The organism is Enterobacter sp. FB (assembly GCF_000805795.1).
Classification (GTDB): domain Bacteria; phylum Pseudomonadota; class Gammaproteobacteria; order Enterobacterales; family Enterobacteriaceae; genus Enterobacter; species Enterobacter roggenkampii.
Genome location: NZ_JSZC01000013.1, coordinates 1,360,214 through 1,821,586, shown reverse-complemented (window position 1 = coordinate 1,821,586; position 461,373 = coordinate 1,360,214). Strand labels below are relative to the sequence as shown.

417 protein-coding genes, 2 tRNA genes, 13 pseudogenes and 1 other annotated feature (1 of these 433 running past the window's edge) are annotated in these 461,373 nt (G+C 56.0%); of the genes and pseudogenes, 220 read left to right on the top strand and 212 right to left on the bottom strand.

Annotation, left to right across the window (positions count from 1 at the left end):
* Positions 1-37: 37 nt before the first annotated feature.
* Complete coding sequence (gene chaA, locus PI91_RS15645; protein WP_008499517.1) at positions 38-1,138, bottom strand: sodium-potassium/proton antiporter ChaA; 1,101 nt, start codon at positions 1,136-1,138, stop codon at positions 38-40.
* Between the two features lie 270 nt (positions 1,139-1,408).
* Here chaA and chaB point away from each other — a divergent pair, with 270 nt between their 5' ends.
* Positions 1,409-1,639, top strand: a complete 231-nt coding sequence (gene chaB, locus PI91_RS15640) for a putative cation transport regulator ChaB (RefSeq protein WP_021240355.1) — start codon at positions 1,409-1,411, stop codon at positions 1,637-1,639.
* Positions 1,640-1,816: 177 nt separating this feature from the next.
* Positions 1,817-2,512 (top strand): gamma-glutamylcyclotransferase, encoded by a 696-nt coding sequence (locus PI91_RS15635; RefSeq protein WP_023344362.1) that lies wholly within the window; start codon positions 1,817-1,819, stop codon positions 2,510-2,512.
* 29 nt (positions 2,513-2,541) lie between these two features.
* On the opposite strand, the gene PI91_RS15630 is transcribed toward PI91_RS15635, so the two are convergent.
* The 3 genes from PI91_RS15630 to PI91_RS15620 all read right to left on the bottom strand — a co-directional run bounded on the left by PI91_RS15630 (position 2,542) and on the right by PI91_RS15620 (position 5,237).
* Entirely contained in the window at positions 2,542-2,781 is a 240-nt protein-coding gene (locus PI91_RS15630) for a DUF1883 domain-containing protein (protein WP_008499520.1), read from the bottom strand.
* A gap of 211 nt (positions 2,782-2,992) precedes the next feature.
* Complete coding sequence (locus PI91_RS15625) at positions 2,993-4,777, bottom strand: methyl-accepting chemotaxis protein (RefSeq protein WP_039266558.1); 1,785 nt, start codon at positions 4,775-4,777, stop codon at positions 2,993-2,995.
* A 106-nt stretch (positions 4,778-4,883) separates the two neighbouring features.
* Positions 4,884-5,237, bottom strand: a complete 354-nt coding sequence (locus PI91_RS15620; RefSeq protein ID WP_039266557.1) for a DsrE/DsrF/TusD sulfur relay family protein — start codon at positions 5,235-5,237, stop codon at positions 4,884-4,886.
* A 72-nt stretch (positions 5,238-5,309) separates the two neighbouring features.
* Between PI91_RS15620 and nasR the strand changes: the two genes are divergently transcribed.
* The 7 genes and pseudogenes from nasR to PI91_RS15585 all read left to right on the top strand — a co-directional run bounded on the left by nasR (position 5,310) and on the right by PI91_RS15585 (position 17,624).
* Entirely contained in the window at positions 5,310-6,494 is a 1,185-nt protein-coding gene (nasR, locus tag PI91_RS15615; RefSeq protein WP_039266556.1) for a nitrate regulatory protein NasR, read from the top strand.
* 228 nt (positions 6,495-6,722) lie between these two features.
* Entirely contained in the window at positions 6,723-7,970 is a 1,248-nt protein-coding gene (locus PI91_RS15610; protein WP_039266555.1) for a CmpA/NrtA family ABC transporter substrate-binding protein, read from the top strand.
* A 2-nt stretch (positions 7,971-7,972) separates the two neighbouring features.
* Positions 7,973-8,851, top strand: coding sequence for a nitrate ABC transporter permease (gene ntrB, locus PI91_RS15605; protein ID WP_008499525.1), 879 nt, complete (start codon positions 7,973-7,975; stop codon positions 8,849-8,851).
* A 9-nt stretch (positions 8,852-8,860) separates the two neighbouring features.
* Positions 8,861-9,649 (top strand): ABC transporter ATP-binding protein, encoded by a 789-nt coding sequence (locus tag PI91_RS15600; RefSeq protein ID WP_021240347.1) that lies wholly within the window; start codon positions 8,861-8,863, stop codon positions 9,647-9,649.
* A 13-nt stretch (positions 9,650-9,662) separates the two neighbouring features.
* Entirely contained in the window at positions 9,663-13,649 is a 3,987-nt protein-coding gene (gene nirB, locus PI91_RS15595) for a nitrite reductase large subunit NirB (RefSeq protein ID WP_084635628.1), read from the top strand.
* Positions 13,646-16,170: pseudogene (locus PI91_RS15590) on the top strand (molybdopterin-dependent oxidoreductase). Before nirB ends, PI91_RS15590 begins: the two are co-directional and overlap by 4 nt.
* Before the next feature lie 47 nt (positions 16,171-16,217).
* Positions 16,218-17,624 carry a YchO/YchP family invasin gene (locus PI91_RS15585; protein ID WP_052232733.1) on the top strand — a complete coding sequence of 469 codons (1,407 nt, stop codon included), beginning with the start codon at positions 16,218-16,220 and terminating at the stop codon, positions 17,622-17,624.
* 3 nt (positions 17,625-17,627) lie between these two features.
* Here PI91_RS15585 and narL read toward each other — a convergent pair whose 3' ends face one another.
* Positions 17,628-18,278 carry a two-component system response regulator NarL gene (gene narL / locus PI91_RS15580; RefSeq protein ID WP_008499531.1) on the bottom strand — a complete coding sequence of 217 codons (651 nt, stop codon included), beginning with the start codon at positions 18,276-18,278 and terminating at the stop codon, positions 17,628-17,630.
* Positions 18,271-20,067 (bottom strand): nitrate/nitrite two-component system sensor histidine kinase NarX, encoded by a 1,797-nt coding sequence (gene narX, locus PI91_RS15575; RefSeq protein WP_023344355.1) that lies wholly within the window; start codon positions 20,065-20,067, stop codon positions 18,271-18,273. Before narX ends, narL begins: the two co-directional genes overlap by 8 nt.
* Before the next feature lie 309 nt (positions 20,068-20,376).
* Between narX and PI91_RS15570 the strand changes: the two genes are divergently transcribed.
* The 5 genes from PI91_RS15570 to narI (PI91_RS15550) all read left to right on the top strand — a co-directional run bounded on the left by PI91_RS15570 (position 20,377) and on the right by narI (PI91_RS15550) (position 28,813).
* A complete protein-coding gene (locus PI91_RS15570) occupies positions 20,377-21,774 on the top strand; it encodes a NarK family nitrate/nitrite MFS transporter (protein ID WP_032652255.1) in 1,398 nt (465 codons plus the stop codon).
* Positions 21,775-22,153: 379 nt separating this feature from the next.
* The gene (locus PI91_RS15565) at positions 22,154-25,897 is read left to right on the top strand and encodes a nitrate reductase subunit alpha (protein ID WP_039266553.1); all 3,744 of its coding nucleotides are present in this window, start codon (positions 22,154-22,156) and stop codon (positions 25,895-25,897) included.
* Positions 25,894-27,429: a nitrate reductase subunit beta gene (gene narH / locus PI91_RS15560; RefSeq protein ID WP_021240341.1), complete on the top strand. Its 1,536-nt coding sequence runs from the start codon at positions 25,894-25,896 to the stop codon at positions 27,427-27,429. Before PI91_RS15565 ends, narH (PI91_RS15560) begins: the two co-directional genes overlap by 4 nt.
* Complete coding sequence (gene narJ, locus PI91_RS15555) at positions 27,426-28,136, top strand: nitrate reductase molybdenum cofactor assembly chaperone (protein ID WP_008503001.1); 711 nt, start codon at positions 27,426-27,428, stop codon at positions 28,134-28,136. Before narH (PI91_RS15560) ends, narJ begins: the two co-directional genes overlap by 4 nt.
* Positions 28,136-28,813: a respiratory nitrate reductase subunit gamma gene (gene narI, locus PI91_RS15550; RefSeq protein WP_021240339.1), complete on the top strand. Its 678-nt coding sequence runs from the start codon at positions 28,136-28,138 to the stop codon at positions 28,811-28,813. Before narJ ends, narI (PI91_RS15550) begins: the two co-directional genes overlap by 1 nt.
* Here narI (PI91_RS15550) and PI91_RS15545 read toward each other — a convergent pair.
* Positions 28,810-29,706 (bottom strand): DMT family transporter, encoded by an 897-nt coding sequence (locus PI91_RS15545; protein WP_039266552.1) that lies wholly within the window; start codon positions 29,704-29,706, stop codon positions 28,810-28,812. The genes narI (PI91_RS15550) and PI91_RS15545 overlap by 4 nt on opposite strands.
* A 107-nt stretch (positions 29,707-29,813) precedes the next feature.
* On the opposite strand from PI91_RS15545, the gene PI91_RS15540 reads away from it, so the two are divergent.
* Complete coding sequence (locus PI91_RS15540) at positions 29,814-30,257, top strand: Lrp/AsnC family transcriptional regulator (RefSeq protein WP_032663340.1); 444 nt, start codon at positions 29,814-29,816, stop codon at positions 30,255-30,257.
* Between the two features lie 77 nt (positions 30,258-30,334).
* On the opposite strand, the gene PI91_RS15535 is transcribed toward PI91_RS15540, so the two are convergent.
* The 4 genes from PI91_RS15535 to PI91_RS15520 all read right to left on the bottom strand — a co-directional run bounded on the left by PI91_RS15535 (position 30,335) and on the right by PI91_RS15520 (position 32,044).
* A tRNA-Tyr gene (locus PI91_RS15535) sits at positions 30,335-30,419 on the bottom strand.
* Positions 30,420-30,454: 35 nt separating this feature from the next.
* A tRNA-Tyr gene (locus tag PI91_RS15530) sits at positions 30,455-30,539 on the bottom strand.
* Positions 30,540-30,696: 157 nt separating this feature from the next.
* Positions 30,697-31,539, bottom strand: coding sequence for a formyltetrahydrofolate deformylase (gene purU, locus PI91_RS15525; RefSeq protein ID WP_021240336.1), 843 nt, complete (start codon positions 31,537-31,539; stop codon positions 30,697-30,699).
* A gap of 46 nt (positions 31,540-31,585) precedes the next feature.
* A complete protein-coding gene (locus PI91_RS15520) occupies positions 31,586-32,044 on the bottom strand; it encodes a YchJ family protein (protein ID WP_032623056.1) in 459 nt (152 codons plus the stop codon).
* A gap of 114 nt (positions 32,045-32,158) precedes the next feature.
* Here PI91_RS15520 and rssA point away from each other — a divergent pair, with 114 nt between their 5' ends.
* The 3 genes from rssA to galU all read left to right on the top strand — a co-directional run bounded on the left by rssA (position 32,159) and on the right by galU (position 35,275).
* Positions 32,159-33,061 carry a patatin-like phospholipase RssA gene (gene rssA / locus PI91_RS15515; protein ID WP_039266551.1) on the top strand — a complete coding sequence of 301 codons (903 nt, stop codon included), beginning with the start codon at positions 32,159-32,161 and terminating at the stop codon, positions 33,059-33,061.
* A 91-nt stretch (positions 33,062-33,152) separates the two neighbouring features.
* Positions 33,153-34,166, top strand: coding sequence for a two-component system response regulator RssB (gene rssB / locus PI91_RS15510; RefSeq protein WP_039266550.1), 1,014 nt, complete (start codon positions 33,153-33,155; stop codon positions 34,164-34,166).
* Positions 34,167-34,366: 200 nt separating this feature from the next.
* The gene (gene galU / locus PI91_RS15505; RefSeq protein ID WP_008502780.1) at positions 34,367-35,275 is read left to right on the top strand and encodes a UTP--glucose-1-phosphate uridylyltransferase GalU; all 909 of its coding nucleotides are present in this window, start codon (positions 34,367-34,369) and stop codon (positions 35,273-35,275) included.
* 201 nt (positions 35,276-35,476) lie between these two features.
* Here the strand turns inward: galU and hns are convergent, their stop codons facing one another.
* Positions 35,477-35,890 (bottom strand): histone-like nucleoid-structuring protein H-NS, encoded by a 414-nt coding sequence (hns, locus tag PI91_RS15500; RefSeq protein ID WP_008502781.1) that lies wholly within the window; start codon positions 35,888-35,890, stop codon positions 35,477-35,479.
* Positions 35,891-36,439: 549 nt separating this feature from the next.
* Here hns and tdk point away from each other — a divergent pair.
* A complete protein-coding gene (tdk, locus tag PI91_RS15495; protein ID WP_008502782.1) occupies positions 36,440-37,054 on the top strand; it encodes a thymidine kinase in 615 nt (204 codons plus the stop codon).
* A gap of 68 nt (positions 37,055-37,122) precedes the next feature.
* Here tdk and adhE read toward each other — a convergent pair whose 3' ends face one another.
* Entirely contained in the window at positions 37,123-39,801 is a 2,679-nt protein-coding gene (adhE, locus tag PI91_RS15490) for a bifunctional acetaldehyde-CoA/alcohol dehydrogenase (protein ID WP_008502783.1), read from the bottom strand.
* A gap of 478 nt (positions 39,802-40,279) precedes the next feature.
* On the opposite strand from adhE, the gene PI91_RS15485 reads away from it, so the two are divergent.
* The 7 genes from PI91_RS15485 (at position 40,280) to PI91_RS15455 (ending at position 48,165) form a co-directional block, all read left to right on the top strand.
* Entirely contained in the window at positions 40,280-40,927 is a 648-nt protein-coding gene (locus tag PI91_RS15485) for a YchE family NAAT transporter (protein WP_021240330.1), read from the top strand.
* A gap of 770 nt (positions 40,928-41,697) precedes the next feature.
* On the top strand, positions 41,698-43,329 hold the full coding sequence (gene oppA, locus PI91_RS15480; RefSeq protein ID WP_008502785.1) for an oligopeptide ABC transporter substrate-binding protein OppA: 1,632 nt from the start codon (positions 41,698-41,700) through the stop codon (positions 43,327-43,329).
* Between the two features lie 84 nt (positions 43,330-43,413).
* Positions 43,414-44,334: an oligopeptide ABC transporter permease OppB gene (oppB, locus tag PI91_RS15475; protein ID WP_008502786.1), complete on the top strand. Its 921-nt coding sequence runs from the start codon at positions 43,414-43,416 to the stop codon at positions 44,332-44,334.
* A 12-nt stretch (positions 44,335-44,346) separates the two neighbouring features.
* Complete coding sequence (gene oppC / locus PI91_RS15470; RefSeq protein WP_008502787.1) at positions 44,347-45,255, top strand: oligopeptide ABC transporter permease OppC; 909 nt, start codon at positions 44,347-44,349, stop codon at positions 45,253-45,255.
* 11 nt (positions 45,256-45,266) lie between these two features.
* Positions 45,267-46,280 (top strand): ABC transporter ATP-binding protein, encoded by a 1,014-nt coding sequence (locus PI91_RS15465; protein ID WP_039266549.1) that lies wholly within the window; start codon positions 45,267-45,269, stop codon positions 46,278-46,280.
* Positions 46,277-47,281: a murein tripeptide/oligopeptide ABC transporter ATP-binding protein OppF gene (gene oppF / locus PI91_RS15460; protein WP_008502789.1), complete on the top strand. Its 1,005-nt coding sequence runs from the start codon at positions 46,277-46,279 to the stop codon at positions 47,279-47,281. The genes PI91_RS15465 and oppF overlap by 4 nt, the downstream gene beginning before the upstream one ends.
* A gap of 14 nt (positions 47,282-47,295) precedes the next feature.
* Entirely contained in the window at positions 47,296-48,165 is an 870-nt protein-coding gene (locus PI91_RS15455) for an ion transporter (protein ID WP_031274926.1), read from the top strand.
* Positions 48,166-48,196: 31 nt separating this feature from the next.
* Here the strand turns inward: PI91_RS15455 and PI91_RS15450 are convergent, their stop codons facing one another.
* Both PI91_RS15450 and cls read right to left on the bottom strand, forming a co-directional pair.
* On the bottom strand, positions 48,197-48,526 hold the full coding sequence (locus tag PI91_RS15450) for an HI1450 family dsDNA-mimic protein (protein ID WP_006810881.1): 330 nt from the start codon (positions 48,524-48,526) through the stop codon (positions 48,197-48,199).
* A 33-nt stretch (positions 48,527-48,559) separates the two neighbouring features.
* Positions 48,560-50,020: a cardiolipin synthase gene (gene cls / locus PI91_RS15445; RefSeq protein ID WP_008502791.1), complete on the bottom strand. Its 1,461-nt coding sequence runs from the start codon at positions 50,018-50,020 to the stop codon at positions 48,560-48,562.
* A 144-nt stretch (positions 50,021-50,164) separates the two neighbouring features.
* On the opposite strand from cls, the gene PI91_RS26050 reads away from it, so the two are divergent.
* Both PI91_RS26050 and leuE read left to right on the top strand, forming a co-directional pair.
* The gene (locus PI91_RS26050; protein WP_021240326.1) at positions 50,165-50,338 is read left to right on the top strand and encodes a YciY family protein; all 174 of its coding nucleotides are present in this window, start codon (positions 50,165-50,167) and stop codon (positions 50,336-50,338) included.
* 111 nt (positions 50,339-50,449) lie between these two features.
* Entirely contained in the window at positions 50,450-51,085 is a 636-nt protein-coding gene (gene leuE / locus PI91_RS15440) for a leucine efflux protein LeuE (RefSeq protein ID WP_008502792.1), read from the top strand.
* A 110-nt stretch (positions 51,086-51,195) separates the two neighbouring features.
* Here the strand turns inward: leuE and PI91_RS26475 are convergent.
* Positions 51,196-51,321: pseudogene (locus PI91_RS26475) on the bottom strand (integrase); the annotation flags it as partial.
* A gap of 18 nt (positions 51,322-51,339) precedes the next feature.
* On the opposite strand from PI91_RS26475, the gene lysC reads away from it, so the two are divergent.
* Genes lysC through PI91_RS15425 form a run of 3 tightly spaced genes read left to right on the top strand, consistent with a single transcriptional unit; the run spans position 51,340 to position 52,454 of the window.
* On the top strand, positions 51,340-51,585 hold the full coding sequence (gene lysC, locus PI91_RS26470) for an Rz1-like lysis system protein LysC (RefSeq protein WP_232764435.1): 246 nt from the start codon (positions 51,340-51,342) through the stop codon (positions 51,583-51,585).
* A complete protein-coding gene (locus tag PI91_RS15430) occupies positions 51,548-52,015 on the top strand; it encodes a phage tail protein (RefSeq protein WP_039266548.1) in 468 nt (155 codons plus the stop codon). Before lysC ends, PI91_RS15430 begins: the two co-directional genes overlap by 38 nt.
* Positions 52,008-52,454 carry a phage virion morphogenesis protein gene (locus PI91_RS15425; protein ID WP_039266547.1) on the top strand — a complete coding sequence of 149 codons (447 nt, stop codon included), beginning with the start codon at positions 52,008-52,010 and terminating at the stop codon, positions 52,452-52,454. The genes PI91_RS15430 and PI91_RS15425 overlap by 8 nt, the downstream gene beginning before the upstream one ends.
* Positions 52,455-52,580: 126 nt before the next feature.
* On the opposite strand, the gene PI91_RS24820 is transcribed toward PI91_RS15425, so the two are convergent.
* The 3 genes from PI91_RS24820 to PI91_RS26045 all read right to left on the bottom strand — a co-directional run bounded on the left by PI91_RS24820 (position 52,581) and on the right by PI91_RS26045 (position 57,268).
* Entirely contained in the window at positions 52,581-54,542 is a 1,962-nt protein-coding gene (locus tag PI91_RS24820; RefSeq protein ID WP_084635627.1) for an autotransporter outer membrane beta-barrel domain-containing protein, read from the bottom strand.
* 51 nt (positions 54,543-54,593) lie between these two features.
* Positions 54,594-55,741 (bottom strand): IS3 family transposase gene (locus PI91_RS15415; protein ID WP_113771499.1). Its coding sequence is split into 2 segments (ribosomal slippage): positions 54,594-55,504 and positions 55,504-55,741, totalling 1,149 coding nucleotides; the frame shifts between segments, so codons are not numbered across the junction.
* Positions 55,742-55,801: 60 nt separating this feature from the next.
* Positions 55,802-57,268: a hypothetical protein gene (locus PI91_RS26045; RefSeq protein WP_157841590.1), complete on the bottom strand. Its 1,467-nt coding sequence runs from the start codon at positions 57,266-57,268 to the stop codon at positions 55,802-55,804.
* Between the two features lie 942 nt (positions 57,269-58,210).
* Here PI91_RS26045 and PI91_RS24810 point away from each other — a divergent pair.
* From PI91_RS24810 to PI91_RS15365, 9 genes and pseudogenes are all read left to right on the top strand, one after another.
* On the top strand, positions 58,211-58,825 hold the full coding sequence (locus tag PI91_RS24810) for a helix-turn-helix domain-containing protein (protein ID WP_071580362.1): 615 nt from the start codon (positions 58,211-58,213) through the stop codon (positions 58,823-58,825).
* Positions 58,826-58,837: 12 nt separating this feature from the next.
* Entirely contained in the window at positions 58,838-59,419 is a 582-nt protein-coding gene (locus PI91_RS15405) for a hypothetical protein (protein WP_039266544.1), read from the top strand.
* Between the two features lie 511 nt (positions 59,420-59,930).
* A pseudogene (locus PI91_RS26465) lies at positions 59,931-61,008 on the top strand (phage baseplate assembly protein V).
* A gap of 12 nt (positions 61,009-61,020) precedes the next feature.
* Positions 61,021-61,485 (top strand): phage tail protein, encoded by a 465-nt coding sequence (locus PI91_RS15390; protein WP_039266542.1) that lies wholly within the window; start codon positions 61,021-61,023, stop codon positions 61,483-61,485.
* Positions 61,482-62,651: a phage late control D family protein gene (locus tag PI91_RS15385; RefSeq protein WP_039266541.1), complete on the top strand. Its 1,170-nt coding sequence runs from the start codon at positions 61,482-61,484 to the stop codon at positions 62,649-62,651. The genes PI91_RS15390 and PI91_RS15385 overlap by 4 nt, the downstream gene beginning before the upstream one ends.
* A gap of 76 nt (positions 62,652-62,727) precedes the next feature.
* Positions 62,728-62,949: a DNA-binding transcriptional regulator gene (locus PI91_RS24805; RefSeq protein ID WP_071580361.1), complete on the top strand. Its 222-nt coding sequence runs from the start codon at positions 62,728-62,730 to the stop codon at positions 62,947-62,949.
* A gap of 306 nt (positions 62,950-63,255) precedes the next feature.
* On the top strand, positions 63,256-64,023 hold the full coding sequence (locus PI91_RS15375; RefSeq protein ID WP_039266539.1) for a toll/interleukin-1 receptor domain-containing protein: 768 nt from the start codon (positions 63,256-63,258) through the stop codon (positions 64,021-64,023).
* A complete protein-coding gene (locus PI91_RS15370; RefSeq protein ID WP_039266538.1) occupies positions 64,013-64,366 on the top strand; it encodes a hypothetical protein in 354 nt (117 codons plus the stop codon). Before PI91_RS15375 ends, PI91_RS15370 begins: the two co-directional genes overlap by 11 nt.
* A 926-nt stretch (positions 64,367-65,292) precedes the next feature.
* Entirely contained in the window at positions 65,293-66,246 is a 954-nt protein-coding gene (locus PI91_RS15365; protein ID WP_039266537.1) for a helix-turn-helix domain-containing GNAT family N-acetyltransferase, read from the top strand.
* Positions 66,247-66,287: 41 nt separating this feature from the next.
* On the opposite strand, the gene PI91_RS15360 is transcribed toward PI91_RS15365, so the two are convergent.
* Positions 66,288-66,584, bottom strand: coding sequence for a YciI family protein (locus PI91_RS15360; protein ID WP_008502794.1), 297 nt, complete (start codon positions 66,582-66,584; stop codon positions 66,288-66,290).
* A gap of 220 nt (positions 66,585-66,804) precedes the next feature.
* Between PI91_RS15360 and tonB the strand changes: the two genes are divergently transcribed.
* Positions 66,805-67,527 carry a TonB system transport protein TonB gene (gene tonB, locus PI91_RS15355; protein WP_023617069.1) on the top strand — a complete coding sequence of 241 codons (723 nt, stop codon included), beginning with the start codon at positions 66,805-66,807 and terminating at the stop codon, positions 67,525-67,527.
* A gap of 38 nt (positions 67,528-67,565) precedes the next feature.
* Here the strand turns inward: tonB and yciA are convergent, their stop codons facing one another.
* The 4 genes from yciA to PI91_RS15335 all read right to left on the bottom strand — a co-directional run bounded on the left by yciA (position 67,566) and on the right by PI91_RS15335 (position 69,834).
* Positions 67,566-67,961, bottom strand: a complete 396-nt coding sequence (gene yciA, locus PI91_RS15350; RefSeq protein WP_008502796.1) for an acyl-CoA thioester hydrolase YciA — start codon at positions 67,959-67,961, stop codon at positions 67,566-67,568.
* A 104-nt stretch (positions 67,962-68,065) separates the two neighbouring features.
* Positions 68,066-68,605, bottom strand: a complete 540-nt coding sequence (locus PI91_RS15345; protein ID WP_028018783.1) for a septation protein A — start codon at positions 68,603-68,605, stop codon at positions 68,066-68,068.
* A 55-nt stretch (positions 68,606-68,660) separates the two neighbouring features.
* Positions 68,661-69,404: a YciC family protein gene (locus PI91_RS15340; protein ID WP_039266536.1), complete on the bottom strand. Its 744-nt coding sequence runs from the start codon at positions 69,402-69,404 to the stop codon at positions 68,661-68,663.
* A gap of 25 nt (positions 69,405-69,429) precedes the next feature.
* The gene (locus PI91_RS15335; RefSeq protein ID WP_021240310.1) at positions 69,430-69,834 is read right to left on the bottom strand and encodes a YkgJ family cysteine cluster protein; all 405 of its coding nucleotides are present in this window, start codon (positions 69,832-69,834) and stop codon (positions 69,430-69,432) included.
* Between PI91_RS15335 and PI91_RS26185 the strand changes: the two genes are divergently transcribed.
* Positions 69,727-70,002, top strand: a complete 276-nt coding sequence (locus PI91_RS26185; RefSeq protein ID WP_162790894.1) for a hypothetical protein — start codon at positions 69,727-69,729, stop codon at positions 70,000-70,002. The two genes, PI91_RS15335 and PI91_RS26185, sit on opposite strands and share 108 nt — an antisense overlap.
* Positions 70,003-70,116: 114 nt before the next feature.
* Positions 70,117-70,749 (top strand): outer membrane protein OmpW, encoded by a 633-nt coding sequence (gene ompW / locus PI91_RS15330; protein ID WP_008502800.1) that lies wholly within the window; start codon positions 70,117-70,119, stop codon positions 70,747-70,749.
* A 46-nt stretch (positions 70,750-70,795) separates the two neighbouring features.
* Here the strand turns inward: ompW and PI91_RS24800 are convergent, their stop codons facing one another.
* The 9 genes from PI91_RS24800 to trpL form a co-directional block, all read right to left on the bottom strand.
* Positions 70,796-71,134: a hypothetical protein gene (locus PI91_RS24800; protein ID WP_071530987.1), complete on the bottom strand. Its 339-nt coding sequence runs from the start codon at positions 71,132-71,134 to the stop codon at positions 70,796-70,798.
* A gap of 126 nt (positions 71,135-71,260) precedes the next feature.
* Positions 71,261-71,494, bottom strand: a complete 234-nt coding sequence (gene yedF / locus PI91_RS15320) for a sulfurtransferase-like selenium metabolism protein YedF (protein WP_003856774.1) — start codon at positions 71,492-71,494, stop codon at positions 71,261-71,263.
* The gene (yedE, locus tag PI91_RS15315; RefSeq protein WP_008502802.1) at positions 71,491-72,702 is read right to left on the bottom strand and encodes a selenium metabolism membrane protein YedE/FdhT; all 1,212 of its coding nucleotides are present in this window, start codon (positions 72,700-72,702) and stop codon (positions 71,491-71,493) included. Before yedE ends, yedF begins: the two co-directional genes overlap by 4 nt.
* Before the next feature lie 181 nt (positions 72,703-72,883).
* Positions 72,884-73,693, bottom strand: a complete 810-nt coding sequence (gene trpA / locus PI91_RS15310) for a tryptophan synthase subunit alpha (RefSeq protein WP_021240309.1) — start codon at positions 73,691-73,693, stop codon at positions 72,884-72,886.
* Complete coding sequence (gene trpB, locus PI91_RS15305; RefSeq protein ID WP_039266535.1) at positions 73,693-74,886, bottom strand: tryptophan synthase subunit beta; 1,194 nt, start codon at positions 74,884-74,886, stop codon at positions 73,693-73,695. The genes trpA and trpB overlap by 1 nt, the downstream gene beginning before the upstream one ends.
* Before the next feature lie 10 nt (positions 74,887-74,896).
* Entirely contained in the window at positions 74,897-76,255 is a 1,359-nt protein-coding gene (trpCF, locus tag PI91_RS15300; protein WP_008502805.1) for a bifunctional indole-3-glycerol-phosphate synthase TrpC/phosphoribosylanthranilate isomerase TrpF, read from the bottom strand.
* A gap of 3 nt (positions 76,256-76,258) precedes the next feature.
* Positions 76,259-77,854: a bifunctional anthranilate synthase glutamate amidotransferase component TrpG/anthranilate phosphoribosyltransferase TrpD gene (trpD, locus tag PI91_RS15295; RefSeq protein ID WP_039266534.1), complete on the bottom strand. Its 1,596-nt coding sequence runs from the start codon at positions 77,852-77,854 to the stop codon at positions 76,259-76,261.
* Positions 77,854-79,416, bottom strand: a complete 1,563-nt coding sequence (locus PI91_RS15290) for an anthranilate synthase component 1 (RefSeq protein WP_039266533.1) — start codon at positions 79,414-79,416, stop codon at positions 77,854-77,856. Before PI91_RS15290 ends, trpD begins: the two co-directional genes overlap by 1 nt.
* A 25-nt stretch (positions 79,417-79,441) precedes the next feature.
* Positions 79,442-79,535 (bottom strand) — a sequence feature (Trp leader region).
* Positions 79,512-79,556 (bottom strand): trp operon leader peptide, encoded by a 45-nt coding sequence (gene trpL / locus PI91_RS26635; RefSeq protein WP_106993556.1) that lies wholly within the window; start codon positions 79,554-79,556, stop codon positions 79,512-79,514. Its footprint overlaps the feature before it by 24 nt.
* 139 nt (positions 79,557-79,695) lie before the next feature.
* Between trpL and rnm the strand changes: the two genes are divergently transcribed.
* Together rnm and PI91_RS15280 are read left to right on the top strand one after the other, a co-directional pair.
* Positions 79,696-80,577 (top strand): RNase AM, encoded by an 882-nt coding sequence (gene rnm, locus PI91_RS15285; RefSeq protein WP_039266532.1) that lies wholly within the window; start codon positions 79,696-79,698, stop codon positions 80,575-80,577.
* On the top strand, positions 80,574-81,194 hold the full coding sequence (locus tag PI91_RS15280; protein ID WP_039266531.1) for an L-threonylcarbamoyladenylate synthase: 621 nt from the start codon (positions 80,574-80,576) through the stop codon (positions 81,192-81,194). Before rnm ends, PI91_RS15280 begins: the two co-directional genes overlap by 4 nt.
* 326 nt (positions 81,195-81,520) lie before the next feature.
* Here the strand turns inward: PI91_RS15280 and PI91_RS15270 are convergent, their stop codons facing one another.
* Together PI91_RS15270 and PI91_RS15265 are read right to left on the bottom strand one after the other, a co-directional pair.
* Positions 81,521-82,669, bottom strand: coding sequence for a PAAR domain-containing protein (locus PI91_RS15270; protein ID WP_039266530.1), 1,149 nt, complete (start codon positions 82,667-82,669; stop codon positions 81,521-81,523).
* Positions 82,669-83,139 carry a PAAR domain-containing protein gene (locus PI91_RS15265; RefSeq protein ID WP_039266529.1) on the bottom strand — a complete coding sequence of 157 codons (471 nt, stop codon included), beginning with the start codon at positions 83,137-83,139 and terminating at the stop codon, positions 82,669-82,671. Before PI91_RS15265 ends, PI91_RS15270 begins: the two co-directional genes overlap by 1 nt.
* 230 nt (positions 83,140-83,369) lie before the next feature.
* Here PI91_RS15265 and PI91_RS15260 point away from each other — a divergent pair.
* Positions 83,370-83,600: pseudogene (locus PI91_RS15260) on the top strand (Sua5/YciO/YrdC/YwlC family protein); the annotation flags it as partial.
* A gap of 64 nt (positions 83,601-83,664) precedes the next feature.
* Here the strand turns inward: PI91_RS15260 and PI91_RS15255 are convergent.
* From PI91_RS15255 to PI91_RS15245, 3 genes are read right to left on the bottom strand one after another with little or no spacing between them, the layout of a single operon-like run.
* Positions 83,665-83,940 carry a hypothetical protein gene (locus PI91_RS15255; protein WP_039266528.1) on the bottom strand — a complete coding sequence of 92 codons (276 nt, stop codon included), beginning with the start codon at positions 83,938-83,940 and terminating at the stop codon, positions 83,665-83,667.
* Positions 83,924-85,060, bottom strand: coding sequence for a PAAR domain-containing protein (locus PI91_RS15250; RefSeq protein ID WP_039266527.1), 1,137 nt, complete (start codon positions 85,058-85,060; stop codon positions 83,924-83,926). The genes PI91_RS15255 and PI91_RS15250 overlap by 17 nt, the downstream gene beginning before the upstream one ends.
* On the bottom strand, positions 85,060-85,530 hold the full coding sequence (locus PI91_RS15245; RefSeq protein WP_039266526.1) for a PAAR domain-containing protein: 471 nt from the start codon (positions 85,528-85,530) through the stop codon (positions 85,060-85,062). The genes PI91_RS15250 and PI91_RS15245 overlap by 1 nt, the downstream gene beginning before the upstream one ends.
* Before the next feature lie 433 nt (positions 85,531-85,963).
* On the opposite strand from PI91_RS15245, the gene rluB reads away from it, so the two are divergent.
* Complete coding sequence (rluB, locus tag PI91_RS15240) at positions 85,964-86,839, top strand: 23S rRNA pseudouridine(2605) synthase RluB (protein ID WP_008502809.1); 876 nt, start codon at positions 85,964-85,966, stop codon at positions 86,837-86,839.
* A 35-nt stretch (positions 86,840-86,874) separates the two neighbouring features.
* Here rluB and cobO read toward each other — a convergent pair whose 3' ends face one another.
* Positions 86,875-87,465: a cob(I)yrinic acid a,c-diamide adenosyltransferase gene (gene cobO / locus PI91_RS15235; RefSeq protein ID WP_008502810.1), complete on the bottom strand. Its 591-nt coding sequence runs from the start codon at positions 87,463-87,465 to the stop codon at positions 86,875-86,877.
* Complete coding sequence (locus PI91_RS15230) at positions 87,462-88,223, bottom strand: YciK family oxidoreductase (protein ID WP_008502811.1); 762 nt, start codon at positions 88,221-88,223, stop codon at positions 87,462-87,464. Before PI91_RS15230 ends, cobO begins: the two co-directional genes overlap by 4 nt.
* Before the next feature lie 252 nt (positions 88,224-88,475).
* On the opposite strand from PI91_RS15230, the gene sohB reads away from it, so the two are divergent.
* On the top strand, positions 88,476-89,522 hold the full coding sequence (sohB, locus tag PI91_RS15225) for a protease SohB (protein WP_039266525.1): 1,047 nt from the start codon (positions 88,476-88,478) through the stop codon (positions 89,520-89,522).
* Positions 89,523-89,556: 34 nt separating this feature from the next.
* Here the strand turns inward: sohB and PI91_RS15220 are convergent, their stop codons facing one another.
* Positions 89,557-89,808, bottom strand: a complete 252-nt coding sequence (locus PI91_RS15220; RefSeq protein WP_003856804.1) for a YciN family protein — start codon at positions 89,806-89,808, stop codon at positions 89,557-89,559.
* Positions 89,809-90,207: 399 nt separating this feature from the next.
* On the opposite strand from PI91_RS15220, the gene topA reads away from it, so the two are divergent.
* The 6 genes from topA (at position 90,208) to acnA (ending at position 97,690) form a co-directional block, all read left to right on the top strand.
* Positions 90,208-92,805, top strand: coding sequence for a type I DNA topoisomerase (gene topA / locus PI91_RS15215; protein WP_039266524.1), 2,598 nt, complete (start codon positions 90,208-90,210; stop codon positions 92,803-92,805).
* A gap of 187 nt (positions 92,806-92,992) precedes the next feature.
* On the top strand, positions 92,993-93,967 hold the full coding sequence (cysB, locus tag PI91_RS15210; RefSeq protein ID WP_008502814.1) for an HTH-type transcriptional regulator CysB: 975 nt from the start codon (positions 92,993-92,995) through the stop codon (positions 93,965-93,967).
* A gap of 336 nt (positions 93,968-94,303) precedes the next feature.
* Complete coding sequence (locus PI91_RS15205; protein WP_213374860.1) at positions 94,304-94,444, top strand: YmiA family putative membrane protein; 141 nt, start codon at positions 94,304-94,306, stop codon at positions 94,442-94,444.
* A 2-nt stretch (positions 94,445-94,446) separates the two neighbouring features.
* The gene (locus PI91_RS26180; protein ID WP_021240301.1) at positions 94,447-94,617 is read left to right on the top strand and encodes a hypothetical protein; all 171 of its coding nucleotides are present in this window, start codon (positions 94,447-94,449) and stop codon (positions 94,615-94,617) included.
* A gap of 137 nt (positions 94,618-94,754) precedes the next feature.
* Positions 94,755-94,853: a small membrane protein YmiC gene (ymiC, locus tag PI91_RS26460; RefSeq protein ID WP_032635961.1), complete on the top strand. Its 99-nt coding sequence runs from the start codon at positions 94,755-94,757 to the stop codon at positions 94,851-94,853.
* A gap of 161 nt (positions 94,854-95,014) precedes the next feature.
* Positions 95,015-97,690, top strand: coding sequence for an aconitate hydratase AcnA (gene acnA, locus PI91_RS15190; RefSeq protein WP_039266523.1), 2,676 nt, complete (start codon positions 95,015-95,017; stop codon positions 97,688-97,690).
* Positions 97,691-97,726: 36 nt separating this feature from the next.
* Here the strand turns inward: acnA and ribA are convergent, their stop codons facing one another.
* The gene (gene ribA / locus PI91_RS15185; protein WP_008501210.1) at positions 97,727-98,317 is read right to left on the bottom strand and encodes a GTP cyclohydrolase II; all 591 of its coding nucleotides are present in this window, start codon (positions 98,315-98,317) and stop codon (positions 97,727-97,729) included.
* Positions 98,318-98,513: 196 nt separating this feature from the next.
* Between ribA and pgpB the strand changes: the two genes are divergently transcribed.
* From pgpB to yciH, 5 genes are all read left to right on the top strand, one after another.
* Positions 98,514-99,281, top strand: a complete 768-nt coding sequence (gene pgpB, locus PI91_RS15180) for a phosphatidylglycerophosphatase B (protein ID WP_025913078.1) — start codon at positions 98,514-98,516, stop codon at positions 99,279-99,281.
* Between the two features lie 148 nt (positions 99,282-99,429).
* Positions 99,430-99,738 carry a LapA family protein gene (locus PI91_RS15175; protein WP_008501212.1) on the top strand — a complete coding sequence of 103 codons (309 nt, stop codon included), beginning with the start codon at positions 99,430-99,432 and terminating at the stop codon, positions 99,736-99,738.
* Positions 99,739-99,744: 6 nt separating this feature from the next.
* Complete coding sequence (gene lapB, locus PI91_RS15170) at positions 99,745-100,914, top strand: lipopolysaccharide assembly protein LapB (RefSeq protein WP_021240297.1); 1,170 nt, start codon at positions 99,745-99,747, stop codon at positions 100,912-100,914.
* Positions 100,915-101,099: 185 nt separating this feature from the next.
* On the top strand, positions 101,100-101,837 hold the full coding sequence (pyrF, locus tag PI91_RS15165) for an orotidine-5'-phosphate decarboxylase (protein ID WP_025913077.1): 738 nt from the start codon (positions 101,100-101,102) through the stop codon (positions 101,835-101,837).
* Positions 101,837-102,163 (top strand): stress response translation initiation inhibitor YciH, encoded by a 327-nt coding sequence (gene yciH / locus PI91_RS15160; RefSeq protein ID WP_039266522.1) that lies wholly within the window; start codon positions 101,837-101,839, stop codon positions 102,161-102,163. Before pyrF ends, yciH begins: the two co-directional genes overlap by 1 nt.
* Positions 102,164-102,268: 105 nt before the next feature.
* Here yciH and osmB read toward each other — a convergent pair whose 3' ends face one another.
* From osmB to PI91_RS15145, 3 genes are all read right to left on the bottom strand, one after another.
* The gene (osmB, locus tag PI91_RS15155; RefSeq protein ID WP_008501216.1) at positions 102,269-102,487 is read right to left on the bottom strand and encodes an osmotically-inducible lipoprotein OsmB; all 219 of its coding nucleotides are present in this window, start codon (positions 102,485-102,487) and stop codon (positions 102,269-102,271) included.
* Between the two features lie 259 nt (positions 102,488-102,746).
* Positions 102,747-103,499 carry a DNA-binding transcriptional regulator YciT gene (locus PI91_RS15150; protein ID WP_023327631.1) on the bottom strand — a complete coding sequence of 251 codons (753 nt, stop codon included), beginning with the start codon at positions 103,497-103,499 and terminating at the stop codon, positions 102,747-102,749.
* Positions 103,500-103,543: 44 nt separating this feature from the next.
* Positions 103,544-103,726 (bottom strand): hypothetical protein, encoded by a 183-nt coding sequence (locus PI91_RS15145; protein ID WP_021240294.1) that lies wholly within the window; start codon positions 103,724-103,726, stop codon positions 103,544-103,546.
* 193 nt (positions 103,727-103,919) lie between these two features.
* On the opposite strand from PI91_RS15145, the gene PI91_RS15140 reads away from it, so the two are divergent.
* A complete protein-coding gene (locus PI91_RS15140) occupies positions 103,920-104,789 on the top strand; it encodes a crotonase/enoyl-CoA hydratase family protein (protein ID WP_008501218.1) in 870 nt (289 codons plus the stop codon).
* Here PI91_RS15140 and pdeR read toward each other — a convergent pair.
* The 6 genes from pdeR to PI91_RS15110 form a co-directional block, all read right to left on the bottom strand.
* Complete coding sequence (gene pdeR, locus PI91_RS15135) at positions 104,786-106,777, bottom strand: cyclic di-GMP phosphodiesterase (protein WP_021240293.1); 1,992 nt, start codon at positions 106,775-106,777, stop codon at positions 104,786-104,788. The genes PI91_RS15140 and pdeR overlap by 4 nt on opposite strands.
* A 323-nt stretch (positions 106,778-107,100) precedes the next feature.
* A complete protein-coding gene (locus PI91_RS15130) occupies positions 107,101-109,035 on the bottom strand; it encodes an exoribonuclease II (protein WP_039266521.1) in 1,935 nt (644 codons plus the stop codon).
* A gap of 88 nt (positions 109,036-109,123) precedes the next feature.
* Positions 109,124-110,110 (bottom strand): CMD domain-containing protein, encoded by a 987-nt coding sequence (locus PI91_RS15125; RefSeq protein WP_008501221.1) that lies wholly within the window; start codon positions 110,108-110,110, stop codon positions 109,124-109,126.
* Between the two features lie 154 nt (positions 110,111-110,264).
* Positions 110,265-111,053 carry an enoyl-ACP reductase FabI gene (gene fabI, locus PI91_RS15120; protein WP_003856831.1) on the bottom strand — a complete coding sequence of 263 codons (789 nt, stop codon included), beginning with the start codon at positions 111,051-111,053 and terminating at the stop codon, positions 110,265-110,267.
* A gap of 270 nt (positions 111,054-111,323) precedes the next feature.
* Positions 111,324-114,419: a multidrug efflux RND transporter permease subunit gene (locus PI91_RS15115; RefSeq protein ID WP_039266929.1), complete on the bottom strand. Its 3,096-nt coding sequence runs from the start codon at positions 114,417-114,419 to the stop codon at positions 111,324-111,326.
* A 95-nt stretch (positions 114,420-114,514) separates the two neighbouring features.
* Positions 114,515-114,925 (bottom strand): transporter, encoded by a 411-nt coding sequence (locus PI91_RS15110; protein ID WP_084635654.1) that lies wholly within the window; start codon positions 114,923-114,925, stop codon positions 114,515-114,517.
* Between the two features lie 247 nt (positions 114,926-115,172).
* Here PI91_RS15110 and PI91_RS15105 point away from each other — a divergent pair, with 247 nt between their 5' ends.
* Positions 115,173-115,877: a response regulator gene (locus tag PI91_RS15105; RefSeq protein WP_008501224.1), complete on the top strand. Its 705-nt coding sequence runs from the start codon at positions 115,173-115,175 to the stop codon at positions 115,875-115,877.
* Positions 115,874-116,938: an ATP-binding protein gene (locus PI91_RS15100; RefSeq protein ID WP_039266520.1), complete on the top strand. Its 1,065-nt coding sequence runs from the start codon at positions 115,874-115,876 to the stop codon at positions 116,936-116,938. The genes PI91_RS15105 and PI91_RS15100 overlap by 4 nt, the downstream gene beginning before the upstream one ends.
* On the opposite strand, the gene PI91_RS15095 is transcribed toward PI91_RS15100, so the two are convergent.
* The 9 genes and pseudogenes from PI91_RS15095 to PI91_RS15060 form a co-directional block, all read right to left on the bottom strand.
* The gene (locus tag PI91_RS15095; RefSeq protein ID WP_039266519.1) at positions 116,919-117,860 is read right to left on the bottom strand and encodes an ATP-grasp fold amidoligase family protein; all 942 of its coding nucleotides are present in this window, start codon (positions 117,858-117,860) and stop codon (positions 116,919-116,921) included. The genes PI91_RS15100 and PI91_RS15095 overlap by 20 nt on opposite strands.
* A 148-nt stretch (positions 117,861-118,008) precedes the next feature.
* Positions 118,009-118,815 carry a putrescine export ABC transporter ATP-binding protein SapF gene (sapF, locus tag PI91_RS15090; protein WP_008501227.1) on the bottom strand — a complete coding sequence of 269 codons (807 nt, stop codon included), beginning with the start codon at positions 118,813-118,815 and terminating at the stop codon, positions 118,009-118,011.
* Position 118,816: 1 nt separating this feature from the next.
* Positions 118,817-119,809, bottom strand: a complete 993-nt coding sequence (gene sapD, locus PI91_RS15085) for a putrescine export ABC transporter ATP-binding protein SapD (protein ID WP_008501228.1) — start codon at positions 119,807-119,809, stop codon at positions 118,817-118,819.
* Positions 119,809-120,699: a putrescine export ABC transporter permease SapC gene (gene sapC, locus PI91_RS15080; RefSeq protein WP_039266518.1), complete on the bottom strand. Its 891-nt coding sequence runs from the start codon at positions 120,697-120,699 to the stop codon at positions 119,809-119,811. The genes sapD and sapC overlap by 1 nt, the downstream gene beginning before the upstream one ends.
* A complete protein-coding gene (sapB, locus tag PI91_RS15075) occupies positions 120,686-121,651 on the bottom strand; it encodes a putrescine export ABC transporter permease SapB (RefSeq protein WP_008501230.1) in 966 nt (321 codons plus the stop codon). Before sapB ends, sapC begins: the two co-directional genes overlap by 14 nt.
* A complete protein-coding gene (gene sapA, locus PI91_RS15070) occupies positions 121,648-123,288 on the bottom strand; it encodes an ABC transporter substrate-binding protein SapA (RefSeq protein WP_008501231.1) in 1,641 nt (546 codons plus the stop codon). The genes sapB and sapA overlap by 4 nt, the downstream gene beginning before the upstream one ends.
* Positions 123,289-123,354: 66 nt before the next feature.
* A pseudogene (locus PI91_RS26455) lies at positions 123,355-123,552 on the bottom strand (site-specific integrase); the annotation flags it as partial.
* 195 nt (positions 123,553-123,747) lie between these two features.
* On the bottom strand, positions 123,748-123,963 hold the full coding sequence (locus PI91_RS15065) for a hypothetical protein (protein WP_021240286.1): 216 nt from the start codon (positions 123,961-123,963) through the stop codon (positions 123,748-123,750).
* 91 nt (positions 123,964-124,054) lie between these two features.
* Positions 124,055-124,519 carry a hypothetical protein gene (locus PI91_RS15060; protein WP_232764413.1) on the bottom strand — a complete coding sequence of 155 codons (465 nt, stop codon included), beginning with the start codon at positions 124,517-124,519 and terminating at the stop codon, positions 124,055-124,057.
* A 72-nt stretch (positions 124,520-124,591) separates the two neighbouring features.
* Between PI91_RS15060 and PI91_RS15045 the strand changes: the two genes are divergently transcribed.
* A protein-coding gene (locus PI91_RS15045; protein WP_085950818.1) for an IS3-like element ISSen4 family transposase occupies positions 124,592-125,712 on the top strand; the annotation gives its coding sequence in 2 pieces (ribosomal slippage) (positions 124,592-124,850 and positions 124,850-125,712; 1,122 coding nt in all).
* A 26-nt stretch (positions 125,713-125,738) separates the two neighbouring features.
* Here PI91_RS15045 and PI91_RS15040 read toward each other — a convergent pair.
* Positions 125,739-126,161 carry a hypothetical protein gene (locus PI91_RS15040; protein WP_039266925.1) on the bottom strand — a complete coding sequence of 141 codons (423 nt, stop codon included), beginning with the start codon at positions 126,159-126,161 and terminating at the stop codon, positions 125,739-125,741.
* 76 nt (positions 126,162-126,237) lie between these two features.
* Positions 126,238-127,212 (bottom strand): phage shock protein operon transcriptional activator, encoded by a 975-nt coding sequence (gene pspF, locus PI91_RS15035; protein WP_039266517.1) that lies wholly within the window; start codon positions 127,210-127,212, stop codon positions 126,238-126,240.
* 166 nt (positions 127,213-127,378) lie between these two features.
* Between pspF and pspA the strand changes: the two genes are divergently transcribed.
* The 15 genes from pspA (at position 127,379) to PI91_RS14960 (ending at position 141,812) form a co-directional block, all read left to right on the top strand.
* Positions 127,379-128,047 (top strand): phage shock protein PspA, encoded by a 669-nt coding sequence (pspA, locus tag PI91_RS15030; RefSeq protein ID WP_021240283.1) that lies wholly within the window; start codon positions 127,379-127,381, stop codon positions 128,045-128,047.
* A gap of 49 nt (positions 128,048-128,096) precedes the next feature.
* Positions 128,097-128,321, top strand: coding sequence for an envelope stress response membrane protein PspB (gene pspB, locus PI91_RS15025; protein ID WP_008501236.1), 225 nt, complete (start codon positions 128,097-128,099; stop codon positions 128,319-128,321).
* The gene (gene pspC, locus PI91_RS15020) at positions 128,321-128,680 is read left to right on the top strand and encodes an envelope stress response membrane protein PspC (protein WP_008501237.1); all 360 of its coding nucleotides are present in this window, start codon (positions 128,321-128,323) and stop codon (positions 128,678-128,680) included. The genes pspB and pspC overlap by 1 nt, the downstream gene beginning before the upstream one ends.
* Before the next feature lie 12 nt (positions 128,681-128,692).
* On the top strand, positions 128,693-128,917 hold the full coding sequence (gene pspD, locus PI91_RS15015) for a phage shock protein PspD (protein WP_023292260.1): 225 nt from the start codon (positions 128,693-128,695) through the stop codon (positions 128,915-128,917).
* Positions 128,918-129,113: 196 nt separating this feature from the next.
* Positions 129,114-130,811, top strand: a complete 1,698-nt coding sequence (locus PI91_RS15010) for a sugar phosphorylase (protein ID WP_039266516.1) — start codon at positions 129,114-129,116, stop codon at positions 130,809-130,811.
* A gap of 14 nt (positions 130,812-130,825) precedes the next feature.
* Positions 130,826-132,118 (top strand): ABC transporter substrate-binding protein, encoded by a 1,293-nt coding sequence (locus PI91_RS15005; RefSeq protein ID WP_039266515.1) that lies wholly within the window; start codon positions 130,826-130,828, stop codon positions 132,116-132,118.
* Positions 132,119-132,140: 22 nt separating this feature from the next.
* Entirely contained in the window at positions 132,141-133,022 is an 882-nt protein-coding gene (locus tag PI91_RS15000; RefSeq protein ID WP_008501242.1) for a carbohydrate ABC transporter permease, read from the top strand.
* The gene (locus tag PI91_RS14995; RefSeq protein ID WP_008501243.1) at positions 133,009-133,851 is read left to right on the top strand and encodes a carbohydrate ABC transporter permease; all 843 of its coding nucleotides are present in this window, start codon (positions 133,009-133,011) and stop codon (positions 133,849-133,851) included. Before PI91_RS15000 ends, PI91_RS14995 begins: the two co-directional genes overlap by 14 nt.
* 28 nt (positions 133,852-133,879) lie before the next feature.
* A complete protein-coding gene (locus tag PI91_RS14990) occupies positions 133,880-134,932 on the top strand; it encodes a zinc-binding alcohol dehydrogenase (RefSeq protein ID WP_039266514.1) in 1,053 nt (350 codons plus the stop codon).
* Positions 134,933-134,949: 17 nt separating this feature from the next.
* On the top strand, positions 134,950-135,738 hold the full coding sequence (locus PI91_RS14985; RefSeq protein WP_039266513.1) for a sugar phosphate isomerase/epimerase: 789 nt from the start codon (positions 134,950-134,952) through the stop codon (positions 135,736-135,738).
* 11 nt (positions 135,739-135,749) lie between these two features.
* Positions 135,750-136,808, top strand: a complete 1,059-nt coding sequence (locus tag PI91_RS14980) for a Gfo/Idh/MocA family protein (protein WP_088728495.1) — start codon at positions 135,750-135,752, stop codon at positions 136,806-136,808.
* Positions 136,802-139,081: a glycoside hydrolase family 65 protein gene (locus tag PI91_RS14975; protein ID WP_039266511.1), complete on the top strand. Its 2,280-nt coding sequence runs from the start codon at positions 136,802-136,804 to the stop codon at positions 139,079-139,081. The genes PI91_RS14980 and PI91_RS14975 overlap by 7 nt, the downstream gene beginning before the upstream one ends.
* Positions 139,071-139,736: a beta-phosphoglucomutase gene (gene pgmB / locus PI91_RS14970; protein WP_025913062.1), complete on the top strand. Its 666-nt coding sequence runs from the start codon at positions 139,071-139,073 to the stop codon at positions 139,734-139,736. Before PI91_RS14975 ends, pgmB begins: the two co-directional genes overlap by 11 nt.
* 13 nt (positions 139,737-139,749) lie before the next feature.
* Positions 139,750-140,832, top strand: a complete 1,083-nt coding sequence (locus PI91_RS14965; RefSeq protein WP_039266510.1) for an ABC transporter ATP-binding protein — start codon at positions 139,750-139,752, stop codon at positions 140,830-140,832.
* 65 nt (positions 140,833-140,897) lie between these two features.
* Entirely contained in the window at positions 140,898-141,812 is a 915-nt protein-coding gene (locus PI91_RS14960) for an OmpG family monomeric porin (RefSeq protein ID WP_039266509.1), read from the top strand.
* A 35-nt stretch (positions 141,813-141,847) separates the two neighbouring features.
* On the opposite strand, the gene PI91_RS14955 is transcribed toward PI91_RS14960, so the two are convergent.
* Entirely contained in the window at positions 141,848-142,858 is a 1,011-nt protein-coding gene (locus PI91_RS14955) for a LacI family DNA-binding transcriptional regulator (RefSeq protein WP_008501251.1), read from the bottom strand.
* Between the two features lie 155 nt (positions 142,859-143,013).
* On the opposite strand from PI91_RS14955, the gene PI91_RS14950 reads away from it, so the two are divergent.
* The 3 genes from PI91_RS14950 to tyrR all read left to right on the top strand — a co-directional run bounded on the left by PI91_RS14950 (position 143,014) and on the right by tyrR (position 147,114).
* A complete protein-coding gene (locus PI91_RS14950) occupies positions 143,014-144,411 on the top strand; it encodes a YcjX family protein (RefSeq protein WP_032674908.1) in 1,398 nt (465 codons plus the stop codon).
* Positions 144,408-145,460, top strand: coding sequence for a YcjF family protein (locus PI91_RS14945; protein WP_039266508.1), 1,053 nt, complete (start codon positions 144,408-144,410; stop codon positions 145,458-145,460). The genes PI91_RS14950 and PI91_RS14945 overlap by 4 nt, the downstream gene beginning before the upstream one ends.
* Positions 145,461-145,572: 112 nt before the next feature.
* Positions 145,573-147,114, top strand: coding sequence for a transcriptional regulator TyrR (gene tyrR / locus PI91_RS14940; RefSeq protein WP_008501254.1), 1,542 nt, complete (start codon positions 145,573-145,575; stop codon positions 147,112-147,114).
* A 37-nt stretch (positions 147,115-147,151) separates the two neighbouring features.
* Here the strand turns inward: tyrR and PI91_RS14935 are convergent, their stop codons facing one another.
* On the bottom strand, positions 147,152-148,360 hold the full coding sequence (locus tag PI91_RS14935; RefSeq protein ID WP_039266507.1) for an aldose 1-epimerase family protein: 1,209 nt from the start codon (positions 148,358-148,360) through the stop codon (positions 147,152-147,154).
* Between the two features lie 275 nt (positions 148,361-148,635).
* Positions 148,636-149,142 (bottom strand): thiol peroxidase, encoded by a 507-nt coding sequence (tpx, locus tag PI91_RS14930; protein WP_008501256.1) that lies wholly within the window; start codon positions 149,140-149,142, stop codon positions 148,636-148,638.
* A gap of 107 nt (positions 149,143-149,249) precedes the next feature.
* Between tpx and ycjG the strand changes: the two genes are divergently transcribed.
* Positions 149,250-150,215: an L-Ala-D/L-Glu epimerase gene (gene ycjG, locus PI91_RS14925; RefSeq protein WP_039266506.1), complete on the top strand. Its 966-nt coding sequence runs from the start codon at positions 149,250-149,252 to the stop codon at positions 150,213-150,215.
* On the opposite strand, the gene mpaA is transcribed toward ycjG, so the two are convergent.
* A complete protein-coding gene (gene mpaA / locus PI91_RS14920) occupies positions 150,206-150,919 on the bottom strand; it encodes a murein tripeptide amidase MpaA (RefSeq protein WP_039266505.1) in 714 nt (237 codons plus the stop codon). The genes ycjG and mpaA overlap by 10 nt on opposite strands.
* 185 nt (positions 150,920-151,104) lie before the next feature.
* On the opposite strand from mpaA, the gene PI91_RS14915 reads away from it, so the two are divergent.
* Positions 151,105-152,721, top strand: a complete 1,617-nt coding sequence (locus PI91_RS14915; RefSeq protein WP_039266504.1) for an ABC transporter substrate-binding protein — start codon at positions 151,105-151,107, stop codon at positions 152,719-152,721.
* A gap of 89 nt (positions 152,722-152,810) precedes the next feature.
* Here the strand turns inward: PI91_RS14915 and PI91_RS14910 are convergent, their stop codons facing one another.
* The 4 genes from PI91_RS14910 to PI91_RS14895 all read right to left on the bottom strand — a co-directional run bounded on the left by PI91_RS14910 (position 152,811) and on the right by PI91_RS14895 (position 157,258).
* Complete coding sequence (locus PI91_RS14910; RefSeq protein ID WP_008501260.1) at positions 152,811-153,374, bottom strand: DJ-1/PfpI family protein; 564 nt, start codon at positions 153,372-153,374, stop codon at positions 152,811-152,813.
* Between the two features lie 217 nt (positions 153,375-153,591).
* The gene (locus tag PI91_RS26040; RefSeq protein WP_021240268.1) at positions 153,592-153,732 is read right to left on the bottom strand and encodes an Ecr family regulatory small membrane protein; all 141 of its coding nucleotides are present in this window, start codon (positions 153,730-153,732) and stop codon (positions 153,592-153,594) included.
* A 74-nt stretch (positions 153,733-153,806) separates the two neighbouring features.
* Positions 153,807-155,042 carry a sensor domain-containing diguanylate cyclase gene (locus PI91_RS14900; protein ID WP_039266503.1) on the bottom strand — a complete coding sequence of 412 codons (1,236 nt, stop codon included), beginning with the start codon at positions 155,040-155,042 and terminating at the stop codon, positions 153,807-153,809.
* A 92-nt stretch (positions 155,043-155,134) separates the two neighbouring features.
* A complete protein-coding gene (locus PI91_RS14895) occupies positions 155,135-157,258 on the bottom strand; it encodes a bifunctional diguanylate cyclase/phosphodiesterase (protein ID WP_008501262.1) in 2,124 nt (707 codons plus the stop codon).
* Between the two features lie 457 nt (positions 157,259-157,715).
* Between PI91_RS14895 and PI91_RS14890 the strand changes: the two genes are divergently transcribed.
* From PI91_RS14890 to dbpA, 4 genes are all read left to right on the top strand, one after another.
* Complete coding sequence (locus tag PI91_RS14890) at positions 157,716-158,858, top strand: methyl-accepting chemotaxis protein (RefSeq protein ID WP_023292274.1); 1,143 nt, start codon at positions 157,716-157,718, stop codon at positions 158,856-158,858.
* A 155-nt stretch (positions 158,859-159,013) separates the two neighbouring features.
* The gene (zntB, locus tag PI91_RS14885) at positions 159,014-159,997 is read left to right on the top strand and encodes a zinc transporter ZntB (protein WP_023292275.1); all 984 of its coding nucleotides are present in this window, start codon (positions 159,014-159,016) and stop codon (positions 159,995-159,997) included.
* Positions 159,998-160,288: 291 nt separating this feature from the next.
* Positions 160,289-160,453, top strand: coding sequence for a hypothetical protein (locus PI91_RS26450; protein WP_304665500.1), 165 nt, complete (start codon positions 160,289-160,291; stop codon positions 160,451-160,453).
* Positions 160,454-160,480: 27 nt separating this feature from the next.
* On the top strand, positions 160,481-161,854 hold the full coding sequence (gene dbpA, locus PI91_RS14880; protein ID WP_023327603.1) for an ATP-dependent RNA helicase DbpA: 1,374 nt from the start codon (positions 160,481-160,483) through the stop codon (positions 161,852-161,854).
* Positions 161,855-161,896: 42 nt separating this feature from the next.
* Here the strand turns inward: dbpA and ttcA are convergent, their stop codons facing one another.
* A complete protein-coding gene (gene ttcA, locus PI91_RS14875) occupies positions 161,897-162,832 on the bottom strand; it encodes a tRNA 2-thiocytidine(32) synthetase TtcA (protein ID WP_008501267.1) in 936 nt (311 codons plus the stop codon).
* A 35-nt stretch (positions 162,833-162,867) separates the two neighbouring features.
* Positions 162,868-162,957: pseudogene (locus PI91_RS26445) on the bottom strand (hypothetical protein); the annotation flags it as partial.
* A 151-nt stretch (positions 162,958-163,108) separates the two neighbouring features.
* Between PI91_RS26445 and PI91_RS24780 the strand changes: the two are divergent.
* On the top strand, positions 163,109-163,825 hold the full coding sequence (locus PI91_RS24780) for a YnfC family lipoprotein (RefSeq protein WP_071580360.1): 717 nt from the start codon (positions 163,109-163,111) through the stop codon (positions 163,823-163,825).
* Here the strand turns inward: PI91_RS24780 and PI91_RS25740 are convergent.
* Positions 163,790-164,032, bottom strand: a pseudogene (locus tag PI91_RS25740) (transposase); the annotation flags it as partial. The gene PI91_RS24780 and the pseudogene PI91_RS25740 overlap by 36 nt on opposite strands.
* 54 nt (positions 164,033-164,086) lie before the next feature.
* A complete protein-coding gene (locus tag PI91_RS14870; RefSeq protein ID WP_084635623.1) occupies positions 164,087-164,455 on the bottom strand; it encodes a hypothetical protein in 369 nt (122 codons plus the stop codon).
* Positions 164,456-164,741: 286 nt separating this feature from the next.
* Between PI91_RS14870 and PI91_RS14865 the strand changes: the two genes are divergently transcribed.
* Positions 164,742-165,257 carry a GNAT family N-acetyltransferase gene (locus PI91_RS14865; RefSeq protein ID WP_039266502.1) on the top strand — a complete coding sequence of 172 codons (516 nt, stop codon included), beginning with the start codon at positions 164,742-164,744 and terminating at the stop codon, positions 165,255-165,257.
* A 33-nt stretch (positions 165,258-165,290) separates the two neighbouring features.
* On the opposite strand, the gene PI91_RS14860 is transcribed toward PI91_RS14865, so the two are convergent.
* The gene (locus tag PI91_RS14860) at positions 165,291-165,701 is read right to left on the bottom strand and encodes an ASCH domain-containing protein (protein ID WP_021240261.1); all 411 of its coding nucleotides are present in this window, start codon (positions 165,699-165,701) and stop codon (positions 165,291-165,293) included.
* Between the two features lie 287 nt (positions 165,702-165,988).
* On the opposite strand from PI91_RS14860, the gene PI91_RS26035 reads away from it, so the two are divergent.
* The 7 genes from PI91_RS26035 to PI91_RS26440 all read left to right on the top strand — a co-directional run bounded on the left by PI91_RS26035 (position 165,989) and on the right by PI91_RS26440 (position 169,809).
* On the top strand, positions 165,989-166,198 hold the full coding sequence (locus tag PI91_RS26035; protein ID WP_126287803.1) for a hypothetical protein: 210 nt from the start codon (positions 165,989-165,991) through the stop codon (positions 166,196-166,198).
* Between the two features lie 202 nt (positions 166,199-166,400).
* Positions 166,401-167,924 carry a cyclic diguanylate phosphodiesterase gene (locus PI91_RS14855; protein WP_039266501.1) on the top strand — a complete coding sequence of 508 codons (1,524 nt, stop codon included), beginning with the start codon at positions 166,401-166,403 and terminating at the stop codon, positions 167,922-167,924.
* 95 nt (positions 167,925-168,019) lie between these two features.
* Positions 168,020-168,361 carry a DUF1294 domain-containing protein gene (locus tag PI91_RS14850; RefSeq protein ID WP_032635727.1) on the top strand — a complete coding sequence of 114 codons (342 nt, stop codon included), beginning with the start codon at positions 168,020-168,022 and terminating at the stop codon, positions 168,359-168,361.
* A 190-nt stretch (positions 168,362-168,551) separates the two neighbouring features.
* Positions 168,552-169,001 (top strand): hypothetical protein, encoded by a 450-nt coding sequence (locus PI91_RS14845; protein ID WP_021240258.1) that lies wholly within the window; start codon positions 168,552-168,554, stop codon positions 168,999-169,001.
* A gap of 39 nt (positions 169,002-169,040) precedes the next feature.
* Positions 169,041-169,238: a hypothetical protein gene (locus PI91_RS14840; RefSeq protein WP_008501277.1), complete on the top strand. Its 198-nt coding sequence runs from the start codon at positions 169,041-169,043 to the stop codon at positions 169,236-169,238.
* A 2-nt stretch (positions 169,239-169,240) separates the two neighbouring features.
* On the top strand, positions 169,241-169,663 hold the full coding sequence (locus tag PI91_RS14835) for a GFA family protein (protein ID WP_008501278.1): 423 nt from the start codon (positions 169,241-169,243) through the stop codon (positions 169,661-169,663).
* Positions 169,664-169,731: 68 nt separating this feature from the next.
* A complete protein-coding gene (locus PI91_RS26440; RefSeq protein ID WP_223239581.1) occupies positions 169,732-169,809 on the top strand; it encodes a hypothetical protein in 78 nt (25 codons plus the stop codon).
* Between the two features lie 338 nt (positions 169,810-170,147).
* Here the strand turns inward: PI91_RS26440 and ompC are convergent, their stop codons facing one another.
* On the bottom strand, positions 170,148-171,257 hold the full coding sequence (gene ompC, locus PI91_RS14830) for a porin OmpC (RefSeq protein WP_021240257.1): 1,110 nt from the start codon (positions 171,255-171,257) through the stop codon (positions 170,148-170,150).
* Between the two features lie 388 nt (positions 171,258-171,645).
* The gene (gene nifJ / locus PI91_RS14825) at positions 171,646-175,170 is read right to left on the bottom strand and encodes a pyruvate:ferredoxin (flavodoxin) oxidoreductase (protein ID WP_039266500.1); all 3,525 of its coding nucleotides are present in this window, start codon (positions 175,168-175,170) and stop codon (positions 171,646-171,648) included.
* Between the two features lie 272 nt (positions 175,171-175,442).
* On the opposite strand from nifJ, the gene PI91_RS14820 reads away from it, so the two are divergent.
* Positions 175,443-175,709, top strand: coding sequence for a DUF333 domain-containing protein (locus PI91_RS14820; protein ID WP_008501281.1), 267 nt, complete (start codon positions 175,443-175,445; stop codon positions 175,707-175,709).
* On the opposite strand, the gene hslJ is transcribed toward PI91_RS14820, so the two are convergent.
* From hslJ to PI91_RS14800, 4 genes are all read right to left on the bottom strand, one after another.
* Entirely contained in the window at positions 175,710-176,147 is a 438-nt protein-coding gene (gene hslJ, locus PI91_RS14815) for a heat shock protein HslJ (RefSeq protein ID WP_008501282.1), read from the bottom strand.
* A gap of 126 nt (positions 176,148-176,273) precedes the next feature.
* Positions 176,274-176,402, bottom strand: a complete 129-nt coding sequence (locus PI91_RS14810; protein ID WP_008501283.1) for a DUF2474 domain-containing protein — start codon at positions 176,400-176,402, stop codon at positions 176,274-176,276.
* Positions 176,402-177,412 (bottom strand): cytochrome d ubiquinol oxidase subunit II, encoded by a 1,011-nt coding sequence (gene cydB / locus PI91_RS14805; RefSeq protein WP_039266499.1) that lies wholly within the window; start codon positions 177,410-177,412, stop codon positions 176,402-176,404. The genes PI91_RS14810 and cydB (PI91_RS14805) overlap by 1 nt, the downstream gene beginning before the upstream one ends.
* On the bottom strand, positions 177,412-178,812 hold the full coding sequence (locus tag PI91_RS14800) for a cytochrome ubiquinol oxidase subunit I (protein WP_008501285.1): 1,401 nt from the start codon (positions 178,810-178,812) through the stop codon (positions 177,412-177,414). Before PI91_RS14800 ends, cydB (PI91_RS14805) begins: the two co-directional genes overlap by 1 nt.
* Positions 178,813-179,203: 391 nt before the next feature.
* Here PI91_RS14800 and PI91_RS14795 point away from each other — a divergent pair, with 391 nt between their 5' ends.
* The 9 genes from PI91_RS14795 to PI91_RS14755 all read left to right on the top strand — a co-directional run bounded on the left by PI91_RS14795 (position 179,204) and on the right by PI91_RS14755 (position 187,721).
* On the top strand, positions 179,204-179,392 hold the full coding sequence (locus PI91_RS14795) for a hypothetical protein (RefSeq protein ID WP_008501286.1): 189 nt from the start codon (positions 179,204-179,206) through the stop codon (positions 179,390-179,392).
* 82 nt (positions 179,393-179,474) lie between these two features.
* Positions 179,475-180,884, top strand: coding sequence for a PLP-dependent aminotransferase family protein (locus PI91_RS14790; protein WP_039266498.1), 1,410 nt, complete (start codon positions 179,475-179,477; stop codon positions 180,882-180,884).
* 271 nt (positions 180,885-181,155) lie between these two features.
* Positions 181,156-182,301, top strand: coding sequence for a putative ABC transporter substrate-binding protein YdcS (gene ydcS, locus PI91_RS14785; RefSeq protein WP_025910840.1), 1,146 nt, complete (start codon positions 181,156-181,158; stop codon positions 182,299-182,301).
* 17 nt (positions 182,302-182,318) lie between these two features.
* Complete coding sequence (locus PI91_RS14780) at positions 182,319-183,332, top strand: ABC transporter ATP-binding protein (RefSeq protein ID WP_023344245.1); 1,014 nt, start codon at positions 182,319-182,321, stop codon at positions 183,330-183,332.
* 1 nt (position 183,333) lies between these two features.
* Complete coding sequence (locus PI91_RS14775) at positions 183,334-184,278, top strand: ABC transporter permease (RefSeq protein ID WP_008501290.1); 945 nt, start codon at positions 183,334-183,336, stop codon at positions 184,276-184,278.
* The gene (locus PI91_RS14770) at positions 184,268-185,074 is read left to right on the top strand and encodes an ABC transporter permease (protein ID WP_039266497.1); all 807 of its coding nucleotides are present in this window, start codon (positions 184,268-184,270) and stop codon (positions 185,072-185,074) included. The genes PI91_RS14775 and PI91_RS14770 overlap by 11 nt, the downstream gene beginning before the upstream one ends.
* Before the next feature lie 24 nt (positions 185,075-185,098).
* Positions 185,099-186,523 (top strand): aminobutyraldehyde dehydrogenase, encoded by a 1,425-nt coding sequence (patD, locus tag PI91_RS14765; protein WP_021240249.1) that lies wholly within the window; start codon positions 185,099-185,101, stop codon positions 186,521-186,523.
* Positions 186,524-186,705: 182 nt separating this feature from the next.
* Positions 186,706-186,879 (top strand): GhoT/OrtT family toxin, encoded by a 174-nt coding sequence (locus PI91_RS14760; RefSeq protein WP_013096478.1) that lies wholly within the window; start codon positions 186,706-186,708, stop codon positions 186,877-186,879.
* 86 nt (positions 186,880-186,965) lie between these two features.
* Entirely contained in the window at positions 186,966-187,721 is a 756-nt protein-coding gene (locus PI91_RS14755) for an alpha/beta fold hydrolase (RefSeq protein ID WP_025910847.1), read from the top strand.
* Positions 187,722-187,791: 70 nt separating this feature from the next.
* Here the strand turns inward: PI91_RS14755 and PI91_RS14750 are convergent, their stop codons facing one another.
* From PI91_RS14750 to PI91_RS14740, 3 genes are read right to left on the bottom strand one after another with little or no spacing between them, the layout of a single operon-like run.
* The gene (locus PI91_RS14750; protein WP_039266496.1) at positions 187,792-189,969 is read right to left on the bottom strand and encodes a virulence factor SrfC family protein; all 2,178 of its coding nucleotides are present in this window, start codon (positions 189,967-189,969) and stop codon (positions 187,792-187,794) included.
* Positions 189,966-192,947: a virulence factor SrfB gene (locus PI91_RS14745; RefSeq protein WP_039266495.1), complete on the bottom strand. Its 2,982-nt coding sequence runs from the start codon at positions 192,945-192,947 to the stop codon at positions 189,966-189,968. Before PI91_RS14745 ends, PI91_RS14750 begins: the two co-directional genes overlap by 4 nt.
* Positions 192,948-192,951: 4 nt before the next feature.
* Positions 192,952-194,301, bottom strand: coding sequence for an SrfA family protein (locus tag PI91_RS14740; RefSeq protein WP_039266494.1), 1,350 nt, complete (start codon positions 194,299-194,301; stop codon positions 192,952-192,954).
* A gap of 283 nt (positions 194,302-194,584) precedes the next feature.
* Here PI91_RS14740 and PI91_RS14735 point away from each other — a divergent pair, with 283 nt between their 5' ends.
* Both PI91_RS14735 and PI91_RS14730 read left to right on the top strand, forming a co-directional pair.
* Complete coding sequence (locus PI91_RS14735) at positions 194,585-196,183, top strand: ABC transporter substrate-binding protein (RefSeq protein ID WP_039266493.1); 1,599 nt, start codon at positions 194,585-194,587, stop codon at positions 196,181-196,183.
* A 100-nt stretch (positions 196,184-196,283) separates the two neighbouring features.
* Positions 196,284-196,517 (top strand): YdcY family protein, encoded by a 234-nt coding sequence (locus tag PI91_RS14730; protein WP_023292296.1) that lies wholly within the window; start codon positions 196,284-196,286, stop codon positions 196,515-196,517.
* A gap of 3 nt (positions 196,518-196,520) precedes the next feature.
* Here PI91_RS14730 and PI91_RS14725 read toward each other — a convergent pair whose 3' ends face one another.
* Together PI91_RS14725 and PI91_RS14720 are read right to left on the bottom strand one after the other, a co-directional pair.
* The gene (locus PI91_RS14725) at positions 196,521-196,970 is read right to left on the bottom strand and encodes a DMT family transporter (protein WP_023292297.1); all 450 of its coding nucleotides are present in this window, start codon (positions 196,968-196,970) and stop codon (positions 196,521-196,523) included.
* The gene (locus PI91_RS14720; protein ID WP_023292298.1) at positions 196,967-197,485 is read right to left on the bottom strand and encodes a GNAT family N-acetyltransferase; all 519 of its coding nucleotides are present in this window, start codon (positions 197,483-197,485) and stop codon (positions 196,967-196,969) included. Before PI91_RS14720 ends, PI91_RS14725 begins: the two co-directional genes overlap by 4 nt.
* 148 nt (positions 197,486-197,633) lie before the next feature.
* Between PI91_RS14720 and PI91_RS14715 the strand changes: the two genes are divergently transcribed.
* The 3 genes from PI91_RS14715 to PI91_RS14705 all read left to right on the top strand — a co-directional run bounded on the left by PI91_RS14715 (position 197,634) and on the right by PI91_RS14705 (position 200,239).
* Complete coding sequence (locus PI91_RS14715) at positions 197,634-198,209, top strand: XRE family transcriptional regulator (RefSeq protein WP_039266492.1); 576 nt, start codon at positions 197,634-197,636, stop codon at positions 198,207-198,209.
* A gap of 65 nt (positions 198,210-198,274) precedes the next feature.
* Positions 198,275-199,315 carry an NADP-dependent oxidoreductase gene (locus PI91_RS14710; RefSeq protein WP_039266491.1) on the top strand — a complete coding sequence of 347 codons (1,041 nt, stop codon included), beginning with the start codon at positions 198,275-198,277 and terminating at the stop codon, positions 199,313-199,315.
* Between the two features lie 255 nt (positions 199,316-199,570).
* On the top strand, positions 199,571-200,239 hold the full coding sequence (locus PI91_RS14705) for a GntR family transcriptional regulator (RefSeq protein ID WP_021240238.1): 669 nt from the start codon (positions 199,571-199,573) through the stop codon (positions 200,237-200,239).
* A 119-nt stretch (positions 200,240-200,358) separates the two neighbouring features.
* Here the strand turns inward: PI91_RS14705 and pqqU are convergent, their stop codons facing one another.
* Positions 200,359-202,473, bottom strand: a complete 2,115-nt coding sequence (gene pqqU, locus PI91_RS14700; protein WP_023292301.1) for a TonB-dependent receptor PqqU — start codon at positions 202,471-202,473, stop codon at positions 200,359-200,361.
* 241 nt (positions 202,474-202,714) lie between these two features.
* Between pqqU and PI91_RS14695 the strand changes: the two genes are divergently transcribed.
* Positions 202,715-203,776 carry a YncE family protein gene (locus PI91_RS14695; protein ID WP_039266490.1) on the top strand — a complete coding sequence of 354 codons (1,062 nt, stop codon included), beginning with the start codon at positions 202,715-202,717 and terminating at the stop codon, positions 203,774-203,776.
* 92 nt (positions 203,777-203,868) lie between these two features.
* Here PI91_RS14695 and ansP read toward each other — a convergent pair whose 3' ends face one another.
* Both ansP and PI91_RS14685 read right to left on the bottom strand, forming a co-directional pair.
* On the bottom strand, positions 203,869-205,365 hold the full coding sequence (gene ansP, locus PI91_RS14690; RefSeq protein ID WP_023618706.1) for an L-asparagine permease: 1,497 nt from the start codon (positions 205,363-205,365) through the stop codon (positions 203,869-203,871).
* Between the two features lie 304 nt (positions 205,366-205,669).
* The gene (locus tag PI91_RS14685; protein WP_039266489.1) at positions 205,670-206,584 is read right to left on the bottom strand and encodes a LysR family transcriptional regulator; all 915 of its coding nucleotides are present in this window, start codon (positions 206,582-206,584) and stop codon (positions 205,670-205,672) included.
* Between the two features lie 108 nt (positions 206,585-206,692).
* Between PI91_RS14685 and PI91_RS14680 the strand changes: the two genes are divergently transcribed.
* Entirely contained in the window at positions 206,693-207,091 is a 399-nt protein-coding gene (locus tag PI91_RS14680) for a cupin domain-containing protein (protein WP_039266488.1), read from the top strand.
* Here PI91_RS14680 and PI91_RS14675 read toward each other — a convergent pair.
* Positions 207,088-208,623 (bottom strand): methyl-accepting chemotaxis protein, encoded by a 1,536-nt coding sequence (locus PI91_RS14675; protein ID WP_039266487.1) that lies wholly within the window; start codon positions 208,621-208,623, stop codon positions 207,088-207,090. The two genes, PI91_RS14680 and PI91_RS14675, sit on opposite strands and share 4 nt — an antisense overlap.
* Before the next feature lie 341 nt (positions 208,624-208,964).
* Between PI91_RS14675 and PI91_RS14670 the strand changes: the two genes are divergently transcribed.
* The 11 genes and pseudogenes from PI91_RS14670 to PI91_RS14615 all read left to right on the top strand — a co-directional run bounded on the left by PI91_RS14670 (position 208,965) and on the right by PI91_RS14615 (position 219,235).
* Positions 208,965-209,504 carry an AAA family ATPase gene (locus PI91_RS14670; RefSeq protein WP_039266486.1) on the top strand — a complete coding sequence of 180 codons (540 nt, stop codon included), beginning with the start codon at positions 208,965-208,967 and terminating at the stop codon, positions 209,502-209,504.
* A 110-nt stretch (positions 209,505-209,614) separates the two neighbouring features.
* Positions 209,615-210,616, top strand: a complete 1,002-nt coding sequence (locus PI91_RS14665; protein WP_008501769.1) for an LLM class flavin-dependent oxidoreductase — start codon at positions 209,615-209,617, stop codon at positions 210,614-210,616.
* Positions 210,613-211,734, top strand: coding sequence for an amidohydrolase (locus PI91_RS14660; RefSeq protein ID WP_039266485.1), 1,122 nt, complete (start codon positions 210,613-210,615; stop codon positions 211,732-211,734). Before PI91_RS14665 ends, PI91_RS14660 begins: the two co-directional genes overlap by 4 nt.
* Before the next feature lie 16 nt (positions 211,735-211,750).
* A pseudogene (locus tag PI91_RS26435) lies at positions 211,751-214,014 on the top strand (NtaA/DmoA family FMN-dependent monooxygenase).
* Between the two features lie 9 nt (positions 214,015-214,023).
* Complete coding sequence (locus PI91_RS14645; protein ID WP_008501765.1) at positions 214,024-214,533, top strand: GNAT family N-acetyltransferase; 510 nt, start codon at positions 214,024-214,026, stop codon at positions 214,531-214,533.
* Positions 214,534-214,542: 9 nt separating this feature from the next.
* Positions 214,543-215,469, top strand: a complete 927-nt coding sequence (locus tag PI91_RS14640; protein WP_039266483.1) for an amino acid ABC transporter permease — start codon at positions 214,543-214,545, stop codon at positions 215,467-215,469.
* Positions 215,453-216,225, top strand: a pseudogene (locus PI91_RS14635) (amino acid ABC transporter ATP-binding protein). The gene PI91_RS14640 and the pseudogene PI91_RS14635 overlap by 17 nt, the downstream one beginning before the upstream one ends.
* Positions 216,226-216,234: 9 nt before the next feature.
* Positions 216,235-217,122, top strand: a complete 888-nt coding sequence (locus PI91_RS14630; RefSeq protein WP_021240227.1) for a transporter substrate-binding domain-containing protein — start codon at positions 216,235-216,237, stop codon at positions 217,120-217,122.
* A gap of 41 nt (positions 217,123-217,163) precedes the next feature.
* Positions 217,164-217,781, top strand: a complete 618-nt coding sequence (locus PI91_RS14625) for a glutathione S-transferase family protein (protein WP_039266482.1) — start codon at positions 217,164-217,166, stop codon at positions 217,779-217,781.
* 37 nt (positions 217,782-217,818) lie between these two features.
* Positions 217,819-218,049 carry a tautomerase PptA gene (gene pptA / locus PI91_RS14620; RefSeq protein WP_039266481.1) on the top strand — a complete coding sequence of 77 codons (231 nt, stop codon included), beginning with the start codon at positions 217,819-217,821 and terminating at the stop codon, positions 218,047-218,049.
* Positions 218,050-218,233: 184 nt separating this feature from the next.
* Positions 218,234-219,235 (top strand): Kdo(2)-lipid IV(A) acyltransferase, encoded by a 1,002-nt coding sequence (locus PI91_RS14615; RefSeq protein WP_039266480.1) that lies wholly within the window; start codon positions 218,234-218,236, stop codon positions 219,233-219,235.
* A gap of 44 nt (positions 219,236-219,279) precedes the next feature.
* Here the strand turns inward: PI91_RS14615 and PI91_RS14610 are convergent, their stop codons facing one another.
* Positions 219,280-220,965 carry an NAD-dependent malic enzyme gene (locus tag PI91_RS14610; RefSeq protein ID WP_023292315.1) on the bottom strand — a complete coding sequence of 562 codons (1,686 nt, stop codon included), beginning with the start codon at positions 220,963-220,965 and terminating at the stop codon, positions 219,280-219,282.
* 415 nt (positions 220,966-221,380) lie between these two features.
* Between PI91_RS14610 and PI91_RS14605 the strand changes: the two genes are divergently transcribed.
* Positions 221,381-222,712: a 2-hydroxycarboxylate transporter family protein gene (locus tag PI91_RS14605; protein ID WP_023327567.1), complete on the top strand. Its 1,332-nt coding sequence runs from the start codon at positions 221,381-221,383 to the stop codon at positions 222,710-222,712.
* 121 nt (positions 222,713-222,833) lie between these two features.
* Positions 222,834-223,475: a helix-turn-helix domain-containing protein gene (locus tag PI91_RS14600; protein WP_039266479.1), complete on the top strand. Its 642-nt coding sequence runs from the start codon at positions 222,834-222,836 to the stop codon at positions 223,473-223,475.
* Here the strand turns inward: PI91_RS14600 and PI91_RS14595 are convergent.
* Positions 223,468-223,767, bottom strand: coding sequence for a helix-turn-helix transcriptional regulator (locus PI91_RS14595; RefSeq protein WP_008501755.1), 300 nt, complete (start codon positions 223,765-223,767; stop codon positions 223,468-223,470). The genes PI91_RS14600 and PI91_RS14595 overlap by 8 nt on opposite strands.
* Positions 223,768-223,927: 160 nt before the next feature.
* Between PI91_RS14595 and fusA the strand changes: the two genes are divergently transcribed.
* Complete coding sequence (gene fusA, locus PI91_RS14590) at positions 223,928-226,027, top strand: elongation factor G (RefSeq protein ID WP_021240221.1); 2,100 nt, start codon at positions 223,928-223,930, stop codon at positions 226,025-226,027.
* Positions 226,028-226,062: 35 nt separating this feature from the next.
* Here the strand turns inward: fusA and PI91_RS14585 are convergent, their stop codons facing one another.
* The gene (locus PI91_RS14585) at positions 226,063-226,635 is read right to left on the bottom strand and encodes a flavin reductase family protein (protein ID WP_039266478.1); all 573 of its coding nucleotides are present in this window, start codon (positions 226,633-226,635) and stop codon (positions 226,063-226,065) included.
* 108 nt (positions 226,636-226,743) lie between these two features.
* Between PI91_RS14585 and nhoA the strand changes: the two genes are divergently transcribed.
* The gene (gene nhoA, locus PI91_RS14580) at positions 226,744-227,589 is read left to right on the top strand and encodes an N-hydroxyarylamine O-acetyltransferase (protein ID WP_039266477.1); all 846 of its coding nucleotides are present in this window, start codon (positions 226,744-226,746) and stop codon (positions 227,587-227,589) included.
* A 78-nt stretch (positions 227,590-227,667) separates the two neighbouring features.
* Here nhoA and narI (PI91_RS14575) read toward each other — a convergent pair whose 3' ends face one another.
* The 6 genes from narI (PI91_RS14575) to PI91_RS14550 form a co-directional block, all read right to left on the bottom strand.
* Positions 227,668-228,348 (bottom strand): respiratory nitrate reductase subunit gamma, encoded by a 681-nt coding sequence (gene narI, locus PI91_RS14575; RefSeq protein ID WP_023292322.1) that lies wholly within the window; start codon positions 228,346-228,348, stop codon positions 227,668-227,670.
* Positions 228,345-229,040 carry a nitrate reductase molybdenum cofactor assembly chaperone gene (narW, locus tag PI91_RS14570; protein WP_039266476.1) on the bottom strand — a complete coding sequence of 232 codons (696 nt, stop codon included), beginning with the start codon at positions 229,038-229,040 and terminating at the stop codon, positions 228,345-228,347. Before narW ends, narI (PI91_RS14575) begins: the two co-directional genes overlap by 4 nt.
* Positions 229,040-230,584: a nitrate reductase subunit beta gene (narH, locus tag PI91_RS14565; protein WP_008501747.1), complete on the bottom strand. Its 1,545-nt coding sequence runs from the start codon at positions 230,582-230,584 to the stop codon at positions 229,040-229,042. The genes narW and narH (PI91_RS14565) overlap by 1 nt, the downstream gene beginning before the upstream one ends.
* Positions 230,581-234,321 (bottom strand): nitrate reductase subunit alpha, encoded by a 3,741-nt coding sequence (locus PI91_RS14560; RefSeq protein WP_039266475.1) that lies wholly within the window; start codon positions 234,319-234,321, stop codon positions 230,581-230,583. Before PI91_RS14560 ends, narH (PI91_RS14565) begins: the two co-directional genes overlap by 4 nt.
* A gap of 27 nt (positions 234,322-234,348) precedes the next feature.
* Complete coding sequence (locus PI91_RS14555; RefSeq protein ID WP_025910957.1) at positions 234,349-235,737, bottom strand: NarK family nitrate/nitrite MFS transporter; 1,389 nt, start codon at positions 235,735-235,737, stop codon at positions 234,349-234,351.
* A gap of 207 nt (positions 235,738-235,944) precedes the next feature.
* On the bottom strand, positions 235,945-236,520 hold the full coding sequence (locus PI91_RS14550; RefSeq protein WP_021240211.1) for a TetR family transcriptional regulator: 576 nt from the start codon (positions 236,518-236,520) through the stop codon (positions 235,945-235,947).
* Between the two features lie 117 nt (positions 236,521-236,637).
* Here PI91_RS14550 and PI91_RS14545 point away from each other — a divergent pair, with 117 nt between their 5' ends.
* Positions 236,638-238,125 carry an MFS transporter gene (locus PI91_RS14545; RefSeq protein WP_039266474.1) on the top strand — a complete coding sequence of 496 codons (1,488 nt, stop codon included), beginning with the start codon at positions 236,638-236,640 and terminating at the stop codon, positions 238,123-238,125.
* 66 nt (positions 238,126-238,191) lie between these two features.
* Here PI91_RS14545 and PI91_RS14540 read toward each other — a convergent pair whose 3' ends face one another.
* The 7 genes from PI91_RS14540 to PI91_RS14510 are packed head-to-tail and all read right to left on the bottom strand — an operon-like array spanning position 238,192 to position 244,642.
* Positions 238,192-239,418 (bottom strand): Zn-dependent hydrolase, encoded by a 1,227-nt coding sequence (locus PI91_RS14540; protein WP_039266473.1) that lies wholly within the window; start codon positions 239,416-239,418, stop codon positions 238,192-238,194.
* The gene (locus tag PI91_RS14535; protein WP_039266472.1) at positions 239,415-239,897 is read right to left on the bottom strand and encodes an L-2-amino-thiazoline-4-carboxylic acid hydrolase; all 483 of its coding nucleotides are present in this window, start codon (positions 239,895-239,897) and stop codon (positions 239,415-239,417) included. The genes PI91_RS14540 and PI91_RS14535 overlap by 4 nt, the downstream gene beginning before the upstream one ends.
* Positions 239,898-239,914: 17 nt before the next feature.
* A complete protein-coding gene (locus tag PI91_RS14530; protein ID WP_039266471.1) occupies positions 239,915-241,072 on the bottom strand; it encodes a branched-chain amino acid ABC transporter substrate-binding protein in 1,158 nt (385 codons plus the stop codon).
* Positions 241,073-241,100: 28 nt separating this feature from the next.
* Positions 241,101-241,820, bottom strand: coding sequence for an ABC transporter ATP-binding protein (locus PI91_RS14525; protein WP_032674860.1), 720 nt, complete (start codon positions 241,818-241,820; stop codon positions 241,101-241,103).
* Complete coding sequence (locus tag PI91_RS14520) at positions 241,813-242,580, bottom strand: ABC transporter ATP-binding protein (RefSeq protein ID WP_039266470.1); 768 nt, start codon at positions 242,578-242,580, stop codon at positions 241,813-241,815. The genes PI91_RS14525 and PI91_RS14520 overlap by 8 nt, the downstream gene beginning before the upstream one ends.
* Positions 242,577-243,683, bottom strand: coding sequence for a branched-chain amino acid ABC transporter permease (locus PI91_RS14515; RefSeq protein WP_021240204.1), 1,107 nt, complete (start codon positions 243,681-243,683; stop codon positions 242,577-242,579). Before PI91_RS14515 ends, PI91_RS14520 begins: the two co-directional genes overlap by 4 nt.
* 8 nt (positions 243,684-243,691) lie before the next feature.
* A complete protein-coding gene (locus PI91_RS14510) occupies positions 243,692-244,642 on the bottom strand; it encodes a branched-chain amino acid ABC transporter permease (protein WP_032651944.1) in 951 nt (316 codons plus the stop codon).
* 170 nt (positions 244,643-244,812) lie between these two features.
* Between PI91_RS14510 and PI91_RS14505 the strand changes: the two genes are divergently transcribed.
* Positions 244,813-245,757 (top strand): LysR substrate-binding domain-containing protein, encoded by a 945-nt coding sequence (locus tag PI91_RS14505; RefSeq protein ID WP_008501734.1) that lies wholly within the window; start codon positions 244,813-244,815, stop codon positions 245,755-245,757.
* 52 nt (positions 245,758-245,809) lie between these two features.
* Here PI91_RS14505 and PI91_RS14500 read toward each other — a convergent pair whose 3' ends face one another.
* Both PI91_RS14500 and yddG read right to left on the bottom strand, forming a co-directional pair.
* On the bottom strand, positions 245,810-246,919 hold the full coding sequence (locus tag PI91_RS14500; RefSeq protein WP_023344209.1) for a porin OmpC: 1,110 nt from the start codon (positions 246,917-246,919) through the stop codon (positions 245,810-245,812).
* A 629-nt stretch (positions 246,920-247,548) separates the two neighbouring features.
* Entirely contained in the window at positions 247,549-248,427 is an 879-nt protein-coding gene (gene yddG / locus PI91_RS14495) for an aromatic amino acid DMT transporter YddG (protein ID WP_021240200.1), read from the bottom strand.
* 220 nt (positions 248,428-248,647) lie between these two features.
* Between yddG and fdnG the strand changes: the two genes are divergently transcribed.
* Genes fdnG through fdnI form a run of 3 tightly spaced genes read left to right on the top strand, consistent with a single transcriptional unit; the run spans position 248,648 to position 253,240 of the window.
* Positions 248,648-251,695, top strand: a complete 3,048-nt coding sequence (gene fdnG, locus PI91_RS14485; protein WP_113771497.1) for a formate dehydrogenase-N subunit alpha — start codon at positions 248,648-248,650, stop codon at positions 251,693-251,695.
* An 11-nt stretch (positions 251,696-251,706) separates the two neighbouring features.
* Positions 251,707-252,591, top strand: a complete 885-nt coding sequence (fdxH, locus tag PI91_RS14480; RefSeq protein WP_039266468.1) for a formate dehydrogenase subunit beta — start codon at positions 251,707-251,709, stop codon at positions 252,589-252,591.
* On the top strand, positions 252,584-253,240 hold the full coding sequence (gene fdnI, locus PI91_RS14475) for a formate dehydrogenase-N subunit gamma (protein WP_039266467.1): 657 nt from the start codon (positions 252,584-252,586) through the stop codon (positions 253,238-253,240). Before fdxH ends, fdnI begins: the two co-directional genes overlap by 8 nt.
* Before the next feature lie 58 nt (positions 253,241-253,298).
* On the opposite strand, the gene ppk2 is transcribed toward fdnI, so the two are convergent.
* On the bottom strand, positions 253,299-254,117 hold the full coding sequence (gene ppk2, locus PI91_RS14470; protein WP_039266466.1) for a polyphosphate kinase 2: 819 nt from the start codon (positions 254,115-254,117) through the stop codon (positions 253,299-253,301).
* A 227-nt stretch (positions 254,118-254,344) separates the two neighbouring features.
* Between ppk2 and PI91_RS14460 the strand changes: the two genes are divergently transcribed.
* The 3 genes from PI91_RS14460 (at position 254,345) to araJ (ending at position 257,132) form a co-directional block, all read left to right on the top strand.
* Positions 254,345-255,465 (top strand): IS3-like element ISSen4 family transposase gene (locus PI91_RS14460; protein ID WP_085950818.1). Its coding sequence is split into 2 segments (ribosomal slippage): positions 254,345-254,603 and positions 254,603-255,465, totalling 1,122 coding nucleotides; the frame shifts between segments, so codons are not numbered across the junction.
* An 86-nt stretch (positions 255,466-255,551) separates the two neighbouring features.
* A complete protein-coding gene (locus PI91_RS24770; protein ID WP_232764409.1) occupies positions 255,552-255,767 on the top strand; it encodes a DUF3828 domain-containing protein in 216 nt (71 codons plus the stop codon).
* A gap of 189 nt (positions 255,768-255,956) precedes the next feature.
* On the top strand, positions 255,957-257,132 hold the full coding sequence (gene araJ / locus PI91_RS14455; RefSeq protein WP_023292340.1) for an MFS transporter AraJ: 1,176 nt from the start codon (positions 255,957-255,959) through the stop codon (positions 257,130-257,132).
* Positions 257,133-257,138: 6 nt separating this feature from the next.
* Here the strand turns inward: araJ and PI91_RS14450 are convergent, their stop codons facing one another.
* The 8 genes from PI91_RS14450 to PI91_RS14415 all read right to left on the bottom strand — a co-directional run bounded on the left by PI91_RS14450 (position 257,139) and on the right by PI91_RS14415 (position 267,320).
* On the bottom strand, positions 257,139-258,230 hold the full coding sequence (locus PI91_RS14450) for an alkylhydroperoxidase domain protein (RefSeq protein WP_039266465.1): 1,092 nt from the start codon (positions 258,228-258,230) through the stop codon (positions 257,139-257,141).
* A 10-nt stretch (positions 258,231-258,240) separates the two neighbouring features.
* Positions 258,241-259,230 carry a putative FMN-dependent luciferase-like monooxygenase gene (locus PI91_RS14445; protein ID WP_023327542.1) on the bottom strand — a complete coding sequence of 330 codons (990 nt, stop codon included), beginning with the start codon at positions 259,228-259,230 and terminating at the stop codon, positions 258,241-258,243.
* The gene (locus PI91_RS14440) at positions 259,227-260,834 is read right to left on the bottom strand and encodes an ABC transporter ATP-binding protein (protein WP_039266464.1); all 1,608 of its coding nucleotides are present in this window, start codon (positions 260,832-260,834) and stop codon (positions 259,227-259,229) included. Before PI91_RS14440 ends, PI91_RS14445 begins: the two co-directional genes overlap by 4 nt.
* Positions 260,831-261,682 carry an ABC transporter permease gene (locus tag PI91_RS14435; protein WP_039266463.1) on the bottom strand — a complete coding sequence of 284 codons (852 nt, stop codon included), beginning with the start codon at positions 261,680-261,682 and terminating at the stop codon, positions 260,831-260,833. The genes PI91_RS14440 and PI91_RS14435 overlap by 4 nt, the downstream gene beginning before the upstream one ends.
* The gene (locus tag PI91_RS14430; RefSeq protein ID WP_024909556.1) at positions 261,679-262,623 is read right to left on the bottom strand and encodes an ABC transporter permease; all 945 of its coding nucleotides are present in this window, start codon (positions 262,621-262,623) and stop codon (positions 261,679-261,681) included. The genes PI91_RS14435 and PI91_RS14430 overlap by 4 nt, the downstream gene beginning before the upstream one ends.
* Before the next feature lie 10 nt (positions 262,624-262,633).
* Positions 262,634-264,253 carry a TIGR04028 family ABC transporter substrate-binding protein gene (locus PI91_RS14425; RefSeq protein ID WP_039266462.1) on the bottom strand — a complete coding sequence of 540 codons (1,620 nt, stop codon included), beginning with the start codon at positions 264,251-264,253 and terminating at the stop codon, positions 262,634-262,636.
* Positions 264,254-264,402: 149 nt separating this feature from the next.
* Positions 264,403-265,413, bottom strand: a complete 1,011-nt coding sequence (adhP, locus tag PI91_RS14420) for an alcohol dehydrogenase AdhP (RefSeq protein WP_008501719.1) — start codon at positions 265,411-265,413, stop codon at positions 264,403-264,405.
* Positions 265,414-265,610: 197 nt separating this feature from the next.
* Positions 265,611-267,320, bottom strand: coding sequence for an ABC-F family ATP-binding cassette domain-containing protein (locus tag PI91_RS14415; protein WP_039266461.1), 1,710 nt, complete (start codon positions 267,318-267,320; stop codon positions 265,611-265,613).
* 330 nt (positions 267,321-267,650) lie between these two features.
* Here PI91_RS14415 and PI91_RS26430 point away from each other — a divergent pair, with 330 nt between their 5' ends.
* Entirely contained in the window at positions 267,651-268,478 is an 828-nt protein-coding gene (locus PI91_RS26430; RefSeq protein ID WP_050595298.1) for an HNH endonuclease signature motif containing protein, read from the top strand.
* 24 nt (positions 268,479-268,502) lie between these two features.
* On the opposite strand, the gene PI91_RS14405 is transcribed toward PI91_RS26430, so the two are convergent.
* From PI91_RS14405 to PI91_RS14390, 4 genes are all read right to left on the bottom strand, one after another.
* A complete protein-coding gene (locus PI91_RS14405) occupies positions 268,503-270,200 on the bottom strand; it encodes an NAD-dependent malic enzyme (RefSeq protein WP_008501715.1) in 1,698 nt (565 codons plus the stop codon).
* A gap of 176 nt (positions 270,201-270,376) precedes the next feature.
* Positions 270,377-270,514 (bottom strand): stationary-phase-induced ribosome-associated protein, encoded by a 138-nt coding sequence (sra, locus tag PI91_RS14400; protein ID WP_008501714.1) that lies wholly within the window; start codon positions 270,512-270,514, stop codon positions 270,377-270,379.
* 95 nt (positions 270,515-270,609) lie between these two features.
* Positions 270,610-270,825 carry a biofilm-dependent modulation protein gene (bdm, locus tag PI91_RS14395; protein WP_013096534.1) on the bottom strand — a complete coding sequence of 72 codons (216 nt, stop codon included), beginning with the start codon at positions 270,823-270,825 and terminating at the stop codon, positions 270,610-270,612.
* Between the two features lie 232 nt (positions 270,826-271,057).
* The gene (locus PI91_RS14390) at positions 271,058-271,909 is read right to left on the bottom strand and encodes a Vmh family MBL fold metallo-hydrolase (RefSeq protein WP_023292348.1); all 852 of its coding nucleotides are present in this window, start codon (positions 271,907-271,909) and stop codon (positions 271,058-271,060) included.
* 110 nt (positions 271,910-272,019) lie between these two features.
* Here PI91_RS14390 and PI91_RS14385 point away from each other — a divergent pair, with 110 nt between their 5' ends.
* Entirely contained in the window at positions 272,020-272,895 is an 876-nt protein-coding gene (locus PI91_RS14385) for a LysR family transcriptional regulator (RefSeq protein ID WP_039266460.1), read from the top strand.
* Positions 272,896-272,914: 19 nt separating this feature from the next.
* Here the strand turns inward: PI91_RS14385 and PI91_RS14380 are convergent, their stop codons facing one another.
* On the bottom strand, positions 272,915-273,874 hold the full coding sequence (locus PI91_RS14380) for a hypothetical protein (protein WP_039266459.1): 960 nt from the start codon (positions 273,872-273,874) through the stop codon (positions 272,915-272,917).
* Between the two features lie 115 nt (positions 273,875-273,989).
* Between PI91_RS14380 and PI91_RS14375 the strand changes: the two genes are divergently transcribed.
* Positions 273,990-274,418 carry an OsmC family protein gene (locus PI91_RS14375; protein WP_008501708.1) on the top strand — a complete coding sequence of 143 codons (429 nt, stop codon included), beginning with the start codon at positions 273,990-273,992 and terminating at the stop codon, positions 274,416-274,418.
* A gap of 23 nt (positions 274,419-274,441) precedes the next feature.
* Here the strand turns inward: PI91_RS14375 and PI91_RS14370 are convergent, their stop codons facing one another.
* A complete protein-coding gene (locus PI91_RS14370) occupies positions 274,442-275,347 on the bottom strand; it encodes a LysR family transcriptional regulator (protein ID WP_023292350.1) in 906 nt (301 codons plus the stop codon).
* A 116-nt stretch (positions 275,348-275,463) separates the two neighbouring features.
* On the opposite strand from PI91_RS14370, the gene PI91_RS14365 reads away from it, so the two are divergent.
* Positions 275,464-276,213, top strand: coding sequence for an SDR family NAD(P)-dependent oxidoreductase (locus tag PI91_RS14365; RefSeq protein WP_039266458.1), 750 nt, complete (start codon positions 275,464-275,466; stop codon positions 276,211-276,213).
* On the opposite strand, the gene PI91_RS14360 is transcribed toward PI91_RS14365, so the two are convergent.
* From PI91_RS14360 to PI91_RS14330, 7 genes are read right to left on the bottom strand one after another with little or no spacing between them, the layout of a single operon-like run.
* Positions 276,210-277,139 carry an ABC transporter ATP-binding protein gene (locus PI91_RS14360; RefSeq protein WP_008501705.1) on the bottom strand — a complete coding sequence of 310 codons (930 nt, stop codon included), beginning with the start codon at positions 277,137-277,139 and terminating at the stop codon, positions 276,210-276,212. The two genes, PI91_RS14365 and PI91_RS14360, sit on opposite strands and share 4 nt — an antisense overlap.
* On the bottom strand, positions 277,132-278,118 hold the full coding sequence (locus tag PI91_RS14355; protein ID WP_039266457.1) for an ABC transporter ATP-binding protein: 987 nt from the start codon (positions 278,116-278,118) through the stop codon (positions 277,132-277,134). The genes PI91_RS14360 and PI91_RS14355 overlap by 8 nt, the downstream gene beginning before the upstream one ends.
* Positions 278,118-279,011, bottom strand: coding sequence for a D,D-dipeptide ABC transporter permease (ddpC, locus tag PI91_RS14350; RefSeq protein ID WP_039266456.1), 894 nt, complete (start codon positions 279,009-279,011; stop codon positions 278,118-278,120). The genes PI91_RS14355 and ddpC overlap by 1 nt, the downstream gene beginning before the upstream one ends.
* Complete coding sequence (locus tag PI91_RS14345) at positions 279,008-280,030, bottom strand: ABC transporter permease (protein ID WP_039266455.1); 1,023 nt, start codon at positions 280,028-280,030, stop codon at positions 279,008-279,010. Before PI91_RS14345 ends, ddpC begins: the two co-directional genes overlap by 4 nt.
* Positions 280,031-280,052: 22 nt before the next feature.
* Positions 280,053-281,585 carry an ABC transporter substrate-binding protein gene (locus tag PI91_RS14340; protein WP_039266454.1) on the bottom strand — a complete coding sequence of 511 codons (1,533 nt, stop codon included), beginning with the start codon at positions 281,583-281,585 and terminating at the stop codon, positions 280,053-280,055.
* 14 nt (positions 281,586-281,599) lie between these two features.
* A complete protein-coding gene (gene ddpX / locus PI91_RS14335) occupies positions 281,600-282,175 on the bottom strand; it encodes a D-alanyl-D-alanine dipeptidase (RefSeq protein WP_025911023.1) in 576 nt (191 codons plus the stop codon).
* Between the two features lie 12 nt (positions 282,176-282,187).
* Positions 282,188-283,042 carry a MurR/RpiR family transcriptional regulator gene (locus PI91_RS14330; RefSeq protein ID WP_039266453.1) on the bottom strand — a complete coding sequence of 285 codons (855 nt, stop codon included), beginning with the start codon at positions 283,040-283,042 and terminating at the stop codon, positions 282,188-282,190.
* A 267-nt stretch (positions 283,043-283,309) separates the two neighbouring features.
* Here PI91_RS14330 and PI91_RS14325 point away from each other — a divergent pair, with 267 nt between their 5' ends.
* The 8 genes from PI91_RS14325 (at position 283,310) to PI91_RS14290 (ending at position 294,295) form a co-directional block, all read left to right on the top strand.
* Positions 283,310-284,791: a carboxylesterase gene (locus PI91_RS14325; protein ID WP_039266452.1), complete on the top strand. Its 1,482-nt coding sequence runs from the start codon at positions 283,310-283,312 to the stop codon at positions 284,789-284,791.
* Positions 284,792-284,886: 95 nt separating this feature from the next.
* A complete protein-coding gene (locus tag PI91_RS14320) occupies positions 284,887-286,098 on the top strand; it encodes a diguanylate phosphodiesterase (protein ID WP_039266451.1) in 1,212 nt (403 codons plus the stop codon).
* Between the two features lie 88 nt (positions 286,099-286,186).
* The gene (locus PI91_RS14315; RefSeq protein ID WP_039266450.1) at positions 286,187-287,077 is read left to right on the top strand and encodes an aminoimidazole riboside kinase; all 891 of its coding nucleotides are present in this window, start codon (positions 286,187-286,189) and stop codon (positions 287,075-287,077) included.
* A gap of 172 nt (positions 287,078-287,249) precedes the next feature.
* Positions 287,250-288,767 carry a carbohydrate porin gene (locus PI91_RS14310; RefSeq protein WP_039266449.1) on the top strand — a complete coding sequence of 506 codons (1,518 nt, stop codon included), beginning with the start codon at positions 287,250-287,252 and terminating at the stop codon, positions 288,765-288,767.
* A 66-nt stretch (positions 288,768-288,833) separates the two neighbouring features.
* Positions 288,834-290,204, top strand: coding sequence for a sucrose-specific PTS transporter subunit IIBC (locus PI91_RS14305; RefSeq protein ID WP_008501693.1), 1,371 nt, complete (start codon positions 288,834-288,836; stop codon positions 290,202-290,204).
* Positions 290,204-291,610: a sucrose-6-phosphate hydrolase gene (locus PI91_RS14300; protein WP_039266448.1), complete on the top strand. Its 1,407-nt coding sequence runs from the start codon at positions 290,204-290,206 to the stop codon at positions 291,608-291,610. The genes PI91_RS14305 and PI91_RS14300 overlap by 1 nt, the downstream gene beginning before the upstream one ends.
* A 28-nt stretch (positions 291,611-291,638) precedes the next feature.
* Positions 291,639-292,646: a LacI family DNA-binding transcriptional regulator gene (locus PI91_RS14295; protein ID WP_039266447.1), complete on the top strand. Its 1,008-nt coding sequence runs from the start codon at positions 291,639-291,641 to the stop codon at positions 292,644-292,646.
* Between the two features lie 98 nt (positions 292,647-292,744).
* Complete coding sequence (locus PI91_RS14290) at positions 292,745-294,295, top strand: methyl-accepting chemotaxis protein (RefSeq protein WP_039266446.1); 1,551 nt, start codon at positions 292,745-292,747, stop codon at positions 294,293-294,295.
* Between the two features lie 112 nt (positions 294,296-294,407).
* Here PI91_RS14290 and PI91_RS14285 read toward each other — a convergent pair whose 3' ends face one another.
* Both PI91_RS14285 and PI91_RS14280 read right to left on the bottom strand, forming a co-directional pair.
* Positions 294,408-295,418 carry a tyrosine-type recombinase/integrase gene (locus tag PI91_RS14285; protein WP_039266445.1) on the bottom strand — a complete coding sequence of 337 codons (1,011 nt, stop codon included), beginning with the start codon at positions 295,416-295,418 and terminating at the stop codon, positions 294,408-294,410.
* A 96-nt stretch (positions 295,419-295,514) separates the two neighbouring features.
* Entirely contained in the window at positions 295,515-295,811 is a 297-nt protein-coding gene (locus tag PI91_RS14280) for a helix-turn-helix transcriptional regulator (RefSeq protein ID WP_032658822.1), read from the bottom strand.
* A 156-nt stretch (positions 295,812-295,967) separates the two neighbouring features.
* Here PI91_RS14280 and PI91_RS14275 point away from each other — a divergent pair, with 156 nt between their 5' ends.
* A complete protein-coding gene (locus PI91_RS14275; protein ID WP_071580377.1) occupies positions 295,968-296,471 on the top strand; it encodes a phage virion morphogenesis protein in 504 nt (167 codons plus the stop codon).
* 98 nt (positions 296,472-296,569) lie between these two features.
* Here PI91_RS14275 and PI91_RS14270 read toward each other — a convergent pair whose 3' ends face one another.
* Both PI91_RS14270 and PI91_RS24765 read right to left on the bottom strand, forming a co-directional pair.
* Complete coding sequence (locus tag PI91_RS14270) at positions 296,570-297,214, bottom strand: HIT family protein (protein WP_039266444.1); 645 nt, start codon at positions 297,212-297,214, stop codon at positions 296,570-296,572.
* Positions 297,207-297,728 carry a hypothetical protein gene (locus tag PI91_RS24765; protein ID WP_071580359.1) on the bottom strand — a complete coding sequence of 174 codons (522 nt, stop codon included), beginning with the start codon at positions 297,726-297,728 and terminating at the stop codon, positions 297,207-297,209. The genes PI91_RS14270 and PI91_RS24765 overlap by 8 nt, the downstream gene beginning before the upstream one ends.
* A gap of 178 nt (positions 297,729-297,906) precedes the next feature.
* On the opposite strand from PI91_RS24765, the gene PI91_RS14265 reads away from it, so the two are divergent.
* From PI91_RS14265 to PI91_RS14235, 8 genes and pseudogenes are all read left to right on the top strand, one after another.
* The gene (locus PI91_RS14265) at positions 297,907-298,548 is read left to right on the top strand and encodes a phage baseplate assembly protein V (protein WP_039266443.1); all 642 of its coding nucleotides are present in this window, start codon (positions 297,907-297,909) and stop codon (positions 298,546-298,548) included.
* Entirely contained in the window at positions 298,545-298,895 is a 351-nt protein-coding gene (locus PI91_RS14260) for a GPW/gp25 family protein (protein WP_039266442.1), read from the top strand. The genes PI91_RS14265 and PI91_RS14260 overlap by 4 nt, the downstream gene beginning before the upstream one ends.
* A gap of 5 nt (positions 298,896-298,900) precedes the next feature.
* Positions 298,901-299,809: a baseplate assembly protein gene (locus tag PI91_RS14255; RefSeq protein WP_039266441.1), complete on the top strand. Its 909-nt coding sequence runs from the start codon at positions 298,901-298,903 to the stop codon at positions 299,807-299,809.
* On the top strand, positions 299,802-300,335 hold the full coding sequence (locus PI91_RS14250; protein ID WP_039266440.1) for a phage tail protein I: 534 nt from the start codon (positions 299,802-299,804) through the stop codon (positions 300,333-300,335). Before PI91_RS14255 ends, PI91_RS14250 begins: the two co-directional genes overlap by 8 nt.
* Before the next feature lie 7 nt (positions 300,336-300,342).
* Positions 300,343-300,879 (top strand): annotated as a pseudogene (locus PI91_RS14245) (phage tail protein); the annotation flags it as partial.
* A gap of 146 nt (positions 300,880-301,025) precedes the next feature.
* Positions 301,026-301,247, top strand: coding sequence for a DNA-binding transcriptional regulator (locus tag PI91_RS24760; RefSeq protein ID WP_023296728.1), 222 nt, complete (start codon positions 301,026-301,028; stop codon positions 301,245-301,247).
* A 213-nt stretch (positions 301,248-301,460) separates the two neighbouring features.
* Positions 301,461-302,639 (top strand): AAA family ATPase, encoded by a 1,179-nt coding sequence (locus tag PI91_RS14240; protein ID WP_071580358.1) that lies wholly within the window; start codon positions 301,461-301,463, stop codon positions 302,637-302,639.
* The gene (locus PI91_RS14235) at positions 302,632-303,192 is read left to right on the top strand and encodes an HNH endonuclease (RefSeq protein WP_052232732.1); all 561 of its coding nucleotides are present in this window, start codon (positions 302,632-302,634) and stop codon (positions 303,190-303,192) included. Before PI91_RS14240 ends, PI91_RS14235 begins: the two co-directional genes overlap by 8 nt.
* A gap of 500 nt (positions 303,193-303,692) precedes the next feature.
* On the opposite strand, the gene PI91_RS14230 is transcribed toward PI91_RS14235, so the two are convergent.
* On the bottom strand, positions 303,693-304,403 hold the full coding sequence (locus PI91_RS14230; RefSeq protein ID WP_039266438.1) for a hypothetical protein: 711 nt from the start codon (positions 304,401-304,403) through the stop codon (positions 303,693-303,695).
* 69 nt (positions 304,404-304,472) lie between these two features.
* Here PI91_RS14230 and PI91_RS14225 point away from each other — a divergent pair, with 69 nt between their 5' ends.
* The 7 genes from PI91_RS14225 (at position 304,473) to dsbG (ending at position 309,803) form a co-directional block, all read left to right on the top strand.
* On the top strand, positions 304,473-304,712 hold the full coding sequence (locus tag PI91_RS14225) for a hypothetical protein (protein WP_028015838.1): 240 nt from the start codon (positions 304,473-304,475) through the stop codon (positions 304,710-304,712).
* 157 nt (positions 304,713-304,869) lie between these two features.
* Positions 304,870-305,289 carry a hypothetical protein gene (locus tag PI91_RS14220; protein WP_039266437.1) on the top strand — a complete coding sequence of 140 codons (420 nt, stop codon included), beginning with the start codon at positions 304,870-304,872 and terminating at the stop codon, positions 305,287-305,289.
* Positions 305,290-305,294: 5 nt separating this feature from the next.
* Positions 305,295-305,855 carry an RNA polymerase sigma factor gene (locus PI91_RS14215; RefSeq protein ID WP_039266436.1) on the top strand — a complete coding sequence of 187 codons (561 nt, stop codon included), beginning with the start codon at positions 305,295-305,297 and terminating at the stop codon, positions 305,853-305,855.
* An 87-nt stretch (positions 305,856-305,942) separates the two neighbouring features.
* The gene (locus tag PI91_RS14210; RefSeq protein WP_039266435.1) at positions 305,943-306,311 is read left to right on the top strand and encodes a hypothetical protein; all 369 of its coding nucleotides are present in this window, start codon (positions 305,943-305,945) and stop codon (positions 306,309-306,311) included.
* A gap of 48 nt (positions 306,312-306,359) precedes the next feature.
* Positions 306,360-308,384, top strand: coding sequence for a protein-disulfide reductase DsbD (locus PI91_RS14205; protein WP_039266434.1), 2,025 nt, complete (start codon positions 306,360-306,362; stop codon positions 308,382-308,384).
* Between the two features lie 7 nt (positions 308,385-308,391).
* Positions 308,392-309,003 carry a DsbA family protein gene (locus tag PI91_RS14200; protein WP_039266433.1) on the top strand — a complete coding sequence of 204 codons (612 nt, stop codon included), beginning with the start codon at positions 308,392-308,394 and terminating at the stop codon, positions 309,001-309,003.
* A gap of 41 nt (positions 309,004-309,044) precedes the next feature.
* Positions 309,045-309,803 (top strand): thiol:disulfide interchange protein DsbG, encoded by a 759-nt coding sequence (dsbG, locus tag PI91_RS14195; RefSeq protein ID WP_039266432.1) that lies wholly within the window; start codon positions 309,045-309,047, stop codon positions 309,801-309,803.
* 40 nt (positions 309,804-309,843) lie between these two features.
* On the opposite strand, the gene PI91_RS14190 is transcribed toward dsbG, so the two are convergent.
* The 9 genes from PI91_RS14190 to PI91_RS14150 form a co-directional block, all read right to left on the bottom strand.
* Positions 309,844-311,136 (bottom strand): glycoside hydrolase family 10 protein, encoded by a 1,293-nt coding sequence (locus PI91_RS14190; protein ID WP_039266431.1) that lies wholly within the window; start codon positions 311,134-311,136, stop codon positions 309,844-309,846.
* A 7-nt stretch (positions 311,137-311,143) separates the two neighbouring features.
* Positions 311,144-311,431, bottom strand: a complete 288-nt coding sequence (locus PI91_RS14185) for a VF530 family DNA-binding protein (RefSeq protein WP_008501679.1) — start codon at positions 311,429-311,431, stop codon at positions 311,144-311,146.
* A gap of 94 nt (positions 311,432-311,525) precedes the next feature.
* The gene (locus PI91_RS14180) at positions 311,526-313,700 is read right to left on the bottom strand and encodes a glycoside hydrolase family 2 (RefSeq protein ID WP_039266430.1); all 2,175 of its coding nucleotides are present in this window, start codon (positions 313,698-313,700) and stop codon (positions 311,526-311,528) included.
* Entirely contained in the window at positions 313,697-316,363 is a 2,667-nt protein-coding gene (locus tag PI91_RS14175) for a response regulator (protein ID WP_039266429.1), read from the bottom strand. Before PI91_RS14175 ends, PI91_RS14180 begins: the two co-directional genes overlap by 4 nt.
* A gap of 10 nt (positions 316,364-316,373) precedes the next feature.
* Positions 316,374-316,799 carry a globin gene (locus PI91_RS14170; RefSeq protein WP_008501676.1) on the bottom strand — a complete coding sequence of 142 codons (426 nt, stop codon included), beginning with the start codon at positions 316,797-316,799 and terminating at the stop codon, positions 316,374-316,376.
* Positions 316,796-318,190, bottom strand: a complete 1,395-nt coding sequence (locus PI91_RS14165) for a DUF3131 domain-containing protein (protein ID WP_025911057.1) — start codon at positions 318,188-318,190, stop codon at positions 316,796-316,798. Before PI91_RS14165 ends, PI91_RS14170 begins: the two co-directional genes overlap by 4 nt.
* A complete protein-coding gene (locus PI91_RS14160) occupies positions 318,175-319,722 on the bottom strand; it encodes a DUF3131 domain-containing protein (protein ID WP_039266428.1) in 1,548 nt (515 codons plus the stop codon). Before PI91_RS14160 ends, PI91_RS14165 begins: the two co-directional genes overlap by 16 nt.
* The gene (locus PI91_RS14155; protein ID WP_039266427.1) at positions 319,719-321,038 is read right to left on the bottom strand and encodes a DUF3131 domain-containing protein; all 1,320 of its coding nucleotides are present in this window, start codon (positions 321,036-321,038) and stop codon (positions 319,719-319,721) included. The genes PI91_RS14160 and PI91_RS14155 overlap by 4 nt, the downstream gene beginning before the upstream one ends.
* A complete protein-coding gene (locus tag PI91_RS14150; protein ID WP_021240158.1) occupies positions 321,035-322,852 on the bottom strand; it encodes a glycosyltransferase in 1,818 nt (605 codons plus the stop codon). The genes PI91_RS14155 and PI91_RS14150 overlap by 4 nt, the downstream gene beginning before the upstream one ends.
* A gap of 281 nt (positions 322,853-323,133) precedes the next feature.
* Between PI91_RS14150 and opgC the strand changes: the two genes are divergently transcribed.
* From opgC to PI91_RS14125, 5 genes are read left to right on the top strand one after another with little or no spacing between them, the layout of a single operon-like run.
* Positions 323,134-324,351, top strand: a complete 1,218-nt coding sequence (gene opgC, locus PI91_RS14145; RefSeq protein ID WP_039266426.1) for an OpgC domain-containing protein — start codon at positions 323,134-323,136, stop codon at positions 324,349-324,351.
* 11 nt (positions 324,352-324,362) lie between these two features.
* Positions 324,363-325,262 (top strand): hypothetical protein, encoded by a 900-nt coding sequence (locus tag PI91_RS14140; protein ID WP_008501670.1) that lies wholly within the window; start codon positions 324,363-324,365, stop codon positions 325,260-325,262.
* A gap of 9 nt (positions 325,263-325,271) precedes the next feature.
* A complete protein-coding gene (locus tag PI91_RS14135; protein ID WP_039266425.1) occupies positions 325,272-326,486 on the top strand; it encodes a PP2C family protein-serine/threonine phosphatase in 1,215 nt (404 codons plus the stop codon).
* Entirely contained in the window at positions 326,476-326,814 is a 339-nt protein-coding gene (locus tag PI91_RS14130) for an STAS domain-containing protein (protein WP_021240155.1), read from the top strand. Before PI91_RS14135 ends, PI91_RS14130 begins: the two co-directional genes overlap by 11 nt.
* Positions 326,815-327,240, top strand: coding sequence for an ATP-binding protein (locus PI91_RS14125; protein WP_039266424.1), 426 nt, complete (start codon positions 326,815-326,817; stop codon positions 327,238-327,240). It abuts the gene before it with no gap.
* Between the two features lie 25 nt (positions 327,241-327,265).
* Here PI91_RS14125 and PI91_RS14120 read toward each other — a convergent pair whose 3' ends face one another.
* Complete coding sequence (locus PI91_RS14120; protein ID WP_039266423.1) at positions 327,266-328,756, bottom strand: UbiD family decarboxylase; 1,491 nt, start codon at positions 328,754-328,756, stop codon at positions 327,266-327,268.
* A 113-nt stretch (positions 328,757-328,869) separates the two neighbouring features.
* On the opposite strand from PI91_RS14120, the gene PI91_RS14115 reads away from it, so the two are divergent.
* Complete coding sequence (locus PI91_RS14115) at positions 328,870-329,754, top strand: LysR substrate-binding domain-containing protein (protein WP_039266422.1); 885 nt, start codon at positions 328,870-328,872, stop codon at positions 329,752-329,754.
* Here PI91_RS14115 and PI91_RS14110 read toward each other — a convergent pair.
* The 4 genes and pseudogenes from PI91_RS14110 to PI91_RS14095 form a co-directional block, all read right to left on the bottom strand.
* A complete protein-coding gene (locus tag PI91_RS14110) occupies positions 329,745-330,656 on the bottom strand; it encodes a LysR family transcriptional regulator (protein WP_031274893.1) in 912 nt (303 codons plus the stop codon). The genes PI91_RS14115 and PI91_RS14110 overlap by 10 nt on opposite strands.
* Position 330,657: 1 nt before the next feature.
* Positions 330,658-331,644, bottom strand: a pseudogene (locus PI91_RS14105) (MBL fold metallo-hydrolase).
* 142 nt (positions 331,645-331,786) lie between these two features.
* Positions 331,787-332,536 (bottom strand): 5'-nucleotidase, lipoprotein e(P4) family, encoded by a 750-nt coding sequence (locus PI91_RS14100; protein WP_369804007.1) that lies wholly within the window; start codon positions 332,534-332,536, stop codon positions 331,787-331,789.
* Positions 332,537-332,635: 99 nt separating this feature from the next.
* Positions 332,636-333,163 (bottom strand): GNAT family N-acetyltransferase, encoded by a 528-nt coding sequence (locus PI91_RS14095; RefSeq protein WP_039266420.1) that lies wholly within the window; start codon positions 333,161-333,163, stop codon positions 332,636-332,638.
* Positions 333,164-333,295: 132 nt separating this feature from the next.
* Here PI91_RS14095 and treZ point away from each other — a divergent pair, with 132 nt between their 5' ends.
* From treZ to glgX, 3 genes are read left to right on the top strand one after another with little or no spacing between them, the layout of a single operon-like run.
* Positions 333,296-335,083 carry a malto-oligosyltrehalose trehalohydrolase gene (treZ, locus tag PI91_RS14090; RefSeq protein ID WP_039266419.1) on the top strand — a complete coding sequence of 596 codons (1,788 nt, stop codon included), beginning with the start codon at positions 333,296-333,298 and terminating at the stop codon, positions 335,081-335,083.
* Positions 335,080-337,548 (top strand): malto-oligosyltrehalose synthase, encoded by a 2,469-nt coding sequence (gene treY, locus PI91_RS14085; RefSeq protein ID WP_039266418.1) that lies wholly within the window; start codon positions 335,080-335,082, stop codon positions 337,546-337,548. Before treZ ends, treY begins: the two co-directional genes overlap by 4 nt.
* A gap of 15 nt (positions 337,549-337,563) precedes the next feature.
* Complete coding sequence (gene glgX / locus PI91_RS14080; protein WP_039266417.1) at positions 337,564-339,639, top strand: glycogen debranching protein GlgX; 2,076 nt, start codon at positions 337,564-337,566, stop codon at positions 339,637-339,639.
* On the opposite strand, the gene PI91_RS14075 is transcribed toward glgX, so the two are convergent.
* Positions 339,640-340,185 carry a winged helix DNA-binding protein gene (locus PI91_RS14075; protein WP_021240146.1) on the bottom strand — a complete coding sequence of 182 codons (546 nt, stop codon included), beginning with the start codon at positions 340,183-340,185 and terminating at the stop codon, positions 339,640-339,642.
* 200 nt (positions 340,186-340,385) lie between these two features.
* On the opposite strand from PI91_RS14075, the gene PI91_RS14070 reads away from it, so the two are divergent.
* The 3 genes from PI91_RS14070 to PI91_RS14060 are packed head-to-tail and all read left to right on the top strand — an operon-like array spanning position 340,386 to position 343,096.
* Positions 340,386-341,108 (top strand): DUF969 domain-containing protein, encoded by a 723-nt coding sequence (locus tag PI91_RS14070; RefSeq protein ID WP_021240145.1) that lies wholly within the window; start codon positions 340,386-340,388, stop codon positions 341,106-341,108.
* Complete coding sequence (locus PI91_RS14065; protein ID WP_021240144.1) at positions 341,105-342,091, top strand: DUF979 domain-containing protein; 987 nt, start codon at positions 341,105-341,107, stop codon at positions 342,089-342,091. The genes PI91_RS14070 and PI91_RS14065 overlap by 4 nt, the downstream gene beginning before the upstream one ends.
* Positions 342,092-342,100: 9 nt before the next feature.
* Entirely contained in the window at positions 342,101-343,096 is a 996-nt protein-coding gene (locus PI91_RS14060) for a DUF2891 domain-containing protein (RefSeq protein WP_039266416.1), read from the top strand.
* A 46-nt stretch (positions 343,097-343,142) separates the two neighbouring features.
* On the opposite strand, the gene PI91_RS14055 is transcribed toward PI91_RS14060, so the two are convergent.
* Positions 343,143-344,558 carry an MFS transporter gene (locus tag PI91_RS14055; protein ID WP_039266415.1) on the bottom strand — a complete coding sequence of 472 codons (1,416 nt, stop codon included), beginning with the start codon at positions 344,556-344,558 and terminating at the stop codon, positions 343,143-343,145.
* A gap of 117 nt (positions 344,559-344,675) precedes the next feature.
* On the opposite strand from PI91_RS14055, the gene PI91_RS14050 reads away from it, so the two are divergent.
* Positions 344,676-345,581 (top strand): LysR family transcriptional regulator, encoded by a 906-nt coding sequence (locus tag PI91_RS14050; protein WP_032674811.1) that lies wholly within the window; start codon positions 344,676-344,678, stop codon positions 345,579-345,581.
* 3 nt (positions 345,582-345,584) lie between these two features.
* Here PI91_RS14050 and PI91_RS14045 read toward each other — a convergent pair whose 3' ends face one another.
* A complete protein-coding gene (locus tag PI91_RS14045; protein ID WP_039266414.1) occupies positions 345,585-347,039 on the bottom strand; it encodes a Cu(+)/Ag(+) sensor histidine kinase in 1,455 nt (484 codons plus the stop codon).
* Entirely contained in the window at positions 347,029-347,712 is a 684-nt protein-coding gene (locus tag PI91_RS14040; protein WP_008503517.1) for a copper/silver response regulator transcription factor, read from the bottom strand. Before PI91_RS14040 ends, PI91_RS14045 begins: the two co-directional genes overlap by 11 nt.
* A 162-nt stretch (positions 347,713-347,874) precedes the next feature.
* Between PI91_RS14040 and PI91_RS14035 the strand changes: the two genes are divergently transcribed.
* Genes PI91_RS14035 through yjjJ form a run of 5 tightly spaced genes read left to right on the top strand, consistent with a single transcriptional unit; the run spans position 347,875 to position 355,431 of the window.
* A complete protein-coding gene (locus PI91_RS14035) occupies positions 347,875-349,260 on the top strand; it encodes an efflux transporter outer membrane subunit (protein ID WP_039266413.1) in 1,386 nt (461 codons plus the stop codon).
* A gap of 28 nt (positions 349,261-349,288) precedes the next feature.
* Positions 349,289-349,627 (top strand): cation efflux system protein CusF, encoded by a 339-nt coding sequence (cusF, locus tag PI91_RS14030; protein ID WP_039266412.1) that lies wholly within the window; start codon positions 349,289-349,291, stop codon positions 349,625-349,627.
* A gap of 11 nt (positions 349,628-349,638) precedes the next feature.
* Positions 349,639-350,895, top strand: a complete 1,257-nt coding sequence (locus tag PI91_RS14025; protein ID WP_039266411.1) for an efflux RND transporter periplasmic adaptor subunit — start codon at positions 349,639-349,641, stop codon at positions 350,893-350,895.
* A 10-nt stretch (positions 350,896-350,905) separates the two neighbouring features.
* The gene (gene silA / locus PI91_RS14020; RefSeq protein WP_039266410.1) at positions 350,906-354,082 is read left to right on the top strand and encodes a Cu(+)/Ag(+) efflux RND transporter permease subunit SilA; all 3,177 of its coding nucleotides are present in this window, start codon (positions 350,906-350,908) and stop codon (positions 354,080-354,082) included.
* 44 nt (positions 354,083-354,126) lie between these two features.
* Positions 354,127-355,431, top strand: coding sequence for a type II toxin-antitoxin system HipA family toxin YjjJ (gene yjjJ / locus PI91_RS14015; protein WP_039266409.1), 1,305 nt, complete (start codon positions 354,127-354,129; stop codon positions 355,429-355,431).
* A 28-nt stretch (positions 355,432-355,459) separates the two neighbouring features.
* Here yjjJ and PI91_RS14010 read toward each other — a convergent pair whose 3' ends face one another.
* The 3 genes from PI91_RS14010 to PI91_RS14000 all read right to left on the bottom strand — a co-directional run bounded on the left by PI91_RS14010 (position 355,460) and on the right by PI91_RS14000 (position 358,293).
* Positions 355,460-356,047, bottom strand: a complete 588-nt coding sequence (locus tag PI91_RS14010) for a hypothetical protein (RefSeq protein WP_021240134.1) — start codon at positions 356,045-356,047, stop codon at positions 355,460-355,462.
* A gap of 104 nt (positions 356,048-356,151) precedes the next feature.
* The gene (locus tag PI91_RS14005) at positions 356,152-357,060 is read right to left on the bottom strand and encodes a LysR family transcriptional regulator (RefSeq protein WP_039266408.1); all 909 of its coding nucleotides are present in this window, start codon (positions 357,058-357,060) and stop codon (positions 356,152-356,154) included.
* Positions 357,061-357,255: 195 nt separating this feature from the next.
* On the bottom strand, positions 357,256-358,293 hold the full coding sequence (locus PI91_RS14000) for an aldo/keto reductase (RefSeq protein WP_039266407.1): 1,038 nt from the start codon (positions 358,291-358,293) through the stop codon (positions 357,256-357,258).
* A gap of 414 nt (positions 358,294-358,707) precedes the next feature.
* On the opposite strand from PI91_RS14000, the gene PI91_RS13995 reads away from it, so the two are divergent.
* Positions 358,708-359,151: a PACE efflux transporter gene (locus tag PI91_RS13995; RefSeq protein ID WP_023344152.1), complete on the top strand. Its 444-nt coding sequence runs from the start codon at positions 358,708-358,710 to the stop codon at positions 359,149-359,151.
* 94 nt (positions 359,152-359,245) lie between these two features.
* Complete coding sequence (locus tag PI91_RS13990; protein WP_023344151.1) at positions 359,246-359,617, top strand: VOC family protein; 372 nt, start codon at positions 359,246-359,248, stop codon at positions 359,615-359,617.
* Positions 359,618-359,677: 60 nt separating this feature from the next.
* Here PI91_RS13990 and PI91_RS13985 read toward each other — a convergent pair whose 3' ends face one another.
* A complete protein-coding gene (locus tag PI91_RS13985) occupies positions 359,678-360,451 on the bottom strand; it encodes a DeoR/GlpR family DNA-binding transcription regulator (RefSeq protein WP_021242483.1) in 774 nt (257 codons plus the stop codon).
* An 86-nt stretch (positions 360,452-360,537) separates the two neighbouring features.
* Between PI91_RS13985 and PI91_RS13980 the strand changes: the two genes are divergently transcribed.
* Together PI91_RS13980 and PI91_RS13975 are read left to right on the top strand one after the other, a co-directional pair.
* Positions 360,538-361,122 carry an NUDIX domain-containing protein gene (locus PI91_RS13980; RefSeq protein ID WP_023292410.1) on the top strand — a complete coding sequence of 195 codons (585 nt, stop codon included), beginning with the start codon at positions 360,538-360,540 and terminating at the stop codon, positions 361,120-361,122.
* 286 nt (positions 361,123-361,408) lie between these two features.
* On the top strand, positions 361,409-362,101 hold the full coding sequence (locus tag PI91_RS13975; RefSeq protein WP_008503218.1) for a LuxR family transcriptional regulator: 693 nt from the start codon (positions 361,409-361,411) through the stop codon (positions 362,099-362,101).
* Between the two features lie 14 nt (positions 362,102-362,115).
* On the opposite strand, the gene PI91_RS13970 is transcribed toward PI91_RS13975, so the two are convergent.
* Positions 362,116-362,754 (bottom strand): acyl-homoserine-lactone synthase, encoded by a 639-nt coding sequence (locus PI91_RS13970; RefSeq protein ID WP_032674790.1) that lies wholly within the window; start codon positions 362,752-362,754, stop codon positions 362,116-362,118.
* Between the two features lie 438 nt (positions 362,755-363,192).
* On the opposite strand from PI91_RS13970, the gene tam reads away from it, so the two are divergent.
* Positions 363,193-363,951: a trans-aconitate 2-methyltransferase gene (tam, locus tag PI91_RS13965; RefSeq protein ID WP_039266406.1), complete on the top strand. Its 759-nt coding sequence runs from the start codon at positions 363,193-363,195 to the stop codon at positions 363,949-363,951.
* Between the two features lie 5 nt (positions 363,952-363,956).
* Here the strand turns inward: tam and PI91_RS13960 are convergent, their stop codons facing one another.
* From PI91_RS13960 to PI91_RS13930, 7 genes and pseudogenes are all read right to left on the bottom strand, one after another.
* Entirely contained in the window at positions 363,957-365,147 is a 1,191-nt protein-coding gene (locus PI91_RS13960) for a cytochrome c biogenesis protein/redoxin (RefSeq protein WP_039266405.1), read from the bottom strand.
* 137 nt (positions 365,148-365,284) lie between these two features.
* Positions 365,285-366,586, bottom strand: coding sequence for an ATP-binding protein (locus PI91_RS13955; RefSeq protein WP_039266404.1), 1,302 nt, complete (start codon positions 366,584-366,586; stop codon positions 365,285-365,287).
* Positions 366,583-367,323, bottom strand: a complete 741-nt coding sequence (locus tag PI91_RS13950) for a response regulator (protein WP_039266403.1) — start codon at positions 367,321-367,323, stop codon at positions 366,583-366,585. Before PI91_RS13950 ends, PI91_RS13955 begins: the two co-directional genes overlap by 4 nt.
* A gap of 44 nt (positions 367,324-367,367) precedes the next feature.
* Entirely contained in the window at positions 367,368-368,363 is a 996-nt protein-coding gene (locus PI91_RS13945) for an alpha/beta fold hydrolase (protein WP_039266402.1), read from the bottom strand.
* Between the two features lie 145 nt (positions 368,364-368,508).
* Positions 368,509-368,949, bottom strand: coding sequence for a GNAT family N-acetyltransferase (locus PI91_RS13940; protein WP_039266401.1), 441 nt, complete (start codon positions 368,947-368,949; stop codon positions 368,509-368,511).
* Between the two features lie 12 nt (positions 368,950-368,961).
* Positions 368,962-369,431: pseudogene (locus PI91_RS24755) on the bottom strand (N-acetyltransferase family protein).
* A 10-nt stretch (positions 369,432-369,441) separates the two neighbouring features.
* On the bottom strand, positions 369,442-370,035 hold the full coding sequence (locus tag PI91_RS13930) for a hypothetical protein (RefSeq protein WP_039266399.1): 594 nt from the start codon (positions 370,033-370,035) through the stop codon (positions 369,442-369,444).
* A 134-nt stretch (positions 370,036-370,169) separates the two neighbouring features.
* On the opposite strand from PI91_RS13930, the gene PI91_RS13925 reads away from it, so the two are divergent.
* The gene (locus PI91_RS13925; protein WP_039266398.1) at positions 370,170-370,718 is read left to right on the top strand and encodes a GNAT family N-acetyltransferase; all 549 of its coding nucleotides are present in this window, start codon (positions 370,170-370,172) and stop codon (positions 370,716-370,718) included.
* On the opposite strand, the gene PI91_RS13920 is transcribed toward PI91_RS13925, so the two are convergent.
* The 9 genes from PI91_RS13920 to sad all read right to left on the bottom strand — a co-directional run bounded on the left by PI91_RS13920 (position 370,706) and on the right by sad (position 381,074).
* Positions 370,706-371,620: a bestrophin family protein gene (locus PI91_RS13920; RefSeq protein ID WP_023292420.1), complete on the bottom strand. Its 915-nt coding sequence runs from the start codon at positions 371,618-371,620 to the stop codon at positions 370,706-370,708. The genes PI91_RS13925 and PI91_RS13920 overlap by 13 nt on opposite strands.
* Before the next feature lie 200 nt (positions 371,621-371,820).
* Positions 371,821-373,272 (bottom strand): tagaturonate reductase, encoded by a 1,452-nt coding sequence (locus tag PI91_RS13915; protein WP_039266397.1) that lies wholly within the window; start codon positions 373,270-373,272, stop codon positions 371,821-371,823.
* A gap of 118 nt (positions 373,273-373,390) precedes the next feature.
* Positions 373,391-373,918, bottom strand: coding sequence for a GNAT family N-acetyltransferase (locus tag PI91_RS13910; RefSeq protein ID WP_039266396.1), 528 nt, complete (start codon positions 373,916-373,918; stop codon positions 373,391-373,393).
* 82 nt (positions 373,919-374,000) lie between these two features.
* Positions 374,001-374,966 (bottom strand): sensor domain-containing diguanylate cyclase, encoded by a 966-nt coding sequence (locus tag PI91_RS13905; protein WP_039266395.1) that lies wholly within the window; start codon positions 374,964-374,966, stop codon positions 374,001-374,003.
* A gap of 110 nt (positions 374,967-375,076) precedes the next feature.
* Positions 375,077-376,525, bottom strand: coding sequence for a GGDEF domain-containing protein (locus tag PI91_RS13900; RefSeq protein WP_039266394.1), 1,449 nt, complete (start codon positions 376,523-376,525; stop codon positions 375,077-375,079).
* A 113-nt stretch (positions 376,526-376,638) separates the two neighbouring features.
* A complete protein-coding gene (locus PI91_RS13895) occupies positions 376,639-376,995 on the bottom strand; it encodes a DUF4186 domain-containing protein (RefSeq protein WP_021242499.1) in 357 nt (118 codons plus the stop codon).
* A complete protein-coding gene (gene glsB / locus PI91_RS13890; RefSeq protein ID WP_071580357.1) occupies positions 376,995-377,921 on the bottom strand; it encodes a glutaminase B in 927 nt (308 codons plus the stop codon). Before glsB ends, PI91_RS13895 begins: the two co-directional genes overlap by 1 nt.
* 62 nt (positions 377,922-377,983) lie before the next feature.
* On the bottom strand, positions 377,984-379,573 hold the full coding sequence (locus PI91_RS13885; protein WP_039266393.1) for a methyl-accepting chemotaxis protein: 1,590 nt from the start codon (positions 379,571-379,573) through the stop codon (positions 377,984-377,986).
* A 112-nt stretch (positions 379,574-379,685) separates the two neighbouring features.
* The gene (sad, locus tag PI91_RS13880) at positions 379,686-381,074 is read right to left on the bottom strand and encodes a succinate-semialdehyde dehydrogenase (RefSeq protein ID WP_039266919.1); all 1,389 of its coding nucleotides are present in this window, start codon (positions 381,072-381,074) and stop codon (positions 379,686-379,688) included.
* Between the two features lie 98 nt (positions 381,075-381,172).
* Here sad and PI91_RS13875 point away from each other — a divergent pair, with 98 nt between their 5' ends.
* The gene (locus PI91_RS13875) at positions 381,173-382,051 is read left to right on the top strand and encodes a LysR family transcriptional regulator (RefSeq protein ID WP_032651796.1); all 879 of its coding nucleotides are present in this window, start codon (positions 381,173-381,175) and stop codon (positions 382,049-382,051) included.
* On the opposite strand, the gene PI91_RS13870 is transcribed toward PI91_RS13875, so the two are convergent.
* From PI91_RS13870 to PI91_RS13860, 3 genes are all read right to left on the bottom strand, one after another.
* Positions 382,005-382,487, bottom strand: a complete 483-nt coding sequence (locus PI91_RS13870; RefSeq protein ID WP_039266391.1) for a GNAT family N-acetyltransferase — start codon at positions 382,485-382,487, stop codon at positions 382,005-382,007. The genes PI91_RS13875 and PI91_RS13870 overlap by 47 nt on opposite strands.
* Positions 382,488-382,579: 92 nt before the next feature.
* Entirely contained in the window at positions 382,580-383,371 is a 792-nt protein-coding gene (locus PI91_RS13865; protein ID WP_021242504.1) for a PhzF family phenazine biosynthesis protein, read from the bottom strand.
* A gap of 27 nt (positions 383,372-383,398) precedes the next feature.
* On the bottom strand, positions 383,399-384,187 hold the full coding sequence (locus tag PI91_RS13860) for a PhzF family phenazine biosynthesis protein (protein WP_039266390.1): 789 nt from the start codon (positions 384,185-384,187) through the stop codon (positions 383,399-383,401).
* 177 nt (positions 384,188-384,364) lie between these two features.
* Between PI91_RS13860 and PI91_RS13855 the strand changes: the two genes are divergently transcribed.
* A complete protein-coding gene (locus tag PI91_RS13855; RefSeq protein ID WP_039266389.1) occupies positions 384,365-385,561 on the top strand; it encodes a sugar transporter in 1,197 nt (398 codons plus the stop codon).
* 87 nt (positions 385,562-385,648) lie between these two features.
* Here PI91_RS13855 and PI91_RS13850 read toward each other — a convergent pair whose 3' ends face one another.
* Positions 385,649-386,314 carry a MarC family NAAT transporter gene (locus PI91_RS13850; RefSeq protein WP_008502235.1) on the bottom strand — a complete coding sequence of 222 codons (666 nt, stop codon included), beginning with the start codon at positions 386,312-386,314 and terminating at the stop codon, positions 385,649-385,651.
* A 255-nt stretch (positions 386,315-386,569) separates the two neighbouring features.
* Here PI91_RS13850 and marR point away from each other — a divergent pair, with 255 nt between their 5' ends.
* Genes marR through marB form a run of 3 tightly spaced genes read left to right on the top strand, consistent with a single transcriptional unit; the run spans position 386,570 to position 387,657 of the window.
* Entirely contained in the window at positions 386,570-387,004 is a 435-nt protein-coding gene (gene marR, locus PI91_RS13845) for a multiple antibiotic resistance transcriptional regulator MarR (protein ID WP_008502236.1), read from the top strand.
* 20 nt (positions 387,005-387,024) lie between these two features.
* Positions 387,025-387,405, top strand: a complete 381-nt coding sequence (marA, locus tag PI91_RS13840) for an MDR efflux pump AcrAB transcriptional activator MarA (RefSeq protein ID WP_008502237.1) — start codon at positions 387,025-387,027, stop codon at positions 387,403-387,405.
* A 33-nt stretch (positions 387,406-387,438) separates the two neighbouring features.
* Positions 387,439-387,657 carry a multiple antibiotic resistance protein MarB gene (marB, locus tag PI91_RS13835; protein WP_008502238.1) on the top strand — a complete coding sequence of 73 codons (219 nt, stop codon included), beginning with the start codon at positions 387,439-387,441 and terminating at the stop codon, positions 387,655-387,657.
* A 32-nt stretch (positions 387,658-387,689) separates the two neighbouring features.
* Here marB and eamA read toward each other — a convergent pair whose 3' ends face one another.
* Positions 387,690-388,595: an O-acetylserine/cysteine exporter gene (gene eamA / locus PI91_RS13830; RefSeq protein ID WP_039266388.1), complete on the bottom strand. Its 906-nt coding sequence runs from the start codon at positions 388,593-388,595 to the stop codon at positions 387,690-387,692.
* A gap of 194 nt (positions 388,596-388,789) precedes the next feature.
* On the opposite strand from eamA, the gene ydeE reads away from it, so the two are divergent.
* The gene (ydeE, locus tag PI91_RS13825) at positions 388,790-389,983 is read left to right on the top strand and encodes an efflux MFS transporter YdeE (RefSeq protein ID WP_023292430.1); all 1,194 of its coding nucleotides are present in this window, start codon (positions 388,790-388,792) and stop codon (positions 389,981-389,983) included.
* A gap of 49 nt (positions 389,984-390,032) precedes the next feature.
* Here ydeE and zinT read toward each other — a convergent pair whose 3' ends face one another.
* The 8 genes from zinT to PI91_RS13785 all read right to left on the bottom strand — a co-directional run bounded on the left by zinT (position 390,033) and on the right by PI91_RS13785 (position 398,050).
* Entirely contained in the window at positions 390,033-390,674 is a 642-nt protein-coding gene (zinT, locus tag PI91_RS13820) for a metal-binding protein ZinT (RefSeq protein ID WP_023344133.1), read from the bottom strand.
* A 52-nt stretch (positions 390,675-390,726) separates the two neighbouring features.
* On the bottom strand, positions 390,727-391,425 hold the full coding sequence (urtE, locus tag PI91_RS13815; RefSeq protein WP_023327459.1) for an urea ABC transporter ATP-binding subunit UrtE: 699 nt from the start codon (positions 391,423-391,425) through the stop codon (positions 390,727-390,729).
* 9 nt (positions 391,426-391,434) lie between these two features.
* Positions 391,435-392,232 (bottom strand): urea ABC transporter ATP-binding protein UrtD, encoded by a 798-nt coding sequence (gene urtD, locus PI91_RS13810; protein WP_023327458.1) that lies wholly within the window; start codon positions 392,230-392,232, stop codon positions 391,435-391,437.
* A complete protein-coding gene (urtC, locus tag PI91_RS13805) occupies positions 392,232-393,305 on the bottom strand; it encodes an urea ABC transporter permease subunit UrtC (RefSeq protein ID WP_023344132.1) in 1,074 nt (357 codons plus the stop codon). The genes urtD and urtC overlap by 1 nt, the downstream gene beginning before the upstream one ends.
* Positions 393,305-394,879, bottom strand: a complete 1,575-nt coding sequence (gene urtB, locus PI91_RS13800) for an urea ABC transporter permease subunit UrtB (protein ID WP_023344131.1) — start codon at positions 394,877-394,879, stop codon at positions 393,305-393,307. The genes urtC and urtB overlap by 1 nt, the downstream gene beginning before the upstream one ends.
* Before the next feature lie 24 nt (positions 394,880-394,903).
* A complete protein-coding gene (urtA, locus tag PI91_RS13795) occupies positions 394,904-396,175 on the bottom strand; it encodes an urea ABC transporter substrate-binding protein (protein ID WP_039266387.1) in 1,272 nt (423 codons plus the stop codon).
* 201 nt (positions 396,176-396,376) lie between these two features.
* A complete protein-coding gene (locus PI91_RS13790) occupies positions 396,377-397,480 on the bottom strand; it encodes a cobalamin-independent methionine synthase II family protein (protein ID WP_023344129.1) in 1,104 nt (367 codons plus the stop codon).
* Between the two features lie 156 nt (positions 397,481-397,636).
* Complete coding sequence (locus PI91_RS13785; RefSeq protein ID WP_008502248.1) at positions 397,637-398,050, bottom strand: rhodanese-like domain-containing protein; 414 nt, start codon at positions 398,048-398,050, stop codon at positions 397,637-397,639.
* 73 nt (positions 398,051-398,123) lie between these two features.
* On the opposite strand from PI91_RS13785, the gene ftrA reads away from it, so the two are divergent.
* The 3 genes from ftrA to PI91_RS13770 all read left to right on the top strand — a co-directional run bounded on the left by ftrA (position 398,124) and on the right by PI91_RS13770 (position 400,262).
* Complete coding sequence (gene ftrA / locus PI91_RS13780) at positions 398,124-399,131, top strand: transcriptional regulator FtrA (RefSeq protein WP_023344128.1); 1,008 nt, start codon at positions 398,124-398,126, stop codon at positions 399,129-399,131.
* A 40-nt stretch (positions 399,132-399,171) separates the two neighbouring features.
* The gene (locus PI91_RS13775) at positions 399,172-399,708 is read left to right on the top strand and encodes a dihydrofolate reductase family protein (RefSeq protein WP_023344127.1); all 537 of its coding nucleotides are present in this window, start codon (positions 399,172-399,174) and stop codon (positions 399,706-399,708) included.
* A 323-nt stretch (positions 399,709-400,031) separates the two neighbouring features.
* Positions 400,032-400,262 (top strand): DUF2554 family protein, encoded by a 231-nt coding sequence (locus PI91_RS13770; protein ID WP_008502251.1) that lies wholly within the window; start codon positions 400,032-400,034, stop codon positions 400,260-400,262.
* On the opposite strand, the gene PI91_RS13765 is transcribed toward PI91_RS13770, so the two are convergent.
* Together PI91_RS13765 and PI91_RS13760 are read right to left on the bottom strand one after the other, a co-directional pair.
* Positions 400,263-402,227, bottom strand: a complete 1,965-nt coding sequence (locus tag PI91_RS13765; protein WP_023344125.1) for a U32 family peptidase — start codon at positions 402,225-402,227, stop codon at positions 400,263-400,265.
* A gap of 80 nt (positions 402,228-402,307) precedes the next feature.
* The gene (locus tag PI91_RS13760; protein WP_023344124.1) at positions 402,308-402,835 is read right to left on the bottom strand and encodes a helix-turn-helix domain-containing protein; all 528 of its coding nucleotides are present in this window, start codon (positions 402,833-402,835) and stop codon (positions 402,308-402,310) included.
* Positions 402,836-402,924: 89 nt separating this feature from the next.
* On the opposite strand from PI91_RS13760, the gene PI91_RS13755 reads away from it, so the two are divergent.
* Complete coding sequence (locus PI91_RS13755) at positions 402,925-404,091, top strand: benzoate/H(+) symporter BenE family transporter (protein WP_023344123.1); 1,167 nt, start codon at positions 402,925-402,927, stop codon at positions 404,089-404,091.
* Here PI91_RS13755 and PI91_RS13750 read toward each other — a convergent pair.
* Complete coding sequence (locus PI91_RS13750; RefSeq protein ID WP_023292442.1) at positions 404,071-404,943, bottom strand: helix-turn-helix transcriptional regulator; 873 nt, start codon at positions 404,941-404,943, stop codon at positions 404,071-404,073. The genes PI91_RS13755 and PI91_RS13750 overlap by 21 nt on opposite strands.
* A 173-nt stretch (positions 404,944-405,116) precedes the next feature.
* On the opposite strand from PI91_RS13750, the gene PI91_RS13745 reads away from it, so the two are divergent.
* Complete coding sequence (locus PI91_RS13745) at positions 405,117-406,013, top strand: DMT family transporter (protein WP_008502257.1); 897 nt, start codon at positions 405,117-405,119, stop codon at positions 406,011-406,013.
* 34 nt (positions 406,014-406,047) lie between these two features.
* Here the strand turns inward: PI91_RS13745 and PI91_RS13740 are convergent, their stop codons facing one another.
* Together PI91_RS13740 and PI91_RS13735 are read right to left on the bottom strand one after the other, a co-directional pair.
* Positions 406,048-406,722, bottom strand: a complete 675-nt coding sequence (locus PI91_RS13740; RefSeq protein WP_008502258.1) for a DUF3313 domain-containing protein — start codon at positions 406,720-406,722, stop codon at positions 406,048-406,050.
* Between the two features lie 135 nt (positions 406,723-406,857).
* Positions 406,858-408,453, bottom strand: a complete 1,596-nt coding sequence (locus tag PI91_RS13735; protein WP_023344122.1) for an ABC transporter substrate-binding protein — start codon at positions 408,451-408,453, stop codon at positions 406,858-406,860.
* A 111-nt stretch (positions 408,454-408,564) separates the two neighbouring features.
* Between PI91_RS13735 and pepT the strand changes: the two genes are divergently transcribed.
* Complete coding sequence (pepT, locus tag PI91_RS13730; protein ID WP_023344121.1) at positions 408,565-409,794, top strand: peptidase T; 1,230 nt, start codon at positions 408,565-408,567, stop codon at positions 409,792-409,794.
* Here pepT and tehB read toward each other — a convergent pair.
* Both tehB and tehA read right to left on the bottom strand, forming a co-directional pair.
* Positions 409,791-410,384 carry a tellurite resistance methyltransferase TehB gene (gene tehB, locus PI91_RS13725; RefSeq protein ID WP_023344120.1) on the bottom strand — a complete coding sequence of 198 codons (594 nt, stop codon included), beginning with the start codon at positions 410,382-410,384 and terminating at the stop codon, positions 409,791-409,793. The genes pepT and tehB overlap by 4 nt on opposite strands.
* Complete coding sequence (tehA, locus tag PI91_RS13720) at positions 410,384-411,385, bottom strand: dicarboxylate transporter/tellurite-resistance protein TehA (RefSeq protein WP_039266386.1); 1,002 nt, start codon at positions 411,383-411,385, stop codon at positions 410,384-410,386. The genes tehB and tehA overlap by 1 nt, the downstream gene beginning before the upstream one ends.
* A 122-nt stretch (positions 411,386-411,507) precedes the next feature.
* On the opposite strand from tehA, the gene ydcK reads away from it, so the two are divergent.
* Positions 411,508-412,488 carry a YdcK family protein gene (gene ydcK / locus PI91_RS13715; RefSeq protein ID WP_023344118.1) on the top strand — a complete coding sequence of 327 codons (981 nt, stop codon included), beginning with the start codon at positions 411,508-411,510 and terminating at the stop codon, positions 412,486-412,488.
* On the opposite strand, the gene rimL is transcribed toward ydcK, so the two are convergent.
* The 4 genes from rimL to PI91_RS13695 form a co-directional block, all read right to left on the bottom strand.
* Positions 412,483-413,022, bottom strand: a complete 540-nt coding sequence (rimL, locus tag PI91_RS13710; RefSeq protein ID WP_023344117.1) for a 50S ribosomal protein L7/L12-serine acetyltransferase — start codon at positions 413,020-413,022, stop codon at positions 412,483-412,485. The two genes, ydcK and rimL, sit on opposite strands and share 6 nt — an antisense overlap.
* 103 nt (positions 413,023-413,125) lie before the next feature.
* Positions 413,126-414,781: a glucan biosynthesis protein D gene (locus tag PI91_RS13705; RefSeq protein ID WP_021242530.1), complete on the bottom strand. Its 1,656-nt coding sequence runs from the start codon at positions 414,779-414,781 to the stop codon at positions 413,126-413,128.
* 242 nt (positions 414,782-415,023) lie between these two features.
* Positions 415,024-415,797 (bottom strand): transporter substrate-binding domain-containing protein, encoded by a 774-nt coding sequence (locus PI91_RS13700; RefSeq protein WP_021242531.1) that lies wholly within the window; start codon positions 415,795-415,797, stop codon positions 415,024-415,026.
* A gap of 10 nt (positions 415,798-415,807) precedes the next feature.
* Complete coding sequence (locus PI91_RS13695) at positions 415,808-416,977, bottom strand: pyridoxal phosphate-dependent aminotransferase (RefSeq protein ID WP_039266384.1); 1,170 nt, start codon at positions 416,975-416,977, stop codon at positions 415,808-415,810.
* Between the two features lie 114 nt (positions 416,978-417,091).
* Here PI91_RS13695 and PI91_RS13690 point away from each other — a divergent pair, with 114 nt between their 5' ends.
* The gene (locus PI91_RS13690) at positions 417,092-417,934 is read left to right on the top strand and encodes a LysR family transcriptional regulator (RefSeq protein WP_008502268.1); all 843 of its coding nucleotides are present in this window, start codon (positions 417,092-417,094) and stop codon (positions 417,932-417,934) included.
* On the opposite strand, the gene PI91_RS13685 is transcribed toward PI91_RS13690, so the two are convergent.
* Positions 417,921-419,426 (bottom strand): carboxylesterase/lipase family protein, encoded by a 1,506-nt coding sequence (locus PI91_RS13685; RefSeq protein WP_039266383.1) that lies wholly within the window; start codon positions 419,424-419,426, stop codon positions 417,921-417,923. The two genes, PI91_RS13690 and PI91_RS13685, sit on opposite strands and share 14 nt — an antisense overlap.
* A gap of 43 nt (positions 419,427-419,469) precedes the next feature.
* Positions 419,470-420,813 carry a VOC family protein gene (locus tag PI91_RS13680; RefSeq protein WP_008502270.1) on the bottom strand — a complete coding sequence of 448 codons (1,344 nt, stop codon included), beginning with the start codon at positions 420,811-420,813 and terminating at the stop codon, positions 419,470-419,472.
* Between the two features lie 528 nt (positions 420,814-421,341).
* Between PI91_RS13680 and PI91_RS13675 the strand changes: the two genes are divergently transcribed.
* From PI91_RS13675 to PI91_RS13640, 8 genes are all read left to right on the top strand, one after another.
* On the top strand, positions 421,342-421,527 hold the full coding sequence (locus tag PI91_RS13675; RefSeq protein WP_004150795.1) for a general stress protein: 186 nt from the start codon (positions 421,342-421,344) through the stop codon (positions 421,525-421,527).
* Between the two features lie 94 nt (positions 421,528-421,621).
* Complete coding sequence (locus tag PI91_RS13670; protein WP_008502272.1) at positions 421,622-422,116, top strand: ferritin-like domain-containing protein; 495 nt, start codon at positions 421,622-421,624, stop codon at positions 422,114-422,116.
* 23 nt (positions 422,117-422,139) lie between these two features.
* Entirely contained in the window at positions 422,140-422,343 is a 204-nt protein-coding gene (locus PI91_RS13665; protein WP_008502273.1) for a hypothetical protein, read from the top strand.
* 25 nt (positions 422,344-422,368) lie between these two features.
* Positions 422,369-422,875, top strand: a complete 507-nt coding sequence (locus tag PI91_RS13660; RefSeq protein WP_014883791.1) for a ferritin-like domain-containing protein — start codon at positions 422,369-422,371, stop codon at positions 422,873-422,875.
* A 17-nt stretch (positions 422,876-422,892) separates the two neighbouring features.
* A complete protein-coding gene (locus PI91_RS13655) occupies positions 422,893-423,765 on the top strand; it encodes a manganese catalase family protein (protein ID WP_008502274.1) in 873 nt (290 codons plus the stop codon).
* Between the two features lie 67 nt (positions 423,766-423,832).
* Positions 423,833-425,236, top strand: coding sequence for a cytochrome ubiquinol oxidase subunit I (locus PI91_RS13650; protein ID WP_021242535.1), 1,404 nt, complete (start codon positions 423,833-423,835; stop codon positions 425,234-425,236).
* Positions 425,236-426,246 (top strand): cytochrome d ubiquinol oxidase subunit II, encoded by a 1,011-nt coding sequence (gene cydB, locus PI91_RS13645; protein ID WP_023344112.1) that lies wholly within the window; start codon positions 425,236-425,238, stop codon positions 426,244-426,246. Before PI91_RS13650 ends, cydB (PI91_RS13645) begins: the two co-directional genes overlap by 1 nt.
* A gap of 8 nt (positions 426,247-426,254) precedes the next feature.
* Positions 426,255-427,880 (top strand): alpha-amylase family protein, encoded by a 1,626-nt coding sequence (locus PI91_RS13640; RefSeq protein ID WP_039266382.1) that lies wholly within the window; start codon positions 426,255-426,257, stop codon positions 427,878-427,880.
* Here the strand turns inward: PI91_RS13640 and PI91_RS13635 are convergent, their stop codons facing one another.
* Genes PI91_RS13635 through PI91_RS13620 form a run of 4 tightly spaced genes read right to left on the bottom strand, consistent with a single transcriptional unit; the run spans position 427,881 to position 430,374 of the window.
* On the bottom strand, positions 427,881-428,867 hold the full coding sequence (locus PI91_RS13635) for an SDR family oxidoreductase (RefSeq protein ID WP_039266381.1): 987 nt from the start codon (positions 428,865-428,867) through the stop codon (positions 427,881-427,883). It abuts the gene before it with no gap.
* A gap of 17 nt (positions 428,868-428,884) precedes the next feature.
* Positions 428,885-429,403, bottom strand: coding sequence for a 2-oxo-tetronate isomerase (locus tag PI91_RS13630; protein WP_023292456.1), 519 nt, complete (start codon positions 429,401-429,403; stop codon positions 428,885-428,887).
* Positions 429,404-429,414: 11 nt separating this feature from the next.
* Positions 429,415-429,861 (bottom strand): DUF421 domain-containing protein, encoded by a 447-nt coding sequence (locus tag PI91_RS13625; RefSeq protein WP_008502280.1) that lies wholly within the window; start codon positions 429,859-429,861, stop codon positions 429,415-429,417.
* Positions 429,862-429,870: 9 nt separating this feature from the next.
* Positions 429,871-430,374: a hypothetical protein gene (locus PI91_RS13620; RefSeq protein WP_032637998.1), complete on the bottom strand. Its 504-nt coding sequence runs from the start codon at positions 430,372-430,374 to the stop codon at positions 429,871-429,873.
* A gap of 138 nt (positions 430,375-430,512) precedes the next feature.
* On the opposite strand from PI91_RS13620, the gene PI91_RS13615 reads away from it, so the two are divergent.
* The 4 genes from PI91_RS13615 (at position 430,513) to PI91_RS13600 (ending at position 435,587) form a co-directional block, all read left to right on the top strand.
* Positions 430,513-430,902, top strand: a complete 390-nt coding sequence (locus tag PI91_RS13615; RefSeq protein WP_023344108.1) for a YdeI family stress tolerance OB fold protein — start codon at positions 430,513-430,515, stop codon at positions 430,900-430,902.
* Positions 430,903-430,966: 64 nt separating this feature from the next.
* A complete protein-coding gene (locus PI91_RS13610; protein ID WP_039266380.1) occupies positions 430,967-431,851 on the top strand; it encodes an SDR family oxidoreductase in 885 nt (294 codons plus the stop codon).
* A gap of 180 nt (positions 431,852-432,031) precedes the next feature.
* A complete protein-coding gene (locus tag PI91_RS13605) occupies positions 432,032-432,955 on the top strand; it encodes a LysR substrate-binding domain-containing protein (RefSeq protein ID WP_023344107.1) in 924 nt (307 codons plus the stop codon).
* Positions 432,956-433,205: 250 nt separating this feature from the next.
* Entirely contained in the window at positions 433,206-435,587 is a 2,382-nt protein-coding gene (locus PI91_RS13600; protein WP_039266378.1) for a glucose/quinate/shikimate family membrane-bound PQQ-dependent dehydrogenase, read from the top strand.
* A 119-nt stretch (positions 435,588-435,706) separates the two neighbouring features.
* On the opposite strand, the gene PI91_RS13595 is transcribed toward PI91_RS13600, so the two are convergent.
* From PI91_RS13595 to PI91_RS13585, 3 genes are all read right to left on the bottom strand, one after another.
* A complete protein-coding gene (locus PI91_RS13595; protein WP_039266377.1) occupies positions 435,707-437,398 on the bottom strand; it encodes a methyl-accepting chemotaxis protein in 1,692 nt (563 codons plus the stop codon).
* A 160-nt stretch (positions 437,399-437,558) separates the two neighbouring features.
* Positions 437,559-438,677, bottom strand: a complete 1,119-nt coding sequence (locus PI91_RS13590; RefSeq protein WP_039266376.1) for an S-(hydroxymethyl)glutathione dehydrogenase/class III alcohol dehydrogenase — start codon at positions 438,675-438,677, stop codon at positions 437,559-437,561.
* A gap of 30 nt (positions 438,678-438,707) precedes the next feature.
* Entirely contained in the window at positions 438,708-438,983 is a 276-nt protein-coding gene (locus PI91_RS13585) for a metal/formaldehyde-sensitive transcriptional repressor (RefSeq protein WP_021242544.1), read from the bottom strand.
* 199 nt (positions 438,984-439,182) lie between these two features.
* On the opposite strand from PI91_RS13585, the gene PI91_RS13580 reads away from it, so the two are divergent.
* On the top strand, positions 439,183-439,806 hold the full coding sequence (locus PI91_RS13580; protein WP_039266375.1) for a hypothetical protein: 624 nt from the start codon (positions 439,183-439,185) through the stop codon (positions 439,804-439,806).
* The gene (locus tag PI91_RS13575; protein ID WP_232764406.1) at positions 439,803-440,300 is read left to right on the top strand and encodes a surface-adhesin E family protein; all 498 of its coding nucleotides are present in this window, start codon (positions 439,803-439,805) and stop codon (positions 440,298-440,300) included. Before PI91_RS13580 ends, PI91_RS13575 begins: the two co-directional genes overlap by 4 nt.
* A 149-nt stretch (positions 440,301-440,449) precedes the next feature.
* Here PI91_RS13575 and PI91_RS13570 read toward each other — a convergent pair whose 3' ends face one another.
* The gene (locus tag PI91_RS13570; RefSeq protein WP_039266373.1) at positions 440,450-441,379 is read right to left on the bottom strand and encodes a LysR family transcriptional regulator; all 930 of its coding nucleotides are present in this window, start codon (positions 441,377-441,379) and stop codon (positions 440,450-440,452) included.
* Positions 441,380-441,469: 90 nt separating this feature from the next.
* Here PI91_RS13570 and PI91_RS13565 point away from each other — a divergent pair.
* The 3 genes and pseudogenes from PI91_RS13565 (at position 441,470) to PI91_RS13555 (ending at position 443,130) form a co-directional block, all read left to right on the top strand.
* Positions 441,470-441,945 (top strand): annotated as a pseudogene (locus tag PI91_RS13565) (N-acetyltransferase family protein).
* 124 nt (positions 441,946-442,069) lie between these two features.
* Positions 442,070-442,738 carry an epoxyqueuosine reductase QueH gene (locus PI91_RS13560; RefSeq protein ID WP_008502293.1) on the top strand — a complete coding sequence of 223 codons (669 nt, stop codon included), beginning with the start codon at positions 442,070-442,072 and terminating at the stop codon, positions 442,736-442,738.
* A 119-nt stretch (positions 442,739-442,857) separates the two neighbouring features.
* Positions 442,858-443,130 carry a YqjD family protein gene (locus tag PI91_RS13555; RefSeq protein ID WP_008502294.1) on the top strand — a complete coding sequence of 91 codons (273 nt, stop codon included), beginning with the start codon at positions 442,858-442,860 and terminating at the stop codon, positions 443,128-443,130.
* A gap of 29 nt (positions 443,131-443,159) precedes the next feature.
* On the opposite strand, the gene PI91_RS13550 is transcribed toward PI91_RS13555, so the two are convergent.
* The gene (locus PI91_RS13550; protein WP_039266372.1) at positions 443,160-444,623 is read right to left on the bottom strand and encodes an EAL domain-containing protein; all 1,464 of its coding nucleotides are present in this window, start codon (positions 444,621-444,623) and stop codon (positions 443,160-443,162) included.
* 276 nt (positions 444,624-444,899) lie between these two features.
* Here PI91_RS13550 and PI91_RS13545 point away from each other — a divergent pair, with 276 nt between their 5' ends.
* Positions 444,900-445,784 (top strand): hypothetical protein, encoded by an 885-nt coding sequence (locus tag PI91_RS13545; RefSeq protein ID WP_032663545.1) that lies wholly within the window; start codon positions 444,900-444,902, stop codon positions 445,782-445,784.
* Positions 445,785-445,819: 35 nt separating this feature from the next.
* Here PI91_RS13545 and PI91_RS13540 read toward each other — a convergent pair whose 3' ends face one another.
* The 3 genes from PI91_RS13540 to PI91_RS13530 all read right to left on the bottom strand — a co-directional run.
* On the bottom strand, positions 445,820-446,995 hold the full coding sequence (locus tag PI91_RS13540) for an HlyD family type I secretion periplasmic adaptor subunit (RefSeq protein ID WP_008502297.1): 1,176 nt from the start codon (positions 446,993-446,995) through the stop codon (positions 445,820-445,822).
* The gene (locus PI91_RS13535; protein ID WP_039266371.1) at positions 446,992-449,172 is read right to left on the bottom strand and encodes a type I secretion system permease/ATPase; all 2,181 of its coding nucleotides are present in this window, start codon (positions 449,170-449,172) and stop codon (positions 446,992-446,994) included. The genes PI91_RS13540 and PI91_RS13535 overlap by 4 nt, the downstream gene beginning before the upstream one ends.
* Before the next feature lie 72 nt (positions 449,173-449,244).
* Positions 449,245-461,373 carry the 3' portion of an Ig-like domain-containing protein gene (locus PI91_RS13530; RefSeq protein ID WP_039266370.1) on the bottom strand. It continues 5,877 nt past the right edge of the window, so the window shows 12,129 of its 18,006 coding nt (coding positions 5,878-18,006); the start codon falls outside the window, past its right edge; the stop codon is at positions 449,245-449,247.

The window sequence follows — 461,373 nt, the reverse complement described above, 5'->3', positions numbered from 1 at the left end:
GTAGGTCCTGCAAGCGAAGCGCCGCTGGGCAAAAAGGCTACGCAAAAATTGTCATCAAGTAAGCCACAAACAGCGCCATATGCGCCGCCCCGTTCAGCACGTTGGTGCGTCCGGTTGAGAACGAAATCTGGCACAGCAGCAACGAGGCTACCATCACAATCATCTCTGGCGCGCCCAGCGCGAACTGCAGTTCGTTACCGGTCATAAAGGCAATCAGCGTCACCACCGGCACGGTGAGTGAAATGGTCGCCAGCACGGAGCCGAAGAACAGGTTCATGGCGCGCTGCACCTGATTGTTTAAGACGGCTTTCAGTGCCCCCAGCCCTTCCGGGGACAGGATCAGCAGCGCCACCAGGAAACCGGTAAACGCTACCGGCGCGTTCAGTTCGGTTAACAGCGTTTCCAGCGGATTGGCGTTCATCTTGGTGACGGCAATCACCGCAATCAGATGCACGATCAGCCAAACCGTATGCCACGCGCTGCTGTGGGCCGACGGCTTACCGTGGTGCGGGTCATCGTCGTCGCTGTCGTCTTCATGCTCATACACAAACAGGCTCTGGTGCGTTTTGGTCTGAATCAACAGGAACACGCCGTACATGGCTGCGGAAATCAGCGCAACCAGCAGCGCCTGACCGGTGGAGAAGTTGGCACCCGGCAGCGCCATCGGGAAGACCAGCACGATAATCGCCAGCGGGAAGAGGGCAATCAGATACTGTTTTATGCCGAACAGGTTCATATACTGGGTCGCGAATTTACGCCCGCCCAACAGCAGAGAGAAGCCCACCAGGCCGCCCGTCACAATCATAATGATCGAGTAGAGCGTGTCGCGCATCAGCGTCGGCGCGGCATCGCCGGTCGCCATAAGCGCGGAAATCAGGCTGACTTCGAGAATAACAACGGAAAGGCTGAGAATTAACGATCCGTAGGGTTCGCCCAGACGGTGGGCCAGTACGTCCGCATGGCGAACGACGCTAAAGGCGCTGGTTAAGATACCGACCAGGGCAAGAATATTGATACCAACCACCACTGGCAGTGACTGACTGCTTCCCCAGAAGAGCAGCACAGCCAGTGCCAGAACCGGGAAAATGAGAGACGTCTCCTTGTGGCGGGTCTTTACCGCCTCGTGTGTTGCTGTCATGTGCTTCTCCATCAATGCAGGTGCTTGTAATTATAGATAGATTTTTGAGGTCATTAAATTAACAGATCTCTGTTAAATGCCCTTTATTTTTTACTTAATTTTACCTTTTTTAATAATTATCACGCCTGATTCCTGTAATTCACCATATTCTCCTAATATTTGTTAAATAACAATAAGTTAATGTTTTCGATCATTCATAAATGAAGTGTGGGTGGCACGCTGCCATATCGTCGTCCACACTTATCTCTTTAACCAAAAGAGAGGTGAGTGATGCCTTATAAAACGAAACGCGAATTACCCGATAATGTGCAAAACGTGCTGCCCGCTCACGCGCAGGATATCTACAAAGAGGCGTTTAACAGTGCCTGGGAACAGTACAAAGATAAAGACGATCGCCGGGATGATGCCAGCCGTGAAGAGACGGCACACAAAGTCGCCTGGGCCGCCGTAAAACATGAATATGAAAAAGGAGACGACGATAAATGGCATAAAAAGAAATAGCCCTGAAATAATTCGCTGCCTTCATTTTGACTTTTCAGGCGGTTGAACTGCCGTTGTATTGCAACTGGTCCGCTAATTGCTTATCGTTATTCAACTGCTGGCAAAATGACCAGCACCTAAGGCCGGGAAGGCGAATTACAGATGTCGCAAGGAAGCATGCAGTGGCGGAGGTGGAAAGTGTTAACGCGTGATTTCTTAATGAAGGCAGATTGTAAGACGGCATTTGGTGCTATTGAGGAATCGCTTCTCTGGTCAGCTGAACAACGTGCGGCGTCGCTCGCTGCCACGCTTGCCTGCCGCCCGGATGATGGCCCGGTATGGATTTTTGGCTATGGTTCACTGATGTGGAACCCGGCGCTCGAATTTGTCGAATCGGCAACGGGCACGTTGCCCGGCTGGCACCGCGCATTTTGCCTGCGCCTGACGGCCGGACGCGGCAGCGCGTGCCAGCCCGGGCGTATGCTTGCACTGAAAGAGGGCGGACGCACCACGGGCGTGGCGTATCGCCTCCCGGATGCCACGCTGGAAGAGGAGCTTACGCTGCTCTGGAAGCGTGAGATGATCACCGGCTGCTACATGCCGAGCTGGTGTAAGCTGGAGCTGGACGACGGACGCACCGTCAATGCGCTGGTGTTTATTATGGACCCGCGCCATCCGCTGTATGAAGCGGACACCCGCACGCAGGTGATTGCCCCGTTAATTGCCGCCGCCAGCGGGCCGCTGGGTACCAACGCGCAGTATCTTTTCTCTCTCGATCAGGAGCTGACCCGCCTCGGCATGAAGGACGATTGTCTGAATGAGCTGGTGGTGAAGGTGAAGGCGCTGCTGGAAGGAAACCCGCTCAACGGCACGCTGCGACCGGGTTTTGCCTGATAATACGCCCGGCTGGCCGGGCGCGTAATTTAAGCTGCTACGTAACTGACAGAATGCTCCAGCGACTGGCTGTGGCTGTCGATCAGCACATCCCAGGTGCCGGTATACGGCACGGTAAGCCAGGCGTTATCATCCTGCACGGTGAGAATATCCGCCTGGGATTGTTTTTGTGCTTTCGCACTCATCAGATGAATACGGCAGCGCTCTGAGCAACGCACCACTACCGTATCCCCGCCAAACAGTTTCAAACTTGTTTTTACCAGTGCCATTTTTTACCCCGTAGTCTTAAACAACGCTCTCCCTGCTGCCATATCCGAGCGTGATGTTGTTCACAATTCACTCATGGCATAACACCAAAGGGGAGGGGGAGGGATGCTGATTTTGATCAAAAAATGGCATAACGATTAAACAAAAATGACAAAATTCCTCAAAATTTCAGCTGACGCGCGTTTTACCCGCTAAACGCGCGCCAGTGGAAAATTAAATGCGGAAATGGCCGGCGGTTTCAGCAAGGTCGCCCGCCTGGCTCTGCAGGGCGCCCGCGGCAGCGGCGGATTGCACGACCAGCTCGGCGTTCTGCTGGACCATGCGGTCGAGATGGGTCACCGCGTGGTTAATCTCGTGAATGCCTTTCATCTGCTCGCTGGTGGCGATGGAGATTTCGCGCATGATGCCGGAGACGCTGCCGATGCTGGAGCGGATCTCGTCCATGCTTTCCCCGGCCAGATGCACGTAGCGGGAGCCGGTGGCCACGCTGTCGGTGGTGGAATCAATCAGCGATTTGATCTCTTTCGCCGCCTGGGCGCTACGGCTCGCCAGGTTACGCACTTCGCCCGCCACCACGGCAAACCCGCGCCCCTGCTCGCCGGCACGGGCCGCCTCGACGGAGGCGTTCAGCGCCAGAATGTTGGTCTGGAACGCGATGCCGTCAATCACGCTGGTGATATCGCCAATTTTAGCCGACGCGACTTCGATGGACTGCATGGTGCTGATCGCCTGGGATACCACCTCGCCGCCGCGCGCAGCGGCCGCGGAGGCCTTGCTCGCCTGGTCATTTGCTTCCGCCGCCGATTCGTTCGACTGCGTCACGGAGGCGGTGATCTGCTCTACGGCGCTGGCCGTCTCGCGCAGGCTGGATGCTGCCTGCTCGGTACGTCCGGAGAGATCCTGGTTACCCGCCGCAATCTCCTGAGCGGCGTTTTTCACCGACTCGCTGGCATCACGGAGCTGCACCATCACCACCGACAGCTTATCGCTGAAGGCGTTAAAGGCCTGGGCAATCTGCGCCACCTCGTCCTCACCGCTGTCAGGCAGACGCTGCGACAGGTCGTTAGTCCCGTTGGCAATGTTGTGCATCGCGTCGCGAATGTCCGACAGGCGCTTCAGCAGACGGGCAATCAGGAGGTGAACAATGGCCGCGCTCAGCAGCGCCAGGATCACCAGCGAAATCGCCGAGGCCTTAAGCAGGGAACGCATGCCGGAGGTGGCGTCACCGCTGTCGAGGGCGACGACCAGCAGCCAGTTTGTGCCCGGCACGGCTGTCGCCACGAAGGTTTTTTCGACGTCGTTCAGCGTACCGTCGACAAGGTTACCGCTTTTCAGCGCAGCAAAATCGATGCCTTTGATGGTCTCAGCAAACGGTTTAAGCGTCAGAGCCGGATCGTTAGCCGCAATCACGCTGCCGTCACTGTTCAGAAGCAAGCCGCTGCTGGACGGAGTTGGATGGATCCCGCGCACGTTCGCCACCACGCTGTCCATGGCCACATCGCCCGCCACCACCGCTTTCAGGGCGCCATTCTCTTTCACCGGCACGGCGAAGGTCACCACCAGTTTACCGGTACCTGCATCAACGTAAGGCGCGGTGACGACCGGGCCGTCCGCGCTGACCACCTGCTGATACCACGGGCGAATGGTCGGGTCATAATCCGCAGGTACGCCCGCGGGCTCAGAGAATTTCGCCGTTTTGCTGGCGTAGCCGACATAAACGTTGGTGAATCCACCCGCCTGCGCAAGCTGTTTAAACACCGGAACCGGGTCGTCACTCAGCGCAACGGTCTGGGCAGAGGCGATAACCGTCATCTTGCTTTTTACCCAGTCGGCAATCGCCATGTTATGGCTGGCGCTGGTGCTGGTCAGAATATCGCGCTGGGACTGCTGGTTATCCTGGCGTGTGACCTGGAAGTTAATAACGGTGTTGAGGAGAAGGGCGACGACCAGACAGCCTGCCGTCGCCGCGATGATGCGTGCACGAATCGATCTGAACATAAGTGAAATACCTGCTGTGTTGTTTCCATGCCTATCGGCAACCCCGCAGGTAAACTTGATGCTGAAACCGCGTCCATAAGAAAATAATATTTTTACGGGTTTATTATTAAAAAGTTAATACTTTATCAGCGGACAACGTCCACTCGGCCAGTTCAACCAGCGTACCAATTTCTACGCCATTAATCAGCGGCAGTCCGGTCATGCCGCGCCCGTCGGTGCAGGTTTTGCACAGCTTCACCGGCACGTTTTGTGCGGTCAGGATCTCCAGCATCTGCTGAATGTTATAGCCTTCGGCCGGCTTTTGTCCCTTCAGCCCGGCGGTGACGGCGTCCGACATTAAAAAGAGGCGTAACGCCAGATCGCTCTCTTTTTCACGTAGCGCGATCGCCAGGCGCAGGCTGTTGAAAAGGGATTCGCTGCCGTAGGCCGCACCGTTGGCGACGATCACAATCTTCTGCATGTTGACTCCTGTTCTTATAAAGGCACGAATATTGCTTAATTCCCCGGAGTTTCGCTGTCCGGGAGAGTAAGCATGACATTAATGGCAGGCATTTCGCCAGGCGCTGCCGAATGGCTCACGCGCGCAAAAATGATGCGCCAGGAGCAGTTCAGCAAGCTGGCACAGCTGGGCGTGCTTGTGCACGGCATTAGCCAACTGGTGCACATGTTACAGTGCGAGCGCGGGGCGTCCAACGTCTGGCTCTGCTCACAGGGCAAGCTGTACGCTCCCGAATGCAAAGCCAGCCGGGCGCTGGTGGATGAAAACCTCTCAGCCCTTTACGCCATTCTTGAAACACAGTCGCCGATTCCGGGAAGTGCCGTCTGTGAACGCATCGGCGGCGCGCTCGTGAGCCTGGAGACGCTTCCCGCGCTGCGTGACGGTGTGATTCAGCAGACGGTAACGGCACCCCAGGCGATGGAACACTACTCCCGCATGCTTCGCCATCTGCTCAGTATCGTGCCGCAGCTTAATGACAGCATTGACGATCCGCAAATCGCAGGACGTTTTGTCGCGCTCTATAGCCTGATGCAGGGCAAAGAGCTGGCGGGACAGGAGCGTGCGCTGGGGGCGATTGGCTTCACGCAGGGTTTTTTCGATGATGTGACTCGTCAGAGGCTGGTTGACCGCATTGACGGGCAGCAGGCCTGCTTTGAGATCTTTCTCTCACACAGCGCCGCTGACGTTCAGACCACCTTTTCAATGCACTGTCAGCCCGATCGTGAAACGGAGCAGCTCCGGCGCGTGGCCTGTACCCGCCAGCCCGCCGCCGATAACGGCCTTACCGCGCTGGCCTGGTTTGCTCTGCAAACCGCGCGCCTTGAGCATCTGCGCACGCTGGAGGAGACGATCATCGCCGATCTGATGGTCGCGGTGGACGAATGCATTCACCGTGACGATGAGTACGCGCTCCCCGGCGATGAACAGGATGACCCGCCGATCCGCTATCCGGAAAAACCGTTGCTTACCCTGGTTCGCCAGCAGGCGCGCGAGATAGAGCAGCTCTCACGTCAGCTTGCGTCGCTGCGCGATACGCTTGAAGAGCGCAAAATCATTGATAAAGCGAAGAGCGTGCTGATGACCCACCAGAATATGAGTGAGGAACAGGCCTGGACGGCGCTGCGCAAAATGGCGATGGACAAGAACCAAAGGATGGTGGATATCGCCCGCGCGCTGCTCATGGTTAAGAATGTATGGCAGGTAACACCAAAGGAGTAGCTGCACGGTCAGTGGGCATTTTATGCCTGTTTGCGGTGCGTAAAGGCGAGGGAATAACGGTAAGCGCCGCAAGAAACAGTGTGTTAAAACCTGGCATTCACTTTGCATTATCAGATTAACCATTTTTGACGATGCGCCAACGGCGGTGCATCCGTCTTCGGGATAAAGGCGTCCACTGGTGCTTCGGCACCGTGGGCGCTTTTTTTTGGTTTTTTTTCAGGAGTGGTCATGGCGGATTTGTCGAGACGGCGTTTTTTGCAGGCCAGCATGCTGGCGAGTGGTGCAATACTGTTGCCGGGTGTCATGCAGGCCGCATGGGCGGCAGGCTCGGATAAACCGGAGCAGGAAACAGTGCGCATCGGGTTTATCCCGCTGACCGACTGTGCCCCGGTGGTTATCGCGGCGCTGAAAGGGTTTGATAAAAAATACGGTATTACCATCGTGCCCACCAAAGAGGCGAGCTGGGCGGCGGTGCGCGACAAGCTGGTGGCGGGCGAACTCGATGCCGCGCACATTCTCTACGGCCTGCTGTACGGACTGGAGCTGGGCATCGCCGGCAAGCCACAGCAGATGGCTAACCTGATGACCCTCAACCAGAACGGCCAGGCGATTACGCTCTCCAGCGATCTGGCAGAGAAGGGCGTTCATGACCTTGACGGGCTGAAAAAGCGGATTGGGCAGCAGGCGCCTGGCACCTATACCTTCGCGCACACCTTCCCGACCGGGACGCACGCCATGTGGCTCTACTACTGGCTGGCCAGCGCGGGCATTCACCCCTTTGACGACGTGCGCACGGTGGTGGTGCCGCCGCCGCAGATGGTGATGAACATGCGCATTGGCAACATGGTCGGCTTTTGCGTCGGCGAGCCGTGGAACGCGCGTGCCATCAACGACCGCATCGGTTTTACCGCCGCCACGTCGCAGTCTGTCTGGGCCGACCATCCGGAAAAAATCCTCGGGACGCGTCGCGACTGGGTGGAGAAAAACCCGCACACCGCCCGGGCGCTGGTGAGCGCCGTGCTGGAGGCGGCGCGCTGGATTGAGGCCTCTCCGGAAAACAAACGCGAAACCGCGCAGATCCTCTCCCGCCGGGCGTGGCTCAACTGCAAAGAGCAGTATCTCACCGGACGCATGCTCGGCGAGTACGACAACGGCCTGGGCCAGCGCTGGCAGGACGCGCACCCGATCCGCTTCTTCAACGAGGGGGCCGTCAGCTATCCGTATCACTCCGACGGCATGTGGTTCTTAACCCAGTTCCGCCGCTGGGGCTTGCTCAAAGCCGCCCCGGACTACGCGGGCATCGCACAACGCATTAACCAGACGGCGGTCTGGCAGGATGCCGCCACGGCGGTGGGGGGCATTACCACACCGACTTCACCACTACGCAGCAGCACATTGATGGACGGCACCGTCTGGAACGGTACCGACCCGGAAGGATACGCCAGCCGTTTCGCCATTCACCGTAAAGGGGCCTGATTATGCAGCATCTACAAAAGACAAAATCACACGAGACGCCGGAGAGTGGAGAGGTGATTGTCCTGCCTCCGGTGCAGGTTCGCCGCCGTACGCCGACGTTTGCGCGTCGGATTAACGCGATCCTTCAGCGCATCATTCCGGCTTTTCTGGGGCTGGGACTGCTGGTGGTGCTCTGGCAGCTGGCGGCGATTAACAGCAAAGGTTTCCCGACGCCGCTCAGCACGCTCGATTCCGCTATTACCCTGTTTGCCGATCCGTTTTATCGCGACGGGCCAAACGACATGGGCATCGGCTGGAACGTGCTCGCCTCATTACAGCGCGTGGCGGTGGGCTTTGGCCTGGCCGCGTTCGCCGGGATCCCGCTCGGTTTCCTGATTGGCCGCTTCACCTTTTTTTCGCGCATGTTCGGCCCGCTGATCGCGCTGTTACGCCCGGTTAGCCCGCTGGCCTGGCTGCCCATCGGCCTGCTGCTGTTCCAGAAAGCGGAGCCCGCGTCGAGCTGGACCATTTTTATCTGCTCCATCTGGCCGATGGTGATCAACACCGCCGAAGGCGTGCGGCGTATTCCGCAGGACTACCTCAACGTGGCCCGGGTGCTGCAGCTTTCCGAGTGGACCATCATGCGCCGCATTCTCTTCCCGGCGGTGTTGCCCGCGGTGCTGACCGGGGTGCGCCTCTCCATCGGCATCGCCTGGCTGGTGATTGTCGCCGCCGAGATGCTGACCGGCGGTTTAGGGATCGGTTTCTGGATCTGGAACGAGTGGAACAACCTCAACGTCGAAAACATTCTCATCGCCATCGTCATCATTGGCGTGGTCGGGCTGCTGCTGGAGCAGGGGCTGATGCTGATCGCCCGTCGCTTTAGCTGGCAGGAAAAATAAGGAGCGAACATGAAACCATTAATCCAGGTCCAGGCCGTGAGCCAGCGTTTTTCCACCGCCAGCGGCGAATTTCTGGCGCTGCAGAACGTCTCCTTTGATATCCATGAGGGCGAAACCGTCAGCCTGATTGGGCACTCCGGCTGCGGTAAATCGACGCTGCTTAACCTTATCGCTGGGATCACGCTGCCGACGGAAGGCGGGTTGATTTGCGACAACCGCGAAATTGCCGGGCCGGGTCCGGAGCGCGCGGTGGTATTCCAGAACCATTCGCTGCTGCCGTGGCTCACCTGCTTCGACAACGTGGCCCTGGCGGTAGATCACGTGTTTCGCCACAGCATGAGCAAGGCGGAGCGCCGGGAGTGGATTGAGCACAACCTCGACCGCGTGCAGATGGGGCACGCCCTGCACAAGCGCCCGGGGGAGATCTCCGGCGGCATGAAGCAGCGCGTCGGGATTGCCCGCGCGCTGGCGATGAAGCCGAAAGTCCTGCTGATGGATGAACCCTTCGGCGCGCTGGATGCGCTGACGCGCGCCCATCTGCAGGACTCGGTGATGCAGATCCAGCAGGCGCTGAACACCACCATCGTGCTGATTACCCACGACGTGGACGAGGCGGTGCTGCTCTCCGATCGCGTGCTGATGATGACCAACGGCCCGGCGGCGACCGTCGGGGAGATCCTGCACGTTGACCTGCCGCGCCCGCGTAACCGGGTGCAGCTGGCTGACGACAGCCGCTATCACCACATGCGCCAGCAGATCCTGCATTTCCTCTATGAAAAGCAGCCGAAAGCGGCGTAGCGAGGGGGCTTTGATGCGACTGGTCATTATCGGGAATGGCATGGCGGCCACGCGGCTGATTGCCTCGCTCACCGGGCGTGCTGCCGATCGTTTCGCCATTACCGTCATCGGTGACGAGCCGGAGCATGCCTATAACCGCATCCAACTTTCGCCGGTGCTGGGCGGTGAAAAAACGGCGGCGGGCATCTGTCTTCAGAATGACGACTGGTATCAGGAACGGGGCGTGACGGTGCTGCGGGGCGAAAAGGCGCTCGCCGTGAATGTGGACACGCGGGAAGTGCAAACCACCGCCCGCCCGCTGGGCTGGGATGCGCTGGTGTTTGCCACCGGATCAACGCCCTTTGTTCCGCCGATCCCCGGCTGCGATGCGCCGCATGTCTTCACGTTCCGTACCCTTGAGGATATCCGGGCCATTCGGGCGATCGCCGGTCCGGCGGTAGTGCTGGGCGGCGGCGTGCTCGGGGTTGAGACGGCGGCAGCGCTGGCGCGCTCAGGGGACAACGTCACCCTTGTTCATCGCGGTCCGTGGCTGATGGAGCAGCAGCTGGATGAGAAGGCGGGCGTGCTGCTGGAAGAGGCGCTGGCGGCGCGGGGCGTGCGCTGTGAGCTCGCCTCTGGCATCGCGGCGATTGACGGGAATAGCGTGACGCTGCTGAACGGACGCAGCGTCGCTGCGGCGCGCGTGGTGTTGGCGACGGGCGTGCAGCCCAACGTCGTGCTGGCGCAGGCCAGCGGCATTCGCTGCGCGCGCGGCATCGTGGTGGATCACCAGATGCAAACCTCCGCGCCGGACGTCTACGCCATTGGCGAATGCTGTGAAATTGACGGCAAGACGTTTGGCCTGGTCGCCCCCTGTCTGGCGCAGGCGGATATCCTCGCCGCCCGGCTGGCCGGAGATGTTACCGCGCCGTTTGCCCTGACCGACAACGGCATGCGCCTCAAGGTGACCGGCGTGGAGCTGTTCAGCCTCGGTCGCGCGGCAGAGCAGGAGGGCGATGTGGTATGGAGCGCATGGGATCCGCTGACCCGTCACTATCGTCGCTTACTGATCCATCAGGGGGCGCTGGCTGGCGTGCTGCTGATGGGGGACTGCCGCAGCGCGGCAACATTTACCGATTTACTGGCAACGGCTGCGCCCGCGCACGCGGACTGGCTGTTCGATCGTTTCACTACGCAACCGCAGGTTGCAGGACAGAACGCTATGACAAAACCTACTCTGGTGGTGGTTGGGCACGGTATGGTCGGCCATCATTTTCTCGAAGACTGCGTTAACCGCAATCTGCATCAGCAGTATCAGATCGTTGTCTTTGGCGAGGAGCGCTATGCCGCCTATGACCGCGTGCATCTGTCGGAATATTTTGGCGGCCGCAGCGCGGCGTCGCTTTCGCTGGTGGAGGGGGATTTCTTTGCCGACAACGGCATTGAGCTGCGCCTGTCGCAGCAGATTGTCGCTATCGATCGCGACGCGCGCGTGGTGCGTACCGCCAGCGGGCATGAGACCCACTGGGACAAGCTGGTGCTGGCGACCGGCTCATACCCGTTCGTGCCGCCCGTGCCGGGAAACGATCTGCCGGGCTGTTTTGTTTATCGCACGCTTGACGATCTGGACAAGATTGCGGCGCATGCGGCGGGCTCACGCCGCGGTGTCGTGATTGGCGGCGGGCTGCTGGGGCTGGAGGCGGCGAATGCCCTGAAGCAGCTCGGGCTGGAAACTCACGTGGTGGAGTTTGCGCCCAATCTGATGGCGGTCCAGCTCGACAACGACGGCGCGGCGATGCTGCGCAAGAAAATCGAGGCGCTTGGCGTCGGTGTGCATACCAGTAAAGCAACGACAGAGATCGCCGCCGCGGACGGCGGGCTGGTGCTGCGCTTTGCCGATGGCGAACAGCTTGAAACAGACATGGTGGTCTTTTCTGCCGGCATTCGTCCCCAGGACGCGCTGGCGCGCAGCAGCGGGCTGGCTATCGGCGAACGCGGCGGGATCGGCATTGACGACCGCTGTCAGACCTCCGATCCGGACGTGCTGGCCATTGGTGAATGCGCCCTGTGGGAAGGGAAAATCTTCGGGCTGGTTGCGCCCGGCTACCAGATGGCGAGGGTGGCCGCCGCCGCGCTGGCGGGAGAGGAGAAAACCTTCGCCGGCGCGGATATGAGCACCAAACTCAAGCTGCTGGGCGTGGACGTGGCCTCGTTCGGCGATGCTCACGGCCGCACGCCAGGGGCGCTGAGCTACCAGTGGACGCACGGCCCGCAGCAAATCTACAAGAAAATCGTGGTCAGCCACGACGGCAAAACGCTGCTCGGCGGCGTGCTGGTGGGTGATGCCAGCGAATACGCCACGCTGGTACAGATGATGCTCAACGGGATAGCCCTGCCAAAAGAGCCGGAAACGCTGATATTACCCGCGTCGTCAGGCAGTGCGCCAAAAGCGCTCGGCGTGGCAGCGCTGCCGGAAAGCGCACAAATCTGTTCGTGTCATAACGTCAGCAAAGGCGATATCTGTCAGGCGGTAAGTGCGGGCGCAACGGATATCGGCGCGATTAAGCAGTGCACCAAAGCGGCGACCGGCTGCGGAGGATGTAGCGCACTGGTGAAGCAGGTGATGGAGTTCCAGCTGGCGGCGCAGGGCGTGGAGGTGAAAAAGGACATCTGCGAACACTTCCCGTACTCGCGTCAGGAGATTTACCACCTCGTGCGCGTCAACCATATCCGCACCTTTGACCAGCTCATTAGTCGCTACGGTCAGGGACACGGGTGCGAAATTTGTAAGCCACTGGTGGGGTCAGTGCTCGCCTCCTGCTGGAACGAGTATCTGCTGAAACCGGCACACCTGCCGCTGCAGGACACCAACGACCGCTACTTCGCCAATATCCAGAAGGACGGTACTTACTCCATCGTGCCGCGCATGCCTGCGGGGGAAGTGACCGCAGACGGGCTGATCGCCATCGGCCAGATTGCGAAACGCTACAGCCTTTACAGCAAAATCACCGGCGGCCAGCGTATCGACCTGTTTGGCGCCACGCTCGAACAACTGCCGGAGATCTGGCAGGCGCTGGTGGAAGCCGGATTTGAAACCGGGCACGCCTACGGCAAATCCCTGCGCACGGTGAAATCCTGCGTCGGGTCGACCTGGTGTCGCTACGGCGTGCAGGACTCCACCGGCCTCGCGGTCAGGCTCGAGCACCGCTACAAAGGCCTGCGCGCACCGCACAAAATCAAAATGGCGGTCTCAGGGTGTACCCGCGAATGCGCCGAGGCGCAGAGTAAAGACGTGGGGGTGATTGCCACCGATAAGGGGTGGAACCTCTACCTGTGCGGCAACGGCGGCATGAAGCCGCGACATGCGGATCTCTTCGCCAGCGATCTTGATGATGACACGCTGATCCGCACCGTAGACCGTTTCCTGATGTTCTACATCCGCACGGCGGATCGCCTGCAGCGCACCAGCACCTGGATGGACAACCTGGAAGGCGGTCTCGACTACCTGCGGGAGGTCATCCTCAACGACAGCCTGGGCATCGCCCACGAGCTGGAGCAGGAGATGGCCCAGGTGGTGGAAACCTACCAGTGCGAATGGCAAACCACGCTTAACGATCCGAACCGTCTGGCGCTGTTCCGCACGGCGGTGAACGTCGCGCCGTCTGATGAAAGCAAGCGCTGGCAGGAAATCTGCGGCATCGACGATATCCCCGAGCAGGCGGGAATCGGCGCGCGGCTTGGGCGTAAGCCGATCGCGCTGTTCCGCTTTGGCAAAACCGTTTACGCCCTCGACGATCGGGAGCCTGGCAGCAGCGCGAACGTGCTTTCCCGCGGCATTCTTGGCGATGCGGCGGGGGAGCCGGTGGTAATTTCCCCGCTCTACAAGCAGCGTATCCGCCTGCGCGACGGCTGTCAGGTGGAGAACGGCGAACCCGCGGTGCGCGCCTGGCCGGTCAAAATTGAGAACGGCAAGGTGTGGGTCGGTAATGATGCCCTGGTAATGCGTGCGGAGGCCTCATGACGGAAACCCGGACAACGTGTCCCTACTGCGGGGTCGGCTGCGGCGTGGTCGCCCGCGTGGACGGTGAAACGGTCAGCGTTCGGGGGGATGAAACCCACCCTGCGAACTTTGGCCGCTTGTGCGTGAAAGGATCGGCCCTGGGGGAAACAATGGGGTTACAGGGGCGATTGCTGCGCCCCGTTGTTGACGGTGCTGAGGTGGCCTGGGCGCAGGCGCTGGGAGCCGCAGGCGAGCGCCTCCAGGACATTATCGACAAATGGGGGCCGCAGGCGGTGGCGTTTTACGCGTCCGGGCAATTGCTTACCGAGGATTATTACGCCGCCAATAAGCTGATGAAAGGGTTTATCGGCGCGGCGAACATTGATACCAACTCCCGGCTCTGCATGTCATCGGCGGTCGTTGGCTACAAGCGCGCCTTTGGTGAAGACGTCGTGCCGTGCAGCTACGAGGATGTGGAAAACAGCGATCTGGTGGTGCTGGTGGGCTCAAACGCGGCCTGGACGCATCCGGTGCTCTATCAGCGCCTGGTACAGGCAAAGCACAACAATCCGGAGATGAAAGTGGTGGTCATCGATCCGCGCAGAACCGCATCCTGTGATATTGCTGACCTGCATCTGGCGCTCACTCCCGGCAGCGACGCCGGGCTGTTCGTCGGTCTGCTTAATGTCATTCAGGGAACGGACGCGTGGCCGATATCCCGCGTGGCGGCGTTTTGCGGCCTCTCGCCGCAGGATATTGGTACGTTTTACGACTGGTTTGTGACGGCGCCCCGGGCCATCACGCTCTACACCATGGGAATCAACCAGTCCTCCAGCGGCAGCGACAAATGCAGCGCCATCATTAACGTGCACCTTGCCAGCGGAAAATTTAACCGTCCGGGCTGCGGCCCGTTTTCGCTGACCGGACAGCCAAACGCGATGGGCGGAAGAGAGGTGGGCGGGCTGGCAAACCAGCTGGCGGCGCACATGAACTTTGAGCCGGACGATCTCTCGCGGGTGGCGCGTTTCTGGGGAACGGAACGGCTGGCGCAGACGCCGGGCTTGATGGCGGTGGAGCTGTTTGACGCCATTGCCCGCGGCGAGGTGAAGGCAGTGTGGATCATGGGCACTAACCCCGCCGTGTCGCTGCCGGACAGCCACGCGGTGTGTCAGGCGCTGGGGCGCTGCCCGCTGGTCATTGTCTCTGAGGTGATGAATGATACCGACACCAGCCGGTTTGCCCATATTCGCTTTCCGGCGCTGGCATGGGGAGAGAAGGACGGCACGGTAACCAATTCCGAGCGACGCATTTCGCGCCAGCGCGCGTTCCTGCCCGCGCCCGGTGAGGCAAAGCCGGACTGGTGGATCGTCGCGCAGGTGGCGAAACGGCTGGGGCACGGTGACGCCTTTGCCTGGCTGCATCCCCACGAGATTTTTTGCGAGCATGCGGCGCTGACGGCCTTTGAAAATGACGGCGCGCGGGCGTTAAACCTTCACGGCCTGGCTACGTTAACCCGTGAGGAGTGGGAGCGGCTTGAGCCCTGGCAGTGGCCTGGGGGGGATTTCCCGTGCCGAAACATTGTTCCCGTTGACCCACAGTCGCACGGTGCAACGGTCAGCGCGTTGTACCCGCTGATTCTCAACTCGGGGCGCATTCGCGATCAGTGGCATACCATGACGCGAACAGGATATGTGGCCAGACTGATGCAGCATATCGCCGAACCCTTTGTTGAGGTTTGCCCCGCAGACGCCATTCGGTTTTCCCTGTGCGACGGCCAGCTGGCGCGCATCAGTTCGCCGCGCGGCGTCATGGTAGCAAGAGTGCGCATCAGCGACGCCCAGCGTGAAGGGAACGCTTTTGCCCGATGCACTGGAACGCTGAGTTTGCCCGCCAGGGGAAGGTGAATGCGCTGGTGGAAGGGCGCTGCGATCCGGTTTCGGGCCAGCCGGAGAGTAAACAAACCGCCGTCAGAATCCAGCCCTGGCAGCCCGTCTGGCTGGGAGAACTCTATGCCCGCGAAGGGCTGGAAATGCCCTCTTCGGTTTACTGGTGGCGTAAAGCTTCACGCCTGACGGTGGCGTGCGATAAACCGCTGCTGTCGTGGGTAATGGAATACGCCAGCGGCCGGGGCTGGCAGCTGCAGGTTGCGCAGACCGGTGAACGCAGCAGCGTGCTGGCCTGGCATGAAGGCCAGCTTATGCTGGGTTTCTGGGAAGGTACCGCGTTACCGGCGCTGGCGCATACGGTGATTGAAGCCGCTTTTCATTCACCCCCCGTGCTGCCCGCAGAACGCCACGCCCTGTTGAACGGGCAGAGCGTCGGGAAGGCGATGGATCCGGGACGCATTATCTGCAGCTGTTTCAGCGTCGGGGAAGAGGCGATAAGGGAGGCGATTGCCGGAGGGTGTGATTCCGTCACCGCGCTGGGGGCGAAGCTGCGCTGTGGTACGAACTGTGGTTCCTGCGTGCCGGAGCTGAAAGGGCTGTTTCAGGATAATCCTGAAATGTCCGCCAGAACTGCATTTCAGGGCTTATCGCGTTAACATAATAAGAGTTTATTCATAAACACAGGTTCTTATTGACGACGTTGATGGCTGTATCGTCCCGCATTCGTTTGCTGTTTTTACTCCCCCTTCTTACGGTCGGAGCCGTTCACGGTGCGCCGAATTCCTTTATGCATCAGGCGCAGCACCCCTTTGATAATAATGGGGATAGTCTGCCCGATCTCGGCCTGGCGGCGCCAACGGGCGAAGGGGAGAAACACCTCGCCGAAATGGCGAAAGCCTTCGGTGAAGCCAGCATGACCGACAACGGGCTGACGACCGGCGAGCAGGCGCGTCAGTTTGCCTTTGGTCAGGTGCGCGACGCGGTAAGCGGGGAAGTGAACCAGCAGATTGAGTCCTGGCTGTCGCCCTGGGGAAACGCCAGCGTGAACGTGCTGGTGGATAATGACGGCAAATTTAACGGCAGCAGCGGGAGCTGGTTCATCCCGTGGAATGATACTAACCGTTACCTCAGCTGGAGCCAGCTTGGCCTGACGCAGCAGACGGATGGCCTGGTCAGTAACGCCGGAATCGGTCAGCGCTGGGTCGCCGGGAAATGGCTGCTGGGCTACAACACCTTTTACGATAATCTTCTGGATGAAAACCTGCAGCGTGCCGGGCTGGGAGCGGAAGCGTGGGGGGAAAATCTGCGCCTCTCAGCGAACTACTATCAGCCCTTTGCCGGATGGCGCGCGCGATCTGACGTTCAGGAGCAGCGCATGGCGCGCGGATATGACGTGACCGCTAAAGCCTGGTTGCCGTGGTTTCATCACCTGAACACCAGCGTTAGCGTTGAGCAGTACTTTGGCGATAACGTTGACCTGTTCAACAGTGGAACCGGTTACCACAACCCGGTTGCGGTCAATCTGGGGCTTAACTATACCCCCGTTCCGCTGGTCACGTTGACCGCCGGGCACAAGCAGGGCGAAAGCGGCGAGAGCCAGAATAACCTTGGGCTGAAGCTCAACTACCGCTTTGGCGTGCCGCTGGCTAAGCAGCTTTCCGCCGATGAGGTCGCCGCGACGCGATCCCTGCGCGGCAGCCGCTACGATTCACCGGAGCGCACTAGCCTGCCGGTGATGGAGTTCCGCCAGCGTAAAACGCTGTCCGTCTGGCTGGCCACGCCGCCGTGGGATCTGAAAGGGGGCGAGACCGTTATGCTGAAGCTGCAGGTTCGCAGCACGCACGGCATCCGTCAGATCCACTGGCAGGGGGATACGCAGGCATTGAGCCTGACGTCGCCGGCCAAAAGTAACAGCGCAGACGGCTGGAGCGTGATTATACCTGCCTGGAATGAACAGGAAGGTGCGACAAACCGCTGGCACCTCTCGGCGGTGGTAGAAGATGAGAAAGGCCAGCGCGTCTCGTCCAATGAGATCACGCTTGCTGTGGTGCAGCCGCTGGTCGCATTGCCTGATGACGACCCGCGCTGGAAGCTGCTGCCGGAGGAGTAATCCTTAGAAAATGCGTTCCTGATGCACCCACACGGCGGCTTCAACGCGAGATTTTAACTTCATTTTCTTCAGCATATGCTTCACGTGCACTTTGACCGTGCTTTCGGTGATGTCCAGGCGGCGAGCGATCATCTTGTTCGGCAGGCCCTGGGCAATCAGCTTGAGAATGTCGCGCTCGCGCGGCGTGAGCTGGCTGACGTCACGGTCAGAGGTGGCGCGGTTAGCGCGCAGGCTGGCGGCCAGCACCGGCGTTAAGGCTTCGCTCAATACCATCTCGCCCGCCGCCGCCTGCTGCAGCGCCTTAAGCAGATCTTCCGGCTCCATGTCTTTCAGCAGATAGCCATCCGCCCCGCGCTTCAGCGCCGTGACCACATCCTCTTCATGGTTCGACACGCTAAAGACGACGATGCGTCCGGAAAGCGATTTTTCCCGCAGCTTGTCGAGGGTCTCCAGTCCGTTCATGCCCGGCATATTCAGATCGAGCAGGATCAGATCGGGATCGAGGGATTCGGCAAGCTCAATGCCCTGTTCGCCGTTGCTGGCTTCGCCCACCACGGTGATATCGGGCGCCATGCTGACCAGCTGTTTCACGCCAGTACGCAGCATCGGATGGTCGTCGATCAACAGGATGGATGCCGGTTCCTGATTAGTCATGGGTATCTCCTTGAGCAGTTGTAAGCGGTTTCTCGGGAATAAAGGTGACGACAACTTCCGTGCCGCCCGTCTCTCTCCGGCGAACCTGGCAATCACCGCGCAGGCTTTGGGCGCGGTCTCGCATAATGATTAAACCATAGTGGTTAGTGCGTTCGGCATTTTCCGGCACGCCGCGGCCGTTATCGTGAACCGTCAGTTTCACCTGATTGTCGTGCTGGCTGACGGTGACCGTGACCGCCGTTGCTTCAGCGTGTTTAAGCACGTTGCTCAGCGCTTCGCGGGCGATCTGCAGTAAATGTATGGCCTGATGGGAGGGGACAAAGCGCGGCGGCAGCTGGTAATCCAGCTTCACCGGGAACCCCAGCCGGGCGCTAAATTCGTGACAGCTGGATTCCAGCGCCGGGCGCAGGCCCGGCTCGGTCAGCTGCAGACGGAAGGTGGTCAGCAGCTCGCGCAGCTGCACCCAGGAGGTGTTCAGCTCGTTGCGGATCTGGCTGAGCAGCTGCTTGTTGCTGTCGGGCATCTCCGCATCCTGCATCTGCAGGCAGCTCACCTGCATTTTCATACAGGAAAGCGACTGGGCGATGGAGTCGTGCAGCTCGCGGGCGATGGTCGCGCGCTCTTCCATGACGATCAACTGCTGCTGTTTTTCCTGATGCCTGTCGAGCGCCAGCGTGGCCGTCAGCTGTTCAACCAGCGTATCCACCAGCTGCTGCTGGTCGTGGCTCAGGTGGCGTCCGGTTGGCAGGGTGGCCAGTAGAATGCCGTACTGAGTGTGGCTATCCGTCAGGCGCCACTTCAGGGTCGTGCCGCCGGAGGTCAGCGGCGGCAGGCCGCGAGGGCAAAGATGACAGCCTTTGTCATCGCAGGACATATCGGACTGACAGGTAAATTCCTGGTGGTTCTCTTCGTCTTCCACATCGTAGACCCGCAGCTCCAGATCGCGCAGCAGGGTCAGCGTTTGCAGGCCGTTCAGCACCGGAGAGAGGCGCTCACATAGCGGCACCTGCATGTGCAAGCGACGGTTGGCCTGCCAGAGGAAAGAGAGGATCTCGTTTTTCTGCTCCAGCCCGGCCGTTTTTTCCTGTACGCGCTGCTCCAGCACCGCGTAGCTCTCGGAGAGCTCTGCCGACATGGTATTGAGTGCCTGGCCGAGCATGGCCATCTCGTTGCGCCCGCTAATGTGCGTGCGCTGGGTAAAATCGCGTGCGGTGACCGCGCGGGCCATCGCCAGCAGCTGTTTCCAGGGATTCAGCAGACGCGCGCGGAGCCAGACGATGGTGAAGATCAGCAGCAGTCCCATAAACAGCGCCATGGCCCGGTGCACCATCACCACCCGGTCGATGCGTAATTCGGTCGTCTGGTCGAACGCGGAGACCAGCGCGTCAATGCGGGAGACAAACCCCGCCACGTCCTGGGCAACGGCTTCTGTACTGCGCGCCTGTTTCAGGCCCGGCTGCAGCTGGGTGTGCCAGTACCCCTGAAGGGCTTTCAACTGGGATTGCTGACCGGCACGGATGGCGGCATTTTCCAGCTCGGGGCTGAACGCCGTGCGCTCCATTTCATCGATTAAAGGCCGATCGTCCTGCGTCAGCGGAACCGCCGCCAGCAGACGGTAACTCTGCATGCGTAGCGAGCCTGCCTCGTTGATGGCATGCGCATTACCCTGTACCCCTTGTACCAGCCAGCCGGAGATCGCCATGCCGGTCACGCCGATGGCGGTGGACAGCAAAACAATCAGGGCGAGCTGATTCACGAGCGTTAGCGGAGATAAGCATCTTTTTAACATAGAGTGGGCGTGCTCCTGACGTGGCCTGCTTGCAGGAATGGCGCTATTCTGGTGCATACCCTGGAGTATACCCATACCAATAAAGGATTACCCCTAAATTGCCAACGGAGTAGGGGGGAAGAGGTGGACGTTGCGGGGAACCGTCAGTGCCGTGAAAAACCACGTCTTTTTTACCGAATTAGCCTACTCACTAAGGGTGAGGCCTTATTTTACGTCGCAAATCCTCCCACTTTTCCTTTGATTTATATCAACTTACCGCCGCCCTAAAACCCTAATGTTTGCAGCATCATTCGAGAATCAGAGGTGTCTATGAGTCACTCATCCGCTCCCGAAAGGGAAAATGGTGCCGTTATTACTGACTGGCGTCCAGAGGATCCGGCGTTCTGGCAACAGCGCGGCCATCGTGTAGCAAGCCGGAATCTGTGGATTTCCGTGCCGTGCTTGTTGTTAGCGTTTTGCGTCTGGATGTTGTTTAGCGCGGTGGCGGTAAACCTGCCCAAAGTCGGGTTTACGTTCACAACCGATCAGCTGTTTATGCTGACCGCGCTGCCGTCGCTGTCAGGCGCGCTGCTGCGCGTCCCTTACGCGTTTATGGTGCCGGTTTTCGGCGGCCGTCGCTGGACGGCGTTCAGTACGGGCATCATGATCGTCCCTTGCGTGTGGCTCGGCTTCGCGGTGCAGGATACCTCCACGCCGTTCAGCGTGTTCGTGATTATCTCCCTGCTGTGCGGCTTTGCCGGGGCGAACTTCGCCTCCAGCATGGCGAACATCAGCTTCTTCTTCCCGAAAGCAAAGCAGGGCGGCGCGCTGGGGATTAACGGCGGTCTGGGCAATATGGGCGTGAGCGTGATGCAGCTGATCGCTCCCCTGGCGATCTCGGTCTCCATTTTTGCAGCCTTTGGCGGCGGTGGCGTTGAGCAGGCGGATGGTTCTTCCCTCTATCTGCAAAACGCAGCCTGGATCTGGGTGCCGTTCCTCGTGGTCTTCACCCTTGCAGCCTGGTTCTTTATGAATGACCTGTCCGCGTCGAAGGCGTCGCTGAGCGAACAGCTGCCGGTGCTGAAGCGTGGACACCTCTGGGTGATGGCGCTGCTGTATCTGGCGACCTTCGGTTCGTTTATCGGCTTCTCGGCGGGCTTCGCGATGCTGTCGAAAACGCAGTTCCCGGACGTGCAGATCCTGCAATTCGCCTTCTTCGGTCCGTTCATTGGCGCACTGGCGCGTTCGCTGGGGGGCATGATCTCCGACCGTCTGGGCGGGACCCGCGTGACGCTGGTTAACTTCGTCGTGATGGCAGTCTTCTGTGCGCTGCTGTTCCTGACGCTGCCTGCTGACGGACAGGGCGGGAGCTTCATCGCCTTCTTCGGCGTGTTTATGGTGCTGTTCCTGACGGCCGGGCTGGGGAGTGCGTCTACCTTCCAGATGATCTCCGTGATCTTCCGTAAGCTGACGATGGACCGCGTGAAGGCGCAGGGCGGAAGCGAAGAGCAGGCGATGCGTGAAGCGGCAACGGATACAGCTGCAGCACTGGGCTTTATCTCTGCGATTGGCGCAATTGGCGGCTTCTTTATTCCGAAAGCGTTCGGCATCTCGCTGGATCTGACCGGCTCTCCGGCGGGGGCAATGAAGGTCTTCCTCATCTTCTATATCGCCTGCGTTGTGATTACGTGGCTGGTATATGGCCGTAATACCAAAAAAAATAAGTAAGTGTGATTATCCGTTTACGCGGCCTTCGGGCCGCGTTTTTTTTGGGTCAAAATAGTTACAACATACTGAAAGCTCTTCTCAGGAAATCCGCAGGCAACACTGTGATCGCCATCGCTTTCCAGGGCGCTCTACCCCTTAATACCTGAGATGTTAAATTTTGCCTGGTCTTTTGTAGGATGAAATTGAAATGACTTTATATTTCATATAGATATGAAATTTATAAAGATACCGCTTTGGTGGTATTCGGTGTAATCCCTCGCCTGAAAGTCCCTCGTCGTCTTGATCGTTATCAATTCTCCCTCTCTTTCAGGGCGTTACCTTCGCTGCAAATCAGCAATGTCGATTTAGAGAGCCACAGGCTCCATACAGGAGATACCCGATGAGCAAGTTTTTGGACCGGTTTCGCTACTTCAAGCAGAAGGGCGAAACGTTTGCCGATGGGCACGGCCAGGTTCTGGATACCAACCGGGACTGGGAAGACGGTTACCGCCAGCGCTGGCAGCATGACAAAGTCGTCCGTTCTACCCACGGCGTAAACTGCACTGGCTCATGTAGCTGGAAGATTTTCGTTAAAAACGGTCTGGTGACGTGGGAAATGCAGCAGACCGACTACCCGCGCACCCGTCCGGATATGCCGAACCATGAACCGCGCGGCTGCCCGCGCGGCGCCAGCTACTCCTGGTATCTCTACAGCGCCAACCGTCTCAAATATCCGCTGATGCGTAAACGCCTGATGAAAATGTGGCGTGAAGCGAAAGTGCAGCACAGCGATCCGGTTGATGCGTGGGCATCCATCATCGAGGACGCCGACAAAGCGAAAAGCTTCAAGCAGGCGCGCGGTCGCGGTGGTTTCGTTCGCTCTTCCTGGAAAGAGGTGAACGAGCTGATTGCCGCCTCCAACGTCTACACCGTGAAAACCTACGGTCCTGACCGCGTGGCAGGCTTCTCGCCAATCCCGGCGATGTCGATGGTCTCTTACGCTTCCGGCGCGCGCTATCTCTCCTTAATCGGCGGTACCTGCCTGAGCTTCTACGACTGGTACTGCGACCTGCCGCCGGCGTCTCCACAGACCTGGGGCGAACAGACCGACGTGCCGGAGTCCGCCGACTGGTACAACTCCAGCTACATTATCGCCTGGGGCTCAAACGTGCCGCAGACCCGTACGCCGGACGCACACTTCTTTACCGAGGTGCGTTACAAAGGCACCAAAACCGTGGCGGTGACCCCGGACTACGCCGAAATCGCCAAGCTGTGCGATCTGTGGCTGGCACCGAAACAGGGGACCGATGCCGCGATGGCGATGGCAATGGGCCACGTCATGCTGCGCGAGTTCCACCTGGATAAACCAAGCCAGTACTTCACCGACTACGTCCGTCGCTACACCGATATGCCGATGCTGGTGATGCTCGAAGAACGTGACGGTTACTATGCCGCTGGCCGCACGCTGCGCGCTGCCGATCTGGTAGATGCCTTGGGTCAGGAAAATAATCCTGAGTGGAAAACCGTCGCCTATAACAGCAACGGCGAGCTGGTGGTGCCAAACGGCTCTATCGGCTTCCGCTGGGGCGAGAAGGGCAAGTGGAACCTTGAGCAGCGTAACGGCACGACCGGTGAAGAGACGGAACTGCGTCTGAGCATGCTGGGTAGCCAGGACGAGATCGGTGAGGTGGGCTTCCCGTACTTTGGCGGCGAAGGTTCCGAGCACTTCAACAAGGTTGAGCTGAAAAACGTGCTGATGCACAAGCTGCCGGTGAAACGCCTGCAGCTGGCCGACGGGACTACCGCGCTGGTCACCACCGTCTATGACCTGACCATGGCGAACTACGGCCTGGAACGCGGTCTGGGTGATGAAAACTGCGCAACCGGCTATGACGACGTGAAGGCTTATACCCCGGCATGGGCGGAGCAGATCACCGGCGTTCCGCGCGCGCAGATCGTGCGTATCGCCCGCGAGTTTGCGGAAAACGCCGACAAGACTCACGGTCGTTCCATGATCATCGTCGGTGCGGGTCTTAACCACTGGTATCACCTCGATATGAACTACCGTGGTCTGATCAACATGCTGATCTTCTGCGGCTGCGTCGGCCAGAGCGGCGGCGGCTGGGCGCACTACGTGGGTCAGGAAAAACTGCGTCCGCAGACCGGCTGGCAGCCGCTGGCGTTTGCCCTTGACTGGCAGCGTCCGGCACGCCACATGAACAGCACCTCCTACTTCTATAACCACTCCAGCCAGTGGCGTTACGAGACGGTCACCGCACAGGAGCTGCTGTCGCCGATGGCGGATAAATCCCGCTACAGCGGCCATCTGATTGACTTCAACGTCCGCGCCGAGCGCATGGGCTGGCTGCCGTCGGCGCCGCAGCTGGGCACGAACCCGCTGCGCATTGCACAAGAGGCGAAGAAAGCGGGCATGTCACCGGTGGATTACACCGTGCAATCCCTGAAGGATGGCTCAATCCGCTTTGCGGCAGAACAGCCGGAAAACGGTAAAAACCACCCGCGCAACCTGTTCATCTGGCGCTCCAACCTGCTGGGCTCGTCCGGTAAAGGCCACGAGTACATGCTGAAGTACCTGCTCGGTACCGAAAACGGTATCCAGGGGAAAGATCTCGGCAAGCAGGGCGGCGTGAAGCCGGAAGAGGTGGAGTGGAAAGACAACGGTCTCGACGGCAAGCTGGATCTGGTGGTGACCCTCGACTTCCGTCTGTCCAGCACCTGCCTTTACTCCGACATCGTGCTGCCTACCGCCACCTGGTACGAAAAAGACGACATGAATACCTCGGATATGCATCCGTTTATTCATCCGCTGTCTGCGGCCGTTGACCCGGCGTGGGAATCAAAAAGCGACTGGGAAATCTACAAAGACATCGCGAAGACCTTCTCCGAAGTCTGCGTGGGGCACCTTGGCAAAGAGACCGACGTGGTAACGCTGCCCATCCAGCACGACTCCGCTGCCGAACTGGCACAGCCGCTGGACGTGAAGGACTGGAAAAAAGGCGAATGCGACCTGATCCCGGGCGTGACCGCACCGCACATCATTCCGGTTGAACGTGACTACCCGGCAACGTACGAGCGCTTTACCTCTATCGGCCCGCTGATGGAGAAAATCGGTAACGGCGGGAAAGGGATCGCCTGGAACACCCAGAGCGAAATGGACCTGCTGCGCAAGCTCAACTACACCAAAGCGGACGGTCCGGCGAAAGGCCAGCCCATGCTGAACACGGCGATTGATGCGGCAGAGATGATCCTGACCCTGGCACCGGAAACCAACGGCCACGTAGCGGTGAAGGCCTGGGCGGCGCTGAGCGCGTTCACCGGTCGCGACCATACGCATCTGGCGACGAATAAAGAGGAAGAGAAAATCCGCTTCCGCGATATTCAGGCCCAGCCGCGCAAGATTATCTCCAGCCCGACCTGGTCAGGTCTGGAAGACGAGCATGTGTCCTATAACGCGGGCTACACCAACGTTCACGAGCTGATCCCATGGCGCACCCTGTCCGGCCGCCAGTCGCTGTATCAGGATCACCAGTGGATGCGCGACTTCGGTGAAAGCCTGCTGGTGTACCGTCCGCCTATCGACACCCGCTCCGTGAAAGCGGTGATGGGCGCAAAATCCAACGGTAACCCGGAGAAGGCGCTGAACTTCCTGACGCCGCACCAGAAGTGGGGTATCCACTCCACCTACAGCGACAACCTGCTGATGCTGACCCTGTCGCGCGGCGGTCCGATTGTCTGGATGAGCGAAGCGGACGCCAAAGATCTGGGTATTGAAGATAACGACTGGATCGAAGTGTTCAACAGCAACGGTGCCCTGACGGCGCGTGCGGTGGTGAGCCAGCGCGTACCGGCCGGGATGACCATGATGTACCACGCGCAGGAACGTATCGTGAACCTGCCGGGGTCAGAGATCACCGAGCAGCGCGGCGGGATCCACAACTCCGTGACCCGCATTACGCCGAAGCCGACCCACATGATCGGTGGCTATGCGCAGCTGGCCTACGGCTTTAACTACTACGGCACCGTAGGATCGAACCGCGATGAGTTCGTGGTGGTACGTAAGATGAAGAATATTAACTGGTTAGACGGCGAAGGTAATGACCAGGTACAGGAGAGCGTAAAATGAAAATTCGTTCACAAGTCGGCATGGTGCTGAATCTGGATAAATGCATCGGCTGCCATACCTGCTCGGTCACCTGTAAAAACGTCTGGACCAGCCGCGAAGGTATGGAATACGCCTGGTTCAACAACGTGGAAAGCAAGCCGGGCACCGGCTTCCCGACCGACTGGGAAAACCAGGAGAAGTGGAAGGGCGGCTGGATCCGCAAAATCAACGGCAAGCTGCAGCCGCGCATGGGTAACCGCGCTTGGCTTCTGGGAAAAATCTTTGCTAACCCGCACCTGCCGGGCATCGAGGATTACTACGAGCCGTTTGACTACGACTACCAGAATCTGCACAACGCGCCGGAAGGTAAACACCAGCCGATCGCCCGTCCCCGCTCGCTGATCACCGGTCAGCGCATGGACAAAATTACCAGCGGTCCAAACTGGGAAGAGATTCTGGGCGGCGAGTTCGAAAAACGCGCCAAAGACCAGAACTTTGAGAACATGCAGAAGGCGATGTACGGCCAGTTCGAAAATACCTTCATGATGTATCTGCCGCGCCTGTGCGAGCACTGCCTTAACCCGGCGTGCGTGGCGACCTGCCCGAGCGGCGCCATCTACAAGCGTGAAGAAGACGGCATCGTGCTGATCGACCAGGACAAGTGCCGCGGCTGGCGCATGTGCATCACCGGCTGCCCGTACAAAAAGATCTACTTCAACTGGAAGAGCGGTAAGTCCGAGAAGTGCATCTTCTGCTACCCGCGTATCGAAGCCGGTATGCCGACCGTCTGCTCCGAGAGCTGCGTAGGCCGTATTCGCTACCTCGGCGTGCTGCTGTACGACGCGGACGCGATTGAAAACGCCGCGAGCACCGAGAACGAGAAGGATCTGTATCAGCGTCAGCTGGATGTCTTCCTCGACCCGAACGATCCGAAAGTGATTGAGCAGGCGCTGAAGGACGGCATTCCGCAGAGCGTAATCGACGCCGCGCAGCAGTCTCCGGTGTACAAAATGGCGATGGACTGGAAGCTGGCCCTGCCGCTGCATCCGGAATACCGCACGCTGCCGATGGTCTGGTACGTGCCGCCGCTGTCGCCGATTCAGTCTGCCGCTGACGCGGGTGAGCTGGGCAGCAACGGCATTCTGCCGGACGTGGAGAGCCTGCGTATTCCGGTTCAGTACCTGGCCAACCTGCTGACCGCAGGGGATACCCAGCCCGTACTGCTGGCGCTGAAGCGTATGCTGGCGATGCGCCACTTCAAGCGTGCCGAAACCGTGGACGGCGTAACCGACACCCGCGCGCTGGAAGAGGTCGGTCTGACCGAAGCGCAGGCGCAGGAAATGTACCGCTATCTGGCGATTGCCAACTACGAAGACCGTTTCGTGGTGCCGAGCAGCCACCGTGAGCTGGCCCGCGAGGCCTTCCCGGAGAAAAACGGCTGTGGCTTTACCTTTGGCGACGGCTGCCACGGGTCAGACAGCAAATTCAACCTGTTCAACAGCCGCCGCATCGACGCCATGGATGTGACCAGTAAAACGGAGCCGCACTCATGATTGAACTCGTCATTGTTTCGCGTCTGCTCGAGTACCCGGATGCTGCGCTGGCGCAGCACCAGCAGGAACTTTTTGATGCGCTTGCGGCATCTGAAAACCTGGATAAAGAAGATGCCCAGAAGCTGGGCGTTTTCCTCCGTGACCTGCTGGCGCGCGATCTTCTTGATGCGCAGGCGGACTACAGTCAGCTGTTTGATCGGGGGCGTGCGACCTCGCTGCTGCTGTTCGAACACGTTCACGGTGAATCCCGCGACCGCGGTCAGGCGATGGTTGACCTGATGGCACAGTACGAGCAGCACGGCCTGCAGCTCGACAGCCGCGAGCTGCCGGATCACCTGCCGCTCTATCTGGAATATCTGGCGCAGCTGCCAAAAGAAGAGGCGCTGGGCGGTCTGCAGGACATCGCGCCGATCCTGGCGCTGCTCGGCGCGCGTCTTCAGCAGCGTGAGAGCCGCTACGCGGTGCTGTTCGATCTGCTGGTGAAGCTCGCCAACGCCTCTGTCGACAGTGAAAAAGTGGCGGAGAAAATCGCCGATGAGGCCCGTGACGATACGCCACAGGCGCTGGATGCGGTCTGGGAAGAAGAGCAGGTCAAATTCTTTGCTGACCAGAACTGCGGCGAGTCTGAAATCGCTGCTCACCAGCGCCGTTTTGCCGGCGCGGTTGCCCCGCAATATTTGAATATCTCTAACGGAGGACGGCACTAATGCACTTCCTGAATATGTTCTTCTTTGACATTTACCCGTACATCGCGGGCACCGTGTTCCTGGTGGGAAGCTGGCTGCGTTACGATTATGGCCAGTATACCTGGCGTGCCGCCTCCAGCCAGATGCTGGACCGCAAGGGGATGCACGTCGCGTCTAACCTGTTCCACATCGGGATTCTGGGCATTTTTGCCGGTCACTTCCTCGGGATGCTGACGCCGCACTGGATGTATGAAGCGTGGCTGCCGATTGAGGTGAAGCAGAAGATGGCGATGATCGCGGGCGGTGCCTGCGGCGTGATGACCCTTGTTGGCGGCCTGCTGCTGCTCAAGCGTCGTCTGTTCAGCCCGCGCGTGCGTGCGACCACAACCGCAGCGGATATCCTGATCCTCTCCCTGCTGATGGTACAGTGCGCGCTGGGTCTGCTGACCATTCCGTTCTCGGCGCAGCATATGGACGGAAGCGAAATGATGAAGCTGGTCGGCTGGGCGCAGTCCGTGGTGACCTTCCACGGCGGAGCATCTGAGCACCTGGACGGCGTGGCGTTTATCTTCCGCGTTCACCTGGTGCTGGGGATGACGCTGTTTGTGCTGTTCCCGTTCTCCCGCCTGGTCCACATCTGGAGCGCGCCGGTGGAGTACCTGACGCGCAAATACCAGATTGTACGCGCCCGTCGCTAATTCGCCGTTTTGATACTAACCCCGCGCTCGCGGGGTTTTTTTTCACCCCAGCCCAGGTTGTTGCCTGCGGCAGCAAACAGGATCAGCGCGCCGCCCGCCAGCTGCGTCAGGTTAAGCGCGTGTCCGAACACCAGATTATCGACAACAATCGCCACCACCGGATAGATAAACGACAGGGAGCCGGTGATGGGCGTAGGCAGATTCTGAATTGCGCTGTAGAGCAGCTGGTACATAATGCCGGTATGGACAATGCCGAGCGTCAGCAGCATCGGCCAGGGGAAATCGCCGGAAAATGACGGCAGGCTGGCAAACGGCAAAAGCATCACGACGCCGGTCAGCACCTGGATAAAGGCAATATGCTGCGGTGCGATTGTTTTCAGTTTGCGCGCAATGATTGCCGTCAGCGCGTAGAAGAAGGCCGCGGCCATGGCCAAACCTATTCCGGTGAGCCATTCGCTGCCATGCGCGCCGGTCAGCTCGCTGGAGAGCAGGATCACCACGCCGCCAAAGGCGAGGAATAGCCAGCCCCATTTTACCAGGCTGACGCGTTCGCCCAGAAACATCCCCATCAAGACCAGCATAAAAGGCTGGGTGTTATAGACCACAGTTGAAAGACCAATTGAGATGCGCTCATAGGCCGCGAAGAGCAGCAGCCAGTTCACCACGAGCGCCACGCCGCCGAGAATAGCCAGCAGCAGCGTGGTGCGGGTGAGGGGGCTGAAGGGCTTTTGACTTGCCCGGATAAAAATAAAAAGCGCCATAGCCCCGATAAGACAGCGCCAGAACACCACTTCCGTCACCGGCAGACCGGAGAGCAAAACAAACGCGCCGATAGAGCCGGAAATTAACATCGCGAGGCTCATTTGCCAGACGCCTTTATGGAAATCACGCATCATCCACCTCCTGATTAATGACGCTATTGTCGAAAATCGCTGTCGGGTTTTACAGGGGTGAGATAAGGTTGAAGAGGTAAATGACTTTTTAAAATTAGGTGAAAAGAATGGAATGCCTTATCGATGATATCGACCGACAAATTTTAACCTGTCTGGTTGAGGATGCGCGCATGTCGTTGAAGGTGCTCAGCGGCCGCATCGGTCTGACGTCCCCCAGCACGGCAGAACGCCTGAAGCGGCTGGAAGAGCGCGGTGTGATTCAGGGGTATGGTGCACGGGTGAATCTGGCGGCGCTGGGGTATACGCTGCAGGCGCTGGTACGCGTACGGCCGTTGCCAGGGCTGTTGCATAAGGTGGATAAGTATATTCAGGCGATGCCGGAGTGTATTGAGAGCGACAAAGTGACCGGGGAAGATTGCTTTGTGATTAGGCTGGTGGTGCGGTCAATCGAACAGCTTGATGCGCTGCTGGACGGCCTGGCGGAACATGCCCAGTGTAATACGTCGATTGTGAAGAGTTCGCCGGTCAGGCGTCGTTTGCCTCCGATGTAGGTTTCTGTCGCCGGGTGGCGGTTGCGCCTTACCCGGCCTACAAGGGCGGACTCGGTTTTTTTATGTTGGGGAAGTGATGGTGGTGGGGGAAGGATTCGAACCTTCGAAGTCGATGACGGCAGATTTACAGTCTGCTCCCTTTGGCCGCTCGGGAACCCCACCAGGGGTAATTCAAATTTTGAGGTCGTGCTGAGAGATGGTGGTGGGGGAAGGATTCGAACCTTCGAAGTTGATGACGGCAGATTTACAGTCTGCTCCCTTTGGCCGCTCGGGAACCCCACCACGGGGTAATGCTTTTTACTGGCCTGCTTCCTGCTGGAAGCGGGGCGCATCATATCAAATGAGACGCCCCTGTAAAGCTTTCCTTTAGGGAAATGAAGTTGTTTGCCTGCTTTTTATCCGTAAAGGCGCAAAGCTAATCAATTCATTTTCCGAAAGATTAAAGAATGATGGTTCTGTTGCCGTAAACGAAGACACGCTGGGCCAGTACCTGATACAGCGCGCGGCTTAACACATTCTTCTCAACGTCACGCCCTGCACGCATCATGTCCTCAGCGGTGTAAGTGTGATCCACATGAATCACGTCCTGCATGATGATGGGACCTTCGTCCAGATTGTCATTCACGTAGTGGGCTGTCGCGCCGATGATCTTCACGCCGCGCTCGTACGCCTGGTGGTATGGACGCGCACCAATAAAGGCCGGCAGGAACGAGTGGTGGATGTTGATGATCTTGTTCGGGAAACGCGCCACGAAAGACGGCGTTAACACGCGCATGTATTTCGCCAGCACCACGTAGTCCGGGTTATGCGCTTCAATGGCCTGCGCCATCAGGTCGTCGTGTTCTTCACGCGTATGGCCTTCATGGCTAACCAGCTCGAACGGAATATCAAAGCGCTCGACCAGCGAGCGCAACGTCTCATGGTTGCCAATAACTGCCGCAATTTCGACATCCAGACCGCCGTAGTTGGCTTTCATCAGCAGGTCACCCAGGCAATGTGCTTCTTTAGTCACCAGGATCACGATGCGGCGTCGGCCCGCAGGGGTCAGCTCGCGCACGGAGCCTTCCGGAAGCGCGCTGTCCAGATCGGCCAGCAGGGTGGTGTCGTTGAAAATACCTTCCAGTTCGGTACGCATGAAGAAGCGGCCGGTACGGTGGTCAACGAACTCGTTGTTCTGCACGATATTCAGTTCATGTTTGTAGCAAATGTTGGTAATTCGTGCGATCAGCCCTTTTTGATCGGGACAGATGGTGCGCAGAACTTTACGTTGTAATGATTGCATCGCCGGGAAATCCTGTTTGTATTTGCGAAGTCTGGGTTGTCAGGCATTACTGCCCGCAACACTTTTTAAATTTTTTACCTGAACCACACGGACAGGGATCGTTACGACCAAACTGTGGACGCGTTCCGTCAATATAATACCATTGCCCGCGCTCCTTTAAGAACCGGGAACGCTCGATAATGGCGCCAGGCTTAGCGTTCTCGGTAAAACGGGCAACAAAGCTGACGTAACCTTCATCTTCATGACTGCCTGGAGAGGATTCATAGACGGTGAGGCCGAGCCACTGCGTGTTCGCAAACCCGGCTTCGATGTCCTGTTTGAAATCGGCTGCGTGGCAGGATGGATGCCAGGTTTTAATCAGGTAGTCTGCGTCTTTGATCACAAAAGCAGTGTACCGTGAACGCATAAGGTGTGACGGGTCTGGTGCAACCTGATCGCCAGAAAGATATCGCTGGCAACATAGGCTATACTCCAGAGCGCTACCACAAGGGCAGAGTTGAGACACGATTCTCTTCCTGGAACAAAAAATAAAGGCGTAAAACGCTTCGGGTAGCACTATGTTAACTGAGGCGTTGCGTTGATGCCATGTCAGGAATCCAGGGGACGTAAAACAGGACTAATGAGAAAGGTTAAAATTGGGCTGGCGCTGGGTTCAGGTGCCGCCCGGGGATGGTCACACATCGGCGTGATTAATGCCTTAAATCAGATGGGCATTACTGTCGATATTGTTGCAGGGTGCTCAATCGGATCGCTTGTCGGCTCCGCTTACGCGTGCGGAAAGCTACCGGAGCTCGAGACGTGGGTGCGCTCCTTCAGCTACTGGGACGTGCTGCGTCTGATGGACCTCTCCTGGCAGCGTGGTGGACTGCTGCGCGGCGAACGCGTCTTTAATCAGTTCCGCCAGGTTATGCCCCTCGAAGACTTCACTGATTGTCAGATGCCTTTCGGCGCCGTCGCGACGAACCTCAGTACAGGTCGCGAACTCTGGCTAACCGAAGGGGATATCCATCTTGCCGTGCGTGCCTCCTGCAGTATGCCGGGACTCATGGCGCCTGTCCCACACAACGGTTACTGGCTTGTCGATGGTGGCGTCGTTAACCCGGTTCCCATCTCTCTGACGCGTGCAATGGGCGCTGACATCGTGATTGCCGTCGACCTGCAGCACGACGCCCACCTTATGCAACAGGATCTCATGCCGGTCAATCTCCAGAGCGAAGATGCTGAGGGCGAGAAACTGGCCTGGCACGAGCGCCTGCGCGGAAGAATCGGGCGTATGGCCGCACGTCGTTCGGTTGCTGCGCCGACGGCGATAGAAATCATGACCACGTCAATTCAGGTACTCGAGAATCGCCTTAAACGTAACCGTATGGCAGGCGATCCTCCGGATATTCTTATTCAGCCGTACTGTCCGCAAATCTCTACTCTTGATTTCCATCGGGCTGAGGCCGCCATCGCAGCGGGCTCGTTAGCCGTCGAAAAGAAAATGGACGAATTGTTGCCTTTTGTGCAAACCGTACGTTAAGCACCTTTTTTTGACTACTTCAGCAAAATCTGACAGGCGATAGTGCCGATCGCATGCCACTATTTAGTTACTGTCAGCCAGGGGAGGAACCATGACGCAGCCATTGGCCGGAAAACACATTTTGATTGTTGAAGACGAGCCCGTTTTCCGATCGCTACTGGATTCGTGGTTATCCTCGCTGGGCGCAATGACGTCACTGGCTGAAGATGGCATCGACGCCCTGGAAAAAATGATCAGCATTACGCCCGATTTGATGATTTGCGACATTGCGATGCCGCGCATGAATGGACTGAAGCTGGTTGAGCATCTGCGTAACGAAGGCAATCAGACGCCGATTCTGGTGATCTCTGCCACCGAAAACATGGCGGATATCGCAAAAGCATTACGTCTTGGGGTACAGGATATTCTGCTTAAACCGGTTAAAGATTTGAATCGGCTGCGAGAAACGGTCTTAGCGTGCCTTTATCCGAATATGTTTAATTCCCGGGTAGAGGAAGAGGAACGTCTTTTCCAGGACTGGGACGCTCTGGTGAGTAATCCGCCTGCTGCGGCGAAACTGTTGCAAGAACTCCAGCCGCCCGTCCAGCAAACTATTTCCCACTGTCGCGTAAATTATCGGCAGCTGGTGGCCGCTGACCAGCTAGGGCTGGTGCTGGATATTGCGCCACTGTCTGACTCTGACCTTGCGTTTTATTCCCTGGATGTCACCCGGGCGGGGGATAACGGTGTATTAGCGGCGTTGCTTCTTCGTGCGCTATTTAATGGTTTGTTGCAGGAACAGTTATCCCATCAGGGACAACGGTTGCCGGAGTTAGGCAGTTTACTCAAACAGGTAAACCAGCTTTTTCGTCAGGCCAATTTGCCTGGACAGTTTCCGCTATTGGTCGGCTATTACCACAGCGGTTTAAAAAATCTGATCCTCGTTTCAGCCGGTCTCAATGCATCACTGAATACCGGTGAACACCATATTCAGGTGAGTAACGGTGTACCGCTTGGGACGTTGGGAACGGCGTATCTTAATCAAATTAGCCACCGCTGTTCCTCCTGGCAGTGCCAAATTTGGGGCGCCGGGGGGCGGCTACGCTTAATGTTGTCCACGGAATAAGCAATTGGATCGTCATTTTAAGATTGCTTTACCTGTGTTTTGCGGGGAGTGCTACTATCGCTGCCCGGTTTCATGCGTATTTATCCTAATTGATCGGCAACGCGTTCTTTTCAGACCCGGACTGCGGGGCGAGGCTGATATACTCAACGCGTTATTTATTGCATAAAAGTTCAAAACTTGAACAGCTCAGGAGAATTTGAATGGCTGCCCTAAATTCGAAAGTCAGAAAGGCCGTTATCCCGGTAGCGGGATTGGGGACCAGGATGTTACCAGCAACCAAGGCGATTCCTAAAGAGATGCTGCCTCTGGTTGATAAGCCATTAATCCAGTATGTCGTGAATGAATGTATCGCAGCCGGCATCACTGAAATTGTGCTGGTTACGCATTCATCTAAAAACTCTATCGAAAACCATTTCGATACAAGCTTTGAACTTGAAGCCATGCTGGAAAAGCGCGTTAAGCGTCAGCTGTTAGAAGAAGTTCAGTCTATTTGCCCTCCACACGTCACCATTATGCAGGTTCGTCAGGGGCTGGCGAAAGGTCTGGGCCACGCTGTTATGTGCGCGCACCCTGTCGTGGGTGATGAGCCTGTAGCGGTAATTCTGCCTGACGTTATTCTGGACGAATACGAATCCGATCTTTCTCAGGATAACCTGGCTGAAATGATCAAACGTTTCGACGAAACCGGCAGCAGCCAGATTATGGTTGAGCCTGTTGAAGACGTAACGGCATACGGTGTGGTTGACTGCAAAGGCGTTAACCTTGAGCCGGGTGAGAGTGTGCCAATGGTTGGCGTCGTAGAGAAGCCTAAAGCCGACGTAGCGCCTTCAAACCTTGCTGTTGTAGGTCGCTATGTCCTGAGTGCTGAAATCTGGCCGCTGCTTGCTAAAACGCCTCCAGGAGCGGGTGATGAGATCCAGCTGACGGATGCCATCGATATGCTGATCGAGAAAGAGACCGTTGAGGCCTACCATATGAAAGGTAAGAGCCATGACTGCGGTAATAAGCTCGGTTATATGCAGGCGTTTGTTGAATATGGTATCCGCCACAATACCCTCGGCGAAGAATTTAAAACCTGGCTCAAAGAGAGCGTAGGTATTAAGAAATAAGCCACCGCTGCAAATGTTCAAACCGGTGAGGCGTTGCCCACCGGTTTTTTTATGCCCGTAACACTCCCGAAAACCTGTCTTAAAGTACAGTCGATGAAATTGCTAAATAATGCTTTATGACAGAGTGTAAGAGGATGTTTGCGGCAAATTTAGGTTAAAAAAAATCCCGCAATAAGCGGGATTTTTCTGAATAAGGCTCGATTAATCCTTGATCAGGAAGTCGTCCAGCTGTTTACCTTGCTCATCCATCGCTTTCTTGATAACAGCAGGAGTACGACCCTGGCCAGTCCAGGTTTTAGTTTCGCCGTTCTCATCAACGTAGCTATATTTAGCAGGACGGGCAGCACGCTTTGCTTTAGTACCGGTTTTAGCGGCAGCCATGCTGTTCAGCAATTCATTTGGATCGATACCATCAGCAATCAGCATTTCACGATATTGCTGCAGTTTACGAGTACGTTCTTCGATTTCAGCCGCAGCAGCGCTTTCTTCTTCGCGACGTTCATTAACTACAACTTCTAATTTTTCCAGCATTTCTTCAAGCGTTTCGAGGGTGCATTCTCTTGCCTGCGCACGAAGAGTACGGATGTTGTTCAGAATTTTAAGTGCTTCGCTCATTGTAGTAATCTCAAACTTATAATGGGGGGTGGTTTGTTGACCTAATAATAGAGCCATAAATTCAGTTGTGCAATAGCCAGGAATGTAAGGAATTCAAAAAATACTAAATATTGCCGCTATTATTAATTACGCTAACTTAAATTCCGCCACCCAGCAGTCTCGGTTGTTATCATCTGAGCATGCTAAAACAGGCCGCCTGCATCTTTTTTTTGTGACATTTCCCGCAGGAATTATAGTTGCGGCGGAGAAATATCAGCCTTTTGTATTAGTTCTCACCCCTGGTGTTAAGCCTGAAATAGTTAATAAATAGTGAATCTTAAAGAACACGGATTCCACTATAAAAAGAAGTGTTATGTTTGGTTGAACTTATAACCTCGTCGTCTGGCTGAATGCGTTTACTTCATGTTTTAACGGGTTATTTTGTTAAACAGACGGTACTGAACGCCGTACTGAACTGCATCCTCTGTGCGCTGCATCGCTGATGACCAGACAAAATATGGTACAATGACTCATCGGGAATATTACACATTGATTAGGGTTTTACGGCCAATGGCACAACTTTATTTCTACTATTCGGCAATGAATGCCGGGAAATCCACCGCGCTGCTGCAATCCTCGTACAATTACCAGGAGCGAGGGATGCGTACCGTTGTTTATACGGCGGAAATTGACGATCGCTTTGGCGCGGGGAAGGTGAGCTCCAGAATAGGGCTCTCGTCGCCAGCAAGGCTGTTTAACCCGAAAACCGATCTGTTTGAAGACATTCGTGCAGAACATGCTGCGCAGCCCATTCATTGTGTCCTGGTCGATGAAAGCCAGTTTCTGACGCGTGAACAGGTCCATGCCCTGTCAGAGGTAGTCGATGAGCTTGATATCCCCGTGCTGTGTTATGGCCTGCGCACGGATTTCCGCGGCGAGCTTTTTGAGGGGAGCCAGTATTTGCTCGCCTGGTCGGATAAACTTGTCGAACTGAAAACGATCTGCTTCTGCGGTCGTAAAGCCAGTATGGTACTTCGTCTTGACCAGGCCGGGAAACCTTATGCAGATGGCGAGCAGGTGGTGATAGGCGGCAATGAACGCTATGTTTCGGTCTGCCGTAAGCATTATAAAGAAGCGCTGTCTGTAGGCTCGCTGACGGCAATTCAGCACGACAACAGAAAATAACGTCTGGCTTATTATTCACACATAAAAAAACCCGCCATAAAGGCGGGTTTTTCATCTGCTGATGTCAATTAAGCGCTTTTCTTCGCTTTCTTGTCAGCTTTGATGACAGAGGCTTCTGTTTTCACAGCGGCAACGTCACCTTCTTTGAACTCACGACCGTAGTAGGTATCCAGCAGAATCTGTTTCAGCTCGGAGATCAGTGGGTAGCGCGGGTTAGCACCAGTACACTGGTCATCGAATGCATCTTCAGACAGCTTATCTACGTGAGCAAGGAAGTCAGCTTCCTGTACGCCCGCTTCACGGATTGACTTAGGAATACCCAGTTCAGCTTTCAGGCTTTCCAGCCATGCCAGCAGTTTCTCAATCTTGGCAGCAGTACGGTCGCCCGGTGCGCTCAGACCAAGGTGGTCAGCGATTTCAGCATAGCGACGACGTGCTTGTGGACGGTCGTACTGGCTGAAAGCAGTCTGCTTGGTTGGGTTGTCGTTAGCGTTATAACGGATAACGTTGCTGATCAACAGGGCGTTCGCCAGACCGTGAGGAATGTGGAACTGTGAGCCCAGTTTGTGCGCCATTGAGTGGCAAACACCCAGGAAGGCGTTGGCAAACGCGATACCGGCGATGGTTGCGGCACTGTGGACACGTTCACGTGCTACAGGGTTTTTAGACCCTTCGTTGTAGGACGCTGGCAGGTTTTCTTTCAGCAGTTTCAGAGCCTGCAGAGCCTGACCGTCAGAGAACTCAGATGCCAGTACAGAAACGTAGGCTTCCAGGGCGTGAGTTACCGCATCCAGACCACCGAACGCACACAGAGACTTCGGCATCTCCATGACCAGGTTCGCATCAACGATAGCCATGTCTGGCGTCAGTGCGTAGTCAGCCAGTGGGTATTTCTGACCGGTTGCATCGTCTGTTACTACCGCGAAAGGCGTGACCTCTGAACCGGTACCGGAAGTGGTGGTGACCGCGATCATTTTCGCTTTTACGCCCATTTTCGGGAACTTGTAGATACGTTTACGGATATCCATAAAGCGCAGCGCCAGTTCTTCGAAGTGAGTTTCTGGATGCTCGTACATCACCCACATGATTTTCGCGGCGTCCATTGGGGAACCACCACCCAGTGCGATAATCACATCTGGTTTGAAGGAGTTAGCCAGTTCAGCACCTTTACGTACCACGCTCAGGGTTGGGTCAGCTTCAACTTCGAAGAACACTTCAGTTTCGACGCCAGCCGCTTTCAGCACAGAGGTGATCTGGTCAGCGTAGCCGTTGTTGAACAGGAAACGGTCAGTCACGATGAGCGCACGTTTGTGGCCATCAGTAATCACTTCATCCAGCGCGATTGGCAGAGAGCCACGGCGGAAGTAGATAGATTTCGGAAGTTTGTGCCACAACATGTTTTCAGCTCGCTTAGCAACGGTTTTCTTGTTGATCAGGTGTTTTGGACCAACGTTTTCAGAGATGGAGTTACCACCCCAGGAACCACAACCCAGAGTCAGGGAAGGTGCGAGTTTAAAGTTGTACAGGTCACCGATACCACCCTGAGAAGCAGGGGTGTTGATCAGGATACGTGCGGTTTTCATCATCTGACCGAAGTGAGCAACACGCTCTGGCTGGTTATCCTGGTCAGTGTATAGACAAGAGGTGTGACCGATACCGCCCATGGCAACCAGCTTCTCCGCTTTCTCTACCGCCTCTTCGAAATCTTTCGCACGGTACATGGCAAGCGTAGGAGACAGTTTTTCGTGTGCGAACGGCTCGCTTTCGTCAACAACTTTCACTTCACCGATCAGGATTTTGGTTGTTGCCGGAACGGTAAAGCCTGCGAGTTCAGCAATTTTGTAGGCTGGCTGACCCACGATAGCGGCGTTCAGCGCGCCATTTTTCAGGATGATGTCCTGAACCGCTTTCAGCTCTTTGCCCTGCAGCAGGTAGCCGCCGTGGCTGGCGAAACGTTCGCGAACCGCGTCATATACGGAATCCACAACCACAACAGACTGTTCAGATGCACAGATTACACCGTTATCGAAGGTTTTAGACATCAGTACAGACGCGACAGCACGTTTGATGTCAGCAGTTTCGTCGATAACAACAGGGGTGTTACCCGCGCCCACACCGATAGCCGGTTTACCGGAGCTGTATGCAGCTTTAACCATGCCTGGACCACCGGTCGCCAGAATCAGGTTAATGTCCGGGTGATGCATCAGCGCGTTGGAGAGCTCAACAGAAGGTTGGTCGATCCAGCCAATCAGGTCTTTTGGTGCACCCGCAGCAATAGCGGCCTGCAGGACGATATCTGCAGCTTTGTTGGTCGCGTCTTTCGCACGTGGGTGTGGAGAGAAGATGATTGCGTTACGGGTCTTCAGGCTAATCAGTGATTTGAAGATAGCGGTAGACGTTGGGTTAGTGGTCGGAACGATACCGCAGATAATGCCGATAGGTTCAGCGATGGTGATAGTACCGAAGGTGTCGTCTTCAGACAGCACGCCACAGGTTTTCTCATCTTTATAGGCGTTGTAGATATACTCTGAAGCAAAGTGGTTTTTGATCACTTTATCTTCAACGATACCCATGCCGGATTCGGCAACGGCCATTTTAGCGAGAGGGATTCGAGCATCTGCAGCAGCCAGTGCGGCCGCGCGGAAGATTTTATCAACCTGTTCTTGGGTGAAATTGGCATATTCACGCTGGGCTTTTTTCACGCGCTCGACGAGGGCGTTCAGTTCAGCGATATTAGTAACAGCCATAATGCTCTCCTGATAATGTTTAAACTCTTTTAGTAAACCAGCGCTCGATACGTCACACAGTATAGACAGAGCCGATAGCACTTGCGTAACACAAAATAAAACAAAGAGTTACTTTCTACACCAGCACACTAATTTACTAAAAGAGCCTTACCTTAGCATCATCCCTTTTTGGCAGGTGGCCTCCCTGGGGGTGTAACCAAGATTACTCACTTCTGAGTACGAAAATCATGATCTGCGTCAATTTTCCCCTAAGCTGATACCTTTCAGCAGGGTTATTTCGTGCTGATTTTTCCAGTGTTAAATAATTACGTAAGTATTGGAAGCGGCACTATCATTGATTATACAAATGTTTAACATCCTGAAATGATAACGTTTTGGTACAGATTTCAAGTGAAGTATGCTGATAAAAAGGGTATCTTCAGCGCGATTTCTCATGACAAATTGTCAGTCCAGGGCATATGTATAAGCGGAGCAAAACGTGATCCAAACGCTCTTTGATTTTCCAACGTATTTTAAATTTTTTATTGGTTTGTTTGCCCTGGTCAACCCGGTGGGGATCATTCCTGTCTTCATTAGTATGACGAGTTACCAGACAGCGGCGGCCAGGAATAAGACCAACCTCACCGCTAACCTGTCGGTGGCGATCATATTGCTCACCTCTCTTTTTCTGGGGGACGCCATTCTCCAGCTTTTCGGGATTTCGATAGATTCTTTCCGCATTGCAGGTGGGATCCTGGTGGTGACCATCGCCATGTCCATGATCAGCGGTAAGCTGGGCGAGGATAAGCAGAATAAACAAGAGAAGTCAGAAACCGCCATCCGCGAAAGCATTGGCGTGGTGCCGCTGGCCTTACCGCTGATGGCCGGTCCTGGGGCCATCAGTTCAACCATTGTCTGGGGCACGCGTTATCATAGCCTGATGCACCTGATTGGCTTTTCCGTGGCTATTGCCATTTTTGCGCTCTGCTGTTGGGGCGTGTTCCGCATGGCACCCTGGCTGGTGCGCTTGCTGGGTCAGACGGGCATCAACGTCATTACGCGTATCATGGGTCTGTTGCTGATGGCGTTAGGGATCGAATTCATCGTAACGGGTATTAAAAGCATTTTCCCCGGATTATTGCATTAATACTTCATATGAAAGAACGGAGCGACGGCTCCGTTTTTTTACGTGATTATCAGCAAATCATATAACTAAAGTTGAAATGCTCACATATCATAATAAATTCTACTAATAATGTTCATTTCTTGTATTTCAATAGGTTATTAATTCCGCCTTACCCCGCCTGCGCAGAAAATCTTCGATCGCTCTGTTATTTTACTCACATGATACTCTGGGGCTTGCTGAGAGATAACCGAAATGATATTAGTAATTTCAACATTCCCCTAGATGAATGTGCTAAATAATAACCAGTTGTTAAATTTTTGTACAAAATCACACGATGATAGCGCAGCGACGCGCTTGTAGAGAAAATTTTCTCTATCCTATTGAATATCATGTCTTTATAGTGATGTTCGATGTCCGGCAGGGCTGCCCTCAACGATACGGTACTCACCGTAAAAGAGAATTGCTTAACAAATTTGCAAAATGTATTGGCGCACGATTACGCCATTTGATACTTTCCGGCCTAATATTTTGCAGCATAAAACAATCAGATGAGAATTATTTTCATATGGTTCTCATCTCGGATATCCAGAACAGGTCTCAAACAGGGGAGGCCTGTAAAGAATCGACGCAAGACTGCCATACGAGCGGTCAGTAATAAAAAAGTCGGTGATAGCAAGCAGTAAAAGAAGAACCTGACAGCAGCAAAAAAAACTCCTGCGCTGTACAGGCCCCAACAGGGGATTACACAGCTGGCGAAGGCCAGTCATTATAATGAGTGGAGTATCAACACAATGTCCATCATCACAAAAAAAAATCTGGTAGCGGCGGGGATTTTAACTGCGCTAATCGCGGGAAACGCTGCAATGGCTGCGGACGTTCCTGCAGGTGTTCAGCTGGCGGAGAAGCAGACGCTGGTGCGTAACAACGGTGCGGAAGTTCAGTCTCTTGACCCGCACAAAATTGAAGGTGTTCCTGAGTCTAACGTTAACCGCGACCTGTTCGAAGGCCTGCTGGTAACTGACGTTGACGGCCACCCGGCACCGGGCGTGGCAGAAAAATGGGAAAACAAAGATTTCAAAGTCTGGACCTTCCATCTGCGTAAAGATGCGAAATGGTCCGACGGTACGCCGGTCACGGCTGAAGATTTCGTTTATAGCTGGCAGCGTCTGGCGAATCCAACGACCGCCTCTCCGTATGCGAGCTACCTGCAATATGGCCATATTGCCAATATTGATGACATCATCGCGGGCAAAAAACCGATCACCGATTTGGGCGTTAAAGCGATCGATGCCAATACCTTCGAAGTCACGTTGAGCGAACCTGTTCCGTACTTCTATAAGCTGCTGGTTCACCCGTCCGTCTCCCCGGTACCAAAATCCGCGGTGGAAAAATTTGGTGAAAAATGGACCCAGCCTGCCAATATCGTGACCAACGGCGCCTATAAGCTGAAAGACTGGGTGGTCAACGAGCGTATGGTGCTTGAGCGTAACCCGCAATACTGGGACAACGCGAAAACCGTGATTAATCAGGTGACCTACCTGCCAATTTCTTCCGAAGTGACTGACGTCAACCGCTACCGCAGCGGCGAAATCGACATGACCTATAACAACATGCCGATTGAACTGTTCCAGAAGCTGAAGAAAGAGATCCCGAAAGAAGTTCACGTCGACCCGTACCTGTGCACCTACTACTATGAAATCAACAACCAGAAAGCACCGTTCACCGACGTACGTGTTCGTACTGCGCTGAAGCTGGCACTGGATCGCGATATCATCGTGAACAAAGTGAAAAACCAGGGCGATCTGCCGGCATACAGCTATACCCCTCCTTACACCGATGGCGCAAAACTGACCGAGCCAGACTGGTTCAAACAGACGCAGGAACAGCGTAACGCAGAAGCGAAGAAACTGCTGGCCGAAGCGGGCTATACCGCCGATAAGCCGCTGACCTTCAGCCTGTTGTACAACACGTCCGATCTGCACAAAAAACTGGCTATCGCCGTCGCCTCGATCTGGAAAAAGAACCTGGGCGCGAACGTGAAGCTGGAGAACCAGGAGTGGAAGACCTTCCTCGACAGCCGTCATCAGGGAACCTTTGACGTGGCGCGTGCCGGCTGGTGTGCGGACTATAACGAACCGACCTCCTTCCTGAACACCATGCTGAGCGACAGCTCAAACAACACCGCGCACTATAAGAGCCCGGCGTTTGACAAGCTGATTGCCGACACGCTGAAAACCACTGACGAAGCACAGCGTACTGAACTGTACTCTAAAGCTGAGCAGCAGCTGGATAAAGATTCCGCGATCGTTCCGGTTTACTACTACGTTAACGCCCGTCTTGTGAAACCGTGGGTAGGTGGGTACACCGGTAAAGACCCGATGGATAATATCTACGTTAAAAACTTGTATATTATCAAGCATTAATGGCAATGAGTGGGGCGGGCGTGCTCGCCCCACGGTGTCTAACCAACGTCACATTATATAGGCACACGCCAGAAGGTACGGGCAATGTTGAAATTTATCCTACGTCGCTGTCTTGAAGCGATTCCAACGCTATTTATTCTCATCACGATTTCCTTCTTCATGATGCGCCTTGCGCCGGGAAGTCCATTTACCGGTGAGCGTACGCTGCCGCCAGAAGTGATGGCGAATATCGAAGCGAAATACCACTTAAACGATCCTATCTCTACCCAGTACTTCAATTACCTGAAGCAGCTGGCCCACGGTGATTTTGGACCGTCATTTAAATATAAAGACTATTCCGTTAACGACCTGGTGGCGTCCAGCTTCCCGGTTTCGGCGAAATTGGGTGCAGCGGCATTCATTCTGGCCATTGTTTTCGGGGTCACCGCAGGCGTCATCGCCGCGCTCAGACAAAATACCAAATGGGATTATGCCGTAATGGGGGTGGCAATGACCGGGGTAGTCATACCCAGCTTCGTTGTCGCGCCATTACTGGTGATGATATTTGCCATTACGCTGAAGTGGCTGCCTGGCGGCGGCTGGAACGGCGGGGCATTAAAGTTCATGATTTTGCCGATGGTGGCATTATCCCTGGCGTACATCGCCAGTATCGCGCGTATCACCCGTGGTTCAATGATCGAAGTGCTGCACTCGAACTTCATTCGTACCGCGCGCGCGAAAGGGCTGCCGATGCGTCGGATTATCTTCCGCCACGCGCTCAAACCGGCGCTGTTGCCCGTGCTCTCCTACATGGGACCAGCATTCGTCGGGATCATCACCGGCTCGATGGTTATCGAAACCATTTACGGCCTGCCGGGCATTGGCCAGCTGTTTGTGAACGGCGCGCTTAACCGCGACTATTCGCTGGTACTGAGCCTGACCATTCTCGTCGGTGCGCTGACCATTCTCTTTAACGCTATCGTCGATGTGCTGTATGCCGTCATCGACCCGAAAATCCGTTACTAACTGGAGCACGCCATGATGTTGAGTAAGAAAAACAGCGAGGCGCTGGAAAACTTCAGTGAAAAACTGGAAGTGGAAGGTCGTAGCCTCTGGCAGGACGCGCGTCGTCGCTTTATGCACAACCGCGCGGCGGTGGCGAGTCTGGTGGTTCTGGTCATCATCGCGCTGTTTGTGACCCTTGCCCCGATGCTGTCGCAATTTACCTATTTCGACACCGACTGGGGTATGATGTCCAGCGCGCCGGATATGGAGTCTGGCCACTATTTTGGCACGGACTCCTCCGGACGTGACCTGCTGGTGCGCGTCGCTATCGGCGGGCGTATCTCGCTGATGGTCGGGATTGCTGCCGCGCTGGTGGCGGTGATCGTCGGGACGCTCTATGGCTCACTGTCCGGCTACCTTGGCGGCAAAGTGGACTCGGTGATGATGCGTCTGCTGGAAATCCTGAACTCCTTCCCGTTTATGTTCTTCGTCATCCTGCTGGTGACCTTCTTTGGTCAGAATATCCTGTTGATCTTCGTGGCCATCGGGATGGTGTCATGGCTGGATATGGCGCGTATTGTTCGCGGCCAGACGCTGAGCCTCAAACGCAAAGAGTTTATCGAAGCCGCGCAGGTCGGCGGTGTCTCTACCGGGAATATCGTGGTTCGCCATATCGTTCCTAACGTGCTTGGCGTGGTGGTGGTCTATGCCTCACTGCTGGTACCAAGCATGATCCTGTTTGAATCCTTCCTGAGCTTCCTCGGTCTGGGTACGCAAGAGCCGCTGAGCAGCTGGGGCGCGCTGCTGAGTGACGGTGCAAACTCAATGGAAGTGTCACCGTGGCTGCTGTTATACCCGGCGGGTTTCCTGGTCGTTACCCTGTTTTGTTTTAACTTTATCGGCGATGGCCTGCGTGATGCCCTCGACCCGAAAGACCGTTAAGGAGCGCCGTCATGACAATTATTGAAACGGCAACCGCGCCACAGGCGCAGCAGCGGAGCGACCTTCTGCTGGACGTCAAAGATCTTCGCGTCACCTTTAAGACCCCGGACGGGGATGTGACCGCCGTGAACGATCTTAACTTCAACCTGCGCGCGGGTGAAACGCTCGGTATCGTGGGGGAATCTGGTTCCGGTAAATCCCAGACCGCCTTTGCGTTAATGGGCCTGCTGGCCGCTAACGGTGTGATTGGCGGTTCCGCGAAATTCAACGGTCGTGAAATCCTCAACCTGCCGGAGCACGAGCTGAACAAGCTGCGCGCCGAGCAGATCTCGATGATTTTCCAGGATCCGATGACCTCGCTGAACCCGTACATGCGCGTCGGTGAGCAACTGATGGAAGTGCTGATGCTGCACAAAGGTCTGGGCAAAGCCGAAGCCTTTGAAGAGTCGGTCAAAATGCTTGATGCGGTGAAAATGCCGGAAGCGCGCAAGCGTATGCGCATGTTCCCGCACGAGTTCTCCGGCGGTATGCGTCAGCGCGTGATGATTGCGATGGCGCTGCTGTGCCGGCCAAAACTGCTGATTGCCGACGAACCGACCACCGCGCTGGACGTTACCGTTCAGGCGCAAATCATGACCCTGCTGAACGAGCTGAAGCGTGAGTTCAACACGGCGATTATCATGATCACCCACGACCTGGGCGTGGTGGCGGGCATCTGTGACAAAGTGCTGGTGATGTATGCCGGTCGTACCATGGAATACGGCAAAGCGCGTGAGGTGTTCTATCAGCCAGCCCATCCTTACTCGATCGGCCTGCTGAACGCGGTGCCGCGTCTCGATGCGGAAGGGGAATCCCTGCTGACCATTCCGGGCAACCCGCCAAACCTGCTGCGCCTGCCGAAAGGCTGTCCGTTCCAGCCGCGCTGTCCGCACGCGATGGAAATCTGCAATAGCGCACCGCCGCTGGAAGAGTTTGCACCAGGCCGTCTGCGCGCCTGCTTTAAGCCGCAGGAGGAGCTGGTATGAACGCATTAGATGAAAAACGCAATGTCCTGCTCGAAATTGCTGACCTTAAAGTGCATTTCGACATCAAGGACGGCAAACAGTGGTTCTGGCAGCCGTCGAAGACCCTGAAAGCGGTGGACGGCGTCACGCTGCGCCTGTATGAAGGGGAAACCCTGGGCGTGGTGGGCGAGTCCGGCTGCGGTAAATCGACCTTTGCGCGCGCCATTATCGGTCTGGTAAAAGCCACCGACGGCAAAGTGGCCTGGCTGGGTAAAGATCTGCTGGGCATGAAGCCCGACGAGTGGCGCGACGTGCGCAGCGATATCCAGATGATTTTCCAGGATCCGCTGGCGTCATTAAACCCGCGTATGACCATCGGTGAGATTATTGCCGAGCCGCTGCGGACCTATCATCCGAAGATGTCTCGCCAGGAAGTGCGCGATCGCGTTAAGGCGATGATGCTGAAAGTCGGGCTGTTGCCTAACCTCATCAACCGCTACCCTCACGAGTTCTCCGGCGGTCAGTGTCAGCGTATTGGTATTGCGCGCGCCCTGATCCTCGAACCGAAGCTGATTATCTGTGATGAGCCAGTTTCCGCGCTCGACGTCTCCATTCAGGCGCAGGTGGTTAACCTGCTGCAGAAGCTGCAGCGCGAAATGGGGCTGTCGCTGATCTTCATCGCGCATGACCTGGCCGTGGTGAAACACATCTCTGACCGCGTGCTGGTGATGTATCTGGGGCACGCCGTGGAGCTGGGCACCTATGACGAGGTGTACCACAATCCGCTGCACCCTTACACCAAAGCGCTGATGTCGGCGGTGCCGATCCCCGATCCCGATCTGGAAAAGAATAAGACCATCCAGCTTCTGGAAGGGGAATTGCCTTCACCGATTAACCCGCCGTCGGGCTGCGTCTTCCGCACGCGCTGCCCTATGGCCGGGCCGGAATGTGCGAAAACGCGGCCGGTTCTGGAAGGCAGTTTCCGACATGCGGTTTCCTGCCTGAAAGTAGACCCGTTATAATCGCAAGGGCTGACATGATGTCAGCCCTTATTTTTTGCGAGGTCACTGTGTCGCGTTTATTCACGTCAGCCCGTCGGCGGCTTTATCATGTTTTATTCGATCCTGAAACGGTATCCGGACGGCGCTTCGAGGGTCTTTGTGGTTTATTTGCGCTCCTCAGCGTGGTTATCATCTTTATTGAATCGGGTGCCGGGACGCAATACCACCTGACGTTTGACGAATGGCATGTCTTTGTCTGGCTTGAGCTGGCGATTACCCTGGTGTTTACCGCTGAATATCTCCTCCGAGTGATTGCCTGGCCTAACCCGGCCCGATATGTTTTCAGCTTCTGGGGATTTATCGATTTAGCCACCATTCTGCCGCTCTACGTCATGTGGCTGTGGCCGGAAATCAGCCTGAGCTATGTCTTTGCCTGGCGAGCGATGCGCGTTATTCGTGTATTACGTATTCTGAAATTACTGCGCTTTATGCCCTCACTGCGCATATTCTGGAGCGCAATCGTCAGCGCCCGTCATCAGCTTATTCTGTTCTATTCGTTTATTGCCATTGTCATGATTGTTTTTGGCGCACTGATGTATCTGATTGAGGGGCCGAAATATGGCTTTACGACGCTCAATGCGTCCGTCTACTGGGCGATCGTGACCGTAACGACCGTGGGGTACGGGGATATCACGCCCCATACGCCGCTGGGGCGAATTGTGGCCTCAGTGCTGATTTTGATTGGCTATTCGGTCATTGCCATTCCGACCGGGCTGATTACCACGCACATGAGTAGCGCATTTCAGAGCCGCAAGCAGCAGCGCAAATGTCCGCGATGTCATCAGGGGGAACATGAACTCAACGCGCGTTTTTGTCACCGCTGCGGAAATCCGTTGCCGGAGTAAATAAAAAAGGCTGCAATCGCAGCCTTTTTTATTATTCGCGCCAGAGAATATGGCACAGCTTGTGGTCTTTCTCACGGCAGAGCAGGACGCGAGCGAAGATATCATTAATTTCGCCACCGTCTTCATCGGCCAGCCCGATCACCACTTCGGCGAAGAAGTCAGGGTTCAGGTCGAAATCCACATGCTCAGCCCAGTCTTCTGAAGGGTCGAACAGTTCGGCACCGCCGCGCTCTTCGAACTGCAGATTAAAGAGGATCACGTCTGCGGGATCGAGGTTATCAACCGCCAGTTCGAGAAAAATGTCATAGGCCTGCTCGAGCGTTTCGTCTTCGGTCAGGCGATTGTTCAGATCCATTTCCATGATGACTACCTGTTTAACATCGTTGGGCACGTTTTACAGCAACGGACTAAAGAAGTAAAACAGTCGTTCGGCAATTCTCTGCCACAGCGGACGTTTTACCCACAGTCTGGCATCCAGCAGGCGGGAGCGGGAGATATAATCATCCTGCACCGCCGCGAGATCGCCGCCAAAGCCGGCATCATCAATAACCAGCGTGATTTCAAAGTTGAGCCACAGGCTGCGCATATCCAGGTTCACCGTTCCCACCAGGCTTAACTCGCCGTCGACAAGCACGCTTTTGGTGTGGAGCAATCCACCTTCGAACTGGTAGATCTTCACCCCTGCAGCCAGCAGTTCGCTAAAGAATGCTCGGCTGGCCCAGCCCACCAGAAGGGAGTCATTTTTGCGCGGCAAAATAATGCTCACATCGACGCCGCGCTGCGCCGCGGTACAGATCGCGTGCAGGAGGTCATCGCTGGGAACAAAGTAGGGCGTCGTCATGATCAGATATTCACGCGCCGAGTAGGTCGCCGTCAGCAGCGCCTGATGAATCAAATCCTCCGGGAAGCCCGGCCCGGAAGCAATGGTATGAATAGTGTGACCGCTGGCCTCTTCAAACGGCATAATATTGCCGTCCGGCGGTGGCGGCAGGATGCGTTTGCCGGTCTCTATCTCCCAGTCGCAGGAGTAGACGATACCCATCGAGGTGGCAATCGGCCCCTCCATGCGCGCCATCAAATCCACCCACTGGCCCACGCCCGAGTCCTGTTTAAAGAAGCGCGGGTCAACCATGTTCATGCTGCCGGTGTAGGCAATATAGTTATCGATCATGATCATTTTACGGTGCTGACGAAGGTCCATCCGGCGCAGAAACACGCGCAGGAGGTTAACCTTCAGCGCCTCGACCACTTCGATACCGGCATTGCGCATCATCCCTGCCCAGGGACTGCGGAAAAATGCCACGCTGCCCGCAGAGTCAAGCATCAGACGGCAGTGAATGCCGCGTCGCGCCGCGGCCATCAGGGATTCCGCGACCTGGTCAGCCATCCCGCCGGGCTGCCAGATATAGAAAACCATCTCGATATTATGACGCGCCAGCTGGATATCGCGGATTAACGCCTGCATAACGTCGTCGGACGAGGTCAGCAGCTGGAGCTGATTACCCTTAACGCCGCCAATCCCCTGACGGCGCTCGCACAGCTTAAACAGTGACGAGGCGACGCTGCTGTTTTCCTCGGCAAAGATATGCTTGCAGGCTTTGAGGTCGTTCAGCCACTTCGCGGTGGAGGGCCACATGGCGCGGGCCCGCTCGGCGCGGCGTTTACCGAGATGAAGCTCACCGAAAGAGAGATAGGCGATAATTCCCACCAGCGGCAGGATATAGATGATCAGAAGCCAGGCCATGGCAGAGGGTACGGCTCTGCGCTTCATCAGGATGCGTAACGTCACACCCGCGATTAACAGCCAGTATCCCAAAATGACCAGCCAACTCACCACGGTGTAGAAGGTTGTCATAGTTAAAAAAATCCTTTTGAAAGCGTATTGTTATGAGTGTACGCATCAGGATTCATCTGGCAAATAAAAACGCCAGGTAAAAGCGCTGGTTTGCAGCCGGGTTGGGTTTATAATGGCGTCTCTGTTTGAGAAAGAGTTGTAGACATGAAGCGCAGTAGAACAGAAGTAGGGCGCTGGCGCATGTTGCGACAGGTGAGTCGTCGCAAGGCTCGTTGGCTGGAAGCACAATCCCGCCGCAATATGCGTATTCACGCCATCAGAAAATGTGGAATGACCCGGCACCGCAACGCGTTGCTGTTCGCCGTCCAGGATATCTGAGTACCATGAGGGCACCGTAATGGTGCCCGCTGATTTTATAAGGTCTGATTTTTGGGAGTAGCGTGGTTGCAGCGCTATTCCTGTTGTGTTGAGCAAAAGGAGGGAGAAGAAGTGTTTGCGGAGTTTGGCGTACTGAATTTCTGGACGTATGTTGTTGGCGCGTTTTTTATCGTGCTGGTACCGGGGCCAAATACCCTGTTTGTGCTTAAAACTGGAATTGGACACGGCGTTAAAAAAGGGTACCTGGCCGCCACGGGTGTATTTATCGGCGATGCGGTGCTGATGTTTCTTGCCTGGGCGGGCGTCGCGGCATTAATCCAGACCACGCCGGTACTGTTTAATATCGTGCGTTATCTCGGCGCCTTCTACCTGCTGTGGCTGGGCGGCAAAATGCTCTGGTCGGTCATTACCCGCCAGAATCACGCTCAGGAAAGCGGCACAGAGCCTGCCAGCACGATCATGAAACGTTCGCTGGTGCTGAGCCTGACGAATCCAAAAGCGATTCTGTTCTACGTATCGTTCTTTGTTCAATTCATCGACGTGAATGCGCAGAACACCGGTACCTCTTTCCTTATCCTCGCGACGACGCTTGAGTTGATAAGCTTCATGTATATGAGCTTCCTGATCTTCTCCGGTGCATTTGTCACGCGCTATCTCAAAACGAAAAAGAAACTGGCAAAGCTGGGGAACGGGCTGATAGGGCTGCTGTTTGTCGGGTTTGCGGCGAGGTTAGCGTCGCTGCATTGATTGATGAAAGGCTCCTGCGGGAGCCTTTTTTAATGTCTGGCGTAACTTGAAAGCCGCGCCAGACAAGGCTTTACGTTTGACTACTTGCAGTCAAAAGCCTTAAAAAGCGGCTAGGGTGTGGACACATTGTGGACACTCTGACCACCATTAGCACCCTTCAACGGGTTAAGCGAAATCGCATCCTGCAGGTACTGAGGAGCGAAGTGCGCATAGACCATTTTCTGCGCAATTTTCGTACAGCGCTGAGCTGCCTGATGTTGTGCGTCGGCTGCACACCCGCGCCGGTTGCGCCTCCGCCGGTCATTGTTTACAGCGCCTGCCCGAAGGTGAGCTATTGCCCGATGCCGGAAAGCGACCCGGCCACTAATGGCGACCTGAGCGCCGATATTCGCAGGCTTGAGCACGCGCTCGCCGCCTGCGCGCTGCAGGTTGAAACCGTCAAAGACTGTCAGGACAAACTCGATGAAGAAAGCACGCAGCCTGCGCGAAGCGCTGATTAAAGCCATTCCTCAGTTAGAAACGAATCCCGAAATGATGCGCATCTTTGCAGATGAGGGGAATATTGATGCGCGTCTCGCGGCCTCGCTGTCCCATGAGAAAATTTACACGCTGAATGTGATCGTGTGTGACTTTGTGGGCGACCCTGATTTAATTTTCGTACCGGTGGCCGCATGGCTCAGGGAAAACCAGCCGGATATCTGTACGCTCGATGACGGCCGCAATAAGGGCTACCGTTTCCAGATGGATTTGAACGACGCGGACAGCGTCGATATCAGCATCAGCCTGCAGCTTACCGAGCGCACCATTATCAGGGAGGAAAACGGCGCGCTGCACGTGAGCTATGCCCCTGAGCCGCCGCTGCCGGAGCCCGTAACCTCACCAAAAGCGCTCTATCTTGACGGAGAGCTGGCGAGTAAATGGGATGAGTGAAATTAAGCCCTTTGACGACCGGCTCAATGGTCTCATTGCTGCCCTGTCACCGCCTGCGCGCCGAAAGCTGGCCAAAGAGATAGCTAAGGAGCTGCGAAAGACACAACAGCAACGTATCAAACAGCAAAAAGCCCCGGACGGATCGCCGTATCAGGCGCGAAAGCGTCAGCCGTTAAGAGCAAAGACCGGGCGGATTAAACGGGCAATGTTCCAGAAGCTCCGCACGAGCCGCTACTTGAAAGCCACAGGCCTTGAAAACAGCGCAGTGCTGGAATTTACTGGCAAAGTGCAGCGTATTGCACAGATTCATCAGTACGGTCTTAAAGACCGGCCAAATCCGCAAGGTAGATATATACAGTATGCAAAACGACAACTTATTGGTATTAATCAGGATGAAGTAAAGTACATACATGAAATTGTTATCAGATCTCTGAATTGATTACCATTTGTTTGATGAGGGATATTGGAAAAGCATTTAATATAACTAAGTACTTACTAAATTTATATGGGGTGCTCGCTACTGCCAAAGAAAGAGCGGCAAGTTTACCTTGCCGCAAGAAGCATTTTACCAGTTAATGCGGAGCCCTAAATTACCTGAAAATCCGTGCATATCACCTTCAAAATCATTCTGATATTTTAAATCTGCATATAAGGATGCATTCTTGGTAATATCACCTGTAAAGCCACCACCTACCTCATACCATTGGTTAGCGTAATTTTGGTTAAATCTTACAGAGCTAACGGTTACATCTGGAGAACGTCCGATGTTTGTCAAAATATTAGCAGTTAAATAAGGATGTGCTTTTGAAGTACTGATGCTATCATAACCGACTCTTCCTCCTAATCGAGCAAGGCCTGAGTTGTCAGAGGTTGACTTAACTCTGGCAACCCCATCATCAAGAGCATCCAAATGAAGGTATTGATACATAAGTTGAGCTTGAGGTTCAACATACCAACCACTGTCAAATTTAAATGGTTTGCCAGTTTCTATAGACAAAGTCATGCCATCCCCATCTTGAGATGTATTATTACCATAGATATAGCTGTAATCGTTACGATAATGTGTATATTGTGCAACCATATCGAGATAAATATCATTTGCATAATATGTGGTGTAATAGCCACCAATTCCGTAGCCTTTGGAATTGATTTTTCCGGTTTTGGTTGAACGGCCTAGGTAAGTTTTACGAAGTGAATCTTCAGCAGAGGTACTTACTTGTCCATAGGTAGCAAAAATACCGCTATGAACTCTGGTGCCATCTTCTTCAAAGTTATTATACAGATCACCACCAAATTGGGCGAACCATGTATCTGCGTCATAATTGAAGCGATCGGCATTAGATTTTGTTTCACCCCCACCAATTCTTCCCCATGCTCCTTGAGGCATATCACTTTCTTTCTTAACATTCTCTTGCTCACCAACCCTTTCGTGTAATGTGCCAACTGTCTGATACCCATACATACGGTTCAAATAGGGAGCTATAACGTAGCCAGGTACTGACGGATTATAGGACGGCTTAGGGTGAGTGTTATCCGTAGGTGTAGTTGGTGTAGTTGGGTCAACCGGAACTGGTGTGGACTCAAGAGTTGATCTTAGATACCAACCATTACCAGATTGCCCTCCGTTGTATGCAAGATACTCGTAAGCACCTGAGATAACAGGTTTTGATAGTTTTATCGATGTAGTATCTTGCCCAGATATTGAAACAAGCTTAATCCCATCATTGACAGTGAGAGCCCCACTTCCGCCCAGTTGATTGATATTAATGTTATAGTTACCAGAGGCATTTCCGTTGACATTTATATTATCTGATAAAGTCTTAGTATCACCCTCATTCAAAACAGTGTTAAAACTTATCGTTCCATTATTTCCTGAAAGTGAATTGGTGGTGATGGATTTTACATCATTAGTTGTTGCTGTCTGGAAATTAATGAATCCAGAATTTACACTGACAGCTCCCGCAGTAGAGTCACCTGTTACATTCCACACGCTACCGTTGCTAATATTGACATTAGACATGTCAGTAGCCTTACCACTCCAGATGGAGTTATTATTTAAGGTTAAGGATGACATTGAAGATGATGAGTTAATAGCATCACCGGTCAATAAAGAACTATTATCGGCATTAATATTTAGTGTGGCAGCACCAGTGTTTTGGATAAGGACACCGTTATTGATTGTAGCATTTACCCCATTTAACTGGATATCAGCCATGCCGTCAGCGGCATAAATAGACTCACCGGACACAGATGACAACTTGCCACCGTTCATTGATAGGGTTGAGTCCCCACGGTACTGCATTATAGCTGGGCTACGAATGCTTCCATTTGTACTCACTAATGTATTGTTTAGCGCGACATTACCACCTTCAAGCGAAATACCAGGGGAATCACTTCCAGATGTTTGTAGAGTACTATCAGAAGCATTGATAGTCCCACCAGAAACAGCCCTGACTGCTGCTGCAATAGAATCTTGTGTAGTGATTGTCGATTGGCTAATATTTGCTTCTGCTCCATTAGTGGCCATCACACCTGCAGATTGTGCATTTTTTGTATTAATTGAATCGCCACGGATAATCTAGACACTTCTGAGCCGTTGATAATATAGGTTTTCATATTCAGCCGGTGGCATCTGCTCGCTCGAACCATGCCGACGCTTACTGTTATAAAACATTTCGATATAATCAAAAATATCGCTTCTGGCTTCGTCTCTCGTTCCGTAGATCCTTTTCTTAATCCGTTCGCGTTTCAGTAGCTGGAAAAAGCTTTCCGCAACCGCGTTGTCGTGGCAGTTACCGCGACGACTCATGCTGCCTTCCAGACCGTGTGATTTCAGGAACGACTGCCACTCATGGTTCGTGTACTGACTACCCTGATCAGAGTGAACCAGTACCTGCTTTTGAGGATTACGCCTCGACACCGCCATAAGTAATGCGTTCAGGACAATCTCTTTTGTCATGCGGGGTTGCATTGACCAGCCGATAACTTTTCGGGAGAACAGGTCAACCACCACGGCCAGATACAGCCAGCCTTCGTGGGTTCGGATGTAGGTTATGTCCGTCACCCAACGCTCATCCGGTGAGTCCGGATTGAACTGCCGCTGGAGCCTGTTGGGTGTCACGATACTGGCTTCGCCTTTACGTGCTCGTGGGCTACGGTACCCAACCTGAGCTTTTATTCCGGCACGCTTCATCAGCCGCCAGACCCGGTTCACTCCGCACTGCTGTCCGGTATCACGCAGATCGAGATGGATCTTGCGATAACCATAGACGCAGCCAGACTCAAGCCAGAACTGTTTGATTTGCCCGGTCAGCATCTGATCTGTCTGGTGACGCTGCGAATGTGGCTGCTGAAGCCAGAAATAAAATCCACTCGGATGGACATCCAGAACCCGACAGAGCAAACGAACAGGCCAGCAACGGCTGTTGTCGCGGATAAAGGCGTACCTCAGTCGGACAGCTTTGCGAAGTACGCCGCGGCTTTTTTTAATATGTCCCGTTCGTCCGTAACCCGCTTCAACTCTTTCTGAAGACGGCGGATCTCGGCCTGAGCATCTGACTGTTCATTATGAGTGGAAGAATCCGGGCCGTACTTCTTTATCCAGGCGTAAAGACTGTGAGTGGTGATATCGAGACGTGTTGCAACACTGGAAACAGAATGACCACGATCAACAACCTGTTTGACTGCTTCAATTTTAAACTCTTCAGGATAACGCTTACCGCTCATGGGCACCTCTCTTTAAGTCATCTTAAATGACTCTGAGGTGTCTGTTAAACCCGTGGCGATTCAAATGGTGCTTTTAGCTATGTCTAAAGTGGAGCCAGGGTTAATAGCATAAGCACCTAAAGCACCGAATCCGGAAGTTGTGATATTTGTACCAGAAACACTTACGTTTGTTGGATTGTTTACATCTCCACTACCATCTATATACACCCCATGAATATTATTACCGATACTATTTATTTGTATTTGATTTTGACCTTGTATGTTAATACTACTACCAGTAGCTGCATAAACTGCGGCTGTTGTAAAAATTGAAGATGGTGCGTTTTTCTCTATAGTGCCTGAGCCAGTTATAGCTATTTTGCTATTATTTTTTGCGGATATTGTGGATTCATCATCACCGGTGCTAATTATAGATAATTGATCGTTAATGGCAACGGAACTATTATCATTTGCTCTAATTGCTCCAGAACTCATTCCGGATGAATTAATGTTAAGAAAACCATCAGAGCTTACTTTTCCGCCGATAGTTGCATCGATGGAGAACGATCCATCGCCACTAGTTGTTATTGTGGTGTTATTTAATTTTGCTGTGCCACCTGCAATCGCTGAAATACCATTTGCAGTATTTCCTGTCGTAATAATAGAAGTATTCTGAATTACACCTGAGCTATTGCCTCCAAGCAATTTAATTGCATCTGAAGCGGTACCAGAGGTATTAATAGTTGAATCTGTAAGTGCAAAATCGTCTCCAACGAATACTCCATTTGCATTAGTCCCTTCTGTATAGATTGAAAGATTGCTACCGTGTACAGAAGTACCCACTCCATTTGCGTCCATTGAGATACCATGAGCTAGTTCTCCAACTGTTTTGACAGTCAATTTAGACGATGATGTGCCGTTAAGGGTAATCTGTGCACCATTTGAAGCTGTTATAGCGGATGAATTCACGCCACCACTAGATGGTTGTAATGAAGTCGTTTGAAGCGTACCGCCTGCATTAATGACAACCTTGGTTCCATTACCGTTAGCTTCAATTGCGCTATGTGGACCATTGGTAGAGGCGTCCCCGTTAGCAGTGATATTCAGAATTCCACCTGAAATATCAACGTTGCCACCATTTAATGCATATATCCCATTAGCACCTCCATTGGTTGTAATGTTGAGATTGCCCACGTTTGTCAGAGAGCTTCCTGAACCATCGACTTTTATTCCTGAAGCTTCACCTCCGGATGTGACTATGTCTGACGTTCCGTTTAAAAAAACTTTCCCCCCTGAGTCAGTTCTTACACCCTCAGAATTCCCCCCTTGGGTTGTGATGTAAAGGGGACCTGGTGAAGTAATTGAACCAGAATTTGATGCGTACAATTCTGGGGTGTTACTAGAACTGGTAGAAGATGTATAGCCTCCTGGCAGTGAAACTGATGTGCTATCTGCGATTGTCTGGGCTTTGGCAGTCTCGGTAGATGTGGATAATAAAAGTCCAATGATAACAGAGACTTTTGACAGTCTGGTGTTTAAATAGTGCATTTAAAGTTAACTCCATCTATTCAGTAATGAACTAGGAAAACAAATTGTTTAAAAAAAAGAAAAAGCGCTTTGATGTTAATGAGGCTCTACATGAAGAACGTAAGTTCTGAATTCATAGAGAATTCATATAGTATTATATTCAAGAAACATCAAGTTACACACTTTAACTGATTGATCTTACTTTCAGATGAAATGGCTATCAAATGAAAAAAGGGGGATATAATCCTAATTTTCTTGTGAGTGGGGGTTCTTTTATAAGCTATTGATATATTGGATTAAATGTTAGCATCTTAGCTCTTACAAATGCGAATCGGGGGGTAATAATTTTTTCCAATCCAAGTAGGAATCCGTTCTGTGCTTAGAATCCTTTTTGATAAAAATCAGAATTGTAGCTTTTAATATTCTGATTTATAACCATTTTTATTTATCTGGCTACGTAAGATATTGTGGGGGGGTTGCTATTTTTTTGGGTTTTTTATTACCAATTATCATGAATTACCCATTAATTGATAAATCTAAGTAATGATAAACGGGTTTGCTTGATTTAATAACCTAATGAACTATTATTGATGCATGAATATTTGTAAGTTTATGTAATCGGCAGGCTCAAATGAAACTAGCCATTAGCTCATCTTTAACGTTCAACCATATCTTCATTCTGTTATTTGAATTAATTTAGGTATTATATTCTAAATTTATATTTATTGATGGTTTAATATGTTATGAATTCTTTGTTTTTCAGATGCTGAAACCTGTAGTGGATTAATTTTGTAATGATAATGTTGTTTTAATTCATTGGGTTGAAGAAATCCATGTTAAAATTGTTGTTTTTATATTGCTTAAATTCTTTTTTTCGTGTGAATATATTTCTAGCGTAATCAGTAAGCATGGCTATTAATCTGTAGTCGGTAACTGTAACAATCACGAATTAGGGGGATCAATATGATGAAGCCTAACGAGGAAATGAAACTAATAATATCAAAATGGCTTTCTTCTGGCGCTTCACGCATCATCTTAAAGAGTGAAAGTGGTTTTGGTCGTGTATTAAGTATCAAACCAAGTAGTGATGATTTTGTATTTCTTACAGAGGGTGCTATGGATATCAGAAGATCAATTGATCATTTGGTCTTTTGCACGGCCTTTGCGCCTTATATCCTTGGGGGAACAGATAACCCTGAAAGTAAATCTTTCTACTATGGTGAGGTTCGAGGGCATTCTGTTGCATATCGAATAAAAAAAGAAACTGCTTTGGATATAATAAAAAAAAATGAGCTTTTCAGAGAGTTATGGTTAATAGAGAAATACAAATCTGAAGCTATATGGCGTCGAGATTCAAACATTAATGCTTCAACACCTAAATTGGCCATCGCTGAACTCATTACTGTTCTTAGTCAGCATCCCTCTGAGTATAGAAGAACAATATCAATTTATAAATTTATTCAAGAAAGAACGAAGTATTCTAAGAGTACAATAAATAGAGTTTTAAATGCGTATAGAGTCGATGGTATGTTAGTTGTTAAGAATGGATTTCTTGTGGAGTGGAATCCAAAGATATAAAGGATGTTTGCTATGGTTTTATATGTACATTCCGACTGTTTATTTACAAGGATAGGAATCGAAAAGCTCGTAGAGAGATTATTTGATGCTTCAATCTCTGACGAAAATGTGCACGTTTTTGACTTAACGAAAAATTCACATCCTGTTGCGTTAGTGAATAGGGTTAAACACATTCAATATCATTCATCAGATGTTGTATGCAAAATAGTAGTTATTTGTGATGAAGAAACGGCTTTGTTTTTGAGACGATTTAACCTAATGTGCATAACACAGAACGAGTCAGTTTTCAGTTGGGTTAACTTGCTTTTCAAACTGAAAGGGCGCAAATGGGGTGATACTTCCAATATTTGGAAGTTAGAGCGGTATTATGAGAGGAAGGCTATTTCCGCGTTTGATTTTTTTATTTTAGATTGTAGGATGAAAGGCTTTTCCTTCGCGGAAATAGCAGAGGTGTCTGGGGTTTCTCCAAAGACAATATACTCTCGATATAGTCAGATGAAGTATAATTTTAAATTAAACAAGGCCAATCTTTATTTGATTTATGAATACATGCATGCTTTGAAAGCCTTGAAGGATCGAGAGTTGGCGTCATAACCATATCTTTACAATGGGTTTTATATTTCTAAAGCATATTGCGCGCGTATGATGATTGTCTGAATAAAAGAAATTGGTTGTGTGGATGTAATGAAATACCCACATGTGTGTTACCCGTTATCCTTAGGGTCACGGATTGCAGATTTGTTTGCAATCCGTTTTCTTTATTTGGCCTTTAAGATTTTGAATAAATTTCGTGTGGTTTTTTTGCATTGTAAAACGCTCAAAGTGAGCATCGAGAAAATGTGTCACATTAAACAGTGTGCTTGTTTTAGGCTTTTTACTGATGTGTGATTTTACTAACTCAAGGCCGACTCCGCTCATTTTAGAATGTGTTAGGGTGTTGGGGTTTACAAAATTAGAGTTAAGTAAATTATTTTCAGGATATAGCTTTGGTTTTTGTGTGCGATATTAATGAGCATGTGTTCATTATAAGTACTGAAAGTTGTATTATTTACCATAGAATTCATCTTAATTGCCACCAAGCCCCTTCTGGCGGCATCCTTTCACCATGAATAATCTAATTTCTCTGCAGGAAATCGCACGCGCGATCCGCAACCTTATCCGCACCGGCATTGTGACCGACGTAGACCACGACAAGGGGCTGTGTCGTGTCCAGACTGGCGGCATGGAAACCACCTGGCTGAACTGGCTAACCTGTCGCGCCGGTCGCTCGCGCGTATGGTGGGCTCCTTCCGTTGGCGAGCAGGTGCTTTTGCTGGCGATCGGCGGCGAGCTCGACACTGCCTTTGTGCTGCCCGGCATTTTCTCTGACGACCATCCCGCGCCGTCTGCCTCACCTGATGCATTTCATGCGTCCTTTCCTGACGGGGCGGTTATTGAGTACGGACCCGAAAACGGCGCACTCACCGTGTCAGGTATCAAAACCGCTGACGTCACCGCGTCGGACTCCATCTCGGCCACCGTGCCGGTGGTATTGGCGTTGCCATCGTCGCCGGTGCGCTGCTTATCCGCAAATACTGGGAGCCAATAAGTGCGTTTTTCTCAGGCGTAATGGAGGGGGTAAAGCAGGCTTTTGCACCTGTAGTGGAACTATTCGAACCGTTAAAGCCGGTTTTTTTTTGGGCTGGCTGGGTGACAAACTGAAAGCGGCGTGGCAGTGGTTTAAAGACCTGATAGCACCGGTTAAGTCGACGCAGGAGACGCTCGACAGCTGCAAAAATGCGGGGGTGATGTTCGGTAAGATGCTGGCCGAAGGGCTAATGTTACCGCTCAAAAGCTTTAATATATTGCGTACCGGCGTTAACTGGCTGCTGGAAAAGCTCGGGGTTATCAATAAAGAATCAAGCGACCTTGACCAGAAGGCCGCAAAAGCCAGTGCCGCCACCGGCTCGCAAAATAAATCTTATATTCCGACAACCTCAACATATGGCGGTTATCAGGCATATCAGCCAGTTACCGCGCCCACGGGTAAGACTTACGTCGACCAGAGCAAGCCAGAATATAACATCAACCTGAATGGTGGCATTGCGCCGGGCAGCGACCTCGAGCGTCAGCTGCGTGAGGCTGTCGATAAACTCGACCGTGAAAACCGTGCGCGTCAGCGCTCAAGTATGCGTCATGACTGAGGGGGATAAAGCATGTTAATGGTTTTAGGTTTGTTTGTGTTTGAGCGCCGCACGCTGCCCTATCAGTCCATGCAGTATTCGAAGGATTACCGCTGGGCGTCAAACGACCGTATCGGCAAGCCACCGGCTTATCAGTATCTCGGGGAAGGGGAAACCACGCGCACGCTGTCGGGCGTGCTCTATCCGGAAATTACCGGCGGGCGTCTGTCACTGACCGCCATCGAGCTGATGGCAGACGAGGGGCGCGCGTGGCCGCTGATTGACGGAACGGGCATGATCCACGGCATGTATGTCATCGACAAAGTGACGCATACGCACACCGAGCTATTCAGCGACGGGGCGGCGAGAAAAATCGAGTTTAGCCTTTCTCTTAAGAGGGTCGATAAATCGCTGGCGACCATGTATGGCGACCTGAAAACGCAGGCCGACAATCTGGTCACGTCTGCCGGTGACTGGCTGGGAGGGCTGGCGGGATGATTACGGGAATGGATATTCAGGCCGGGGCGAAGATAGCCCCGGCGTTTATGCTCAAGCTGGATAACGACGATATCACGCAGGATTTTAGTGACCGCCTTATCAGTCTGACCATGACCGACAATCGCGGATTCGAGGCCGACCAGCTCGATATCGAGCTCAATGACACTGACGGTCAGATAGCTTTGCCACCGCGCGGCGCAACGTTGACGCTTTGGTTAGGCTGGCAGGGATCCGCGCTGATAAAAAAAGGGACGTTCACGGTCGACGAAATCGAGCACAGGGGCGCACCTGATACGCTGACCATTCGGGGGCGAAGCGCTGATTTTCGCGGGACGCTGAACTCGCGCCGGGAGCAGTCATGGCATGACACCACGCTCGGGCAAATTGTGGAGACGATTGCGGCACGCAATAAGCTGACGGCCAGCGTGGCCGACACGCTGAAAGCCGTCGCCGTGCCTCACATTGACCAGTCGCAGGAATCCGACGCGGTGTTTCTGTCCCGCCTAGCTGAACGGAACGGGGCGGCGGTTTCGGTCAAAGCGGGGAAACTGCTATTCCTGAAAGCCGGAAGCGGCAAGACGGCCAGCGGGAAGCCCATTCCGCAGATGACGCTTGAGCGCGGGGACGGCGATCGTCATCAGTTTGCCATTGCTGACCGGGAAGCCTACACCGGCGTCACGGCGAAATGGCTGCACACCAAAGACCCCAAGCCGCAAAAGCAAAAGATGAAGCTCAGGCGTAAGCCAAAAGAGAAGCACCTCCGCGCGCTGCAGCACCCGAAAGCGACCAAAGCCCCGGCAAAGATTAAAGCCAAAAAAGAGCAGGAAGCGCGCGAAGGTGAGTACATGGCCGGTGAGGCTGACAACGTGCTGGAGCTTACAACCATCTACGCGACAAAGGCGCAGGCCATGCGCGCCGCTCAGGCGAAGTGGGACAAGTTGCAGCGGGGCGTTGCGGAGTTTTCAATCTCACTGGCGATCGGCCGGGCAGATTTATTTCCTGAAACGCCAGTCGCGGTGAAAGGCTTTAAGCGCGTTATAGACGAGCAGGCGTGGATAATCAGCCGGGTGGTGCATAACCTCAACGGGAACGGCTACACAACGGGCTTAGAGCTTGAGGTTAAAGTTTCGGATGTGGAGTACGAAAGCGAAGAATTAACGCAGTAATTTGATTTTAAGTGTTTGTTATATAATGATAAATTTAGTAAAATTAGCGCATCGGAAAATAAATGAGGTGCTCGCCATGTTTCATTGTCCAAAATGCCATTTTGCCGCTCACGCCCGAACAAGTCGCTATTTTACAGACACGACCAAAGAGCGTTATCACCAGTGCACAAACATTAACTGCAGCGCGACGTTTGTCACCACTGAGACAGTGGAGCGTTTTATTGTGTCGCCTGGTGAGGTAGTGCCAGCGCCGCCGCATCCGTCCACGTCCGGACAGCAGCAGATCCAGTGGATGTGAATAACGAAAAGCCCCGATGTCCTTGGGGCAATTAGCAATGTACGTGGTAAACATTGAATTTGTTATTGATCAACGCGAAGTAGTGCATGTCATATGACAATGTAAGAATTGGGATTCAGTATATATTCTTTTAAGAACCTGAGTACCTGCATCATTCGTGATATGATCATTGCTAATGAAATTTAGTTTTTTTTGACTTATTGTAATCCGCCGAAAAAAAATGTACTGTGAAAAGCCATGAGATTTAATGATCCATAGACCCGTTACTGACACATAAGTCAAATATTGTTAAATATGGGAGGGTAAATGAAAGTCTTTTTTAGTTATTCACAAAATGATAAAGAAGTAGTGAATAGGGTTAAAGAGCGGCTATATAAAAACGGATTCAATGTTTTTGACCAAAACAATGATGTTAGTACAGGTTCAAATTTATTAAGCGCTATTAACAGCGCTATAAACGATTCGGATGCTTTTTTATTCTTCATATCTAAGAATACAGAAAAAAGCCATTTGATGCAGCAAGAGATCTCTCTTGCTGTATCAAATAAATTAAATGGAAAGGAAATAAAGCTCATTCCGATTAAACTTGATGAGACTGTTGAAATCCCATTTTTTTTAAAAGATTATTTTTATTTGGATGCATCTGGCCCTTCAGGTTTTGAAGTGGCAATGGAACAGCTCATTACTGATTTGAGGAAAGAAAATAAATCATCCATCAAAAATGATCAAGCAATTAAATTTGAAAAACTTAAAATTGAGAGAGAGTTATTTCTTATTGAGAGTATTCAGCGAGACGAATACGAAAAATATAAAACTCGGCAGATTTCATTCATAACGGCAATGGTTGTAATGGTTTCGTTGTTGATTGCGTCGCTAGGTGTATTTGGTTATTTTATAAATATAAATAATTATTATTTTGAATTACTCGTCGCATTCTGCATTGGTGTCTGCGTCTCAATGTTTGCTGCTAACAGTTTTATGAGGCAAAAAAATCAAAACACTGATGAAGTCTTAAGAAAAATAAATGAGCTCAATGAATTAGTGAGGAGAATGGAGGCTCGTAATGGCAAGTAATTTGGAATTCAATCCAGTTATTCTTGAACGAGCTGCTGAGCAGTTGAGGCAGGAGAAAGAGACTTTCAATCAAGCGAAATTACATGATCACTCTTGGTTTAAGCTTCGCCTGACAATGGGTTTTGCTTCAGTTATTTTGTTAATAGCAGTAATGTTAATATCTACGTATATTCTGCTAAATAACATTGATTTCCCTTCTTCCGTTGTGACTGCTGCAGGAGCATCGCTGTTTGTGGACGTTTTAGGGATGCTTACTGGAGTTTGGAAGATAGCACTTAATCCAAAATCTTTATCGAAATTAGAACCCACAACACAGTCTTCTATTCCAGATGCGTTACAATGATTTTAATTTTGAATAAGAATATTTAATGTGAAAACACTAAGCTATGCTCAGGTAAGCAAAATGTTGTGAGAATTAAGAATGGATAGTTAACAGTATTGAAGTTGTTAGTAAGTGTCAAGCAGATTTAATGCATCTGCTGCTAAATTGATTACAGGAGGCACCATGAACATTCCAATGTCTCGAGATCCGAATCGTTCGATCTCGAAAGATCCTTTCAGAACGATATCAATCGACCCGCGAAGAACAATTTCAATTGATCCTAATAGAACTATATCGATAGACCCTTTCAGAACGATATCAATCGACCCGCGAAGAACGATTTCACTTGACCCTAATAGAACTATATCGATAGATCCCCACAGGACTATATCTATAGACCCACGAAGAACAATCACGTGCGACCCAAACAGAACTATAAGTATTGACCCAAATAGGGTAATGAATATTCAAGGGGATTATATTTTTAATCTTGAAAAAACACCCATTGGCTTTACTTTTAGTGCAAGTGATAAGATTAAGTTATTATTTGACCCAAAATGTGTTTGGACAGGATTTGCGGTGTCAAATAATCGTGGGGGTTATAACCAATTCAGTATTAACAAAGAATGGGTTTCTTTCTGGGTACCAACAAGGTCAGGTAATTATAATATATTTAATTTAGAGAGGAGATGGTTATTTTTTACAACCTAAGGTGTTCTTTCGAACTCTACAAATGCTGAGCTATGCTTGTTCGATTTATATTCAAGCCCCGCATTCGCGGGGCTTCTCATACCGATGAGGTCAATGTGTGGACGCAGAATGAAATAAATCCTTTTATTTCATTGTGTTGAAGCGTTATAAAAAGCTCCTGCGGGAGCCTTTTTCATTCTGTTTGACAATCCCTCACCATTTAGTTGTATAGTGCAACTAAATGGTGAGGACATAACATGCACAGCGAAACCCCGGTAGTCAGTGTTATTCGACGTTCCTCGCGCCTGATGGTGCGAGAGTTAGGTTTTATGGGTTCTACCCTGGCCTCAACGAATTATTCGCCTTCGGCCGTCCATACTCTGGTCGAAATTGCCCTACGAAAAGAGATGACGGCGAGTCAGCTGGTACAGCTGCTGGGCCTGGAAAAGTCCAGCGTCAGTCGGATGCTGGCTCGCCTGATTGCCGCAGGCGAACTCGAGGAGGTCATTTCTACTGAGGATGCGAGAGCAAAGAGCCTCAGGCTGACCGCGAAGGGTCACGAGACGGTCAGTAAAATTAATACCTTCAGCAATGAGCGCGTGGTCACAGCAATAAAGCGTCTTGCTCCTGCCCAGCAGCTGACCATTTCTGAGGGTCTCTCCCTTTATGCCAATGCGCTGCTGGCGTGTCGGGAGGCGGGCAACGATATGCAGCCCGATGAGCTGAAGATAGTGCAGGGGTATATCCCGGGCATGATTGGCCGTATCGCGGAGATGCATGGCAGTTATTATTCGCGGGAGCATAATTTTGGTCGCTTCTTCGAGGCCAAAGTGGCTTCGGGGCTGGCTGAGTTTAGTGAAAGACTGGAGAAGCCCTGTAACCAGATTTGGCTGGCAGTGCTCAACGACAAAATTGTCGGCTCGGTGGCGATCGATGGCGAGGATCTGGCGCCGGGTGAAGCCCATCTTCGCTGGTTTATTCTTGATGATGGCTGCCGGGGGCACGGCGTGGGGAAAAAACTGCTGAATGAAGCCATGCGGTTTTGCGACAGCGCCGGTTTTTCAGCTGTGCACCTCTGGACGTTCAATAAGCTGACCGCCGCCAGGCGTCTGTACGAGTCGTATGGGTTTACGCTGGTAAAAGAGTGGGAAGGCGATCAGTGGGGAAGCCTTATTACAGAGCAGCAGTTTACCCGGCACAGCGGCGCGTAATCGCCATCCTAAAAAAGGCTCCTTTCGGAGCCGCTTTGGTATCAGAACACTTTTTTATACGGCCTCACCGTCACTTTTGCATACACGCCCGCTGCAACGTACGGGTCTGCGTCAGCCCAGGCCTGAGCGGCTTCCTGGGATTCAAACTCAGCAATGACCGTGGAGCCGGAGAAACCGGCAGCACCCGGATCGTTGCTGTCTACTGCGGGCATGGGGCCAGCGGTCAGTAATCGGCCTTCATCCTGAAGCAACTGCAAACGTGCCAGATGCGCAGGGCGCACAGACTGGCGTTTTTCGAGCGAATCAGCAACATCTTCAGAGTAAATCACGTAAAACACGGCGAAGCTCCTTAACCGGTAAAAGTGTCAGTTACGTTATGTGAAAGGGCAAACGACTGCAATGTAAAATAAAAACAATGTTAATACCCTGATCTGTATGCGCCTTTTTTGGCCTCTCGGGCGCTAAAATTGCGCCAGAGCAAAGTGCCTTATTGAATATGATTGCTATTTGCATTTAAAATCAGGGTTCGGTTTTTTAACGTTGATGACTATGACTTCGATGACCCTTGATTTACCTCGCCGCTTTCCCTGGCCGACGCTGCTTTCTGTCGTGATTCACGGTGCCGTTGTGGCGGGTCTGCTGTATACCTCGGTTCATCAGGTTATTGAAATGCCCGCGCCCGCGCAGCCGATCTCGGTGACGATGGTCTCGCCAGCGGATCTTGAACCGCCGCAGGTTGCCCCTCCGCCGCCACAGCCGGTGGCTGAACCGGAGCCAGAACCCGAGCCCGTTCCGGAGCCACCGAAGGAAGCCCCGGTGGTGATCCACAAACCTGAACCGAAGCCAAAACCTAAGCCGAAGCCAAAGCCGGTGAAGAAGGTCGAGGAGCGTCCGAAACGCGAGGAACGTCCGGTTGAACCGCGCGCGACCCAGCCGGTCGAAAATGCAGCGCCTTCACGTCCGGTGATGAACAATACGGCAACGACGTCAAAGCCAACCGTAACCGCGCCAGCGGGCCCGCGCGCCGTAAGCCGCAACCAGCCTCAGTATCCGGCGCGAGCTCAGGCCTTGCGTATTGAAGGGCGCGTACGGGTGAAATTTGACGTCACTGCGGATGGCCGCGTGGATAACGTGGAAATCTTGTCTGCGCAACCTTCTAATATGTTTGAGCGCGAAGTGAAATCTGCCATGCGCAGATGGCGCTATGAACCAGGCAAGCCGGGCAGCGGATTGATCGTCAATATTGTTTTCCGCCTGAACGGCGGGGCGCAGATGGAATAAAAAAAGCCTCCGAAAGGAGGCTTTTTTTTGCCTGTCGATCAGGCCTGCGGAAGTTGACGAGGTTTACCCTCGCTGTCCACGGCAACATAAATAAACAGCGCTTCAGTGGCCTTATAGCGTTGCCCAATCGGCTCAGAAGAGACTTTCTTCACCCAGACTTCGATGTTGATGGAAATGGAGGTATTACCGCGCTTCACGCAGCGCGCGTAGCAGCAAACCACATCACCCACCGCAACCGGGCGCAGGAAGGTCATGCCGTCCACCCTCACGGTGACCACGCGCCCGTGGGCGATCTCTTTTGCCAGAATTGCGCCGCCCATATCCATCTGCGACATCAGCCAGCCGCCAAAAATATCGCCATTGGCATTGGTGTCAGCGGGCATTGCCAGTGTGCGTAAAACCAGTTCGCCCTGAGGGGCGTTAGTTGTTGTCATTGTTTTAACTCGTATCGGAAGACTTCAGGCGGGATGCTACTATGATTCGCGTGCGGAGAGAATAGACCAGAACGCCCGTCGTTGACGTTCTGGTCAGTCAGTAATCAGTGGTTGTCGTCCTGCGGCATATGACGATAGATGTATACGCCGCTTAATAGCGTGAAGATAAGCGTCAGCGCAGTCAGGCCAAAGACCTTAAAGTTGACCCAGATATCCTGCGGCAGCCAGAAGGCGATATAGATATTAGCGAGACCGCAGAGAATAAAGAAGATTGCCCAGGCAGTATTCAGACGCGACCAGACCACCTGCGGCAGCGTTAGTTCTTTACCTAACATGCTCTGGATAAGGGGCTTTTTCATGAACCATTGACTGAACAGTAATGCTGCTGCAAACAACGCATAAATAACAGTCACCTTCCACTTAATAAATTCAACATCATGCAAGGCAATGGTCAATCCACCGAACACCGCCACTAAGATGAACGTAATAAGCGCCATTTTTTCGACTTTGCGATAGCGAATCCAGCTGTAGATCAGCACAACGGCGGTCACAACGATTAATGCTTTTGTTGCAGCAAAAATGTCGTACAACTTATAGACAGCGAAAAACACCGCGAGCGGTAAAAAATCAAGAAACTGCTTCATTCTGTGATTCCATCTTCTGAGCGGGGCGGGAGACAGCGATGCCCCCGCCTCGGGATTACTGACGAATTAACATATACAGGCGGAACAGATAGACGAGCAGTACCGCTGAAATGAGATTGCTCAGCGTATTCGCCACCACGGCGCCGACGTTAGGCGTTAATACCGCAAAATTCGGCGCAAACAATAACAGCAGCGTTTTGGCCAGTAGCCAGCCGATCACGGCGGGCGCCACCAGACGCATATTAGCCCATGCCATTCTGATGCTGCTGCGCATCGCTGTAAAAATTCCCATCTTATCCTGCACAACCATCACCGGCGCAAATGCGAGCACGATAGCCAGTAAAACGCCCGGCACCACGACCAGCATAATCCCCATTTGCACCAGCATCGTGGTTAAAAAGATCAGGATAAACAGCTTAGGTAAGACCGGTGCACTCGCACCAATCGCGCGTAAGGCGCTGACGCGGTGACCCGCCGATACCAGCTGAATCATCAGCAAAACGCCGCCCGCCAGAATTGCATTACCAATCAGGCCTGAGAACGTGGACGCGGCAGAGGCGCGCAGCAGGATTTGCTGCTGCTCCGGCGTCATATTTTGCACCAGCTCAAACAACCCCACGCTACCCGCAAGATGGTCGCCCTGGCTCAGGCTGGCAATCTGTTCTTCACTCGGTGAGAAGGCATGGCCCAGCACCACCGTGATAAAGGCGCAAAGCAACGCGATCAGTAAAAAGGTAATGAACTGATTGCGGAAAAAGTTTCCCGTGTCACGGTAGACAGACTTCGCCGTGATAGACATGCACTCTCCTTGAGTATTGCAGGTGTTAATTAGCCGGCAATTGTACACCGGATGCACCTGCTGTGGCAGCATCAAGGCTTGTATGGAAAAGCATATCTTTGTAAAGCGGCGGTAATCCAACCCGCGCGCGGGCGCGGTTACAGGCTTCGTTGACCTGGCCATCTTCCCCCGACATGGCAAATTCCCGGCACGGACTGGGCCGATCCTCATAGATGGAACATCGGGTAGAGACCCCAGGCTCACCCTGGAGCGCCACACAGCGGGCCTGCTTTTGGTTCGTGCCGCTCATGCAGCGCAGAAAGGGGGTTAACGGCTCAGTAAGATGAACCGGAACGGTACCACCGCCATCGCTGGCTTCGGCCCAGTAGAAAGAGACTCGAAAATACGCACAACAGGCTCCGCACGTCATGCACGGGTTGATATCACTCATGGCACACCTGCAAAAGAAGAACGCATCAAATCAATTTGTGAGAGCGATAAATTATCCAGCCGCCAGAGGAAGAGCAAGAGGGGGAAAAGGGAAAATTTTGTAACCGTGAAATGCCAAAAATTGACATGGAAACAACTTATTGGTTTTGAGTGCGTAACAAAAAATTAATCCAGATCAATGAATGTTAAGTTACTGGTTTTAATGTGATCTGTGGCAGATCACTTATTACTCTTTTGTGAGTATATTCTCATCCGCGATTAAAACCACAACGATGGAGCGGATATGAAAAAATTAGCGGTGGCAGCCCTTGTATTAAGCAGTCTCTCTGGCGGCGCGTATGCGCATGAAGCAGGCGAATTCTTTATTCGTGCCGGTTCGGCTACGGCTCGCCCAACTGAAGGTTCGGATAACGTGCTGGGAATGGGCGGTTTTAACGTCAGTAATAACACCCAGTTAGGTTTAACCTTCACCTATATGGCGACGGATAACGTGGGCGTTGAGCTTCTGGCCGCAACGCCGTTCCGTCATCGCGTGGGCCTAGGGCCAACCGGTGATATCGCCACGGTTCACCATTTACCGCCAACGCTGATGGCGCAGTGGTACTTCGGTGACTCAAGCAGCAAGGTGCGTCCTTATATTGGCGCCGGTGTGAACTACACCACCTTCTTTGATGAGAAATTCAACGATACCGGTAAAGAGGCGGGTCTGACGGATCTCAGCCTGAAAGATTCGTGGGGCATGGCGGGGCAGGTTGGCCTGGATTATCTGATTAACCGCGACTGGCTGATCAACGCCTCGGTCTGGTATATGGATATTGATACGGACGTACGCTTCAAGGCGGGCGGCCAGCAGCAAAGTATCAGCACTCGTCTGGATCCGTGGGTGTTTATGTTCTCTGCGGGTTATCGTTTCTGATTCCCCGTCAAACTGGCCACAGGGTGGCCAGTTTGCTTTGCTCACGTCAAAACGACGGATAAACCGGCCGCTCATCGAGCTTTACGCAGTGCCTCAGGATCGTTTCCCCATCATATAAATAGCTGAAAGCGTCGCTGGATACGGAATGGAAGAGAATATCGCCGTTGGCAAACGGGATCATTTCGGTATCACCCGCACGTTTATGCCCCGCACCGGTTTCAAAATGGCCGCGCCACCGTTCCTGAGTGTGGTCATAAACGTGCAGAATAACCTCGACAAGTCCTCTTTGCGGACAATTAAGACGCAGGAAAGTAGAAGAGAAATTCAGGGACAGCGCGTGGAAGGGAATCAATAAGGCGAAGACCAGTAAAGCTCGTAAATACATCAAACCGCGAAAACCTCCTTCAAAAGGGAAATGAGATTTTACTTAAGTCAAAAATCGCGTTTTTGCCGTGGATCAAGATGTCTTATAATTCAATACGATAAAGGCCCCTGACGAGGCCTTTAGCGATCATTTTTGAATCAGATAGCGAATGGTTGGGCCATCCTGCTGGATATCCAGCACCGTATAACCGTGGTTTTTCGCATCCAGCGGTATGTTGTTGATGGACTGCGGGCAGTCGCTGACCACCTCCAGAATTTCACCTTTCTTAAGCTGCGGCAGCGCTTCAAGCGTAGCCACCGCCGGATATGGACAGGGCTCGCCAACCATATCCAGACGATAATCAGGCACGATCTCTTTCATGCTGCATTCTCCTGCGTTTCTGTTTTAACGCCCGCACGGCGGAAGAAACGTCTCTCCTGTGCGACGACCAGTAAAAAAGCGACCAACAGCAGGGCGTAGGTGACGAGCAGGCCGCCGAGAGGCCCGAAGGTATTCAGCAGGTTGACCTTGTCCCAGCGGGTGGCCAGGACGGGAGACACGTCATCCCAGCAGTACGCCAGGATCGTCGAGCCAATCACATTGCCCAGACCCACCCACCAGTAGTGCACCTGACCTTCGACGGCGCGATACATCCAGCCGGTTTCACACCCGCCAGCCAGCACGATCCCGAAGCCGAACAGCAGGCCGCCAATGACCGCGTTAGGACCGGCCCACATGATTTTCGGTTCGACGCCCAGTTGGACATAGCTGAAGATGCCGATGGCGCTGACCGCCATCCCGGCGATAATCGCCTTCGCCATCATCGTGCGCCCGGTGATCCACATATCGCGAAACGCGGAGGTGAAGCAGATCTGCGCGCGTTCAATGAGCAGACCAAAACCCACACCGAACAGCATCGCCAGACCGAGCTTAGGCTGGTTCAGGGCTGTGCAGAGCGCCCATGCCACCATGGCGAAAAAGACCAGCATTCCGAGGCGGAAGCGGCGGCGGGCCTGAGAGGGTTTCTGGGTTAAAGGAGACGCTGCGCTGACTTTTGTCATTTTCACTGGAATACGAAACAGCGGCAGCAGGGTGAATTTTGCGCCAAAGTAAGAGCCGATGGCCGTGGCGACGGCAAAGAACCAGGCGTGAAGCGAAAACTGCGGGATCCCGGTAAAGAAGGCGGCAAGGTTACACCCCATCGCCAGACGCGCGCCGAATCCGGCAATCATGCCGCCGACAACCGCCTGCAAAATGCGGATCCGGCTTTTGGGCATACGCAACTTAACGTTATTTGCCCACAGCGCGGCCGCGAAACAGCCGCCGAACATGCCGATAATCATCATCCCGTCGATGCGGGTAAGCGGGGTGCCGTCCAGATGAATGAGTTTAAAGTAACCCCACTCTTCGGCATGCACGCCAGCGAGTTGCAGCAATTGACCACCCCAGCGGGTGAACTCGCCGGTCACGGCCCAGAAGGTGCCGGTAATGCCAAAATAATAAGTAGAGAGAATGCCTGCCGCGATAACGGCCGGAACGGGTGACCAGAACTTAACCAGGTAAGCCTGTTTGAAGGATTGCCATGACATGAATAAGCCTCTGAACTCAGAAGGATTAAAGATAAAAAAGAGTCCAGATCATACGCTTACATGACAGTTTGAAAAGCCATTCACACCGAAAATATCGATAGGATCAATTTTGATGTCATTCTTTGTTGAAGACGGGGAAGAAAGGCTAACCGTCTGGCAGGGATGCCAGACGGTGGAGGGGTCAGACTTTACGCGTCGCCGCCTTCATGGCGGTCACAAACGCCTTCAGCTCGGCCAGCATCTGCTCGGGCTTGTCCACGTTCTTCTCGATGATCTTCACAATCGCAGAGCCGGAAATGGCACCTGCAGCCTTCGCGTCAATCGCCGCGGTGACCTGATCCGGAGAAGAGATCCCGAAGCCCTGCAGCGGCGGCGCGGCATGGTACTCGGCCAGCTTTTCCACCAGATGATGCAGCGGCAGGGCCGCTTTATTCTCGGCACCGGTCACGCCTGCGCGGGAGAGCAGATACGTGTAACCGCGCCCGTAAGAGGCTATCTGGCGCAGCAGTGTGTCATCGGCGTTCGGCGGGCAGATGAAAATCGGGGCGACGTTGTGACGCATCGCCGCCTGGCGGAACGGCGCGGACTCCTCGACCGGCACGTCGGCGACCAGAACAGAGTCGACGCCCACGCGTGCGCACTCGGCGTAAAATTCATCGATACCGCGGTTGAACACGAGGTTGGCGTACATCAGCAGGCCAATCGGGATAGTGGGGTGCTTCTGACGGATCGCCGCCAGCATTTCGAAGCACTGGGTTGGCGTCACGCCCGAAGCAAACGCGCGCAGCGTCGCATTCTGGATAGTCGGGCCATCCGCCAGCGGGTCAGAGAACGGGATCCCCAGCTCCAGCGCATCGGCACCGGCTTCAATCAGGGTGTCGATGATCTTCAGCGACTGTTCAGGGCCCGGATCGCCCAGGGTGACGAAGGGAACGAACGCGCCTTCCTGGCGGGATTTCAGTTCTGCAAATACGTTATCGTAGCGTTCCATCAGATTTCCCCTCGTGCTTTCAGAATATCGTGAACGGTGAAGATATCTTTGTCACCGCGTCCGGAAAGGTTGACCACCAGCAGCTGCTCTTTTTCCGGATTGTCTTTCATCATTTTCAGCGCATGGGCCAGAGCGTGTGAAGACTCCAGCGCCGGGATGATCCCTTCGCTGCGGCACAGCGTTTTGAACGCTTCCAGCGCTTCGTCATCGGTAATGGAGACATAGTCCGCACGACCGGTGCTGTTCAGATAGGCGTGCTGCGGCCCGACGGATGGGAAGTCGAGGCCAGCAGAGATAGAGTAAGACTCTTCAATCTGGCCTTCATCGGTCTGCATCATCGGGGATTTCATGCCGAAGTAGATCCCCACGCGGCCATGCTTCAGCGGCGCGCCGTGTTCACCCGATTCAATGCCGTGACCCGCAGGCTCGACGCCAATCAGACCCACGCGGGTGTCGTTGATAAAGTCTGCGAACATACCGATGGCGTTAGATCCGCCGCCGACGCAGGCGATGACTGCATCCGGCAGACGACCCTCTTTTTCGAGGATCTGCGCTTTGGTCTCTTCCCCGATCATGCGCTGGAACTCACGCACGATGGTCGGGAACGGGTGCGGGCCCGCCGCGGTACCGAGCATATAGTGCGCGGTTTCGTAGCTGCCAGACCAGTCTCGCAGCGCTTCGTTACAGGCATCCTTCAGCGTCGCGGAGCCGCTGTGCACCGGGATCACTTCCGCACCCATCAGACGCATACGGAAAACGTTTGGAGACTGACGCTCAACGTCTTTCGCCCCCATATAGATGCGGCATTTCAGGCCGAGCAGGGCGCTGGCGAGCGCCGAGGCCACGCCGTGCTGGCCTGCGCCGGTTTCGGCGATGATTTCGGTTTTGCCCATACGCTTCGCAAGCAGCGCCTGGCCCAGCACCTGGTTAGTCTTGTGCGCGCCGCCGTGCAGCAGGTCTTCACGCTTAAGATACAGCGTGGTTTTCGTGCCTTCCGTCAGATTGCGGCATTTGGTCAGGGCCGTTGGGCGGCCTGCATAGTTTTTCAGCAGGTCGGTAAATTCCGCCTGAAATGCCGGATCCTTCTGCGCGCTCACAAACGCTTCTTCCAGCTGGCGCAGCGCGGGCATCAGGATTTGCGGGACGTACATCCCGCCGAACTCACCAAAATACGGGTTAAGTAATGTCGTCATCTTCTCTTCCTTAATATGCACGCAGAGTTTTAAAAACCGAGGCCAGTTTGCTGGCATCTTTACTACCCGGCTGGGACTCTACGCCTGAATTGAAATCGAGGCCTGCGCAGCCGGTTTTCGCGGCTTCTACACAGTTATCCGGGCTTAATCCGCCCGCCAGCAGGACGTTGTCCAGCTTTTCGCCGTTCAGCAGAGACCAGTCAAAACGCTGGCCGGTTCCGCCCTGGCCGTTATCGAGGACGTATTTATCCACGTGGTTAAGGTTACGCGGGGGCAACGTATCGTCAACGCGTTGCGCTTTCCAGATCTGTACCTGCGGCGCCAGCGTGGCGCGCAGGGCATCGATATAGGCCTGATCTTCATCGCCGTGAAGCTGTACCGCGCTCAGGGATAACGCGTCGGCTTTTTCAACCACCTCGGCGATATCCGCATTGCGGAACACGCCAACATAGCTGAGTGGAGCCGCGGCGATGACCTTACGCGCCTGCTCTTCGCTGACCGCGCGAGGAGAGGAATCCACAAAAATCAGCCCGCCATAAATCGCTCCGGCTTCATACGCGGCCTGGGCGTCCTGTTCGCGGGTTAAACCGCAGACTTTGTTTTCACCCAGCAGCACGCGACGTACTGCCGCATTGAGATCGTCATGTTCCATCATGGCGGAGCCAATCAGGAAACCGTTGGCGAAGTGGCTCAGCTCGCGCACCTGGGCGTAGCTGTTAATGCCGGATTCGCTGATGACCGTGACGCCAGATCCCAGACGCGGCGCCAGCTGGCGCGTGCGGTTCAGGTCAATGGACAGGTCACGCAGATCGCGGTTGTTAATGCCGACCACTTTGGCTTCCAGCGCAATCGCGCGCTCCAGCTCCTCTTCATTACTCACTTCGGTCAGCACGCCCATTTTCAGGCTGTGCGCGACGGCAGAAAGCTGGCGATACTGCTCGTCGTCAAGCACCGAGAGCATCAGCAGGCAGGCGTCGGCCTGGTAAAAGCGCGCCAGCCAGATCTGATACGGGTCGATAATAAAGTCTTTGCACAGGATCGGCTGCGGCGCGATGCCGCTGACGATCGGCAGAAAATCGAAGCTGCCCTGAAAATATTTCTCATCCGTCAGCACGGAGATAGCGGACGCATGATGCTTATAAATGCCGGCAATGCGTGCCGGGTCGAAATCGTCACGGATAACGCCTTTGGACGGGGACGCTTTTTTACACTCAAGAATAAACGCGGTGCGCGCACCCTGCAGGGCGTCATAGAAACGCCGGCTGCTCGGGACGACGTCGTTCTGGAAACTGGCAAGCGGCTGCTGTTGCTTGCGGGCTTCCACCCAGATGGCCTTATCGGCAACGATTTTCGCTAAAACGGTCTGCATTCTTTACCCTCTTGCCGCAAGTGCGGTAACGCGATCGTAAGCTGCACCGGAGCGCAGTACATCCAGAACTTTTTGAACGTTGGCCTTCAGGTCTTCCTCACCGTGCAAACGCATCAGCATGGCGACGTTGGCGGCAACGGCGGCCTCATGGGCGACCTCTCCCTTACCTTGTAATAAGCGCGTCAGAATGTCACGGTTTTCTTCCGGGGTACCGCCGGCCAGCGCTTCCTGGTGATACGGGCTTAACCCAAAGTCAGCGGCTTCGAGCTGGTAGCTCAGGATTTCACCGTCGCGCAGTTCGGCTACCAGCGTCGGCGCATGCAATGACACTTCGTCCATTCCGCCGCTGTGCACCACGGCGGCACGCTGGTAACCCAGCACGCGCAAGGTCTCGGCAATCGGCAGGACCAGTTCCGGACTGTAGACACCGATCAGCGCCAGCGGCGGATGGGCCGGGTTGATCAGCGGGCCGAGCACGTTAAACAGCGTGCGGGTTTTCAGCTGCTGACGAACCGGCATTGCGTGGCGGAAACCGGTGTGATACTTCGGTGCAAACAGGAAGCAGACGCCCAGGTCATCCAGCGCTTCACGGGAACGTTCGGCGTTCATATCGAGATTAATGCCGAATGCCGCGAGTAAATCAGACGAGCCCGACCGGCTGGAAACGCTGCGGTTACCGTGCTTCGCCACCTTCAGGCCACACGCTGCGGCCACAAAGGCGCTGGCGGTTGAAATATTGATACTGTTGCTGCCGTCACCGCCGGTGCCGACGATATCGGCAAACGGATAGTCCGGGCGCGGGAACGGGGCGGCATTTTCCAGCAGGGCCGTGGCGGCACCGGCGATCTCCTGTGGGCTTTCGCCGCGCACCTTCATGCTCACCAGCGCGGCTGCGAGCTGTTCTGGCTTCAGCTCACCGCGAACCACGGCGGAGAAGAGCTGGTGGCTCTCCTGCTGGCTCAGGGTTTGCGCCTGATACAGTTTTTCCAGAATCGGCTGCAGGGTGTTGGTCTGCTCCAGCTTCTGTAACGCCCAGTCGAGCGTCTGCTCCAGCAGGCGGGCGCCATTGGAGGTCAAAATAGATTCCGGGTGGAACTGCATCCCGCAGACGCGATCCGCATCGTGGCGTACCGCCATCACCATCCCTTCAAACGAGGCGTTGATGGTCAGCCCGGCCGGAATGTTGCTGCCGACCAGCGAATGATAGCGCGCGACCGGGAGCGGATTCGGCAGCCCGGCAAACATCGCCTGGCCGTCATGTTCAATGCTGGACGCTTTACCGTGCAGGATTTCACCTGCCTGGCCGACGTAGCCGCCGTAGGCTTCCACAATCGCCTGATGGCCGAGACAGATGCCGATAATCGGCAGCTTGCCGCGCATGCGGGTCAGCAGCTCCGGCATACAGCCCGCTTCGCTCGGTGCGCCTGGCCCGGGGGAGAGCATCAGCACCGGGTTTTGCATGGTTGCCAGACGGTCAATCAGGGTCTGCGCCGGGACGTGGTTGCGATAGATAACGACGTTATGGCCATTCGCACGCAGCTGATCTGCCAGGTTATAGGTAAAGGAGTCGATATTATCGAGCAGCAGAATGTCAGCCATCAGAAAATCTCCTGTGCATGGTGTGCGGTAGCAATGGCGCGAAGGACCGCACGCGCTTTGCTGCGCGTTTCGTCAGCTTCAGACTGCGGAACGGAATCAAGAACAATCCCGGCACCCGCCTGGACGGTGGCAATACCGTCTTCGACATAGGCGGAGCGGATCACGATGCAAGTATCGAGGTCACCGTGGGCCGTAAAATAGCCCACCGCGCCGCCGTAGCTGCCGCGACGGCGTCCTTCGGCGGCGGCAATCAGCTGCATGGCGCGCACTTTCGGCGCACCGCTCAGGGTGCCCATGTTCATGCAGGCGCGGTAGGCGTGCAGCACGTCGAGGTCGTGGCGCAGCTCGCCCACCACGCGGGAGACCAGGTGCATCACGAACGAATAGCGGTCGACTTTAGTCAGGTCCGCCACGTAGCGGCTGCCCGGGGTGCAAATACGGGCCAGATCGTTACGCGCCAGGTCAACCAGCATCAGGTGCTCGGAGAGTTCTTTATGGTCGGTACGCATTTCCAGCTCGATGCGGCTGTCGAGATCGCGATCCAGCGAGCCGTCTGCGCGACGTCCGCGCGGACGGGTTCCGGCGATCGGGTAAATTTCAATCTGGCGGCTGGTGGCGTCGTACTTCAGCGAGCTCTCCGGCGAGGCGCCGAACAGCGTGAAGTCGTTGTCCTGCATAAAGAACATGTACGGGCTTGGGTTGCTCTTTTTCAGCACGTCGTAAGCGGCCAGCGGGGACGGGCAGGGCAGAGAGAAGCGACGGGACGGTACAACCTGGAAAATTTCCCCGGCGCGAATCGCCTTTTGCATCTGGCGAACCACGGCACCGTACTGATCGTCGGTCTGGTTAACGTCACAGGTCATCTTCTCGACGCGCTGCACCGGTAGCGCAGGCGGCGCTTCCGTCATTTGCTGCTGCAGTTGGGCAATGCGGTGCTCCAGACGGGTTTTCTCAGCGCCAGAAGGCGTGAACAGGCTGGCCTGAATGCGGGTGTATTGTTTCTGATGGTCGATCACCAGCAGGGTTTCGGCCAGATAGAAGCAATAGTCCGGGCAGCGATTGCCCTGCTCGGTTTCCGGCAAATCTTCAAATCCCGCGACCAGGTCGTAAGCAAACAGCCCGCCAAAGAACATCGCTTCACGCTCATCGTGCGGAACGGTGACCAGGTTTTGCAGCAGGCGGAAGGCATCAAAGACGGACAGGGAACAGAGGCGCGCGTCTTCATCTAACAGTTGGCTAACCGGCGGGAATTGCAGAATGCGCATTTCCGGATGACGTTCATTTTCGATGCCTGAAGGCAGGGCGGCATCCAGCAGCGGCAGCAGCGATGCGCCATTGTCTGACAAAGCCTTAATAGTGACAGTGTCACCTAAGGCGGTAATGCGCAACGCGCTGTCGACCAGCAGAAGGCTTTTCAGATCGTCCTTGCTGTCGATGTCCGCAGATTCCAGCAGCAGCGTTGCCGGGCGAGCCCCGCACACCTGATGAAACAGCGCGGTCGGGTTGTGGCGATAGGCCGCCTCGCAGGTCAGCAATTCGAGATGGGGTTTGGCTGTTTGCATGTTGGTGTTCTCATTTATTCTGTTCAAAAAAAAGCCCGCTGAGTAGCGGGCGGGTATCTGTTTGCATTTCGCAGACGCGTGACACTGCCCGAAGATCAGGAAGTACGCCACCAGCCGTGCAGAGTGAAATGTGCTGTCATTTTCAGATACCTTTCTCGTGTGAACTTGCGTACTAGTTAACTAGTTCGATGGCGTGTTGTCAACCCTTGATTTCAGAATTTCACGTTAAGTCGGTATCATGGCGGTTTCGGATGTCTTCAACCTGTTATGGGAAGTGCTTTGAGCGATACCACCTACGCGATTATTTATGATTTACACAGCCATACTCAGGCCTCTGATGGCCTGCTGACACCCGAAGCCCTGGTTCATCGTGCCGTTGAAATGCGCATCGGCACGCTGGCGATAACCGATCACGATACGACGGATGCCATTCCGGCTGCGCGCGCCGAGATTGCCCGCTGCGGGCTGGCACTCAATCTGGTGTCCGGCGTCGAGATTTCGACCGTCTGGGAAAACCATGAGATTCATATCGTTGGCCTGAACATCGATATAGACCATCCGGCACTTATTGAGTTTTTGCAAGAACAAAAAACGCGCCGCAACCAGCGCGCAGAGATGATCGGCGAGCGTCTGGAAAAGGCACATATTCCTGGCGCGCTGGAAGGTGCGCAAAAGCTGGCGAACGGCGGGGCGGTTACGCGCGGTCATTTCGCCCGTTTTCTGGTAGAGGCGGGTAAAGCCACGACGATGGCGGATGTCTTTAAAAAGTATCTGGCGCGCGGGAAAACCGGATACGTTCCGCCACAGTGGTGTACAATAAAACAAGCTATTGATGTGATTCATCATTCTGGCGGTAAGGCCGTGCTGGCCCATCCGGGGCGGTATAATCTTTCTGCTAAATGGCTGAAAAGGCTGCTGGCGCACTTTGCCGAAAACGGTGGAGAGGCGATGGAAGTCGCCCAGTGTCAGCAGGCACCCAACGAGCGCGCGCAGCTCGCGACCTATGCCCGACAGTACGGCCTGCTTGGCTCACAGGGTTCTGATTTTCATCAGCCCTGCGCCTGGATCGAACTGGGGCGCAAGCTCTGGCTGCCCGCTGGCGTTGAGCCGGTCTGGCAGCTCTGGGAACAGCCGCAGCAATTTGAAGAGAGGGAAGTATGAGTCAGTTTTTCTATATCCATCCGGATAACCCGCAGCCACGCCTGATTAACCAGGCCGTGGAGATCGTCCGCAAAGGCGGCGTGATTGTCTACCCGACCGATTCCGGCTACGCGCTGGGCTGCAAAAATGAAGATAAAGGGGCGATGGAACGCATTTGCCGTATTCGCCAGCTGCCGGACGGCCATAACTTTACCCTGATGTGCCGCGATCTCTCTGAGCTGTCGACCTATGCTTATGTCGATAACGTGGCGTTTCGCCTGATTAAGAACAACACGCCGGGCAACTACACCTTCATCCTGAAAGGAACGAAAGAGGTGCCGCGCCGTCTGCTGCAGGAAAAGCGTAAGACTATCGGCATGCGCGTGCCGTCGAACCCGATTGCGCAGGCGCTGCTGGAAACCCTCGGTGAACCGATGCTGTCTACCTCGCTGATGCTGCCCGGCAGCGAGTTTACCGAGTCCGATCCGGAAGAGATCAAAGATCGTCTGGAGAAGGTGGTCGAGCTGATTATTCACGGCGGTTATCTCGGCCAGCAGCCGACCACCGTGGTCGACTTAACCGAAGATGCACCGGAAGTGATTCGTGAAGGCGTGGGCGATGTAAAGCCTTTCTTGTAAATAAGGTTTTTAATGCCTGAAATTAAGGGAAGAGCGGAGGCTGGATCTCTCCAGCCTTTGGCGGTCATCTCACCTTTTTAAAGATAAGCAGAATAAGAGGCACGCAGATCGCAAACCCAAAAAAGGCGACATTAAAAACCCCATCAGTAGCTTGCATGATCGAGTCTATCGAAGCCTGGTAAGCTTTTAATGAGATTGGGCCTGAAAAACGCATACTTTCTCTTTCCCTGAATGCACTAAAAGTGAATGTTGATGCTATCAGAGTAATAAAGTAGCAAAGTGATACAGCGACTATTCCAGTCCATCTAAGAATGGTTTTAATTGAACTACTCATCATAATCTCCAAGAACACCGCCAACATTTTCGCCTGAGTATGGAGAAATCGAACCTATTGAAGACATTGTTTCTGCGGCGTATCGTTTGGCTTTGCCTGCCATTCCTTCCGGGGATACGTGTTGTCCGTTCACGTTCGGATAGAGGTTTTTAAACTCGGCAGTAACTTCTACAACAGCCATTGACTGTAGGCTACGGCTTTTGCTGAGAAGATAAGTTTGCAGTGATACTGGTATGGTAAAATGCTCTTCTGATTCAATAGGAAGCTGAGTGCTTTTTGAGTTGTAGCTTGTATCAAAGATCGTTGAGCCTGCGGCTTTTATGCCAGCAACAGTGTGCGTTGTGCAGTTGCTTCCCGTTACATCGTAGGAGTCAATAGAGTGACCAGTGCGATCTGTAGCACTGTTTTCCTCTATCCCTATGGGCTTTCGCCCCCCTTTCCACAAATTTTCAAAGAAAGCACGGGTTTCTGGTATGCCAGCATCATTGATTTTAAAAACTCGAGCGTTGTTTTCGTAAAGTTCTTTTCTGTAATAGTCTCGGGCATCATCACCTTTCATAAAATCGAGAATGCCATCACCCGTCATTCCAAATGGCCCACCAGTTCTTCCGTATCTGCCATAGGTGTAAAGGTATACAGTATTGTTTTCATGCACGGAAACAAAAGCGTGTCCGGTTTCGGTGGTTTCAGTCCAGATGTAAACGCCGTTCAATGGCGGGTTATCTTCTGGCTTGCAGATGTCAGCAAAGCTGTTTTGCTTCTTCGCTGCCTGTGCGTGCTGCTCTGGCTCAATCGGCTCAGGGAGTACAGGCATCTCGACGAGGTGAGATAGATCGGTGTGCGTTACTGTTGGTTCTCCACCAAGCTCGTAATTATCATCCCAGTTTGATGGAACGAATTTCGATTTACAGGGGCAGGAGCTATAGCTTTGCAGCGTTCCGGCAATCCTTTTACCATGTATATCGTCGGTATCAAGACCACCACAGATACGGTAACGACCTGGATGTTTACCACAGGTCACTTGATGGCCTTCACAGGCCATGTCTTTACCGAAAAACTGGTGATCGCTCCATCCTTCAATAATCCGACCGCCGCATACCGTCTTATCACCCCTGAACAGAAAGTAACCTTTGGCTGCCATTAGCGCTTACTCCCTGGCATGGTTAAGGATCCTTTCGGGAATGTGTCACCTTCACGGAAAACCAGTCTGCTGCCGGATTGTGGTGTTGAGATTATTCCGTCGCCATTATCAAGTATACTTCCAACCAGTGCCGCAGATGCGCCCTGCATAATACGCGCTCCACCTGCACCGGAAATAATAGTGGCTTCACTGCCCTCAGCGTAGACAACTTTATCTCCAACTCGTGCCATCCTGTACCCTCCAGCCGTACTGCCTCCCGAAGCATTGCGGATCACTCCCCCGTTGCGGGTAATGCTTCCCACGACAGCGAATCGAAAAATATAAGTTACCGGGCGACTGACTTGCTTGTTAATATCTTCAAACTCTTCGCGTGTCTTGCTGTCACAGCTTGCTAAAAAATCTTCGTCGTAGGGTGGCTGTGAGGAGGATTCTCGGAATTCAGGCGTGAGCTCATTAGTATATTGCTGCATAAGTCCCTGTGCTTGTTATGGACATAATCACGATGGTCATTTTACAAGCAGTGGCTACATGCGCAACAAGTATTTGACCTAAGTGAAACTGCGTTTCGTGACAGAAGATTATCCGGTAACGTAGTAATGGTTAATATTTGATAAATCTCAGGCAGTAGATGTTGTGGCAGGTGTATTGGCAAGCACAGCGGCAGCAGTAGGTATTCTTGATAAAGCGGTGAGCATTACGCAGCATGCTGGAAACCCTCGGCGAGCCGATGCTTTCCACCTCGCTGATGCTGCCGGGAAGTGAGTTTACCGAGTCGGCTCCTGAAGAGATTAAAGATCGTCTGAAGAAGGTGGTCGAGCTGATTATTCACGGTGGCTATCTCGGACAGCAGTCGACCACCGTGGTCGACTTAACCGAAGATACCCCGGAAGTGATTCGTGAAGGCGAGGGCGATGTAAAGCCTTTCTTGTAAATAAGGTTTTTAATGCCTGAAATTGAAGGAAGATGGGAGGCTGGATCTCTCCAGCCTTTGTCAGTCATCTCACCTTTTTGAAGATGAGCAGGATCAGAGGGACACAAATCGCAAATCCGTAAATTGCAGCATCGAAAACTATACCTGTAGCTTGAAGGATAGAATCAATCGAAGCATGGTATTCATTCAACGGTACAGGGTTAGAAAATTGCATACTTTCATTCTCGCTAAAAGCAGAAAATGAGAATGTCGCTAGCGCCAACCCAATAAAGTAGCAAAGCGATACAATGCAGATTCCGCCCCATCGGAAAATAGTTTTAGTTTTACTTGTCATCGTCATAAGAACCACCTAATACGCCGCCCACAGTGCCGCCTGAATATGGAGACAATGAATCTCCAATAGCCGCACCATCTGCAACGATATGCTGAAATTTCCCACCGAGAGTCTCCTGGAATGGCTGCAAATTGCCTGAATTAGGGTATTGCTCTTTAAATGCGCTTGTCATCTCAACGACAAGCATTGAGGACATGTCTCCACCTTTTGCGATGAGAAATCTTTGCAGTGATACAGGAATGGTAAAATCCTCCTCGGCATCGATGGGTAGCTGTGTCGTCGTCGATGTGTAACCATGTTCGAATACTCTTGAGCCTGCAAATTTGATCCCTTCGACTGAATGCGTGGTGCAGTTTCTGCCAGTCACATCATACCCGTCAATGGTGCGGCCTCTTCTCCTGGTGGTTGCTTTCATGTTTGACGTTTGGATCGATGGTTTACTGCTGTTCCATAGGTTTTCGAAGAACTTTCTTGTCAGTTCTGGATCAGCATCATCTATGTGGAAGACACGAGCACCCATTTCATACAGTTCAGAACGATAGTACACCCTTGCATCTTCATCTTGCAGGAAGTTGAGAATGCCATCGCCCGTAAACCCTCCAGGATTGGTTCTACCGTAGCGTCCGTATGTGTAAAGGTAGACATGGTTATTCTCATGCACAGAAACGAAAGCGTGACCTGCGTTTTTGGTTTCAGTCCAGATGTAAACGCCGTTCAATAGCGGGTTATCTTCTGGCTTGCAGGTGTCAGCAAAGCTATCAGTTTTAGGATCTGCAATTGGCCCCGGAAGTACAGGCATCTCGACGAGGTGAGATAGATCGGTGTGCGTTACTGTTGGTTCTCCACCAAGCTCGTAATTATCTTCCCAGTTTGATGGAACGAATTTCGATTTACAGGGGCAGGAGCTATAGCTGTGCAGCGTTCCGGCAATCCTTTTACCATGTATATCGTCGGTATCAAGACCGCCACAGATACGGTAACGACCTGGATGTTTACCACAGGTCACTTGATGGCCTTCACAGGCCATGTCTTTACCGAAAAACTGGTGATCGCTCCATCCTTCAATAATCCGACCGCCGCATACCGTCTTATCACCCCTGAACAGAAAGTAACCTTTGGCTGCCACTAGCGCTTACTCCCTGGCATGGTTAAGGATCCTTTCGGGAATGGGTCACCTTCACGGAAAACCAGTCTGCTGCCGGATTGTGGTGTTGAGATTATTCCGTCGCCATTATCAAGTATACTTCCAACCAGTGCCGCAGATGCGCCCTGCATAATACGCGCTCCACCTGCACCGGAAATAATAGTGGCTTCACTGCCCTCAGCGTAGACAACTTTATCTCCAACTCGTGCCATCCTGTACCCTCCAGCCGTACTGCCTCCCGAAGCATTGCGGATCACTCCCCCGTTGCGGGTAACACTCCCCACAACAGTGAATCGAAAAATATAAGTTACCGGGCGACTAACTTGCTTGTTAAAATCTTCAAATTGTTCGCGTGTCTTGCTGTCACAGCCCGCTAAGAAATCTTCATCGTAGGGTGGCAGAGAGGAGGAATCTCGGAATTCAGGCGTGATCTCATTACTATATTGCTGCATAAGTCCCTTTGCTTATTATAGAAATAATTACAGCGGTCATTTTACAAACAATAACCACATGCGCAACAAGTATTAGGCTTAAGCAAAACTGTGTTCCGTAACCCAGAATCTTCCTTTTGAACTCCTAACTGTCCTTTGTCCCATTCTGAACGAATGGGGTTTATGGGCGGTTCTGGTCCATGATCACTTTCGCTTGTATTTGGCTGTCAGTACCTAGACTCAGATGCACAAAACTTGTTGAATCATTTAGTCTAAAGTTAGTGTAGTATGTGCGCCCACGAATCATATGTGTGACAGCTTGTGTGACAGATTGTTTGCCATGCTGTGTACCCTTAAAGAGTTATATATCAGTGAGTTAAGTTGTTATTGGCGCTAACTCATTGTTTTAGAAAGTACACCAGACGCCTGTGAAGGCGACACCTGAGGAAGCTCAATGAGCGAGAAGTTACAGAAAGTGCTGGCGCGTGCCGGCCACGGTTCACGCCGTGAAATCGAAGCCATTATTGAAGCGGGCCGCGTGAGTGTGGACGGTAAAATCGCCACGCTGGGTGACCGCGTAGAAATCGTACCGGGGCTGAAGATCCGTATCGACGGTCATCTTATCTCCGTGAAAGAGTCCGCTGAGCAGATCTGCCGCGTGCTGGCTTACTACAAGCCGGAAGGCGAGCTGTGTACCCGCAATGACCCGGAAGGTCGCCCGACGGTGTTTGACCGTCTGCCTAAACTGCGTGGCGCTCGCTGGATTGCCGTTGGTCGTCTGGACGTGAATACCTGCGGTCTGCTGCTGTTTACCACCGATGGTGAACTGGCAAACCGTCTGATGCATCCAAGCCGTGAAGTGGAACGTGAATACGCCGTGCGTGTGTTCGGCCAGGTTGACGAGAATAAACTGCGCGACCTGTCGCGTGGCGTTCAGCTGGAAGACGGTCCTGCGGCGTTCAAAACCATCAAATTTACCGGTGGGGAAGGCATCAACCAGTGGTATAACGTGACCCTGACCGAAGGCCGCAACCGCGAGGTGCGTCGTCTCTGGGAAGCGGTAGGCGTGCAGGTTAGCCGCCTGATCCGTGTCCGTTACGGCGACATCCTGCTGCCAAAAGGCCTGCCGCGTGGGGGATATACCGAACTGGATCTGACCCAGACCAACTACCTGCGCGAGCTGGTCGGCCTGACGCCGGAAACCACCTCTAAAGTGGCGGTGGAGAAAGATCGTCGCCGCATGAAGGCGAACCAGATTCGCCGTGCGGTGAAGCGTCACAGCCAGGTGAGCAGCAACCGCCGCTCTGGCAGCCGTAATAACAACGGTTAATGTAAAAGCCCGGTGAAGATACCGGGCTTTTTTCTTTAGTAATCAATCCCTATTTGAGCTTTGATGCCCGCATCAAACGCATGTTTAACCGGACGCAGCTCGCTGACGGTATCTGCCAGCTCCAGAATATCCCGATGACACCCGCGGCCCGTGATGATGACCGTCTGATGGGCGGGACGGTTTTTCAGGGCATTAAGCACGGCGTCCAGCGGCAAATAGTCGTAGGCGACCATATACGTGATCTCATCCAGCAGAACCATATTGAGTGAAGGATCGGCCAGCATTCTTTTAGCGTGCTCCCAGACGGCCAGGCAGGCTGCGGTATCGGTTTCGCGGTTCTGGGTGTCCCACGTAAAGCCGGTCGCCATCACCTGGAACTCAACGCCGTGAGGCTCAAGCAAATTACGCTCGCCGTTAGGCCACTCACCTTTAATAAACTGGATAACGCCGACCTTCTGCCCGTGGCCGACGGCGCGTGTCGCCGTGCCGAATGCGGCCGTGGTTTTCCCTTTGCCGTTGCCGGTAAAGACGATGACGATCCCGCGCTCGTCCTGAGCGGCCGCGACGCGTGCATCGACCTGTTCCTTCAGCCGCTGCTGGCGCTGCTGATGACGTTCTTCACTCATTGCGAGATTCCTGGTTTACGGCCCGGCTGGGCGTCAAAGGTCATCCCGGTTTTGCGGCGGCTGTCGTCGCCCATCAGCCAGAGATAGAGCGGCATAATGTCTGCCGGCGTTTTCAGCTTCTGCGGATCTTCCGTTGGGAAGGCGCTGGCGCGCATTTTGGTGCGCGTACCGCCCGGGTTAATGCAGTTTACGCGCAGATGGCGGCTTTGGTACTCCTCTGCCAGCACCTGCATCATGCCTTCGGTCGCGAATTTTGAAACGGCATAGGCACCCCAGTTTGCACGCCCCTCACGGCCTACGCTGGAGGAGGTGAATACCAGTGAACCCGAATCCGATTTGAGTAATAAAGGAAGCAGTGCCTGAGTCAGGAAAAACGTCCCGTTGACGTTGACCTGCATGACCTCCTGCCAGATCTCGGGATCCTGTTCATCCATCGGGCGAACTTCGCCAAGCAAGCCGGCATTATGCAGTACGCCGTCCAGGCGCGGGTAATGGGTGCTGATGCGGTGAGCAAGCTCCTGACATGACGCGGGCGTGCAGGTGAGCAGATCGAGCGTGTACCAGCGAGCAGGAATACCCCCTGCGGCTTCAATCTCCTGCGCCACCCCTTTAAGTTTTTCTTCGTTGCGGCCGGTCAGGATGACGCTCGCGCCATACTCAGCGTAGGTCAGCGCCGCTTCACGGCCAATCCCGTCGCTGGCCCCAGTGACAAGAATGATGCGGTTCTGCAGCAGATTTTTTTGCGGTTGATAATGCAAGGTGACTCCTCGGCGCACGGTGACTTAAACACGCCTTCTTTTGTGACTTTTCGGCTTTATGCCCGAATTCGCCTGATAATTCAATCAGTCTACAGGACGCATTGCTGTAAAATTAACAATTTGCAAATATTTAAACGCCAGACCGGGGATTCCTGAAGGCGCCTCGCAGAGGTAGTGTCACGAGCGAGACGCATGGGCAGGGGGTGTTGTACACTGCCGTGAAAGATTCGTGGTTAAATCAAGGTGGAACGCGTGGAATTACTTTCTCAATATGGGTTGTTTTTGGCGAAAATCGCGACGGTGGTGATTGCCATTGCGGTGGTTGCCGTTCTGATTGTCAACCTGACGCAGCGCAAGCGTCAGCGTGGGGAGTTACGCATCACCCGCCTGAGCGAGCAGTATAAAGAGATGCAGGCAGAGATGTCTCTGGCGCTGCTTGACAGTCATCAACAGAAACTGTGGCTCAAAGCGCAGAAGAAAAAGCATAAGCAGGAAGCCAAAGCGGCAAAGGCAAAGGCGAAGCTCAATACGCCACAGGATAAGGTCACACCACGGGTTTACGTGCTCGATTTTAAAGGCAGCATGGATGCGCATGAAGTCGCGTCTTTGCGCGAAGAGGTCACTGCCGTGCTGGCCGTGGCGACGCCGCAGGATCAGGTCGTTGTTCGTCTTGAAAGCCCGGGGGGTGTGGTGCACGGCTACGGCCTGGCGGCCTCTCAGCTGCAGCGCTTGCGTGAAAAACAGATCCCGCTGACCGTGGCCGTAGATAAAGTGGCAGCGAGTGGTGGCTACATGATGGCCTGCGTGGCGGACAAAATTGTGGCCGCACCGTTCTCGATTATCGGCTCGATCGGCGTGGTCGCACAGATCCCGAACTTTAACCGCTTCCTGAAAAATAAAGAAATTGATATCGAGCTTCACACCGCGGGTCAGTACAAACGTACCCTGACGCTGCTGGGGGAAAACACGGACGAAGGGCGCCAAAAATTCCGTGAGGATCTCAACGAAACGCATCATCTCTTTAAAGACTTTGTGCACCGTATGCGCCCGACGCTGGACATTGAGCAGGTCGCAACGGGTGAGCACTGGTACGGCGTTCAGGCGCAGGAGAAAGGGCTGGTGGATGAAGTCGGAACCAGCGACGATCTGCTGCTCAACCTGATGGAAGGCCGGGAACTGGTGGGCGTCCGCTTTGCCCAGCGCAAGCGACTCCTTGACCGCTTTACCAACAGTGCGGCAGAAAGCGCGGACCGCCTGCTGCTCCGCTGGCTACAGCGGGGACAAAAACCGCTGCTGTAAACAAAAACGCGAGGCTTATGCCTCGCGTTTTGCGTTAATCGACCAGGTGATATTTCTCGGAAAGCGTATGTGCCAGGTATTTAAACATGTTAAACACGGCGGTGCTTTTCGGGGTCGGTAAGCCCTGTTCATCAAGGAAGTATTCGCCGCTGAAAACCAGCACGCCATTACGCTGCTCAACGCCGGTGGCTTCAATGCCTGCCAGCGTATCTTCATGGTCACGAATAAGCTTGTTTGCTTCGATAAGCAGAGAGGCTCGGTCAATAGGTTGGGTCGTATTCTGCATAATCCACTCCTTAAACAGTGACAATAGTCTACGCCGAGGGCGCTTTGGGGGCAAATTTTCCCTGTAATGTGAGGGGATAAGCTGCAGGGGCCTGGCTGGCAGGATTTGCTTTTGCATGCTAATAAAGTTGCGTAACGAATTTTATCAGGTAGAGTGTGCGCTTTCGTCATTCTGGCAACAGAATTGCTTGACATTCAACCGGGAATTCGTCACGAATTACACGAGATGTGAGAAAAATACCCGAGAACTCAATCACCTGGGCGTCTTTTCTTTAACGCCCGGTAAGACAAAGGGGTTGATATCTCCTGACGCAGTCGCAATATCATTGGCTCGTCGTCAGCGGAAGGGAAATCAACGTGCGGCGTATTCCTGGAAGAATTAAATTAGGTAAAGGTGAATATGGGTAAAGCTCTCGTCATCGTTGAGTCCCCGGCAAAAGCCAAAACGATCAATAAGTATCTGGGTAATGACTACGTGGTTAAGTCCAGCGTTGGTCATATCCGCGATTTGCCGACCAGTGGCTCAGCCAGCAAAAAGAGCGCAGACTCTACCTCCACCAAAGGGGCTAAAAAGCCTAAAAAGGATGAACGTAGCGCGCTTGTCAACCGCATGGGTGTTAACCCATGGCATAACTGGGATGCACAATATGAAGTGCTTCCAGGGAAAGAAAAAGTCGTTAACGAGCTGAAGCAGCTGGCTGAAAAAGCAGACCACATCTATCTCGCAACCGACCTTGACCGCGAAGGGGAAGCCATTGCGTGGCACCTGCGGGAAGTGATCGGGGGTGATGACAAACGCTACAGCCGCGTAGTGTTTAACGAAATTACGAAGAATGCGATTCGTCAGGCGTTTGAGAAGCCGGGCGAGCTAAACATCGACCGTGTTAACGCCCAGCAGGCGCGTCGCTTTATGGACCGCGTTGTGGGCTACATGGTTTCTCCACTGCTGTGGAAAAAGATTGCCCGTGGCCTGTCCGCAGGTCGTGTGCAATCCGTCGCCGTGCGTCTGGTCGTTGAGCGCGAGCGCGAAATTAAAGCCTTCGTGCCGGAAGAGTTCTGGGAAGTCGATGCCAATGTGACCACGCCGGGCGGTGACGCTCTGCCGCTGCAGGTAAGCCACCAGAACGATAAGCCTTTCCGCCCGGAAAACCGCGACCAGACCATGGCCGCCGTGGCGCTGCTGGAAAAGGCACGCTATCAGGTGCTGGAACGTGAAGACAAGCCGACCAGCAGCAAGCCTGGCGCGCCGTTTATCACCTCCACCCTGCAACAGGCGGCGAGCACCCGTCTGGGTTACGGCGTGAAGAAGACCATGATGATGGCCCAGCGCTTGTATGAAGCAGGTTACATCACCTACATGCGTACCGACTCAACCAACCTCAGTCAGGACGCGGTCAACATGGTGCGTGGCTACATCAGCGACAACTTCGGTAAGAAATACCTGCCGGAAAGCGCTAACCAGTTCGCCAGCAAAGAGAATTCTCAGGAAGCGCACGAAGCGATTCGTCCTTCTGACGTCTCTGTGCTGGCTGAATCGCTGAAAGATATGGAAGCCGACGCGCAGAAGCTGTATCAGCTGATCTGGCGTCAGTTCGTGGCGTGCCAGATGACCCCGGCCCAGTACGACTCCACCACGCTGACCGTTGGCGCGGGTGATTTCCGTCTCAAGGCGCGCGGTCGTATTCTGCGTTTCGACGGCTGGACAAAAGTGATGCCTGCGCTGCGTAAAGGTGATGAAGACCGAACGCTGCCTGCGGTTAACAAAGGTGATGAACTGTCTCTGGTTGAGCTGATCCCGGCTCAGCACTTCACCAAGCCGCCTGCGCGCTTCAGTGAAGCCTCCCTGGTAAAAGAGCTGGAAAAACGCGGTATTGGCCGTCCGTCGACCTACGCGTCCATCATCTCGACGATTCAGGATCGTGGTTACGTACGCGTTGAAAACCGTCGTTTCTATGCGGAAAAAATGGGTGAGATCGTCACCGATCGTCTGGAAGCCAACTTCCGCGAGCTGATGAACTACGATTTCACCGCGCAAATGGAAGACAGTCTCGACCAGGTTGCCAGCCACCAGGCGGAATGGAAAAAGGTCCTCGACAGCTTCTTCAGCGACTTCACCGACCAGCTTGAAAAGGCGGAGAAAGACCCTGAAGAGGGCGGCATGCTGCCTAACCAGATGGTACTGACCAGCATCGACTGCCCAACCTGTGGCCGCAAGATGGGGATCCGTACTGCCACCACGGGCGTGTTCCTGGGCTGCTCCGGCTATGCGCTGTCGCCAAAAGAGCGCTGCAAAACCACCATCAACCTGGTGCCGGAGAACGAAGTTCTCAACGTGCTGGAAGGTGACGATGCGGAAACGAACGCTCTGCGTGCCAAGCGCCGCTGCAAAAAATGCGGCACGGCAATGGACAGCTACCTGATCGATCCAAAACGCAAGCTGCACGTGTGCGGTAATAACCCAACGTGTGACGGGTATCAGATTGAAGAGGGCGAGTTCCGCATTAAAGGCTATGACGGCCCGATTGTGGAGTGCGAGAAGTGTGGTTCTGAAATGCACCTGAAAATGGGGCGTTTCGGTAAGTACATGGCCTGTACCAACGACGAATGTAAAAACACGCGCAAAATTCTGCGTAACGGTGAAGTGGCCCCGCCGAAGGAAGATCCGGTTCCGCTGCCGGAGCTGCCGTGTGAGAAATCCGACGCGTACTTCGTGCTGCGTGACGGCGCGGCAGGTGTCTTCCTGGCCGCCAACACCTTCCCGAAATCGCGCGAAACCCGCGCGCCGCTGGTGGAAGAGCTATATCGCTTCCGCGATCGTCTGCCGGAGAAACTGCGTTATCTGGCCGATGCGCCGCAGCAGGATCCGGAAGGCAACAAAACCGTGGTGCGGTTTAGCCGTAAAACTAAGCAGCAGTATGTTGCGGCAGAGAAAGAGGGTAAAGCGACCGGATGGTCAGCCTTCTTTGTCGATGGCAAATGGGTTGAAGGCAAGAAATAATCTTTCCTAACCGTAACTTACCTGTAAAAGGGCCGGATTTCCGGCCCTTTTTTATTACCTTGTTATTATTTTTTGTTCCGTACTATACAGTCAGGCTATAAATGATATAGTGGTTATAGTTAACCTGTTTCTTATTATTAAATCGTCTTAAGCGATTGACCGCATGCGCTAAATCGGATGGTCTGGCATGAAATTACAGCAGCTTCGTTATATCGTTGAGGTGGTGAATCATAACCTTAACGTCTCTTCTACCGCCGAGGGGTTGTATACCTCGCAACCGGGCATCAGCAAACAAGTTCGTATGCTGGAGGATGAGTTAGGCATTCAGATCTTCGCCCGCAGCGGTAAGCATCTCACTCAGGTGACGCCGGCGGGGCAGGAAATCATCCGCATTGCGCGGGAAGTCCTCTCCAAAGTCGATGCGATTAAGTCTGTGGCGGGGGAGCATACCTGGCCGGATAAAGGCTCGCTGTATATTGCCACCACGCATACGCAGGCGCGCTATGCGCTGCCCGGCGTGATCAAAGGCTTTATCGAGCGTTACCCTCGCGTCTCGTTGCATATGCACCAGGGCTCGCCAACGCAAATCGCTGAAGCCGTCTCTAAGGGGAATGCAGACTTTGCCATCGCCACCGAAGCGCTTCACCTGTATGACGATCTGGTGATGCTCCCGTGCTACCACTGGAACCGTTCTATTGTGGTGACCCCTGATCACCCCCTGGCGGGTAAAGGGTCGGTCACTATCGAAGAGTTGGCCCAGTATCCTCTGGTGACCTATACGTTTGGCTTTACCGGCCGGTCCGAGCTTGATACGGCATTTAACCGGGCAGGGTTAACGCCGCGCATTGTCTTTACCGCGACCGATGCGGACGTGATTAAGACCTATGTCCGGCTTGGATTGGGTGTGGGCGTCATCGCCAGCATGGCGGTCGATCCGGTGTCAGACCCTGACCTGGTGCGTCTTGATGCGCACGACGTTTTCAGCCATAGCACCACAAAAATTGGGTTCCGCCGCAGCACCTTCCTGCGCAGCTATATGTATGATTTTATTCAGCGCTTTGCCCCTCATTTAACGCGTGACGTGGTGGATACCGCCGTGGCATTACGCTCAAATGAAGATATTGAAGAGATGTTTAAAGACATCAAACTCCCCGAAAAATAATCACACCCGGTATCTTTCCCCCAGGGAAAGATACCGAAATAACGCCTCAAAGCTAAATTAGAATTATCATCATCTGCTTTCCCTGCCATATAATGTCATTAGCCATTTGCTTTGTAAGGTTTTAATGTCGTGAATTGGCGACAAAAGTAGAAACTAATTTACGCCTCCGCAAATTTTTCTTTTCAATAATTTATTTCTGGTCAAAAGATTGAATATTTCATACCTCCCGGTGCGTAAATTCACTGGCTTTTCGGCTAAAGTTTCTTTAGGATTTATCTCAACAGATGATTAATTGTACCAATTGTTTGGTCCTAAATGATAAGCGATGTCGATTGTATGAGGTTAGCAATGCCTTCAGGAAGTGAAGAACCGCAAAGGGATCCTGCGCTCAAGCGTAAAGCCTGGCTGGCGGTCTTTCTCGTCTCCGCCTTGTTTTGGGTGGCTGTTGCTCTCCTGGCCTGGAGATATTGGGGTTAAATATGGCAGTGACGGTACGTACCGCTTCGGTAAAACAGATGTGTCAGCATCGTGACAACGGCCACAGAGGGCGTAAAGCACCTGCAACTGTTGTACCTGCGTCCTGGAAACTGACGCCACAGCAGCAAGCGTTTATTGATGTGTTCGCAGAAGACGAACCCAAAAAACAATAATTTAGTTTATTGCGTAATGATGCAAATAGTCTGAATATCGACTCTGCACTTTTGTACTCTTTAATAAATACACATCAGCAATATAGCACTGAGGAACAACCTCGGAATTTTTATAAATAATGCCTGGTGTCCCTATGATGAATAACATGACGTCTCACAAATACTGGTCGTGGATCGCCGTTTTTACCGTGTCGATTCTGTTCTGGAGTCAGCTCATCTGGCTGGCGCTCCACTAAATTGTAAAACCTCGCTACGGCGGGGTTTTTTGTTTCCCCCTTGTGGACCAATCCGAAATTTATCAATTTGGGTTGTTATCAAAACGTTACGACATCTTTGTGTTATCTTTAATTACAGCCCTGATGATTGTCGGGACATCTCTGTGATTAAGGAGGAGCTTATGTCGTTAACCCTACGCGAAGCCAGTAAGGACACATTACAGGCAGAAAATAAAACCTGGCATTACTACAGCCTGCCGCTGGCTGCCAGAACGCTTGGGGACATTTCGCGTTTACCCAAGTCCTTGAAAGTTTTACTTGAAAATCTCTTGCGCTGGCAGGACGGTGAATCCGTCACGATCGATGATATCCAGGCGCTGGCAGGGTGGCTTGAGAAGGCCCATGCCGACAGAGAAATCGCCTACCGCCCGGCAAGGGTGCTGATGCAGGACTTTACCGGTGTTCCGGCCGTGGTTGACTTAGCCGCGATGCGCGAAGCCGTGAAGCGTCTCGGCGGAGATACGGCAAAGGTTAACCCGCTTTCCCCCGTTGACCTCGTCATTGACCACTCCGTGACCGTTGACCACTTCGGTGATGACGATGCCTTTGGTGAAAACGTTCGTCTCGAGATGGAGCGTAACCACGAGCGCTACGTCTTCCTGAAGTGGGGACAGCAGGCGTTCAGCCGATTTAGCGTGGTCCCGCCAGGCACCGGCATTTGTCACCAGGTAAACCTTGAATATCTGGGTAAAGCCGTCTGGAGCGAATTGCAGGATAAAGAGTGGGTGGCTTATCCGGACACACTGGTGGGCACGGATTCACATACCACCATGATCAACGGTCTGGGCGTGCTGGGCTGGGGCGTCGGCGGTATTGAAGCGGAAGCCGCCATGCTCGGCCAGCCGGTATCCATGCTTATTCCGGATGTGGTGGGCTTCAAGCTCACCGGAAAACTGTCTGAAGGCATTACCGCCACCGATCTGGTGCTGACCGTCACCCAGATGCTGCGCAAGCATGGTGTGGTAGGCAAGTTTGTCGAATTCTACGGTGACGGACTGGATTCGCTGCCGCTGGCCGACCGCGCCACCATTGCCAATATGGCGCCGGAATACGGTGCCACCTGCGGCTTTTTCCCCATTGACGACGTCACGCTGGAGTACATGCGCCTCAGCGGCCGCAGCGAAGAGCAGGTCGCGCTGGTGGAAGCGTACACCAAAGCGCAGGGCATGTGGCGCAATCCGGGCGATGAGCCTGTTTTCACCAGCACGCTTGAACTCGATATGGGAAGCGTCGAAGCGAGCCTCGCGGGGCCGAAACGCCCGCAGGATAGGGTTGCGCTGACCGACGTGCCGAAAGCGTTTGCCGACAGCAATACCCTTGAAGTGAACGTGGCGCAGAAAGACCATCGTCCCGTCGACTATGTTCTGAACGGACATCAGTATCAGCTTCCGGACGGCGCGGTTGTGATTGCCGCGATTACCTCCTGCACCAACACGTCCAACCCCAGCGTATTAATGGCGGCCGGTCTGCTGGCTAAGAAAGCGGTAGAGCTTGGGCTAAAACCTCAACCGTGGGTTAAGGCCTCGCTGGCACCGGGCTCCAAAGTGGTGTCGGATTACCTGGCTCAGGCCAAACTGACGCCGTACCTGGACGAGCTGGGCTTTAACCTCGTGGGCTACGGCTGTACGACCTGTATTGGTAATTCCGGGCCACTGCCTGAACCTATCGAAACGGCGATCAAGCAGGGTGACCTGACGGTCGGCGCCGTCCTGTCCGGTAACCGAAACTTTGAAGGGCGCATTCACCCGCTGGTGAAAACCAACTGGCTTGCTTCGCCGCCGCTGGTGGTGGCTTATGCCCTGGCTGGGAACATGAATATCAACCTGGTGACCGATCCGATTGGTCACGATCGTAAGAATGAGCCTGTCTATCTGAAAGATATCTGGCCTTCTTCACGTGAAATCGCGCTGGCCGTTGAGAAGGTTTCTACCGAGATGTTCCGCAAAGAGTACGCGGAGGTCTTTGAAGGCACGCCGGAATGGAAAGCCATCAACGTTGCAGGTTCGGATACCTATGGCTGGCAGGATGACTCGACCTATATTCGTCTGTCGCCGTTCTTTGATGAGATGCTGGCCGAGCCGGCGCCGCTTAAGGATATTCACGGCGCGCGCATCCTGGCCATGCTGGGGGATTCCGTCACGACGGACCATATCTCTCCGGCGGGGAGCATCAAAGCCGATAGTCCGGCAGGCCGCTATCTGCAAAGCCGGGGGGTGGAACGCCGCGATTTTAACTCCTACGGTTCGCGCCGCGGTAACCATGAAGTCATGATGCGCGGGACCTTTGCCAACATCCGCATTCGTAACGAAATGGTGCCGGGCGTGGAAGGGGGCATGACGCGCCATCTGCCGGGGACGGAAGTCGTGTCGATTTATGATGCGGCGGTCAAATACCAACAGGAAGGGACGCCGCTGGCGGTGATTGCCGGGAAAGAGTATGGTTCCGGCTCCAGCCGCGACTGGGCGGCGAAAGGCCCACGCCTACTTGGCGTTCGGGTGGTCATCGCCGAATCGTTCGAACGTATTCACCGTTCGAATCTGATCGGCATGGGGATCCTGCCGCTTGAGTTCCCGCAGGGCGTGACGCGTAAAACGCTGGGCCTGACCGGGGAAGAGCAGATTGACATTAGCGGCCTGCAAAACCTGCAGCCGGGTAAAACGGTGCCGGTAACGTTAACGCGGGCAGACGGGAAAACCGAGGTGCTGGATTGTCGGTGCCGTATTGATACGGCAACCGAGCTGACCTACTACCAGAACGACGGCATTTTACATTACGTGATTCGTAAGATGCTGGATTGATGAAACGAGCCCGGCACGCGTGCCGGGCTTTTTACATCACTCTTTCAGCAGATGGCCCATTTTGGCGGCTTTGGTATCAAGGTAGTGGGCATTTTTCGGGTTACGGCCAACAATCAGCGGTACGCGTTCAACGATGTTGATCCCGGCTTCGGTCAGGATTTCCACTTTTTTCGGGTTATTGGTCAGCAGACGAACTTCGTCTACGCCCAGCAGCTTGAACATATCGGCGCATAAGGTGAAGTCACGTTCGTCAGCGGCAAAACCGAGCTGATGGTTGGCTTCAACCGTATCGTAGCCCTGGTCCTGAAGCGCGTAGGCGCGAATTTTATTCAGCAAACCAATGTTACGCCCTTCCTGACGGTGATAAAGCAGCACGCCGCGGCCTTCTTCAGCAATGTGAGAAAGGGCCGCTTCCAGCTGGAAACCGCAATCACAGCGCAGGCTGAACAGCGCGTCGCCGGTGAGACACTCTGAATGGACGCGGGACAGCACCGGCGTCTGCCCTGAAATGTCGCCATACACCAGTGCGACATGATCCTGTCCGGTTGCCAGTTCTTCAAAACCCACCATCAGGAAATCGCCCCATGGGGTTGGCAGTTTGGCTTCTGCCACACGTTTAAGCTGCATGTGATTCTCCAGAGTAGGCTGACACATTTCGTGCCTGTGCCCTGTTTTGCTTTCTGTATCAGTTTATTTTGCCACAAGCTCAGCAGGTTCGCCTAATGGGCACCATGCGATATGACCGTTAAAAGCACGATCCGACATCTCCACCCAGCGAACAAATTTCAGTTATGATTGTGACGCTTAGCAAAAAGGAGAAGACATGCATTCAATCGCCAGACGTACGGCAGCAGGTGCGGCCATTTTACTGATTATGCCTTTGGCCGTATGGCTTTCAGGGTGGATGTGGCAGCCCGGGCAGAACGCCACGTGGCTGAAAACGTTATACTGGATTACGGAAACGGTCACCCAGCCCTGGGGAATTATCACCCACGTCCTCCTGTGCGCCTGGTTTCTGTGGTGCCTGCGCTTTCGTCTGCGCGCGGCGCTAATGCTCTTTGCGATCCTCGGCGGCGCTATCCTTATCGGTCAGGGCGTAAAATCCTGGGTGAAAGATCGCGTTCAGGAGCCGCGTCCTTTTGTCGTCTGGCTGGAAAAAACGCACCATATTCCGGTGGATGAGTTCTACACTTTAAAGCGTAAAGATCGTGGCGCACTGGTGAAAGAACAGCTTGCGGAACAGCAGGATATCCCGAAATTCTTGCGTAAACACTGGCAGAAAGAGACCGGGTTCGCGTTTCCCTCCGGCCACACCATGTTTGCGGCCAGCTGGGCGCTGCTGGGGGTTGGGCTGCTTTGGCCTAGACGTCGAACGGTCACCATCGTGATTTTACTGGTCTGGGCGACGGGAGTGATGGGCAGCCGCTTATTGCTGGGGATGCACTGGCCACGGGACCTGGTCGTCGCCACGCTCATCTCGTGGATGCTGGTGATGCTGGCGACCTGGCTGGCTGAACGATTCTGCGGCCCGCTAACGCCACCGCCGGAAGAGAAAGAAGAAATAGCCGAAAGGGACCAAACGGACGCCTGAAGGTTGATATTGCGCATTTTGCCCATAGATCCATGACTGGCGCGTCACTTTTTCCATTTCGCGCCCGTCACTAAAATGGTAGTTTATAAGGCTGATTGCGGTAAGTTGAACATACTTTATTCGCTTGAACCACATAACGGGAAGTAATGTGAAATATTTACTCATTTTCTTACTGGTATTGGCGATTTTTGTCATTTCAGTCACATTGGGTGCACAAAACGATCAGCAGGTGACGTTTAACTATCTGCTGGCTCAGGGCGAGTATCGCGTGTCGAGCCTGCTCGCGGTCTTATTTGCTGCAGGCTTTGCCATTGGCTGGCTGGTTTGCGGTTTGTTCTGGTTAAAAGTCCGTGTTTCGCTTGCGCGCGCTGAACGTAAAATCAAACGACTCGAACATCACATTGCGCCTGCGTCCGACATGCCGGAAAGCTCTGGCGTGCCGGTCGTGAAGGAATAATCGACGATGCTGGAGTTGTTGTTTCTGCTTTTGCCTGTCGCCGCAGCCTATGGCTGGTATATGGGCCGCAGAAGTGCGCAACAAACAAAACAGGATGAGGCCAACCGGCTCTCCCGCGACTACGTTGCGGGGGTGAACTTCCTCCTGAGCAATCAGCAGGACAAAGCGGTAGACCTGTTCCTCGACATGCTGAAAGAGGACACGGGGACCGTTGAAGCCCATCTTACCCTGGGGAACCTGTTCCGCTCGCGCGGCGAGGTTGACCGCGCCATCCGTATCCACCAGACCCTGATGGAAAGCGCGTCTCTGACTTACGAACAGCGTCTCCTGGCGGTACAACAGCTGGGCCGAGACTATATGGCCGCGGGGCTGTACGATCGCGCTGAAGATATGTTCACCCAGCTGGTGGATGAAACAGATTTTCGCATCGGCGCGCTGCAGCAGCTCCTGCAGATTTATCAGGCCACCAGCGACTGGCAGAAAGCCATTGATACGGCTGAACGTCTGGTGAAGCTGGGTAAAGATAAGCAGCGCGTTGAGATCGCCCATTTCTACTGTGAGCTTGCCCTTCAGCAGATGGGCAATGACGACATGGACAAAGCCATGGCGTTGCTGAAGAAAGGTGCCGCCGCGGACCGCAACAGCGCCCGTATCTCCATCATGATGGGGCGCGTTTTTATGGCGAATGGCGACTACGCCAAAGCCGTTGAAAGCCTGCTGCGGGTTATCGACCAGGACAAAGAGCTGGTCAGTGAAACGCTGGAAATGCTGCAAACCTGCTATCAACAGCTGGACAAGCGGGAAGAGTGGGTGGCATTTCTGCGTCGCTGCGTGGAAGAGAATACCGGCGCAACCGCGGAACTGATGCTTGCTGACGTTGTTGAGCAGTATGAGGGGGGCGACACCGCGCAGGTCTATATCACCCGACAGCTTCAGCGTCATCCGACCATGCGGGTCTTCCATAAGCTGATGGATTACCACCTGAACGACGCGGAAGAAGGGCGCGCGAAAGAGAGCCTGATGGTGCTGCGCGACATGGTTGGCGAGCAGGTGCGCAGCAAACCGCGCTACCGTTGCCAGAAGTGTGGTTTTACCGCCTACACGCTCTACTGGCATTGTCCGTCCTGCCGGGCCTGGTCCACCATCAAGCCCATCCGCGGCCTGGACGGGCAGTAATTTTTTAAAAGCCTTCATTTTAGTTACAACATACTGATGGTATTTAACGCTTTCTGAGCACCGTGCGGTTTGCAGGCCTGGCAGGCAGATAAATGGATTCTGTCAATTTGCGGCGTCGGCAGGTAGAATGCTGGCCGTTTATCTGTTCCGCGCCGCTGCGCGCCCATAGACGAAAAGGGCTGGTCATGACGTCTGTTACATCCTCCACTTCCCGCGTAATTACGGATTCTCCTGTTGTTGTTGCGCTTGATTACAATAAGCGTGACGCTGCACTGGCGTTTGTCGACGGTATCGACCCTCGCGATTGCCGCCTGAAAGTTGGCAAAGAGATGTTCACGCTGTTTGGACCGCAAATCGTTCGCGATCTGCAACAGCGCGGCTTTGACGTTTTCCTCGACCTCAAATTCCATGATATTCCGAACACCACGGCCCACGCCGTTGCTGCAGCCGCCGAGCTGGGCGTATGGATGGTCAACGTCCATGCGTCGGGTGGGGCAAGAATGATGACCGCTGCCCGTGAGGCGCTCCTGCCGTTCGGTAACGACGCGCCGCTGCTTATCGCCGTCACCGTGCTGACCAGTATGGACGAAAATGATTTACGCGACCTTGGCGTGACGTTGTCACCTGCGGAACATGCCGAACGTCTCGCGCGTCTGACGCAGCAGTGCGGCCTGGATGGCGTAGTCTGCTCCGCGCAGGAAGCGGTACGTTTCAAATCAGCACTGGGCCAGGATTTTAAACTCGTTACGCCGGGGATCCGTCCTGCGGGCAGCGACGTGGGCGATCAGCGTCGCATCATGACGCCTGAGCAGGCGCTGGCGGCGGGCGTTGACTATATGGTTATCGGGCGTCCGGTGACGCAGTCTGCAAACCCGGCAGAGACGCTTAAGGCTATCAACGCATCGCTGAACAAGGGGGCATAATGACCGATTCCAACAGCCGTCTGGTCTACTCAACCGAGAGCGGGCGTATCGACGAACCGAAAGCCAAAGTGGAACGTCCGAAGGGGGACGGTATCGTGCGCATTCAGCGTCAGACCAGCGGGCGTAAGGGGAAAGGGGTCTGCCTTATTTCCGGTATTGATGTGGATGATGCTCAACTGACAAAGCTGGCTGCCGAGCTGAAAAAGAAATGTGGATGCGGCGGGGCCGTGAAGGACGGCATTATCGAAATCCAGGGTGATAAACGTGATTTAATTAAATCACTGCTCGAAGCCAAAGGCATGAAAGTCAAACTGGCAGGCGGCTAAAACAAATGAGCCACGGCAAATGCCGTGGCTCGTGTTATATACGTGCGTATGTCAGACCTGAAATGCGTTTAAATATCGCAATATCGAGGAAGGCTTAGATAATAGTTATTTGCCAACCTGGTGACCGATAATACCACCGACAGCAGCGCCACCTAATGTACCCAGCGTACTACCATCCGTTAATACTGCACCACCGAGAGCACCGGCACCGGCACCAATCGCGGTGTTACGGTCACGTTTAGACCAGTTAGAGCATGCGCTCAGGGACATAGCGACAGTGATTGCCAGAACAGCGGCGGCTAATTTTTTGCTGGTTAAGGTCATAATACTTTCTCCTGAATTATCGATTCACGGAAAGATGTACACGTTAAGTATAGACTAAACGAATACTTAATTCTTTTCCCCGTGAAAGCTGGTCGCGCAGGCGTTACTTCATCACGCAGGTGATAGTCACTTCCTGTTATATCGCTAATAGTAATTTTACGACTTTAGGGCAGGTTAAACAGGTAAAAACTCTTAAAGCAGGGTTAAGAATCATCTCAGAGAAAGACGTGTGCGCCCGAAATACGGGCGCGGAGGGAAATCAGGCGCTGGCTTTAATAATATTGACGATCAAACCGCTCTCTTCGAGTTTATTGCGATGCGCTTCGCTCAAACGGTCATCGGTAATCACGCGGCTAAAGCGTGCAGCGGGACCCATCGTGTAAGGGTGAACGGCACCAAATTTAGAGCTGTCGGTGAGCACAATGGCTTCGCACTCTTTTTCCAGTACGGCATTCACCACGTCAGAGCGCATCATATCCCGGCCGGTAAAGCCTGTCTCCGGCTGCCAGCCGTCAATCCCGATAAAGGCCTTACTGAAATGAACCTGCTGGACGTACTGACGGGTCAGCGGGCCAACCATGCTTTCACTTTTTTTCTGATAGATGCCGCCCAGCAGAATCACCTCGCAGCGCGTCTCTTTAAGTAAATGCGCGATATAGCTGCTGACGGTGATGATGGTGACGTCTTTTTGATCGGCAAGCGTTCGCGCCAGAAGGGCATTACTGCTGCCGTTTTCAATAAAGACGGTCTCGCCGTTGTTCACCAGGGATGCAGCAAATTCCGCCAGTTCACGTTTGAGCGCGTAGTTGTTCATCATGCGCGTCTCAACGTCATCACTGTCCAGCGGGACCGCATAGCCGTGCGCGCGACGCAGGTAGCTCTGTTTTTCCAGCAGATTAAGATCCTGACGGATGGTGACTTCAGAAACGCCAGTGGTTTTAGCGAGATCGACTACGCTTACGCGTCCCTGATCGATGACCATCTGCAAAATGAGTTGTTGTCGGGAATTCATAGCATCCATTTAATAAAGCGAAACGAGGTCGGAAACGGTGGGGGTTAAACTTCCCACGGCGCTTTTGGCTGTCTGTTTTCGGGCGCATCGTCAGCGCCATTCTGAGCAAGAAGTTCAGACTTCAGGATCTCAAGATTACGGATAGCTGAGTGATAATCGCCCGCCACCAGGATATCCAGCACGGTATCAATTCGTTGTGCTACAGCTTGTGCGTCAATAGTTGACATAATCTCACCCCAGGCGCGAAAAGTTAATATTTTCAATGATGCAGAAATTGGCTTCAAAAGAGAAGGGAAAAAATGCAATAACCAAATTACATAAACGGAAGTGATAAAATTATTCCCCCTCATGCTGCGGGCTTATTGAGTGGATTAGTCTAAAACTGCGCGCAACGCGCTTTTTTATAAGAGGAATTAGACTATGACAGTTATCAATCAGCCTACCTGCACACTGTTTACCGATACTGAACGGTTCACCCAGCTGTCAGGGTATTACGAGGCGGAGCGACATACCGTCTGGATGATGTTACGGGCTCAGCCACGTCCTTGCTTCAACCATGCGTTAATAGAGGAGATCATGAACCTTTCATGGCTCGTCCGCCAGTCTGGTTTTGCGGTCGATTTTTGGGTGACCGGATCGCTGGTGCCTGAGATGTACAATGTGGGCGGTGACCTGCAGTTTTTCGTCGAGTGCATTCAGCACGGTCGACGTGAAGCGTTACGGGCCTATGCGCGCGCCTGTGTCGATTGCGTGCATGCGGCCTCCCGGGGGTTTGATACGGGGGCCATCTCGCTGGCCATGGTCGAAGGCAGCGCGTTAGGGGGCGGGTTTGAGGCCGCTCTTGCGCACCATTTCGTTCTGGCGCAGCGCGATGCACGTTTAGGTTTTCCCGAGATTGCTTTTAACCTGTTCCCGGGCATGGGGGGATATTCCCTGGTAGCTCGCCGTTCAGGAATGAAGCTGGCGGAGGAACTCATCTACAAGGGGGAATCCCATACGGCGGAATGGTACGAACAGCATGGCCTGGTGGATCTCCTGTTTGAACCCGGACAAAGCTATGTCTCCACACGAACCTTCATCGACACGCTACGGCCAAAACTGAATGGCGTAAGAGCGATGCTGCGCGCCCGTACGCGCGTTCTGCAATTGCCGCGCAGTGAATTGATGGACATCACGGAAGACTGGGTTGACGCGGCTTTCTGCCTGGAACCGAAAGATATCGCCTACATGGAGCGTCTGGTCATGCTGCAAAACCGCCATCACGCGGCGGGGTTGCGTAAAGCCAGTTAATGCTGTTTCCGCGCCTGATATCGTTTTAGCCATCGCTCGAATGCGGCAGCGGGCATCGGCTTAGCAAACAGAAAACCCTGCCGTTCGTTGACGCCGTTCTTGGTCAGAAAGGCGTCTTCTTTTGCATTTTCGACCCCTTCGGCAATCACCTGCAGGTTTAACGCTTGCGCCACCGCGACGATGGCGCGCACCAGAGACTGGGAGATGGACTGCTTATGAATATCCCTGACGAACGATTGATCGAGTTTTATGGCGTCAATAGGGAAGCGGGCCAGCTGAGAAAGGGAGGAGTATCCGGTACCAAAATCGTCGAGATGAATTTGCGCCCCCAGCCTGCTGAACTGTTGGATCACGGAGAGCGCCAGCTCTTCGTTCTCGATGAGACAGCTTTCGGTTAATTCGACGTCGACCGGGCAGTATTCAAAGTTCAGATCCTTCAGCGCCTGCTTTAAGTCGCTAAAGATAGTCTGGTCGGCCAGCTGACGCGCAGAGACGTTCACGGCCACGCGCAGGTTAATTCCCTTATCGCGCCATTTCGCCACCTGGCGAACCACATCCAGCATCACCCAGCGGCCCAGCGGCACAATCAACCCTGACTCCTCGGCATAAGAGATAAACTCCAGCGGTGGGATCAACCCGCGTTCGGGCGATTGCCAGCGGACCAGCGCTTCAAGACTTCTGACCTCTCCGCGCCAGGTGATTTTAGGCTGGTAGTGGATCAGGAGCTGGTCGTTATCCAGCGCCTTACGCAGGTTGGTATCCAGCCAGAGATACTCAAACACGCGCTGGTTCATCTCGGGCGAGAAGACGCAGAACTTGCCCCGGCCGTTCTCTTTAGCGGTGTACATGGCGGTATCGGCGTTACGAATGACGCTTTCCCGGTCGTTACCGTGCTGCGGGGCGAGGGCGATGCCCAGGGAACAGCCGGTGTAAATTTCGATCAGGCCGATTCGGAACGGCTGGCGCAGGCGGGTTAAAATGCGCGACGCCATCGCTTCCAGAGAGCCCTGAGAAGTATGGGTGGCCATGACGATAAACTCATCTCCGCCAAGTCGTGCCAGCACCTGTCCCTCATCAAGACAGCTCAAAATGGCGAGCGCGACAGCCTGTAACAGCTGATCGCCAAACATATGCCCGTAAGCGTCGTTGACCTTTTTAAAGTTATCCAGGTCGAGATACACCACGCCAACCTGCGTGTCGCCGCGGTGACTGATGGCGTCAGAGATCAGGTCGTGGATTGCATTGCGGTTTGGTAAGCCGGTGATGGTATCGGTATTGGCCAGCACGCGCAGCCGCTCCTGAGCGCGGCGTTCCTCGGTAATATCAGTACCGGAACAGATAAGGAAAATTTCATTTTTACCGCTGCCGCTGTGAACGAATTTGTTTCTGAACAGAAACAGTCGTTGCCCTTTACGCGTTTTGATCCAGCGCTCGACTTCGTAGGAGCTGCCGTTGCGGAAGAAACCGGTAATATTGCGTTTTGAGGCAGCCGCTTCGCTGCGGCTCATAAAGAGCTTAAACACGTTCTGGCCAATCACTTCTTGCTCTTTGAGGCCGGTATACTCTTCGCTCAATCGGTTAAAACGCTGAATATTGCCGTTCTGATCGAGAATAACAATCACGGAGTTAGCCTCTGACACCACCTGTTCCGCAAAAGAGAGTCCCTGAGCCAGGTCGCGCGCCACGGAGGGCGTATCGTTCCAGGCGGAAGCCGTACCGGCCCACTCATTACGAGTAATTTTACGGCCCACAAGGTGAACCGGGACATCTTCCCCAAATAACGAGAGCGTCATGGAAATGCTGGAGGTAATAACGGTTAAATGACGGATGAGATCGGCCTGATCGTCGTCCAGCGCAATCACCTGAGTGACATCGGCATTTTCACTGGCGGCAAGGTGCAGAGCGTTGCTGTCAGCTGACAAGCGCCACCATGGGCTGTGGGTTCCCATGTAGCGAAACAGCAAATTCTGCTCCAGATCGTCCATCATGTTTTCTCCCGCAGCTGTTCAGTAGCGCACCAATTATTCATTTGCAGTCGACTTTTCCGTTGAGAAGCAGCGGCAAAACCGAAGTGAACTTATTGTTTTTCCCTGAATTCTTATAATAAAACGAGTCAGATTTAAAAGGATACTGAGCGTATAAAAATTCACGTAACCGAATATAACAACACTCTTTTACTGTAGATAATTATGGCGAATTTGGGCGAGGGGAGACTGAAAATAGTAAGAAAAAATAATGATTTTGTGGCGGGGATAAAAAGAAAAATTGTCGGCCTTTCCGGAAAGGAAATGACCGACAATTGAACAGGTTATCAGGCGACAGGACGCGCGATAATACTGCGGGTTTCCATACGGACTTCAGCGATAGTGACGTCAATCACGTCGGTGACTTTGTAAACTGTTTCACCTTTAATTTGCACCGTACCGTTTTCCTGACTACAGACCATTTCATCACGAACAGCATGCAGGAATGGCGCCGGAATAAACGCGACAGCACCGTTATCGACCAGGCGGACGCGCATTCCCCCGCGGCTGATATCAATGATCTCGGCGGCGAAACGGGTATCCGTACCGGCTTTATCCTGCAGGAAGCGTGCGTACAGCCAGTCGCCAACGTCACGTTCTGCCATGCGGTTCAGACGGCGACGATCGGCCATCTGCAGCGTGGTCTCCTCCTGAGGGCGGGCAACGGTTTCGCCTTTGATAATTGCTTTCAGCAGACGGTGGTTAACCATATCGCCATACTTACGGATCGGTGACGTCCAGGTCGCATAGGCTTCGAGGCCGAGACCAAAGTGCGGGCCAGGCTCGGTGCTGATTTCAGCGAAGGACTGGAAGCGACGAATGCGGCTGTCCAGGAAGCCCGATGGCTGCGCGTCCAGTTCGCGGCGAAGCTTGCAGAAGCCCGGCAGGGTCAGCACTTCTTCCGGATCGACGTGCACGTCGTGATTTTTCAGCAGGGCCGCCAGCGCTTCGGTATTCGCCGGATCGAAGCCGGTATGGACGTTGTAAATACCAAAGCCCAGCTTGTCGCGCAGCACGCGTGCGGCACAGATGTTGGCGGAAATCATCGCTTCTTCAACGATGCGGTTCGCAATGCGTCGCGGCTCGGCCACGATATCCAGCACTTCGCCTTTCTCACCCAGAACAAAGCGATAATCCGGGCGATCTTTGAACACCAGCGCATGGGTTTGACGCCACTCGCCGCGGTTCAGACAGATGCGATGCAGCAGACGGATCTGCGCGGCAATGGCGTCTGATTCTGGTTTCCAGCTACCGGTATTTTCCAGCCAGTCGGAGACGTTATCGTAGGCCAGCTTGGCTTTCGACTCGATGGTGGCAGCAAAGAACTCGATATCGTCTTCAATCGCGCCATCTGCGGCAATGGTCATGCGGCAGGCAAGGACCGGACGCACTTCATTTGGGCGCAGCGAGCAGAGATCGTCTGACAGTTCACGCGGCATCATTGGGATGTTGAAGCCTGGCAGGTAGTTCGTGAACGCACGGATTTTCGCCGTTTCGTCAAGCTTGCTGCCTTCAACAATCCAGGCGGTAGGATCGGCAATGGCAACGGTGAGGTGCAGTTTGCCGTCGGCGCTCTCTTCAGCGTAGAGCGCATCGTCCATATCTTCGGTGCTGGCGCTGTCGATGGTGACAAACTCCAGCGCGGTGAGATCGCGACGCATCAGACCTTCGTCCTGCATCTCGGTTGCCACGCCGTTCGGCGCTTCTTTTTCAAGATTGTGGCGTGCCAGCGTAACCCACCATGGCACGAAATGATCGGCGCCAAAGGTAATGAACTGGGTCAGTTCCGCATAAAAACCGCGATCGCCCTTCAGAGGATGACGGCGCATTTCTGCTACGGCCCAGTCACCTTCTTTAAAATCATGCTCAACACCACGGGCGGCGCGGCAGGGAATGGCATCTTTCAGCAGAGGATGATCCGGCACGATAGAAAGACGATCGTCTTTTCGCTGCACCTTACCCACAAAACGGGTCAGGAACGGTTCGATCAGTTCTTCCGGTTCGGCGGACTCGCGATCCTTCTCGGTATGAATGACGGCCATGACGCGATCGCCATGCATCACTTTCTTCATCTGCGGTGGCGGAATGAAGTAGCTTTTCTGCGCGTCAACTTCAAGGAAGCCAAAGCCCTTTTCCGTGGCTTTTACGACCCCTTCTGCACGCGGCGTCTGGGAATGCAGTTGCTGTTTAAGCTGCGCTAGCAGCGGGTTGTCCTGAAACATAATGTTCTATTTTCGTAGCCATTGAGCGGCTGACAGTTTTACGCGATTCTCACTGTCTCAGCAAGCGGTCTTTGGGTAATGAGTGTGGTTATTCCTCTTTACCAAACGCCACTTTCAGACGATTGAGCCAGCCATCAAACGCACTTTGGGTAAGCAGCGTAATGGCATATTCGCCCTGGAGTCCTTGATCCGTGAGCGGGGTAAACTGCGCGGCGCTGAAGCGGTCCGGAGAGCGAGTCAGCAGTTCGACCGCTGCCGAAAGTGCGGGGGAGGTCTGCGGTATCTCTGCGCGGCTGTTTAACAGGATTTCTCCGGTCAGGTCGAGCAGCGTCGGCTCATGACAAAGCACCGGCGTCAACGCCTCGAGCGCGGGTTCGGCCTGCCAGCGGGACAGGGACTCCAGCTGATGCGCATTCGCGTAGCGCAGCTCGACGACGGGTAAAAGCGGCATCCACGCATCGTGGCTCGCGGGAAGCGTGTGCGGCTGAATATGGTGCCCCGGCAACCAGCGAACAGGATGTCCCAACAGCGCCTGAAAAATCGCGACCACGCGCGCCTGAAAACCGATAAAGCCGATAATCTGGTTAATCACCACGATGTCGTACGTGGACAGGCCCACCTCATCAAGCTGGTTTCGGGCTTTATCATCAATGACATCAGGTGAGCTGGCGAGCTGGCGGGCATACTGGGTGATTTGCGCCAGGCGGCGGTTGCTTTCGCGCGAGGAGTCCGGGCCGGGAAGCGGGGCGAGGAGGGCGGCGTAGTGGTTACAGAGCCGCTGAACGCCGCAGGCCTGTGCGACCGTCAGCGCGGTACTGAGCCGATCGTAAGCGCTGAGCGTATGCAGGCGGTTCACGGGAATTGAGAGCGGAAACAGCTGGTGGCATAAGGCTCTGGCAGGGGTAAGCCAGCCAGAACAGGCGGCGACAATCTCATCAGGCAGGGCTAAATCGAGCAAAAAACGATCGTCGACGTTAGCGGCTTCGGGCACCAGGGGCAGAACATCCGTCTGCGCGTGGTTTGACTGGGTTTCATGATACCAGTGGCCTTTGCCGGAAAAACGGCGTTGTTCCATGTGCGTTCCTTGATCTCAAAATGGCGATCAATATCCTGGCGTAAGGCAGAAAAAGGGAAAAATATTGTTAGGTGATAACAAATAGCAGAACGGAATAACGAAGGGGCGACGCGGGGGGAAATACTCTCTTCCCGGGCGGGAAGAGAGTCACAGCTTATTTAATTTCCAGCTCGTTCATTGCAGCGATGTTGAAGCCGCCGTCAACGTGAACCACTTCGCCGGAGATACCCGCGGAAAGGTCAGAGCACAGGAATGCTGCAGAGTTACCCACATCTTCAATGGTAACGGTACGACGAATCGGGGTAACCGCTTCGCAGTGCGCCAGCATTTTACGGAAATCTTTAATGCCGGAAGCGGCCAGGGTGCGGATAGGACCCGCAGAGATGGCGTTAACGCGCACGCCTTCAGGACCCATTGCGTTCGCCATGTAGCGTACGTTGGCTTCCAGAGACGCCTTAGCCAGACCCATTACGTTGTAGTTAGGGATCGCACGTTCTGCGCCCAGGTAGGACAGGGTCAGCAGTGCTGCGCCCGGGTTCAGCATCGCGCGGCAGGATTTCGCCATCGCAACGAAGCTGTAGGAGCTGATGTCGTGCGCGATTTTGAAGCCATCACGGGTTACCGCGTTCACGTAGTCGCCGTCCAGCTGGTCGCCAGGCGCGAAGCCGATGGAGTGAACGAAACCGTCGAATTTCGGCCATGCTTTTGCCAGTTCAGCAAACATGCCGTCGATGCTTTCGTCTTGTGCAACGTCACATTCCAGAACAATGCTGGAACCCAGCTGCGCGGCAAACTCTTCAACACGGCCTTTCAGCTTGTCGTTCTGGTAGGTGAACGCCAGCTCAGCGCCTTCGCGATGCATTGCCTGTGCGATGCCGTATGCGATGGACAGTTTGCTGGCAACGCCAGTCACCAGAATGCGCTTACCGGAAAGAAAACCCATAGCTTTAATCCTTATATTCATTGCTTATTTTGCCTTGTAATTCATAGCGTTACAGGCAGTATTTCAAAATCATTCGAAATTAGCTCGAAATTATAGCCCACTCACGGCCCTTTGTGTCACGATATTTCTCGCACTTCTCCGAAGTCGCATGCCCCGAAGAATGCGCCGCGGACTCGCGGGGGCGCGAAATTTCAGCATTCGTCCAGTATATCACCCGGCAACAGCTTCGCCTCATCCAACCAGCGAGGAGGCGCGATCCCGCAAGGGTGTTCATGCTTTCCTGATGTTGCCGATGAAGCGCGCAATAACGATAAAGAAAACCGGTACGAAGAAGATCGCGAGAAGCGTACCGCTAATCATGCCGCCAAATACGCCGGTACCGATGGCATGCTGCGTACTGTCGCTTGCACCGGTGGCCAGCATCAGAGGAACAACCCCTAAGGTAAAGGCTAACGATGTCATCAGAATGGGGCGCAGGCGCTGACTGGCGGCATGAATGGTCGCCGCCAGCAGGGGTTGCCCTTCGCGATGCAGCTGCCTGGCAAACTCCACAATCAGAATGGCGTTCTTGGCCGACAGGCCGATGAGCGTAATCAGACCGACCTTAAAGAACACGTCATTGGTCATGCCGGCAACAAACACCGCTATCACCGCGCCGATAAGGCCCAGTGGAACAACCAGCATGACCGCAAAAGGAATAGACCAGCTCTCATACAGGGCGGCGAGCACCATAAACACGACCAGTATCGACAGGGCGATCAGGCCCGGAAGCTGCGATTCCGATTTTATCTCCTGTAGCGAACTCCCGGCCCACTCACCCGCCATGCCCTGAGGCAGGCTCCTGGACAAGCCCTCCATGGCCTTCATTGCGGTGCCGCTGGATACGCCTGACGCCGCACTTCCGGTAATCCGTATAGCAGAATAACCCTGGTAGCGCGTCAACTGCTGCGGCGCAACGTTCCAGGATATCGTCGCAAACGTTGATACCGGCACCATCTCACCCATCCGGTTTTTCACTGATAGTTTCAGTATCTGCTCGGGCTGCATTCGATAGGGGGCATCGGCCTGAATAATCACCTGTTGAACGCGGCCGTTGTTCGTATAGTCGTTGACGTAATTTGAGCCCAGGGTGACGGAGAGCGTCTGGTTGATTTCATCGAATGAGACGCCCATCGCTTCCGCCTTTTCCCGGTCAACCTGGAGCGCAAGGCTGGTTCCTTCCGGCAGACCGTCTATATAGACATCGCTGAGTTCAGGGCGTTGATTAGCCTGCTGAACCAGCGCGTCGGCGGCCCTCTTTAGAGCCTCATAGCCCGCTCCCGCTCTGTCCTGAACGTACCAGGTGAAGCCCGAGGAGGTGCCCATATCCGAAATGGCCGGCGGGAGTAGGCTCATTGTGACGGCATCGGTGACGTTCGTCATGCTGGCCTGTATGTGGTCGGCTTCATCCTGAGCCGTCGAGCCCTGCCGATTTTTCCAGTCCTTCAGCGTGGTGAAGGCCATAGCCGAATTCGGTCCTGAACCTGAAAAGCCAAACCCCAGGATCATAATGTTGCTTTCAATGTCCGGCCGGGCCGCAATTTCCGCTTCAAATTTTTTAACCACGTTGAGGGTGCGCTGCATCGTGGCATCAGAAGGCAGCTGGATAGAGGACATAAAGTAGCCCTGATCTTCATCCGGCAGAAAGGACGACGGTAGCGAAGACAATCCAACAAACAGCGCCGTGCAGAGCGCAACGTACAGGAGCAGCATACGCCCGGTTCGCTTCAGAACGGCACCCAGCCCGGCTTCGTAACAGACGGTGAGCAAACGGAAGCGCGCGTTAAACCTGGCCGCGAACCTTCCACTTCCGCTCTTTCCTGCCTTGTGCGGCTTGAGTAACGTTGCGCACAGGGCAGGCGTCAGCGTCAGGGCCAGAAACGCGGACAGCAGTATGGAGACCGCCATAGAAATACAAAATTGTCGATAGATAATCCCGACCGAACCCTCAGCAAACCCCATGGGGATAAAGACGGCTGTGAGCACCAGCGTGATCCCGATAATCGCCGGGGCGATCTCCTGCATGGCCTGTCGGGTAGCGTCCCGTGGGGAGAGGCTTTTTTCCGCCATCAGTCGTTCGACGTTCTCCACTACCACAATGGCATCATCAACGATAATCCCTATCGCCAGCACCATGCCGAACATCGTCAGAATATTGATGGAGTATCCGCTCAATAACATCACCGTGAAGGTGCCAAGAAGTGCGACGGGAGCAACAATCGCCGGGATAAGCGTACAGCGTATCTTGTGCAGAAACAGAAGCATCACCAGGAAGACCAGCACCATCGCTTCTACAAATGTCTGAACCACCTTCATGATAGACAGTTTCACAAACGGCGCGGTATCGAAGGGAACCGTAAACGCCATTCCTTCCGGTAACACCAGGGAAAGCTCGTCGATGCGCGCGCGTACGCCTGAAGCTGTACTCATTGCGTTGGCACCCGGCGACAGCTGGATTGCCGCCGCCGTTGCGGGCACGCCATTTTCGCGGATACCGAAAGCGTAACTTTGCAGGCCGGACTCAACGCGCGCGACGTCGGACAGTTTCAACCTCGCGCCCGATGCATCTGATTTCAGGGTGATGTTTCTGAACGCCTCTACCGAAGTGAGTTGCCCCTTCACGGTGATGGGATACGTTACGCCTTGTCCCGCAGATGCCGGTTCATCTCCCGTTTTGCCGGGCGAAACCAGGGCATTTTGCTGGCCAACAGCGGTGAGAACATCGCTCACCGAGAGGCCGTAGCTGTGGAGCTTCATCGGATCCAGCCAGATACGCAGCGCTTTTTCGCCGCCAAACAGCTGAACTTTCCCTACGCCGGGCACGCGACGAAGCTCGTCACTGACGTTTCGGGCAAAAAAGTCGCTTAAGTCGGCTTCCTCGAATTGACCGCTGGTGGACTTCAGCCCCACCATCATTAAAAATCCGGAATTAGCGGCCTCGACGTTAATGCCGTTTTGTCTTACCGCCTGAGGAAGACGAGGCTCGACGATCTTAATCTGGTTCTGCAGATCCATCTGTGCCAGCTTGATGTCCGTGCCGGGTTTAAACGTGACGGTAATCGATGCCGAACCGGTTGTGTCGCTGGATGATTCGAAGTAGAGCAAATTATCTACGCCAGAGATTTCGCGCTCGATTAACGATACCACCGACGTATTCATGATATCGGGGCTGGCCCCCGGGTAACTAACGGAAATAATGATGCCCGGCGGAGCCACCGCCGGATACTGCGCAACCGGCAAACGAGGAATAGACAGGAGACCCGTCAGGACGATAAACAGCGCCACAACCCAGGCGAAAATGGGACGTTCGATAAAAAAATGAGGCATTGGGTTATTTTTGTGCAAAAGAGTGAGGCAGAGACTCTACCGCGCACCTGTTTAGCGGAAGTGGGCGGTTTATGGAGGATGTGTGGAGCAAGGGCTCAGATCATTCTCAGAATGAGGTACAGCGGTGCTCCACCAAAAAAAATGATCAAATAACATTCATAGTAAAAGATCAGATCCTCAATATCGGGCATCGCGTTTAACAGCACGGTGAACGTAATAATGAGATAAACAAAAATCACCATCAGCCAGAAGGCGATGATAAGTAGCTCAATGAACGCGCCGGCTTTATTTTGTATGACCAGAGAAACCACTGACAATGCGATGCAGCCATAGATAAGGGGTGAAGAGAGCAGCGTCGAGGCGACTTTCTCATCCACTCTGTGTACCAGCACCAGCCAGGTATAAAGTAATCCCCACGACAGCAGCAGAAACAGAGAATATATGCCCAGTTTTTTAGGGGAAAAATATTTAGAAAATTCCATGTTCATTATTTCAGCCAACTTCATAAAATCTTTAAGAAACAGTGGTAATTTGCAGCGCGCAATGCACAACGCGTTATGCCTCATTAGCGATTTTGAACGGACATTGTCGAGTCTTTATTGACTGAATGTGTAGGCTGTGTGGAGAAATAACCGGGCATTTAAATCAACCGGGAAATTTTCGTGACTACGGCACTTTTTCCCGGAGGCTGTGTCTTATTGTGCTCAAGATATCTGATAGCGTGCTTAAAGGGATTTCACCCGCGGAGATAATATGAACAAAAATACGCTTATCCTTGTTGTTGAAGATGAAGACGAAATCGCCGATATACTGATGAGCTACTTAGAGCGTTCGGGAATGAAAACGCTCAGGGCCAGGCAGGGCGAGCAGGCGATAACGCTCAATCGCCTCCATAAACCGGATCTCATCTTGCTGGACATTCACCTGCCCGTGTGTGACGGCTGGAGCGTGCTTACCACGCTTCGCCATGAAAGCGCTGTCCCCGTCATTATGGTTTCCGCTCTCGATCAGGACGTCGATAAACTTATGGGTCTGAGGCTCGGCGCGGATGATTACGTAATCAAACCCTTCAACCCTTCGGAAGTTGTCGCACGGGTTGAGGCGGTGCTGCGTAGAACAAAGCCTGCGCTTCAGCAGGCGGGGGCCCTGCCGCTCAGAACGCCATTCATTACGGTCTATCCGGATGATTTCTACGTGGAGGTTACTGCGGGGCCCGAGGTTATCTCCCCGGTCTTAACGACGACCGAATTTAAGTTGCTTTCTTACCTGGTGCGGTATCCGCGCAAGGTCTGTTCCCGTGAAGAGTTGCTCAACGCGTGTTTGCCGGAAGGCGATACGCTCGACAGAACCGTCGACAGCCATATGAGCAAGCTGCGAAAAAAACTGGAGCTGGCCGGTCTTTATGGCGTTCCCGAGAGCATCAGGGGCATGGGTTACCGGCTTGGGGAAAAGAAATGAATAAAGAGTCTGTCCTGAGTCGTCAGATCTTATCGTATATGCTATTGCTGACGTTTACGATAATTGCCATCGCCATACTGGGCTCCTGGTTTTTTTACTCCTTTATTCTGGATCATCTTCCCGGCGGCCCTGCTGCGGGCGATGACGAGCAGATGACGATGTGGGACTGGGTATGGATTGGGACCGCGACAACGATCAGCCTGATCATTGCCGTATTCTTTACGGTCAAACTTTCATCGCGAATACTCACCCCGCTAAACGCGGTCGCGTCCAGCCTGAAAAAAATTTCTCAGGGCGATCTGGACGCCAGGGCATTCTGTGTCAGTTCCCGGCTGGGAGAGATCAATCACCTGGTTACGGATTTCAATGAAATGGCAGAAAAGCTGCAAACGCTGGATATCCAGCGGAAATCCTGGAATGCTGCGATTGCGCATGAACTCAGAACCCCGGTCACCATTTTACGCGGAAGGCTTCAGGGGCTGGTTGACGGGGTGTTTACCCCGGACCCGGTGCTGTTTAGTAACCTCCTCAAACAGACGGAAGGATTAACCCGTCTGATTGAAGATCTCCGGGTTATCAGTTCGGATGGCGGGGCAGGATACACGTTATACCAGGCCAGAACGGATCTGAAAGGGACACTACAGGACGCGCTCGATACCTTCATGCCCGAGTTCAACCGTAAGGCATTTACCGTCCATACTGAACTGAGGGAGCAGCAGTGCGTATTCGATCCCTTACGCATCAATCAGTGTCTGACCGTTTTATTTGACAATGCCTTACACTATTCAACTTCGCGCAAGCTCACGGTTAAAAATGGTGTTTCGGATAAAGGCAATTTTATCCTGATTCAGGATGGGGGACCGGGTATCCCCAGGGAGTTTCATGACTTCCTGTTTCAGCCCTTTCAGCGCGATAACGGCGCCAGACAGTTGAACCCGGAAGGCTGTGGTTTGGGCTTGTCGGTGGTAAAAGCCATCATGCTGGCGCATGGTGGCGATGTTACCTATACCTTATCAACGCAAAACCACTCGATATTTAAACTCACCTGGCCCGACTCGTGAGCGTCAGCGGCAGGTCAAATGTGCCTGCCGGCGGTAAATGCCATATTTTTCCTAGCTTAGCATCCCATTCCTGCGGGGTAATCGACAGTTTACCGCGTCTCGGGCTTAAGGTTATTTCACTGAAATAGATTTCATCTTTTTTTAGCATGAGGTCAACGCGGCAGTAGTCAATGCCATCCGCCAGCTCCTGGGATGCCAGCAACGCTTTTCGGAACAAGGCCGGTTCGCCTGGCGCCAACGGTGTATTCGGATATTCCATCTGAAAGGGTTGTAAGTTCCAGTACCTGTCGTAAACGTTGATGAAACCTTTGCCGCTGTCATCCGTAAAATCCGCTTCAACATAGTGGGCAACGCCATGAAAGCAATGGATCCTCAGCATTTCGGGCGCTGTGTTCCTGTCTGCATCATCGAAGAGATCGACATACGGTTCGCAAAGTATTTTTGGCGTAATGTTTTTGTACTGCCATTCGCGCGTGGTGTAGTACATATTTTTCTTTAACGCGAGACTGAGTTTTTTACACGCTTCCCTGGCGTTAAATTGCGCTTTGTTCGTACATATTATTGTGCTGCCACTGTCATGGTTGCACTTAAGGACAAATTTTTCAGGGAGCGTCGAAAAATCAATCTGGGACACCTTGCTGTACACGCCAAGTAATGGCACCGTTTTCGCACGCGTTGTTCTGGAGATTACGTATTCCCGAACGGCGAGTTTATCGGCAAGCAGGGTATAGACGTTATTGTGGTCATAAACCAGACGATGACATATTTTTTCACTCAAGGTCGTGGGGGATTTAATGTCAGGGTGCTTCCCCGATGTTTTCTTGAGCCTCACAGTATGAAAGTACAGGTCCGTCATTAAAAATGAACGACATTTTCTGATGAGGTACTCGGTATATTTGAGAACGTAAGTGGCGTTGTTCATTTCTTCTCCTCCGTAATGTCAGGATATTCTGGAGAAGAACTGTTGATGTATTTTGCTGAGAATATGGAGCAGCTATGGAGATGAAAAAGTTAAGGATTAAACAGCGTGTTAAGGCTATTTAATCCTTATTAAGCGGTGCAACGTTTGTTTACCGATCTTTGCGCCACGCATCGGCCGTCAATGCTTCACCGAAATGACCGGCTATCAGCCGTTTTGTCAGTTCGTGAAGCGGGGAGGCCATCACATCCGCCGTGCTGCCGCGTTCGACCACTTCACCCTGGTGCATAACCATCACCTGATCGCTGATGTGCTTCATCATCCCCAGATGCTGGGTGACGTAGATATACGAGATGCCCTGTTTTTCCTGCAGTTCCAGCATCAGGTTAATCAGCTGCGAACGCATCGACATATCCAGCGAGGCAAGCGCTTCGTCAGCAATGATCACTTTCGGGCGCAAAATCAACGCACGCGCCAGACCCAGACGCTGTTTCTGGCCGGGTGCCAGCATGTGTGGGTAGTAGCTTTCGTGATCCGGTAACAGCCCAACCATGCGCAGTGTTTCGAAGATACGCTTGCGGCGCGCCTCGGGCTCCAGGTCGGTGTTCAGACGCAGCGGAAAATCGAGGATCTGCGAAATGCGCTGGCGCGGGTTGAGCGAGGTCGACGGATCCTGGAAGATCATGCGGATGCGCTGGCTGCGGAAAGAGTAATCCCCGAACGTGAGAGGGTGATCGTCAATCAATACTTCGCCAGCCGTGGGCTCAACCATGCCGGCAAGCATTTTCGCCAGGGTCGATTTCCCGGAACCGTTCTCGCCGATGATTGCCAGGGTCTGTTTTTCACGCAGGGTAAAGCTGAGCGGTTTTACCGCGTCGACAGTTTGACGATGAAACAGCCCCGTGCGGTAGCGAAAGGTCTTACTCAGGTTGCGGACTTCCAGCAAGGTTTCGACCATTTCACTCTCTCTCCATGTTCAGCGGGAAATGACAGGCGTAAAGATGATTTTTGGCCCCGGTCAGGCGTGGCGTCTCGATACATTTACGCTGCGCATACGGGCAACGCGGCCCCAGACGACAGCCTATCGGCAACGATTCCAGCAGCGGAATCGCCCCGGGCAGGGTATTCAGGCGGCTCTTATGCGGCATGGCGCTGCCAAAATCGGGAATAGCGCGGATTAGCGCCTGCGTATACGGGTGGTGCGGCGCGGTGATCAGGTCTTCACTCGGCGCGGTTTCGACCGTTTGTCCGCAGTACATCACATCAATTTTATCCGCCCATTTGCTGAGCATTTGCAGGTCATGGCTGATCAGCAAAATGGTGGTGTTGTTGTTCTGGTTAAGACGCGACAGCAGGCGGAAGATTTGCGCCTGCGTGGTGGGCTCCATCGCGTTCGTCGGTTCATCCGCAATCAGCAAACGCGGCTGATTGGCCAGCGCGATGGCAATCATCACTTTCTGACATTCACCGTCGGTCAGCTCGTACGGGAAGCTGCGCATTGCATCTTTGTGATCTTTGATCCCGACGCGGTGTAAAAGCTCAATGGCGCGACGCTTGCGCCAGCCCACGCGTTGCCACCAGCGGCCTTTATAGGTCCAGCCGGGGATGTTTTGCATCAGCTGTTTGCCCACGCGCTCGGACGGGTCGAGACAGGATTGCGGCTCCTGGAAAATCATCGAGACGTTGTGCCCGACCAGCTTACGCCGCTCGCGGGGAGAGAGGCGCAGCAGGTCGATATCATCAAACCGCATACGGTCTGCGGTGACGCGCCAGTTATCTTTCGCCACGCCGCAGATGGCTTTGGCGATCAGGCTTTTGCCTGATCCGGATTCACCCACCAGCCCGCGGATTTCACCCTCCGCGAGGGTGATGCTGATGCGATCGACGGCTTTAACCCAGCCTTCACCGGTTTTGAATTCAATGGTGAGGTTGCGAATATCAAGAAGCGGCATTATTGCACCCCCGCGTTAATTGCACGGCGAATACCGTCACCCAGCAGGTTGATCAGCAGCACGCTCACCATAATGGCCGCACCCGGCAGCATAACCGTCCACGGCGCCACGTAAATTAACTCCAGCGCGTCACCGAGCATCGCACCCCATTCAGGCGACGGCAGCTGCGCGCCGAGGTCGAGGAAGCCGAGCGCCGCAATGTCCAGAATCGCCATCGACAGGGCGCGGGTGATCTCGGTGACCAGCCCGGACGCGATGTTAGGCAGCACGGCAAACCACAGGATATTGAAGGTGGTCGCGCCGTCCAGACGCGCAGCGACGACATACTCTTTTTCCAGCTCGTCATGCACCATGCTGTAAACCGAGCGCACGATGCGGGGCAGGATAGCCAGCCAGACGGCGAACATGGCATGCGACAGGTGCGGACCGGCAAAGGCAACCACAACGATCGCCAGCAGCAGAGACGGAATCGACAGCAGCGTATCCAGAATGTGGTTAAGCACCGCCGAGCGCAGGCCATGCGTGGATCCCGCAAAAATACCCAGCGCCAGCCCGCAGATCGTGGCCGCGAGCGTCACCACAAACGCGCCGCCCACCGTCGGGGCCGCACCGCTCAGCAGGCGGCTCAACACGTCACGTCCGAGGTCGTCCGTTCCCAGGAAGAAAGAGACCTCTCCGTAGCGCGACCAGGACGGCGGCAGCAGCTGATAGCCAAGGAACTGCTGGTCAATGCCGTACGGCGCAAACCAGGAGCCAAAGACACAGAGCAACACCAGACCGGCGCAGCCATAAAGGCCAATCATTGCCGTGGTATCACCATAGAATTTACGCCACACGGTACGCAGCACACCGGGCGTGCGCTTTTCACTGTATACGCTATCGTAGGGCATACCATTCCTTATGCTTCAACGGGTTAGCCATGGCACCCAGAATATCGGACAACACGTTAACAATAATCACCAGCGAACCAATCACCATCACCCCTGCGGAAATCGCGGCGTAGTCCTGCTGGCGGATAGCGTTAATCAGCCACCGCCCGAGGCCCGGCCAGCTAAAGACCATCTCGGTGATCATGGCCAGCGTCAGCATGGTGGAAAACTGTAACCCCAGACGCGGAATAACCGGCGGCAGGGCGTTGTGCAGGACGTTGCGGCGCAGGATGGTCAGGCGCGACAGTCCGCGCGTGGCGGCGGCTTTGACATAGTTCTGGTCAAAGACCTCGATGGTGCTCAGGCGCATCAGGCGGATCACTTCGGTTGTTGGCGCAACCGCCAGCGTCAGCACCGGCAGCACCATATGGCGCAGGGCACTGACGATCATCTCGTGACGCCACACGGAATCGGACAGCCACGCGTCGATGATGGCAAAGCCCGTCACCGATTTAACCGTATAGAGCAGGTCAAAACGGCCAGAAACCGGGAGCCAGCCCATCGTCAGCGAGAAGAAAAGCGTCAGCAGCAGCGCCAGCCAGAAGACCGGAATGGAGAAGCCGAGCAGGGCGAGGGCGCTAATAAACTTATCCTGCCATTTGTTGCGATATATCCCGGCCAGCATGCCCACGGGGATCCCGACCATCAGGGCAAACCCGAAGGCCAGAATGCACAGCTCCATCGTGGCCGGGAAAACCTCTTTCAACTGCTCGGAAATCAGCTGCCCGTTAATGCTGGACACGCCGAAATCCCAGTGCAGCAGCCCGTTAAACCAGAAGAGCCAGGCATCCCACAGCGACGATCCCTGGAGCGGGGCGTGGGGCGTGAAATAGCTCAGGCTAAAGCCGACAAAGTTCAGGAAAAAGAGCGTCACCAGCAGCAAAAGGAGCCGGCGCAAGGTAAAAATAATCATGGTTTTTTCACCTCTTGTTCTTTTTCACGCGACACGCCGGCGAACGAGGCGTTGCCAAACGGGCTCAGCACCAGGCCTTTAATATCATAGCGATACGCCTGAAGGCGCAGGGAAGAGGCCAGCGGCAGCACCGGGAGTTCCTGGGCTAAGATCTTCTGCGCTTCATCATAGGCGTCGATGCGCGAGGCCAGCTGTTGGGAAGCCAGCGCTTTTTGCAGCACGGCGTCAAACTCCCGGTTACACCAGTGGGCGTAGTTGGTCTGCGAGTTTATCGCCGCACAGCTCAGCAGCGGCCGGAAGAAGCTGTCCGGATCGTTACTGTCAGTGGCCCAGCCGGTCAGGGTTAAATCATGATTCATGTCCATCAGGCGCGCCTCCTGGAAACGGCCCTCTACCGGTACGATGATCACTTTCACGCCCACCTGTGCCATATCCGCCTGCAGCAGTTCGGCGGTCTTGAGCGGGCTCGGGTTCCACGCCTGGGAACTGGTCGGCACCCAAAGCTGCAGCGTAAGGTTTTCTGCGCCCAGCGCTTTCAGCTGTTCACGCGCTTTTGCCGGATTGTATTCCGTAATTTTAGCCTCACCGTCGTAGGCCCACGAGGCGCGCGGTAAAATTGAGGCGGCGGTTTCCGCCGTACCGTAATAAATCGACTGCATCAGGCGCTGGTTGTTGATGGCCAGCGCAAGGGCGTGACGAACGGCAGGGTTATTCAACGGCGGCTTATCGGTGTTAAAGGCCAGATAGGCGATGTTCATCCCCGGGCGTAGCGTCAGACGCAGGCGCGGATCGTCGCGCAAAATCGTGAGCTGGCTGGCCGCGGGCCAGGCAAGCACATCACATTCCCCGGTGAGCAGTTTTGACAGACGTCCCGTCCCGCCGGAACCCAGATCGACCACCACCTGCGGCATCAGCGGCGTACCCCGCCAGAAATGTTCGTGGCGCTGCAGACGAATATATTGCCCGGCGCGGTATTCGGCCAGCTGGAACGGACCGGTGCCGACCGGCTGACGATCGAGCAGTTCCTGACGATCTTTTTTCGTCAGCTTCGCCGCGTACTCGGCCGACATGACGGACGCATAGTGGGTTGCCAGATGCCACAGGAATGAGGCATCCGGGCGCGTCAGCGTGAATTCAACCGTGCGGTTGTCCAGCTTGCGCACGCTTTTCACGGTGTCGGCAAACTGCAGGCTGTCGAAATAGGGGAAATTGCTGCCGTTAACGTTATGCCACGGGTGATTGCGGTTGAAGATACGCTGGAAGGTGAAGACCACGTCATCCGCATTCAGCTTGCGCGAGGGGGTAAACCACGGCGTACGCTGAAACGCAACATCATCGCGCAGGTGAAAACGGTAGGTTGCGCCGTTATCCAGCACTTCCCAGCTTTCCGCAAGCTCGGGCACAAGACGGTAGGTGTACGGATCTACATCAAGCAGACGATCGTAAAGCTGCGCGGCAAGGGTATCCACAATCAGGCCGCTGCCCGCTTTTTGCGGGTTGAAGGTATCCACCTGGCCGCTTACGCAATAGACGAAGCCGCTGTCACGAATGTCAGGCTGCGGCGTTTGCCCGGGCGCGGCAAAGGCCTGGCTGCTAAACAGACCAAGTGCAAAAAAGGACGATAAAACCAGACGCATAATTTTTAAGGTATTATATATGAAGTGGCTATCCTACTAATTTTAAACGACATTATCCAGTGTCGTTTAAGCCTGAGGGCATAATGGGGGCAGTAACGTTTGCAGTCGGTCACTCAGCGTCACAACCCGATGCACGTTCATACCTGCAATCCACTTTGAATATACCTCATGGACTATCTTAGCATTTTCGTGGCGCATCTGACTCGCTATAAACGAAGGATTCGCTCCGGCGGATAGCATCAAGCTTGTGAATGTATGCCGTGAATGACAGGAAGACATGTTGTCGCTATCAGATCTGGGATCATACTTTCTGAAGAAAAATAGCCGGTAAAATGCGGCCGTTTATCACCAGATCTGAGAGCAGATCAAGTACGGGTAAGGCAATGGCATACGAACAGTCTAAATAGCATAGAGTAAAAATGCTCACTTTGTTGTTACGTGCGTACCTGCCACCCTGGTTCATTTTTTCAGCACTTTCATAAGCATCATCAGTACAAACGCTATCATTGCAGACAGGCCAAAATTGATCAGAATTGCTGTGAAATCATAGTTATTCATGGCTTCTTCACCATCGCCTGATATCTGGATATGTTGCATGAAAACATCATTAATCCAGCTGTCCGGGACGAGGATAAAACTGGCAATAAGTAAAACAACGAATATTATGATTTTCATCTCACACCACATTTACTGAAGTCAGGTACACCACGAACATCAATTTCGATTCCAATACCATTTTGGCTACCCTATTTGGCGGGTTGAATGGTCAGTTCCAGTATTCATATTTCGTCGTCATCACGGCCTTATGTTTTTCCACATACTGTTTACCCGTCCGATCGGCTGGGACAATCGTGGTATCCATATTGGCGCGTGTGCATTCTCCATGCGAGTTCCACTCCTCACACGTTGTCAGGTTTTTTTCAATGGTGAAATACGTCTGGGTCTTGCTCAGGGACAGATCACGGCCCTCGTTATCGTAGGTATACTCTTCTATGGTTGAGGGGGACTCGGTTTTGATCAGGCGATCATTGTCATCATAGCTGTATACAGTTGTATAGTTATCTATCGCCAAACTTCCTTTGCTTACCACCCTTGCCAGCAACCCTGATGAATTGAATACGTAGTCTATTGCGCCCACTGTGGTTTTATCTTTATCTCCTGGTTTTGTGGCCGCAATAATCGAACGATTAACCACGTGGCTGATAAGTCCATTGTTGTTCAGCTGGTACATCTGACCTGCTCCCCGTTGATTAGTACACCCCGATGTTAGTAATGTCTTCATAAGCCACATGAGGACATCCCCATGAAGAAGCGTTTTTCCGACGAACAGATCATCAGTATTCTCCGCGAAGCCGAAGCTGGGGTACCCGCCCGTGAACTCTGCCGCAAGCATGCCATTTCCGATGCCACGTTTTACACCTGGCGTAAGAAGTATGGCGGTATGGAGGTGCCTGAAGTTAAGCGCCTGAAGTCGCTTGAGGAAGAGAACACCAGACTCAAGAAGCTGCTTGCCGAAGCCATGCTGGATAAAGAGGCGCTTCAGGTGGCTCTTGGGCGAAAGTACTGACGACAGACCAGAAGCGGGAAGCCGTGATGTTGATGTGTGATGCGACCGGTCTGTCGCAACGTCGTGCCTGCAGGCTTACAGGTTTATCCCTGTCGACCTGCCGCTATGAGGCTCACCGTCCGGCTGCTGATGCGCATTTATCAGGGCGCATCACTGAGCTGGCACTGGAGCGCAGGCGTTTTGGCTACCGTCGTATTTGGCAGTTGCTGCGCCGTGAAGGGCTTCATGTTAATCATAAGCGCGTGTACCGGCTTTATCACCTCAGTGGCCTGGGCGTAAAACGCAGAAGACGTCGTAAAGGGCTGGCAACAGAACGTCTGCCGCTGCTCCGTCCGGCGGCGCCCAATCTGACCTGGTCGATGGATTTCGTCATGGACGCACTTTCCACCGGTCGCAGGATCAAGTGTCTTACCTGCGTCGATGATTTCACAAAGGAATGCCTGACGGTCACTGTTGCCTTTGGGATTTCAGGCGTTCAGGTCACGCGTATTCTGGACAGCATTGCACTGTTTCGAGGCTATCCGGCGACGATAAGAACTGACCAGGGGCCGGAGTTCACTTGCCGTGCACTGGATCAATGGGCCTTTGAGCATGGTGTTGAGTTGCGCTTAATCCAGCCGGGCAAGCCAACGCAGAACGGATTTATTGAGAGCTTTAACGGACGATTTCGCGATGAATGTTTGAATGAGCACTGGTTCAGCGATATCGTTCATGCCAGGAAAATTATTAATGACTGGCGGCAGGATTATAACGAATGCCGCCCGCACTCCACGCTGAATTATCAGACACCGTCTGAATTTGCAGCGGGCTGGAGAAAGGGTCATTCTGAGAATGAAGATTCCGACGTTACTAACTGAGTGTTGTATCTAATCGTGGGGGCAGGTCACATCCCCTCCAGCGTCTGCCGATATAATTGTGTGGCCTTCTGACTGTTGTTATCGACTATTACGCCGTTCGCATCCAACTGAATGCGCCAGCCAAATTCCGTTCTGTTTAACTGAATTTCATTGGTAGTCGTGAAAACATTTTTCGGTCCCGGTGAGGTTTTGACCTCTTTAACACTGCTGCCAGTGAGTTCACCGCATTGATCAAAGTTGCTTTGAGCCGATGCGCGGATATACCCATCAGGGCTATCAACAGTGATTTCGACTGACTTAGGGATTTCGGTTCTTGTCTGCTGGTTCAGGAGGATGAGGTTGTTCAATTTGTTTTTAGCGAAAGTTTCCGCTGTGCATTGTGCGGCATAAGTCTGAAATGAGCAGAGGGATAGGAAAGTAATAAGTATGTTTTTATTATTGAATGGCATTGTATGTTGTCCTAAGGAGTGGAGCAGTTATCCAGGCTTGGTTTTGTAAAATGTCTGCTGTTAAATGCTGATATTGTTAGCGCATTTGATGTTTTTTAAGCAATGCCCTTAACTGATGGTAGGTCAAACCCAGCAGTTCAGCCGCCCGTTTCTGGTTGTATTTCGCCATCTTCAGGCTTTGCTCCAGCAGCTGTTTCTCCTGGTCGTGCTGGAACTGGCGCAGATCAAGGGGAAGAGCAGGGGCGTCGCCTCGAGACGTTGGTGCGGACGGCGGCGCGCTGCGCTGAAAAGGATCGATAATAATGTTGTCCAGCTCCGTCTCGCTGCTGCCGTGGCGATAGACGGAACGCTCCACGACGTTTTTCAGCTCGCGGATATTGCCTGGCCAGTGGTACGCGAGCAGCGTCTCCCGTGCATAATCGCTGAAGCCGGGGAACAGCGGCAGTCCGAGCTCGCGGCACATCTGAATCGCAAACTGGTCTGCCAGCAGCATAATGTCGCTTCTTCGCTCGCGCAGCGGAGGAAGCTGCACGACGTCAAAGGCCAGGCGGTCGAGCAGGTCGGCACGGAATGTTTCCTCTGCCACCCTCTCCGGCAGGTTGGCGTTAGTGGCGCACACCAGGCGCACGTTCACCTGCAGCGGCTGACTACCGCCAACGCGCTCCAGTTCGCCGTATTCAATCACGCGCAGCAGTTTCTCCTGCACCAGCATGGGCGCGGTGGCCAGCTCATCAAGAAACAGCGTTCCGCCGTCGGCGCGCTCAAAGCGTCCGGGATGGCGTTTCTGGGCGCCGGTAAACGCACCCGCTTCATGGCCGAAGAGCTCGGTATCAAGCAGGTTTTCATTCAGCGCCGCGCAGTTAAGGGAAATGAAGGGGCCGTCCCAGCGCCCGGATAAGTAGTGCAGACGGTTGGCGATGAGTTCCTTACCCGTACCGCGCTCGCCGATAATCAGCACCGGTTTATTGAGCGGCGCCAGGCGAGACACCTGTTCCAGCACTTCCAGAAAACTGTTTGCTTCGCCGAGTAAATTGTCTTTGTATCCGGGCATGATGAAATTAACCACTCCTTAGCGATATTCACCAGGTAAGAATAGTTCTTTACTGCATAAAAATCAATCAGTTCTTGTTAAATCAATAAGATAAAAAGTTGGCATGAGATTTGTATTATCTGTACAGCAGGGCATTGCCCAATAACAGAACTATGAGGAGTCAATTATGGGTATTTTTTCTCGTTTTGCCGACATCGTGAACGCCAACATCAACTCACTGCTGGAGAAAGCGGAAGATCCGCAGAAGCTGGTGCGTCTGATGATTCAGGAAATGGAAGACACGCTGGTTGAAGTCCGCTCTACCTCCGCCCGCGCGCTGGCTGAGAAAAAACAGCTTACGCGTCGTATTGAACAGGCCACCGCTCAGCTGAATGAATGGCAGGAAAAAGCAGAACTCGCGCTGCGCAAAGACAAAGAGGATCTGGCCCGTGCGGCGCTGATCGAAAAACAGAAGCTGGCAGAGTTGGTCGCGACGCTCGAGCATGAAGTGACCCTGGTGGACGACACGCTCACCCGCATGAAGAAAGAGATTGGCGAGCTGGAAAACAAACTGAGCGAAACCCGCGCGCGTCAGCAGGCGCTGACCCTGCGTCATCAGGCGGCAAGCTCTTCCCGCGACGTGCGTCGCCAGCTCGACAGCGGTAAGCTGGATGAAGCGATGGCCCGTTTTGAGTCATTTGAGCGTCGTATCGACCAGATGGAAGCGGAAGCCGAAAGTCACGGTATCGGTAAGCAGAAGTCGCTGGATCAGCAGTTTGCTGACCTCAAGGCCGATGATGAAATCAGCGAGCAGCTGGCGGCACTGAAAGCCAAAATGAAGCAAGACAACCAATAATAATGCCTGCGGCACCTGAACGTGCCGCATCGTAAGACAAGGAGTACACATGAGCGCGCTTTTTCTGGCTATTCCCCTGACGATTTTCGTGCTGTTCGTTTTGCCGATTTGGTTATGGCTGCACTACAGCAACCGTTCCTCACGGGGCGAACTTTCCCAGAGTGAACAACAGCGTCTGATACAGCTCTCCGATGAGGCGAACAAAATGCGTGAACGCATTCAGGCGCTGGAAGCCATTCTGGATGCTGAACATCCAAACTGGAGGGACCGTTAATGTCTGGACTGAATCTGAACAAAAAGCTGTGGCGAATTCCACAGCAGGGCATGGTGCGCGGCGTCTGCGCCGGGCTGGCTCACTATCTTGACGTCCCGGTTAAGCTGGTACGCGTGGTGACGGTGCTGTCGATCTTCTTCGGTCTGGCATTTATTACCCTGGTTGCGTACATCGTGTTGTCGTTTGTGCTTGACCCGATGCCGGAAGGAGAACTGGCGGCGGAAGGCGCTCCCACCAGCAGCGATCTCCTCAATGCTGTGGATGCGCAACTCGCCGCAGGTGAGAAGCGGTTACGGGAAATGGAACGTTATGTCACATCCGATACCTTTACGCTGAGAAGTCGTTTCCGTCAGCTTTAAGAGAGAAAAGAGATGAAACAACACTGGCAACAGGCCGGTCAGAAGGTAAAACCCGGCCTGAAAATCGCAGGTAAGCTGGTCCTGATGACCGCGTTACGTTACGGTCCGGCTGGGGTAGCGGGGTGGGCGATTAAATCGGTTGCCCGCAAGCCGGTCAGAATGGTACTGGCCGTGGCGCTCGAACCGCTGTTGCAAAAGGTGGCGAAACGGCTGTCACGCCGCTACTTATCCCAGTAGTTTCCGCTCGCAGCAGCCCTTTCTCTTCAAGGAGAGGGGCTGGCGATGATGACCCGCACTTCCTCATTTCACCTGCTTTCTTTGCGGCAGCTCACAATATTGCGCTGAGCTGCTTTGCAATCGCATTTTTCTCCTGCCCGGTCCGTTGACAGATATTTTTCATGGGAGTAGATTGCCATTCCGTGGGACCGCTACCATGGAAAATCAAGTGAACGAAAAAATTAAAGCACTCATTAATCTTGTTTATGGAAAAACGTTTTCTGAAGCACATCTCCATATGCTGCTGGAAAATATTGAAAAGGCCGCCTCTGTTATTACGGAAAGGCGTAAAATGGGCTGGGATGAAAAAGATATCGTTCTGATAACCTATGCCGATCAGTTTTCCGCGAAAGGGGAGAAAGCACTCCCTGTTTTTACACGTTTTTATAACAAATGGCTTTCGCATTCTTTTTCTCATGTCCATCTTTTGCCTTTTTATCCGTGGTCTTCGGACGATGGATTTTCTGTAATTGATTATCATGAAGTTGCGCCTGAAACGGGAACATGGCGAGACGTTGCTGAATTAAAACAATCAACCAGTTTGATGTTTGATTTCGTCTGCAATCATATGTCGGCCAAAAGTGCCTGGTTTGCTAATTACCTGAAGCAAATGCCGGGGTATGATGATTTCTTTATTTCTGTCGATCCTGAAACAGATTTATCCGCGGTGACGCGTCCGCGTGCCTTACCGCTTCTTACGCCTTTCACGCTTCATGATGGCAGCGTACGACATTTGTGGACCACCTTCAGTGAGGACCAGGTTGATCTCAACTTCGCCTCTCCGCAGGTGCTGATTGCGATGGTCGACGTGCTGCTGCATTACCTTATTGAAGGGGCGCGGTATATTCGACTGGATGCCGTTGGGTTCATGTGGAAAATACCGGGAACGAGCTGCATTCACCTTGAGCAAACCCACCAGCTCATCCAGCTTTTCCGCGCCATTACCGAGGCGGTTGCCCCCGGCACGGTGATTATCACCGAGACGAACGTTCCGCATAAAGATAACGTCTCTTACTTCGGTAACGGCGAAAATGAAGCGCAGATGGTTTATCAGTTCTCGTTGCCTCCGCTGGTGCTACATGCCGTGCACAGCCAGGATGTCAGCACGCTGAGCCAGTGGGCTGCGTCGCTGGCGTTGCCTTCCACCAAAACCACCTGGTTCAACTTCCTGGCCTCGCATGACGGCATTGGTCTTAACCCATTGCGCGGAATTTTACCGGAGTCGGAGATCCTCTCGCTTGTAGAAAAGCTCCAGACCGAAGGTGCGTTGGTTAACTGTAAAAATAACCCGGATGGCACACGAAGCCCGTATGAAATTAACGTGACCTATCTGGATGCCTTAAGTACGCGAGAAAGTCATGATAGCGAACGCATTGCCCGGTTTATTCTGGCCCACGCTGTCCTGTTAAGCTTCCCCGGCGTGCCTGCAGTTTATATTCAGAGTATTCTCGGCTCCCGTAATGATTATGATGGCGTAGAGCGTCTGGGATATAACCGTGCGATAAATCGTGAAAAATATGCCGCGGGTCAAATTGATTGCGCGCTTGAAGATAAAAATAGTCTCCGTTATCAGGTTTATAGTGCGTTAAGTCAGTTAATCGTATTGCGCCGGGCGGAAAAAGCATTCCATCCTGACAGTGAGGCTTATTTCAGTACGTCAGGGAAGCATGTTTTAAAAATTGTCCGCGTGGCGGATTGTGGTGAGAAAATAACAGCACTGTTTAATTTCAGTGATAATTCTCAAACGATTGAGTCCGATATTCACTCGGGAAGGGAATTGATTAGCAGAAAAGATATTACCGACACGACTCTGATCCTAAATCCATGGCAGGTATTGTGGATTAAAGAAAACTAAAAAGGACCTTAAACATGAAAATACCCAGAATTGTGCTGATATCAGCACTGGTTTCGTGCGCCCTGTTATCAGGCTGTAAGGATGACAAAGCGTCCTCTGTCACCATTGAGTTTATGCACTCGTCGGTAGAGCAGGAGCGTCAGGCCGTTATTACGAAACTGATCGAAAAATTCGAGAAAGAGAATCCGGGCATCACGATAAAACAGGTACCGGTAGAAGAGGATGCCTACAACACCAAGGTGATTACGCTGGCGCGAACCGGCGCGCTGCCTGAAGTGATTGAGGTCAGCCATGACTATGCAAAAGTGATGGATAAAGAACAGCTTCTGGATCGTGACGCAATCGCTGAAGCAATTAAGGCGGTGGGGGAAAACACCTTCTATGACGGCATCTTGCGCGTTGTCCGCACGGAAGACGGCGCAGCCTGGACGGGCGTGCCGATCAGCGCCTGGCTCTCTGGCGTGTGGTACTACAAAGATGTGCTGGCCGCGGCGGGCATTGAGGAGCCGCATAACTGGGAACAGCTTCTGCAAGCCAGCCAGCGCCTGAACGACCCGGCTAAAAAACATTACGGCATAGCGTTACCGACTGCGGAAAGCGTGATGACCGAACAGTCGTTCTCTCAGTTTGCCCTTTCCGGTGGCGCGAACGTGTTTGATGCAAAAGGGAATGTCGACATCGATACCCCGGAAATGGCCAAAGCGCTGGCGTTTTATAAAGCGCTGGCTGCGACCACCATGCCGGGTTCGAACGATGTTATGGAGATCAAAGACGCCTTCATGAACGGTTCTGCGCCGATGGCGGTTTACTCCACCTACATCCTGCCCGCCGTCTACAAGGACGGAAACCCTGCCAACCTGGGCTTCGTTGTCCCGACTGAAAACTCATCAGCGGTGTACGGCATGATCACCTCGCTGACGATCACCACCGGACAAACCGAAGAGGAGACCAAAGCGGCCGAGAAGTTTGTTACCTGGATGGAACAGGCTCAAAACGCGACGGACTGGGTCATGATGTCGCCGGGCGCGGCGCTGCCTGTAAACAAAGGGGTGGTGGGCACGGATACCTGGAAAAACAACGACGTGATTAAAGCGTTTGGGCAGTTGCCTTATGAGCTGATTGCACAGTTCCCGAACGTGCAGGTGTTTGGCGCGGTTGGGGATAAAAACTTCACCCGCATGGGCGACGTGACGGGCTCCGGCATTATCAGCTCCATGGTGCATAACGTCACGGTGGGGCAGAAGGACCTTAACACAACGTTAAGCAGCAGCCAGAAGCGACTGACTGATCTCATTACACAACGATAGGAGCGCTCTGCGGAAGGAAATTATGAAGACGTTGTTTTCTGGTCGTTCAGATATGCCTTTCGCCATGCTGCTGTTGGCCCCCAGCCTGATTCTGCTGGGGGGCCTGGTGGCCTGGCCAATGATTTCCAATATTGAAATCAGTTTTTTACGCTTGCCGCTCAATCCGCGCATTAGCGCCGTGTTTGTCGGCCTGGACAATTACATTCGCATCCTCGGCGATGCCGCTTTCTGGCACTCGCTGTGGATGACCTTCTGGTACACCGCGCTGGTGGTGATTGGCAGCACGGTGCTGGGGCTGGCCGTGGCCATCTTCTTTAATCGCGAGTTTCGCCTGCGTAAGACGGCACGTTCACTGGTGATTTTATCCTACGTCACGCCGTCTATTTCGCTGGTGTTTGCCTGGAAATACATGTTCAACAACGGCTACGGCATCGTGAACTATCTGGGCGTAGACCTGTTGCATCTGTATGACCAGGCGCCGCTATGGTTCGACAACCCGAACAGCAGCTTCGTACTGGTGGTGCTGTTCGCGATCTGGCGTTACTTCCCGTACGCATTTATCTCATTCCTGGCGATTTTACAGACCATTGATAAATCCCTGTATGAAGCGGCGGAAATGGACGGCGCGAATGCCTGGCAACGTTTTCGGATCGTCACGCTGCCCGCGATTATGCCGGTGCTGGCCACGGTGGTCACGCTTCGCACCATCTGGATGTTCTACATGTTTGCTGACGTCTACCTGCTGACCACGAAGGTCGATATTCTGGGCGTCTATCTTTACAAAACCGCTTTCGCTTTCAACGACTTGGGTAAAGCAGCGGCCATTTCTGTGGTGCTGTTCGTGATCATCTTCGCTGTGATTCTGCTGACCAGAAAAAGGGTGAACCTCAATGGCAACAAATAAACGCGTACTGAGCCGTATTGGTTTTTATCTCGGGCTGGCGGTATTTCTGATCATCACGCTGTTCCCGTTCTTCGTGATGCTGATGACGTCATTCAAGAGCGCCAAAGAGGCGATCTCGCTGCATCCGACCATTCTGCCGCAGGCGTGGACGCTGCAGCATTACATCGACATCTTTAACCCGCTGATCTTCCCGTTTGTGGATTACTTCCGAAACAGCATGGTGGTGTCGCTGACCTCATCGGTGATTGCCGTGTTTCTCGGTACGCTGGGCGCTTACGCCTTGTCCAAGCTGCGTTTTAAGGGACGCACGACGATCAACGCGAGTTTTTACACCGTCTACATGTTCTCCGGCATCTTGCTGGTGGTGCCGTTGTTCAAAATCATCACCGCGCTGGGGATCTACGACACCGAGCTGGCGCTGATTATCACCATGGTGACGCAGACGTTACCGACGGCGGTGTTCATGCTGCGCAGCTACTTCGACACCATTCCGGACGAAATAGAAGAGGCCGCGATGATGGACGGCCTTAACCGCCTGCAAATCATCTTCCGTATTACCGTACCGCTGGCGATATCCGGGCTCGTATCGGTGTTTGTCTACTGCTTCATGGTGGCGTGGAACGACTATCTGTTTGCGTCCATTTTCCTGTCCAGCGCCAGCAACTTCACCTTGCCGGTCGGGCTGAACACGCTCTTTAGCACACCCGATTATATCTGGGGTCGCATGATGGCGGCATCGCTGGTGACGGCACTTCCGGTGGTCATTATGTACGCCCTGTCTGAACGTTTTATTAAAAGTGGTTTGACCGCCGGTGGCGTGAAGGGCTGAGGCGGCCAATTTTAACAAGGAGTCAATCATGAAAAAATTAATTGCGACAGCGCCACGCGTGGCGGCGCTGGTGGAATATGAAGATCGTGCTGTGGAAGCACATGAAGTGAAAATTCGTGCCCGCTTTGGTGCCCCGAAGCACGGCACTGAAGTGGTCGATTTCCGCGCCGCAAGCCCGTTTATCGATGAAGAGTTCAACGCGGAGTGGCAGATGTTCACGCCGCGTGAAGAGGGCGCAGCGCGCGGAATCGAGTTCGGTAAGTTCCAGCTGGGCAACATGATTGTTGGCGACATTATTGAATGCGGTGCGGACGTCACGGAATACCAGACTGGCGATCGCGTCTGCTGCTACGGTCCGCTGCAGGAGACGGTTATCGTGAATGCCGTCAACAACTACAAGCTGCGCAAAATGCCGCAGGGCGCCTCGTGGAAGAACGCCGTCTGCTACGATCCGGCACAGTTTGCCATGAGCGGCGTGCGTGATGCCAACGTCCGCGTGGGCGACTTTGTTGTCGTGGTCGGCCTGGGAGCCATCGGACAGATTGCGATTCAGCTGGCGAAAAAAGCGGGCGCGTCAGTTGTTATCGGCGTTGATCCGATCGAACACCGCTGCGAGATCGCCCGTCGTCACGGTGCGGACCACTGCCTGAACCCAATCGGCACAGACGTTGGTCTGGAAATTAAAAAGCTGACCGGGAAGCAGGGCGCGGACGTGATCATCGAGACCAGCGGCTTTGCCGATGCGCTGCAGTCCGCGCTGCGCGGCCTCGCCTACGGCGGCACCATCTCCTACGTTGCGTTCGCTAAACCGTTCTCAGCAGGCTTTAACCTGGGGCGTGAAGCGCATTTCAACAACGCGAAGATTGTCTTCTCCCGCGCCTGCAGTGAGCCAAACCCGGATTACCCGCGCTGGAGCCGCAAGCGTATTGAAGAGACCTGCTGGGAACTGCTGATGAACGGTTATCTGAATTGTGAAGATCTGATCGACCCGGTCGTGACCTTCACCAGCAGCGCTGAAAGCTACATGAAATATGTGGATCAGCATCCGGAACTGAGCATCAAAATGGGCGTCACTTTTTAAGCTAAGGAAAGCAACTCATGAAAATCGCAACACAAAATCAGGCCTTTTTCCCGGGCAATATCCTGGAGAAATTCGAGTACATCAAGGCGATGGGTTTCGATGGCTATGAAATTGACGGCAAGCTGCTGGTGGAAAATCTCGCCGAGGTGAAAGCGGCGATTAAGGCCACCGGCCTGCCGGTCACGACCGCCTGCGGCGGATACGATGGCTGGATTGGTGACTTTATCGAAGAACGTCGTCTGAACGGTTTAGCGCAGATTGAACGCATTCTGGAAGCCCTGGCCGAAGTGGGCGGCAAGGGCATTATTGTGCCTGCAGCCTGGGGAATGTTTACCTTCCGTTTGCCGCCGATGACCTCTCCACGCAGCCTGGAAGGCGACCGCAAAGCGGTGAGTGCGTCGCTGCGCTGGCTGGATGAGGTGGCCGCGCGCACCGGAACCACCGTCTACCTGGAGCCGCTGAACCGCTATCAGGATCATATGATCAACACCCTGGCTGACGCACGACGCTATATCGAAGAGAACGGCCTCAAGCATGTGCAGATCATCGGCGATTTCTATCATATGAACATTGAAGAAGATTCGCTGACGGAGGCGCTGCATCAGCACCGCGATCTGCTAGGCCATGTGCACATCGCCGATAATCACCGTTATCAGCCGGGAAGCGGTAGCCTCGATTTTGCCAGCCTGTTCAATCAGCTGCGTGCGGATAATTACCAGGGCTATGTGGTATACGAATGCCGCGTACGCGCTGAGGACCCCGCTCAGGCTTACCGGGATTCACTCACTTATTTACGCGAATGCTAAGGATGACGAGCGTGATGAGTGCTTCAACAACGTCGCCACTGCGCGTCGCCATCATTGGCGCCGGGCAGGTTGCGGACAAAGTGCATGCCTCGTATTACGCCACGCGCAGTGATGTTCAGATGGTGGCTGTCATGGACAGCCGCCTCGAACAGGCACAGGCTTTTGCGGAGCGCCATGCCATACCGTCGGCGTGGCAGGACGCGTGCGCCATGCTGGAGGCGGTTAAGCCGGACGTGGTGAGCGTTTGTTCGCCAAACCGATTCCATTTTGAGCATGTGATGGCGGCGCTGGAGGCCGGCTGTCATGTGATGTGCGAAAAACCGCCTGCCATGACGCCGCAAGAGGCCGATGAGATGCGGATGGCCGCACGCAAGGCGGGGAAGGTGCTGGCATATGATTTTCATCACCGCTTCGCGCTCGACACGCAGCTGCTGCGCGAGGCCGTGATGAACGGAACGCTGGGCGAAATCTACTTCACCTCGGCGCAGGCGCTGCGGCGCTGCGGCGTGCCGGGCTGGGGCGTCTTCACTAACAAAGCGCTGCAGGGCGGTGGGCCGCTGATTGACATCGGTATTCACATGCTGGATGCCGCGATGTACGTGCTGGGTTTCCCGGCGGTCAAAAGGGTCACGGCGCACGGTTTCCAGAGGCTGGGAACCCGGAAAAGCAGCGGCCAGTTTGGCGAGTGGGATCCTGCTCAGTTTACGGTGGAAGATGCCCTGTTTGGCACCATCGAATTCTGCAACGGCGGCATTTTGCGTCTGGACACCTCGTTCGCGCTGAATATCCGCGAGCAGTCGATCATGAATGTCGCGTTTTGCGGTGAAAAGGCGGGGGCGACGCTTTTCCCGGCACATATTTATCAGGATGACGCCGGGGCGTTACAGACCCTGATACAGCGTGAAGAGGCTGACGATCAGCGCCATTTACGCAGCATGGAGGCCTTTGTCCGCCACGTGCAGGGAGAGCCCGTAATGATTGCAGATGCTGAACAGGGGCTGGTGATTCAGCAGCTTGTCGCGGCGCTTTATCAGTCGGCAGAAACAGGAGAAAGCGTAACATTATGCTGAGCGTGTCTGTATTAACCGATCCGGGCTTTTGTCCGCACAGTCTGAATAAGTACGCGTCCATTATGGCATGCGGTAACGGCTACATGGGCATTCGCGCTGCGCATGAAGAAGATTACACCCAGCAAACCCGAGGGATGTATCTTGCGGGCTTGTATCACCAGGCGGGACGTAACGAGACCACTGAGCTGATCAATTTGCCCGATATCACCGGTATCGAGGTTGAGCTGGACGGGGTGAATTTTACCCTTCTGTCCGGGGACATTCTTGAGTGGCAGCGCGAGCTGGCGTTTGCCAATGGCGAGCTGCATCGCCGCGTTGTCTGGCGCTCGCCCAACGGAAAGCGCTATCGCCTGGAGAGTCGTCGTTTTGTCTCTCTCGATCAACTGCCGCTTGTGGCCATGCAGCTTGCGATCACCCCGCTTGATGCAGCCTCGCAGGTGGTGATGAAAACCGGTATTGATGCCACACAAACCAATACCGGCCGTCAGCATCTGGATGAAATTTCTGTCAGGGTATTCGACCAGCACTATATGCAGGGTGTGTATGAAACACAGGACCGTGACTCTGACGTTGTTATCTCGGCTTTTTGTCAGCTATCAGCCGACAGCGAAAGCTGCTTTACCGCTAAAAATCGTCGGCTCTCTGCTCACTATTCCCTGACGATACCGCAGGGTGACACTGTCACGCTGGATAAGTTGGTCTGGGTGGCCCATCGCAGCGATAAAGCCCTGTCGCAGGAATCTTTTGCGCGCGGCGTGCTGGCGGATCTCAAGGTTTGTGCGGCAAGGGGATATGCCTCGCTGCTGGAGAGTTCAGCCTGTGCATGGGAAGACGTATGGTGTGATGCCCGGGTGGAAGTGGCTTCTGCAGCCCCTGACGATCAGATGGCGCTGGACTATGCCGTCTGGCACCTGACCACCATGACGCCAGCCCATGATGAGCGGAGCAGCATTGCCGCTAAGGGATTGACCGGTGAGGGGTATAAAGGCCACGTCTTCTGGGACACCGAAATATTCATGCTGCCTTTCCATCTTTTCACCCGTCCGCAGGTGGCCCGCAGCCTGCTGCGCTATCGCTGGCTGAACCTGGCCGGGGCCCGGGAAAAAGCCCGCCGCAACGGCTGGCCGGGCGCGCTGTTCCCGTGGGAGAGCGCCGCAAGCGGCAAAGAGGAGACGCCGGAGTTTGCAGCCATCAACATCCGTACGGGCTTACGGCAGAAAGTGGCCTCCGCCCTGGCCGAACACCACATCGTAGCGGACATTGCCTGGGCCGTTGTGGCCTACTGGCAGGCCACGCGTGATGACGCATTTATGCGCAATGAAGGGCTGACCCTGCTGGTGGAGACGGCAACGTTCTGGATGGGCCGCGCTACGGAGATTAACGGGCGCCTGGAAATTCATGATGTGATTGGGCCGGACGAATACACCGAACATGTGAATAACAACGCCTACACCAACTATCTGGCCTGGTACAACGTGGCCAGCGCATGTCGGTTTATGTCGATGTTTGAGCGTGAAGATGCCTGCTTCATGGAGAAGGCGACCACCTTCCTGGCGCGCTTGTGGCTGCCGGAAGCCGACGCCGGGGGAGTTATCCCGCAGGACGATTCGTTCATGGCGAAACCGGCGATCGATTTAAGCCGCTATAAAGCCAAAGCGGGTAAGCAGACCATCCTGCTGGATTACTCTCGCGCGGAAGTTAACGAGATGCAGATCCTCAAGCAGGCTGACGTGGTGATGCTTAACTACCTGTTGCCGGAGAAATTTACCCCCGCCCAGTGCGCGGCCAACCTGGCGTTTTACGAGCCACGTACGATCCATGACTCTTCGCTGAGCAAGGCTATTCACGGCATTGTGGCCGCCCGCTGTGGCGATACGGAAGGGGCCTACGCCTTCTGGCGCGCTGGCGTGGCTATCGATCTGGGCGACGATCCGCACAGTAGCGATGACGGTATTCATGCCGCTGCCACGGGGGCTATCTGGTCCGGCGTTATTCAGGGGTTTGCCGGCATGCAGATTGTTGAGGGCGAGCTGCACCTTGCGCCGAAGCTACCCGCTCGCTGGCGAAAACTTGCCTTCCCGCTGCGCTGGCAGAACGCTCGCCTGCACTTCACGTTTGAAAATGACGTTTTAACCATCGAGACCACCGCGCCCGTCACGTTAACCCTGTGGGGAAAAACGGTATGCGTATCGGAGCGGCAGGCACTGTCTCGTAGGGAATTTCTTACGTCTTTTAATGGGACCGCTACCACGGAGGCCAGCCATGAAGCCTGAAGCTGTTGTATTCGATCTTGATGGGGTCATCACCGATACGGCGCATCTCCATTTTCTCGCCTGGCGTTCGGTCGCGCAGGAGATCGGCATCACTATTGATGAGGTGTTTAACGAGGAGCTGAAGGGAATTAGCCGCATGGAATCCCTGCAGCGGATCCTGCGACACGGTGGGAAAGAGGGGGCGTTTGACGACAAACAATGCCTGGCGCTGGCGGGGAAGAAAAATGCGCTCTACGTCGCATCGCTGTCGTCGTTGACCGAGGCGTCGCTGCTGCCGGGCATCCGGGAGGTGCTGGCGGACATTCGGGCGGCGAAGGTCAAAATTGGGCTCGCCTCCGTTTCCCTCAACGCTCCTGGAATACTGCATGCCCTGGGTATTCATCGCGCCTTTGATTTTTGCGCCGATGCTTCCCGTATCGTCTGTTCAAAACCGGACCCGGAGATCTTCCTCGCCGCGTGTGCAGGCCTGGACGTCCGCCCCGAGGCGGCCATTGGGGTCGAAGATGCGCCCGCGGGCGTGGCGGCGATCAACGCGGCGGGCATGCTGTCGGTCGGGATTGGCTCAGGCCTGGCCCATGCGGGACTACAGCTTCATTCGACGCAGGAACTGACCTGGAAATGCCTGACCGATTTCTGGGCCTCCCGGGCGTATTGATAAGGAATTAAAAATGGCACAACTGTCACTGAAACATATTCAGAAAATTTACGATAACCAGGTCCACGTGGTGAAGGATTTTAACCTCGAAATCGAGGACAAGGAGTTTATCGTTTTTGTCGGCCCGTCCGGTTGCGGTAAATCGACGACGCTGCGCATGATTGCCGGGCTGGAGGAGATTTCCGCCGGTGAACTGGTAATCGACGGCGTTTGTATGAACGATGTGCCCGCCAAGTCACGCGACATCGCCATGGTGTTCCAGAACTATGCGCTTTACCCGCATATGACGGTCTACGACAACATGGCGTTTGGCCTGAAGATGCAGAAAATCGCCCCGGCGGTTATCGAAGAGCGCGTCAACTGGGCGGCACAGATCCTCGGCTTACGGGAGTACCTCAAGCGTAAACCCGGCGCGCTGTCCGGCGGCCAGCGTCAGCGCGTGGCGTTGGGCAGGGCGATAGTGCGGGAAGCGGGCGTGTTCCTGATGGATGAACCGCTCTCCAACCTCGATGCCAAGCTCCGCGTGCAGATGCGGGCTGAAATCAGCAAGCTTCACCAGAAGCTCAATACCACGATGATTTACGTGACCCACGATCAGACGGAAGCCATGACGATGGCGACCCGCATTGTGATCTTAAAAGACGGCATTATTCAGCAGGTCGGTGCACCGAAGCAGGTATACAACGAGCCGGCAAACATGTTTGTTGCGGGGTTCATTGGCTCGCCAGCCATGAACTTTGTTCGTGGTGCCATCGACGACCGCTATTTCGTCACGGAAACGCTGCGCCTGGCGATCCCGGAAGACAAGCTCGCTGCACTGCAAGCCGCTGGATATCAGCGTAAAGCTGTGGTCTTTGGGATCCGCCCGGAAGATATTCTCACCCAGCAGAGTAGCGGTGAAAATATCGCGGTGAAAGTCAGCGTAGCCGAACTGACCGGTGCGGAGTTCATGCTCTACGCCACCGTTGGCGGCCATGAGCTGGTGGTTCGCGCGGGAGCCGCGAATGATTATGCCGCAGGGGATAATATCGGCATCCAGTTCGATATGAATAAGTGCCATTTCTTCGACGCCGATACCGAAGCGGCTATTAGATAAGAAAGGTGTTTGCCGGAAATGCAAATTTCCGGTTTTTTGTTTGTTAATTCTAAAGGGAATATTTTATGAGTACTCTACTAAAAAGTGCTGCGCTCGTGCTGTGCGCAGGGGTGAGCTGCGCACATGCAACAGAAACGGCTAAACAATGGGAATTTAATATTGGCGCGATGTATGAAATTGAAAACGTCGAAGGCCAGGGAGAAGATAAAGACGGATTATATGAACCCTCCGTGTGGTTTAATGCGACCTGGGATGCCTGGACTATTTCGCTGGCGATGTATCAGGAAGGACCGGTTGATTATAGCAGCATGACCCGTGGGACCTATTTCGATCGCCCGGAATTTGAATTACGCTATCGTTTTATTGGTACCGATGATTTCACGTTCGGTCTGACCGGTGGTTTCCGTAATTATGGCTATCACTTTAAGGATGAACACGGCGCCAGAGACGGCAGCGCAAATATGCAGCGCTACAAAATTCAGCCGGACTGGGATATTAAATTAACCGAGGACTGGCGTTTCGGCGGCTGGTTTGCCATGTATCAGTTTGCCAACGATCTGGAAAAAACCGGCTATTCAGACAGCCGCGTCGAAACCGAAACGGGCTTTACCTGGACCATTAACGACACCTTTGCCGCTAAAGTGAATTACTATTTAGAGCGCGGTTTCAATATGGACGGTTCACGTAATAACGGCGAGTTCTCCACTCAGGAAATTCGCGCCTACCTGCCTATTTCATTGGGTCAGACGACCTTAACGCCTTACACCCGACTGGGGCTCGATCGCTGGTCGAACTGGGACTGGCAGGACGATCCTGAGCGTGAAGGACATGATTTCAACCGTCTGGGTATGCAGTACGCCTATGACTTCAACAACGGTTTATCCATGACGCTTGAATACGCCTACGAATGGGAAAACCATGACGAGGGTAAAAACGACCGCTTCCACTATGCGGGCGTTGGGGTAAATTACGCGTTCTGACCCGTGGGTCTTCCAGGGGCCTGGTGCCCCTGGTTTTAGCGCAGCGAGGCCGCCAGTAAAAAATGGGTATCAACCAGCACTTTTTGCGGGGCGGGGTGACCCGCAATACGCCTGAAGAGAAGATCGCAGCTCTCTTCCCCCAGTTTGCGGGTGGGGATATCAAAGCCGCCTGGTGCGGGCGTTAAAATGAGAGACAGCATCGGGTCACTGTATCCGGCTATCACTACCTGTTCCGGTATCATCAGATTTAACTCATCCGCCGCGCGATAAAGGCCGAGTAACTTCATGCTGTCGGTAGCAAATACGGCATCAGGCGGCGTGGGTGAAGAGAGCAGTTCCAGAGCCGCCTTAAGTGCACTCTCATGGGTATAACCACCATCCATGATCCAGTCCGGGTTAATCGCAATATGGTGCTTTTCCAGACTGGCTTTATAACCCGCCAGGCGATCGATAGAAACATGATATTCAAGCGGCGCATGCAGGCAGGCAATTTTCCGGCGGCCGTTTTTGATAAAGGTTTCCGTCAGCGTGGCGCTGTCATGAAAATTATCCGTGTCGACGGAATAAATATTCTGATACTCACCTTCCACTTTGCCGATAACCACTACCGGTACGCCATACGCGTCCAGCGTGGTGAAAAAGGATTCATTTGCGGGCGAACTCAGCATGATGATCCCTTTGATCATCTTCTGTTTTATTTTACTCACGCATTTCAGGAGATCGTCTTCACTGCTTTTTGAGGTTTGTAAAATAACATCGAATCCTTCTTCTTCCGCTTTTGCCGTAATGGCATGAAGAACATCGGAGAAAAAAGGATTGCCGGCAGTGGTTTTGGTTGAACGGGTCGAAATAACCATAATGGCATCGAATCCTGAAGAGGTCAGGGCACGGGCCAGTTTGTTGGGCTGATAATTTAATTCGTCAATCGCCTTCAGCACTTTGTCACGCGCTTCAGGAGAAATATTCGTTTGTTTATTCAGAACGCGGGAAACGGTTGATTTCGATACGCCCGCAACCCGTGCGATATCATAAATGGTGGGTGACATACACCTTACTCACTCAGGACTGACAGCAATGGCGTTCATCTTACTGGAGAAAAAACGGCAATAGCAATAAATAAGAATTGATAATCAACGATCTGCCCCCATTTATTGTATTCTGAAGCCATGCATTCAAGGCTTCCAGGCAACGAAGGACGGCGATGAAGCGACTTAAAAACGAAATCAATTCACTGGTAAACCGCGGCGTTGACCGTCATCTTCGACTGGCGGTGACGGGGTTGAGCCGAAGCGGTAAGACGGCGTTTATCACCGCGATGGTGAACCAGCTCCTGAACCTGCACGCCGGGGCGCGTCTGCCGTTGCTTGGCGCGGTGCGGGAAGAGCGTCTGCTGGGCGTTAAGCGCGTTCCACAGCGTGATTTTGGCATTCCCCGTTTTACCTATGACGAAGGGCTGGCACAGCTTTATGGCGACCCGCCCGCGTGGCCGACGCCGACGCGAGGGGTCAGTGAAATTCGTCTTGCGCTGCGTTTCCGCTCGAATGAATCCCTGATGCGCCATTTCAAGGATACCTCCACGCTATATCTTGAAATCGTCGATTACCCCGGCGAATGGCTGCTCGACCTGCCGATGCTGGCGCAGGATTACCTCAGCTGGTCACGCCAGATGACGGGATTGCTGCAGGGGCAACGCGCCGGGTGGTCGGCCAAATGGCGACAGCTGTGCGAAGGGCTGGACCCGCTTGCCCCAGCAGATGAAAACCGTCTGGCGGCCATTGCCGACGCCTGGACGGCGTATTTACACCAGTGTAAACAGGAAGGGTTACACTTCATTCAGCCGGGGCGCTTTGTTCTGCCGGGTGATTTAGCGGGCGCGCCTGCGCTTCAGTTTTTCCCCTGGCCGGATGTGGATGGGGTGGGCGAGTCGACGCTGGCGCAGGCGGATAAGCATACTAACGCCGGTATGCTGCGCGAGCGCTACCATTACTATTGTGAGAAGGTGGTCAAGGGATTCTATAAGAACCACTTTTTACGATTTGACCGTCAGATTGTGCTGGTGGATTGTCTGCAGCCGCTCAACAGCGGGCCACAGGCATTCAACGACATGCGCCTTGCCCTGACGCAGCTGATGCAAAGTTTTCACTACGGGCAGCGTACGCTGTTCCGCCGTCTTTTCTCACCGGTGATCGATAAACTGCTCTTTGCGGCCACAAAAGCCGATCACGTCACCGTCGACCAGCATGCCAATATGGTGTCGCTGCTACAGCAGCTGGTACAGGACGCCTGGCAAAACGCCGCCTTCGAAGGGATCGGCATGGATTGCCTTGGGCTCGCGTCCGTGCAGGCGACGCAAAGCGGGCTAATTGACCTTAACGGCGAGAAAATACCGGCATTACGCGGGAACCGGCTCAGCGACGGTGAACCGCTTACAGTCTACCCAGGCGAAGTGCCTGCGCGGCTGCCGGGCCAGGCCTTCTGGCAGAATCAGGGCTTCCAGTTTGAAGCCTTCCGCCCTCAGACCATGAGCGTCGACAGGCCTTTACCGCATATCCGTCTGGATGCGGCGCTGGAGTTTTTGATTGGAGATAAATTGCGATGACGGAACCGTTAAAACCGCGCATTGACTTTACCGGAACGCTTGAGCAGAACCCTCAGGAGGCGTTCAAAACGGCGCAGACGTTCAGCGGTACCCAGGCCGATAACTTTGCCCCGGCGCTGCAGGACGACCCGGTTGTTGAGGATGGTCCGGCGGAGGCGGTCGTGGACGCCGCGCTGCGTCCAAAACGCAGCCTGTGGCGCAGGATGGTCACCGCCGGTCTGGCGCTGTTTGGCGTAAGCGTGGTGGGTCAGGGCGTGCAGTGGACGATGAATGCCTGGCACACGCAGGACTGGGTGGCGCTGGGCGGATGTGCCGCAGGCGCGCTGATTGTGGGGGCTGGCGTCGGGTCGGTTGCCACCGAATGGCGTCGACTCTGGCGTCTGCGACAGCGCGCGCACGAGCGTGATGAAGCGCGGGATCTGCTCCACAGTCACGGCACCGGGAAAGGGCGCGCGTTCTGTGAAAAGCTGGCCAGCCAGGCCGGAATCGATCAGTCGCATCCGGCGCTTCAGCGCTGGTATGCCGCCATCCATGAAACTCAGAATGACCGGGAAGTGGTGACGCTCTATTCCCACATGGTACAGCCGGTGCTGGATGCTCAGGCGCGGCGCGAGATCAGCCGTTCTGCGGCGGAATCCACATTGATGATTGCCGTCAGCCCGCTGGCGCTGGTCGATATGGCTTTTATCGCCTGGCGTAACCTGCGCCTGATCAACCGTATTGCGAAGCTTTACGGCATAGAGCTGGGTTACTACAGTCGGATCAGACTGTTTAAGCTGGTCCTGCTCAATATCGCGTTTGCCGGGGCGAGTGAGCTGGTGCGCGAAGTGGGCATGGACTGGATGTCGCAGGATCTGGCGGCGCGTCTTTCTGCCCGTGCGGCTCAGGGCATCGGTGCGGGATTATTAACCGCACGCCTGGGGATTAAAGCGATGGAAGTCTGCCGTCCGCTGCCCTGGATTGACGGCGATAAGCCCCGGCTGGGGGATTTCAGGCGTGAACTGATCGGCCAGCTCAAAGAGACGCTCAATAAAAAACCTTCGCCGTGAGGTTTTGTTCACTAATCGTGCTGGCTGTCAATATTTGTTGACAGCCATCTTCCCGATCACCGTGTTCTGACATATCATTTTACTGTTATTGGCTTAAAACGGTGAATTTCCCATGCGTCTTGAAGTCTTCTGTGAAGACCGTCTCGGTCTGACCCGCGAATTACTCGATCTTCTTGTTTTACGTAGCATTGATTTACGTGGCATTGAGATCGATCCTGTCGGGCGAATTTACCTCAATTTTGCCGAAATTGAATTTAATACCTTCAGCAGCCTGATGGCGGAAATCCGCCGTATCGCTGGCGTTACGGATGTACGCACCATTCCCTGGATGCCGTCCGAGCGTGAGCACCTGGCGCTGAGCGCGCTGCTGGAAGCCATGCCTGAACCGTTCCTCTCTCTGGATTTGAAAAGCAAAGTTGAGCGCGTTAACCACGCGAGCTGCCAGCTTTTCGCGCAGAGCCAGGAGAAGCTCAGCAATCATCACGCCGCGCAGCTGATCCCCGGTTTTAACTTCCAGCGCTGGCTGGACAGCAATCCGCAGAACACGCACAGCGAGCATGTGGTGATTAACGGGCAGAATTTCCTGATGGAGATCACGCCGGTCTATCTGAAAGGGGAAGGGAATACCCGCGTGTTGACCGGGGCGGTGATCATGCTGCGCTCGACGCTACGCATGGGTCGTCAGCTGCAAAACCTCTCCAGTCAGGACGTTGGCGCGTTCAGCCAGATTATTGCCGTCAGCCCGAAAATGCGTCATGTGGTTGATCAGGCGCGTAAGCTCGCAAGCCTGACCGCGCCGCTGCTGATTACCGGCGATACCGGCACCGGGAAAGACCTGCTGGCTCACGCCGTGCATCTGGCGAGCCCGCGTGCGGCTAAGCCTTATCTGGCACTTAACTGTGCCTCTATCCCGGAAGATGCCGTTGAAAGCGAGCTGTTTGGTCACGCGCCGGAGGGCAAGAAAGGGTTCTTCGAGCAGGCTAACGGCGGTTCCGTACTGCTGGACGAGATCGGCGAAATGTCGCCGCGTATGCAGGCTAAGCTGCTGCGTTTCCTGAACGACGGCACGTTCCGCCGCGTCGGTGAGGATCACGAGGTGCATGTGGACGTGCGCGTCATTTGCGCCACCCAGAAGAACCTGGTGGAACTGGTGCAAAAGGGGATCTTCCGCGAAGATCTCTATTACCGTCTCAACGTCCTGACGCTGAACATTCCGCCGCTGCGCGATTGCCCGCAGGACATCATGCCGCTTACGGAGCTGTTCGTCGCCCGCTTTGCCGATGAGCAGGGGGTTCCTCGTCCGAAGCTGTCTGCCGATCTGGGCACGGTGCTTATGCGCTACGGCTGGCCGGGGAACATTCGTCAGCTCAAAAACGCCGTATATCGTGCGCTGACCCAGCTTGAAGGGTATGAGCTGCGCCCGCAGGATATCCTGTTGCCGGATTACGACGCCGGAACGGTATCGGTAGGGGAAGAGGCGATGGAAGGGTCGCTTGATGACATCACCAGCCGTTTCGAGCGTTCTGTGCTGACGCAGCTGTACCGCAGCTATCCCAGCACCCGCAAACTGGCAAAACGCCTGGGCGTCTCGCACACCGCGATCGCCAATAAGCTGCGTGAGTATGGTTTGAATCATAAGAAAGGTGACGAATAACTAAAAAGCCTCTGCAAAGAGGCTTTTTACTTTTGTTTTATTCCTTCGCCAACGGCGTGTTAACGATGTCTGTTTTTGTCTCGCCCTGAATCGACGCAATCCTGCTTTCAACCTCTTTCACCTGCTGCGGGCTGTGGAGCAGGGTATAGGTCAGATCAAACTGCGCGCTGGCGCCAGGCTGCAGCTGCTTAACCCGCTTCTGTTGGCGTTCAATCGTCACGGGGTAGGCGTAGCTGGTACCCGGTTCGATGCCCGTGACATAACCCTGCTTCAGCGTATCGGTGTTTTTCCATAAGGTCAGCACGGGCAGCTGGCGCGTATCAAACTGGATGGATGCGCCTTTATCGCCGGCTTTATTGACCACCGCCGCGAGCGTTTCGTGGTTGTTGTCGGCGAGCGGCTGAATGTTAAAGACCATCTCATCAAAGCCTTTTGTCGGCCCGGCATAGGTTTGCCAGTCGTTAACGCCCGCTTTGGCGTAGTCATTGAATGGGCTTACGCTCGCCGCTGGCGCAAGGAAACGGGCGCCTTCTTCGAGGATCGGCGTCCCGAAGTTGCTGTGATAGATGATTTGATAATCGTGAGGATAATCGGCATGGTTAGTGAGAACATCATGCAGGCTGAACTGGTTGGTTCCGGGAACGTAGCGCAGTTCGGTCATGGTCTGCAGATCCGCTTTTTTGAACGTGCTCTCTTTGATCAAACCCCGAACGCGGATCTCATGCGGGGCGGCATCCGCCACCTCAACTTCCACCTGTGATACCGGGGTATTTCCGGCCCTGCCGTGAAGGGTATAAATTTGTCCATCTGCGGTGACCGGATGACCTGTCCACTCGTAGCCACAGCGCACCATCATCTCGTTGAAACCATCCAGCCAGCCGAGACCGTTGCGGCTCTCAAGGTTGATATAAGCCGGATTCACGACCTCTTTGACGGGGGAATTCCATCCCAGTCGGGTGCCAAACCCTTCAACGTGTAGAAGGTTCATGCCGCGGGTCGGGCTCAACGTAATTGTCAGGCCATCTTTACTGCTAATAATGATGACTTTACTGCCTTCCTGCTTGCCGCCCTGCAAGACTTTTTGCTCAATGCTGAACGTCTGATCTTTAACTTTCAGCTCATCACTGGAAATCTTCCAGTTTCCTTTCTCTACGCTGTTTTCAGCACTTGTCAGCACCCAGGTTTTAGCCGCGGCATGGCCAGAAACCAGGACCGCCAGGAGCGTAAAAGCGAATTTGATCTTCATATTTTATCCTTTTTGCTGAAACGATTATTTACTTTCGTAAGCAAATCTAATGTTTAGACAAAAAGGGAAATGTGATGGGCTTCACTGAGGTTAAAATTAGGTGATTATAACAATTAGAATGCGTTAATGATCACGCGGAAGTTACATGTTGCTGTCTTTATTGCATGATTTTTGTGATCGATGAATATTTTGGCTTTAACGATTCAGCTGTTTTCTAATAAAAAACCCCGCCGTGGCGAGGTTGAGAATAAGTTGTATAGAATGCTAAGGACTTATTATGCTTTCAGCACGTCCAGCGCGGCAGTGTAGTCCGGCTCGGTGGTGATTTCGTTAACCAGTTCGCTGAAAACGACAGTGTCGTTTTCATCAAGAACCAGTACAGCACGTGCTGCCAGACCCTTCAGGGGGCCTTCCGCGATGCTGACGCCGTAGTTCTCGAGGAAATCAGCGCTGCGCAGGGTGGAAAGGGTGATAACGTTGCTCAGGCCTTCGGCACCGCAGAAACGGGACTGGGCAAACGGCAGGTCAGCGGAAATGCACAGCACCACGGTGTTGTCCATTTCAGTCGCCAGCTGGTTGAATTTACGCACGGATGCGGCACAAACGCCGGTATCAATGCTTGGGAAAATGTTCAGTACTTTGCGTTTGCCCGCAAACTGAGCCAGTGTGACGTCAGACAGATCTTTAGCCACCAGAGTAAAAGCCTGCGCTTTGCTGCCAGCCTGCGGAATGGAACCTGCTACAGCAACCGGGTTGCCCTGGAAATGAACGAGTTGTGACATAGATATCTTCCTGTTTACATATAGTTAACGTCGTGGCTAGTGTATGCCATCAGCAGATAACACGGCAAACCAAATTTTTCGCCTTTCCGGGCCGCAAGGAGTCAGTGATGAGAAGCGTTAAGGTCTATGAAGAAGCCTGGCCATTGCATACCCCGTTTGTGATCTCTCGCGGCAGCCGAAGTGAAGCCAGCGTGGTCGTGGTCGAAATCGAAGAAGAGGGGTTTAAAGGCGTCGGGGAATGTACGCCTTACCCGCGCTATGGGGAAAGTCTGGCATCCGTGATGGCGCAGATCATGACCCTGGTACCTGACCTGCAAAAAGGCCTCACGCGCGAGGCGTTACAGCAGCGCTTATCCGCCGGGGCGGCGCGCAACGCCATCGACTGTGCGCTCTGGAGCCTTGAAGCCGCTAAGCAGCAAAAATCGCTGACGTCATTGCTGGGCGTGGTCGTGCCGGAGTCCGTCGTGACCGCGCAAACGGTCGTGATTGGGGAGCCCGAGCAGATGGCCGCCAGTGCGAAAGCGCTCTATGACGCCGGGGCCACGCTGTTAAAAGTGAAGCTCGACGATCGTCTGATCAGCGAGCGGATGGTCGCCATTCGCTCGGCGGTGCCGTCAGCCACGCTCATTGTTGACGCCAACGAGTCGTGGCATCCCGAAGGGCTGGCCGCGCGATGCCAGCTGCTGGCCGATCTGGGCGTGGCGATGCTGGAGCAGCCTCTGCCGGCAAAAGAGGATGCGGCGCTGAAGAATTTTATCCATCCGTTGCCCGTCTGTGCGGATGAAAGCTGTCATACCCGCGAGAATTTGAGCGCGCTTAAGGGCAGCTATGACATGGTCAATATCAAGCTCGATAAGACTGGCGGACTGACTGAAGCCCTGGCCCTGGCGGCGGACGCCCGGGCGCAGGGGTTCGCCCTGATGCTGGGATGCATGCTTTGCACCTCGCGGGCGATCGGTGCGGCGCTGCCGCTGGTCAATCAGGTCCGTTTCGCCGATCTGGATGGCCCGACGTGGCTGGCCGTTGACGTTTCACCGGCGCTTAATTTTACCAGCGGCGTACTTCACCTCTGAGGCTGCCAGCGCAACAGATCCATCATAGCCTTTAAGTATTTTTCGCTGGCTTCGTCGGAGGAGATCGCCGGGAACTCAGCGGTGATGCAGGGCAGGCTCAAGTCGGCGCACCAGCTGCCGAATGAACCGGGTGTCTCATAGCCCACGCTGGTGACGAGCGGGAGGGCGAACGCCTGGGCCAGCCACGCGCCCAGGTCAGAGTTGCGCGGATCTTCAATACAGGCCAGCGGATCGTGGAAGGAGACAACCCAGGCGGGGTGGATCTTATGGATAAGCTGGCACAGCGCCTGCGTTTCCGGCTCCGATCCGGGTTTATCGCCCGTGAGCAGCACCACGTCCCGCTCCTCGGCGGAGCTGTTCCAGCGATATACTGTTTCCCCTGCGCGCCAGTTTGCTGCAGGGAAATTACGGTTCAGGTCGATTCCTCGCGCATTCGCCCGTAATCCAAGCTGACAGCCGTCCGGATTTACGGCAAGAATCACGTGGTGACGTCGCAATGCCGGGGTCAGCGTCCGCAGCGCGCACGAGAGCGTGACGACAGACGAGTTCTCATCTCCGTGCGTGCCGGCAATAACCAAACCGCTGTCGCGATCGGCATCGGGGGCCGGGAACCAGATCAGCGATGCGCCTAAAAATGAGCGGCCATATTGTTCAGCGCCCGGAGGGAAGGCGCCGCGTTCCGCGCGGGGTCGGGTGGTTGCCATACGATATCCTGATAACGAAGTCTCTACAGGCAGTGTTGTGCAAAAGCCGCTGTTAATCAAATAGTTTCCTTAACGGCTGAGAATTGCCTTAAATCACTATTCAGGCGTAAGTTGTTTGCATTTCTTACTGTCGAAACAAATAATTACGCATCTGCTTTTTACCTGAATTTTTTAAAGGGGATCTTATGAAGCATCCTGTTTCGCGTCTTTTTGCCGCACTGTGCCTGTGCGGACTCTCTTCACTCTCATACGCTGCTGATGTGCCACAGGGCACGGTGCTGGCGCAAAAACAGGAGCTGGTCAGACACATTAAAGACGAACCGGCTTCGCTCGATCCCGCAAAAGCGGTGGGGTTGCCAGAGATTCAGGTGATTCGCGATCTTTTCGAAGGGCTGGTAAATCAGAATGAGAAAGGGGAACTGACTCCGGGCGTGGCGACGCGCTGGCAGAGCAACGATAACCGAATCTGGACGTTCACCCTGCGCGATAACGCAAAATGGTCTGACGGTACGCCGGTTACCGCGCAGGATTTTGTCTACAGCTGGCAGCGTCTGGTTGATCCGAAAACGACCTCTCCGTTTGCCTGGTTTGCGGCGCTGGCAGGCATCAGCAACGCGCAGGCCATTATTGATGGTAAAGCGGCGCCAGATACCCTGGGCGTGACGGCGGTGGATGCCAGAACGTTGCGCGTCCAGCTGGATAAACCGCTACCGTGGTTTAGCAACCTGACGGCAAACTTCGCCTTCTATCCGGTGCAAAAAGCCAATGTTGAAAGCGGGAAAGAGTGGACGCGTCCGGGAGCGCTGGTCGGTAACGGGGCCTACGTTCTGAACGCGCGCGTGGTGAATGAAAAACTGGTTGTCGTGCCGAACGCCCACTACTGGGACAATGCGAAAACTGTCCTGCAAAAAGTGACCTTTATTCCGATTAATCAGGAATCGTCCGCCACGAAACGCTATCTGGCAGGGGATATCGATATTACCGAATCGTTCCCGAAAAACATGTATCAGAAGCTCCTGAAGGATATTCCTGGCCAGGTGTATACGCCGCCTCAGCTCGGGACCTATTATTACGCGTTTAACACACAAAAGGGGCCGACGGCCGATGCCCGGGTCCGTCTTGCGCTGAGCATGACTATCGATCGCCGCATTATGGCGGATAAGGTACTGGGTACCGGCGAGAAACCGGCCTGGCATTTCACCCCTGACGTGACGGCGGGCTTCACGCCTGAACCTTCACCGTTTGAGCAGATGTCCCAGCAGGAGCTGAACGCTCAGGCCAAAACCTTGCTCCAGGCCGCAGGCTACGGCCCTCAGCGTCCGCTGAAGCTGAACCTGCTGTACAACACGTCGGAAAACCACCAGAAAATCGCCATTGCGGTTGCGTCCATGTGGAAGAAAAACCTCGGTGTGGATGTCAAGCTGCAAAATCAGGAGTGGAAAACCTACATCGACAGCCGCAACACCGGCAATTTTGATGTGATCCGCGCGTCATGGGTGGGGGATTACAACGAGCCCTCGACCTTCCTGTCCCTGCTGACCTCAACCCACAGCGGCAATATCTCGCGTTTCAACGACCCGGCTTACGATAAAATTATCCACCAGGCGACGCTCGAAACAACGGCGAAAGCGCGTAATACGGACTACAACATGGCGGAGAAAATCCTCATGGAGAAAGCGCCGATCGCGCCTATTTACCAGTACACCAACGGTCGTCTGATTAAGCCGTGGGTGAAAGGGTATCCGATTAATAACCCGGAAGACGTGGCGTATAGCCGGACGATGTATATTGAGAAGCACTGATGGTTAATGCGAACTGGCGCACGTGAGCGCCAGTTTTGCCATGGATGATACCTCGCTGTGCTTTCCGGCAGCGATGAGACCGGGACGTATTATTCTAACAACGCATTAAACTTCGCCAGCCACTGCGGATGGGCGGGCCACGCGGGAGCCGTCACCAGGTTGCCGTCGACATGTGCCTGATCGATGCCGATCGTGGCATAGTGTCCCCCCGCGAGACGGACCTCAGGAGCACAGGCCGGGTAGGCGCTACAGGTACGGCCTTTCAGGATGCCCGCGGCAGCGAGCAGCTGCGGGCCATGGCACACCGCCGCAATCGGTTTGCGCGCGGCGTCAAACGCCTGTACCAGCTTTAACACATCCTCATTTAGCCGCAGATACTCGGGCGCTCTCCCGCCGGGGATGAGCAGCGCGTCGTAGTCCTGCTCCTTGACGGCGGAAAAGTCGGCGTTGAGGGTAAAGCGGTGACCGGGTTTTTCGCTATAGGTCTGGGCGCCGTCGAAATCATGGATTGCCGTTATGATGTAGTCGCCCTTCGGTTTGTCGGGGCAGACGGCATCCACCTGATGACCAACCATCTGTAACGCCTGAAAAGGCACCATGGTTTCGTAATCTTCGGCGTAATCGCCAACCAGCATCAGGATCTTCTTGCTCATCATTCCTCTCCCTTGTCATTAAAGATGATTAAGATATAGCCTGGCGTGGCTGAAATGCCGGAAATAAAAAAGCCCGTCAGAGCACGGGCAACATAAGCAAGTGAATAAGTGATTCGTTATCAACGTAGTTGGAGGATAACGACGCGTATCTTACGCGGCCGTCAGGCGGGCAGATACCTGACAAATCCGGTAGGTGAAACACGATATTAAACGTGCGTTAAGGGGCGTCGAAGGTCGGATAAAGACTATTTTCGAGAAACTCGACGAGATACCAGATTTCCCCGCTAAAAATAAACCAGAAGCCAAATATAATAAGGAGCAAAATAATTAAGGTGAGTATTATTTCTGTTTTGCCCATTGCAGATTTTACCCACCTGACGTTAATTTATTCGAGGCAGGCATTGTAGCGGGGCTTTCCCGTATACTCCAGTTTCATGCTGCAAGGACTTTATTGCGCCCATCATTTTTAGCGCGATACAGCGCATCGTCTACACGCTTAAACAGCTCATCAATCGTCTCCCCCGGGTTATGTCGCGCCACGCCAATGCTGACGGTAAACCGTGGTAAGCCCGGAATCGTAATGCGGGCAACGGCTGCACGGATCGACTCGGCAATCTGCAACGCGGTGTCGAGTGAGGTATGCGGCAGCAGGATGACGAACTCTTCGCCCCCCCAGCGGAACACCATGTCGTTCTCCCGACTACAGGCTTCCAGCGTTCGGGAGAGGGCAATAAGCACCTCATCGCCCTTCAAATGACCAAACAGGTCGTTGATGTTTTTGAAGTGATCGGTGTCCACCAGCAGCAGGCTAAACTGCTGCTGGGCAGGTCGATTATTGAGATTGTTGGGGTCGGTAATCGCGTAGAACTGGCGTCGGTTGAGTAACCCGGTCATGGAGTCACGTAACGCGGCATGTTCCAGCTCTTGCTCCAGTCTTTTTTGCTCGGTGATATCGTGGATGATGCACAGCATCAGCTTGTCACCGTAGATCTCAATGGGTCCGGCATACGTCTGAACATGGCGGGTGGAACCATCGGCAAGGCGGTGAACAAAGTTGAGCGGCTTATGGCCGCCGGGCAGCGCGGCAATCGCAGTCATAATGGGCATCACGTCTCGCCCCAGGGTATTGATTTCCCAGGTATGCTTGCTGCACATACCATCATGCGAGTAACCGTAAAAATTGAGCGCAGCCAGGTTGGCATCAACAATCTGACCATCGCGGGCAGGATCGATTAACAGCATCGGCGCGCTGTTGGTCTGAAAAAAACGGGCGTAAAACCCCTGTTTTTTTCGCCGGTAGGTTGCGGAGCGGCTGGCCTTCAGTCCTGAGAGGATATGTTGGGCGATCCCCTCGAAGACAATCACATCTCCCCAGGGGGCGTAACGGGCAAGCGAGAGACGACAGCTTAACGGCGTATCCAGCCCATCCCGGCTTCTTATTGTCCAGATTTCGACGATCTCCTGCTCGGTTTTCAGTTCAGGTACATACATCGACAGGAGAGCTTGTGCAGTCGCGGAATAGATGCCTTTACGCAGCTGATCGAGCGTCTTATCTCCCATAAGCTGCGTTGCGACCACGTTCGCAAAAACGATCTCTTCCGAAACGGGTGAAATAAGCCACACGGGTGTTTTAATGACGTTCAGCGCTTCAAAACCGTTTTGCGACATAGGCATTTCCTGTTCATCGGCTTAATACGCCTGACAATCATGACAGACGTGACTCGTGTGTTCTGCTTTGAAACATACTCTACTAAACCCCGTCAGGCATGGTTTTTTTGTGAAATAAATGCGGCGTCCGTTTGAATTTTATTAAGGGGGATAATTTGCCTTTCTGAGTTTATCTGCAGAAGCAGCCACGGCACCTGTTCGGCAGGTAAGGGGCGGGAGAAGAGGTAACCCTGCAAGTAGTCGCAGCCGAGACGGGTGAGAACCGCCTGCTGTTCTTCCGTTTCAATCCCTTCTGCCACCACGTTCATCTCCATGGTGCGGGCGATACTCATAATGGTTTCAACCAGCTTGTAGGTTTTTTCATTTTCCAGCATCGACGTTACAAAGCTTTTGTCGATCTTGAGCTCTTTTGCCGGCAGCACGCTCAGCATCAGCAGGTTGGAGTAGCCCGTACCAAAATCATCAATCGAGACGGTGATCCCCGCATGATTAAAAGCGTTGAGCAACTCAATGCTGCGGTCGAGATTTTTCAGCGCGGTGCTCTCCGTGACCTCAAGGATCAGCCTGGACGGGGACAAGTTATATTTTTCCAGCATCGACGATACGATGTGGAAAATGTCCGGCTGCTCGAACTGGACGGGGGATAAGTTGAGCGATAACGTCCACTGGCTGAACCCTTGTTCAGTCCAGAAATGCAGCTGTCGACATGCCGCTTCAATGGCCCAGTTGCCCACCGGAATAATTAAGCCGGTTTGCTCCAGCGAGGGGATAAACAGACCAGGCAGCACAACGCCTTGCTCAGGGTGCCGCCAGCGCAGCAGGGCTTCAAAACCATGGATAGTCTTCTCTTGCGCATACCAGGTTGGCTGGTACCACAGTTCAAACTGATCGCGCTCAAGCGCCTGAGAGAGCTCCTGAAGAAAACCGGGTTTTGCCGGGATTGCTGTCGACATCTCGGTTCTGTAACGCGCCCAGCCGTTGCGGCCGTCGTCTTTGACGTGATGCAGGGCTGCATCTGCTTTGAGTTTCAGTTCATGCAGCGTTTCGCCATCCTGAGGATAGAGGCTGACGCCCGCACTCATTGTCGTGTTAAGCGTATGACCACAGATCGAAAGAGGACGTCGCACATCCTCGAGCAGCGACGCGAGCAGGGCGTTGAGTTTGTCGTCGTCACATTCCGGCACCAGCAGGATAAAAGCGTCTCCTCCCAGCCTTGCCAGGGTCATCTCACGCGAGAGCCGGGAAGTGATGCGTTGTGCGACGGTGATCAATAACTCATCGCCGACGCTGTGACCCCAGGTATCGTTGACGCGTTTGAAGTGATCGACGTTCAGGAAAATAACGGCAAATTGCCTGTTGCTCAGCAACGCGCTGCGCAGGCAGTCCTGCATGCGGAGATCCATCTGATGGCGATTCGCGAGTCCGGTGAGCGCATCAAAGCGCGCCTGGAGCTCAAGCTGCCGATTGAGTTGTCGAAGATTATCCGTCAGCCGGCCGGTGCGACGGTGAGAATCGATAAGGGAAATAATTAACATCACGCCAAGCAGGCAGAGCGTGGTGACAGAAACCCAGATGGATAACCCCAGCTCGCCGATCCCGCCGGGGAGGGTATGCGACATTTCCGGGTAATGCGCAGCGCTCATGCCGGTATAGTGCATCGCACAAATGGCGGCACCCATGACCAGGGCGGCGAGAAGGCGCTCGATAAAAACCCCTTTGTCTCGCAGGCGGAAAGCCAGCCACAGCGCCGTGCCGGACGCCACCACGGCAATGACCACGGACAACCCCACAATGCGGCGATCCCAGATAATGCTGCCATCCAGCATCAGGGCAGCCATACCGATATAGTGCATAGATACCACGCCTGCGCTCAGGATAGCCGTGGCAACGATCGGTCGAAACGAAGAACGTTTTTTTCCCGCGACGGCAATATCAAGGGCCGTGGTCGACGCAATAATCGCTACGCCCAGAGACGCAAGGGTTAACCAGAGGTCATAGCGCATCATCATCGGCATCTGCATCGACAGCATGCCGATAAAGTGCATCGACCAGATGCCGATCCCCAGCGTCATACCCCCGGCAATGCGCCAGAACAGGGCAGCCTTTCGGCTGGAAAGGGGGATCTTTCCGGCACTGTCCAGCGCCACAAAGGAGGCGATAAATGCCACCAGATAAGAGATAGCGATTAACACAGGGTCCCACGATATATTGAGCATTATGCAATCCCACGCCTGAGAGGGTTACCGATTTCGCCTGCCGGGCACATCTTAATCTGGCAACGAACATGCGCATTCAAACAATATTAGTTATTTATCGTGAAGCATGACCAGTCATATTAATACTCTACATCGCATTAAGAATATAAAATATATTCTCATTGTTAACGTATTAAGCATTGCTAAACAAGAGCGAATAAAAGTAGCAAAGCTCCTTAAATATAACGGCGATTGTATCGGTTCGCCGCAGCGGATGGTATCGCTTAACGTGGCGGCAGACCAGTATCACAGCGTGCTGCGAAGAACATTTTCACTAATACGCTTTTTTCATCTGACTTAAGCTAAATCCCAGGCTGCTAACGGCGAAACAACAAACCCGTGAAGTTTCCGAGGAAAAACGTTTGTGCCAATGCTATAAGTCTAGATGCCGACCAAAATATAAAATGTGGGTATCATCATGCTAAGAAATATTAGTGTCCGAACCTTTATTATCGGGTTCCTTTTATCGCTATTTTTAGTAAACGCAGGTGTCGTTGTTCTAATTTCCAGCAAGCCCTCTCTCTTTATTTCCCTTAACGCTATCAATTTCGTTGCGCTATTTTTGCTTTGGGTCTATATGACCCGGTATCTTGTGACGCCGATCAATACGGTGAAGAAAAGTATTGAAGAGGTGACTGCCGGCAACCTGGGGGTTTCTATCCCGGAGTTTGGCAATAACTGTGCGGGGCGACTCATTCCCGGGATCAACAGCCTGTCCGGCAACATTGCGACGCTGGTGCGTGAGATCAGGGCGTCATCGCAAACCGCCATGACCTTATCGGATCAGCTCTCAACACGTAGCGCTCAGCTCTCGGTCAAAACCGAACAGCAGTCCGCGTCTTTAGTGCAAACCGCAGCCAGCATGGAGCAAATGGCGGCGAGCACTAAAAATAACGCCGATAACACCCGCCTGGCGAGTGAACAGGCGAATATGGCGACGCTGCAGGCGCGTAAGGGCGGGGAGCTGATGGGGCAGGTTGCCAACAATATGCAGTCCATTACCGAATGCGCCCAGCAGATGACGGAGATCATTTCGCTGATTGACGGCATTGCGTTCCAGACCAATATTCTGGCGCTCAACGCGGCCGTTGAGGCGGCAAGAGCGGGCGACCATGGAAAAGGTTTTTCTGTCGTTGCGGAAGAGGTCAGAAACCTGGCGCACCGCAGCGCAGAGGCCGCGAAGAATATCAAAGCGCTGATTGAAGTCACCAGCAGTAACGTCACGCAGGGCGCGACCGTGGTGTCGCAGGCAGAGAAGAATATGCATGAAATCGTGACGGGCTCGGGAAACGTCAGTCGCTTAATGGATGAAATCTCCGCGTCGACGTCTGAGCAGGAGAAAGGTATTTCCCAGATCACGCTGGCGCTATCGGAGCTGGAGCGGGTCACGCAAAGCAACGTGGCGATGGCGGAGGAACTCAACGGCTCCTCGGATGTACTGCGCAATCAGGTGATTGAACTCCAGGCCCGCACGCGGAATTTTAGATTGGATCACGGGTCTTCGTCCCCATTACCGACCGGCTCACCCTCCTTCCTCCAGCAGCCAGAGCACTCTCTCTGAAAGCGACACAAAGCCTGGCATGCCAGGCTTTTTGCATACATTTGCCCACCCAGCTCATTTCCCGAGCGATTTCAGCGCGATGGAATACATAGTTGTTGCTTAACCCCTCATGAAAGCTAGACTGACACCGAAAGAGTTAAAAAGGTGGAGGTGCTGTGGAAAGCATTAAAGGATCTGAACTTAACGTTCCTGACGCAGTTTTTGCGTGGGTGCTGGACGGCCGCGGCGGTGCCCGACCGCTGGAAGATAATGATGTGATCGACAGTGCGCATCCCTGCTGGCTGCATCTGAACTATACCCATCCGGACAGCGCTGACTGGTTGGCGTCGACCCCGCTCTTGCCCAATAACGTGCGCGATGCGCTGGCGGGTGAAAGCCTGCGGCCCCGCGTAAGCCGCATGGGTGACGGGACGCTGATTACCCTCCGTTGTATTAACGGCAGCACGGATGAACGTCCGGATCAGCTGGTGGCGATGCGGGTCTATATGGACGATGGGCTGATTGTCTCCACCCGACAGCGTAAGGTCCTGGCGCTGGATGACATCGTCAACGATCTGAAAGAGGGCACCGGGCCGATCGACTGCGGCAGCTGGCTGGTGGACGTCTGTGACGCGCTTACCGATCACGCCAGTGAGTTTATTGAAGAGCTGCACGACAAAATCATCGACCTGGAAGATAACCTGCTCGATCAGCAGATCCCGCCGCGCGGTTTTCTGGCCTTATTGCGCAAGCAGCTGATTGTTATGCGCCGCTACATGACGCCGCAGCGCGACGTGTATGCGCGGCTGGCCAGCGAAAGGCTCGCCTGGATGAACGACGACCATCGGCGCAGAATGCAGGATATTGCCGACAGGCTGGGCCGCGGGCTGGATGAAATTGATTCCTGTATTGCCAGAACGGCGGTGATGGCGGACGAAATCGCGCAGGTGATGCAGGAGTCGCTGGCGCGAAGAACCTATACGATGTCCCTGATGGCGATGGTGTTTTTACCGAGCACGTTTCTGACCGGGTTGTTTGGCGTCAACCTGGGCGGAATTCCGGGTGGCGCTTATCGCTACGGTTTTACGGCGTTTTGCGTGATGTTAGTTGTTTTGATTGGGGGTGTTGCATGGTGGTTGCATCGTAGTAAATGGCTGTAAATTTACGCTTTTTTCATCTTTTTCCGGGATTAAAACGCTCTTTTAATTGAGCGAAGTCAATAAACATCTACCCCGTAAGGTGCAATATTACTCCCGCAGGTGAATGCAACGTCAAGCGATGGGCGTTGCGCTCCATATTGTCTTACTTCCTTTTTTGAATTACTGCATAGCACAATTGATTCGTACGACGCCGACTTCATAGTCGGCTTTTTTTTGCCTCCTGATTCTGAGCGTCTACCCTAAAAGGGATGACAGCAAATTATGGAGGGAATGATGAGCATCCTTAACGCTCTGCTACTGCCACAATCGCGTCAATCCGATCCTATCCCCAGCGATCCGGTACCTATGCCCGATCCCATCCCGCGTCCCCAGCCGATGCCCGACCCGCCGCCCGATGAAGAACCGATTAAATTGTCGCATCGGACCGCGAGATCTGCGAGGATACGCGCCATCTGACCGCAAAGATCACCACGAGAGACAATTGTGACCGCTTTTTCTACCCTGAATGTTCTGCCCGATGCCCAACTCGCTAACCTCAACGAGTTGGGATACCTCACGATGACGCCTGTTCAGGCGGCCGCCTTACCCGCCATTCTTGAGGGCCGTGACGTGCGCGTGCAGGCGAAAACGGGCAGTGGGAAAACGGCGGCCTTTGGCCTTGGCCTGTTGCAGCATATCGATGCGGCGCTTTTTCAGACCCAGTCTTTGGTGCTGTGTCCGACCCGCGAGCTGGCAGACCAGGTTGCGGGTGAACTGCGTCGCCTGGCACGTTTCCTGCCAAACACCAAGATTTTAACCCTCTGCGGCGGGCAGCCGTTCGGTGCCCAGCGTGATTCGCTTCAGCATGCGCCGCACATTATTGTCGCGACGCCGGGACGCCTGCTCGATCACCTGCAAAAAGGCACGGTCTCACTGGATGCGCTACAAACGCTGGTGATGGATGAGGCCGATCGGATGCTGGATATGGGCTTCAGCGAGGCCATCGACGAAGTGATCCGTTTCGCACCGGCCGATCGCCAGACGCTTCTGTTCTCCGCAACCTGGCCGGAGGCTATCGCCGCCATCAGCGGGCGCGTGCAGAAAAATCCTCTTACCATTGAAATCGACAGCGTAGATGCGCTGCCCGCCATCGAACAGCAGTTCTTTGAAACCTCGCAGCAGGGGAAGATCCCGCTCCTGCAGAAATTACTGAGCCAGCATCAGCCTGCCTCTTGCGTGGTGTTCTGTAACACCAAAAAAGACTGTCAGTCGGTTTGTGATGCTCTGAATGCCGCCGGGCAGAGCGCACTGTCGCTGCATGGCGATCTTGAACAGCGCGATCGCGATCAGACGCTGGTCCGTTTCGCCAACGGCAGCGCCCGCGTGCTGGTGGCGACCGACGTTGCTGCGCGCGGTCTGGATATCAAATCGCTTGAGCTGGTGGTGAACTTTGAGCTGGCGTGGGATCCAGAAGTACACGTGCACCGTATTGGCCGTACCGCGCGCGCAGGAAACAGCGGTCTGGCGATCAGCTTCTGCGCACCTGAAGAGGCGCAGCGCGCCAATATTCTCTCTGAGATGCTGCAGATTAAGCTGAACTGGATGAATCCCCCAGCCGGCGTCAGCCTTGTGCCGCTGGAGGCCGAAATGGCGACCCTGTGCATTGATGGCGGTAAAAAAGCCAAGATGCGTCCTGGTGATGTACTCGGTGCACTGACCGGGGATGTGGGGCTGGACGGGGCGGATATCGGTAAGATTGCTGTCCATCCGGCGCATGTCTACGTCGCGGTTCGCCAGGCGGTTGCCCATAAGGCATGGAAGCAGCTGCAAAACGGGAAAATTAAGGGTAAAACCTGCCGCGTACGTCTGCTGAAATAAAGCATGAAGCGTCTCAGACGGTGTTTCTGAGACGCTAACCGCTTACTTCACTTCAAGCACGTTCAGACGCAACGCTTCAAACTGATTGTCATCGTCTTCCGGCTGCCAGCCTGCTGGCTGCATCGGGATCTCTTCCCGGTCAAATGCCAGATCGCCGCCGTTCACGACTTCTGACTCGTGATTGATGCCTTTAAAGTCGAACAGTTCCACATCCGCGAGATGGGAAGGGACGACGTTCTGCATGGCGCTGAACATGGTTTCGATACGACCCGGATAGCGCTTATCCCAGTCGCGCAGCATGTCGCCAATCACCTGACGCTGCAGGTTCGGCTGAGAGCCGCAGAGGTTACATGGAATGATCGGGAACCCTTTCGCCTGAGAGAAACGCTCAATATCTTTTTCACGGCAGTAGGCAAGCGGGCGGATCACAATATGTTTACCGTCATCACTCATCAGCTTAGGTGGCATACCTTTCATCTTGCCGCCGTAGAACATGTTGAGGAACAGCGTTTGCAGGATATCGTCGCGGTGATGGCCCAGGGCAATTTTGGTCGCGCCCAGCTCGGTCGCGGTGCGATACAGAATACCGCGGCGCAGACGAGAGCACAGAGAGCAGGTGGTTTTCCCTTCAGGGATTTTCTCTTTCACAATACCGTAGGTATTTTCTTCGACAATTTTGTACTCAACGCCCAGATTTTCGAGGTATTCCGGCAGAATGTGCTCCGGGAAGCCCGGCTGTTTCTGGTCAAGGTTGACCGCCACCAGGGAAAAATTCACCGGCGCGCTTTGCTGAAGATTACGCAGGATCTCCAGCATGGTGTAGCTGTCTTTACCCCCTGACAGGCAAACCATGATGCGGTCGCCTTCTTCAATCATGTTGAAGTCTGCAATGGCTTCGCCCACGTTACGGCGCAGTCGCTTTTGCAGTTTATTCAGGTTGTATTGCTCTTTTTTGTTAATCTCTTGATTCTGTTGCATTGAGTACTACCTTCGGAGCCAGCAGGGGCAAAAATTGTATGCCGCGTATGGTACGGATTCCGGCGGCGAATGCCAGCACGTTTTACTGCTGCGTGAAATCTGGCGCCGATGCGTGATAAAGGGTAGCGTTCAGACGTTTGGATACGATAGCGACTTTACGGCAAACGGCGCAGTGGTGGCGCAATCATTTCCGCCAGTATCAATGTTGAAGATTAGCAGTAAGCATGCTGTAATGAGCTTACTTAATTTGAGGGTAACTTGAGCTAGGATTTAAAAATGATAAAAACTTCTACTCTTTTCCTTTGTACTTCCTTATTTTCAAGCATGGCTTTTGCAGAAAATAACTACATACCTCTACTTTATAACTTATCGACTATGTTTGATTTCAATCCAGTTAAGGGGACTGTTAAATCCTTAGATACTGATGTTGAGGAGAATGGAAAAATCACTTATAAAATCTCCATCAGACTGAATAAAAATGGTTGTGTTGATAGCTTAAACCTTGATAATGTTTCTTCTGGACATGAAACTATTCTAAAAAATACAAATGGAAGTCTTATTGGCCATAGAGATGGCAAGCCTTTTTCAATACAACTTGATGAAAAATGTCACATTTTGAGTAAAAATGAAAACGGTGACGAGTTGCGTTACACTCTTTACCCGAATGGATTAATTAAAGACACCTATTTTTTAGGCAAAAAAATATCTGAACATTTTTATGATGAAGACGATAATTTGACGCGCTCTGAATTTTATAGTTCAGAAAGCGTTATGTCTAAAAATGAAATATCTTATGTTGATAAAAAAAGAAAGCCTCTTGATTATAAACTTATAAACTCATCAGTTTTCTCGGAGGGGTATACAGCAACCAGTTCTTGTCATTATAACGAAATGCTTGTGCCTGAAATATGTAATGCCACAGTACAGAACGCAGGTAATCCGGCGCCGAAACCAGTTTCAATGACAGCGCATACGAAAGTTGAATTCTACTAGACTTAAACGATTCCAATAAGCTACCTCCGGCGTCAGGTTATTCAGGCATTCATGAGGACGCTCGCTGTTGTATTCATTCAGCCAGCGTTCAGTGATTTCCCGGGCTTCATTCAGCGTTCAGAACAGGTAAAAATCCAGGATTTCTGTCCGGTACGTCCGGTTGAACCGTTCGATAAACGCATTCTGCGTCGGCTTACCCTGCTTGACTTGCTTATCGGATAAACCATTACAATGTTCATCTGCGGTTGGGCTTGGTAATGGCTAACTCCATTTAAACGATGCGTTTTCTTTATTGAATGTTATTGATGCATTACTCCATTCCTTGCCATCAAGTAACATTTCCACACACTGGGTAGGGTAGAGGTCATCGGCTGGCTGGAACCGCTCATATTCGGAGTCAGGGTTAAGCATCACATCATGATTAACGTTGACTATCCATCCATCGGGGTTTTCAGGATTGGATTGGCGAGTGCATAGCAGTCTGGCCTGGTAGAAGTCATCCGGGAGCCCTTCCAGCATGCAACCGGTAGCCCACTGGATAAGCTGTTCATTTGAATATTTCTGAGGAGCGGTATGTGTTTCTTGCTGTTTGCTTATTAATCGCTTAAATGTGTTCAGAAAGGGGAACATGTCATTTTCCTTTAGCTTGTAAGTTAGGCATTGTAGGGCAATTAGCGAGATTAGATCCATTCAATGGTTAATATCACCGCTAGCGCATAACGCCATTGATTTTCCTTCCATGGGAGAAAGCAGTCATTATTTGATATAAAATCTTCGACAAGACGTAAACCAAAGCACAAGCCCAGCGCCACCCATGATCCCTGTGTGCCAAAGCGGAAGTAACTTACATTGTGCTAGGGTGTTTTATCGGGACGAGTTCAACGAAGGTCCTGGCTGAATGCAAGAGGAATTTAAGATGAATGTAGAAACGGTCCGCTTAACCCTTGAACCCTTTAATGATTCACATTATGAAGGCTTAAGGGTAATGGATAGTGATGCTGAGGTGATGCGCTATATCAATAAGGGTATCGTTAAAACGCCCGAAGAAACCTGGGAGGGCATCAGAAGGGTGCAGGCTCGCTGGGATAAGTATCACTTCTCGTGGTGGGCTATCAGAGAGAAATCTTCTGGTGCGATCGTTGGTGCAGCATGCCTCCAGCACCTGGCGAACGTGGAGGGGGCACCATTAGAGATTGGCTGGCGCCTCGTGCCTGAACACAATGGCAAAGGCTATGCTACAGAGGCAGCGAAAGCGATCGTTGATTACGCTGTAGAACGGGTGGGAGCATCTTATCTGGTGGCCGTGGCCGATCCAGAAAATATCGCATCGCAGCGTGTAATGAAAAGGTTAGGTATGTCTTATAAAGCCATAGAGCGGCATTACGATACGGAATGCGTTGTGTATGAGCTTAACATGAGTAAGCCTGCTTAATTTAGCGACATATCTCTGCCACTTTATCTCAGCTTACAGCACCTCAACCAATTCAAATTCTTCTGCGATCAGTTCCATATCTTCAGAAAAATGGCCTTCGCGGAAGAAAAATCGCTGATGCTCTTTCCGCCAGTATTCAAGGCTTAAATCACCTTCACCCTCTTTGCGAGCGAATTCCTCATTAACATCGCAAAAACGCACCAGCCGCATGGAAACCAGCCGGATCACACAGACCGGGACATTCTGACCATCAAGGATTATGTTGTAGCTTCCTATCCGTGGAGCAGATACATCCTGCGAGTACGAGGCAAAAGATCCGCAGGTGGCCGTTTTGAGCCCTTTTTTAATCAGGTCCGCAAGCGCGTTCGCCAGTTCCGGGCTGTCACCCATTTGCCAGGCCGCTGCGCCTGGGTACTTCGTTTTTAATTCCTCAACCTTAACCATTGAAATCCCTTCTCAACCCTTGACCATAAGAAACATAATAGCGGTTTTAGCATAAACTCCCTCGATATTTGAAGCGTAATCGGCTTTCCTTCTACTTTTGTACACAGGCTGCCTGGAATACAAAGGGTTGCATGCATTGGTTGTGTAAATATATTCTTATGGGGTATCTGTGTGGTGAATCTGCTGCCTGCACCCCGGCGCGTGACGTTATAATCAGTAACGAGTCATCGGGATGCTATCGGCACCACGCATTTTCTGTAACTTTTATCCCATTGGAAGGGGTTAGCGTGTTCAAGCTTAATACATCTCTACTGGCGGTTTTGCTGCTGTCAGGCTGTAGCTCCGATCTGGTTCTCAACCCACCTAAGCAACCTGAATACAAGTCGATGCCTGAAATAACGCAGTCTGTGACGCCATCACAACAGCGTGCAATCATGGCTGGCGAGCGGCCTGACTGGTCAGAAAGAACGCCGGTCAAGACAATAAAGCAATACTAATAAGCACTTAACAACCAGGGCTGCCGTTCGGCGGCCTTTTTATTTACCCATTTGAGAAGGTGCAAAGACGGAGCCTGGTTTGGGGAAAATTTCTGACGGCGGACATGGTATTTCTTTCTTTATCAACCATGCTTAAGGCGAAGATAATTCAATCACTTCAGCATCACCGAAGCGGCAACGTCACTCGAGTCGAGAACCCTGAATGCGCCATGCACCTATCTCCATAGCTGCAGCCACGGCAATTTTTGTGCTGGGCGTTTTTATCATCAATATCCAGGTCTGGTACTCGGCGCGGGCTGACAGCCTTGCCGGGGCGCACTACGTCGTCAGGAATATGCACGTTATTCTTACAGAAGCGCATCATGCGACCCAGGTTGCAATGCGGCTTGCTGAGAATGAGTGTGATGCTGAAGGACAGTATCGGCTCGGCACTGAAGCGGCATTACAACCCCATCTGAGAACGATCGTTATTCTGAAAAAAGATGTGGTCTGGTGTTCCTCCTTGCCGGGAAACCGCGTGTTGTTGGTTAACGGGTCAGCGCTGCCTGAAGCGCCATTGTTACTTGTTCCATCGAAAAGTACGGTCAACGGCCTGCCGGTTCTCTTATACCAGACACATCATGCCGGCAGCCGAATCATGGTGAGCATCAGCGACAGCCATATCCGGGATGCGCTGAATATGCCACTACGTGGCGTGGCGTATTCGCTGCTGGTCGGCAATCGTCGTTTAGGCCAATCAGGCGATGTCTTGACGGCAGCCCATTCAAACAACGATGTTCTGACGGTAAAAGACGTTGATTATGCCTTCGCGATTCAATTTAACGCTCCGCCTCTTTTTAGCCTAACGCGATTATTCGACCAGGCCGGTGGAGTGGTGTTATTTCTGCTGCTCGTTTCCTCTCTTTCTGCTTATCTTCTGCAGCGATATCTGTCTAAGGATATTTCGCCGGAAGAATCGCTGCGTACCGCCATCTACAGAAATGAAATTATTCCCTATTACCAGCCCGTCGTGAGCGGAACAGAGGGCACCTTGCGCGGTGTAGAGGTGCTGGCAAGATGGAAGCATCCGCAATCCGGGTTTATTTCTCCCTCGTCATTTATTCCTCTTGCTGAGAAAACAGGGCTAATCATTCCCTTAACCCAAAGCTTAATGCGTCAGGTTGCAACGCAGATGAATGCAATTTCTACGCTGCTGCCGGAAGGATTTCATGTCGGGATTAACTTCAGTGCGTCTCATATCGTTGCCTCTACCTTTTTTGAAGAGTGTCTGAATTACAAGCGCAGCTTTGTGCAACAGGATCTTAACCTCGTTGTGGAGGTGACCGAGCGTGAACCTCTCCACGTAGATGAACATCTCGTTAAGACCCTGAATGGGCTGCATAACAAGGGATTTGCGATCGCGCTGGATGATTTTGGAACGGGATATTCTGGCCTGTCCTACCTGCAGGACCTGCATATTGATTACATCAAAATCGACCAAAGCTTTGTTGCCAGGGTTAATGAGAATGAGGATTCCACCCTGATTCTGGATTCAGTACTGGAACTGGCAAAAAAACTGTCAATCCGTATTGTGGCGGAAGGGGTTGAAACCCAGGAACAGCTTGATTACCTCATGCGCAATAACATCACGTTTTTACAGGGCTACTTCTTCTACAAACCCGTTCCTTTTAAGGAGTTGATAAAAATTCTGTTATCGAAGCCAAAGGTTAAAGTGAGGGTGGAGTGACGTTTGTCCCGTTGTCAGCAATTCCCGCCCGATACATTCATAAGTAGCGTATAATGCGGCGTCGAAAACCGCTCAACACTTCTCTGGCCAGTACTATGACCCTCAATCGCGTTTGTTATTTACTCCTGCTCTTTGCTGCGATCGGCAGTCTTTTTACCTCGAGCCCTTTGGCTATGTGGTTTCTGCTCATCAATATGCTGACGTTGGTCATGTATGGTGCCGATAAAATGGCGGCGCGGAAAGGCATGCGCAGGGTGCCGGAAGCCACGCTGCTGGTATTTGGCGTAACGGGCGGCTGGCCTGGCGCGATTGTAGGCCAACAGCTCTTTCGCCATAAAACACAAAAGCAGCCGTTTAAAACCTACTTTTTCTTAAGCATTGTCGTCAGCATCGCCGTGATGGCGGCGGTTTACCATTTCTCGCCTGTTTCTTCTTGATGGGCGTTTTGACATCAAGTTAACCTGAGTTTTTCAGATGCCAGCACTACGTTGATAAGAACGGTCATTCGGATAGCGCGTCGTGAATAAATCCTCCATCACTGCCAATAGTAGTAGGACTATTCTTAAGTTGTTGCTGTTTTTTGCACAATCTGAATAATACGTGCAACAACACGGAAGGCAACATCCCATGAAAATAGTCTCTATTACGCTGGCAGCGCTGGTGCTTTATTCTGCACCTGCCTGGTCCGCTTTTCAGGAGCGGGAATATAATACCTGGTATATGAAAAATGCGGTGCTTTATGATATGACGCAGACCTCGGAAGGTTTTCCCGTCATGGTGAGCGTATCCCAGCCTGGGAGAAAATCCGCTAATTTGCTGGTGTCATATATTACGGAAGGCCGCTGTGGTGAGAATAATCTACCGCTTAATGTGAATGGTAAAGTGCTGCCCGCCAAATATAATTGTGTCCAAATAGGAAAGAACAGAATTGAACATTTTTCAGTGGTGGATGCGGACAGCGTCAATGGCATGGTGACGCATCTGAAATCTGATTTCACTATTCTCCTGCAAAACGATATCAAAATTTGGGCAGCAAATATCAAAGCGCCAAAATACGGGCTAACCCCGCGCTTTTAAAATCATGCTACGCTTGTTTGTTGTATCAGGAGCATGAGTATGAAGAACAAAGACGAACAAACAGGATTAGTGGGGCTGGCGATTGGGGCGGCCGTTATTGGGCTGGTTTCTGCCCAGAAACCAATCGATCGCGACAGCATTGTTGATGAGCTGGTCAGGCTCGGCAGGCAGAAAGGCGATGGTGTAGAAGATGAGGTTTTCGTCAAGGCTGCTGACCTGGTGAGGAAGGGGATCTAGCCATGGCTGATATTCGTCATGCGCAGTGCCATTGTGGCGCGGTGGCCTTTACCGTTGCGCTAACGGATGGCCTGAATACCGCGCGGCGCTGCAGTTGTTCCTTTTGTCGCATGCGGGGTGCGGTCGTCGTCTCTGCGCCGCTGTCAGGGATTACCGTGACCAAAGGTGAAGATAAGCTCACGGAGTACCGCTTCAATACGGGAACAGCACGGCACTTTTTCTGCTCGGTGTGCGGAATTTACACGTTCCATCAGCGGCGTTCTAATCCAAACGAATACGGCGTGAATGTGGCCTGCTTTGATAACGTCTCACCGTTCGATTTCCCTGAAGTGACGGTGATGGACGGGGTTAACCATCCCTCGGATGGAGATAGCGGGGTGTTTGGCTACCTCTCTTTTCGCAAGAAAGGAACAGGTCAGGCGTAATTGCCGCCTGGCCACTCTGTAATCAGCCTGGCTATAGTGGAGTGTGGTTATCAGAAACAGGAGAAACTATGCTCTGTGTTGAAAAAGACGATCCGCGTGAGGCCCCTGAATCAGGTGATAAAAAGCCTCAACCCGTAAAAAAATAACGCAACCTGTGCGTTTTCCCGCCACCGGCACTGCTGGTGGCTTTTCATTTCTCAGGGAATACTGTTAACCGCCATCCAGGTGGTTCAACACAGCACTGAGATGCCCGACAATATCAGCAAAATCAAAAATTAACGCCATCCAGATGAGCGCTAAAAGAGTTAGTACGACAACGGATACACGACCAAACAACGCTGTTATCCTTAGTGATGGAAAGGCTATCACCTGAGTTTAAACAGCTTTACCTCAACTTACCCTCAACCACGTGATTTCAGAACCTGCTTTTTGTGACGAACGTCAAGAGATGGGTGAGCCCGCATACTGATGCGGGCTCTGGCAATCAGAACTGGTAAACCAGGCCCAGTGCCACGACATCATCCGTGCCGATGCCGTTGTTTTTGTAGAAGCTGTCATCTTCATCCAGCAGGTTGATTTTGTAATCAACGTAGGTGGACATGTTTTTGTTGAAGTAATAGGTTGCGCCGACGTCAGCGTACTTAACCAAATCCTGGTCGCCCTGGCCGTTGCCAAGGTCCTTGCCTTTAGACTGCAGGTAGGAAAGGGACGGACGCAGGCCGAAGTCGAACTGGTACTGTGCGGTCACTTCGAAGTTCTGGGTTTTGTTCGCCACGGCGTCGGTGTTATCACCGTACGGCGTCATATTGCGGGTTTCAGAGTACATTGCCGCCAGATAGATGTTATTGGCGTCATATTTCAGGCCCGCAGTCCATGCATCTGCTTTGTCACCGCCCGCAGTGGTATTCATCACCTGCTCGTTGGTACGGTCAGAAGAGGTGTAGGCTGCACCTGCGGTAATACCCATGCCGAAGTCATAGGTGGTAGAGATACCGAAGCCGTCGCCGTTCTCGTGACGCGTGTCGCGTCCATTGTTGGTGCCTTCCTGATTGTTGCTGGCATCTTCATTTTTGCCCTGATACTGCAGCGCAAAGTTCAGACCCTGCACCAGACCATAGAAGTCGGTGTTACGGTAGGTTGCCACGCCGTTGGCGCGGCCGGTCATGAAGTTGTCGGCTTTGGTGTAGGAGTCGCCGCCGAACTCAGGCAGCATATCGGTCCAGCCTTCCACGTCGTACAGTACGCCATAGTTACGACCGTAATCGAAGGAACCGTAGTCGCCCACTTTGATACCGGCGAAGGCCAGACGCGTCCAGGATTGGTTATCAGACCCTTCGGTGTTATTGGCCTGAATGTTGTATTCCCACTGTGCGTAGCCAGTCATCATGTCGTTGATCTGGGTTTCGCCTTTGAAGCCCAGACGCATGTAGGTTTGATCCCCGTCAGCACCTTTATCGTCGGAGAAATAGTGCAGACCATCTACTTTTCCGTACAGATCTAATTTGTTACCGTCTTTATTATAAATCTCTGCTGCATGAGTTGCGCCAGCCATTAACAGAGCCGGAATCATCAGGGCCAGTACTTTTCTTTGCATTTTGATATTCCTTTGCGGTTGTTTTTATTTAATTACCTGTTGAACTTTCCGAATACGAAAGTTGTCTCATGCTAAATCACTCCCGTGTAAGAGTAATAAATTATAATTGTTACGAACTAAGTAAAATCTAAACTGAATACATCAACGGTAATGGTCATTGGTTTGGTGAATGCTTTAAGGCTAAACATAATAAATTAAAATTATTAATCAGGTGTGAATTAAGCTATTCTTGATGGCGTTATATGCCTTTAAGATTATTTATCCATAATTCGCATGAATAATATTTAGGGAACTAAATAGATATTTAATGATTATCTGGATTCGCCCGGTGTGAATACACCGGGTTTTTTTATGGCAAAAAAATGCCCGGACGCGCCGGGCAGAGAGACTAGTCGCTGGTCGATTTTTCGGCTTTACCCGCCAGCTGCGCCAGGAAGTCATACCGTTTTTGCAGATCCGCCGCAGCGTCTTTCCATAGCTGTTCGGCCACTTCCGGCTGCTGCGCGTTAAGGCGACGGAAGCGCTGTTCCTGCATTAACGTCTCGGCCAGAGCATCTGACGGCGGACGCGAATCCAGCGCCAGCGGTAATTTACCCTCGTCCGCACGGCGCGGATCGAACCGGTACAGCGGCCAGAAGCCGGTCGCGGTTAGCTGTCGCATCTGATCGTGGCTGAGTGCCAGGTCGTAGCCATGCTCTTCACACGGGCTGTAGGCAATGATCAGCGACGGGCCGGGATACGCTTCCGCCTCCTGGATCGCCTTCACCGTCTGGTTAAGCTGTGCCCCCAGCGAGATTTGCGCGACGTAAACGTGACCGTACATCATCATGCTCACCCCGAGATCTTTGCGTGCCTTGCGTTTCCCGTGCTCACCGAATTTCGTGACGGCACCCAGCGGCGTGGCTTTCGACGCCTGACCACCGGTGTTGGAATAACACTGCGTATCCAGCACCAGGATATTGACGTTTTCGGTCAGGCTTAGCACGTGGTCCAGCCCGCCAAAGCCGATGTCATAAGCCCAGCCGTCGCCGCCAATCAGCCAGATCGATTTTTCGACCAGGGCGTCCGCGTCGGTCAGCAGCTGTTCAGCGCCCGCCACGCCCTGAAGCGCCTGACGCAGCTCTGCAACCTGCTCACGACGTACCTCTGGCGTCGCGTCGGCGTGAAGCGCGTCATTGAGCCCGGCGGGGATCTGCCCGGCAAACTGCTCCAGCAGGCGCATCACGCGCGCGCGGTGCTGGTCAACGGTCAGGCGGAAGCCCAGACCAAATTCGGCGTTATCCTCGAACAGCGAGTTGGCCCACGCGGGACCGCGGCCGTTGGCGTCAGTGGTATACGGCGTAGAGGGCAGGTTGCCGCCATAGATAGACGAACAGCCGGTGGCGTTGGCAATCAGCATCCTGTCACCGTACAGCTGGGTAAGCAGCTTGATATACGGTGTTTCACCGCAGCCCGAGCAGGCACCGGAGTATTCAAACAGTGGCGTGATCAGCTGCGAAGTGCGAATATCAATGCGTTCCAGTTTGCTGCGATCGATTTCCGGCAGATTCAGGAAGAAGTCATAATTCACTTTCTCTTCTTCGACGTGCTCCAGACGCGACATCATATTGATGGCTTTAATCTCCGGGTTCTGCCTGTCTTTCGCCGGACAAACCTCGACGCACAGGTTACAGCCGGTGCAGTCTTCCGGCGCGACCTGCAGAACGTATTTCTGTCCGCGCATATCGCGGGATTTTACATCCAGGGAATGCAGGCTGGCCGGGGCGGCCTCCATCTCTTCCGGCGACACTACTTTGGCACGAATGGCAGAGTGCGGGCAGGCCGCCACGCAGTGGTTGCACTGGGTACACAGATCTTCTTTCCAGATGGGGATCGCTTCGGCGATGTTGCGTTTTTCCCAGCGGGTGGTGCCCATCGGCCAGGTGCCATCCGGCGGTAGGGCAGAGACGGGCAGGGCATCACCCAGCCCGGCCAGCATCGCCGCCGTCACGGTCTTCACGAAATCAGGTGCCGCATCAGACACCACCGGAGGGCGGTTCGGGCTTGCGGCATTGACCGGCTGCAGCGGGACCTCAAACAGCGACTCGCGCGCCAGGGCCAGCGCCTGCCAGTTACGCTCGACCAGCTCCTGGCCCTTGCTGCTGTAGCTTTTGGCAATCGCGCCCTGCAGTTCCGCCAGCGCGCTGTCGCCCGGCAGGATATTCGTCAGATGGAAGAAGGCCATCTGCATAACGGTATTGATACGCGCGGCAAGGCCACATTCGCGGGCAATTTTCGCCGCGTTAACCACATAGAAACGGGCTTTTTTCTGGTTCAGCACCGCCTGCACTTCCTGCGGCAGGCGCGACCAGACTTCATCCGCGCTGTATGGCGTATTCAGGAGGAAAATACCGCCAGGCTTCAGGCGCTCGGCCATCTGGTACTTATCAATGAACTGCAGCTGGTGACAGCCAACAAAATCAGCCTGAGAAATTAGATACGCAGAGCGGATGGGCTGTTCGCTCACCCGCAGGTGGGAAACGGTCAGGCCGCCGGCTTTCTTGGAGTCATAGACGAAGTACCCCTGGGCGTACCACGGCGTGGAGTTCCCGATGATTTTGATGTTGTTTTTGGTCGCGGAGACGCTGCCGTCACTGCCCAGACCATAGAACAGCGCCTCGAGTTTGGCGGTCGAGGGCAGGGTGTTTTCCGGCAACGTCAGGGACAGATTCGTCACATCATCATAAATGCCGACGGTAAAGCGCGGCTTGGGCTTCGCTTCGCTGAGCTCGTTGAAGACCGCCAGCACGCAGTCCGGTCCGAACTCTTTGGAGGACAAACCGTAACGCCCCCCGATCGCGCGCGGCAGCGTTTCACGTTCGCCATGATTAAAGGCCTCGGCCAGGGCGGTCATCACATCCAGATACAGCGGTTCCGCCTGCGCGCCCGGCTCTTTGGTGCGATCGAGCACCGCAACGGTACGCGCGCTTTCCGGCAGCGCAGTGAGCAGATGTTTCGCCGAGAACGGCCGATAGAGACGCACTTTCAGCACGCCAACTTTTTCGCCGCGCGTCAGCAGCTCATCAACAACTTCCTCGCAGGTGCCAATGGCCGATCCCATCAGCACAATGACCCGTTCCGCCTGCGGATGGCCGTAATACTCAAAGGGTTTGTATTCCCGACCCGTTGCGGCAGCAAAGTCATTCATCGCCTGTTCAACATGGTCGTAAACCGCGTTGTACCACGGGTTGGTGGCCTCGCGGGACTGGAAATAGGTATCCGGGTTCGCCGACGTGCCGCGAATCACCGGGTGTTCCGGATTCAGCGCGCGGGCGCGATGCGCGTCGATGTCCGCCTGCGGAAGCAGATTCAGAATTGTCTCGTCAGCCAGCGGGACGATTTTGTTAATTTCGTGGGACGTACGGAAACCATCAAAGAAATGAATAAACGGCACCCGGCTTTTGAGCGTGGCGATATGCGAAATCAGGGCAAAGTCCTGGGCTTCCTGAACGCTGCTGGCGCACAGCATCGCGCAGCCGGTCTGGCGAACGGCCATCACGTCAGAATGATCGCCAAAGATAGAGAGCGCGTGGGTGGCAACGGTACGCGCAGCGACGTGCAGAACGAAGGGAGTCAGTTGTCCGGCAAGTTTGTACAGCGTCGGGATCATTAATAACAATCCCTGGGAAGAGGTAAACGACGTGGAAAGCGCGCCGGTCTGAAGCGCGCCGTGGACCGTGGCAATCGCACCGGCTTCCGACTGCATTTCAACCACTCGCGGGACATCGCCCCAGACGTTTTTTAACCCGTTACCCGCCCAGGCGTCCGCCTGCTCAGCCATGGTAGAACTTGGCGTAATCGGGTAGATGGCGATAACTTCACTGGTGCGAAACGCGACTGAGGCAACTGCACCATTACCGTCAATAGTTTGCATAGGACAACACCCTTACATTGCGCAAAAAAATAGGGGTCTGTATTACGGCAACAAACCCTGAATATTATCTGTGTATTCTAGCAAACGGGGGATTTTTCGATTTTCGCTTTTGTGTCCTCGTTATTCCTGCCATCAATGTGTAGATCAAACTTTTGGCAGAAAAATTGCGAGAAATTGTTTCAGGAGCGCATAAATACGCACTTCCGCTCTCGACGACACGGGATGGGATGCCTATTATGCATAGGTTTCGCATTATTCATGGGGGAGAGAGCATGCGCTCAGCATTTTTGGTAGGGTGTGCCGCATTATTGTTGTCGGCATGCAGCAGTGAACCTGTCCAGCAGGCAACGGCCGCGCACGTGGTGCCGGGTATGAAAGCCGCGATGTCCAGCTCCGGTCAGGCCAACTGCGCGATGATTGGCGGTTCGCTGTCGGTAGCTCGCCAGCTTGATGGTTCAGCTATTGGGATGTGCGCCTTGCCAAACGGCAAACGCTGCAGTGAACAGTCGCTTGCCGTTGGAACCTGCGGTAACTACTGATTATTCTGCACGCTTAAACATCAGCGTTTTATCAGCTGTCGCCAGCGTTAACTGGTCTTCAGTCAGGTCGACCTGCGCACCTTTACGCAGCATGTCGCCGATGGCCTGATCCAGCTCGTTAAGCTGCGGCTCACTACAGAGCTTGCGCGTCATGGCCAGCGTTTTCACCTTCAGCTCGCCTTCGGACAATTTCCCCTGTCCGTTGAAGCGGTTACACATCTGACCAGAAACGCTGATGTTATTCACCAGACTGATATCTGGCAGTGCGCTAAAACCGATCTCAGGTTGCGTTGTCGCGGTCTTCACGGCCTTACCGTCCACACTTTCCAGCACAAAGCGGTGGTTCTTAAGTTGCTCCGGCTGAACGGAGGCTTTACCCGGATTAACGCAGCCGGTAAGGACAAGACTGATAACACTTAACGCAATGAGCTTTTTCATTTTTCTTCTCAAACTATAAACACTGTGAATCTTTTTCCAGTGTAACGATACTCTGCCATGCGTTAATGGGGTTTATCTGAAAGTGCGGGGAGGATCCGGGCAACGCAGCGGTTGCCCGGGATGACGTTAATGTGATTTAAACCCTGCCGCCGTCATCAGCATACGGAAGAGCATACTGACCGCAGCCAGCGCCAGTACGCTGCCGCCCCAGATAATGGCCAGCCACAGTAATCTTTTCCAGACCGGTTGTTGCATCAGTGATAACCCTCCCCATGCTGAACTTTGCCGCGAAATACGTAGTAACTCCAGAAGGTGTAGACCAGAATAACGGGAATGATCAACAGCGCGCCGACCAGCATAAAGCCCTGGCTTTGCGTCGGTGCGGCGGCCTGCCACAGGGTGATTGACGGTGGAATGATGTGCGGCCAGATGCTGATCCCAAGCCCGCTAAAGCCGAGGAAGATCAGCCCCAGCGTCAGGATAAACGGTCGGCTATGGCTGTCGGGATTATTCAGGCAGCGCCACTGATACAAACTAAAAATCACCACCAGGGCCGGGACGGGCAGCAGATAGAACAGGTTCGGCAGCGTAAACCAGCGCGCCGCGATGGCCGGCTGCGCCAGCGGTGTCCAGAGGCTGATCGCCGCAATAAACGCCAGCAGCACGATTAACAGGGTTTTCGATACCTGACGCATCCGATGTTGCAATGCATTTTCGCTTTTCATCACCAGCCAGGTCGAGCCTAACAGCGCGTAGGCGACCACCAGGCCCGCGCCGCAAAACAGGTTAAACGCGGTAAACCAGTCAAAGGGGCCGCCGGTATAGGCCCGGCCGGTGACGGTAAAGCCGTTAATGACGGCGCCCACCGTCACGCCCTGGGTAAACGTCGCCAGGATCGAACCGCCAATAAACGCTTTATCCCAGAAGGGGCGGTGCGCCGGCGTAGCTTTAAAGCGAAACTCAAATGCCACCCCGCGGAAAATAAGTCCGATCAGCATTAATGTCAGCGGAATGGTGAGGGCATCGATAATCACGGCGTAGGCCAGCGGAAAGGCGCCGAACAGGGCGGCCCCGCCAAGCACCAGCCAGGTTTCATTCCCGTCCCAGACCGGCGCGACGCTGTTAACCATCACATCGCGATCGTCGGCGTTCTGCGTGGCCGGGAACAGAATGCCAATCCCCAGATCAAAACCGTCCATCACGATATACATCAGCGTGGCAAAGACGATGATCACAAACCAGATAATGGAAAGATCGATACCCATTACGGCTGCTCCTTATGTTCAGTTGTGACGGCAGAAAGCGGGCGCGCCGGACGTCCGTCGGACTCGGTGGCGAAAGATTCATGCGGCTGCGGGCCTTTTCGGATGAGGCGCACCATATAGCTGTAACCCACGCCAAATACCGAAGTGTAAACGACGAAGAAGGCCAGCAGGCTCACGCTCATATGCAAATCGCCATGGGCAGAAACCGCATCCTTCGTGCGCTGGAGCCCATAGACCACCCACGGCTGGCGGCCCACTTCGGTGGTGATCCACCCGGCCAGAATAGCAATCAGCCCGGAGGGCCCCATCAGCAGGGCAAACCACAGGAAAGGACGGGAAGAATAAATGCGCTTTTTATAGCGCAGCCAGAGTGCCGTTACCCCAAGCAGCAGCATCAGCATGCCCAGGCCCGCCATAATGCGGAACGACCAGAAGACGATGGTGGAATTTGGGCGGTCTTCCTTTGGAAACTCTTTGAGCGCCGGAACCTGTTTATCCAGACTGTGTGTCAGAATAAGGCTTCCCAGCGCCGGGATCTCCAGCCCAAAGCGGGTGCGCTCCTGTTCCATATCCGGCCAGCCAAACAGCAGTAGCGGGGTAGGCTCGCCCGGTGGATTTTCCCAGTGACCTTCAATGGCGGCAATTTTCGCGGGCTGGTGCTTTAAGGTGTTCAGCCCGTGCATATCACCCACCATGGCCTGGAGGGGCGCGACAATCAGCGTCATCCACAGCGCCATTGAAAACATTGCCCGGATGGCGGGGGTATTATTCCCGCGCAGCAGATGCCATGCCGCGGATGCGCCAACAAACAGGGCGCTGCTCAGGAACGCGGCTATCGACATGTGCAGCAGGCGGTAAGGGAAGGAGGGGTTAAACACCACGGCGAACCAGTCCACCGGTACCACCTGACCGTTGACGATCTCATAGCCCTGCGGGGTTTGCATCCAGCTGTTGGAGGAGAGGATCCAAAAGGTGGAAATAATGGTCCCCAGTGCCACCATGCAGGTGGAAAAGAAGTGCAGCCTCGGCCCTACTTTATTCCAGCCGAACAGCATCACGCCGAGGAACCCGGCTTCGAGGAAGAAGGCGGTAAGCACTTCATAGGTCAGAAGCGGGCCGGTAATACTGCCCGCAAACTGCGAAAAGCCGCTCCAGTTGGTGCCAAACTGGTAGGCCATCACCAGCCCGGAGACCACGCCCATGCCAAAGTTGACGGCAAAAATCTTCGACCAGAAATGGTATAGCGAGCGCCAGACCGGATTTTTTGTTTTCAGCCACAGCCCTTCGAGCACGGCAAGGTAGCTTGCGAGACCAATGGTGATGGCCGGGAAAATAATGTGGAAGGATACGGTAAAGGCAAACTGTATCCGCGCAAGGTGAAAAGCATCCAAACCAAACATGCACAACCTCAATGTCAAACGGTGTGCTGTTATGGTATAGGGGCGAAGATCGGACGAGCAGACGCAGAAAAGCGAATTTTAACCATAACAGTTGGCGTAAATTTCACGCTTTAGCCATCTGATATACCTCGCCGTTGTGGAATAAAAACATTCTTTTTATGTATTTTCCGCATTAAACCGCTTGCTTTGTCGTCAGCGTCGTGCGTTAATGGCCTTCTGGTTTTGAGTCCAAATAAATATCTGACGTAGTTTTATAAAGCAGTTCTCATCACGTTGTGCCTCTCCGCAGCCTCTCTTGGGTCTTTATCTACATTCCGATTCGTTTTGTTTAAAACCATTATGCCCAATCGGCCCATTAGTAATTTACGTTTTTACGTTTCAGGAGAAACCTATGACTTCATATATCCATTTTCGCTGCCCATGCTGTCATGGCTCGCAGTACCGTACCTCAGCCTTTGACGTGTCTGAGAAAAACCCGTTTGGCGCGAAATGCATTTTTTGCAAATCGTCGATGATCACGCTCGACCACCTGGCCGCCGCGCGTTCCGCTCAGAGCCACGTGACCGAATACCGTAAGTAATTCATCTTCCAGACTATAACAGTTCGCTAAATCTTCTCTTTTTCTCCTGCTGATATACACTGTCGGTCTTAAGGAGAATCTGATGAAAAAATACCAGCGTCTGGCGCAACAAATTATCTCGCAGATTGAGCTTGGCGTATGGCTGCCGGGCGATAAGCTGCCTTCCCTGCGAGAGCAGGTGGCAAGCAGCGGCATGAGTTTTATGACCGTTGGCCACGCGTATCAGATGCTGGAAAGTCAGGGGCGCATTGTCGCCAGACCGCAGTCGGGCTATTACGTTGCCTCGCGCCCGACCGCACAACAGCCTGCGCCACCCGCTCAGGTGATGCGTGACGAAGCGGTGGATATCAATACCTACATCTTCGACGTCTTACAGGCCAGCCGCGACCCGTCCGTTGTTCCTTTTGCTTCCGCGTTTCCCGACCCCAGGCTTTTCCCGCTTCAGCAGCTCAACCGTTCGCTGGCAAACGTCAGCAAAACCGCGACGGCGATGAGCGTGATTGAGAACCTGCCGCCGGGAAACGTCGATCTCCGCCACGCCATTGCCCGCCGCTACGCGCAGCAGGGGATGAACATCTCCCCGGAAGAGATCGTGATCACCGCAGGCGCGCTCGAAGCGCTGAATCTTAGCCTTCAGGCGGTAACCGAGCCGGGTGACTGGGTGATTGTCGAAAACCCCTGTTTTTACGGTGCGCTGCAGGCGCTGGAACGCCTGAAGCTCAAAGCGTTGTCGATTGCGACGGACGTTCGCGAGGGGATCGATCTCAATGCCTTAGAGCAGGCGCTGAATGAATACCCGGTTAAAGCCTGCTGGATCATGACTAACAGCCAAAACCCGCTCGGCTTCACGCTGAGCACGGAGAAAAAAGCCCAGCTTGTCGCCCTGTTAACCCAGCATAATGTCCCGCTGATTGAAGATGACGTCTACAGCGAGCTCTATTTTGGACGTGAAAAGCCGCTCCCGGCGAAAGCGTGGGATCGTCAGGACATGACGCTACACTGCTCGTCCTTTTCAAAATGTCTGGTGGCCGGTTTTCGCATCGGCTGGGTGGCGGCAGGAAAACACGCGCGACGCATTCAGCAGCTGCAGCTGATGAGCACGCTTTCAACCAGTTCTCCCATGCAGCTGGCGCTGGTGGATTACCTGGCGACCAAACGCTACGACGCCCACCTGCGCCGCCTGCGGCGTACGCTGGCCGAGCGAAAGCAGCAGGCCTGGCAGTCACTTCTTCGCCATATGCCTGCAGGCGTTAAAATTCACCATAACGACAGCGGCTACTTTTTATGGCTGGAACTGCCGGCACAGCTGGACGCGGGGCTGCTGAGCGAAAAGGCCTTAACGCACCACATCAGCATTGCTCCCGGAAAAATGTTTTCCACCTCTGACGCGTGGACGCCGTTCTTTCGTTTTAATACCTCCTGGGCCTGGGGAGAGCGGGAAGAGCAGGCGGTCATTCAGTTAGGAAAATTAATTAGCACGATGCTGGAATAATCCTTTCTCCGTTATTTAAATAATCAATTCTTATCCTGATGACGGCGCTGCGACTATTTCGCGGTGACCCGTCATAGGAAATCTGCATACCGTCTCTCGCGCCTAACCCCTTGTCTATAATCCAGTTAACGGGGAATGCGCCCTCGGTCACACCTTGATGAAATTTCCTGAAGCCGAACGGTGCGGCGCATTTGCGCGGTCTACGTTTAATAAGGGAGATATTTTTACGGCACGGCTGCCGCTAAATTTCATTGCGACAGGAGTAACTCTTATGAGCAAAAAATTTGCCCGCAGCAGCCTGTGCGCGCTCGGCATGACTATCATGGCCGCGCAAGCCGCAGAACCACCAAAGGCCATTGGCGACGGGGAAGGTCGACTGGATATTATCGCCTGGCCGGGATACATCGAGCGGGGGCAGACGGATAAAAACTACGACTGGGTCACCCAGTTTGAAAAAGAGACCGGGTGTGCGGTTAACGTCAAAACGGCGGCCACGTCGGATGAAATGGTCAGCCTGATGGCGAAAGGGGGATATGACCTGGTGACCGCCTCAGGCGATGCCTCCCTGCGGCTGATCATGGGCAAACGCGTCCAGCCGATTAACCCCGATCTTATCCCCAACTGGAAAACCCTCGACGAGCGGATTGTGAAAGGGGAATGGTTTAACGTCGGCGGTAAAGTCTACGGCACGCCGTACCAGTGGGGGCCAAACCTGCTGATGTACAACACCAAAACCTTCCCGACGCCGCCGGACAGCTGGAGCGTCGTCTTTACCAAACAGGATCTGCCGGACGGTAAAACCAATCAGGGACGCGTGCAGGCGTATGACGGCCCGATTTATATCGCCGATGCGGCGCTGTTTGTCAAAGCGACCCAGCCGCAGTTGGGTATCAAAGACCCTTACCAGCTCACCGAAGCACAGTATGCCGCCGTGCTGAAAGTGCTGCGCGACCAGCATGCGCTGATCCACCGCTACTGGCATGACACCACCGTCCAGATGAGCGATTTCAAAAACGAGGGCGTGGTGGCCTCCAGCGCCTGGCCGTATCAGGCGAATGCCCTGAAGGCCGAGAACCAGCCTATTGCCACCGTCTTCCCGAAAGAGGGGGTGACAGGCTGGGCGGACACCACCATGCTCCACGCGCAGGCTAAACACCCGATGTGCGCCTACAAATGGATGAACTGGTCGCTGACGCCGAAAGTGCAGGGCGATCTGGCTGCATGGTTTGGTTCCCTGCCCGTGGTGCCGGAAGGGTGTAAAGCCAGCACGCTGCTGGGCGATAAAGGCTGCGAAACAAACGGTTATAATGAGTTCGACAAAATCATGTTCTGGAAAACCCCCATCGCAGAAGGCGGCAAATTTGTCCCTTACAGCCGCTGGACGCAGGATTACATCGCCATCATGGGCGGTCGTTAATTGCCCGGGAGCAGAACATGACGTACGCAGTCGAGTTTAACAATGTTTCCCGTCTGTACGGCGACGTCCGGGCGGTGGATGGGGTCACCATTGCGATCCGCGACGGAGAGTTTTTCTCCATGCTGGGGCCTTCGGGCTCCGGCAAAACCACCTGCCTGCGTCTGATCGCCGGTTTTGAACAGCTGTCAGGCGGGACGATTTCCATCTTCGGCAAAGAGGCGAGCGAACTGCCCCCCTGGGAGCGGGACGTGAACACCGTGTTTCAGGACTATGCGCTGTTCCCGCATATGTCGATCCTCGACAATGTCGCCTACGGGCTGATGGTCAAAGGCGTCGACAAGAAAAAACGCCATGCGCAGGCCCGCGATGCTCTGGAAAAAGTGGGCCTGAGTTTTGCCATCGCCCGCAAACCTTCGCAACTTTCCGGCGGCCAGCGTCAGCGTGTCGCCATCGCCCGCGCGCTGGTGAATGAACCGCGCGTCCTGCTGCTGGACGAGCCTTTAGGGGCACTCGATCTCAAGCTGCGGGAACAAATGCAGTTCGAGCTGAAGAAACTTCAGCAGGAACTCGGCATCACCTTTATTTTTGTCACCCACGATCAGGGCGAGGCCCTTTCCATGTCGGACCGGGTGGCGGTGTTCAATAACGGGCGCATCGAGCAGGTGGATACCCCACGCGATCTCTACATGCGTCCGCGCACGCCGTTTGTCGCCGGTTTTGTCGGCACCTCCAACGTTTTTGATGCGGGCCTTGCGCAGACGCTTTGCGGCATGGAGGGCACCTTTTCCCTGCGCCCTGAACATATTCGCCTTAATGAACAGGGTGACGTTCAGGTTCAGGGCGTCGTGCAGGCCGTACAGTATCAGGGGGCTGCCACGCGTCTGGAGCTGAAGCTCGCCGATGGCGCCAAACTGCTGGTGAGCCAGGCTAACTTCAGTGACGCCTCGCCGCTGAGCGGCATTGCGCCGGGGCAGGCGGTCATGGCGTCATGGTCGCGCGAGGCGATGATCCGCCTTCACGAGGAGAGGTGAAATGGATATGAGCGTTGCGCATCCTCCCGCCCCGCGCGGCCGTCTGAGCCGCATGACGGCCCTGTTCTGGCGAAAGCCGTCGCTCGGTCTGTTCCTGCTTCTGCTTGCGCCGCTGATGTGGTTTGGCATCGTCTATTTAGGGTCGCTGCTGACGCTGCTGTGGCAGGGGTTTTACACCTTTGACGATTTCACCATGGCGGTCACGCCGGATCTCACGCTGGCGAACATTCAGGCGCTCTTCAACCCGGCAAACTACGACATCATCCTGCGCACGTTAACGATGGCGATTGCGGTGACCATTGCCAGCGCCATCCTTGCGTTCCCGATGGCCTGGTACATGGCGCGATACACCAGCGGCAAGTGGAAAGCGTTTTTCTATATCGCCGTGATGCTGCCAATGTGGGCGAGCTATATCGTTAAAGCCTACGCCTGGACGCTGCTGCTGGCGAAGGACGGCGTGGCCCAGTGGTTTCTCAGCCATCTCGGCCTGGAGCCGATTCTGACCTCAATCCTGACGCTCCCGGCAGTTGGCGGCAACACCTTGTCCACCTCCGGGCTGGGACGGTTTCTGGTGTTCGTGTACATCTGGCTGCCGTTTATGATCCTGCCCGTCCAGGCGGCGCTGGAACGCCTTCCGGCCTCGCTGCTGCAGGCCTCAGCCGACCTCGGCGCGCGTCCCCGGCAGACGTTCCGCTATGTCGTTCTGCCGCTGGCCATCCCGGGCATTGCGGCGGGTTCAATCTTCACCTTTTCCCTGACGCTGGGGGACTTCATCGTTCCACAGCTGGTGGGGCCGCCGGGCTACTTCATTGGTAATATGGTCTACTCCCAGCAGGGCGCTATCGGCAATATGCCGATGGCCGCCGCGTTCACGCTGGTACCTATCGTGCTGATTTCTCTTTATCTGGCGTTCGTGAAACGTCTGGGAGCATTCGATGCACTCTGAACGCGCACCGCTGTTCCTGAAAGTGGCAGCCTGGGGAGGCGTCATCTTCCTGCACTTCCCGCTGCTGATCATCGCGACCTATGCCTTCAACACCGAGGACGCCGCCTTCAGCTTTCCGCCGCAGGGGCTGACGCTGAAGTGGTTTAGCGTGGCGGCGGGGCGCGGCGATATCATCGATTCCGTGACGTTGTCACTTCAGATTGCCGCGCTCTCTACCGCTATTGCCCTTGTGCTTGGCACGCTTGCTGCAGCGGCGCTGTGGCGAAGCGCGTTTTTTGGCAAGAATGCGATCTCTCTGCTGCTGCTGTTGCCGATTGCGTTACCGGGGATCATCACCGGCCTGGCGCTGCTGACGGCTTTCAAAACGATCAATCTTGAGCCGGGGTTTTTCACCATCGTGGTCGGACACGCCACCTTCTGTGTGGTGGTGGTGTTTAACAACGTGATTGCCCGGTTCAGACGCACCTCCTGGAGCCTGGTGGAAGCGTCAATGGATCTCGGGGCTGACTGGTGGCAAACCTTCCGCTATGTGGTGCTGCCCAATCTGGGTTCCGCGCTGCTGGCCGGGGGAATGCTGGCGTTTGCCCTGTCGTTTGACGAGATCATCGTCACAACGTTTACGGCGGGACACGAGCGCACGTTACCGCTGTGGTTGCTCAATCAGCTCGGGCGTCCGCGCGACGTGCCCGTCACCAACGTCGTGGCTCTGCTGGTGATGCTGGTGACAACTATCCCCATTCTGGGAGCCTGGTGGCTAACCCGCGACGGCGAAAACATTGCTGGCAGCGGGAAATAACAGTGATTTCAACAGGAAAATGCTATGCAAAAACATCTGCTGATAAACGGTGAGCTGGTTGCCGGAGAGGGTGAAAAACAGCCGGTTTATAACCCGGCCACTGGAGAGGTATTGCTGGAAATTGCTGAGGCGTCAGCGGCCCAGGTCGACGCGGCGGTGCTGGCGGCTGACCGTGCTTTTGCGGCGTGGGGACAAACGACGCCGAAAACCCGCGCCGAGTGCCTGCTGAAGCTGGCGGATGCGATTGAAGCGCACGGTGAGGCGTTTGCCCGGCTCGAGTCCCTCAACTGCGGCAAGCCGCTGCACTGCGCGCTGGGGGATGAAATTCCGGCGGTGGTCGACGTTTTCCGTTTCTTTGCCGGGGCCGCCCGCTGCCTGAACGGTCTGGCAGCGGGCGAGTACCTTGACGGCCACACGTCGATGATTCGCCGCGATCCGGTGGGCGTGGTGGCCTCTATCGCGCCGTGGAACTACCCGCTGATGATGGCAGCCTGGAAGCTGGCCCCCGCGCTGGCGGCAGGGAACTGCGTGGTGATAAAGCCCTCTGAGATCACGCCCCTGACCGCGCTGAAGCTGGCAGAGCTGGCAAAAGATATCTTCCCGGCGGGCGTTCTGAACGTGCTGTTTGGTCGCGGGAAAACGGTCGGCGACCCGCTCACCGGGCACGAGAAGGTCCGCATGGTTTCGCTGACCGGTTCGATTGCGACCGGGGAACATATCATCGGCCATACGGCGTCCTCGATTAAACGCACCCATATGGAGCTGGGCGGCAAAGCGCCGGTGATCGTGTTTGATGATGCCGATCTGGATGCGGTGGTTGAAGGGGTGCGGACGTTTGGCTTCTACAATGCCGGACAGGACTGTACGGCGGCCTGCCGCATTTATGCCCAGAAGGGAATCTATGCCCAACTGGTGGAAAAGCTGGGCGCCGCGGTTGCCAGCCTTAAAATGGGTGCGCCGGAAGACACCTCGACCGAACTGGGACCGCTCAGCTCGGCCGCCCATCTGTCACGCGTCTGTCAGGCCGTCGATGAGGCGAAAGCGCTCGGCCATATCCGGGTTGTCACCGGCGGGAGCAAAAAAGAGGGGGCGGGCTACTACTTCCAGCCAACCCTGCTGGCGGGAGCAAAACAGGACGACGCCATCGTTCAGCGCGAGGTGTTTGGCCCGGTGGTGAGCGTCACCGAGTTTGATGACGAGGCGCAGGTGCTGGCCTGGGCAAACGACTCGCAATACGGCCTGGCGTCATCGGTCTGGACCAAAGACGTGGGGCGCGCCCATCGCCTGAGCGCGCGCCTGCAGTACGGCTGCACCTGGGTGAATACCCATTTTATGCTGGTGAGCGAAATGCCGCACGGCGGCATGAAATTATCGGGCTACGGGAAAGATATGTCGGTGTACGGGCTTGAGGATTATACGGTTGTCCGGCATGTCATGATCAAACACTGATCCGCTTAGCCTGGCCGCTTGCGCGGTCAGGCGTTCTCTTTGCCCGCCAGATGTGTTACGTAAGATACTCAATTGTTATTAGCCATAATTTTTAAGTGGTTATTCTGTAACGAAAAAACTTGATCTGTGTCAACATATGACGCATATTGCGTGCGGTTATTTTTTCGGCTCTGGTATACAGAATGACGTTGTATCAAAAGATGTTGGTTTTTTACGCAATCATGGCTTCCATCTGCGCGTTAATCACCTGGTTCCTCTCAAAAGACCGCAAACGTATCCGCCTGCTGAGCGCTTTCCTGGTGGGGTCAACCTGGCCAATGAGCTTTCCCGTTGCGCTGCTGGTCTCGCTTTTCTGAAGCACGCTTCCAGTTTTAAAAGATGAACATAGCATTCCTGATGTGATAACTGTATAAATAAACAGTGCATCGTAAAAGGAGTGCTTATGAACAGTTTTTACTCGCAACAGGCCGGTTGCACCGTGCGCTGGCACGACTTGCCCGGCTCCGGCGATCCCGTGGTGTTCATTCACGGGCTGGGCTGCGCCGCTTCCTATGAATATCCCCGCGTCGTTTGTGACCCGCTTTTTGGCGCGCGCAGAGCGATTCTCATCGACTTGCCCGGCAGCGGCTACAGCGATAAGCCTGAGCACTACAGCTATAAAACCACCGACCAGGCGCACGTTGTGGCGGAGCTGATTGACCATCTTAAACTGGATTCCTTCTGGTTATACGGCCACAGCATGGGCGGCAGTATTGCTATCGAAACGGCGGGGCTGCTGGCTACGCGCGTGAAGGGGCTGATGGTGTCAGAACCCAATTTTCACGCGGGTGGGGGGATGTTCAGCCGGTCAATCGCGGCGCAAAGCGAGCAACAGTTTCTGGAGCAGGGTTACGACGCCATGCTCAGCGCAGAAAAAACCGCGTGGGCAGGGTGCCTGCAGAGCAATGCGGCTTATGCCGTCTGGCGCGGTGCATCCAGCCTGGTGGCGGGCGTTGAACCGGAATGGGAAGCGCAGTTTCTGTCACTTCCTTGCCCGGTAACGTTGATTTTTGGCGAGCTCTCTCTGCCGGATGACGATGTGGAAAATCTGCAACAGAAAGGCGTTGAGGTAAAAATTATCCCTGCGGCGGGGCACTCTATGTCGTGGGAAAACCCCTCTGCGCTGGCGCAGGCATTAGCCGGGTGTATGACGATGTAATTATTGTGCAATGTATCATCGTGGCGAAATGTAGGCCGGGTAAGCGCAGCGCCACCCGGCAAGAAGGCGGCTACATTATTAAAGCCCGTAGTGCCTGACGAGCGTCAGGCTGAACATCATGCGGGTGCTGGTAATCAATGTTCTCGATCGCGCGGCTATAGAGCGCGACCAGCCAGTCGTAAACGTACGCGGTAGCCGCATGGACCGGCTGTTCACCCAGACGCGTCAGGCGGGGCTCGGCGCTACTGACCACTGGCGTGACGAAGATGGCCTGCCCCTTGCGGATGCGGCTTGCCGGGCGCGTCGCCACGGGCGTCTTGTCGTAACCCAGCCAGCCAATGAAATTGCCCATCACGGCATGCAGTTGCGCAGCGCTACTCTTATCCGCTTCGACAATTCGCTGCAGCTGCTGAGGCAGATCCAGCCGGTAGCTTGTGACTACCAGCACATCCGCAATTTGCTGCAATACCGCAGGATCCATCCCAAGACGGGCGGCTGTCGCCTCGTTGCGGCTCCACTGGCGCAGATGATTTATCCAGACTTTGTGCGCCAGGCGCGCTTTGTCTTTGGTCTGGTACAGACCGGCGCTTTCCTGGGCGTTCTCGGCAAACAGGTCAATGGTATCCGTAAATAGCCCGTTAACCTGCTCCTCGCGCGGCTGCTGAACGGCCAACAGCGTTTCAAAGGCCTTCAGCGGCGGCAGCAGGCCTTCAAGCAGCTCGCCGTGGCGGGCGGCACTGCTTTGCAGCGTGCGCACCATGTTTTCTGCCTGAGTGCGTCGGATACCTGGCTCCTCAACCAGCGGTGCCAGGTAGCTTTGCATCATCGCCGAGAGCTCCAGACGCAGCGCGTTTTTGAGCGTGCCGAGACGCTTCTGTCGCTGCGCGGGCAGCGTGGCCTGAGACAGCCACTCAATGACGCGCTGCATGCTGTGGCTGTCCAGAGCCTGTAGCGTGCCCCAGCGCAAGCCGGGCTTCCCGAGCAGATGCTGTACGGCTTCATCGAGATTCTGCCGGGTGGTAAAGCGAGCGTCGTGCGGGGTGATCGCCCACACCAGACCCGGCAGGGCAGATTCTTCAGCAGGCTGCGTCTCCCTGACCCAGTTCATTAACACTTTTGCTTTTTTGGCCGTCTGTTCGTGCTGCGCCGTCGCGTTGCAGATGACCAGCACATCCGGCTGGAGCTGTTGACGGTAGTGCTCAAGCAGCCACTGGGATTTTGCCTGGCGTAGCGGATCGGCATGGCGGTCTTCAAACACCGGGATATCAATGATATCGACATTATCCAGCGCGCCGTTCTCAACCGGAAGTACCAGCTCGCGGGTCAGGAAGGCCAGCACATCGACGGGGAGGCTGATGGCGTTCAGCATCTCACCGTTGTTCAGCGGATGGAGAAGCGTCTCTTGCGTATTCTGCAGCGCTACCGAGCCGTCGTGCGTCAGGAACCCTTCGCCAGGCAGCCCGAAGCTGTCCACCAGCAGGCTAAGGGGGGCCGCAATCTCGCTGGCATGGCTGGTCTGGTGCAGCACATGGGCCAGATTTAACCACTGCTGGGTCAGTTCCTGCTGCTCGCCCCACAGCAGCGACCAGACGCTGGCGCGGGTGCTGAGATCGAGCGAAGGCACCAGTTGGGCGAACTCGTGCCACAGGGCATCATCAATTTGCTGTTTCGCGGCGGGTACCGTGCTCTGCCAGAAGCGGGCAATCGCCCCCACGTCCTGCGCCGTGATGCCGGGCACGCTCTGCGGCTGGCGCAGCCCGCGCCATTTCTCCAGACGGGTCTCGATGACCGCCTTATCCACCACGCGCATCTGCGGATGCAGCGTCGTGCGGGCAATAAACAGCTGCACCAGCTCGGCCTCGGTGACCAGGCTCAGGCGCAGCGGAAACGCCTCGTCAAGCGCCGCCGGGGTTTCCCGGGTGAAGCGGACGGCCATGTTGGTCAGGGCATGTCCCGGATTGATATGCGAAAAATAGTCAAAGGTGCGCTGGCCTGGCGTCACGTTCAGGCGTCCATTGCCGCTGCCGCACAGCGACAACAGCAGGTGCGCTTTCGCGCTCTGCGAATGGCCGTAAAGCCCGATGCTGCTCTGGCGGGTCATGGCGCGTTCAATGGCCTGCTCGCGCGCCTGCGCCGCGTTGATGCGGGCAAGCAGGGCGTCGGCATCGTTATCCAGCACGGGGGCGTTCAGGCGCGTCTCGTTGATCCACCCGATTAAGGCCTGAGTGGTGGTGGTCGTCGCTGTCATTTCAGGTATACGCTCCCGCTGTCGATCCAGTAGTGGCTGCCGCTGTGTCGGCGGTCGGCCAGGGTATTCAGTTTGAAGGTTAAGGCGTCAGGCGCCACCGGCGTGCCGTCCTGCAGCCAGGCATCGCTCAGCTCGAAGGCCTCCGGGCCTTCCTGCTTGCTGCCGCCGCAGAGTTTGAGCCGCACGTTCAGCACGCCGTCGCCGGCAATCGCTTTTGCCAGTTCGGCCGAGTTAATGCTGAGCGTGTAGAGCGGCGTGGCAGGCCAGCGCGCGTTCGCCAGCTGGCGGAAGCCGAGGGTGACGTTACCGCGCAGCGGGAAGTGCAGACGCGCGTCAAGCTTCGCGCCGGGTTTATCGAGATCGATATCCTGATACCAGACGTTTTCCTCGCGAAGGGTATTGACGGTGTTATCCAGCACGCCCAGATAGCGCACGGTGGAATACGCGCCAATGTCCGCGGCTTTAAAGTTGAAGCGCGGCAGACGCAGGTCAAGCGCAAGGCTGCAGAGCATGGCCCCCACGGCTGCGGTCGATTTCGGGTTGCCAATGCGCCCCTGCTGGCTGAACGGATACCACTCATGCACCTGGTATTTATCCAGCCAGACGATGCGGTTGACCGGCACCGGCTGCAGGTGGCGAATCAGCGCCTGAACGCCAGGCAGGCAGCCCGGGCGTCCGGTGATCAGCAGAATGTCGCAGCTGTAATGGGAGATCGCCTCACACACCGCGTGGAGCGGGGAGGCCAGCGTAAACTGCCCGGCCAGCATCGCATCCTGCATTTCGCGGAAATTGACGTGCAGCGGCACGGCGAAGAGGTCAAAAGCGTCAGAACCCGCAGGCAGGGCATGGTCGATCGCCTGCTGCAGATAGTTCATCACGTTGCGGGTCGGCTTCTGCGGCAGGAGATCGCCAAAGGTGGCGTGCAGACCAGCCAGCGGATCGTCAACGTCGCTGGACTCCCACCCGGCAAGAATCGCATGGCCAAGCGGCATAAACAGCTGCAGCGCCGTCTGCTGGCGCAGTACGGCCTGGGTATCAATGCGCCCGGAGTCGCCGAACAGTGAAGCCATCACCAGCGAGGCGTCTGCGATACCGGATTTTTGCAGCTGCGTTTGCAGGGCGGGCAACACGTAGCGCTGAATTACGTCCAGAAGCGTATCGTCGCCCGCGACCTTAAACCCTTCCCGGAACAGCAGCTGCGGGGTGATTTTGACGTTATTGCCGGAGCCGTCGTCCAGCTGGTAATGGGTGATCGCCATATCCGTTGTGCCGCCGCCGATGTCGATGGACGCGACGCGCAGCGCGCGTCCCGGCTGGCTGCCCGGCACAGGCTCACGGTCCGGACGGGCAAGGGAGGCGAAGAAGGCCTCGGTCTGGCCGCCAAAGCGGGAGATGGCTTCGTTATACAGCCAGACCAGTTGACCGCAGCTGGCTTCATCCCACTCCATCTGGATTTCCGGTACCGGCACCACGCTTTTTTCCTGCTGTTTGCGGGTGACAAAATCCTCATCCTGCGGGTGCCAGCCCATCGCTTTCCAGACAATGGCGATGGCTTCAAACATGCGGCGACGGAAGATCTCACGCTCCTGCTTTGGCATCGCGGAGGGCAGCGTCAGGATCAGCGTGCGCAGCTGGCGCGGCGAGGCAGGGAAGCCCAGGCGCAGGCGCGTGGCGACGCTGTTGATCTGCCCCAGCGCCTGTGCCAGCAGCTCGCACAGCATGTGGGTCATCAGGGTGCTGCGGCTGTATTGCGGCGAGAAGACCGGCAGGCGCTCGTCCTGCGGCAGCGTGAAGAGCGGCTCGCCGTCATCGTTCATCAGGTTCATCAGCGGGAACGCGGTGGCAAGCGGTTCACGCTGGGTCTTGCTGTTCATCTGGCTAAAGCGCCAGTCCTGCACGACCGGGGTTTCATCCCACAGGTAGCGACGCGGGCTGGAGATACCGCTGTTGCCCTCGGTGCCCAGACGCTGCATCGCCAGCTTGCGGGCTTCATCACCTACGCGGACAATCGACGGCCAGACAAAGGCATCTTCGCGACCGCTTTCCACCGAGAAGTGCTGCTTGCCAAAACGCGCTTCCGAAAAATCGAGACGGCTGGTGAACAGCGGTTCGTTCAGGAACTGCGGCTCGCTGAGCGATCGGACCTGCAGCTCGGCGGTCTGGCGCAGCCCATCGTTGGCATCGCCGTGGTCTTCAATAATGACGCCGCAGGTGTGGGTATTGCCCACGTCGAGGATCAGGTCGACCGGAATGGCAGGCGTGCTGAGCGTATGGGTGACAAATTTTACTTCCGGCACGGTGAGCTGTTCACCGAGCATGGTCAGCAGGTTGAGCCAGTGGGCCTGATACTCAAAGCTGCGCATCGCCTGCTGCAGGTCGCGTTCAGAGCGGTTCTCAACGCCGTCGGCATACTGGGTAAACGCCTCGCGCAGCCAGCCGTCAATCCAGGTCTGATCGAGGAAGCTGTCTACCTCGCTATCGCGCCACGCCAGCGCGAAGCGGGTGCCGTTCAGAATATCGTTTTCCACCGGAGAGAGCGCGGACGTGGCATGGTCGGCAATCTGGCTGTCAAGCGCGAGGGTCACGCGGTGGGTATTGCCTGCCGTGTCGGGGGTCTCAAGCTTGCGCACCTGAACGCGGGCCCAGTTATCCGGCCCTTCCACAAACGTCCGCGGCGGGTTGAAGCGCAGGAAAGGAACCGGAAGCCAGACGCCATCCAGTACCGCCAGCGACTGATGCAGCGGGATAGTGGTTTCCGGCTTGACCACTTCAGGCTGGCCGCCGTTCATGCCGGGCAGGGTATAGCGACCGTTGACCAGGTCGAAATCGAGGCGCAACAGCGGGCCGTTCGCGGTTTTACGTACGAAGCGCCCGTTGCTGGCGGAGTCCTGCGGCGTCAGACCGAAATCGAGGAACTGCACGCCGCTGTTGGCAATAAGCGTGACGCTTTGTTTATAGTCGCAAAGATTTACCAGCATAGGATCAGGCACCTGCTTTCTTGAACGTCAGTGGGACGACGGTGTTGGCATCATAACGGGCGCGACATTCTGCGATATCGCTGGTGCCTGCTTTACAGGCCACTTCCGGCATCGGGTAGCGGGAACCGTCGGTGCATCGGGCAGTACCGCGACTCTTAATCATCAGCTCGCCATTGCTGTGCAGCCCGGAGAAGACCTCCGCGCGGCAGACAATGTTGTCGCCGTGGACAACGCGGGCGAAACCTTTGTTGTTCTGGATCTGATAGCGCAGCGACGGCGGCTTGCCGGTCACCGGATCCTTCACGTCGAGGATGGCGCGCCAGGTGCCGTTCAGGAAGCGCGTCGATCCCGCTTTCACCTGATTCGCTTCCATCACCATGGCGTCTTTCGGAATGGCGACAATCACCACCGGAGCGGGTTGTGACGCAGCTTCAGCCGGAGCCGCTTCTTTTTCTTTGCTGGCCACGACCTCTGCCTGATGCAGCGGTAACTTCATCGCCAGCGGTTCAACCGCCTTGATCGGCTTTGGCGCAATCTCCGCGGGTTCAGGTGCGGGCGCCGGGGCGGGCTCAGCGGAAGGCGCCTGTTTTGGCCACAGCAGCGGGGCGGCAACGGCGGCAACGATCACGGCGGCAACCGGCAGGGTCCACAGGGGAACGCGGCGCTTTTTCACGACGTTCGCCGGAGCAGGTTCCTGGACTGGTTGCGCAACGACGGGGGCCGGTTCGGGCTCATACAGCTCCTCCGGCGTAATACGCACTACCGTGGACGGGGCGATCAGCGGCTCGTCAGCGTGCTCAAAGGTCATCACCGGCTCTGGCTCAGGCTCGGGTTCAGGATCGTCAATCACAACGGGGGCTGGCTCAGGGATCAGGGACTCACGCAGGCAGTCGAGGACATCGTCGCGCGCGTTCTCGTTGAGGTTTACAAATCCCCAGAAGCTGATGACCGGCTTTCCGTCCACCAGGAAGAGGAAGTTTTCGCCCGGGAACTGAAATGCCTTCGACAGCAGAGAGCCAAAGAGCTGTTGCGCGGTTTTGGGCGACTGCAGGCATTTCTTGCTTAATGACTCGACGCTGGCGAGCGTGTTTTCCAGATAGCGCAGGGCGCGATAGCGATCATCTTCATCGGCCGCTTTCCAGCTGGTTACGCTCCCTTCAACCGGGGAATACCAGTCCACGCGGTCGCCGCTGTCGTTGACCTGAGGAATCGCCAGACAGTCGACGATGGCCTGTTGTTTGCGCAACCGGAGCGCTTCCCGGATTTGCAACGCTGATTCGAAAACGGCTTGTCCGCCGCCGCCAACGGCCTGAAAATCATCCAGATTACCGCTGCGTAAAAGAGTTTTTGCCACGATTTGATCCCATATACTTCTTCACACCATTACTTTAACGAACCGAGGACGCAACCAAACGGAGGAAGAGACGCTAAAAGCGCCGATTTCTTGCGGCATAGAAAGTGACGGTTGTGCTTGACGAATAATGGCACTTAAGGCAAATCGTCTCTCTGGGCGCTGGCGGTTAAAACAGCAAAAACCGCAGCTTTAGAATAACCTGATAGTGTTTCGTTATTTGCCAGGTCAAAACGCCTGTGCTGTTATTACTGTCCTATATAATAAAACTGTCAGGGTTATAACCATGTCTACAGGGAAAACACTGCTCGCCCTTGCGCTGAGCGCGCTGTTACCAGCCGGTGCCGCATGGGCGGCAAATAACGACACCCTTATTTACTGTTCAGAAGCCTCCCCCGAGTCCTTCAACCCGCAAATCGCCAGCTCTGGCCCGTCTTTTGTGGCCAGCTCTCAGGTGCTCTATAACCGTCTGATCAATTTCGACCCGGTGAAAAACACCCCGGTGCCGTCGCTGGCGGAGTCCTGGACGATTTCGCCGGACGGCAAGACCTATACCTTTACCCTGCGTAAAGGGGTGAAGTTCAACAGCAACAAATACTTCAAACCGACGCGCGATTTTAATGCCGATGACGTTATTTTCTCGGTCATGCGCCAGAAAGACCCTAAACACCCGTACCACAACGTGTCGCAGGGCAACTACGAATACTTTAACGATGTGGGTCTCGATAAGCTGATCCAGGACGTGAAAAAGGTCGATGACTACCACGTCCAGTTCACCCTCAGCGAACCCAACGCCGCGTTTCTGGCCGACTGGGGGATGGATTTCGCCTCGATTCTCTCCGCGGAATACGCCGACGCGATGCTGAAAAAAGGCACGCCTGAGAACGTGGACACCTGGCCGATTGGCACCGGGCCTTACGTGCTGCAGCAGTACAAAGTGGATTCGCTGATCCGCTACGTCGCGAACCCGAACTACTGGGAAGGCGAGGTGCCGACGAAGCATCTCATTTTCTCCATTACGCCAAACGTGGAAACCCGCCTGGCGAAGCTGCAGACCAACGAGTGCCAGATCATTCCTGCGCCATCCCCGGTTCAGTTTGACGCCATCAAGAACAACAAAGACCTGACGCTGCACGCCGTCGATGCGCTTAACGTCGGTTATCTGGCGTTTAACACCGAGAAAAAACCGTTTGATAACGTGCTGGTGCGTCAGGCGCTCAACTACGCGACCGACAAGAATGCCATCGTTAATGCGGTCTTTATGGGATCGGGCACGGTGGCAAAATCGCCGATCCCGCCAAATATGCTGGGCTTCAATAAAGACCTGAAGGACTACAGCTACGATCCTGAAAAAGCGAAAGCCCTGCTGAAGCAGGCGGGTCTGGAGAAGGGCGCGGAAGTCACGCTGTGGTCAATGCCGGTGCAGCGTCCGTATAACCCGAATTCGCGTCGTATCGCGGAGATGATCCAGAGCGACTGGGCGAAAGTCGGCGTTAAAGCCAAAATTGTCTCTTACGAGTGGGGCGAATATCTCTCCGGAATGCGTAAAGGCGAGCATGACTCCGCGCTGTTTGGCTGGATGTCCGACAACGGCGACCCGGACAACTTTGCCGACGTGCTGCTCGGCTGCAACAGCATTAAAACCGGCTCAAACGCCGCGCGCTGGTGCGATAAGGGGTATGATGCCCTGGTACAAAAAGCGAAGCTGACCAGCAGCCCGGCCGAGCGCGCGAAGCTCTATGGCCAGGCGCAGGAGATTTTCTATCAGCAGGCGCCGTGGATTGCGCTCGCCAACGGGAAAACGTTCTACGCGACCCGCAGCAACGTGACCGGGTACAGCGTAAGCCTGATGGGCAGCGATTTCTCAAAAGCGAAGCTGAACTAAGCCTTTTTAGCCGGGTGGCGGCTCCGCCTTACCCGGCTTACATTTGGCACCTGTAGGCCCGGTAAGCGTAGCGCCACCGGGCACATAATGAGGAGTGACAATGTCACATTTAAACGAAGTTATCGCCCGCGTCGATGCCGCCATCGAAGAGAGCGTGATTACCCACATGAACGAACTGCTGATCGAATTAAGCGATGATGCAGAGCTGAGCCGTGAAGAGCGCTACACTCAGCAGCAGCGTCTGCGCACCGCGATTTCGCACCACGGCAAGCAGCATAAAGAGGAGATGGACGCGCGTGAGGAACAGCTGACGAAAGGCGGCACCATACTGTAACCATCAAAACTGGCGTCGCGCCACCAGCCAGGCCCCGACCACCAGCATCACCGCGCCGCACACCGGGCCGATCAGGGCGCGCAGCGGGATGCCCTGGCTCCTCAGCACGTCCAGCACCAGCCCGCCAATCAGCTGGCTTGCCACCAGCACGGCGATGGTCGTCGCCGCGCCAACGTTCTGATAGCCGCTGATGCTGGCAAACACAAAAAACGACCCCAGCAGCCCCGGGATAAGCGTCCACCAGCGCACCGTTGCGGCGAGCTCGCTGAACCCGGCGACGCCCTGTTTCAGCAGCAGAATGCTGACAAACAGCACGATGCCGACCAGCGAATTCAGCAGCATCGCGATAAGAATGGTGGAGGAGGACTGGGTGATACGCACCATCAGGGTGTTTTGCACCACCAGGCCAATGCCCGCCGCCACCAGAAACGCCAGCGTCAGTGACTGATTCATGGGATCGCGTCCGGGTCGCTGCGCTCGTCCAGCTGCAGCTGCATAAAGGTTAAGTCCAGCCAGCGGCCAAACTTGGTTCCCACCTGCGGCATTTGTCCGGTCGTCACAAAGCCGAGCGTTTCATGGAGATGAATCGAGGCATGGTTTTGCGCTTCAATCCCGGCCACCATCACGTGTTTCCCGATGGCGCGGGCCTCGTTAATCAGCGCCTTCATCAGCGTGCGGCCAATCCCTTTGCCCTGATGGGCCGGGTGGACATAAACCGAGTGCTCAACCGTATGACGAAAGCCGTCAAAGGCGCGCCAGTCGCCGAAAGAGGCGTAGCCGGTGATTACGCCGTCTTCCTCGCTCACCAGAACCGGGTAGCCCGCAAGCGAGCGCGCCTCAAACCAGGCGATTCGGTTATCGGTATCGACGGTTTTATCGTTCCAGATCGCGGCAGTGTGCAGCACCGCGTGGTTGTAAATCTCGCCTATCGCAGCGCAGTCTTCTTTGCAGGCATGACGAACGATCATGATGAAGCCTCTGTGTGTTGTTCACTATAGTATTACGTTATCGCTACGATATTACACAACTGTATCGCCCGATCGCTACGGCATAAGCCATATTTTTTTGTTATCAAAAGCCCATTGAATTGCCGTTCATACACTATAGTATGACGTCATGAACACCATAACAGACACAATGAATCAACGGATTAGCGCAAGAATTCGCCTTGAACGCGAGTCTCGCGGGTGGTCCCTGAGCGAGCTGGCGGACCGGGCAGGCGTCTCCCGCGCCATGATCCATAAAATCGAGCGCGGGGACAGTAGCCCGACAGCCACCTTGCTTGCCCGCCTGTCGGGGGCGTTTGGCATCAGCATGTCAACGCTGATTGCCCGGGCCGAAATGCAGGAGGGCAAGCTGCTGCGCCTGGCAAATCAGCCCGTCTGGCGCGACCCGCAGACGCACTACCTTCGCCGCCATGTTTCTCCCCGTACCGATCTGCCCATCGACCTTGTTCAGATTGAACTGCCTGCGGGCAGCGATGTTCCGATGCCGGCCTCTTCTTACGCGCTGGCGCGTCAGCTTATCTGGCTGCAGTCCGGTGAGCTGGTGTTTCAGGAGGGCGATACGCGCCACGAAATGCAAGCCGGAGACTGTCTTGAGCTGGGGCCGCCTAATGACTGCCGGTTCATTAACGAGACGAACGAAACCTGCATCTATCTGGTTGTACGCCTCAATCAGTCTGGCTCGTAATGCTAATGCGATAACGCCGAACGTGAGCCAGGCTGTAATGACATTTGTACCAGAAGGAGATCCTGATGAATCACTCTGTTTCGCATAACCGCCGCTGGGTGCTGGCCTCTCGTCCACAGGGCGCACCGGTCGCGGAAAATTTTCGTCTGGAAACGCAGCCTGTTCCGGAACCAGGGGCGGGGCAGCTTTTGCTTCGTACCGTCTGGCTGTCGCTGGATCCTTATATGCGGGGTCGCATGAGCGACGCGCCATCCTATTCACCGCCGGTTGAGCTCGGTGCGGTGATGGTGGGGGGAACGGTCAGCCGCGTTGAACAGTCAAACCATCCCGACTTCAAAGCCGGTGAATGGGTGCTGGGCTACAGCGGCTGGCAGGAATATGAACTCTCGGACGGCAGCGGCCTGGTGAAGCTGGGCGAGAATCCGTCTCATCCTTCCTGGTCGCTGGGCGTACTGGGTATGCCGGGCTTTACCGCCTATATGGGGCTGCTGGATATCGGGCAACCGAAAGCGGGTGAAACGCTGGTGGTGGCGGCGGCGACCGGCCCGGTGGGCGCGACGGTTGGGCAGATCGGCAAAATCAAAGGTTGCCGGGTGGTCGGCGTGGCCGGTGGCCCAGAGAAATGCCGCCATGCCGTTGAGGTGCTCGGGTTTGACCTGTGTCTGGATCACCACGCCGCGGATTTTGCCGACCAGCTCAAGCAGGCCTGCCCGAACGGCATTGATGTCTACTATGAAAACGTCGGCGGGAAAGTGTTTGACGCCGTGCTGCCACTGCTGAACACCTCCGCGCGCGTGCCGGTGTGTGGCCTGGTGAGCGGCTACAACGCGACGGGTTTGCCTGACGGGCCAGACCGCCTGCCGCTTCTGATGGCGATCCTTCTCAAGAAACGCATTCGGATGCAGGGCTTTATCATCGGCCAGGACTATGGACATCGCATCCATGAGTTCCAGGAAGAGATGGGGCGCTGGGTGCAGGAGGGAAAAATCCACTATCGCGAACAGGTCACGGACGGGCTGGAAAACGCCCCCGAGGCGCTCATTGGCCTGCTGGAAGGACGAAACTTCGGTAAAGTCGTGATTCGCGTCGCGAGTGACAATAAATAAAGCGCAATATGGCGGGGTTTCCCGCCATATTTATTTGTGAAGATACGATATATTGTCTTTAATTACTGGACATGACTTTTCGCGCCATCATCCCCGATGAGCCCGAAAACGATAAAAAAAATGACGTTTACTTTTTTTGCTGTTTTTTGTACTTCCCACCACCAGGCATGACGATACAGGATATATCGTACCGGCGCCGTTTTATTAAAACTGGCGTTTAAAAATAGCATTAAGTTTTAGCTACAGGAATTCCACATGCTTGATTTGGATCACTTAGAAAAAGCCCAAAGGGTTAGCCTTACCATGCAGGTTGAACACAGTTTGAAAGGGGCGTTAATTACAGGCTCTCTCAAACCAGGAGCACGACTGATTACGAAAGAGATTGCTGATAAATTAGGCACCAGTATTACGCCGGTCCGCGAAGCGCTGCTGCGCCTGGTCTCCTCAGGCGCGCTTCACGCCACGCCCGCACAGGCGTTTCTGGTCCCTGAAGTAACGCTGGAGCGTTATAACGAGATTAACGCCATCAGAAAACAGCTTGAGCCAATGGCGGTCGCCGCAGCATGCCAGAAGATGTCAGACGGCAAGCTGGAGGCGTTGCGCAAAATGTCAGAGGCCTTCCATGAGGCCATGCGCAATGGAAACGTTCAGCAGGCATTGCATGCGAATCGTATCTTCAGGTTTACGCTTTATCAGTATGCGGAAATGCCTACGCTTAATGCCTTAATTGAACAGCTATGGGTCCGCATCGGGCCCTGCATGAACTACCTGCATCACGAACTTAACGACATCAAAACGGCAACGTATCACTATGACGAGCTTCTTTCGGCCCTTGAGCGGAGAGATGTTGATGCGAGCCAGAAGGCGATTGATAAGTTGATTGATGAAGCAGATTCTCTTTTACAGCGACAATATTTTAACTGAGAGATTATTTATCAGAGCGACTATATACCGCCGCTAATTATTTATCTGGTGAATAACTCCTGATGGCTTATTGCCATCAGGAGGGTTATTTCATTTATAAAATAAACTTTTCTTTTTGCTTACTCGAAGCGATAAGAGACCGACAGCCCGACGCCATAGTTTCGGCCTGGTGCAGGCTCGTAATAACGACCGTTGGACTCGTTGACAATTACCGAGCCCGCGTACTCTTTGTCGAACAGGTTATCGACGCGGCCAAAGACGTCCATTCCCCAGTTGCCGTAGTTAAATTTATACCCGGTATTCAGCCCGACTACCGTATAGGACGGCGCTTTCGCGGTGTTTTCGTCGTCGGCCATGATATCGCTCATGTAGCGCACGTCTGTCCCCGCATACCAGCCTTCTTCCGGCTGCCAGCCAAACGAGGCGAAGCCCATGTTGCGCGCAATCCCCGGCATACGGTTACCGTTACAGTCTGCGTCGCTGCAGACGTTAGTCCGGTAGGTGGCATCCAGGTACGTCCAGGCCATCTTCAGCTTCCAGTTCTCAGCGAACTGCTGATCCAGGGAAACTTCGACACCCTGACGACGGGTTTTCCCGGCATTTTTATAGGTTGTACGGCCGCCGGAACTGGAGTCCACCACGATCTCGTCATCCGTATCGGTGCGGAACAACGCCGCCGTCAGCAGGCCGTTGCCGATGCGGGTTTTGCTGCCCACTTCATACGTATTATTCGTGGACGGCTTCAGGCCAATATTCAGACCGCCCTGGTTATCGGCGCGATAGGAGAGCTCGTTGATGGTTGGCGTTTCAAAGCCACGCCCTGCGGCAGCGTAGAGGTTCCACGCATCCGTCACCGCATACTTCACGGCGCCCGCCGGGAGCCACTTGTGGTAGCTCGCGTCACCGCTGTCATCGCCGTTGCCCGGCGTAACGTAGTGGTCGTTGGAATCAAACCAGACCGAACTGTAGCGGACACCCGCGTCGACAGAGAGTTTCTGCGTCAGCTGCCAGCTCGTTTGCAGATAAGGATCGACGTTCCACATCAGGTTGCGTTCGTCACGACGTTTATCGCCTTTGACGCCGTAGTCCGGCACGCCGTTGCGCATCACGAAGTTCTCATATCCGCGACGGTCTTCGCTCATGTTTTCGTAGTTCAGACCGGTGGTGAAGGTCACCGGAACCAGCAGCTCGCCGCGGTGTGTCCAGCGAGTGTCCACGCCCTGATAGTGGCGCTGCATATCAATCACCCCGCCGGAGTGAGTGGCTTTTAGCTGCGGCTGATACGGAATCGACTGGTACTGCGTCATTTCACGCTCGCCGGCGTACATCATCACGCTCAGGTCGTCCTGAGCGCTGAGCTGGCGATCGTAGCGCAGGCCGGCCTGGGTCTGCTTGATGGTCTTACGGGTGTTGTACTGATCGCCGCGCGGCGACTGACGCGGGTTGTCCCGCCACTCCTGGTAATTCAGTCCACCCGGATCGTTGGCCTTCATGTCCACGCTGTTGAAAATCAGCGTCAGCTTGCTGGCGTCGTCAATGCGTACACCCAGTTTGGCGTTAGCGAGATTTTTCCGCGCGCCGCTGTGGTCGCGGTAGCCTTTGGTGGTGAAGCGGGTGGTGGAGACGGTGTAATCTACGTCCCCGGCGTGGGTGCCGTCACCCATCGCGCCGGTGGCTTTCATGCCATAGCGCCAGGTTCCGTAACTGCCGTAATAGCTGCTGGCTTCAATGGTTGGCGGCTGCTGCCCGGTCTGGGTGTTGATGTTGATTACGCCGCCAGAGGCGTTGCCGTACAGGGCAGAGAAGGGACCGCGCAGCACTTCAACGCTCTCCACGCTGGAAAGGTCGATGTTGGAGGTCTGGCCCTGTCCGTCCGGCATGGTGGCTGGAATACCATCGACGTACATACGGATACCGCGCACCCCGAAGGTTGAGCGGGCGCCAAATCCGCGCATCGAAAGCTGGAGATCCTGGGCGTAGTTTTGACGGTTCTGAATTTGCAGCCCGGGTACGCTGCCAAGGGATTCAGACAGGTTAATGCGGGGCGCGGCCTGGCGCATATCGTCGCCATTGACGACGCTGACCGCGGCCGGAGTATCGAGCTCCGATACGGTTTGCGGCGTGGCGCTGACGATCATGGTCTGTTCCTCTGCGCTCACGGCGGTGAGCGGCGCAAAAATAACAGGAACCAGCAGCAGCGGGAGAGAAGCCTTACGGGCAGAAATGATTTTCATGAATAAAACCGGTTGTGGTGTATAAACGAACCAAATGGAACATGTCCATATATGTTAAAGGTTTTGTAAAAGTTTTGAAAACTATAACCGCACATTGCGTTAATGGAAGGCGAAGCGGGAAAGAAAAACTCCACATTTAACACATTAATGATTACTATTCTCATTATCAAAAGACAATGCCATGACGTTGTCTGCCGGAAGTGATGTCAGCCCAACCCCACTTTTCAGAAAAGGAATTGATATGTCTTTACGTCAACTGTGCTCGCCGCGTCTGAGCCTGTCGCTGCTGTCTGCCACTTTACTGCTTGCCGGGACGTTCCAGGTGCATGCCGCCGAAGAGGTGCTGCGTAAAGCGGTGGGCAAAGGGGCGTATGAAATGGCCGTGAGCCAGCAGGAGAATGCGCTGTGGGTGGCCACCTCGCAAAGCCGTAAAACCGACAAGGGCGGGGTTGTCTACCGTCTTGATCCGGTCACGCTGGACGTGACGCAGGCAATCCATAGCGATCTGAAACCCTTTGGCGCCACCTTTGACAAGGCGACTCAAACGCTGTGGTTCGGCAATACGATCAACGGCGCGGTAACCGCGATTGATGCAAAAACGGGTGACGTAAAAGGGCGGCTGGTGCTGGACGGGCGTCAGCGCAGCGAAACCGTCAAACCGCTGCAGCCTCGCCAGCTGGTGGCAGATGACGCGAGCAACACGATTTACATCACCGGTGTCGGTAAAGAGAGCGTGATTTGGGTCGTGGATGGCGCCACGCTGAAGCTGAAAGAAACCATTGCCAATACGGGCACCTACAGCACCGGCCTGGCGCTGGATGCGCAGGCGAAACGTCTGTACACCACGAATGCGGACGGCGAACTGGTGACGATTGATACGGCCAGCAATAAAATTATTGCCCGTAAAAAGGTGCAGGATGACGGTAAAGAGCACTTCTACCTGAACCTGAGCCTCGACACTGCCGGTCAGCGCGCGTTCCTGACCGATTCAAAACAGCCGGAAGTGCTGGTGGTGAGCCTGAAAGACGGTAGCGTGATAGAGAAAATCGCCGCGCCGGCATCCCTGGCGGTCCTGTTTAACCCGGCCCGCAATGAAGCCTACGTGACGCACCGTGAAGCCGGCAAGGTGAGCGTGATTGACGCGAAATCGTATAAGGTCACTAAAACCTTCGACACGCCGGTCTACCCGAACAGCCTGGCGCTTTCAGCGGATGGCAAAACCCTGTACGTGACGGTGAAACAGAAATCTACCCGCCAGCAGGAAGCCACCCAGCCTGACGATGTGATGCGTATTGCTCTGTAAGATGGGATTGCCCGGTGGCGCTGCCGCTTACCGGGCCTACAAAACCATGAAATGTAGGCCGGGTAAGGCGAAGCCGCCACCCGGCTTTTTTATTAACGCGAGGTTTCTTCTACCAGCGGGGCGTCGTGTTTTTCATCGTCAGGATGAACCGGCGCGGTGCTGTGAATTTCATGAACGCGTTTACGCACGCCGAACCAGCCCGCAATCAGCAGCACGGCCAGCAGCGGAATGGTCGCGATGGTGTAGGTGCCGTTCGGGTAGTCGAACGCCATCAGCACCAGCACGCTGAACAGGAAGAGCAGGGTGAGCCAGGAGGTCACCGGCGCGCCAGGCAGCTTAAAGCTGACGTCAGCAGCTTTGCCTTCTTTAATCGCTTTGCGCAGACGCATCTGGCAGACCACGATAAAGCCCCAGGACGCGATAATCCCCAGTGCCGCCACGTTCAGAACGATTTCGAATACCTGAGACGGCACCAGATAGTTCAGGAACACGCCGAAGACATAGACCACCAGCGTCGCCAGAATACCGGCGTACGGCACGTGCTGCTTGCTCATCCTGGACATGAACTTCGGCGCAGAACCGCCCATCGACATGGAGCGCAGGATACGACCGGTCGAGTACAGGCCGGAGTTCAGGCTGGAGAGCGCCGCGGTCAGGACCACGATGTTCATGATGCTGCCCACGTACGGCACGCCCAGCTTCGAGAAGAAGGTGACGAATGGACTCTGACCCGCCTGATAGGCGTTCCACGGCAGCAGCAGCACCAGCAGCACCACGGAGCCGACGTAGAAGAGACCGATACGCCAGATCACGCTGTTGATGGCTTTTGGTACCATCGTCTGCGGATCTTTACATTCACCTGCTGCGGTGCCCACCAGCTCGATGGAGGCGAAGGCGAACACGACGCCCTGAACCAGCACCAGCGCAGGCAGCAGACCGTGCGGGAAGAATCCGCCGTTATCGGTTATCAGGTGGAAGCCGGTGGCATTGCCATCCAGCGGCTTACCGCTGCCGAGGAAGACGGTACCCACGACCAGGAACACCACGATGGCCAACACTTTAACCAGCGCAAACCAGAACTCCATCTCCGCGAACCACTTCACGCCGATCATGTTCATGGTGCCGACAATCGCCAGGGCGCCAAGCGCAAAGACCCACTGCGGCACATCGCCAAACGCGCCCCAGTAGTGCATATACAGCGCAACGGCGGTGATGTCGACGATGCCGGTCATCGCCCAGTTGACGAAGTACATCCAGCCCGCGACGTAAGCGGCTTTTTCACCGAGGAATTCACGGGCGTAAGAGACGAAGCTGCCGCTGGAAGGGCGATGCAGTACCAGCTCGCCCAGCGCGCGGAGAATGAAGAAAGAGAAGATCCCGCACACCAGATAGACCAGGGCGAGAGCCGGGCCAGCCATCTGCAGACGTGCACCCGCACCTAAAAACAGACCCGTTCCGATAGCGCCGCCGATGGCGATCATTTGAACCTGACGGTTTCCCATCGCTTTGTGGTAGCCCTCTTCGTGGGAGTTCAACCAGCGACGTTTAGCAGCGTGATGATCGGCTGCGCTTTTATTGCTTGTTTTCATTGAGTTACCTGTTTGCCTGTCTGAACCATTATCGTGATAGTCCTGCCTGGCAGAGCGCAATACAAACGATTGCTTCTGCGCAAACACATGTCGCCTTCCCAGTCATTCTGCGTATGGATAAGGCGAAACATGGCGAGGCATCCTACCTGCAATTCATAAGCGACGCAAAATATAACCGTGCCGAAAGTGATGCACGTCGAAGGAAATCGTGTGGTCAGAGCAGACGGGGATCACAACACGCTGAAACGTGATGAGTTTTTAGTCAAAACAATGGCGGGGTTGATTATTTAATCATCAGATTCTCTTAATTATTACCAGATGGTATAAATTTTTGCTGCTGCAGGGCATCGAGAAGTAACCTGAACGCGGTTGTGTGCTGCCGACGGCTCGGATAATAGAGGTGGTATCCTTCAAACGTGGGGCACCACGATTCAAGGACCCTGACCAGCCGTCCCTGATTCAGAGCGTCCAGAACCGAGGACTCGGGCACGTAGGCTAATCCGAGACCATTCTCCGCGGCGTCGATGCGCTGCGACAGGTTATTCAGCGTAAGCTGTCCGTCAACCCGCACGCGAAGCTCGCGCCCGTCGCGCTCAAATTCCCAGTCATACAATCCCCCTCGGGTGGGCAGGCGGAGATTGATACAGCGGTGTTCACCCAGCTGCTCCGGCACGAGCGGCACGCCAAAACGAGCCAGGTAATCCGGGGAGCCGACGACCGCCATGCGCATGTCCGGCGCAATCCGCACCGCAATCATGTCTTTTGCCACCTGTTCACCCAGGCGAACCCCCGCGTCGAAGCGGCCATCGACGATATCTGTCAGGCCATTGTCGACCGTCACTTCGACGTTAATGTCAGGATATTGCAGCATAAAAGCCTTCAGTACAGGCCAGAGCACGGCGTCCATCGCGTGCTCGCCGGCGACGATGCGGATAGCGCCTGCGGGTTTGCCGCGGGTGCTGCGAAGCGCCGTGAGTTCCTGTTCGATCTCCAGCAGATGCGGGCTGAGGCGCGAAAAAAGCTGCTCACCCGCGGGTGTCGGAACCACGCTGCGGGTTGTGCGGGTTAACAGGCGAACGTCTAATCGTGCTTCAAGCTTGCGCATCGCATGGCTCAGTGCCGATTGCGAGACGCCCAGCTGCGCCGCTGCGCGCGTAAAGCTGCGCTCGCGGGCCACCACCATAAAGGAGAGCAGATCGTTGAAATTATCTTTTAGCATCGCGGTTCTATTTATGAGTTTCAGTCATGTGTCCTATCTGATTATGCACCCTAATGCTGCGGAGTGCTTTGCGCTACTGTTAACGCAACAGTCAACGAGGAGCATAAGATGAAAATTATCCGCAGCGGTTCATTACCTTCAGTACGAGGACCGGAAGCCTGGTTCACCGGGGCTGTTCGCATTGACGCGCCCTTTCAGGCAAGCGAACCTGCCAGCGTCGGCGGGGCAACCGTAACCTTTGAGCCGGGCGCGCGCACGGCCTGGCATACGCATCCCCTGGGACAAACGCTGATTGTGACGCAGGGGCGCGGCTGGTTACAGGCGTGGGGCGAAGAGGCGGAAATCCTGAATCAGGGCGATATCGCCTGGATCCCACCCGGCGTGAAGCACTGGCACGGCGCAAGTGCGCAAACGGCGATGACGCATCTTGCCATCGCCGAAGCGGTAAACGGCAGCCCGGTAACATGGCTGGAAAAAGTGATCGACGAGGAGTACCCGAACGGCTAACCGCCAAAAACGGCAATCGCCTGCTGCAGGCGCGTCGTCCGCTGCGTCAGGTGATTCGCGGCGTGAGTGACGTTATCCACCATCCCCGTATTGCTCTGGGTCATTGCGCCGATACGGGAGAGGGAGGCGTTGATGAGCGTCAGCACCTGGGTTTGCTCCTGCGTGGCGAGGCCAATCTCCTTAATCAGGGAGGAGACCCGCAGCACGTTGTCGATCATAACCGTCAGCTGTGATTCGGTTTGTACCACCTTCTCCACGCCAGCGTTGACGCTGGCAACGTTTTTCTCGATCAGCGCTTTGATCTCTTTCGCCGCCGTCGCGGAGTGCTGCGCAAGATTGCGCACCTCAGCTGCGACCACGGCAAAGCCGCGGCCGGCTTCACCCGCGCGCGCCGCTTCCACGGCGGCATTCAGCGCAAGAATATTGGTCTGGAAGGCAATACGATCGATAACGCTGATAATATCGACGATCTGGCCGTTATCCTGCGAAACGGACTGCATCATACCGATGGTCTCTTTCATCATCGCTTCACCGCAGTGGGCGCTGTCGCGGGTGCGATCCGCCATCTGAATCGCCTCGTTCGCGGTTTCGGCCGTCTGCTTCACGGCGCTGGCGATCTCTTCCACCGCAGATGCGGTTTGCTGCAAGAAATCGGCGGTTTCTTCAGAACGCGCCTGCAGCGCCGCGCCTTCTTTCGCGACCTGCTGGCTGATGGTGCCAATACCGCTGATTTGCGCCCCGACATCATCAACCAGCGAGTTCAGGTTTAAACCAGACTGATTCACCAGGCGCATCATCAGCCCGATATCATCGATTCTGTCAAAATGGTAATAGTCCGTTTTACGTCCTGAAACCACGCGCTGCATCTGTTGAACAATGGATTTTACCGGCCGGGCGATCTGCGCATGGAGATAACAGGACAGCGCAGAAAAAAGCAGCACCAGAGTGGCGGCCTGAACGAGACGATCGCGGAATAAATACATCGCCAGGCAGGAAAGTAACGCCGTCGCAGTAATACCAAGCTGAATTCGTTTTCCGGTACTGAGACATTTAAAGAGCGACAAAAAGGAAAATATACCGCGCCGAACGAACAGTCCTTTATAAAAACGGTACTGTTTTAATTCATTATTACGTACTTTTGCATACAGTTTTTCACTGGCCGCGATCTCTTCCCGTGAGGGGATATTGCGCACCGAAATATAGCCGGTCAGGGATTCCCCCTGCCAGACCGGCGTCACGTTGGCCCGCACCCAGTAGTGATCGCCATTATGACGACGGTTCTTCACCAGACCTGTCCAGGTCTCGCCCTGCTGGAGGGTAAACCACATGTCGCCAAACGCTTCGGCAGGCATGTCGGGATGGCGGATGAGGTTATGCGGCTCCCCCAGAAGATGCTCTTCTTTATATCCGCTGGCTTCTATAAAAGCGGAGTTAGCATAGGTAATATGACTTTTTATATCGGTAGTGGACATTAACGTCGAACCGGCGTTAAGCAAATACTCGTTTTGTGTAACGGGGGTGTTACGCCTCATGAGTAACTCCATGATGTTGTGCAAGAATAAAAAATCCGGAAAGCGCTCCGGCAAGATAAGTATGATTATTTTAATAACAGCCTGGATATATTCTCGCTGAAATTGAGACTCTCCGAAATACCCGGCATTCATTATTTTTAATCTGTTAATGTTGTCGAATGTAATAAAATTGAAAATATTTTAGTGGGTGTTATTTTGAATCGGCTTAAATAAATGACATAAGCCAAACTGCAAGAGGGAGATCGTCTCTCTGGAAAAATTGTCATGCTGAAATAGCGTTTCATTAACAGGATGAAAACGCTATCATTTGGTCACATTTTCGTAAATACAGGGAGGTTGAGGTGAAAATTAACGTCATCGGTACCAGCGGGAGCGGAAAAAGCACGCTGGCGAAGCAGATTGCGACCGCGCTGTCTATTCCCTGTATCGAGATGGACAGACTCTACTGGCGCTCTGACTGGCAGGGAACGCCGGACGACGAGTTTCAGGCAAAGCTGGCGCAGGCGCTACAGGCTTCGTCAGACTGGGTGCTCGACGGTAACTACAACCGCACGCGACCGCTGAAATGGCGCGATGTCGATGTGGTGGTGTGGGTGGATTATGGGTTTACCCGCACCCTCTGGCAGGCCGTCACCCGAGCAATAAAACGGGCCTGGCATAAACACGAGCTTTGGCCGGGAACGGGAAACAAAGAGAGTTTCCGGCGCGCGTTCTTCAGCAGAGAATCCATTATCATCTGGACGATCAAAACCTGGCGTAATAACCGTACGCGCTATGAAGCCGACCTGCAAAACCCGCAATATAGCCATATTCGCTTCGTCCGCATTACCCGTCGGGAGCAGGTGGAAACGCTGATTGCCTCCTTAAAGTCTTATTCTTAGCAGGGTTTTATATATCTGTTTTCCGGCAAACTAAATGTAAATTAATTGTTTCTCAGTGGTGAAATGCGCCTTTAATAATGTCGACATGTTAAGTCAAACGAGAACGCAACATGTCATGGCGAATCAGCATTCTGGATAAAAGCCCCATCGCTGAAAACGAAACGGCTGCCGATGCACTGGCGCGTACCCTGGCGCTGGCGCAGCAGGCAGAAAATCTGGGCTATCACCGCTTCTGGATTGCCGAACACCACAACACCCCACAGCTTGCCAGCCCTTCGCCGGAGCTGCTGATTGCCTGGATCCTCGGGCAAACCACGCGCATTCGCGTCGGGTCTGGCGGCGTAATGCTTCAGCACTACAGCCCCTATAAAGTGGCCGAGAACTTCAACGTGCTGGCCGCGCTGGCGCCTGGCCGCGTCGATCTCGGCGTCGGGAAAGCCCCCGGCGGATTACCGCTCTCAACCCGCGCGCTGCAGCAGGGCCTGAATCAACAGGAAAAGGGCAGCTTTGCCGAACAGCTGGCCCAGCTCGACCGCTGGATCCGTCCTGAGCATCACGCTATTGAAGAGGCCGTCCGCGCCACGCCGCTGCCGCCGTTGCCTGCTGAGGGTTTCCTGCTGGGCGCGAGTACCGAAAGCGCGCTGCTGGCCGCCAGGCTCGACTGGCACTTTGTGTTTGCCGCACACCTGAACGGTGACCCGGACCTGCTGCGCGAGGTGGTATCGACCTGGCGTGAGAACAGCGCGCGGGACGTGATAGTGGCGGTGCAGGCGATTGTCGCGCCGACGCAGGCCGAGGCAGACGCGCTGGCGCAGAAGGTCGAAGTGTGGGGCGTTGAGCTGGCAAACGGGCAGCGTGTCACCGTGGCCAGCGAAGAGCAGGCCTACGCGTTTGCGCGCCAGGCGGGTAGTGAGCCGGTGCGCATTGCACGCCGGGCGCAGTCGCTGCTGGCGGGTACCGCTGAGTCGGTAGTGGAACAGCTCAACGCGCTGCACCAGCAGTGGGGCATTGACGAATTTATCATCGACACGCCGGTGGCGGAGGGGGCTACGCGCGTCGCGTCGCTGCGCCTGCTTGCCGGGGCGCGTCTTAACAAGGAGGTCACCGTATGAGTTTTGGCGAACAACTGATTGCCTGGCGCCGCGAACTGCACCAGAACCCGGAGCTGTCCGGCCAGGAGGTCGAAACCACCGCGCGCCTGCGCCAGTGGCTGACGAAGGCCGGGATCGCCCCGCAGCCTTACGACCTGTCGACCGGGCTGGTGGCGGAAATCGGGACGGGCAGCAGGCTGGTTGCGCTGCGCGCCGACATTGACGCGCTGCCGATCGAGGAGCGCAGCGGCGTACCGTTTAGCTCACAGCATGCCGGGGTGATGCACGCCTGCGGACACGATATCCACACCAGCGTCATCCTCGGCGCCGCGTTAAAGCTGAAAGAGCGGGAGGCCTCGCTTAACGGCCGGGTGCGTATCCTGTTTCAGCCTGCCGAGGAGAACTTTGGCGGTGCGAAGAGCATGGTGCGGGCCGGTGCGCTGCGCGATGTCAGCGCGATTTTCGGTATGCACAACGAGCCTGGCCTGCCGGTTGGTGAGTTCGCCACACGCGGCGGGCCGTTCTACGCCAACGTCGACCGCTTCGTGATCCGCATTACCGGTAAGGGCGCGCACGCCGCACGTCCTCATGAAGGCAACGACGCCATCGTGCTGGCAAGCCAGCTGGTAACGGCGCTGCAAAGCGTCGCCAGCCGCAACGTCAACACGCTGGATTCGGTGGTGCTGAGCGTGACCCGCATCTCGGGCGGTAACACCTGGAACGTGCTGCCGGAAAGCGTCGAGCTGGAAGGCACGCTGCGTACCCATCGCACGGAAGTACAGCAGAATGTGAAAGCCCGCGTGGGTGAAATTGCCGCCGGGTTTGCCAGCGCCTTCAGCGCGCAGATTGATATCACCTGGTATGCCGGGCCTACCGCGCTGGTGAATGACGAACGCTGGGCCGACTTCGCCACCTCGGTCGCGCGTGAGGCCGGTTATGAAACCCGTCACGCGGAACTGCATATGGGCGGGGAAGATTTTGCGGTCTATTTGCAGTCTGTTCCCGGCGCGTTTGTCAGCATTGGCAGCAACAGTCCGTTTGGTTTACATCACCCGGCCTTTAACCCGGATGAAGCACTGATTGAGCCCGCCGCCCGCTATTTTGCACAGCTTGCGGAAAAAGCCCTGCAACACGTTTAATTCAGGAGAGGTAAAGATGTCTGCAACCCGACAACTGCGGCTGGGCACCATTCTGCATGGTGCATCCGGGAATATGTCCGCCTGGCGCCATCCTGCGGCGATTGCCGACGCCAGTATTAATTTCGACTTTGTGAAAGCGACGGCGTTAAAAGCTGAGGAAGGGAAGCTCGATTTCCTCTTCGTGGCCGATGGTCTCTATATCAACGAGAAATCGATCCCCCATTTTCTGAATCGGTTTGAACCGTTAACCGTGCTTTCCGCACTGGCCAGTATCACCTCGCGCCTGGGCCTGGTGGGAACCTTATCCACCTCCTACAGCGAACCCTTTACCACGGCGCGCCAGTTCGCCAGCCTCGATCACCTGAGCAATGGCCGCGCGGGCTGGAACGTGGTGACCTCACCGCTGGAGGGGTCGGCGAAGAACTTTTCCCGCGAAAAACACCCCGAGCATGCGCTGCGCTACCGGATTGCCGATGAGTATCTCGACGTGGTGAAAGGGCTGTGGGATTCCTGGGAAGGGGACGCGTTTATCCGCAACAAAGAGAGCGGCCAGTTTTTTGACCCGGCGAAACTGCATACGCTCGATCACCACGGTGACTTCTTCCAGGTCGCCGGTCCGCTGAATATTGGCCGCACGCCGCAGGGGCGACCAATTGTCTTTCAGGCCGGGGCGTCGGACGACGGGAAAAAGCTGGCGGCGAAACATGCCGACGCCATTTTTACCCACCACGAGACCTTCGACGAGGCAAAAGCCTTTTATCAGGACGTAAAACAGCAGCTGGAAACAAACGGCCGCCGCGCGTCGGATCTCCATATTTTCCAGGGCGTTAGCGTGATTGTGGGGAAAGATGCCGATGACGTGGAACACCAGTACCAGACCACGGCGGCGCTGGTGTCGATTAATGACGCCCTCAATTACCTCGGGCGTTATTTCGAACATCACGATTTCAGCCAGTATCCGCTCGACGAGCCGTTCCCGGATATCGGCGACTTAGGCAAAAACAGCTTCCGCAGCACCACGGATGAAATCAAGCGTAACGCCCGCGAACGCAGCTTAACCCTGCGTCAGGTGGCGCTTGAGGCCGCTTCGCCGCGCCCGCGCTTTTCCGGCACCCCGGAGGAGGTGGCTGACGGTCTTCAGGCCTGGTTTGAAGGTTATGCCGCAGACGGCTTCATCATTCAGGGCGGTACGCCGGACACCTTCCCGCGCTTTGTTGACCAGGTGGTACCGATTCTGCAGTCTCGCGGCCTGTTCCGTACCGACTACCCGGGCACCACGCTGCGCGAAAGCCTTGGCTTAGATCAACCGAAAAACCAGTACACACAACAATAAAAGAGAACCCCGCTATGCAGAAATCATCGCTTGTTCTGGCGCTTGCGCTGGCCTTTACCCCTGCCGTCTGGGCAGAGAACGTCAATATTAACGGCACCGGCGTGAGCATCGAGGCCAATAAAACGCCGATTAACACCGCGAAAAATAGCGAGGCAGTGGCGCAGCTGCCGAAAGACTATCGCTTTGCCGTGCCGGGGAAATTTACCGTGGCGGTGGCGGGACTCAATCAGCCGCCGCTGACGGTCTTCTCCGACGACAACAAAACGCTGCTGGGAAGCGAAGTTGACGTCGCGCGTCTGGTCGCCGACAGCCTTGGGCTGGAGCTGAACGTGGTGCCCACCTCCTGGGAAGACTGGCCGCTGGGCGTCGCGTCCGGGAAATACGATGCCGCCATCAGCAACATCACCGTCACTAAAGAGCGCAAACAGAAGTTTGATTTTGCCACCTACCGTAAGGATTCCCTCGGTTTCTACGTGAAATCGACCAGCCCGATCAAATCGCTTCAGAAAGCGGAGGACATCGCCGGGCTGCGGATTATCGTGGGCTCCGGCACCAACCAGGAGGCCATCCTGCTGGCGTGGAATGCCGAAAACCTGAATAAGGGACTGAAGCCCTTTACCCCGATCTACACCAAAGACGATGCGGCCCAAACCCTGGCGCTGCAGTCCGGGCGCGCGGATGCCTACTTTGGCCCGAACGTGATTGGCGCCTGGAAAGCGGCGCTGAACGGGAAAACCAAACTGGTGGGCAGCGTCGACGGCGGCTGGCCGAAGGCGGCGCACATTGCGGTGACGCTGAAAAAAGGCAGCGGGCTGGTTGAGCCGGTACAGACCGCGCTGAACGGCGTCATCAAAAACGGCGATTACGACAAAGTGCTGAACCGCTGGGGTGAAGGGGTTGAGCGCATTCCGCAGTCCGAAGTGAACCCGGCTGGCCTGGGCGATTAAGGAGGCGTAATGAGCGAACGATTTCGTGATGTTTCACCGGAAGACGCCGAACTTCAGCCCATTATCGAGGGGCTGTTCGGGGAGTATGCGGCCCGCTACGGGGACTACTTTTCCAAAGACGCGGAAGTGGAGCTCACCGAGTGGTATTTAGCGCCGCAGGGGCTGTTTATCGTCCTGGAGCGCGACGGGAAGATTATCGCCACCGGCGCGTACAAACCGTTCGACGAACGCACCGCGGAAATCAAACGTATCTGGACGGACAAAACCCTGCGTCAGCAGGGGCTTGCCGGGCGCGTGGTGCAGGAGCTTGAGCGCAGGGCGGTGCTGGCAGGGTACAGTCAGATCTACCTGACAACCGGTTTTCGTCAGCCGGAAGCGGTCAGGCTCTATCTCAGCCAGGGCTATCAGCCGCAGTTCGATCTGAACCGCGATCCGGAAGAGTATAGCCAGCCGCCGTTTGACGGTCGGCTGCGTTTCACCAAAACGCTGGTACGTGAAGCGTTCAGTAAAACCGCATGAGGAACGACGATGAGCAACGTTGAAACCATTAAGGTGGTCCCGGCGCGTTATCCGCTGCGGGCCGTCGGCGCCGCGGTGGCGCTGTTTGTCCTGGCGGTCGTGATTCAGTCCGTAGCCTTTAACCCGCGCTGGGAGTGGGCGGTGTTCGCCCGCTGGTTCTTCGACCCGGTGATCCTCGAAGGCGTCGGGCAGACCCTGCTGCTGACGCTGATCGGCACCGCGCTGAGCGTGGTGTTTGGCGGCATGCTGGCGCTGGCGAGACTCTCGTCATCCTGGCTGCTGAGCAGCCTGGCGTGGGCGTACATCTGGCTGTTTCGGTCGCTGCCGCTGATCGTCGTGCTGATTATCCTGTACAACTTTTCCTATCTCTACGACACGCTCTCGCTCGGCGTGCCGTTTACCAGCATCACCTGGGGCAGTTTTGAAACCATCAACGTGCTGGGGCAGTTCTCTACCGCCGTGGTGGGGCTAACGCTGGTGCAGAGCGCCTATACCGCCGAGATCATTCGCGGTGGTTTCCTCGGAGTCGATCACGGGCAGTATGAGGCCGCCGCCGCGCTCGGCCTGCCGGCCTGGCGCCGCACGGTGCGCATCATTTTGCCTCAGGCGCTGCGCACAATCCTGCCGTCGGGGTTCAATGAAATCATCAGCCTCGCCAAGGGCACGGCGATGGTCTACGTCCTGGCGATGCCGGAGCTGTTCTATACCATTCAGATGATCTACAACCGCACGCAGGAGGTGATCCCGCTGCTGATGGTCGGTGCCGTCTGGTACCTGGCGATCACCACCGTCCTGTCCGCTATCCAGTACGGTGTTGAACGCGCACTCGCCCGAAGTGAACGCCGCTCTGCGGTTAATCAGAACCGTGCCGCCCGTCGTACCCGTTCCGTCACCACCACGCCAGCACAGGAGCCTATCCATGCAAGCCTCTCCTGAAGGACATATCTCGATTACCGGCGTCAGCAAATATTTTGGACGCCATAAGGCGCTCGACAACGTGTCGCTTGAGATCCCGCCCGGGTCCGTGACGGTCATTCTCGGGCCGTCCGGGTCGGGAAAATCGACGCTGCTGCGCACCATAAACCACCTGGAGCGCGTCGACGAAGGCTTTATTCAGATCGACGGGGACTACATTGGCTACCGTCGTCAGGGCGACAAGCTCTACGAGCTTAAGGAGAAAGAGATCCTCAAACAGCGCGTCAACGTGGGCTATGTGTTCCAGAACTTTAATCTCTTTCCCCATCTCACGGTGCTGGAAAACCTGATTGAGGCGCCCATCGCGCATAAAAAGCTCAGCAAAAAAGAGGCGGTGGAAACCGCGTACAGCCTGCTGGACGTGGTCGGGCTGCGGGATAAAGCCGACGCCTGGTCCCGCCATCTCTCCGGCGGCCAGCAGCAGCGCATTGCCATTGCCCGCGCGCTGGCGTTACGTCCCGCGTGATGCTGTTTGATGAACCCACCTCGGCGCTGGACCCGGAGCTGGTAGGGGAAGTGCTGGACGTGATCAAAAAACTGGCCCGGTCCGGTACCACTCTGGTGGTAGTGACCCACGAGATCGGCTTTGCCCGTGAAGTGGCGGATCAGGTGGTGTTTATGGTCGACGGAAAAATCGTCGAGCAGGGCAGCAGTGACGAGGTATTAAACCGTCCGTCACATGCGCGAACGCGCCAGTTCCTCTCCAAAGTCTTGTAAGGAGTGCCAATGAAATATGGACTTCTGGCGGGGCTGGTCTTCACGACGGCGAGCCACGCCAGCATCGATCTGAAAGCCAACGAGCAGCCGCTGCCGGTGACGGTGGATCGGCAGGCCGTGGCGAAGATCCCCGCCGGGTATAAATTCGTTGAGCCAGGTACGCTGACGGTCGCCGTCTCGATGCTGAACTCCCCGCCGCTGGCGCTGCTGGCCAGCGATAACCGCACGCGGATCGGCAGCGACCCGGATATTGCCCGCCTGCTGGCGGGCAGCCTGGGGCTGAAGCTAAAGCTGGTGCCGACGGCGTGGGAAGACTGGCCGCTGGGGATCGCTTCCGGGCGCTACGACGTGGCGCTGGTGAACATTGCGGTGACCGAACAGCGTAAAGAGAAGTTTGATTTTGCGACCTACCGCGTCGATTCGCTGGCATTTTCGGTGAAATCCACCAGCGAGATTCAGTCAATCAAAAGCGCGGAAGATCTGGCCGGGAAAAAGGTGATTGTCGGCTCGGGTACTAATCAGGAGCGCATCCTGCTGGGCTGGAACGAAGAAAATAAAAAGGCGGGGCGGGCGCCTGCGCTGCCGGTCTATCTTCACGACGATGCCTCGGGCAATCTCTATATCCAGTCCGGCAGGGCGGATGTGTTCTTTGGCCCCCAGTCGGTTTCATCCTGGAAAGCGGCGCTCACCGGCAAAACCCGCGTGGTCGGTTTAGGGCCGAAGAAAGCTTATGTCGCCACCACGACCAAAAAAGGCAATCAACTGGTTTATGCCCTGCAGGCCGCGCTGAACGGTGCGATTGAGCGCGGAGAGTACCAGAAGGTGCTGGCGCGCTGGGGCGAGCAGGGTGAAGCGGTGGCGCAATCGGAGGTCAACCCGCCTGGGATAACCTACTAATGGTGCTCTACACTTAGGATTTTCACTCCTGAGGGGGCAACATGATTAAACTTTATGGCGTACCCGGCTGGGGCTCGGCAATCAGTGAGGTGATGCTGACCCTGGCTGATATCCCTTATCAATTCATCAACGTGGACGGGTTTGACCAGCCCGGTCCGCAGCGTGAATTGCTGCACAAGCTCAATCCGCTGTGCCAGGTGCCGACGCTGGAGCTGGAAAATGGCGCCATCATGACCGAAACAGCGGCGATTGCCCTGATGGTGCTCGACCGGTGTCCCGATCTTGCTCCACCCGTGGGGCAGGCAGAGCGTCAGCAGTTTCAGCGTTTGCTCATCTGGTTTGTGGCCAACGTCTATCCCACGTTTACCTATGCAGACTATCCCGAACGCTGGGTGCCGGATGCGCCGGAACAGCTGCAGAAAAACTGCATCGAATACCGGAAATCCCTCTATTTGTGGTTCGAAAGCCAGCTTAAGGGTGCCCCGTTTGCGCTGGGGGAAAGGCTGACGCTGCTGGATGTGTATATTGCGGTCGCGCGCACCTGGGGGCCCCGTCACGACTGGTTTGCCGGGAACACCCCTAAATTCACGGCGATTGCGGACGCCGTATGCCAGCGACCGGAACTGCACAAGGTGTTAAAGGCAAACAAAATTATCTGATAACGTGGAACCCACATTCACAACCGGAAGCCTGCACATGCCACACGTAGATATTAAATATTTTCCCCGTGATTTAAACGACGAACAAAAAGCTGCCCTGGCGGCAGATATTGCCGACGTGATTATTCGCCATTTCAACAGCAAAGACAGTTCCGTGTCGGTGGCGTTGAAGCAGATCGCGCCTGAAGACTGGAAGGCTCAGGTCTGGGATACCGAAATTGGACCGAAGCTGGAGGAGCTTATTAAGAAGCCCGGGTATTCGATGTAAGATCTTCTGCCGGGGAGCGGATAAATCCTTCCCGGCTCGTCTTCCCGTTTTTCGCAAAAATCGATAAAAATGCGTTTTGTCTTATCCGCTACACTTAACGTTTCTGACTGGCATATTATTCATCCTTAGGAAAGATTTCCAACAGAATCAATTAAGGACAGACACGTTAAAGGATAATTTTCTGATGACAAAATTACCCCGTTTTTCATTCGCCTTTCTTCATCCCCGTTACTGGCTAAGCTGGGCCGGCATTGCGGCTCTGTGGCTCATCATGCTGCTCCCTTATCCGCTTCTGTTCAGAATCGGTCATGGCCTGGGTCGACTGGCGATGCGCTTACTGCCTCGCCGCGTCGAGATTGCCCGCCGCAACCTGGAGCTTTGTTTTCCGGAGATGAAAAAGGATGAACGCGAGTCATTGCTACAGCGTAATTTTGAATCGGTAGGAATGGGGGTAATCGAAACCGGAATGGCATGGTTCTGGCCTGCGTGGCGGGTAAAGAAATGCTTTACCGTGCAGGGTTATGAACACATGGAAAAGGCGAGGGCGCAGGGAAAAGGCGTGGTGCTGGTAGGGATACATTTTCTGACCCTTGAGCTGGGCGCGCGGATATTTGGCATGCTTAACCCCGGTATCGGGGTCTATCGTCCTAATAACAATGCTCTGCTGGACTGGCTTCAGACGCGCGGGCGCCTGCGCGCCAACAAAACCATGCTCGATCGCCATGATTTAAAGGGCATGATCCGCGCGCTGAAGCAGAATGAAATTTTGTGGTACGCCCCGGATCACGACTATGGCAAAACCAACAGCGTGTTTGTGCCGTTCTTTGCGGTGCCGGATGCCGCGACGACGGCGGGCAGCTATATGCTGGTCAAAAGCGCTAACCCTGCCGTTATCCCCTTTGTGCCGCGCCGCAGGGCGGATGGCACCGGTTACGAGCTGATTATTCTGGAGGATATCAGCGAGGCGCTGCAGGGCGGCGATAAAGAAGCCGTGGCGACGCAGATGAACAGGGCAATTGAGCAGGCCGTACGCATGGCCCCAGAGCAGTATATGTGGCTGCACCGTCGCTTCAAAACCCGTCCTGAAGGGGTACCTGACCGGTATGCCCGTCTGAAACAGGCGGCAACTCGGGGTGATAGTCTCTCCGCCAGCGATTTTTCTGACCGCTCAGGTGTACAGCACTGACACCACAGCGATGCCCTCACCCTGCGGTGAGGGCATGACCGGCGCTACAGTGCGGATCGGCGGTACGGTGCATAGTCCGCCTGCCACCAGGTTTTCTCGATACGCGCCATCAGGGTTTCATCATCTAACGCTGGCGCCACGCCTTGTTCAATGGCGGCCCGGGCGACGGCAACGGCAATCTGGCGTGAGACCGTTTCAATCTGATCTACCGGCGGCAGTAATCCTCCTCTTTCCGTGGTCACGAGCGGAGACTGCGCGGCCAGGCTGCGGCTTGCTGCCATCAGCATCTCTTCCGTCACCCGGCGCGCGTTACAGGCCAGCACGCCAAGCCCCAGGCCCGGGAAGATATAGGCGTTGTTGCACTGGGCAATCTCATAGTGCGCATTCTCCCAGAATACCGGGGCGAACGGGCTGCCGGTGGCCACCAGCGCGGCACCCTGGGTCCAGGCGATAAGGTCCTGCGGCTGGGCTTCCGCCCGTGACGTCGGGTTCGAGAGCGGCATGATAATCGGGCGCGGACAGTGGCGATGCATCTCTTTGACGATCTCTTCGCTGAACAGCCCCGGCTGGCCTGAAACGCCGATCATCACCGTGGGATGTGCGTTCTTCACCACGTCCAGCAGGGAAATATTTTGCGAGTCTACCTGCCAGCGACTAACGGCGTCGCGCGCGGTGAGCAGGTTTTTCTGGAAATCGAGCAGGTTGGTCATATCGTCGGTCAGCAGGCCGAAGCGATCGACCATAAAGATCCGGCTGCGGGCTTCCGACTCGCTCAGGCCGTCATCGACCATCAGCGCGACAATTTTTTCAGCAATCCCGCATCCGGCAGAGCCGCTGCCCAGGAACACCACGCGCTGATCGCGAATGCGCGTCCCCGCCGCGTGCGCCGCCGCGATCAGCGTCCCGGCGGTGACGGCTGCCGTGCCCTGAATATCATCATTGAAGCAGCACAGCTGGTCGCGGTAGCGCTGCAGAAGTCGGGTGGCGTTTTTCTGCGCAAAGTCTTCAAACTGCAGGAGAACGTTGGGCCAGCGCGCCTTAACCGTGCTGATAAACATATCCATAAACTCAGCGTACTGGTCGTCGCTGATGCGCGGGTGACGCCAGCCCATGTACATTGGGTCGTCGAGGTGTTGCTGATTATTGGTGCCGACATCCAGCATAATCGGCAGGGTGGAGGCCGGATGGATCCCTCCGCAGGCGGTATACAGCGACAGCTTGCCAATCGGAATGCCCATACCGCCGATACCCTGGTCGCCGAGGCCTAAAATGCGTTCTCCGTCCGTTACCACAATCACACGAACGTCGTTGCGCGAGAAACTTTGCAGCATCTCATCAATGCGGTGGCGGTTAGGCCATGAAATAAACAAGCCGCGCGCGCGGCGATAAATCGTGGAGAAATGCTCGCAGGCTTCACCCACCGTCGGGGTATAGATAATCGGTAACGTCTCTTTCAGATGCGAACGCAGGAGGTTGTAAAAGAGGGTTTCATTGGTGTCCTGAATATTGCGCAAATAAACATGGCGGGAAATGTCGCTTTTAAAATGGCAGAACTGCACCCAGGCACGCTCCGTTTGCTCTTCAATGGTTTCAACGTTATGCGGCAATAATCCATGCAGATTAAAATTATCCCGTTCTTCCTTAATAAAGGCGAGGCCTTTATTTAATAACGGATTTTCCAGCAGTACGGCGCCATTATAAGGCGTGTACAGAACGTCTTTACGAGACATGGTTAACTCCTGAATATTTAAACGAAACAGAAATAAGACGAGCAGAAACAGTGACTTTAAGGATGATAAAGACACGGAGTTTTCTGTGTTTTGTTGGGGAGCTAATTTAGCGCTTAGCTAACGTAGCAGGAGTGATAAGGGTCACATTATTTCTGGTTTTATTAATTTCAAAAGAATTGCACTGAATGCCATGAATAACTTTAGTTACATAATAATGAATTAAATTATTTAAAAGGAAAGGGCTGTTGTGTTCACATTTCTCTTCGAAAGCCCATGTTAATTTCACGCTGAGCCTGTTTTTGAGAAAAGGCCACCAAAGTCATTATTTTCTATTTAAGAACATTTATTCGAATCAGGAATAGTTTTCCGCTTATTCCTTTCTCTGTATATCCGAACACAAATTTCAGGTGATTATATGAAAGATAATCCTGTACCGACTTCCGCGCTGTCGACCTCGCGTTTTGCTTTTGGGCTTAACACGACCGAGGTGGGCGCGGTTCCGCTGATGCTGTTCGTCGGGATTGCCGCGATTGTGGCGACGTCCGCCTGGGCAGGGCTGCTGCCGAAAAATATGATAGGCGGACTGGCGGTCATCATGACCCTTGGTTTTGCGTTTGCCAAAGTGGGCCGTCAAATCCCCGTGCTGAAGGACATCGGCGGCCCGGCGATCCTGTGTCTGATGGTGCCTTCCGTGCTGGTCTATTTTGGCGCATTCGGGAAACAAACCCTTGATACGGTGCATCTGCTGATGAAGGAGGCGAATCTGCTCTATTTCGTCATCGCCTGCCTGGTGGTCGGCAGCATCCTGGGGATGAACCGGGTGCTGCTGATCCAGGGCATGATGCGCATGTTTGTTCCGCTGGTGGCGGGAACACTGATGGCCGTGCTGAGCGGGCTTATTGTGGGAACGCTGTTTGGGTATACGCCTTACCACACCTTCTTCTTTATCATTGTCCCTATCATTGGCGGCGGAATTGGCGAGGGGATTTTGCCCCTGTCTCTGGCCTATTCGGCAATCCTGGGGCAGACGCCGGACGTCTACGTGGCGCAGCTGGCTCCCGCTGCGGTCGTCGGAAATATCTTCGCCATTATTTGTGCCGGCTCGCTGGCGCGTCTCGGGACGAAACGTCCTGCGCTTTCAGGAAACGGCATGCTCACGCGGAGTAAAGACGACGCCAGCCTGTTCGCCGGGGCGCCTGGCGCTCAGCAGACGGATTTTCATCTGATGGGCGGCGGATTGCTGATGGTGTGCGCGTTTTTCATCGTCGGAGGCTTGTTTGAAAAACTGGTCCATATTCCCGGCCCGGTGCTGATGATCCTGATTGCCGTCCTGTGTAAATACTTCAGGGTGATCCCGGCCTCAATGGAGCAGGGGGCGCACAGCTGCTATAAATTCGTTTCGGCTGCGCTGGTCTGGCCGCTGATGATCGGCCTCGGGATGCTATACGTGCCGCTCGAAAGCGTGGTGTCGGTCTTCTCGGTGGGCTATGTAGTGGTATGCGGATCGGTGGTGATTGCGATGGCGCTGAGCGGCTACGTGATTGCGTCGCGTCTGAATATGTATCCCGTGGAAGCGGCGATTGTGACCTGCTGCCACAGTGGGCTGGGCGGTACGGGAGATGTGGCCATTCTGTCCGCCTCCAACCGCATGTCGCTCATGCCATTCGCGCAGATCGCGACGCGTATTGGCGGTGCCTCAACGGTGATTTTCGCCACGCTGCTGATGGGCTGGATTATGGCGCACTGATTCGAATCGTCAGGATACTGAATCGCAACGACATTTACAGCGTGTGGCTGCGGTTCAGTCCTTTATAAAACTCACCGCGCTGTATAGAATTACCGCAGCCACAGCGACGGGATACCACACGATGACCGGAAGAGTTGATTATCAGATTGAAAAATATCTCCTGACCGAAGCTGCCGAACCGGAGCGCCTGACGCGCCAGTGGGCAGAAGTTCTGGAGGAGTGTCGTGAGCAAAAGGCCGGTGCAGAGGAGCGGCTGCGCCTCGCGTTGCTTAATGTGGATTACGTCACCAGCTTCGAGCTGCCCTTCAGGTTGCTTCTCACCCGTGCGCCCCAGTTGATTGATGCCGTCAGGAAAGAGCTTCAGCTCAGTCAGAAAAATGTTCTTTTCAATGGCAAGCGCTTTGGCTGCGTCTACAGCCTTAAACGGGATCTGGACGGCATACCTGACGAGTTTACCTATCACCTGAAGACGCGGATCCAGCGCAGTGACGCCACGGGCGCGACGGAAGCGTCTTACCGACAAATTGCCCAGCAGGTGAAAGCGCCAAAGGAACGCCTCAAACTGGCGCTGGACAACGGGCTGTCTGTAACCGCGCTCGACGGGCTTTTCTGGTTTGGCATTCAGCGCTTCGCGGCTGATGTACAACGGTTACGCAAAACAGGGATGCGGATAGTGACGTCCAACGCCGAGGTGTTCGATACGCTTACCAAAACAACCCGGCAGGTCCCGGTCTATCGCCTGGAAGGGACTGAAATTACTTAACCTGCAGCAGTATCGCCATCAACCCTGGAAAACGGGTATCCAGATCGTCTCGTCGCAATGAAATCATGTTTTCGCGTCCCTGCGGACGCTGCCAGATGACCCCGCTGTCGCGCAATACGCGCCAGTGATGGGTCATCGTGGACTTCACCACGTCCTCCGGGCGCAGCGCGTTACAGCTCAGTTCGCTGCCGTCGGCGAGCCGGCGAATAATCGATAGCCGGAGCGGGTTGCCGAGGGCAAAGAGCACATTTTCCAGCAGTATTTGTTCAGTTTCAGGGTGGTTAGGGATCATCGTTTTCCTGCGTATGGCGTCAGATTGAGCTATATCAACAATAGGTCAACCCTTAAAAAATAGTTCGATAATACTCGTACAATGGGACTATTATAGCAAACGAACGAATGCACGACCATCCTGGTCGTCACAAATACGTCATACTGACTAAGGAAATATCATGCCCCGACCCATCCCTCTCGAACGTTATCGCAACATCGGTATCTCCGCGCATATCGATGCCGGTAAAACTACCACCACCGAGCGCATCCTGTTTTATACCGGGATGAGCCACAAGCTGGGTGAAGTACACGATGGCGCGGCAACCACTGACTGGATGGCGCAGGAGCAAGAGCGCGGGATCACCATTACGTCCGCGGCGGTTAGCTGCTTCTGGCCAGGCATGGACAGAGGCTATGAGCCGCACCGGATTAACATCATCGACACCCCGGGGCACGTGGATTTCACCATTGAGGTGGAACGTTCCATGCGCGTACTCGACGGTGCCGTGATGGTGTATGACTCCGTGGGCGGCGTGCAGCCGCAGTCGGAAACCGTCTGGCGTCAGGCCAATAAATATCACGTACCGCGTCTGGCCTTCGTCAACAAAATGGACCGTCCGGGTGCCGACTTCTTCCGCGTCGTGCGGATGATGCAGGAACGCCTGAAGGCCAATCCGGTGCCGATTGTCATCCCGGTGGGTGCCGAAGATCACTTCACCGGCGTGGTGGATCTGATCAAGATGCGCACCATTCTGTGGGACGATGCGACGCAGGGCATGGTGTTTACCTATGCGCCCGTGCCGGACGATTTGGTCAGTACCGCGCAAGAGTGGCGTGAAAAAATGGTCTCTGCGGCGGCGGAAGCCAGCGATGAACTGATGGACAAGTACCTGGAAACCGGCGACCTGACGGAAGCGGAAATTATTAAAGGGCTGCGTATTCGCACCATATCGGGCGAGATCCAGCCGATGCTCTGCGGCAGCGCGTTTAAAAACAAAGGGGTGCAGCGCATGCTCGATGCGGTGATCGAGCTGATGCCGTCGCCGCTGGACGTGCCGGCCATCGATGGCGTGGATGAAAAAGGGCAGCACGCGGAGCGTCACCCGAGCGATGATGAGCCGTTCTCGGCGCTGGCGTTCAAGCTGATGAGCGATCCGTACGTCGGGCAGCTAACCTTTATCCGCGTCTACTCTGGCGTGCTGCGTAAAGGCGACGCGGTGTATAACCCGGTGAAAGGGAAGAAAGAGCGCATCGGGCGAATCGTACTGATGCATGCCAACGATCGCCACGAGGTGGACGAACTGCGCGCCGGGGATATCGCGGCCTGCGTGGGGCTGAAAGACGTAACCACCGGCGACACGCTCACCGATCCGAACGCCGTCATTACGCTTGAACGCATGGAGTTCCCGGACCCGGTGATCTCGCTGGCGATTGAGCCGAAAACCAAAGGCGACCAGGAGAAAATGGGGATCGCGCTGCAGCGTCTGGCGGCGGAAGATCCGTCTTTCCGCCTGCACACTGACGAAGAGTCCGGTCAGACCATTATTTCCGGGATGGGTGAGCTACACCTTGAGATTATCGTCGACCGCATGAAGCGTGAGTTTGGCGTCGAGGCAAATATCGGTCGTCCGCAGGTGACCTACCGTGAAACCCTGCGTAAAACGGTGAAGGACATCGAAGGCAAATTTGTCCGACAGTCCGGCGGTAAAGGGCAGTACGGCCATGTGGTCCTGAGTCTGGAGCCGCTGGAGCCCGGAAGTGGTTTTAAATTTGAAGATGCCACCAAGGGCGGCGTGGTGCCGCGCGAGTATATCCCCTCCGTTGAGAAAGGGCTGCGGGAAGCGATGAACAGCGGCGTGCTGGCGGGCTATCCGGTCGTCGATGTTAAAGCGACGCTGACGTTTGGCTCGTATCACGACGTCGACTCCTCGGAGATGGCGTTCCGCATGGCGGCGATCCTAGGCTTTAAAGAGGGCGCCCGCAGGGCGGATCCGGCGATCCTTGAGCCGATCATGCACGTGGAGGTGGAAACACCGGAAGAGTACGCCGGTAACATCATGGGCGATCTCTCTTCCCGCCGCGGCATGGTGCAGGGGATGGCAGAGCAGTACGGCAGCCAGATTATTCGCGCTGACGTGCCGCTGGCGGAGATGTTTGGTTATGCCACGACATTGCGCTCAATGTCCCAGGGACGCGCGACGTATACGATGGAGTTCCATCATTTTGCGGAAGCCCCGCGGAATGTTGCGGATGAGATTATTGCACGGCGTGCGAAGTAGTACGGTCACCCTCTCCCAATAGGGGGAGGGTTTTCTCAATCCAGCGCCTTCACCATCTTCCCGCTCGCCACAAACGTCCCGGCTCCAAGATGATGCAGGGTATTGAGCTTATCCCCGTCAAACTGCCAGCGTCCGGCAATAAACGCCCGCTCATCCGCTGCCGCTGAAACCACTTCACCAAACAGCGTGTCGTATTTCTCTGCCGCGGAGGTCACGGGTAATAACCGGCATTCCATCCACGCCAGGCATTTCTCTTCAATGACCGGCAGGCCGAGCTCCGGGCCATTCACGACCGGGATCCCGTAGCAGTTGAATTTGTCCTCGTCGCGCCCGCTGACGCTGCCCACCGCGTAAGTCCAGTTGGCCGCCGCCACGCCGGGAATGACGATGCCAAATTTCCCGCTGCGTTCGATCAGCTCGCGTGACCAGGTACTTTTATCCACGACTATCGCGATGCGCGGCGGTTCAAACTCAACGGGCATGGACCATGCGGCGGCCATAACGTTACGTCTGTCGATCGTTTTATCACGACTGGTAATCAGTACGGTAGGGCCGTGGTTCAGCAGGCGGCTGGCATGACGTAATTCAACAGGGCGAAAGTGGCTCATAGGATCTCCTCATCTGTAACGATGAGTATGACGAAAAAGCACGTAAATCAAAGTGAGCGCGTAGAATTAGTTTATAAACACAGCATCACTATCAAAGGAAACTGATATATGTCCCCCTTTCTGACCGCCTATTTCGCCCGCATCGGCTGGAAGCAACCGGCTTCTGCTGATATAGACACCCTGCGCGCACTGCATTTACATCACAACTGCGCGATCCCGTTTGAGAATATCGATGTCGTCCTGCCGCGCGAAATTCATCTCGAAGACCAGTGTCTGGTCGACAAATTGCTGACCGCCCGTCGTGGGGGATACTGCTTTGAGCAAAACGGCCTGTTTGAGCGGGTATTGCGTGACGTCGGGTTTACGGTGCGCAGCGTGCTGGGACGCGTGGTATTAGCGAGCCCGCTGCAAATGCCGCCGCGCACGCACCGCCTGCTGCTGGTGGAGCTTAACGGTGAGCGCTGGATTGCGGACGTGGGGTTTGGCGGCCAGACGCTGACGGCGCCGATTCGTTTACTCGCTAACGAGGAGCAGGAAACGCCGCACGGTCTGTATCGTCTGCTGAGCGAGGGCAACGACTGGGTGCTGCAGTTCCGCCACCACGAGCACTGGCAGTCGATGTACCACTTTGACCTGACGACGCAGTATTTCAGCGATTACGTGATGGGGAATTTCTGGTCGGCGCACTGGCCGCAGTCGCATTTCCGCCATCATCTGCTGATGTGCCGCCATCTGCCGGACGGCGGCAAGCTGACGCTGACCAACTTCAACTTTACCCACTGGCAGAACGGTCATGTGGAGGAGCAGATCCATTTGCCGGATGCGGAGGCGCTGTATAAGCTGCTGCAGGAGCGGTTTGGCCTGGGCGTTGATGACCCGAAGCACGGCTTTACCCTGGCCGAGCTGACGGCGGTGATGGCGGGGTTTGATACGCATCCGCAGGCCGGGAAATAGCCCGGTGGCGGCTACGCCTTACCGGGCCAACGGGCGTGTGAACGTAGGTCGGGTAAGGCGTAGCCGCCACCCGACAAATCAACGGCGCGATCTCACCACCTGATACCGCCGCGTAAAGTACTCAAACGGCGCGCTCCACACGTGCACCAGGCGGGTGAAGGGGAAGATGAGGAAGATCGTCATCCCCAACACCAGATGCACGCGGAAGATCGGCGCCACGCCGCTCAGCATTTCTGATGAACCGCCCTTAAACGTCACGATCCCCTGCGCCCAGCCCACCAGCTTCATCATCTCGCTTCCGTCAGGATATTGCGCGGAGAAAGGAATGGTCGATAGCCCCAGAATGCACTGTATCAGCAGGATACTCATAATGATGATATCAGGCGTGGTGGAGGTGGCACGCACCCGCTGGTTGAACAAGCGGCGAATCAGCAGCATCGACCCGCCAATCAGCGTCAGCACGCCGCAAATTCCGCCCGCAATCATGGCCAGCTGCTGCTTAACCGCGACGGGTAAAAACCAGGCGTACATCCAGTGCGGGGTTAACATGCCGAACAGGTGCCCGAAGAAGATCCCCAGAATCCCGATATGAAACAGGTTAGAGCCCCAGTTCATCCCGCGCTTGCTGAGCATCTGGCTCGACGAGGCGCGCCAGGTGTACTGCCCGTAGTCGTAGCGCAACCAGCTGCCGAGGAAAAAGACGGTGGCGCAGATGTAGGGGTAAATATCATAGAAAAACACGTTCAGGTAGTGTGTCATTTTGGGCCTCCGGCGCTGACGTCCACGTACTGCGGCGCGACGTCCTGGCTAAAGCGTCGTTGATATTGCTGCATCGGCGAGCTGTCGCACGATGTGGCGTTGTCTTCGATAAACTTCACCTGTTCCTCTTCCCACACGGCGTCCAGCGCCTGGCGGGTATCATCCCGTTTTTCATCGGACACCTGTTTCGCCACGCTGTCGCTGGAAAGCCGCGTTCCCGCCAGCGCCAGCAGGGCGTCAAACAGCTGATAGTGCGCCACGCCGCGCTGTTTCAGGCGGCCGCCAATCAGCGCCAGAATTGGTGCGACGTTTTGCAGCCCGTCACGCGCTTCGTCATCGGATACGATGCTCAGGTATTCCAGGTAGAGCGGCAGGTAGTCCGGCAGCTCGCGGCAGTCCAGCTCAAGACCCGCTTTCTCATACTGGCTCATCAGGTCGACCATCGCCTGGCCGCGATCGCGGGACTCGGCGTGAACGTGCTCGAACAGCAGCAGCGACGTCGCGCGACCGCGCTCAAACACTTCGCACCACTCGGCCTGCTTATCCAGCAGCGGGGCGCTCAGGTGCTGGCGGGCAAACGGCAGCAGCATGGGCGCGTCCTGCGCAATTAACGAAAGCGCTTCATCACGGTTTTCCCACAGGGTCTCATCGGGATACTCGATCAGCAGCGCGATGATTTTGAGGATCTGCATTACTCTCCCTCCCCGTGTTCGCGCACCTCGGTGATGTTGATCGCGTCGATGCGGCTGCTGTTGAAGAGGTTGAATTTCGTATCGGAGCCGTGGCAGCCGTCGCCGAAGGTGAAGCCGCAGCCGTTTTTCTCCGGGAAGGCGTCGCGCGCCATTTCGCGGTGGCTGGTCGGGATCACGAAGCGGTCTTCGTAGTTGGCAATCGCCAGATAGCGGTACATCTCCTCAACCTGCGCTTCGGTCAGGCCGACCTCTTCAATGGCGCGGGTATCGGTCACGCCTTCCACGGTCTGGGAACGCTTGTAGTGACGCATTGCCATCATGCGCTTCAGGGCGCGCAGCACCGGGCCGGTATCGCCCGCGCTGAGCATGTTCGCCAGATACTGCACCGGAATGCGCAGGCTTTCGACTGCGGGAAGAACGCCGTCGCTCTGCGGCAGGCCGCCGGCGTCCGCGTAGGACTGAATCGGCGACAGCGGCGGCACGTACCAGACCATCGGCAGGGTGCGGTATTCCGGGTGCAGCGGCAGAGCCAGCTTCCAGTCCATCGCCATTTTGTAGACCGGGGAACGCTGGGCGGCGTCAATCACGTTCTGCGGAATACCCTGCTTCAGCGCTTCCTCAATCACCGCCGGATCGTTCGGGTTGAGGAACACGTCGCACTGGCGCTCGTACAGATCGGTTTCATGCTCGGTGCTGGCCGCCTCCTCAATACGGTCCGCGTCATACAGCAGCACGCCGAGATAGCGGATGCGCCCGACGCAGGTTTCCGAGCAGACGGTCGGCTGGCCGGATTCAATGCGCGGGTAGCAGAAGATGCATTTTTCTGACTTGCCGCTCTTCCAGTTGAAGTAGATCTTTTTGTAGGGACAGCCGCTGATGCACAGGCGCCAGCCGCGGCATTTATCCTGGTCGATCAGCACAATGCCGTCCTCTTCGCGCTTGTAGATGGCGCCGCTCGGGCAGGTGGCCACGCAGCTCGGGTTGAGACAGTGCTCGCACAGGCGCGGCAGGTACATCATGAAGGTATTTTCGAACTGGCCGTACATCTCCTTCTGGATCTTCTGGAAGTTACGGTCGCGGGCGCGTTTTTCGAACTCGCCCCCCAGCAGCTCCTCCCAGTTGGGTCCCCAGACGATTTTGTCCATCCGCTTGCCGTCAATCAGCGAGCGCGGGCGGGCGGTAGGGAGGTGATCGCCCTCCGGCGCGCGGTGCAGATCCTGATAGTCAAAGGTAAAGGGCTCATAGTAATCGTCAATCTGCGGCAGGACGGGGTTGGCGAAAATCTTCGACAGCACGCCCATTTTGCCGCCGAGGCGTGGGGTCAGCTTGCCGTGAATGCCGCGGATCCAGCCGCCTTGCCACTCCTCCTGATCCTCCCAGTTTTTCGGGTAGCCGATCCCCGGTTTGGTCTCCACGTTGTTGAACCACGCATATTCCATCCCTTCACGCCCGGTCCAGACGTTCTTGCAGGTGACCGAGCAGGTGTGGCAGCCGATGCATTTATCGAGATTCAGAACCATGCCAACCTGTGAGCGTATTTTCATTTTTTCGCCTCCTGGACCTGATCCCGACCTTCGCCGTCCAGCCAGTTAATGTTTTTCATTTTGCGGATCATGATGAACTCGTCGCGGTTGGAGCCGACGGTGCCGTAATAGTTGAAGCTGTACGCCAGCTGGGCGTAGCCGCCGATCATATGCGTCGGTTTCGGGCAGACGCGGGTCACCGAGTTGTGGATCCCGCCGCGCCGTCCGGTCACCTCGGAACCCGGAATGTTCAGGATGCGCTCCTGAGCGTGGTACATCATGGTCATGCCCGGCGGCACGCGCTGGCTGACTACCGCGCGGGCGGTGAGGGCGCCGTTGGCGTTGAAGGCCTCGATCCAGTCGTTGTCCTCAATGCCCAGCTCGCGGGCGTCGGTTTCGCTGATCCAGACGATGGGCCCGCCGCGCGACAGGGTCTGCATCAGCAGGTTTTCGCTATAGGTGGAGTGAATGCCCCATTTCTGGTGCGGCGTCAGGAAGTTGAGCGCTTTTTCCGGGAAGCCGTTCGGCGGGATCTCGCGCATATGGGTGACGCTGCGGGTGTCAATCGGTGGACGATAGGCCACCAGGCTCTCTCCGAACGCGCGCATCCAGGGATGATCCTGATACAGCTGCTGGCGGCCAGACAGCGTGCGCCACGGGATCAGCTCGTGAACGTTGGTATAGCCCGCGTTATAGGAGACGTGCTCGCTCTCCAGGCCGGACCAGGTCGGGCTGGAGATGATTTTACGCGGCTGCGCCTGGATATCGCGGAAGCGGATCTTCTCATCTTCCTTGTTCAGCGCCAGATGGGTGTGATCGCGCCCGGTCAGCTCGCCGAGCGCTTCCCAGGCCTTCACCGCCACCTGGCCGTTGGTTTCCGGCGCGAGGGCGAGGATCACCTCGGAGGCATCAATGGCGGTTTCAATGCGCGGTCGGCCTTTCGACGGGCCGTCGAGCTTGACGTAGTTGAGCTTGCCGAGGAAATCCACCTCGTTCTGGGTGTTCCACGATATGCCTTTTCCGCCGTTGCCGAGTGTGTCCATCAGCGGGCCGAGGGCGGTGAAGCGTTCGTAAGTTTCCGGGTAGTTCCGCTCGACGACCGCGATGTTCGGGGCCGTTTTCCCGGGGATCAGATCGCATTCCCCTTTGCGCCAGTCCTGAATATCAAACGGCTGCGACAGTTCCGCCGGGGAGTCGTGCTGTAACGGCTGCAACACCACGTCGGTTTCGGTGCCCAGGTGGCCGACGCAGACCTCGGAGAAAACTTTGGCGATGCCCTTGTAGATCTCCCAGTCGCTGCGCGATTCCCACGCCGGGTCGACGGCGGCAGAGAGCGGGTGAATAAACGGGTGCATGTCCGAGGTATTCATATCGTCTTTTTCATACCAGGTGGCGGTCGGCAGAACGATATCCGAGAACAGGCAGGTGCTGGACATGCGGAAGTCGAGCGTTACCAGCAGGTCCAGCTTGCCCTCGATGGCGGCGGTCTGCCACTCCACTTCCTCAGGCTTCACGTCGTCGGTTGAGCCTAAATCCTCGCCCTGAATCCCGCTCTCGGTGCCGAGCAGGTATTTCAGCATGTACTCATGGCCTTTCCCGGACGAGCCGAGCAGGTTAGAGCGCCAGACGAACAGGTTGCGCGGGTGGTTCTTACCGTTGTCCGGCTGCTCGCAGGCGAAGCGGATATCGCCCGATTTTAACGCCTGAACGGTGTACTCCTGCGGCGTGATGCCCGCCGCGTCCGCGCGGGCCTTGATGTGCAGCGGGTTGAGGTTGAGCTGCGGCGCCGACGGCAGCCAGCCCATGCGCTCGGCGCGGACGTTGAAATCAATCAGGTGGCCGGTGAACCTCGAGGCGTCCGCCAGCGGGGAGAGCAGCTCCTGCGCGGTCAGCTTCTCGTAGCGCCACTGGCTGGCGTGGTTGTAGAAGAAGGAGGTGCTGTTCATCTGGCGCGGCGGACGGTTCCAGTCCAGCGCGAAGGCCAGCGGCAGCCAGCCGGTTTGCGGGCGCAGCTTCTCCTGGCCGACATAGTGCGACCAGCCGCCGCCGCTCTGCCCGACGCAGCCACAGAAGACCAGCATGTTGATCATCCCGCGGTAGTTCATGTCCATGTGGTACCAGTGGTTCACCCCTGCACCGAGAATGATCATCGACCGGCCGTGGGTTTTGTGCGCCGTGTCGGCAAACTCGCGGGCGATTTTTTCAATCAGCCTGGCGGGCACGCCGGTGATCTGCTCGCCCCAGGCGGGGGTATAGGCTTTGACCTGGTCATAGCTCTCTGCGGCGTTGCTGTCCTCCAGACCGCGATCGAGACCGTAGTTCGCCATCACCAGATCGTAAACGCTGACTACCCGTTTCTCGCTGCCGTCGGCAAGCGTCAGGGTTTTGCTCGGCACGCGGCGCGTCAGCACCGGATCCTGCTTCACGCTGCGGAAATGCGGGTTCTCGTTGCCGCCAAAGTAGGGGAAGGCGACATCGGCCACGCTGTCGTGGGTGATGAGCAGCGACAGCGTCAGTTCGGTGTCGTGGCCCGCAGCCTGTGGCTCCAGGTTCCATTTGCCTTTTTCTCCCCAGCGAAAGCCGATGGAGCCGTTTGGTACTACCAGGTTTCCGGCAATATCAAAGGCGACGGTCTTCCACTCCGGGTTATTGGCTTCCCCCAGCCCGTCGACAAGGTCCGAGGCGCGCAGCATACGCCCAGGCACCACGTGACCGTCTTCCTGCTCGTCCAACAGCACCAGCATCGGCATATCGGTATAGCGGCGGCAGTAGTTGAGGAAGTAATCGCTCGGGTTATCGAGGTGGAACTCTTTGAGGATCACGTGGCCCATCGCCATGGCGAGGGCGCTGTCGGTGCCCTGTTTGGGGGACAGCCACTGGTCGCTCAGCTTCGCGACTTCCGAGAAGTCCGGCGTGATGGCGACGGTTTTGGTGCCCTTGTAGCGCACCTCGGTGAAGAAATGGGCGTCCGGAGTACGCGTCTGCGGCACGTTCGAGCCCCAGGCAATGATGTAGCTGGAGTTGTACCAGTCGGCGGACTCCGGCACGTCGGTCTGCTCGCCCCAGGTCATCGGCGACGCCGGCGGCAGGTCGCAGTACCAGTCGTAGAAGCTCAGGCAGGTACCGCCCAGCAGGGAAAGATAGCGCGTGCCGGCGGCGTAGGAGACCATCGACATCGCCGGAATAGGGGAAAAACCGGCCACGCGGTCCGGACCATAGTTTTTGATGGTCCAGACGTTGGCGGCGGCAATCAGCTGGTTCAGCTCTTTCCAGTTCGAGCGTATAAACCCGCCTTTACCCCGCGCCTTCCTGTAGCTTTGCGCCTTTTGCGGATCGCTCTGGATGGCGTCCCAGGCCAGCACCGGATCGGTATGCTGCGCCAGCGCCTCGCGCCACAGCTCAATCAGCCTGCGGCGCACCAGCGGGTATTTAAGACGGTTGGCGCTATAGAGATACCACGAGTAGCTCGCCCCGCGCGGGCAGCCGCGCGGTTCGTGGTTGGGCAGGTCAGGGCGGGTGCGCGGATAGTCGGTCTGCTGGGTTTCCCAGGTCACGAGGCCGTTTTTAACGTAAATCTTCCAGCTGCAGGAGCCGGTACAGTTCACGCCGTGGGTGGAGCGCACGATCTTGTCGAACTGCCAGCGCTGACGGTAGCCGTCCTCCCAGTCGCGGTTGGTGTTATATACCTGCCCGTGCCCGTTGGCGAAGCTGTCCCCCTTTGTTTTGAAATAACGAAAGCGATCCAACAGTTTGCTCATGACATTTCTCCTGCTTCGGACGTGTAGTTATTCTTGTTTTGCGGATTTGCGGCCATACACCAGCCAGGTAACGAGCACGCAGACGATGTAAAACACGAGGAACACCTTCATGGCGCCGACCGGCGATCCGGTCATCGCCAGCGAGGTGCCAAAGGCTTTGGGAATGAAGAACCCGCCAACGGCGCCGATAGCGGAGATAAAGCCCAGCGCGGCGGCGGTTTCTGTCACCGCTTCGTGCTGCGCCTGCTCGTCCGTGCCGCCCTGCTTTTTGACGCGGTCGAGCGTGATTTGGCGGAAGATAATCGCGATCATCTGGAAGGTGGATCCGCTGCCGAGCCCGGCGGTGAGGAACAGCCCCATAAAGACCAGATAGAACGCGACGAAGCTGCCGGAGCCAGAGCCGGGCAGCGTCAGGAAGATCAGGGCGCTGAAGAGGGCCATAAAGACGAAGTTAATCAGCGTGACCCGCACGCCGCCCAGTTTGTCAGAGATCATTCCGCCCGCTGATCGCGCCAGCGCACCGATTAGAGGGCCAAAGAAGGCGAGGTGCAGAATGTTGACGTCCGGAAACTGGGTTTTTGACAGCATGGCAAAGCCCGCCGAGAAGCCGATAAACGAGCCGAAGGTCGCCAGATAGAGCAGGCTCAGCAGCCAGAGATGAAAGCGCTTCAGCACCGGGAGCTGGCTGGCGATAGAGGCCTTGGAGCTGGCGATATCGTTCATTCCAAAGAAGGCCGCAAGGGTGGCCAGCAGCAGCAGCGGCGCCCATATCCAGGCCGCATTGGCCAGCCACAGGGTGGAACCGTCATCCTGCGGTACGCCCTCCACGCCCAGGAAGGTAAACATCGGCAGGAAGATCACCAGCGGCGCGACCAGCTGCATCACGCTGACGCCCAGGTTGCCGAGCCCGCCGTTAATACCGAGCGCGCTACCCTGTTTTGCTTTGGGGAAGAAGAAGCTGATGTTGCCCATGCTGGAGGCAAAGTTGGCGCCTGCAAAGCCGCAGAGCAGGGCAATCACGATAAAGATCCAGTAAGGCGTCGCGGTGTTCTGAATGGCCATCCCCAGCCAGACGCAGGGAATGATCAGGATGACGGTACTCAATACCGTCCAGTATCGTCCGCCAAATATGGGCACCATAAACGAATAGGGGACGCGCAATATCGCGCCGGAGAGAGAAGGTAATGCCGTTAGCATAAAAAGTTGATCGGTGGTGAAATTAAATCCGACTTTATTCAGATTGACGGCAATGGCGCTAAATAACATCCAGACGCAAAACGCTAACAGCAAACAGGCGACGGAAATCCACAGGTTTCTTCGCGCGATATGTTTTCCTTTGTTTTCCCAAAATTGCACATTTTCCGGTTTCCAGTTACTTAACAGATGCGGATTACTCTTCTCACTTTGTTGTGACATATCACCCTCTTGCTCGCCAGAATGAAGAGAAAACAAATGAAAACAGTTAGATAGATGTGAGTGTGCTGGTTGGTTTATTGGATGTTTTTGGATACAACTGAAAGGATAGATAAAAAAGCGAACCCCTGAGATTCGAAAGGAAATATGGGTTCGCTTAATGTGTTACTAATTGTAAAACTCGCGGTAAATAATACTCCGTTGGGAGTATTAACCCAATTCGAGGGAGATAAGTTTATCGAGATGCTTATTAAACGCCGCATCGTCCATTTCGGGCATATTTAAAATCGTTATCCCATCAAGCCCACAAACCAGCCCGATCAATCGCCAGGCAATATTTTCCGCGCGATCGGTAAGCGTAAAGGCGTTGGCCTCCGCCCCGGCGCGGATAATCGCCACGGTCTCCTGATGCCACATCTCCATGGTCAGGGCGTAAGCCGCGTTGATTTCAGGATCCCGGCTGGCGAGAATTTGAGCTTCCCGCCAGAGGCGAATGTAAGGCTCAAGCCCGCCGTCGTCACTGCCGAGCATGCTGTGCAGCCGTTCCCGCCAGCTGGCGTTTTCACCCACCACGTCGGCATCCAGCAGCTCGCGGATCACGCGCACAAAGGCCAGCGATTTTAGCTCGCCGCCGGAGGCGAAGTGGTGGTGGACCTGTCCGGTCGCGACGCCCGCTTCTGCGGCAATTCGCCGTACCGTCATGGCTGCCAGCCCCTCGGCCAGCGCTACGCGCATCGCGGCCTGCAGGATCGCTTCCCGTCTCTCTTCCTTGCTCAAATATTGCATTTTTTCACTACTCTCAATAGGAATGAAACGAGTGTAACAAAAAGCTGGACACGCGTTCAACTTTACGTAGGATCGCAATCTGGACATGTGTCCAGGTTTGAGATGAAAAGGAAATTTATGTTTCGTCAGTGGTTAGCGTTAGTGATTATCGTGCTGGTGTATATCCCGGTGGCGATTGACGCGACGGTGCTGCACGTAGCGGCGCCGACATTGAGCATGACGCTGGGCGCCAGCGGCAATGAACTATTGTGGATCATCGATATTTACTCGCTGGTGATGGCGGGAATGGTGCTGCCGATGGGCGCCCTGGGTGACCGCATCGGTTTTAAACGGTTGTTGATGATCGGCAGCACGCTGTTTGGCCTGTCATCGCTGGCGGCAGCGTTTGCTCCCTCAGCAGGGTGGCTGATCGCGGCGCGCGCCTCGCTGGCGATTGGTGCGGCCATGATCATTCCTGCCACTCTGGCGGGGATCCGCACGCTCTTTACCGACGCGAAAGATCGCAACATCGCGCTCGGCGTCTGGGCGGCGGTCGGTTCCGGCGGGGCAGCGTTTGGCCCGCTGATTGGCGGTATGCTGCTGGAGCATTTTTACTGGGGATCGGTGTTTTTGATCAACGTACCGATTGTGCTGGTGGTGGTGTCGCTGGCCGCGCGTTTTGTCCCCCGTCAGCAGGGCCGACCGGAGCAGCCGCTGAATATCAGCCATGCCATCATGCTGATTGTGGCGATTTTGCTGCTGGTCTACAGCGCCAAAACCGCGCTTAAGGGCGCTCTGGCGCCGTGGCAGGTGGCGTGTACCCTGCTGACGGGTGCCGTGATGCTGTTTATTTTTGTGCGCATCCAGCTGCGCGCCCGCGTGCCGATGATCGACATGCGCCTGTTCTGTCACCGCATCATTTTAAGCGGCGTGGTAATGGCGATGACGGCGATGATCGCCCTGGTGGGCTTTGAATTGCTGATGGCGCAGGAACTGCAGTTTGTCCATGGCTTTACGCCGTTCGAGGCGGGCATGTTTATGCTCCCGGTAATGGTGGCCAGCGGGTTCAGCGGACCGATTGCCGGTGTGCTGGTGGGCCGTCTGGGGCTACGCATTGTCGCTGCGGGTGGCATGGGGCTGAGCGCGGTCAGCTTTATCGGCCTGTCGACGCTCGACTTCAGCACGCAGCAGTGGCAGGCGTGGGGGCTGATGGTGCTGCTCGGCTTCAGTGCCGCCAGCGCGCTGCTGGCCTCGACCTCGGCCATTATGGCGGCCGCGCCGAAAGAGAAGGCGGCTGCCGCCGGAGCCATTGAAACCATGTCCTATGAGCTGGGGGCCGGGCTGGGGATCGCCATTTTTGGTCTGCTGTTGACCCGCAGCTTCTCGGCGTCGATTGCGCTGCCGCAGGGGCTGCATGCCTCGCTCGTCGATAAAGCCTCGTCATCGATTGGTGAAGCGATGAAGGTGGCGCAGGAACTGACGCCGTCCCTCGCGGAGCCGGTGATTGAGGCGGCGAAAAGTGCGTTTATTACTTCCCACAGCGTGGCGCTGGGGAGTGCGGGCGGAATGCTGTTGCTGCTGGCTGTCGGGATCTGGTTCAGCCTGGCGAAGGTGCCGAAGGGGTAAAACACGCCCGGTGGCGCTGCGCTTACCGGGCCTGCGGGCGCGGTTGTCCGAGCCGCGCCACTCGGTTTATTGTTCCTGGGCCGCGGCCAACACGCTGTGCAACAGCACGTTCGCCCCTTTTTCCGACCACTCCGGCAGGATCCTTTCCGCTTCGTTATGGCTGATGCCCTTCACGCAGGGGATAAAAATCATGCTGGCAGGGGCAATTTTGCTCACATAGCAGGCGTCGTGTCCCGCGCCGGAGACCATCGGTTTCGCCGAGTAGCCCAGTTCCGCCACGGCCTTCTCCGTGCGGGCCAGACATTCGGCATCAAACGCGATGGGCGCGTAGTCAAAGATGCGCTCAACGACAGCCGCCACCCCGCGCAGGCTCAGGCTTTCAGCCACCTTATGCAGCGCTGCCTCCATGGCTTCCAGCGCCGTCAGCGCCGGATGGCGAAACTCCACGCTGCAGACCACCCGAGACGGCACGACGTTGCGCGAGTTTGGCGTAACCTGCGCCATACCGATCGTCGCCCGTCCGTCCGGCGCATGCCGATAGCCAATCTCCTCCACCTTCAGCGCCAGCTCCGCGAAGGCGGTCAGCGCGTCGCGGCGGCTGTGCATCGGCGTCGTTCCTGCGTGGGCGGCAAACCCGTCCAGCGTCAGGGTAAACCAGCGCTGGCCCATTGCCGCGCGGACGAGCCCGATATCCAGACCTTCGTCTTCCAGAATCGGGCCCTGCTCGATGTGCAGCTCGTAGCAGGCGTAAACCGGAAACGCACGGGCAGGGGCTTCACCCCGGTAGCCGATGTTATCCAGGGCTTCACCCACGGTGATGCCATCGTGATCGGCGCGGGCATGGGCGTACGCTTCGCTAAATTGCCCCGTCCAGACCCCAGAAGAGAGCATGGCTGGCGCGAAGCGCGCGCCTTCTTCGTTGGTCCAGTTGACCAGCACAACGTCACGTTCCGTCTCAATGTGATGGTCGTTGAGCGTTCGCAGCAGCTCCAGCCCGGCCAGCACGCCGTAAACCCCGTCGTAGTTCCCCCCCAGCGGCTGCGTATCCACGTGCGAACCGGTCATGACCGGGGCAAGCTGCGGATTTTTCCCCGCACGACGGATAAACATGTTGCCCATGCTGTCGAGGTCACAGGTAAAACCGGCGTCCAGCGCCCAGTCGCGAAGCAGATGACGCGCAACGCGATCTTCCTCGCTCAGTGCCAGACGGGTGACGCCACCGGCGGGCGTGCCGCCGATCTGCGCCATCATCTCAAGCGTTGACCACAGCCGTTCGGCGTTGACGCGGATCATGGCTTGTCCTTACTGCTGCGGTAACGGAAATCACAGCACGCGCCGCCCTGCATAATGGTGGTGGTGCGGGTTAGCTCTACGTCGGGCGCATAGCCCACGATGAATTTTTCATCGCGCGCGCAGGAGAGCAGGTGACCAATTTCGCCCAGCCCCATCTCGTGGTACATCTCCGCGTAGCGACAGCGGGTCACGTTGTAGTTGTACTGCTGGTCGTCGGCGTCAATCACCTTCACCTCCAGGGCGTTATCTTTCTCCCACAGATACTGCAGGGCGATAAAGCTCTTGATGTTTGCGCCGTTGGGTTCTTTGCTGGCAAACCCTTTGCCAGCATCAATCGCGGCCTGCTCAATGGCCTCACCAATCACCGCCTGGGCACGGTCTTTCCCTATCTCGCGCACCAGGATTTCATAAATTGGCTTAATAATTTCGGCTTCAATTTTGCGGCGGGCGAGAATGCCCAGCTCGTTATAATCACTCATCACATTGCCTCGCTGCGTTACTTCGCTTTTGCGCCGCCCAGCACGGTCTGCGGCTGCCATTTGCCGTCGACAACCTTATACACCGTGAACGACGGCGATTTCAGGTTGCCCTCTTTATCAAACGCGATCTGTCCGGTCACGCCGGAGTAGCTGATGGCGCGCAGGGCGGGCAGATAGTCGGACGGCTCAACGGAGTCTGCTTTTTCCATCGCCGCCACCAGCACGCGGGTGGCGTCATAGGCGAACGGGGCGTGCAGTTCGATATGGGTGTGGTAGCGGGACTGGTACGCCTGCTCGAACGCTTTACCACCCGGCATCTGGTCAACGGGCAGACCCGGCTCCAGCGCCACAACGCCTTCGCCTTCTTTCTGCGCCAGCTTCAGGAACGTCTGGCTGACGAATCCGCCTGCGCCCATCAGCGTGGCATTCATGCCCAGCTGTTTGATGCGGCGAGCCAGCGGTGCGGCCTGGCTGTCGACGCCGCCGAAGAAGATCAGATCGGCGTTTTTACTGCGGATAGCGGTCAGTACGGCGCTGAAATCGACCGTTTTGTCATCCACGTACTGACGATCGACAATTTTCACGCCCTGGGCTTCCAGCGATTTAATAAACTGGTCTGCAAGCCCCTGACCGAAGGCGGTGCGGTCGTCGATCACCGCAATGCGTTTGGCTTTCAGGGTGTTAACCGCGTACTGACCGGCGAGCTGACCGCCGTCATCGTCGTGGCCCATCACGCGGAAGCTGGTGTCAAAACCCTGCTGGGTATAGGCATGACCGGTTGCGACCGGTGCCACCTGGGCGATTCCTGCATCGTGATAAATGCGGGCCGCAGGAATGCTGGTGCCGGTGTTCCAGTGGCCGACCACGCCCGCCACATCGCTGTCCACCAGACGCTGCGCGACGGCCACGGCGGTACGCGGGTCGGACTGATCGTCTTCGGACTGCAGTTTGAAGGTGACCGCTTTGCCGCCGATAGTCGGGTGCTGCTTGTTGATGTCGTCAATGGCCAGCTGCGCGCCGTTCTCCAGATCTTTCCCGATACGGGCAGATGGGCCGGTCAGCGGGCCTGCCAGACCGATGACCACGGTTTCACCGTCAGCGGCCCACGTGGCCGTCGAGGCAAAGCTGCCGAGGAGAATAGCGGCGCTGAGCGCACTGATTTTTACTGTTTTCATTGTATTTCCCTGATGTTGGCTGGTGTGGTTAAACGGGCATTTCGCCCAAATAAATCTGTGCAATCTGGTCGTCGTTGAGCAGCGCTTTCGATTCGCCATGATGAACAATGCTGCCGCTGTCCATCACCCACGCGCTGTCGGTCACCTCCAGCGCGAGCCGGGCGTTTTGTTCGATAAGCAGCAGGGCGACGCCGCGCTCGCGTAGCCCGGCAATAACGGCAAATATGTTCTCGACCATCTTCGGGGCAAGGCCCATTGACGGCTCGTCGAGGATCAGCAGGCGCGGGCGGCTGAGCAGGGCGCGGTTAAGGGCCAGCAGCTGTTGCTCGCCGCCGGACAGCAGCCCGGCAAGCTGATGCTGGCGCTCGCCCAGACGCGGGAAGCGCTCGAAAATTTCGTTCATCTCGCGCCTGACGGTGACAGTGTCACGCCTGAGCCAGGCGCCCATCTGCAGGTTTTCCAGCACCGTCATGCGGGAGAAGATCCCGCGGCCCTCCGGGACCATCACCAGCCCGTCGCGAAGCAGGGTCTCCGGACTCTGTTTACGCACCGCTTTACCGTTGAAGTCAATGCTGCCGCTAAAGCTTTCCAGCCCGGTAATGGCGCGCACGGTGGAACTTTTCCCCGCGCCGTTAGCGCCAATCAGCGTAGCCTGTTCGCCCTCGCGCAGGGTAAAGGAGACATCGCGTACGGCCTGAATGCCGCCGTAATGCACGTCCAGACGTTCTACCTTCAGTAATTCAGACATGGGCGTGACCTCCAAGCCAGGCGGCGACCACTGCCGGGTCGCGCCGCACGCTTTCCGGCGTGCCGCTGGCGAGCGTTTTTCCGTAATCAAGGACCGTCAGGCGATCGCAGATGCCCATCACCAGCTTGACGTCATGCTCAATCATCAGCAGGGTTTTGCCGTCATCGCGGATGCGGATGAGCAGCTCGCCGAGCGCCACTTTTTCCGCCGCGTTCATCCCGGCAGCGGGTTCATCCAGCGCCAGCAGCAGCGGATCCGTTGCCAGCGCGCGGGCGATTTCAAGCCGACGCTGATGGCCATAGGCCAGGTCGCAGGCGCGATAGTGGGCGAACTGCGCAATGCCGGTATAGTCCAGCCAGTGCCAGGCCAGCTCGCGGGTCTGCTTCTCTTCCTCGCGGGCGCGTTTGTGGCGGCTCAGCGCGGCCCACAGGCCGTTACGGGTGCGCACGTGGCGGCCCACCATCACGTTTTCCAGCACCGACATCTCGTTGAAGAGGCGCACGTTCTGGAAGGTGCGGGCAATCCCGGCGGCGGTCACTTTCTCTATCTGCTTCGGGAAGTAGGGCTTATCGGCAATCGAAAATTCGCCGCTGTCCGCCGGATAAAGCCCGGTGATCAGGTTAAAGCAGGTGGTTTTTCCCGCGCCGTTGGGGCCGATCAGCCCGTAGATCTCGCCTCTGTTCACGGTAATCGAAACGTCATCCACGGCAGTCAGCCCGCCGAAGCGTTTTCTCATGTTGCGTACGGTTAACAGACTCATGCCTTCACCTCCTTGTGGCGTACCGGCCAGATGCCGGACGGGCGCACCAGCATCACCAACACCAGCGCCAGGCCGTAAAACAGCTGGCGCAGCACTTCAGGGTCAATCAGCACCGTACCGAACAGCGCCTGCTGCACCGGCGCTGCCTGGCTGCGCAGCAGTTCCGGCAGGGCGGTAAGCAGTACCGCGCCCAGGATCACGCCCGGAATGTGCCCCATACCGCCCAGCACCACCATCGCCAGTACGGCAATCGATTCCTGTAACGTGAAGGATTCCGGGGAGACAAAGCCCTGAAACGCGCCGAAAAGCGCACCCGCCACGCCGCCAAAGGAGGCGCCCATCGCAAAGGCGAGCAGCTTATAGTTACGCACGTTGATGCCCATCGCACGGGCCACATCTTCATCCTCGCGGATGGCGTGCCAGGCGCGGCCGATACGGGAATGCTGCAGGCGCAGGCAGACGAAGACGATCGCGATAATCACCAGCATCAGCAGGTAGTACCACAGCCACAGCGCGGGTACTTTGAAACCAAACCAGTGGTATACGCCGCTGAACTTCAGGCCGAACAGGTTCAGCGTATCCACTCCGGTTATGCCCTTTGCGCCGTTGGTGATGTTCACCGGACGGTCGAGGTTACGCATCAGGATGCGGATAATTTCGCCAAAGCCGAGGGTCACTATCGCCAGGTAGTCCCCGCGCAGCTTGAGCGTAGGAGCACCGAGTAAAATCCCGCAGACGGCCGCGACGAGGGCGGCCAGCGGAATAATGAGCAGATACGAGGTATGCAGCCCCTCCGGGAACCAGACGCCGAGGATCGGGAACACCTCCAGCAGGTGCGGGGAAGCCATCAGTGCCGCGAGGTAGGCGCCGACCGCGTAAAAGGCGATAAAGCCCATGTCCAGCAGGCCGGTATAGCCCACCACAATGTTAAGCCCGAGCGCCAGCATGATGTAGAGCAGGGCGAAGTCGATGACGCGCACCCAGTAGTTGCCGCCAAGCTGCGTGGCCACCACGGGCGCAATCAGCAGCGCGAGGCAGAACAGGCTCATGCCTGACCAGAATTTGCGCGTCGTCGCCGGGGTCTGGAGTTGAAGTGTTGTCATGGAATTCCTTACGCCCTGTTCGCCACGCGCTCGCCCAGCAGGCCAGCCGGACGGAAGACCAGCACCAGGATCAGCACCATAAAGGCAAAGACATCCTGATAGTTGCTGCCAAATACGCCGTGCGTCAGTTCACCCAGGTAGCCTGCGCCCAGCGCTTCGATAATGCCGAGCAGGATGCCGCCAATCATGGCGCCACGAATGTTACCAATGCCCCCCAGCACGGCGGCGGTAAAGGCTTTGATCCCGGGCAAAAAGCCCATCGAGAAGCTGGCGTTACCGTAATTGCTGGCCATCATCACGCCTGCCAGCGCTGCAAACGCCCCGCCAATCGCAAACGTCAGGGTGATGATGGCGTTTGGGTTAACCCCCATCAGCGTGGCCACGCGCGGGTTTTCCGCCACGGCGCGCATGCCGCGCCCCAGACGGGTGTATTCCACCAGCAGCCACAGCCCGGTCATCACCGCCAGCGCAAGGACAACGGTGACGATACCGGTGACGGTGACGATGGCAGGAGGATGCGCTTCGCTGCCTGACGTGACGGCGATAGGGTCCATCGGCAGGATCTGCGGGAACATCAGCGGGTTGCGCGTCCAGATAATCATCGCCACGGTTTGCAGCAGGACCGAAACGCCGATACCCGAGATCAGCGGCGCGAGGCGCGGGGCGTTGCGCAGTCGACGGTAGGCAAAGCGTTCCACGGCCATCGCCAGCAGGGCGCAGACGGCCATGGCAATCATCAGGGCAACGCCGAGCTGCAACAGCTGCGGCATATGCGGGAAGGTGGTGTTCAGGGCGTTCATGGCGGAGAGCGTGGTGAGCGCGCCGACCATCAGAATATCGCCGTGAGCAAAGTTAATAATGCGCAAAATGCCATACACCATGGTATAGCCCAGCGCGATCAGCGCGTAGATGCTTCCCAGCATCACACCGTTGATCAGTTGTTGTATGAGTGTATCCAACGTCTGTACCCGCAAAGTGCTCGTTCTGCGGCTACCATCCAATAAATGAATAAAATTGTAAAATACGCATCTATTATTTCTTATGATAAATAGATATTTTTCTATCTTTATGATTTATATAAATATAATGAAGACCTGTTTTTGGGTGAAAAGCCTAAAGAAATCAACATATGAATAAAACAGAACAATTGGTTGGCCTGCCTGCGTATGCAGAAAGTCGCCTTGCAAACGATCCGCCGCTTCGGGCTGTGCGTGCCTTTGAGGCCATCGCCCGGCTGGGCAGCGTCACGCTGGCCGCGCAGGAGCTGGACATTTCTCCGTCGGCCGTCAGCCATCAGCTCAGGGTGCTCGAAGGGTACCTGCAAATGCCGCTGACGGAGCGTCAGGGGCGCAGGCTGGTGCTGAGCCAGCACGGGCGGGAATATTACCGCTCGATCCGTGCGGCCTTTAACGTGCTGCGCCAGGCGACGGAGCATCTGGCGGAGCAGGCGCAAACGCGTCAGGTCACCATCAGCCTGATCCCGCTTTTTGGTATGGGGTGGTTTATCCCGCGCTTGCCTGCGTTTATGCGCGCCAACCCGCAGACCGAGATTAACGTGGTGTATGCCAACCACCGTAACTATCTGAGCGACGCGTCGGATATGTCGATTCGTTTTGGCAACGGCCAGTGGGCGGGCTATCAGAGTGAAAAGCTGATTTCCGGACAGATGGTGCCGGTGTGCAGCCGAGCGTTTTTGCGCATTCACGGCCATATCGACACGCCTGAGCAACTGCTGCAGATGCCGCTGCTGCACGATGAGGAGCGCACGACGTGGGCGCAGTGGTTTGTACAGCAGGGGGTGAAGCGTCCCGTTCGCCGCAGCGGTCCAATGTTTGAGGACGGTCTGCTGACGCTGGCGGGCGTACAGGCGGGTCTGGGGTGTGCGCTGATGCGGGAGCCGCTGATTGCGCCGTATCTTGAGAGCGGCGAGCTGGTGAAGATCTTTGACCTACCGATTGATGACGGACGCGACTACTACCTCTGCGTGCGCTCAGATTCAGAGATGACCGAGGACGGCAAGCTGCTGCAAAACTGGCTGCGGCGGGCAGCGGGCGGGGAGTCGTCTGGCGGGTAAAAGAGGGCGATAAAAAAGCCAGCTGTTCAGCTGGCTTTTGGAGAGACAAGATTTAGAACTGGTAGGTCAGACCCAGCGCTACGATGTTGTCGGTACCGATGCCTGCCTGGCGAGTGAACGTGTTGTCATCGAGCAGGTTGATTTTGTAATCCACGTAGGTGGACATGTTTTTGTTAAAATAATAGGTCGTGCCAACATCGATGTATTTCACCAGATCCTGGTCGCCGAAGTTTTCGATGTCTTTGCCTTTAGACTGCAGGTAAGCGATAGACGGACGCAGGCCAAAGTCGAACTGATACTGGGCCACAACTTCGAAGTTTTGCGCCTTATTTGCAAAGCCGTAAATGTCGGTACGCTTGTTGTTAGAGGTACCGAAACGGGTTGCATTGTAGGTCTGAGAGTATTGCGCCGCGAGGTAAATGTTGTTCGCGTCGTATTTCACACCACCGCTGTATACTTCTGCGCGGTCGCCTTCACCGTATACGCCAGCCGCATTCTGGTCAGCGGTACGACGGGAGGAGGACATTGCACCACCTACGCTGAAGCCTTCGCCCAGATCGTAAGTCAGGGATGCGCCATAGCCGTCACCGTTCTGGTTCAGCAGGCTGCGACCGCTGGTGTTTTCACCGCTTACGCTGCCGTTTTTACCCTGATACTGCAGAGCAAAGTTCAGGCCGTCAACCAGACCGAAGAAGTCCTGGTTACGGTAGGTTGCCACGCCGTTAGCACGAGACTGCATGAAGTTGTCGGCACCGTAGGTGTCACCGCCGAATTCTGGCAGAACGTCGGTCCAGGAGGTCACGTCGTAAATCACGCCGTAGTTACGACCATAATCGAATGAACCTGCTTCCGCGAACTTCAGACCTGCAAACGCCACACGAGTCCAGGACTGGTTGTCGCCTTCGTCTTTGTTGCCCTGAATCTGGTATTCCCACTGGCCGTAACCGGACAGCTGATCGTTAACCTGGGTTTCACCCTTGAAGCCGATACGCATGTAGGTTTTATCGCCATCTGCGCCAGCATCATCAGAGAAATAGTGCAGACCTGTCACTTTACCGTACAGATCCAGTTTGTTACCGTCTTTGTTGTAAATTTCGGCAGCGTTAACAACGCCTGCTGCCAGCATGGAAGTGACTGCCACTGCAACTAATTTAAGTTTCATCTTAAATGTTCCTTATAATTTTTTTCGGTATTTCCTGAACCACTTTGAACGATTTCTAAACGAGGCTGTTCGTCAATGGCATGCTATTCTTAAAAATCTCGTAGTCTTATTTCAATAATAAGTTTCAAAATATTAGAGATAATTTCAATTAGTGTGATCTCGATCGTGTGAGAAGGCGATCATTCAAACAATATGGTCGGAATTTATACGATTAATAGTTATTTAGTCAGTGGGATTATTGCTTTTACTATAATTTCTGATGGTTTTTGTTTATCGCGTTAAATTTCGCAATTTCCGAGGGTTTAATGAGGGTGGTATTGCTACTTTTCTTTAAAAACAATGGGTTGTTTTAATTTTTCAGCGTCTATTCCGCATATTATCATAAAACTGTCAGAGCTGAATTATTGCACGCCATGCTATCCAGAGCGTTAATATTCATTACTCACTAATTTCATTGGGTTGTCAGTTTGTGTCAACTCGCTTCAGGTGGCTTTACAGAAGGCGTTCAATATAAACCGAACTTAAACAGATGCTCTATTATCATGATAAATATTCTGATGTCTGATCACATTTTAAATTTATGTTAATTATGTTGCCGGGTTGAAATTCCCCCGGCCAGTCGAGCAGCGTTATTTTCGTGTGGCGTACCAGCAGAGCAATGACCCGGCGCAGACCATCAGCGCGCCTTGCCAGAACGAGAATGACAGGGGGGAGCTTAGCACCGCGGCGGCAAGCGCGGCAGAAAGCACGGGGGTAAAATAGGATACGGCAGCCAGAACCGTGACGTTACCGTGCAGGATGCCAATATTCCAGGCGGCGTAACCAAACCCAAGCGCGATACCGCACATAACCAGCTTCACTGCTACCGGAAGCGTGAACACCATGTCGGGCTGATCGCTCAGGGCATATTTCACCCACAGACTCAGCGCGGTCAGCAAAACAAACAGGGTGATGCCGTTTTGCCCTTTCGCAAATTTGCTGGTGACGGTGCAATAGGCGGCCCAGATAAAGGCCCCGGCAAACGCCAGCGCATAGCTCAGAGGGCTGGAAACGACATTGCGGGTTATTTCCTCAAGGTGTAATCCTTCTTCGCCGCCCAATACCCAGCACACGCCCAGCAGCGAAATGAGCAAGCCGGGGATCACCCACAGGGTAGACTTTTGCCCGTTGAACAAAATCGCAAATACGATCGTCAGGCTCGGCCAAAGGTAATTGACCATGCCCACTTCAATCGCCTGCGATCGCGTTGCGGCATAGCCCAGCGACAGCGCCAGACATATTTCGTAGCTGACAAATAAAACGCTGCCGGCAATAAGATAGCGGGGAGAAAACCGTCGGATATCAGGAAATCCTACTGTCACCAGACACAGTAATCCGCTGAGGGTGTAAATCATCGCGGCACCGCCAACAGGCCCCAATCCCTCACTCACGCTGCGAATAAGGCCGACCATGGTGCTCCATAACAGTATTGCCGCCAGCCCAATAAGCGTTGCTCTCTTTCTGTCCATTACTCGCCATCACAATAAAAATTAAAGGAAAAATGTAGCGCATTACGCCTGTCGCTGTCGTGAATTATTCTCTTAAGCCGTTAATCAAAAAGGGGTAATGAAACGTTGCGGAGGTGACTATTAAGGGGGGGAAGGCTGATGACCTTGATTTGACGCAAAAAAATCAGGGGCTTTGCTGTTAGTTTGCGGCGCGAAGTCTTTTCAGATAACGAGGACAGCAATGGACGTCAGCCGCAGACAATTTTTTAAAATCTGCGCGGGCGGTATGGCCGGAACAACAGCCGCAATGCTGGGATTTGCTCCCAAAATGGCGCTGGCTCAGGCACGCAACTATAAACTGCTGCGCGCCAAAGAGATCCGTAACACCTGCACATACTGCTCCGTGGGTTGTGGGCTTTTAATGTATAGCCTGGGCGATGGCGCGAAGAACGCCAGAGAAGCGATTTATCACATTGAAGGGGATCCGGATCATCCGGTGAGTCGCGGGGCGTTATGCCCGAAAGGGGCGGGGCTACTGGACTACGTCCACAGCGAAAACCGCCTGCGCTACCCCGAATACCGCGCGCCGGGCTCCGACAAATGGCAGCGTATCTCCTGGGATGAGGCCTTCTCCCGTATTGCGAAATTGATGAAAGCCGACCGCGACGCCAACTTTATTGAAAAGAATGCGCAGGGCGTGACGGTCAACCGCTGGCTTTCCACCGGCATGCTATGCGCCTCGGCGGCCAGTAATGAAACTGGCATGCTGACGCAAAAATTTGTGCGCTCGCTCGGCATGCTGGCGGTAGACAACCAGGCGCGCGTCTGACACGGACCAACGGTAGCAAGTCTTGCTCCAACATTTGGTCGCGGTGCGATGACCAACCACTGGGTTGATATCAAAAACGCGAACGTCGTGGTGGTGATGGGCGGTAACGCCGCTGAAGCCCATCCGGTGGGGTTCCGCTGGGCGATGGAAGCGAAAAACAACAACGATGCGACGCTTATCGTCGTCGATCCGCGCTTTACGCGTACGGCATCGGTGGCCGATATCTATGCGCCGATCCGCTCCGGTACGGACATTACGTTCCTGTCCGGCGTGCTGCTGTATCTGATCGAAAACAACAAAATTAACGCGGAATACGTTAAGCACTACACCAACGCGAACCTGCTGGTGCGGGATGATTTTGCCTTCGAAGACGGGCTGTTTAGCGGCTATGACGCCGAAAAACGCCAGTACGATAAAACGTCCTGGAACTATCAGTTCGATGAAAACGGCTATGCGATGCGGGATGAAACGCTCACGCATCCGCGCTGCGTGTGGAACCTGCTGAAACAGCACGTTTCCCGCTATACGCCGGACGTCGTGGAGAACATCTGCGGCACGCCGAAAGCGGACTTCCTGAAGGTGTGCGAGGTGCTGGCTTCCACCAGCGCCGCCGACAGAACCACCACGTTCCTGTACGCGCTGGGCTGGACGCAGCACACCGTGGGCGCGCAGAACATCCGCACCATGGCGATGATCCAGCTGCTGCTCGGCAACATGGGGATGGCAGGCGGCGGCGTGAACGCGCTGCGCGGCCACTCAAACATTCAGGGCCTGACCGATCTCGGTCTGCTCTCCACCAGCCTGCCGGGCTACCTGACGCTGCCGTCGGAAAAGCAGGCCAGTCTGCAAGCGTATCTTGAAGCTAATACGCCAAAAGCAACGCTGCCGGATCAGGTGAACTACTGGAGCAACTATCCGAAGTTCTACGTCAGCCTGATGAAATCCTTCTACGGCGACGCGGCGCAGAAGGAGAACGACTGGGGCTTTGAGTGGCTGCCCAAGTGGGACCAGGCTTACGACGTCATTAAGTATTTCAACATGATGGATAAGGGCGACGTCACCGGTTATATCTGCCAGGGCTTTAACCCGGTGGCGTCATTCCCGGATAAAAACAAAGTCGTGCGCAGCCTGAGCAAGCTGAAGTACATGGTGGTTATCGATCCGCTGGTGACCGAGACCTCCACCTTCTGGCAGAACCACGGGGAATCCAACGATGTCGATCCGGCGTCGATTCAGACCGAAGTGTTCCGCCTGCCGTCCACCTGCTTTGCGGAAGAGGACGGCTCTATTGCCAACTCCGGCCGCTGGCTGCAATGGCACTGGAAAGGGCAGGACGCACCGGGCGAAGCGCGTAACGACGGCGAAATCCTGGCCGGCATTTATCATCGGCTGCGCGAAATGTACCGCACCGAAGGCGGTAAAGGCGCTGAGCCGCTGCTGAAGATGAGCTGGCACTACAAGCAGCCGGATCGTCCCGAGTCTGAAGAAGTCGCGAAAGAGAACAACGGCGTGGCGCTGGCGGATCTCTACGACGCTAACGGCAATCTGGTGGCGAAGAAAGGCCAGCTGCTGAACAGCTTCGCGCTGCTGCGTGACGACGGTACCACGGCATCATCCTGCTGGATCTACACCGGCAGCTGGACGGAGCAGGGTAACCAGATGGCGAACCGCGACAACGCCGATCCGTCAGGTCTGGGCAACACCCTGGGCTGGGCATGGGCGTGGCCGCTGAACCGTCGCGTGCTGTACAACCGTGCGTCCGCCGACGTGAACGGCAAGCCGTGGGATCCGAAGCGCATGCTGATCCAGTGGAACGGGACGAAGTGGACGGGGAACGACATCCCGGACTACAGCACCGCCGCGCCGGGCAGCAACACCGGGCCGTTTATCATGCAGCCGGAAGGGCTGGGGCGCCTGTTTGCGCTCAACAAGCTGGCGGAAGGGCCGTTCCCGGAACACTACGAGCCGATGGAAACGCCGCTCGGCAACAACCCGCTGCACCCGAACGTGGTCTCCAGCCCGGTGGTGCGGATCTACGAAGACGACGTGCTGCGCCTGGGCAAAAAGGACAAGTTCCCGTACGTAGGGACGACCTACCGCCTGACCGAGCATTTCCATACCTGGACCAAGCACGCGCGGCTTAACGCCATCGCGCAGCCGGAACAGTTTGTGGAGATAAGCGAAACGCTGGCGAAAGCCAAAGGCATCGCCAACGGCGACCGCGTAAAGGTGAGCAGCAAGCGCGGCTTTATCCGCGCGGTGGCGGTGGTCACCCGCCGCCTGCAGTCGCTGAACGTGCACGGCCAGCAGGTGGAAACCGTCGGTATCCCGTTGCACTGGGGCTTTGAAGGGGTGGCGCAGAAAGGCTACATCGCCAATACCCTGACGCCAAACGTCGGCGATTCCAACTCGCAAACGCCGGAGTATAAAGCGTTTCTGGTCAACATCGAGAAAGCGTAAGGAGCGATTAAATGGCGATGGAAACACAAGACATTATTAAACGCTCCGCGACCAACCCGATAACGCCCGCGCCCCGCGCGCGGGACTACAAGGCAGAGGTCGCCAAGCTTATTGACGTCTCCTCCTGCGTGGGCTGTAAGGCCTGTCAGGTGGCCTGTTCGGAGTGGAACGATATTCGCGACGAGGTGGGGCACTGCGTTGGGGTGTACGACAATCCGGCGGATCTGAGTGCCAAATCCTGGACGGTGATGCGCTTTAGCGAAACCGACCAGAACGGCAAACTGGAGTGGCTCATCCGCAAAGACGGCTGCATGCACTGTGAAGATCCGGGCTGCCTGAAGGCGTGCCCGTCTGCCGGGGCAATTATTCAGTATGCCAACGGGATCGTCGATTTCCAGCAGGACAACTGCATCGGCTGCGGGTACTGCATCGCGGGCTGCCCGTTTAATATCCCGCGCCTCAATAAAGAGGATAACCGGGTATACAAATGCACCCTGTGCGTGGACCGCGTCAGCGTCGGGCAGGAGCCTGCCTGCGTGAAGACCTGTCCAACCGGCGCCATTCACTTCGGCACCAAAAAAGAGATGCTGGAGATGGCGCAGGAACGCGTCGATAAGCTCAAAGCGCGGGGCTACGACAAAGCGGGCATTTACAACCCGCAGGGCGTGGGCGGCACGCACGTGATGTATGTGCTGCACCATAGCGACCAGCCGGAGCTGTACCACAACCTGCCGAAGGATCCGGCGATCGATACTTCCATCAACCTGTGGAAAGGGGCGCTCAAGCCGCTCTCCGCGGCGGGCTTTATCGCTACCTTTGCCGGGCTGATTTATCACTACATCGGTATCGGGCCAAACAAAGAGGTGGATGACGACGAGGAGGAGCATCATGAGTAAGTCGAAAATGATAGTGCGCACCAAATTTGTCGATCGCGCCTGTCACTGGACGGTAGTGATCTGCTTCTTTCTGGTGGCGGTATCGGGAATTTCGTTCTTCTTCCCGACGCTGCAGTGGCTGACCGAAACCTTCGGTACGCCGCAGATGGGGCGCATTCTGCACCCGTTCTTCGGCGTGCTGATTTTCGTGGTGCTGATGTTTATGTTCGTGCGCTTCGTTCATCACAATATTCCGGACAAGCAGGATATCCCCTGGATGAAAGGGATCGTTGAAGTCCTGAAGGGTAACGAGCACAAAGTCGCGAAGGTGGGGAAATACAACGCCGGGCAGAAGATGATGTTCTGGACCATCATGAGCATGATTTTTGTGCTGCTGGTGACCGGGGTGATTATCTGGCGTCCGTATTTTGCACACTACTTCCCGATACAGGTGATTCGCTACGCGCTGCTGATCCACGCGACGTCGGCCATCATTCTGATTCACGCCATCCTGATCCATATGTATATGGCGTTCTGGGTGAAAGGATCGATTAAAGGCATGATTGAAGGGAAGGTGAGCCGCCGCTGGGCGCAGAAACACCACCCGCGCTGGTACCGTGACGTGGAGCGACTGGAAGCAAAACAGGAAAGTACGGAAGGGATGAAGTAAAACCTGCGCCGTCGGCTTTGCCCGGCGGCGCTGCGCTTGCGCGGGCCTACTCTTCAAATCAGAACCGCTCTTCCACATACCGGAACGGGTATTTCGTGGGTTTGACCTTGCCGATTTTGCGCTTCGGTAAATCCACTTTCTCAACATGTATTTCTTTATACGGGATCTGCGAAAGCAGATGCGAAATAATATTCAGGCGCACGCGTTTTTTATCCTCTGAACGCGCCACAAACCACGGCGCCCAGGCGGTATCGGTGGCTTCAAACATGGCGTCGCGCGCAAGGGTATACTCATCCCAGAGGTTAAAGGATTTAATATCCATCGGCGACAGCTTCCAGATCTTACGCCCATCGTTAATACGGTCGCGCAGGCGTCGCTCCTGCTCTTTCGGCGTCACCTCCAGCCAGTACTTCAGCAGGATAATCCCGGCATCGACCATCGCTTTTTCCATGACCGGCGCGCCGTCTAAAAATTTCTCCGCCTGTTCCTCCGTGCAGAACCCCATCACCCGTTCCACGCCCGCGCGGTTATACCAGCTGCGATCGAAGATCACGATTTCACCCGCCGAGGGCAGGTGGGGCACATAGCGCTGGAAGTAGAGCTGGCTTTTTTCTTTTTCCGTTGGGGCAGGGAGCGCAACAACGCGAAAGACGCGCGGGCTGACGCGCTCGGTGATCGCTTTAATGGTGCCGCCTTTGCCGGCGCCATCGCGTCCTTCAAAAACAATACATACTTTTAACCCTTTGGCGACGACCCACTGCTGGAGCTTAACCAGTTCGACGTGCAGGCGGCGGAGCTCTTTTTCATACTCTTTGGTCTTAAGCGGTGCATTCGATACGACATCAACAGCGACAGGAGTTTTCTTTTTGCTTCCCATGATTGTCATCCTCAGGTTGTCCGGTGCGGAAAAAGCGAGGCCGCACTATGAAGTGTAATCCACTTGTTATTATGCGTATTGTTTTTAGGTAATTAATTTCACAATGCTTTTTTAAGCTGATACTGAAGTATTCACGAAGGTGCTTAGCACCCGTTCTGACCTGCTCCCCGTTGATTAGTACACCCCGATGTTAGTAATGTCTTCATAAGCCACATGAGGACATCCCCATGAAGAAGCGTTTTTCCGACGAACAGATCATCAGTATTCTCCGCGAAGCCGAAGCTGGGGTACCCGCCCGTGAACTCTGCCGCAAGCATGCCATTTCCGATGCCACGTTTTACACCTGGCGTAAGAAGTATGGCGGTATGGAGGTGCCTGAAGTTAAGCGCCTGAAGTCGCTTGAGGAAGAGAACACCAGACTCAAGAAGCTGCTTGCCGAAGCCATGCTGGATAAAGAGGCGCTTCAGGTGGCTCTTGGGCGAAAGTACTGACGACAGACCAGAAGCGGGAAGCCGTGATGTTGATGTGTGATGCGACCGGTCTGTCGCAACGTCGTGCCTGCAGGCTTACAGGTTTATCCCTGTCGACCTGCCGCTATGAGGCTCACCGTCCGGCTGCTGATGCGCATTTATCAGGGCGCATCACTGAGCTGGCACTGGAGCGCAGGCGTTTTGGCTACCGTCGTATTTGGCAGTTGCTGCGCCGTGAAGGGCTTCATGTTAATCATAAGCGCGTGTACCGGCTTTATCACCTCAGTGGCCTGGGCGTAAAACGCAGAAGACGTCGTAAAGGGCTGGCAACAGAACGTCTGCCGCTGCTCCGTCCGGCGGCGCCCAATCTGACCTGGTCGATGGATTTCGTCATGGACGCACTTTCCACCGGTCGCAGGATCAAGTGTCTTACCTGCGTCGATGATTTCACAAAGGAATGCCTGACGGTCACTGTTGCCTTTGGGATTTCAGGCGTTCAGGTCACGCGTATTCTGGACAGCATTGCACTGTTTCGAGGCTATCCGGCGACGATAAGAACTGACCAGGGGCCGGAGTTCACTTGCCGTGCACTGGATCAATGGGCCTTTGAGCATGGTGTTGAGTTGCGCTTAATCCAGCCGGGCAAGCCAACGCAGAACGGATTTATTGAGAGCTTTAACGGACGATTTCGCGATGAATGTTTGAATGAGCACTGGTTCAGCGATATCGTTCATGCCAGGAAAATTATTAATGACTGGCGGCAGGATTATAACGAATGCCGCCCGCACTCCACGCTGAATTATCAGACACCGTCTGAATTTGCAGCGGGCTGGAGAAAGGGTCATTCTGAGAATGAAGATTCCGACGTTACTAACTGAGTGTTGTATCTAATCGTGGGGGCAGGTCATCTGACTATTTTACGTATACACAAGATTACTCCCGTGAATGGATACCTGCGTTACGAGTGGAAAACGCCAGACCATTTTTAAACGGTGAAGTAGTCCATGTCATTGAAGGGGCGGGTAACGGGAGAAGCATCCACCTCGAGGTATTTCTTCGTCGTGAAGATGATGCATGGAAAATCTACCGCGTTCGTGACGTAACGAACAATCATGAGCATCCTATTTTCAATGCTGGCGCGATTACATGCGCTAAAGCAGCGGCAGAAAGCACACCGTAAAAGCCAGACCTTAAACCCTTTAAAGCCCTGACGCCTGCCGGGGCTTTTTGTTTGCCAATCCCACCGCGTAGCAGTTGGAGAAAACCCCTGAATCAATGGATTAACCTGTCAGCCATCTGATTTGAACTGGCTCACCATACAAGATTATTCAATAATGCCCGCTGCGAGTGATTAACCCGTGGTTGAGGTATGAAAAAGACAATATTTTCGTTGGCGCTTGGCACATTTGGCCTGGGCATGGCTGAATTTGGCATCATGGGCGTGTTAACCGAGCTGGCGCATGACACCGGTATTTCGATTCCCTCCGCCGGGAATATGATCTCGTTTTATGCCTTCGGCGTGGTGATTGGCGCCCCGATTGTGGCGCTCTTCTCCGGCAAGTTCTCGTTAAAAACCACGCTGCTGTTTCTGGTGGCGATGTGCGCTGTTGGCAACGCCCTGTTTACGTTTTCTACGTCATATTTCTGGCTGGCGCTGGGGCGGCTGATTTCCGGTTTTCCGCACGGCGCGATTTTCGGCGTTGGGGCGATTATTCTGTCTAAAATTGCGCCGCCCGGGAAGGTGACGGTCGCGGTGGCCGGGATGATCGCCGGAATGACCGTCGCCAACCTGGTGGGTGTGCCGCTCGGCACCTGGCTGGGGCACCAGTTCAGCTGGCGTTATACCTTTTTCCTGATAGCCCTGTTCGATGCGCTGGTGATCCTCTCGGTGCTGATCTGGGTGCCGGACATCCATGACAAATCAGAAATTAAACTGACCGAGCAGTTCCAGTTCCTGAAGAAACCGGAGCCCTGGCTGATTTTTGCCGCCACCATGTTTGGTAACGCCGGTGTGTTCGCGTGGTTCAGCTTCGTTAAGCCGTTTATGGTCAACGTTTCTGGCTTTTCCGAAGGCATGATGACGATCATCATGATGCTGATGGGCCTTGGCATGGTGTTGGGCAATCTGTTGAGCGGTAAGCTTTCGGGGCGTTTTAGTCCGCTGCGTATTGCGGCCACCACCGACATGGTGATTGTTGCCTCGCTGCTGCTGCTTTTTGCCTGCGGTGAACTGAAAACGGCCTCGCTGGTGATGGGCTTTATCTGCTGCGCCGGTCTGTTCGCGCTCTCTGCACCGCTGCAAATCCTGCTTCTGCAAAATGCGAAGGGCGGCGAGATGCTGGGGGCCGCGGGCGGGCAGATGGCGTTTAATCTCGGCAGCGCGATCGGGGCGTACTTTGGCGGGATGATGATTACCCTCGGCTTTAGCTGGCGCTACGTCACGCTGCCTGCGGCGTTACTCTCGTTCTCGGCCATGAGTGCATTACTGATCTACGGTTACCTGCGGGCCAGACAGGCTCAGGCTAACGCTCGCGCGCTAGCCTGATGGAAGTCAGGCTAGCCAGGGCTCGCCCAGGGTCAGCATCAGGCGGTTGGCCCAGGCGAAGAACGCGGCGGACTGCACCAGATCAAGCTGGGCTAAGGTGTCCAGCCCCTCTTTTTCCAGCGCGGCAAGGTGCAGCGGCGTGGCGGCCGGCGGGGTAACCGACAGCGCTGCCGCAAAATTAATCTCCGCCTGCCAGCGCGCAGACTGCCCCTCGCTCAGGGATTGTCCCGGACGCACGGCCAGCAGGGCCTCTACCGCCGCGTCATCCTTTGACAGCTGGCTGGCTTTCCGCGCATGGACAGATGCGCAGTAAATGCAGCCGTTGATTTTACTGGCGACCGTTGCCGCCAGCTCGCGCTCGGCGCGCGGCAACCCCCCCGGCGTATAAAAAATCCCTTTATCCGTTAGCGTGCGCTGTTCAAGCACCGGCAGGTTACGCCCCAGCAGGCGGAAATAGTCGGAATCGGTGTGGCCAAACTTCGCCAGGATCGCAACCTCGTCATCACGAAAATCCGCCAGCGGTTTGGCGGCGATCCACGGCTCCCAGCCCAGCTCCTGCTGGGTGAAGGCGACGGGAGCCGCCTTCCCGGTGGCCGTGGTGGCGGTCGTGTGCCAGACGCCCGCCGCCAACGGCGCATCGCTTGTGGCGACGGGCTTGTCGTTCAGCAGCCGCAGCCCGGCAATCAGTCGGCTCTGGAAGCTGACAAAGGCGATAAGCTGCGCCAGGGTCACGATGCCTTCCTTGCTCCATCCTGCCTGGGTCAGCGCCCTTAACGATGTCGGCGTGGCTTCGACGGGGGAGAAGGTCAGCAGGCGCGCGAAATTCAGCGCCGGCGTCAGACGGTCTGAGGTCGGGTCTGCCAGGCCAAACCCCGCATAGTGCGCGGCCAGCGCCTCCGCGTTGTGCCACCTGGCGACTTTTGCCGCGACGGCGAAGCGCTCGTCCAGCGCAAAATCGCTAACCTGCTGAGTGAATAAGATTTCGTAGCTGCCCTGGGCGTGGCGCGTGGCGGCGTCCCGCGTGGCGCGCGCCTCTGCCAGAGGGGAACCGGGTTTGATTTCCGCCAGCTCGGCGAGAATGTCGTGACTTAATGACATAGGTGTCTCCTCAAAGGATGTGGGGGGCAATATGTTCGGCGATCAGTTCGATGGAGCGCAGGGTGTCGCGATGGGTGGGCTCGACCGAATGGACCTGGAATGAGATGTCCGTGGCGCGCCGGAGAACGGAATCGGCCTGCAGCGAACGCAGCACCGTCTCGGGCGAACCGATGTGGGCGTCGAACTGGCGACGAAAATCGGTGACGGTGTCACCCTTAACCGCGTGTCCGGCAGCGCGATGCTGCTGGGCCTGTCTGGTGAGACCCGGCGTCGCAACCTTCAGCGCATAGTCATCGCTGTCGGCGACGAATGCCGTACGGGAGGCCAGAATGCGCGGTGCGATACCGGCGGGCAGGGCCTCAAGGTAGGCATCCACAATCGGGTTCTGGATCGCGTCGAGCGTGAGATCCAACTGGTCTTCCGGACGCGGCTGCGTGCGGGAGAGCATTAACCCGTGTCCGGCCCGCGCGGCGCGAACGGCGCCGTCGACGGAAAAGGTGGCAATCCAGATCCTGTCAGCCAGCTGTGGCGCTGGCGGGTAGAGGTGGTTATCCGGATGGGTAAGCGAATCCCCGCGCCAGGCGCTCTGGATCACATGCAAATGGTCGGCAAAGGCCGCGCCGCGCTGTTCAAACGTCAGTCCGAACGGCAGGAAAGAGGTCGGCGTGCCGCCCGAACCAAAACCGACTTCGAGACGTCCATCGGCGAGTAAATCCAGCACCGCCGCATCTTCCGCCACGCGCAGCGGGTTTTCCATCGGAAGGGTGATGATGGCCGTACCCAGCCGAATGGTTTCGGTATGTGCCGCCACGTGGGCCAGAAACAGCAGCGGCGACGGCAGGCCGCCTTCACTTTCGTGGAAGTGGTGCTGGGCAATCCAGGCGCTGTCAAAACCGTGGCGTTCGGCGTGGCGGATCTGTTCAGTTGCCAGACGATAGCGCTCTTTCGGCGTGGCGTCGTCAAGCAGGCGGGTGAAAAATCCCAGGCGTTTTCGCGTCATGCGAACTCCTCCGTAGCGGGTGAAAAATGGGGAATGGCGGCAATCAGCTCGCGGGTATAGTCGTTCTGCGGTGATGTGAATAAGGTCTCGACGTCACCGTGTTCGACCACCTGACCGCTGCGCAGCACCGTGACGCTGTGGGCGATCCGGCGAACGGTAGAGAGATCGTGCGTGATGAACAGGTAGGTTAATCCCAGCTGCTGCTGCAGCTGCTGAAGCAGTGCCAGGATCTGCGCCTGGACGGTGACGTCCAGCGCGGAGGTGGCTTCGTCCAGCACCAGAATGGTCGGTTCCAGGATCAGCGCCCGGGCGATGGCTACGCGCTGGCGCTGTCCGCCTGAAAGCTCCCTTGCGGTGCGGGTCAGGAGTTCGACGGGCAGGGCAACCCGCTGCGCCACGGTTTCCACCCGTACCTTTCGCTCCGCCTTGGCGAGGCGAGAAAAGTTCTTCAGGGGCTCTTCGATGATCTCGAACAGCGTCTGACGCGGGTCGAGAGAGGCGAACGGGTTCTGGTAAACAAACTGGATCTTCTGGCGCAGCTGACGGCGGGCCTCGCGGCTGAGGTCGGTGGCATCGATATCATCAATAATGACCTGTCCGCTGTCCGCCTGTTCAAAACCCAGCAAAATACGGGCGAGGGTAGTTTTCCCGGAGCCGGATTCACCGACCAGCGCGTGCGTGCTGCCGCGCCTGACGTCAAACGTCACCCGATCCAGCGCCTGCAGCTGATGACCTTTACCCAGCGAGAACCGTTTGCTGATGGCGCGGGCGCGAATGGCCGGTGACGCCAGCGGGAGACCGGCTACCGGGGCGATGGTCAGGCGCTGGCCCTGAAGATCGCTCAGCAGCTGACGGGTGTAGGCGTGCTGCGGCGTGCGGACGATATCGGCGGTGTCGCCGTGCTCCTGAACCTCGCCGTTGCGAAACACCAGCAGCCTGTCCGCGCGCTGGGCTGCCAGGGCCAGATCGTGGGTGACAAACAGAACGGCGGTGCCCGATTCCCGGCGCAGGATATCCAGCAGGTCGAGAATGCGTTTTTGCACCGTCACGTCCAGCGCGCTGGTGGGCTCATCGGCAATGATGACGTCCGGGCTCAGGGCAATGGCGATGGCAATCAGCACGCGCTGTTTCATCCCGCCGGAGAGCTGATGCGGATACTGCGTCATGCGCTGTTCGGGGTGGCTCAGGCCGACCTTTTTCAGCAGGGCGAGCACCTGCTCGTCGCGTTGGGCGTGAGTCACCTTCTGGTGCAGCTGAATAATTTCCCCGACCTGCGCGCCGATCGTCTTCACCGGATTGAGTGAATTACCCGGATCCTGCGGAACCAGGCTGATTCTCGCGCCGCGAAGGGTATCGAGACGCTTCGCTGACCACCGGCTAATCTCCTCGCCGTTGAGCACGATTTTCCCGGCATCGCGTCGGGCGTTATCCGCCAGCAGGCCAATGATCGCCTGTGCCGTGGTTGTTTTACCTGAGCCGGATTCACCGACAAATGCCAGCATTTCCCCCCGCCGGAGGGTGAAGCTGACGTTATGCACCACCTCGCGCCACCGGCGCGCGGTACGGTAGCTGATGGTCAGGTTTTCTACCGAGAGTACGGTCATTTCAGGCCTCCGCTGAACTGCTGGCTGATACGGTTGGTGGCAAGCACGACGGCGATGACGACCACGCCGGGGAAGGTGGTTAACCACCAGGCGGTAGAGAGATAGTTACGCCCTTCGGCGATCAATAAGCCCCATTCCGGTACGGGCGGCGGGGTGCCGTAGCCGAGAAAGCTCAGCGTGGAGAGGGCCAGAATGGCCTGACCAAACTGTAGCGTGGCAAAGGCAAGGACGGCGGTTAAGGCGTTGGGCAGGATGTGTCGCCACAGCACCGCCAGGAACGTCCCGCCGCTGCCAAACGCCGCCTCGACATAATCCGTATGGCGGATGCGCACCACTTCACCGCGGGCGAGGCGGGCGAAGCTGGCAATGGAAGCCACGCCGACGGCAATGGCGGCGTTAACGGTGCCAAACCCGAGCAGAATAATGACCGTCAGCGAGAGCAGCAGAGACGGAATGGACAACAGCACGTCGACAAAACGCATCAGGAAAGACTCGACGCGTCCTCCGAACGCCCCGGCGATCACCCCGAGACCGGTGCCCACCACCAGCCCCATCGTGACGGCAGCGAGCGCCGCGCTCAGGGAGTGGGACGCACCGTACACAATACGGGTGTAAACATCGCGGCCAAGCTGATCGGTGCCGAGCCAGTGGCCCGCCTGCGGCGCCAGACGTTGCGCTCCGGCGATGCCCTCAATCGGGCTGTAGTGGGTTAACAGGCCGGGCGCCACGGCGGCAAAAACCGCGAGAATAATCACCGCCCACGCCAGCCACAGTCCCGGCTGCCATGCGACGCCCTGCCAGCCGGGAACGCGTTTTCGCGCCGCGGCAGCGTAATCGACCAGGCTCATGATGCACCTCCGGTAACGGTTTGCAGGCGGGGATCCAGCAGCGGCATCAGCAGATCCACCAGCAGATTGATCAGGACAAAACCGAGGGCGGAAATCATGACCACCGCCTGAAGCACGGCGATGTCCTGGTTATTCACCGCCTGCTGGGTCAGCTGCCCGAGCCCGCTGCGGCCAAAAACGGTTTCCGTGATCAGCGCTCCGGCAATCAGCTCGCCCAGCAGTAGCCCGGCAATGTTCAGGACCGGCAGCAGGGCGTTGCCGGTGACGTGACGCCACAGCACGGCGGTTTCACTCAGCCCTTTAGCCCTGGCCACGGCGACAAACGGCTGCGTCGCCACCTGGTCGAGGCTGCGCATCAGGATTTGCGCCAGCGGGGCGGAGATCGGGATCGCGACGGTCACGATCGGCAGGATCAGCCCCTGCAGCGGGGTCGGGTTAATCACCGGGATCAGCCGCAGCTGGAAAGAAAAGAGCTGGATGAGGGCAATCCCCAGCCAGAACGTCGGTAAGGAGATAAACAGGACCGGCAGCGACTGGAGAGTATTACTTAGCCAGCGCAGACCCGGCAGACGCGACGCAAAGGCCAGCGCAAACGCCAGCAGAACCGCGAGTACAAACGCGGGCAGGGCGAGGCTCAGGGTATCCGGCAGATTGCTGGCAATCAGCTCGCTGACCGGCACGCCTGCCTGTAACGAGTAGCCGAAATCCCCGCGCAGCATCGCCAGCAGCGTGTGGCCGTACTGCTGCCACAGCGGACTGTCCGCGCCGTAGGCCACGCGCATCTCCTCGATTTGCGCCGGGCTTAAGCCCAGGTCCGGGTTCTGAAATTTAATCAGCACCGCGTCGCCCGGCAGCACCTGGAGCAACACGAACGAGAGGGTAAAGGCGGCCCACAGTACCAGCAGCCCGTGCCCAAAGCGTTGAAGAAGTGCGTGGCGCATCGTCAGCTCCTCAGTGTTTCTCAAGCCACGCGCCGTAGAACGACGGGCGGCCGACCGCTTCAAAATTCACGCCTTTTAGCCACGGCGCACCGGCAAAGACCTGCGGCTCCTCGAAAATCGGAATGACGTAGGCGTTATCCAGCAGGTAGCGCTGGGCATCGCCGGTCAGCTGCAGGCGTTTTTGCGGGTCGACTTCGGCGGAGATATCCACCAGCAGCGCATTCAGCTTGTCGTCACGGAAGCTTTTGACCTTGTCGCTGGAGCCGCCTTTTTGCAGCAGCGCGTCGCGGTTAGCGGGGTAGAACATGCTTTTCACCACGTCAGGATCGGCGCGGCCCACTTCGGAGACGGTTAACGGGGTTTTCAGCGGGTCAAGGTTATCCAGCGTGCGGCTGCCTGCGTCACCGGCTTTCACGCTCAGCGCCACGTCCACCTGACGCCACTGCTGGGCAACCAGCTGCAGCACCTCTTTATTTTGCGGCTGCGGCAGGGATTCATATACCGTCAGCGCCAGCCGCTGGCCGTCTTTGGCGCGGATCCCGTCGCTGCCCGCTTTCCAGCCCGCTTCGTCCAGCAGCTGGTTGGCTTTTGCCGGGTCAAAGGTCAATTTGTCGCTGAGATCGACAAAGCCAGCGGCGGAATCGGCAATCACCGACTTCGCCTGCGGATAGTTAGCCGAGAAGAGGGTCTCAACCACCTGTTTTGCATTGGTGGCATGCAGCAGCGCCTGGCGCACGCGAATATCGGAGACCAGCGGGTTATCCGGGCGGAAGCTGATGCTGTCGTTCACCCCGCGCGTTGGTGCGGCGTAGATTTTATAGCCTTGGTCTGTCGCCTGCTTTTCGTCATACGCCTGCACCTGGCGAATAAAGTCGGCCTGACCGGCCAGCAGGGCGCCGACGCGCACGCTGTCTTCCTGAGTCACGATAAACTTGATGCCATCAAGATTTGCTGGCCCCTGTTGCGCCAGATTTTTTGGCCCCCACTGGTAGTCCTTACGCGCTTCCAGCGTCACTTCGCGACCCAGCTTCTCGTCCTTCACCACAAACGGGCCGGAGCCGATGATATGCCGGGCGTCACCCAGCTCTTCAAAGTTGCGCTTCAGCGTGCTGAGCGAGACCAGGCCCGAGCCAATCGTGGCCGTGCCCTGCAGGAACCCCGGTGACGGTTTTTTGAAGTAGAACTTCACGGTCAGCGGGTCGACCACTTCGCTGCGATCGTAGTTATTGATCACTTCTGACACCGACAGGCGCTGCGCCTTGTTGCCTAAGCCGTAGGTATCAAAGTTTTTTGCTACGGCGTTGGCGTCCAGCGGCGTGCCGTCGGAGAAGGTGATCCCCGGGCGAATTTTGAAGGTGTATTCGGTTTTATCGGCGTTGGTGGTCCAGCTTTCGGCCACCCACGGTTCGACCTGCAGCGTCTTTGGGTTCTGCCACGTCAGTTTGTCGGTAATCTGGTTCAGAATGCCGCCGTTCGGGTAAAAGCCGCCGGCAGGCGGATAGAGGTTGGTGTGCGCCTGTTGCTCCAGATAAATCAGCGTGCCGCCTTTAACGGGCGCATCCGCGGACCAGGCGGCGGTGGTCGTCAGAATCAGCGCCGTCAGCAGCGGCAGACGAAATGGGGTTTGCATGGTGAATTCCTTTGTTATCTTCTTGTTAGCGTCGGATTCATCATCGGGCGCAAGGGAAAACAAGGGAACAAAGGAATTAAGATAAGGATTGCCGGAAAATGGCTATAAAAAACCGCCCCTGTCAGGAGCGGTAATTGAACGGTGGGTGATTATGAACGCAGGTCAATCACCATACGGCCACGGATCTGGCCCTGTTCCATCTCTTTAAAGATGGCGTTGATGTCCTCGATCGGACGCATCGTTACTTTCGGCACCACTTTACCTTCAGCGGCGAACTGGAACGCTTCCTGCAGGTCCTGGCGGGTGCCGACCAGCGAACCCACCACCTGAATGCCGTCCAGCACCAGACGCGGAATATCGAGGCTCATCGCTTCCGGCGGCAGGCCAACCGCGACCACGCGGCCACCGGCACGCACGGCATCAACGGCAGAGTTGAATGCTGCTTTTGCGACGGCAGTGACGACTGCGGCATGCGCGCCGCCGGTTTTTTCCTGCACAATCTTAGCGGCATCTTCGCTGCGGGAGTTGATGGTGAGGTCCGCGCCCATGCTGGCCGCCAGCTTCAGCTGTTCGTCGTTAACGTCAAGGGCGATGACTTTGGCGTTAAAGACGTTTTTGGCGTACTGCAGCGCGAGGTTGCCCAGCCCGCCCAGACCGTAAATCGCAATCCACTGGCCCGGCTTAATACCCGACACCTTCACCGCTTTGTAGGTGGTCACGCCAGCGCAGGTAATGCTGCTGGCCGCCGCCGAATCCAGACCGTCCGGCACTTTTACCGCGTAATCCGCGGTGACGATGCATTCTTCCGCCATGCCGCCGTCGACGGAGTAACCGGCGTTTTTCACGTCACGGCACAGGGTTTCGTTGCCGGAATTACAGTATTCGCAGTGGCCGCAGCCTTCAAAGAACCAGGCCACGCTTGCGCGGTCGCCGACTTTCAGCGACTTCACGCCAGGGCCGACTTCTTTCACGATACCAATTCCTTCATGGCCCAGGATAACCCCGGTCTTGTCGCCAAAATCACCGTTCTTCACGTGAAGATCGGTATGGCATACGCCACAGCACTCCATCTTCAGCAGGGCTTCCCCATGCTTAAGCGGGCGTAAGGTTTTTTCGGTGACGTTGACCTGGTGGTCCTGAGTGACAACAGCAGCCTTCATGTGTATCTCCTTGTTCATGATAAGAATCTGCATAGCAGGTGTAATACCCCTTAAGGATTAATAGATTAGCCTGGTAATGCAAGGCTGCGGCAACATAATGTCATCATTTGATTCGATTTCAGATTAAGAATACGGCGATCCTCTAATAATGAAGGGGGGAAAATGCTGGCCCGGCGAGGCGCTCGCCGGGCGCAGACTTACAGCTGGGCTTCTATCTCCTCTATCTCTTTACGCCATTGTGCCTGGAGCTGCGGCTTTTGATGCTTCGGCTTGCGCGCCAGATCGTCTTCCAGCAGCGTTTCCAGCGCGATCAGCCGCTCAAGCAGATCGTCATGCGGCGAGGGGTGAGCCGTCGCGGCGACAGCGGGCGCAGTGGCTGTCACCAGCCCCGCGCGTTCACGCAGCCGCTCAAACACCGCTTCTGCATCGTGCCATTCGCTCAGCGTACCGTCCTCAATTAGCCAGAAACGGTTGCAGCTTTGGCTAATTAACTGACGGTCATGGCTGACCAGCAGCACGCCGCCTTCGAACTGTTGAAGGGTGTGCGCCAGCGCCTCTTTGCCTTCCATGTCCAGGTGGTTAGTGGGCTCATCCAGCATCAGCAGGCTGTAGCGGGCAAGCGTCAGGCCCACGAACAGCAGGCGCGAGCGTTCGCCGCCGCTGAGCGTGCTGACTTTCTGCCCATGGCGGGACCACGGGAACCCGGCGCTGATGAGCGCCATTTTGCGGTTCTGCGGATCCGGTGCAAAAGGCTCCAGCGCGTCGAGCAGCGTGGCGTCATCCGGCAGCTGATGCAGCGTCTGGTCGTAGTAGCCCGGCGAGACGCGCGGATGGATTTTCAGCCCACTGTCCGCCGGTTCATCGGAAAAATGTCGCCAGATAAGCTTCATCAACGACGATTTACCGCAGCCGTTACGACCGACAATCGCCACGCGATCGCCGCTTTTCAGTCGCGCCGTTTCGATGTTAAACAGCGGCGGTAGCCCAGGCGCGGGCGGGACGCCGAGGTTTTCCATCTCCAGCAGACGGTCAGCCCGCAGCGCGTCGCCGCGCAGGGTTAACGTCCACGGGCTGCCCGCCGTGAGCGCGGTCTGGCTCTCTTTGAGCCGTTCAACCTGTTTTTCCATCTGTTTGGCTTTTCGGGCCAGGTCTTCGTTGTCGTAAACCTTACCCCAGGTCGCCAGACGTTTGGCGCTAGCGGTCACGCGGTCGATCTCCTTTTGCTCCGCCTTGTGGCGCTGCGCGTCGGTCTCATCTTTGGCTTCCAGCGCCTGACGTGCCGCCGTGCAGGGAAGGGCAAAGTAGTGCAGCGTTTTATCGCGCAGTATCCAGCTGCCGTTGGTGACGGCATCCAGCAGCTGTCTGTCATGCGAGACCAGCACAAAGCTGCCCGACCAGGTCTGTAAAAAGTGCTCCAGCCAGAGCATGGTCGGCAGGTCAAGGTGGTTGCTGGGTTCATCCAGCAGGAGCAGGTCCGGCTCGTGAATCAGCGCCCGGGCCAGCAGCAGGCGGGTGTGCTGCCCGCCGCTCAGCGTGGCGGAGTGCAGCATCATATCCTGCGGCGTAAAGCCCATGCCTGCCAGCAGCGTTTCGGCTTTCCAGCGCAGGCTGTCCCGTTCCGCTACGGGCAGCTGGGCCAGGACGGCATCCAGCATGGTGAGCGGTAAAATAGCGTCCGGGAGATGTTGCTCCACGCGCGCCATCAGGCAGTGCCCGGCCAGCGCTACCGTTCCGGCAGCAGGTGAATCCGTGCCGTCCAGCACCTTCAGCAGCGTACTTTTGCCGCAGCCGTTATCGCCCAGCAGGCCAATGCGGTCGCCTTTTTTCAGCGTAAAGGAGAGTGAGTCGAAGAGCGTGCCAAACGCCGTATCAACGCGTAAAGATTGTGCAGTGAGTAAAGTGCTCATTGTTGCTTACCCAAGAGTTACAGGCATGTTTATGCCTCGTCAAACATCGCTGACGATAACTCAGTAAGCCCGAGAGAAGGGGTTTCAGGGGGTGGTGTCTTCGCTCAAGCCGAAGTTATCGCAGCACGATACCGATAACGCTTGAGCGGGTGCGATCACCAAATGTATGTGAAACATTGAAAATTTCACGATACAGCATAATTGGCCTCCTTATATATTCAGTGGGTTAATGTGTGTCGAAAGTATAATCGAATGTCACATGATTGCACGTTAAGATTTTTGTCATTATGCCGATACCCTTCATTATGAAACCAAAAGGAGGTTGAGCGTATGGCCTATTATTACGCCTATCACAGTGCATCTAATTCCAGCAATTTTGATTACAACAAGGGCTATGGTGTTAGTCCAGGTAGTGAGAAAAAGCTGAGTAATGTAAAAACAGGCGACTTTGTCTTTGTCATCCAAAATGTTCATAAATCTGTGGGATACCAGCTTTGCGGACTTTACCGTATTGAAGGGATCGATTTCGAGGAGGGAAACGTTTACCCCCATCGTGTGCAGTTGAGCGATGTGTCTAAGCTAGATGATTTTATTACGCTTGATCGCCACGAACTAAGCAAAGTTCTGCCTCCAGCGGGCAAAGAATCCCGTTGGGATCGCTTCATGAATCACTTCGCTCAAACAGGAAGAACATTCCAGAAGCCTCTGGACGCGACGGTTATTGCCATCCTCAAGGAACAACTTAACCAACAGCGAGTGGACTGCGAAGATATTCCAGGCCGCGATGAAAACGACTTTTACGACAAAGTCAGCAAGGCGTTAAAACTACAATCTGAGGAAAGACGAAAGCGGCTGCAAAATGCGTCTGTTCATCCGGCGAAAAAACAGGTTTCCGTCTGGCGTTACGATCGTAATCCCGATGTGGTGGCCGAAGTACTCCTCAGAGCTCAAAATAAATGTGAATGTTGTGATGCCCCCGCGCCATTTCAGCGTACGAAGGATGGGAGATATTATTTAGAAGTTCATCACATTATTCCGCTATCAGAAAATGGGGAAGACAACGTAGACAATGCTATTGCCCTTTGCCCTAACTGTCATCGGCAGGAGCATTACGGTGAACCGCGGATAGATAAAAGCTGGCAACCTGGCAAAAAATAAGTGGGCCAGTGGCCCACTCACATTTTAAATCGACGTACGGCGATAGCTGCGGTATTCAGGCTTCCAGAAGTTGTCGTCGATGGCCTGCTGCAGCGCGTCGGCAGAGGTTTTCACCGCCACGCCCTGCTGCTGCGCCATTTTACCCACCGCAAACGCGATAGCCCGCGACACCTTGTGAATGTCCTTCAGCTCGGGCAGAACCAGACCTTCGCCGTCGTTGACCAGCGGCGAGTGGCCCGCCAGGGTCTCGCTCGCCGACATCAGCATTTCGTCGGTGATGCGGGACGCGCCGGAGGCGATAACGCCCAAACCAATGCCCGGGAAGATATAGGAGTTGTTGCACTGGGCAATCGGATAGGTTTTATCCTTCCACACCACCGGATCGAACGGGCTGCCGGTGGCAACCAGCGCATTACCTTCGGTCCAGGCGATGATGTCTTGTGGCGTCGCCTCCACGCGGGACGTCGGGTTAGACAGCGGCATCACGATAGGGCGTTCGCAGTGCTTGTGCATCTCGCGAATAATCTCTTCGGTGAAGAGACCGGTTTGCCCGGAAACGCCGATCAGAATATCCGGCTTCACGTTGCGCACCACGTCCAGCAGGGAAAGGACTTCGTTGTCGGTATCCCAGTTTTTCAGGTTTTCGCGTTTCTGCACCAGCTTGGTCTGGAACGGCAGCAGGTTCGGCATACCGTCGGTCAGCAGGCCGAAACGGTCCACCATAAAGACGCGGGAGCGGGCCAGCTCTTCGCTTAAGCCTTCGCGCTGCGTCTGGGCGATAATCTGCTCGGCAATACCGCAGCCCGCGGAGCCTGCGCCCAGGAAGACGATTTTCTGGTAGCTCAGCTGGCTTCCCGCTGCACGGCTGGCGGCGATGAGCGTACCCACCGTCACGGCCGCGGTGCCCTGGATATCGTCGTTAAAGGAGCAGATCTCATCGCGATAGCGGTTCAGCAGCGGCATCGCGTTTTTCTGCGCAAAGTCTTCAAACTGCAGCAGCACGTCCGGCCAGCGGTGCTTCACGGCCTGAATGAAGTCGTCGACAAACTGATAGTACTCGTCGTCGGTAATACGCGGATGGCGCCAGCCCATATAGAGCGGGTCGTTGAGCAGCTGCTGGTTGTTGGTGCCGACGTCCAGCACCACCGGCAGGGTATACGCCGGGCTGATGCCGCCGCAGGCGGTGTAGAGTGAGAGCTTACCGATGGGGATCCCCATCCCGCCAATGCCCTGGTCGCCGAGGCCAAGAATACGTTCGCCGTCGGTCACCACAATTACTTTGATATTGTGGTTCGGCACGTTCTGCAGAATATCGTCCATGTTGTGACGGTTCTGATAAGAGATGAATACCCCGCGGGAGCGACGGTAGATCTCTGAGAAACGCTCGCAGGCGGCACCCACCGTCGGGGTGTAGATCACCGGCATCATCTCTTCGAGATGGTTTTGCACCAGGCGATAGAAGAGGGTTTCGTTGGTGTCCTGGATGTTGCGCAGGTAGATGTGTTTGTCGATTTCCGTTTTGAAACCCTGGTACTGGATCCACGCGCGCTCTGCCTGTTCTTCAATGGTTTCAACCACTTCTGGCAGTAGACCCAGCAGGTTAAAGCTGCTGCGCTCTTCCATGCTGAAGGCGCTGCCTTTGTTGAGCAGGGGGAATTCGAGTAAAACCGGTCCGGCGTATGGGATGTATAAGGAACGATGTTTTTTCAGTTTGTTGTCCATGTCACTCACTCTTTTTATGAAGATCCGTCCCTGACACTGCTGTTTGTCATCTTTCTGGCCTGTGCGATGGGGTGCGGTCCGGCGGTATTATAAAGGAGCTAAATATTAATTACCGCAACACATAAACAAAAACACCATCGGGATTACCGATGGTGTTCTGGATCTCAGTCTGGAACTTACTTGCCGGCGTGGCGTTTTCTGCCGGTGGCGTGAGTGACTTGCGTTTCATGGTCGCCTTCAATCACCACTTTGCGCTGATTAGAAAGCTTGTAGTTCAGTCCCAGAATATGGCGTGCCTGACGGTTCGATTTCATATTAACTCCTCAATCCTGTTGATAGTTTTAAGGACCAGTTTGCTTACGCAAACGAAATGTAACCCCTTAGGTTGCAGATCCAGCTTAGCAGGTTTTTACAAGGGTGCGTTTTGCCCGCTGACGACGTAGTTAATGGTCTGCTGGTAGATGTCACTGAGGATGTCATTATCTGTGGATTCCACCCACTTGGTGAGTTCCATCAAAATGTCATCTTCAGTCACAGCACCGTGCTCGGCGTGAAGACCCTGTGCAATCGCGTTAACGAGTTCAGGTTGTGCTGCTGCGGTATTTGCCGGGTAATAAGTAAACATGCTGCCTCCGTGTCGTTGTCTGTTTAATGGTACGGCTCGCAAAAAATTTAATTCACAAACAGAATGGCAAATATTTTCCCGGTTGTGGCTCAGATTCATCTTAGAAATAAAAATGACATAAGTGTATGCTTTTGTGTGCTTTTGAAATGCGGGGGTGAATCGACGTGGCGCTGAGAGAATATTATGACGGTGCTCCTGCTATCTCGAAAAAATAGCAGGAGCAGCGTTTAAATTACCACTTCATTTCGCCGGTATTCACCTTAGCGCTTAATTCCAGCGAGCTCTCTTCAGCCAGATTCGGATACTGTTTTTTCAGGGTGCTGATGACGCCCGCAGAATCTTTATGAACGGACAAGGCCTTTTCAAAGCGCTGGAGATAGTCACGGGTAAAATCAATCGCACCCGTCCCGGCTGGCGGGGTACCCAGATAGTGACCCGGGATCACGCGCTCGGGTTTGTGCGCCGCCATGTTCACCAGCGTTTCCTGCCACTGCTTACGGCTTTCCGCTGTCTGGGTGTCCGCCGTCCAGACGTGAATCCCCCAGGCTACGCCAGTGCCGCCGAGGATGGTCTTTGCGGACGGGATCCATACATAGGCCGCATAGCTGTCAGGCTGTTCGATGTCGATCTTCTCCCCGTCAACCATAAACGTGGTGGAGGCGAGAACCTGCGGGACGACCAGCTCCGTTGGCGCGCCGTCTTTCATCTGCGGACCCCAGAAGGCGAGCTTGGCGTCTTTAGTGGCCTTGATGTGATCAACCACGTGCTGCGTGGCCACCACTTTGGCGTTCGGGAAGGCTTTGACCAGCGGCTGCAGGCCAAAATAGAAATCCGGATCGCCGGAGGTGATCACAATCTTGTTCAGAGTCTTACCGCTTTGACGAATTTTCTCTACCAGCGCTTCGCCATCCTTCACGCTGAACTGCGCGTCAAACAGCACCGCTTCTTTCGGGCCGGAGACCAGCGTGGAGGAGACCGCGAAAATGCCTTTCTCCTGCGGGTTATAGGTATCAATGCTTAACGGCGCGGCAAAAACAGCCGGCGTGAAAAGGGTGGAAAGCAGGGCAAGGTGAGTGAATTTCATGCTGTTGTCTCTGTTGTTCAGGAATGTCTCTATTGTACGGAAATTCGCATTTGCCAGAATTCCTGAAACAAGACATGCTTAGTTTCATAAATCGAGCAGATGGAGTTGATATGGATCGCGTGATTGCCGCTCAGGTTTACAACCGAATATGCGAGCTGGGAAGTTTGAGCGCGGCGGCCCGGGCGCTGGGTATTTCCCGCCCAATGGTGAGCCGCTACCTTGAGCAGATGGAGAAATGGGCGGGCACGCGGCTGGTAAACCGCTCCACGCGCAAGCTGACGCTGACCGCGGCAGGCGAAAAGGTGCTGCAAAAAACGCGAACGCTCTCGCAGATCTCGCAGGAAATTGAAGGCCAGTCGGAAAAAGATCTCCCGTCTGGCACCCTGCGGGTGGCCTGCGCGCACTTTACCGCCATGCACCTGATTGCGCCGGTCCTGCCCGGTCTGCTCTCGCGCTACCCGCAGCTGCGCATTGAGCTGGACGTGAACAACCACCCGGTCAGCCTGGTGGGAGAGCGCATTGATGTTGCCGTACGCATTACCGATAACCCTGAACCCGGCATGATTGCCCGTCGGCTGGGGGAGTGTCGCTCGGTCCTTTGCGCCTCGCCGGACTATCTGGCGCAGCACGGTACGCCCGGCAGCCCCGAAGAACTAGCCCGGCATAACTGCCTGCACTACAGCTTTTTTGCCGGGCAGTCCTGGCACTTCCTGACGCCGGAGGGCGAAAGCCTGAGCGTGGCCGTCAGCGGCAACCTGAGCGCCAGCATCTCTTCGCTGCTGATGGACGCGGCGGTTAAGCACTGCGGTATCGCCATGCTGCCGGAGCGTGAAGCGCGTGCCGCGCTGGAGCAGGGATGGCTGGTGCCGGTACTGGAGGCGCTGGAGCCAAAGCCGCTGGCCATCCATGGCATTTATCAGTCCCGGGAATACCAGCCTGCCGCGCTGCGGGCGTTCCTTGATGAGCTGGCCCGCTATCTGGCATGAGCGCGGCGTTTGCCGTCGTTTACTTAGCCTTTAGCCAGGGGGAGGCCGTGCTCCAGAAAATAATATCCGCCCCGAGATAATTTTCCGCGAACCGCTCAAATTCTGCTTTGGTGAAGGGCTTGCCGGTCTCAGGGTTCTTATAGGTCAGGGTCGGTTCCTGAACCGCCATGGCGATAAGCGGCAGCGTCTGTTTATTTTTATGGAAGAAAGGATAGGCATTCTTCATATGCGCCTTGCGGTTGGGAACAATGTCCGGCCTACCGAGGCCGACATTGTTGGCGCTGGCATACGCAAAAAGACGCCCCATGTAGTTGTGGTCATTATCCCATTCGCACGGCCAGAAGTTCACGTATTGCACCACGTGTGATTTCTGAAAAGCCTTGCGCGCAAAGGCCAGGTTTTCCATTTCTCCCGCAAAATAGCTGTCGCAGGTAAATCCGGCGGGCGCATTTTTTTCGTCAAGATCGATGGCGGTTTTAGGCAGGTTTACGCCATATACCTCGCCATCAAAGCGTTTCGCGAGGGCGGCCAGCAGCGCCTGGTAGCGCTGGCGCACCGCGGGATCCCACTGACGCGCCACCCAGCCTGAACCGACTGGCTTCCCTTCGCCGGGGTTATCGAACTGCGGTGCAATCCCGCCTCCGTATTGCTTATCGTGCATCAGATAATCCGGCACGTAGCGCGCGTCCGCCTCAAAGAAACGGTCCTGAATCTGGATAAAAAGCTTTTTCCTGGCAGCCTTAAGACGCGCGAGATCCCGTTCAATGCGCGAGAAATCGTAGCGATCCTTCTCAGGCTCAAGCGCGCGCCAGTTGTAGACGATCTGTACGCCGCCGATATCGCTTCGCACAACGAGCGGGAACGCCGCGTCGAGCTCGCCGGAGCTGGTATAGATAAAGTTCTCGGGCGTTTTCGCCTGCAAAGACAACGATAGAGCGAGGGTAGCGATCGCAACGGCCATCCTGATTTTTAGCGCCATAGGTTTATCCTTTTTGTCGGTACAGCAGGTGTAAGTCCCGGAATTGTCTGTGTTCCAGGGGCAGTCAGATGCGTAGTCTATACTTAACCCTTTGTAAGCCAAAAGGAGAGCAAGAATGACTATTCATAAGCACGGTTCGGCACACTGGTCTGGCGACATTAAGCGCGGTAAAGGAACGGTTTCCACCGAGAGCGGCGTTCTCAATCAACAGCCTTATGGCTTCAATACCCGTTTTGAGGGTGAAAAGGGGACCAACCCCGAAGAGCTTATCGGCGCGGCACATGCGGCCTGCTTCTCGATGGCGCTGTCGCTGATGCTCGGCGAAGCGGGCTATACCGCCGACGCCATTGATACCACCGCGGATGTCTCCCTCGATAAAACGGACGGCGGTTTTGCCATCACCAAGGTTGCCCTGAAGAGCAAGGTCACCGTTCCCGGCATCGCCCCTCAGCAGTTTGACGGTATTATTCAGAAAGCCAAAGCGGGCTGCCCGGTTTCGCAGCTACTGAAAGCCGAAATTACGCTGGACTATACGCTTAACTAAGCCTCAGCCGGGCTGGCGCCCGGCTATCCCTTCAGCGCGGCGGGAAACACCTCCGCCAGCCAGGCGATAAATACCTTCAGCCTGTGCGTCAAATGCCGGTTCTGCGGGTAAACCACATGAAACGGATAGGCGGCAGGGCGCCAGTCGCCCAGGATCGGTGCCAGCGTTCCCGCCTGTAAATACGGCTTTGCCGAATACTCAAACGTCTGCACGATCCCCAATCCTGCCACGGCCGCCGCCAGGTGGGCATTACTTTCATTTATGCCGAGATAATGGGGGATATTGATTTCCATCGCCTCGCCATGCCGCCTGAAGCGAAAGGGAAACGCCCGCCCGGTGACGGGCGAGAGGTAGCTAATGAGCTTGTGGCCGTTGCACAGCTCCTGTGGATAGGCTGGAACGCCATGGTTTTTCAGGTAGCCCGGCGTCGCGCAGGTGACCATTTCGGCGTTACCAATATGGCGAGCGATAAGGGTCGAATCGTCCAGCGGGCCGCCGCGGATCACGCAGTCTACGTTACCGCTGATCAGATCCACCGGACGATCGGCTACCCCAAGATCGATGCGGATATCCGGGTAGCGCTGCATAAAATCCGGCAGCAGGGGGATAAGCACGTCCCGGGCGGTGGAGCCGCCCACGTCAACCCGCAAATGCCCTTTGGGCGTCGCGCGGGAAACGCGAAACGCGGTGTCGATGTCTTCGATATCTATCAAGACCCTGAGCGCTTTTTCATAGTATTCCATCCCTTCCGGCGTCGCGACCACCCGGCGAGTCGTCCGGTGCAGGAGGCGTATCTCCAGGTGCGTCTCAAGCGATTTCACCAGCTTGCTCAGCGTGGCGATGGGCATGTTCAGCGAGTCCGCCGCGCGGGTAAAGCTGCCGGTTTCCACCACCCGGGTAAAGGCGCGCATCGCCATGAGCTGATCCATGAGATTCCCTCTGATTATTTCTGTATGTGAATAGTCATTTTCATTTTTGCTGGTTTTTCACTAATCCCGCAAGGGCTAAAGTTTGTCCAACGCAAACCCAACAAAAGGTAAATGACATGAACACGACTCTCTCAGGAAAAATCGCACTGGTCACCGGCGGCAGCACCGGCATCGGTCTTGCCACGGCGCAGGAGCTTGCTGCACAGGGCGCGAAGGTGTACATCACCGGACGACGTCAGGCCGAGCTGGACGCGGCCGTGGCTGAAATCGCTTCAACGGCAGTGGGCATTCGCGCTGACGTGTCAAAACTGGCGGACCTGGACGAGGTCTATGCCCGGATAGCCAAAGAAGAAGGCCGCCTCGATATTCTGTTCGCCAATGCGGGTGGTGGCGATATGCTGCCGCTGGGCGCGATTACCGAAGAGCAGTTTGACCGGATTTTCGGCACTAACGTTCGCGGGGTGCTGTTTACGGTACAGAAGGCGCTGCCGCTGCTGTCCGCCGGATCCTCGATTATTCTGACCGGCTCGACGGTGTCCATTAAGGGGACGGCAAACTTTAGCGTCTACAGCGCCAGCAAGGCCGCCGTGCGCAACTTTGCCCGCTCCTGGGCGCTGGATTTGCAGGGCCGTGGGATCCGCGTCAACGTGGTGAGCCCGGGCCCGATCAAAACCCCGGGGCTTGGCGACCTGGTGCCGGAAGAACACCGCCAGGGGCTGTACGACGCGCTGGCCGCTCAGGTACCGCTCGGCCGTTTAGGCGCGCCGGGTGAGGTGGGTAAAGCGGTGGCGTTTCTGGCCTCCGATGCGGCCAGCTTTATTAACGCCATCGAGCTGTTCGTGGACGGCGGGATGGCGCAAATCTAACCCAGACTGCGCCAGCAGCGGACGTCACGGCCCTCGCGAGAGGGCTGTAACGGCTGAGGACGCTCGCACCCCTGCGCGGCCATCGGGCATCGGTCGCGGAAAAAACAGCCTTCGGGCAGACGGCGGTTGCCGGGAAGCTCCGTTTTGCGTAAGGCCAGCGTCTCATCCAGCGGTTCACCGGTGCGCGGAACCGAATCGAGCAGCAGGCGGGTGTAAGGATGGCGCGGCTCGCCAAGCACCTGCGCGGCGCTGCCCAGCTCCACAATCTGCCCAAGGTACATCACCGCCACGCGGTCGCTCATGTGCCGGACCACCGAGACGTTATGCGAGATCAACACGTAGGTCAGATTCCGCTGCTGTTGCAGGGTCACCAGCAGGTTGAGGATCTGCGCCTGTACGGAAATATCCAGCGCGCTGGTAGGTTCATCGAGCACGATGATATCCGGATCGGACGAGAGCGCCCGGGCGATGGCAATGCGCTGGCGCTGCCCGCCGGAGAAGGCGTGCGGAAGCCGGTCGAGATATTCCGGGCGAATGCCCACCTGCAGCGCCAGGTTTTCAGCCAGCTGGCGGCGGTCGCGCTCGCTGCTGCGCTTTTGCACCCACACCGGCTCGGTGATGATTCGCCAGACCGGCAGGCGCGGGTCAAGCGAGGAGAGCGGATCCTGAAACACCATCTGCATGCCGCCCGCGTGGTGCGCCCGCTGGCAGGCGCCGGTGCTGGGCTTAAGCATGCCCATCAGCAGCTGGGCGAGCGTGCTTTTCCCACAGCCGGACTCCCCGACAATACCAAGCGTTTCTCCCCGACGGATCTCAAGGTCGAGCCCGTTGAGCGCATGGACCCGTTCCGTCACGCGACCCAGCCAGTTTTTGCGCGCCGCAAAGTTCACGTGCACGCTATCCAGTTCCAGCAGTACATCAGACATGGGCTTTCTCCCGTTGTGGATACCAGCAGGCGGCCTGTTGGCCCTCTGCGCCAGTGGGCGCTAGGTGCGGCGTTTCGCTGCATTTCGCCCCGGCGGCAAAGCAGCGCTCGCGGAATGCGCATCCCTGCGGAAGCTGGCTGAGGTTGGGCACCGTGCCGGGGATGGCGGGAAGCGGGGCGCGCGGCTGGCCGTTTTCCGGCGCGCACTGCAGCAGGCCAATAGAGTAGGGATGCACGGGCTGGTGGATCAGCGTTTGCGTGGTGCCGCTCTCGATCACGCTGCCCGCATACATCACGTACATTCTGTCGCAGAGCTGGGACACCACGGCCATATCGTGGCTGATAAACAGCACCGAGGTGCCGCTGGCCCGCGCCTTGTGCTTCAGCAGGCGCAGCACCTGCAGCTGAACGGTGACGTCCAGCGCCGTGGTAGGTTCGTCGGCGACGATCAGCTCCGGCTCGCAGGAGAAGGCAAGGGCAATCATCACCCGCTGGCGCATGCCGCCGGAGAGTTCAAACGGATAGCGCGCCATGACCGCTTTCGCGTCCGGGATTTGCATCTCTTCCAGCAGGGTAATCGCCTTCTGCTGCGCCTCACGCCGGGAAAGCGGTTGATGCTGGCGGATCACCTCGACCATCTGTTTGCCAATCCGCCGCGTCGGATTGAGGGCGGTCATGGGCTCCTGAAAAATCATCGCGACCTTTGCGCCGCGCCACTGGCGAAGCTGTTTCTCGGACGCCGTCAGGACATTTTCGCCGAGTAATTTCACCTGACCATGATGAATGCGGTAGCTGCCTTCCGGCAGCAGACGCATGGCGAGCATGGCGGTCACGGATTTACCCGAACCGGATTCGCCCACCACGCCGACAATTTCACCTCTGCCGATCTCCAGCGAGACGTGGTTCAGCGCGTGGACCTCGCCGCGGAAAATCGGGAAGCTCAGATGCAGGTCTTCAATCTTGAGAACCGGGTCGGTCATCACTGTTTACCTCCTGACTTCGGATCCAGCAGATCGCGAATGCCATCCCCAAACAGGTTAAAGCCCACGGCGGTAATCAAAATCGCCGCTCCGGGAAACGCGCAGTACCACCACTGGTCCAGAACGTAGTTACGGCCGACGGCCACCATCGCGCCCCATTCGGCGGTCGGCTGCTGCGCGCCCAGGCCAATAAACCCCAGCGTGGCGGCCATCAGGATGGCGCTGCCGATGTCCAACGACGCCTGCACAATCAGCGGCGGCAGGGCGTTGCGCAGGATGTGCCAGCGGATCACATGCCAGCGGGACGCGCCAAAGGTGCGGGCGGCCTGCACGTAGGTAAACTGGCGCACCACCAGGGTTTGGCCGCGCGCCAGGCGGACGTAAAACGGAATGCGGACAATCGCAATTGCCAGCATGGCGTTAAACAGGCTTGGCCCGAGCGCGGCGGCCAGCGCCATGGTCAGCACCAGGGAAGGTATCGAGAGCATAATGTCCATCACCCGCATAATAACGGCGTCGCCGCGCCCGCCCAGCACGCCGGACAGACAGCCCAGCAGCGAACCGATGCCGCCCGCAATTACCACCACCGCCAGCCCGGCGGTAATGGACTGCTGGCTGCCCGCCAGCACGCGGCTGAACAGATCGCGGCCCACCTCGTCGGTACCAAACCAGTGCTGCGCGGACGGCGCCTGCAGGCGCGCGGTCAGATCCAGCGCGTTCGGGTCGTGCGGCACGATCCACGGTGCGGCCAGCATAATGAAAAGCATCACCAGCATAATGACGCCGCCAACGATCGTGAGCGGGCTTTGACGCAGCATCCAGAACAGCTTTGCCCAGTTGATGCGTTGCCTGACGGGTTTAACCGGGACGGGCGTTTCCTGCGTTAACATCATTCGGCACCTCCGCGCCCGATTCGCGGGTCAATCCACAGGTAAAGCAGATCGACCACCAGATTAACCAGCACGTAGGCCAGCGAAACAACGACGGCAAAGCCCATCACGGCAGGGAAATCGAGCGCCTGAATGGATGTCACCACCCAGGCCCCCATGCCCGGCCAGGCAAAGACGGTTTCAGTCAGCACGGCACCGTACAGCAGGTCGCCCAGCGCCAGCCCGAGCACGGTAATCGACGGGATCATCGCATTCGGCAGGGCGTAGCGCAGGACGATATACCAGCCGGGCAGGCCGCTGGCGCGGGCGGTGCGAATGTAGTCTTCGCTAAGCTGCTCCAGCATCGCGGAACGGACCTGACGCGCCACGATGCCCAGATGCACAAACGCCAGCGTCAGCGAGGGTAAAATCAGGTGCTGCAGCGCATTGAAAAAGACCTCGCCGTTGCCTTCCAGCAGCGCGTCCAGCAGATAAAAGCCGGTGACGTGCGTCGGCGGATCGAGCCAGTCGTCCAGCCTGCCGCCGCCCGGCAGGATTTGCAGGTGCCCGTAGAACAGCACAATGACGCCCAGCCCAAGCCAGAAGGCCGGGGTGGAGATCCCGGTCATCGCCATTAAACGCACCAGGTGATCCAGCCAGCGGTTGCGGTACACCGCCGATAAAATTCCCAGCGGCACGCCGATGACCAGCGCCAGCAGGAGGGAACAAAAGGCCAGCTCCAGCGTGGCGGGGAAAAAGGCCTTCAGGTCTTCCGCAACCGGGCGTCCGGTACGGATAGAGGTGCCTAAATCACCGAGGGCCAGGGCGTCCACGTAGCGGCCAAACTGAACGTAGAGCGGCTGATCCAGCCCCAGCTGCTGGCGAATGTTCTGCACGATGTCGTCGCTGGCGCGGTCGCCGGCCAGCAGACGGGCCGGATCGCCGGGGATCAGGTGTGAAATAATAAAAGTGATAATACAGACACCGGCCACCACCAGGAGTAACCCCCAGCAGCGCTGGCGCACGATGCTCCAGAACGTCATACACTTTCCCCCGGCGAAACGGTTACTTGCTCATGGTGGCGATGTTAAACACCTGCTCGAGCATCGGATTAAAGGTGAAGCCTTTGACCTCTTTGTTCATCGCCAGCTGGTAGTTCTTCTGGAACAGATAAACGTAGGCCGCCTCGTCGATGACCACCTTTTGCGCCTGCTGGTAATCTTTGGTGCGTTCCGCCTGGTCCGTGGTTTTCAGCGCGGCCTGCAGCAGGGAATCGACCTCTTTGTTCTCATAGAACGAACGGTTGCCCGGCAGACCTTTCTTGTCCGATTCGAACCAGTAGTTCATAAACATGTACGGGTCGGCAAAATCCGGGCTCCAGTTGCCGATGGCGATGTCGTAATCGCCTTTGCCGACGCGGTCGCGCATGGTGGCGTTGGCCAGTTTCTCCAGCTTGACGTTAATGCCGATCTTGCCGAGGCTGGCCTGAGTCGAAAGGGCGATAGGCTCCCAGTTCGGATCGTTGTCCGAGTAGAGGAAGGTCAGGCTGGCGGGCTTGTCTTTGACCTTCTCCAGGGCTGCTTTAGCTTTGGCTTCGTCGAAGCTGTACTGCATGACCGTGGCGTCAAAGCCCCACATACCTTCCGGGATCGGGCCGCGCATCTGCTTGCCGTTGCCGCTCAGAATGCCTTTCACCATCCCCTCATAGTCCGTCGCCCAGGAGACCGCGCGGCGTAAATCCACCTGATTGAGCGGCGCTTTGCTGTTGTTGAGGTAGAGGTAGGTCACGCGCAGAGACGGGTATTCGGCGACGGCGACTTTGCCTTCCTGCTTCAGGGCCGCCAGCTGATCGACCGGCAGGGAGTCGGCAATGTCCAGATCGCCGCGAGAAAGCTGCAGACGGCGCGACGCGCTCTCACCGATAATTTTCACCGAGACGCGCTTGAAGTGCGGCTTGTCGCCCGACCAGTGCGGGTTAGGCACCAGCACCAGCTGCTGGCCTTTCTGCCAGCTCTTCAACATAAACGGCCCGGAGCCGGCGGTGTTTTGCGCCAGAAAGCCGCGCGCGTCGTCCGCGGCATTGGCCTTCAGCACCGTCGGGTTAATGATGGAGGCGCCGTCGTTCGCCAGGGTGTAGAGGAAAGGCGCGAACGGCTGGCTGAGGGTGAATTTCACCGTGTGCTCATCAACGGCCTCCACTTTCAGATCTTTCGGGAAGGCCTCAGACGGCCCCTGGCCGAGCTTCAGCAGGCGCTCAAAGGAGAGTTTGACCGCCTCGGCGGTGACCGGCGTGCCGTCGGAGAATTTGGCGTTATCCGCCAGGGTGAAGGTCCACTCTTTCTGGTCGTCGGAAGCTTTCCAGCCCGTCGACAGATCGCCTTCCACCTCGGTAGAGCCTGGCTTGTACTTAACCAGACGCTGGTAGGACGGATAGGTGACGGTCCAGTCGTTGTTATCAATGGTGATGGCCGGGTCGAGCGTTTGCGGGTCGGCGGCTTTACCGATGACCAGCATGTCTTTCGGGACGGCAGCCAGCGCCAGCGGGGCGCTCAGGGCCAGCGTGGCGGCAATGACGGTCGAGAGAAGCGATGTTTTCATGGCAGTGCTCCAGGTTAAAGAGGGGTGTGCGTCAGGGGAAAACAGGCAAAACGGTCATCAAGCAGCGGGTAGCTGGCGGCGTTCGGCAGTTCGAAGTGCCACCATTCGCTGCCGATCCCGACAAAACCGCCGCCGAACATGATGGCGTTCAACAGCAGACGGTTGCGCTGGGCGTGCGGCGGCACGGAAGGGTGATACGGATGCGAGCGGTCATGCATTTCGTCAAAACCAGCGCCCATATCCAGCACGGCGTTATGCTCGTCCATCAGGGTCACGTCGATGGCCGTGCCGCGGCTGTGGTTGGAGCCAATCGCCACGTCGACCACATATTCCGGGTTCGGGCAGGCCTCCCACAGCTGGGCCTGCGCCTGCTGCGGGCGATAGGCGTCGTAGACCACCAGCTTCAGCCCGGCCAGCGTGGCAATGCTGATGGCTTTTGCCAGCGCGGTAGCAGCATCGGTATGCAGCAGGCACAGCGCCTCCTGATAGATCGGGCGGCCTGTGATGTTGTCGGCGGTGGCGTACTTCAGATCGATATGCAGCGTGGGGAACGTCTTCGCCACATCAATCAGTTCACTCTCTACGGGCATAGCTCCGCTCCTTTAGCGTTCGAATTGACCAAACTCTTGTTGTAATTGTCGGTTTACCGCCAGGCGCGCCGGGAGCGCATCGCCCAGCGCTTCCACCACGCCCGACAGCAGCAGGTTGAACAGACAGCTCACGGGGGCAAGTGAATCCCAGAAATGACCGGTATCGGTTTTCACCTGCAGTAAATCCATCGGGTAATCCCGCGCCCACGGGCACCAGATGTCGGTGATTAAGGCCAGCGGAATGCCTTTCTCGCTCGCGACGCGGCAGTACTGGCGGGCCATCGTGGAGTAGGTGCGCGTATCGGTCAGCACGACATAAGGGTGCGCAAACCCGGAGTTCAGGGATTCCACCCAGCTGCCGGAAGCGCCTTCGGCATAGCTGACCCGCGGGCGGAGGTATTCAAGGTGGCTGAAGAAGGCGTTGGCGATCCCGCGCGTGGACTGGATCCCCAGCACAAAGACCGCGTCCGCGTGGGCCAGATGGTGTACCACCTGACGAAAAGCGTCTGTTTGCGCCAGCTGATACACCTGCGTGATGGCGTCCACTTCCAGCGACAGGGCGTGCTGAAGGCGGTTGGGCAGGGGGCGCTGCTGCTGCCAGGAGTCGAGGCGCTCGTTCATGCCCCAGGGCTGATACGGATCGCGCAGGCTCTTTTTGGCATCTTCCAGGTTGCGATATCCCAGCTTGCGCAGGAAGCGTCCGACGGTGATCCCGCTGGTCCCGCTCGCCAGCCCGACGCTCTCCGCCGTTTCAAACGGGATTTGCGCGGCGTGCGCCAGCAGCCAGCTTCCGACCCGCTTTTCGCTGGGCGTGAGCTGGCTGAAGGTCGCCTCGATACGGCTTAACATCTCAGGTTTCATCGTCATACCGCCTCGCTGTTAACAGGCTGTCAAAAGCTGAATATGTGTTACCGGGTTAACAATGCATGACGCGTGCCATGTTCACAGAAGGGCGAAAAACCCGCTGCGCAGTAAACTTCATGCAATATTTGGTTAACCAATGATCAACATTTGTGCAGCGTAGTTCACTTTTGGTGCACTGGCTGACCTGGCAGGGATGAATTTGGTGAATACGTCAGCCCCTTCACATTTTTGATAAGATAGAAAGACAGTGAACATAAAAGGGATCCCGGCATGGCGAATTGGCCCTGGCGAGTCAGCGTGCGCCTGGTGGCGCTTGCAAAGAAAACAGGGATGGTCGTGGGGATCGTCCTGGTCGTCCTGCTGGCGGTGCGGGTCTATCTCTCGCAGCAGGGGCCGGAACTGCACCCGTGGCACACCTGGCGGGCAGATGAGATGTCCGTGCGCGAGCTGGATAACGCCGATTTCGCCGGGTACCTCGCCCGTGAAAAGGCGATTTTCACCGATCTGGATAACGCGGTGACGGCGAAAACAGCCGGCGAGGATCAAACTCCGTTAAACCGCTACTACCGCCAGAGCCTGGTGTGGCCCGGCCAGTTTGCCCCCGATGCCAACCGCTCCTTTGTGCTGATGCCAGCCGGGAAGCCCCGCGGCGCGGTGGTGCTGCTGCACGGCCTGACCGATTCGCCTTACAGCGTCAGGCACCTTGCCGTGAACTATCAGCAGCGCGGCTTTGTGGCCGTGGTCCCGCGTCTTCCCGGACACGGCACCGCGCCCGGCGCGCTGACGGACGTGGACTGGGAAATGTGGCTGGCAGCGACGCGGCTTGCCGTGCGGGAAGCCACGCGCCTGACGGGGAATAACGTGCAGCTGCATCTGGTGGGCTACTCCAACGGCGGGGCGCTGGCGATGAAGTATGCCCTCGATGCGCTGGAAGACCCTGCGCTGCGTAAGCCTCAGCAGATGATCCTGCTCTCACCGATGATCGGCGTGACGTCCTTTGCGCGGTTCGCCGGATTCGCCGGGCTACCTGCGCTGTTGCCGCCGTTTGCCAAAGCGGCCTGGCTGAATATCTCCCCGGAATATAATCCGTATAAATACAACTCGTTCCCGGTGAACGCCGCCCGCCAGTCGTGGCTGCTGACGAAGGCCCTGCAGGAGCAGATTGGCCGTGAGGCGCGGGAAAACAGGCTGGCGAATTTGCCGCAGGTGCTGGCGTTCCAGTCGGTGATGGACTCTACGGTCAGTACCCGCGCGGTGGTCAGCGGCCTGTTTGACCAGCTTCCGGCAAACGGCAGCGAGCTGGTAGTGTTTGATATCAACCAGGCGGCGAGCTTCCGTCCGCTCTTTAAACCGTCGTCCTGGACGGCCACCACGGCGCTGCTGCCGGTCGTGCAGAGACGTTACGGTGTCACGATTATCACTAATGCCAGCGAGCACAGTTTCTCGACGGTGGCGAAAATCACGCCGGCAGGCAGCACGCAGGAGACGGTCGCGCCGCTTGCGCAGTCCTGGCCGCAGGATGTTTATTCCCTGTCGCACGTTGCGGTGCCGTTCCCGCCGGATGACGATCTCTATGGTCGTGAACCACGCGTGAAAAACCGATATGGCATCAGCCTGGGGACGATTGCGCTGTGGGGAGAGACGTCCGTGTTGAGCGTCGGGAAAGAGGCGCTTATGCGGGTCACCTCGAACCCGTTCTACGACTATATGCAGGAGAGGATTAACAGCCGGATCGGGGACCAGAAAAAGTAATGTTCCCTTGTGGCGTGAATATGTTAGGTCGCATTGATTAAGTATGTTACATAGTAGCTTCAAGGCACCTCTCTTTATCACTGGAACCCCTTTTTGTGCTGACGACGCTGATCTACCGAAGCCACTTGAATTTATCCCGCCCGTCCACCGAACTGCGGGAGCTGGTGGAGCGCGCCAGGGGCCGCAACGTAAAACTGGACATTACCGGCGTCCTCCTTGCTAAAGGCAACGACGTTCTGCAGATCCTCGAAGGGTCGGAAGAGAGTGTGGTCAAACTGTTCCATAAAATCCGCGAGGACAAGCGGCACAGCGGGGTAGTAGAACTGCTGCGGGACTATGGTCCGCGCAGACGCTTCGAAAACGTCGGTATGTTGCTGTTCGACCTGCAAACGCAGTCGCCGAAAGAGGTGCTGCAGTCGGTGCTGCGCTACAGCAAGCTGGACAGCTATCTGACCTCCGACGATCGGGTGTTCAAATTTATTCAGACCTTCATAACCGGTAAACGTCCGGCCCCGTCGGGGGCACGCTACACGGCAGACAAATGGACGCTCTCGACCGAAGCGCTTCCCTTTGGCGAACATCTGGGCCTGATTGCCGGGCAAACCTGTCAGTTTGCGCTGCAGCCTATTGTCGAGCCCTCGGAAGGGAAAATCAGCTCCCTTGAGGCGCTTATCCGCGGCAACGACGGCGGCAGCCCGGAGCATTTCTTCAGCACCGTCGACCCGGACAACGTCTACGAAGTCGATCTCCAGACAAAAGCCTATGCCTTTGCGCTGGCGGAAAAGCTGGGCATTGGTAGCCATAAAATCGCGGTCAACCTGCTGCCCATGTCGCTGGTAAATGTCCCAGGCGCGGTGGAATTTCTGGTCGATCAGATTAAAAAAAATGGCCTTCAGCCGGAGCAGGTGGTCATTGAAGTCACTGAAAACGAGATGATCTCCGGGCTCAACCAGTTTAACAGCGCCATCAAGCAGCTTCGCGGCGAGGGGATTGGCCTGGCGATCGATGATTTTGGCTCGGGCTATGCCGGGCTTTCGCTGCTGACCCGCTTCCAGCCGGACAAAATTAAAATCGACCGTGAGATTGTCAGCAACATCCACCTGAGCGGCCCAAAACAGGCGATTGTGCGCTCCATCATCAGCTGCTGCTCCGATCTTGAAATCACCCTGGTGGCCGAAGGCATCGAGAAAATTGAGGAGTGGTGCTGGCTCGAATCGGCCGGAATCCGCCGCTTTCAGGGATTCCTCTTTGCCCGGCCGCAGCTTAATGGCGTCGGCGATATCCACTGGCCGCATCTGGTGCGGTAAGCCAATTTTCCCTCCCGTTATTTCCCCTTTGCCCGGCCTGTGCTTAAATAGCTAAAACGGTTTAACATGGTTTAGCTACGAGGATCACATGAAGAAAATCTGGGTACTTGGCGATGCGGTAGTGGATTTGCTGCCCGATGGAGAAGGTCGATTATTGCAGTGTCCCGGCGGCGCGCCGGCGAACGTCGCGGTCGGTATTGCCCGGCTGGGCGGCCAGAGTGCCTTTATCGGCAGGGTTGGCGACGATCCTTTCGGGCGCTTTATGGCGAAAACGCTCGCTGACGAGCGGGTCGACGTAAAGTGGATGCGTCTTGACCCAGCGCACCGCACCTCAACGGTGGTGGTCGATCTCGACGACCACGGCGAGCGCTCGTTTACCTTCATGGTGCGCCCGAGCGCCGATCTGTTTCTCGAACCCGACGACCTGCCGACGTTCAGCGCCGGGGAGTGGCTGCACGTCTGCTCCATCGCCTTAAGCGCCGAGCCGAGCCGGACTGCGACGTTTCAGGCGATGGCCGCCATTCGTGAGGCGGACGGTTACGTCAGCTTCGACCCCAATATTCGCCCGGACCTCTGGCCGGATGAGAACGCACTGCATGGCTGCCTGGAGCAGGCCCTGCAAAGCGCCGACGTGGTGAAACTTTCGGTAGAAGAGCTGGCCTTTTTCACCGGCAGCGCGGAGGTCAACGTTGGTCTGGAGGTGCTGATGCAGCGCTGCCCGGCGCGTCTGGTGCTGGTTACCCAGGGAAAAGCGGGCGTAACCGCGTGGCATGAAGGTAGCGTAAAACACTACCCGGCAACGCCTGTGCAGTGCGTCGATACGACCGGTGCGGGCGATGCCTTTGTGGCGGGGCTGCTCTACGGGCTAGCCGCCGGACAGGACCTGACGCCGGTTATTGCGCTCGCCCAGCGCTGCGGCGCGCTGGCCACCACCGCCAAAGGGGCGATGACCGCGTTGCCCTGGCAGCACGACCTGTAATTTCTCCTCTCCTGGCCGCCATCCGGCGGCCTGAATTGTCGCCTCGATCACACTTACTAAATCGGTTTAGCAAAAAAGATTGCCGATCCAAAATTCACAGGTTTAGTATCAGCAACCTAAACCGGTTTAGCAATTTAGCACGTTTAATGACTTCTTTTAGGGATGCGACAAAATGTATAAAAAACGCAGACTTGCCGTGATGATAGGCATGCTGGCCGGAAGTACCTCTGTTTTTGCCCAGACGGATATGTCCAGTATTGAAGCGCGTCTTGCCGCGATGGAGCAGCGCCTTCAGGACGCGGAAACGCGCGCGCAGGTGGCCGAGAAGCGCGCTGCGGCAGCAGAACAAAAAACGCAGCAGCTGGTTGCCGCTCAGCAGCAGGCGCAAACGACAACCCAGGAGGTGGCGCAGCGCACCACCGCGCTGGAGAAGAAGGCGGATCAGACCGGCGGGTTTGAGTTCCACGGCTATGCCCGCTCTGGCCTGCTGATGAACGATGCCGCCTCCAGTAGCAAAAGCGGCCCTTACCTGACCCCAGCCGGTGAAACCGGCGGTGCGGTAGGGCGTCTGGGTAACGAAGCCGACACCTACGTCGAGCTGAACCTGGAGCACAAGCAAACCCTGGATAACGGGGCGACCACGCGCTTCAAGGCGATGCTGGCCGACGGTCAGAGAACCTATAACGACTGGTCTGCCGATACCAGCGACCTCAATATTCGTCAGGCCTTCGCGGAGCTGGGCAACCTGCCTGATTTTACCGGCGCGCTGAAGGGCAGCACCTTCTGGGCGGGTAAACGCTTCGACCGCGACAACTTTGACATCCACTGGCTGGATTCCGACGTGGTGTTCCTGGCCGGTACCGGCGGCGGCGTCTACGACGTGAAGTGGAACGATTCGCTGCGCAGCAACTTCTCCATTTACGGCCGCAACTTCGGCAGCGTGGAGCAGACCGACAACAACGTTCAGAACTATATCCTCAGCATGAACCACTTCGCCGGCCCGTTCCAGCTGATGGTGAGCGGCCTGCGGGCGAAGGATAACGACGACCGTAAAGACACTAACGGCGATCTGATTAAAACGGATGCCGCCAATCATGGCATTCATGCCCTGGTAGGCTTGCATAATGAGAGCTTCTACGGCCTGCGTGAAGGGACCGCCAAAACGGCGCTGCTGTATGGTCACGGGCTGGGTGCGGAGGTGAAAAGCATCGGCTCCGACGGCGCGCTGCTGTCTGAGGCGGATACCTGGCGCTTCGCAAGTTACGGTGTCACGCCGATCGGCGGTGGCTGGAGCGTTGCGCCCGCCGTTCTGGCACAGAGCAGTAAAGATCGCTACGTCAAGGGCGATAGCTATGAGTGGGTAACGCTCAATACCCGCCTGATCAAAGAGGTCACCCAGAATTTCGCGCTGGCGTTTGAGGGAAGCTACCAGTACATGGATTTAAACCCGGAGGGCTATAAAGACCGCAACGCCGTGAACGGCAGTTTCTACAAGCTGACCTTTGCGCCGACGTTAAAAGCGAGCAAAATCGGCGATTTCTTCAGCCGTCCGGAACTGCGCCTGTTTGCCACCTGGATGGACTGGAGCAGCAAACTGGATAATTACGCCAGCGATGATGCCTTTGGCAGCAGCGGCTTCAACGCCGGCGGGGAATGGAACTTTGGGATCCAGATGGAAACCTGGTTTTAACCCATCACGCTCCCGCCTGGCGGGAGCGTTTCGCACATCATAAAAAGAAGTCAGGCAGAGGTATCTATGGATTTTAATCAAATCGCCCGCGAGCTAATTCCGCTGCTCGGCGGCAAGGAAAACATCGCCAGCGCGGCGCACTGCGCAACGCGTCTTCGTCTGGTGCTGGTTGATGACGCGCTGGCGGATCAGCAGGCCATCGGCAAGGTTGACGGCGTGAAAGGCTGCTTCCGTAACGCCGGGCAGATGCAGGTGATTTTTGGCACGGGCGTGGTCAACAAGGTGTACGCCGCATTTATTCAGGCGGCGGGGATTAGCGAATCCAGCAAATCGGAAGCCGCGGATCTGGCGGCGCGCAAGCTGAACCCGTTCCAGCGCATTGCCCGCTTACTCTCCAACATCTTTGTGCCGATCATTCCCGCGATTGTGGCGTCCGGTCTGCTGATGGGCCTGCTCGGCATGGTGAAAACCTACGGCTGGGTCAATGCGGATAACGCCCTCTACATCATGCTGGACATGTGCAGCTCGGCGGCGTTTATCATTCTGCCTATTCTGATTGGCTTTACCGCCGCGCGCGAATTTGGTGGTAACCCGTACCTCGGCGCGACGCTGGGCGGCATTCTGACCCACCCGGCGCTGACCAACGCCTGGGGCGTGGCGTCGGGCTTCCACACCATGAACTTCTTCGGCCTTGAGATTGCGATGATTGGCTATCAGGGCACGGTATTCCCGGTGCTGCTGGCCGTCTGGTTCATGAGCATCGTGGAAAAAAACCTGCGCCGCGCGATCCCGGATGCGTTAGACCTGATCCTGACGCCGTTCCTCACCGTGGTTATCTCCGGCTTTATAGCCTTGCTGATTATCGGCCCGGCGGGGCGCGCTCTGGGGGACGGTATCTCCTTTATTCTGAGCACGCTGATCGCCCACGCGGGCTGGCTCGCCGGGCTGCTGTTCGGCGGACTTTACTCGGTGATTGTGATCACCGGTATTCACCACAGCTTCCACGCGATTGAAGCCGGGCTGCTGGGGAATCCGTCGATTGGCGTTAACTTCCTGCTGCCGATCTGGGCCATGGCGAACGTGGCGCAGGGTGGCGCCTGTCTGGCGGTGTGGTTCAAAACCAAAGATGCCAAAATCAAAGCCATTACCCTGCCGTCGGCGTTCTCTGCAATGCTGGGCATCACCGAAGCGGCCATTTTTGGTATCAACCTGCGCTTCGTTAAGCCGTTTATCGCCGCGCTAATCGGCGGTGCGGTGGGCGGGGCCTGGGTGGTCTCCGTGCACGTGTACATGACCGCCGTCGGGCTGACCGCGATTCCGGGGATGGCCATCGTGCAGGCCAGCTCGCTGCTGAACTATATTATCGGCATGGTGATTGCCTTCGGCGTGGCGTTTACCGTCTCACTGCTGCTGAAATATAAAACGGATTCTGAATAATGACGTTACCTTCCCGCTGGCCTGCGATCCTGCAGGCCGTTATGACAGGTCAGCCGCGGGCGCTGGCGGACAGCCATTATCCGCAATGGCACGCCGCGCCGGTGACGGGGCTGATGAACGACCCGAACGGGTTTATCTGGTTCGCTGGCCGCTATCACCTGTTCTATCAGTGGAACCCGCTGGACTGCGAGCATCGCTTTAAGTGCTGGGGGCACTGGAGTTCTGCGGACCTGGTGCACTGGCAGCATGAGCCGCTGGCGCTCATGCCCGACGAGGCGTATGACCGCAACGGCTGCTACTCCGGTAGCGCCGTGGATAACGAGGGCGTTTTGACCCTGTGCTACACCGGCAACGTCAAGTTCGATGACGGCAGCCGCACCGCCTGGCAGTGCCTGGCCGTGGAACAGCCGGACGGAACCTTTACGAAGCTGGGGCCGGTGCTGGCGCTGCCGGAAGGCTACACCGGTCACGTGCGCGACCCGAAGGTGTGGCGGCACGACGGGGACTGGTACATGGTGCTCGGCGCGCAGGATGTGCAGAAGCGCGGCAAGGTGCTGCTCTTTAAATCAGCCGATTTGCACGCCTGGACATCCTGCGGGGAGATCGCCGGTCACGGGGTTAACGGCCTGACGGACGCGGGCTATATGTGGGAGTGTCCGGACCTGTTTGCCCTCGACGGGACGCACGTCCTGATCTGCTGCCCGCAGGGGCTGGCGCGCGAGCCGCATCGCTACCTCAATACCTATCCGGCTACCTGGATGAGCGGGGCGTTTGACTATGCCCGCGCGACGTTCGATCACGGCGAGCTGCACGAGCTGGACGCGGGCTTTGAATTCTACGCCCCGCAAACCACGCTGGCGGAAGATGGACGCCGCATCCTGATTGGCTGGATGGGCGTACCGGACGGGGAAGAGATGCTTCAGCCCACGCGGGCGCACGGCTGGATGCACCAGATGACCTGCCCGCGAGAATTGCGCTTCCGCGACGGCCGGCTCTGGCAAACCCCGGCGCGCGAGCTGGCGGCGCTGCGTGAAGATGAGCAGCACTGGCAGGGGCGCGCCAGCGACGCGCCCGAACTGGACGCGACGCGTCTGGAGTTTGAGCTGAGCGCAGCGCAGGTGAATGTCGATTTTGGCGGCGCGCTGCGTCTCATGGTCGATGAGCAGGGTATACGTCTTGAACGCGCGAGCCTGAAAACCGGTGAAACGTTGACCCGCTACTGGCAGGGCGACGTCCGTCATTTGCGCGTTCTGTGCGACCGCTCCAGCGTTGAAATTTTCATTAACCACGGCGAAGGGGTGATGAGCAGCCGCTATTTTCCTGACCATCCGGCCCGGGTGCGATTCGAAGGTGCGTCCGATATCACATTACGCTACTGGTCGCTGCGCGCCTGCATGATAGAATGAGGGTTTTGGCAGCCGGATCTAAGTCGTTGTGAGAAAAACAAAACGCGTCACCATTAAAGACATCGCGGAGCTGGCGGGGGTGTCAAAAGCCACCGCCAGCCTGGTCCTGAACGGTCGCAGCAAAGAGCTTCGCGTGGCGGAAGAGACGCGCGAGCGCGTGCTGGCAATTGCAAAAGAGCACCACTATCAGCCCAGCATTCACGCCCGGTCGCTGCGCGATAACCGCAGCCACACCATTGGTCTGGTGGTCCCGGAGATCACCAACTACGGTTTTGCCGTCTTTTCTCACGAGCTGGAAACGCTGTGCCGCGAGGCAGGCGTGCAGCTGCTGATCTCCTGCAGCGATGAAAACCCGGGGCAGGAGACGGTGGTGGTGAACAACATGGTGGCGCGTCAGGTGGACGGGCTGATTGTGGCCTCCAGCATGCTCAACGACGCGGACTACCATAAGCTGAGCGAGCAGCTGCCGGTGGTTCTGTTTGACCGCCACATCAACGACAGCGCGCTGCCGCTGGTGATCACCAATTCCATCACCCCGACGACCGAACTGGTGGCGGACATTGCGCGCCAGCACCCTGATGAATTCTACTTCCTCGGCGGCCAGCCCCGTTTATCCCCGACGCGCGACCGCCTGGAAGGCTTTAAGCAAGGGCTGCGTGAGGCCGGCGTGGCGCTGCGCCCCGAGTGGATCATTCACGGCAACTATCACCCGAGCTCCGGTTACGAGATGTTTGCTGAACTCTGCGCCCGCCTGGGGCGTCCGCCGAAAGCGCTCTTCGCTGCCGCCTGCGGGCTGCTGGAAGGGGTGCTGCGCTATATGGGCCAGCATAACCTGCTGCAAAGCGATATCAGGTTAGCCAGTTTTGACGATCACTATCTCTACGATTCGCTGACGATCCCGGTGGATACCATCCGCCAGGATAACCGCCAGCTGGCGTGGCACTGCTTTGATTTGATTAGCAAACTGATCGAGGGCGAGACCCCGGAACCGTTGCAACGCAAGCTGGCGGCCACCCTGCAGCGGCGCTATAAGTGAGCAATATAGCCCGGACCGATACATCAATAACTTTAATTAATTTAAGTTTTGGAATGGCCGATAACCATAAGGAATAATTCTCCTTGAGGTATTGGTTTATGTCGTTGAAAAAGTCGTCCCTGATAGTCCTGTTCTCGCTGCTTTTCTTCTTTGTTATCAGCACCGTCACCAGCGTTGGCATCATCATTAAAAGTAATAATTACCTGGATAACGTCAACAAAGAGATCCAGGTTGTGCTGTCCATTATTGACCCCATCAACCACAGCCGTACGCTGCGCGTGCGGGTGATGGAGTATGTGAAGATGGTGGAAGCGGGCAACGCGGCGGACGGCGCTGCAAAGCTGACCGCCGTGAAAGAGGCGCTGACCAAAGCGGACCACGCCTTTGCGGCCTTTATGGCGTCGCCGCGCCTGAGCGATGAAGCGTCGCTGGTCACTGCCTATCAGGACGCCTGGCAGAACTACCGCAACCAGGGGCTGGCGCCGCTGATCGATGCCGCCGAGGCGCACGATGTCGCCAAATTTAACGCGCTCATCCCGGAAGTCTCCCGCCTCGACCGCCAGTACGAGATCGTTCTCGACCAAGTGCTTTCCGTCCACCAGAAATACGCCAAAAGCCTGAACGAAGATGCGAGCAGTAGCTTCGTCTCCGGCCTGGCGATCGTTGCTGCTATCGCCAGCCTGTTTGTGGTGGTGATTATCGCCGTTAGCCTGCTGATGAAGCGCTTTGTCTTTGCGCCGATCAACCTGGCGCGCGAGCACTGCAGCCAGATTGCGGCAGGCAAGCTGGACATTCCGGTGCCGGTGAAGGGGGGGGCAGGTAACGAAATCGACCATCTGATGGGCTCGATGGAGCAGATGCGTCAGGCGCTGCTGGCGACCATCGCCCAGGTGCGCGATGCGAGTCATACCGTGACGCACGCCGCCCAGGAGATTGCCTCCGGGAATATCGACCTGGCGTCACGCACCGAGCAGCAGGCTTCGGCGTTAACCCAGACGGCGGCCAGCATGGAAGAGCTGAGCGCGACGGTGGCGAACAATACCGATAACGTGTATCAGGCCGGGAAGCTGGTGCAGGACGCGGTGAAAAATGCCCACACCGGTGAAGCGGTAACCCGTGAAGTCATCGACACGATGAATACCATCGCGGCGAACTCGAAGCGCATTGAAGACATCACCAGCGTGATTAACAGCATCGCCTTCCAGACCAACATCCTGGCGCTGAACGCGGCGGTTGAAGCGGCGCGCGCCGGTACCCAGGGACGCGGCTTTGCGGTCGTGGCCAGCGAAGTACGCACCCTGGCGCAGAAAAGCGCGGTGGCGGCGAAAGATATCGAAAGCCTGATCGCGCAGTCGGTCTCCAGCGTGAAAAACGGTGCGGAGCTGGTGAGCCGCTCGGGCGAGGTGATTGACTCGATCATTTCGTCGGTGAACAAAGTGAATACGCTGATGGAGCAGATCTCCGTCGCCTCTGAGGAGCAGAGCCGCGGGATCAGCCAGGTTGGGCAGGCGGTGACCGAGATGGACGGCGTGACCCAGCAGAACGCCGCGCTGGTGCAGCAGTCCGCTGCGGCAGCGGCCTCGCTGGAAGAGCAGGCGCAGCAGCTTTCGCGGAGTATTTCGAGTTTTAGGTTGCCGGTGCAGGCTTGATGGTATTAAGGAGGCTCCTGCGGGAGCCTTTTTAATGTCTGGCGTAACTGGAAAGCCGCGCCAGACAAGGCTTCACGTTTTACTACTAGCAGTCAAAAGCCATAAAAAGCGGCTAGGGTGTGGACACATTGTGGACACTCTGACCACCATTAGCACCCTTCAACGGGTTAAGCGAAATCGCGTCCTGCAGGTACTGAGGAGCGAAGTGCGCATAGACCATTGTCTGCGCAATTTTCGTATGACCTAAGATCCTCTGCAGTGTGATGATGTTGCCCCCGTTAATCATAAAGTGCGTCGCGAAAGAGTGTCGTAGCGCATGTGTTGCTTGTCCGGCCGGTAAATCGGGCTTAACTTCTTTGAGGGTTCGCCTGAAGTCAGCATAACTGGCCTCAGGAAACAGAAAACCTCGTGTTTTGCCGACTACGTAAGCCGCAACGTCATCAGAGATCGGGACCGTACGCGGTGTGTTGGTTTTCGTCTTAACGAAAGACACCCGGTTATGAATCACATTCTCAGCCTTCAATCGCGCAGCTTCTCCCCATCTTGCTCCGGTACTCAAACACAAAACCGCAATTTTACGATTATCACCTGAGAGCGCAGCAAGTAAGGCGTCAATTTCCTCAAGAGTGAGATAGCCCGTTTCGGCTGTCTGCTCTTTCAGTTTTTTGAATCCCCTGAATGGATGCTCACCGTTATACAGTTCTGACTCAACCAGGGTTGTGAACATCCCACCTAGCGTGATCAGGTCGCGGTTGATGGTAGTTGGCTTAATACCTTCACCCCGACGTTGAGCACAATATTGCGTTATCAGGCTCTTGGTGATCTGGAAAGCGCACGGGTTTCCGGTCATCGTTTCGAAACGCTCAATTTTCCTGAGATACGATTGACCGTGCTCCTCATGTTTACCTTTCAGTTTCCACCATAACTCTTTCAGTTCCGACAATTGGCGTTTGTCCGTTGGTTTTGAAAGCCATTCCTTTGAGTGATGGTTATATTGAGTATGCTTTTCAAAAGCCATCGCCTCGCTTTTCTTGTCGAACTTCCGACGGATGCGTTTTCCGTTACGCCCGGTCGGTCTAATGTCCACTTCATATCGACCATCATCGAGCTTTTTAACAGACATAAAGCCTCCCGATGATGTTACTGCGTACTTCAATTTCCTGATTTAAATAGCAAAAACTCACTGTGCATTTACTGCACAAATAAGCGCCATAAATAGTTAGCCAGTTTTCTGGTCTGAGTGGGATGACGTTGTTGTCTGCTGCCCAAAGTGCGCGAGAGCCGGTGCAATCTGCCCAGCTTCAGGTGATATCGTCTCTGTCATGAACCACATAGTGTATTTTTTGAACTGAGGATGATTCAAAATCTTCATCACCGCCTGTATGCCCATATCTTTTACACCCTTCTCGTAACTCGAAAGAGAGCTGTATGGAACGCCTGTTAAGTCACTGAATTCTTTCCTATTCATACGTTCTGACTCACGCATTATCGCTAGCTTTTCATTTACGGGTATCATCGTAATTAACACTCCACTATTGATAGAAAAACGATAACGGAGTAATCTTTAACTCGTTATCGCAAACCAATGGCTCCAATATGGCAATTAATAGCCATTAGGAGCAATTAAAACACTAACGAGGAATACTCACAAATGAATAGGGGCATTGATAGTGTGAGCGACGCCGTTCCATACCAGGAATTCGCGCGCCTTATTGGTAAAACACCTGCAGCCGTTAAAGGCATGATTGAAAAGGGGAAGCTTCCTGCACCGGCAGCACGCCGGAAGCTGGCCGGTGAGATAGCAAAAGAGCTGCGTAAGTCGCAACAGCAACGCATCAAGTTGCAGAAAGCACCGGACGGCTCACCGTATCAGGCGCGAAAGCGTCAGCCTCTCAGGGCTAAGACCGGGCGGATTAAAAGGGCGATGTTCAAGAAGCTACGCACGAGCTGGTACATGAAAGCCACTGGCCGTGATAACAGTGCCGTGGTGGAGTTCACCGGCAAAGTGCAGCGTATCGCGCGAGTCCATCAGTACGGGCTAAAAGACCGGCCGAATGCGCATGCTCAGAACGTGCAATACGCAGAACGCCAGCTACTCGGATTAAGCCAGGCTGATAAAACGTGCATTGATGAGTTTATCATTAAATATATGGGGTCATTTATTTTGAATATTTGATTTAATAATGAAGATATATTGTAATGTTTTTGAGTCTGATGTTTTTTTGCTGGCAGTCATAATTAATAAAGGCTGATGCTAAATCAGCCTTTGTGGATTTAAAGTGTGAAGTTTTTGTAGTTATCAATGACCTTCATGACTCCGATGATGTTGTTATCTCTTCGCCAATTCCAATTGCCATGGATTGAATTGGAGTTAGAGTATAAGTATCTCAAAAACTGGGATGGCAATAGTGGGTTATTGCATAGGAACTCATTATAGTTGTTGTTCATATACCAGGCATAACCATTTTTGGTGTCAAAATTTAAATTTTGATCTTCGATCTTTGTAAAATCAATTTCTTTGTTTAAAGCGCTTTCAAATTCTTGAGAATGGTAAGCGCAATGAATATGCGCATGAAAAATACACCCACCTGAATGATCTATTTTATTTCCAGCGCCACTCTCAAAGAAAATAAGAGGCCTGCCTGTTTTGTTGTTCATGAATTCATTTAATTTGCGTAGGATTGCTCTCGCCTCATGTCGAATCCCTCTGTCAATCGAGGCAAAAGAGTTAACATGATGTTTAGGAATCAGCATGACGTGTGAATTATTCAGCGGGCCAACACTAGGGACTATAAGGAAATCATTTGTTTCAGCGATAATGTTTTTCTTATCTCTTACGATTTTATCGTAGCCTTCGATAAAGCTTACCCCGTTAATTTCATCACAAATTCCACAAGACGAGCTGCAAAAATTATTCATGGCTATTCCCTCCGGGTTTTTTTGGAAGTAATTTCTCAGCCCAAGATGCAAGGCGACTTAGAACTAAGTCAGAAAAATACCCCAAGATAAAGCAAATTGAGAATGCTATTTTTGATTTTCCATGTCCTTTGATTGAAGATATAAATGTGTCTGGGGATAATATTGTATATGAGCAAAATGCTACCAAGGCAGCAAGGAATGGAATGAAAATTCTCCAATAGAATTTATGGGATTCCCAAGGGAAACTATACTGATTGCTTTTTCCTCTTGCGGTCACTCTATAAAACCATTTGGCATTATATACCCACCCTCCAAAAAAACCTCCAAGGATTGAAAATAAAGATATTTTATTGTTATATGAAAGTTCGAGCTTGAATTGAAATAGGAAGGCAAAAACACATCCCACTAAAAAAAGTGTTATTAAATAAAAAAATTCAAATTTTATTTGCCCGCGGTCACTCTTGAAGTAAGGTACTACCTCATCATCGTTTAAGCAATTTTTTCGTTCCGTCATTATCTAAATACCCTGTAAATTTCTGTAGTGAGCAAAGGGTTTTGCATTTTCAGTTTGGCTATTCTAATTAATTAGCACGAAAAATCATAGATGGTAGCCCAACTAACCAAATGTTGGTTCATGCTTCACAGAACTACGCTCGATTGCCACCGGCCTCGCCCGGCGGCATCCTTTCCCCATGAATAATCTAAATTCTCTGCAGGAAATCGCACGCGCGATCCGCAACCTTATCCGCACCGGCCTTGTCACCGACGTCGACCATGACAAGGGGCTATGTCGCGTCCAGACCGGCGGCATTGAAACTACCTGGCTAAACTGGCTCACCTCTCACGCTGGTCGTTCCCGCACGTGGTGGGCTCCCTCTGTCGGTGAGCAGGTGTTATTGCTGGCCATCGGCGGCGAGCTTGATACGGCCTTTGTGCTGCCCGACATTTTCTCTGACGACCATCCCGCACCGTCTGCCTCCCCTGATGCGCTTCATGTTTCCTTTCCTGACGGGGCGGTTATCGAGTACGAACCCGAAAACGGCGCGCTCACCGTATCCGGCATCAAAACCGCTGACGTCACCGCGTCGGATTCTATTACGGCCACCGTGCCGGTGGTGCTGGTAAAAGCGTCGAGCCGTATCACCCTCGATACGCCGGAGGTGATTTGTACCAACAAGCTGACGACCGGCACGCTCGAAGTGCAGAAAGGCGGGAAAATGAGCGGGAACATCGAGCACACCGGCGGGACATTTAAATCAAACGGCGTGCAGGTGGATAACCACGCGCACGGCAACGTTCAGAGCGGCGGAAGCTGGACTAAGGGGACGCAATGACGGTGTGTTATCTGGGAATGAACAGCCGGACCGGGCTCAGTATCTCTGAGGTTGAGCACATCCGGCAAAGCGTGCGCGACATTCTGGTCACGCCGGTTGGCTCGCGCGTCATGCGCCGTGAATACGGCTCGCTCCTGTCGCAGATGATTGACCAGCCGCAGACCCCGGCGCTGCGCCTGCAGATTATGGCCGCGTGCTATTCCGCGATCCAGAAGTGGGAGCCCCGCGTCAGCCTGACGACCATCACCTTTGAACGGTCTGAGACCGACGGCGGGCTGTATGTCGACATCACCGGCACCCGCTCCACCGGCGGCCAGCCTTTTTCACTCACCATTCCACTGAGTTAAACGCTATGGCAATTGTTGACCTTAACCAGCTCGCCGCGCCTGACGTCGTGGAAGAACTGGATTATGAAACCATCCTCACTGAGCGAAAGGCTACGCTCGTCTCGCTTTACCCGGAAGACCAGCAGGACGCCATCGCGCGCACGCTGTCGCTTGAGTCCGAGCCTCTGGTGAAGCTGCTGCAGGAAAACGCCTACCGGGAAGTTATCTGGCGGCAGCGCGTCAACGAGGCCGCGCGTGCGGTTATGCTGGCCTACGCTGCAGGAAGCGACCTTGACCAGATAGGCGGAAATTACAACGTCGAGCGGCTTATCATCACTCCTGCAGACGACACGACGTTACCGCCGACGCCTGCCGTGATGGAGTCGGACACCGACTACCGCCTGCGTATTCAGCAGGCCTTTGAGGGGCTGAGTACCGCAGGCTCTACCGGCTCCTATCAGTTTCACGGTCGCAGCGCTGACGGGCGGGTCGCCGATATTTCGGTCATCAGTCCCGAACCTGCGTGTGTCACGGTCACGGTGCTGTCACGCGAAAATAACGGTGTGGCGTCTGATGAGCTGCTCGCCATCGTGCGCACCGCGCTGAACGATGAAGACGTCAGGCCGGTCGCTGACCGCGTGACCGTGCAGTCGGCGAACATTGTCGACTATAAAATCATCGCATCGCTTTACCTTTACCCTGGCCCTGAAAGCGAGCCGGTGCTCAGCGCTGCAAAAAATAAACTGCAGGCGTACATCACCGCGCAGCACCGGCTCGGGCGCGATATCCGCAAATCAGCGATTTATGCCGCGCTCCACGTCGAAGGTGTGCAGCGCGTCGAGCTGACCGAACCGGTGGCCGACATCGTGCTCGATGACACACAAGCGTCATGGTGCAGCGACTACACCGTCACCATAGGGGGCAACGATGAATGATACCCGCCTGCTGCCGGTGGGCTCGTCACCGCTTGAGGTGGCGGCGGCGCGCGCCTGCTCTGAGATTGAGAATACCCCCGTTCCGCTGCGTCGCCTCTGGAGTCCTGACGACTGCCCGGCAAATCTGCTGCCGTGGCTGGCGTGGGCGTTTTCCGTTGACCGCTGGGATGAGAACTGGCCGGAGGCCACAAAGCGGGATGTGATCCGCGCGGCGTGGTTTATCCATGCGCACAAAGGAACGATTGGGGCAGTGCGCCGCGTGGTCGAGCCGCTCGGCTATCTGATTAACGTGTCCGAGTGGTGGGAAACGAACGACCCACCCGGCACGTTTCGCCTCGATATCGGTGTGTTAGAGACAGGCATCACCGAGGAAATGTACTACGAAATGGAGCGGCTCATTGCGGATGCAAAGCCAGCCAGCCGCCATCTTATCGGCCTCAACATTATTCAGGATGTGCCGGGCTATCTCTACACCGGCGCGCTGACGTATGACGGCGACATCATCACGGTTTACCCGGATAAGTGAGAACACAATGACAGTAAAATATAAAACGGTCATCACCAAAGCCGGTGCGATTAAGCTTGCTGCAGCGACCGTCCCGAACGGGAAAAAAGTGAATTTTACGGCAATGGCCATCGGTGACGGTGGCGGCACATTGCCGGTGCCTGATGCCAGCCAGACAAAGCTCGTCAATGAAGTCTGGCGCTATGCGCTGAACAAAATCAGCCCGGACAACAAGAATCAAAATTATGTGATCGCGGAGCTCGTCATTCCCCCTGAAACCGGCGGTTTCTGGATGCGCGAAATGGGGCTCTATGACGACACCGGCACGCTGATTGCTGTCGGCAACATGGCGGAAAGCTATAAGCCGGAGCTGGCTGAGGGGTCAGGACGTGCGCAGACCGTGCGTATGGTCATCATGGTAAGCGACATCGAGTCAGTCGAGCTGACGATTGACACCTCAACGGTGATGGCAACGCAGGACTATGTCGATGATAAGCTCACGGAGCATGAGCAGTCCCGCCGTCATCCTGACGCCACGCTCACCGCAAAGGGTTTCACGCAGCTACACGACGGGCTTAGAGCTTGAGGTTAAGGTTTCGGATGTGGAGTACGAAAGCGAAGAATTAACGCAGTGATTTGTTTTTAAGTGTTTGTTATATAAGGATGAAGCGAGTAAAATTAATTCATCGGAAATTAAATGAGGTGCTCGCCATGTTTCACTGTCCAAAATGCCATTTTGCCGCTCACGCCCGCACAAGTCGCTATTTTACTGACACGACCAAAGAGCGGTATCACCAGTGCACAAACATCAACTGCAGCGCGACGTTTGTGACCACTGAAACGGTCGAGCGCTTTATCGTATCGCCGGGTGAAGTCGAGCCAGCGCCGCCGCACCCGACTACATCTGGTCAGCACCAAATTCATTGGATGTGACTAGGGTCAAGTCCCCGGATTTGCGGGGACTTCAATGACTGCATAATTTATGGTACAAGTGCATTACAATGGATATAGTTGAAGATGCTGTGAATGGAATTATTTAGGAAAAACGATAAAAATTTCACATAAAAAGCATACAGCCAGATGGCAATTCACAATATTTTTAGTATAAAGTATGTTTATTAAACCCTATTCCTTACAAGGGGATATATGTTTCTGCCAAAACTAAGCAAACAATCAAATAATCATCTCTTAATTGGTGAGAATGGCGCAGGAAAAAGCAGGCTCATGGCTGCATTAGCACAAGAAATAGCTTACTCCGAGCCTTATGCAAGCATCATAACGATTGCAAACACTATTCATAACAAATTCCCAACTTTGCGTATCAAAAATTACTTTAGACTTCCATCAAATAAAATAAATCACGTAAGTGATGTTATGATAGATGCTTTATCATCAAAAAAATCACAACTTGATAATGGAAAATCATTTGAAACTCTACGACGGGTATTAGCTTATATTGGTTTCGATAGTAAGATCGAAGTATCATTTAAGATATTAAATAGCTCTGACTCTTTTAATAAAATAAACTCTTTAGAGTATACGAAATCCCTAAATATATATGATATATCAAGAGTAAGGGCGTTTTTATCAAAGCTACCAGAAAGCAAAACCATACCAGGAATGTGGTCTAGTATCGAAAAAAATCCAAAAGTCGAGATGGTAATAGATTTTGAAAACCTTGGTCTTGATTTAGAAACAGAGTATTTACTTTCTGTTTTAAGACTGAAATATCATTTAATGAAATTAAAAATTCTAAGTGATGTAAAAATATCACTTTTCAAAAACGGCGATAAAATAAATTTAAATGACGCTAGTTCTGGTGAGTTAACACTTTTAACATCGTTATCATGGATCTCAATGCATATTGATAAAAGGGCATATATACTTATTGATGAACCGGAAAATAGTCTTCATCCTAAGTGGCAACGTGAATACTTTAAAAATATAAATGATTTATTTTATCAATATAAACCAAATGTTATATGTGCTACTCATGCACCGATAGTCATTTCAGGTGCTCATAGTTCAGAATCTAATGTAAGCATTTATAGAACCATAAACGGGAATATAAAAAAGCTTGCGGATCACCATTCAAAAAACATTGAAGAGATACTCACAAATGTTTTTCAAATAATAACGCCTGAAAGTCGATATTTTAGCTATCTTATTAATAAATTAATAAACGATACACTAGGTGATAATATTGATGAGGCTGGGCTTTATCATCAATTGAATGAATTTAAAATGATCACTGATGATCCTAAGCATCTTGATATAATTAATTCGGTACCAAGTATAATCAAAGAGATTAGAAAGAATGGCTAAGCTTAAATATACAGTTGGCGATGTGTCAGCAATACGCCGTTCGATTGCTGAAGGTGGTGATGTATGGTATAACAAGAAGCTTGCGGGTGTAAAAAAAAATATAAAAAAACATTTTAAGGATAAATGTCTGAGATGCTGTTATTGCCAGCGTTCTTTTAAGGGGGAGTTCGATCTTGTTATTGATATAGAGCATATACTCCCTCAGTCACTTTACGCTAAATACATGTTTTCCCCGAAAAATTTAAGCATCGCTTGCAAGCGCTGCAATATGAAAATAAAAAAAGCGAGTGTGAAATTTATAGTTGATGGTTATCATAAAAAAAGAATTTTCAATAAGTCAACCTATAAATTCATCCATCCAAATCTAGATGCATATAACAAACATATAACCAGAATAAATATAGAGCTAGAAAATCTATCTATAACAAAATACGTTGTTAAAAATAATAGTCAAAAAGGTTTTTATACTTACAGGTTTTTTAGGTTGTTCGATTTCGAATGCCAAGATTTTGATCTTGCACAAGGACTACCTATCATTGAAAGATACATTTAAGTCTCATTAGTAGGTTATAGTCATTAATGCTACGAGCTATTTTTCAGTTACTCGAGCATATCTGCTTATTCGGGACTGAGTTTTAAAGATGTAGAGCCGTTGTTAACCACTATTGGAAGACCGTTTGCACACTTTATGTACTGATGAGCAGATTAAAAACAAACCCGCTTCAGCGGGTTTGTTTCACCGATGTGGTCAATACGTGGACGTGGCAAGAAATAAATCCTTTTATTTCATTTGGTTAGATTGTTCCAATAAAGCTCCTGCGGGAGCCTTTTATATTACTGTCATACATAAAGTCTTGCCTGCTTACTCTTTGAGTTTGTTTCAGTACCACTTATTGTATTTCACATATATAACAGAAATAACAATCACCCAAACGACGCTGAGTAAAGCAGCATGCCCCGGTATAAACCGTACAAACAGATATATTCCAATTACAATAAGCAACGCAGGAACCAGATAAAAAAACGACTTCAAAAGCCATAAAATTGCTTGTTTCATTTCCGCAGTATCTCGTACAAGGCGTCGCCTATCACTTGCTCGTTATTATCCCCAGAGTTTACCTGATAAATGATTTCAGACATTTGTGGTTCGATTAAGAAGTATAACATCTCGATATTTTCTTTATAAAGTGCCTGGTAGTACTGCGGATCCTGAAATTTGAGTCGATTAGCCGCAGATGCTGCTACCTGAGCCTTTGAGTAAAGCGTTGCACCATTAACGAACCAAGTCGAGAATGAGTTCACAAGCCTGATATGATTTTGCTTAAAATCTTTGCTGTTTATGATCAGGTTCGCAAGAGTAAAGGAGAGGGCTAGCTTGCTGGCTTTAGCCGATGCATGCTCGGCAGCTTTACCCAACAAGTTATGGATATTAGTAATCAGGTCTTTGCTCTTTTGTTCGCCAAGCCTAATGAGAGTTTTCCTAAAATAGATTTCAACCATGTCTAAAGTGACATCTTTTCGGTTGTAAATTTCACCTAAGGCAAGGACTAAGCGTTTGTCTTCACGCCAGGTATCACGGCATGCGTTACGATAATACTCGTCTGGCATCAAACATGCCCCGTAGCTAACCAGGCGCTGCGTTCCCTGTTTCACCTTTTCCAGAGTTGCCATATGATCTTCATGCATGTCTCTAAGCGAGTTTGTTAGTGCAATAGCTAACTGTTTATTCGACTGCATTTTCAGTTGCAAATAGTTTTGTGCCATTTTATATAACCTTGCAGTATCATTACCTTATTATCATTGATCATGTTTGATAGAGGGGCAACATCGAAAATGGGAAAGCGCAAGAGTGCTCTGGTTTATGTCCTGACCGTCATTATTTTTTTGCTTATTATCCCTGAGATCATTCTGCGTGTATGCACGTCCGAGCAACTTGGCCGTCTCAGCGACTTCACCAGTTTAGGTGGCTTGTTAAATCCACTATTATCCTTGCTCATCTTCCTGGCACTGTTGTCAATCATACTGGCCGTCATTGCTATTGCATTGGTTAAGCGACTTCTTCGTACGAGATGATTTGCTTTCGAGCGACTCATAGCACCCGCCAGCCGTTACCGCTATGAGTCCAAAACCGTCAGCACAAAAATTTTCATTCACCCCAGCAATATTTCCCTCCCTCATCCGTCTACCTCATCACACGCCATAATCAATTACTGTAAACGAGGTAAACACCATGAGAGATTTTGAAATGCACGGCAGAGGTCACGGGCGCGGATTCGGTCGCCACCGTATGGGCAAGGGATTAGTCATCGGCGCGGTGATTTTCATCGTGCTCGGCCTGCTGGTGATGTCCCTGTGGAACGCCTTGCTCCCGGCCATCCTGGGCGTGAAGGCCATTGGATTCTGGCAGGCGCTGGGCATTCTGGTGCTGAGCCGCATTCTGTTTGGCGGCTTAGGTTTCCGCCCCGGGATGTTTGGCGCGCACCGCCGCATGCACGAGCGCTGGATGAACATGACGCCCGAACAGCGTGAGGCGTTTATTCAGCAGCGTCGCGAAGGGTTTGGTCGCCACGGACGCGGTCACTGCGGCTGGCACGACCATCGTGACGATAAGCGCGATGACGCTACGCCAAAAGCGCCGGACGCGGAGTGAGCGAGATGAAAGCCGGGGAGGCGGGCGGATCCATGCTGATGTCGGCGCTAAACGCCTGTCGCGCCCGGCTGAAAGCCTTCATTCGCGGACGGACGTCCGTGCGCGATGATGCCGACGACATTTTGCAGGAAGTGACGTATCAGCTGATGAAAGTGGAGCAGCCGGTCGAAAACGTTGCCGCCTGGCTGTTCCGCGCGGCGCGTAACGAGATGACCGACCGGGCGCGTAAGAAGCGCGAGGTGTCGCTCTCCGGCTATTTTACGGGCGATGACGACGAGGGTTTTCCGGAAGACGAGCTGGCCGAAACCCTGTTCGGCGTACCGCACACGCCGGAGGAGGAGTACCTCAAGACGCTGCTGTGGGAAGAGCTGGGCCAGGCGCTGTCAGAACTCCCGCCGCCGCAGCGGGAGGTATTTGAAAAGACCGAGCTCCACGGCTACAGCATTAAAATGCTGGCAGACGAGACCGGCGCCAGCGAACAGGCGCTGTTATCCCGCAAGCACAAGGCGGTGCTGTTTCTGCGTACGCGGCTGCGGGACGTCTATGACGCGCTGACGGGCGAATAGCGGCGACAGACAAAACCTTACACTTCCGGCACTTGTAGATTCATCACTATCGTTTATGATCGGGGCGTCTTGTCACTCTGGAATGTTATGCGCAACCGTCAGCTCCTCGGAAAATGGCTTTTGATTATCACCTGTCTCGCGATGGCGCTTTGCCTCGTGCAGCGTGCGGTGATGCTCAACCATTTTTTACAGGGACTGGATCCGCAGATTTCGCTGAGTGCAGATGCCCCAACGCAAACCAGCACCGAGCAGTCCGGGCCATCGCCCTGTCAGCTAGGCGCGCACTCGCTTCTCTGCGCCCAGCCGCTGTTCTTCGACGGTGCGCTGCCGGCCATTATTATCTTCTTCGCGCTGCTGCAGCTGTTTACGCAAGGGCGGGCACTGGCTCCGGCGGAACAGCCCGTTCAGGCACCGCCTCCCCGAATACACCTGAAAAACTGCGTTTTCCGTGAATGAAAAACATCGTCACCGCACGATAATTTTTCACTGTTCACGGAGTACAACATGGTTAACCTCTTCAGGGGATTCGTCTTCCTGTGGCTGTCCTGCATCGGCATTGTCCATGCGGCGGACACCGGCTGGCTGGTCTCCCCACAAAACGATCACGCCCGCATCCGCTTTCAGGCGGAGAGGGAACAAACGCACGTTAAAGGCCTGCTCACCGTTGAGCTAAAGCCCGGCTGGAAAACCTACTGGCGATCGCCGGGCGAGGGCGGCGTGGCCCCGAAAATCAGCTGGCCGGACGGCGTAACGGACAGCTGGTCCTGGCCGGTACCGTCGCGTTTCGATATCTCCGGCATGACGACGCAGGGCTATCACGATAAGGTCACTATCCCGATCGTTCTCGACGGGGTGAAGGGCGACACGCTCGACGGGACGCTCACGCTCTCCACGTGCAGCAACGTCTGCCTGCTGACGGACTACCCGCTGCATCTCGATTTTACCCAGCCGGTGGATCAGGATTTCCGCAGCGCCTTCGAGCAAGCGATGCGCGCCGTGCCCGGCACGTCGGGCGTGTCTTCCAATCTGTCCGCCTGGCTTTCCGACGGCAATCTGGTGATTACCGGCACCACGGACGGGAAATGGGACAATCCGGGGATCTACTTTGACCCGCTGGAGGGCGATATTCTGCCCGGCGAGCCGGTCATTAAACACGACGGCACTGCGCTTCGGGTGACGGTGCCAGTGACCGACGAATGGGGAGACAAACCCGCCTCGCTGGCAGGCAAGAGGCTGTCGTTTGTGCTGACCAACGGCGATCGGGCGCAGCAAACCACCATGAGCGTTGGGACAACGCCCGAAGAGACCTCCGTGCCGGACGGGACGGGAAAAATGGTGCTCTTTGCGCTATTAGGCGGGCTGATCCTCAACCTGATGCCCTGCGTGCTGCCGGTAATGGGCATGAAGCTTAACAGCATCCTGCAGGCGGGATCGGACAGGCGTGCCATCCGGCTGCGCTTTCTGGCCACCAGCGCCGGGATCCTCACCTCCTTCATGCTGCTGGCCGGGATGGTCACCGCGCTGAAGCTGGCCGGAGCGTCGCTGGGGTGGGGCATTCAGTTCCAGAACCCGTGGTTTATCGGCCTGATGGTTGCCGTGACCTTCCTGTTTGCGCTGAACCTGTTTGGGACGTTTGAAATGCTGCTGCCTTCTGCCGCCGCCGGACGGCTGGCGACGGCAGGGGGATCGGGGATCGGCGGCAGCTTCTGCGAAGGGATGTTCGCCACGCTGCTGGCAACGCCGTGCTCCGCGCCGTTCCTCGGTACCGCGGTCGCCTTTGCCCTTGGCGCGCCGCTGCACGCCCTGTGGCTGATCTTCCTGATGCTCGGCGTGGGCATGAGCCTGCCGTGGCTGTTTGTCGCCCTGGTGCCGAAAACGGCCATGCTGCTGCCCAAACCCGGCCGCTGGATGAACACGCTCAGGGTCATCCTTGGCCTGATGATGCTGGCCTCCAGCCTCTGGCTGGCGACGCTGTTGAGCGTGCATCTGGGTGAGGCGGTCAGCCAGATCGTGATGCTGGGGCTGACTGCCGCTGCGCTGGTGCTGTTCGCGCTGAAGGGACAAAAATCCTCGCCCTTGTTCTGGCTGGTAGTCATCGCGCTGTCGGCGTTCGGCGGGTATCAGCTGCGCGGTCTGCTTAACGCGCCGCCTGACGCGCCGGCACAAAGCGTTGCGCAGACTATCCCGTGGCAGCCGCTCAGTGAAGAGGCTATCGAGAACGCGCTGGCGCAGGGGAAACGGGTGTTTGTGGATATCTCCGCGGACTGGTGCGTGACGTGCAAAGTTAACGAGCACCGCGTACTCAGTCAGCCGGACGTGATTGCCGCGCTGCGCCAGCCGGACGTGGTGGCCCTGCGCGGGGACTGGAGCCAGCCGTCCGCGTTTATCGCGGATTTTCTGGCGAAGCGAAACCGCTACGCCATTCCGTTTAACGCGGTGTATGGCCCCGGCCTGCCTGATGGCGAGATCCTCTCGCCGCTGCTGGACAAGCGCACCCTGGTAACCACCCTGAACAACGCAAAAGGCTAACTGTGTCATGAAAAAATTCCTTATTACGCTTCTGCTCCTGCTGGCCCCGCTTCAGGTATTCGCCGCGCAGCCGCTGACGCCGGACCAGGAGCAGCGCGCGCAGAAGATAATCGCTGATTTCCTGTTTAACGATCCAAACTCCCCGCGCATCGGCGCGAAAAACCCAAAGCTCACCTTGGTGGTGTTTACCGACTACAACTGCCCGTACTGTAAAAAATTCGATCCGTACCTGGAGAAGATTGTCGAAAAACATCCGGACGTGGCGGTGGTCTTTAAGTTTTTACCTTTCCGCTCGGAAAGTTCGCTGACCGCCGCACGAGACGCGCTAACCGTCTGGCGTGCGCATCCTGAGCAGTTTATGAAGCTGAACCACACCCTGATGGCGAAAAAGGGGTACCACGATGACGCCAGCATTCAGGAGGCGCAAAAGCGGGCGGGCGTGAGCGTGACGACGCCGGACGAGGAGAGTTTTCTGACGATCAGGCGCAGCCTCATTGTGGCGGAAAAAATGGGGATCCAGGGCACGCCCGCCACGCTTATCGGCGAGGGGCTGCTTCCCGGCTGGGTGCCGTTCGAACAATTCGACGAAATGGTCAGTGAAGCACTGAAAAACCGCTAACCTGAAGGGGGCGAAATGCCCCCGACAAACCGGAGAGGGAAATGAAAAAATTACTGTTACTTTCGGCGCTGGCGACGTCAGGGCTGGTACAGGCGGCTGAAGCCATACCGGATGTGGTGAAGCACTTCAGCGAGCAGCAGAACATCAAAATCATCAAGAAGCTGGATGCACCGGGCGGGGCGCCAGCCTGGCTGGGGCAGTATCAGGATATGGGCGTGACGCTCTTTTTAACTCCGGACGGCAAACACGTCATTTCGGGCTATCTGTACGATGACAAAGGAAAAAACCTCAGCGAAGGGGTTTTCCAGAAAGAGATCTACGCCCCGATGGGACGCGAGATGTGGAAAAACCTCAACGCGGCGCATCCCCTGAAAGAAGGGGCGGATAGCGCCCCGCGTAAGGTCTTTGTCTTTGCCGATCCGTTCTGTCCGTACTGCAAGCAGTTCTGGGCCGAAGCGCAGCCGTGGGTCAAGGCCGGTAAGGTTCAGCTCAATACGCTGCTGGTGGCGTTTCTCAACCCCAACAGCGGACGCAACGCCGCCGCCATTCTGAATGCGAAAGATCCGGTTGCGGCCTGGCGCGAATACGAGCTCTCCGGCGGCAAAAAACTGCCCAAGCCTGAAGGCGAGGCTTCCCGCGAAACGGTAGCGATACTGCAGAAGCACCAGGCGCTGATGGACAGCCTGGGCGCTAACGCCACGCCGGCTATTTATTATCTGAATGCGGAAAACGAGCTGCAGCAGGTGGTGGGTATGCCGGATGCGCAGCAGCTCGAGGCGATGTTCGGGCCGAAGCCGTAAAAAAAACAGGCAGAAACGGGCGTTTCTGCCTGCTCGTTACTTAGCTACCCCAGCGTCCCCGGAGGTAGTTTACCGCCTGCTGGGTCTGCGGCTGGTTCAGGTAATCTTCCCGGAACAGGATGGTGCCGTTGACGTTGGGCAGCGAATCGTTGAGATCGAGCTGCTTTTTCAACTCCGGCACGCCGCCCTGAACCGTCCAGTCCGGCTCTTTTTTCGACGGCTCGCCAACCTTGTAGAACGCAATGCCGATATACAGGCGAGTGTGGGTCGGCTTCACCACGTCGGCCCACCATCTGGTCAGCACGTCGTAGCGCGCGGCATCCCGCGAGAAGGGCCAGTAAATCTGCGGCGCGATGTAGTCCAGCAGGCCCTGCTGCACCCACTGACGCGTATCGGCGTAGGATTCATCATAGGCCGCGGCGCCGCGGGTGTCGGAGCCTGCCGGGTCAAAGGAGCGGTTGCGCCACACCCCTGCCGGGCTGACGCCAAACTCCACGTTGGGTTTTGTCTGCTTGATCGCGCGGGAGACCTGGACAATCAGCTGCTGCGTGTTGTGTCTTCGCCAGTCGGCTTTTGAGGCAAACCCCTGGCCGTGCTGCCGCCAGCTCTGCGAATCATTCAGCGCGGATCCCGGCGATTCGGCATAGAAGTAATCATCAAACTGCACGCCGTCTACCGGGTAGTTCGCCACCACTTCGGTCACCACTTTGGTTATCCAGTCTCGCACCTCCGGAATGCCCGGGTCGAGCACAAAGCGGTCACCCGAGATGCGGACCCATTCCGGGTTCTGAACATAAACGCTGGACGGCGTCTGGGATGACGTCCGGTTCAGGGCGGCGATGGTGGACGGTTTGGTGTTGGTCGACACGCGATAGGGGTTAAACCAGGCATGGACCTTCATGCCGCGCTTGTGCGCTTCATCAAGCATAAACTGCAGCGGATCGTACCCCGGATACTCACCGATGTTGCCGGTCAGCATATCTGACCACGGTAAAATTTTGGATGACCAGAGCGCCGTGCTGTCCGGCTTCACCTGAAAAAATACCGTGTTGATGCCGAGCTGCTTAAGGTTGTCGAGCTTTGCGATCAGCGCCTGCTTTTGCATCGCGATGCGCTGGTCCGCGCTGCGGCCATTCACCGAGGCCACCGGCGGCCAGTCGAGACGCGAGACGGTCGCCAGCCAGATCCCGCGCATCGGGGCGTTTGCCTGCGGCGTCGGTTTACTGACGGTGGGAAGAGGGGTAACCAGTGATTTGGGTGGTTTTGAGGAGCAGCTTACAAGTAAAAGCGCGCAGGCAGCCAGCGCACCAATCCGTTTTACGTGTCGCGTCATTTGCGTATTAGCTCTTGATAATCCTGCTGTTGGCCCAGGGATTAAAGGCGGGCGCCGCCTGCGCTGTATTTCCCTCATCGCTGAGAGAGTCCAGATACAGGGCTTCAACCTCCGCGCGCGCCCACGGGGTGCGGCGCAGAAATTTCAGGCTCGATTTAACGCTGGGGTCTTTTCTGAAACAGTTAATTTTGATGCGGTCACCCAACTCGCTCCAGCCATATTTCGCCACCAGGGCGTTGACCATCATCTCCAGCGTTACGCCATGCAAAGGATCTTTGGAAATATGTGCAGTCATAGGCGTCCGGATGTCTCGATTTTTAGGGGATTGGGGTAAACGCTGAAAGGGTACAAGAAAGCAGGGGAAGCGGCAATTTTCCTTTTCCCCTCGCTTACTTTATGACGGACTCCGTGCGCTGATTTTCGCCGACAATTTTTCCCGCGCTGTTTTCAATCGTAAACCGAATCGACACGTCGTCCTGGCCCACGGGCGTGGCCGTGACCGCTTTTACCATCGTTCCCGAGTCTGCTGCGATCGTTATCGTCGTCGTGCCTTTTGCCAGCAGCTTGTCGCGCTGGGTGATGCGCCAGCTCAGACGGCATTCGCGGCACGGTTTCCAGGTGTCGTTGATGGCCCACAGACGCACGGTCGCCGCCGCCCCGGATTGCCACTGCGCCGTGACGGGTTCAATGGACGGCAAAACAGGCTGGTAGGCGCGTTTTAAGGCGTAAAACCCGGCTTTAGGCTTACGCAGGTAGTCCACCACGCCCCAGTTGATGGAGGGCCAGGTTTCTACAAACATGAAGTGGAACAGGGCCGTCACCGGCTGGTAGCGCTGTCGACGGTAGCTCTCTGCCGCCGTGGCCACCAGCTGCGACTGGTACGCCTGAGTATTGCGGATCATCGCCTGAATGTTGTCCCCACGCGAAATACCGGCAAACTTAAAGGTCTGGAAAGGCTGAAAATTATGGTATTTCCAGACGGTCCAGCCGGGATCGTCAGCGGCGGTCGTTTTGGGCCAGAGCGACGCCGCCGGGATGATGGTTTTTAGCGTCGATAAGCGGGGAAGCGCCTGCGCGCCGAACTCGGTGATGATCCCCGTTTTGGCCGGAGCAAGCAGGTCGCGTACGGTACCAAAGTACCAGCCCGCCCAGTAATGCTCCTCAACGGCGGAGAAGCGGTGCACGATGCGTGAGGTATCTTCGGCAAGCGTATCCGCCACCTTTTGCGTGAGCTCGCGATTCAGATCTTTATTCCAGTCCGGGAAGCGTTTTTCCATCCACGGCGAGTTCCACGGCGGTTCGTTATGCCCGCCCCAGACGATGATGGCGGGGGAATTGCCAAACTGTTCGATCATCTCCCGCGTCTGTCGAACCGCATTTTCCGTGAAAGCCGCACTGTTGTTGTAGCCCCACTGCAGCGGAACATCCTGCCAGATCATCATGCCCATCTCATCGGCCACGTCATACAACGCACGTCCGGCAACGTGTCCGTGCACGCGTATGGCGTTGGCGTTCATGGCTTCCACCAGACGAAGATCGCGACGGTATTTTTCTCGCGTCATGGTGCTGAGCCAGGGGGATCCGATGTAATTACTGCCCTTAATGAAAAGGCGTTTGTCGTTAATGAGCCAGCCCTTATTATCGGGCTGCTCGACGATCTTGCGCAGCCCTGTTCGGGTGACCGCCGTATCCATCAGGCCGTTTTCATCCCGCAATGCCACGCGAATGGTATACAGGTGCGGTTTCCCCGTGCCGACGGGCCACCACAGTTTTGCCTTCGGCATGGGCAGCGTCAGCTGCACGGAATGGGCGCCGCTTTCGAGGGTAACCGGAAAGTCAGCCTGATAGGGCCTGCCGCTGAAGTTGGCGGGCGTGGCGGTGAGCCGCACGGTCGCCGTGCCCTGACCGAGCGCGCGATAGCGAATATCTGCTTTCAGCGCGGGGTGCGTCAGCCCCTGTGACCAGTCTGGCCGCAGAATGGTCTCATCAAGGGTAGCGCCCCGGCTAAGATGCAGCCTCACCGTCGCCCAGATGCCGCCCGAGTTGGCGTCCTGTCCTTGCGGCGACCAGGCCCCGCCGGGACGCGTGTCATGCTGGTTAAGGATCCCCTTCATGACCGTTTTATGCAGCGGCCAGACCTTAGTGGGATCTTCGTAAGGGCTGTCCACCCTGACCACCAGTCGGTTGTGACGTTGTAACGCTTGACTGGCATCCAGCGAAAAGCGCTGAAAATAGCCCTTATGCTGGCCCAGCGGCTGGCCGTTCAGGGTGACCTCGGCCAGGTAGTCGACGCCGTCAAACACCAGGGTGCTCATTACGTCGGGCGGCTGCACGGGCAGGGAAAACGCGTGCTTGTACCACAGCGCGCCCTGGTGATCGTACCCGGCGCTGTACCAGTTGGCGGGGACCTGAAGCGGGCGCCAGCCTGATGCGGCAGGACGCGCGCTATCATTGGCGTCCTGAACCTGCCATTCTCCGGCCAGAGACCAGCTGACCGGCGCAGCGTTCGCCACCGTATGGGTGGTCAACAGGGCAACGAGCAGCGCGCAGTTGCGAGTCATCATGCGTTTACCCCGCGCGCGTTGAGCCACGCCATCAGGCGCAGCGATTCCTTTTGAAGCTGCTGGTTTAGCGCCGCAAGCTGTTGCCCTTCCAGCGTGTGCGCCTCGCTCTCCAGCGCCTGCAGCTGACGGGCGAGTCGCCCGAAATCCAGCGTGACGGCTTCTCCTCGCAGCTTGTGGGCCGCGCGGCGCAGCGCTTCACGATCGTCGCTGTCGATAGCCAGGGTGATGGCCTTCATGGCCTCCTCCAGCCCTTCGCCAAACAGGGCCAACAGCTCCTGAACCAGAGCAGGGTCGTCAGCACACTGCTTCAGCAGACGTGCTTCATCCGGGAAGGCGGAAGGGTCATCGTGGCGCGGGAGCACGCGAGCAATCTCCTCAGCGAGACGCTCCTGGCTGATGGGTTTGGCAATGTAGCCGTCGAAACCCATCTGAAGACAGCGCTCTTTATCCCCCTGCATGGCGTGTGCCGTCATGGCGACGGTGGGCTGCGCCGGTCCGGGCCGGGCGCGTTCTTCTTCACGCAGCAGGCGAATGGCGGTTTCACCGTCCATCTCTGGCATCTGAAGATCGATCAGCAAAACGTCCCACACGCCCGCGCGCCAGCGTTCCAGCAGTGCGACGCCATTATCGACGATCTGACAGGTGTGCCCGAGCCGCTCAAGCAGGCGCGCGGCGACCTTCTGGTTGACCAGATTATCTTCCGCAAGCAGGACCCTGAGCCCGGCTGTGTCCGGCGCGACGGTGGGCGCGGGCGCGCTTTCACTCACCGTCTTTGGTGCACGTTCAAACGCCGCGGCAATCGCCTGATGCAATTCATTCTGGGCGATAGGTTTATGCAGGTAGTTCTGGATACCGATCCGCTTCAGCATATTGATATCAAAATGTCGGCTCATGGAGCTCAGCATGATGATGTGGCTTTCAGCAACCTGCGGCAGCACCGAAAGTTCGAGAGCCAGCGACACGCCGTCCATATCCGGCATCTGCGCGTCCAGCAGGATCAGGGGCCATGCCGTTCCGGTTTTAACCCGGTTGATGGCCTCGCTGGCGTTATTAACGCAGGTGGATTTCAACCCCATCTGGCTAAGCATGGCGGCCAATAGCCGCAGGTTGGTCGCGTTATCATCAACCACCAGCACGGGTTCCCCGTTAAAGCGATGGCTATGCCGGCGTTCCTCCGGGCCAGGCGCCTGGGCCGCAAGCGGTAGTACGAAGGAAAATTCGCTGCCTTTCCCCGGCTCGCTGGAGACCGTTAATTCGCCGCCCATCGCCGCGACCAGTCGCGCTGAGATGGTTAGCCCGAGCCCCGTACCGCCATAGCGTCGGGTGGTTGAGTTATCCGCCTGGCTGAAGGCTTCAAAAATGGCTTTCTGCTTATCTGCCGGTATGCCAATGCCGCTGTCGCACACCCGGAAACGCCATCGATCCGCGCTATCGTCGGGCTCAACAATCAGGATAACTTCCCCCTGATGGGTAAATTTCAGCGCGTTACCCAGCAGATTGGTCAGGATCTGACGCAGCCGCGCGCCGTCGACCAGCAGCACGTCGGGAACGTCGGGCGCAATATCGACCAGCAGCTCAATGCCTTTTTCGCTCGCCCCCGGCATGTGGGGGCGAATAAGCGACTGAATGAAGGGGCGGACCGGGACGGGCTCCGCCTCCAGCTCCACTTTGCCGGCTTCAATCCGGGAAAAGTCGAGAATGTCGTTGATGATATGCAGCAAAGACTGGGCAGAACTCATCACCAGCGTCAGGTAATCGCGCTGATCGGCACTGAGAGAGGTATCGAGGCACAGCTGGGTCATGCCAATAATGCCGTTCATGGGGGTGCGAATTTCATGGCTCATATTCGCCAGGAACGCGCTTTTTGCTTCATTGGCTTTTTGTGCCTCAATGGCCGAGGCGAACGCCTGAATTTCAGCCTCCTTGCGGCGCGTAATATCCTGCAGCGTGCCAATCACGCGCTCGGCGTTTCCCTCAATGGAGAGCGTGACCACCTGGCCGGAGAGCAGCATCCAGCGCAGACCTTCGGTAGGGTGATGCACGCGAATTTCACATTCAAAGACCGGACGATGATCCTGCTTCGACGCGTGCAGCGCCTTGCGCAGCGCAGCGCGATCGTTCTCGTGGACCTGATTGAGCAGAAAACGCACCGGATATCGCCACTGGGTGCGCGACTGGCCCAGCATGGCCAGCAGGGTATCGTTGACCTGGAGCGTGTCGCCAGACACCTGCCAGTCCCAGATCCCGATATGGATGGATTCCGCCGTCAGCAGAAAATCGTCATGCAGCTGATGACGCGCCCGCTGTGCTTCATCCAGCTCCGTAACATCGCTGTGCAGGCTGACAATGCCGCCGTCCGCAAGGCGCTGGTGCTGGACGAAGATCCGCCGCTGGCCTGCCTGCCGCACTTCGCAGTGTTTATCCTGCCGACAGTTGCGCACGATCGACTCGCGCAGCGTCTGGCGCAGGCCAGGGTCGACGTTGTAAACGGCGTCGATAAAGCGTTCCGCCAGCGACTCCAGCGTTGTGCCCACCTTCAGCCACGGGGTGATGACCGGATAAAAAAGGGCCACGTTGTGATTCCAGGCCTGCAGGCGTTCCTCGGCGTCATAAATCATGACGGCGGCCGGCAGCGCGTTAAGATCGTACGTGAATGCGCTCATCGTGATCCTCCTACGCGCGGTAGTGCAGTTCTGCCTGTCGGCGCAGGTATTCCAGCCCGGGCGCGATCGCCATGGCCCAGGCCGTCAGGATCTCATCGTCGCACTGCGGATCGCGCAGGCTCACGGTGTTCAACATCGCTTCGCGCCACAGGGCGAAAAAACGCGGGGGCAGGTGGAGACCGTCGTCACTTTGCTCCCGCGCCAGGCGCTCGAGAAAATCAGGCACGATTAACGCGCCGTCTACCGCAAGCATGGCGAAGAAACTCTTAAACAGAGTCTGCTGACCCTCGCTATCCGGCAGGCGAGAAAAATGCTGCTCCGTCTCGGGTGACATATGGACGAAGGCGTCATAGAACGTCTGAAAAAACGCCGTTTTATCATTATCCGGAAAGACGCGGTTCAGACTGGATTCAAACAGATCGCGGTAAAATTTCACGGCGTCCTCCTTACTGCGTTTTCGCCCGGTAGACAGTGCCCGACGGGCGTATAGTCATCTGCCACACGGCGCGTAAAGTAGCTCTCTTTTTTAGCCCGGCGGGCGTCAAACAGGGGGCCCGCGTTGTGTTTGAAGAACAGGGCTTCCAGCACCGTGGCATTGGTGGAAAGGGTGAGCGCAGCGTTAGTATCGCCCGTGGCTTCTTGGCGGCCTTCGTACCAGCCTTTTTGCGGATCGTTAAGATGCTTTGTCACCGCCATCAGCACGTCGGTGTACGGGGTGTCCCACAGGGCCCACAGGGCAAAGACCGCTTTGGTCGATACCTGCGCGAAACGGGTGTAGTCCCGGCCATCGTCGCCGACAGAGTTCCAGGCATAGCCATTTCCCCAGACCGTATCCTGGATATGCCAGGGCGCCTGCGGGAGCGAGAAATCTGCCCTGGCCGTCAGGATCTTATCGGTCTCCCAGCGGCTCTTCTGGCTCAGCCAGACGTTTTCGGCCTGCTTGCGCAGGTGCTTTTGCCGATCGGCCGCAACGCCTTCGGGCTCCCAGCCAAACTCCAGGCCCGGCAGCATATAGGGAAGGGTGGTAATCAGAGAGGGCTGCCACGTGGTGCGCGGATCCCGGGCATCGACGGCCAGACGCCGCTGGGCGATGATGACGTGGTGCGCCGGGGGGGTAAACGCTTTCTCCGGGGAAAATCCCCACAGCTGAAACGCCGTTGCGGCATATTCGCTCTCGCCCAGGCGCAGCTCCTCGCGTACCACCGGCTGGCCGTTTTGCAGGGAAGATGACCACAGTTCGCCTTCGCCGTCGATGACCGGACAGAAATTCCAGCGCAGGATGATTTTATCGAGGTATTCGCTGTACTGCGGTTCCCGCTCTGCGGTGAGGCGCAGGGCGAGCATCAGACGCGCCATATCGCGCGCGGACCAGCCATTTTTAACGGGCTTGCCGCTAAAGTCGATCGGCGTCGCCGTCTGGCTGGAATAGAGTCGGCCCGGCGTCCGGGCCTCGGTCAGCATCAGGCGGTTGAGGGTGCCCATCAGCCGCGTCAGGCGAGCGTCATACTCGGCCTCCTCAATCAGCCCCAGCTCTTTGGCCGCCAGCAGGGCGATAAGCGTATCGCCCATTTGCCAGAGCGTGACGCGGGGCTGTTTGTCGCTGCCGTTGACCAGCCCGGTTTGCGGCTGGGTATTATTGACGAAATAGCGCCAGGCGATCGCCGCCCACGTCTGCTCTTCCGGCGTCAGGGCGGCAATGCGCGCGCTGGAGTGCCAGCCGCCACTGATGAGCCAGCGCCAGCCTGCGCCCTGATGGGCAAACAGCGCAAAGACGATCGCGCCTGCAAGGAGTAATCCCGCAAGCCCTCTGGCTATGGTTTTAAGCATTGCGCAGTCACCGGAGGCAGTTTAACGGGCTCGTCCACGCTGCATGACGCGCACTGACAGGCCTGGCAGGCGGGTTTGGTGCGCTGCGTGACGCCGGTCCGGTCGCACCAGCTTTTTACGGCTGGGGTGCTGGCAAGGAACGGGCGGCTGCGCAGCGCGTTGTTCTCTTCAAACTGATCGAGCAGCTTTCGATCCCACAGAGACGGGGCAAAATCTTTGCTCTTCGGGTTGTCGGTGTTGAAGGCCAGCAGTTTCCCCTCTTTTTTGAACAACAGGGCCTCCAGCATGATGCCGTTATTGTTCGCGGTGAACTCTTTAATCGGCCCGTCGCCGTTTTCATACAGCCCTTCGTAGTAGCCTTTTCCCTCTTCGTTGGCATTCTCAATGGTGTTCAGCAGGCGGTCGGTATAGGGGGAGTTCCACAGCACCCACATGCCCAGCGCCGCCTTCAGCGAAATCGCGGCAGCGTTAGGGACGAACTGGCCTTTATCGGTAATGGTGTTCCAGTTGTACCCGTCGCTGAAGACGGTGTCATAGACGAAGTAAGGGGCCTTATCGAGCTGGTGCTCGGAGCGCGCGGTCAGGACGCCGGTAATGGTATAGCGGTTCTCCTGAGCCTGATAAACGCGGTCGGCAAAGTTTTTCATCCACGTCAGGGAGTAGTCGCGCGGGGCGTTATCCCGGTCGGTCGGTTTATCAAAGCCGAACTCCAGCCCGTAGAGCAGGTAGGATTCCGTCACCACGTAGTTATGCTGCGACGTGTTGCGCGGGTCGCGCGTATCGTACGGGACCAGCACGCAGTAGATCTCGGCCAGCTCGTAAGGCTGCGGACGGCTGGCTTTGCAGGTATTGAACCCCCACAGCTGGAAACCGGCCGCGCCGTACTCTTCATAGCCCAGTCGACCTTCCTGAACGTACTTTGGCTGGCCGTTCTCCAGATAGGCTCCGTACAGCGTGCCGCAGGGGTCGATCGCGTGGCTGAAATCCCAGCCGAGCACCACGTTATCAATACTGTTGCCGTATTCCGGGTAACGCTCCTTGATGATTTTCAGCCAGACCAGCATTCGCCCGATATCCAGCGCCGAGAAGCCAATTTCGCCGGGCTTGTTGGTGTAGTCCACCTTCTGGCCGCTGATGGTGTTATAGGCCTTGTTGGGCAGCTCGTTGCGGAACAGTACCAGGGTGTTTAACGTGGCGAGAAACTTCAGCATCCGGCGGTCAAATTCCGCTTTATCAATGATCCCCAGCTCACGCGCCGCCGTCAGGGCGGCCAGATAGGAGGCGCTGTCCCACATGGTGGTGGAGGGATATTTGTTGACCGCATTCACCAGGCCCGTCGTGGGCTGATAGTTGGTGACGAAATACTGCCAGGCGTTTTTGGCGATGGTCATCTCTCGGGCCGTCAGCTCGCCGCTGCGCGGGGAGTAACCTGATGCAGGAAGCTCGGTGTCCGCACGCACGGTCGATAGCGCCAGCCAGCAGATCGTTATTCCCGTGAGCAGGTGTAAAAGGATCGGGGATCGTGGCTTCATGGCGTTGCTCCTGCTGAGGGGGAAGTGTAGAGGCAGGCCAGACAGAGCATCTGGCCATGCGCGATGTAAGACAGACTTTCCAGCACAATGGCATTGGTATCGGCGTCCACGACGGCATTGACGCTGTTGTTGAGATTTAACCCGCGCTGCCAGCCTTTACCCGGCACCTGAAGCGGCAGAACCTGCTGGCGCAGCGCTTCGCTCCAGCTGTTGCGGAACAGGGCATACCAGGCAAACGCGGTGCGGGTGGAGGTCATCGCCACTTTCTCCGGCACCTCGTCGCGCAGGTTGCGCGCCTGTACCGGCTGCCTGTCCGGCAGATCGTTAACGTAATCCGGCGCGGGTTCGGCATAATCCGTGCTGACGGGGGGTTTTGGCGCGCGCAGGCCGTGGCGCCGCTGCTGGATCTGCATAATCCGCCACGCGATTTCAGCGCTCTGCGCATCAAAGCCCAGCTCAAGACCGGTTAACAGATAGGGGAGACTGATCAGGGAGGTTTGCTTGCCCCATGGCGTGCGTAGCCCTTCATCGGGCACCATTACGCCATCCAGATCGATCATCTTTTGCCCTTCAGGCGGGTTGGTCACCGCGAGTCCTGCCGCGCTGTCAATCAGGCGCAGCGTATGGCTGGCATAGAGACGGTAGCCAAAGCTGTCCCGCTGTTCGTCATCGGTCAGCGTCCAGTGATGGAGCGGAACGGCCGCCTGACTTTGAACGTTATTTTTAATCAGTGCGCCGGTGTTCCAGAGGCTAAACAGATCGTGGATAGCCGCCGCGTGCTGAGGATAGCGCCACAGGAGGGTCTGAAGCGCCGTCAGCAGGCGGCTCAGCCCAATTGCCGAGGCGTCGGGTTTGCCGAGGATCTTCAGGGTGTCCGCATGGTAATACGAGGCAGGGAGGCCTTGCTTGTTGAGCGGTAACTGCCCCAGCGTGAACAGGGCCGTGCCGACCCTCTCGTCGAATTCATCGGCGGAAATAATATTGAGCTGCTCTGCGGCAGCGGTCGCCAAGAGGTAGCTTCCCACGCTCCAGAGGCTCAGCCAGGGTTCACCGTCGCTGGCGTTCGCCAGCCCGTTTGGCTGGGTATTATTCACGTAGTATTGCCAGGCGACCCGCGCCCAGATGGCTTCGTCATAGGTCAGCGCCCGTGTTGTGGGCAGCGGCGGGAAGTCTTTACTGAGCGCGATGCCGCCGCTGCTTTCCACGCGCGTAGGCATCTGTTTCTCCACCCAGACCACAATGGCAAAGCCGATCAGGAAGCCGAGCAAAATGGTGAGGTAGCTGCGCGCGGGCAGCAGGGCATCACGTATCCTCATTGAGTGACCTCGTCCTCTTCAGCGGGCGTCCACATGGCCGCGAAAATCAGCGGCAGCATGGCGGCGATGTTCACCCCTCCCCAGAAAATATTGATGACGTAGCCGGAGGGGTCGTCCACCTGTCCACGCGCCACCTGGATACCGCCCCAGATAAGCCCCGCGAGGGTCAGCACCACGATGGCAATCTGCGGCTTCACCAGGTAGAGAAAACGGCCCGTCTGCCGCTCTTTTGGCGTGACGTGAAATTTGATCTGTTCGCCCCGCAGCACCGTATTGAGCGCGCGCAGGTTCATGGAAAAGAAGGAGAGGTAAGAGGCCCTGCCGTCCCAGGCCGAGATCCCCCAGGTGCCGAACATAAACGCCAGTTCAGAGAAGATAAAAAAGGGGAGAAAGTGGAGATAGAACGGCGTCGACCAGGCGGACACCGGCGGAATGCCGGTAAACAGATAGATAATGGGCGAAATCAAAAACACCGTGTTCCACACGCAGGCCATGTAAGACCAGAAGGTGGTGGCATACATCAGCGTCTGGGGGAGTGAAAGCCTGAAGCGGCGACGGCTGAAGATGTTGTCATGAAACAAAATATCCAGCGAACCGGCGGCGTACTTAAAGCGCTGGATCATCCAGGTGAGCATATCCTGCGGAGAGAGCATTTTCGACTCAACCCGCGGATGCATAACCGAGCGCCAGCGCCGTGCGGCGTCACCGTGCAGCAGCACCGAGGTGTAAATATCTTCCGAGACGTGGAATTTGTAGGGGGTAAGCTCGGTGTCAAACGCCACGTGCGGACGCATTGCATTCTGCAGCGCGTCCCGGGTCTCCTCATCGCGAATGTCGCGCGTATGACGATGGATCTCCTCTTCGACGGACCAGACATAGCTTCTTAGCGCGGCCTGCATGACCGCCTCGCGACGGTGAATGGACGCTGCGCCGCAGCAGAAAGCCGCGTTCGCCCAGTTGCGCCGCCGCAGGATCACGTCATAGAACATGCGCGGATCGTTAAAAAACGGGTCGCGGCCAATCGTGATCGGGCCAACACACTTTTGAATCAGCCAGCCCAGACCGTAGCCCACTTTTCCGGCTTTTCGCTGGCCCCAGCGCGACAGGTTTTCTCCTTCCGGAAGATCGAAGAACCACTGCGGCGTCTGTACCCAGGCCACGTCCGGATCGCGAAAATAGCCCAGCGTATGGCTGAGCAGGGTGGGAAATACCCGGGTGTCGGCGTCGCAGATAACAATAAAATCGCCGTCGGTTTGCTCAAGGCCGTTGCGCAGGTTGCCGGCCTTAAAGCCGATGTTGGTCTGGCGAGTGATATAGTTAACGCCTTCTTCTTCGCAAACGGCTTTCATCTCCGGGCGGCGGCCATCATCAAGCACGTGGATGCGGTAGTCAATCGGGAACGGGTACGCCATCTTCAGGGCGTCGCGAATGGACAGCCTGACCAGCTCGGTGTCTTCGGAGTAGGTGGCAATGAACAGATCCACCTTGACGGGACGGGGCTCTACGGCCTCCTCAGGCGACAGGCATTCGTTAATTTCGCCGGGCGGCGGACTCTGAGGAGGATCCTGTTCTTTCCATAAATTGATGGTAAACAGCACGGTGCCAATCCACGCCAGGGTTTCGGCAAGGACCAGCGGAATGGCATACCATAATGCGTCAGTATTCAGGGAGGCGGTCCAGCGCCAGTAAATATAATTGGCACCCAGAATAAGCGCCGCGACCGCTAACACCTGCCAGGTGAACATGACCCAGCGCGGTGTTGTTAACGGTTCCGGAGGACGACGATGTTCAAAACGGGAAAAATAAAAATCCATAGTTCCGGCGTTCCTGATTCCGTGAAAATGCAGACCCATTCTGCTGCGCAGACAGTTGCCCAAAAGCGAAAGAAAATAGCGATTAAACAAGATTTAAGATAAGTGTAGAACGCCGAATAAAAGTGTCCAGCCACGTTTTTATTAATATTTAGCGGTGGTTAATTCAGCTTAAATTCTGCTTAATGATGTTTCATCGGTCGTCGATAAATTGCGGTTACTATTCCTTTAGGCTATCTACTTTATTTAGACCTTAATTTTCGTTTTCAGGCAAAGGACACCCTATGAGCCATGTTGCGCCGTCGGTAGCGCAAGAAGATGACGCTAAATCAACAGCATGGCGGTATGCCGTTGCAGGTGCCCGGGACCTGAGAATCGACTTTATGCGCGGCATTGCCCTCGTCATGATGGTCGTGGCGCATACGGAGGTGATGTCGGTATTTAATATATTCTCCTGGGAGCGTTTTGGGTTAACAACCGGCGCAGAAGGTTTTGTTATTCTCTCGGGGTTTATGCTTGGCATGCTGAACCGCGCGCGTCTGCAAAAAGTGGTTTTGCTCACGGTTTCCTGGGGGCTTTATCTCAGGGCATGGAAAATATATCGTGTAAATATCATTATCATAGTGTCGTTTATTCTTCTGGCCTATATCCCACATATTAATGTTTTCGAGGTCGCCCATTTTACCGACCGTTTTTCGGGTGAAAGCTGGTCGCTTTATCCGGTTACGCCGCAAATTAAAGAGACCTGGTTCAACATTATTCTCTATTTGCAGATCGGCCCCCATCAGACGCAGATTCTGGGGCTGTATATCTTTTTGCTGCTCTTTAGCCCCCTTTTTTTAGGGATGTTGCAGAAAGGGAAAGTCTGGTGGCTGCTGGGGCTGTCGCTGCTGGTGTACAGCCTGTGGCAGCGGTGGCCGCTTCGGCTGACGCCGTCGGAGTTCGAATTTGCCTTCCCACTGCTCGCCTGGCAGTTCATCTTTGTGCTGGGGATGGCCAGCGGCTGGTATAAAGCCGAACTGCTCTCTTTCGCCCGGACGCCTCCGGGGAAAGGGGTGGTAGTGGCGCTGGTCATGGTGTCGCTGGTGCTGGGATTTGTCGCTCAGAACCATACCAACCCGTTTATGCCGCCCGCGCTGCTGATGCACGTCATCCCGCCTGACAGCTTCAATTCGTTTTATCACACCTGGGCGGCGAAGAACGGGCTGGGCCCGGTGAGGGTGCTAAACGATATCGCCCTGATGGTCACCGTCTACCTGGTGCTGACGTATTGCTGGACGCCGCTCAATCGCCTGCTGGGATGGTTCCTGATCCCGCTCGGCCAGCACTCGCTTTATACCTTTATTTTGCATGTGTACGTGGTGCTGCTGGTGAGCCAGTTCATCACCTTCGACTTATGGCGACATGCCTGGATAGAGAACACGTTAGTGCATGCGGCGGCACTGGGTATTTTGTGGCTGATGGCAAAATACGACGTCGGCGCACGCTGGATACCTAACTAAGGATGGCGGTTATGCGCGAAAAATGGCTTCTGGCGGGCGTGCTGCTCGCCGCGATCCCCGCCGCAGAGGCGGCGAAAAGCAGTGAAAATGAATCCCTGCGCGATAAGAACGGTGAACCTGTTCAGGCTGGCGTCTTTACCAGCCGCTGGGGGCGCCTGTTCTCGGGTAACGACAAGAAATTCTCAGGTGCGCTGAGCTTTAGCTCGGGACTGAAAGAGCAGTGGATGAGCATTCCTAACAGTTCAGACACCGCCACGGAAAAGAAAAAGATTAACCAGACGCTGAATCTCAGCCTTCAGTATTCCCCCTACAGCTTCTGGTTTGCCAACATTACGTCCCGACTGCCGGTCAGAGACACCAGCCGCTACACCGCCGATTTTCGCTACAGCTTCGGCTACGATGACTGGCACGCCAACACCGTCAGCCTGGTTTACAGCAACTACGGCGATAACCATTTCTGGACATCGGGCAGCCGACGACACACCTATTTCGAACAGGGCGCCTTCACGCTGGCCTACAAGTTTTCGCTACCGAAACCGGTCGAAAACACGCTCCTGATTAATAAAGGGGATTCCATCATTTGCCAGGTCGGGTACAGCTGGGTGCCGCGCTACTACGACCTCAGCAGCGATGACATCCGCAAAAATAAAAACGTCATGCTCGGCGGCTGCGGCTACACCTTCAAACAACATTTCTTCGTTCGCGCGACGGCATTCTGGTTCCCGGACAGCAGCCAGCAGCAGCCCTGGAACGGCGATTACAGCTACAGCTTCGGTTATGCCGGCTATACGCCGGGTTCGTTCTCCATCCAGTACGCGAACTATGCGGGAACGCGCTATCCGGGGCACGGCAACGGGAATGCAAAATTCAGGGAAGGGACCGTGAGCCTCATCTGGTTCTTACCGCTTTAGGAGGGATGTATGTCGGCGCTGCACGTGTTAATCGTTGAAGATTCGCTGATTTATCGTCGGTTACTCTCCCGAATGCTCACCCAGTGGGGGTATATCGTGAGCGAGGCGGAAAATGGCGTCGCCGCGCTGGAAATACTGTCCAGCCAGCCGATCAGCATGGTGATAAGCGACTGGGACATGCCGGAAATGGACGGACTCACGCTCTGTCAGACCATCCGCAACCGTCAGTTTGGCCACTACGTCTATGTCATTCTGCTCACGGCACGCGAAAATGCCGGGGATTTAACGCAGGGCTTTGATGCCGGAGCCGATGATTTTTTAAGCAAGCCGGTCGAACAGGATGAACTGCGGGCGCGTCTGCACGCCGGGGGCCGTATTTTAACGCTGGAAGCGACCCTCGCGGCGCACAACAAGCGCCTGAGTGAAGCGTTGCACCAGATTGAACAGGATCTTGAACTCGCGGCGCGCGTTCAGCACTCCGTGCTGCCTTCGCACCGCTTACGCTTTGGGAACTACTTTTCCGACTGGCTTTTCATGCCGTCTGCGTGGGTCTCAGGCGATGTGTTCAATATTTTTCCACTCGATTCTCACATTGGGTTCTATTGCGTGGATGTGTCCGGTCACGGCGTGGGGGCCGCGATGATGTCCCTCGCGGTGGCGCGTCAGTTCTTACATGGCCGGGTGGTAGACCGTTTTTTGTTTACCGATCAGGGCGGCATTCAGTCGCCTGCCGAGGTGATTGGAATCCTGAACAGCCGCTTTTGCAGTGAAGAGAGCGACATTACCAGCTATTTCACCATTATCTACGGGGTGATCGACCCCGAGAGCGGACGAGGGGTGTTGTGTCAGGCCGGGCATCCAACTCCCGTCATTGTGAACGCAGACAGCGCCGTCACGTCCGTGGGCAACGGCGGCCCGCCGGTCGGGCTGATGCCTGACCTCAACTGGGAGGACGTCGCGTTTACCCTCAATCCGGGGGATCGCTTATGCTTATTCAGTGACGGTATTACGGAGTGTGAGAACGTCAGCGGCGAGCAGTTTGGCCCGCAGCGTCTCGAACGCTGGCTTCATGACCATGCGCGACTTCCGGTTGACCAGCTCCTGGCGCGGTTCGGTGACCACCTGACCGGCTGGCGCAACGCAAATCGTGATGAACCGACCGCCTTAACCGATGACGTTTCACTGCTCGTGATCGAGCGTCAGGGAGAACAGAATGATTATTAACACTGAACGACTACCGCATGCCAACATCCTCACGCCCGCAGTCCGGCGGCTGGATGCCTCCGTTGCCGCGACGTTTAAAGCGTCCGTGACGGAAGAAATTGGCGACGATCGCAAGGCTTTGATTGTCGACTTCAGCAAAGTGGATTTTATCGACAGCAGCGGGCTGGGAATGCTGGTGTCGTTGTTTAAGCTGATGAACGGGAAAGGCGACATGGCGCTGTGCTCTCTGAACCCCGGGATCATGAACATGTTCACCCTGACCCGCATGGACCGCATATTCCGCATCTATCCGGACAAAAGCAGCGCGCTTGCGCAGCTGGGGCTGTAGATGCAGACGCCGGTGCAGGCAGAATTTCCGGCGGTGCTCGGTTCCCTGACGCCGCTGGCCGGCTGGCTGGAAGCGCGGCTGAGCGCGCTTCCCGTAGATGATGAGTGGCGTTTCGCGCTCGATCTCGCCGTCTGTGAGGTGGCGACGAATATCATCCGGCACGCGCTGCATGAGGATGCCTCGCGCATATTCAGCGTACGCTTCGATATCCGCGACAGCGACGTCTGCATTGTTTTTACCGACGCGGGCGACGCGTTCCCGCTGGCGCGGCTTGAGGCCGCCAGGCGAGACCGTTTTTGTGAAATCTCGCCGCTGCTGGAGAGCGGCAGGGGGCTGATGCTCATTTTGCTGAGCGTCGATCGTTTCTCGGTGGAGCGAGCGGCGGGTGAAAATATTGCCAAGCTTGAAAAGAAAATCAGCGTATGACCTGCGGGCCATACGCGTGCTGTTTCTATTTCGTGTTGTCAGCAAACAGCTCCGGCGCCCACGGGCGTGGGTCAACCTCCATAAACGGCGCCCGTTCGAAGCGGTCCTTCAGCGCCCACGGCACCGTGCAGTCGAAGATCGTCTTGCAGGAAATGCCGTTGCCGCGAATCGAGGTGCTGTAATCCGGCGACTGGGACGGATCCAACTGGTGGCCGCGGATCCCAGGAATATTTGTGATGCTCACATCGCCCTGCATGCGGGTGGTCATCGCCCACAGGATGTCGTCGCTGTCGAAGATATCCACGTCTTCGTCGACCAGAATAATGTTCTTCAGCTCCGAATAGGTGGCTAAGGCGATGAGTGCCGCCTGGCCCTGACGTCCTTCGTCTGACGGCTGGCGTTTTTTCACCTGCAATATCCCGAGGAACTTGCCGCCGCCCGCGGTATGGGCATAGACGTTTTGCAGGAAGCCCGGAATAGCCTCCTCTACGGCATTGCGGATGCTGGCCTCGGTCGGCAGTCCGGCCAGCGTGGTATGTTCTTCCCCCGGTCCCACCAGCGTTTGCAGGATCGCGTGGTTTCGCATGGTCACGGCTTTCACTTTGATCACCGGCAGGGAGGGATTCGCCTCGCCGCAGTAGCCCGGGAACTCCGGCATCGCGTGGCCGGTATTGGTATGCTGATCCTCTCTCACGCGCACGCCCGGCAGCAGTTCACCTTCGATGATGATCTCCGCCCGCGCGATGGCTTTCTCTTTGACCGCTACGCCCTGTACCAGCTCAACCGGCTGCTGGCGCAGCGCCCCGGCGACGCCCAGCTCGTTGTAGCCAAACGGCGTGGTAGGGGCCTCAAAGCACGCGCCGATGTAGATGGCGGGGTCGAGACCCATGTTGATCGTCACCGGCAGCGGTTTTCCGGCATCCTCCGCCTTTTTGCGGAAGACTTCGATATGGCGCCCGGCGGCAAGGAACATGGAAAGCTCGTCGCGCTCCTGAACGCAGAGGCGGTGGATGGTGACATCCGTCAGCGAGCTGTCTTCCGGATCGCTTGCCAGCACCAGCCCCAGACAGAAGAACGGACCCGCATCAATCGGCGTGTTGGTTGGGGCCGGCAGCAGCTTGCGAAGGTCGAAGTCAGGATCGTCAGCGTAGAAGACCTGCTCCTGACAGGGGGCCTGCGAGGCCGGGACGACAATCGGCGCAACCGGCTTTTTGACTGCCTGGCCGACGTGCTTTGCCAGTTCCGAAGGCTCACAGCCCAACAGCAGCGCCGCGCGCTCGCGGCTGGCGTGCATGCCCACCAGGATGCGGGAGTGCGGATAGCCCTTCACGCTGTTGAACATCATCGCCGGGCCCGTGCGGGTCGGACGTTTGACCGTGCCGCCTGCGCCAATATGGCGGTAGACGCCCGCCAGTTCCGCGTTGGGGTCGACCGGACGATCGGTTTCAATGTACTGCCCTTCGTGGCGCTGCAGTAAGGCGATGGCGCTGCGGAGATCGTTAATCTGGTTTTCCATATTTTCCTCCCTCGGTTGAATACCTCCATTTTTATGGCAATGACCAATAGCATCAATTGCATCATTACTGTTAAATTGATAAGTAAATTGATATCAATTCGGGAGGTCGTCTCGTGCAGTTTCGCCAGATGCGCCACTTCATCGTCGTGGCCGAAGAGCTCCATATGCACCGGGCCGCCGAGCGTCTGAACATGGCGCAGCCGGCGCTGAGCCAGCAGATAAAGGCCCTGGAAGAACGTTTAGGCGTCACGCTTTTCAGCCGGGCGAACCGCCGCTTGACCCTGACGCCCGCGGGCGAAGCATTTCTCGTGAAAGCCCGGCTTGCCATCTCGCTGACCGAACAGGCGGTGCTGGACGCCAGACAAACGGCACGGGGCGAGCAGGGTGTGTTAAACCTCGGGTGCGTGTCGAGCGCGATGTTTGACGGCAGGCTGCCCGCCGCGCTGCGCCAGATGCACAGCCGCTGGCCCGCCATTACCATGTCGCTGATGACGGGAAACGTGCAGACGCTCTACGCCGCCGTGCAGAGCAACCAGCTGGATGTGGCCATCATCCGCGCGCCGCTGCCGTCGCTGCCGGACGATCTGCAAAGCCGCCCGTTCGCCTCAGAGAAAACGGTGCTGGCGCTGTATCGTCAGCATCCGCTGGCCGAGTCCGCCGCGTTGACGCTTTCGTCGGTGAAAGACGAAAAATGGATCTCCCTGCGCGACCCGGAGGGAATGGGGCTGGAGCAGTACTTCTATGACGCCTGCAGCGGGGCGGGCTTTCAGCCGGACGTGGTGCAAAACGCGACCGACGTGCCCACGGTCATCAGCCTGGTTTCGGCAGGGTTTGGTCTGGCGCTGCTGCCTGCGTCGGCAAAGGCGGTGAGCGTTGAGAACGTCGTCTACGTGGACATCCTTGACCGGCTGCGGGAGAGCGAACTCACCCTGGTTTGCCACCGGATTATTCGTTCAGAAGTGCTAAAAAAGTTTCTGGTTACGCTCGATCACACCTGACGTCCTGCTGCCCGCAGGAGCTGCTCGCGCAGCCAGGCGTTCGCCGGATCCTGGCTGTTTTTCGGGTGCCAGTACATGTTGATGGTAATGGGCTGGAGCGGCAGCGGTGGTGCAAAGAGATCCAGCGTGCTGGCAAACTGCTTCAGCATCCGTTCCGGCAGGGTGCACACCAGGTCGGTACCGGCAACCAGCGCAGGCGCCATAGCGTAGCTCTGGGTGGACATGGCAACGTGTCGTTGATAGCCCAGCCCGGCGAGGGTTTGGTCGACAAATCCAGTAAACGGATCGCCCGCCGACGACACCACCAGATGGGAAAGCGCGCAGTAGATCTCCAGATCTAACGCACCCGTTCCGCGCGGATGGCCTTTTCGCTGGGCGGTGGCAAACGCGTCGTCGAGGAGTTTGCGCCTTACCCACCCGTCATGGGCGCCCGCGCTCACGCCGATGTAGAGATCCACATCGCCGTTCTCCAGCTGCTGCGGCAGTTCGGCCATCTCGGGCAGGGCGAAGCGCAGGCGAATACCGGGAGCATCGGTACCCACCTGGTTAAGCAGCGCGGTGCCGAGCATCAGCGCCGGGTTTTCATGCAGCGCGATGACAAATGTCCGGCTGCTGGTTTGCGCGTCAAACGCGGTGGGCGCAAACATCGCGCTGATGCCGCGCAGCACGCCTGTCACCTGCGGCCTGAGCGCTTCCGCGCGCGGCGTGGGTAACACCCCGCGTCCATGCGGGGAGGGAATGAACAGCGGTTCGCCAAACAGCGTGCGCAGACGCGCGAGACGGGCAGACAGCGCGGGCTGGCTGATGCCCAGCCGCGCGGCCGCATGGGTGATGTTCCTGTCCTGAAGCAGGGCATCCAGCGTCAGGAGCAGGTCTATGTCCATGTCAGATATCCGCGTCATCTTATTTCGCGCTGCTGGCGTCCCGGTTGGTATAGGTCACAGGGACCCAGGCATAGCCGCCTTTCTCGCCTTTCGTCACATAGCCGATGCCCGGGAAAGGCAGATGGGGCGCGGCAATGAGGTCCTTGTTTTTCACAAAGTCAGCGAACGCATGCTCGCGTACGCTTGCCGCTTTGTTCTCATCTTCATCGTAGGTGATGGTCACCGCAGGCTGCGGGAACTGGACCGCCGCGGCGTGAATGATGTCGCCGACAAAGGTGATCTTCTCGCCTTTGCTTGTCAGGGTGTAGAAGGCTGAACCCGGCGTGTGTCCGGGATGAACCGTGCCGGTAAGCCCCGGAAGAATCTCCGATGTGCCGCTAAACGGCACCACTTTCCCCGCGTCAAGGTAGGGTTTTAAGGTCTTCTGCGCGACGTCGAAGTAGTTCTTGCCGTAGCCGGTTTTCTTCTGATTGTCGTCGTTAAAGAAAAAGTCGATGTCCGGTTTGCCAACGAAAACGCGCGCGTTGCTGAACACCACCTTGCCGTCTTTCACCAGGCCGCCCGCATGATCGGAGTGGGCGTGGGTCAGCAGGACTTCAGTGATGTCCTCGGGTTTTATTCCCTGCGTGGAGAGGCTCTCAACCAGACGTCCGCCGGTATCAGGACCAAAGAGCTGGCCCGAGCCGGTATCCACCAGGATTTTATGTCCGGGTATCGCAATCAGAAACGCGTTGATGGAGACCTCAGCCGGGTTGGTCTGGAAATTTTTTGCGAGCAGCGCATCAATGTTTTGCGGCGTTGTCCGGCGCAGCAGCTTGTGCAGATCCTGCGCGACGGTCCCGTCGGTAAACGAGGTGACAAGCACGTCGCCGACCTGCACGCTGTAACCGCCCGCCGGTTGTTTAACGACGTGCTGCGGCGTTTCAGCAGAGGCCTAGAGCGCAGGGTAGAAAAGCAGTGAACTGGAAATCAGCGTGGAAAGAGCAAGTTTTTTCACGGTAAGCATACGAGTCTCCTTTGAAAGTGCTCATCTTACTGCTCCGTAAAATTATAAGAACCTGCCCAGAAATGATAGGACCTATAAACGGGATGGATAGGAAACCGAAGGGCCGGGAAGGCGCGCGATAGCTTTCCCGGCCCGTAAGACATTATTTTTTCAGCGGTGTGTTCCAGCTGTCCGGGGTGGCTTTGGACCATGAGCCATAAGCGGCATTAGGCAGCACAATCCAGTCGTTGCCGAAGTGTTCCGCGCTGGCCTCAACCAGTTCACGCTGCTGCTCGCTCGGCTTTTTGTTTTTAAACTGCACGGCGAAATCCGGCAGGCTGTCGCCGAACAGCATCACGATCTGCTGCTTTTTGAGGATGCTCTGACGGCGCTCTTCCTTGCTGACCGTATCCAGCAGCACGCTTTCGTCAGATACCTGCGGCAGGCCGAGAGCGTTTAACGTCTTCAGCGTGTCGGCTTTGTTTTCCTGCATACGATCCGAGACATAGTAGATGCGGACCTTGCTTTGATTCACGTGGTCAAGAAACGCTTTCGCCCCCGGAATTAAGCCGGGTTTTCCCTGTTTCTCCCAGTCGCTCCAGGTGTCCCATTTCGTATAGTCGTGACACTGCTCCATGTCGCGCACCAGCAGTGGGGTGTTATCCAGTACCGTTTCATCCAGGTCCATTACCACGGCGTAATTTTCGGGCGTTTTCAGATCCTTTAACTTTTCGTTGAAACGCTCGGTGGCAAACCGATAGGTTTGCAGCTGAAGGGCCATAATCTCTGCCGATTTCTGCTGATAGCGCAGCGCCATTTCGTACGCTTTCGGTTCACACAGGTCGCGCCCGGCAGCCGTCGCCGCTGCCGTTGCACTCAAAACCGGTAATGCCAGCAGTAATGCCTTAGCCATTGAATTCACACTTCTTTCCTCAACACCGTGGTTAAAATCCCGAAAGCGTAATGAAATTCAGTGACAGAAATATGACCGTGATGTGGCAATGTGTTTCCGCTAGACCAGCATGTAATACCAGAACAGAGCGACCTCGTCTTTTTCCGGTAGGGCGTTGTAGAGATAACGATCGTATCCGCCCAGGGTAAATCCATAGTGACGGTAAAACAGGCAGGCAGAGACGTTCACATTTTGTGTTTCAAGCCGTAATCCCGGCGCGTTTACGCTGCGGGCCCACACGTGCGCGGCGGCCATTAATTTTTGCGCAGCGCCGGTTCTGCGTTTGGAGCGCTCAACGGCAATATAATCCACTGAAATAAATTTATTCCAGCCGACTGACGCGGTAATAAATCCGGCTATTTCACCGTCGTCCGTTTCCGCGACAAGAAATATGGCGTCCGGATTAACGCAGTGATTTTCAAGCGTTTGAATGTCGAGTTCGTAGGTTTTTATCCACGGCTCTGCCACGGCTTCAATATGCAAATCACAGTGGATAAACGGCTCCCGGGCAATGTGGCTAATGGTGAAAGAAAAGTCACAGCATTCAAGGCGTGCGAAGTCGGTATTGAGTCCTTTTCGAATCTGCATAGTATTCCCGTTAGTGAGTTATTTCATAAAGAATAGACGAAGCGGTTAAATCCGCTGAGCTCACGCACTTTTAATCCTGAACTAAGCTTGTACTTCGTTCCGCGTAAAATGTGGGTCATTCGAGGACAATGAATGGAATTCAGGACATTTCAAAAGCAGTGGGGTGCTGAGTTTATTTCCGATGACGTTGTACGTTTTCGCGTCTGGGCAGAAGGACAGAAAGAACTTACGCTACGTCTTGCCGCCACCGACGTGCCGATGACGGCAACCGGCGGCGGCTGGTTTCAGGCGGACGTCCCCGGCGTCAGGCACGGTGCAGAATATCAGTTTGTTCTTCAGGACGGCACGGCGGTGCCCGATCCCGCCTCGCGGGCGCAAAAGGGCGACGTTAATGGCCCCTCAGTCGTGATCGATCCCCGACGTTACCAGCCGGTCAACCGCGACTGGGCAGGGCGGCCGTGGGAAGAGACGATCATTTACGAACTGCACATCGGCACGTTTACCCCGGAGGGCACCTTCCGGGCGGCGATCGACAAGCTGCCGTATCTGGCGGAGCTGGGGATTACCCAGCTTGAAGTCATGCCCGTCTCCCAGTTTGGCGGTTCCCGCGGCTGGGGGTACGACGGGGTGCTGCTGTATGCCCCGCACTCTGCGTACGGCACGCCGGAGGATTTCCACGCGTTTATCGACGCCGCGCACGGGCTGGGGCTTTCCGTGGTGCTGGATATCGTGCTCAACCACTTCGGCCCGGAGGGGAACTATCTGCCTCTGCTGTCGCCCGCGTTTTTTGATGCGCAGCGGATGACGCCGTGGGGCAACGGCATCGCCTACGAGCACGAGCCGGTGAGGCAGTACATCACCGACGCACCGCTCTACTGGCTGACGGAGTACCGTCTGGACGGCCTGCGCTTTGATGCCATCGACCAGATTAAAGACAGCTCCGGGACGCACATTCTGGAGGAGATTGCCGCGAAGATCCGCGAGGCGATCCCGCACCGGCACGTTCACCTGACCACGGAAGACAGCCGCAACGTGATTTTTCTGCATCCGCGCGATGAACAGGGCCACACGCCGCTGTTTACCGGCGAGTGGAACGATGATTTTCACAACGCTGCCCACGTGTTTGCCACCGGTGAGACGCACGCCTACTACCAGGACTTTGCCTTTGAGCCGGAGAAAAAGTTCGCCCGGGCGCTGGCGGAAGGCTTTGTCTACCAGGGCGAGATTTCGCTGCAAACCGGCGAATCCCGCGGCGTGGAGTGCCGCACGCAGCCGCCGCAGTTCTTCGTCGATTTCATCCAAAACCACGATCAGACCGGCAATCGCGCCCAGGGCGAACGGCTTATCTCCCTGGCGGGTGCCGACAAGACGCGGGTGCTGCTTGCCGCGCTGCTGCTTTCCCCCCATATCCCGCTGCTGTTTATGGGCGAGGAGTTTGGTGAAACGCATCCGTTCCTGTTCTTCACCGATTTTCACGGCGAACTGGCAAAGGCGGTGCGGGAAGGGCGCGCGAAAGAGTTTACCGGCCATGCCGGGCACGATGAAACCGTCCCGGACCCGAACGACGTGAACACGTTTATCCGCTCAAAGCTCGACTGGAACAAAATCGCCACCGACGAGGGCAAAACATGGCTGCGCTATACGCGCCATCTGTTGACGCTGCGCCATCGCTATATCGTTCCGCTTCTGCATCCGGGCGGTGCCGTTGAGGGCCATGTGCTCAAGACCGCGCCCGGCATGGTGGCGGTGAGCTGGCGCTTCCCGTCAGGCACGCTTTCTCTGGCGCTGAATATTGGAACGAAGCCCGTCGACCTGCCCGCGCTCGCGGGGGAGACGCGCTTCGCCTGGCCGGAGGTCAACGACGTTTTACCCCCGAACGGTATTGTCGTTCGCTTTGCTGATGGAGAAGCATCGTTATGATCCCTTCCGCCACGTACCGTATTCAGTTCCGTAACGGCATGACCTTCGACCGCGTTGTGGCGCTGGTGCCGTATATGAAGGACCTCGGCATCAGCCACCTTTACGCGTCGCCCGTGTTCACTGCCACGACGGGGTCTACCCACGGCTATGACGTGACCAACCCGAATGAAATCGACCCCGCGATTGGCGGACGAGAAGGCTTTGACCGCATGGCCGCGGCGCTTAAGCAGGCCGGTATGGGGCTGATTCTGGATATCGTCCCTAACCATATGTCCACCTCGCTGGAAAACCTCTGGTGGCGGGACGTGATTGAATACGGCCAGCAGAGCCGCTACTTCCGCTATTTTGATATCGACGGGTCGAGGCCGCTGACGCTGCCGTTTCTTGGCGATACCTTTGAGGCGGAGCTGGAGAAGGGAGCCATTACGCTAAAACGTGACCCTGTCACGGAAAAGGCCGCGCTGGTTTACTACGACGCCGAGTATCCGCTTAACCCGGGCACGTACAGCGAGGAGAAGAGCATTGCCGAGCTGCACGAGGCGCAAAGCTGGCGGCTGATGTCCTGGCGGGAGGCGCCGAAGCAGCTCTCATGGCGGCGCTTCTTTGAGATCACCGGGCTGGTCGGCGTCCGGGTTGAAGATGATGCGGTCTTCGACGATACGCACCGGCTGATCCTTGAGCTGGTCCACGCGGGCGTGGTGGATGGTCTGCGCATTGACCATGTCGACGGCCTGGCGGATCCGCTGGGTTATTTGCAGAAGCTGCGGCAGGCCGTCGGGCCCGACTGCTACATCACGGTCGAAAAGATTCTCGCCAAAGGGGAACAGCTCCCCGCTGACTGGCCGGTATCCGGCACCACCGGCTACGAGTTTATCGCCTCGCTGGCGGAGGTGCTGGTCGATGATGATAGCCTCTCGCGCCTGGAGACAATCCACGACGAAACGCTCGGCGTGACGGTCGATCGCCACGCGGAGCTGCGCGATGCCAAAGGCCTGATGAACGATCGCAATTTTGAGGGTGAATTCACCACGCTGCTAAACCTTGCTGAGGATCTGGCCCGCCGCAATGAGGTTGCGCTGCCGCGCGAGGATATCCGCCACGCGCTGCGCGAGCTGCTTATTGCGTTTCCGGTGTACCGCACCTACGGCACTCGCGAGGGGTTAACCCCGCCGGACGTGGCGCTGCTCAACCGCGTAGTTGCCAGCGTGGAGACGTCTGAAGCCGCGCTCAGCCTGATCGTGCGCATTCTTACCGGCGACCTGCCGGAAGATTGCCGCGAGAGCGCCGCGCTGTTCAGGACCCGCTTCCAGCAGCTCACCGGGCCGCTGATGGCGAAGTCCGTTGAAGACACGCTGTTCTTTCGCCACAACCTTGAGCTTGCGCTCAATGAAGTGGGCGCCGACCCGACGCCGCGCGCGTTTTCCTTATCCCGCTTCCACCAGGAGATGCGCATTCGTCTGGCCCGTCAGCCCGACGCGCTGCTGGGTACCTCCACGCACGATACCAAGCGCGGGGAAGATGCCCGGGCGCGCCTTTACACCCTGACGGAAGCCCCGGAACGCTGGGGGGAAAATCTGGCCCGCTGGCGGCAGATGAACCAGACCCAGGTGCGTTTTCTCAATGACGGTACCGCGCCGAACGCCGCCGATACGTGGATGATCTACCAGGCGCTGGCGGGCGTCTGGCCCGCCACGCTGTCACCGGACGACGCTGAAGGGCTTAAAGCACTCGAAACGCGGTTCCTCGGCTTCCTCGAAAAAGCGCTGCGCGAGGCGAAACAGCGCACCGACTGGATTGACAGCAACGAGAGCTATGAGAGCGTGGTGTTGAGCTACGCGCGGCACCTGCTTTCGCCGGACAACACCCTGTTCCTGCACGATTTCAGCGAGGCGATGCAGCCCTTTATTCGCGCCGGGCTGATGAACAGCCTCAGCCAGACGGCGATCAAGCTGACGGCGCCCGGCGTGCCGGATATCTATCAGGGCAGCGAGGCGCTTAACTTCAGCCTGGTCGACCCGGATAACCGACGCGAGCCGGACTTTCCGGCCCTGGTGCAGAGCCTCAGCGCGGCGGATGCCAGGGTGTTTGACAACCCGGCCTGCTGGCGGGACGGGCGGGTCAAACAGTTTGTTACCGCCACGCTGCTGCGGCTTCGACCGCACTACGACGCGCTTTTCCGCTACGGCGACTGGCTGCCGCTTAAGGTCACCGGCGAGCGGGAAGAGAACCTGATTGTTTATGCGCGCGTTAAGGACGAGGAGGCGCTGATTGTCGCCGTGCCGCGTCTGATTTTTGGCGTCACGGATAATCATCAGCTGTGGGTCAATACCACGGTGGCGATACCCGACGAACTGGCCGGGAAGCGCTATCGGGATCTGTTCAGCGGTGAGAGCCGCATTCTGCAAAAGACGCTGGATTTAACGTCAGAAAAGGGATGTGTACTGGTTCTGCTTACCTGCGAATAATCGTGGAGAACGAAAATGGCAAAGGATACAACGTTTGAAATTCGGGCCGGTCATGGCCAGCAGTTGGGGGCGAATTATGACGGGAAGGGCGTTAACTTCGCGCTGTTCTCCGCGCACGCTGAACGAGTGGAGCTCTGTCTGTTTGACCCGTCCGGGAAAACGGAAATCGCCCGGCTGGAGCTGCCGGAGTATACCCATGAGATCTGGCACGGCTATGTGCCTGACCTGAAGCCGGGCGCGCTGTACGGCTATCGCGTCTACGGCCCCTACGACCCGGAAAATGGTCATCGCTTTAACCCGCATAAGCTGCTTATCGACCCGTACGCTCGCGAACTGGTGGGTGACATCGACTGGAACGACGCCCATTTCGGCTATGAGCTGGGGCATGATGAGCTGGATTTGAGCTTTGATACCCGCGACAGCGCGCCGTTTACGCCGAAATGCAGGGTTATCGATCCGAACGCCTTTGACTGGCAGGACAACAACCGGCCGAACGTCCCCTGGGCGCATACCGTTGTCTATGAGAGCCACGTGAAAGGGTTTACCCAGATGAACCCGGCCATTCCGCCCGAGCTGCGCGGGACGTTTGAGGGGATGGGGCACAAAGCCTCGGTCGACTACATCAAAAGCCTGGGCATTACCTCGGTGGAGCTGCTGCCGGTTCACTGGTTCCCGGACGACCAGCACCTGCTCGACCGCGGCCTGAAGAACTTCTGGGGCTATAACACGCTGGGCTTTTTTGCTCCGGCGTCGCGCTACTACGGCCCGGCGGGGATCCAGGGCTTTCGCGATATGGTGCGCGCCTATCATGACGCGGGCATCGAGGTCATTCTGGACGTGGTATACAACCACACGGCGGAAGGGAACGAGCTTGGCCCGACGCTCTCGTTTAAGGGGATTGATAACTACAGCTATTACCGCACGCTGCCCGACCAGCACCGGTACTACATCAACGACACCGGGACGGGAAACACGGTCAACACCTCGCACCCGCGCGTGTTGCAGATGGTGATGGATTCCCTGCGCTACTGGGCGGAATCAATGCACATAGACGGTTTTCGTTTCGACCTCGGGACGATCCTGGGCCGCGAGCCCGAAGGGTTTGATCCGCGCGGCGGTTTTTTCGACGCCATGACCCAGGATCCGGTCTTATCCCGACTGAAGCTGATTGGTGAACCCTGGGATATTGGCCCCGGCGGCTATCAGGTGGGCGGATTCCCACCGGGCTGGGGGGAGTGGAACGACAAATACCGCGACACCGTTCGCGAGTACTGGAAGGGGGACAACGTCTCCACGGACTTTGCCGCGCGGCTTCTCGGCTCCGGCGATCTGTACGATCTGCGTGGGCGTCGCCCGTGGGCCAGCGTCAACTTTATCACCGCCCACGACGGCTTTACGCTGAATGACCTGGTGTCGTACAACGAGAAGCACAACGCCGACAACGGCGAGGACAATAACGACGGGCATAACGATAACCGCTCGTACAACTACGGCGAGGAAGGGCCAACCGAGAACCCGGACATCATCGCTACCCGAGAGCGGCAAAAGCGTAATTTCCTGACCACGCTGCTGTTTTCCCACGGCACGCCGATGCTGCTGGCGGGGGACGAGTTTGGCCGCACGCAGAAGGGGAACAATAACGGCTACTGCCAGGACAGTGAGATCTCGTGGATCGACTGGAAGGGGCTCTCCGAAAACGATGCCGCGCTGCGCGAGTTTACCCGTCGTCTCATTGCCCTTCGCGCGCAACAGCCGCTGCTGCGCCGTGAAAGCTGGCGTGACGGGCTGGAGATCCGCTGGTTCAATGCCGGAGGCGGTCCGCAGCAGGCCGAGCAGTGGGATGAAGGCTCAACGCTCGGGGTCTCCATCAGCAGGCCGGATCTTCAGCAGGAGGACGGCATCTGGCACGACGTGCTGATGCTGTTCAATCCGTTTGAAGGCACCGTGCCGTTCCAGATCCCGCAGTTTGGCGAAGGGGGATGGGTGCTGGAGCTGTCTACGGCGGATGATGCCGCCACCGGGACAGCGATCACCGAAACCGTTGAGTACGCGCTTGCCGGACGGAGCATTACGCTGTTCCGTCGTCCTTAGTTACAGTGACGCCGCCGCCCGTGCGGCGGTGTCATACAGGGAGGAGATCGTGCGTAACAGCTGCGCGGTCTCGCCAATCGACTTCCCGGCAATGCCGCTCTCCGCGTGGATCGCAATCAGACACGCCTCCCGCACGTCCCGGTATTTCATGCACAGCGCTTTCCCTTCCTCCGTTGTAGAGAAAAAGAGCTCTTTCCCCGCTTTCTCGCTCGTCACGTAGCCTGCTTTGACCAGCTTTTTCAGCGCATAGGTCACCACGTGGGTGTCTTCCACGTTGAGGACGAAGCAGATATCGGCCAGCTTTTTCTTGCGGTCGCGGTGGTTCACGTGATGCAGCAGCGAAACGTCAAAGGCGCCCATATCGGGCTCGCCGGCAGCCGTCATGCAGCGCACCATCCATTTGTTAAACGCGTTGCCGGTCATGATCAGCGCATATTCCAGCTCTGATAACTCCGCGCAGCGCTCGGATACCAGATGGCGGGAAGAGACGATCCGGCCCTCGTTGATATCGTCGCGATCGGGTGAAGCACTCTTTTCTGAGGTCATAACGTTCCTTAGCCAGAAATGTAAACTCATCGATAAAATAAGAACATTTTATTGATAATTTGTTTACATGTTTTTGAGGTTCAGATATAGCTTTTTAGCGCAGGTTTTACGAAGCCTGCCAACAAAACACAACATCGCTCGCCGCAAATTAAAAAAATAGCCGTCGGCGCGCAACGCTCACTTTCGATAGGGTAAACGTTATGGACGGTACTACGCTGCTGCCGCTGATCGGGATACCGATCGTGGTTATTGGTTTTGCACTGCGCTTCAACCCGCTGCTGGTGGTCGTGGTGGCGGGGCTGGCGACGGGTCTGCTGGTCGGCATGGATTTCGGGATGCTGCTGGAGACCTTTGGCGAGAAGTTCGTCAATAGCCGATCGCTGGCCACCTTCATCCTGATCCTGCCCGTGATTGGTCTGCTGGAATATTACGGGCTTAAGGAGCGCGCCCAGGCCTGGGTGGCGAAGATCGCCAGCGCCACCTCGGCGCGTATTCTGATGCTTTACTTTGTCGCCCGTGAAGGCACCGCCGCGCTGGGACTGATGTCGCTGGGCGGCCATGCCCAGACGGTGCGCCCGCTGCTGGCACCGATGGCCGAAGGGGCGGCGCTGAACGAATACGGCGAACTGCCGCAGCACATCCGCGACAAAATCAAAGCCCACGCCGCCGCGTGCGACAACATCGCGGTCTTCTTTGGGGAAGATATCTTTATTGCCTTCGGGGCGGTGCTGCTGATCGACGCGTTCCTGAAAGAGAACGGTATTCCGGGCATTGAACCGCTGCATATCGGCCTGTGGGCTATTCCGACCGCCATTGCGGCATTAATTATTCATATGACGCGCCTCCTGCGCCTCGATGCGAGTATCCGTCGCGACGTGATGGCCTGGCGGGCAGAGCAGGGTACGCAGGAGGCCGCGCAATGATGACGCTTATCACCATTAACCGCGTGTACTACCTGATTGGCTTTGTCGTAATGCTGCTGGTTGTCATGACCCTGCGCGATCGCGCCAACCCGAAGCGCTTTACCACCGCGCTGTTCTGGTTCTTGTTTGGCGGGATCTTCCTGTTTGGCGATCTGATGGTGCAGGAACTGGGGAAATCACTGGCGTACCGGATCATTGGCGGCGGCGTTATCGTTATCGCGCTGCTGGCGGGGTTTGGTCTCGTCGGGAAAGGGCACTATAAAATGTCCACCGAGGAGGAGCGCGTCGCGTCGTCAAACCGGCTTAAAAACTGGCTGTTCCTGCCGGCGCTGATGATCCCGGTGGTGACGGTGCTGGGCACGTTATTCCTGAAGGGCGTTTCGGTCGGCGGCGTGTTTCTGCTCGATCAGAAACAGCTCACCCTGGCGGCGCTGTGCGTGGCCTGCGTCGCGGCGATCCTCACCGGCTGGTGGCTGACCAAAGGCACGCCGCTCCATGCCGTTCGTCAGTCCCGTCGTCTTGTCGATACCATCGGCTGGGCGGTGATCCTGCCGCAGATGCTGGCCATGCTCGGCGGCGTGTTCGTGGTGGCCAACACGGGTGACTCGGTGCAGAAGGTGGTGAGCCTGTTTGTGAACCCGGATAACCGCTTCATGCTGGTGGTGATTTATTGCGTGGGTATGGCGCTGTTTACCATGATTATGGGTAACGCCTTTGCGGCCTTCCCGGTGCTGAGCGCGGGGATCGCCTTGCCGTTTCTGATCAACGTGCATCACGGCAACCCGGCGCCGCTGCTGGCGATTGGCATGTACGCAGGCTATTGCGGCACGCTGATGACGCCGATGGCCGCGAACTTCAATATCGTTCCCGCCGCGCTGCTGGAGCTGAAAGACAAATATCAGGTGATCAAGATCCAGATCCCGACCGCGTTAACCCTGCTGGTGGTGAACGTGTTCTTAATGTATTTCCTCGTGTTTCGCTAAGGAGCTGTCATGGAATTAACGCAACATCAGGCCGACGCGTTTGCCCGCATGCCTTTGACCTATTTGCGCCAGGAATACCCGAACCACATCATGCACCTGCTGAATGATGATGGTGACGTGCTGCCGCCGCGCGAGCTGCATCCCATTTTCTACGGCTGTTTTGACTGGCACTCGGCGGTGCACGGTTACTGGCTGCTGCTGCGCTGCGTGCGCCTCTATCCAGAATTACCGTGCCGGGACGCGATCGTCGCGCTTTTTGACGAGCACCTGACCGAAGAGAACGTGGCGAAGGAGCTGGCCTATTTCACCGCACCGTTCCGCGCCTCGTTTGAGCGGCCGTATGGCTACGGCTGGCTGCTGGCGCTGGCCCAGGAGCTGAAACAGTCGTCGCTGCCGCAGGCCGCAGGCTGGTACCAGACGCTGGCGCCGCTCACCCAGGATATTCGCAACCGGCTGGTGGATTACCTCGTCAAGCTCACCTATCCGATCCGCGTCGGGACGCACTACAACACCGCGTTTGCCCTCGCGCTGGCGCTGGATTATGGTCGCGCAGTGGGCGATAAGGCGCTTGAGCAGGCGATTGTGGCAGCGGCTGAGCGGTTTTATCTCGCCGACACGCGCTATCCGGCTCATTATGAGCCCGGCGGTGACGAGTATATTTCCGGCGCGCTGACGGAAGCGCTGCTGATGAGCAAGGTGTCGGAAGACTTCCCGGCCTGGTTTGACGCGTTTCTGCCGGAGGTGGGCGCCGTTACGGCACTGATGAACCCGGCGGAAGTGAGCGATCGTACCGACCCGAAAATTGCCCATCTGGACGGGTTAAACCTTAGCCGCGCATGGTGTATGAAGCACATTGCGAAAGCGCTTCCTGCCAGCCACCCGGCGCAACCGGCATTGCGCGAGGCGGTGACGAAACATCTGGCCGCCAGCGTCGGGCATGTGGTTGGCAGCCACTACAGCGGCGGGCACTGGCTGGCGAGCTTTGCGCTGCTGGCGCTGGAGTAAACAAACGCGCCGTCTTTCTTGCCGGGTGGCGCTGCGCTTACCCGGCCTACATTGTGCAACGCTTGCCTGTAGACCGCGCAGTGCGCAGCCTGCTCAGGCTAAATACCACCGAACCCGTCGAGGCGATGACGGCTAGCCACAGTGCAACCTGGATAGCATGTTGATGGTCCCATCCTGCCGCCGCTCCCAGCAGAACCCCCACCACCGCGGCACCGAGACACTGGCCGAATGTTCTGACGATCGACAACACGCCGGAGGCATAGCTGGCATGTTCCCGCGCGACGTTAGCGAGCATTTCCCGATTATTGGGACTCTGGAAGCAGCCAAACCCCATCCCGCAGACCAGGCTACGCAGGCAGATATTCCAGGCGGAAGGATTCTCCGGCAACGTGGCCAGCAGGACCAGCCCGCCGACAAAAACCATCAGCCCGAGGGTCGAGATGAGCGGCGCGGAGATCGTATCCGCCCAGCGACCCGCGTGCGGCGCGATCAGCACGATGCCAATCGGCCATGGGGTGAACAGCAGCGCGGACACTACAGGGCTGTAGCCGTATACGCTCTGAAACAGGAACGGCAGCGCGACAAACGTGATCCCCTGGCTGACAAACGAGGCCAGCGAGGTCAGCGCGGCGAGGGTGAAGCGCCCGTTTCTGAACATCACCGGCGGCAGTAACGGATGTTGCGCGCGCCGAATCCGCCAGGTAAAGGCGAGGGCGCTAACCAGCGCGAGAACGCCCCAGAAGACGGCCTGCAGACTAATGTGTTGCGCCACGTGCTGAAGGCTGTCGGCCAGCATGATCGCGGAACCTAACAGGACGGCCGAGAGCACGGCGCCCGGCGCATCAAAGGGCGGTCTGTCAGCAACCGATTCCCGCGGCAAGGCCCGCCACGCCAGCAGCAGGGCGATGCTGCCCGGAATGAGGTTAATGGCGAACAGCCATTGCCAGCTCAGGGCGTCCAGTATTGTTCCGCCGAGTACCGGGGCGATCGCCGTGCTGGAGGCGATAAGCAGGGCGTGCAGCCCCAGAATGCGGCCCAGCAGTCGGCCCGGAAAAACGGACCGCAGGATCGCCGGAGCAATACTCAGGGTCGCCGCCCCGCCGATGCCCTGCAGAATTCGCATCCCGGTTAATATTTCCGGCGTTGTTGCCAGCGCGCAGCCGAGCGAGGTGAGCGTAAAGGTGGCAAGCCCGCTCAGAAAGACCGGGCGATAGCCCACGCGGGCCGCCAGCGCGGCGAAAATAGCCAGCGTCATCGCCGCTGACAGCAGATAACCGTTAGCGAACCAGACCGCAACGTTCGCGGGGACCTGCATCGCTCTAGCCATGGAGGGGAGCGCGATGTTGATCATGGTGCCGTCAAAGACGCCCATCAGCGTGGTGGTCATGACGGCGGCCAGGACCCGGGCGCGTTCATGCCCGGGTAAACCTTCATCGCCGGGCTGGTTGGTAAATAGCGTCATCGTCGTTACTCCGGATAAGAATAGTGATGACGAAACTATAATCATGCGCTATACAGGGCGGAAGACGCAGCATTTGCACTTAATCGTTGCATATAACGCCTTATCTGAGGAGCCATCGTGTCCGATCCTGACTTTAACCTTCTGGTTGCGCTCGACGTTTTGCTGGCCGAAGCCAGCGTGGCGGGCGCGGCGCGACGTTTAAACCTGAGCACCTCCGCCATGAGCCGCACCCTGAGCCGGCTGCGGGAGGTGACCGGCGATCCTATTCTGGTGCGGGCCGGGCGTCATATGGTGCTGACGCCCTGGGCCGAAGCCACCCGGGATCGCGCCAGAAGCGCCGTGCACGAGGCGAGGGCGGTGCTGCAGCCCTCCACCGACACGCTGAAGGTGGAAAGCCTTGAACGGCTGTTCACTATTCGGGCCAACGACGGTTTTGTCGTGGCGTTTGGACCCATGCTCATAGCCGCGGTGGCGAGCGTTGCGCCCGGGGTCTGCATCCGCTTCGCTCCCAAACCTGAAAAAACGTCGCGCTATTTACGGGAGGGGCTTGTCGACCTGGAGATCGGCGTGCAGAGCAACATGGGGCCTGAAATACGGCTGCAAAGGCTCTTTCAGGATCGGTTTGTTGGCGCGGTGCGCAAGGGACATCCGCTGTCTTCACAGCCTGAGGTCAGCCTTGACGATTATGTTGCCTGGGGCCATGTGGTGGCGTCGCCTGATGGGGCGTTACACGGGTCTGTGGACGACGCGCTGGCGGAGCGGGGGATGAAACGAAAGATCGCCAGCGTGGTGCCTGGATTCCCGACGGCGTTATCCGTAGCGCTGGCCTCCGACCTGGTTGCTATGGTACCGGCGTTGTACCTGCTCAATCAGGCGATGACCGAGCGCGTGCACGTCTTTGAACTGCCCTTTAAGACCCGCACTATTACGGTATCCCAGATGTGGCATCCGCGCATGGAACGGGATCCGGCGCATCGCTGGCTCAGGGAAAAGGTCCTTGAAGTGTGCCGCGCGGTTTGCTGACGCTCAGAGCACTTTCCCCGGCACGGTGAGGATGAAGCGCGTCGACACCGCATCCGATTCCACGCGGACTTTTCCGTGGTGCGCGGTGACGATGGACTTCACGATGGCAAGCCCAATCCCGCTGCCTTCGCCCTTACGCTGCCTGGACGGATCGACGCGATAAAAACGGTCAAACAGCTTTGGCAGATGCGCCTGCGGGATCGGCGTGCCGGGGTTTTCTGTCACCAGCTCAACGTCGTTATCCTGTTTTCTGATGGAGACCGTTACCGCTTTCCCTTCCGGCGTATAGCGCAGGGCGTTGGAGAGCAGATTATTGATTGCTCTTCTGAACATCTGCGGATCGCCTTCTATCAGGCAGGGCATCCCGTTAAATTTCAGCGAGACGTGGCGTTCTTCCGCCCAGGCTTCGAAGAAATCGAAGACTTTCATCACCTCGGCGCTTAAATCAAACATCACCCGATCCGGGATGAGCTGATTATTATCCGCCTGCGCCAGGAACAGCATGTCGCTGACCATGCGGGTCATCCGGTTGTACTCTTCCAGACTGGAGTAGAGGACATCTTCCAGCTCTTTCTGGGAGCGGTTCTGACTCAACGCGATTTCCGTTTGCGTCACCAGGTTGGTGATGGGCGTCCTGATTTCATGCGCGATGTCGGCGGAAAAATTCGCCTGCCGGGTAAAGACATCTTCAATTTTCCCAATCATATGGTTGAAGGAGATCACCAGCTGTTCCAGCTCAACGGGCACGCGGGACGGCTCCAGTCGCGCATCCAGATTTTCGGAGGTGATATTTTTAATGGCGGTGCTGACGTTACGCAGGGGCAAGTGTCCCTGGCGCACCGCGATACGAATCACCAGCACAATCAGCAGGCTGATCGCCGCGGCAATGGCAAAAAGATTCTTCTTCAGCGCCTCAAGGTAGTGGAGATGAAAATTAATCGAGAGACCGATCAGCATGACGTAGTCCTGGTTTTTGCCCTGCAGCGTTGTCCTGCCTGAAGAGGCGATAATCCGGTACGTTTCCATTTTCATGTCGGACCCGGCATGCATAGGGTTGACCGGGTCTTCTACCGTCCAGAGAAACACATCCTGTGCCTGACGGTGTTCGCTAAAGTTCGCTGTGTTTATCGCCGGGCGCAATGCCGTGCCTTGCGCCGAGCTGAACAGGGTATTGCCCTGCGGATCCAGAAGCAGGACGGCCACGTTGCGGTAGCTGGCGACCGACTCTTTGAGCTTGCTGATTTTCTTTTGGTCGGGATCGGCCGGAGACTGGAGGATGCGGTGCATTGCGCTGCTAATCTGCTGTAAGTCGCTGATATCCTGCTCGGCAAAGTGCTTCTCAACGGAGTGCAGCATAAACCAGGTAAAGGCGAAGAAGGCCAGTATGGTGGAGAGGCTGATAAAAAAGGTCAGCCGCAGCGCAAGCGAGAACGGGCGTCGGAGGGGCTTAACGGGCATCCGGCACCTCCAGCATATAGCCTACGCCGCGTACCGTCTGGATCAGCTTGGGTTCAAAATCGTTATCGATCTTTGCGCGCAGGCGCTTTACCGCCACATCTATTGCGTTCGTGTCGCTGTCAAAGTTCATATCCCACACCTGGGAGGCAATCAGGGAGCGGGGCAGCACCTCGCCCTGATGACGCATGAAAAACTCCAGCAGGCTGAACTCCTTGCTGGTTAACAGGATGCGATTGCCCGCCCGGCTGACCTTCCTCGATACAAGGTCAACCGTCAGGTCAGCCGCCTGAAGCTGGCTTTCCGCGATCACCGTATTTCCGCGTCTTAGCAGCGTCCTGACCCGGGCGAGCAGTTCCGCAAAGGCGAAAGGCTTAATCAGATAATCATCCGCGCCCAGCTCAAGCCCTTTAACCCGGTGCTCTATTGTCCCGAGGGCCGTGAGTAACAGGATGGGCATTCCTTTGCCGGCAGAGCGAAGCATGCGGACGATATCCCAGCCGTTCACGTCGGGCAGCATGATATCCAGAATCAGCAGGTCATATTCCGCGGTCATGGCGAGGTGGTACCCGGTCAGGCCATTATCCGCATGGTCCACGACAAACCCCGCTTCCGTAAGCCCCTTGCTGAGGTATTCCCCGGTTTTCATTTCGTCTTCAACGATCAGTATTTTCATCTTGCTCCCCAGACTGGCTGCTGATGACATTCTAGTGAGCCCGCGATCGTTAACAATGACTTACGCCATAAATGACAACATTGTCATTATCCTGTCACCGGTCAAACAGGATGCGTTCAGTAGAGTAGCCCTAAAAATCCTCTGGACTTGATTTGAACCGCTATGTTCCTGTTAAAACGACTCAGCATCAGTACGGTATTTATCCTGGCAGGCTGCGTCTCGCTGGCGCCTGACTACCCGCGCCCGGCATCACCGGTACCCCGGCAGTTTTCGCTCTCGCGCAACGGCCTGACGCCCGCGGCGGCCGGGTATCAGGACACCGGCTGGCGCAACTTCTTCGTCGACCCTCAGATAGCTGGATTGATTACAGAAGCCCTGAAAAACAACCGCGATATCAAAATGGCCGCCCTGAAGATTGAAGAGGCCCGGGCGCAGTTCAACGTGACGGAGGCGGATCGTTATCCGCAGTTGAATGGTTCTGCGGGTATCACGTACAGCGGCGGGCTAAAAAGTGACAAACCGACCTCACGGCAGTACGACGCCGGTCTTGCGCTTAGCTATGAACTCGACTTTTTCGGCAAGCTGAAGAACCTGAGCGAGGCCGACCGACAAAACTATTTCGCCAGCGAAGAGGCCCGTCGCGCGGTGCATATTCTGCTTGTCTCTAACGTGTCGCAGAGCTATTTCAACCAGCAGCTGGCGTATAAACAGCTGCGCATCGCGCGGGAAACGCTGAAAAATTACCGGCAGTCTTATGCGTTCGTTGAGCACCAGCTGGCGACGGGGAGCACCAACGTGCTGGCGCTGGAACAGGCCCGGGGACAGATCGAAAGCACGCAGGCAGAGATTGCCAAACGAGAGGGGGAGCTGGCGCAGGCCAACAATGCTCTGCAGCTGCTCCTCGGCACCTATCGCGGATTGCCGGGCGACAGCGGAATGAACACCCGCGATATTGCGCCGGTAAAACTCCCGCCCCATCTTTCTTCAGCGATACTGCTGCAGCGCCCGGATATTATGGAGGCGGAGCATCAGCTTAACGCGGCCGATGCGAATATCGGCGCCGCACGTGCCGCTTTTTTCCCGTCTATTTCCCTGACCAGCGGGCTTTCAACAGGCAGTACGGAATTATCCAGCCTGTTTACCGCGGGCAGTGGGATGTGGAATTTCATCCCCAAAATTGAGCTTCCGATTTTTAATGCGGGCAGGAATAAGGCCAACCTGAAGCTGGCTGAAATTCGTCAGCAGCAGTCGGTTGTGAATTACGAACAAAAAATACAGGCTGCCTTCAGGCAGGTTGCCGACGCGCTCGCGCTGAGGGACAGCCTCAACCAGCAGCTTGCTGCGCAAGAACGGTATCTTGATTCGCTAAATATTACCCTGCAGCGGGCCAGAGGATTATATACCAACGGTGCGGTGAGCTATATCGAAGTATTAGACGCGGAACGGTCGCTGTTTTCCACGCAGCAAAATATTCTCGACCTTATTTATGCCCGGCAGGTTAATGAAATTAACCTCTTCACCGCGCTGGGCGGCGGTTGGGCCGAATAACCTCATTTAATTAAAAAGGATATTAAACATGCGCAATTCACTTAACGCCGTCGTATTTGGTGCAATCATTATGTTTTCTGCCGGCCTTCAGGCTGAGGTTCATCAACACGCGGAGATGAGCGCTGCCAGCGAAGGTGCCTCAGAGCAGGTCATCACCGGGACCGGCATTGTGAAGGATATTGATATCACGAATAAAAAAGTGACGATTTCTCACGAAGCCATCCCGGAAATTGGCTGGCCCGCGATGACCATGCGTTTTACTTTTATGCAGGCCGACGCGAGTATTACTGCCTTAAAAGTCGGCAGCCACGTGAATTTCTCGTTTGTTCAGCAGGGCAATCTCTCTTTACTCAAGAGCATTAAATAGCGAGAAACGGCATGGCCTCATTAAAAATAAAATATGCTGCCGTGATAGTCAGCAGCCTTATTGCGGGAGGGCTGATATCGCTGACGGCCTGGCAGGCTCTTCATTCATCTGAAAAAACAGAAAATAGCGTTTCTGAAAGAACGGTGCTTTTCTGGTATGACCCGATGAAACCCGACGTTAAATTCGATAAGCCCGGTAAATCACCGTTTATGGATATGGATCTGGTGCCGAAATATGCCGATGAGAATGATAAAAACAGTGACGGTATCCGTATCGATCCGACCCAGGTTCAGAACCTGGGATTAAAAACGCAAAAAGTGACGCGCGGAAAGCTGAATTATGCCCAGACGATCCCGGCCAACGTCAGCTATAACGACTATCAGTTTGTCATTGTCCAGGCGCGTGCGGAAGGGTTCGTTGAAAAAGTGTACCCGCTGACGATTGGCGATAAGGTGAAAAAAGGCACGCCGCTGGTTGATATCACCATTCCGGACTGGGTCGAAGCGCAGAGCGAGTTCCTCCTGCTCTCCGGTACCGGCGGAACGCCCACGCAGATAAAAGGCGTTCTGGAGCGTCTGCGCCTGGCGGGTATGCCGGATGACGACATTCAGCGGCTGCGTGCGACCCGTACTATCCAGACCCGATTTACCATCAAGGCGCCCATTGACGGGGTGATCACGGCGTTTGACCTGCGCACCGGGATGAATATTTCCAAAGAGAAGGTGGTGGCGCAGATTCAGGGGATGGATCCGGTCTGGATCGGCGCGGCGGTTCCTGAATCCATTGCTTATCTGCTGAAAGATACCTCGCAGTTTACTGTTTCGGTACCGGCTTATCCGGATAAATCCTTCCCGGTTGAAAAATGGCGTCTTCTGCCGAGCGTGGATCAAACCACCCGTACGCTGCAGGTGCGCCTGCAGGTCTCCAACAAGGATGAACTGCTGAAACCGGGCATGAATGCCTACCTGAAGCTGAATACCCTAAGTCAGGAAATGTTGCTCATTCCGTCTCAGGCCGTTATCGATACCGGGAAAGAACAGCGCGTTATTACCGTTGATGCGAACGGGAAGTTTGTACCGAAAAGGATCCACGTTCTGCATGAATCACAGCAGCAGTCCGGCATTGGTACCGGACTGGAAGAGGGGGAGTCGGTGGTGGTCAGCGGTCTGTTTCTGATTGACTCGGAGGCCAATATTACCGGCGCGCTGGAGCGCATGCGCCACGCTGAAGCCGCTGAAGCCGCTGACGACGCGCATTCAGGCCATTAAGGAGACGATGATGATTGAATGGATTATCCGGCGTTCGGTTGCCAACCGTTTCCTGGTGATGATGGGCGCGCTGTTTCTCAGCGTCTGGGGGACATGGACCATCATCAACACCCCGGTCGATGCCTTGCCCGATCTGTCTGACGTTCAGGTGATTATCAAAACAAGCTATCCCGGCCAGGCCCCGCAGATTGTTGAAAACCAGGTGACCTATCCACTCACCACCACCATGCTGTCTGTTCCTGGCGCGAAGACCGTGCGCGGTTTTTCACAGTTTGGTGATTCGTATGTGTACGTTATTTTTGAAGACGGGACCGATCTGTACTGGGCCCGCTCGCGCGTGCTGGAGTACCTGAATCAGGTTCAGGGCAAACTCCCCGCCGGCGTGAGTTCCGAAATCGGCCCGGACGCCACGGGCGTAGGCTGGATATTTGAATATGCGCTGGTGGACCGCAGCGGAAAACACGATCTCGCCGAGCTGCGATCATTGCAGGACTGGTTCCTGAAATTTGAGCTGAAAACAATCCCGAACGTGGCCGAGGTGGCCTCCGTCGGCGGCGTGGTGAAGCAGTATCAGATTCAGGTTGACCCGTTAAAGCTGGCGCAGTTCGGCGTCAGCCTGCCGGAAGTTAAGCAGGCCCTTGAATCGTCTAATCAGGAAGCGGGCGGATCGTCCGTAGAAATCGCGGAAGCGGAATATATGGTGCGGGCCAGCGGCTATCTGCAGACCATCGATGATTTCAATCACATCGTCCTGAAAACCGGTGAGAACGGCGTGCCGATTTACCTGCGTGATGTTGCCCGCGTACAAACGGGGCCGGAAATGCGCCGTGGTATTGCCGAGCTGAACGGGCAGGGTGAAGTGGCGGGCGGCGTGGTGATCCTGCGTTCGGGTAAAAACGCGCGCGAGGTCATTACGGCGGTAAAAGACAAGCTGGAGACGCTGAAGGCCAGCCTGCCGGAAGGCGTTGAGATTGTGACCACCTACGATCGCAGCCAGCTCATCGACCGGGCCATTGATAACCTGAGCAGCAAACTTCTCGAAGAGTTTATCGTGGTGGCCATCGTCTGTGCGCTGTTCCTCTGGCACATTCGCTCGGCACTGGTGGCGATTATCTCTCTGCCGCTTGGCCTGTGTATTGCCTTTATCGTCATGCATTTCCAGGGGCTGAACGCCAATATTATGTCGCTGGGAGGCATTGCCATTACCGTCGGCGCGATGGTTGATGCCGCCATCGTGATGATTGAGAACGCGCATAAGCAGCTGGAAGAGTGGGATCACCAGCACCCGGGAGAGCAGATTGATAACGCCACCCGCTGGAAGGTGATTACCAACGCCTCTGTAGAGGTTGGACCGGCGCTGTTTATCAGCTTGCTGATCATCACTTTATCCTTCATTCCCATCTTTACCCTTGAGGGGCAGGAAGGGCGGCTGTTTGGTCCGCTGGCCTTCACCAAAACGTACGCCATGGCAGGGGCGGCCGCGCTGGCCATCATCGTGATCCCCATTCTGATGGGATTCTGGATCCGGGGTAAAATCCCCGCCGAGAGCCGTAACCCGCTGAACAGGCTGCTGATTAACGCCTATCATCCGCTGCTGATTCGGGTGCTCAACTGGCCCAAAACAACCCTGCTGGTTGCGGCCTTATCCATCTTGACGGTGATCTGGCCCCTGAGCCAGGTGGGCGGCGAGTTCCTGCCGAAGATTAATGAGGGCGATCTGCTGTATATGCCCTCTACTTTGCCCGGCGTCTCTCCGGCAGAAGCGGCCGCGCTCTTACAGACCACGGACAAGTTAATAAAAACCGTCCCTGAAGTGGCCTCTGTCTTCGGCAAGACCGGCAAAGCCGAAACGGCAACGGATTCCGCGCCGCTCGAAATGGTGGAAACCACCATTCAGCTTAAGCCTGAGAATCGGTGGCGACCCGGGATGACGATTGACAAGATCGTTGAGGAGCTTGATAAGACCGTTCGTTTGCCCGGTCTGGCGAATCTCTGGGTTCCGCCCATTCGCAACCGCATTGATATGCTGTCGACCGGGATTAAAAGCCCGATTGGCATCAAGGTGTCTGGTACCGTTCTGGCTGATATCGACGCCACGGCGCAAAGCATTGAAGCAGTAGCCAAAACGGTGCCGGGCGTGGTGTCTGCCCTGGCAGAACGTCTGGAAGGCGGGCGCTACATTGATGTCGATATCAACCGGGAGAAAGCCTCCCGCTATGGAATGACGGTGGGCGACGTGCAGCTGTTCGTCTCCTCGGCCATCGGCGGTGCGACGGTGGGTGAAACGGTGGAAGGCGTGGCCCGCTATCCGATTAATATTCGTTACCCTCAGGACTACCGGAATAGCCCGAGCGCGTTGAAGCAGATGCCGATCCTGACGCCTATGAAACAGCAGATTACGCTGGGTGATGTGGCAGATATCAACGTTGTTTCAGGCCCCACGATGCTGAAAACGGAGAATGCCCGGCCTGCGAGCTGGATTTATATCGATGCCCGCGGCAGGGATATGGTGTCGGTGGTGAACGACATTAAGACGGCCATCAGCCAGAACGTGAAGCTCAGGCCGGGTACCAGCGTGTCATTCTCCGGGCAGTTTGAACTGCTTGAGCACGCCAACAAGAAACTGAAGCTGATGGTGCCGATGACGCTGATGATCATTTTCGTTCTGCTCTATCTGGCGTTCCGTCGCGTGGATGAGGCCCTGTTGATCCTGATGAGCCTGCCGTTCGCGCTGGTCGGCGGGATATGGTTCCTGTACTGGCAGGGCTTCCATATGTCCGTGGCAACCGGCACCGGGTTTATCGCCCTGGCCGGGGTGGCAGCAGAGTTTGGAGTGGTCATGCTGATGTATTTGCGTCATGCCGTTGAAGCACATCCGGCGCTGTCCCAGCGCGAAACGTTCACTGAACAGGGGCTTGATGACGCCCTTTATCAGGGCGCCGTGCTGCGCGTGCGGCCAAAGGCAATGACCGTCGCGGTGATCATCGCGGGTCTGCTGCCCATTCTCTGGGGGACCGGCGCAGGGTCAGAAGTCATGAGCCGGATAGCGGCGCCCATGATTGGCGGGATGATTACGGCACCGCTGCTGTCACTGTTTATTATTCCTGCGGCGTATAAGTTAATTTGGTTGCGCAGGCATAAACCAGAGACAGCCGTTGGTGAAGATGACAGGGGAGTCAATACCTGATAAATTATCTATTCAATAACCTATTCACAAAGCTATTCAAAACCATGATTAATCGATCCGAAACACTACGACAATTGCTGAGACAAGGCCCGGTATCGGTAAGGCAACTGACTGATATTATGGGTATTAGTCAGCCTACCGTTTCACGATCGATTAAAGCGCTTGGCGATGAGGTGGTTCGCATTGGCTCCGGTCCATCTATTCACTATGTGCTGCGGGATACACATCGAGGATTCAGTTCGGCTCCTGTCTACCGCATCACGGAAGAGGGTCAGGTTAAATCGCTGGGTAAACTCATTCCGGTTTATCCAGACGGTTTTGTAATGGCGCAAACGGACAATGTGTGCCTCCATAGCGATGGGTTGCCGTGGTGGTTGTTTGACATGCGGCCTCAGGGATACCTTGGCCGCGCGTACGCCTCGCGATTTTCATCCGAGCTGGGCCTGCCGCCAAATCCAGATAACTGGAGTGATACTGACGTTATCAGGGCTTTGCTCGCTCATGGGCACGATGCGGTGGGGAACCTGTTAATCGGAGAACAGGCGAGGAATCATTTTGTAGAGATGCCGTCGCCTGTTGCGGTGGACCGCACAACCGCCTACCCGTCGCTGGCGCAGGCCGTGAGCGCGGGCGAAGTACCGGGCTCCTCTGCTGGGGGTGAACAGCCGAAGTTCTGTACTTATACAGAACGTGGCCACGTGATTGTGAAATTCACGGCACCGGACGATAACCCTGTAAGCGAACGCTGGCGAGACCTTTTGCTAGCAGAACATCTTGCGTTAAGCGTGCTTGGCGTCGAAACCGAGGTGTTTGATTTTGGCGGACAGCGCTTCCTTGAGATCCCGCGGTTCGACCGTACGGGACCCCTTGGTCGTAAGGGACTCTTTTCTTTACGTGCGCTCGAGGCGGAGTTTGTCGGCAGGGCAAGAGAATCCTGGCCGGTACTGGTGAATGAGCTGGCAAAGCAGGGCTGTGTTCACCAGGATGCGGTCGCCAGCACGTCAAGGCTTTGGGCGTTTGGTATGCTGATCGGCAATACCGACATGCACCACGGTAATCTGTCGTTTATCAGTTCCCACGGACGGCCTTACGATCTTGCTCCTGCCTATGACATGCTACCCATGGGATTTGCTCCGAAATCAGGAGGCGCAATGGTGAATACGCTGCGTCCGGCTACGCTTATTGACGCGATCGCGGGAGAAACCTGGCATGAAGCACTGGCGCTGGCCGAGCGCTTTTATACGCTGGCCAGTAGTTGCGGCCGCTTTTCTGCCAATTTTGCGCCATGTCTTGCCGCATTGCGCACCCATCTGGACGAGGCGAGCTCAAGGATATCGCGTCTGGGATAATGGGGCGGGATGTTTACGAGGGGCAGGCTTAGCGTGGCATATGTGCATCGCGAGTCTGTCTGATCAGCTTGCGCCAGGCGCGATTATGCAGAGTAAATAGCAGCATCTTATAAAAGGCTGTGGAGAGGATAGCGCTACCACTAAGCAATAACATGACGATACTCACCAGTGCCGCAGTCAGACTGACGCCCGGAAAAGGGCTACCGATCAGCGCGGCCAGCAGATAGGCTGCCGTTAATACCAGGCTAATCACCGCCAGCGCAAGGTGTATCCGTACGGCGCGCATGCTGCCTTTGCCAATCATGAACATCGTCACGCCGTTGATGCCAGCGAAAAGCAGGGCGACCAGCACAACCCACACGAATACGCGTTCAGCTGGCTGGCTGAGTGCGGCGAGTACGCCATAGCCCAACCACAGCTGCGGAATGGCGAAACTGACAATCACCCCGAGCGTACTGATCGCTGCCGGAATACCCATGGTATGTAGTCCCACAGGCTTACCCATCTGTTCGGACAATTGCGTCTTAAACTGCTGCAGCTGTGTCGGGGAGGCATTGCTCATGCTGTTGGCCAGCGCGTTACAGTGTTTCAGGCGAAGGGATAAAATTTTAATCATTTGATTATACGGCTTTTAAAAGAGTGAAGACCCTGATTGATTTTATGATATCCGCTACGGGGCGATAAAGACGACATTGCATCGTCCCGCATGGAAGCGCTATTTCACAACCCCAGCGGCCTGGCCTCCTGTATGAACTCAATCAGAAGGCGAAGCCCGGTCGGCAGTTGCCGGCGGCTTGAATAATAGATATAAAAACCTTCCTCCAGCGGGGACCATTCCGTCAGCACCAGGCGGAGCCGACCATCCTTCACATAGGGTTCAACAAGAGGCTCCGGAAAATACATCAGACCAGCTCCGCCTAATACGGCCACAAGGCCCGTTTCAGCCTGGTTGACCGTCACTGAGCCTGGCACAGTGATTTGGTACGTTTCGCCGTCTCGCTCAAGTTCCCAGCGATAAATCCGATCGTCGCCGAGACGATTGCTTATACAACGATGGTGTAATAAATCATCCGGATGTTCAGGCGTTCCGTAACGTTCCAGGTAGTCTGGGGATGCGGCGATAACCCAGCGAATATCGGCAGATAAACGCCGGGCAACCATGTCTTCCGGGACGGTGCCACCATAGCGGATACCGGCATCGAAGCCCGCATCAGTGACGTCAACCATACGGTTGCTGGCCACAATATCGATTTCAATATCGGGATAGCGATCCATAAACGCGGGCATAACCGGCGCAAGCAAAAGATTGGCCGCTTCAACGGCAGCATTGATGCGGATACGTCCGCCAGGGGTATTACGATACTTGTTAAGCGATTCAAGTGCGCCTTCTATCTTGTCGAAAGGCTGAAGGACAGACTGAACCAGTTCTTCACCTGCAGCCGTAGGTGTAACGCTCTTGGTCGTGCGATTAAGGAGGCGAACCCCGAGCCGGGTTTCCAGTCCCTTCAGGGCATGACTAAGCGCTGATGCACTGACACCTAATTCAATCGCCGCACGGCTGAAACTGCGATGACGTGCAATGGCCATGAAATAAATGAGATCGGCGACATCAGCTCTGCTTATTTGCATACAGAATCCTTTTCCTTGTGCCTTAACGCCCGACTGCGTTGATACGGAAATGATATACACCATAGACCGACCAGGGCTAATCCGTTGCTGAATTTATTTCACAAGTCCATCCACTCATCGCCTCGGACTGAAAACGGTGTGCTTCGTTATTCTTGAAAATAATGAGACCCGGCAACGCCGGGCCAGGGAAGGGTGTTAACGGTTCTGTATTGCTGAAGGCGGCGTGAGTGAAGGGGGCGTATCAGGAAGCGGGGGAATGATCCCGTCGACGGGGTGCGGCAGATAGAGTGCCTCGAGTTCCGTGATTTCAGCATCGCTAAGTGTAAAGTCCAGTGCGCTGATAGCCGTGGAAAGATGTTCTGGTTTGGTCGCGCCAATGATCGGGGCTGTGATGACCGTTTTTGATAGCAACCAGGCAATTGCAACATGGGCTCTTGGCACATGGTGCTTTTCAGCAATGCTGGCAACAACATCAATAACGGGCTTATCCAGAAGGGCTGCGTTCTCGTACATTTTTAATGCAAAGGCATCGTTTTGCGTTCGTCGGGACGTGACACTCCAGTCGCGCGTGAGCCTGCCGCGCGCCATCGGACTCCAGGGGATCACACCAACGCCCTGGTCTTCACACAGGGGCAACATCTCGCGCTCTTCTTCCCGGTAAAGCAGGTTGTATTGCGGTTGCATCGTAATAAATCGGGTCCAGCCGTTACGCTCTGCAGTATGCTGCATTTTTGCAAAGCGCCAGGCTTCCATAGATGATGCGCCGATGTAACGTACTTTTCCTGATTTAACGAGGTCATGCAGAGCCTCCATGGTCTCTTCAACAGGCGTGGAGTGGTCAAAGCGGTGAATCTGAAAGAGATCCACATAATCCATACCTAAGCGCATCAGGCTATCGTCAATAGACTGAAAAATGGCCTTGCGGGAAAGAAACCCGGTATTGGGTGAGTTGCGCCACGGAAAGAAGGTCTTTGTCGCCACAACGATCTCATCGCGTCTGGCCATTTCTCTCAGCGCTTTTCCAGTGATCTCTTCAGAACTTCCGCCCGAGTAGATATTCGCGGTATCAAAAAAATTAATGCCCGCTTCAAGCGCCTGACGAATGAGCGGTCGTGACGCTTTTTCATCCAGGGACCAGGGTTGAGGCAAACGTTCGGGGTCACCATAGCTCATACAACCGAGACAAAGACGGGAGACTTTCAAACCGCTACGACCCAGATTCACATACTTCATTCGGTGTTCCTTCTTTTATTGCCAGCAATTCTGTATGTGACAGGGTATTGCACTGACATGAAGGGAACCAGCATGCGCCATCGAATGGTGTTTTGAGTTTTTTTCACAAATCGTCGTTATCGACAGTGAAAGACGAGAAGCGAGAGGGTGGTCAGAATTAATAACAGATTGATGTATCGGCTCGTGATTAGCTATCAGATGTCATTTAACATAATATACATTATGCGCACTAACGTAAGTGGAGGCAAAATCTGCATTTCTGCGGTCATGATTGACCTGGTCCATTGAATCATGTGAAGCCACCTTTTCAGGCATGATTTGTGTCGAGGCCCCGCACGACCCAACGTCTACGTTTACACATGGTTGAAAGACGTTTGATATACTTCAGCCTTTGCCCACTGCTGCCGTAAACTTATGGAAATTGAATTAGATAAAAGCTTTAGAGAAAGGATTTTCCACGCGGTCATTTTTGAAGTCACGGCCAACATTATCATCGCGCTGTCGCTTGCGTGGCTGATGAACGTGTCGGTACTCCAGTCTGGTTCGCTGTCCGTGATATCCGCGCTTACCGCCACGGCCTGGAATTTTGTTTTTAACAAATTCTTTGACGCTCTTCAGAAAAAATACCACTTTGAAAGAACGTTCCTCGTCCGCGCGCTCCATGCGGCCTGTTTCGAAGCCGGACTTATCATCACGTTAATTCCTGTGGCCATGGTGATGCTGCATTTAACGATGACGGAGGCATTTTTTGTTGAGATTGGTTTGGTACTGTTTTTCCTGCCGTACACGATGCTGTTTAACTGGATTTACGATTACCTGCGCTGGACATTTGTTGGACGGAAACAGTCTGCTATGTAACGAGATATCTGTCACATAGACGCACCTGTGCTCATATTCGACTCCTGCCACCTTCTATACTCTTCATTTCTCTATCGCTTTCAAGGAGTCGATAATGTTTGATCATGTGAAATTTGGCGTCAGTGATTATGAAAAAAGTAAAACCTTCTTCCTCGAGGCGCTTCGTCCGCTTGGTGTTGAACTCGTCGATGAAGGCGCGCCGGATTATGGTGTTGAGATGAGCTCTGGCGACGTTTCGCTTTGCCTTTTCCAGACAAATGACAAACCGGCGCCTCTGCATCTGGCGTTTGTGGCCAAGACCCGTCAGCAGGTAGATGATTTTTACCATGCCGCGCTGGGCGCTGGCGGACGTGATAACGGTGAGCCGGGGCTACGTTCCTATGGTGAAAATTACTATGCCGCTTTTGTCATCTCGCCTGATGGTCATAACATTGAAGCCGTATGCCATGCGCCGGAAAGTCGGTAGCCCAAATATTTCGCTTGAGAACATTTTAGAAGCTAAATCCTGACAGCCAGTCGCTGGCTGTCAGAGGCTGTCACGATCTGAGGCCAGCACGACGGATACCCCCTTTTCCGATACCGCGCGGATCCACTCCTTATCTGTACCGTCTTCAACGATGATGGTATTCACTGAAGATACATCGCCAATCACAAACGACGACGCGGTGTTGATCTTTTCCGGAGACGCCAGAACGACCGTTTCCGCGGCTCTGCCGGAAAATGCACGTTTGATGCATGCCTCTTCGAAATCGCCGGTTGTCAGCCCCGCATCCGGATGAATACCGGTCACGCCCATAAAGAACAGATCTGCATGAATATTCTCTATGCCTTCGATGGCCGCCGCGCCGACCGCAACAATCGAGTGTTTATACAACCGTCCGCCGATCAAAATCACCTCAATGGCAGGATGATCAACAAGCCCCAGAGCAATACTCGGGCTGTGCGTCACCACGGTGATGCGCAAGTCAGGCGGGAAAAAGGTAATCAGCTCCGAGGTTGTCGTGCCACCGTCGATAATTACCACCTGGCCTGATGAAATCAGCTGGGCCCCTTTCCGGGCCACCCTTTTTTTTGCATCCATCTTCACGGATTGCCGTTCGGCAAACGGAGCAATTGCGGAAGATGACGGTAGTGCGCCGCCGTGAACACGCTGCAAACGCCCTTCTGCCGCCAGCTCGCGGAGATCGCGCCGGATAGTATCTTCAGAGACGTCGAAAAGAATGCTCAGCGCTTTTGACTGGACCTGACCTTCGGCACCCAGCTTTTCAAGGATCAATTGTTTTCGCTGACGAGTGAGCATCCTGTTTTCCTGATGTTGCATGTTTTACCTTGAAAGTGCATGATGTTGCTGTTTATGAGTATTACTCTACGTAAGGAGGAACAATCGTGCAATCAAAACGTGCAGATGTGCGCATCATTAACAGTGAAACCCTGTCAGATAACTGGTACATCCTTAAAAAATACACCTTCGACCTGCAGCGCCGTGATGGCGAATGGCAGCGGCAACAGCGGGAAGTTTATGACCGTGGCAACGGCGCGACGATTCTTCTCTACAACCGTGAGAAAAAGACGGTCATCCTGACGCGCCAGTTCCGCTTCCCTGTTTTTATCAACGGCCATGAGGACGATTTAATTGAAGCGGCGGCGGGATTGCTGGACAACATGGATCCTGAAAGCCGCATCAAAGCAGAAGCGGAAGAAGAGACCGGATTCCACGTTACGCGCGTAGAGAAAATCTTTGAAGCCTATATGAGCCCGGGCTCTGTCACGGAAAAACTCTATTTTTATCTTGCCGAGTATCAGCCGAAAGACAGAACCGGCGCCGGCGGCGGGATCAAGGCTGAGGGAGAAGATATCGACGTGCTGGAAATGACGCTTGAAGAGGCATTACGCCGCATTGAAACCGGCAGGATTGTCGACGGTAAAACCATCATGCTGCTTTATCATATTGCCCTGAAAGGCATTCTGTAACCCACTGGTTTAAATCCTGATTTCAATTTGTATGAACCTGGGGGAAAAGCGTGAAACCTCCTAAATTTTGCAGCCTACTATATTTAGTGAACGATTTCGAAATTCGATAAAAACATCAACAATTCCCTAAGTCATCTGCATTTACCATTCAAAAATCCCAAACGTTCACGAGGCTGCCAGTTGAGGCAGCCTGTCTTATCTGTTGACTGGATTAAAATGCGACTCGCTACAGATAACGAAGCATATTATACTTGCTCCTCCACTCGTACAGGAGGCAGCAACTCACGTGAAGGATACATATTACAACGACTTAACGATCAATACGCAAATTCAGAGTGAGCTGGACGCGTTTTTTGAGGACTTCAAAGGGATCGTCTTCGCCTACGCCATTATGAACAAGAAAGATCCCTCACAGATGAGGATAATCAATAACAGTCCAGAGTGGTTTACTATCTACCTTGAAAAAAAATATCAGTTCATTGACCCTGTTATCATTCGGGCTTTGCGCTGTGTGGAAGATTTTTTCTGGGAAAGTGATGTTGTCCTGTCAGATGGTTATAACCTGACGCGTATTTTCGACGAAAGTGTCCAGTATGATATTTATCAGGGACAGACGTTTCCTCTGCATGACTATTTGAATAATCTTGTTGTCTTATCCGTCATCAGTCCTAAGCATTCTGGGATTGACATTGAAAAATATCGGCCGCATTTTCTACGCTTCCTTGTTCAGTTACACCAGAAGACACTCAATCTGTATAGTCAGCATCAGCAGAAAAAGAATGTTTTCCTGTCGCCACGTGAGCGCCAAATCCTTAAATGGGTCAGCGCCGGAAAAACGTACGCAGAAATTTCTGTTATATTGTCTATTGCTGAGCGCACCGTTAAATTCCATATGGGCAACATCATGAAAAAGCTCGGTGTGAATAATGCAAGACACGCAATAAAACTTGGAACGGAACTCCGGTTACTGGAGGACTGAGCCTCAGCCACTGGTTATAAATGGCGTAAGTGCTCGAGCATTTCGCGAAGCCAGTGACTGGATTTGTCTTTGCTAATAATATCTTCAATAATGCTGGTGCTGGCGGGCATATAAATATAGTAAATAACCTCGCCTTTTTCAGAAACACCGCGCTGAATAACTTCAACTTTCCAGTTCGCATGGCGAAATATGGCATACATTCCACGACTGGCTACAGCATACATTCCATGATATTTGTTCTTCATGCAATAAATATTCATTGCAAGAAACAATGCCTTACTGGCGGGCACGCCATGCAGACTTGCGGAATCTCGTATTTCTTTATCTAAAAATAAACGGCTCACTTCACAACAAGGAACATCTGCGGGAAAAATAATGGGGTTGTCGAAATAATTATGAAAAATTTCGCTTATCATTGTGGGCTGCGTTGCGTTAATAAATCGTGCGCCGCATAACAGTTGTCCATCATACATACCCAGTAAATATGTCGTGTTATGGGAATCAAATTGATCCTTCTCCATACCTTCGACGCATTCCACTTTCCAGTCGAGTCGGTCCCGAAACGTTTTTCTCCGGAGTCGGTAAAGTTCGCGCGCTAATGCTGGGGGTAAATCATCGTAGTCGTGTAAAAAAAATTCAATGACAGAATTCATGCTCTTGTTCCTGATAATAACACCTGAAACTATTATCACCTGTCTTTTAGGACAGCTTTCATTGTGCTGCATATTCCCTATACTTAAAAAGTACCTGACCACGAAGTTCTCGCAAAACTAAGCGGCCAGGAGGTCAAAGACCTACGAAACACCAGGGATATACCCATCGATGATTATCTAATATTTAAAGTTTCGGGTACAGAGCATAAGAAGCACTTTGCCGATAAAATATTAAAAAACAATAATCATAAAATAATTACAATAAATGTATTGCCCCTTAATCTTTTAAGGGGTAATATTTCCGTTTTATTATTTTTTGCACCTCTCCTCATTTTCTGACTCTGCTGGCTTCTTCTGGCCAAACGCCCTCGCCAATACCGCTTTGCAGGCATCTGCCTGTGCTATTCTTGCAGAAACATGCAAAACGGAGAATTGATAATGGCCGACTGGAACCCTTCTCTTTACCTGCAATTTGGCGCAGAAAGAACGCGTCCGGCCGCAGAACTGCTCGCCAGAGTTCCTCTGGATGAGGCCGCTACCATCGCGGATTTGGGCTGCGGACCGGGAAACAGCACCGCGCTGTTGAAGCATCGCTGGCCTTCTGCTCACATCACCGGGGTCGATAACTCCCCTGCCATGCTCGAGGAAGCACGCGCCGCCTTACCCGATTGCCATTTTGTTGAGGCCGATATTCGTCAGTACACGCCCGGCCAGCCGCTGAGCCTGATTTATGCCAACGCGTCGCTGCAATGGGTTCCGGACCATTACGATCTCCTGCCGCATCTAGTCTCCCTGCTTAAGCTAAATGGCGTGCTGGCGATCCAGATGCCTGATAACTGGCTGGAACCCACCCATGTGGCGATGCGTGAAGTGGCGCTGGAGCAAGACTACCCAGATCGTGGCCGCGAACCGCTGCCGGGCGTACACGCTTATTACGATATTCTGTCTGAAGCTGGCTGTGACGTGGATATCTGGCGGACAACCTATTATCACAAAATGAGCTCTCATCAGGCGATTATTGACTGGGTAAGCGCCACCGGCCTGCGCCCCTGGCTTCAGGAACTTAACGAGAGCGAGCAGAAACGGTTCCTGAAACGCTACCATGAACTGCTGGAAGAGCAGTATCCGCTTCAGGAAAACGGGCAGATACTGCTGGCTTTTCCAAGGTTGTTTATCGTGGCTCAACGCCAGCCCTGATCCGATTATGAGCGGGCTTCTTTGAGCAGCTGCTGGATAACCTTTTCCTGTTGCTCATAGTCACCTTCGCCAAAGGCGGTATAGCGCAGCTGCCCTTTGGCATCAAAATAGTAATGTGCTGGCCAGTACTGATTGCCGAACGCATTCCAGATTTGATAGCTGTTATCCGTCACCACCCGATACGGCAGTTGCCATTTCTTCACCGCATTTTTAACCGACGACAGCGGTTTCTCCCAGGGATATTCCGGGGTGTGAACGCCAATCACCACCAGACCTTGCGGCTGGTACTTTGTGGCCCACTCCCGCACATGGGGGAGCGTATGCTGGCAATTAATGCAGTCCCACGTCCAGAAATCAATCAGTACAACCTTTCCCCGTAACGATTCATACGTGACAGGGTCACCGTTTATCCACCCTGTTCCACCGCTTAGCGAAGGCAGCTGGCTGCTGGGCTCTGTCATGACTACCGGCTGGAGCTTCACCGGCGCGGTGGCAGGTTTCGCCAGATTCAAGAGCGCCGTCTCAAGACGGTCCGCGACGCCGTTTGCCCCTTTCAGTAGCGAAGTCATCCCCGTCGCGTTCAGGACGACTGCGGCTAACATCGCCACCCCCGCACCCTGACGCAACTTCGCCATTAGCGCCGATTTTGCTCTCAGTGGTGCCATCAGCGAGCGTCCGCCGAACACGAGTAGACCCAGCATCAGCGCGCATCCGCTGCCATAGGCGGCAAGCAGTGCGCCTGTGGCGATGGCCGAATGCCCCGCAATATTAATGCTGAAAATCGCGCCCAGAATAGGCCCGGCGCAGGGAGACCAGAGCAGCCCAACCGCTAGCCCGGCCAGAAAAGCCGATGCCATTCCGCGCGTTTGCCCGCTACGGCTGTTGAGAACATTTCCCGCGCTGACGGCCGGTCCCGCAATACGCTGGGCGAAAGACGGGAAAATCAAGGCCAGCGCGGCGGTGGCCAGAATGACGAGCGCGATCCAGCGCCCGACAATGGTTGCCTCTGTTATCCACTCGCTGGCGACGGTGACGACCATTGCCACCAGAGTGAACATCACGATCATCCCCGCAAGCAGGGCCAGAATATGCCGACGCTGCCCCTGGAAACCGGCGAACAGGAGTGGAATAACCGGGAGCGTACATGGGCTGAGCAGGCTTATCATACCGCCCAGAAAAGCGATTACCAGAAACATAGTGACCTCACATGACATGTCCTGCGACACTGCAGTGAGGCTATTTCATCGTGCGGATGTGTTCAGGGTATGTGTAAATGCGTGGGTTTTGTCTGGCTCTGTATCGCCCAGGCCGGGAGATACAAAGCCGTACAATTCTACGAACGACGCGGTAGCGTAATGGCGACATCCAGTCCGCCCCCGGCGCGGTTCGCCAGCCTGAGTTTTCCTTCCAGCTGTGCGGTCAGCTGCGCGGCAATCGCCAGGCCGAGTCCTGTCCCGCCGGTATCGCGGTTACGCGAGGTTTCAACCCGATAAAACGGCTGCAGAACCGCCTCCAGCTCGGCTTCGGGTATTCCCGGTCCGTCGTCCATAATGTGAATAATGACCTCGCTGTCCGACGAAACGTCTATCGCAATCGCAGCACGCTCGCCGAATTTGAGGGCGTTATCCAGCAGGTTGGTCATCACCCGGCGAAGCGCCTGCGGCCGCGTGACGATGGGCAAGCGGGTATCGCTTGCCTGAAAGTGCACGTTTTTACCGATGTCCTGATAATCGCAGGCGATGCTGTTGATCCAGGCGTTCAGCTCCAGCTTCAGAGACGTCTCCTCCAGTGATTCCGATGACCGGGCATACGCAATGCCCTCCCGCACCAGACGAGACATGTTATCAAGGTCGTTCAGGAGCTTGTCGCGAAGTTCAGGCTCTCCGGCCATTTCGACGCGCAGCTTCATGCGGGTAATGGGCGTCTGGAGATCGTGAGAAATCGAGGCCAGGATCTGCGCGCGTTCCCGGAGATAAGACTGAATGCGCGCCTGCATGGCGTTGAAGGCATGCGCTGCCCGCTGCACCTCAAGCGGCCCTTTTTCCGTCATAAGCGTGCTGGCCGCCGGATCCAGCGCATCCACCGCGCGGGTAAAGTGTGAAAAAGGCCGTACCACCTGCCGCACGGCGATCCAGGCGCAGACGGCCAGTACGAGCAGCTGCAGGATGAGGACGACCGGTAGCCAGCTGGCGACGGGCGGCATGCGTGGGATCAGGTCAATGGTCAGCGGTGCGCCATCACGTAACGTAAGGTGGGCCTGAATATGTGAAATGGCGCCAGGAACGGCGGTAAAGCTAAGCGGGTAATGCGCGGCCAGCGTCGCTTTTAAGGTTCTGATGGCGTCCTGCGAACGCTTATCCGTCGGCGCTGCGCCGGGTTCCCCTGTGCCCAGGATATAACGATAGTTACCTCGTTCAAGCCGCGGCAGCCAGGCGGCGCGTTCGCTGGCCGGTAAGCGGTCTAAAATGGCGACGCTGGTTGCGACATCGTTTTCCAGATTACCGAGCATCACCGTGCGGGCGCTGTGCATGCGTTCAACCATGACCAGCGTCAGGCTCAGGGCGTTAGCCAGCAGCAGACCGGCCAGCACGACGAGCAGCAAACGGGCCAGCAGCGAGCGCGGCCAGATCGTCATTCGTTAACCTCTTTGATGGTCACCGACATCGTAAAGACGTAGCCTTCGCTGCGCACGGTTTTGATATAGGCGGGCGTGCGGGCATCTTCATTGAGACGCTGGCGAACCCGGCTAACCAGCAGGTCGATTGAGCGTTCAAACAGCTCGGCGTCTCGCCCCTGCGTCAGGTTGAGCAGCTGGTCTCGGGTCAGCACGCGCTGCGGATGGTCAAGGAAAACGCGCAGCAGACGATACTCCGCTCCGCTGAGCGCGACGATCACCCCTTCCGGGTCGATTAAGTGGCGAGCGACGGTATCGAGCTGCCATTCACCGAACATCACCAGCCGCCCTGCTTCCGTTACCTGTAAATTGGGCGGCATCGCGCGAAAACGCCGTAAAATCGCTTTAATGCGCGCCAGCAGTTCACGCGCGACAAACGGCTTCACGACGTAATCATCCGCCCCCATCTCCAGCCCCAGGATCCTGTCCGTCTCCTCGTTACGCGCGGTCAGCATCAGAATGGGCAAATCTTTATACTTCCCGACGCGCAGCTCTCGACACAGCGTAAGGCCGTCGTCACCGGGCATCATGATATCCAGCACCACCAGGTCGATATGCTGTTTATCCAGCACGGCACGCATCTCTTTGCCGTTCGCCGCGCCGGAGGCGCGATAACCGGACTTAACGAGATAGTCGACAATCAGTTCACGAATATCCCTGTCGTCATCGACGACAAGGATGTGGTCAATATGTTCCACCGAACTCTCCAGACCGAAGGGTAACGTACTGAAAATAGCACATTTCACAGCTTATCCGCGTCGATAACCGCCTTAACGAAATCCTGCGGATCTTCCTGAGGCGGATTGTGCCCCACGGTTGCGCCGAAGGTGCGGTGCTCATATTTGCCGGTAAATTTAGCTGCATAGGCCTGCGGTGCCGGATGCGGCGCGCCGTTGTTGCCGCCTTCGATGGTGATCGTTGGTACGGTGATATTCGGCAGCGTGGCCAGTTTTTGCTCGTAGCGGTCGTATTTGCGCTCGCCTTTTTCCAGCCCTAAACGCCAACGATAGTTACTGAGCGTCACCGCGACGTGGTCCGGGTTATCGAGGGATTTGGCGCTGGCGTTAAAGACCGCGTCGCTGAATTTCCAGTCAGGCGAGGCCTGCGACCAGATTAAGCGCGCAAAGTCATGCGTGCTTTTGGCATAGCCTTCCGCACCGCGCTCTGTCGCAAAATAGAATTGATACCACCACTGCTGCTCTGCTTTTGGCGGCAGCGGCTGTTTGCCAATCTGCTGGCTGCTAATGAGATACCCGCTCACCGACACCAGTGATTTTACGCGCTCTGGCCACAGCGCGGCGACGATATCCGCCGTCCGGGCGCCCCAGTCATAGCCTGCAAATACCGCCTGCCTGATATTCAGGGCATCCATCAGATTAACGATATCTTTCGCCATCGCCGAGGGCTGGCCGTTGCGCGGTGTGTTTGCTGACAGGAAGCGCGTGGTACCGTAGCCGCGCAGAGACGGCACAATGACCCGGTACCCTTTTGCCGCCAGAGCGGGTGCGACCTCGGCGTAGCTGTGAATATCGTAGGGCCAGCCGTGCAATAAAATAACCGGCTGACCGTCCTTCGGACCAATGTCGACATAACCGACGTTCAGATCGCCAGCATTAATTTGCTGGGGATGATCAAAGGCGGCCGCGAAATTCGTGCCGGTGGCTTCCGCCTGACAGGACATCACGGTGCCAAGCGAAACGGTCAGTGCGAGGGTTGAGTAAGCAAGTTTGCTGAACATGTTGGTATCTCCGGTTGAGTACAATTCACGGGGATATCACAACACCTCAATGTATAGCGGATATGTGCGAAAGCGGGTTTATTGCAAGCCTGTGTATGTATCCGGGACGCTGATACAGTGTGATACAAACACAGGCCTTGAAGTCTTAGAGGGAGAGACGGTAGCGGACGTAGTCGTCAGCTTCACCATATTTGTCATAAAGTTTACGCGCCGGATTGTTCTCCCGGGTGACCCAGTACAGTTTCGACCACCCTTCGCGCTTGCCTTCCTCAATCAGAGCGTCAATGAGCGCCTTACCGGCCCCCGCCCCGCGTTCGGCAGCATCAACAAACAGATCTTCCAGGTAGCAGATGGGCGCGGTTGACCAGGTGCCTTCGTGCAGAACACACATTGCGAAACCGATGATCTTTTCGTCCTTCTCCACGACCCGGCAGAACATCGATGAATGCGCTGAGAGCGCCCTTTCCCACGTCGCTGCGGTGACGGATTCCTCGAGGAAGCAATCATAAAAATGGGTGTAACCATCCCACAGCGGTCGCCATTGGGAATAGTCGTCTTTGCATAGAGGTCGTACCGTAACAGCCATGTTTTCCTCACATTACAGAGTAATCGCCATTTCAAAACAGCGTAAATCAGCCCCGCCATACGCGAGTGATGATAGTTTTCGCGCAGCGTCACAAACCCCAGCTTCAGATAAAACGACTGGGCGTTAGGCGTTGCATCAAGCGTCAGGCGGGTTATCCCCCGGCTACGGGCCTCATGTTTGAGGGCCTCGATAATCCGGGTCGCCATGCCTTTGCCGGAGGCTGCGGGCAAGGTGAAAATCGCCTCCAGGCAATGGGTATCCAGATCGAGGTAGCCGGTTGCCGCAACATCGCCCTTTTCATCTTCAACCACGTAAAAAGGGTATTCAATGACCATCTGCCGATAGCGTTCGGGCATCAGATCGGGCGTCCAGCGCGCAATGACCTCAGCGTCGTAACTGGTTGTACAGCCGTGACGAATCGCCTGATTGCGTATATTCCAGAGTGTTTCGGCTTCCTGTGGCGTGGCTTTTCGTAATGTCATAACCTCCCCTTTAACGGCTTTTTAGCCGCATTTCCCGTGCCAATCTGGCAAGACGCTGAGTACGACAATAGAGCGTAAACAGAACAAAGCCGCTGCCGTTCATCACCACCCGACAAAGTAACAGCGCGAAAGATGCAATGACGTGTGGCCAGAGGCTTCCATCATGAGAAAGCATGACATGTAGAACCTGAACGAGGGTCGTTATCAGCAGGATGATGAACAACGCCATAAAGCCCGACAATCCCGACGTCTTTCCACGAGCCAGTAGTACGCTTGTCACAATGAGCGCGCCTGTCATCGTCAATGATGGTAAGAAAAAGCTCAATGCATGATGTAAAGGTGACAAACCCTGCAACGTGCTGAGAAAAGGCAAAAGGTTTAGCGCAAACGCCACTAAAAACAGAGGTAACAGCATAGCTACCGGGTAAGGATTTTGACGCGGAAGCTCGCTGAGGGGTCGCGAAAAATACCGTTCCAGCTCGGGCGTGGAATGATTCAAGAGACGGATACGGATATCACGATGAGCAATAGTCTCCTCTATCTCTTTGCCATGCTGCAGGAGATCCTGGAAAACCCGTCCGGTTAAAAGAGACACAAAGCTCATCAATATTTCGCCATTAAAGAAAGGATGCCCATTTCTGGTAGGGAATGAACCCAGCGCGCCTCAGCTGAATGTGATAGAGATAAAAATACCAGAACGCAAACAAAAGCATAACGCTTAAACATGGAGATCTGCGCATGACGATACCGACGCTCACGACAGAACGTTTACTGCTGAAACCGCTGGTTGCCGAAGATGCCGTCCAGATACAAACGCTTTATCCGCGCTGGGAGATCGTCCGCTATATGGTCTCTTCCGTCCCCTGGCCCTACCCGGATAACGGCGCAGAAAACTATGTCAACAACGTGGCGCTGCCGGATGTGGCGAAAGAGATTGCCTGGTTCTGGAGCATCCGGCGACGTGAGGTGCCGGATGAATTGATGGGCATTATTTGCCTGTACGACGTCGAGGATAACAACCGCGGGTTCTGGCTCGCGCCGGAGTTTCAGGGGCACGGATATATGCGCGAAGCCAGCATTGCCGCGACGGATTACTGGTTCAACACGCTAAACAAATCCGTTTTGCGGGCCCCGAAGGCCGCCGCCAACAGCCGCTCCCGTCGTATTTCGGACAGTAGCGGCATGCGGCTTATCAGAACGGAGAAGAAAGCCTACGTCAGCGGGATGCTGGACTCCGAGCTGTGGGAGATTACCCGCGCCGAGTGGAACGCCCGTCAGGTCAGCTGATAGTGCTTATCCGGCATCAGCCTGTCCGGAATGTTCTCTTCATCGTTCATCTGCAGCAGATCGCGTTCCATCATGTTGCAGATGGCGTCCAGCGGCAGGTCGTTATCTTCCGTGCCAAACGGGTCTTCCAGCTCTTCCGCCAGGGTGTCCAGCGAAATAAAGGTATAAGAAATCAGCGCAGAGACAAAGGGCGTCATGTAGTGCAGGTCCACAACCAGTGCGAACGGCAGCATAATGCAGAACAGATATACCGTGCGGTGCAAAATCAGCGTGTAGGCAAACGGCACCGGCGTGGTCGCAATGCGCTCGCAGCCGGAAAGGACGATAGACATGTCGTTCAGACGGTTGTTCAGGCTATGGAACAGAATGTCTGAGAGTTGCCCGTTTCGCCGCCGCACGGCCAGCCACTCCCCCATGATCAGCAAAATACGGTTCGCCGGTGAGTTGGCGTCCATGACTTTACGTAAATCCTCCGCAGCAAGATAACGAGAGAGCTGCTCAGCATTCAGTTCCCGGCGCAGGGTCATGCGCAGACAGTTGGCGAAAGCAATTTGCAGACGGACAAATTCGCCGAGGTGCTTATCGTCGGGTAAGGTGTTTTTTACCTCGCGAAACAGCGAGCGTGCCGCTATCATCAACTGCCCCCAGAGCAGCCTCGCCTCAACGTAGCGTGAATAACAGGCGTTGTTTCTGAAACCCAGAAAGATAGCGATCGCCACGCCGAGAATGCTGAATGGCGCCACGGTAAATTTGATACCGAGCGAGGTATACCACGGTAACATCAGGATAACGGCGATAGAGAGCAGGAAGTTGAGCAGCAATCGGGTATAGATCTTGGGAAGTACCGAACCGTGCCAGACAAAAATCAGTTGTAGCCAGTGCTGTTTAGGACGAACGATCATAGTGAGTTTCAGGCAAGAAAAGAGCGAGGCTATTAAACGTGATCCCCGTCACCGTTGCAAGCTTGTTAACGGGACATTGCATTTTCTCCCCTGATTAGCGAAATTCGCACGGTGCTGCATGTGCTTTTTAAAAACAAAGCACATAGTATGTTGTAACTAAATGGGGCCTATTCAAACCCGGCCGAAGCCGGGTGAATGCATTAGCAAAGCGGTTTAACCGCGGCGCGCATGCCCTTAAGCAGAATGGCATCCAGATCCAGCGTGACCTGGTCGACAAGACCGCTTACCTGCGTCAAGTCCTGCTCCCAGTGTTCGCGTGCGCTGAGCACCGACTGCACCAGTTCACGGGTGCTAAGCTGCCGATTGCGGTGCTGCGCCCACAGCTGCTGATAACGTTCCAGCCAGCGTGCATCATCCTGCACCGGATAGCTCTCCCCGTTACGCTCCGCGCGATAAAACGCGATCAATGCGGCCAGAGCAAACGTCAGGCGAGCCGGTAATTGCCCCGTCGCCTTCTGCCCTGCCAGCAGCTGCGGCAGGATGCGGGTACGGTATTTGGTCATACCGTTAAGCGCGATGGAGAGCAGCTGGTGTCTGATGTAGGGATTACGAAAACGTCCTGTCACCGCACTGGCGAACGATTCCAGCTCGTTACGCGGCAAATCGAGGACCGGAATGATCTCCTGATAAATCGCTTTTTCGACGAACGCGCAGACCTCGGCATCATTCATCGCCTCACCTACCGTATCCAGCCCGGCCTGGAAGGCGACCGGCACCAGCGCCGTGTGCGCGCCGTTCAGAATGGCCACCTTGCGTTCTTTGTAGGGCCTGATGTCATCAACAATCAGCACGTTTAACGGGTACTTATCCAGACGAAGTTCGTGCGAAAGAGATGCCGGCCCCTGAATCACAAACAGATAAAAATGTTCGGCCGTGTCGAGGAACCCATCGTGATAACCCAGTTCAGCCTCCAGTGCGGCCGCTTCATCGCGGGGATAGCCTGTCACGATACGGTCAACCAGCGTCGAGCAGAAGCTGTTGGCGTCGTTGAGCCACTGGATAAAGGCGGCAGGCAGCGCCCACTCCTGCGCATAGCGCAAGACGAGTTCACGCAGTGCGTCACCGTTGTAGTCAATCAGCTCGCAGGGAATGATGATCCAGCCCTTGTCAGCCGCACCGTTGAAGTGGCTAAAGCGCTCAAACAGCAGACGCGTCAGCTTCGCCGGATAGCTCACCGCAGGGGCATCGTCGACGCTGTCACCCGCGTGGTAGCTGATACCCGCTTCGGTGGTGTTCGAGAATACAAACCGCATATCGGGATTGTGAGCCAGTTTCAGAAATGCGCCATAGTCGTCATAGACGCTGATTTCCCGGTTAACGGAGCGGATCAGCCGGGCCTCGCTCACCGCCTCGCCCTGCTCATTCAGGCCACGAACGATCGTGGTGTACAACCCATCCTGGGTGCTTAACGACGGCGGGAAGTCGCTCTGAATCGGGCGAACGATTACCACGCCAGCGTCAAGATCGGTATGTTCGTTTAACAGGTCAATTTGCCAGTCGACAAACGCACGCAGGAAATTGCCTTCACCAAACTGAATGATGCGTTCTGGATAGTGCGCACCGGGAAAATCACGACGGTTGAGCGTGTTCACAAGGGGGTTCCTTTTATGATTAGTCATACAGCCTGATAAGATTGGTACGATAACTTATCAAAACTTAACGACCAGAAACCCTGTTTTGATCAATCCGCGGTGCGGTTGTGCAAAATAATTATAAGAACTTATAAAAGACAGAGGTGGCGGTCATGGCGCCGTCAGGCATTAGCGCGTAGCGCGGGATCTCACCAACCTTTTGCCAGCCGGCACGCAGGTAGAAAATTTCGGCCCCGCTGCCGGTGGAGGTATCGAGCACCAGCACAGAAATGTCTCTGGCCCGGGCCTCAGCCTCCAGCGCTTCCATTAACGCCATTGCGGCCCCTTTTCGACGCGCTTTTTCATGGACCAGCAGCTTCGCCACATCCGCCCGGTGCGGCTGGTTTTCCGGCTGGTCTGCGATCAGCTGCACCGTTCCAATGACCCCGTCCTGCGCATCGACGCAGGCAAGCACCAGCCGCTCGCCTCGCGCGACGCTTTCGGCAATACCGCGCCAGAAAGTACGGGCCTTGTCGAGGCTAAAAGGGAGCATAAAGCTGACGGATGCCCCGCCGTTTACGCAGTTTTCGAGGATCCCGGCCAGCGCATCAAGATGGATGAGGATCTCTTCCAGGGTGAGGGTTTTGATTTGCAGTGAGGTATTCATTGTTTTTCCTTACGTTGAATACGCTCACTTTGGGTTTAACAACTTATTAACGCAAGCGGTTCGGACATAGGCTTTTATTATGTCACCGGGCGCGCTGGCGCTGCTGCTTCATGGCATACATCTTTTCATCGGCATCTTTTAACCACTGTTGCAGGTCGTTGCCGTTATGATCGAATTCACTGAGCCCCCATGAGAAGTTTAGCGACCATGGGTGAAGCTTGCGGGCGTTATAGCTTTCCACCTGCTCGGCAAGATACTGCATGGCTATCCAGGCGCCCTGCTCGTCGGTATCCGCGAACAGCACCGCGAACTCATCCCCGCCAAAACGCACCAGCATATCGGCCTCACGGAAAGCGCTGCGCATCAGCTGCGCCATAACTTTCAGCGCCTTATCGCCCTCTTCATGCCCGTAGCGATCGTTAATCTCCTTAAAGCGATCCAGATCCAGCCAGCCGAGCGTGAGCGGCTCAGCCCGGCGTCGGGCAACGGAAAGCGTGAACCGCACCAGCTGATTAAAGCCCCGGCGGTTGAATAAACCCGTTAATTCATCCGTGGTCGCCGCGCTGATAGCGGCAAACTCATCTTCAGCCAGCGCGCCAAGATCCCCCAGCACGGCGAGATCGGCCGCTGAAAACTCCCTGGGCGCGTAGTCAATCAGGCAGAGCGAGCCCACGCTGGCGCCGTCACGCAGGCGCAGCGGGAAGCCCGCATAAAAACGCACGCGAGGTTCACCCGCCACCAGCGGATTATCCGCAAAACGATCGTCCTGCAGCATATCCCCTACCACCAGCGGTGCTTCGGTGAGGATCGTATGGCCACAAAACGAGATATTACGCGGAACGGTGTCAGGCGCCTTGCCATCGGCCGACTTCACGATTAGCGAGTGCTCATCAATGAGGTTGACCATTGCCAGCGGCACCTGGAAGAAGCGCTTCGCCAGACGCGTAAGCCGGTCAAACGCCGGGGAACTGTCGATCTCAAGCAGACCTGATTCGCGCAGCGAGTTCAGTCTGTCTGTTTCATTTTCAGGGGTTGCAGGTGCTTTCATAATGTCTCCTGACGTAAAGCGTTACTCAAAGCGTAGCTTAAACAGTGACATTGTCAGTGTTCTGACAGTCTGTTAAGCCACTTGCTATTCACGTCAATGCCTTATGACGATTAACGCAGCTCTGTTTCATGCCCGGTGGCGGCAGTAATATGCTCGTCCGCGACCCGGGCGCTGGTACGATTTCGACCCGCTTTTTTTGAACGATAGAGGTGATCGTCCGCTTCGGTCATGAGTTTGTTGAAGACCTCGGTCAACTGCCATGCCTCCGCCTTCCCGCTTCCAAGGCCAATACTGACCGTCAGAGAGAGCGTTTGCTGACGCCATGTAAAAGGATGGTTAGCGACGGTAGTTCTGATACGTTCCGCCAGTTCATAACCGTGTCGAGCGTCGCCAGAGTTGACCACCACCGCGAACTCTTCCCCGCCCATACGCGCGACCATCCCGTCTTCACCGACCACCTGCTGAACCTGCCGGGCGAATGACGCCAGCACGCGGTCGCCACACTCGTGGCCGTAGTTATCGTTGATGCTTTTGAAGTAATCGATATCCAGCAGCATAACGGTCAGGAAACGCGAATGGCGGTGCGTCTCTTCGTGTTTTAACGCCTCATAAAGCCCGGAACGCGAATAAACCTGCGTTAAAAAGTCATAATCAGCCCGCAGGGAAACCTGACGGATCAGGGAATTAATGGCTGCCATGCTGACGGAGACCAGCACCGGACAGATCGCCATCGTGGCAATACCCAGCCGGGCAGAAAACATCATTGGGGTGGTCAGCGGTGTCGCCACGGCAATATTAATCACCGAATTGGCGACCAGAATAATTTCAATGGCGCCCGTGACAAACGTCAGCAAGCAGGTCACAGGCAATGGGTAGCGTACCGCACACCAGATAAGCGCAGGCAGTGGAAAAGAGAGGCTCCCCGCGCCGCCAATCACGACTGACGCGACCACCGAGACGATCAGCGCAATAACCGGTAATAGCTGCTCCAGACGTAACCTGAATTCGCGCACGGGCATGCCTATCGTGAGCATACACGGCACAACAAGCACGCCGGTTGAGAACTGCTCGCTAAACCAGTCGGCAAAGAGCGGCCAGAAGGTGTGGCTGTCAATCCCGACCGACCCTACCGCGCCGAGCAGTGCGCACAGCAGCGCAGCAATCAGGCAGTAGTTGAACAGGCGTAATGCGTTAAGCGGATCGGGGGTTTTCTTCATTAGCCGCCTGTCACGCTGGATCAGCAAGGCGACCACGACGATAAAGACCATGTTAGACAGGTTGATCACCACGGAGGCTATCCCCCAGTTGGTCGTCACCGCGTCGTACATCAGCATGGCAACATAGGATACCGCGTAGTAATGCAGGCGATTCAGAAAAACATAGCGGGCAAAGATCCCTGCCATCACGCCGTTGAGGGGCCAGAACAGCGACAAGGCCTCCACGAGACGTAATTCCGCACCCACAAAATAGAACAAAGTGGTGAGGATAAAGATCGTCGATGCATTTCGCAGCGGCGTGTCAGGCTGGAACGGCCTGAAAGCGGTAAGAGCAGAACGCATTAAATTTCATTCCATATGAAAGCTTATGGCAGTTATTGCGGTCGTCAGCACGATCGGCGCTCACTTAGGATGAATCTATAACACAAATATAACGGGATCATAACTCGTCAAATTTAGGCGTTCATCTGGAGCACCAGCCAGTGGTGAATCACGCTGACGATATACTGCTGCTGCTGCGCGGTGAGCTGAACACCGTGAGGAATATTATGCCATTTCGCCAGACAGCCCCGGCAACAGGTGGCGGTGGCATGCTGGGCGATAAATACCGGGTGACCGCGCATGGGCGTCTGTTTGCCGTCATTCGCGGGTTGTGCAGGGGCAAGGCGCTTTTCGACAAAATCAGCGGCATGCTGATCAATGGTATCGGGGCCTTTATCCCAGCAATACTGCCGTTCCTTATCGCCTAAGCGGAAGCGCGAGCGAAACGTCGATCGCGCCAGACGGGAAAAAAGGGGATCCAGGTCAGACATCAGTAAACGGAACGTCCCATACGCTGGGTCAGTTTCTCCAGAACCGCGACACCGGCAAGGGAATTTCCGGTTTCATCCAGCTCCGGGCTCCAGACCGCAATCGCCATTTCATGCGGTACAATCGCCACCACTCCGCCGCCCACCCCCGACTTGGCCGGGAGACCAACGCGCCAGGCAAACTCGCCGGCGTTTTGATACATCCCGCTGGTTGCCATCAGCGCGTTTACCTGGCGCGCCTGGAGAGGAGAAACCACCTCCTGGTCGAGGTGCGGCGCGTGCCCCTGATGCGCAAGGAACAGGAACGTCTGAGCCAGCTCAACGCAGCTCATTTTCAGGGCGCAGTAGTGGAAGTAGTTTTGCAGGACGGTCGCCACGTCGTTATGGAAGTTGCCGAAGGATTTCATCAGCCACGCGATGGCCGCGTTACGGGCAGAGTGTTCGAACTCCGAGCGGGCCACCACCGGATCGTAGGCAATGTCGTCAACCCCCGAGAGCTGGCGTACTATCTCCAGCATTCGCTGACGCGGCGCGCTGAGGCGGCTCTGCAGCATATCGCAGACCACCAGCGCCCCGGCGTTGATAAAGGGATTTCGCGGTTTACCCTGCTCGATTTCAAGCTGAAGCAGCGAGTTAAAAGGCTGGCCGGACGGATCTTTACCCACGCGCTGCCAGATTTCGTCTTCTTCATACTGGCGCATCGCCGCAACCAGACTGAGCACTTTCGAAATGGACTGAATGGAAAAACGTTCTGTTGCATCCCCTGCCTGGAATCGCTGTCCGTCGATGGTGCAGATAGCAATACCCAGCTTATTCCCGCTGACCGAGGCAAGGGCCGGAATATAGTCGGCAACCTTCCCCTTTCCAATTAACGGACGAACCTGCGCCAGAATCTCGTCCAACATCTCATTATGGATGACCGCAACCACACTTTGCTCCTTGCCCTCAGGCTAAAACGGGCTGCGAGTATAACAGAGGCTTATGTATTGCGTCAGGCGCTAAGACGAAAACGCGAAACGGCCTGCAATAAAAGATCGGATTGCTTTTGCAGCCGCTCAGAGGCCTCCGAGGCGTCAGAGACCAGCAGGTCCGTCTGACGGGAGACCTGGTTCAGCGCCTGAAGCTGACGCGTCATCAGGTGAATACGCTCTCCCTGACTGAGCGTGGCGGTGGAGATCTCATTCAGCAAACTGCTCAAATTGCCCACCAGACCGGTGACCTGCTGCAAATTCTCTTCCATCAGGGTGACGGCACGGGAACCGTCTTCGATACCCTGCAGTGAACGGTTGATCAGCTCCTGAATGGTCTGCGTCGAGTGGCTGCTCTTTCTGGCCAGGAGTCCAACCTCGCGGGCGACGACGGCAAACCCGCGCCCCTGATTTCCGGCATGGGCGGCCTCAATGGCGGCATTCAGCGCCAGGATGTTCGTCTGAAACGCCACGCTGTCGATCATTGCCACGATCCCGCGCATCTCAGACGATCGGTCGACGATCGCCTGCATAGACGCATTTACGGTCGACATCATCTGGTCGCCGCCCACGGCTGCCTGGCGTGCTTCATCGGCCCGGGAGCTGGCGAGTCTGGCATAGCCGGTATTCCCTTCCACGTGGCTTTCCAGCGCCGCAATATGCGCCGTCACATCCTCAAGCTCTTTCGCCTGGCGTGCCGACTGCTGATACAGCTTCTGGTTACCCTGCGCCAGAGAATCAATGTTCTCCACCATGGTAGCCGTGGCGTGGCTGACCTGCGTCACCAGCTGCTGCAGGCCGTGCTGCATCGTAGCAATGCTGTCGCTAAGCTGCCCTATCTCCCGGTTGAAGCGCATGACGTTCGGCGTCGTGCCGGAGAGATCCCCTGCTGCCAGCCGGTTGATATGCGCGATGAGCCGACGCAGCGGCGTAATCACCCATCGGGACATACCGAACCAGACGACAGCGGCGATGGCGACTAACAGCACCGGGGCAAACAGGAATAACGTTTGCAGGTCAGAGAGCTGCGCCATGAGGCTCTGACGCCCCTGCATGGCCTGCTTCTCGCTTGCCTGCTGGTAGCGCGCATAGTTGTCGTTAAAATCAGTCTGAAAAGCCTGCGCCGGGACGGCAAAAAAAGCGTCGATGGTATTGGTTTTGACCAGACCTTCCGCCTGCTCTTTGATCGCGCCGTAGAAGAGCTGATAGCTGTTCACCAGGGCGTCGTCTTTCGGTGGATTCAGCGCCAGCCAGGCCTTCCACGCCTGCTGAGACACCGTCAGCGCCTTTTGCGCGTCATCCATCAGGCTGTGCCAGCTTCCGTCGGAACCGGTCTCTTTATCCTGCATAAACCACACCCCGGAGCGGTTAAGGAGATCGCTTGCCGCCAGCAGAGAGACGCGGGCCAGATCCAGCTTGCTCTGCTGCTGCCACGTCAGCAGGTTTTGCTGCTCGTTGCGCTGGGCTTCGTTCAGGGAGGCGTTAAGCAGGAATGACGAGGAGAGCTGCAGCGCGGAGAAAAGGCCAATAATGCAAAAGATCCCTGTCAGCAGGCCAAAGTGGCGGGGAGTGAGACGCTGCGCAATACGGCGAAAAATTTGCGTTAGGTTCATAATTAGCTTCATTTACAAGGCGTTAGACGCGAGCGAGTCTACGAAATGAAAATGACAGAACCATTGCAGATTAATGACAACGGCCCTCGCGATGAGGGCCGACATCGCGGGATTACACGCGATCCTTCCACACCGTCTGCACGTTGCAGAACTCGTGCAACCCAAAGTGGGAAAGTTCGCGGCCAAAGCCACTTTTCTTCACGCCGCCAAAGGCCACGCGCGCATCGCTGGCGCTAAAGCCGTTGATAAACACCCCGCCGCACTCCAGCTCGCGGGAGAAGGTCTCTGCCAGCGCATCACTGGCGGTAAAGACCGTGGCAGACAGGCCAAAATCGCTGTCGTTGGCAAGCATCAGGGCATGCTCCGCGTCTTTCGCGATAGTAATGGCCGCGACCGGACCAAACAGCTCCTGCCGGAAGGCCGTCATCGCCGGGGTGACGTTCGCCAGCACGGTTGGGGCGTAATAATTCCCCTCACTGCTAATTTTCTCACCGCCCAGCAGCAGCGTTGCACCTTCCGCCAGCGTCGCCTGCACCTGCTGATGGAGTTCATCGCGCAGGTCAAAACGCGCCATCGGGCCAATATAGTTTTCTTCCTGGTCCGGCGCGCCCAGCTTCAGCGCAGCAACCGCGTCGACAAAGCGCTGGGTAAAGGTCTTCGCAATACCCTCTTCCACAATGAAGCGTTTGGCCGCCGCGCACACCTGCCCGGTATTCTGGTAGCGGCCTGCTACCGCCGCCTTCACGGCAAGATCCAGGTCGGCATCGTTGAGGACGATGAACGGGTCAGAGCCGCCCAGCTCGAGAACACATTTTTTCAGCGCGGCCCCCGCCTGAGCACCAATGGCAGCCCCGGCACGCACGCTGCCGGTGACGGTCACCGCCGCAATACGACGATCGTTAATCGCCTGGCTGACGCCGTCATTGGTGGCGTTTACCCAGCCGAACACGCCTTCAGGGAAACCGGCATCCGCAAAGATCTGCGCGATAAGCTCCGCCGAGCCGAGGACGTTGGGCGCGTGTTTAAGCAGATAGCTGTTACCTGCCAGCAGAATCGGCACCGCGCCGCGCAGCACCTGCCAGAGCGGGAAGTTCCACGGCATGACCGCGAGGATCGGCCCCAGCGGACGGTATTCAATGACCGCATTCTGGTTTTCGACCAGCGTCGGTTCCGCCTGCAGCATCGCCGGGCCGTGCTCGGCGTACCAGTCGCACAGGCCGGCGGATTTCGCCACTTCGGCCCGCGCCTGCTGAATGGGTTTGCCCATTTCACGGGAGATCGTCTGCGCCATCTCTTCAGCGCGATGACGCAGCGCGGCGCCAAGATCGCGCAGCTTTTGCGCCCGGTGGGAGACGCTTTCGCGACGCCACTGGCGATAGCCCGCATCGGACAGAGAAATCGCGCGGTCAACCTGTTCCGACGTCGCCCACGGATACGCGGCGAGGGTTTCACCCGTTGCCGGGTTGACAGAGAAGGCATGTGTTGCAGAGGAATAAGTCATGGTGTTCTCCACGTTTTTCGGTTGATTCATTGTGGCCCACTCTGCTATTTCTTAAAAATGAATAATACTAACCACCTTATTCACGAAACGAGAACGCTATGGATTTAACCCAGCTTGAAATGTTTAACGCCGTCGCGCTGACGGGCAGTATCACCCAGGCGGCGCAGAAGGTGCATCGCGTGCCGTCAAACCTGACAACCCGCATCCGCCAGCTGGAAGCCGATCTTGGCGTTGAGCTGTTTATTCGTGAGAACCAGCGTTTGCGTTTATCCCCGGCTGGCCATAACTTCCTGCGCTACAGCAAGCAGATCCTCGCCCTGGTGGATGAAGCGCGCATGGTCGTCGCGGGGGATGAGCCGCAGGGGTTATTTGCCCTCGGCGCGCTGGAAAGTACCGCCGCCGTGCGCATTCCTGAAACGCTGGCACAGTTTAACCAGCGCTATCCGCGCATTCAGTTTGCCCTTTCTACCGGGCCGTCCGGGACGATGATTGATGGCGTACTGGAGGGAACCCTGAGCGCCGCCTTTGTCGACGGGCCACTGTCGCACCCGGAGCTGGAAGGAATGCCGGTCTATCGGGAAGAGATGATGCTGGTCACGCCTGCCGGGCAGGCGGAAATCTCACGCGCCGCGCAGGTGAGCGGCAGCGACGTTTATGCCTTTCGCGCCAACTGCTCTTATCGCCGGCACCTGGAGAGCTGGTTTCACGCTGACCGCGCCACGCCCGGCCGCATTCACGAGATGGAGTCCTATCACGGCATGCTCGCCTGCGTCATTGCGGGCGCGGGCATCGCGCTGATGCCGCGCTCGATGTTGGAGAGTATGCCCGGGCATCATCAGGTTGAAGCCTGGCCGCTGGCCGAAAACTGGCGCTGGCTCACCACCTGGCTGGTGTGGCGACGCGGGGCGATGACCCGCCAGCTGGAGGCCTTTATAGCGCTGCTAAACGAACGTCTTCAACCAGCGCCTTCTCCATAAACATGCTGAGCGGGTCGTCAACGTACGGGGGAAACGCCGGACGCAAATCGTATCCGCACTGTTCATAAAGACGCACCGCGGCGCGCTGCTTGATGCCCGTCTCCAGCCGTACCGTATGGCAATGACGGCTCAGGGCCTCATCTTCCAGGGCGGCCAATAGCGTCTCCCCAAGGTGCTGCCCACGATGGGCCGGATCGATATAGACCCGCTTCATCTCCCCCGTACCGTCGCCGTTGAGCACGATGGCGCCACAGCCAACGGCATGAAGCTGCTGGTCGCGAATGACCATCAGGATCAGCGACGTTTCCGGCAGCGCAGCCAGATCGATCAGATGATTGCTTTCGGCGGGATAGAGTTCGCTCTGATAGCGGTCCAGCGCCGCGATCAGGCTAAGAATGTCCGGGTGACGTGCAGATTCAGAGGTAATGGAATACATGGCAGGCTCCTTGCTTTTTTTGTGAGGCTAAATGTCAACATAGCGCAGGCCTGCCGGGGTGCTTCATACAATTAACTTATCGTACCGCTCCGTTAGCGCAAAAAGATTTTCCCTTTCAGGTACAGGGTGGCCTGACCGCCAATCAGCACGCGGTCGCCCTTCATTTCGCAGCGCAGATCCCCGCCACGGTGCGCCCCCTGGTGGGCATAAAGTGACGTTTTACCCAGCTTTTCGCTCCAGTATGGGATCAGCATGCTGTGGGCGGATCCGGTAACCGGATCTTCCGGCACCCCTTCCCCCGGGCAGAAGAAGCGGCTGACGAAGTCATATTTTTCGCCCGGTGCCGTCACGCAGACCATTTTATCCAGCGGGATCATCGCCCCAATATCCGGCGTTAACGCTTCCACCTGCTGCTGGCTCTCCAGCACCACCAGGTAATCACGTCCGACGCGCACCTCTTTTGCGTCTGGGATGCCCAGCGCGCTAAACAGCAGCGCAGGTGGGTTCTCGACCACCTCCGTTGACCACGCGGGGAAGTTCAGCGTCAGCCAGTCGCCGCTGCGTTTAACCGTCAGCTCGCCCACGAAGCGCGTGGTGAAGGTAATTTCAGTGTGCGGATAGTCAAGGTATTCGAAAATAACGTGCGATGCGGCAAGCGTAGCATGGCCGCACAGGTTAATTTCATCGAGCGTGGTAAACCAGCGCAGTTCAAACCCACCGTCGGTGCGTACAAAAAAGGCGGTCTCAGACTGGTTATGCTGCTGCGCCATTTTGAGTAGCGTCTCGTCCGGCAGCCACGCTTCCAGAGGACATACCGCTGCCGCGTTGCCGCCAAAGGTTTTGTCGCTGAAGGCATCCACCAGATAAAAATCAATTTCCTGCATTGTCTCTTCCTCTCTTGTTATGGGTATTTAGCGCAGAAAAACTGTGCCTTTCAGATAAAGTGAAGCCTGTCCGCTCATCAGCACGCGCGAGCCTTTCAGCTCACAGCGCACGTCGCCGCAGCGCGCGGAAACCTGACGGGCAAGCATGGCTGTTTTCCCCAACCGTTCACCCCAGTACGGGATCAGCATGGTGTGCGCGGAGCCGGTGACCGGGTCTTCCGGAACGGATACCCCGGGGGAGAAAAAGCGGCTGACAAAATCGTATTCCCCCTCACCCCGTGCCGTCACGCTCACCTTATGCTCGCCCGGCGTCATCGCCGAAAAGCGTGGCGCGAGTGCTTCAACCTGCTGGCGATTATCCAGCACGATCAGCCAGGCGCGCCCTTTGCGTGCTGCAACGTAATGACGGATACCGAGCGCCGAGAGCATCTCCGGCGGCGGCGTCTCTTCTTGGGTTGGACATGCCGGGAAGTCCAGCGTCATCCACTCCCCCTCCCGGCTGACCGTCAGGCGGCCAGAGGCGGTATCAAAGTGGATCCGCGAGTCGGGGTAATCCAGTTCATTAAACAGAACGTACGCGGCGGCAAGGGTGGCGTGGCCGCAGAGATTGACTTCGGTAAGCGTGGTAAACCAGCGTAGCTCAATGCCTCCTTTAGTGCAGACGAAAAAGGCCGTTTCCGACTGATTATGCTGCTGCGCCATTTTCAGCAAGGTCTCATCGGGTAACCATTCCTTGAGCGGACAAACGGCGGCCGGGTTGCCGCCAAACGTGGTATTGCTGAACGCATCGACCAGATAAAAATCAATCTCCTGCATTGTCTTACCGCCTGTTTTTATTGTGTTGTTCTTTTATATTCAATGAAAACAGCGCTCCCGGCTACCGCTTTCATAAGGTAAATATTGAGATCTGCGTCACATAATGGTTGAGTTTTCGCCATTCAACGTTTTAAGATCGTCTCCTCTTCTTTTCAGCAACGAATCTCCGACATCCCTATGACAACGAACACAGTTTCCCGCAGGGTTGCGTGGCTACGCGTGGTCACGCTGGCCATTGCCGCGTTTATTTTTAACACCACAGAATTTGTGCCGGTTGGGCTGTTGTCTGACATCGCCAACAGTTTCCAGATGGAAACGGCGCAGGTGGGCATTATGTTGACCATTTACGCCTGGGTGGTGGCGCTGATGTCCCTGCCGTTCATGCTGCTGACCAGCCAGATAGAGCGGCGCAGGCTGCTGATCGGTCTGTTTGTCTTGTTCATCGCGAGCCACGTGCTGTCGTTTATGGCGTGGAATTTTACGGTGCTGGTCATCAGCCGCGTCGGTATCGCCTTTGCCCATGCGGTGTTCTGGTCGATCACCGCGTCGCTGGCGATTCGCCTGGCACCGGCGGGTAAACGCGCGCAGGCGCTAAGCCTGATTGCTACCGGTACCGCACTGGCGATGGTGCTGGGCCTGCCGGTTGGCCGCATCGTGGGGCAATACTTCGGCTGGCGTACCACCTTCTTCGCCATCGGCATGGGCGCGCTGGTGACGCTGGTGTGTCTGATTAAGCTGCTGCCCGCGCTGCCGAGCGAGCATTCCGGCTCGCTGAAAAGCCTGCCGCTGCTGATGCGTCGCCCTGCGCTGCTGAGCATCTACCTGCTGACCGCCATCGTGGTAACGGCCCATTACACGGCGTACAGCTACATTGAACCGTTTGTGCAGGTGGTAGCAGGCTTTAGCGCCAACTTTGCCACCGTCTTACTGCTGATCCTCGGCGGCGCGGGGATTATTGGCAGCGTGCTGTTCGGCAAGCTGGGTAACCGGCACGCCTCCTCGCTGGTGAGCAGCGCTATCGGCCTGCTGCTGGCCTGTCTGCTGTTGCTGATGCCCGCCGCGGGCAGTGAAAGCCATCTGGCGATCCTCAGCCTGTTCTGGGGCGTGGCGATCATGATTATTGGCCTGGGCATGCAGGTGAAGGTGCTGGCCCTGGCGCCGGATGCGACGGACGTCGCCATGTCGCTGTTCTCGGGAATTTTCAATCTGGGGATTGGCGCGGGTGCGCTGGTGGGTAACCAGGTCATCCTGCACGTGTCGATGTCGGCGATTGGCTATCTGGGTGCCATTCCGGCCCTGATGGCGCTGATCTGGTCAGTGCTTATCTTCCGTAAGTGGCCGGTGGCGCTGGAGGAACAGGGGCAGCACGGGTGAGGGGTGTTGGTGCCGGGTGGCGGCTTCGCCTTACCCGGCCTACAAAACCCGTAGGCCCTTGCAAGCGAAGCGCCGCCGGGCAAGACATCAATGATAGGTCTTAATAATCTCCAGCACGCCGTTAATAATAAACTGCACGCCCATACAGACCAGTAAGAAGCCCATCAGACGGGAAATTGCCTCGATACCGCCCTTGCCTACCCAGCGCATGATGGCGCCGGAGCTGCGCAGCGATGCCCACACGATAATCCCGATAATCGCAAAAATCAGCGGCGGTGCCACCGTCAGCACCCAGTCCGGGAAGGTTGCGCTGTCACGCACCGTCGACGCGGAGCTGATGATCATCGCGATGGTCCCCGGCCCCGCCGTGCTCGGCATGGCAATCGGCACGAAGGCGATATTCGCGCTTGGTTCGGTTTCCAGTTCTTCCGATTTGCTGGTCGCTTCCGGCGACTCATGCGCTTTTTGCGCCGGGAACAGCATGCGGAAACCGATAAAGGCCACGATCAGCCCCCCGGCGATGCGCAGGCCAGGGATGGAAATCCCGAAGGTATTCATCACCAGTTGCCCGGCGTAGTAAGCCACCATCATGATGGCAAACACATACACCGAGGCCATCATCGACTGATGATTGCGCTCGGCGCTGTTCATGTTCCCTGCCAGCCCGAGGAAAAGCGCCACCGTCGTTAACGGGTTAGCCAACGGCAGCAAGACCACCAGCCCGAGGCTGATTGCTTTAATCAAATCCAACATAGTGCGTTGTCGTCCTTATCCATATTTAACACGGCAATTATAGGGGGAAAGTGTGACATTCAGCCATGGGCGCAACGTAACGATTATTTTCCTTATGAAAAGATAACAGGATGTTATCCCTATGATTTGAAACACCTTAAAAAAAGTTCATGAAACGTTTTAGCAATTCGTGGCATCGGCTGATTCATTCAGTTGACTTATACTTGCCTGAGCAATAATATCTGCCGTGACTAATTACTTGCCAGGGCAACCATTGTGAAAAGCACCAGTGATATCTTTAACGACGTTGTTCCGCTGGGTCGTCTTATTCATATGGTCAATCAGAAAAAAGATCGCCTGCTCAATGACTACCTGTCACCGCTGGATATCACCGCAACACAGTTCAAAGTGCTGTGTTCCATTCGCTGCGAAGTGTGTATCACGCCGGTTGAGCTGAAAAAGGTGCTCTCTGTCGATCTGGGTGCGTTAACCCGCATGCTCGATCGTCTCGTCTGCAAAGGATGGATAGAACGAAGCCCTAACCCGAATGACAAACGCGGCGTACTGGTGAAGCTGACCAGCGATGGCGCGGCCATGTGCGAGCAATGTCATCAATTAGTAGGACAAACACTGCATCAGGAACTAACAAAAAACTTAACGGCAGATGAAGTGGCAACCCTTGAGCTTTTGCTGAAGAAAATCCTGCCGTAAACAGAAAAAGAGGTATGACGATGTCCAGACGCAATACTGACGCTATCACCATTCATAGCATTTTGGACTGGATCGAGGATAACCTGGAATCGCCGCTCTCCCTTGAAAAAGTGTCAGAGCGTTCGGGTTACTCCAAATGGCACCTGCAACGGATGTTCAAAAAAGAGACCGGCCATTCATTAGGTCAATATATTCGCAGCCGCAAGCTGACGGAGATTGCCCAGAAACTGAAAGAAAGCAATGAGCCGATCCTTTATCTGGCGGAGCGTTACGGATTTGAATCGCAGCAAACCCTGACGCGTACGTTCAAGAACTATTTTGACGTGCCGCCTCATAAGTACCGAATCACCAGCGTGCCGGGCGAATCCCGATACCTGTATCCGTTAAAACACTGTAGTTAATCATCGCCTGTCACAGACGTAACCGAGGAAATCATGAAAGTTATCGCCTCCGCCGCCCTCGCCTTGCTGGTGCTGTTCTCCAGCCAGACCTTCGCGGAGCAAACCCCTCGTGCAACGCAGCAAAATAATCCTGATACGATGATTTTGCCGTCCGCACATGACCAGTCGCCCTATGATTTCAACCATATGGGTGCTGGTAGCGACAAATCCGACGAATTAGGCGTGCCTTATTATAATCAGCACGGCTTCTGATTCGTTTTTGCCCCGCAGACGCGGGGCTTTTTTTATGCCTTTTCGCTTACTCGCGTCGTCCGACGCACCCGCAGACCAAACACGTTAATATACAGCCCGGCCATGATCAGCACGGCACCGAACAGCTGCAGCGCGCTTAGCGTTTCATCCAGCAATATCGCCGCACTGGCAAGCCCTACCACCGGCACCAGCAGAGATAACGGCGCGACGCGCCAGGTCTCATAACGCCCCAGCAGCGATCCCCAGATCCCATAGCCCACAATGGTGGCGACAAAGGCCAGATAGACAAGAGAAAGGATGGTGGTCAGATCGATGTCGACCAGACTCTGCAGCATCACCGCCGGACCGTCCAGAATACTCGACGCCAGCAGAAACGGGATAACCGGGATCAGTGCGCTCCACACCACCAGCGACATCACCGCCGGGCGCGCCTCGTGCTGCATGATCAGCTTGTTGAAGATATTCCCGCAGGCCCAGCTCAGCCCCGCCGCCAGCGTCAGCATAAACCCGAGCAGCGCCACGTGCTGACCATTCAGGCTGGCCTCGATCAGCACCAGCACGCCAAACACCGCCAGCGTGATCCCCGCCAGCTGTTTGCCCTGCAGGCGCTCGCCAAACACAAACGCCCCGAGAATAATGGTAAAGAACGCCTGCGCCTGTAACACCAGCGAGGCCAGACCGGCCGGCATACCGAACTTGATGGCGCAAAAGAGAAACGCGAACTGGCCAAAGCTGATGGTCAGACCGTAGCCCAGCAGCAGTTTAAAGGGGATCTTTGGACGCGCCACAAAGAAGATGGCCGGGAAAGCGACCAGCATAAAACGTAAGCCGGCCAGCATCAGCGGCGGCATATTGTGCAGCCCCAGCTTAATGACCACAAAATTGAGCCCCCATACTACGACCACCAGCAGTGCCAGCAGCCCGTCTTTCCGCGTCATATCCCGCCCCTGAATTATTAATAATTTGTTAACACTTCAAGGTAACAGAAAAAAGTGCGTCACGAGAAGATCATTATTTCTGGCAGGCAGCTGAAGCACTTAGGGATAAATCGGGTGCTATACAAGCCCCTTATGTCATGGTAATCCTGTTAACACACATCGAATAAAAGCATAAGCAACTGTCGGGCAGGAATATGAAACCATCTCTCAGGCGCTCAACCGCAGCGCTGCTGGCATCGTCATTGTTATTAACCATCGGTAGAGGGGCAACGCTGCCGTTCATGACCATCTATCTCACGCGCGTCTACAGCATGAGCGTCGAGAATATTGGTTATGCCCTGACCGTGGCGCTGACCATTGGCGTGGTGTTCAGCCTGGGATTTGGCATTCTGGCCGATAAGTTTGATAAAAAACGTTACATGCTGATCGCCATCGTAGCCTTTATCGCCGGATTTGTGGCGATCCCGCTGGTCAATAACGTCACGCTGGTGGTGCTTTTTTTTGCGCTGATCAACTGCGCCTACTCCGTCTTTTCGACGGTGCTGAAAGCCTGGTTCTCCGACGTGCTCACCTCCAGCCAGAAGGCGCGGGTCTTCTCGCTAAACTACAGCTTCCTGAACATTGGCTGGACGGTCGGCCCGCCGATTGGCACCCTGCTGGTGATGTACAGCCTGCAGCTGCCGTTCTGGCTGGCAGCCTTCTGTGCCGCCCTGCCGCTGGGCTTTATCCACTTCTTTGTGCAGAAAAGCGTGGCGTTAGATACCGCCGAGGAGAAGACGCCGTGGCAGCCGTCGGTCTTGCTGAAAGACCGCGCGCTGTTCTGGTACACGCTCTCTGGCCTGCTGGCGTCGTACGTGGGCGGGTCGTTCGCGAGCTGTATTTCGCAATACGTTCTCGCTGCACATGCGGACAGTGATTTCGCCGAAAAGGTGGTCGCCGTGGTGCTGCCCGTCAACGCCGCCGTGGTGGTAACGCTGCAATATGCGCTGGGCCGTAAGATCTCAGCCAGCAATATCCGCCCGCTGATGTCCCTCGCCACCCTGTTTTTTATCGTGGGGCTGGGCGGCTTTATGCTCTCCGGGGAAAACCTGGTTTACTGGGGTATCGCTGCCGCCATCTTTACGCTGGGAGAGATTATCTATGCCCCGGGTGAATACATGCTGATTGACAACATTGCGCCACCGGGAATGAAGGCGAGCTATTTCTCTGCGCAGGCGCTGGGCTGGCTCGGCGCGGCGGCAAACCCGATGATCACCGGTATCATCCTGACCAACCTGCCGCACTGGTCGCTGTTTGTGATTATGATGGCCGCGATTATTGTGGCGTGGCTGATGATTTTGCGCGGGATGAGCGTGAAGGCATGGTGCGAGTCACCCAAAGCGGCGTAGCAAATGTAGGCCGGGTAAGGCGAAGCCGCCACCCGGCAAAAGCAAAAACCTAGTGGTGCAACATCTCCTCCACCACCTGCTCTTTATACATCTCGTTCGGATAATAGGTCGGCCAGTTATCCATCTCTTTCAGCAGCGCCTCGTGGGAGGTATTGCCCATGAAAATATGGAAGTGCGAAGAGGCCTTCGGTCCGATGGTATGGTCGCTGAACTGGACAAACTTCGGCGCCTTGCTGCTGGCGTCCTTGCACTCAAAGAGATAGCGCACGCCTTTCTTGCCTGACGCGTAGGTCAGAATTTTGTAGCCGCTGTAATCATACTGGCAGCGGCTGACCGTTTTCCCCTGATGGAATTCCATCACGTTATTTTCGATGCCGATGGCATCCACGTCCGTCGCATAACCCGTGCGGTAGTAGGCTTTCACCTCATCAAAGGATTTGCTTTTATCCTTCTGCGCTTTCTGCTTAAAGACCGGATCCAGCGAACCATCGAGCAGGAACGGATAGACCGACTGCCAGGTGCCGTCCCAGTCAGACAGCGCTCTGTCCTTCACGTCTTTATCCTCAAACACGCCGTTCGCCGCTTTCTGTTCTGCTTCGGTCATCTGGTGGCCGTGCGAGTGAGCAAACAGCTGGCCGCTGACCAGCAGCGCCCCCAGAGTCATGGCAAATTTCCCAATATGTGCAGCCAAAGTAACGCCCTCATTCCGTTTTATAAGAATGAGAATGTTATATTATAACATTTCAGATCGCAACCAGCCCGCGAACGCCCTCCTGCTCCATATTTTCACCCCGCCCGCGCTGAATAATGGTGCCGCGGGACATCAGCAAATAGCTGTCGGCCAGCTCGGCGGCAAAGTCGTAAAACTGCTCAACAAGCAGGATCGCCATGTCGCCTCTGTTTGCCAGGGTGCGGATCACGTGGCCGATCTCTTTAATGACGGAAGGCTGTATGCCTTCGGTCGGTTCATCCAGGATAAGCAGCCGCGGACGACTCGCCAGCGCGCGACCAATCGCCAGCTGCTGCTGCTGCCCACCCGAGAGATCGCCCCCGCGACGGTGCTTCATCTCTTTGAGCACCGGGAACAGCTGCCAGATCTCCTCCGGCACCTGCTTCGCCTCGCGGGCGGAAAACCGCGATAGCCCCAGCAGGAGATTCTCCTCCACGGTCAGGCGCGGAAAAATCTCGCGTCCCTGCGGGACATACGCCACGCCAGACTGCACCCGCTGGTGCGGTTTGCTGTGGGTAATCGTTTTCCCCTGCCAGATGACCTCCCCGGTTTTCGCCGGGATCAGCCCCATCAGACACTTCAGCAGTGTGGTTTTCCCCACGCCGTTGCGCCCCAGCAGGCAGGTGACTTCGCCGGTGACGGCCTCAAAGCTCACGCCGCGCAGGATATGGCTGCCGCCGTAATACTGATTCAGTTCGTTGACCTGTAACATTCCCTCTCCTTAACGTCCCAGATAGACCTCAATCACCTGCTCGTTGGCCTGCACCTCACGCAGCGACCCTTCCGCCAACACCCGCCCCTGATGCAGCACCGTCACGTGGTCGGCAATCGTTTCTACAAAGCCCATATCGTGCTCCACCACCATCAGGGAGTGCTTGCCCGCCAGCGATTTGAACAGCTCTGCGGTGTATTCCGTTTCCGCGTCGGTCATTCCGGCGGCGGGTTCATCCAGCAGCAGCAGATGCGGGTCCTGCACCAGCAGCATGCCGATCTCCAGGAACTGTTTCTGTCCGTGGGAAAGCAGCCCGGCCCGTCGGTCGCGCTCCGCGCTAAGGCGCAGCAAAACCAGCATCTCGTCAATGCGGTCACGCTGCTCGCCGTTGAGTTTTGCCCGCAGGCTCGCCCAGACGGATTTATCCGTTTTCATGGCGATCTCCAGGTTTTCCCACACCGTCAGCGCCTCAAAGACCGTGGGCTTCTGGAATTTACGCCCGATGCCCTGGCGGGCGATGGCCGCAGGCTCCAGCGCGGTCAGGTCGATGGACTGATCGTAAATCGCCCTGCCGCTCTTTGGCCGCGTTTTGCCGGTGATGACGTCCATCAGCGTGGTTTTACCCGCACCGTTGGGGCCAATCACGCAGCGCAGCTCGCCCACGCCGATATTCAGCGAGAGATCGGTCAGGGCCTGAAAACCATCAAAATTGACGTTAATGGATTCAAGCTGAAGTACAGGGTCAGTCTGGTCCCGGTAGCGATCGCCGGGCAGCTGGCGGGTAAATAATCCTTCCGTTGGCTGCATTATTTCTCTCCCTTACGCAACAGACCGTAGACGCCGCCCGGCAAGAACAGCGTGACGGCGATAAAAATCAGCCCCAGAAACAGCTGCCAGTACTCCGGCATCGCGACGGTGAAGAAACTCTTCGCCCCGTTCACCAGCGCCGCGCCAATCACCGGCCCCACCAGCGTGCCGCGCCCGCCCAGCGCCACCCAGATGGCGGCCTCTATCGAGTTCGTCGGCGACATTTCACCGGGGTTAATAATGCCGACCTGTGGGACGTAAAGCGCCCCCGCCAGACCGCACAGCACGGCAGAAAGCGTCCACACCAGCAGCTTGAACCCGCGCGGATCGTAGCCGCAAAAGGTCAGGCGGTTTTCGGCGTCGCGCACGGCGGTCAGAATGCGGCCAAACTTGCTTTTCGCCAGCGCAAACCCGGTGCCCAGGGCCAGAAGCAGCAACAGCACGGTCGCCAGGAACAGCGCGATGCGGGTGGTCGTTTCCGTTACCGAAAACCCGAGCAGCGTGGTAAAACCGGTAAAGCCGTTATTGCCGCCAAACCCGGTTTCGTTGCGAAAGAACAGCAGCATCCCGGCATAGGTCAGCGCCTGGGTCATAATCGAGAAATAGACCCCTTTGATCTTCGAGCGGAAGGCAAACCAGCCAAACACCAGCGCCAGCAGGCCCGGCACCAGCACAATCAGCACCAGCGCCCAGGCAAAATGCTGGGTGCCCCACCAGAACCAGGGCAGCTCGCTCCAGGAGAGAAACGACATGAACGCGGGCAGACCGTCACCTGACGCCTGGCGCATCAGGTACATGCCCATCGCATAGCCGCCCAGGGCGAAGAAGAGGCCGTGCCCAAGGGACAGCATGCCGGCATAGCCCCACACCAGATCCAGCGCCACCGCCACGATGGCATAGCAGAGGATTTTGCCAATCAGCGTCAGCATCCAGGTCGACAACGCCAGCGGATGCGTCGCAGGCAGCAAGGCGAAAAACGGCAGTATCAGCAAACACACCACCAGCAGGCTGCCCGCTATCTGCGTGGTGCGTGGCGCTTTGCGCGCCAGCGTTAAGGTCAGCGGCTGGCTCATCAGTCAATCACCCTCCCTTTCAGCGCAAACAACCCCTGCGGGCGTTTCTGAATAAACAGCACGATCGCCACCAGAATCACGATCTTGCCCAGCACCGCCCCCATCTGGGGTTCGAGGATTTTATTAAAGATCCCCAGACCAAACGCCGCGGCCACGCTGCCTGCCAGCTGGCCTACGCCTCCGAGCACCACCACAAGGAAGGAGTCAATGATATAGCCCTGGCCCAGCTCAGGTCCGACGTTACCGAGCTGCGATAGCGCCACGCCGCCTAACCCCGCAATCCCGGAGCCAAGCCCGAACGCCAGCATATCGACGCGCCCTGTCGGTACCCCGCAGCAGGCGGCCATGCTGCGGTTTTGCGTCACCGCCCGCACGTTAAGCCCCAGACGGGTTTTATTCAGAATGAGCCAGGTAAAGAACAGCACCAGCAGCACGAAGCCCAGCACCACGATGCGGTTCCACGGCAGCGTCAGGTTGGCAAAAACCTGCACCCCGCCGGAGAGCCATGCCGGGTTCGCCACCTCCAGGTTCTGGGCGCCAAAGGTCATGCGCACCAGCTGGATAAGCATCAGGCTGATGCCCCACGTCGCCAGCAGCGTTTCCAGCGGACGACCGTACAGATGACGGATCACCGTGCGCTCCAGCACCATTCCAATGCCCGCCGTCAGGCAGAACGCGACCGGCAAGGCGATAACGGGATAGAGCGCCAGCCACTGGGGCGCAAGCCCGGCCATCGCCTGCTGCACCATCCAGGTCGCATATGCCCCCAGCATCAGCATCTCGCCGTGGGCCATATTAATCACGCCCAGCAGGCCGTAGGTGATAGCCAGCCCCAGCGCGGCCAGCAGCAGCACCGACCCAAGGGACAGCCCCATAAACGCCTGGCCCAGCAGGTCGCCCCACATCAGGCGGTGTTGGATCTGGCTAAGACTCTCTTCTGCGGCCGCGCGCACCGCGCTATCCGGCTCCGTCTGTGGCAGGGTAAACGGGGTAAGCCTGGACTGCATGTCCGGATCGTCTGACTGGCCTAACAATTCGACGGCCTTGCGACGCACTTCCGGCTGCGGGCTGGCCAGCTGGAGATTCGCGACCGCCAGCAGCAGCGCCTGACGCGCCACGGCGTCCGTCTCATCGTTCACACGCTTTTCCAGAAAAGCGAGCATCCCGGGCTGGGCATCGCGCTGCAGCTGACGCGCCGCCGCCCGCCTTTCGGTGACACTGTCACTCACCAGCTGATGCGTGGCGATAGCAGTTGCAGCCAGCACGCGCAGCCGGTTCGTCAGGCGCACGGCTTTGGTTGGGCCCTCTGCCGTCTGACTGTCCCCCAGCGGGATGACGTTGCCATCGCGTTGTGCAAAGGCGTGCTTTTGCGTATCGACGTAGAGATTTTCCTTTTGCAGCGCCTCAAGGAGCGGCAGTCTTGACGCATCCGGCGCGGCGGCCCACTGCGTCAACAAATCCGCCTGCTGGCTGCGGCTGGCGGCAACAAAACGATCGGCATCCGATGCCTGCACCATCCCTGGCAGCAGTCCGGAAAGCCATACAAGAGCGATGAACAGGCGCATGGCGTTCATGACGTTTCTCCCTGCGGTAATGGCTTAGTTGCTGGCGGTTTTCATCGGCTGGTCGGGTTTTTTATCATTCCCGGCGATGAACGGGCTCCACGGCTGGGCGCGTACCGGCTGTTCGGTCTGCCACACCACGTTAAACTGACCGTTGCCTTCGATTTCACCGATCATGACCGGCTTGTGCAGATGATGGTTGGTGGCATCCATGGTGAGCGTAAAGCCTGACGGCGCCTTAAAGGACTGACCGGCCATCGCCGCACGCACTTTGTCCACATCGGTAGTGCCCGCTTTTTCCACCGCCTGCGCCCACATGTGAATACCTACGTAGGTGGCTTCCATCGGATCGTTAGTTACGACGGTATCGGCGTTCGGCATCTTGTGCGCCTTCGCATAGGCTTTGTAATCCGCTACAAACGCCTGGTTAGTCGGGTTATCCACGGACTCAAAGTAGTTCCAGGCTGCCAGGTTACCCACCAGCGGTTTGGTGTCGATCCCGCGCAGCTCTTCTTCACCCACGGAGAACGCCACCACCGGCACGTCCGTCGCCTTCAGCCCCTGGTTAGCCAGCTCTTTGTAGAACGGCACGTTAGAATCACCGTTGATGGTCGACACCACGGCAGTTTTGCCGCCCGCGGAGAATTTTTTAATGTTGGCGACGATGGTCTGGTAGTCGCTATGGCCAAACGGGGTATAAACCTCTTCGATGTCCTTATCCTCCACCCCTTTCGAATGCAGGAACGCGCGCAGGATCTTGTTGGTGGTGCGCGGATAGACGTAATCGGTTCCCAGCAGGAAGAAGCGTTTCGCCGCGCCGCCGTCTTCGCTCATCAGGTATTCCACCGCCGGGATGGCCTGCTGGTTCGGCGCCGCGCCGGTATAGAAGACGTTTGGCGACATTTCCTCGCCCTCATACTGCACCGGATAGAACAGCAGGCCGTTCAGCTCCTCGAAAACCGGCAGTACGGATTTGCGCGACACCGACGTCCAGCAGCCAAATACCACCGCCACTTTATCCTGGCTCAGCAGCTGACGCGCCTTCTCGGCAAACAGCGGCCAGTTTGAGGCCGGATCCACCACCACCGGCTCCAGTTTCTTGCCCAGCACGCCGCCTTTGGCGTTGATCTCATCGATGGTCATCAGCGCGACGTCTTTCAGCGGGGTTTCAGAGATGGCCATGGTGCCGGACAGCGAATGCATGATCCCCACCTTGATGGTATCGGCCGCCTGCGCGCCAAAACTCATCCCCATCGCCACGACGGACGCGGATAACGCAAAAGCTTTTAATAAGGTACGACGCTGCATATTTTCACTCCTGAAAAAGAACGCTGTGCGAAAACGTCCGGTACGGCGTGGACGCGGAAAAAAAAGTGTCAGCGAAGCAGGAGCAAAAAGAGTGCCAGAATGGAGAAAGCGCTATTTCTGGGAGGGGAACGCCGGATGTAAAGAGAACGACTCAGAATGGTACAGCGCTGCACTTTTATAATGCAGCGTCGTATAACGGGGTTACCAGACTTCGCTGGCGATCTGCGTGACCAGCCGGACTTTGTCCCACTGCTGGGCTTCGCTCAGGCTGTTGCCCTCTTCGGTCGAGGCAAAGCCGCACTGCGGGCTGAGGCAAATCTGCTCTTTTGCCACGTATTTCGCCGCCTCTTCAAGACGGGCTTTAATTCCCTCCGGATTCTCCAGCTCGCCGTTTTTTGTAGTGATAAGACCCAACACCACCTGCTGTTTGCCCGGGCGAACAAAGCGCAGGGGCGCGAAATCCCCGCTGCGGTCGTTATCATATTCGAGGAAGAAGGCGTCAACGTTGACCGTTCCGAACAGCACGTCCGCTACCGGCTCGTAGCCGCCTTCGGAAATCCAGGTGGAACGGAAATTGCCGCGACAGACGTGCAGTCCGATGGTCAGATCGTCCGGCTTGCCCTCCAGCGCCTTGTTCAGCACGCGGGCATAGATGCGCGCCAGCTCATCGGCGTCGTCGCCGCGCTCGCGGATCTGACGGCGCTGGTCGTCCGAACAGAGATAGGCCCAGACGGTGTCATCCAGCTGCAGATAACGGCAGCCCGCGTCGTAGAAGGCCCGGATGGCATCACGCCACGTGGTCGCCAGGTCATCGAAATAGACGTCAAGGTCCGGATACACGGTCGCATCAATATCTTTGCGACCGCCGCGGAAGTGCAGCACGCTTGGGCTCGGAATGGTCATTTTTGGCTGGGCGTTACCGCTGATGCTTTTCAGATAGCGGAAATCGTCCAGCATCGGGTGCTCGCCAAAGCCCAGCTTGCCGGTGACGCGCACGCCGTGGGCTTTGGTTTGCACGCCGTTAAACTGGATGCCCTGCTGGGAATCGTAACGCTCAACGCCCTGAAGACCGTCGAAGAAGTCGAAGTGCCACCAGGCACGACGAAACTCACCGTCGGTCACCACATGCAGGCCGCACGCACACTGCTGCTCGACGACGTGGCGAATGGCCTCGTCCTCCACCGCGCGAAGCTGCCCGGCATCAATCTCACCGCTGGCAAATTTCAGGCGAGCCTGCTTGATGGCATCCGGGCGTAAAAAACTGCCGACTACGTCGGCACGGAACGGGGCGTGGTGTCGTTGCATGGAAATCTCCTCAGTCTGCCGGCAATAATTGCCCGCAGTGATAATTTATCATTTGAAGCTTTAGACTTCTGGATGTCTAAATGTCCAAAAACAATGTCATACCTCATCGGTGCCGGCAAACGAGAAAATTTCACGTATGTTGAAAAAAATTCATCTTCACAGCGCGGCGACGGACGCCTCGCTGGCAAACGCGTAGCGTTCATCTTCCCAGCCGGTGATCCCACCGAGCATGATTTTGACCGGCAGCCCGAGACGCGCCAGCTTCAGCGCGGCTCTGTCCGCGCCGTTACAGTGCGGCCCTGCGCAGTAGACGACAAACAGCGTCCCTTCAGGCCATTGGGCCATGCGCTCAGCGGTCATCTGGCTCCACGGCATATGCAGAGCGCCCGGCACATGGCGACGGGCAAACTGCTCCGGGCTCCCCACCACGTGCAGCAAAACAAAGTCCTGCTCATTATGCGTGATGGCATGATGCACATCGGCGCAGTCGGTTTCGACGCTCAGGCGACGCAGAAAATGGGTAACGGCTTCCTGCGGTTCGGCAGCCGGAAATTCAGTAACATAGCTCATGATCCTTCCTCATCTTTGGCGTTTGTGTTAACACTACTCTATCCACAAATTCAGCTCATGAATGCGCTCGCTTATGCCAGAAAACAGCAAAAAGATGACAACGTTAAGACAGATTGCCCGCCCGAAGGTGGTGGTGCTGGCGTATGACGGTCTGTGTACCTTTGAGTTTGGGGTGGCGGTGGAAATCTTCGGCCTGCCGCGGCCCGAGCTGGGCGACGACTGGTATCGTTTTGCCGTGGCAAGCGTTGATAACGGTGAGCTTCGGGCGACAGGCGGGATCCGCATCATTACCGATGGCGATCTCTCCCTGCTTGCGTCTGCCGATCTGATCGTGGTGCCGGGCTGGCGGGGGGTGGACTCGCCGGTTCCGGACGCGCTCTGCAACGCATTACGTCAGGCCAGCGCGCGGGGCTGTCAGCTACTCTCCATCTGCTCGGGTGTATTTGTGCTGGCCGCCTCCGGTCTGCTCAACGGACGCAAAGCCACGACGCACTGGCGCTACATTGAGACGCTTAAAGCCCGCTACCCTGACATCGACGTGGTCGAGGATGTGCTCTACCAGGACGAAGGCGAGATCCTGACTTCCGCAGGCAGCGCGGCGGGGATCGATCTCTGTCTGCACGTCGTGCGTCGGGATTTCGGGATGGAAACCGCCAACAGCGTGGCGAGGCGGCTTGTCATTCCCCCTCACCGGGATGGATCTCAGCCGCAACAGCTGAGCCGCCCGGTGGCGCAGCTGCGGGAAAGCCAGCGCCTGGGCAAGCTGTTTGATTTTCTGCACACGCATCTTACCGAGCCGCACAGCGTCGACTCGCTGGCGCGCCGTGTCGGTATGAGTCAGCGCACGTTTCTGCGTCGCTTCGAAGCGGCAACGGGAACGACGCCTGCCCGCTGGTTACTCAATGAGCGCCTGCTGCGGGCGAAAGATTATCTGGAAAGCAGTCGTTTAAGCATCGACAGCATCGCGGAACAGACCGGGTTTGGTCAGGCATCGACGCTGCGTCATCATTTTCGCCAGCAGTTCGCGATTTCCCCGGCCCAGTACCGTAAACAATTTTCTCATGCCGGTACTGCCCGCTGAGGCGTCAGTCTTTTGGTTTCGCTGGAATACGGAGAACCTGATGGTCACCACACACGTTTTTATCGCAACCAGTCTTGATGGCTACATCGCCCGACACAATGATGATATCGACTGGCTGCTGCAGCGCGATGACCCGAATGAGGATCATGGCTACACGGCTTTCATCGCGGACAAAGACTGGATCGTGATGGGCCGTGGGAGCTATGAGAAGGTGCGGACCTTTGAGACATGGCCTTATGACCGGCCCGTACTGGTGCTCTCCCGTCAGCTGGTCGACACGCCCGTACCCGACGCGCTGAGGGGCAAAGTACAGTTTTCCGGCCGCACGCCAAAGGAGGTGCTCGACGATCTGGCGAGGCAGAACGCCCGTCGCGTCTATCTCGATGGTGGGCAAGTCATACAGTCGTTCCTGCGAGAAGGACTGGTGGCCGATATGGTGATCACAACCGTTCCTGTCCTGCTCGGTTCGGGAAAATCGCTGTTTGGCGCCCTTCCCGGGGATATCGATTTGACGCTGGTCTCCAGCCGCAGCTTTCCTTCGGGTCTGGTGCAGTCGCACTATCGGGTGACGCCATAACCCCACGGCCAACACCGCTACGTTATGCGCAAAAAAAACCGCCAAAAAATGGCGGTAAATGCTTGCATGGATAGATTTGTATTTTGGTCTCTACGTCCCGACACTCCATGGCCGGGCTGCGGATCCCATACAACCTAACACTCGTTATCTTAACGAAGGTTAAACAGCCTTTTTAACCCGCACTGGTAATGTTCTCTGATGAGATGCAGCGCGCCCGAAATCATACTCTTTGACATTCCCTTTGCGCTAATTTGAACTTTTGAATAATAACAATAATAAATAATCGGCATCATTAAGCCGCAATGTTATTCGGCGGTGACTTCATGGTTAAAAAAGGTTTATCTCTCGTGATGCTTATCTGTGCCCTCTTTTCAGGCCAGCTTATGGCCGGGCACAAAGGACATGAATATCTGTGGGTAAAGAATGTGGATCATCAGCTGCGTCATGAAGCCGATAGCGATGAATTGCGAAGCGCGGCGGAGGAGTCGGCGGAGGGTTTGCGCGAACACCACCTGTGGCAGAAATCGCGCAAACCGGACACGCACGTTCGGTAGTTAGCTGCCCTTGCGTTTTGGCAGGGTTTTCATCAGATCGTCCGGGCTGACGGACGCCACAACACTGCCGGGCTGCGGCATTTTGAAGATGTGGTTTTTCATCTTGCCAATCACATGCATTTCGCAGGGACGGCAGTCAAATTTGAGGGTCAGCACTTCGTCACCGTTTACGAGCTGCATAGGCGTGGCCTTCCAGCTCTTGATGTTGCCTTTCGCCTGCTTAGGACACAGGTTAAACGCGAAACGAAGGCAATGTTTGGTGATCATCACCGGAACATCGCCCTTCTCTTCATGCGCCTCATAAGCCGCGTCGATCAGCCGCACGCCGTGGCGATGATAGAATTCACGCGCTTTATGGTTGTAGACGTTGGCGAGGAAGGATAAATGCGTATCCGGGTAGACGGGCGCAGGAACGGTTTCTGCTTTACGGCTAGCGCGCGGGTAGTTCGCCAGGCGCGCGTCATCCAGCATCTCGGCGGTTTCACGGCGGAACTGGTTGAGCAAACTGTTCGGCACAAACAGGGCATCCGGCAGATTGACCTCAACGTTGCGGGCGTAGTAAATCGTCTGCCCCAGCTTTGTGACGCCATCCTTCAGGCTGTTGAGCGCTTTCTCTGCGTTGTTTGCCACCTCGAACAGGCCATCAAGCGTATGCGTTACGCTGATGCCGTCTTCACAGGTCATGGTCAGAATCAGCTGCTCTTCCCAGCCGCCCAGTTCAATATCCACCGCGATACGACGTTCGCTGGAGGTTTTCAGCAGCGCCTGCTGCCAGTTATGATCGAGGTTACGGTTAAGCGCCGCGTTCGGCCGTGCCTTGTAGAGATCGGCCGGCATTTCATTCGGCCATACGCGGTAGCGGTTCTCACCGGTTTTCTCGACCGTGTTGGCGCGGAAGCCGACGACCTCACGCTTAATCATCACGTTAAGACCATCGCCGTTCGCCAGCGGCTCCGTCACCGCAACATCAAGGTGATCTTTCGCCACTTTCAGCACTTCCCCCACCGGCAAACCGATAAACTTCGGTGAGTCAAACGCACCGATATCCCCTTTACGGGCATTCACGAAATAGTCCGTGCTGCCGCGGTGGAACGTTTTGTCCGTCGACGGAATAAAGAAATGCTCGGTACGACCGGCCGACGCGCGCGCCAGGTCACCGCGATCTTCGATGATGGCGTCCAGCATCTGGCGATAGTGCGCGGTGATATTCTTCACGTAGCTCATATCTTTATAGCGCCCTTCAATCTTGAAGGAACGCACGCCCGCGTCGATCAGCGCGCCCAGGTTGGCGGTCTGGTCGTTATCCTTCATCGAGAGCAGGTGTTTTTCAAATGCCACCACGCGGCCCTGATCGTCTTTCAGGGTATACGGCAGACGGCAGGCCTGAGAGCAGTCGCCGCGGTTGGCGCTGCGGCCCGTCTGCGCGTGGGAAATGTTGCACTGGCCGGAATAGGCCACGCACAGCGCGCCGTGGATGAAGAATTCAATCGTCGCGTCTGTCGCCTGGTGAATATCGCGGATTTGATTCAGGTTCAGCTCGCGCGCCAGAACGATCTGCGAAAAGCCGACGTCGGAGAGGAACTTCGCCTTCTCTACCGTGCGGATATCACACTGGGTACTGGCGTGCAGTTCAATGGGCGGAATATCCAGCTCCAGCACGCCCATATCCTGAACGATCAGGGCATCCACCCCGGCCTGATAGAGATCGGTAATCAGACGTTGCGCAGGCTCCAGCTCATCATCATGAAGAATGGTGTTCAGGGTGACGAACACCTTCGCCCCGAAACGGTGGGCGAACGGCACCAGCTCAGCAATATCGCTCAGGCTGTTGCTGGCGTTATGGCGGGCACCGAAGCCCGGGCCGCCAATGTAGACGGCGTCTGCGCCATGAAGGATCGCTTCACGGGCAATGGCGGCGTCACGGGCCGGGCTTAAAAGTTCAAGATGATGGGATTGCAGGCGCATACTTCGTCGTTATCCGTTATGGTCAAAATGGCGGCTATTGTAGTCAGAAGTCTGCGTCAGCGAAACAGTTTTGCGTAGCCTCAGCGGGGAAAATGAATGAGGGAGTGAAAATGCACCGTCCGGTCGCTGCTGTTGCGGTAGGCGTGCGGTTTATCGCCGGCAAAACGGACGCCGGAATCGGCAGAAATCGTCTGCCATTTGCCCTCGAGCTTCATCTCCAGCTCGCCGCTGACCACCACCACATGTTCAATCACCCCCGCCTCATGCGGCGTGGATTCACTCAGGGCGCCGGGGGCCAGGGTAATGGAGAAATAATCAAACCGGAGCGCCTCGTCCCACGGAAAGAGCGGCTTGACGACCATCGCCTGCTGCTGCGGGTCAAACACCGCCTGCCGGTCCGCTTCCGGCGTGATGAAGGCGGAAAACGGCACGTTCAGTCCCGTGGCAATTTTCCACAGCGTCGACACCGTGGGGCTGGATTCATTTCGCTCGATTTGCCCGAGCATGGCCTTTGATACGCCGGTTTCGTCCGCCAGCTTCGACAGGCTCCAGCCCCGTGCCTGGCGTAATGTTTTCAGTGTTGCTGCAAGGTGTTGTGTGATGTCCATATTTCCTCCTGACGACGAGCATACCACTTGTACGCTATAACGCACAGTGTTACCTTACCCCGGACGTTATAACGCACAACGGAGTTTTCATGCGCCCTTCCTCTCATCTTGTTCCGGTCGTACTGGCTGGATTTGTCGCCGTTCTCGTGGGCTACGCCAGCTCGGCCGCCATCATCTGGCAGGCCGCCGCCGCGGCTGGCGCCAGCGCGCAGCAGATCGCAGGCTGGATGACCGCGCTGGGGATTGGGATGGGCGTCAGCACGCTGGTGCTTTCATGGTGGTACAAAGCGCCCGTGCTGACCGCCTGGTCAACGCCCGGCGCGGCGCTGCTCGCCACCAGCCTGCACGGCGTCACGCTGGCGGAAACCATCGGCGTGTTCATCTTTGCCAACGCGCTTATTTTGCTCTGCGGCATCACCGGGCTTTTCGCCCGTCTGATGACGCTGATCCCCCATTCGCTTGCTGCCGCCATGCTGGCCGGGGTACTGCTGCAGTTTGGCCTGCACGCGTTTGCGCATCTTGAGGGGCACTTTCTGCTGTGCGGCAGCATGATTGCGGCATGGCTGATCGCAAAAGCGTTGTCGCCGCGCTATGCCATCGTGGTCACGCTGCTGGTGGGCGGTATCGTGGCCTGGGCCGGTGGTGACGTTGTCACGGATAAGCTCACCCTTTCTCTGGTGATGCCCGACTTTATTGCGCCTGACTTCACCTTCACCAGCCTGGTGAGTATTGGCTTGCCCTTCTTCCTCGTGACCATGGCCTCGCAAAATGCACCGGGTTTCGCCACCATGAAAGCCTCCGGCTACCCGCTGGCGGCCTCACCGCTCATCATCGTGACGGGTGGACTGGCGCTGCTGTTTTCTCCGTTTGGCGTCTTTTCTATCTGCATTGCGGCCATTACTGCCGCCATTTGTCAAAGCCCGGATGCACATCCGGACGCGGAAAAACGCTGGCTGGCAGCCATCGCAGCCGGCGGGTTTTATCTGCTGGCGGGAATTTTCGGTGGCTCCATTACCGGGCTGATGGCCGCCCTGCCGCTCAGCTGGATCCAGACGCTCGCCGGTCTGGCGCTGCTGGGCACCATCAGCGGGAGTTTATATCAGGCGCTGAGTCACGAAGCGGAGCGCGACGCGGCTATCGTCACATTTCTGATGACCGCAAGCGGCGTGACAATCCTGGGCATCGGTTCGGCATTCTGGGGGCTGGTGCTGGGCGGGGTATGTTACGCCCTGTTTTCACGCGCTCGCCGCGCGTAGCTGCGACGGCGTCATGCCCGTCGCGCTGCGAAAGCGGTTGCTGAAGTGGCTGGCGGAGTTAAACCCGCAGGCCAGCGCAATGTCCGTCAGTGGCATGGAGGTATGCTGCACCAGCTCTTTCGCTTTGACCATACGCCTGTGCATCACGTACTGATGCGGTGCCAGCCCCGTCGACTGGCGGAACATGCGGGCAAAATGGTATTCGCTGAGGGCAGCCTGCGCCGCCAGCTCGGCCAGCGTCAGGGGCTGCCCCAGGTTCTCTTCGATAAAGGCCAGAACGTTGCGCAGAACAAACGGCGATAACCCGCCGGTGACGACCGGCAGCTTCCACTGCACGTTTGAGTAGTTTTGCAGCAGATGGGTCAGCAGCAGCGTGGAGGCCGTGCTCAGGGTAAGCTGGTTGGCGTGCTGCTGCCAGTCACAGCCCAGTAAAAACTGGCGATACAGCGTGGTGATCTTCGGGTCGCTGCCAAAAATACGCTCGTCCAGGGTCAGCGAAAGCGGTCGCTTGTCCCAGATTTTTTCTCCCACGTCGCGCAGGTGTTCATCGGTGCAGTAGAGATGCACAAACGACAGGTCATCGCGGATATCCCACGTCGATTCGCTCTCTTTGGGCATCAGGCAGAATCGGTCCGGCCCCCCGCCGTTCTTCCAGCCTCCTGGCGTTTTTTGATAGCTTTCGTAGCCGTCCGCCACGTACAGGCTGAGGGTATGATGATTGCTCTTTACGGTGATCGTGTCGTGCTTGTTGTACCACGCGGCCAGCTGGATACCCGAATTCAGCGAGACGGTTTCCCGCAGGACTGCATTCTGTTGGCAAAGCGTTTCAAAGGTATCGTAAGCGTGAGACATAACCGTTAGCGCGTGAAGAATCGGAATATCAGTCTAAGAAGAGTTGTTGCCCGTTGCCAGTCCCTCCAGAAGAAAAAAGCGCAAGATTTTGCAAGTCTGCCGCAAGCGGGTGAAAGCCCGTTACGCATCTCAGCGTCATACTGCGGGCTTACGCGGTTTAAGAAGAGGCAACTATGAACGCATTATTATACGGACTCGTGGTCATTATCTGGGGAACCACCTGGATTGCGATTTTCCTGCAGCAGGGCCCCGTCGCGGCGCCGGTGTCGATTTTCTGGCGCTTCGCCGTCGCCAGCCTCACCATGATGGTGGTGTTACTCGCCCTGCGTCGCCTGCGCACGCTGGCGCTGCGGGATCATCTTTTTTGCCTGCTTCAGGGATGCTGTGTTTTCTGCTTTAACTTCTGGTGTTTTTACACGGCAGCGGCACATATCAATACCGGGCTGGAGTCGGTGATCTTCTCCATGGCGGTACTCTATAACGCCATTAACAGCTTTATTTTCTTCGGCCAGCGCCCGCCCGCGCGTTTCTGGACGGCGGCGGCGCTGGGGCTGGTCGGGATTGTCACCCTCTTCTGGGACGATCTGCTGGCCAGCGGCTGGAGCGCGTCACTCCTGACGGGCATTGGCCTTTCCGCACTCGGCACGTATGGGTTCTCGCTGGGTAATATGATCAGCATGCGCCATCAGCGCAGAGGCCTTGAAACCATGACCACCAACGCCTGGGCGATGCTCTATGGCACGCTGGTGATGGGCTGCATTGCGCTGTTCAGAGGCGATAGCTTTGTGCCGGAATGGACGGTGAGCTATCTCGGCGCGCTGGTGTATCTGGCCCTGTTTGGCTCGGTGATTGCCTTTGGCGCCTACTTCACGCTGGTGGGACGTATTGGCCCGGGCAAAGCGGCCTACAGCACGCTGCTCTTTCCGTTGGTGGCGCTCTCCATCTCCACGGTGTATGAAGGCTACGTCTGGCATGTCAACGGTATCGTGGGATTAGTGCTGATTCTGGGAGGAAATATGGTGATGTTTACCAAACCGGAAACCTGGTTCAGACGCTTACGAATGGCATAAATAAAACGGCCTGCATTACGCAGGCCGTTTTATTTTATTTCGCGGTCTTTTTCACATCAAACATGGTTGCGTCCGTCGCCATGTCATCAACAACCTGCTTCAGCGTCGCAAAGGTCATTGGTGTGTTTTCGTTATTCAGCTCTTTACCTTCGCCTTTACGTACCACCTTCATAACCGGTTTGTTGGTGGCCGCATCGATCAGCTCGCCTTCAAAGAAGAGATGCGTATCCATGGTGCGGTGTCCGGTTGCCATCTGCGTCCCGGCAACCACCAGCGCAACAGGCACCACTTCATAGAACTGCAGCCCCTCTTTCTGCGAACTCACCCCGGTAATCGCGCCACGGAAAATCAGGCTGTGTTTACCCGGCGTGGTGACAACTGGCTTACGCGTACCAATCGCCGTTTTCATTTTGTTATTGGTGTAATTCAACAACTCATCAAGCGTTTTTTGCCCAATTTGCGTGGTGGGTTTTGGCGTTGGATAATAGGTAATTGGCGTCCAGAGAATGCTGTCGTAATTGGCTTCGTTATACGAAGGATCGACCCAACGCAGCGTTGGTTTTCCCGTCGCCGAGGTCGTTTGCTGCAAGCCTGAATAATCTTTTAAAAAGCCGGAGTATTGTTCCGGAGCGGCGACTTTTGAAGAACAGCCCGCCAACGCCAACAGACCAGTAAGCACTGCAACTTTAAAAAAAGTTTGAGTACGCATGATAGTTTTCCATGTTATCTGCAAGTATGCATTTGAAGTTATAGCAAAAGTCTGGCGGGTTTGTTGTGACAAAAAATGATGCCGGGAGCACAAATTGCAAAAAGATTGCCCGGACGCATGCCGGGCAGTGAAAAATTACTGATTTATATCCACTTGCCAGAACAGATGTTTGCCAAACGGGTCGATTTCATAGCCCTTCACCTCCTTGCGCACCGGTTCGAAAATCGTTGAATGCGCAATCATCACCGCAGGCATCTGGTCATGCATCATCTGCTGAGCCTGTTTATACAGCGCCACCCGTTTATCATGATCGGTTATCGATTTGGCTTCAGCAACGATCTTATCAAACGGCTTATAGCACCATTTCGCCGAATTTGAGCCACCGTTCGCCGAGGTGCAGGTAAACAGCGGACCAAAGAAGTTGTCAGGATCGCCCGTTGCGGTCGTCCAGCCCATCAGCGCAGCCTGATGTTCCCCGCCCTTCACACGCTTAAGGTATTCGCCCCACTCGTAGGTAACGATTTTGGTCTGTACGTCAATTTTCGCCCAGTCCGCCTGAATCATCTCCGCCATGCGTTTCGCATTCGGGTTATAGGGACGCTGGACCGGCATCGCCCATAAATCGATGCTGACGCCGCTGGCAAAGCCGGCCTCTTTCAGCAGCGCTTTGGCTTTTTCAGGATCGTAGTCGTAATCCTTAAGCTCGCTGTCGGCGCTCCAGACGCCCGGCGGCAGCAGGTTCTTCGCCGCCGTTCCGGTACCGTGGAACACCGCGTCAATAATGGCCGGTTTGTTGATGGCCATCGCCAGCGCCTGACGGACTTTTACGTTATTCAGCGGCGGCTTCTGCGTGTTGAACGCCAGGAAGCCGGTATTCAGTCCGGCTTTGCTCATCAGGTTGATATCTTTATTGGCCTTCATGCGCGGCAGGTCCGCCGGGTTCGGGAACGGCATCACCTGACATTCGTTCTTCTCAATTTTGGCAAAACGCACGGAGGCATCCGGGGTGATGCTAAACACCAGCCTGTCCAGCTTCGATTTCCCCTGCCAGTAGTCGGCAAACGCCGTGAACAGGATCCGGGAATCCTTCTGATACTGCGCCAGCTTAAACGGCCCGGTGCCAATGGGCTCCATATCCACCTTCTCCGGCGTGCCCGCTTTCAGCATCGCGTCGGCATACTCCGCCGAAAGGATTGAGGCAAAATACCAGGCCAGATCGGCGACAAACGGCGCTTCCGGGTGCGCCAGGGTAAAGCGCACGGTGTGGTCATCGACTTTATCAATGGCGGTTATCAGGCTGCCGAACTCCAGGCTTTCGAAGTTGGAGTAGCTGCCGTTAGAGACGTTGTGGTAGGGATGATTCACGTCTTTCTGGCGCATAAACGAGAAAATCACGTCGTCGGCGTTAAAGTCGCGGGTTGGCGTGAAGGATTTATTGCTCTGGAACTTCACGCCCTGACGCAGATGGAAGGTGTAAACCTTGCCGTCGTCGCTCACCTCCCAGCGCTCCGCCAGGCTCGGCACCAGCTCCGTGGTGCCGGGTTTGAAATCGACCAGACGGTTATAGACCGGCACGGCGCTGGCGTCGACGCTGGTTCCCGAGGTGTAAAGCTGAGGGTTAAAGTTTTCCGGCGATCCTTCGGAGCAATACACCAGCGTTTTCGCGGCGACGGCGGAACTGACCGTGAGCGCCGCAAGCGCCAGCGCAATAGTTGTGAGTTTGCTTGTCATCATTTATTCCTGTCTTTTTAATTCGACGGCTAATTAATTCTTTTGCCATTTCATAAATAACATTAAAGTGAAGTGGCAAACACCCGAAAAATAAATAAGGAACAAATCACTATGGGCTCGCCGCTTTCCAGACAATTAACGCACCGTTTTTTCCGCTATCTCGCGATCACCAGCCAGAGCGATCCCAGAGTCAAAACTCTGCCCTCAACGCCGGGCCAGCACGACATGGCGCGCGAGCTGGCGCAGGAGCTGGCACAGCTGGGGTTAGACGATATTGTGATTGATGAATTTGCCACGGTAACGGCGGTAAAAAAAGGCAACGTGCCCGGTGCGCCGCGCATCGGCTTTATTACCCATATTGATACCGTCGACGTGGGACTTTCACCGGATATTCATCCACAAATATTAACGTTTACCGGTGAAGATCTCTGTCTGAATAAAGAGAAAGACATCTGGCTGCGGGTAGAGGAGCACCCTGAAATTCTGGCTTATCCGAACGAGGAGATTATTTTCAGCGACGGAACCAGCGTATTGGGCGCCGATAATAAATCGGCCGTCACGGTGGTCATGACGGTGCTGGAAAACCTGACGGCGGAACATCAGCATGGGGATATCGTCGTGGCGTTTGTGCCTGACGAAGAGATCGGCCTGAACGGTGCAAAAGCGCTCGATCTTAAGCGCTTTGACGTCGACTTCGCCTGGACCATCGACTGCTGCGAGCTGGGGGAAATTGTCTACGAAAACTTTAATGCGGCAGCCGCTGAAATCCGCTTTACCGGCGTGACGGCGCACCCGATGTCCGCGAAAGGCGTGCTGGTGAATCCCCTGCTGATGGCGACTGACTACATCAGCCATTTTGACCGCCAGCAAACGCCCGAGTGCACCGAGGGACGTGAAGGCTATATCTGGTTTAACGGCATTCAGGCCGGACAGAACGAGGCCGTTCTTAAGGCCAATATCCGCGACTTTGACAAGGAGCGCTTTGTCGCGCGCAAGCAGCAGATTGCCGACGTGGCCGCGCTGATTGCCGCCCAATATCCGACGGCCAAAGTGGACTATCGCATTGAAGATACCTACAGCAATATCAGCAATGCGATTGGCGAAGACCGGCGTGCCATCGATCTGATGTTCGAGGCGATGGAATCGCTCGGCATCACGCCGAAACCGACGCCGATGCGCGGCGGCACCGACGGCGCGGCGCTCTCGGCTAAAGGGCTACTCACCCCGAACTTCTTCACCGGGGCGCATAACTTCCACTCGAAGTTTGAATTCCTGCCGCTGTCGTCGTTTGAGGCGTCTTATAAGACTGCCCTGCAGATCTGCCTGCTCGCCGCCCGTTAAGCGGGCTTGCGTGCCAGCATCGTGGCAAAGCGCAGCTTGATGCGGTTGCCGTTTTCATCAGTGCGGTGCAGTTCGCCAACGTCCTCGTTGTATTTGAGCAACTCCCAGCCTTCGTAGTAGTTGCTCAGCTCACCGCTCCTGAACGCAAACGGGAAGCCGACCGTGCAGGGGTAGTCTGCCGTATCCATGGCGGCAACAATCAGATTGTAACCGCCCGGCGTCGTGCGGCGCTGCATATTGGCGATAAGGCCCGGGATGGTTTTTGCCTCCAGGAACATCATCACCACGGTAGAGAGAATAAAATCGTACTGGCCGTCAAAGCTCAGGTTGTTCAGATCCTTAATCGCGGTATGCAGATTAGCGATCCCTTCTTCCGCCTTGATGCGCTCGATATTGTCGATGCTCATCGGGTTCTTGTCCCACGCGGTGACATCGTAGCCGTTGGCTGCAAGATAAAGGCTGTTACGGCCGTTGCCGCAGCCCAGATCCAGCGTTTTACCGGGTTTCACGATCTCCGCGCTGTACAGCACTTCTGAATGGGTACGCGTTAAGCCATATTTCTCAGTGAAGTAATTCTCATCGACGGTCATTATTGTTCCTCGGATTGCATAAGCTGCGCTTTATCAGCACGAACCAGAAGTTTGCCCTGAAGCAGCAGAATCAATGTACGCACCAACAGCCACCCAATAATCGCGTTGGTGAAGATAAACAGCGGCACGGCAATGGCGTGAAAAAAGCCCGTCGGACTGCTTTGTCCCAGATGCAGACCCGTGGTTGCCAGGGCCGATACGCCAAAGGAAAAACTCCAGAATGAGGCATTGAACGGCTGGGACAAATACCATGGCATCAGGCGGAGCATAAATAGCAGCTGCAGCAGACCATAGCCGAACAGCATTTTCGCAAACGTATCCGCCTGACCGCCATTTACGCTGAACCAGGCGCTACATGCCACCAGCGCGGGCGCCAGTTGAATACCCAATGAAGTACGCAGTGCGGAGGGCAGTTCTCCTGCACTACGAAGACGCTGAAGAATAACCGGTTCCAGGCTGAGCCAGGAAAAGACGCCTGCGCCAAGGAAGACTAACCCTGCATCGTTGAAGCCCAGGGCACCGCATGCCATCGCGCTGATAAAATTATTCGCCACCGTAGGCAGATATAATCCAGGCGTGGTCGCCTCTTGCGGATGTTTCCCGCGCCATAACCCGGCGCTTTGCCAGGCGGAGTATGCAAGCTGCACCACCACGCCAATGCCAAACAATGCCAGTGACACCGCGCGAAACCAGGGGACAAAACCGATGGCGACCAGCATCGTGGTGGCCGGGAAAAGGCTGACAAAACTGCTCATCACCGGGTGTCGCATCTCTGCCAGCACGCTGCGGGGAAAACGGATCGCTCGCGTCACAAACGCGACCGTTAAAAGAAACCAGCATATCACCGCAAGGGCTACGAGGCCCTCACCCGGCCAACGCGTCACTGGCCAGAGGGTGCTGGCGTAACGCCAGGCGAAACCCATCCCGATGATGCCAAGCACCATGCCAAAATACACTGCGGGCAAGTTAAGTACCTGTTGGGGTTTGTTAAATTTATTCATTAATTTTAATTTTTAAAATGTATTTTAAATGCCATTTTAAGCGGTTTCTGCAGCGGATGCCAGCAAAACGAAAAGCCGAAAATTTGCTACGTTTAGTTGAGATGTTTACCAGAGATCAAACGATGAAAAAGTACCGGCTCAGCGATGAAACCCGCCTCTGGCAATGGAAAAACGGCGAAACCACCCACGCCGCTACGCTGCGGCAGATCATCGCCACGGCGGACTTTAACGACGTGACGGTCGGCACGAGAGGCGGCTGGATTGACGATGAGCGCGCCCTCGCGCAGGACGGCTACTGCTGGATCTACGATGAAAACAGCGTGGTGTTCGCCGGGGCAACCGTATCCGGCAACGCGCGTCTTACCCTTCCATGCATCATTAGCCATGACGCGCATATCAACGACAGCTGCTGGGTGGACGGCGCGGAGGTCAGCCACGGGGCGCGAATAAGTGACAACGTCACTATTCAGCAATCCTGCGTACGGGGCGAGTGCCATATCTACGGCGACGCGCGCGTGCTGCATCACAGCGTGGTCATTGCCGCCAAAGGGCTGACGCCGGATCATGAACAGATCCTCCAAATCTACGATAAGGCGACGGTGAGCCAGTCGCGCATTGTGCACCAGGCGCAAATCTACGGCGAGGCGATGGTTAATTTTGCCTTCGTTGAACACCGGGCCGAAGTCTTCGACAACGCGATCCTGGAGGGTAACGAACTCAACAACGTCTGGGTGTGCGACTGCGCGAAAGTCTACGGCAACGCCCGCGTGATAGCAGGTTTCGACGACGATGCCATCCCGACGGTGCGCTACAGCTCGCAGATTGCGGAGAATGCCGTGGTTGAAGGCAACTGCGTCATCAAGCATCACGTCCTGATTGGCGGTCAGGCATGGCTGCGCGGCGGGCCGATCATGCTGGATGATAAAGTGGTGATCCAGGGGCGCGCGCGAATCAGCGGGGATGTGCTTATCGAGCATCGGGTTGAAATCACCGACGATGCGGTCATAGAAGCGTTTGCTGGCGAGAGCATTCATCTGCGCGGCGAAAAAGTGATAAACGGCGACCAGCGCATCACCCGCACGCCGCTGCTGGGTGCGTTATAGGGTATAAATCCTGCCGTAGATATTCACGTCGTCAAAGCGGCCATTCAGGTATTCCGCTTCCCGCAGGCACCCTTCCAGCGTAAAACCGTTGCGCACGGCAACGCTGTTGCTGTGCTGATTCGCCACCCGACACTTGATCACAAAACGGCGGATCTCACCGCGTTCAGCGTAGTAGCGCATAAATGCCTGCAGTGACTGAGAGAGAATGCCCTGCCCCTGGTGGGCTTCATCCAGCCAGTAGCCGATGTAGCCGGCTTTGTTGGTCGGTTCAATGGTGTTGAACGACAGGACGCCAACTAACGCATCATCCTTGAAAATCAAAAACATTTTGGCGTAGCCGCGCTGATGCAGCATCTGGTTGCTCTGCACGTTGCGGCGGGTGTCCTCTTCGCTGATCGCGTGCTGCGCCCAGTCAAAGGCGGTTTGCAGAAAGACTCTGTTTTTAACAACGAGATTGTGCAGGTCGGCGGTGTAGCGCTCTTCGACGGCGCGAAGTTCGATATCCTGGGTGACGGGGATGATTTCTGAAGACATGGTGCCTCTCAATTGCCGGGTGGCGCTAGCGCTTACCCGGCCTACGTTTCGAAACTGTAGGCCGGGTAAGGCGAAGCCGCCACCCGGCACAATCCCACAAGGGTTAACGCATTACCCTGTCGTCAACGTACTGACGTTTATCCGGCGCCGGTGGGAAATACTGGTACAGCCAGGTTTCACTGATGGCGTCGCCCTGACAGCGCAGGAACAGGCGCATATCCACCGGCTCCGTCGAATCCGACGTCGGGTACCAGTCAAACAGAATGCGATAGCCGTCAAACGGCTCAACGTAGAGGATCTCTACCTGCTTCGCTTCACCGCTGGAGAGCGTAATCACCGGCTCGATGCCTTTTGGCGCAGCGGCCTTCAGGTCGCCACCCACGAAGTCAATCGCAAAGCGACGGGCCCACACTTTCGGGTAGTTTTCCCCTGGAGCCCAGCCTTCCGGGAAGCCGCCCATGCCGGTGCGGGTCGCATAAACGTTCGCCAGCGGGGAGCGCACCGGCGGCATCGCGCTCCAGTAGAGACGATATTTGAAGTCCAGCTCGTCGCCTGCTTTGACGGCTTTTTCCGGCTGCCAGAAGCAGACCACGTTATCCAGCGTTTCGCCGGTGGTCGGGATCTCCATCAGGCCAACCGCGCCTTTACCCCAGTCGTTGCGCGGTTCCACCCACAGGCTTGGGCGCTTGTTGTACCACCCCATCACGTCCTGATAGTGCGAGAAATCGCGATCGAGCTGCAGCAGCCCGAACCCTTTCGGGTTTTTATCCATATAGGCATTGAACTGCAGCTTCTGCGGGTTGTTCAGCGGACGACAAATCCACTCCCCGTTGCCGCGCCACATCGCCAGGCGGTCGGAGTCGTGAATTTGCGGGTGAATGGTGTCGCACATGCGGCGTTCGTTATTGCCGCAGCTGAACATGCTGGTCATCGGCGCAATGCCGAGCTGCTTGATGTCCTTACGCGCATAGAGGTGGTTTTCCACCTCCATGATCACCTGGCTCTTCTCGCAGTGGATCACGAACTTATAGGCGCCGGTGATGCTCGGGCTATCCAGCAGCGTATAGACGGTAAAGGTGGTGTCGCCGGGCTTGACGGTTTCAAACCAGAAGGCGGTAAAGTCCGGGAACTCTTCCGGCGTGTCGGTAAAGGTGTCTACCGCCAGACCGCGGGCGGAAAGGCCGTACTGGTAGGTGTCGTCCACCGCGCGGAAATAGCTGGCCCCCAGGAAAGAGACGATATCGCGACGCGCCAGCTCCGGCGCCTTAAACGCGCGGAAGCCCGCAAAGCCGAGATCGCTTTGCCCTTCCAGCTGTTTGGTATCCACGCCCGTTTCACCGTAGCTGAACAGCTCAGGACGGAAGTGGATCTCGCGCGCCATAGAGGTCGACTGGTCCAGCGAGAACATCCGCACGCGGCGGCGGAACCCCATTCCCATGTGGAAGAACTGCACGTCCAGCTGACGCCCTTCAATGTTGTTCCACAGAGACTGCTTTTCGTCGTAGCGAATGGCGTTGTACGCCTGCGGCGTCATGGTTGCCAGCGTCTCCGGCAGCGGACGCGGCGCGCCACCCCACGGGGTTTTCGCCAGGTCATGCGCCATGGATTGCAGTACGGAGAAGTCAAAACGACGGCTCTGGCCGTCAGCAATGTCAGAGTCGGCAGCGTATGCCGCTTTGGAAAACAGGGAAGCAAGGCCGGATGTGCCGCTCAGGGCTGCCACTGCCAGCGAGCCTTTTAGAAAACGTCTGCGATTCATGCCTGGAAAAACGTCCTTATGGTCGTGTGAATGTGTTCCGCGCTCGGCGAAATGACGGCAAGAAAGAACGCACAGCCTAAACAAAAATGGTTAAGAATCCAATTGTTGGCCGGTGATTATATGAACAAAGTGAGAAATATTTTCTGTCGACCAGAACGGCCCGAAAGTGGTGTAAAGAAAGCCTGGAAAATGTGTATAAAAATGCCCCGTCAGGACATCAGCTGACGGGGCCAATGAGGCGGTTATTTTACGCTGACATCGATACCCGGGAAGTACTTATCAGCGAGTTTGGCGATCGTGCCGTCGGCACGTACCTTATCAATTGCGGCATCAAGCTGCTTTTTGGTGGCCTCGTCACCTTTACGCAACCCAAAACCGATCCCGCTGCCGAGGATGGTGTCGTCAGACACCGGTTTGCCGATGAAGCCAAACCCTTTTCCCTGCGGCTTGCTGAGGAAACCTGCCTGCCCGGCCGCGGACATGACCAGCGAGGCGTCGATACGGCCATTCAGCAGATCGCCCCAGGCCATATTCTGATCTTTATACGACACCACGGTGACACCCTGCTTTTCCCAGTGCTCTTTGGCATAGGTTTCCTGAATGGAGCCCTGCAGCACGCCGATGGTTTTGCCCTTCAGCCCTTCTGGGGTTGCCTCAACCGCCGTGCCGGCCTTGCCGACCAGCTGCGACGGAATACGGTAGATCGGCTGGGTAAAATCAATGCTCTTGCGGCGCTGCTCGGTGATATTCATCGCCGAGTTGATGGCGTCGAATTTCTTCGCCACCAGCCCCGGGATCAGCGCATCAAACGAGGTTTCCACCCAGCTGCACTTCAGCGCTGCCGCTTTGCAGATGGCATTCCCCAGCTCAACGTCAAATCCTTCCAGTTCGCCTGCCGCATTGCGGCTTTCAAACGGCGGATATTCGGCTTCCAGACCGTAACGCAGCTCGGACGCTGCGAAGGAGGAAAAGGTACACAGCAATCCCATGCCGACAACTAGCGCGCGTAATTTCATCTCAAACTCCTTAGCGTGGTTTAACCCGACACAGGGCCTGGGCACCTGCCCGTAACGTCGCCTCATCTTTCGCAAAAGAGAGACGAATCAATTTATTATCCGTACCGTCCGCATAAAACGCCGACAGCGGAATGGTGGCAACACCGTACTCAACGATCAGCCGTTTCACCAGCTCGCTGTCGCGCTCGTCGCTGAACTGGCTGTAGTCCGCCAGCATGAAGAACGAGCCGGCGCTTGGCAGCAGCGTAAACGGCGAATCGGCCAGCAGACTGTGCAGCAGATCGCGCTTGCGCTGGTAAAACGCCGACAGCGACAGCCAGGTTTGCGGGTCGACCATATGTTCAGCAAACGCGTGCTGCATTGGCGTATCGGCAGAGAACATTAAAAATTGATGGACTTTACAAATCTCGTCCATCAGTACCGCCGGTGCAACACAGTAACCCACGCGCCAGCCGGTGACGTGATAGGTTTTTCCGAAAGAAGAAATAATCACGCTACGCTCCGCCAGCTGCGGGTGCGTAGCCATCCCGTGGTGCGGCTCACCGTCAAACACCACGTGTTCGTACACTTCGTCAGACAAAATAATGATGTCAGTATTGCGGGTCAGCGCCGCCAGCTGCTGCAGATCGTCGGCGGAGAAGACCTGACCGCTCGGGTTGTGCGGCGTATTGATGATGATCATGCGCGTGCGCGGGGTGATCGCGGCGCGAACCTCGTCCCAGTTCACGGCAAAATCTGGCACGGTGAGCTTGATGGCAACCGGCGTTGCCCCCTGCAGGCGGACAATCGGCGCGTAGCTGTCAAATGACGGCTCAAAGTAGATCACCTCATCGCCCGGATGCACCAGCCCGCTGATTGCCGAGTAGAGCCCTTCGCTGGCGCTGGCGGTCACCAGCACCTCGCGGCCCGGGTCATACTGCGTGCCGTAAAGCGTGGCAATTTTATCGGCAATGCGCTCTTTGAGCGTCTGCAGGCCGGTCATCGACGCGTACTGGTTATGCCCTGCCTCCATCGCGCGGGTGACGCCCGCAACAAGCTTCGGGTCGCAGGAAAAATTCGGTGCGCCCTGAGAAAGGTTTATCGCGTTATGCTGCGCCGAGAGCTGGCCGATAACGGTAAAGATCGTGGTGCCCACATCGGGCAGTTTGGAGCGCGTTTGCACAGGCGTTTGTAAAGTCATCCTCTTTCCCTTTTCATGGACATTGCATAACTATTCAAACAACATCTCTGTTGTCGGGACAATCGAATTGTTGTCATAATAGCCATGAGAAAAATGCATAGCTGAGGTGTTTTCATGTCGCGCCGTTCGCTCCCGCTCAATGCCATCGACGCATTTTTAGTCACCGCGCGTCACCTGAATCTCACCCATGCTGCCGCAGAGCTTTGTCTGACGCAGGGGGCCGTGAGCCGCAAGATAGCCTCCCTCGAGGCCTGGTTTGGCTTTCCGCTTTTTGAACGTCACGCGCGCGGCCTGCGCCTCTCTTCACAGGGCTGCGCCCTGCTCCCGGAACTGCAGTCTGCGTTCGAACACTTGCTGACCGTGGCCGACCAGGCCCGCAGCCAGCAAACCGTGATCCGGCTCAAGGCGCCCACCTGCGCCATGCGCTGGCTGGTGCCGCGCCTGCTGGAGGTGGAGCGTGAGCAGCCGGATCTGCAGATCGCCCTGACCACCACCACCGATCATAACGTCAATTTCAAAACCGAATCTTACGACGCGGCCATCGTGTTCGGCACGCACATGAGCGCAGGCGACCTGCTGTTCGAAGAGGCGCTCACCCCGGTGATAAGCCCGGTGCGGGCGGGTGCAGCGCTGGGATCGCTGACGTTCCTGCACCCGACAAGGGATAAGACAGACTGGTCACTGTGGCTGACGAAACAGGAAGGCCCGGGCTTTGCCATGCACAAAAATCAACACTTCGACACGATGGATCTCGCCATCACGGCCGCTATTCAGGGGCTGGGCGTTGCCATTGCCGACGAAACGCTGGTGGCCGAAGATGTCCGCGCGGGAAGACTGATGCGGCCTTATGAAACCAGCATAAAAACCGGCGCGAGCTACCGGCTGGTGCTGCGCGAAACGCCAGGGGAGGAAAATGGGCTGGCGGCGTTTCGCGCCTGTTTGCTTAATCGAGGCTGACGTGGTGCTTCATCACCCGTTTGAAGAGGCTCATCCGGGCGCGCATAAAGCGGTTTTCAAGCCTAAAACCTGCATGTTTATTCACGCCAATGCGTAATAATACGTCCCGCCCTTTACGGCATGCGGGCCAGTGCGTCGGCCCGGGCAGGACCTCGCGAGGTCCTGCGTCTCGCGCAAAGCTCACCCAGTAATCGGCCACCTGAGCAGCAAACTGCACATCCCGTTCGTTGACATACTGGCGTGAAGGCTCCACCTGGCCGAGGGTATCAAAGACGTAAGGCACTTCATTGCCGTGCCACGCGCCGTTGATATAGGTGGCATGTTCCGCTTCCGCAACATAGTCAAACCAGTAACGCCAGCACAATCCGCCGACGCGCTGCTGCGCCTGCATCACGACGTAGCCCATCGTAGTGAACGCCATGTCGCGGCACACCTGCCTGCCCAGCTCCTCATCGCCTTTGACGCCCGGATAGAGCAGCTTAATCAGCCCCAGCCCGAAGCGTCGCTCCCGGCGAAGCTTCTGGATTTGCCCGGCGAGATCGATGCCAAACACCGCCATCACGCTGGCCTCATCGCTGTTCGAGCCGATCATTACCGGCACGGGGTGCTGGCGAGCGGCGAAAAAGACGTCCAGCATCGCTTCAGGCAGAACGCAATCCCCGACGATGGGGGCCGGAGCAATGTTCAGCGGCGCGGTGAGCGGCCAGAACGCCTCCGGCGGAATGGCGCGCAGTTGTTCGGCTGTCGCCTGTTCCAGGCCAAAATGGGCGGCCAGCGCCTCCCCTTTTTGCAACGCCTGCTCTCGCGGCGTGTCCGGCAAGGTGTACCCGCTTTGCACAATCGCCTTATGGAACAATCCTTCTGCAAGCGGAGAGGCCAGCAGAGAGAGCACGCTGCGCGCGCCAGCGGATTCGCCAAACAGGGTCACGTTAGCGGGGTCGCCACCAAATGCGGCGATATTGTCCCTTACCCATTCGAGGGCGGCGATCTGATCCAGCAGGGCAAAATTATGCACCACGCGATCTTCCTCGCCTTTCAGCGCGGGATGGGCGAAAAAGCCGAGATGGCCGAGACGGTAGTTGATCGTCACGACAACCACGCCGCGCGTGGCCAGCGCTTTGCCGTTATAGGGCGGTAAGCCACCCGCACCGATGGTAAAGCCGCCGCCGTGCAGCCAGACCATAACCGGAAGCGGCCCGGCGCGCTCTGTGGGAGACCAGACGTTCAGATAGAGGCAGTCTTCCGAGAACTGACCGGGATCGCCCCCGCCCAGCTCCTGGCAATATTCGCTGCTTTGCCAGCTTGAGGCCGAAAAAGCGGTAGCCTCGCGAACGCCATCCCACGGCTCAGGATGCCGCGGGGAGCGCCAGCGCCACTCGCCAACGGGCGGTGCGGCATAAGGAATACCGCACCAGACGTGGACATTTTCATCGGTTAAACCAGACAGTGCGCCCTGGCGCGTTTCAACCACAGGGGCGGAAGGATTTTGCATAACGACCTTATTTTTTCCATCACACCCCAGCAGAGTAACGCTTTCAGAGCAAACCGCAACGCTGTTTGCTGCGCGTTTCAGCCTCCTCATAGAGGGTAAATTCGTCATACACCGGGCAGCCGAGGGCCGCTTCAAACGCATCGCGGCTGGCGTTACCATGGCTGCGGGCCTGCGTTTCGTTCCCGAGATTGGACTGGAAAATCCCCGCGGCGCTGACCGGGAGGAAATCTTCGTAGGTGATCGGCTGTGCGACGACCCATCCGCGCTCGATCAGCGGCTGCGGATCGTCGCCCGGCCGGAACGCATGGCGATGCGCTTCACCCGCTGGCGTCAGACGGTAGCGGAAATACGCCAGCTCCTGACGGCGCATTAACAGTTCGCTGTCAGGGAAGGCGCTAAAGATCTCCTGCAGATGGAGCTGGTGCGTCAGGTTATCTTTGCCGGTTCCGGCCTGGGCAAGGAGGCTATCGTACAGTTCCCGGCCTTTCGGGGTCAGCGCCACGCCGCGCTGCTCAATCTCACCGAAGCGCGCGGTGTGGGTGCCTTTGTGTTCACCGGCAAACAGCACCGGCTCTTCCAGCGCCTTGAAACTGGTTTGACGCAGCAGGACGGGCACCTCGCGACGCGGCGGCCCTTCAATCAAAATTTTCGGCTCAATACCGTACTTCGGCATCAGCTCCTGCACCCGGTCAATATCCAGCGTGCGCGGCGTCAGGTGGTTAATATGACAGCCTGGGAAGCAGACCACATCGGCGATCAGCCGGTGCTCGTTATGCAGCGCGAGATAGGTCTCCTGATCGACCGTCGCATGGCGGTGCCAGCGGAAGGTTTCCAGCGCTTCCTGCACAAACTCCTGCGCCTGCTCGACGGTAAACTGCCCTTCCGATTCATACAGATCGAGAAGCGCCAGACAGCGCGGGGTGAAGATGTTTCGGTGAGACAGAATTTCCGCCGCACGTTCGCGCAGCGCGACGTTTTCAATCAGCTCAAGGCGCAGCAGCGAAGTAAAGATGCGGAACGGATTACGGCACAGCGCCGCATCATCAATCGGCCGAAATGCCGTTGAGTGGACCGGCACCCCCGCCTGGGAGAGATCGTAATAGCTGACCGGGTACATCCCCATAATGGCAAACATACGGCGCAGGGTTGAAAGTTCTTGCGCACTGCCGACGCGGATGGCCCCGTGACGCTCGACGTTCAGACGCGCAAGCTCATCGGCGTTTGCCAGTTGTTCATGTAATAGTGGATCATTTTCCAGCACCGCCAGGTTTACGTCCGCTACCAGTTCAAGCAAGGTGCCGTACTGCGGAACTTCCTGCTGGTACATCGCCGACATAGCCTGCGAAAAGTGTTCCCGAATGTCATCAGCCGTGATGGTGTTCGCCATGATGTCATGCCTCCAGTGAATATTACCTGGAGTGTAGAGAAACCCGTTCCTTCCGGGGGGAAAGATTTCTGATTTGTGATCTTAAGACGACAGTGGTCAAACCGTGTGCGACTGGCCTCTGAACAAGCCTTAACGAAACCGCCCTTTCGCGCCTGTCGCTTTTTATCCAGGATTTTCCTTATAATTATTTATGGTTTCGCTTTCTAGCTATAAAGGAGTATTTTTTATTTTCCCCTGGCTGGAAATCAACCAATTTGAGTGCGTCATTATTTTTATCCTCAGCTTTCAAATTTTTAGCTCAAAGTTAGGAATAATCTGAACAGTTGTTTACAAGTCCTTCCTGTCTATCCATATTTCCAACGCAAGCGAAGCGCAAATTTACAAATATTTAAAAATAACGCAACCGCAAATAGCAAAACGCATTTGACGGATCGCACACAGCGACTAGAGTTATTACTCGAACGACGAGTGATACGGAATATTTTCGTATCGTACTGACATAACCAATATATGACTATGAGGTTTAATATGGCAGAGCATCGTGGTGGTTCCGGTAATTTCGCTGAAGACCGTGAAAAAGCATCAGAAGCTGGACGTAAAGGTGGCCAGCACAGCGGTGGTAATTTTAAAAACGATCCGCAACGCGCATCTGAAGCGGGTAAGAAAGGGGGACAGAACAGTCACGGCGGAGGCCGTAAATCTGATAACTCCTGATCTTATTTAGTACTCTTTTAATAAAACCAGAGAGCATGCTGCGGGCTGAAAAGCTCGCAGTACCCTTTCTTTATTTTACCGGAGCGTAATAATTATGAATATGAAAAGTGTAGAGGATGTATTTATTCATCTTCTGTCGGATACCTACAGCGCAGAAAAGCAGCTTACCCGAGCGTTAAGCAAGCTTGCCCGCGCCGCCTCCAGCGAGAAGCTGAGCGCCGCCTTTACCGCACACCTTGAAGAGACGCAAGGTCAGATCGAACGCATCGACCAGATCGTGGAACAGGAAGACGGCATCAAGCTCAAGCGCATGAAATGCGTCGCAATGGAAGGCTTAATTGAAGAAGCTAATGAAGTCATCGAAAGCACGGAAAAAAATGAAGTCCGTGATGCCGCATTAATTGCCGCTGCGCAAAAAGTGGAACATTACGAAATAGCCAGCTACGGTACCCTTGCCACTCTGGCAGAACAGCTCGGCTATAAAAAAGCCGTTAAGCTTCTTGCCGAAACGCTGGAAGAAGAGAAAGAGACCGACCTTAAACTCACCGACCTGGCCGTTGGCAATATTAACCAAAAAGCGCAGAAATGACGCGATAATACAGGTTAAATAAAATGAGCATCAGTCCCAGGACAATTAAACGGTGCCATTTAGCGGCAGCGATAATATGGTTCATTCTCGCTATCCCTTCCGTCATCTGGTGGAAGAACAGCGTGCTATGGGTCATTATCATCAGTATTTATGCCAATATTGTCGGCCATTTATCTGGCTACAGTGCCGCACGTGCCGATCAGGCTGCTGAAAGTGAGACCAAATAAGCGAACCCCTAATGAGGATACAATGATGAATCACGTAGAACACTACCATGACTGGCTACGCGATGCCCATGCAATGGAAAAGCAAGCCGAATCTATGCTGGAATCCATGGCCAGCCGTATCGATAATTATCCTGATGTTCGCGCCAGAATTGAGCAACATATTAATGAGACAAAACGGCAAATCACATTGCTGGAGGAAATCCTCGACCGTAATGATATTTCTCGTTCGGTCTTAAAAGACTCGATGAGCAAAATGGCGGCGCTGGGACAATCCATCGGCGGCATGTTCCCTTCTGACGAAATCGTGAAGGGCTCTATCAGCGGCTATGTTTTCGAACAGTTTGAAATCGCCTGCTATACCTCCCTGCTGGCGGCGGCCAAAAAAGCGGGTGACACCGCCTCGATACCCGCTATTGAGACGATCCTCGCCGAAGAGCGCGAAATGGCCGACTGGCTGATTCGTCATATCCCGCAAACGACGGAACAGTTCCTGCTGCGTTCAGACGCGTCGGGTGTCGAAGCGAAAAAATAACCCACAGGAGAGTGAGCATGTTTCGACACGTCAAACAGCTGCAATACACGGTTCGCGTCGCCGAACCGAATCCCGGCCTGGCCAACCTTTTACTGGAACAATTTGGCGGACCGCAGGGTGAACTGGCCGCCGCCTGCCGCTACTTTACGCAAGGGTTGAGCGATGACGATCCGGGCCGTAAAGACATGCTGATGGATATCGCGACCGAGGAGTTAAGCCACCTCGAAATCATCGGTACCCTGGTCGGTATGCTGAATAAAGGTGCCAAGGGCGCGCTGGCGGAAGGGGTGGAAAATGAGGCCGAGCTGTATCGCTCCATGACCGAAAACGGGAATGACAGCCACATCACCTCCCTGCTCTACGGCGGCGGAACCCCGCTAACCAACTCAGCGGGCGTACCCTGGACGGCGGCCTACGTCGACACCATTGGCGAGCCGACGGCAGATCTGCGTTCGAACGTGGCGGCCGAGGCCAGAGCCAAAATCATCTATGAACGGCTGATCAACGTGACTGACGATCCCGGCGTTAAAGATGCCCTGGCGTTTCTGATGACGCGTGAGGCGGCGCATCAGCTCTCCTTTGAGAAGGCGCTGCAGTCCATCCGTAATAATTTCCCGCCGGGAAAACTGCCGCCAATCGAGGAATTCACCAACAAGTACTACAATATGTCTGAAGGTGGAGAGGTTCGCGGAAGCTGGAACAGCGATAAACATTTCGATTACGTTGAGTCCCCCCAGCCTGCGGTGGATGGCGGCGATGGCAGTGCCAGCGTGACGCTCACAACCGAGCAGGCAACCCTGGTTAAGGCGATGTCTGCCCGCACGAAGTCCGATCCACATTCCGACCCGCTGACCGGTGCCGAGCTGGGTGCCGGTAAGACTAAACCGTAATCGGTTTGCCGGGCAGGCCTGACCTGCCCGGCAATTCGCGTGCCCCATCGTCTCAGAGGTACGGACCATGTTCGAACTCGATGCGTTTCATCTGGCCAGAATTCAGTTCGCTTTTACCGTCTCGTTCCACATCCTGTTTCCTGCGATCACCATCGGTCTCGCCAGCTACCTGGTGGTGCTGGAGGGCATGTGGCTGCGCACCAAAAACGACGTCTGGCGATCGTTGTACCACTTCTGGCTAAAGATATTTGCCGTTAACTTCGGCATGGGCGTCGTTTCCGGGCTGGTGATGGCGTACCAGTTTGGCACCAACTGGAGCGGGTTCTCCCAGTTCGCGGGCAGCATTACCGGCCCGCTTCTGACCTACGAGGTATTAACCGCCTTCTTCCTGGAGGCCGGATTCCTCGGCGTCATGATGTTCGGCTGGAACAAGGTCGGCCCGGGGCTGCACTTCTTTTCGACCTGCATGGTGGCGCTCGGCACGCTGATGTCGACCTTCTGGATCCTCGCCTCCAACAGCTGGATGCATACGCCGCAGGGTTTCACTATCGAAAACGGGCAGGTGATCCCGCAGGACTGGCTGGCGATCGTCTTTAACCCCTCCTTCCCGTACCGTCTTATTCATATGGCTATCGCCGCGTTCCTGAGCAGCGCGCTGTTTGTCGGCGCGTCGGCCGCCTGGCATCTGCTGCGCGGTAACGATACGCCCGCCGTTCGCACCATGTTTTCGATGGCGATGTGGATGGCGCTGCTGGTCGCCCCTATCCAGGCGGTGGTGGGCGATATGCACGGCCTGAACACGCTTGAGCATCAGCCAGCCAAAATCGCCGCTATTGAGGGTCACTGGGAAAATCCGCCCGGCGAGGCCACCCCTCTGCTGCTGTTTGGCCTGCCGGATATGGAGGAAGAGCGCACCAAATACGGTCTGGAGATCCCCGCGCTCGGCAGCCTGATTCTGACGCACAGCCTGGATAAACAGGTCCCGGCGCTGAAAGACTTCCCGAAAGAGGATCGCCCCAACTCGACCATCGTTTTCTGGTCGTTCCGCATTATGGTAGGGATGGGGCTGCTGATGATTACCCTCGGTCTGCTCAGCCTCTGGCTACGCTATCGCCATCGACTTTACCACTCGCGTCCGTTCCAGTGGTTTGCCCTCTGCATGGGGCCTGCGGGGCTGGTCGCGCTGCTTGCCGGCTGGGTGACCACCGAAGTAGGCCGTCAGCCGTGGGTTGTCTATGGCTACCTGCGCACCATCGACGCGGTATCGCTGCACAGCACCCTGCAGATGAGCATTAGCCTGCTGGCGTTCTTCGTCGTCTACTCATCCGTATTTGGCGTGGGCTATGTTTATCTCATCCGGCTGATTAAGAAAGGTCCTCAGCCCGTTGATACGCTGACGTCAAACACCTCGGGCACGCCTGCCCGTCCGCTGTCAGCCGCGGAGTCTGTTCCGGAAGAGGAGAGAATCTGATGGGCGTCGATATCTCAGTGATTTGGTTTGCCATCATCGTGTTTGCCACGCTGATGTATATCATTATGGACGGCTTCGATCTGGGGATTGGCCTGCTGTTTAACTTCGTGGGCGATGCCAAAAAGCGCGATGTGATGGTCAACAGCGTGGCGCCCGTCTGGGACGGCAACGAGACCTGGCTGGTGCTCGGCGGCGCGGGGCTGTTCGGCGCGTTTCCGCTGGCCTATGCGGTGATCATTGATGCGCTGACCATCCCCCTCACCGCGATGCTGATCGGCCTCATCTTTCGCGGCGTTGCCTTTGAGTTCCGCTTCAAAGCCACCCCTTCACACCGCAAATTCTGGGACTACTCCTTTGCCGGCGGCTCCCTGCTCGCCACCTTCAGCCAGGGCGTGGTGGTGGGCGCCGTGATCAACGGCTTTGACGTGGAGGGCCGACGTTTTGTCGGCTCTTCGCTGGACTGGCTCACGCCTTTCAACCTCTTCTGCGGCATCGGTCTGGTCGTCGCCTACACGCTGCTGGGCACCACCTGGCTCATCATGAAAAGCGAAGGCGCGCTGCAACAACGCATGCGCGAACTGACCCGCCACGTGCTGCTGGCGCTGATGGTGGTTATCGCGGTGGTCAGCGTCTGGACGCCGCTCGGCTGGCAGTACGTCGCCGACCGCTGGTTTACCCTGCCCAACTTCTTCTGGTTCCTGCCGGTTCCGCTGCTGGTCGGGATCTTCAGCGTGCTGATCTGGCGCCTGACCCGCAATCCGTCCAGCCACGCGCGCCCTTTCCTGCTGACGCTGGGGCTGATCTTCCTCGGGTTCAGCGGACTGGGTATCAGCCTCTGGCCGAACATTATTCCGCCGCGTATCACTCTGTGGGAGGCCGCGGCCCCGCCTGCCAGCCAGCTGTTTATGCTGGTTGGGACGTTACTGATTATTCCGGTGATCCTGGTGTACACCGCGTGGAGCTACTACGTGTTCCGGGGCAAGGTTTCGGATACTGAAGGCTATCACTGAGGCACGCTATGACGGACTGGCATACACGGGCCATTATTTACCAGATTGATACCGCACTCTTTTATGATTTGAACGGCGATGGCTGCGGGGACATCGCCGGGATAGCGGCCAAGCTGCGGTACATTCGCCGCATGGGGGCGACGGTTATCTGGATCACCCCGTTTTATCTCACGCCCTTTCTCGATGAAGGCTATGACGTCAGCGACCATCTCCAGGTGGATCCCCGCTTCGGAAAGCTGGCCGATATCATCGCCTTTATCGAACAGGCCCGCGAGCTGGGCATGCAGGTCATTATTGAACTGCTGATCCAGCACACCTCTGACGCGCATCCCTGGTTCCAGCAGGCCCGCCGTAACCCGGCGTCACCCTATCGGGATTACTACCTCTGGTCAGATAGTGACGACGACGATACGCCCCCCATGTTTCCCGGCGTGGAGGAGAGCATCTGGACCTGGGATGACGAAGCGGGACAATACTACCGGCACATGTTCTATCGCCACGAACCGGACCTGAACCTGACCTCGCCCGCGGTGCTGAAAGAGATCGAGAACATCATCCTCTTCTGGCTCAAGCTGGGCGTGTCGGGGTTCCGCCTGGATGCCGCCTCCCACCTGACCACGCAGGCGGGAAACGGTGATGAAAAAAAGGGCCTGTGGATCCTCGAACATATGCGCCGTCTGATTGAGGAGCATAATCCGGACGCGATCCTGCTGGGTGAAGTGGACGTCGAGGTGGAGGCCTATCAGGACTACTTTGGCAATAATGACCGCCTGAATCTGGTGCTCAATTTCTGGCTCAACAAATATTTTTACGTTAGCCTGGCCCGCAAAAGCGCCCGTCCGCTGCGCAACGCGGTGAAGAAAATGATCGTCCCGCCCGATTCATGCTGTTTTGCCAACTGGCTGCGCAATCACGACGAGCTGGATCTGGAGGGCATCAGCCAGAAAGACAAACAGTTTGTCCTCGATACCTTCGCCCCTGACGACGAGATGAACGTCTACCAGCGCGGGATCCGCCGCCGCCTGGCGCCGATGTTGAACGGCGATCTGAAGCGGCTGGCGTTCTGCCACGCGGTACTCTTTTCCCTGCCCGGCGTTCCGGTGATGCGCTATGGCGATGAGATCGGCATGGGGGATGACCTCGATCTGGAAGAGCGCTACGCCGTGCGCACCCCCATGCAGTGGGCAGGATCGCAAGGCGGCGGTTTTCCGGCAGCCGACCCGGAAAAATTTATCGCGCCGATTATCGACCGCGGTCCTTACCGCTATCAAAAAATCAACGTCGCTGATTCGCTGCTCCACCGCAACTCGCTCCTGCACCGCATCATTGATATCGCCAATACCCGCTCGGAGTTCCCCGAAATTGCCGTTGCGCCCTTTCGGCTCCTCACGATCGACAGTGACGCGGTGCTGGGGATCTATTACGAGACCGAAGAACGCAGTATCCTGACCTTTGTTAACTTCATTGACCAGCCGGTGCAGTTCACCGTGAAGGGGATCCGCAACACGACCTGGACCGCCTGTCTCGCGGACAAACGCTACGATGACGCGCTGGTTTGCGGTAAAACCGTCGAGCTCAGCCTTGGCGGCTACGGCTATCGCTGGTTCTGGACGCACCGCAGCGCGCTGCGCTGATTACGGTTTCCGGCGGATTATCAAACGCGTCAACACAATACCCGCCACCGCAAGGGCCCCTAACGCCACTTTGCCCGGCATACCGGAGGTCACGGACGACGCGCGGGTTTTCGCTTCGTCAGTGAAACGGCCATGGATTTTGTGCAGGTCGTTAACCGGCTGGTCGAGATAATCCCGGCGGTCCGGCGCTTTCAGATCGTCGGTCATCTGACCTTCCCAGGCTTTCTTCACCATCAGCCTGTCCAGAAAACCCGGGAAGAGGAACTGCCCGACAATCGACTGAATGGTGCTGCTGCCAACCCACAGCTCGCGCACCGGCTTTTGCGCCACCCTGAAGATGGCGCTGGCGGCGACTTCAGGCTCGAACACCGGCGGTACCGGCCGCATTGCCCACGCGAACTTGTTCCTTGCCCATTCGAACTGCGGCGTATTGAGCCCCGGCATCTGCACCATCGAAAGCTGAACCCGGCTGTTCTCATGCATCAGCTCAGTGCGCACCGCATCGGAAAACCCGCGAATCGCCGCTTTGGCCCCGCAGTAGGCGGACTGCAGGGGAATGGAACGGTAGGCCAGCGCGGACCCTACCTGAATAATCACGCCCCTGTCGCGCGGAACCATAAGCTCAAGCGCCGCGCGGGTGCCGTTCACGTAGCCGAGGTATGTCACCTCGGTCACGCGCCGAAACTCGTCCGGCGTAAGGGTACGAAACGGTGCCAGCACGGCCCCCATGGCGTTGTTGACCCAGACATCAATCGCACCGAGGCGATACTCAATCTCGTTAGCCGCATCCACCACTGCCTGACTGTCGGCGACGTCCGCCTGCACGGCGTGCGCATTTACGCCGAAGCGGCGCAACTCTTCCTGGGTGGAGTGCAGGCTGGCTTCATCGCGGGCGATGAGGCCCACATCGTAACCTGCTTTTGCGAAGCGCAGCGCCGTGGCTTTTCCCACGCCCGCCGTCCCACCGGTAATCACTATGACAGCCATAGAACCTCCACGTGAACTCAACCGTTATTTCCGTCCGACAATGCTGTTACCAGCTCTGCCAGCGAAAAATGCACCGCTTTTTCCACCACGTCCTGACAGTCTCCGGAGAAAAGCACGGTACGGGTTTTCGTCTCGCCACGTATGTTCCACGCAAAACAGACCGTCCCCGCCGCCGTGCCGTCGTCGCCCCCTTCCGGGCCAGCGTATCCGCTGATGGCGATGCTGATATCCGCCTGGGCAATGTCGCGGATGCTGGCGGCCATCTCGGTCACCGTCTGTTCGCTGACGGCGGTATAGCGCGCCAGCGTTTCAGGACGCACGCCGAGGATCCGCGCTTTCGCGGCATCGCTGAACACCACCAGCCCGACATCATAAAAATCGGCCGTGTTCTCTTCAGCGCAGAGCGCCACCGAGAGCTTTCCCCCGGTGCAGGATTCCGCCGTGGTTAAGCGCAGCCCGGCATCGGTTAACTTGCTCGCCAGTTTTTTTGTCAGTTCACCGACGGTGTAATGGTTATCGTGCAAAAGATTGCTCATCTTGCCGCCTCTTATTTCTCGAAAGGAATGATTGAAATATGTCCATTGCGCTCAAGTATGGCATATTTAATTTGGCTTATTTCGGTAATGCCATTATTCTGACGCGCGGAAACCAGAATATCATCGCAAGAGACATCGACCTTTTTGAGTTTATCCGCCAAGGGAACGCCGTTTTCCACCAGAATCACTGGAGTGCCGTCCAGAATATTCTCTACCGGGGAAAAATATTTTTTCATAAGGCCAAAAATAATATCCACTACCACCAGGGTGGTAATCGTAATCATCGCGCCGGTGACGGAAAAATCCTGCCCCAGAAGCGCCTGCTGCGTGGCTTCACTAATTATCAGGAGAAGAATGAGGTCAAAGCTGGTCATCTGCAGCAGCGCGCGTCGCCCGGCCACTTTAAATACCACCACGAGGAACAGATAAATAGCCAGCGCACGAAAGACCATATCCATATCAGCCTCCTACGGGTAAATAAATTGCCAGAGGGTGATCTCCGGCTCGTTGTTTACGCGGATGACCGAGTTCCATTTACCGGCCCGGGACGGTGTGGTAAAGAGTAATACCGAAAAGTTATCCGTCTTTTTCAGGTTGTGATAAACAAAATAGAGGCTGTTTCCGTGGCTGAACATGGCGTCCGGCTGGGGCCAGACGCTGCCTGGATCATACGCCTCGCTACTCTCGCTGGTGACGCTGAGGGTATAGGTTCCCTCCGTTTTCACCGGAAACGCAAGCTGTATCCGTGTCTCCGTCTCCCGCCGCCCGAAGCGCTCATAGTTTATGGTCAGCGACTTAGCGGAATTTGTTTTTACCGTATCGCTGACTATTCCGCTTGAAAACAGACCGGCAATGGCGGCAACGATAATACCTAACAGAACAATAAACCCCACCTGACGAAACGCGTATTCAAACGTCAGCAAGCGATATCTTTCCTCTATCCCGGGTAACTTTTCATTTTCACGCTTCATGGCCATCGTCACCGTTTCGCTTATTATCCGATAATTTTGATTTCTAACGCGATTGTTTTTAGGACTTATCACATTTGCCACATAAAGGAATAGCAACAATACTTAATAAGTCAAGACACCCAAAATGAAGGATATCCGATGAAATTATCGCTTATTTCCGCTTTTTTGATATTTCTGGTTCCGGCCGCATGGGCAGATAATAACGGCGGGTTACAAAAAGGTGAAGCCCCGCCGCCGCCCCACGCCCTGGATAGCGGATATCGCGGAACCGATGACGCGCGTATTATGACCATCGATCAGGCAAAACAACTGCACGACGGTGCGACCATTTCATTACGCGGTAATCTTATTGACGGTAGCGGCGATAAGTTTGTATTTCAGGATAAAACCGGAAAAATCGACGTTATTATTCCCCAGGCAGTCTTCGACGGCAGAACGGTAAAACCCGACCAGATGATCAACATCAACGGTTCGCTTGATAAAAAATCATCTCCTGCCGTCGTCCGTGTCGATCGTTTGCAGAAATAATTCAGCGAAGCGTTAACGCTGCAGTTATCCATCAAATCTCACCCCTTGGCTTAAGGAGTCAGCTATGAGTGATACCCAACAACGTACGAACGCTTACCCGCAGCCCCCGTTCCCGGAACAGCCGCAAACGCCACCGGGACTGGCATCCGAAATGCAACCTGTACCCGACCACGGGGAAACTAGCTACAAAGGGCATGGCCGCCTGGCCGGTAAAAAAGCGCTGATCACCGGCGGTGACTCGGGTATCGGTCGCGCAGTGGCCATCGCCTATGCCCGTGAAGGTGCAGACGTGGCCATTAACTACCTGCCTGAAGAGGAAAAAGACGCCGCGGAGGTCATCGACCTGATCAAAGCCGAAGGCCGGAATGCCGTCGCGCTGCCGGGTGACGTTCGGGACGAAACCTTCTGCCAGAATCTGGTCGAAGAAGCCGTCTCGAAGCTGGGCGGGCTGGATATTCTGGTCAATAACGCCGGTCGTCAGCAGTTCCGTGAATCCCTTGAAGAGCTGACTACCGAAGATTTTGACGCGACGTTTAAAACCAACGTCTATGCCCCCTTCTGGATCACAAAGGCGGCGCTGCGCCACCTGAAAGCCTCGTCCGTTATCATTAATACCTCCTCCGTTCAGGCCGTGAAGCCGAGCCCGGTGCTGCTGGACTACGCCAAGACCAAAGCCTGCCTGGCGGTATTTACCAAATCCTTAGCCAAGCAGCTGGGTCCGAAAGGCATTCGCGTCAACGCGGTCGCTCCCGGACCTTACTGGACGGTACTGCAATCCAGCGGCGGCCAGCCGATGGAAAAAGTGAAGGAGTTTGGCGGCGATACCCCGCTGGGACGTCCGGGTCAGCCCGTCGAGATTGCCCCGCTGTACGTCACGCTGGCCTCGGATGAATGTTCATTTACCTCCGGCCAGGTATGGTGTTCTGACGGCGGTGACGGCGTGATCTGACCCCTTAACCCTCCCTCTCTGCAGTGAGCAATAAATGAACAAGGATGTTCACTTTTCTTCCCCTGCCGAAAAACATGTTGTAACTCAAACAGATCAAATGTTAAAAATATTTTGCTATCAAGTTATCAAAATTAAACAACTTAGCTTGTCACCCGCATCGCTCTGTTTTTAACATCGCCTATGGAAAAAAATGGTCTGTTCAGTCAGCGCATACGCTTGCGCCATTTGCATACATTTGTGGCCGTCGCTCAACAGGGAACGCTGGGGCGTGCGGCTGAAACTCTTAACCTGAGCCAGCCTGCGCTCTCGAAAACCCTCAACGAGCTTGAACAGCTGACCGGCGCCCGTCTTTTTGACCGGGGTCGGCTGGGGGCGCAGCTTACCATCGTGGGCGAACAGTTCCTTACGCACGCCGTCAAAGTGCTGGATGCGCTCAATACCGCAGGCCAGTCCCTGCACCGAAAAGAAGAACACACCAGCGAGGTCGTCCGCGTCGGGGCACTGCCCACCGCCGCGCTGGGCATTCTTCCGCCGGTGATTGGCCAGTTCCACAAGCAGCAACGGCATACCACGATCCAGGTTGCCACCATGAATAACACCATGCTGCTCGCGGGGCTGAAATCGGGCGAGCTGGATATCGGGATTGGCCGCATGTCCGACCCTGAACTGATGGGCGGTCTCAATTACGAGCTGCTGTTCCTGGAGTCCCTGAAGCTGGTGGTTCGTCCCGATCACCCTCTGCTGCAGGACACGGTGACGTTAAGCCGCGTCATGGAGTGGCCGGTGGTGGTGTGCCCGAAAGGGACCGTCCCGCGTCAGACCGCCGAAATCTTGCTGCAAATGCAGGGGTGTACGCTGCCCTCAGGGTGTATCGAAACGCTGTCAGCCTCGCTTTCACGCCAGCTCACCCTCGACTATGACTACGTCTGGTTCGTTCCCTCCGGCGCGGTAAAAGATGATTTGCGCCAGGGCACGCTGACCGCTCTCCCGGTAACGGCCCCCGGCGCTGGTGAACCTATCGGCATTTTGACCCGGGTAGATACCCCGCTTTCCACCGGCGCGCAAACGCTGCTGAGCGCCATCCGTAAATCGATGCCGGTTTAATACCCCTCACCCTAACCCTCTCCCCTAAAGGGGCGAGGGAACAGACCTGCGCGTTAATCAAATAATGCGAAATCATTCATTAACAATTGCGTAAAACAATTTAACAGTTTTATCATAGCCGTGAATTCACCAAATGGTTCACAAACGGTTTGAAAAAAACGAATTCACCCGTACTAATCATCAATCCCACCGCATTTATTACCCAACTGGTACATACCCGACACGGCGGCGGGATCTAAAGGAGAGAGAAATGGCATTTGGCAGCGCGCCACGTGGAATACCGCGTATTCTGCAGTGGCTTCTTGCCGGACTGATGATGCTCATCGGTCTGGCGGTCGGCGGGTTGGGCTTTAAGCTCGCCACCGTAGGCGGGAGTAGTTACTTCCTGATAATGGGCGTGGCAATGGTGATTGCCGCGATCCTGATTTTCCTCAACCGCACCAGCGGGATCCTGCTTTACGGCATCGCGTTTATTGCCTCGCTGTTCTGGGCGGTAAGCGATGCGGGCTGGGATTTCTGGCCGCTCTTCTCCCGCCTGTTTACCTTTGCCGTGCTGGCGTTCCTGTGCGCCATCGTCTGGCCCTTCCTGCGTGCGGCAAACCACACTGCACCAAACAAAGCCCCCGCTTTTGGCGTCGCGGCGCTGCTCGCGGTGGCCATGCTGGTCAGCCTCGGCTGGATGTTTAAGCCGCAAACCCTTGTGGCAGCGAACGAGCCCGTGCCGGTGAAACCCGTCGCACCCGGCGAGCAGCAAAAGAACTGGGAGCACTGGGGCAACACCACCCACGGTGACCGATTCGCCGCGCTGGACCAGATTAACAAGCAAAACGTCAGCTCGCTGAAAGTCGCGTGGGTTGCGCACACCGGCGATATTCCGCAGAGCAACGGCTCGGGTGCGGAAGATCAGAACACGCCGCTGCAGATTGGCGACACGCTGTATGTCTGTACGCCGTACAGTAAAGTGCTGGCGCTGGACGTGGATTCCGGTAAAGAAAAATGGCGCTACGATTCCAAAGCCACGGCCCCTAACTGGCAGCGCTGTCGCGGTCTGGGCTATTTTGAAGACCACTCCACCGTGACAACGTCACAGGCAGAAACACAGCCAGCGGCATGTCCTCGCCGTCTGTTCCTGCCCACCACCGATGCCCGTCTGATTGCCATCAACGCGGATACCGGCAAGGTCTGCGACGACTTCGGTGACCATGGAACCGTGGATCTGAGCGTCGGCATGGGTGAGATTAAGCCCGGATATTATCAGCAAACCTCGACGCCGCTGGTGGCCGGGAACGTCGTTGTCGTCGGCGGTCGCGTCGCGGATAACTACTCGACCGGCGAGCCGCCGGGCGTGGTTCGCGCCTACGACGTTCACACCGGTAAGCTGGCCTGGGCATGGGATCCGGGTAATCCGAACCTGACCGGCCTGCCGCCGGAAGGCCAGACCTACACCCGCGGCACGCCGAACGTCTGGTCAGCGATGTCCTACGACGCCAAACTGAACCTGATCTACCTGCCAACCGGCAACGCCACGCCAGACTTCTGGGCGGGCGAGCGTACCGCGCTGGACGATAAGTACAGTTCCTCCATCGTCGCCGTCGACGCGGCCACCGGCCAGGTCCGCTGGCATTTCCAGACCACCCACCACGACCTGTGGGACTTTGACCTGCCTTCCCAGCCGCTGCTGTACGACCTGCCTGACGGCAAGGGCGGCACCACGCCTGTGCTGGTGCAGACCAGCAAGCAGGGCATGATCTTCATGCTTAACCGCGAAACCGGCAAGCCGGTGGCGAAGGTCGAGGAACGCCCTGTCCCGGCGGGTAACGTTGAAGGTGAACGCTACTCCCCAACCCAGCCGTACTCTGTTGGCATGCCGATGATTGGCAACCAGACGCTGACCGAGTCCGACATGTGGGGCGCGACGCCAGTCGACCTGCTGCTGTGCCGCATTCAGTTTAAAGAGATGCGTCATCAGGGTGTCTTCACTCCACCGGGTCTTGACCGTTCCCTGCAGTTCCCTGGCTCACTCGGCGGGATGAACTGGGGCAGCGTCTCCGTTGACCCGAACAACAGCCTGATGTTCGTCAACGATATGCGTCTGGGTCTGGCAAACTACATGGTGCCGCGCGCGAACGTGGCGAAAGATGCCAGCGGCATCGAGATGGGGATTGTCCCGATGGACGGCACGCCGTTCGGCGCAATGCGCGAGCGCTTCCTGTCGCCGCTGGGCATTCCGTGCCAGAAGCCGCCGTTTGGCACCATGTCGGCCGTTGACCTGAAAACCGGCAAGCTGGTGTGGCAGGTTCCTGTTGGTACGGTGGAAGATACCGGCCCGCTGGGCATCCGCATGGACATGCCAATCCCAATCGGCATGCCGACGCTTGGGGCATCGCTCTCGACCCAGTCCGGCCTGCTGTTCTTTGCCGGCACCCAGGATTTCTACCTGCGCGCGTTTGATACCGCCACCGGGAAAGAGATCTGGAAAGACCGCCTGCCGGTCGGCAGCCAGTCCGGCCCGATGACCTACGTGTCGCCGAAAACCGGTAAGCAGTACATCATCATTAACGCCGGTGGCGCCCGCCAGTCGCCGGATCGCGGTGATTACGTTATCGCGTACGCGTTACCCGATAAGCAGTAACAAATGAAAAAAGGGACCGAAAGGTCCCTTTTTTTTGCCCGGTGGCGCTACGCTTACGCGGGCCTACAAATACAAGTAGGTCGGGTAAGGCGAAGCCGCCACCCGACAAAACACGCGACTCAGAACATCTCCCAGTTATCCCCCGAAACTGTCGCCGCCGGGCGCAACGGTACGTTCTGCGCCACCGGTGCAGCCGTCACCGCGCGGTTCGGCTTCGCACCGCTCAGACGAAACGCCCCAACCGCCTCGGTCAGACGCGCGCCCTGTTCTTCCAGAGACGCCGCCGCTGCGGAGGCTTCTTCCACCAGCGAGGCGTTCTGCTGGGTCACTTTATCCATCTCCGAAATCGCCTGGCTCACCTGGACGATACCGCGACTCTGCTCATCGGACGCCGCGGCAATCTCCAGCATGATGTCGGTGACGCGCTTCACCGCTTCGACGATCTCATTCATGGTGTTACCGGCGGCAACGACTTCACCGGACCCCTGATCGATCAGCGAAACCGATTCGTTGATCAGGCTTTCGATCTCTTTTGCGGCATTCGCACTGCGGCTTGCCAGGGTGCGCACTTCACTGGCCACCACGGCAAATCCGCGCCCCTGTTCACCCGCTCGCGCCGCTTCTACCGCCGCGTTAAGCGCCAGGATATTGGTCTGGAAGGCAATGCTGTTAATCACGGCGGTGATTTCAGAGATTTTCTTCGAGCTGCTGGAGATATTGCCCATGGTTTTCACCACGCCGGAGACCATCTGGCCGCCGCGGGTGGCTTTCCCGGAGGCATCTTCCGCCAGCTTGCTGGCATGATGGGCGTTATCCGCGTTCTGTTTCACCGTCGCGGTTAGCTGTTCCATGCTGGCGGCGGTCTGCTCGATGGCGGCAGCCTGCTGCTCGGTGCGGGAAGAGAGATCGGTGTTACCGGCAGAGATCTCGCTGGTGCCGCGGTAAATCTCCTCCGCCCCCTGACGCACGGTGCCGACCGTTTTTTCAAGCGAGTGCTGCATGGTTTGCAGATCCCGCGTCAGGCGGCCAATTTCGCTGCGCCCGGCCACGTCGTCCGGCATCGTCAGGTCGCCCTTAGCGATATTCTCGATACGTTTCGCTGCCCGCTGCAGCGGATTGATTACCGTGCGGCGCAGCACGACAAAGGTCATCGCCGTCAGCACCAGCGCCAGCGCAAACGCGCCCACCATAAACATCAGGCCCAGCTGCGTGCGGCTGTGCGCCTGCGCCGTTAGCGCATTGGCACGGTCGGTACGGATCTTAATTGCCTTCAGCAGCACGGCGTTGTACGCGTCGTCCAGCGGACGCGCCGTTTCGTTTTCGTGGTTGATAATCGCCTCGAACATGCCGTTTTTGGCGAATTTCACCATCGGCTGCATGCCCGCAATATAGGCGTCATACCGGGTCTTAAGCTCCGCATCCAGCGCTGCGCCCTCGGCGGTACGCACGGCGCGATTCATGTAGGCGGTAAAGCTCTCCTGGGACTGCTTAATACGCGTTTCCGCCTCGCTGATGTTCTGCTTCATCGCATCCATCTCTGCGATACGGCTTGCCGCACCGGCGTGGATCAGATTGATACGCGCGGTTCGCAGATGGTTTGAGCTGTTCGACAGCCCCATACGCACCTGAATTTCGGATGTGACATCCTGCTGATCGTTATCGGCCTGCAGCAGGAAATACCCTGCCAGACCAGAGCTCAAGGCAAACAGAAGAATAATGCCACCGAGAATGGAGGAAAACAGCGGAACCAGCCTGATGTGATGCAAGAAGCCCAGCTTGCGCTGCGCCAGCATCGAAGTAGTGTTGTCCATGACCGTCGACTCTCTTGTAGGTAAGATGCGTAAAAACACGCCTGTTAAATAGTCATCGGCACGGCAGAGATTTAGATTACGGCTAAAAACGCCGCACTGGTCACACTTTAGAGAAGATTATTAAAGAAATGCCAGCGGCGAAAAACCGCTGGCAGAAGAGTTACTTGTCGCCGAAATGGATAACGGTACGGATGGATTTTCCTTCGTGCATCAGATCAAACGCCTCGTTGATCTGCTCCAGCGGTAAGCGGTGGGTAATGAACGGATCGAGCTGAATCTTGCCGACCATCGCATCTTCAACCATACCCGGAAGCTGGGTACGGCCCTTCACGCCGCCAAACGCGGAACCGCGCCATACGCGCCCGGTGACCAGCTGGAATGGACGGGTTTTAATCTCCTGACCCGCACCGGCCACGCCAATGATGATGCTCTCACCCCAGCCTTTGTGGCAGCACTCCAGCGCGGAACGCATCACGTTGACGTTGCCGATACACTCGAAGCTGAAGTCCACGCCGCCGTCGGTCATCTCAACGATGACGTCCTGAATCGGCTTCTCGTGATCTTTCGGGTTCACAAAATCGGTCGCGCCCATTTCACCCGCCAGCCTGAATTTCTCCGGGTTGGTATCGACCGCGATGATACGGCCGGCCTTCGCCTGCACCGCGCCCTGGATCACCGCCAGACCAATGCCGCCGAGACCGAACACCGCCACGGTATCGCCCTCTTTGACTTTTGCGGTGTTATGCACCGCGCCAATACCGGTGGTCACGCCGCAGCCCAGCAGGCAGACTTTATCCAGCGGCGCCTGAGGGTTCACCTTCGCCAGCGAGATCTCCGCGCAAACGGTGTATTCGCTGAAGGTGCTGGTGCCCATGTAGTGATAAACCGGCTCGCCGTTGTAGGAGAAACGGGTCGTCCCGTCGGGCATCAGCCCTTTCCCCTGGGTGGCGCGAACGGCCTGGCAGAGGTTAGTTTTGCCGGATTTACAGAACTTACACTCGCCGCATTCCGCAGTGTACAACGGGATCACGTGATCGCCCGGCTTCAGGCTGGTCACGCCCTCGCCCACTTCTACCACAATCCCGCCGCCTTCATGGCCGAGCACCGCCGGGAAGACGCCTTCCGGGTCGTCGCCCGAGAGCGTAAACGCATCGGTATGACATACGCCGGTATGGGTGATTTTGATCAGCACTTCGCCTTTCTTCGGCGGTGCCACGTCAATTTCAACGATTTTGAGCGGCTGGCCGGGGGCAAATGCAACTGCAGCGCGAGATTTCATATGTCTTCCCTTCTTGTCAGGTATGTGGATTTATTTTAGATAAGAGCGCAGTAAATGGCCGACTTCCGCCATGCGAACGGCACGCTGATCCGGCGTGGTTTCCCCCGCTACCAGCTCATCTTTGAGGTGAATTTCAACCATTTCGCCCATCAGGCCATTGGCAGCCCCGCGCACGGCGGCAATTTGCTGCAGGATGGCCAGACAGGGGTCGCCCGACTCCAGCGCGCGTTCAAGGGCATCAACCTGGCCCCGAATGCGGCGGACGCGGGTAAGAATACGTTTTTTATCTTCGGGTGAATGCGGCATACTCCCTCCTGATACTATAGGGGGGTATGGTACCTATTTTGTTACCGCTGTGTAAACCTAAAGATGAGAGGGTTGAGGTTTTGTACAAAACTCGGGGGAGGCATTGAATACGCCAGATAACAAAGCAAAATAAAAAGCGTAAAGTCTCATTCTGATAAGCCGATAAAAATAGGGTCTTTTTTTAATATAGGGATATTACATGCGTAAACTCATCTCCTCCATTGGGCTCATAGCAGGTATGGCTGTAGCCACACCCGCGGTTCACGCCAGCACGTTGACACAAACGTTGACCCGCTGCGACTCAACCTTTTTCAACGAGATTTATCATCAGCGAGCCAAACTCAGCCGCGTAGCCCCCTTAACGCTCAACAAGCATTCGCAGGCCTGGTTCAAAGCCCCTGAAGACGGCAATCGCACCATCTGGTTTGCTCAACCGCTGCATGAATTAAATCTGACGGTATCGGGATATTACCTGCAAACCAGCAATCTCGATGAAATCAATTACGGTAAGTACTATTACTGGGGACTCATTTTCAAAGAGTCACAAGAAGAAGTGATGTCCAGACTTGAGCATTTGTCCTGGAAAAAGGCGGGAGATGATTATGTTTCTCAGACGATGATTAAAATCAACCCAACCAGTGAGTGGGAAGACAACGCGCAGGCGGTGTCAGGTATTGCTCCGGCAAAAGAAAGTACGGAAAAACTGTTAATGCTCAGCAAAAGCAACGACGGGACATTATTGCTCTGTACCGTTCAGGGAAATGTAACGCCTGACATGCTGACGACATTACGACCTGATTTATCCGCAGGGGATGCGAAATGAAAAAGCTAACATGGCTGGTATTACTTATGCTGACAGGTTGTACCGGGACAAGTAAACCCCAGCCCCAGTCTCCCCCCAAGCCACCGGCAGGCGTCATAAAAATCCTTGAAGATAAGAAAATTGCTTCGTATATCGATCTTCGGGTGATTTCAACTTATCAGGGTAACGACCGCTTACGCCGCTTTTATTTCATCAATAACTACGCCGAGAAGACACTCATTATAAAACATCCTCCCGTCTACATAGCGAGTTCCCGGGCAATCGACGTGATTAATTGCGACAAAAACCAGCGTGCTATTATGGCGCGAACCTATTTTTCCAAACCGTTCGCGGAAGGTGATGTCGTACATGTGACACAGGATGTAGGACAATGGGAAAGTTATCCGAAAGACTCTCTTTTTGGGATAATAGCGGAAAGCATGTGCAGTATTCCCGTTGAAAAACTCAAGCCAGAGCCAGCGAAAGATAATCGAAAACCGTTACTGGATGAATAAAATCTTCCGGAGCTAAGTTTCTATGGACAGACTCACTCTGCTCTACATGAAAGCGCGGGTTGGGCTGTCCACTAACAAATAGCCTGCCGTTAAATTAAAGATCCGTTACTGACCGTCCTTTCTGCCGGGCGGCACTGCGCTTACCCGGCCTACCGTCCCCTGGCAGCCTGCGCCAGCGTTTGCAGTTCCTCCTTCAGCCAGCGCGTTGCGCCCCGCTGGGCGCTGCGTTTATGCGAGTAAATTTTCACTTCAAACGTGCGTATCGAGAACGGTAAAGGAAAAATCCTCAGGCCTGCTGCCGTAACCAGCTTCTCAGCGGCGTAACGAGGAATGGCCATCAGCAGGTCACTTTCCGCTACGATAAACGGTGCGCTGAGCATCGACGGCGTTTTGATCGCGATTTGTCGGGTATAGCCCAGCTGCTCAAGCCGTACGTCAAGAACGCCCTGCTTCTCATTCCATGGCGTCACCACCAGGTGTCGGGCAGCGAGATAATCCTCCAGCGTCAGCCGCGTCCGGCGCGCGTTGCTAATGACCACATACTCATCTTCAAACCAGTCGATCTCTTCCAGCTCCGGGTGCCGGATATCATCCTGAGTGCTGAAGCCCAGCGCCAGATCCACCTCGCCCGCCAGCAGTTCCGTCAGCGCCGGGCTGTGCGGCAGATAGCGCAATTCAAAGCGTAAACCCGGGGCAGTAAGCTGCAGCCTGTGCATCAGAGCCGGGAAAATGCACAGCGCGGTAAAGTCCGTTATCGCAATTTGTAAGCACTCCGAACTGCTGGCTGCATCAAACTCCGGCTGCGGAGTCAGCTCATGATTCAGGAACGACAGTGCGGAAGCAATGGAAGGCGCAAGCTGAGAGGCATACACGCTGGGGGACATGCGGTGCCCTTCGCGGAAAAACAGCGGGTCATTCAGGGTGGCACGCAGACGCGACAGCGCATGGCTGAGCGCGGATGTGCTCATCGCCAGCTCGTCAGCGGCCAGGCGAACGGAGCGGTGGCGGTAAATCGCGTCGAAAACGGGCAGCAGGTTTAAATCAAGACGTCTCAGGGCCGGATGCATAATATTCATCATTTGTTGATTTCATTGCACTTAATTCTTCAGACAATACGCCGTATGCTTAACGCCATCAATCAAGACGCACGCTAAAAAGCTGGAAAAACAATGAGCATCACCCTTCGTCAGGCACGCCCCGAAGATGCGGCAGCCATTTACGCCATGATTTATGAGCTGGCGGTGTATGAAAAAGCCCCGGAAGAAGTGGTTACCACGCCGGAGGAGATCCGGGAAACGCTCTTTGGCGCAGGCACAAAACCGAAGCGCTGATCGCGGAGTGTGAAGGCAAGATCGCCGGCTATGCCGTGTTCTTCACCAGCTATTCAACCTGGCTTGGCCGCAACGGGATTTATATGGAAGATCTGTATGTTTCCCCAGCTTATCGCGGCCTGGGGGCGGGAAAAGCACTGCTGAAACATATCGCCCAGCTCGCCGTACAACGGCAGTGCGGTCGCCTTGAATGGAGCGTGCTGGACTGGAACCAGCCCGCCATCGATTTTTATCTGAGCATTGGCGCGCTGCCGCAGTCCGAATGGGTGCGCTACCGTCTTGACGGAGAAGCGTTGCTCAAATTTGCCGAATAGCGGCACGTCATACCCGAGAAGATCCCGCCCCGCGGGATCGCGCTTTCCTGCGTCGATCCCGTCTCAACAGATTATGAATTTATGCTACCCTTCCATAAATTTCATAAACATAGTGCAGAACGCCATGACGACAGCCCCTTTTATCCGCCCTCAACTCACCCTGCCAAACGGCGCTGACAAACTGCTGCTGCACTCCTGCTGCGCCCCCTGCTCCGGTGAAGTGATGGAGGCTATCCAGGCGTCGGGCATTGAGTACACCATTTTCTTCTATAACCCCAATATCCATCCGCAAAAGGAATACCTCATTCGTAAGGAGGAAAATATTCGCTTTGCGGAAAAGCACGGCGTGCCGTTTGTTGATGCCGATTACGACACCGATAACTGGTTTGAGCGCGCGAAAGGCATGGAATGGGAACCCGAGCGCGGCGTCCGCTGCACCATGTGCTTCGATATGCGTTTCGAGCGTACGGCGCTCTATGCGGCAGAAAATGGATTCAGCGTCATCAGCAGCTCGCTGGGGATCTCCCGCTGGAAGAACATGCAGCAGATAAATGACTGCGGCCAGCGTGCGGCGGCGCGCTATCCGGGTATGGTGTACTGGGACTATAACTGGCGCAAACAGGGCGGATCCTCACGCATGATTGAGATCAGCAAGCGGGAACAGTTTTACCAGCAGGAATACTGCGGCTGCGTTTATTCGCTCAGGGACAGTAACCTGCACCGTAAGTCACAGGGCCGCCCGCTGATCCGCATTGGGAAACTGTTTTACGGTCAGGATGACAATGAGAAATAACGGGTTCCGGGTATAGAGATATATCCGAAAACTGCCCTTTCAGGTGCCGAATTTAGCCTTTCGTCTGCCGTATCCACAAAGAGCGGCTATCCTTTAATTATCAACAAAAGGAGGCAAAAATGTCTGATTTCGGTACTGATAAAAACACCCAGTTTGCTGAAGACAAAGCAAAAAATAAATTTGATGAACTTGCAGGTTCAGCGCAGCAGCAGTTTGGTGAATTCGTTGATTCACCAAAACATCAGGTTAAAGGTGCTGCTAAAAAATATGCCGCTCAGGCCAGCGATGCCGTTTCCGATGTCACTGAAGCCGTCAGAAACAATCCCCTCACCGGCCTCGTTGCCGCGGGTGCAATCGGTATTGTTCTCGGCTTGTTGCTGGGCCGGAAATAACCCAGGGCCCTTCGGGGCTTTATTTTTTCTTAACTAAACAACCTGACCATGCGGTCTAACTCCTCCTCTTTCACGGCGCGCGATAAATAATATCCCTGAAAGTTCTTTACGCCCAGCTCGACTAATTTCTCAAACTTTTCTTCACTATCAACCCCTTCTGCAATACAGTCCGTTCCGGTCATGTCGCTGTAAACCTGTATCGCTTTAATCAAATTATAGTCATTGTCGTTTGCCACAAAATGCTCAACGATGTCCCGATCCAGCTTAAGCCCATCGAAATGCACCTGGCGCACCGGGAACATGGTTTGATGGTTAGAGAAGCAGTCATCCAGGAACAATCGACACCCCGTATTGCGTAAATGCCGCATGGTTTCAGGGATCCTTTTGTCCTTCGTCACGTCAATATCTTCTGCAAATTCAAAAACCAGCTTTTCGGCCCACTGCGGTTTGAGCAGCATGCCGATGGCTTTCCGTGCCATATCAGGCAAAGCATTTCCGGACGCCAGACGAGGCGGAATATTCACTGAAAAATAGTATTTCCCGTTATACTTATTAATACCTGAAACGGCGGCATGGATGACCAATGCCGTAATTTTCAGCCAGATTTCATGATTGGAAACATCCGTTAAAAAACTGGCAGGCTTGACAATTTTACCGTTTTTATTCCAGCGAATCAGGATTTCAAACCCAACCTCTTTTTTATCTCGATCGGTAATAATCTGATATGCCGGGAATATTTCCCGATTACGTAACGCATTAAAAATTTCGGCTTCTTTTTCCGTGAATCCCACTTTTTGACGCGGGTGTTTATCAGGTTTATCTGCTTTAAAATTGTGCGGATCGTGTAACCAGCGCTTAATTAAACGTAATTTAAGCACACCTTCCTTTCGGTGGGTATAAACCGTTTTATTCGATAACCCCATTCTATCGCACATTTCCTTTACGGACATACCACGATAGAAATTTAATAAAACGTCAATCTCTCTTCTTGTTAACCACTTTAGATTTTCTTCAGAGCCAATATCCATGTAGCGTTCGCGTAATACACGGGAACGATCCTTAAAGCTTTTGTAATGGGTATTAAAACAGCCTACTATGTCCGAAACGCTGGCTACGCGAATCAATGATAATTGATAACTGTTATTTAAAAGACTGCCCAGCGTGCGGTACAGCCAGCCGTCAGGAATATCACCATACAGGGTGACATGCCGAATAACGGGGAGTGCATTGAGTACCGAGGCCAGTCGCTTCAGGCTTTCCAGGAGATTGACGACACCTTTCCCGAGGAACACCACGATATGGGCATCCTGATTTTTAAGGATATTTTCAACATCCTGTTGGGATGCCTCATCTCCGTTAAAGTGAATTTGGGAAGCGTGGATCCCGTACTTATTGAGGATCGAACAATACCCCTGAAATGTGAAGCCGCAGGCTGAGATGACAAATTTATGTTCATCGCAAACCCCATTTTTTAGAGACATTTTTTGGGTCATAACCTGCTCCTGGGCACCAAAGCGCCATTTCTGTTTGAGTATGCGTAAAATTTATTGCATCTGTTGCGTAGTATAATTTTACAGTAGCACCCAGGGTTAAGAAACTGTTATCAGCCTAATTCACCGGAACATCTTTGCGTTAATCACAAACGTTTAACTATACTTTTCTTTTCAAATAACCACGGCAAATATTTTATTCTCAGGGTATAATGAAAATTCCGAAAAAGAAGACTGGACACTTCATCTATCGGCTCATTCAAATACGAGAAAAATGCTATGGATAATCATATCTCATCCAGGGCCTTGCTACATCGAAGGGATGTCATAAAGAGCAATCCACGATTCGGTGAGGCAATATTAGAGCACTACACAATTAATGACACCATCTACAAAAAACAACCTTTGTTCTACAAGACAATGCTACAGGAATCACGGTTCAACATTATCCTCTCCATGTGTTGTTTTATTTTTGGCAATCAGGCCGAGTCAGTTTCTGAAATTAAAGAGTTATGTTCTCGCTATAAGATAGCCAGCCCCAACAGCGTTATTGCGATCATTACGATACTCAGAACCACCGGGCGCATCAGGACCTGGCGCTGTACAGAAGACAGACGAAAGACGAGAATCGCGCCAACCGAAAAAGGCCTGAATGAACTAAAGCGTTATATGTCCGGCGCTTTTTTGCCCGTCAGTATTCTTTATCCGACATTTAATATTAATGTAAACCTGCTGGATAATGATATTTTGAGAAGCAACTTCTTCCGCCGCGCGGCAGAATATCTTTTTCGGGGATTAACGTTCAGAAAGGTTTTGCCTGAAGTAGGATTATTTATTGATAAAGATGGTGGCCGTATGATTATGCTTTATCTTTACCTGCAGGCTATGAAAAACAAATCCGCCCATGGCGCCGTTATTGACTATTCAGCCAGCACGCTCGCAAAAGAATTTTTTGTATCGCGCATCCACGTCAACCGGATTATCAAATCAGCTCAGGAGGCGGGCTATCTGAAAGATCGGGGTGATGGTCGGCTATCGGTCTATCCGGCGTTTATCGAACTCGTCGAAAATTATGCCGGATTATATTTTGCGTATGTCACGCATTACATCAACGTGGTTCCTAAAGAGCGACGCCACGCTCACAACGTGACGTCAACCGTATAATTCACCAGGCGTTCGGTGTTCCGAACGCCCTTCACCTATCGTTCCCGCAGCGCCTCTTTTGCCTTATTCAGCGGTTTCAACAGATAATCCAGAATGGTTTTGCTGCCGGTTTTAATATCAACAGTGGCAATCATGCCCGGAAAGACCGGGAATTCCTGACCCTGCTTATTGGTCAGATGGTTACTGTCGGTACGAATATAGACGCGATAGTAATAAACATCTCTTTTCACCTCATCCTGCAGGGTGTCCGGCGAAATCATGGTCACTTCCCCTTCCAGCCCGCCGTAAATGGAGTAGTCATAGGCCGTCACTTTCACCAGCGCCTTCTGGCCAGGATGGATAAACGCCACATCGCGCGGCGAAATTTTCGCCTCAATCACCATCTGATCGTCAAGCGGAACCAGACTCATCAGCTTGCCGTTCGGCGGGATGACGCCGCCCACGGTCGTGACATCAATATCCTTCACGATCCCGCGAACCGGCGCATTGAAGGTCAGTCGGGTCAGGGAGTCTTCCCGACCCTTCATCACCGAACGCTGGGCTTCAATCTCCGCATTGGCTTTCGCCAGCTCTTCACGGGCGCGGACGTAATACTGGTTTTTCATCTCGGTGATTTTATTCTCAAGCTCATTTTTTTGACGCTCAAGACGCAGCACCTCCACCTTGCTGGCCGCCCCCTGGGTCACCAGCGGACGGGTCAACGACAGCTCGCGTTGCACCAGCTCGGCACCCTGACGTAAACCAGCCAGCCCCTTTTCAAGGCTCTCGCGACGGGACTGATAGAGCGCCGTTTCCTGCTTAACCAGCTCAACGTCGTCATCCAGCTCCTCGGGAAACGTCAGCTCCGTGTCGTTAACTTCGGCCTTCAGGCGTGCCGCCGTGGCCAGCGCAGCATTCAGACGCGACTCGCTCTCCAGCACGCTCGACTCGGTTTTTGTCCGATCAAGCTGCGCGAGCTGCTGGCCGCGCTCGACGATGTCGCCTTCGCGCACCATCAGGCTGTGGATAATACCGCCTTCCAGGGACTGGATGACCTGCTCATGAGAAGACGGTATCACCTTACCGCTGCCGGTCGTCACCTCATCAAGATGGAACAGGCTCGCCCAGGCGATAAACGCCGCCAGCAGGGCGAACAGCGACCATGCCACCAGCGTGGCGCGCGGAAGGCGCGGCTCTTTCAGTCGGCTATTAAAACGGGAGAAATCATTCATGCCGCGCCCTCCTCTGCAACCGCCGCCGGTTTCATGGTCACGGTGCGCTGTGGTGTCTTTTGCGGCGCCATACCGTGCTGGTGCAGGATGGCGTCGCGCGGGCCGTCCATCACGACCTTGCCGTTTTCCAGCACGATGATGCGGTCGACCAGGTCCAGAATCGGCAGGCGATGCGTCGCCACCACCAGCGTCCGGCGTTTACCCAGCCATGTGTGAAGATGCTGAATAAACTGCTTTTCGCTCATTTCGTCCAGCCAGGCGGTAGGCTCGTCCAGCAGCAGGATAGTCGGCGAGGTGATCAGGGCGCGCGCCAGCAAAAGCGCCTGACGCTGACCGCCGGAGAGGCCCGTTCCGCCCTCGTTGATGATGGTGTTCAACCCCATTTTCTGTTTGCGCACAAACTCCAGCGCGCCGCTGTTGACCAGCGCCTGGTGAATCTCATCGTCGGTCGCCAGCGGGTTGCCCATCAGGATGTTGTCCCGCACGGAGCCAAAGAACAGACGGGCCTGCTGGCTCAGCAGCTGCATGTCGCGACGCACGTCGGCCGGGTCGAGATGGTTAAGGGCAATATCGTCCAGCAGAATGCTGCCCTGCTGCGGCTCCTGCATGCCCGCCAGAAGCTGTAGGAGCGTGCTTTTGCCGGAGCCATTGCGCCCGAGCACCGCCACGCGTTCTCCGGCGCGGATCTGCAGCTTGCTGATGTTGAGCACGGTGAGTTTCTCTTCCTCGTCGTAATAAAACCCGACGTCCTCAAGCGCATAGTCGCCGCGCAGGTGGGCTTTGTGCACCTTCTTGCCGTGCTGCGGATCGTCAATCGGCCGCTGCATCAGGTCGTCCAGCCCCTTGCGGGCCACTTTTGCCGACTGCCAGCGCGAGAGCACGCCTGAGATCTGCGACAGCGGCGCAATGGTCCGCGACGCCAGAATCGAGGTGCCCACCAGCGCACCGGTGGTCATGTCACCGCTGATGACCAGATAGCAGCCCACCAGCAGCACCACCGCGTAAACAATCGACTGCACCTCCTGCGTCCAGGTGAGCAGCAGGCCCGTCAGCCAGCGCTGCTTCATGCCGACGCTGGCGGCGACGTCGTTGGTGTTATTCCACTGGTTCTGGAAACGCTGCTCGGCGCGCATCAGCTTGATGTCTTCAATGCCCTGCACCGCTTCCACCAGCGTGGCGTTACGAATGGCGGATTCACGCATCCCTTCGCTGGAGAGTTTCCCCAGCGGGCGCTGCACCAGCAGGCCAGGAATAAGCAACAGCGGCACGGCGAGCAGGACCACCAGCACCAGCGGACCGCCAATCATCCACAGAATGAAGACGAACAGCAGGAAGAACGGCAGATCGGAGAGGGCCGCAATGGTCGTCGAGGTGATCAGCTCGCGCACCGACTCCAGCTCGCGGATCTGCGCGATAAACGATCCGGTTGATTTTGAGCGTGCGCCGTTTTTAATCCGCAGCGCGTGGGCAAAGACGCGTTCAGAGATGCGCAGATCGGCGCGCTTCCCCACCACGTCAGAAATGTGCACGCGCAGCATGCGCATGATGAATTCGAACACGATGGCAATCATCACGCCGCCGAACAGCACCCACAGCGTGGCTTCTGACTGCGACGGTACCACCCTGTCGTAGACCTGCATGGAGAAGACCATGCCGGAAAGCGCCAGCACGTTGGCGACCAGCGCCACCAGCATAATGTCGCCGTAGCGTCGCCAGTCCTTCAGCGCCAGCTGCCAGAACCAGTTTTTTTCATACGGTTTGATGTAGTCATCCACGCGGGCATCCGGCGTGGACTCGAGCGGGCGCAGCACCATCAGGCCCTTTAATCGCGACCCGAGCGCCTCGCGCGTCAGCGTCGTCTCCAGGCCGCCGTCGCCGCTGAACTGCAGGCTGACGTTGCCTTCGTTGTCCATGCGGTTGATCACCGCAATCTGCCCGCCGGTGAATTCTGCCAGCAGCGGCAGGCGCCACGGATCGAGGGATGCCGCTTCTGCCGCCACCACGCGCATCCCCAGCCCAAGCTGGCGCGCCATCTCCTCCAGCACCAGCTGGCGCGGCGACTGGCTTTCATGGTTAATCGTGACCCGAACGTGCTCCACCGAAAAGTCCAGCCGGTAGTGCTTCGCGATGATGAGCATGCCCTGCAGCCAGGGTTCGTACTGTGGATGTGTCTTCATAATCTCCGGGGTAACGCAATTCGTCTAAAGAAACGCCAAAAGGCCGCGGGGATCGCTCCCCGCGGCGTTGTTTTACGCAATTAACAGTTGATGGTTCGCCAGCAGCGTCGCCAGATCCGTCTGCACGCCGTTCAGCGTCACCAGGGTGGTTGGCGAGAACTGACCGCCGGTACCGTCCAGGTCAACCTGGATCTCGGTATTGCTGCCGTTCTGCACCACGCGGATGTAATCGCTGATATTGCCCGCGCCGCTGTCCAGCGTGGCCACGCCGTTCACATAGCTCGCCGAGCCCGTGCCGGTATAGCCGCTGCCGGAGAGCAGATCGCGCAGGTCAATACGATCCGTGTCCGCCGTCCCTTCCCAGGTGCCGACCGTAAAGCCGTTCACCACGTCGTGACCGTTACCGCCCGTGGCATCCGAGGCGTTGATCAGCTTGTAGAGCAGCGTATCGTGACCGCCGCTGCCGATGTTGAAGGTGTCGTTTCCGCCGCGGCCTTCGAACCGGTTATCACCGCTGTTGCCGGTGATGACGTCGTCGTAATCCGAGCCGTTAATCCCTTCAATGTTCAGCAGACGCGTGGTGCCGAAGCCGGTGTCCTGCGCGGTTGAGAGGCGCAGGTCAACGGTCACGCCAGAGGTCGCATTGCGGTAATCCACCACGTCCATCCCACCGGTGTTGCTCCAGGTGTCATGGTCGGAATGGGTAGTCCAGCCGCCGGAACCGTTGTAGGTATACGTGCCATTTTCGGCGATAAAGGTGTCGTTATACCCGGTTCCGGTAATGGTTCCGCTGTGGCCGCCGGTGGCCGCTTCGGCCGTCAGGACGTAGCCCTCTTTGCCGTTGCCCGCCTCCAGACCGCTCCAGGTGACGTTATCCGACACGCCGTTGGTGATCTTCAGGATCTCGGCCGAATAGGTTTCATTCGGATCCAGCCCGTAGAAGCTCACCAGCGCGGACGTATCGTTCGACCCGATACCGGACTGGGCGTTGATGATCTGTGAGGCCACCAGCACGCCCGCGGCGTTGTACAGGTTGACCGTATTGCCGTAGTAGGCGTTGATGCCCTCGCTGTCGACAATGTGCAGATGCATCGCGGTGCCGTCAGCAATGGTTTTGCTGTTTTGTACCAGCACCACCTTGCCGTTCTGCTGAGAGACCAGCAGGTCCTGCGCGCCGTCCCAGTTGTAGTCCACTGCCGCCACGCCGGTGGCGTAAGCAATACCGGACGCCAGCTGGCTGGCGGTCCAGGTGGATCCGTAGCCGTTGTTGGTGAACAGCGTCGCCGTCTGCGAGCCGCCGTAGGTGCTGAGCTTGACGATGTCCATCTGCCCGTCGCCGTTCCAGTCCACCGCCACCGACAGATAGCCCGCCGCTGCGTTAGAGGCCTCCACCGCGCTCTTGGTGGCCGAGAGCTTCCCGGTACCGTCGTTGTAGTAGATCACCCCGCCGTTGTTGTTGTAGCTGCTGCCCAGGTACAGATCCATGTAGCCATCGCCGTTGAAGTCCGCCCACGTCATGGACGCCGCCGTGGTGGTATTCGAGGCGTTGGGCACAAATACGTTCGTCAGGTTCTGACCGATGGAGAGCGTGCCGTTGCCGTTGTTGTTGATCACGGTTAACGAGTACGCGCCGCTGCGGTTGGTGTGCTGAACCACATCCACGGTGCCGTCATTGTTAATATCGACGCCGGAGATTTCACGCATGGTGGTGAACTGTCCCCAGAATCCCGCGCCGCCGTAGGTGCCGTCAGGCGAGAGTACCCCGTTGTTGTTGATCAGATAGGTAATGGAGTCCGCGCCGGAGTCACCGTACGCCAGATCCAGATACCCATCCCCGGTTTTATCGTAGGCAATCACGCCGCCGAACCAGATGGTGGTGCCCATTGCCAGCTGGCTGGCGTTATAGGTGCTGCCATCGTAGGTCCACATCACCTGCGTTGACCCGGCGTAGGTATTTTCCGTCGCGAAAATGTCCTGCGTGCCGTTACGGTCAAAGTCGGCGGCGGTCTGGCTCACCACGTAGTAGTTACGGGTGTTGGTCAGCGTATTGCCGGCATAGGTCGAGCTATCGCTGCTGGAGTAAGACTGGCCGTTAGCGATGATATTCCACAGACCGCTGCTGTTCATGCCGAGGGTCATGGTGGAGTTGTTGCTGTTCCCCGCCGTGGTTGCCCAGTCGGTGTTCACCGAGGTGGTATCAATCACCAGGCTGCCGGTCGCCGTACCGGTGGTGTTGCCGTTACCCGCGCTGCTCTTCACCTGCGCGGTCACGCTGTAGCTCGCCACGCCCAGCGCATCGCCGTCCGGGATCTGCAGATACCAGGTGTTGTGATCCGGGTCGACCACCACCGCACCGCCCGTCTGGGAGGTGTAGGTTTTGCCGTTCACCGTCACCACCAGGTATTCACCGTTCACCAGGTCAGCGGAGACGGTACCGCTGACGATCGGGGTAGTATCCGACGTGGTCTGCGCGGTAATCGCCGCCGTGGTGGTTGGAATGCTGGTATCGACGTTCAGCACAAAGCCGTCGGATTCCGTGTAGTTTCCGGCCCTGTCGGTGACGCGCACGATGTAGGTGTGATTCCCGTCGCTCAGGCCGTTGTCCTGGAAGGACCAGCTTGCGCTGCCGTTCATGGTCACCTGGCCGAGCAGAACCCCGTCACGGTAAAGCTGCACGATCTCGCCGTCGTCCGGGGCGCGGTTCAGCGTCCCGTTGATCAGCGGCGAGTTATCGTCCGTTGCCACCGCGCTGCCAAAGGTGCCCTGACGCTCGCCTTCGCCGTCGGTATAGCTCACGACCGTACCGACCGTGGTCGGCGGCGTGGTGTCTACCGTGACGACCTGAGACGCGGTGGAACCCACGTTGCCCGCCTGGTCGATAATCCGCACCAGGTAGGTGTAGTCTCCGTCAGGCAGATCGCGGGTATCGGTGTAGCTCCAGCGCTGGTTGGTGACCGTGGTATCGAGCCAGGTATTCCCGCCGTCCAGGCTGATCTGCACGCGCTCGTCGCTTGCCAGCGCGCTGCCCAGCGAACCGTTGATCGTCAGCGTGGTGTCCATGGTGATGAAATCACTCCCGGACTGGCCGGTATCGTCGCTGATGCTGTCGATGGTGATGCCGTACTGCGGCGCCTGCGTATCCACCGTCACCGCCTGCGAGGTGGTGGCCCCGACGTTCCCCGCCTGGTCAACCACCCGCACCTGATAGTTATGGCTGCCGTCGGTCAGGGTACGCGTATCGCTGTAGCTCCACTGGGTGCCGCTGACGGTGGCGTACACCCAGGTCGTGCCGCCGTCCATGCTCACCTGCACGTACTCGCCCGCGCCGAGTTCAGCGCCGAGCGTTCCGTGCAGGGTGTACGAGGTCGAACTGGTCAGGAAGTCGTTATTGTCGAAGCCGGTATCCACGGTGATGTTATCCACCGACACCGTGATCGCCGTATCCGGAGCAATCGTATCGACGGTCACCTGCTGATGGGCGCTGGCCCCCACGTTACCGGCGGCATCCACCACGCGGACGTAATAGTCATAGGTCTGGTTACCCAGCGTGCGGCTATCGACGTAGTACCAGCTGTTGCCGGTGACAATCACGTTCTGCCAGGTGACGCCGCCGTCGAGGCTGATCTGGGCGTATTCGCCGTCGGCCAGCGTCGCGCCGAGCGAGCCGTGCAGCGTCAGGGACGTGTCGCGAGTGATAAAGTCGCTGCTGCTCAGGCCGGTATCGTCGCTGATGCTGTCGATGGCGATCGTTTTGCTGGCGTCCGGTGCAACCGTATCAATGGTCACCACCTGAGAGGCGGTGGCGCTGATGTTGCCCGCATCGTCAATCACGCGCAGCTGGTAGTTGTAATCCCCGTCGGCCAGCGTGCGCCCATCGACATACGTCCAGCTCAGGCCGCTGACGCTGACGTCGATCCAGGTGACGCCGCCGTCCAGGCTGATCTGCGCGTGGTCGCCGCTGCCCAGCGCCGCGCCGAGCGTGCCTTTAAGGCTGATCTGGTTGTCGCTGGTGATAAAGTCGCTGCCGGACAGGCCGGTATCCTGCGTAATGGAATCCACGGTAATGGTGGTTGCCGCAGGCTTCGTCAGGTCAATCACCACGTCCTGGCTGTCCGTGGCCCCCACGTTGCCCGCGTTATCAATCACGCGGACCTGGTACTGATACGTCCCGTCCGTCAGGGTGCGGCCATCGGCGTAGCGCCAGGTGGTGCCGGTCACGGTCAGGTCGATCCAGGTGACGCCGCCGTCGAGGCTGATCTGCGCCTTCTCGTTATTGCCGAGCTGCGCGGTCAGCGAGCCGTTGACGACGACCTGGCTGTCGTTGGTGATGAAATCCGTTGCGCTCAGGCCGGTATCGTTTTGCAGCGAATCAATGCTGATCCCCATCGACGGCGCGGTAAGATCCACCGTGACGGTATGGTTATCGCTGGCGCTGTTGCCGATGGTGTTGCTGACCTGCGCGTTAATGACGTAAGAACCGCCGTCTGCCAGCGCGGCCACGTCAGCGCTGCTGACCGTGTAGCTCCAGGTGCCGTCATTCTGGACGGTAGCCGCATAGGTTTTACCGTTCAGCGTGAGGGTCACCGTCTGGCCTGCAGGCGCGTTGGTGGAACCGCTGACGACCAGCGGCGTGCCGTGCTCGGCGGCGTTGACGATGTCGTCCTGCGCAAAGGTGTTAATGGTGATGGTTGGGACATCGCCGTTCAGCGTCACGTCGTGCGTTGCGCTGCCCGGGTTGCCCGCCCTGTCGCTTACCGACGCGGTGATGGTGTACTCCCCGTCGCTCAGGCCGAGGAAATCACGGCCCGGCACGAAGACCGACCACGATCCGTCCGCCCCGACGGTCGCCTGATAGCTGTGCCCGTTGAAGGAGACGGTCACCGTCTGGCCCTGTTCCGCCGTGGTGGTGCCGCGGATGGTCTGGCCCGCCAGCTGCTCCGCGTTGTTGACGATATCGTCATCGGCCACGGTGCTGATGGTCACGGTTGGCGCGACGGTATCCACCGTTAAGGTGTGCGTGGTCTGGCCGCTGTTACCGGCTTTATCGTTGACCGAGGCAGTGACCGCCAGCGCGCCCTGGCTCAGGGCGGCCAGGTCGGCTGCCGGCACGTCAAGCGTCCAGGTGCCGTCGCTGCCGACAAGCGCAGTGTAGGTTTTTCCTCCCAGCGTCACGGTAACGGTCTGACCCGCCTCCGCGCTGGAAGATCCGTGCACGGTCAGCGGCTGCTGCGCTTCCGCGGCGTTCAGCATGTCGTCAACCGACAGCGTCCCGATGCTCACCACCGGCGCAGTGGTATCCACGCTGATGCCGTGCGTTGCCGACGCGCTGTTGCCCGCGCTGTCCTGTGCCGACACCGATACCTGATAGCGTGCGCCATCGGCCAGAGCACCCACGTCGGCGGCCGGTACGGTGGTCGTCCAGGTGCCGTCGCTCTGGATCGTAGCCGTATAGGTCTTGCCGTTCAGGGTCACGGTGACCTGGGTCCCGCTGGCGAGCTGCGCGCTGGAACCGTTAATCACCAGTGACGAACCGGCTTCAGCCGCGTTGATGACGTCGTCACCGCTAACGGTGTTCACCGTCAGCGCCACGGAGGCGGTGTTGACCACCACGTCATGGGTCTGGGTGCTGCTGTTACCCGCGCTGTCGGTAATGGTCGCGCTGAGGGTCACGGTGCCGTCAGTCAGCGCGGAAATCACGCTGGCCGGAACGCCCACGCTCCAGTTGCCGCTGGCGTCAACGGTGGTGGTGTACTGGTGCGAACCGAGGGTGATAATCAGCTTATCGCCGACGTTCGCGCCGGTTGCCGACCCGCTGACGATCTGCGCCTGTCCGTGCTCCACGCTGTTAATCACGTCATCGCCCGCCACCACGTTAAAGCTGACGGTCGGCGGCGTGGTATCAAGCGTAATCGGCTTGCCCGCGCTGCCCGGGTTCCCCGCGGCGTCGCTCACGCTCACCTGCACGGTGTAGCCGTTATCCGCCAGTGCGGCCAGATCGCTGCCCGGCACGTTCACGCTCCAGACGCCGCCCTGCTGGACCTGCGCGGTATAGCTCTTCCCGCCCAGCGTCACGGTGACCGTCTGCCCGGCTTCCGCCGTGGTGGTGCCGGAGATAGCCACGCCCGCAGCCGCTTCGCTGCCGTTAATCACGTTATCGCCTGCGACCGTATCAATGGTCACGGTTGGCGCAGTCGCGTCCACGCTGTATTCGCGGCCCGCCGAGGCGCTGTTGCCGTGCGCGTTGGTGACGCTCACCTGCACGCTGGCGTCACCGTCCTTCAGGCCCGCAAGGTCTGCAGACGGCACGGTGGCCGTCCAGTGACCGTCAGCATCCACCTTCGCGGTGTACGTCTTGCCGCCGAAGGTAACGGTAACGGTCTGGTTTTCCTCCACGTTCGAGGTGCTGCCGGAGAGCACCAGATCCACGCCCTTCTCCGCCGCGTTAATCACGTCGTCAGTGGCAATCGCATCGATGCTGATAGCCACCGCCGCCAGATCGACGGTCACGTCATGGCTGATGGTCACCGGGTTGCCCGCCGCGCTCTGGCCTGCAACGGTCACGGTGACCGTACCTGCTGCGAAGGCCGCGACGTCTGCCGCCGGGATCGCCGCGCTCCAGGAGCCGTCTGCCAGCACGGAGGCCGCATAGGTTTTGCCATTGACGGTCACGGTGAGCGTTGTGCCTGCCGCCAGCCCGTCGCTGGTGCCGGAGACGATCAGGTTTTGAGTATGTTCGATGCTGTTGATCACATCGTCGCCCGCTACCGTATCGACGCGCAGGCCCGGCAGGCTGGCGTCGATAACGATTTCGCGCTCGCCCGTTCCCGTGTTGCCGTGGCCGTTGGTCACAGTCGCAGACACCGTCAGGTCGCCGTTGCCCAGCGCCGTCAGGACGGATTCCGGCACGTTCACGGACCAGGTCAGATCGCTCTGCACTGTTGCAGTGTAGGTGTTGCCGCCAATGGTCACAGTGACGGTATTGCCCGCCTCCGCGTTCGCGACCTTGCCGCTGAGGGTCTGGCCCGCGGCCACTTCCGCCGCGTTGATGACGTTATCGCCCGCCACGGTGTTGATGGTGACGGTTGGCAGCGCGGTATCCACCAGCAGGTTCGCGGTGTTGCTCACGCTGTTGCCCACGCCGTTGGTGGCGCTCGCGCTCAGGGTGTAATTCGCTTCGCCCAGACCCGCCAGATCCGCCGCCGGAACGGTCAGGCTCCAGGTACCGTCTGCCGCCGTCGTGGCCGTGTAGTTTTTGCCGTTGAGGGTCACGGCCACCACGGTGCCTTCTGCCAGGTTGGCGCTGGTGCCGCTGACGCGCAGATCCTGACCCTTCTCTACCGCGTTCAGCACGTTGTCATCGCTGATGGCGTTGAAGCTGACCGAAGGCAGACCGGTATCGACGGTCACGTTATGCGTGCCGGTGCCGGTATTGCCCGCCGCGTCGGTAACCGATGCCGTGACGGTCACGCTGCCGTCGCTGAGGCCGGAAATCACGCTTGCCGGTACGCCTACGCTCCAGTTCCCCGCCGCGTCCAGCACGGTGGTGTACGTCTGACCGCCGATGGTGACGGTCACCTTATCGCCCGCGGCCGCGCCGGTGGCGGTGCCGCTGATGATATGCGCCTGGCTGTGTTCTGCGAGGTTAATGACATCGTCGCCCGCCACGGTATTGATGGTCACCGCCGGAACGGTCACGTCCACCGTCAGGTTGTGATCAACCGACGCCGGGTTGTCCGCCTTGTCGCTGACCGATGCGGTCACGGTCACGCTGCCGTCCGTCAGGGCCGCAACATCGGACGCCGGAACGTTCAGCGTCCAGCTGCCGTCCGCGCTGACGGTGGTGGTGTAGTCTTTGCCGTTCAGCGACACGGTGACCGTCTGGCCCGCTTCGGCGGTGCTGGTGCCGGACACGGTCAGTTCGCTCTTCGCTTCAGCGGCATTCAGAATGTCGTCCGTCGCCAGGGTGTTAATCGTGACGGTCGGCGCGGTGGCATCCACGCTGTACTCACGTCCCGCCGAGGCGCTGTTGCCGTTCACGTTGGTGACGCTCACCTGCACGCTGGCATCGCCGTCCTTCAGGCCAGCCAGATCCGCAGACGGTACGGTCCAGGTCCAGTTGCCGCTGTCGTCTACTGTCGCACTAAAGATTTTGCCGTTCAGGCTGATGGTCACGGTCTGCCCGGCTTCCACGTTGATGGTCGCACCGGACAGCACCAGATCCGCGCCCTTCTCCGCCGCGTTGATCACGTCGTCGGTCGCAATCGGATTGATGCTGATGGCAACGGTCGCCAGATCTACCGTCACATCGTGGCTGATGGTAATCGGGTTACCCGCTGAGCTGTCGCCGGTAACGCTGATTTTGACGGTACCTTCCGGCCACGCGCTCACGTCCGCAGACGGAACAGCCGCGCTCCAGCTGCCGTCCGCCAGCACCGTGGCCGCATAGTCTTTACCGTTTACGGTGACGGTCAGGGCCGTACCCGGTGCCAGCCCGTCGCTGGAGCCGGTGACAATGAGGTTCTGCGCATGCTCAATGCTGTTGACCACGTTGTCGCCCGCCACGGTATCGACGCGCAGGCCCGGCAGGTTAGCGTCGATCGCGATCTCGCGCTCGCCGGTCCCGGTGTTGCCGTGGCCGTTGGTGACGGTCGCCGTCACGCTCAGGCTGCCGTTGCCCAGCGCGGTCAGCACGTCAGACGGCACGTTGACGGACCAGGTCAGATCGTTCTGCACCGTTGCGGTGTAGCTGTTGCCGCCAATGGTCACGGTCACGGTGTTGCCCGCTTCGGCATTCGCCACGGTGCCGCTCAGGCTCTGGCCTGCGGCCACTTCCGCCGCGTTGATGACGTTATCGCCCGCCACGGTGTTAATGGTGACCGTTGGCAGCGCGGTGTCTACCAGCAGGTTCGCGGTGTTGCTCACGCTGTTGCCCACGCCGTTGGTGGCGGTCGCGTTCAGGGTGTAGTTGGCCTGACCCAGACCGGCCAGATCCGCCGCCGGAACCGTCAGGCTCCAGGTGCCGTCTGCCGCGGTCGTCGCCGTGTAGTTTTTGCCGTTCAGGGTCACGGTCACCACGGTGCCTTCCGCCAGGTTGGCGCTGGTGCCGCTCACGCTCAGATCCTGACCTTTTTCCACCGCGTTCAGCACGTTGTCACCGCTGATGGCGTTGAAGCTGACCGATGGCAGACCGGTATCGACGGTCACGTTATGGCTGCCGGTGCCGGTGTTGCCCGCCGCGTCGGTGACGGACGCAGTCACGGTCACTGTGCCGTCGCTGAGGCCGGAAATGACGCTGGCCGGTACGCCCACGCTCCAGTTCCCCGCCGCGTCCAGCACGGTGGTGTACGTCTGGCCGCCAATGGTGACGGTCACCTTATCGCCCGCTGCCGCGCCGGTGGCGGTGCCGCTGATGATTTGCGCCTGGCCGTGTTCTGCGATGTTAATGACATCGTCGCCCGCCACGGTATTGATAGTCACCGCAGGCACGGTCACATCCACCGTCAGGTTGTGGTCCACGGACGCCGGGTTACCCGCCTTGTCGCTGACCGATGCGGTCACGGTGACGCTACCGTCGGTTAATCCTGCCAGATCGGCCGCCGGAACGTTCAGCGTCCAGCTGCCGTCTGCGCTGACGGTGGTGGTGTAGTCTTTGCCGTTCAGCGACACGGTGACCGTCTGGCCCGCTTCGGCGGTGCTGGTACCGGAAACCGTCAGATCGCTCTTCGCTTCGGCGGCGTTCAGAATATCATCCGTCGCCAGGGTGTTAATCGTGACGGTCGGCGCGGTGGCATCCACGCTGTACTCACGTCCCGCCGAGGCGCTGTTGCCGTTCACGTTGGTGACGCTCACCTGCACGCTGGCGTCGCCGTCTTTCAGACCCGCCAGGTCGGCGGCTGGCACCGTGGCCGTCCATTTGCCGTCGGCGCCGACGGTCGCGGTGTAGCTCTTGCCGCCGAAGGTGATGGTAACGGTCTGGTTTTCCTCAACGTTCGAGGTCGAACCGGAGAGCACCAGATCCGCGCCCTTCTCGGCGGCGTTAATCACGTCGTCTGAAGCAATCGCATCGATGCTGATGGCAACGGTCGCCAGATCTACCGTCACATCGTGGCTGATGGAAACCGGGTTACCGGCGCTGCTCTGGCCTGCAACGGTCACGGTGACCGTACCTGCTGCCAGGGCACCCACATCCGCAGCCGGGATGGCCGCACGCCAGGTGCCGTCGGCCAGCACGGTGGCCGGGTAGGTTTTGCCGTTTACGGTGACGGTCAAGGTGGTACCTGCGGTCAGGCCATCGCTGGATCCGGTCACAATCAGATTCTGCCCGTGCTCGATGCTGTTGATCACGTCGTCGCCCGCCACGGTATCCACGCGCAGGCCCGGCAGGTTAGCGTCGATCGTGATATCGCGCTCAGCGGATCCGCTGTTGCCGACGCCGTTGGTCACGCTGGCGGTCACCGTCAAATCGCCGTTGCCCAGCGCCGTCAGCACAGATTCAGGCACATCGACGGACCAGGTGAGATCGTTCTGCACCATTGCGGTGTAGCTGTTGCCGCCAATGGTCACGGTCACGGTGTTGCCCGCTTCGGCATTCACCACCTTACCGCTGATGGTCTGGCCGACAGCCAGCTCGGCGGCGTTAATCACGTCGTCGCCCGCAATGGTGTTGATAATCACGCCCGGCAGAACGGACTCCACGTTTACCGTGTGCGACGCGCTGGTGCTGTTGCCGACGCTGTCCGTGGCTGACGCGGTGACGGTATAAAGTGCCTCGCCCAGCTGACCGACTTCGCTCGCCGGAACGGTGGTGGTCCATTTTCCGTTATCGTCCACCTGCGCACTGTACGCTTTGCCGTTCAGCATCACGGTCACCACCGCGCCTGCCGCCAGGCCGGAAGCCGTACCGGAGAGGGTCAGATCCTGGGTTTTCTCTGTATTGTTGATCACATCGTCACCGGAAACGGTGTCAATGGTCAGCCCCGGCGCGGTCAGGTTCACCGCCACACCGTGCGTGGCGCTGTTGCTGTTGCCCGCTTTATCGGTCAGCGCCGCGGTAATAGTGTAATCCCCGGCGGCCAGCGCGGTAACGTCTGCCGCAGGCACGCCCACGCTCCAGTTGCCGGAGGCATCCAGGGTGGCGGTGTACGATTTGCCGTTGAGGGTGACGGTGACCACGTCGCCCGCCGCCGCGCCCGTCACGGAGCCCGTGACAATCAATGCCTGCGCGTGCTCGGCGCTGTTGATCACGTCGTCGTCGGACACGGTGTGAATGGTCAGCTGCGGGACGGTGGTATCGACCAGCACGTCGCGATCCGCAGAGGCCGGGTTGCCCGCCTTATCGGAGACCGCCGCGCTAATGGTGTAGTTACCGTCGGTAATCGCGCCGACATCCGCGGAAGGCACGGTCACGCTCCAGCTGCCGTTTGCCTGCACGGTGGTGGTGTAGTCCACGCCGTTCAGGGTCACGGTGACGGTCTGGCCCGCTTCGGCGTTGGTTACACCATTAACGACCAGATCCTGCTGCGCCTCGGCCGCATTGATGATGTTGTTGTCGCTGATGATTTCAATAGACACCGTCGGCGCGGTCGCGTCCACGCTGTACTCGCGGCCCGCCGACGCGCTGTTGCCGTTCACGTTGGTCACGCTCACCTGCACGCTGGCGTCGCCGTCCTTCAGGCTGCCCACGTCGGCAGACGGTACGGTAGCCGTCCAGTTGCCGTCGGCATCGACCGTCGCGGTGTACGACTTGCCGCCGAAGGTGATGGTAACGGTCTGGTTTTCTTCCACGTTGGTGGTGGAGCCGGACAGCATCAGGTCCGCGCCTTTCTCCGCCGCGTTAATCACGTCGTCAGAGGCAATCGGGTTAATGCTGATGGCGACTGTCGCCAGATCCACCTTCACGTCATGGCTGATGGAAACCGGGTTGCCCGCCGCGCTATGACCTTCAACCTTCACGGTAACCGTACCCGCGCCGAGCGCGCTGACGTCGGCCGCCGGAATGGCCGCCGTCCAGGTGCCGTCCGCCAGTACGGTGGCCGCGTAGGTTTTGCCGTTGACGGTGACGGTCAGCGCCGCGCCCGTTGCCAGACCGTCGCTGGAACCGGTGATAATCAGGTTTTGAGCATGTTCGATGCTATTGATCACATCGTCGCCCGCCACGGTATCGACGCGCAGGCCCGGCAGGTTGGCATCAATAGTGATGTC

Excerpts from the sequence above, each read along its gene's own strand:
- tehA (WP_039266386.1), bottom strand. The coding sequence starts at position 411,385 with ATGAATAAATTTAACAAACCCCAACAGGTACTTAACTTGCCCGCAGTG.
- PI91_RS14250 (WP_039266440.1), top strand. The coding sequence starts at position 299,802 with ATGAATGATACCCGCCTGCTGCCGGTGGGCTCGTCACCGCTTGAGGTG.
- PI91_RS13790 (WP_023344129.1), bottom strand. The coding sequence starts at position 397,480 with ATGCAACGACACCACGCCCCGTTCCGTGCCGACGTAGTCGGCAGTTTT.
- PI91_RS15625 (WP_039266558.1), bottom strand. The coding sequence starts at position 4,777 with ATGTTCAGATCGATTCGTGCACGCATCATCGCGGCGACGGCAGGCTGT.
- PI91_RS15140 (WP_008501218.1), top strand. The coding sequence starts at position 103,920 with ATGACAGTTATCAATCAGCCTACCTGCACACTGTTTACCGATACTGAA.
- PI91_RS14100 (WP_369804007.1), bottom strand. The coding sequence starts at position 332,536 with ATGGCTAAGGCATTACTGCTGGCATTACCGGTTTTGAGTGCAACGGCA.
- PI91_RS13620 (WP_032637998.1), bottom strand. The coding sequence starts at position 430,374 with ATGAAGCGTGAAAATGAAAAGTTACCCGGGATAGAGGAAAGATATCGC.
- PI91_RS14840 (WP_008501277.1), top strand. The coding sequence starts at position 169,041 with ATGAAGAACAAAGACGAACAAACAGGATTAGTGGGGCTGGCGATTGGG.
- PI91_RS13770 (WP_008502251.1), top strand. The coding sequence starts at position 400,032 with ATGGTTAAAAAAGGTTTATCTCTCGTGATGCTTATCTGTGCCCTCTTT.
- yjjJ (WP_039266409.1), top strand. The coding sequence starts at position 354,127 with ATGATTAATCGATCCGAAACACTACGACAATTGCTGAGACAAGGCCCG.
- PI91_RS14675 (WP_039266487.1), bottom strand. The coding sequence starts at position 208,623 with ATGAGGCGTAACACCCCCGTTACACAAAACGAGTATTTGCTTAACGCC.
- chaA (WP_008499517.1), bottom strand. The coding sequence starts at position 1,138 with ATGACAGCAACACACGAGGCGGTAAAGACCCGCCACAAGGAGACGTCT.
- PI91_RS14610 (WP_023292315.1), bottom strand. The coding sequence starts at position 220,965 with ATGTCTCGTAAAGACGTTCTGTACACGCCTTATAATGGCGCCGTACTG.
- PI91_RS13740 (WP_008502258.1), bottom strand. The coding sequence starts at position 406,722 with ATGCGTACTCAAACTTTTTTTAAAGTTGCAGTGCTTACTGGTCTGTTG.
- PI91_RS14585 (WP_039266478.1), bottom strand. The coding sequence starts at position 226,635 with ATGAGCCACTTTCGCCCTGTTGAATTACGTCATGCCAGCCGCCTGCTG.
- silA (WP_039266410.1), top strand. The coding sequence starts at position 350,906 with ATGATTGAATGGATTATCCGGCGTTCGGTTGCCAACCGTTTCCTGGTG.
- PI91_RS14365 (WP_039266458.1), top strand. The coding sequence starts at position 275,464 with ATGAACACGACTCTCTCAGGAAAAATCGCACTGGTCACCGGCGGCAGC.
- PI91_RS13945 (WP_039266402.1), bottom strand. The coding sequence starts at position 368,363 with ATGTTCAGCAAACTTGCTTACTCAACCCTCGCACTGACCGTTTCGCTT.
- PI91_RS14820 (WP_008501281.1), top strand. The coding sequence starts at position 175,443 with ATGCGCTCAGCATTTTTGGTAGGGTGTGCCGCATTATTGTTGTCGGCA.
- ydcK (WP_023344118.1), top strand. The coding sequence starts at position 411,508 with ATGAAAAAGTACCGGCTCAGCGATGAAACCCGCCTCTGGCAATGGAAA.
- PI91_RS14360 (WP_008501705.1), bottom strand. The coding sequence starts at position 277,139 with ATGTCTGATGTACTGCTGGAACTGGATAGCGTGCACGTGAACTTTGCG.
- PI91_RS13990 (WP_023344151.1), top strand. The coding sequence starts at position 359,246 with ATGTTTGATCATGTGAAATTTGGCGTCAGTGATTATGAAAAAAGTAAA.
- PI91_RS15040 (WP_039266925.1), bottom strand. The coding sequence starts at position 126,161 with ATGCCATTCAATAATAAAAACATACTTATTACTTTCCTATCCCTCTGC.
- PI91_RS14435 (WP_039266463.1), bottom strand. The coding sequence starts at position 261,682 with ATGAGCCTGGTCGATTACGCTGCCGCGGCGCGAAAACGCGTTCCCGGC.
- adhP (WP_008501719.1), bottom strand. The coding sequence starts at position 265,413 with ATGAAGGCTGCTGTTGTCACTCAGGACCACCAGGTCAACGTCACCGAA.
- yddG (WP_021240200.1), bottom strand. The coding sequence starts at position 248,427 with ATGGACAGAAAGAGAGCAACGCTTATTGGGCTGGCGGCAATACTGTTA.
- pspD (WP_023292260.1), top strand. The coding sequence starts at position 128,693 with ATGAAACAACACTGGCAACAGGCCGGTCAGAAGGTAAAACCCGGCCTG.
- PI91_RS14130 (WP_021240155.1), top strand. The coding sequence starts at position 326,476 with ATGATTATTAACACTGAACGACTACCGCATGCCAACATCCTCACGCCC.
- PI91_RS14745 (WP_039266495.1), bottom strand. The coding sequence starts at position 192,947 with ATGCTGGTAAATCTTTGCGACTATAAACAAAGCGTCACGCTTATTGCC.
- tyrR (WP_008501254.1), top strand. The coding sequence starts at position 145,573 with ATGCGTCTTGAAGTCTTCTGTGAAGACCGTCTCGGTCTGACCCGCGAA.
- PI91_RS24780 (WP_071580360.1), top strand. The coding sequence starts at position 163,109 with ATGATAAAAACTTCTACTCTTTTCCTTTGTACTTCCTTATTTTCAAGC.
- PI91_RS15545 (WP_039266552.1), bottom strand. The coding sequence starts at position 29,706 with ATGCGTGATTTCCATAAAGGCGTCTGGCAAATGAGCCTCGCGATGTTA.
- PI91_RS14680 (WP_039266488.1), top strand. The coding sequence starts at position 206,693 with ATGAAAATTATCCGCAGCGGTTCATTACCTTCAGTACGAGGACCGGAA.
- ppk2 (WP_039266466.1), bottom strand. The coding sequence starts at position 254,117 with ATGGGAAGCAAAAAGAAAACTCCTGTCGCTGTTGATGTCGTATCGAAT.
- PI91_RS15570 (WP_032652255.1), top strand. The coding sequence starts at position 20,377 with ATGAGTCACTCATCCGCTCCCGAAAGGGAAAATGGTGCCGTTATTACT.
- cydB (WP_039266499.1), bottom strand. The coding sequence starts at position 177,412 with ATGGGTATCGATCTTTCCATTATCTGGTTTGTGATCATCGTCTTTGCC.
- ntrB (WP_008499525.1), top strand. The coding sequence starts at position 7,973 with ATGCAGCATCTACAAAAGACAAAATCACACGAGACGCCGGAGAGTGGA.
- pgpB (WP_025913078.1), top strand. The coding sequence starts at position 98,514 with ATGCATTCAATCGCCAGACGTACGGCAGCAGGTGCGGCCATTTTACTG.
- PI91_RS15340 (WP_039266536.1), bottom strand. The coding sequence starts at position 69,404 with ATGTCTATCACGGCGAAGTCTGTCTACCGTGACACGGGAAACTTTTTC.
- sad (WP_039266919.1), bottom strand. The coding sequence starts at position 381,074 with ATGACTTATTCCTCTGCAACACATGCCTTCTCTGTCAACCCGGCAACG.
- PI91_RS15425 (WP_039266547.1), top strand. The coding sequence starts at position 52,008 with ATGAGTGAAATTAAGCCCTTTGACGACCGGCTCAATGGTCTCATTGCT.
- glgX (WP_039266417.1), top strand. The coding sequence starts at position 337,564 with ATGGCAAAGGATACAACGTTTGAAATTCGGGCCGGTCATGGCCAGCAG.
- PI91_RS14995 (WP_008501243.1), top strand. The coding sequence starts at position 133,009 with ATGGCAACAAATAAACGCGTACTGAGCCGTATTGGTTTTTATCTCGGG.
- cysB (WP_008502814.1), top strand. The coding sequence starts at position 92,993 with ATGAAATTACAGCAGCTTCGTTATATCGTTGAGGTGGTGAATCATAAC.
- nirB (WP_084635628.1), top strand. The coding sequence starts at position 9,663 with ATGCGACTGGTCATTATCGGGAATGGCATGGCGGCCACGCGGCTGATT.
- PI91_RS14715 (WP_039266492.1), top strand. The coding sequence starts at position 197,634 with ATGAACACCATAACAGACACAATGAATCAACGGATTAGCGCAAGAATT.
- PI91_RS14095 (WP_039266420.1), bottom strand. The coding sequence starts at position 333,163 with ATGCAGATTCGAAAAGGACTCAATACCGACTTCGCACGCCTTGAATGC.
- pspC (WP_008501237.1), top strand. The coding sequence starts at position 128,321 with ATGTCTGGACTGAATCTGAACAAAAAGCTGTGGCGAATTCCACAGCAG.
- rluB (WP_008502809.1), top strand. The coding sequence starts at position 85,964 with ATGAGCGAGAAGTTACAGAAAGTGCTGGCGCGTGCCGGCCACGGTTCA.
- PI91_RS26440 (WP_223239581.1), top strand. The coding sequence starts at position 169,732 with ATGCTCTGTGTTGAAAAAGACGATCCGCGTGAGGCCCCTGAATCAGGT.
- PI91_RS13695 (WP_039266384.1), bottom strand. The coding sequence starts at position 416,977 with ATGACTTTACAAACGCCTGTGCAAACGCGCTCCAAACTGCCCGATGTG.
- araJ (WP_023292340.1), top strand. The coding sequence starts at position 255,957 with ATGAAAAAGACAATATTTTCGTTGGCGCTTGGCACATTTGGCCTGGGC.
- PI91_RS14540 (WP_039266473.1), bottom strand. The coding sequence starts at position 239,418 with ATGATCCGCGTCAACGCCGAACGGCTGTGGTCAACGCTTGAGATGATG.
- PI91_RS14955 (WP_008501251.1), bottom strand. The coding sequence starts at position 142,858 with ATGTCACCCACCATTTATGATATCGCACGGGTTGCGGGCGTATCGAAA.
- PI91_RS26180 (WP_021240301.1), top strand. The coding sequence starts at position 94,447 with ATGGCAGTGACGGTACGTACCGCTTCGGTAAAACAGATGTGTCAGCAT.
- PI91_RS14190 (WP_039266431.1), bottom strand. The coding sequence starts at position 311,136 with ATGACGCGACACGTAAAACGGATTGGTGCGCTGGCTGCCTGCGCGCTT.
- PI91_RS14450 (WP_039266465.1), bottom strand. The coding sequence starts at position 258,230 with ATGTCATTAAGTCACGACATTCTCGCCGAGCTGGCGGAAATCAAACCC.
- PI91_RS14695 (WP_039266490.1), top strand. The coding sequence starts at position 202,715 with ATGTCTTTACGTCAACTGTGCTCGCCGCGTCTGAGCCTGTCGCTGCTG.
- PI91_RS14705 (WP_021240238.1), top strand. The coding sequence starts at position 199,571 with ATGCTTGATTTGGATCACTTAGAAAAAGCCCAAAGGGTTAGCCTTACC.
- cls (WP_008502791.1), bottom strand. The coding sequence starts at position 50,020 with ATGACAACCTTCTACACCGTGGTGAGTTGGCTGGTCATTTTGGGATAC.
- PI91_RS14325 (WP_039266452.1), top strand. The coding sequence starts at position 283,310 with ATGGCGAATTGGCCCTGGCGAGTCAGCGTGCGCCTGGTGGCGCTTGCA.
- PI91_RS15585 (WP_052232733.1), top strand. The coding sequence starts at position 16,218 with ATGGCTGTATCGTCCCGCATTCGTTTGCTGTTTTTACTCCCCCTTCTT.
- PI91_RS13545 (WP_032663545.1), top strand. The coding sequence starts at position 444,900 with ATGGATAATCATATCTCATCCAGGGCCTTGCTACATCGAAGGGATGTC.
- PI91_RS26050 (WP_021240326.1), top strand. The coding sequence starts at position 50,165 with ATGAAGCGCAGTAGAACAGAAGTAGGGCGCTGGCGCATGTTGCGACAG.
- PI91_RS15370 (WP_039266538.1), top strand. The coding sequence starts at position 64,013 with ATGGCAAGTAATTTGGAATTCAATCCAGTTATTCTTGAACGAGCTGCT.
- PI91_RS13910 (WP_039266396.1), bottom strand. The coding sequence starts at position 373,918 with ATGAATACCTCACTGCAAATCAAAACCCTCACCCTGGAAGAGATCCTC.
- oppC (WP_008502787.1), top strand. The coding sequence starts at position 44,347 with ATGATGTTGAGTAAGAAAAACAGCGAGGCGCTGGAAAACTTCAGTGAA.
- cusF (WP_039266412.1), top strand. The coding sequence starts at position 349,289 with ATGCGCAATTCACTTAACGCCGTCGTATTTGGTGCAATCATTATGTTT.
- yedF (WP_003856774.1), bottom strand. The coding sequence starts at position 71,494 with ATGAAAGAGATCGTGCCTGATTATCGTCTGGATATGGTTGGCGAGCCC.
- PI91_RS14600 (WP_039266479.1), top strand. The coding sequence starts at position 222,834 with ATGACCGGAAGAGTTGATTATCAGATTGAAAAATATCTCCTGACCGAA.
- trpD (WP_039266534.1), bottom strand. The coding sequence starts at position 77,854 with ATGGCTGACATTCTGCTGCTCGATAATATCGACTCCTTTACCTATAAC.
- PI91_RS14390 (WP_023292348.1), bottom strand. The coding sequence starts at position 271,909 with ATGAAATTCACTCACCTTGCCCTGCTTTCCACCCTTTTCACGCCGGCT.
- PI91_RS13575 (WP_232764406.1), top strand. The coding sequence starts at position 439,803 with ATGAAAAAGCTAACATGGCTGGTATTACTTATGCTGACAGGTTGTACC.
- PI91_RS13630 (WP_023292456.1), bottom strand. The coding sequence starts at position 429,403 with ATGAGCAATCTTTTGCACGATAACCATTACACCGTCGGTGAACTGACA.
- PI91_RS14375 (WP_008501708.1), top strand. The coding sequence starts at position 273,990 with ATGACTATTCATAAGCACGGTTCGGCACACTGGTCTGGCGACATTAAG.
- PI91_RS15335 (WP_021240310.1), bottom strand. The coding sequence starts at position 69,834 with ATGAGTGATATCAACCCGTGCATGACGTGCGGAGCCTGTTGTGCGTAT.
- PI91_RS14990 (WP_039266514.1), top strand. The coding sequence starts at position 133,880 with ATGAAAAAATTAATTGCGACAGCGCCACGCGTGGCGGCGCTGGTGGAA.
- PI91_RS13585 (WP_021242544.1), bottom strand. The coding sequence starts at position 438,983 with ATGCCGCATTCACCCGAAGATAAAAAACGTATTCTTACCCGCGTCCGC.
- PI91_RS15455 (WP_031274926.1), top strand. The coding sequence starts at position 47,296 with ATGATGTCAGCCCTTATTTTTTGCGAGGTCACTGTGTCGCGTTTATTC.
- PI91_RS13660 (WP_014883791.1), top strand. The coding sequence starts at position 422,369 with ATGAATCACGTAGAACACTACCATGACTGGCTACGCGATGCCCATGCA.
- urtA (WP_039266387.1), bottom strand. The coding sequence starts at position 396,175 with ATGCAGCGTCGTACCTTATTAAAAGCTTTTGCGTTATCCGCGTCCGTC.
- PI91_RS14945 (WP_039266508.1), top strand. The coding sequence starts at position 144,408 with ATGACGGAACCGTTAAAACCGCGCATTGACTTTACCGGAACGCTTGAG.
- PI91_RS15345 (WP_028018783.1), bottom strand. The coding sequence starts at position 68,605 with ATGAAGCAGTTTCTTGATTTTTTACCGCTCGCGGTGTTTTTCGCTGTC.
- PI91_RS15280 (WP_039266531.1), top strand. The coding sequence starts at position 80,574 with ATGAGTCAGTTTTTCTATATCCATCCGGATAACCCGCAGCCACGCCTG.
- PI91_RS15110 (WP_084635654.1), bottom strand. The coding sequence starts at position 114,925 with ATGAAGTTGGCTGAAATAATGAACATGGAATTTTCTAAATATTTTTCC.
- sapA (WP_008501231.1), bottom strand. The coding sequence starts at position 123,288 with ATGCGTCTGGTTTTATCGTCCTTTTTTGCACTTGGTCTGTTTAGCAGC.
- PI91_RS14160 (WP_039266428.1), bottom strand. The coding sequence starts at position 319,722 with ATGAAGCCACGATCCCCGATCCTTTTACACCTGCTCACGGGAATAACG.
- bdm (WP_013096534.1), bottom strand. The coding sequence starts at position 270,825 with ATGTTTACTTATTACCCGGCAAATACCGCAGCAGCACAACCTGAACTC.
- PI91_RS15290 (WP_039266533.1), bottom strand. The coding sequence starts at position 79,416 with ATGCAAACAGCCAAACCCCATCTCGAATTGCTGACCTGCGAGGCGGCC.
- PI91_RS14645 (WP_008501765.1), top strand. The coding sequence starts at position 214,024 with ATGAGCGAACGATTTCGTGATGTTTCACCGGAAGACGCCGAACTTCAG.
- PI91_RS15065 (WP_021240286.1), bottom strand. The coding sequence starts at position 123,963 with ATGAAAATCATAATATTCGTTGTTTTACTTATTGCCAGTTTTATCCTC.
- PI91_RS14290 (WP_039266446.1), top strand. The coding sequence starts at position 292,745 with ATGTCGTTGAAAAAGTCGTCCCTGATAGTCCTGTTCTCGCTGCTTTTC.
- PI91_RS14255 (WP_039266441.1), top strand. The coding sequence starts at position 298,901 with ATGGCAATTGTTGACCTTAACCAGCTCGCCGCGCCTGACGTCGTGGAA.
- PI91_RS14845 (WP_021240258.1), top strand. The coding sequence starts at position 168,552 with ATGAAAATAGTCTCTATTACGCTGGCAGCGCTGGTGCTTTATTCTGCA.
- PI91_RS14775 (WP_008501290.1), top strand. The coding sequence starts at position 183,334 with ATGGATATGAGCGTTGCGCATCCTCCCGCCCCGCGCGGCCGTCTGAGC.
- adhE (WP_008502783.1), bottom strand. The coding sequence starts at position 39,801 with ATGGCTGTTACTAATATCGCTGAACTGAACGCCCTCGTCGAGCGCGTG.
- PI91_RS14750 (WP_039266496.1), bottom strand. The coding sequence starts at position 189,969 with ATGACAGCGACGACCACCACCACTCAGGCCTTAATCGGGTGGATCAAC.
- PI91_RS15630 (WP_008499520.1), bottom strand. The coding sequence starts at position 2,781 with ATGGCACTGGTAAAAACAAGTTTGAAACTGTTTGGCGGGGATACGGTA.
- PI91_RS14975 (WP_039266511.1), top strand. The coding sequence starts at position 136,802 with ATGCTGAGCGTGTCTGTATTAACCGATCCGGGCTTTTGTCCGCACAGT.
- PI91_RS26040 (WP_021240268.1), bottom strand. The coding sequence starts at position 153,732 with ATGGGCAAAACAGAAATAATACTCACCTTAATTATTTTGCTCCTTATT.
- PI91_RS14755 (WP_025910847.1), top strand. The coding sequence starts at position 186,966 with ATGAACAGTTTTTACTCGCAACAGGCCGGTTGCACCGTGCGCTGGCAC.
- PI91_RS14550 (WP_021240211.1), bottom strand. The coding sequence starts at position 236,520 with ATGCAATATTTGAGCAAGGAAGAGAGACGGGAAGCGATCCTGCAGGCC.
- PI91_RS14725 (WP_023292297.1), bottom strand. The coding sequence starts at position 196,970 with ATGAATCAGTCACTGACGCTGGCGTTTCTGGTGGCGGCGGGCATTGGC.
- PI91_RS14075 (WP_021240146.1), bottom strand. The coding sequence starts at position 340,185 with ATGACCTCAGAAAAGAGTGCTTCACCCGATCGCGACGATATCAACGAG.
- PI91_RS15450 (WP_006810881.1), bottom strand. The coding sequence starts at position 48,526 with ATGGAAATGGATCTGAACAATCGCCTGACCGAAGACGAAACGCTCGAG.
- fdnI (WP_039266467.1), top strand. The coding sequence starts at position 252,584 with ATGAGTAAGTCGAAAATGATAGTGCGCACCAAATTTGTCGATCGCGCC.
- hslJ (WP_008501282.1), bottom strand. The coding sequence starts at position 176,147 with ATGAAAAAGCTCATTGCGTTAAGTGTTATCAGTCTTGTCCTTACCGGC.
- dsbG (WP_039266432.1), top strand. The coding sequence starts at position 309,045 with ATGAAAAAATTACTGTTACTTTCGGCGCTGGCGACGTCAGGGCTGGTA.
- PI91_RS14355 (WP_039266457.1), bottom strand. The coding sequence starts at position 278,118 with ATGACCGACCCGGTTCTCAAGATTGAAGACCTGCATCTGAGCTTCCCG.
- PI91_RS13750 (WP_023292442.1), bottom strand. The coding sequence starts at position 404,943 with ATGTCTCACGCTTACGATACCTTTGAAACGCTTTGCCAACAGAATGCA.
- PI91_RS14300 (WP_039266448.1), top strand. The coding sequence starts at position 290,204 with ATGACGTTACCTTCCCGCTGGCCTGCGATCCTGCAGGCCGTTATGACA.
- PI91_RS14005 (WP_039266408.1), bottom strand. The coding sequence starts at position 357,060 with ATGCAAATAAGCAGAGCTGATGTCGCCGATCTCATTTATTTCATGGCC.
- tpx (WP_008501256.1), bottom strand. The coding sequence starts at position 149,142 with ATGTCACAACTCGTTCATTTCCAGGGCAACCCGGTTGCTGTAGCAGGT.
- PI91_RS14175 (WP_039266429.1), bottom strand. The coding sequence starts at position 316,363 with ATGAGCGCATTCACGTACGATCTTAACGCGCTGCCGGCCGCCGTCATG.
- PI91_RS14795 (WP_008501286.1), top strand. The coding sequence starts at position 179,204 with ATGACTTCATATATCCATTTTCGCTGCCCATGCTGTCATGGCTCGCAG.
- PI91_RS14060 (WP_039266416.1), top strand. The coding sequence starts at position 342,101 with ATGGAATTAACGCAACATCAGGCCGACGCGTTTGCCCGCATGCCTTTG.
- PI91_RS13765 (WP_023344125.1), bottom strand. The coding sequence starts at position 402,227 with ATGCGCCTGCAATCCCATCATCTTGAACTTTTAAGCCCGGCCCGTGAC.
- treZ (WP_039266419.1), top strand. The coding sequence starts at position 333,296 with ATGGAATTCAGGACATTTCAAAAGCAGTGGGGTGCTGAGTTTATTTCC.
- PI91_RS13540 (WP_008502297.1), bottom strand. The coding sequence starts at position 446,995 with ATGAATGATTTCTCCCGTTTTAATAGCCGACTGAAAGAGCCGCGCCTT.
- PI91_RS14155 (WP_039266427.1), bottom strand. The coding sequence starts at position 321,038 with ATGAGGATACGTGATGCCCTGCTGCCCGCGCGCAGCTACCTCACCATT.
- urtD (WP_023327458.1), bottom strand. The coding sequence starts at position 392,232 with ATGCAGCCAACGGAAGGATTATTTACCCGCCAGCTGCCCGGCGATCGC.
- lysC (WP_232764435.1), top strand. The coding sequence starts at position 51,340 with ATGTTGTGCGTCGGCTGCACACCCGCGCCGGTTGCGCCTCCGCCGGTC.
- ddpC (WP_039266456.1), bottom strand. The coding sequence starts at position 279,011 with ATGATGTTAACGCAGGAAACGCCCGTCCCGGTTAAACCCGTCAGGCAA.
- PI91_RS14315 (WP_039266450.1), top strand. The coding sequence starts at position 286,187 with ATGAAGAAAATCTGGGTACTTGGCGATGCGGTAGTGGATTTGCTGCCC.
- cobO (WP_008502810.1), bottom strand. The coding sequence starts at position 87,465 with ATGAGTGAAGAACGTCATCAGCAGCGCCAGCAGCGGCTGAAGGAACAG.
- PI91_RS14210 (WP_039266435.1), top strand. The coding sequence starts at position 305,943 with ATGCGCAACCGTCAGCTCCTCGGAAAATGGCTTTTGATTATCACCTGT.
- yedE (WP_008502802.1), bottom strand. The coding sequence starts at position 72,702 with ATGTCATGGCAATCCTTCAAACAGGCTTACCTGGTTAAGTTCTGGTCA.
- treY (WP_039266418.1), top strand. The coding sequence starts at position 335,080 with ATGATCCCTTCCGCCACGTACCGTATTCAGTTCCGTAACGGCATGACC.
- PI91_RS15600 (WP_021240347.1), top strand. The coding sequence starts at position 8,861 with ATGAAACCATTAATCCAGGTCCAGGCCGTGAGCCAGCGTTTTTCCACC.
- PI91_RS13775 (WP_023344127.1), top strand. The coding sequence starts at position 399,172 with ATGGTCACCACACACGTTTTTATCGCAACCAGTCTTGATGGCTACATC.
- rssB (WP_039266550.1), top strand. The coding sequence starts at position 33,153 with ATGACGCAGCCATTGGCCGGAAAACACATTTTGATTGTTGAAGACGAG.
- PI91_RS14120 (WP_039266423.1), bottom strand. The coding sequence starts at position 328,756 with ATGGAAAACCAGATTAACGATCTCCGCAGCGCCATCGCCTTACTGCAG.
- PI91_RS14285 (WP_039266445.1), bottom strand. The coding sequence starts at position 295,418 with ATGTCTGTTAAAAAGCTCGATGATGGTCGATATGAAGTGGACATTAGA.
- PI91_RS14385 (WP_039266460.1), top strand. The coding sequence starts at position 272,020 with ATGGATCGCGTGATTGCCGCTCAGGTTTACAACCGAATATGCGAGCTG.
- trpB (WP_039266535.1), bottom strand. The coding sequence starts at position 74,886 with ATGACGACATTACTTAACCCGTATTTTGGTGAGTTCGGCGGGATGTAC.
- ompW (WP_008502800.1), top strand. The coding sequence starts at position 70,117 with ATGAAAAAATTAGCGGTGGCAGCCCTTGTATTAAGCAGTCTCTCTGGC.
- pspB (WP_008501236.1), top strand. The coding sequence starts at position 128,097 with ATGAGCGCGCTTTTTCTGGCTATTCCCCTGACGATTTTCGTGCTGTTC.
- PI91_RS13870 (WP_039266391.1), bottom strand. The coding sequence starts at position 382,487 with ATGTATTCCATTACCTCTGAATCTGCACGTCACCCGGACATTCTTAGC.
- PI91_RS14225 (WP_028015838.1), top strand. The coding sequence starts at position 304,473 with ATGGGAAAGCGCAAGAGTGCTCTGGTTTATGTCCTGACCGTCATTATT.
- PI91_RS13595 (WP_039266377.1), bottom strand. The coding sequence starts at position 437,398 with ATGGACAACACTACTTCGATGCTGGCGCAGCGCAAGCTGGGCTTCTTG.
- PI91_RS15150 (WP_023327631.1), bottom strand. The coding sequence starts at position 103,499 with ATGAATTCCCGACAACAACTCATTTTGCAGATGGTCATCGATCAGGGA.
- cydB (WP_023344112.1), top strand. The coding sequence starts at position 425,236 with ATGGGCGTCGATATCTCAGTGATTTGGTTTGCCATCATCGTGTTTGCC.
- narH (WP_021240341.1), top strand. The coding sequence starts at position 25,894 with ATGAAAATTCGTTCACAAGTCGGCATGGTGCTGAATCTGGATAAATGC.
- PI91_RS14890 (WP_023292274.1), top strand. The coding sequence starts at position 157,716 with ATGCTAAGAAATATTAGTGTCCGAACCTTTATTATCGGGTTCCTTTTA.
- narJ (WP_008503001.1), top strand. The coding sequence starts at position 27,426 with ATGATTGAACTCGTCATTGTTTCGCGTCTGCTCGAGTACCCGGATGCT.
- PI91_RS13930 (WP_039266399.1), bottom strand. The coding sequence starts at position 370,035 with ATGAGCTTTGTGTCTCTTTTAACCGGACGGGTTTTCCAGGATCTCCTG.
- PI91_RS14870 (WP_084635623.1), bottom strand. The coding sequence starts at position 164,455 with ATGTTCCCCTTTCTGAACACATTTAAGCGATTAATAAGCAAACAGCAA.
- PI91_RS14965 (WP_039266510.1), top strand. The coding sequence starts at position 139,750 with ATGGCACAACTGTCACTGAAACATATTCAGAAAATTTACGATAACCAG.
- PI91_RS24810 (WP_071580362.1), top strand. The coding sequence starts at position 58,211 with ATGATGAAGCCTAACGAGGAAATGAAACTAATAATATCAAAATGGCTT.
- PI91_RS13970 (WP_032674790.1), bottom strand. The coding sequence starts at position 362,754 with ATGAATTCTGTCATTGAATTTTTTTTACACGACTACGATGATTTACCC.
- trpCF (WP_008502805.1), bottom strand. The coding sequence starts at position 76,255 with ATGCAGACCGTTTTAGCGAAAATCGTTGCCGATAAGGCCATCTGGGTG.
- PI91_RS14025 (WP_039266411.1), top strand. The coding sequence starts at position 349,639 with ATGGCCTCATTAAAAATAAAATATGCTGCCGTGATAGTCAGCAGCCTT.
- PI91_RS24765 (WP_071580359.1), bottom strand. The coding sequence starts at position 297,728 with ATGACGGAACGAAAAAATTGCTTAAACGATGATGAGGTAGTACCTTAC.
- narH (WP_008501747.1), bottom strand. The coding sequence starts at position 230,584 with ATGAAAATACGCTCACAGGTTGGCATGGTTCTGAATCTCGATAAATGC.
- PI91_RS13760 (WP_023344124.1), bottom strand. The coding sequence starts at position 402,835 with ATGGACATCACACAACACCTTGCAGCAACACTGAAAACATTACGCCAG.
- PI91_RS14625 (WP_039266482.1), top strand. The coding sequence starts at position 217,164 with ATGATTAAACTTTATGGCGTACCCGGCTGGGGCTCGGCAATCAGTGAG.
- PI91_RS15405 (WP_039266544.1), top strand. The coding sequence starts at position 58,838 with ATGGTTTTATATGTACATTCCGACTGTTTATTTACAAGGATAGGAATC.
- tehB (WP_023344120.1), bottom strand. The coding sequence starts at position 410,384 with ATGACCGTCGATGAGAATTACTTCACTGAGAAATATGGCTTAACGCGT.
- PI91_RS14730 (WP_023292296.1), top strand. The coding sequence starts at position 196,284 with ATGTCACATTTAAACGAAGTTATCGCCCGCGTCGATGCCGCCATCGAA.
- PI91_RS14630 (WP_021240227.1), top strand. The coding sequence starts at position 216,235 with ATGAAATATGGACTTCTGGCGGGGCTGGTCTTCACGACGGCGAGCCAC.
- narI (WP_023292322.1), bottom strand. The coding sequence starts at position 228,348 with ATGACACACTACCTGAACGTGTTTTTCTATGATATTTACCCCTACATC.
- PI91_RS14125 (WP_039266424.1), top strand. The coding sequence starts at position 326,815 with ATGCAGACGCCGGTGCAGGCAGAATTTCCGGCGGTGCTCGGTTCCCTG.
- PI91_RS15465 (WP_039266549.1), top strand. The coding sequence starts at position 45,267 with ATGACAATTATTGAAACGGCAACCGCGCCACAGGCGCAGCAGCGGAGC.
- osmB (WP_008501216.1), bottom strand. The coding sequence starts at position 102,487 with ATGACCTTAACCAGCAAAAAATTAGCCGCCGCTGTTCTGGCAATCACT.
- PI91_RS13605 (WP_023344107.1), top strand. The coding sequence starts at position 432,032 with ATGGAAAAAAATGGTCTGTTCAGTCAGCGCATACGCTTGCGCCATTTG.
- PI91_RS14235 (WP_052232732.1), top strand. The coding sequence starts at position 302,632 with ATGGCTAAGCTTAAATATACAGTTGGCGATGTGTCAGCAATACGCCGT.
- oppB (WP_008502786.1), top strand. The coding sequence starts at position 43,414 with ATGTTGAAATTTATCCTACGTCGCTGTCTTGAAGCGATTCCAACGCTA.
- narI (WP_021240339.1), top strand. The coding sequence starts at position 28,136 with ATGCACTTCCTGAATATGTTCTTCTTTGACATTTACCCGTACATCGCG.
- PI91_RS13600 (WP_039266378.1), top strand. The coding sequence starts at position 433,206 with ATGGCATTTGGCAGCGCGCCACGTGGAATACCGCGTATTCTGCAGTGG.
- PI91_RS14370 (WP_023292350.1), bottom strand. The coding sequence starts at position 275,347 with ATGGATCAGCTCATGGCGATGCGCGCCTTTACCCGGGTGGTGGAAACC.
- PI91_RS15205 (WP_213374860.1), top strand. The coding sequence starts at position 94,304 with ATGAGGTTAGCAATGCCTTCAGGAAGTGAAGAACCGCAAAGGGATCCT.
- PI91_RS13920 (WP_023292420.1), bottom strand. The coding sequence starts at position 371,620 with ATGATCGTTCGTCCTAAACAGCACTGGCTACAACTGATTTTTGTCTGG.
- PI91_RS14215 (WP_039266436.1), top strand. The coding sequence starts at position 305,295 with ATGAAAGCCGGGGAGGCGGGCGGATCCATGCTGATGTCGGCGCTAAAC.
- PI91_RS14530 (WP_039266471.1), bottom strand. The coding sequence starts at position 241,072 with ATGAAAACAGTAAAAATCAGTGCGCTCAGCGCCGCTATTCTCCTCGGC.
- pptA (WP_039266481.1), top strand. The coding sequence starts at position 217,819 with ATGCCACACGTAGATATTAAATATTTTCCCCGTGATTTAAACGACGAA.
- yciA (WP_008502796.1), bottom strand. The coding sequence starts at position 67,961 with ATGACAACAACTAACGCCCCTCAGGGCGAACTGGTTTTACGCACACTG.
- PI91_RS14240 (WP_071580358.1), top strand. The coding sequence starts at position 301,461 with ATGTTTCTGCCAAAACTAAGCAAACAATCAAATAATCATCTCTTAATT.
- fabI (WP_003856831.1), bottom strand. The coding sequence starts at position 111,053 with ATGGGTTTTCTTTCCGGTAAGCGCATTCTGGTGACTGGCGTTGCCAGC.
- nasR (WP_039266556.1), top strand. The coding sequence starts at position 5,310 with ATGACATTAATGGCAGGCATTTCGCCAGGCGCTGCCGAATGGCTCACG.
- PI91_RS13745 (WP_008502257.1), top strand. The coding sequence starts at position 405,117 with ATGAACGCATTATTATACGGACTCGTGGTCATTATCTGGGGAACCACC.
- PI91_RS13855 (WP_039266389.1), top strand. The coding sequence starts at position 384,365 with ATGACAACGAACACAGTTTCCCGCAGGGTTGCGTGGCTACGCGTGGTC.
- PI91_RS15265 (WP_039266529.1), bottom strand. The coding sequence starts at position 83,139 with ATGCAGCAATATACTAATGAGCTCACGCCTGAATTCCGAGAATCCTCC.
- ansP (WP_023618706.1), bottom strand. The coding sequence starts at position 205,365 with ATGAAAACAAGCAATAAAAGCGCAGCCGATCATCACGCTGCTAAACGT.
- PI91_RS13665 (WP_008502273.1), top strand. The coding sequence starts at position 422,140 with ATGAGCATCAGTCCCAGGACAATTAAACGGTGCCATTTAGCGGCAGCG.
- PI91_RS13875 (WP_032651796.1), top strand. The coding sequence starts at position 381,173 with ATGGATTTAACCCAGCTTGAAATGTTTAACGCCGTCGCGCTGACGGGC.
- PI91_RS14720 (WP_023292298.1), bottom strand. The coding sequence starts at position 197,485 with ATGATCGTTCGTCATGCCTGCAAAGAAGACTGCGCTGCGATAGGCGAG.
- mpaA (WP_039266505.1), bottom strand. The coding sequence starts at position 150,919 with ATGGCAACCACCCGACCCCGCGCGGAACGCGGCGCCTTCCCTCCGGGC.
- PI91_RS14560 (WP_039266475.1), bottom strand. The coding sequence starts at position 234,321 with ATGAGCAAACTGTTGGATCGCTTTCGTTATTTCAAAACAAAGGGGGAC.
- PI91_RS14135 (WP_039266425.1), top strand. The coding sequence starts at position 325,272 with ATGTCGGCGCTGCACGTGTTAATCGTTGAAGATTCGCTGATTTATCGT.
- PI91_RS15220 (WP_003856804.1), bottom strand. The coding sequence starts at position 89,808 with ATGCAGAATACGACCCAACCTATTGACCGAGCCTCTCTGCTTATCGAA.
- patD (WP_021240249.1), top strand. The coding sequence starts at position 185,099 with ATGCAAAAACATCTGCTGATAAACGGTGAGCTGGTTGCCGGAGAGGGT.
- PI91_RS14035 (WP_039266413.1), top strand. The coding sequence starts at position 347,875 with ATGTTCCTGTTAAAACGACTCAGCATCAGTACGGTATTTATCCTGGCA.
- PI91_RS13925 (WP_039266398.1), top strand. The coding sequence starts at position 370,170 with ATGACGATACCGACGCTCACGACAGAACGTTTACTGCTGAAACCGCTG.
- ribA (WP_008501210.1), bottom strand. The coding sequence starts at position 98,317 with ATGCAGCTTAAACGTGTGGCAGAAGCCAAACTGCCAACCCCATGGGGC.
- PI91_RS14855 (WP_039266501.1), top strand. The coding sequence starts at position 166,401 with ATGCGCCATGCACCTATCTCCATAGCTGCAGCCACGGCAATTTTTGTG.
- PI91_RS13555 (WP_008502294.1), top strand. The coding sequence starts at position 442,858 with ATGTCTGATTTCGGTACTGATAAAAACACCCAGTTTGCTGAAGACAAA.
- PI91_RS14230 (WP_039266438.1), bottom strand. The coding sequence starts at position 304,403 with ATGGCACAAAACTATTTGCAACTGAAAATGCAGTCGAATAAACAGTTA.
- PI91_RS14505 (WP_008501734.1), top strand. The coding sequence starts at position 244,813 with ATGAATAAAACAGAACAATTGGTTGGCCTGCCTGCGTATGCAGAAAGT.
- PI91_RS13655 (WP_008502274.1), top strand. The coding sequence starts at position 422,893 with ATGTTTCGACACGTCAAACAGCTGCAATACACGGTTCGCGTCGCCGAA.
- PI91_RS14710 (WP_039266491.1), top strand. The coding sequence starts at position 198,275 with ATGAATCACTCTGTTTCGCATAACCGCCGCTGGGTGCTGGCCTCTCGT.
- PI91_RS24760 (WP_023296728.1), top strand. The coding sequence starts at position 301,026 with ATGTTTCACTGTCCAAAATGCCATTTTGCCGCTCACGCCCGCACAAGT.
- PI91_RS14425 (WP_039266462.1), bottom strand. The coding sequence starts at position 264,253 with ATGCAAACCCCATTTCGTCTGCCGCTGCTGACGGCGCTGATTCTGACG.
- PI91_RS14500 (WP_023344209.1), bottom strand. The coding sequence starts at position 246,919 with ATGAAACTTAAATTAGTTGCAGTGGCAGTCACTTCCATGCTGGCAGCA.
- PI91_RS14525 (WP_032674860.1), bottom strand. The coding sequence starts at position 241,820 with ATGTCTGAATTACTGAAGGTAGAACGTCTGGACGTGCATTACGGCGGC.
- PI91_RS15095 (WP_039266519.1), bottom strand. The coding sequence starts at position 117,860 with ATGAACAACGCCACTTACGTTCTCAAATATACCGAGTACCTCATCAGA.
- PI91_RS14810 (WP_008501283.1), bottom strand. The coding sequence starts at position 176,402 with ATGCAACAACCGGTCTGGAAAAGATTACTGTGGCTGGCCATTATCTGG.
- PI91_RS15100 (WP_039266520.1), top strand. The coding sequence starts at position 115,874 with ATGAATAAAGAGTCTGTCCTGAGTCGTCAGATCTTATCGTATATGCTA.
- marA (WP_008502237.1), top strand. The coding sequence starts at position 387,025 with ATGTCCAGACGCAATACTGACGCTATCACCATTCATAGCATTTTGGAC.
- PI91_RS13755 (WP_023344123.1), top strand. The coding sequence starts at position 402,925 with ATGCGCCCTTCCTCTCATCTTGTTCCGGTCGTACTGGCTGGATTTGTC.
- PI91_RS13985 (WP_021242483.1), bottom strand. The coding sequence starts at position 360,451 with ATGCTCACTCGTCAGCGAAAACAATTGATCCTTGAAAAGCTGGGTGCC.
- PI91_RS13650 (WP_021242535.1), top strand. The coding sequence starts at position 423,833 with ATGTTCGAACTCGATGCGTTTCATCTGGCCAGAATTCAGTTCGCTTTT.
- ymiC (WP_032635961.1), top strand. The coding sequence starts at position 94,755 with ATGAATAACATGACGTCTCACAAATACTGGTCGTGGATCGCCGTTTTT.
- PI91_RS14640 (WP_039266483.1), top strand. The coding sequence starts at position 214,543 with ATGAGCAACGTTGAAACCATTAAGGTGGTCCCGGCGCGTTATCCGCTG.
- PI91_RS14330 (WP_039266453.1), bottom strand. The coding sequence starts at position 283,042 with ATGACGATGAAACCTGAGATGTTAAGCCGTATCGAGGCGACCTTCAGC.
- pqqU (WP_023292301.1), bottom strand. The coding sequence starts at position 202,473 with ATGAAAATCATTTCTGCCCGTAAGGCTTCTCTCCCGCTGCTGCTGGTT.
- rimL (WP_023344117.1), bottom strand. The coding sequence starts at position 413,022 with ATGTCTTCAGAAATCATCCCCGTCACCCAGGATATCGAACTTCGCGCC.
- PI91_RS14535 (WP_039266472.1), bottom strand. The coding sequence starts at position 239,897 with ATGAGTGATTATAACGAGCTGGGCATTCTCGCCCGCCGCAAAATTGAA.
- hns (WP_008502781.1), bottom strand. The coding sequence starts at position 35,890 with ATGAGCGAAGCACTTAAAATTCTGAACAACATCCGTACTCTTCGTGCG.
- acnA (WP_039266523.1), top strand. The coding sequence starts at position 95,015 with ATGTCGTTAACCCTACGCGAAGCCAGTAAGGACACATTACAGGCAGAA.
- topA (WP_039266524.1), top strand. The coding sequence starts at position 90,208 with ATGGGTAAAGCTCTCGTCATCGTTGAGTCCCCGGCAAAAGCCAAAACG.
- PI91_RS14555 (WP_025910957.1), bottom strand. The coding sequence starts at position 235,737 with ATGTCACAACAAAGTGAGAAGAGTAATCCGCATCTGTTAAGTAACTGG.
- PI91_RS14780 (WP_023344245.1), top strand. The coding sequence starts at position 182,319 with ATGACGTACGCAGTCGAGTTTAACAATGTTTCCCGTCTGTACGGCGAC.
- PI91_RS15375 (WP_039266539.1), top strand. The coding sequence starts at position 63,256 with ATGAAAGTCTTTTTTAGTTATTCACAAAATGATAAAGAAGTAGTGAAT.
- PI91_RS14660 (WP_039266485.1), top strand. The coding sequence starts at position 210,613 with ATGAGTTTTGGCGAACAACTGATTGCCTGGCGCCGCGAACTGCACCAG.
- trpA (WP_021240309.1), bottom strand. The coding sequence starts at position 73,693 with ATGGAACGCTACGATAACGTATTTGCAGAACTGAAATCCCGCCAGGAA.
- marB (WP_008502238.1), top strand. The coding sequence starts at position 387,439 with ATGAAAGTTATCGCCTCCGCCGCCCTCGCCTTGCTGGTGCTGTTCTCC.
- PI91_RS14185 (WP_008501679.1), bottom strand. The coding sequence starts at position 311,431 with ATGACTGCACATATTTCCAAAGATCCTTTGCATGGCGTAACGCTGGAG.
- PI91_RS13940 (WP_039266401.1), bottom strand. The coding sequence starts at position 368,949 with ATGGCTGTTACGGTACGACCTCTATGCAAAGACGACTATTCCCAATGG.
- PI91_RS13615 (WP_023344108.1), top strand. The coding sequence starts at position 430,513 with ATGAAATTATCGCTTATTTCCGCTTTTTTGATATTTCTGGTTCCGGCC.
- pspF (WP_039266517.1), bottom strand. The coding sequence starts at position 127,212 with ATGCCCGGATACAAAGACAATTTACTCGGCGAAGCAAACAGTTTTCTG.
- PI91_RS15620 (WP_039266557.1), bottom strand. The coding sequence starts at position 5,237 with ATGCAGAAGATTGTGATCGTCGCCAACGGTGCGGCCTACGGCAGCGAA.
- PI91_RS13900 (WP_039266394.1), bottom strand. The coding sequence starts at position 376,525 with ATGCGTTCTGCTCTTACCGCTTTCAGGCCGTTCCAGCCTGACACGCCG.
- PI91_RS13635 (WP_039266381.1), bottom strand. The coding sequence starts at position 428,867 with ATGGCTGTCATAGTGATTACCGGTGGGACGGCGGGCGTGGGAAAAGCC.
- PI91_RS14515 (WP_021240204.1), bottom strand. The coding sequence starts at position 243,683 with ATGACAACACTTCAACTCCAGACCCCGGCGACGACGCGCAAATTCTGG.
- yciH (WP_039266522.1), top strand. The coding sequence starts at position 101,837 with ATGACCGATTCCAACAGCCGTCTGGTCTACTCAACCGAGAGCGGGCGT.
- PI91_RS14735 (WP_039266493.1), top strand. The coding sequence starts at position 194,585 with ATGTCTACAGGGAAAACACTGCTCGCCCTTGCGCTGAGCGCGCTGTTA.
- urtE (WP_023327459.1), bottom strand. The coding sequence starts at position 391,425 with ATGTTACAGGTCAACGAACTGAATCAGTATTACGGCGGCAGCCATATC.
- PI91_RS14165 (WP_025911057.1), bottom strand. The coding sequence starts at position 318,190 with ATGCTTAAAACCATAGCCAGAGGGCTTGCGGGATTACTCCTTGCAGGC.
- PI91_RS14415 (WP_039266461.1), bottom strand. The coding sequence starts at position 267,320 with ATGAGCACTTTACTCACTGCACAATCTTTACGCGTTGATACGGCGTTT.
- PI91_RS14045 (WP_039266414.1), bottom strand. The coding sequence starts at position 347,039 with ATGCCCGTTAAGCCCCTCCGACGCCCGTTCTCGCTTGCGCTGCGGCTG.
- urtB (WP_023344131.1), bottom strand. The coding sequence starts at position 394,879 with ATGAACGCCATGCGCCTGTTCATCGCTCTTGTATGGCTTTCCGGACTG.
- urtC (WP_023344132.1), bottom strand. The coding sequence starts at position 393,305 with ATGAGCCAGCCGCTGACCTTAACGCTGGCGCGCAAAGCGCCACGCACC.
- pgmB (WP_025913062.1), top strand. The coding sequence starts at position 139,071 with ATGAAGCCTGAAGCTGTTGTATTCGATCTTGATGGGGTCATCACCGAT.
- purU (WP_021240336.1), bottom strand. The coding sequence starts at position 31,539 with ATGCAATCATTACAACGTAAAGTTCTGCGCACCATCTGTCCCGATCAA.
- oppF (WP_008502789.1), top strand. The coding sequence starts at position 46,277 with ATGAACGCATTAGATGAAAAACGCAATGTCCTGCTCGAAATTGCTGAC.
- sapD (WP_008501228.1), bottom strand. The coding sequence starts at position 119,809 with ATGCCGCTTCTTGATATTCGCAACCTCACCATTGAATTCAAAACCGGT.
- PI91_RS14055 (WP_039266415.1), bottom strand. The coding sequence starts at position 344,558 with ATGACGCTATTTACCAACCAGCCCGGCGATGAAGGTTTACCCGGGCAT.
- PI91_RS15010 (WP_039266516.1), top strand. The coding sequence starts at position 129,114 with ATGGAAAATCAAGTGAACGAAAAAATTAAAGCACTCATTAATCTTGTT.
- PI91_RS13705 (WP_021242530.1), bottom strand. The coding sequence starts at position 414,781 with ATGAATCGCAGACGTTTTCTAAAAGGCTCGCTGGCAGTGGCAGCCCTG.
- PI91_RS15540 (WP_032663340.1), top strand. The coding sequence starts at position 29,814 with ATGGAATGCCTTATCGATGATATCGACCGACAAATTTTAACCTGTCTG.
- PI91_RS14150 (WP_021240158.1), bottom strand. The coding sequence starts at position 322,852 with ATGGATTTTTATTTTTCCCGTTTTGAACATCGTCGTCCTCCGGAACCG.
- PI91_RS26045 (WP_157841590.1), bottom strand. The coding sequence starts at position 57,268 with ATGCACTATTTAAACACCAGACTGTCAAAAGTCTCTGTTATCATTGGA.
- PI91_RS24805 (WP_071580361.1), top strand. The coding sequence starts at position 62,728 with ATGTTTCATTGTCCAAAATGCCATTTTGCCGCTCACGCCCGAACAAGT.
- pepT (WP_023344121.1), top strand. The coding sequence starts at position 408,565 with ATGGGCTCGCCGCTTTCCAGACAATTAACGCACCGTTTTTTCCGCTAT.
- PI91_RS14260 (WP_039266442.1), top strand. The coding sequence starts at position 298,545 with ATGACGGTGTGTTATCTGGGAATGAACAGCCGGACCGGGCTCAGTATC.
- PI91_RS13860 (WP_039266390.1), bottom strand. The coding sequence starts at position 384,187 with ATGCAGGAGATTGATTTTTATCTGGTCGATGCGTTCAGCAATACCACG.
- PI91_RS14960 (WP_039266509.1), top strand. The coding sequence starts at position 140,898 with ATGAGTACTCTACTAAAAAGTGCTGCGCTCGTGCTGTGCGCAGGGGTG.
- PI91_RS14305 (WP_008501693.1), top strand. The coding sequence starts at position 288,834 with ATGGATTTTAATCAAATCGCCCGCGAGCTAATTCCGCTGCTCGGCGGC.
- PI91_RS13640 (WP_039266382.1), top strand. The coding sequence starts at position 426,255 with ATGACGGACTGGCATACACGGGCCATTATTTACCAGATTGATACCGCA.
- nhoA (WP_039266477.1), top strand. The coding sequence starts at position 226,744 with ATGTCCCCCTTTCTGACCGCCTATTTCGCCCGCATCGGCTGGAAGCAA.
- oppA (WP_008502785.1), top strand. The coding sequence starts at position 41,698 with ATGTCCATCATCACAAAAAAAAATCTGGTAGCGGCGGGGATTTTAACT.
- PI91_RS14865 (WP_039266502.1), top strand. The coding sequence starts at position 164,742 with ATGAATGTAGAAACGGTCCGCTTAACCCTTGAACCCTTTAATGATTCA.
- ydeE (WP_023292430.1), top strand. The coding sequence starts at position 388,790 with ATGAAACCATCTCTCAGGCGCTCAACCGCAGCGCTGCTGGCATCGTCA.
- PI91_RS15145 (WP_021240294.1), bottom strand. The coding sequence starts at position 103,726 with ATGTCAACTATTGACGCACAAGCTGTAGCACAACGAATTGATACCGTG.
- PI91_RS14010 (WP_021240134.1), bottom strand. The coding sequence starts at position 356,047 with ATGATTAAAATTTTATCCCTTCGCCTGAAACACTGTAACGCGCTGGCC.
- PI91_RS15385 (WP_039266541.1), top strand. The coding sequence starts at position 61,482 with ATGATTACGGGAATGGATATTCAGGCCGGGGCGAAGATAGCCCCGGCG.
- PI91_RS14140 (WP_008501670.1), top strand. The coding sequence starts at position 324,363 with ATGCGCGAAAAATGGCTTCTGGCGGGCGTGCTGCTCGCCGCGATCCCC.
- ompC (WP_021240257.1), bottom strand. The coding sequence starts at position 171,257 with ATGCAAAGAAAAGTACTGGCCCTGATGATTCCGGCTCTGTTAATGGCT.
- sapF (WP_008501227.1), bottom strand. The coding sequence starts at position 118,815 with ATGGTCGAAACCTTGCTGGAAGTCCGCAACCTGAGTAAGACCTTTCGC.
- PI91_RS15365 (WP_039266537.1), top strand. The coding sequence starts at position 65,293 with ATGCACAGCGAAACCCCGGTAGTCAGTGTTATTCGACGTTCCTCGCGC.
- PI91_RS13625 (WP_008502280.1), bottom strand. The coding sequence starts at position 429,861 with ATGGATATGGTCTTTCGTGCGCTGGCTATTTATCTGTTCCTCGTGGTG.
- PI91_RS13570 (WP_039266373.1), bottom strand. The coding sequence starts at position 441,379 with ATGATGAATATTATGCATCCGGCCCTGAGACGTCTTGATTTAAACCTG.
- PI91_RS13690 (WP_008502268.1), top strand. The coding sequence starts at position 417,092 with ATGTCGCGCCGTTCGCTCCCGCTCAATGCCATCGACGCATTTTTAGTC.
- PI91_RS14770 (WP_039266497.1), top strand. The coding sequence starts at position 184,268 with ATGCACTCTGAACGCGCACCGCTGTTCCTGAAAGTGGCAGCCTGGGGA.
- PI91_RS14520 (WP_039266470.1), bottom strand. The coding sequence starts at position 242,580 with ATGAGTCTGTTAACCGTACGCAACATGAGAAAACGCTTCGGCGGGCTG.
- PI91_RS14910 (WP_008501260.1), bottom strand. The coding sequence starts at position 153,374 with ATGAGCAAGAAGATCCTGATGCTGGTTGGCGATTACGCCGAAGATTAC.
- PI91_RS14205 (WP_039266434.1), top strand. The coding sequence starts at position 306,360 with ATGGTTAACCTCTTCAGGGGATTCGTCTTCCTGTGGCTGTCCTGCATC.
- PI91_RS14345 (WP_039266455.1), bottom strand. The coding sequence starts at position 280,030 with ATGACGTTCTGGAGCATCGTGCGCCAGCGCTGCTGGGGGTTACTCCTG.
- sra (WP_008501714.1), bottom strand. The coding sequence starts at position 270,514 with ATGAAATCGAACCGTCAGGCACGCCATATTCTGGGACTGAACTACAAG.
- opgC (WP_039266426.1), top strand. The coding sequence starts at position 323,134 with ATGAGCCATGTTGCGCCGTCGGTAGCGCAAGAAGATGACGCTAAATCA.
- PI91_RS14860 (WP_021240261.1), bottom strand. The coding sequence starts at position 165,701 with ATGGTTAAGGTTGAGGAATTAAAAACGAAGTACCCAGGCGCAGCGGCC.
- PI91_RS15390 (WP_039266542.1), top strand. The coding sequence starts at position 61,021 with ATGTTAATGGTTTTAGGTTTGTTTGTGTTTGAGCGCCGCACGCTGCCC.
- pspA (WP_021240283.1), top strand. The coding sequence starts at position 127,379 with ATGGGTATTTTTTCTCGTTTTGCCGACATCGTGAACGCCAACATCAAC.
- narW (WP_039266476.1), bottom strand. The coding sequence starts at position 229,040 with ATGCAGATCCTCAAAATCATCGCGCTGCTGATCGAGTATCCCGATGAG.
- PI91_RS15000 (WP_008501242.1), top strand. The coding sequence starts at position 132,141 with ATGAAGACGTTGTTTTCTGGTCGTTCAGATATGCCTTTCGCCATGCTG.
- PI91_RS14180 (WP_039266430.1), bottom strand. The coding sequence starts at position 313,700 with ATGATGACTCGCAACTGCGCGCTGCTCGTTGCCCTGTTGACCACCCAT.
- PI91_RS14405 (WP_008501715.1), bottom strand. The coding sequence starts at position 270,200 with ATGGACAACAAACTGAAAAAACATCGTTCCTTATACATCCCATACGCC.
- PI91_RS14200 (WP_039266433.1), top strand. The coding sequence starts at position 308,392 with ATGAAAAAATTCCTTATTACGCTTCTGCTCCTGCTGGCCCCGCTTCAG.
- PI91_RS14040 (WP_008503517.1), bottom strand. The coding sequence starts at position 347,712 with ATGAAAATACTGATCGTTGAAGACGAAATGAAAACCGGGGAATACCTC.
- PI91_RS15115 (WP_039266929.1), bottom strand. The coding sequence starts at position 114,419 with ATGCCTCATTTTTTTATCGAACGTCCCATTTTCGCCTGGGTTGTGGCG.
- tonB (WP_023617069.1), top strand. The coding sequence starts at position 66,805 with ATGACCCTTGATTTACCTCGCCGCTTTCCCTGGCCGACGCTGCTTTCT.
- PI91_RS14270 (WP_039266444.1), bottom strand. The coding sequence starts at position 297,214 with ATGAATAATTTTTGCAGCTCGTCTTGTGGAATTTGTGATGAAATTAAC.
- PI91_RS14065 (WP_021240144.1), top strand. The coding sequence starts at position 341,105 with ATGATGACGCTTATCACCATTAACCGCGTGTACTACCTGATTGGCTTT.
- ttcA (WP_008501267.1), bottom strand. The coding sequence starts at position 162,832 with ATGCAACAGAATCAAGAGATTAACAAAAAAGAGCAATACAACCTGAAT.
- PI91_RS13675 (WP_004150795.1), top strand. The coding sequence starts at position 421,342 with ATGGCAGAGCATCGTGGTGGTTCCGGTAATTTCGCTGAAGACCGTGAA.
- PI91_RS14110 (WP_031274893.1), bottom strand. The coding sequence starts at position 330,656 with ATGACGCGGATATCTGACATGGACATAGACCTGCTCCTGACGCTGGAT.
- PI91_RS13670 (WP_008502272.1), top strand. The coding sequence starts at position 421,622 with ATGAATATGAAAAGTGTAGAGGATGTATTTATTCATCTTCTGTCGGAT.
- PI91_RS26185 (WP_162790894.1), top strand. The coding sequence starts at position 69,727 with ATGAACCGGAACGGTACCACCGCCATCGCTGGCTTCGGCCCAGTAGAA.
- PI91_RS15245 (WP_039266526.1), bottom strand. The coding sequence starts at position 85,530 with ATGCAGCAATATAGTAATGAGATCACGCCTGAATTCCGAGATTCCTCC.
- PI91_RS15105 (WP_008501224.1), top strand. The coding sequence starts at position 115,173 with ATGAACAAAAATACGCTTATCCTTGTTGTTGAAGATGAAGACGAAATC.
- lapB (WP_021240297.1), top strand. The coding sequence starts at position 99,745 with ATGCTGGAGTTGTTGTTTCTGCTTTTGCCTGTCGCCGCAGCCTATGGC.
- rssA (WP_039266551.1), top strand. The coding sequence starts at position 32,159 with ATGAGAAAGGTTAAAATTGGGCTGGCGCTGGGTTCAGGTGCCGCCCGG.
- PI91_RS14070 (WP_021240145.1), top strand. The coding sequence starts at position 340,386 with ATGGACGGTACTACGCTGCTGCCGCTGATCGGGATACCGATCGTGGTT.
- PI91_RS14665 (WP_008501769.1), top strand. The coding sequence starts at position 209,615 with ATGTCATGGCGAATCAGCATTCTGGATAAAAGCCCCATCGCTGAAAAC.
- PI91_RS24800 (WP_071530987.1), bottom strand. The coding sequence starts at position 71,134 with ATGTATTTACGAGCTTTACTGGTCTTCGCCTTATTGATTCCCTTCCAC.
- ddpX (WP_025911023.1), bottom strand. The coding sequence starts at position 282,175 with ATGCCCGTAGAGAGTGAACTGATTGATGTGGCGAAGACGTTCCCCACG.
- PI91_RS14440 (WP_039266464.1), bottom strand. The coding sequence starts at position 260,834 with ATGACCGTACTCTCGGTAGAAAACCTGACCATCAGCTACCGTACCGCG.
- PI91_RS14595 (WP_008501755.1), bottom strand. The coding sequence starts at position 223,767 with ATGATCCCTAACCACCCTGAAACTGAACAAATACTGCTGGAAAATGTG.
- PI91_RS13700 (WP_021242531.1), bottom strand. The coding sequence starts at position 415,797 with ATGAAATTACGCGCGCTAGTTGTCGGCATGGGATTGCTGTGTACCTTT.
- PI91_RS13685 (WP_039266383.1), bottom strand. The coding sequence starts at position 419,426 with ATGCAAAATCCTTCCGCCCCTGTGGTTGAAACGCGCCAGGGCGCACTG.
- PI91_RS13535 (WP_039266371.1), bottom strand. The coding sequence starts at position 449,172 with ATGAAGACACATCCACAGTACGAACCCTGGCTGCAGGGCATGCTCATC.
- galU (WP_008502780.1), top strand. The coding sequence starts at position 34,367 with ATGGCTGCCCTAAATTCGAAAGTCAGAAAGGCCGTTATCCCGGTAGCG.
- PI91_RS14950 (WP_032674908.1), top strand. The coding sequence starts at position 143,014 with ATGAAGCGACTTAAAAACGAAATCAATTCACTGGTAAACCGCGGCGTT.
- PI91_RS14430 (WP_024909556.1), bottom strand. The coding sequence starts at position 262,623 with ATGCGCCACGCACTTCTTCAACGCTTTGGGCACGGGCTGCTGGTACTG.
- PI91_RS14445 (WP_023327542.1), bottom strand. The coding sequence starts at position 259,230 with ATGACGCGAAAACGCCTGGGATTTTTCACCCGCCTGCTTGACGACGCC.
- PI91_RS14615 (WP_039266480.1), top strand. The coding sequence starts at position 218,234 with ATGACAAAATTACCCCGTTTTTCATTCGCCTTTCTTCATCCCCGTTAC.
- PI91_RS13590 (WP_039266376.1), bottom strand. The coding sequence starts at position 438,677 with ATGAAATCTCGCGCTGCAGTTGCATTTGCCCCCGGCCAGCCGCTCAAA.
- PI91_RS14340 (WP_039266454.1), bottom strand. The coding sequence starts at position 281,585 with ATGAAAACATCGCTTCTCTCGACCGTCATTGCCGCCACGCTGGCCCTG.
- pdeR (WP_021240293.1), bottom strand. The coding sequence starts at position 106,777 with ATGATGGACGATCTGGAGCAGAATTTGCTGTTTCGCTACATGGGAACC.
- PI91_RS14760 (WP_013096478.1), top strand. The coding sequence starts at position 186,706 with ATGACGTTGTATCAAAAGATGTTGGTTTTTTACGCAATCATGGCTTCC.
- PI91_RS15125 (WP_008501221.1), bottom strand. The coding sequence starts at position 110,110 with ATGGAACAACGCCGTTTTTCCGGCAAAGGCCACTGGTATCATGAAACC.
- PI91_RS14835 (WP_008501278.1), top strand. The coding sequence starts at position 169,241 with ATGGCTGATATTCGTCATGCGCAGTGCCATTGTGGCGCGGTGGCCTTT.
- sapB (WP_008501230.1), bottom strand. The coding sequence starts at position 121,651 with ATGATTATTTTTACCTTGCGCCGGCTCCTTTTGCTGCTGGTGACGCTC.
- PI91_RS15255 (WP_039266528.1), bottom strand. The coding sequence starts at position 83,940 with ATGACGATGACAAGTAAAACTAAAACTATTTTCCGATGGGGCGGAATC.
- tam (WP_039266406.1), top strand. The coding sequence starts at position 363,193 with ATGGCCGACTGGAACCCTTCTCTTTACCTGCAATTTGGCGCAGAAAGA.
- PI91_RS14280 (WP_032658822.1), bottom strand. The coding sequence starts at position 295,811 with ATGATACCCGTAAATGAAAAGCTAGCGATAATGCGTGAGTCAGAACGT.
- PI91_RS13905 (WP_039266395.1), bottom strand. The coding sequence starts at position 374,966 with ATGAAAGCACCTGCAACCCCTGAAAATGAAACAGACAGACTGAACTCG.
- PI91_RS26430 (WP_050595298.1), top strand. The coding sequence starts at position 267,651 with ATGGCCTATTATTACGCCTATCACAGTGCATCTAATTCCAGCAATTTT.
- PI91_RS13560 (WP_008502293.1), top strand. The coding sequence starts at position 442,070 with ATGACGACAGCCCCTTTTATCCGCCCTCAACTCACCCTGCCAAACGGC.
- PI91_RS13550 (WP_039266372.1), bottom strand. The coding sequence starts at position 444,623 with ATGACCCAAAAAATGTCTCTAAAAAATGGGGTTTGCGATGAACATAAA.
- nifJ (WP_039266500.1), bottom strand. The coding sequence starts at position 175,170 with ATGCAAACTATTGACGGTAATGGTGCAGTTGCCTCAGTCGCGTTTCGC.
- PI91_RS13995 (WP_023344152.1), top strand. The coding sequence starts at position 358,708 with ATGGAAATTGAATTAGATAAAAGCTTTAGAGAAAGGATTTTCCACGCG.
- pyrF (WP_025913077.1), top strand. The coding sequence starts at position 101,100 with ATGACGTCTGTTACATCCTCCACTTCCCGCGTAATTACGGATTCTCCT.
- ftrA (WP_023344128.1), top strand. The coding sequence starts at position 398,124 with ATGCCAGAAAACAGCAAAAAGATGACAACGTTAAGACAGATTGCCCGC.
- PI91_RS13680 (WP_008502270.1), bottom strand. The coding sequence starts at position 420,813 with ATGGCGAACACCATCACGGCTGATGACATTCGGGAACACTTTTCGCAG.
- PI91_RS13850 (WP_008502235.1), bottom strand. The coding sequence starts at position 386,314 with ATGTTGGATTTGATTAAAGCAATCAGCCTCGGGCTGGTGGTCTTGCTG.
- PI91_RS15005 (WP_039266515.1), top strand. The coding sequence starts at position 130,826 with ATGAAAATACCCAGAATTGTGCTGATATCAGCACTGGTTTCGTGCGCC.
- PI91_RS13580 (WP_039266375.1), top strand. The coding sequence starts at position 439,183 with ATGCGTAAACTCATCTCCTCCATTGGGCTCATAGCAGGTATGGCTGTA.
- PI91_RS14605 (WP_023327567.1), top strand. The coding sequence starts at position 221,381 with ATGAAAGATAATCCTGTACCGACTTCCGCGCTGTCGACCTCGCGTTTT.
- PI91_RS14935 (WP_039266507.1), bottom strand. The coding sequence starts at position 148,360 with ATGAAGATCAAATTCGCTTTTACGCTCCTGGCGGTCCTGGTTTCTGGC.
- PI91_RS13865 (WP_021242504.1), bottom strand. The coding sequence starts at position 383,371 with ATGCAGGAAATTGATTTTTATCTGGTGGATGCCTTCAGCGACAAAACC.
- narL (WP_008499531.1), bottom strand. The coding sequence starts at position 18,278 with ATGACTAATCAGGAACCGGCATCCATCCTGTTGATCGACGACCATCCG.
- PI91_RS14310 (WP_039266449.1), top strand. The coding sequence starts at position 287,250 with ATGTATAAAAAACGCAGACTTGCCGTGATGATAGGCATGCTGGCCGGA.
- ycjG (WP_039266506.1), top strand. The coding sequence starts at position 149,250 with ATGAGAAGCGTTAAGGTCTATGAAGAAGCCTGGCCATTGCATACCCCG.
- eamA (WP_039266388.1), bottom strand. The coding sequence starts at position 388,595 with ATGACGCGGAAAGACGGGCTGCTGGCACTGCTGGTGGTCGTAGTATGG.
- PI91_RS24820 (WP_084635627.1), bottom strand. The coding sequence starts at position 54,542 with ATGGCCACTAATGGAGCAGAAGCAAATATTAGCCAATCGACAATCACT.
- PI91_RS15130 (WP_039266521.1), bottom strand. The coding sequence starts at position 109,035 with ATGTTTCAGGACAACCCGCTGCTAGCGCAGCTTAAACAGCAACTGCAT.
- PI91_RS13960 (WP_039266405.1), bottom strand. The coding sequence starts at position 365,147 with ATGTTTCTGGTAATCGCTTTTCTGGGCGGTATGATAAGCCTGCTCAGC.
- PI91_RS13895 (WP_021242499.1), bottom strand. The coding sequence starts at position 376,995 with ATGTCTGACCTGGATCCCCTTTTTTCCCGTCTGGCGCGATCGACGTTT.
- narX (WP_023344355.1), bottom strand. The coding sequence starts at position 20,067 with ATGTTAAAAAGATGCTTATCTCCGCTAACGCTCGTGAATCAGCTCGCC.
- PI91_RS14265 (WP_039266443.1), top strand. The coding sequence starts at position 297,907 with ATGAATAATCTAAATTCTCTGCAGGAAATCGCACGCGCGATCCGCAAC.
- PI91_RS13785 (WP_008502248.1), bottom strand. The coding sequence starts at position 398,050 with ATGAGCTATGTTACTGAATTTCCGGCTGCCGAACCGCAGGAAGCCGTT.
- PI91_RS14000 (WP_039266407.1), bottom strand. The coding sequence starts at position 358,293 with ATGAAGTATGTGAATCTGGGTCGTAGCGGTTTGAAAGTCTCCCGTCTT.
- PI91_RS13885 (WP_039266393.1), bottom strand. The coding sequence starts at position 379,573 with ATGAACCTAACGCAAATTTTTCGCCGTATTGCGCAGCGTCTCACTCCC.
- PI91_RS14985 (WP_039266513.1), top strand. The coding sequence starts at position 134,950 with ATGAAAATCGCAACACAAAATCAGGCCTTTTTCCCGGGCAATATCCTG.
- PI91_RS15060 (WP_232764413.1), bottom strand. The coding sequence starts at position 124,519 with ATGTACCAGCTGAACAACAATGGACTTATCAGCCACGTGGTTAATCGT.
- PI91_RS14895 (WP_008501262.1), bottom strand. The coding sequence starts at position 157,258 with ATGCTCAATATATCGTGGGACCCTGTGTTAATCGCTATCTCTTATCTG.
- PI91_RS15565 (WP_039266553.1), top strand. The coding sequence starts at position 22,154 with ATGAGCAAGTTTTTGGACCGGTTTCGCTACTTCAAGCAGAAGGGCGAA.
- PI91_RS14685 (WP_039266489.1), bottom strand. The coding sequence starts at position 206,584 with ATGCTAAAAGATAATTTCAACGATCTGCTCTCCTTTATGGTGGTGGCC.
- ydcS (WP_025910840.1), top strand. The coding sequence starts at position 181,156 with ATGAGCAAAAAATTTGCCCGCAGCAGCCTGTGCGCGCTCGGCATGACT.
- PI91_RS15270 (WP_039266530.1), bottom strand. The coding sequence starts at position 82,669 with ATGGCAGCCAAAGGTTACTTTCTGTTCAGGGGTGATAAGACGGTATGC.
- chaB (WP_021240355.1), top strand. The coding sequence starts at position 1,409 with ATGCCTTATAAAACGAAACGCGAATTACCCGATAATGTGCAAAACGTG.
- PI91_RS14545 (WP_039266474.1), top strand. The coding sequence starts at position 236,638 with ATGTTTCGTCAGTGGTTAGCGTTAGTGATTATCGTGCTGGTGTATATC.
- PI91_RS13735 (WP_023344122.1), bottom strand. The coding sequence starts at position 408,453 with ATGACAAGCAAACTCACAACTATTGCGCTGGCGCTTGCGGCGCTCACG.
- PI91_RS14850 (WP_032635727.1), top strand. The coding sequence starts at position 168,020 with ATGACCCTCAATCGCGTTTGTTATTTACTCCTGCTCTTTGCTGCGATC.
- PI91_RS14220 (WP_039266437.1), top strand. The coding sequence starts at position 304,870 with ATGAGAGATTTTGAAATGCACGGCAGAGGTCACGGGCGCGGATTCGGT.
- PI91_RS14800 (WP_008501285.1), bottom strand. The coding sequence starts at position 178,812 with ATGTTTGGTTTGGATGCTTTTCACCTTGCGCGGATACAGTTTGCCTTT.
- fdxH (WP_039266468.1), top strand. The coding sequence starts at position 251,707 with ATGGCGATGGAAACACAAGACATTATTAAACGCTCCGCGACCAACCCG.
- tdk (WP_008502782.1), top strand. The coding sequence starts at position 36,440 with ATGGCACAACTTTATTTCTACTATTCGGCAATGAATGCCGGGAAATCC.
- sapC (WP_039266518.1), bottom strand. The coding sequence starts at position 120,699 with ATGCCCTACGATAGCGTATACAGTGAAAAGCGCACGCCCGGTGTGCTG.
- PI91_RS14915 (WP_039266504.1), top strand. The coding sequence starts at position 151,105 with ATGAAGCATCCTGTTTCGCGTCTTTTTGCCGCACTGTGCCTGTGCGGA.
- fusA (WP_021240221.1), top strand. The coding sequence starts at position 223,928 with ATGCCCCGACCCATCCCTCTCGAACGTTATCGCAACATCGGTATCTCC.
- PI91_RS14900 (WP_039266503.1), bottom strand. The coding sequence starts at position 155,042 with ATGTCGCAAAACGGTTTTGAAGCGCTGAACGTCATTAAAACACCCGTG.
- PI91_RS15610 (WP_039266555.1), top strand. The coding sequence starts at position 6,723 with ATGGCGGATTTGTCGAGACGGCGTTTTTTGCAGGCCAGCATGCTGGCG.
- PI91_RS13955 (WP_039266404.1), bottom strand. The coding sequence starts at position 366,586 with ATGACGATCTGGCCGCGCTCGCTGCTGGCCCGTTTGCTGCTCGTCGTG.
- PI91_RS13610 (WP_039266380.1), top strand. The coding sequence starts at position 430,967 with ATGAGTGATACCCAACAACGTACGAACGCTTACCCGCAGCCCCCGTTC.
- PI91_RS15430 (WP_039266548.1), top strand. The coding sequence starts at position 51,548 with ATGAAGAAAGCACGCAGCCTGCGCGAAGCGCTGATTAAAGCCATTCCT.
- PI91_RS14380 (WP_039266459.1), bottom strand. The coding sequence starts at position 273,874 with ATGGCGCTAAAAATCAGGATGGCCGTTGCGATCGCTACCCTCGCTCTA.
- PI91_RS14790 (WP_039266498.1), top strand. The coding sequence starts at position 179,475 with ATGAAAAAATACCAGCGTCTGGCGCAACAAATTATCTCGCAGATTGAG.